Origin of the sequence: Streptomyces sp. NPDC020192, from assembly GCF_044388685.1 — a bacterium.
Classification (GTDB): Bacteria; Actinomycetota; Actinomycetes; order Streptomycetales; family Streptomycetaceae; genus Streptomyces.
On the sequence record NZ_JBIRXG010000004.1, the window covers coordinates 1 to 454,512 of the forward strand.

A 454,512-nucleotide genomic window follows, 5' to 3' on the forward strand; every position below is an offset into this window, starting at 1 on the left:
ACGCCCGGTTACATTCCGAACCCGGAAGCTAAGCCTCACAGCGCCGATGGTACTGCAGGGGGGACCCTGTGGGAGAGTAGGACGCCGCCGAACAATCTTTGGAGGACCCCTGGTCCCAGCGTTCAGCTGGGACCAGGGGTCCTTTTGTTTTTACAATGCTTGCGGTACCGAAGACAGGAGTCACCATGTCCACCAACTCTCCCGACGAGCGACCGGAGCGCGACCAGCGGCGACGGGACAGTGGTGACCGGGGTGACCGCGGCGGCTACCGCGGCGACCGTGGCGACCGTCCGGCCTTCCGCCGTGACGACGACCGTCGTGGCGGTGACCGCGGTGACCGCGGTGGCTACGGCCGGCGCGACGACAGCCGTGGCGGTGGCTACGGTCGCCGTGACGACCGGCGCGATGACCGTCGTGGTGGTTACGGCGAGCGCGGTGACCGTGGTGACCGTGGTGGTTTTGGCGGTCGTAGGGATGACCGTCGTGAGGGTGACCGGGGTTCGCGTCCGGCGTTCCAGCGGGACGACCGTGACCGTGGGCCGCGTCGCGACGACCGCCGTGACGACCGCGGTTTCCGGCGTGACGACCGGCGTGACGACCGTGGCGGCGACCGCCCCGCCTTCCGCCGCGACGATGACCGTCGTGGCGGTGACCGCGGTGGCTACGGCCGGCGCGACGACAGCCGTGGCGGTGGCTACGGCGATCGCGGTGGCTTCCGTCGCGAGGACGACCGTGGTGGCTACGGGCGCCGTGACGACCGGCGCGACGATCGTCGTGGTGGTTACGGCGAGCGCGGTGACCACCGCGGCGACCGTGGTGACCGTGGTGGTTTTGGCGGTCGTAGGGATGACCGTCGTGAGGGTGACCGGGGTTCGCGTCCGGCGTTCCAGCGGGACGACCGTGACCGTGGGCCGCGTCGCGACGACCGCCGCGACGACCGGGGCTTCCGGCGTGACGACCGGCGTGACGACCGTGGCGGCGACCGCCCCGCCTTCCGCCGCGACGACGACCGCCCGGCCTACCGTCGCGAGGACGACCGTGGTGGCTACGGGCGCCGCGATGACCGGCGGGACGACCGGCGGGACGACCGGCGCGGTGAGGACCGTGGTGGATACGGTCGGCGCGAGGACAGCCGTGGTGAGCGCGGCGGGTTCCGGGGCCGGGACGAGCGCGGTGCCCGTGGGCCCCGGCGCGACGACCGCGGTGGGCGGCCCGGTGGCTTCCGGCGGGACGACCGGCGCGGTGAGGACCGGCGCGACGACCGCCGTGGCGGTGGCCGCTTCCGTGACGAGCGTGACCGTGACCGCGACCGCGAGCCGATCAAGCGGCTGCCGATCCCCGAGGACGTCACCGGCGACGAGATCGACAAGGACGTCCGGCAGGAGCTGCAGAGCCTGCCCAAGACGCTCGCGGACGACGTCGCCAAGAACCTGGTGATGGTCGCGCGGCTCATCGACGAGGACCCCGAGGGCGCGTACGGCTACTCCAAGGTGGCCCTGCGCCTGGCGTCCCGCGTGGCTGCCGTACGCGAGGCCGCGGGCTTCGCCGCGTACGCCAACCAGAAGTACAGCGAGGCCCTCGCCGAGTTCCGGGCCGCGCGCCGGATGACCGGCACCGTGGACCTGTGGCCGGTGATGGCCGACTGCGAGCGTGGGCTCGGGCGGCCGGAGAAGGCGCTGGACATGGCCGGTGCCCCGGAGGTGCACAAGCTGGACAAGGCCGGTCAGGTCGAGATGCGGCTGGTCGCGGCCGGTGCCCGGCGTGACATGGGTCAGCTGGACGCGGCCATCGTGACCCTGCAGAGCCCCGAGCTGGCCTCCAGCTCGGTCCAGCCGTGGACCGCGCGCCTGCGCTACGCGTACGCCGACGCCCTGCTGGCCGCCGGCCGGGAAGGCGAGGCGCGGGACTGGTTCGCCAAGGCCGTCGAGGCCGACCGGGACGGCAGCACGGACGCCTCGGACCGGCTCGCCGAGCTGGACGGCGTGGAGTTCGTCGACGCCCTCGACGAGAGCGAGAGCGAGAGCGGGACCGAGGGCGGGACCGAGGGCGACAGCGCCGGCGACCGCGAGTCCGTGCAGGCCTCCGAGGAGGACGGCGGCAAGGACGACACCGAGGACGAGACCAAGGACGACGACAAGGACTGAGGTCCGTCACTGAGAAGAGGGCAGGCTCCCCACGGAGCCTGCCCTCTTCTCGTATGCCGTCGGCTCAGATCTCCAGTGCCCGCAGCACCAGCCCCGACGCCGGCTTGGGGCCGAACGACGTCGACTTGCGGGGCATGGTCACGCCCAGGCGGGCCAGGTCGCGTACGACCTCCTCGCGGACGGGGTGCATCAGGACGGCCGTACCGCCGTCGCGTTCCGCCTTGGCGACCGTCGCGGTGGTGTCGTGGATGTAGGCGATGTGGGCGGGCGAGTCCTCGGGGATGTGCCAGACGTGGTCGAGGAGCGTGGCGTGCAGGACCGTGGCGTCCAGGGAGCGCCAGGCGGCCGGGCGGTCGCCCGGGATCGTGCGGGCCAACAGGTCCGGGTCCGGGTGGTCGAGGAGGTGGAAGGCGCCGTCGCCGGCCAGCAGGAAGGCGTTGCCCGTGCAGGTCGCGTCCGCGAGCACCTCCAGGGCCTCGGCCAGGGGTACGTCCAGGCGTCGTACCCGGAACAGGCCCTCCACCGCGGCCAGCGCGTCCGCGACCGGCAGGCGGCGCAGCAGGCGGTGGATGGCGCGGACGCGCAGCGGGTAGCGGGCGGTGTCGACGAGGAGGACCAGGCCGTAGTCCCAGGGGCTGGGGGAGGGTTGTTCCGCACGGAGCAGCCGGTAGGTGGCCCAGCGGTGGTGGCCGTCGGCGATCAGGGCCTGGTGCTGGGCGAGGTCGGTCTGGATGCGGGTCAGGTCGGCCGGGTCGGTGACCGCCCACAGGCGGTGGTGGAAGCCGTCCTCGGTGGTCGTGGAGAGCAGCGGGGGCTTCTCCGCCGTGCGCTCGACGACCTCGGCGGTGGTGCCGTTGCCGCGGTAGGTCAGCAGCAGTGGTTCGAGGTTCGCGCGCGTGGCGCGCATCAGGGCCGCGCGGTCGGCGACCACGGGCGGCATGACGTCCTCGTGCGGCAGCACCACGCCGTCCGCCGGCTCCGAGATCCGCAGCGCGCCGATGACGCCGCGCTGGAGCATGCCGCCGCCGTCCCGCTGCTCGTAGACGTACAGGCCGGGCTCGGGGTCCGCGGTGAGGATGCCCTCGGCGAGCCAGCGGCGCAGGGTGTCGGCCGCCTGCTCGGTGCGGGCGCTCGGGGTGCTGGCCTCGGGCAGGATCAGCCGGACGATGTTGTGCGGGTCGGCGGACTGGAGGTGGTGCACCCCGTCGGGCCGTACGACGACGTCGTACGGCGGGGAGGTGACGGAGGCGAGGCTGCCGACCCGGTCGGGGTCGTAGCGAAGGCCTCGGAACGGGGTGAGTTCCAGGCCTCGGCGCGCCGTTGCTTCCGAGTGACCTGCAGTGTTCATCCCGGCATCGTACGTGTGTCAGTGGCGTGCGGGATGATCGGGGGAAAGACGGTCGAACGAGGAGCGATGTGGAATGAGCCAGGCGGTCAGGACGACGCCCGAGGGCAGTGGGCAGCCCCTGAGCGAGGCGTACGACACGGCGCTGCTCGATCTGGACGGGGTGGTGTACGCGGGCGGGAACGCGATCGCGCACGCGGTCGACTCGCTGGCGGTGGCGCGTGCGGGCGGGATGCATCTGGCGTACGTCACGAACAACGCGCTGCGGCCTCCGGACACGGTGGCGGAGCATCTGACGGAGCTGGGTATACCGACGGGCGCTGATGACGTCATCACCTCCGCGCAGGCGGTCGCGCGGCTGATCAGCGAGCAGGTGCCGGCGGGGGCGCGGGTGCTGGTGATCGGCGGCGAGGGGCTGCGGGTGGCGCTGCGCGAGCGGGGGCTCACGCCCGTGGAGTCGGCGGACGACGATCCGGCGGCGGTCGCGCAGGGGTACGGCGGTCCCGACCTGACCTGGGGACGGTTCGCGGAGGCGTCGTACGCGGTGGCGCGCGGGGTGCCGTGGTTCGCGTCCAACACGGATCTGACGATTCCGAGCGGGCGGGGCATCGCGCCGGGCAACGGGGCGGCCGTGGAGGTCGTGCGGATCGCGACGGGCAAGGAGCCGCAGGTGGCGGGCAAGCCGCTGCCGCCGATGCACAAGGAGACGATTATCCGCACCGGTGCGAAGCGGCCGCTGGTGGTCGGGGACCGGCTGGACACGGACATCGAGGGGGCGTTCCACGGCGGGGTCGACTCGCTGCTCGTCCTGACCGGCGTCACCGACGGCGCCCAGCTCCTGGCCGCGCCGCCCCAGCACCGGCCGACGTACGTGGACGCCGATCTGCGCGGCCTGCTCACCGGGCAGCCGGAGGTCGTCGAGGAGGGTGACGGTTTCCGCTGCGGCGGCTTCAGGGCGACGCCCGGCACGGAGCGCCTGGACCTGGAGGGCGACGGCGAGCCGCTGGACGGACTGCGCGCGCTGTGCGCGGCGGCCTGGACGGCGGCCGGGGAGGGCACTTGCACGCTGGACGGGGGGAAGGCACTGGCGCGCCTCGGACTGTGACGAGCGTTCCGGGGGCCGACGGTTCGCGGGGATCGAGATCGAGGCGAGGGTAGGCTAACCTAACCTCGTGTTGGTCGACAGTCCTCCGGAACAGTGCGCGCAGACCGCTCCCGCGCCCCCAACCCGCCGGGCGGTACGGGCCCTTGGGCTCGTGCTCTCCGTCGCGATACTCGTGCTCGTCGCCCTGGCGAGCATCGCGATCGGGGCGAAAGCGCTGACGCCGGACCAGGTCTGGCACGGGCTGTTCCATGACACGGGGACGTACGGCGATGTCGTCGTGGACGAGCGGATCTCGCGCACGGTTCTCGGTCTGCTGGCCGGTGCCGCGTTCGGGCTGTCCGGGGCCGTGCTCCAGGCGCTCACCCGTAATCCGCTGGCCGACCCGGGGCTGCTCGGCATCAACGCCGGCGCCTCGGCCGCCGTCGTCACCGCCATCACCTATTTCGGCGTCACCAGCCTCACCGGCTATGTGTGGTTCGCCTTCCTCGGTGCGGCGGCGGTCGGCGCGCTGGTGTGGTTCCTCGGCGGCAGCCGCGGCGCCACCCCGGTGCGGCTCGCGCTCGCCGGTACGGCCATCAGCGCGGCCCTGTACGGATATCTCCAGGCCGTGATGATCATGGACGACGCGGCGCTGGGCAAGATGCGCTTCTGGACGGTGGGTTCGCTGGCCTCGGCCACCGACTCGACCATCCTGCAGGTGCTGCCGTTCCTCGCGGCCGGCACGCTGCTCGCTCTCGCGCTGGCCCGGCCGCTGAACGCCGTGGCGATGGGCGACGACACCGCCCGTGCCCTCGGCGCCAACCTGGGCCGCACCCGCGCCCTGGCCATGCTGGCCGCCACCGTGCTGTGCGGTGCCGCGACCGCCGCCTGCGGTCCCATCGTCTTCGTCGGCCTGATGGTGCCGCACGTCGTGCGCTCCTTCACCGGCCCCGACCTGCGCTGGATCCTGCCGTACGCCACGGTCCTGTCGCCCGTGCTGCTGCTCGGCGCCGACGTCATCGGCCGGGTCGTGGCCCGGCCGTCGGAACTCCAGGTCGGCATCGTCACCGCGATCGTCGGCGGCCCGGTCTTCATCTTTCTCGTACGACGGCGGAGGACGGCCCAGCTGTGAAGACCCACTCCAGGAGCCGGTCCACGAGCAGGTCCACGATCCGTGCCGTGCGTACTCCCGGTGGGCTCTCCCTCCGCCTGGATCCACGTGCCCTGATCGTCGTCGTCCTGCTGCTCGTCGCCGCCTGTGCCGCGGGCGTCGCGCTGATCGGCACCGGCGACGCGAGGATCCCGGCGGCCGACGTGCTGCGGACCCTCGCCGGGAACGGCACCGCCTACCAGGACTTCATCGTCAACGAGCTGCGGCTGCCGCGGGTCCTGGTCGGTCTGCTGGTCGGTGCCTCGCTCGGCCTCGGCGGCGCCCTGTTCCAGTCCGTCTCCCGTAATCCGCTGGGCAGTCCGGACGTCCTCGGTCTGTCGCAGGGTTCGACGGCCGGCGCGCTGGTCGTCATCGTGCTGATGTCCGGCACCTCCGCGCAGGTCACTTTCGGCGCCCTGACCGGCGGCCTGGTGACCGGACTCGCCATCTATCTGCTCGCCTGGAAGCAGGGTGTGCACGGATACCGGCTGGTCCTGGTCGGTATCGGTGTCTCCGCGATCGCGACCGCGGTCAACGGCTATCTGCTCACCAAGGCCGACCTGGTCGACGCGGCCCGCGCGGTCGTGTGGATGACCGGTTCGCTGGGCGGCCGTGACTGGGACCAGGTCTGGCCGCTGCTCGCGCTGTGTGCCGTCCTCGTCCCGGTCGTCCTCGCCCACGCGCGCGGCCTGAGGATGATGGAGATGGGCGACGACGTCGCGAACGCCCTCGGGGTGCGCGTGCAGCGCGTCCGGCTGGTGCTGATGGTCTCCAGCGTGCTGCTCACGGCCGCCGCCACGGCCGCCGCCGGCCCCGTCAGCTTCGTCGCGCTCACCGCGCCGCAGCTCGCCCGGCGCCTGACCCGCTCGCCGGGCCCGAACCTCGTGCCCTCCCTGTGCATGGGCGCCGCCCTGCTGGTCGGCGCCGACTGGGCCTCGCAGCGCCTGTTCGGCGCCGACCAACTGCCCGTCGGCGTGGTCACGGGCGTCCTCGGCGGCGGCTATCTGCTGTGGCTGCTGGTCACCGAGCGCAGGGCGGGCCGGATATGAGCGGCACCGACACCCACACGACGAGGAGCACTGTGAACCGCCTGTCCGCCGAGAACGTCACCCTCGCCTACGACCAGCGCGTCATCGCCGAGCAGCTGTCGGTGGAGATCCCCGACAACTCCTTCACGGTGATCGTCGGCCCGAACGCGTGCGGCAAGTCGACGCTGCTGCGGGCGCTGTCGCGGATGCTCAGGCCCAGCGAGGGCCGGGTGCTGCTCGACGGCCAGGTCATCCAGTCGATGCCCGCGAAGAAGGTCGCCCGCACCCTCGGCCTGCTGCCGCAGTCGTCCGTCGCGCCCGACGGCATCACCGTCGCCGACCTCGTCGGCCGCGGCCGCTACCCGCACCAGGGTCTGCTGCGCCAGTGGTCGGCGCAGGACGAGCGGGTCGTACAGGAGTCCATGCGGCAGACCGGGGTCGACGGGCTGGCCGACCGGTACGTCGACGAGCTGTCCGGCGGGCAGCGCCAGCGGGTGTGGATCGCCATGGCGCTGGCCCAGCAGACCCCGCTGCTGCTCCTGGACGAGCCGACCACCTACCTCGACATCCAGCACCAGATCGACGTCCTCGACCTGTGCGCCGAACTGCACGAGGAGCAGGGGCGGACGCTGGTGGCCGTACTGCACGACCTCAACCACGCGGCCCGCTACGCCACCCACCTGATCGCCCTGCGCGGCGGTGAGGTCATCGCCGAGGGCGCTCCGAACGACATCGTCACGGCAGAGCTGGTCGAGGAGGTCTTCGGGCTGCGCTGCCAGATCATCGACGACCCGGAGACGGGCACCCCGCTGGTCGTACCGGCAGCCCGCAAGGCCAGGGTCACAGCAGCTTCCTGAGCCGGAACAGGTCCAGCAGGCTTGCCTCCAGCCGCACCCGGCCCCTGCCCCAGGCGGTCGCGAAGTTCAGCTCGCCGTCCACCAGGTCCACCAGGTCGTCCCCGGCCATGGCGAGCCTGATCTGCGCCTTCTCCCGAGGCGGCCCGGGGTGGGTGTCGTCCACCTCGATCCGGCCGCCGGTCATCCGGCCGACGAAGGTGACGTCCAGGTCGGTGATGTGGCAGCTCACCGAGCGGTCCAGGACGGCGGCCGCCCGGACGTCGCCCTCGGCGCCCTGCATGTTGTCCGAAAGCTTTCCCAGTGCGGCGCGGCACTCCTCGATCGTGGCCATCGCCCCCGACGGTACCCCAGCGGTTCGCGGTAGCGTCGGGGCATGAGCGACTCGGTTCCGGAGACGGAGATCCCAGCGGAGGCGCGGGAAGCGGCGGAGGCGTACGACCCGGCCGCGCCCGCCCCCCTGAACGTCCCGCGCACCCCCACCGGCAACGTCGAGGTCGACGCCCAGCTCGACCGGCTCGCCGACACCGACCACCTCGCCACCGACGGACACGTCGAGGTGTACGAGGATGTACATCGGGGGCTGCGCGACGCGCTCACCGCGCTCGACGCCCGCCCGGGACCTCCGGTTCCCACCCGTCACCCGACCGCCGCCCCTCAATGAGACCCTTCGGGTCACACCTTTTGAACGGCCGTAACAAGAGCAGGAGCTGAACCGAACGTGGCAGGAGTCGCACGCCGCCGTCTGGACGCGGAGCTGGTCCGCCGGAAGCTCGCGCGCTCGCGCGAGCACGCCGGCCAGCTGATCGCCGCCGGGCGGGTCACCGTCGGCAAGACCGTGGCGACCAAGCCGGCCACGCAGGTGGAGACGGCCGCGGCGATCGTCGTCCAGACCGACGACAGCGACCCCGACTACGTCTCCCGAGGCGGGCACAAGCTCGCCGGCGCGCTCGAGGCGTTCGTCCCGCAGGGGCTCGTGGTGGAGGGCCGGCGGGCGCTGGACGCCGGCGCGTCCACCGGCGGCTTCACCGACGTCCTGCTGCGCGCGGGCGCCGCCCATGTCGTCGCCGTGGACGTCGGATACGGACAGCTCGCCTGGTCTCTGCAGAACGATGAACGCGTCACCGTCAAGGACCGTACGAACGTAAGGGAGTTGACGCTCGAGGCGATCGATGGGGAACCTGTGGATCTTGTCGTGGGCGATCTGTCCTTCATCCCGCTCGGGCTGGTGCTGCCGGCCCTCAAGCGGTGTGTGAAGCCGGACGCCGACCTTGTGATGATGGTCAAGCCGCAGTTCGAAGTGGGGAAGGAACGGCTCGGCAGCGGGGGTGTCGTACGGAGTCCGCAGCTGCGGGCGGAAGCCGTGCTGGGAGTGGCCGAGAAGGCCTGGGAACTGGGGCTCGGGGTGCGTGGTGTCACCGCGAGTCCGCTGCCCGGGCCCTCGGGCAATGTCGAGTACTTTCTCTGGCTGCGGTCCGGGGCTCCCCGCCTGGACCCGGCCGACGTCGACCGTGCAGTGGCGGAGGGGCCGCGTTGACACAGAACCTGGCGCGTACTGTTTTCCTGCTCGCCCACACCGGGCGGCCCGCGGCGATCCGCAGTGCGGAACTCGTCGTCAAGGGGCTGCTCCGGCATGGCATCGGGGTGCGGGTGCTGGAGGAGGAGGCGCGCGACCTGCCGTTGCCCGAGGAGGTCGGGCTGGTCAAGGAGGCGACGCCGGACTGCCTCGACGGGTGCGAGCTGCTGATCGTCCTCGGCGGTGACGGCACGCTGCTGCGGGGCGCCGAGTTCGCCCGGGCGTCCGGGGTGCCGATGCTCGGCGTCAACCTCGGACGGGTGGGATTCCTCGCGGAGGCCGAGCGCGACGACCTCGATCGGGTGGTCGACCGGGTGGTGGCGCGGTCGTACGAGGTCGAGGAGCGGATGACCGTCGACGTCGTGGTGCACCGCAACGGCGACATCGTGCACACCGACTGGGCGCTGAACGAGGCCGCCGTGCAGAAGGCCGGCGCTGAGAAGCTGCTCGAGGTCGTGCTGGAGATCGACGGGCGGCCGGTGACGGGGTTCGGGTGCGACGGGGTGGTGCTGTCGACCCCGACCGGGTCCACCGCGTACGCGTTCTCCGCCGGCGGGCCCGTGGTGTGGCCCGAGGTGGAGGCGCTGCTGATGGTGCCGATCAGCGCGCACGCGCTGTTCGCCAAGCCGCTGGTGACCTCGCCGGATTCGGTGCTCGCCGTGGAGGTTCTGCCGCACATTCCGCCGGGCGTGCTGTGGTGCGACGGGCGGCGCACGGTCGAGTTGCCGCCGGGGGCGCGGGTGGAGGTGCGGCGGGGGGCCGTGCCGGTGCGGCTGGCCCGCCTGCATCACTCCTCGTTCACGGATCGGCTGGTCGCGAAGTTCGCGTTGCCGACCACCGGGTGGCGGGGAGCGCCTCACTAGAAAGAGCGGCCTGTGTGCACTCCCCGCCCCGGACCTCGTATGGTCTGTTCCGTGTTGGAGGAGATGCGGATACGGTCGCTCGGGGTCATCGACGACGCGGTCGTCGAGCTGTCGCCCGGGTTCACCGCCGTCACCGGTGAGACGGGTGCGGGCAAGACCATGGTGGTCACCAGCCTGGGGCTGCTGCTCGGCGGGCGGGCGGATCCGGCGCTCGTGCGGATCGGGGCCGGGAAGGCGGTCGTGGAGGGGCGGATCACCGTCCCCACGGGCGCCCCGGTCGTCGTACGGGCCGAGGAGGCCGGCGCCGAGCTCGACGACGGGGCGCTGCTGATCAGCCGTACCGTTTCCGCCGAGGGCCGCTCGCGGGCGCACGTGGGCGGGCGCAGCGTGCCCGTCGGGCTGCTCGCCGAGCTGGCCGACGAGCTGGTGGCCGTGCACGGGCAGACCGACCAGCAGGGGCTGCTGAAGCTGTCCCGGCAGCGGCAGGCGCTGGACCGGTACGCGGGGGACGCTGTCGCCGTACCGCTGGCGAAGTACGCCGAGGCCTACCGGCGGCTGCGGGCCGTCTCCGCCGAGCTGGAGGAGATCACCACGCGCGCGCGTGAGCGGGCGCAGGAAGCCGACATGCTGCGGTACGGGCTCGACGAGATCGCCGGTGTCGAGCCGCGGGCCGGGGAGGACGTCGAGCTGGCCGAGGAGGCCGAGCGGCTGGGGCACGCCGAGGCGCTGTCGTCCGCCGCGACGGCCGCGCACGCCGGTCTCGCGGGCAATCCCGAGGACCCCGAGGGGATCGACGCCTCGACCCTCGTCGCGGGCGCGCACCGGGCCCTGGAGGCCGTGCGCGCGCACGACCCGTCGCTGGCCGCGATGGCCGACCGGATCGGGGAGATCGGGATCCTGCTCGGGGACGTCGCCGGCGAGCTGGCGGGGTACGCCGACGATCTCGACGCCGACCCGCTGCGGCTGGCGGCGGTGGAGGAGCGCCGGGCCGCGCTGACGGCGTTGACGCGCAAGTACGGCGAGGACATCGACGCGGTGCTGGCCTGGGCCGAGCGGAGCGCCGCGCGGCTGACCGAGCTGGACGGCGACGACGAGCGGATCGGGGAGCTGACCGCCGAGCGGGACGCGCTCCGCACCGGACTGGGCGGTCTCGCACAGGCGTTGACGGACGCGCGGACGGAGGCGGCCGAGCGGTTCGCCGCCGCCGTGACCGCCGAGCTGGCCTCGCTGGCGATGCCCCACGCACGCGTGTCCTTCGACATCCGGCAGACCGAGGACCCCGACGGCGTCGAGGTCGGCGGCCGGCCGGTCGCCTACGGGCCGGCGGGCGCCGACGAGGTCGAGCTGCTCCTCGCCCCGCACCCCGGTGCCCCGCCGCGGCCCATCGCCAAGGGTGCCTCCGGCGGTGAGCTGTCCCGCGTGATGCTGGCGGTGGAGGTCGTCTTCGCGGGCACGGATCCGGTCCCGACGTACCTCTTCGACGAGGTCGACGCCGGTGTCGGCGGCAAGGCCGCGGTCGAGATCGGGCGGCGGCTGGCGAAGCTCGCCAAGTCCGCGCAGGTCGTCGTGGTCACCCACCTGCCCCAGGTCGCCGCCTTCGCCGACCGGCAGCTGCTGGTCGAGAAGACGAACGACGGGTCCGTCACCCGGTCCGGCGTGAAGGTCCTGGAGGGCGAGGAGCGGATCCGCGAGCTGTCCCGCATGCTGGCCGGCCAGGAGGACTCGGAGACGGCCCGCGCCCACGCCGAGGAACTGCTGGCGACGGCCCGGGCGGATCTCTGACGGGACGTAGGGTGACGGGATGACCGGCACCCGAACGTCCCGCTCCTTCCTGCTGTCCGCCGCGCTCACCCGGGCGGGTTTCGCGCTGCTGCGTGCCAACCCGCCCGGGGGGCCCGCGCGGTGGGAGCGGAAGAACCACGCCGGGCGGACCGTCGGGCTGTACGCCGGGCCCGCCTCGGCGCTGGGTACGGCCGTCGCCGCCGCGCGGGTGCATCCCGGGGCGGGGCTCGCCGTGCTGGCCGCCGGGGTGTGCGGGGCGTACGACGATGCCGCGGGCGATCAGCGGCGCGGCTGGCGGGCGCATCTCGGTGCGCTGCGGGACGGCGAAGTCACCAGCGGGGCCGTGAAGTTGTTCGGGATCTCGGCCGCCGGGCTGGTCGCCGGTGCGCTGATGAAGGAGCGGGCGCCGGACAAGCTTCTCGCCGGTGTGGTGATCGCCGGCGCCGCGCACTTCGTCAATCTCGTCGACGTACGGCCCGGGCGGGCCGTCGGTGCGGTGCTCGCCCTCGGGGCGCCGGGACTGCTGCGCTCCGGGCCCGGGGCCGGGCTGTCGGCCGCCGCGATGGGTGGTGCGGCGGCCGTCCTCCCCGACGATCTGGGGGAGCGCGGGATGCTCGGGGACACGGGGGCGCACGCCCTTGGCGCCGCGCTGGGGGCGGCCGTCGTGGCGGGCAACCGGCGCGCGGGGCTGTTCGCGCACGCCGTCGCGCTCGTGGCAGCCGCCGCGTACGGGGACCGGGTGACCGGGTGGGCGCGCTCGCTGTGACCGGCTGACCTCGATGGACTAGTCGTACGAGGGTCGGCCGTACCGGGGTTTTTCTCACCCGTGTGGGTGACGTGCTCCGGCGCATTGCCCCGGCCCGCCGCACTGTGCGCCCGCCCGGGTTGCCCGCAACGGCCGCACATCCTGGCATGCTTGACGGGGAACGTCGGCGGGCGGCGGCCCGGATCGGCCCACGCGGGAGGCGCGCGGGGTACGTCCTTCCGCCCCCTTGCGCCCGCTACCTTCGGTACGTTTCCTCGTGACCGCCCACGTCGAATCAGGAGCCCCGGCCCCGTGAGCCCCCTGAGCAGCAACGCGCCGCACGGCCAGTCGCCGATGCGCACCGTGCAGGTGCTGGGCGGAGGCAACGCCGGCAGCAGCGCGCATGTGCGCTCCCTGGCCGAGGGGCTCGTCGCGCGGGGCGTGCGGGTCACGGTGTGCGCCCCCGTCGAGGCCGACCGCGCCTACGACTTCACCGGCGTCGGCGCCGAGCACGTGCACGTGCCGCGCAGCAGCGACCCCGTCTCGGTGGCCGCGCTCCGGGCGGCCTGCGCGGGCGCCGACCTGGTGCACGCCCACGGGCTGCACGCCTCCTTCCGGTCCGTGCTCGCGCTCAGCGGCCGGCACACCCCGCTGGTGGTCACCTGGCACGACCGGGCCCGGGCGGAGGGACCGCGGGCGCACATGCTGCGGCTGCTGGAGCGGCGCGTGGTGCGCACCGCGGCCGTGGTCCTCGGCACCAGCCCCGACCTGGTGGCCCGGGCCCGCCGGACGGGGGCGCGGGACGCCCGGCTGGCCGCCGTCGGCCTGCCCGGACAGCGGCAGCCCGTCGACCGCGACGACCCCGACCGGCTGCGTGCCAAGATCCGGGCCGAACTCGGTGCCACCGGACGCCCGTTGCTCATCGCGGTCGGCTCCCTCGACCGGCACCGCGGCTACGACGTCCTGCTCGACGCCGCCCGCGCCTGGCGGGAGCTGGACCCCGTCCCGCAGGTCGTGATCGCGGGGGAGGGGCCGCTGCGCCCGCACCTGGCGCGGCGGATCGAGGACGAGGAGCTGCCGGTACGGCTCATCGGCCGCCGCGAGGACGTGCCCGAGCTGCTCGCCGCCGCCGATCTGGCGCTGCTGACGAGCAGTTGGGAGTCGCGCTCCGTCCTCGCCCAGGAGGCGCTGTACGCGCGCGTGCCGCTCGTCGCGACCCGGGTCGGCGGCATCCCCGACCTCGTCGGCGACGCGGCCGCACTCGTCCCGTACGGCGACCCGGAGGCGCTCGCCGACACCGTCGTACGCCTCCTCGCCGATCCGGAACGCCGGCAGGAGCTGCGCGAGTCGGGGGTTCGGCAGGCCGCCAGCTGGCCGACGGAGGACGAGACCGTCGCCCAAGTGCTCAGCGTCTACGACGAGTTGACGCAGCCACGGCCGCTCGCCTAGGGGACGTGGCGGCGGGCGCGCAGGGCCAGGCTCAACGCCAGGACCGTCTGCGGGTCGTCGAGGTCGGTGCCGAGCAACTCGCCGATGCGGGCGAGGCGGTTGTAGAGGGTCTGCCGGTTCAGATGCAGCTCACGGGCCGTCTCCGCCTTGCGGCCGGCGTGCGCCAGATAGGTCTCCAGGGTCGGCAGCAGCGGCGGCCTGGAGCGGCGGTCGTGGTCGCGCAGCGGGCCGATCGCGCGGTCCACGAAGGCGGCGAGGTCCGGGTGGTCGCGCAGCCGCCACAGCAGCAGGTCGATGTCGAGGCGGCGGGCGTCGTACCAGGGGCGGTCGGTGAGCCCCTGTGCCGCCGTCGCCGTCTCTGCCGCGTGCCGCAGCCCCGCCGACGCGGCCGCCCAGCTGCCCGCCACGCCGACGACCACGACCGGCGACGGCGAGCCCGGCCGGCGCATCCCGGCCCGCTCCACGCCCGCCCTGAGCGCCGCCGCCACCCGGTCCGCGACCGCCGCGCGCTCCGGTTCCGCGCGCAGTCCGAGCAGCACCAGCACCCGGCCCTCCACCGGCCGTACGCCCAGCAGCACCGGCACCCCCACCGCGGCCAGCTCCTCGGACACCGCCCGCGCCAGCACCGCCCAGCCCCCGCCGGGGGAGAGGGTGTCGCCGATCCGCATCACCATGGGCAGCAGCGGGCTGTCGCCGGGCTTGAAGCCGAGCACCCGGGCCTGCGCCGGGGCGTCCTCCGCCGAGATACGGCCCTCGGCGAGATCGGTGAGGAAGTCACCGCGCCCGCGCGCCGCCAGCTCCTCCTCCTGCCGGGCCTGCATCAGCACCACGGCCAGGATGCCCGCGGCCCGCTCGGCGGCGATCCGGTGCACGGGCGCCAGCGGTGAGCGCACCGGCAGCAGGACGAGACGGGCCCGCACCGAGCCCGCCGTACCCGAGCCGCCGCCGGGCACGTCCACCAGCACCGAACCGGCGGGTGGCGGCGCGTCCTTGTGCGGGCCGCGCAGCCCCTCCCACACCTGGAGCGGATCCGCGCCCTCGGGCCCTTCCCCGGCGGCGTACAGCAGGCGGCCGTCGGCGGTCTCCAGGAACACCGGGTTGCCGCCGAAGTCCGCCAGGATGCCCAGCACCTGCGGCACCCCGCCGCCGCCCAGCAGGGCCTCGGTACAGCGCCGGTGCACCTCCTCGGCGCGCTGGAGCAGGGCGTAGTGGCCGTTGACGATCTCGGTGTGAATCTCCTCGGTCACCGTCACGAACGGCACCTCGCGGTGCAGCTGGACCAGCGGCAGCCCGGCGGCGCGGGCGGTGTCCACCAGGGCCGCGGGCAGCCGGGTGAAGCGCGGGCCCAGCTCAACCACCAGGGCGGCGATCCCGCGCTCGGCGAGGGTGCGCACGAACACCCGCTGCTCGGCCGGGCGGGTGCCGAGGCCGTAGCCCGTGGTGAGGAGCAGTTCGCCGCCCTTGAGCAGCGAGGCGATGTTCGGCACCTCGCCCGCGTGCACCCAGCGCACGGTCCGCCCCAGCCGGTCGGCGCCCGCCAGGATCTCCGGCAGTCCGCTGCGCAGGCCGGGCAGCTCGAGGGCCCGCTGAACGGTGATCCCGGCGCCCTGGGTGTCGAATCGGTGGTCCGTACGGCTGTCCATGCAGCGGACGCTACCTGCGGGAACGGCCCTCAGGACAGCTCCGGGTCAGACCGGTTCGATGGCGTGGTCGAAGCGGAAGACGTTGTCGGGGTCGTAGGCCCGTTTGACCTTCTCCAGGCGCAGCAGGTTCCCGGCGCCCAGGCCCGCCCGGACCCGCTCGGGGCCCTCGTCGCCGATGAGGTTGAGGCAGACGTCCCCGGTGCTCCAGGGCCGTACCTCGGCGCACGCGTCCCGCACCCAGGCCGTCGCCCGCCCGTCGTCGGCCGGGTCCGCCCAGCAGGCGAAGGGGTGCACCAGCCAGGCCGCGTCCCGGTACGGCACCGGGTACGCGCGGGGGCCGGTGGCGATCGCACCGCCCAGCGGGAAGAGGACGTGCCGGCTGCCGTTGGCCACCGGCAGGCCGTCCGCCCGTGCGCAGAAGAGGTCCACCAGGTCGTCGGGCAGGTCCGACAGACACTCGGCCGACCAGTGGTTCCTGAGACCGGCCGGGGCGTCCCCCGTGCACTGCACATCGGCGTACGGCAGGGTGCCGACGATCTCCGACTCGTGCGGCAGCGCCAGCAGCGGCTCGGCGAGCCCGCGCAGGCCGGTCTCACCGCCCGCGTACGTCAGCAGGACACCGCACAGCAGCCTGAACTCCGCCGGCGGACCGGTCAGGTACAGCACGGCGCCGCCCACCTCGTCCGGTCCGTCTCGGATGATCTCGCGGAAGGCGCGGACCACGGCCGGGCCGGACTCCGGCAGGCACAGCAGCAGCGCGACGGAGAACTCCGGCAGCTCGTGCAGCTCCAGGGTGAGCGCGGTGGCGATGCCGAAGTTGCCGCCCCCGCCGTGCAGCGCCCAGAACAGCTCGGGGTTCTCGTCGGCGTTGGCGTGCACCCGCTCGGCGTCGGCGGTCACCAGCTCCACCCCGATGAGGTTGTCGACGGCGAGCCCGAAGGCACGGTCCAGCCAGCCGGTGCCGCCGCCGAGGACGAAGCCGCCGACGCCGGTGGTCGAGGCCCGGGCACCGGTCGTCGCGAGGCCGTACGGCTGGGTGGCCCGGTCCAGGTCGCTCATCGTGGCCCCGCCCTCGACCCGGACCGCCTCCGCCGCCGGGTCGACGGTCACCCCGTGCATCCGGCGCAGGTCCACCACGAGCGCGCCGTCCACCCGGGCCCCCACGAGACCGTGCCCGGCGCCGCGCACCGCGATGTGCAGGTCCAGGTCGCGCGCGAAGCGCACGGCGCGGACGACGTCGGCGGCGTCCGCGCACTGGGCGATCACGGCCGGGCGCCGGTCGATCATCGCGTTGAAGACCGTACGAGCCTGGTCGTAGCCGGGGTCCTCCGGGGCGAACACGTCACCGGCCAGATCCGCACGGAGGGCGGCGAGGGCCGTGCGCGCCTTGGAGCGGGGAGCCATGGCAGCCCCCTTTCGGGCAGGGTGCCGCCTTCCAGCCTAGGCGGGCCGCTCAGCCGCCGTACGCCCCGGACGCCGTCAGCCGCAGCGCTGTGTCGATCAACGGCACGTGGCTGAAGGCCTGCGGGAAGTTGCCGACCTGGCGTTGCAGGCGCGGGTCCCACTCCTCGGCGAGCAGGCCGAGGTCGTTGCGCAGGTCGAGGAGTTTTTCGAAGAGCTTCCTCGCCTCGTCCACCCGGCCGATCATCGCCAGGTCGTCCGCCATCCAGAACGAGCAGGCGAGGAAGGCGCCCTCGTCGCCGGGCAGGCCGTCGACGCCCTCGTCCTCGCCCTCCGTCGGGTAGCGCAGGATGAACCCGTCCGGGGTGGACAGCTCGCGCTGGATCGCCTCGATCGTGCCGATGACCCGCTTGTCGTCCGGCGGCAGGAAGCCCATCTGCGGGATCAGCAGCAGCGAGGCGTCCAGCTCCTGGGAGCCGTAGTACTGCGTGAAGGTGTTGCGCTCCTTGTCGTAGCCCTTCTCGCACACCTCCCGGTGGATGTCCTCGCGCAGGTCCTTCCAGCGCTCCAGCGGGCCGTCCACGTCACCGGACTCGATCAGCTTGATCGTGCGGTCCACGGCCACCCAGGCCATCACCTTGGAGTGCACGAACTGCCGGCGCGGGCCGCGCACCTCCCAGATGCCTTCGTCCGGCTCCTGCCAGTGGTCCTCCAGGTAGCGGATCAGCTTCAGCTGGAGCAGGGAGGCGTAGTCGCTGCGGGCGAGCCCCGTCATGTGCGCCAGGTGCAGGGCCTCGGTGACCTCGCCGTACACGTCCAGCTGGAGCTGGTGCGCGGCGCCGTTGCCGACCCGGACCGGGGCGGAGTTCTCGTATCCCGGCAGCCAGTCCAGCTCGGCCTCGCCCAGCTCGCGCTCGCCGGCGATGCCGTACATGATCTGCAGGTTCTCCGGGTCGCCCGCGACCGCGCGCAGCAGCCACTCGCGCCAGGCGCGGGCCTCCTCGCGGTAGCCGGTGCGCAGGAGGGAGGACAGGGTGATCGCGGCGTCACGGAGCCAGGTGTAGCGGTAGTCCCAGTTGCGCACGCCCCCGATGTCCTCCGGCAGGGAGGTGGTCGGGGCCGCGACGATGCCGCCGGTGGGGGCGTACGTCAGCGCCTTCAGGGTGATCAGCGAGCGGATCACCGCTTCGCGGTACGGTCCGTGGTACGTACAGTGCTCCACCCACTCGCGCCAGAACTCCTCCGTCGCCTCCAGCGAGGCCTCCGGCTCCGGCAGCGGCGGCGGCTCCTTGTGCGAGGGCTGCCACGAGATGGTGAACGCGATCCGGTCACCCGGGGCGACCGTGAAGTCGGAGTACGTGGTCAGCGACTTTCCGTAGGTCTCGGCCTCCGTGTCGAACCACACCGAGTCCGGCCCGGCGACGGCCACCGTACGGCCCTCGTTCCTGTGCACCCAGGGCACGACCCGGCCGTAGGAGAACCGCATCCTGAGCGCCGAGCGCATCGGCACCCGGCCGGTGACGCCCTCCACGATCCGGATCAGCTGCGGCGCGCCGTCACGCGGAGGCATGAAGTCGGTCACCCGGACCGTGCCGCGCGGGGTGTCCCACTCCGACTCCAGGATCAGCGAGTCGCCGCGGTAGCTGCGCCGGGCGGCCGCCGGCGGCCGGCAGTCGGCCGCGTGCGCCGGGCCGAGCCGCCAGAAGCCGTGCTCTTCGGTGCCCAGCAGGCCGGCGAAGATGGCGTGCGAGTCGAAGCGGGGCAGGCACAGCCAGTCCACCGTGCCGTCCCGGCAGACCAGTGCGGCGGTCTGCATGTCTCCGATGAGTGCGTAGTCTTCGATGCGCCCGGCCACGTGCAACTCCAGTCGAACGGCCACGTCACACCCCCGCGCAGGGGGCTGTCGCTGATGCGGTCAAGGGGTCGTTGTTGTGCGTCGTTGAGCGGTGAAGCAAAGCAGTCCGCCGAGCCCTGAGGCAAAACGACAGTCCATGCTCAACGAACTGCCGCGCTCTCGTTGTTCCGGGGGATACCGGCGGGGGTGTGCCGTCGTTCCGGACGGGCTCGGCAGCGAATGTCCGAGCAGGATACGACGCACGTAGATGATCTGCGTGCCGCTCCGGGCAACCCGTGTGGGCCGAACGAGTGATCACCCGGTGATGACGATGTGACCGGCGTGTTTCTGTGGTGACACGTGTGGCGTGCGGGGTGGTGACCCGTGGAGTGCGACCGGTGCCGGCACCCGCGGTGTGCCCCGGTGTGTCCGTACGGGCGCGGAGCGTGGCCGTAAGCCATCTCGTCCGGGCGCTGATACCCTGGTAGCCCGTGGACCGGTGGGCCCCAAAGGAAGACAAACGGGTCCCCCGAACCGCAGCGACGGCACCCCCGAAGCTTTCGGGCCGACAGCCGCACCGCACGACAGACAGCGACCACGGGAGCCCCCTCTTGGCCATGCCGCCGAAATCTACGACGACCAAGCACATCTTCGTCACCGGGGGTGTCGCCTCCTCGCTCGGCAAGGGCCTCACCGCCTCCAGCCTGGGCATGCTGCTCAAGGCCCGCGGCCTGCGCGTCGTGATGCAGAAGCTGGATCCGTATCTGAACGTCGATCCGGGCACGATGAACCCCTTCCAGCACGGTGAGGTCTTCGTCACCAACGACGGCGCCGAGACCGACCTCGACATCGGACACTACGAGCGCTTCCTCGACCGTGACTTGGACGGCACCGCCAATGTCACTACAGGTCAGGTGTACTCAACGGTGATCGCCAAGGAGCGGCGCGGCGAGTACCTGGGCGACACCGTGCAGGTCATCCCGCACATCACCAACGAGATCAAGCACCGCATCCGGCGCATGGCCACCGACGAGGTGGATGTCGTCATCACCGAGGTCGGCGGTACGGTCGGCGACATCGAGTCGCTGCCCTTCCTGGAGACCGTCCGCCAGGTCCGCCACGAGGTCGGCCGGGACAACGTCTTCGTCGTGCACATCTCCCTGCTGCCGTACATCGGCCCGTCGGGCGAGCTGAAGACCAAGCCGACCCAGCACTCCGTGGCCGCGCTGCGCAACATCGGTATCCAGCCGGACGCCATCGTGCTGCGCTGCGACCGCGAGGTCCCCACCGCCATCAAGCGCAAGATCTCGCTGATGTGCGACGTGGACGAGGCCGCCGTGGTCGCGTGCCCCGACGCCCGCTCGATCTACGACATCCCGAAGACCGTGCACGGCGAGGGCCTGGACGCCTACGTCGTCCGCAAGCTGGACCTGCCGTTCCGCGACGTGGACTGGACGACCTGGGACGACCTGCTGGACCGCGTCCACAACCCCGACCACGAGATCACCCTCGCCCTGGTCGGCAAGTACATCGACCTGCCCGACGCCTACCTCTCGGTCACCGAGGCGCTGCGCGCGGGCGGCTTCGCCAACCGGGCCCGCGTGAAGATCAAGTGGGTCACCTCCGACGACTGCAAGACCCCGGCCGGCGCCAAGGCCCAGCTCGCCGACGTGGACGGCATCTGCATCCCCGGCGGCTTCGGCGACCGCGGTGTGCTCGGCAAGGTCGGCGCGATCCGCTACGCCCGCGAGAACAAGATCCCGCTGCTCGGCCTCTGCCTCGGCCTGCAGTGCATCGTGATCGAGGCCGCGCGCAACCTGGCCGACATCCCGGACGCCAACTCCACCGAGTTCGACCCGGCCACCGCCCACCCGGTCATCTCCACCATGGCCGAGCAGATGGACATCGTCGCCGGTGAGGGCGACATGGGCGGCACCATGCGGCTCGGCATGTACCCGGCCAAGCTCGCCGAGGGCTCGATCGTGCGCGAGGTCTACGACGGCAAGGAGTACGTCGAGGAGCGCCACCGCCACCGCTACGAGGTCAACAACACCTACCGCGCGGAGCTGGAGAAGAAGGCGGGCATCCTGTTCTCCGGCACGTCGCCCGACGGCAAGCTCGTCGAGTACGTCGAGTACGCCCGCGACGTGCACCCTTACCTGGTCGCCACCCAGGCGCACCCGGAGCTGCGCTCCCGCCCGACCCGCCCGCACCCGCTCTTCGCCGGGCTGGTGAAGGCCGCGGTCGAGCGGAAGATCGCGAAGTAACACAGGAGCTGTACGGTGGCCGGGGCGCGCGCGTTCAAGACGATCGTGCCCCGGCCGCTCGCGCATGTGGGGAAGGACAGGGCATGACGATCAAGGACACCGCCGAGGAGTGGGAGATCCGGGCGACGGAGACCCCTTTCGTGGGCAACAAGACCTCCGTGCGCACCGACGACGTGGTCATGCCCGACGGCTCGGTGGTCCGCCGTGACTACCAGGTCCACCCGGGCTCGGTCGCCGTCCTCGCCCTGGACGAGGAGGACCGGGTCCTGCTGATCAACCAGTACCGCCACCCGGTGCGGCACAAGCTCTGGGAGATCCCGGCCGGTCTGCTCGACGTCCCCGGCGAGAACCCGCTGCACGCGGCCCAGCGCGAGCTGTACGAGGAGGCGCACGTCAAGGCCGAGGACTGGCGGGTGCTGACCGACGTGTACACCACCCCCGGCGGCTGCGACGAGGCCGTACGGATCTTCCTCGCCCGCGAGCTGTCGGAGGCCGAGGGCGAGCGGTTCGAGGCCGAGCACGAGGAGACCGACATGGAGTACGCGCGCGTGCCGGTCGACGAGCTGGTGCGCCGCGTCCTGGCCGGTGACGTGCACAACAACTGCCTGGTCGTGGGCGTGCTCTCGCTGGTGGCGGCCCGCAGCGGGGACGGCCTCGACGCGCTGCGCCCGGCCGACGCGCCCTGGCCCGCGCGCCCCTTCAGCTCCTGAGCCCACCCGTACGGCCCACTGGTGTGACGATCGCCTGATCCGATCAGGCGACCTGTCCGCCGCGCTCCTCACGGAACGTCGCAGAGCGTGAACTAGGCTTTTTCACACCCGTCTCGGAAGATCCGGCGGGCTTGCGCGTGCGGTGGGACGGGAGTGTGGCCCGTGACGGACCAGGCGGTGGACACAGACGGCGCGGGGCTGTCCGGGCACCAGGTCATGGAAGACCAATTCCTGGGCCGCACAAGGGAGTTGAAGGAGCTGCGCGCCGACATCGCGCGCGCGGGCCTGGACACCATCTCCGGCCGCAAGGCACCCCGCGCGCGCGTGCTGCTGATCGCGGGCCGCCCCGGCTCCGGCCGCACCGCGCTCGCCGGGGAACTCGTACGACAGGTCGCCCACCGCTACCCCGACGGCGTGCTGCGCGCCCGGCTCGCCGAGCCCGACGGCACCCCCGTCCCGGTCGAGCGCACCGCCCGTGAGCTGCTCGCCGCGCTGGAGCTGCCGGCCCCTGCCGGTGCCGCCGAGGACGACCTGACCGGGGAGCTGCGCACCGCCCTCGCCGACCGGCGCGCCCTGCTCCTGCTGGACGACGCGCCCGGCGCCGAGCAGGTCGACGCGCTGCTGCCGGACACCCCCGACTGCCTGGTCGTGGCCGTCTCCAAGGGGCCGCTCACCGGCATCGCGGACGTCCGTCCCTGCACTGTCGGCGGTCTCGACACCAAGTCCGCCGTGGAGCTGCTCACCCGCTACACCGGCTCGGTCCGCATCACCGTCGACCCGCGCTCCGCCGAGAGCCTGGCCGAGGCCTGCCAGGGCCATCCGGCTGCGCTGGTCCTGGCCGGCGGCTGGCTCGCCGCCCGCCCCCAGGCCGCCGTCTCCGACCTCGCCAAACGGCTGCACGCGGCCGCCGACGACGGCACGGGCACCCCGCTCGCCCGGGTCTTCCGGCATGTGTACGACGAGCTGCCCGCCGCGGCCGCCCGGATCCTGCGGCTGCTCGCACTCGCCCCGGCCGGGCTGGCCGACCCGCACACCGCCTCCGCGCTCGCGGGCTGCTCGGTCGGCTCCGCCCGCACCACGCTGGACGACCTCGTCGCCCTCGGCCTGCTGCGCGCGACGGAGTCCCCCCTGCCCCAGTACGAGGTCCCCGGCTGTCTGCACCCGCACCTGCGCGCCCTCGCCGAGAGCCAGGAGCGGCCCGCCGAGCTGCAGCTGGCCCGGGCCCGGATGCTGGAGCGGACGGTACGGCTGCTGCAGGCCTGCCGGGCGATCACCGAGACCGACAGCCCGCAGGCCCGCGAGAAGCTGAACGCCATGCCCCGCGAGGTGCGCTTCCCCAGCCCCCGGGCGGCCGCCGACTGGCTGCGCCTCCGCCGGCCCGCCCTGCTGGCGTCCGCCCGGCTCGCGGTGGCCGACGGCGAGCTGGACACGCTCGCCCGGCGGCTGATGTCCCAGCTGGTCAGGGCCCTGGTGGCGCATGAGGGCACGCTGGCGGCCGCGGCCGATCTGTACGGCGTGCACAGCCTCGTCCTCGATGTCGCCGAGCGGCGCGGGCTGCCCCGGGAGAGGGCCGCCGCCCTGCTGAACCTGGGCGACGTGGACGCCCAGACCGGCCGCACCCGGGACGCGCTGGCCCGGTACCGGTCGGCTCTGGACGCCGGACGCGAGGCGAACGACCCGTACGCGACCGGCCGCGCGATGGAATCCGTAGGCGGCGCCTACCAGGAGCTGGGCGACTACGACCGGGCCGCCGACTGGTTCGGCCGCGCCCTGGCCGACCGGCTGGCCCGGGGTGATCGCGAGCAGGCCGCCCGGCTGTACGGCCGGATCGCCACCGCCCACACCTACGCGGGCCGCTACGGCGAGGCCCTCAGGAGCTGGCGGGCGGCCGTCGCCGGCTATCGCAAGGGCGGTGATGTCGCCGCCCACGCGCGGGCGTTGAGCGAGCTGGCTCGGGTGCAGGAGTACGCCGGACGGTTCGAGGAGTCGCTGCACACCTGCCAGGAGGCGTGGGAGTGGGCGCGCCGCGCCGAGGACGTCCGGCTGCAGGCCGCGCTGCAGCTGCGGCTCGCCGACACCCTGGAGCACCTCGGCGACTCCACCACCGCTCGACTGCACCGCACGGCGGCCGAGCGCATGCTGGGTGAGGAGGCGCCGGAGGGCGACACAAGGCCGGAACAGGTCAGGAACGCCTGCGAAATCCGCAGTACATCCAGTGAAGATTGATGCAATGAAAGGCTAGACAGGCGGAACACCTTCATTAAACTGGCTCTGCCGCACGTTCTCTGCGGTGTCTCCCGGTGTGCCCCTGCATGCCTGGGTATGTCTTGTAATGCACCCCCCATACCCTCTGAGCCAAGGACCGTGATCGACGTGAAGGTCGGCATCCCCCGCGAGGTCAAGAACAACGAGTTCCGGGTGGCCATCACCCCCGCCGGTGTGCACGAGCTGGTGCGCAACGGCCACCAGGTCGTCATCGAGCGGGGCGCCGGCCTCGGCTCCTCGATCACGGACGAGGAGTACGTCTCCGCCGGCGCCGAGATCCTCGACACCGCCGACGAGGTCTGGGCCACCACCGACCTGCTGCTGAAGGTCAAGGAGCCCATCGCGGAGGAGTACCACCGCCTGCGCAAGGACCAGATCCTCTTCACCTACCTGCACCTGGCCGCCTCCAAGGAGTGCACGGACGCGCTCATCGAGTCCGGCACCACGGCCATCGCCTACGAGACCGTCGAGCTGCCGAACCGCGCGCTGCCGCTGCTCGCCCCGATGTCCGAGGTCGCGGGCCGGCTGGCCCCGCAGGTCGGCGCCTACCACCTGATGCGCCCGGCCGGCGGCCGCGGTGTGCTCCCCGGCGGTGTCCCGGGCGTGACCCCGGCCAAGGCCGTCGTCATCGGTGGCGGTGTCTCGGGCTGGAACGCCACCCAGGTCGCCGTCGGCATGGGCTTCGACGTGACCCTGCTCGACCGCGACATCAACAAGCTGCGCGAGGCCGACAAGGTCTTCGGCACCAAGGTCAAGGCCATCATGTCCAACTCCTTCGAGCTGGAGAAGGCCGTCCTGGAGGCCGACCTGGTCATCGGCGCCGTCCTCATCCCGGGCGCCAAGGCCCCGAAGCTCGTCACCAACGAGCTGGTGGCCCGCATGAAGCCCGGAAGTGTCCTTGTCGACATCGCGATCGACCAGGGCGGCTGCTTCGAGGACTCCCGCCCCACCACGCACGCCGAGCCGACCTTCACGGTGCACAACTCGGTCTTCTACTGCGTCGCCAACATGCCGGGCGCGGTGCCCAACACCTCCACCAACGCCCTCACCAACGCCACGCTGCCGTACATCGTCTCGCTGGCCAACAACGGCTGGGTCGAGGCGCTGCGCCGCGACGCCGCGCTCGCCAAGGGTCTCAACACCCATGACGGCAAGGTCGTTTACAAGGAGGTCGCCGAGGCCCACGGCCTGGAGCACGTCGAGCTGGACTCGCTGATCGGCTGACGCAAAAGGCGATTCGTCAACACGGCTCGTCAACTGCACGCACCCGGCCGGACCTTGCCCGACAAGGTCCGGCCGGATGTGTGTATGGTCACTTTGCGACGCTCGGTCAACTCGCCTCGAACGTAACCCTTCGACCGATTCGCACACCGGTGAAACCTGCTGTGCGACGGCCGTACGCCCTTGACAGCGAGATGTTTCATTGCCGACACATCCTGCCGGGTCCGGCGGATTGTGTTGCTGCGGACCGCCGACACGCCATAGAGTCGCCAACCGTCGGCATGGTGCCACGCTGACCTTGTCTAGAAGTTTCCTGGTCACCAAGGAGGTAAGACGACTTGTGAATGAGTCGACATTTTCTCCCGGGGGTGGTCAACCAGGAATGCCTGTACGGGGCCAGGGCTCCGCGGGATTCGAGGCTGTCGGCTCCGTAGCTGTGCGCACCTTCGCAGCCCACCAGAGTTCCGGTCCGCAGGCGGCCGGGACAGCACACCAGAGCATGGATGGCCATCACGTGAACGCCATGGCCGGCGACGGAAGGGGTGCGCCCCACAACCACTTCGCCGACTACGACGAACTGCCCGAGGGGCACTTCTACGACCCCGACGCCGAGTACGAGCCCGATCCGGAGTACGCGGCCACGCTCGCGCCCGACGCGGCCCGCCAGCGCCGTGAGCGCGTCGGCCCGACCGGACGCCCGCTGCCGTACTTCCCGATCCCGGGCCCGCTGACCGACCACGGCCCCGCGACGATCATCGCGATGTGCAACCAGAAGGGCGGCGTCGGCAAGACCACGTCGACCATCAACCTGGGTGCCGCACTCGCGGAGTACGGCCGGCGCGTGCTGCTCGTGGACTTCGACCCGCAGGGCGCGCTGTCGGTGGGCCTCGGTGTCAACCCGATGGAGCTGGACCTGACCGTCTACAACCTGCTCATGGAGCGGGGCATGTCGGCGGACGAGGTCCTGCTGAAGACGGCGGTCCCCAACATGGACCTGCTGCCCTCCAACATCGACCTGTCGGCCGCCGAGGTCCAGCTGGTCTCCGAGGTCGCCCGCGAGTCGACCCTCCAGCGAGCCCTGAAGCCCCTGCTGCCCGACTACGACTACATCATCATCGACTGCCAGCCCTCGCTCGGCCTGCTCACGGTGAACGCCCTGACGGCCGCGCACAAGGTCATCGTCCCCCTGGAGTGCGAGTTCTTCGCCCTCCGCGGTGTCGCGCTGCTCACCGAGACCATCGAGAAGGTCCAGGAGCGGCTCAACCCCGAGCTGGAGCTGGACGGCATCCTCGCCACGATGTACGACTCGCGCACGGTCCACAGCCGGGAGGTCCTGGCCCGGGTGGTCGAGGCCTTCGACGACCACGTCTACCACACGGTCATCGGCCGCACGGTCCGCTTCCCGGAGACCACGGTCGCCGGTGAGCCCATCACCACCTACGCCTCCAACTCCGTCGGTGCCGCCGCCTATCGCCAGCTCGCCAGGGAGGTGCTCGCCCGGTGTCACGCCGAGTGAGTCTGCCCGGGGCCGACGAACTCTTCCGTACGACAGGGGGGATGGCGCTTCAGCCGTCGACGCCCCGCCGCGCGGCCAACGGTGAGGCCCGGGTGCCGGCTCCCGCGGGGGAGAGCGACGACGTGGCCGCCGCCGAGGACGCACCGCAGTCGGTGCCCGTCCAGGGCGGTGACGGCGAGGGCGCGGAGCATGTCGCGGCGGAGGCCGAGCAGGACGGGGCCGGCGAGTCCCGCACCCGCCCGGCGCGTCGGCAGGCGGCACAGGAAGACTCCGCCACGGCCGCCCAGCCGCGCAAGAAGGGGCGGGCGGCGAACCGGCGGCCCAGCGGGCGCGAGCGGCACGACGAGAAGATCACCGTGTACGTCTCCGCCGAGGAACTGATGGACCTCGAGCACGCCCGCCTGGTGCTCCGGGGCGAGCACGGGCTGGCGGTGGACCGCGGGCGCATCGTCCGCGAGGCGGTGGCCGTGGTCCTGGCCGACCTGGAGTCCCGCGGGGACGCGAGCATCCTCGTACGACGGCTGCGGGGGCGGTAGGAGTAGCCTGCGGGGGCTATGACCTCGAACGACCTTCCCCTCCCTGGCGCCGGTGCCGGACGTCGGCGTGCGCTGGGGCGGGGGCCGGGGGGCGTCGTACCCGCTGCGGAACCGGAACCGGAACCGGAACTGCCCGAGCCCGTACCCGAACCCCAGGCGGACGAACCCCGTGACGGCGTCTTCAAAGTCCGCCTCGCCAACTTCGAGGGCCCCTTCGACCTCCTCCTCCAGCTGATCTCCAAGCACAAGCTGGACGTCACCGAGGTCGCCCTCTCCAGGGTCACGGACGAGTTCATGGCGCACATCCGGGCCATGGGGCCCGACTGGGACCTGGACCAGACGACGGAGTTCCTCGTCGTGGCCGCCACGCTGCTCGATCTGAAGGCGGCCCGGCTGCTGCCCGCCGCCGAGGTGGAGGACGAGGCCGACCTGGCGCTGCTGGAGGCCCGGGACCTGCTGTTCGCGCGGCTGCTGCAGTACCGCGCGTACAAGCAGATCGCGGACATCTTCAACGCGCGCCTGGACGAGGAGGCCCGCCGCCGGCCCCGTACCGTCGGCCTGGAACCCGAGCACGCCGAGCTGCTGCCCGAGGTCGTCATCAGCATCGGCCCCGAGGGCTTCGCCAGGCTCGCGGTCAAGGCCATGCAGCCCAAGCCCAAGCCGCAGGTCTACGTCGACCACATCCACGCCCCGCTGGTCAGCGTGCAGGAGCAGGCGGGGATCGTGGTCGCGCGGCTGCGGGAGCTGGGCGAGGCCAGCTTCCGGGTGCTGGTCGAGGACACCGACGACACCCTCACCGTCGTGGCCCGGTTCCTCGCCCTGCTGGAGCTGTACCGGGAGAAGGCCGTCGCCCTGGAGCAGGAGGCCGCGCTCGGGGAGCTGCTGGTGCGCTGGACCGGCGGGGACACGGACGCGGCGCCGAGGGTCACCGATGAGTTCGACCGGCCGCCCGAGTCGCCCAAGGACGAGCCGCCCAAGGACGAGTCGCCCAAGCACGAGCCGCCCAAGGAGGAGAAGAAGGCATGAGCGAGGAGACCCCCGAGGTCCCGGCCGGGCTGCGGACCGTCGCCGACCTCGACCTCAAGCCGGCCCTGGAGGCCATGCTCATGGTCGTCGACGAGCCCGCGACCGAGGAGCATCTGGCGAAGCTGCTGGAGCGGCCGAAGCGGCAGGTCGCGGACGCGCTGCGGGAGCTGGCCGACGAGTACGCCGTGCAGGGCCGCGGCTTCGAGCTGCGGTTCGTCGCCGGCGGCTGGCGCTACTACACCCGCGCCGCCTACGCGCCCGCCGTCGAGCGGCTGGTCCTGGACGGCCAGACCGCCCGGCTCACCCAGGCCGCGCTGGAGACCCTCGCGGTGGTCGCCTACCGCCAGCCGGTCAGCCGCAGCCGCGTCTCCGCCGTCCGCGGAGTCAACTGCGACGGTGTGATGCGCACCCTCCTGCAACGGGGTCTCGTCGAGGAGGCGGGCACGGAACCCGAAACAGGTGCGATCCTGTACAGGACGACGAACTACTTCCTGGAGCGGATGGGCCTGCGCGGCCTGGACGAGCTTCCGGAGCTCGCGCCCTTCCTCCCGGAGGCGGAGGCGATCGAGGCCGAGACCCAGGAGGGCGTACCGTCGTTCGACCCGGACGCGCCCGACGCGCCCGGTGCAGAGGACGCAGACGACTAAGACGGAACTTTGATGCGAAGCAGCGGCAGCGGCAAGAGTGGCGGGCGCGGTAACCACCGCGGCGCCGGCAACAACCGGGACGAGCGGCAGGGGCAGGGCCGTCCCCGCAAGCCCCGCCCCGAGGAGCGCCGCTACGACGTGGGCCCCGGGGCCACGCAGGACGGCCCCAAGTCCGGCCGGGGCGGTGCGGCCCGCGGCGGCGCCAAGGGCGGCCCCAAGCAGCCCCAGCAGGGCGGCGGGCGCGGTCGTACGGCTCCGGCGCGCTCGCGTGAGTACGAGACGCGGGTCGAGGAGCGCAACCGCGAGCGGTACGCCGACAAGAAGGACATCAAGCCGCCCAAGACCTTCCCGGGCGCCGAGCAGGAGGGCGAGCGGCTGCAGAAGGTCCTCGCGCGCGCGGGCTACGGCTCCCGGCGGGCCTGCGAGGAGCTGATCGAGCAGGCCCGGGTCGAGGTGAACGGCGAGATCGTCCTCGAGCAGGGCCGCCGGGTCGACCCGGAGAAGGACGAGGTCAGGGTCGACGGGCTGACGGTCGCGACGCAGTCGTACCAGTTCTTCTCGCTGAACAAGCCCGCCGGCGTCGTCTCCACGATGGAGGACCCGGAGGGCCGCCAGTGCCTCGGTGACTACGTCACCAACCGCGAGACGCGGCTCTTCCACGTCGGCCGGCTGGACACCGAGACCGAGGGCGTCATCCTGCTCACCAACCACGGCGAGCTGGCGCACCGCCTCACGCACCCGAAGTACGGCGTGAAGAAGACCTACCTCGCGGCCATCGTCGGCCCGATCCCGCGCGACCTGGGCAAGCGGCTGAAGGACGGCATCCAGCTGGAGGACGGGTACGCGCGCGCGGACCACTTCCGGGTCGTGGAGCAGACCGGCAAGAACTACCTGGTCGAGGTGGTCCTGCACGAGGGCCGCAAGCACATCGTGCGCCGCATGCTGGCGGAGGCCGGCTTCCCGGTCGAGAAGCTGGTGCGCACCGCCTTCGGCCCGATCACCCTGGGCGACCAGAAGTCGGGCTGGCTGCGCCGGCTGTCCAACACCGAGGTCGGCATGCTGATGAAGGAAGTCGATCTCTGATCGTCCCTTGCGTCTGATCACCATCCCCCTTTATGGTCACAATGACGATAAAGGGGGATGATCACATGTCCGAGCAGGCGGCCACCGGAGCACTCCTCGGCCTCGCCCTCGGGGACGCCCTCGGCTTCCCGACCGAGTTCAACGACGTGCCCTCGATCCTCGCCAAGTGCGGGCCCTGGCGGGAGATGGAGCTGCCGAAGCGGGCCTTCGTCTCCGACGACACCCAGATGACGCTCGCGGTCGGCCGCGCGCTCCGGACGGCCATGGACCGAGGCTTCCTCGCCCCGAAGCGGCTGGAGCGGCCGCTGCGTGAGGAGTTCGTGGACTGGTTCCACTCGCCGGACAACAACCGCGCTCCGGGCAACACCTGTCTGACCGCGTGCAACCTGCTCGACCACGACCGGCGGCCCTGGCAGGACGCCAGTCAGGTCGGCTCCAAGGGCTGCGGGGCCAACATGCGGGTCGCCCCCGTCGGGCTCGCCCCCGGCCTGAGCGACGAACAGCGCTCCGGCGCCGCCCAGTTGCAGTCCGCGCTCACCCACGGCCACCCCACCGCGCTGGCCGCCTCCGACCTCACCGCGCACGCCGTCCACCTGCTCGCCCGGGGCACCGACCCGACCGGACTGGTCGGACAGCTGCGCTCGTACGCCCTCGACCACCGCACCCGGTACGACCACACGTGGCTGGGCGACCTGTGGACCCGCTCCCAGGACCCCACCCCCGAGCACTTCGTCGCGCGCGGCTGGGACGAGTGCCTGGCGGTCCTCGACCGGCTCCAGGAGGCCGTGCGGACCATCTCCCCGGAAACCGACCCCTGCCTGGCCACCGGCGCGGGCTGGATCGCCGAGGAGGCCCTCGCCACCGGGCTGCTGTGCTTCCTGCTCTTCCCCGACGAGCCCGTCACCGCCCTGCGCCGGGCCGCCTGCACCTCCGGCGACTCCGACTCCATCGCCTGCCTCACCGGCGCCTTCGCGGGCGCCTGGCTGGGCGCGGACGCCTGGCCGGCCGAGTGGGCCGAGCGGATCGAGTACCGGGGCGATCTGTTGACCCTGGGAGCACTCTGGGACGCTTAGGCCCATGATCGACGACCTCGACATCGACCTGAAGCCCGTGGTCGCGGAACAGCCCGACCCGCTGCTGTTCGCGACCGTCTCCGGAGCCCATCTGTACGGCTTCCCGTCCGAGGACTCGGACGTGGACCTGAGGGGCGTCCATCTGCTCCCGGCGGCCGACCTCGTCGGGCTGCGCGAGCCGGAGGAGACCCGCTCGCGGGCCTGGGTGCGCTACGGCGTCGAACTGGACCTCGTCACCCATGACCTGCGCAAGTTCGTACGGCTGATGCTCCGCCGCAACGGCTATGTGCTGGAGCAGTTGCTGTCGCCCCTGGTCGTGCACACCGGCGACACGCACCGCGAGCTGACCGCCCTCGCCCCCGGCGTCCTCACCAGCCACCATGCCCACCACTACCGGGGTTTCGCGGTGACCCAGTGGCGGCTGTTCGAGAAGACCGGCGAACTCAAGCCCCTGCTCTACACGTTCCGGGTCCTGCTCACCGGCATCCACCTCATGCGCACCGGCGAGATCCAGGCCCACCTGCCCACACTGCTGGACGAGACCGGCGCGCCCGGCTATCTCCCCGACCTGATAGCCGCCAAGCGGGAACGGGAGCACGGAAAGGCCGACGTGGCACACGCGCGCGTGGAGGCCGACGTGGAGCGCCTGCACGCCGTCCTCGACGACTCCCAGGCCGGCTCAGCCCTCCCGGACGCGCCCACCGCGTACGACGCCCTGCACGACTTCGTCGTCCGGGTACGGCTGCAGGGCTGAGTCCCGGCGCACCCGGAACAGGAAGTCGGCCACGCGCGCGTGGTCCGGTTCCGGGGGCAGCGGGGTGCGGTGGAGGAACTGTTCCGTTTCCGTCGCCAGCCGGGTCATCCGGGTCTCGACCTCGGTCCAGGGGACCTCGCCCCGCTTCACCGAGAGCAGCGCCTCACGCTGGTCGCCGACGTCGATCCGCATCTCGCCGGTGCGCAACAGGTCCCGGGCCGTCATCAGCAGGCGCAGCAGATGCATGGCGTGCTTCCAGCGCGGGGCGCCCGTCGAACGGACGTCGGCGTCCAGCTTGCGGCGCTGGCCGAGGGCGTAGCGGGTGAAGGTGTCGTAGGCCCGGCGGGAGAGGAAGGCGTCGCGCAGGGACAGCAGTTCGCGGCCGGTGTCGTCCACCTGCTCCACGAGCGGGGAGTGCAGACACTCCAGGATGTTCGGGTTGCCCCGCAGTGCCAGCTCGCAGAACCGCTCCAGCTCCCAGGAGAACTGCTCCTCACCCGGCCCCTCCACATGCGCCGGCGGCTTCTCGAACCGCCAGAACAGGGGAGTGGGGGCGAGGAACACGCCCCGCCGGTCGGTGTCGCTCGTGTCCGTGGCCAGGCCGAAGGCCCGGGAACCCATGACACAGGCGTAAACGGTGTGGTCACGTACCAGAGTCTCGGGCCGCATGCCGGGAGCGTACGCGGACCCTCACACCAGGCTGATCGAATTTCCCCCCACCTTGATCGACTTTCCGGGCAGCGGGCGCGTCGCCGGGCCGTGCGCCACCGAGCCGTCGGCGATGTGGAACTTGCTGCCGTGACAGGGGCAGTCGATCGTGCCGTCCGCGACCTTGCCCACCGTGCAGCCCAGGTGCGTGCAGATCGCCGAGAAGGCCTTGAAGTCGCCCTTGGCCGGCTGGGTGACGACGACCTTCTGCTCCTTGAAGACCATGCCGCCGCCCTCCGGGACGTCGCTGGTCGGGCCCAGGACCACGCTGGTCTTTCCCTTGGAGCTGTTGCCGCCCCCGCACGCCGCGACGGGTGCGATCACCACCGCCGCTCCCGTCACCAGAACCGTGCGCCGCTTCGTACCCTCGGCCATGCCAGCCTCCGCACAAGATCGAAATCGGTGTGTACCGGACGCTTCGCATCGTCTCAGCGATCGGGCGCCGTGCGCCGCGCCCGCACGGGCTGACTACGCTGGACGGACCAACAACAGATCCGCATGTCAGCAAGGAGCAGCGCCGTGGCGGTACGAGCGGTCCGTGGGGCCGTCCAACTGGAGCGGGACGAGGCCGGGCACATGGACGAGCAGGTCGGAGCCCTGCTCACCGCCGTACTGGAGCGCAACGGACTGACCGCCGACGACCTCATCAGCGTCTGGTTCACGGCCACCCCCGACCTGCACAGCGACTTCCCGGCCGCCGCCGCCCGCAAGCTCGGCATCGTCGACGTCCCGCTGATCTGCGCCCAGGAACTCGACATAACGGGCGCCATGCCCCGGGTCGTACGGATCCTCGCCCACATCGAGTCCGACACGCCCCGCTCCGACATCAACCACGTCTACCTCGGCGCCGCGGCCGCCCTGCGCAAGGACATCGCCCAGTGAGAACCGCACTCGTCATCGGCACCGGCCTCATCGGCACCTCCGCCGCCCTGGCCCTCGCCCAGCGCGGCGTCACCGTCCACCTCGCCGACCACGACCCCGAGCAGGCCCGCACGGCGGCCGCGCTGGGCGCCGGCACCGACGAGGTCCCGGAGGGCCCCGTCGACCTGGCGATCGTCGCCGCCCCGCCCGCACGCGTGGCCGGCGTCCTCGCGGACGCGATGAACCGGGGCCTGGCCCGCGGCTACCTGGACGTGGCCAGCGTCAAGGGCGGCCCGCGCCGCGAGCTGGAGGCGCTCGGCCTGGACCTGTCGGCGTACATCGGCACCCACCCCATGTCCGGCCGCGAGAAGTCCGGCCCGCTGGCCGCGACCGCCGACCTCTTCGAGGGCCGCCCCTGGGTGCTCACCCCTACCCGGGACACCGACACCGAGGTGCTGAACCTCGCCCTGGAACTGGTCTCGCACTGCCGGGCCGTACCGGTCGTCATGGACGCCGACGCCCACGACCGCGCCGTGGCCCTCGTCTCCCACATGCCCCACCTGGTGTCCAACATGGTCGCCGCCCGCCTGGAGCACGCCGAGGAGGCCGCCGTACGGCTGTGCGGACAGGGCATCCGGGACGTGACCCGGATCGCCGCCTCCGAGCCCCGCATGTGGATCGACATCCTGTCCGCGAACCCGGGCCCTGTCGCCGACCTGCTCTCCGACGTCGCCTCCGACCTCGACGAGACCGTGCGGGCCCTGCGCGCCCTGCAGTCCTCCGACGAGGCCAAGCGGCACGAGGGCACCACCGGCATCGAGGACATGCTGCGCCGCGGCAACGCGGGCCAGGTCCGGGTACCCGGCAAGCACGGGTCCGCACCGCGGGTCTACGAGGTCGTGGCGGTCCTGATCGACGACCAGCCGGGACAGCTGGCCCGGATCTTCGCGGACGCGGGAGCGGCCGGGGTCAACATCGAGGACGTCCGCATCGAGCATGCGACAGGACAGCAGGCCGGTCTCGTGCAGCTGATGGTGGAGCCGAAGGCGGTACCGGTGCTGAGCGCCGCGCTGCGGGAGCGGGGCTGGGCGCTGCGGCAGTAGGCGGGCGCACGCGTCCGGACGAGTGACCCGCACCCAGTAACCTTGTCCAGGGCGCTCTCGCTCCCCGCACCCCGCCCACACCGCACCAGGAAGGTGTCCCTCCGTGGAAAACGGCGCCGCCCCGTCCGCCAAGCCCGTGATCGTCGCGATCGACGGCCCCTCCGGCACGGGCAAGTCGAGCACGTCGAAGGCCGTGGCCGCGCAGCTCGGCCTGAGCTACCTGGACACCGGCGCCCAGTACCGGGCGATCACCTGGTGGATGGTGACCAACGGCATCGACCTGGAGGACCCGACCGCCATCGCCGCCGTGGCCGGCAAGCCGGAGATCGTCTCCGGCACCGACCCGGCCGCCCCCGCCATCACGGTCGACGGCGTGGATGTGGCCGCCCCGATCCGCACCCAGGACGTCACCTCCAAGGTCAGCGCGGTCAGCGCGGTGCCCGAGGTGCGCACCCGGATCACCGAGCTGCAGCGCTCGATCGCGGCCGGCGCGGAGACCGGCATCGTGGTCGAGGGCCGGGACATCGGTACGACCGTCCTGCCGGACGCCGACCTGAAGATCTTCCTCACCGCCTCCCCGGAGGCCCGCGCGGCCCGCCGCAGCGGCGAGCTGAAGGGCGCCGACATCCACGCCACCCGCGAGGCCCTGATCAAGCGGGACGCGGCCGACTCCTCCCGCAAGACCTCGCCGCTCGCCAAGGCGGGCGACGCGGTCGAGGTGGACACCACCGAGCTGACCCTCGCCCAGGTCATCGAGTGCGTCGTCACCCTGGTCGAGGAGAAGCGAGCCGGGAAGTGAGCGTTGCGTCCGAGCGAGGTGCCGAGGTCGGGCGGCGCATCGGCGTCGGCCTGATGTACGGGCTGTGGAAGCCGCGCGTGCTCGGCGCCTGGAAGGTGCCGGCCACCGGCCCGGTGATCTTCGCGGTGAACCACTCCCACAACGTCGACGGCCCGATGGTCATGGGCGTGGCGCCCCGGCCCACGCACTTCCTGATCAAGCAGGAGGCCTTCGTCGGCCCGCTGGGCTCCTTCCTGACCGGCATCGGCCAGCTGAAGGTGGACCGCACGAGCGCCGACCGCACCGCCATCACCCGGGCCCTCGGCGTGCTGGAGGCCGGCGGCGTGCTGGGCATCTTCCCGGAGGGCACCCGGGGCGAGGGCGACTTCGCCTCGCTGCGCGCCGGACTCGCCTACTTCGCCGTACGCAGCGGGGCGCCGATCGTGCCCATCGCCGTACTGGGAAGCGCGGAGGTGCCCGGACGGTTGATAAAGGCACTGCCTCCGCTGCGCTCCCGCGTCGACGTCGTCTTCGGCGACCCGTTCGACGCGGGCGACGGCAGCGGGCGGCGTACGCGCAAGGCGCTGGACGAGGCGACCGAGCGCATCCAGAAGCAGCTCACCAGCCACCTGGAAAACGCCAGGCGCCTGACCGGGCGCTAGGCGACACTTGAGTAGTGGATCAGCCCGAAGCGGGCTTTCCACCGATCACCACGATGGAACGACGAGGTACGGACTTCATGAACGACGACATCCAGCCCGACGGCTCGGACGCGCACGAGGATGCGCACGAGTACGACCACGGGGCTCTCGGCGACGCCGAGTACGCGGAGTTCATGGAGCTCGCCGCGGAAGAGGGCTTCGACATCGAGGACGTCGAGGGCGCCATCGAGGCGGCGGGCCACGGTCCGCTGCCCGTGCTCGCCGTCGTCGGCCGCCCCAATGTCGGCAAGTCGACCCTGGTGAACCGGATCATCGGCCGCCGCGAGGCGGTCGTCGAGGACAAGCCCGGCGTCACGCGCGACCGTGTCACCTACGAGGCCGAGTGGGCCGGCCGCCGCTTCAAGGTCGTCGACACCGGCGGCTGGGAGCAGGACGTCCTCGGTATCGACGCCTCCGTCGCCGCCCAGGCCGAGTACGCGATCGACGCGGCCGACGCGGTCGTCTTCGTCGTGGACGCCAAGGTCGGCGCGACCGACACCGACGAGGCGGTCGTACGGCTGCTGCGCAAGGCCGGCAAGCCGGTCGTGCTCGCCGCCAACAAGGTCGACGGCCCGAGCGGCGAGGCCGACGCGGCCTATCTGTGGAACCTGGGCCTCGGCGAGCCGCACCCCGTCTCCGCCCTGCACGGCCGCGGCACCGGCGACATGCTGGACGCCGTCCTGGAGGCGCTGCCCGAGGCGCCCGAGCAGACCTTCGGCACCGGCGCCCCCGGTGGCCCCCGCCGTATCGCGCTCATCGGCCGCCCGAACGTCGGCAAGTCCTCCCTGCTGAACAAGGTGGCAGGCGAGGAGCGCGTCGTCGTCAACGAGCTGGCGGGCACCACCCGCGACCCGGTCGACGAGATGATCGAACTCGGCGGCGTCACCTGGAAGTTCGTCGACACGGCCGGCATCCGCAAGCGCGTCCACCTCCAGCAGGGCGCCGACTACTACGCCTCCCTGCGTACGGCGGCGGCCGTGGAGAAGGCCGAGGTCGCGGTTGTCCTGATCGACGCCTCCGAGAACATCTCGGTGCAGGACCAGCGGATCGTCACGATGGCCGTCGAGGCGGGCCGCGCCCTGGTCCTCGCCTACAACAAGTGGGACACCCTCGACGAGGAGCGCCGCTACTACCTGGAGCGGGAGATCGAGACCGAGCTGGGCCAGGTGGCCTGGGCCCCGCGCGTCAACGTCTCGGCGCGTACCGGCCGCCACATGGAGAAGCTGGTCCCGGCGATCGAGACCGCCCTCGCCGGCTGGGAGACCCGCGTCCCCACCGGCCGCCTCAACGCCTTCCTCGGCGAGCTGGTCTCGGCCCACCCGCACCCGATCCGCGGCGGCAAGCAGCCGCGCATCCTGTTCGGCACCCAGGCCGGCACCAAGCCCCCGCGCTTCGTCCTGTTCGCCTCCGGCTTCATCGAGGCGGGCTACCGCCGCTTCATCGAGCGCCGGCTGCGCGAGGAGTTCGGCTTCGAGGGCACCCCGATCCACATCTCGGTGCGGGTGCGCGAGAAGCGCGGCGCGAAGAAGAAGTAGTACGTCCACGACGTACGGGCTCCACGACGCACAGGGCGGCCCCCGACCGGAAGGTCAGGGGCCGCCCTTGGCCGTACGCGGCTCACACACCCCGGCGCGGTCCCGGCGGCAGCGCCGGCGCGATGTAGTGCATCCCGGTCTCCTGCGGCTGCGGTTGCGGCCGCTCGATGGTGCCGACCCGCTGCCACTGCGTCTGCGACTGCTGCCGCGCGCTGTACGCCCCGGCGCTGTACGCGCTGTACGAGCTGCTGAAGGACCCCGAGCGATGGCCGCCGTAGGAGCCCGCACCGCCCGGCAGATTCCCGAAAGCGCTGAACCTCAGCTCCTCCTCACCGCTGCGGTCACCCGGCAGGGTACGGAAGGTCTTGACCCACTCCGCGTAGAGCGCGTCGTAGATCGGCGTGGTCGACAGCCCGCCGGACGGCTCATGAGCCGCCCTGGCGGACGGCACGGAGGCGAAGGCGGACCGGCGTGGCGGGGGAGTGTCGTATGCGTGCACGTATGTCCAAACGACGGTGCCTTTGAAGGGATGCGGTCACCTCAGCGCTTTCAGGAGCTCGGGGCAGCGCTTTCGGAGGCTCAGGTGCCGGCGAGCGGCAGCGCCGACGCCACCAACCTGCCCGCCGCCGCGGCCTTGTCGAGAGAGTCCCGCAGCAGGTCCTCCCTGGGCTGCCGCCCGATGGACCCCACGGGCGCCGCGAACATGAGCACCTGCTGGTGCTTGTTGGCGGCGGCCCGCCAGCTGTCGGTCACCTGAAGCGGCTGATGCGCCTGCCACCAGGCCACCGGCTGCCCTCCGTTCGCACCCGGCTGGAGCACGGCGTGCAGCTGGCCCACGGCGAGCAGCACCGACCAGCCGTGCAGCACCGGCGGCACGGACGTCAGCTCGGTCAGCGGCGTGAACCCCTGCTCGATGAGCAGCGGAAGGAAGTCGTCGCCGGGTCCGGTGGTGCCCGGGCGCACGATCGGGGTGGTCGGCTCGACGACGAGCGCGGGGTGCAACTCGCCCTCGATCAGGACGAGACCGCTGGTCACGCCGAGCACCGCCTGCTCGGGCATGGACTTCTGCGGCTCGCCGGCGGCGGCCCCACCGGCGACACCGCCGATGGAGCGCACGGCGCCCTGGAGCTGCTCCTCGGTGACCTGGACGACCTGCGAGGGCAGGCAGCTGGCGTGGGCGAAGGCGAGGACGGCGGTCTCGTCGCCGACGAACAGAACGGTGCTGGTGCGCTCCTGCTCGGAGTCGCCCGGGGTGCGGCACGAGGTGCAGTCGTAACTGCCCGGGGCGTTCTCTCCGGCGAGCAGCCGGTCGGCTTCTTCGTCGCCGATCTCGGCGCGTACGGCGTCACTCACGTCGAGCATGCGCGGCACGGTGGCTCCCTCGGGATGCGGTGCTGGGGGTCGGCCGGGTGGCTCCCGGCCGATGAGTCCCGGGGTGTCCGGGCTCATGAAGAAGACAACGGACGTCCTGTGGTGGGAGTCACGCCCCAACGGGGACCGGTTCGCACCAACCGCCGCACACAGTCACCAGGCGTGCGGAATGAGCCACTCACCGTCAACTCCCCGTCCCGTCAAGGAGCTTGAACGGGTGAAGAGAATCACAGATTGCCTGGCTGCCTGGTCGACAAATCAGGAAATCAGCGGATGTAGTGGGTGGCCGAAAATTGCCGCTACCGACGGTAACGGCCAACTGGCCTGGAAGGACGGGCAGTTGGTTGATTCCGGCAGGTCACTCTCCCTAGATTCCTCCGCCGTGTGCAGCGAGCACCGCTCGGGTACGTCCACCGCCCGGCACCGGCAGCACGAAAGCCGGCACCGGGCACGGGGGACGGGGCGGGCGCGAGGAACCGCGGTCATCCGCGGCAAGGCGCGCTCCGCCCGGGGGAACCCGGGTTCGTGGAGAGGGAATTACATGTCCGAGTGTGCCGATACCACCCGCAACACCGCCCGTCCCGACGGCGGCCGCAAGGGCCGTACGACGGCCGCGCTCGCCGGAGCCGCCCTGCTCGCCCCGCTGGGGCTGCTGGCCGTGACCGGCAACGCCGCAGCGGCGGACAACGGGGTGTGGGACCGCATCGCAGCGTGCGAGAGCGGCGGCAACTGGCACATCAGCACCGGCAACGGCTACTACGGCGGACTCCAGTTCTCCGCCTCGACCTGGCGCGCGTACGGCGGCACCGCCTACGCCCCGACGGCCGACCAGGCCTCCAGGAGCGCGCAGATCGCCGTCGCCACCAAGGTCCAGCAGGCCCAGGGCTGGGGCGCCTGGCCGGTCTGCTCGGGCCGCGCCGGCGCCTACGGCACGGCTCCCGCGGCCGACCACACCGGCTCCTCCGGTACGGCCTCCGGTACGGCCGTCCCGAAGGGCGTGACGACGAAGTCCGTCCCGGCCGAGAAGTCCGCCCCGGCGAAGACGCCGGATCGCGCGCAGACCCACCAGGGCCGCAGCGCCTCGCGCGGTGGTGACTACACCGTCCGCGAGGGCGACACCCTGAGCGCCATCGCCGAACGGCACGGCACCACCTGGCAGCGGATCTACGCCGCCAACAAGAAGGTCATCGGCGACGACCCGAACCTGATCATGCCCGGCCAGCGCCTGGCACTCTGAGCGCCGAGCACCCGGCAGGACAGCCGCCGCCCGTCATGGGCGGCGGCTGTCCGCGTCGATGCCGTGTGGTGAAACCGTGAATTTCCTATGTGGTGTCAGCTGCCGTGACATCGCGCCGGATTGCGCGGGGAATCCTGTCCCGGGCCTGTCCAGATCCTCGCTGCGGCGGCTTTCCGCCACGTAATTTCGAAGCGTCTCCGCGACGGCCGTGAATTCTGTGCGATTGCCTCGGCAAGCCGTACGGAAACCCCCGTACGTGTGACGTCCGCCGCGGAGCAACTGATGTCACGGCGACGGAAACGCGGGCCGGGAAGCTGTGACAGAAGTGTGACCCGGAGCGGACCTTCCCCTTACCTTGCTAGCTTGGTGGCATGGCACCGATTCCCACTCCGCCAGCGGAGCCCCAGGACAGTCCGGACGGGTACGTCGGCCTCGACGCCGCCGACGCCGAGCGGCTCGCTCGGCAGCGGGGCTGGTCGACGGTACGGTCGCTGCCGCCGGGCGCGATCATCACCATGGAGTACCGGGTGGGACGCCTGAACTTCGAGGTGCGGGACGGCCGCGTGGCCCGCGCCTGGAAGGGCTGAACGTCCGACAGGCACGAGAAGGGCCCCGCTCCCGAAAGGGAGACGGGGCCTTCGCCGTACCGGCGGCGGGGCGGGTGTGTGCGTACCGGGCCCGCCGCCGTCCGGCCCGTCAGCCGCCCGTGAGCGGGCGGGCGGCTGGCTGGGACGTGCCGCGTGGGGCGTGTGGGGGGCGGCGGCTGCCCGCCGGGGTGACCGGGGTGCGCTCCGAGCGCGTCGTGTGCGGTCCCGGGGCGAGGTGCACCAGGCCCCGGGAGGCCCGGGTCGTGGCGACCGGCTCGTGCGCCGGGGACGGCTGCTCGGCCGGGGCGCCGCGCGGCTTGAGCACCACCGGGGTGACCGGGACGGCCGGTTCGGCGGCGGGCCGCGTGCGGCGGGCCCGCCAGCGGTCGCGCAGGTCGAACAGCCAGACCTCGGTCCTGGCGATCAGCGGCTCGCACCACGGCAGGGCGAGCAGGATCAGCAGACCCGCGGCCCAGCCCAGCAGCACGTCGCTCAGCCAGTGCGTACCGAGGTAGACGGTGGTGAGGCCGACGCCGAGCGAGGTGATCGCCGACAGCGCCGACAGCCAGCGGCGCGCCCGCGGGGTGGAGGCCAGATACGCCAGGATTCCCCAGGTCACCACCGCGTTGGCGGTGTGGCCGCTGGGGAATATATCGCCGCCCCGCATCATCTCGTTCGAGCCGATCACGGTCGCGTAGTGCGGACCGAGGCGCCCCATGCCGTACTTGGCGGCGCCGACCGTGATGTTCAGCAGGAGCAGGGAGGCGGCCAGGGTCAGCAGCGGGCGCAGCGTGTGCTGTCGCCAGGAGCGCCAGCCGAGCCAGGCCGCGACCATCACGGCGGTGGGGCCGCGCTGGCCGAGCACCACGTAGTAGTCGAGGAAGGCGTGGATCTGCGGCCACTGCTGGTACGGCCGGAAGAACATGACCTGCCAGTCGAGCCGGACCAGCCAGGACGTGATCACGACGGCCCACACGATCGCCAGGTAGAAAGCCAGGGTCGCGGTGAACAGAACGACCCGGTGCCGGCTCATCCTCGGCACATCGATGTGGGCCGGTCGTTCCGGCTCACGGTCCAGTCTGGCGAACACCCGGTCCAGCCGACGGGTGAGGTTTCGTTCGGTACGCACCCAATCGACGTTACAGCGAGTGAGCTGTGCCCCCCGTCGAAACTGCGGCTTTGTGATGACGATGTGATGTGGCAAAGCTCTCAAGGATCGCTCGAATTCCGGGGATTCCGCAATCCTGTGTCGTTGCCGCCTTCAATTCCTTTGATCATGCCGGGTGTTGTTTATATGGCGCTTATGAATGCGTTAACCCGGCACTGGCGCGGAATTCTCCACGGCGTCACCGGCCGGAGAAGTCGATCATGGCGGGCCGGAGCCGTTCAGCCAGAACGCCCCGTAGACCGCAGAGGCGACCGCCAACCCGGCCGTGACCAGTACGGACTTCGGCGTGCGCGGCCGGGCGAGGGCGCGGGCGAGCGGCAGCAGCACCGGGAAGGCGGGCAGCAGCAGCCGGGGCTTGGAGCCGAAGTAACTCGACGCGCACAGGGCGAGCGCGAGGACGACACCCGTGTACACCAGCAGCGCGAGGGGTTGACGCTGCCGGATCCCGCTGACGTGGAGCCACAGCAGCAGTGCGACCCCGACGATCAGTCCGGCACCGGCGAGCGCGGACGGAAATGACGTGAACTTGTCGGCCACGAAACGCGCGAAGGCATAGCCGCCGTCGAAGCCGTTGCGCCACCCGGCCTGGACGTCCAGATAACCGAGCGGCCCCTTGCCGGTGCGGTGCCCGACCCAGAGGACGTACCCGGCGGCCCCGAGCGGGGCGAGCAGCATGCCGAGGCAGCGGCGCCAGACCGGGGCCTGCCCGCCACGCGTACCGCGCTCCCGCACGAACGACAGCACGCCCACGACCCACACCGCCGCGACCACCGCCGCCCCCACCGGCCGGGTCAGCCCGGCCAGCGCCGCGAGCGCACCGGCGCTCAGCCAGCGCCCGGTCAGCAGCGCGTACAGCGACCAGGCGGCGAGCGCCGTGAACAGCGACTCGCTGTACGCCATCGACTGCACGATCCCGACCGGCAGCACCGCCCAGAGAAGTACCGCGCAGATCCCCGTCCGGGGGCCGTACACCCGGTCCGCGACCGCGAAGATCCCCGCCGCCGCGGCCAGTGACGCGAGCAGGCTGACCGTGAACCCCGCGTCCGCGTACGACAGCGGCGTGACCGCGTGCAGCAGCCGCTCCAGCCACGGCAGCAGCGGGAAGAACGCCAGATCGGAGTGGACGTCGCCGTTCGGCAGCCGCACCTCGTAGCCGTATCCCAGCCCGGCGACCCGCGCGTACCACAGGGAGTCCCAGCGCGCGGTCAGCAGCGTGTACGCGCTCTTGCCGCGCGCGGCGCTCCACACCGCCAGCACCACCAGCCCCAGGGCGCGCACTACCGCATAGCCCAGCAGGGCCGGAGCCGCCCGGCGCGACAGAGGGGCGCGGGGCTCGGCCGCGCGCACGTCAAGATCGGCAAGATCGGTCACAGGCTCGATTATCGGACGGCCGGGGAACCGCGGTGGCCCGAGGGTCGTGGTCAACAGAGGGCGAAGTGGCGTACGCCACACGGGTTCGGTCGAGCGCGTGAGAGGTCCGCCACGTGTGCGCGTGGTGGACTCGCGTACGCTGACGAGTCACCCGCGTGGGTTCGAGCGGGCCGGAGACACCGCTCCTCTCCGGCCGTACGACAGGGACGTCCCCACCCCGTCGGCCGCCGCGCGCGAGGGATCAGCTGGGAGGTACGCACATGTCCGGGACGACCACGGCTGCCGTGCGGCCGAACCACCGGGCGGCCGGAGCCGGTGCCAACCGCTGGGTCGTCCTCGTCGTCCTCTGCGTCAGCCTGCTGCTCGTCGCCCTCGACGCGACCGTGCTGCACGTCGCGGTTCCCGCCGTCACCGAGGACCTCAAGCCCGGTGCCATGGAACTGCTCTGGATCGTCGACGTCTATCCGCTGGTCTGCGCCTCGCTGCTGATCCTCTTCGGCACGCTCGGCGACCGCATCGGCCGCCGACGCGTCCTGCTGCTCGGCTACGGCCTGTTCGGGGTCGCCTCCGCCCTGGCCGCCTTCGCGCAGACCGCCGAGACGCTGATCCTCGCCCGCGCGCTGCTCGGCGTCGGCGGCGCCATGATCATGCCCGCCACGCTCTCGCTCCTGCGCCAGGTCTTCCCCGACCGGCGTGAGCGCGCGCTCGCCATCGGCATCTGGAGCGCGGTCGCCGCCGTCGGCGCGGCGGTCGGCCCGCTGCTCGGCGGCTTTCTGCTGGAGCACTTCTGGTGGGGCGCGGTCTTCCTCGTCAACATCCCGCTGATGCTGGTCAGCCTGCCGGTCGGCCGGATCCTGTTGCCCGAGTCCCGCGGTGACCGGTCCGGCCCCTGGGACGTGCTCGGCGCCCTGATGGCGGCCGGCGGTCTGTTCGGTGTCGTCCTCGGCGTGCAGCGGCTGGGCGGCGGAGAGGCACCCGCGAGCCCCTTCACCCTGCTGCCGCTGCTGACCGGCGCCGCCCTCCTCTTCCTCTTCGTACGGCGTCAGCGGCGGCTGCCGCATCCGCTGGTGGACCTGCGGATGTTCCGCCGGCCCGCGTTCAGCACCTCGGTGGGCTGCATCGTGCTGGCGATGCTCGCGCTGGTCGGCCTGGAGCTGATCGCCGCGCAGTACCTGCAGCTGGTCCTCGGCCTGTCGCCGCTCCAGACGGGCCTCAGGCTGCTGCCGCTGACCATCGCGGCGATGGCGGCGGGCCTCGCGGGCGCGCGGATGCTGCGCCGCTTCGGGCCGCGCCGGATGGTGTGCGCCGGCTTTCTGCTGACCACCGCCGCGGTGCTGACGCTCACCGCGATGGGCGGCGGCGACAACGTTCCGCTGCTGCTGTCCGGTTTCGTGCTGCTCGGCTTCGGCCTGGAGACCACGCTCTTCGGGGCGTACGAGTCGATGCTCAGCGAGGCCCCGGCGGACCAGGCCGGCGGCGCGGCCGCGATCGGCGAGACGTCGTACCAACTCGGCGCCGGCATCGGGATCGCGCTGCTCGGCAGTGTCATGAACGCGGCCTACGCGCCCGGACTCCGGTCGGTGCCGGGCGTCCCGGAGCACGCGTCCCACCGCGCGGGGCACTCGATCGGCGAGGCCTACGACATCGCCGGGCGGCTCGGCGGCGACACCGGGGCCGCGCTGCGCCGGGCCGCACGGGACTCCTTCGTGCACGGGCTGCATGTGACGCTGCTCGTCAGCGCCGGACTGTTGCTGCTGGGGTCGGTGATCGCGCTGCGGCTGCCGCGGATCATGCACTGCGCTGCGGAGTCCACGGCGGCGGTGGAGCTGCCCGCGCCCAGGGAAGTGGCGGAGTCCCGCGTCTCGGCCGGGCAGACCGCCTGACGTACTGGACGTGCGGGACAACGCACCGTAACGTCGGCCTCAACTGTGACTAGCGCTGCTAGTTTTCGCCGCGTTGCCGTGTGCCGGAGGGTGTCCCATGTCCGCGTCCTCGAAGTTGCCCGCCTTCGATCCCGCCGACCCGCTCGGGATCGACGACCTGCTGGAACCGGAGGACTTGGCCGTGCGGGACACCGTGCGGGCCTGGGCCGCCGACCGCGTGCTGCCGCACATCGCCGAGTGGTACGAGACGGGGGAACTGCCCGGGATCAGGGAACTCGCCCGCGAACTCGGCTCCATCGGCGCCCTCGGCATGTCCCTGACCGGGTACGGCTGCGCGGGCGCGACGGCCGTGCAGTACGGCCTGGCCTGCCTGGAGCTGGAGGCCGCCGACTCCGGGATCCGCTCCCTGGTCTCCGTGCAGGGCTCGCTCGCCATGTACGCGATCCACCGCTTCGGCAGCGAGGAGCAGAAGCTTCAGTGGCTGCCCCGCATGGCGTCCGGCGAGGTGATCGGCTGCTTCGGGCTGACCGAGCCCGACCACGGCTCCGACCCCGCCTCGATGCGCACCCGCGCCAAGCGCGACGGTGACGACTGGGTGCTGAACGGCCGCAAGATGTGGATCACCAACGGCTCTGTCGCCGGGGTGGCCGTCGTCTGGGCGCAGACCGAGGACGGCATTCGCGGCTTCGTCGTCCCGACCGACAGCCCGGGCTTCTCGGCACCGGAGATCAGGCACAAGTGGTCGCTGCGCGCCTCGGTGACCAGCGAACTGGTCCTGGACGACGTACGACTGCCCGCAAACGCCGTACTCCCGGAGGTCACCGGTCTGCGCGGACCGCTCAGCTGTCTGTCGCACGCCCGCTACGGCATCGTCTGGGGCGCGATGGGCGCGGCCCGCAGCAGCTTCGAGGCGGCCCTCGACTACGCGAAGTCGCGGGAGCAGTTCGGGCGGCCCATCGGTGGCTTCCAGCTCACCCAGGCCAAACTCGCCGACATGGCGGTCGAACTGCACAAGGGGATCCTGCTCGCCCACCATCTCGGGCGGCGGATGGATGCCGGCCGCCTGCGCCCCGAGCAGGTCAGCTTCGGCAAGCTCAACAACGTCCGCGAGGCCATCGAGATCTGCCGTACGGCGCGGACGATCCTCGGTGCCAACGGGATCTCCCTCGAATACCCCGTGATGCGGCACGCGACCAACCTCGAGTCGGTGCTCACCTACGAGGGCACCGTCGAGATGCACCAGCTCGTGCTGGGCAAGGCGCTCACCGGGCTCGACGCCTTCCGGTGAGCACCCGAGGAGGCGGGGCCGGTCTGCGGCCCCGCCTCAGCTCTGGTTGAAGAAGCCGTCCTCGCGGCGTCCGGCCGGCTCACCGCTGACGATCTCGGTGTTGGCCGGCGTCAGCAGGAAGACCCGGGTCGCCACCCGTTCGATCGTGCCCCGCAGACCGAAGGTCAGCCCCGCCGCGAAGTCCACCACGCGCTTGGCGTCGGCGGGCTCCATCGCCGTGAGGTTCATGATGACCGGGACGCCGTCCCGGAACATCTCGCCGATGACGCGGGCGTCCCGGAAGCTGTCCGGGGTGACCGTGCCGATCCGGCGGCCCTTCTCCTCGGCCGTGTCCGTGGCCACCTGCACCCGGGGGTCCGTGACCCAGGCGTCTGCGGACTCCGGGCCCTCGGAGTACTCGTCGTCGTAGTAACGCTCGTCATCGTTGTCGTCGACGAGGCCGAGCCACGCACTCGCCTTGCGTACCGATCCCATGGACGCCTCCTCTCACAGCGGTCCTTATTGCTTTCCGCACCTCTATGGTCATCCATGATGCGGACGGCGCGCCAAGTGGATAGACGCCGCGCGGGAGGTTTGTGACGGTACTGGTGCACAGGCGATCCGTCGAGAGCCCTTGTGTCCCAAGGGTCCTGACTCATATGGCTGCTGACCGAGAGTGAAATATGATCGTCGACGGCGGACGGGTGATCGGCACTGCGTACGGGTGAACTCCTTCTGACGGAGGGTCAGGCCGCTAGTACTTCAGTTCCGGTGGGCTGATCCGGGACTGCTTGATCGCCGAGCCCGCCGTACCCCACTTCTTCAGGATCCTGTCGTACGTGCCGTCGGCGATCAGCTTGTTGACCGCCGCCTGGAAGGCCGGGGCCAGCCTGGTGCCCTTCTTGAAGGCGAAGCCCACGTCCAGGCGGTGGTACTCGTTGAGGAACTTCAGGCCCGGCTGGTGGGCCACGGCGTAGCGCAGGCCGTTGATCGTGGACATCACGACGTCGCTGCGGCCCTGCTGCACCGAGGACCAGATCGCGCTCGACTCGCTGTACGTCTGCACCTGGTACGCCTTCTTGCCCGCGTCGGTGCACACGTGCTTGTTCTTCTCCAGCGTGGCCTCGAAGGTCGTGCCGGCGCCGGTCGCGACGTTCAGGCCGCACAGCTGCCTCAGATCGGTGATGTCGGTCAGCTTGCTGTCCTTGCGGGCGGCGAAGCCCTGGCCGTCGTTGACGTAGGTGACGAAGTCGATGATCTTGCGGCGCTCGTCCGTGACACCGAAGTTGCTTGCGCCGAAGTCGTACTTGCCGCTGTCCAGAGCGGGCAGGATCGCCTCGAAACTCGCCTGCTCCACCTTCAGCTTGATGCCGAGCACCTTGGCGACCGCCTTGGTGAAGTCGACGTCCTGGCCGGTCAGCGTCTTGCCGTCGGACAGGTAGGTGGTCCCGGGCGGGGTGCCGCCGACGCTGATCGCGACGGTGAGGTCCGTCGTGCCGGGAGGCAGCAGCTTCGCCGCCGCCGCGTCCTTCTTCTCGGCCGAGACGACGTCCGTGGTGGGTACGGCGTCGGACCTGGCCGCCACTCCGGAGGCGTCCGTACCGCCGGAGCCACCGGAGCCGGAGCCGCAGGCGGTGAGGAAGAGGGTGGCCGACGTAATCGTGACAAAAGGCAGCAAAAGGCGTGAACGCATCGGGAAGCGGTCTCCTGTGAGCAGCAGGGTTCAGTGAGGCGCGAGGGGAGGGGTGCGCGTGTGAAGGCGTGAAGAGAGGGGTGGAGCAAGGCGGGAGAACGCGGATACGCCTGCTTCCGGGGCAGGCGCGCGCAGGGGGTCAGCTCAACAGGAACAGGACCACACGCGACCGAAGTCGATGTGGGAGCGGGTGACCAGCCACTGCTGTGGATGCATGGGCCAAGTGGAACAGGCATCCGGTTCCGCGTCAACTGACTTGAGACGTACTGCTCACAGTCCGGACAGCCTTGACAGTTCACCGAAACGCCCGCGTACTCTCGGTGGACGGCCCTGCTGAGGGGCTCGGCCGTACTGCGCGCCGCACGGCGCGCCCGTGTGAAGGCACCACCCGTTCTGACGACTTCATCGCGTCACGGAGCCTTCACATGTCATCCGACACCCTTGCCAAAGTCCCCGCAGCACCGGAGATACCCGAGCCCGCGGACACCCCCCGGATCGTCCCGCGACGCCGGTACGGACAGTGGGTCGCCGCCGTCGCCGTCCTCGTCCTGCTCGGCCTCGCGGTGAACTCCGTCGTGCGCAACCAGGCGTTCCAGTGGGACGTCGTCGGCGACTACTTCACCTCGGACTCCATCCTGCGCGGACTGTGGCTCACGCTGTGGCTGACCGCCGTGGTCATGGTCCTCGGCTTCACCCTCGGCGCGTTGCTCGCCGCCTTCCGGCTCTCCGCCAACCCCGTGCTGCGGGCGGTGAGCTGGGGGTACGTCTGGCTGTTCCGGTCGATCCCGATCCTGGTGCAGCTGCTGCTGTGGTTCAACATCGGCGCCCTGTACCCGCAGGTGTTCGGCGTGAAGACCGTCAACCTGCTCACCCCGGTCGCCGTCGCGATCGTCGGACTCACCCTGCACGAGGCCGCCTTCGCCGCCGAGGTCGTCCGGGCCGGCATCCTCTCCGTGGAGCGCGGGCAGATCGAGGCCGCCCAGGCGCTCGGCCTGAGCCGGTGGCGGCGCTGGTGGCGGATCGTGCTGCCGCAGGCGATGCGCTCCATCGTGCCGCCCGCCGGCAACATGCTGATCGGCACCCTCAAGGGCACCTCGATCGTCAGCGTCATCGCCGTCAACGACCTGCTGTTCTCGGCCCAGTTGATCTATCACCAGACCTATCAGGTGATCCCGCTGCTGATGGTCGCCACGCTCTGGTACGCCGTCGTCACCTCGCTGCTCGGCATCGGCCAGTACTACGTCGAGAAGTACTACGCGCGTGGCACGGAGAGCGCCCGATGAGGCCGCAGCTGGTGATCGTGGGAGCCGGGCCGCGGGGGACCGGACTGCTCGAACGCATCGCGGCCAACGCTCCTGAGCTGTACGGCGGTTCGGGCCTCGACATCCACTTCGTCGACCCCCATCCGCCGGGCGGCGGCCGGATCTGGCGCCAGGCGCAGTCGCCGCTGCTGTGGATGAACTCGCACGCCGAGGACGTCACCATGTTCACCGACGACACCGTGACCATGGACGGCCCGGTGCGCGAGGGGCCCACGCTGCACGAGTGGGCCCGGCTGGACGGCGGCACGTTCGCCGACCGGCAGCTTCAGGGGCGGTATCTGCGGTGGGTGTACGAGCGTGCCCTCGCCGGGCTGCCCGAGGGCGTCGTCGTCCACCACCACGCCCGGCGCGCGCTGCGGGTCAGCGGGCCCGGGGAGGGGCGCCAGCAGGTCTGGCTGGAAGGGCGGCAGCGTCCTCTCCTCGCCGACCTGGTGGTCCTCGCCCTCGGCCACCTGGACGCCGAACTCGACGTCGACCAGGCCGAGTTGGCCGCCTACGCCCGCGAGCACGACTTGGTGCACCTGCCGCCCGACTTCACCGCCGACACCGACCTGTCCCCGCTGCGGCCCGGCGAACCCGTGCTCGTGCGCGGCTTCGGGCTGGCCTTCGTCGACCTGATGGTGCTGCTCACCGAGGGGCGCGGCGGACGGTACGAGGGGGACACCTACGTTCCCTCCGGGCGGGAGCCGGTGCTGTACGTCGGCTCGCGGCGCGGAGTGCCGTACCACTCGAAGATCGGCTACGACTGGACCGGTGACCGGCCCCCGCTGCCCCGCTTCTTCGGTCCCGCCGAGGTGGAGGCGCTGCTGGCGAAGCCGGAGGGCTTCGACTTCCGGCGCGATGTGTGGCCGCTGGTGGAGAAGGAGCTGGGCTTCGCCCACTACCACCGGCTGTTCACCGCCCACCCCGGGCGTACGGCGATGGCCTGGGCCGACTTCGAGGAGAAGTACGCGGCCGCCGCCGGCTCCGACGAGACCCGGGCGCTGGTCGCCGCCGCCGTACCGGACCCGGCCGACCGGCTCGACCTCACCACGCTCGACCATCCGCTGGAGGGGGTGCGGTACGCGTCGCACGAGGCCTTCCAGGAGGGGCTGCGCGCGTATGTCGAAGGTGACCTGAGCCGCCGTCATGATCCTTCGTACAGTGCCGACCTGGGGGTGTTCCTCGGGCTGCTGTCCGTCTACGGACAGATCGTGCGGCTCGGGAACGTCGGGTCCTGGTGGCACGGGTTCTTCAGCTACCTGGCGTCCGGGCCGCCCGGGCCCCGGCTACGGCAGATGCTCGCACTGTCCCGGGCCGGGCTGCTGAAGTTCGTCGGCGCCGATATGACCGTGAGCGCCGAGGACGGGGTGTTCCGGGCCACCAGTCCCACCGTGCCGGGCTACTCCGTCGAGGCCCGGGCGCTGGTCGAGGCCCGGCTGCCCGAGCCCACCGTCGGGCGGGCCCGCGACAGCCTGCTGCGCGAACTGCACGCCGACGGCGCCACCGAGACCCCCGAGGGGCTGCTCCGGGTCGACCCCGGCGACGGCCGTGTCCTCGACCGGGCCGGGCGCCCGCACCCCCGGCGCTTCGCCCTCGGCCCGTACACCGACGCCCGTACCCCCGGCGCCTTCACCCGGCCGCGCACCGGCGGGCCCGCGTTCCGGCAGAACGACGCCACCGCCCGGGCGGTGCTGGGCTTCCTGGGCGCCTCACTCGAAAAGGAACTCACACGATGACCGCCATGGTCGACATCCGGGCCGTGCACAAGAGCTTCGGCCCGCTCGACGTCCTCAAGGGGATCGATCTGACCGTGCGCACCGGCGAGGTCACCGTCGTGCTGGGCCCATCGGGGTCCGGCAAGTCGACGCTGCTGCGCACCATCAACCACCTCGAGAAGGTCGACCGCGGTGAGATCAGCGTCGACGGTGCGCTGATGGGGTACCGGCGTGCCGGGGACAAGCTGTACGAGCTGCCCGAGCGGGAGGTGCTCCGGCAGCGCACCCGGATCGGGTTCGTCTTCCAGAACTTCAACCTCTTTCCGCATCTCACGGTGCTGGAGAACGTCGTCGAGGCGCCGGTGTCCGCGCTGAGACGGCCCCGGAAGGAGGTGGTGGAGCAGGCGCGCCGGCTGCTGGAGCGGGTGGGGCTCGGGGACAAGGCCGACGCCTATCCACGGCAGCTGTCCGGCGGGCAGCAGCAGCGGGTGGCCATCGCGCGGGCGCTCGCGCTGGAGCCGAAGCTGCTGCTGTTCGACGAGCCGACCTCGGCGCTCGATCCCGAGCTGGTCGGTGAAGTCCTCGATGTCCTGAGGGACTTGGCCGCCCGGGGCACGACGATGATCGTCGTCACGCACGAGATCGCGTTCGCCCGGGAGGTCGCCGACACGGTGGTGTTCATGGCCGACGGCAGGATCGTCGAGCAGGGGGCGCCGGGTGAGGTGCTGGACCGGCCGCGGCACGAGCGGACGCGGGCCTTTCTGGCGAAGGTGCTGTGAGGGTGAGCAAACGGTATCGGCGGGGGCTGCCGCATCTGGCCGCCGGCATCGATCAGGCGGGGGCCTTCGACGTCGACGCCTGTATCGAGCTGGCGCTGCTCGCCGAGCGGGGCGGGCTGGACTTCGTGACGCTGGACGACTCGTTCGACCGGGTCGGACCCAGCGCACTGGATGTGCTGTGCAAGGTGGCGCCCGCCACGCGGCGGATCGGCCTGGTTCCGACCGTCGCCAGGGCCCACGACCGGTACCTGCCGGCGCAGTCCGGTGTGGCGACGCTGGACTCGGTCAGCGGCGGGCGGGCCGGGTGGCGGATCGACGGTTCCGGGGAGGTGGCGGACACCGGGGAGTCGCCGCAGGGGCGGCCCGTTCGTGTCGTCGATGCCACCGAGGGGCGTGGGCGTGTCTTCGCTGCCCGGTACGCGGACGTGGCCCTGGTCCGTGTCGCCGGCCCGGATGAGGCCGCCGCCGTGCGCGACGAACTGCGGGAGCGGGCGGTCGAGTCGGGGCGTCCTCCGGACGCGTTACGCGTCCTGGTGAGTCTGCTGATCGACCTCGGCGACGGGGAGTACGCGGCCGAACCGGGATACGGCGGGGGAGGGCCGAGGCCCACCGGGCGGGGTCCGCTGTACCGGGGCGGTCCGGTCGATCTCGCGGAGCTGGTCGCCGGGTGGTACGCCGACGGGGTCACCGACGGCTTCCATCTCGTTCCCGTCGAGCCTCGTCGGGATCTGGAGCGGGTCGTCAACGGCACGGTGGCGTTGCTTCAGCATCGCGGGCTGTTCCGTACGTTCTATCCGGGCAGCACCCTGCGTGATCATCTGGGGTTGGCCCGTCTTTGAGTGCTTTGTTCGAGAGGTACCTGGTGAAAGGGACAGTGGTATGACTGACGCCTTCGATGCGTGGAAGCAGTGGCACGAGCGGCGGGTGGAGACGGTCTCGGCGCCCTACGGGCCGCTCGCGCTGACCGCCACGCACTGGGCCGAGGACTATCCGGACGGGCGACTTCCGGACATTCCCGGGGTCTGGGTGGCGGAAGCCGACGGGGTTGTGCTCACAGCGGCCGACGGCGACGGGCTGACCGTGGACGGGCTGCCCTTCGTGGGCGAGGTCCGGCTCGCCGCCGACCTCGGGGCGGAGGCCGAGTCGCGGGTCGCGGTCGGTGAGAAGCGGCTGGTCGTGCTGGTTCGGGAGGGGGTCTGGGGGGTGCGGGTCTTCGACCCGGAATCCGATGGGCGGCGCGCCTTCAGGGGCATCGAGGCCACCCCGTACGATCCGCGCTGGGCCGTGCCGGGCACGTTCACGCCGTACGGCGACACGCGCATCGTGCGGGTCGGCAACGCGGACGGGCGTGAGCGGGGGCTCGGTCTCGCCGGCGAACTCGCCTTCACCCTGGACGGGCAGGAGCTGACGCTTCAGGTCGCGCAGCAGGGCGATGGGGTGTTGTGGGCGGTTTTCGCCGACGCCACCAGTGGCGTGAGCAGTTTCCGGTTCCGTTTTCTGTACCCGGCCGCGCCGGACGCCGAGGGTCGTACGGTCGTCGACCTCAACCGCGCCCAACTCCCGCCGTGCGCCTTCGCCGACCACTTCATCTGCCCCTTCCCGCCGCCCGGCAACACGCTGGGGGCGGCCGTCGAGGCGGGGGAGCGGGCAGTGGTCTGACGTAGCGTCAGGGAAGTTTGGGTAAAAGGGGGTTAAAGTTGCTCGGCCGAAAGGCGCCCTTGTGGCGACCGGTCGTTCGGCCGAATACTCCCCCTCAGCGCTTGTCAGGGGCATGTGTGTTCGGACTCCCGGGCCTGTCCCTGGCTGCGCCTCACGGGCCCCGACCCCACGCGGGCCCCCGACTTCCCCTGGGAGGGAACGAAACGTGAGGATCAAGCGCACCACTCCCCGCAGCGGCACCGCGAGACGGACCCGGCTGATCGCCGTGGCCACCGGCTTCCTGGCCGCGGCGGCGTTCGCCGCCCCCACGGCGAGCGCCAGCGACGCCCACACGTTCAGCGCGACCCAGCTCACCAAGGCGAGCGACTCCGTCCGCCAGGCCGACGTACCCGGTACGGCCTGGGCGGTCGACAGCAGGACCGGGCGTGTCGTGGTCACCGCCGACAGCACCGTGTCCCAGGCCGCGATCGCCAAGATCAAGCGGCAGGCCGGTGCCGAGGCGGGCGCGCTCACCATCAAGCACACCCCAGGCAAGTTCAACAAGCTGATCACCGGTGGTGACGCCATCTACGGTGGCTCCTACCGCTGCTCGCTCGGATTCAACGTGCACAGCGGCAGCACGTACTACTTCCTCACGGCCGGGCACTGCGGCCAGGTGGCCTCGACCTGGTACAGCAACTCCAGCCACACCACGGTGCTCGGCACCAATGTCGGCTACAGCTTCCCGGGCAACGACTTCGCGCTGGTCCGGTACACCAACTCCTCGATCTCACACCCGAGTTCGGTGGGCAGCCAGTCGATCACGAGCGCGGCCACGCCGTCCGTGGGCACGACCGTCTACCGGCGGGGCTCGACCACGGGTACGCACAGCGGGCGCGTCACCGCTCTGAACGCCACCGTCAACTACGGCAGTGGTGACATCGTGTCCGGGCTCATTCAGACCACCGTCTGTGCCGAGGGCGGCGACAGTGGCGGGCCGCTGTACGCCGGGACCGTGGCGTACGGGCTGACCTCCGGGGGCAGTGGTAACTGCACCTCCGGGGGGACGACCTTCTTCCAGCCCGTGACCGAGGCGTTGAGCTACTACGGGGTCACGCTGCCGTAGTGGTTCCGGGTTCCGTCGGAGCCCCCGCATCGCTTGGTGCGGGGGCTTTCGCGTGGGTGTGCAGTTTTTTGTGTGCGCGTCCTGAAGTCAACCTTGTGTGCTCCCTGTGTCGTTCGGAAGAGTGGGCGCTCGTCAACCAGCCTTCCGGCCTGTCAGGTCCCCCACGATCTGGCCGGCCATCCCCCCACAGGAGGACGTGAGTTGAAGCACCGACGCATACCCGGGCGGCGGGCCGCCGTGGCCGGCGCGGGAATCGCCGCGCTGGTCGTCGCGGGTGTCACCTTGCAGAACGCGAACGCCAGTGAGCCGGTGAGGTCGGCTCCGCAGGCGCGGGTCCTGTCCGCTCCGGCGGCCGGAAATCTCGCCTCCACGCTGCTGAGTCGCCTCGGTTCCGATGCCGCCGGGAGCTACTACGACGCGCAGGCTCGGCATCTCGTCGTCAACGTGCTCGATCAGGGTGCCGTGAAGGCCGTCGAGGCGGCCGGCGCCCGGGCGAGACTCGTCGGCAACTCGCTTGCCGCGCTCGAGGGCGCGCGGACGACGTTGAAGAAGGACGCGACCATACCGGGGACGTCATGGGCGACCGACCCGGTGAGCAACAAGGTCGTCGTCATCGCCGACAAGACCGTGTCCGGCGCGGAGTGGGCCAAGCTGAGCAAGGTGGTCGACGGGCTGGGTCGCAAGGCGGAGCTGAAGCGGTCGAAGGGGGAGTTCAAGCCCTTCATCGCCGGCGGTGACGCGATCAGCGGCTCGGGTGGGCGTTGCTCGCTCGGATTCAACGTGGTCAAGGACGGGCAGCCGTACTTCCTGACCGCCGGGCACTGCACCGCGGCCATCTCGACCTGGTCCGACGCCGGCGGGCAGGAGATCGGGCAGAACGCCGAGTCGCACTTCCCGGGGACCGACTTCGGGCTCGTGAAGTACACCGCGGACGTGGATCATCCGAGCGAGGTCGATCTGTACGACGGGTCCACCCAGAAGATCACCGGGGCGGCCGAGGCGACTGTGGGGATGAAGGTCACCCGCAGCGGGTCCACCACCCAGGTGCACGACGGGACCGTCACCGGGCTGAACGCCACCGTGAACTATCAGGAGGGGACCGTCAGCGGGCTCATCCAGACCGATGTGTGCGCCGAGCCCGGGGACAGCGGTGGGTCGCTGTTCTCCGGGAGCAGTGCCATCGGGCTGACCTCGGGGGGCAGTGGTGACTGCACCTCCGGTGGGGAGACGTTCTTCCAGCCGGTCACCGCGGCTCTGGCCGCCACGGGGGCTCAGATCGGCTGAATTCTTTCCTGGGTTCTGTGGAGTCCCGTCCCCAGGTGCGTGGGGGCGGGGTCCTCATGCCTGCGGCGGCCAGGCTGCGGCCGGGCCCCTGCGGTCCAGGTGAGCGGGTGTTTGTGCAGGTGGGAGACGGTCGCATGGTTGTCGTACGCATGTTCGAGAATGGAGGTATGGTGGGGGTGGAAGTAGGGAACTGATGTTCGAGTGCAGGAGGTGCGTGTGCCGGGCTTCGCGCATCTGCACACCGTCTCCGGGTTCTCCCTGAGGTATGGGGCATCCCATCCGGAGCGGCTGGCCGAGCGTGCCTCGGAGCGGGGTATGGACGCCCTCGCCCTCACCGACCGCGACACCCTCGCCGGTACCGTCCGCTTCGCCAAGGCCAGTGCCAAGGCGGGCATCCGTCCGCTCTTCGGGGTGAGCCTCGCGGTGGTTCCGGCGGAAGCGGTACGGCATGAGAAGCGCCGTACCCCGGTCCGTGGCGGTGCCTTCGTCGATGAGTCGATGCCCCGGGTCACCTATCTCGCCCGCGACGGCGCCCGGGGCTGGGCCGATCTGTGCCGGCTCGTCACGGCCGCGCACCGGAGTGCGGACACCCCCCGGCTGACCTGGCCCGACAATCACGGCGACGGGCTGACCGTGCTGCTCGGACCCGGGTCCGATGTGGGGCGTGCCCTGGCGGCCGGGCGGCCCGACCGTGCCGCGAGGCTCCTGGCTTCCTGGCGTGAGGTTTATGGGGACGCGCTGCGGCTGGAGGCCGTGTGGCACGGTCGTACGGGTACGGGTACGGGTACAGGTCCCGGGTCGCTGCGGCTGGCCGCCCGTACCGTCGGCTTCGCCGCCGAGCAGGGGGTGCGGCCTGTGCTCAGCAACGCCGTCCGGTATGCCGACCCCGGGATGGGGCCGGTCGCCGATGTGCTGGACGCCGCTCGGCGGCTGGTTCCGATCGACCCGAGGAAGGAGCTGGACTCAGGAGAGGCCTGGCTCAAGGGGGCGGGTGACATGCTGCGTGTCGCCGAGCGGGTCGTGGAGGCCGCGGGCTACCGGCGCGACATCGCCCACCGGCTGCTGGAGCAGACCCGGGCGACGGCCGCCGAGTGCCTGGTCGACCCCGAGGACGACCTCGGCATCGGTACGGTCCATTTCCCCGAGGCTCATCTGGTGGGTGCCGGGCGGCGGACCGCCCAGCGGGCTCTTGCCTCGCGGGCGGTGGCGGGGATGGTGCGGTTCGGGTACGGCGGCCGGCGTGCGTACTGGGAGCGGATGCATGACGAGCTGGACATCATCGCCCATCATGGATTCGCCTCCTACTTCATGACGGTCGCTCAAGTCGTCGATGACGTGAGGGAGATGGGCATCCGGGTCGCCGCCCGTGGGTCCGGCGCGGGGTCGTTGGTGAATCATCTTCTGGGCATCGCGAACGCCGACCCGGTCGAGCACGGGCTGCTGATGGAGCGCTTCCTGTCGAAGGAGCGCGTGGTGCTGCCCGATATCGACATCGACGTGGAGTCCGCTCGGCGGCTCGAGGTGTATCGGGCGATCATCGGGCGGTTCGGGGAGGAGCGGGTCGCGACCGTCTCCATGCCGGAGACCTACCGGGTCCGGCACGCCGTCCGGGACGTGGGTGCGGCCCTGTCCATGGACCCGGCCGACATCGACCGCATCGCCAAGTCCTTCCCGCACATCCGCGCCCGGGACGCCCGCGCTGCGCTTGAGGAACTGCCCGAACTGCGGAAACTGGCGGGGGAGAAGGAGAAGTACGGGCGACTCTGGGAACTGGTCGAGGGGCTTGACGCCCTCCCGCGCGGAGTCGCCATGCACCCCTGCGGAGTGCTCCTCTCCGATGCCTCGCTGCTCTCCCGTACGCCGGTCGTGCCGACCAGCGGTGAGGGGTTCCCCATGTCCCAGTTCGACAAGGAGGACGTGGAGGACCTCGGGCTGCTCAAACTCGATGTGCTGGGCGTGCGGATGCAGTCGGCGATGGCGCACGCGGTCGCCGAGGTGGCGCGGGCGACCGGGGAGCGGATCGACCTGGACGCGGTGCCGGCGGGGGACGAGGAGACGTATCGGTTGATCAGGTCCGCCGAGACCCTGGGGTGCTTCCAGATCGAGTCTCCGGGGCAGCGGGATCTGGTGGGGCGACTGCAGCCGAGTACGTTTCATGATCTGGTCGTTGACATCTCGCTGTTCCGGCCCGGGCCCGTCGCCGCCGACATGGTGCGCCCGTTCATCGAGGCGCGGCACGGGCGGGCGCCCGTGAGATATCCGCACCCCGATCTGGAGCGTCCGCTGAAGGGGACGTACGGCGTTGTCGTCTTCCACGAGCAGATCATCGACATCGTCGCCATCATGACCGGCTGCGGGCGCGGTGAGGCCGACCGGGTGCGGCGGGGGCTGTCCGATCCGGAGTCGCAGGGGCGGATCAAGGTGTGGTTCGCGCAGTCCGCGGCGGCTCACGGGTATAGCGCGGAAACGATTCAGCGGACATGGGAGATCGTCGAGGCCTTCGGGTCGTACGGGTTCTGCAAGGCGCACGCCGTCGCCTTCGCCGTGCCGACGTATCAGTCGGCCTGGCTGAAGGTTCACCATCCGGCCGCTTTCTACGCCGGGCTGCTCACACATGATCCGGGGATGTATCCGAAGCGGCTGCTGCTGGCCGACGCGCGGCGGCGTGGGGTGCCGATCCTGCCGTTGGACGTGAATGTGTCCGGGGTCGCTCACCGGATCGAACTGGTGTCCGAGTCGGGGGTGTGGGGGTTGCGGCTCGCCCTGTCCGATGTGCATGGCATCAGTGAGGCCGAGGCGAAGCGGATCGAGGGCGGGCAGCCGTACTCCTCCCTGGTGGACTTCTGGGAGCGGGGGCGGCCCAGCCGGCCATTGGCTCAAAGACTCGCTCAGGTAGGGGCGTTGGACGCCTTCGGGGCCAACCGGCGTGATCTGCAACTGCACTTGACCGAGCTGCACCGGGGGGCCCGGGGTGCGGGTGGCGGTCAACTCCCGCTGGCGGGTGGAAGGAAGACCGCCTCGGCCGGGCTGTCCGACCTCACCTCGGCCGAGCGGCTCAGTGCCGAGCTGGGGGTGCTGTCCATGGACGCCTCGCGGAATCTCATGGACGACCACCGGGAGTTCCTCGAGGAGCTGGGCGTGGTCTCCGCGCGCCGGCTGCGCGAGGCCCGGCACGGGGAGACCGTGCTGGTCGCGGGCGCCAAGGCGGCCACCCAGACCCCGCCGATCCGGTCCGGCAAGCGGGTCATCTTCTCCACGCTGGACGACGGCACGGGGCTCGTCGACCTGGCGTTCTTCGATGACTCGCACGACGCCTGTGCGCATACGGTCTTTCATTCGTGGCTGCTGCTGGTGCGGGGCGTGGTGCAGCGGCGCGGGCCGCGCAGCCTGAGCGTGGTGGGGTCGGCCGCCTGGAACCTCGCCGAGCTGGTCGAGCTGCGTGCCGAGGGCGGGCTGGACGTGGTGGCCGCGCGGCTCGCCGAGCCGGTGGCCGGGGGCGACGGTGGCGATGCGACGGGTGGGCGGCGGATCCATATGCCCACCGGGTACGCGATGCATCCGTGGGCCGATCTGCGGCCCGCGGGACAGGAGGCCTCACAAGGGCCTTCGGCGATACGGAAGTTGTGGCACCAGAGTCCGGGGAGTGCGGGATGACCATTCTCTGCGTACGTTTCCAGCTGCCGCCGATGTACGAGGCGGCCCTGCCGGGACTGCTCGGGTTGCTGGAGGACTTCACCCCGGTCGTGGAGGCGCTGCCGCCGGACGGGGCACTGGCCGATCTGCACGGTGCCGAGCGGTACTTCGGGCGCAGCGCGGTGGAGCTGGCCTCGGTGATCCGGGTGCGGGCCCTCGCGCGGTACGGCGTCGACTGTGTGATCGGCGCCGGCCCGGGGCCGATGCTGGCCCGCATGGCGCTGCGTGACACCCGGCCCGGAGTGACGTGTGCCGTGCCCGAAGACCCGGACGGCATCGCGGAGTTCCTCGCCGGGCGGCCGGTGTCCGCGCTGCCCGGCATCGGCACGGCGACCGCCCGCACTCTCTGCGAGTACGGCCTCGACACCCTGGGGCTGGTCGCGGCCGCGCCGCTGTCCACGCTCCAGCGGCTGATCGGCGCGAAGGCGGGCCGCGAGCTGCGGGAGAGGGCGAGCGGCATCGATCGCGGACGGGTGGTACCGAACGCCGTCTCGCGGTCGCTGGTCACCGAACGGCCCTTCGACCTCGATGAGTTGGATCCCGACCGGCATCGCAGGGCGCTGCTGTCGGCCGCAGGGGAGCTGGGCGCCCGGCTGCGCGCGGTGGAGAAGGTCTGCCGAACGCTGACGCTCACCGTGCGCTACGCCGACCGCTCCTCAACCACCCGCAGTCGCACTCTGAAGGAACCGACCGCGCACTCGGCGGCCCTGACGAAGGCGGCCTACGGCATGTACGAGGCGCTCGGCCTCCAGCGCGCCCGGGTCCGCGCCCTCGCCCTGCGCGCCGAGGGCCTGACCCCCGCCGACCAGGCCTCCTACCAGCTCACCTTCGACCCCGTGGACGAGAAAGTCCGCCGTATCGAGGAGGTCGCGGACCGCGCGCGGGCCAGGTTCGGGCCCCGGGCGGTGATGCCGGGGGCACTGGGGCGTGGCGGCGGCTCCACGTCGGTCAGTTGGCCCAGGGCGGCGTGATACGGGTGCCGTCGGCCAGCTCCGCCTCCAGGCCGACGGAGGTGGTGACCCAGGAGAGCGCGGTGTGATCGGTCGGGTTCTCCACGGCGAGGGTGGCGCCGGGGTTGACGATCACCGTGTCGCCCGCGCCGATGCGGTCGGTGCGGCCGTCGAGGGTGATCAGCAGTTCGCCCACGAGCAGAAGGAAGATCTCCTCCCGGTTGACGGTGTGGGCGGGCGCCTTGGTACCTGCCGGGATCTCCCCGCGCCAGGCGCACAGTTCCTTGCTGCCGGTGAGCGGGGTGGCGTACGAGACGAAGCGGGCGCCGTGGATCTCATGGGTCGTGGCCTCGGATGAGCGGACGATGGGCATGGCGGTGATCTCCGTTCAAGTGGTCAAGTGGCTTGCCTATATGGTCAAGCTGCTTGACCAGTGTGTCAAGGGTGTTTCAATGCCCTCGTGCAGAACTCCGAAGCCATGGCCCTGTCCGCTGCCCTGCTCGCCGCCGCCGGTGACCTCACGCAACGCATTCACGACGGCGTTCTGGCCCGCGGGTTCACCGATCTGCGGCCCGCCCACGGCTTCGCCTTCGCGCGGCTTGCCCCGGACGGCGCCACGGTCGGTGACCTCGCCGCGCATCTCGGGGTGACCAAGCAGGCCGCGAGCCAGCTCGTGGACGAGATCGTGCGCAAGGGGTACGCCGAGCGCAGGCCGCATCCGAAGGACGCGCGGGCCCGGTTGATCGTGCTCACCGAGCGAGGGTGGGCCTGCACCCGGGCGGCGGAGGGGGCGGCGGCCGAGGTCGTGGGACGTTGGGCCGATCTGCTGGGTGAGGATGAAGTGCGCGTGTTGGGGGAGCGGTTGGCGCGCATCGCTCCGTACGGTCCCGTCAGGCCCGCCTGGTGACGGCCTGTCAGCTTCCGGTGCCGCTCTACTAGCACTGGAAGTTTTTACTGGCGCGTAACTTCACACTTCCACTACTCGCCCGTAACTTGACGAGTGAACAGCATCCTCGTGATCCGGATCACAGGGTAAGGCCGTCGCACCTCCCTTGAGCCGCAAGGAGATCACCCGATGCTGCCCTGGAAGCGAGTTCTCAGACCCCTCGCCGCGCTGCTGCTCACCGCCGCCGTCGCCGCCGTACCCGCCGCCACCGCGAACGCCGCCGACAGCGCGCCGAGCACCGGCTGGAACGACTTCTCCTGCAAGCCCTCCGCCGACCACCCCCGCCCGGTCGTCCTGGTGCACGGCACCCTGGGCAACTCGGTCGACAACTGGCTCTCGCTCGCCCCCTATCTGGAGGCCCGCGGATACTGCGTCTTCTCCCTCGACTACGGACAGCTCCCCGGCGTCCCCCTCTTCTACGGCCTCGGCCCCATCGACACGTCGGCCGGGCAGCTGTCCGCCTACGTCGACAAGGTGCTCGCCGCGACCGGCGCCGCCAAGGCCGACCTCGTCGGGCACTCCCAGGGCGGCATGATGCCCCGCTACTACCTGAGGTTCCTCGGCGGCGCCGCCAAGGTGAACGCCCTCGTCGGCCTCGCCCCCGACAACCACGGCGCCACCCTCAGCGGCCTCACCAACCTGCTGCCGTACTTCCCCGGCGCCGAGGACCTGATCAAGGCCACCACCCCCGGCCTCGCCGGCCAGATCCCCGGCTCCGACTTCCTCACCAAGCTCAACACGGGCGGCGACACCGTCCCCGGAGTGCACTACACGGTCATCGCCACCAAGTACGACGAGGTGGCCACGCCCTGGCAGAGCCAGTACCTGAGCGGCTCGGACGTCCACAACGTCCTGCTCCAGGACCTGTGCCCGCTCGACCTCAGCGAGCACGTCGCCATCGGCCTGTTCGACCGCATCGCCTTCCACGAGGTGGCCAACGCGCTGGATCCGACCCACGCGAGCGCCACCACCTGCGCGTCGGCCTTCAGCTGACGTGCCTCCGGGGCCTGCCCGACCTGAGCCGCCGGACAGGCCCCGGAATCCTCACCGGCGGCCGGTCGCGCGCCGCCGTACCGACAGGAACAGCGCGGCCGAGCCCAGCGCCAGCGCGGCCGCACCGCCGAGTGCCAGGTAGGTGGTGCCGGTCGAGGCTCCGGTCTCCGCCAGGTCCTGCGAAGTGCCCGCCGCCTTGGGCGCGTCGGGGGCCGGTGTGCTCGCGGTGTCGCCGCCGTGGCCGTGGTGCCGCATGGTCGACTTGTCGGCACCGGCCGCGATCTGCCGGTCGGTGGGAGCGGAGGCGGTCGGGGCGGGGACGGGGTGCTCGCTCCCCGCGCCGCTCCCCGTGGTGGTGCCGCCGAAGTCGACGTCCGAGCAGGAGTAGAACGCCTCCGGGCTGTCCGAGCGCTGCCAGACCGCGTACAGCAGCTGCCTGCCCGTGCGCTGGCGGAGGGTGCCGGAGAAGGTGTAGAAACCGCCCGAGGCGACCGGGTCGGTGACCGTCGCCACCGGGTGCGCCAGATCCAGCTCGGACCAGGCCAGCGGCTTCGCGGGATCGTAGCCGGGCTTGGTGAGATAGACGGTGAAGGTGCCCTTGTGCGGGGCCGTCACCCGGTACGTGAAGGTGTACGACCCGCCGCGCACGCTCGTCGCCGGCCAGTCGGCGCGGGCCAGGTCGAGGCCCTTGAACTCCTCGTTGTTCGCGCTGCACAGCTTGCCGTCCGGGATCAGCTGCCGGTGCCGGCCGGCCGCGTCACCGATCCGGATGCCGTTCCAGTCGTACAGCGCCTGGGTGCCGCCGGCCGCCACGGCCGCCTTGCACGCGGCCGACTTCGGGCTCTCCGGCCCCTCCGCGTAGCACTGCGAGACACGGCTGACCGGGTCGCCCATCGAACCGTGCGCGGACGCCGGAGCCGCGGCCAGCGCGGTCAGAGCGAGCGGCGGCAGGCCGAGCACGGCGACGGCGGCGGCCGTACGGCAGGCGCGAGCGGGCATGCGGAACTCCTCGGAAGACGGCTTCGGAAGACTGCCTCGGTGGGCTGGATCCCGTGGGGCGATCCGAAGCTAGCCCCAAGAAACCGTGAAATCGCCTGCTGGGGGCCGGTGATGGAGATCCTTATGGTGGCGTTAAGGAAGTGCTCAGACTGCGCTGAGGTAGATAGCGTTCGCGCCATGACGAACGACGAGATCCGGCCCGCCCGGGCCACGGACGTGCCGGCCGTGAAGGCCGTGACCGACGCGGCCTACCACCACTACATCGCGCGCATAGGGGTGGTGCCGCAGCCCATGGAGGCGGACCACATGGCGGACGTGGCCGCGGGCAGGGTGTTCGTCCTCGGTGAGCCGGTGGCCGGGCTCGTCGTCATCGAGGCCCACGACGACCACCTGTTCCTCGACAGCATCGCCGTCCACCCCGACGCGCACGGCAAGGGGGCGGGACGGCGCCTGCTGGAGTTCGTGGACGCACGCGCGCGTGCGCTCGCTCTGCCCGAGGTCAGGCTCTACACCAACGCGATGATGTGGGAGAACCAGCGGCTCTATCCGAAGTTCGGCTACGAGATGGTCGAACGGCGCGTCGACGGGCCGTACGACCGCCTCCACTACCGCAAACGGCTGGACTGACGGAACGGGCGGACCGCGCGGGTCAGCCGTCCGGCCACCAGGTGCGGGCGATGTCCTTGCGGACCTCCGGACGCCCCGCCGGGCGCTCCTCCGCCTCTTCGCGGGTCCGGCGGCTGTCCGTCCTCTTCAGGGGCTTCTGCACGGTTACGCGGCGCATGGCTGCCTCCTTCAGTGCCTACCGGAATCCGTGTCACGGAGGTAGACGCTTGTGGGGAGAGTTCCTCATCGGAGCCGGATTGTCAGTGGCGGGTGTCACTCTTCGGGCATGACGAACACGAACGACCCCACGGCCCGGCCGACCGCCCCCGGCGTCGACTGGGACACCGAGGCCGCCTCCTTCGACGACGAGCCGGACCACGGCCTGCGCGACCCCGAGATCCGCGCGGCCTGGGCGGCCCGACTGCGGACCTGGCTGCCCGAGCGCCCCGCCGATGTCCTCGACCTCGGCTGCGGCACCGGCAGTCTGTCACTCCTCGCCGCCGAGCAGGGGCACCGTGTGACGGGTGTCGACGCGTCCCCGGCGATGGTCGAGCGGGCCCGCACCAAGCTCGCCGGGCGCGCCGCGGTCGTCCTGCGCGGGGATGCCGTCACTCCGCCGGTCGGCGAGCAGCGCTACGACGCCCTCCTCGTCCGGCATGTCCTTTGGGCCCTGCCCGCACCCGACCGGGTGCTGCGGCACTGGCGGGACCTCGTACGGCCCGGAGGGCGCCTCGTGCTGGTCGAGGGCGTCTGGGGGACGCTGAACCCCGTCGGCATAGCCGCCGAGCGCCTCACCGCCCTGCTCGCACCGCTGAGCACGGACGTGCGGGTGGAGCGACTGTCCGACGATCCGCTGCTGTGGGGCAGGGCCGTGGACGACGAGCGGTACGCGGTGGTGGCGACGGTGTGAGGCGCCCGGGGCGAGCGGGTCAGGCCAGCAGCTCACCGAAGCCGCCGGTGCGGGCCAGCCGCTCCAGTTCGTCCAGGGCGGCCACGGCGGCGGACGCGGCCTCCGGGTCCGTCCGCGTCAGCCCGCTCGCGGCGAACTCGTCCTCGTCCAGCCGTCGTACGTGCGTGCCGTCGGCGGAGCGCCACAGGTCCAGATCGAGGTCCTCCACGACGAGTTCGGCGCCGGTGCGCACCGCCGGGCGGGTGATGTCGCAGTACCAGCCCTTCAGCGTGCCGTCCCCGGTACGGACCTCCTTCACCGAGTACCAGCGGTCCCGCCAGTAGTACTCGGTGAAGACGTCACCGGGCTCGAAGCGGACGAAGCCGAAGTCCCGGACGCCGGCACCCGCCCACGGGGCGCGTACGGCGACGCGGGTGCCGTCGTCGTGGACCAGCTCGGCCGGGTAACGGATCTTCGTACGGCCCGCCTTGACCAGCACGACCTCCAACTCGGTCGTCGGTTCAGCCGAGTTCGCGGACATGGCGCACCTCCGTGGCGCAGATCTCGTAGCCGAGGGACTTGTTGATCGCGAGCATCGGGCCGTTGCCGGTGTCGTTGCCCGTGTGCGCCTCGGTGCAGCCGGAGGCGCGGGCGCGGTGCAGCGAGTCGGTCTTGGCGACCTTGGCCAGACCGCGCCCGCGGAAGGCGCGCGCGGTGCCCGTCATGGCGGTGACGTACCGGGCGCCGCCGTCGGTGAACGCCACGCTGAAGGCGACCGGGCGGCCCTCGGCCAGCACGACCGTGGTCAGCTCGCGGTCGAGCAGCGGGTGCCGCCAGGTCGCCTTGAGCCAGGCCTCGTAGTCGGTGAATTCGGCGTCGACGTCGCTCGGTTCGTCCGCCATCGTCTCCGCGTCCAGCCGGAACAGCGGGCGCGGGTCGTCCGCGAAGTCCGCGGCCGTGCGCAGCTCGACACCGGGTGGGGGAGCGGGCAGGGGCGGCAGCGGGGCGTGGGCCAGGTCCAGCCGGAGGAAGTGGGCGGAGCGGCTGGCACGGTAGCCGCGCTTCTCCGCGAAGGCGCGGTTCGCCGGCTCGTCCAGGACCCAGGCGAACAGCTTCGTCGCCCCGTGCGCCGTCAGATGCTCCTCGGCGGCACGCACCAGCAGCTCACCCGCGCCGCGCCGGGTCCGGTCCGGGTGGACGTAGATGTTGAGCAGCCCCTGGCCCGGTTCCGGGCTGTCGTGCGCGAGGGCCACCTGCGCGGTGCCGATCGTCTCCCCGTCCTCCTCGGCGACCAGGGACCTGGATTGGGCCTCGGGCGGATTACGGGTGAGGTTGTGGAGGATGGACTCCGGGGTCCACAGGACGTAGGGCAGGGCGAGATGCCGTACCCGTGCGAAGGCCTCGACGTCGGATCGGTCACCGGGGCGCAGATCGCGCACGATCACTGTCATGGTGAGGCACCGTACGGGGCTGTGCGCCGGGGGTGCCTCTTATTTTCCGGCGGGTGCGGGACAATCGGGCCGTGAGCCTGAAGATCCGCATCGATGACAGTGCGCCCCCGTACGAGCAGGTCCGGGCGCAGATCTCCGAGCAGGCGCGGTCCGGGGTGCTGCCGGTGGGGTACCGGCTGCCGACCGTGCGGGGGCTGGCCGAGTCCCTGGGGCTCGCCGTGAACACCGTGGCCAAGGCGTACCGGGCGCTGGAGACCGACGGGGTGATCGAGACGCGGGGGCGCAACGGCACGTTCGTGGCTGCCGCCGGCTCGGCCGCCGAGCGTGAGGCGTCCTTGGCCGCACAGGCGTACGTGGAGCGGGTGCGGCGGTTGGGGCTGGGGGAGTCCGAGGCGTTGGCCGCTGTGCGGGATGCGCTGCGGGCCGCCTATGAGGGGTAGGGGGGTGACTACTGGCGTTTCGCAGGCTCCGGGAAGCGGGTCACCGTCAGGTCCGCCCGCGCCGCCGCCCTCCCGAACGTCACCGCGTCCCGCACCGCCGCTCCGCCCGGGTCGTTGTTGAAGTACGCGTACACGTCCTCCCCCTTCCGCCAGGTCGTGGCGATGCGGTCCACCCAGGTTTCCAGGGAGCGGCGGCCGTAGCGGGGCCAGGGGGTGGCGCGGCCCTCGTGGAAGCGGACGTAGCCCCAGTCGGTGGTGCGCCACAGGGGGGTCGTCGGGTGGGCCTGGACGTCCGCCCAGCACAGGGCCGCGCCCCGGCACTCCAGTACGCTCCGCACCTCCGGTGTCCACCAGGAGTCGTGGCGGGGTTCCACGGCGACCCTCGTGTCGGACGGGAAGCAGTTCAGGCAGGTGTCCAGGAGGGCGGGGTCGGCGCGCAGGGTCGGGGGGAGCTGGAGGAGGACCGGGCCCAGACGGTCGCCGAGGCCCGCCGCGTGGGTCATCAGGCGGTGGACGGGTTCCTCGGGGTCCTTCAGGCGCTTGATGTGGGTCAGATAGCGGCTGGCCTTGACCGCGACGGTGAAGTCCTCCGGGACCCGGTCCCGCCAGGCCTCGAAGTTCTCCCGGGTCGGCAGCCGGTAGAACGCGTTGTTGATCTCCACCGTCGCGAAGAGGCGGGTGTACTCCTCCAGCCACAGCCGGGCCGGGACCCCGGGCGGATAGACGAGGTCCCGCCAGTCCTTGTACTGCCAGCCGGAGGTGCCGACGAACAAGGTCACAGCTCCATCAAAGCACTACAGGTACAGCCCCGCGTCCGCGCCGTCCCGGGCTCCCGGCACCGAGGTCGGGGCCGTGCCCCGGCGCAGCGCGTACAGCTCGGCGAGCGTGGCGCCGTCGCGGCCGACGGCGTCCTCCCGGGCGCGGGCCTCGCTGCCGAGCCAGTCCAGTGCCTCCCGGCGGTTCAGCGGGCCCACCTCGATACGGGCCAGACAGCGGCCGGGGCGGACCACGGCCGGGTGCAGGCGCTCCAGGTCCTCGTTGGTGGTGACCCCGACGAGGACGTTGCGGCCCTGGCCGAGCAGGCCGTCGGTGAGGTTCAGCAGCCGGGACAGGGCCTGGCCCGCGGTGTGCTTGGCCTCGCCGCGGATCAGCTCGTCGCAGTCCTCCAGCAGGAGCAGGCGCCAGCGGCCCTTGCCCGCGGTGTCCTCCTCGCCGATCGCGATGTCCATGAGATAGCCGACGTCGGAGAAGAGCCGCTCGGGGTCCAGGACGCAGTCGACCTGGCACCACTCGCGCCAGGAGCGGGCGAGCGTGCGCAGCGCGGAGGTCTTGCCGGTGCCGGGCGGGCCGTGCAGCAGCAGGAGACGGCCGGCGATGTCCTGCGGGGTCGTCTTCATCAGGCGGTCCATCGCCTCGGCCACCGGCGCCGAGTAGTTGGGCCGGACCTCGTCCCAGGTGCCCGCGGAGATCTGGCGGGTGGTGCGGTGCGGGCCGCGCCGGGGCGAGACGTACCAGAAGCCCATGGTCACGTTCTCGGGCTGCGGCTCGGGCTCGTCGGCCGCGCCGTCCGTGGCCTGGTCGAGGACGCTCTTGGCCAGTTCGGCGCTGGTCGCGGTGACCGTGACGTCCGCGCCGCGGTTCCAGCGGGAGACCAGCAGGGTCCAGCCGTCGCCCTCGGCGAGGGTGGCGCTGCGGTCGTCGTCCCGGGCGGAACGCAGCACACGGGCGCCGTCGGGCAGCAGGGTCGCGCCGGAGCGGACCCGGTCGATGTTCGCCGCGTGCGAGTGCGGCTGCTCGCCCGTCGCGAAGCGGCCGAGGAACAGCGCGTCGACGACGTCGGACGGCGAGTCGGAGTCGTCGACGTGGAGCCGGATCGGCAGAGCGTCGTGTGGGTTCGCAGACATGCCGCCATGATCCGGCACGGATGCGCTGCGCGCACGGCATTTCCTCCCCTTCTTCCGGGTGTTCCGAACTCCTCCCGGACCCGATGCCTCCGCCGTTACCGTTGTCCTTGATGGGACGTCATGGGTGGGATTCGGATACTCGGCGGTGGCGGCTCACCGCCCTGCTCGGCGTCGGCGCGGTCGTGCTCGCCCTGGCGGTGACCCTGGTCAGCACGCTGACCGGCGGGCCCCGCACCACCGGCACCACCCGCGCCGGCGACAAGGTGCACGGCACCCCGGCGAGCCCCGGCGCGCCACCGGAGCCGTACGTCGGCTGGGGCTTCACGCACACCCAGTACAGCGCCGACGAGGGTGCCGGCGCGGCCAGCACACGCGTGGAGCAGTTGCTCACACAGAACGGCGGGCTGGCGCAGAACCAGCACATCATGGGCTGGGGCGCGGACAATCCCGAACCGGTCAAGGGGCACTACGACTTCGGCGCCCTGGACCGCCGTATCGACTTCATGCGTGCCTCCGGCGGCACCCCGGTGATCACCCTGTGCTGCGCCCCGGACTGGATGAAGGGCGGCCGGGCGGGGGTCGACCACACGAACTGGAGCCAGTCCGCCCTGGAGACCGCCCCCACCCCCGACCACTACCAGGACTTCGCCGACCTCGCCGCGACCGTCGCCCGGCGCTACCCGGACGTGCGGCACTTCATCGTCTGGAACGAGTTCAAGGGCTTCTGGAACGACGCCAGGTCCCGCTGGAACTACGAGGGCTACACCCAGCTGTACAACCTCGTGTACGCGGCGCTGAAGAAGGTCGGCAAGGACATCATGGTCGGCGGGCCCTACCTGGTCATGGACAGTGTCGACGCGCGCGACCAGAACGCCTCCGCCGCGGTGAAGGGCCCGTGGGGTGCCATGGACCAGCGGGTGCTGGACGCCTTCGCCTACTGGAACGCGCACAAGGCGGGCGCCGACTTCACGGTGGTCGACGGCTCGAGCTACACCCGCGACGACGACCTGCTGCCCGACGAGTTCGCGGCGACCGACAAGCTCACCGCCGTCGGCGAGTGGCTCCGGCGGCAGACCCGTGGTCTGCCGCTGTGGTGGGCCGAGTACTACGTCGAGCCCGGCGACGGCGACGGCAACCGCACCGGCTGGACCGAACCGCACCGCGTCGCCGTGCAGGCCACCGGCATGATCGCCATGGTGCAGGGCGGCGCCGGCTCCGGCTTCTACTGGAACCCGGAGGAGAAGTCGGGCAGCGGCTGCGCCGGCTGTCTGTGGACCCCGACCGGCAGCTCCGGCGGCGGCCGAGAACTGCCCATGTACGGCCTGGTGTCCCGGTTCGCCGCCGCCTTCCCGCCTGGCACCCGGTACGAGACGGTCCAGGTCGCGCCCGACGACGTACCCGACGTCCGGGTCCTGGCGAGCAGCAGAACGGTCCTTGTGGTCAACACACGGAACCGGACCATCAGCGCCCAGGTCGACGGCAGGCGGTTCGACCTGCGGGCGTACGAGGTGAAGTGGCTCGACCGCTGAGCCACCCCACCCCGCCACCTCTCACTTCATCGTCAGGAACCGCTGCGTCAGCGAGGCCAGCACCACCGCCAGCAGCGGCAGCGCGAACCAGAACGTGCCCTGCAGCAGCCGTAGCCGGTGTACGCCGGGCCGGACGGCCACCCGGACCACCTCCCGCGCGGCCAGCAGCAGGATCAGGACGACGGCGGCCAGCGCGCCGACCACCGACCACGGGGTCCAGGTCACCAGCGGGCCGATCGGCCCCGGGTTCGGCTTCGGCACCGCGCCCGCCGGCCGCTCCCGCAGGGCGTACACGGTGACGTCGTCGTTTGCGTAGGCCTTCGTCACGTCCTGCCGGTCGTCCAGGTTCTCGATCAGCCGGCGCTCCCAGGCGGCGGGGTAGCCGGCGTCCAGCTGGAGATACGTCACCTGGCTGCGGTTGATCATCAGGTACGAGTTCGGGCCGGCGTCCTTCAAGGCCTTGACCAGACCCGACACCAGCACCGGGTCGGTCGGCGCCAGGGTCGGTACGTAGTTCACCCGCTCCATGTCCTTCGCGCCCCACGGCAGCGCCGGGGTCACGTCGTTCACCGTGTCCTGGGTCAGCCACAGCAGCCGCACGGTCGGCTTGTCGTGGGCGTACACCCAGTTCATCGCCGCGACCTCGCCGGGCCGGGTCCGCTCGAACGGCTCGTTGCCCCAGCGGGCCACCAGGAAGCCGCCCATCAGCAGCAGCCCGGCGAGCAGCGCGGCCAGCGGGGCGAGGCTCGTCCGGTCCTTCTCGCGTTCCTCCGTGGTGGCACCGGTGCGCGGGAAGAGGGCGAGCGCGCCGAGCAGGGCCGCGCCCGGCACCGCGAACATGAAGACGCGCAGCGCCATCTCACCGCCGTACGACTGCATGCCGAAGCCGAAGAACGGCACGAAGGTCAGTACCAGCAGGGAGCGTTCGCGGTAGCGGTGGAAGCGGCGGCGCCACCAGCCCCAGCAGGCGAACGCCAGCACCGAGCCGGCCAGCAGCACCCGGGTGTACAGCACCAGCTTGTGGGTCGAACTGCCGCCCTGGATACGGCCGGAGACGGAGGTCGAGACATTGCTGCCCACCCCGCCGACCCCGCCGAACAGGTCGTTGAAGTGCCCGGACCAGTACGGCTCGGCCATGAAGCCCACCCATACCGCGACCAGCACCGCGAACATCAGGGGCAGGCCGCGCAGTTCGGACCGGCCGAGCAGGACCAGGGCCGTGAGCACGCCGAGCATGATGAACGGGGTGAGCTGATGGGCCGGGACGCTCGCCGCGTACAGGCCGATCAACACCAGGAGCAGGACGGCCCGTTGGCGGCGGTCGGCCGGCTCCACCTCGGCCTCGCCGGGACGGAACCTCGTCCAGATCACGCGCGGCGGCCGGAACCAGACCAGCAGGATCGCCACGAACATCAGGTACAGCAGATAGGTGAAGCCCTGCGGGGAGAAGTAGTCCTGGCCCACCCAGCCGCACAGCACGAACAGCCAGACGCCGGTCCACTTGGCCCGCCAGCTCGCCCGCAGCGAGTGCGTGAGCAGGAACATCGGGGCCAGGTAGGCGAGTTGGACGGCCGTCGGCCACCAGCGGATGACCTCGGTGAAGTCGCTGATCCCGCAGGCCCGGCCGACGAACGCGGCCACCGCGAAGAAGCCCGGCCAGCTCCAGCGGGCGTCCAGGTCCGGTACGGCGGAGCCGGTGCGGTCGATGTGGTCGAGGAAGCCCAGGTGCTGCCAGGCCGTCGGGAACCTCGGCTCGGTCTCGATCACCGCCGGCAGCGCGTGCAGCGATACGACCGTCGCCAGCAGCGTGAGCAGCAGCAGCGCCCGGTGCTCGCGGCGCAGCCACAGCAGCGCGGCGAAGACCGTGATCAGCAGCCCGGCCCCGGCCAGCGTCGGCAGCGGCAGCACCGAGACCAGCCCGAGCCCGCCCATGCGGTCGAGATCGGCCTCGCCGAGGCGCAGCGCGGGCACCCAGTAGAGCAGCAGCGCGGCGATCAGCAGACAGCCGAGGACCACTCCGGAGCGGGTGGGCAACAGCCTTCTCTGGAGGGGCACGTGGGCTGGGGCGTCCTCGGGCACGGCGTCGTCCGGGACGGCGGTGGGCGGGCCGGTCCTGGCGAGGGACGCGTCCAGTTCCCCCGTCGTGAACGGCGCGTCGACCTCCGCCGCCTCCGCCTCCCGCAGCAGTGCGGCCTCGGCCGGGCCCAGCGAGGCCTCGCTGCCGGGCTCGCGCTCTTCCACCGGGAGTCCGAGCGAGGGCACCGGTGTGCCGGCCGGCGGAGTGCCGGGGCCCGGGCGGACGTCCGGGCGGCGCTCCACATGGTCGAAGTCCACGTGGACACCGAGGGCCAGCGTGTCGTTGTCCAACGCCCAGGCCGGGCCGGGCCGAGCGTGGGGGAGGGCCCCCAGGTCGGCGAGGTCCCCGTCGGGTGCCGTCGCGTCGGCCGCGGCGGCGGGCGCGGTCCGGATCGTCCGCCACAGCCGCGGCGCGGCGATCGCCGCGACCACCGCGAGGCTGCCGGCCTCGGCGACACCCGCGCCGGTCAGTCCCATCCGGGGCAGGAGCAGCAGGGTCGAACCCAGCACCAGCAGGCACAACAGGCCCTGGAACACGGCGAGTCCGCCCGTGCGGCTGCGTGCGCGCAGCACCGCGAAGTACGTCTCGATCACGACCCGCAGCACCGAGCCGACCGCGAGCCAGCGCAGCAGCAGGGTCGCCGCGCCCGCGTAGCCCGCGCCGAACACACCGAGGATCCAGGGCGCGCCGACGATCAGCAGGGCCGCGATCGGCAGCATGATCCGGGCCATCCGCTTCAGCGCGGCACGGGTGTGGGCGGCCAGGCGGTCGGGATCGTGCGAGCCCTCGACGGTGAGGGAGGCGCCCATGTTGATGGCGAGCAGGTCGGTCGTGCCGCCGATGGTGGTGGCGATGTAGAAGTACGCGTTCTGCGCGGAGCTGACCTGCGAGGCGACGATCACCGGCACGAGGTAGATCACCGCGAGGGAGAACAGCGAGCCGGTGTAGTCCCCGGCCAGGAATCTGCCGACCTGGTTCAGCGTCGGCGGCTCCGCGCGGCCCTCGGTCGCCTTGACGTGCCGGGGGGCCAGGCGCCGGAACACCAGCCAGCCCAGCGGCACCACCGAGGTGGCGATCGCGGCCACCCAGGACACGAAGACGCCGGTGGTGGGGATGGCGACGGCGAACGCGGCGAGCAGGGCCAGCTTCACCGCCGAGAACACGGTGTTGCCCACCGGCACCCAGGTCGCGCTGCGCAGCCCGGTCAGCACACCGTCCTGCAGGGTGAGCAGGTTCCAGGCGACGACGGCCAGGATGAAGCCGAGGCCGTTGAGCGTGCCGTGCAGGAAGCGGTACGACGGACCCCAGGTGTCCAGGGTGAGCAGGAAGACGCCCGCCGCGAGCGCCACCAGAAGCGAACTGCCCGCGTACGTCCGGAAGATGAGCTTGCCGGTGTGTTTCCCGGCAACCGGGATGAAGCGGGCCAGGGCGCCGGTCAGGGTGACCGCGGTCAGCCCGGCGAGGAACTTCATCGCGGCGATGGCGGCCGAGCCCTGCCCGACCGCCGACTCGGAGTAGTAGCGCGCCGCGGCCAGCCAGAAGCCGAGCCCGAGGACGGCGCTGATGCCGGTGTTGAGCATCAGCGCGTAGGCGTTGCGGAACAGCGGGCTGCCGCCGTCCCGGGAGCGGCCCGTCCCGGGCAGCCTCAGGCGGCGCCCGGACGTGCCGGGCGCCGCGGTGTCGGTCGTCGTGGCCTCGGTGGTGGTCGTGTCAGACACGGGAACGGATGGCCTTCCGGCGGACCTGGCGGGCTCTGCGGACGAGGGCGTACCCCTTGGTGAGGACGCGGTCCCTGGCGAACGTACGGGCGATGGCGCGGCCCTGGAGCAGCCGTTCGAACTCCTCGACGCCCGTGGCACGCCGGACCGTGACCCGCTCCAGCGCGTACGGCCCCTGGCGGCGGCGGGCGAGCGCGTTGCCGACGGCGAGCGCCTGGGCGTAACCGCTCGCGCGCACCGCCTGCCGGACCCGGCGGCTGGAGTAGCCGTACGGATAGGCGAACGACACCGGCCGGGCCGCGAGTTCGTCGCCGACGATCTCCGTACAGCGGTCCAGCTCGCCGCGCAGCTCGTCGTCGCCGAGCTGGTCGAGCTGCGGATGGGTGTGGCTGTGGCCGCCGATCTCGACGCCGGCGGCGGCCAGTTCGCGCACCTGCCGCCAGTCGAGCATGGTGTCCAGGCCGCCTCCGGTGTCGTACGCGCCCCGGATCCAGCCGGTGGAGACGAACAGCGTGGCCGGGAAGGCGTGCTTGGCGAGCACGGGCAGCGCGTGCCGGTGCACGCCCTCGTAGCCGTCGTCGAAGGTGATCAGCACCGGCCGGGCGGGCAGCGGGTGGCCGGTGCGCCAGCGGGCCGCGAGCTCGGCGGTGGTGAGGGGGGTCAGGCCCAGGTCGCCGATGAGCGCCATCTGCTCGGCGAACGCCTCCGGCGCGACGGACAGGGCGCGGGTGGCGTCGTTGGGGGCGGTGGCGACGGAGTGGTACATGAGGATGGGTACGGGGGTGTCACTCATCGATGCCCCCTTGGTCCCGCTCGCCGCCGCGTCCGTCGCGCTCGACGGCGTCGGCCGGTACGCCTCGGCCGCCGCTCGGTCCCGCGCCGCCCGGGGGAGCCTCGGCGCTGCCGCGGGGCGGTTCGCTGTCCCAGTGGACCGGCGCCACCGAGAACGTCGTACCGCCCCGGCGGACCCGTACGCTGCCCACCAGGTAGCCGCCGGCCGCGCTCAGCACCCCCGCGACGATCGCGCCCGCGCGGCCCGCGCCGCCCGGTCGGGCCAGCAGGGCGTCCCGCAGGCCGCGGGCGACCCCGGCGGGCAACACCCGTGTGGTGTAACGGCGTTCGGACTCCAGCCCCTTGCCCGCGCCGACGCTGCGGGCGACCAGCGCCTTGGACAGGCCCTCGGCGTAGGCACGGGTGCGGAAGTAGGCGAAGTGCTCGCGGGGTGCGGGCACCCGGTGGTGGATCACCGCGCGGTCGTCGATGAGCAGGACGGCGTCGGGGCGGGCGCGAGTGAGGCGGATGCACAGTTCCGTCTCCTCGCAGCCGAGCGGGCGGCGGTCGCCGTCGCGGCCGATGCCGGTGGCGAAGCCGCCCGCCGCGTCGAACGCCGTACGCCGGAAGGAAGCGTTTCCGCCGAGGACGTTGCGGACCCGGACCCGGCCGGACGGCAGCCCCTTGTAGGTGCAGCCCACCACCCAGTCGAACTCCTCCGGGAACCAGGCCGGCCGCCGGCCCGACGCCCAGATCGGCACCGTACGGCCGCCGACCGCCATGACGCGCGGGTCGGCGTAGCCCTCGGCGAAGCGGCGCAGCCAGTCGCGTTCGGCCACGGCGTCGTCGTCCAGGAAGGCGATCACGTCGCCGTGGGAGGCGACGATGCCGGTGTTGCGGCCGGCGGACAGGCCGCGCGGGCCCGCGTTGGGCAGCACGCGGACGCCCTCGGTCTCCTTGTACTCGCGGGCCAGCCGGTCCCGCAGGGCCGGATTGTGGTCCACGACCAGGAGGGTCTCCAGCGCCGGATACGACTGCGCGCGCACCGAGGAGACCGCCGCGAGGATGTCCTCCCAGCGGTCCTCGGTGTACACGCAGATCACGACGGAGATGCCGGGATCTCTCAAGACACCTCTCCCCGCACCGCGTCGAGCATCGGCGAGTGGTGTTCCTGGCGGCGCAGCTCACGCCGGTTGGAGCGCTCCTTGAGAATGACCTTGAGCACCCGGAACCCGTCGCGCACGGCGCGCAGATTGCTGGTGCCGTGGATGCGGAGGTACTCGTGGCTCGGGATCTCCTGGACCTTGAGCCCCGCCTTGACCACTCTGATGTTCATCAGCGTCTCGACCTCGAAGCCGGTGCAGTCGAGGTCGATCTTGTCCAGGCAGTGCCGCCAGAACGCGTTGTAGCCGTAGCACAGGTCGGTGTAGCGGGCGCCGAACTTGCGGTTGACGACCGTGCAGAGCGCCCAGTTGCCGAGCTTGCGGATGAAGGTCATGTCGTCGGTGCCGCCGCCGTTGGCGAAGCGGGAGCCCTTGGCGAAGTCGGCGCCGGAGACGAGCGCGGAGACGTAACTCACGATCTCGCCGCCGTCGGCCGAGCCGTCCGCGTCGACCATGACGATGATGTCGCCGGCGGCGGCCTCGAACCCGGTGATCAGGGCATCCCCCTTGCCCTTGCCGCACTGTTCGACGACCTTGACGCCGGGCCACAGGGACCGGGCCACCTCGACCGTGTCGTCCGTGGAATTGCCGTCCACGAGAACGACTTCGTGTATCCAGTCCGGAAGGGTCTTGAAGACGTAGGGCAGATTCTCCGCCTCATTCATGGCGGGAATCACCACGCTCACCGGCGGAGTGATCGCGAGGTGAGAGGAGATGGGCCGGTAGTGCGCCGCGATCAGCGGATCCTGCCCGGAACTCGGCGGGCGCAGAACGGAACTCATGAGTCTTTTCCCTCTCGTCCGGTGGACCGCCCGCCCCTGGGCGGCCCGGTTGTGTGCCCGGTTCGAAAGGGGGGTTCTCATCTTCGGCACGGCGAATCGATCTTCGTACCCGTTGGATGAGCTGGCAAAGCTGGCCGGTCTGCCGATTTGCCGAAGAAAAAAGGACAGCCGGTCGCGCGGCACGACTCGATCACCAGCGTGGTCACCGAGCACGGCACCCCCCTACCGCGCCCCGCGCCGGAACGTCACGGTCCTGAGCCCTCCCCTGAACCGCGTGCTGACGGGCCGATGCGGGTGAGATGTACGACGGTATTGATGATTGAACCAGAATGGCAAGACCTGGATATCAGTCTCGCATTTTTATTGGTTTGGCCGTTACATAACTTTGGCCGGAGTTAGTCACTTTTACGTAGGCGGACCGACAGGAGCATCAGCAGGCTCAGTACGGTCACGGCGATCACTCCGCCACGGACGGACCAGCGGTGCACGGCCAGCATGACCTGGGCAACCAGCATGTTGAGGACGACCGAGCCCGCAAGAGCGGTGAGCGTGCGGCTGAACGGATCCAGCCCGCGCAGCGCCGCGGCGAGTGCCGAGGCCGGTGCGGCGAGCAGGAAGAACAGCGTGCACGGACCGCGCAGCGGTGAGCCGGAGCCGGTGAGCGCGAGCAGCGCGCCGGCCGCCGCGACGGCGGCCGCGGCCCCCGCGAGCAGCGGCGACAGGTCCCTCCCCGGTCCTGTCCGTGCCGCTTCGGGGTCCTCGGTGGCGCCGTCCGATGAACGTGACTTGATGGGTAAGGTCTGCATTGGCGACTGTGCCCCCCGATATGACCCCGACGCGCGGGATGTCGGGCTTCAATGTGGCGCAGGCCGAGGCGGGGCGTCAAGACGGCGAGGACGGCGGAGTTGACTTGCGGTCAACACGATTGTCATGCGCACGCAAGACGTCGTCCGGTGAAGTTCCAGGGCCGATCTAGTTCAGGGTTGGAAAGTTTTGGCATGGACACTTCCGGTCAACGCGCGTAGGCGCTACGACGGTTGTAGGCAGACATCCTGCTATAGGGAGGCACTATGAGTCGTTTCAGACTTACCGGACTTGTGACCTCGCTCCTCCTCGCCGCCGGCCTCGGACTCGGCGGAGCCGCAACGGCCCAGGCCTCGACAGCGGCAACCGGCGGCTATGTGGCGCTCGGTGACTCCTACTCCTCCGGAGTGGGGGCGGGCAGCTACATCAGCTCCAGCGGCAGCTGTGACCGCAGCACCAACGCGTACCCGTACCTGTGGAACGCCGCCCACTCCCCGTCGTCGTTCGCCTTCAACGCCTGCTCGGGCGCCACGACGGACGACGTCATCGCCAACCAGCTCGGCTCGCTGAGCTCCAGCACCTCACTCGTGTCCATCACCATCGGCGGCAACGACGCCGGGTTCTCCGACGTCATGACGACCTGTGTGCTGCAGTCCGACAGCGCCTGCCTCAGCCGGATCAACACCGCCAAGGCGTACGTCGACTCCACGCTCCCCGGCAAACTCGACAACGTCTACAACGCGATCAGCGCCAAGGCCCCGGGCGCCCGGGTGGTCGTGCTCAGCTACCCCCGCTTCTACCTGCTCGGACAGACCTGCCTCGGCCTCTCCGACACCAAGCGGTCCGCGATCAACGGCGCGGCCGACTACATGGACGCCGCCATCCAGACGCGCGCCGCGGCGCACGGCTTCGTCTTCGGTGACGTCCGCTCCGCCTTCTCCACCCACGAGATCTGCTCCGGCGACTCGTGGCTGCACAGCCTGAACTGGCTCGACATCACCGAGTCGTACCACCCCACGGCGGCCGGCCACTCCGGTGGGTATCTGCCGGCGTTCACGAACAACGCGTAACCCCTTCGGGTAGCACGCGAGTTGACCGGATTCACCCGTCAGAGTGAACTTCCGTAGGAGCTCGACGCGGAAGCGGAAGCGGAAGCGGAGGCCCCGCCGGTCGGGGTCTCCGTCGCCGTCGTACAGGTCACCGAGAACGGCACCGAGTCGGACGTGGTCCGCGCCGGAGCACGCACCTTGACGCTGATCGAGTTCTCGAGCGTCCTGCTGTCGGAGTACGCCGTCACGCTCACCCGCACCCGCGCGGTCTTCCCGCCGTCGGCCGGGAACGTCAGCGTCTGCCAGCCGGGATCCGTCACCTCCCCGTGCGCGACCACCCACTCGTACTCCACCACCGCCGGCACCCGTGCCACCGTGAACGTTGCCGTGAACGTGGGCGCTTGCGCCGCGTACGGCGGACAGGTACCGGAGTACGCCGTGTGCGCGCCGGCCAGGGTGACGTGTACGGACTGGACGGCCCGCGGCGACGACGACGTACTGTCCTGCGGGGTCGACTGCTTCCCGGTGTCCGAGTCGGTGTTGCTGCTCGGCGTGTGCGAGGACGCCGTCACGGTACTCGGACTGTTGCCCGCCTTGTCGTTCCCGCTGTCGCGGTGCGTCAGCGCGTACGTCAGCCCGGCCAGCGCGAGGACGACCACCAGCACGCCCGCCACCAGCACGGCCCCCAGCCGACGGTTGCGTTCGGGCGGCTCGGAGAGCGGGGTCGATCCGGGCAACGGGGGTGTGGGAGGCGGTTGTCGGTACGGCGCCGCGACCGTCGGGGCGTACACGGTCGGGCCCGGTGGCGGCTCCGCACGCAGGGTTCCTCCCGGGTCACCCCCGGCCGCGACGAGCCGCAGCTCCCGCTCAGCCCGTTCGGCGCCGAGCCGCTCGGCGGGGTCCTTGCGCAGCAGCCCCTCGATGACGGGCGTGAGCGGGCCGGCCCGGCGTGGGGGCGGCAACTCCTCGTCCACCACGGCCCGCAGGGTGCTGAGCGGGGTGTCGTACCGGAACGGGGAGACGCCCTCGACCGCCGCGTACAGCAGCACACCCAGTGACCACAGGTCGGACTCGGGGCCCGGGGTCCGCCCCAGCGCCCGTTCCGGCGCCAGGAATTCGGGTGAGCCGACCACCTCGCCGGTCATCGTGATCGCCGAGCTGCCCTCGACCGAGGCGATCCCGAAGTCGGTCAGCACCACCCGGCCGTCGTTGGCGAGCAGCACGTTGGCCGGTTTCACGTCCCGGTGCAGTACGCCGGCGGCATGCGCGGCGCGCAGTGCGGACAGCACCTCGGCGCCGATGTGCGCGGCCCGCTGCGGCGGCAGCGGGCCCTCCGCCTCCAACTGGTCGGCCAGCGACAGCCCGCGCACCAGCTCCATCACGATCCATGGCCGGCCGGCCTCCGTCGCCACGTCGTACACCGTGACCACGTTGCGGTTCGCGACCCGGGCCGCAGCCCAGGCCTCCCGCTCCAGGCGGGCGTACATCCGCTCGACGTCGGCGGCGGGCAGCCCGGCCGGGGCCCGCACCTCCTTGACGGCCACCTCCCGGTGCAGCACCTCGTCCCGGGCCCGCCACACGGTGCCCATGCCGCCCTCGCCCAGCGGGGACAGCAGACGGTAGCGGCCCGCGATCACACGGTCGCGGCCCGGTTCTCCGGACATGGGCGCCCCCCAGGCATGTCGCGTGATTTCTCCAAAAAAGTAGCTCAGCCGAGGGCGGATGCGGCCCCTTTGAGCACCAATCCGGCACCCAGGGCCAGGACGGTGAGCGCGGACACGAGCGGCAGGGTACGGCGCACCAGCGCGGCCACGGGGTGCGCGGTCCAGCGCGGGCGCCGCTCCAGCACCCGGGATGCCCCCGTACCGAGCCGGACCACGGCGACGCCGGCCGCGGTGAGCGTCAGCGCGAGCCCGGCGCCGTAGGCCACGACGAGCAGCAGCCCGAACCAGGCCTTGCCCAGTGCGGCGGCACCGACGAGGACGACCACGGCGGAGGGGCTGGGCACGAGTCCGCCGGCGAAGCCGAGCAGGATCGTGCCGCGGAGGGTGGGGGCGGTGGGGTGGGTGTGCGTGTGGCCACCGTGGGTGTGGGTGTGACCGCCATGGGTGTGTTCAACACCGTGATGGTGGTGGTGATGGTGGGCGGGCCCATGGTGTGCGCCCACACCGGCCAACTCTCGTTCCTGTGACTCCTCATGGGCGTGATCGTGCTCGTGAACGTGCCCGTGCGCCCGGTTGCGCCATGCCCGCCGTACGAGGTTCGCGCCCGCCGCCAGTACCAGGGCTCCGCTGGCGATGCCCAGCCAGGCGATCACCGAGGGTGTGGCGGCGGAGCCGGCGGTGACGAGGAGGCCCAGGGCGACGACGCCGAGGGTGTGGGTGACGGTGACGGACGCGGCCAGCGGCAGGACGTCCCGGAGCCCGGCCCTGCCGCCGCGCGCCGCCGCCGTGGCCGCCATCAGGGTCTTGCCGTGTCCCGGCGCGAGGGCGTGCAGGGCACCGAGGACGATCGCGATGAGCAGGGCGAGGGTGGCGAAGCCGACGGTGAGGTGATGGCGGGCGACCAGGCCGTTCAGGGCCTGTGTCCAGCGGTCGGCACCCCGGGGCAGTACGGAGGCGGCCGGAGCGTCCGGCTGCTCCTCGGCGAGGGCGGGGCCGCCGGGGCGCACCCGCAGCGACGCGGCGGAGGTGTCGGCCGGGGAGGACAGCAAGTCCTTGGGGTAGGTGGTGAGTTCGTGCGAGACGGACGTCTTCGGCACGTCCGACGCGGTGAGCGTCATCCGGTCCCCGCGCGCGGTGATCTCCCGCCAGCCGGGGCCGGACCAGTTCGACTCGGCGTGGAAGCCGACGGCGACCGAACCGGAGGCGGGGACCGGTGCGGTCCAACGGCACACCACACGAAGGGTGTTGAGACCTGCCTGGCCGGGCCGCAGGGTGGCCCGGCTGTCCCGCATGGTGAGCGGGGCCCGGCGCCCGGCCACGGTCACCGAGCTGCCCTGGGCGGCCTGGGTGCACCGCTGCCGGGCCCACTGCGTCATGCCCAGCCGCTCGATGTCCGGCTTGGCCTGGGTCGCCGGTATCTCGGCCAGGTCCTCGACATGGTCGACCCGGAGCTGACCGGGTGCGGCGACGAGGCCGTCGTACCGGTTGACGGTGAAGTTGCCGAGGGGATGCGCGCTCGCCCCGGTGGCGGGCAGGAGCACGAGGGCGCACACGGCGAGCAGGACGCACGGCAGACGCAGTCTCACTTCGCGGCCTCCAGCGCCTTGCGGGCCTCGGCCGCGCCCAAGGTGGAGAAGCCGGGGTTCAGCTTCAGGGCCGCGGTCAGGGAGGCGCGCCCGGCCGTGCGGTGGCCGGTGGCCAGCTCGATCATGCCGCGGTGGTAGAGGAAGGCGGCGTTGTGATAGCCGGTGGCGGTGGCCTGGCGGGCGTACGACATCGCTTCCGCGTCCCGGCCGTTGACGTGCAGGGCCCAGGCCAGCGCGTCCGCGGTGTGCACGGTGTGCCGGCGGGCCCATTCGGCGCGGGCCGCGCGCAGGGCGGCCGCCTTGTCCCCGTGGTCGGCGGCGGCCAGCGCGGTGTCGAGATCGGCGTTCACGCCGTTGGCCCGGGCCAGCGAGATCCAGGCGTCCACCAGGGCGTACTGCTGCTGCGCCCTGGCCCGGTCGCCGGCCGCGCCCCGCGCCTCGTACAGCTCGCCCAGCTCGACGAGCGGGCCCGGCAGCGGATAGCGGGACACCACGGTCTCCATGCCCTTGATCGCCGCGGCCCGGTCACCGCTCGCGGCCTGCGCCCGGGCCCGGCCCTCCAGCGCGGGCAGATAGGTGTCGTCGGCGGCGAGGGCGCGGGCGTAGGAGGTCAGGGCGGTCTTGTAGTCGCCCTGGTTCCAGGCGAGTTGGCCGAGCTGGGCGGACACGTAGGCGATGTCGCCCGGCGAGGTGGCGGAGGCCAGCGCCTGTTGAAGGACCCGGCGCGCGGTCGTCACGTCGCCGCGCAGCTCGTGCACGTACGCGTACCGCGTGAAGACCGGGACGCCCGGCTTGCGCGCGTCGGCGGTCTCGGCGGCCTGCCCCGCCTCGCCGTACCGGCCGAGCTCCACCAGGGCGTCGATACGGGAGGACAGCGCGCGCTCACTGTACGGGTTCTGCCGCAGGGCCTGGTCCGCGTAGGTCAGGGCGTCCGCGAAGTCGTGCCGAGCGGCGGCCAGCGCGGCCCGGCCGGCCAGGCCCTGGTCGTTGTCCGGGTTCAGCTCCAGGGACCGGCCCAGCGCCTTGTCCGCCTGCGGATACCGGGACGGGTCACCCTTGGTCCGCGCCTGTTCCACATAGGCCAGGCCGAGCGTGGCCCAACTCCCGGAATCCTTCGGCTGAGTACGCAGATGCGCCTGGAGCGCCGCGATGCTCGCATCCAGATTCCCGCCGCCCAGAACCCCCGGATCCACGGCACTGGAGGCAGCCGGCACGGCCGAGGGCACCCGATCCGCACCGACGGCCATCGCACCTCCGGTGAGCGCGACCGCCAACAGAACGACAGCCCCGGCAAGTTGAGTGGCCCGCCAGCGCCGACCGACAGCGGCGACGCGATGCACGGCGGCGACGCGCTGGTCGGAGGGGTGAGGAGCCGCGTCCTCGACGTCGGCGGTGGCCAGGGCGTGTCCGGAGTCGCGGGACTCGTACTCGCCGGGCGCGCCGGCTGGGTTTGCTTCGGTGGTGGTGGCGGTTGGGGGTTTGTTCGCGTTGTCTGGTTCGCGTGTTGCGGTTTCGGCGGCTGTGGGGGCTTGGGGGCTGTGGGGGGCGCGCTCGTCGGAGCCGGCGGCCGGGGGGTGTTCGGAGTCGCGGGACTCGTGCTCGCCGGAGGCGCCGGCTGGGGTTGCTCCGGTGGTGGTGGCGGCCGGAGGCTCGTCGGCGTTGTCCGGCCCGCGCGTCGTGGTCTCGGTGGTCGCGAGGGGGTCGGAGCTGTGAGGCGTGCTTCCAGCGGATCCGGTGGCGGCCGAGGGGGCTGCGGGAGCGTGGGGCTCGCGTCTGTCGGGCTCGGCAGTCGAGGGCCCCTCGAAGTCGGCCGTGGCCGAAGGGAGTCCGGAGTCGGATGAACCGCCCTCGCCGGACGCGGTGGCCGGGGGCTCCCCTGAGGCGGAGGTGGTGGCTGTGGTGCCGGAGGAGACCGGCCCGGAAGACCGCCGTGGTGAGGCGTCCCCGGCGGAGCCGGCTGCTGCGTCGGCAGGCGCCGGCCCCGTGCCGCTCTCCGTGCTCACCCTGCTCCCGCCCATCTCCTCGCCATCCTGTACACGCGGGCCCATGCCCTCTCCTCTGTCTCCTGCGTCGGTGCTGTAGGAGGCGCGGCCCGCCGTGGGGGAAGGGGATACGGGCCGCGCCGGTCTGGGGGTGGGCGCCGGTCAGTACGGGCGCTGCATACGGCGGCGCCACCAGGCGAAGACGGTGCCGAGCAGCAGGATCCCGGCCGCGCCCGAGGCCGCCGAGGCGGCGATCAGCATCGTGTTGCCGGAACCGCCGGCGGAGCCGGCCGGCTGCAGTGCGTCGCCCAGTTGGCTGCGGACGTCCGTGCCCGCGGTCGTGCCCTTGGCGAGCGGGCCGCGCGAACCGGAGGTGGGCTCGGCGACGTACGGGAAGTACTTCTCGAAGTTCTGGTCGTTCTTGTCGACCCCGTCACCCAAGTCGTTCTTCATGCCGACCAGTTCGCCCTCCATCACCTGGAGTGCCTCGTCCACCACGTCGTCGCCGAGCCGACGGCCGTTCGGGAAGCCCGCGTTGTCGCCGTCCAGGACACCGAGCCGCTTGGGGTGCATGCTCGGCTTGATCGACGTGTTCAGGCGCAGCTCCTCCGAAGGGCGCACGTTCGGCGGCTGGTTGAGGCCCTTGACGCCCTTGAGGAACACGTCGACCAGGTCGTTGCGCGGCTCGCTCGGCGCCTTGATCTTGTAGATCTGCTCGATGAGCTTCGGCAGCTCGGGATTGGTGACGTTCTTCAGGAACTGGCCGTCGTACGCGGGCTGCGAGGCGTTGAACCTGTCCTTGTCCTTCTGCGGGTTCACGACCTCGTTGACCAGCGGATTGCCCAGGCGCGAGACCTGGGAGTAGTAACCCTGCGCGTTGCGCCGCTGGGTCGTGGACCAGATGCCGACGACCGGCTGCTTCGAGGACTCGCGGATCAGGTCGTTGGGCACCTGCAGCGCGATGGTGTTGACGTTGTAGCCCTTGAGCGTGTCGTTGCCGACCTCGCTGAGGTTGCCGCCGTACAGCAGGTCGAAGACGCGCAGGTCCGCGAAGAACGGGTCGTCCGCCTGTCCGGCGAAGGTCGCGGTGCCGCCCGCCGCCTTGTAGATCGCCTGCGCGCGCAGCTTTGCGTAGTCCGGCATGGACGCCTTGCCGACGTTCGACGGCGCCACCGGCACGTCGTTCGCCACCTTCGTCCGGTACACCACCCGGTCGTACTTGAGCCGGAGCAGCTCGATGTCGTAGGTCTGCGTGATGTTGAGGTTGGGGTCGTCGAGGCTCTTCACGACACCGGTGTTGTAGAGGAACGTCTTGTCGTTCTTCGTATGGGTCTTGAAGGTGTAGCGGAAGATCAGGTCGTCCCGCGCGTCACCGTTGCTGTCGACGTGGATGTCGTACTGGGCGTCGTCGGCGAACGTGTAGAAGTTCGGGCCGCCCGCCGGCTCCTCGAAGGGGATCCAGTTCGCCACGATCGTCGTCGTGTCGGGCTTGTCCGGGCTGACGAACGCGTACAGGTCGGTGTTGTCGTACTGCGGGGTCCCCGAGATCAGCGGGGCCTCCCGGTGCGAGGAGGCGGAGGCCGCCCCGGGTGCCAGCGTGGCGACGCCCGCGGCGGTGAGCCCGCCGGCCGCCAGCGCGCCGCACAGGAGCGTGACCAGGCCCGTGCGTCCCGTGCCGCTCCGCGAGCTCCTGGAGCTCTCGGAGCTTCTGGAGAAGAGAGATGTCATGCCGTTCTGTCCGTCCGTCCTCGTGCTGACTTGCCGTTGACGGACGGGTATACGGATCGGCGGCACCGATCGGATTGGTCGGCGGAGAAAAAGTTTTGGGTTCTTCCCGACCCGCGTTTTCGGCCCGCGGATACGTATCACCCGCGGGAGGTGGGCGTTCGTGCGGATGCGTGGAGCACGGGGAAGGGCCGGCTGCGGCCACGGAACGGGGGCCGGCGTGCAGGCGGACGAGCTGCTGGTGCTCGTCGCGGGCGGCGACCACAGGGCGTTCGAGGACCTCTACGCCCTGGTGTCGGGTCCGGTGTACGGACTCGTCCGGCGGGTGGTGCGCGACCCGGCCCAGTCCGAGGAGGTGGCGCAGGAGGTGCTGTTGGAGACCTGGCGGTCCGCTGCCCGGTTCGACCCCGGTCGGGGCAGCGCGCTGTCCTGGATCCTCACCCTCGCCCACCGCCGCGCCGTCGACCGGGTGCGCAGCGCCCGCGCGGCCGGCGAACGCGAGCAGCGGGAGGCCCTGCGCGCCGGGGAGCCCGCGTTCGACCAGGTCGCCGAGGAGGTCGAGGCCGGGCTCGAACGCGAGTGGGTGCGCCGCTGCCTCAAGCGGCTCACGGATCTGCAACGCCAGTCGGTGACCCTCGCCTACTACGACGGCTACACCTACCGTGAGGTGGCCGAGCGGCTCTCGCTGCCGCTCGGCACGGTCAAGACGCGGATGCGCGACGGACTCACCCGGCTGCGCCAGTGCCTGGGAGGCGCCGCATGAGCATCCTCGGCAGGCTGCTGCGCGGCGAAGACCTGCACTCCCTCGCCGCGCCCTACGCGCTCGACGCCCTGGAACCCGGCGAGCGGCGCCGGTTCGAGAAACATCTGCGGGACTGCGACCGCTGTACGGCCGACACCCGGGCGCTGGCCGAGGACGCGGTACGGCTCGCCTGGTCCACGGCCGCCCCCGCGCCGGCCGCCCTGCGGGACCGGGTGCTGGCCGCCGTACGCGCGACCCCGCAGGAACCGGCCGCGGACCCGGTGGCGGAGCGCGAGTCGCGGGGGCGGGCGCGGTCCCGGGAGCGCACGCCGCAGCTGCCGCCGCACGTCTGGGGCACCCAGCCGCCGCCGGGACGCACCCGTACGCCCCGTACGCGCTCCCTCTTCGTCCCGCTCGCCACGGCGACCGCCGCGGCGGCCCTCGTCGTCGCCTCCCTCTTCGTGGTCCAGGCGCAGCGCGCACAGGACCGGCTCGACACCGCCGAGGGACGGGCACGTGAGATCGCCCACGTTCTGGGCGCTCCCGACGCCCGCGCCACGACCAGCAAGGACGCGCGCGGCCGCGGTATCGGAGTGATCGCCTCCGCCTCGGAGCGGGAAGCCGTCGTCACCCTCAGCGGATACGGCACCCCGTCCGGCGGCCGCGTCCACCAGCTCTGGCAGATGCGCCCCCACGCGCAACCGCGCTCCCTCGGGCTCCTCGCGGGCGACACGCCCCTGGTCGCGAAGGGGCTCGACTCCGCCTCGACGTCACTCGCCGTAACCGTCGAGCCTGACGGCGGTTCAGCGCAGCCGACCAGCCAGCCGATTGTCCAACTCACCCTGAAATCGGTCGGATTCGGAGAGTAGTCAACGAGGGATGGTCAACGACCTTGCGGGGAAGGTGAATCCTGTGGGCGCGATACACGCGTGCCGCCCTGGGGCGATAGGGTTACTCTGCCCGGGCCGGGTGGACTCGTACGGGTGGGGAGTGACATGGAGCAGATAACAGTGCGCAGCAGGGCCAGGGTCCCTGCGATCACCTGCGGGAGCAGCGCGACCAGTTCGCGTCTCGACCGCCATCTGTCGGTGTTGGCGGGTCCCGCCATACCGCAGCAGAAGACCGCCGAGGCGACGTCGCTGATGCGTGAGCTGACGGCGCGTGACACCGCACACCAGCGCAGCGACCGGGGCAAGCGGGTCAGCCGCGTCTCCCTGTTCGCACCGCTGCGCCGGCTGCGCCGCTCGCTGTTCGGCGGACACGGCCGCGGTCACTGAGCGGGCCGTGCGCGTCCGCTGAGCCGTCGCCGACCGGGCGACGCTCCCTGGAGCCTCTCCGGGTGCCCGTGCTCAGGCCGCCACACCGTCCCGGCGCATCGCTGCGATCTCGTCGTCCGTCATCCCCACGGCACGCAGCAGCGCCTCGGTGTGCTCCCCGAGCGCGGGCACATCACCCATCCGTGCCTCGTCCCCGCCCGGCATGGTGATGGGAGGCAGCAGCGCCTGCAGCGGCCCGACCGGCGAACCCACCTGACGCCACCGCTCCCGGGCCGCCAGCTGCGGATGCGTCGCCAGCTCATGCAGATCCCGCAGCCGGGCACAGGCGATGCCCGCCCTGTCCAGTCGGGCGATCGCCTCCTCGGCATCCAGCGCGCCGAGCGCTCGCGCCACCAACTCGTCCGTCTTCTCCCGGTTCGCCACCCGTGACGCGTTCGTCGCGTACGCCGGATCCATCCCCAATTCTGGGCGTCCCATGACCTGTTCGGCCAGCCGCCGCCACTCCCGGTCGTTCTGCACGGACAACAGCACCCGCCCGCCGTCCGCCGTCGAATAGGCGTCGTACGGCGCGATGACCGCGTGCGCCAGACCCGTGCGCGCAGGGGGCTCGCCCCCGTGCATCGCGTGGTGCAGCGGATGCCCCAGCCACTCGGCGAGCGCCTCCAGCATGGACACCTCCACCGGCCCGCCCCGCCCGGTCGTCCCGCGCCGTACGAGGGCCGCCAGCACGCCGGAGAACGCGTACATGGCCGCCGCGATGTCCGCCGCCGGGATCCCCGCCTTCACCGGCCGCTCCGGCGTCCCGGTCACCGACACGAGCCCCGCCTCGCACTGCACGAGCATGTCGTACGCCCGCTTGTCCGCGTACGGCCCCGAGCCGCCGTAGCCCGAGATGTCCACGGCGATCAGCCGCGGGTGGGCGGCGCACAGCGTGGCCGCGTCGAGGCCGAGCCGGGCCGCCGCCCCCTGGGCGAGGTTCTGCACGAACACGTCCGCGTCCGCGATCAGCCGCCGTACGGCAGCCAGGCCGCGCGGGTCCTTCAGGTCCAGCGCGAGGGATTCCTTGCCACGGTTGCACCACACGAAGTGCGAGGCGAGACCGCGGGCCGCCGTGTCGTAGCCGCGCGCGAAGTCGCCGCCGTCGACCCGCTCCACCTTGATGACCCTGGCTCCCAGGTCGGCGAGCTGCCGGGTCGCGAAGGGCGCGGACACGGCCTGTTCGACGGCGACGACGGTGATGCCCTCCAGGGGCAGGGGCTGCTGGTCCATGGGCTGACACGTGGGCTGGTCCATGGGCGGGATCATGCCCCTGAGCGGCGGTTTTGTCAGCAGTGCCGGATCACTCGCCGCGGCTGTACCGGCGCACGGCCAGCGGCAGGAACACGGCGACGAGGGCGAGGCTCCAGGCGAGCGACCCGGCGACGGGATGCGTCACCGGCCAGGCGGCGCCGTGCGGGACGGGGGCGTTGCCGAACAGGTCCCGCAGGGCCGTGGTCACCGCGCTGATCGGGTTCCACTCGGCGAGCGCGCGCAGCCAGCCCGGCAGATGGTCCGTCGGGATGTAGGCGTTGGACAGCAGCGGCAGCACGAAGGAGGAGGCGCCGAGCTGTCCGGCCGCGTCCTCGCTGCGGGTGAGCAGCCCGAGGTGGATACCGGCGCAGGTGCAGGCGAACCGGAAGAGCAGCAGCAGCCCCACGGCACCGGCCGCATCGAGCGCGGACCCCTCGATCCGCCACCCCACCGCGAGCCCCACCAGCAGCAGCGGCACGGTGCCGATCGTCGTGACCACGAGGTCGGCTGCGGCTTGCCCCAGGGGCACGGCGGCCCGGCTCACCGGCATCGTCCGGAACCGGTCCATCACGCCCCGGTGCGTGTCCGCGGCGGCCTGGAACATGCCGGTCATCAGCCCGCCGGCCGCGGTCGCGACCAGCAGCCCGGGTACCAGGAAGGCACGGTAGTCGCGGCCGGGCATCGCCAGCGCGCTGCCGAAGACATAGCCGAAGAACAGCAGCATGTTGATCGGCATCAGCTGGGTGAGGATCGCGAGACCCGGGCTGTTCCGTACCCGGCGCAGCTGCCGGCCGGTCATCGTCAGACCGTCGTACGTCAACGCGCTCATGCGGCACGCTCCTTGTGGTCCACGGATCGTTCGGATCCTTCGGTGAGCCGGAGGAAGACGTCGTCGAGGGTGGGCGGGCGCAGGCTCGCGTCGAGCAACGGCACGCCCGCCGCGTCGAGTTCGCGCACCAGGCGGGGGAGGGTCAGGGTGGAGTCGGTGGTGACGGCGCCCACGGCGTTGCGCTCGCGGTCGAACACGGGCTCACGGCCGGTGATCCGGTCCAGCACGGCCGCCGCCTTCGGCAGTGCGTCGCCGCTCGCGACCACGGCCTCGGCGAACGATCCGATGAGCGACTTGAGTTGGGCGGGAGAGCCGGTGTGCGCGACCCGTCCCCGGTCCATCAGGGCGATCTCGTCGGCGAGTTGGTCGGCCTCCTCCAGGTACTGCGTGGTCAGCACCACGGTCGTGCCGTCCGCCTTCAGCTCGCGCACCGCCTGCCGGATGCCGTTGCGGCTGGCCGGGTCGAGTCCGGTGGTCGGCTCGTCCAGGAAGAGCACGTCGGGCCGGCGGAGGAGACTCGCCGCCAGATCCAGCCGGCGGCGCATACCGCCCGAGTAGGTCGACGCCTTGCGGTGTGCCGCCTCGGTGAGCCCGAACCGCGCCAGCAGCTCGTCGGCCCGGGCGGCCGGTCCGCGCACCCGGTGCAGCCGGGCGAACAGCCGCAGGTTCTCCCGGCCGGTGAGATCGCCGTCCACCGAGGCGTACTGCCCGGTCACCCCGATCCGGCTCCGCACGGCGGCCGCCTCCCGCACCAGGTCGTGCCCGGCGACCCGCGCCGATCCGGCGTCCGGCCGCAGCAGCGTCGTCAGCAGCCGTACGGCCGTCGTCTTCCCGGCGCCGTTCGGGCCGAGCAGCCCGCAGACGGTGCCTTCGGCGACGGCCAGATCCAGTCCCCGCAGGGCGTGGACCGCGCCGAAGCGCTTCTCCAGGCCCTCACTAAGTACAGCGTACGTAGTAGTCATGCTTCGACCATAGCGCACTACGTACGCTGTACGTAACTAAGATGGTGGCCGAGGTGATGACCGATGGCAGTCCGAGGGGCCGTTCCCGAGGTGATCTGGGCGCGTCCCGAGCGCACCGGACGGGGTCCGAAGCCGGCGTACACCCGCGACGACATCGCGGCCGCCGCCGTCCGGATCGCCGACGAGCGGGGGCTCGACGCGGTGTCGATGCGGCATGTCGCGGCCGAGCTGGGCTGCGGCACCATGTCGCTGTACAACTACGTCCCCCGCAAGGAGGACCTGTACGAGCTGATGATGGACGCGGCCGGCGGAGAGCACGAGCCGTGGGAGCCGAGCGGCGACTGGCGGGCCGACCTGCTCCGGGTGGCGCACGAGACGCGCGCGCTGATGCACCGGCACCCGTGGATACCGCGCCTGATGTCCCCGGTCTACGGCTTCAGCCCGCACGCCCTGCGCTATCTGGAGCACTGCCTGGCGTGCCTGGACCCGCTGGAGGCGAGCTACGGCACGAAGCTTGAGCTCATCGCCATGCTCAACGGCGTTGTGACGACCTACGTCCGCAATGAGCTGGACACCGCCGAGCGGGTGCGGGCGTTGCCGTGGTCGGAGGACGAGGAGCACGCGGCGCGCGGCGCTTATCTGGGCCGGCAGCTCGCTTCCGGTGCGTTTCCGAGGATGGCGGAGGCGTTCGCCGAGGATCCGGGGCCGGTGGATCTGGAGGAGGTTTTCGAGCGGGTGCTGGGGCGGATTCTGGATGCCTACTCGCCGTGACATACGGGGTGGTTCGGCGGGTTCGACGTCGTTGTGGCTGGTCGCGCCCCGCGGCGGAACCCCCTGGCCCGACGGGCTGTTGGACGCCGAGCCGGGGCGTGTCGGAGACGTCGAGGCGCCGGTCGTCGGCCCCCGTGCCCAGATCGAGATCAAGCGCATGATGCCCGTCTGGGGTCCCTCACGGCCCCGCCGGGCGAAGGACATTGAGGACGTCGCCCGGCTGGAGGCCGCCCTGCGGGGCCGTTAGAGCAGGGCGAACTGACCCTCCGGGCCCTCCTCGTGGTGGTCCAGGACCGACGCGGGACGGCGGGACGCGTCCGGGACCGGGAGGACGCCCGCCTGGCGCAGGTCGGCGGTCGTGATCGGGGTCGTGACCTTCAACTCGGCTCGCAGGGGCCGCAGTTCCGCCAGCAGGGCCAGGACCGTGATCAGTTCCAGCAGCTCCGACGTCCAGGGCTGCGGCCAGGTCCCCGGGCGGATCGCCGCGAGGGTGCCGGGGGCGGCCGGGGCCGTACGGGCCGTGAACCAGGCCTCCAGGACGCGGGCTCCGGCCACCTCGAACTCCCAGGCCTCCGGCGGGACGGGGGAGACGCGGCCCTCGTTCAGGTGGAGGGTCTCCTCCTCCGGGTCGTAGTGCAGGGTGAGGGGACAGGCCGGCAGGGGTGCGCGGACGTAGGGGCGGCGGCCGCCCGGCAGCTTGGGGCGCTCTCCGTCGCGGCGCATCAGCCACAGCATCCGGCGGCCCAACTCCACGCCCCGCTCCCACACTTCGGTGTCCCCGGTGAGCGGGACGGTGAGGTCCGGGCGGATCACGGCCAGGATCCAGGCCGGCAGGTCGGGTGGCGTGGGGCGGGTGCCGAGGCGTTCCGCGAGGTGGTCCAGCAGGCCGGGGGCCAGGTTCGGTTCCGTACCGTTCGGGCGGCGGTAGAGGGGGCGGACGCGGCCCGTGCGGAGGGTGGGCAGGAGCGAGGTCGCCAGCAGGGGAGCGGTCTCGTCCGGCGTCTCCACCACGAACACCTGCCGCTCGTCCGCCACCCGCCACAGCTCCGGCCGGGCCGTGTCGATCAGCCGGTGGTCCGGGATCAGCCACTGCTCGTCGAAGGGCGCCGCCAGTACCCGTACCGGCTCCGCGCACGGGCCCACGGCGCGGGCCAGCCGCTCCGTGCCGCTCGACCGGCCCGGCAGCTGACCCACCGCCGAGTCGAGGGTACGGGCGCGGCTCGGCTCGAACAGGGTCCGCCGCTCGGCACCTTCGGCCGTCAGCAGCGCGTCCCAGCGGGCCTTCAGGGCAGCCGCGTCGGGCGCCGCCGGCCAGGCCCGGCCCAGCCGTAGCGGTGCGACGGACCACGGCATGAGGTCCGCCAGCAGCGGAGCGTCGTCGTACGTCACGCAGGGCATGGTACGGCCTGAGAGGTAGCGCCCCGAAGGGGCGCGGGGCTGCGTCTGATGTGCGCCTACCGCCGCGTGGGCGCGACCAGCCACGGCGGTGCCGCACGCGGCAGACCGCACGACGTGGCACAACCCATCGCGGCCCCACCAGCGGAGCGCTACGCCTCGAGGGTGACCGTGAACGAGAACCGGTCCCCCCGATAGTGGATCACCGCCACGTCCAGCACCCGCCCCTCGGTGTCGTACGTCACGCCCGTGTAGTGCAGGATCGGGCTGAGCAGCGGGACTTGGAGGAGGCGGGCCGTCTCCGGGTCGGCGAGGCGGGCCTCCACCGTGTCCGTGATGCGGCTGATGTCCGTCCCGACCACGTCCCGCAGCACCTTCGTCATCGGCCAGCGGATCAGATCCTCCAGGTCGATGCGCGCGGCGAGTTCGGGGCGGACGTGGTTGACGGCGTGGTTCGTCGGCTCGCCGGTCTTCTCGTCGCTGCGCAGCCGGTGGTACGTCGCCACCTCCGCGAGGTCCGGGAAGTACTCGGCGAGAAGCGCCGGCACGGCCACCGTGCCGTGGTCCAGCAGCTCGGTCGTCATCCCGGACTGCTGGGCCACGATCGCGTCCACCGAGCCCAGCAGCCGCACCGGGGCGCCGCGCTGGACGTCGGGCTCGATGAACGTGCCGCGCCGCCGGTGCCGGCTGATCAGCCCCTCGTCCTCCAGCTCCTTCAGCGCCTGCCGCATGGTCAGCACACTCACCCCGTAGTGCTCCGCCAGCTGCTCCTCGGTGGGCAGCCGCAGCGGGTCCTCGGGCGAGCGGCCGAGTATCGAGGCGCGCAGCGACTGCGACACCTGGTACCAGAGCGGCAGCTTGCGGTTCAGGACGATCGAGTCCGGGGCGAAGGAGGTCACATGGCTATCCGTACCTGTCGATGAACTTCAGACGCAACAGAGGTGTCACGCGCGGAAGTGGGCCTCGAGGCCCTGCCACACGTCGTCGTAGCGCTGCTGGAGGTGGTCGGCGCCCGCCGCGTGCGGGGTGAGGGTCACCGGCCAGCGGGTCTCGAACATGAACGCCAGCCCGTCGTCGATCTTCTGTGGCTTCAGCTCGGCCGCACTCGCCCGGTCGAAGGTCTCCCGGTCCGGGCCGTGCGCCGACATCATGTTGTGCAGCGAGCCGCCGCCCGGCACGAAGCCCTCCGCTTTCGCGTCGTAGGCGCCCTCGATCAGGCCCATGTACTCGCTCATCACGTTCCGGTGGAAGTACGGCGGCCGGAAGGTGTTCTCGCCCACCAGCCAGCGCGGCGCGAAGACGACGAAGTCGACACCGGCCAGGCCGGGGGTGTCGGACGGGGAGGTCAGGACCGTGAAGATGGACGGGTCCGGGTGGTCGTAGGAGATGGTGCCGATCACATTGAAACGGCGAAGGTCATAGACGTACGGCACATGGTTGCCGTGCCAGGCGACCACGTCGAGGGGGGAGTGGTCGTAGACGGCCGTCCAGAGGTTGCCGCAGAACTTGTTGACCACCTCCACCGGGCCCGCCACGTCCTCGTACGCGGCCACCGGCGCCTTGAAGTCCCGGGCGTTGGCGAGCCCGTTGGCGCCGATCGGGCCGAGGTCGGGCAGCTGGAACGGCGCCCCATAGTTCTCGCACACATAACCGCGCGCCGAATCATCCAGCAGCAGCACACGGAAGCGCACCCCACGCGGGATCAGCGCCACCTGGGCCGGCTCCACATGAAGCAGGCCGAACTCCGTGTGCAGCAGCAGTCCGCCGCGCTCCGGCACGATCAGCAGCTCCCCGTCGGCGTCGGAGAGGACCCGCTCCATCGAGGCGTTGGCGTGGTACAGGTGCACGGCCATGCCGGTGCGCTGGGTCGCGTCGCCGTTGCCGCCGAGCGTCCACAGGCCGGCGAGGAAGTCGGTGCCGGCGGGCGGCTCGGGCAGCGGGTTCCAGCGCAGCCGGTTGGGGTCGGGCACGGACTCGGTGAAGGGGGCCGTACGGATCGCGCCGTTGTCGGTGCGGGTGAACGCCGGGTGCGCGGCCGACGGGCGGATGCGGTAGAGCCAGGAGCGGCGGTTGTGCGCCCGGGGCTCGGTGAACGCCGAGCCGCTCAGCTGCTCCGCGTACAGGCCGAGCGGCGCGCGCTGCGGCGAGTTACGGCCCTCGGGCAGGGCGCCCGGCACCGCCTCGGAGGCGTGTTCGTTGCCGAATCCGGTCAGATACGTCAGTCCCGCGGCGGTCTTCCGTGCGTCCCCGCTCATGATCGCTCCCTTGCGCTCCTGATGCGCGCCTCATGCGCCTCTGATTCCTATGTATAACCGTAGGAATCTGTGGGGGCGGGCGCAAGAGGGGGCCGCTCTCCTCCGTCCGGGGGACCACTCGGCGTGCCCGGAACCAGACTTCAGGCGGATTCGACGGACCGGAACGTTGTTCTACTCTCACGGGCATGCCTTGGACGCCGTGGACCCGCAGAACGCTCGCCGCACTCGCGGTGTGCGTCCTGCTGCCCCTCGGAGCGGCGGGCTGCGCGACCGGTCACACCACCGGGGGCACGCACTCGCCCTCGCCGGTCGGCAAGGTCCTGCACGACACCGACGGGTCCGGCCGGCACCTGCGCGAGGTCGACAAGAAGAACGCGCCCGAGGTCGGCGTCGAGGTGACCCCGGACACACGCGGCGGCTGGGACGTGCGCCTGACCTTCCGCCACTTCCGCTGCTCCGCGCCCGGTGCCCGAGGGGGGTCGGCGGTCGCCGGGCGCGGACTCGTGTACCTCTTCGTCGACGGCCACGAGACCACCCGGCTGCGCACCCCGGGCTACCACCTGCCCGGCCGCCTGGTCCCGCACGGCACCCACCACGTCACCGCGCGCCTGTACGCCGACGACGGCACCGTGTGGGCCGTGCACGGCACACCGGTCCAGAGCACCGCCGACATAACGGTGTCGGACCCGGGTCCCACGCAGAGCCCCACCCCCACGCGGAGTCCCACGCACACACCCGCGCAGCCTCCCGGCGTGTCGGCCGAGCCCACCATGGGCGGCTCCCCGGTGCGATGAGTGCGCCGCCCACGGTTCTCCGTACGGGAGGGCGAGGTTCACCGGACCCGAGGCGGAGAGGCATCATGAAGCCCGTGCCCCACGCGACATCGCTCCGCCGCGCGCCCGTCCAGCGGCGCAGTGCCGAACGGCTGACCAGGATCCTCGACGCCTGCGCCGAACTCCTCGACGAGGTCGGCTACGACGACCTGACCACCCGCGCGGTCGCGCTGCGCGCCGGTGTGCCCATCGGCTCCGTCTACCGCTTCTTCGGCAACAAGCGGCAGATGGCCGACGCCCTCGCCCAGCGCAACCTCGAGCGGTACACCGAGCGCGTCACCGAGCGGCTGAAGCAGGCCCGCGCGGGGGACTGGCGGGCCGCGATGGACGCCGTCCTGGACGAGTACCTCGCGATGAAGCGCACCGCGCCCGGCTTCTCGCTGGTCGACTTCGGCAACCAGATCCCGGTCGGCGTCCGCCAGGCCGAGCCCAACACCCGGGTCGCCGACCAGCTGATCCGGCTGCTCTCCGGCTACGTCGGCCGCACCCCGGACGAGGATCTGCGCCGGGTCTTCCTGGTCGCCGTGGAGAGCGCGGACACCCTCGTCCAGCTGGCCTTCCGCACGGACCCCCAGGGGGACGAGGCGATCATCACCGAGACGCGCGAGCTGCTGCGGGCGTATCTGGGGCGCGTGCTCGACTGAGCCGCCTGCGGGGGCGTATGCGCCGGGGCTCGCCAGGGGGCTCCCCTCCATGCATACCGGTCGGTATGCTCGGCCTCACGGACCAGCCGCCGTTGCCCCGACCCTCCGGGAGGACCCGTGTCCCGCTCCGCCCTGCGCATCTGCCCCCTGTGCGAGGCCACCTGTGGGCTGACCCTCACCGTCGAGGGCACCCGGGTCACCGGCGCCCGCGGTGACCGCAAGGACGTCTTCAGCAAGGGCTTCATCTGCCCCAAGGGCGCCTCCTTCGGGGCCGTCGACGGCGACCCCGACCGGCTGCGCACCCCGCTCCTGCGGGAGAACGGCCGCCTGCGCGAGGCGAGTTGGGAGGAGGCCTTCGACGCGGTGGCCGCCGGCCTGCGCCCGGTCGTGGAGCGGTACGGCCCCGACGCCGTCGGTGTGGTCCTCGGCAACCCCAACGTGCACACCGTGGCGGGCGCCCTCTATCCGCAGGTCCTGATCGCCGCCCTGCGCACCCGCAGCCTGTTCACCGCCTCCACGGTCGACCAGATGCCCAAGCACGTCTCCAGCGGGCTGCTCTTCGGCGACGCCAACGCCATCCCGGTGCCGGACCTCGACCACACCGGCCATCTGCTTCTCATCGGTGCCAACCCCCTGGAGTCCAACGGCAGTCTGTGCACCGCCCCCGACTTCCCGGGCAGGCTCAAGGCGCTCAAGGCGCGCGGCGGACACCTGACCGTGGTGGACCCGCGCCGCACCCGCACCGCGCAACTCGCCGACCGGCACCTGGCGATCCGGCCCGGCACCGACGCCCTGCTGCTCGCCGCGATGGTCACCGTGCTGTTCGAGGAGGGCCTCACCGACCTCGGCCACCTCACCCCGCACGTCCAGGATGTCGACGAACTCCGGTCGGCACTGGGCGACTTCACCCCCGAAGCCGTGGCCGAGGCCTGTGACATCGACGCGGACTTCATCCGCGTCCTCGCCCGCGAGCTGGCCGCCGCCCCCACCGCCGCCGTCTACGCCCGCATCGGCAGCTGCACCGTCCCGCACGGCACCCTGGCGAGCTGGCTGGTCGACGTCCTCAACGTCCTCACCGGCAATCTGGACCGGCCCGGCGGCGCCCTCTTCCCGCAGGCCGCCACCGACAAGGCCCCGCGCCCGGCGGGCCCCGGCCGCGGCTTCGCCCTCGGCCGCTGGCACTCCCGGGTCCGTCAACTGCCCGAGGCCAAGGGTGAGTTGCCGCTGTCGGCGCTCGCCGAGGAGATCGACACCGCCACCCACCGAGGCGAACCGGTCCGCGCGCTGATCGCCGTCGCCGCCAACCCGGTGCTGTCCGCGCCCGACGGCGACCGCCTCGACAAGGCCCTGGACTCCCTGGACTTCATGGTCAGCGTCGACCCGTACCTCAACGAGACCTCGCGCCACGCCCACGTCGTGCTGCCCCCGCCCCCGCCGTCCCAGAGTCCGCACCACGACTTCGCCTTCAACACCCTCGCCGTCCGCAACCAGGTGCGCTACAGCCGCCCCGCCGTCCCGCTGGAGCCCGGCCGCATGGCCGAGAGCGAGATCCTCGCCCGGCTGATCCTCGCGGCCACCGGCATGCACGGCGCCGACCCCGCCGCCGTGGACGCCATGGTCATCGACCAGACCCTCGGCAAGGCCGTACAGGAGAAGCACTCCCCGGTGTACGGCCGTGATCCGGAGGAACTCGCGGACCGGCTCACCGGCGACACCGGCCCCGAACGCCGGCTGGACATGATGCTGCGCCTCGGCCCCTACGGCGACGGCTTCGGCGTACGACCCGACGGGCTGACCCTGGCCGAGCTGCTCGCCCACCCGCACGGCATCGACCTCGGCCCGCTGCGCCCCCGCCTGCCCCAGCCCCTCAAGACCCGCAGCGGCAAGGTCGAGCTGCTGCCCGAGCCGATCGCCGGAGACCTGCCCCGGCTGCGGCAGGCGCTCGGGGAGCGGCCCGAGGGGCTCGTCCTCGTCGGCCGCCGCCATCTGCGCTCCAACAACAGCTGGATGCACAACGTGCCCGCCCTCACCGGCGGCTCCAACCGCTGCACCCTGCACATCCACCCCGAGGACGCGGCCCGGCTCGGCGTCCGGGACGGGGCGGACGTACGCGTGAAGGGCGCCGGGGGAGAGCTGGTGGCACCGGTCGAGGTCACGGACGCCGTACGGCCCGGGGTGGTGAGCCTGCCGCACGGCTGGGGCCACGACCGCCCCGGAAGCCGGATGAGCCACGCCTCGAAGAGCCCCGGCGTCAACGTCAACCAGCTCCTCGACGGCAGCCGACTGGACCCCCTGTCGGGCAACGCTGTCTTGAACGGCGTCCCCGTCCAGGTCAGCGCAACCCCGTGACCTGGACTTTCGCGCTTATTGCTCGCACGTCAACGACTTGTTAACGACGTTTGAACGGACCTAACGTCATCGCACCGCCGACCCCCAGGTGGGATGTTCAAGGGCGAACGTTAGGTATCCACTCATGCTGACCATCCTCGGCTTCGCCATGATCGCGACCTTCCTGGTCCTGATCATGCTGAAGAAGATGTCGCCGATCGCGGCACTCGTGCTCATACCCGCGCTGTTCTGCGTGTTCGTGGGCAAGGGAGCCAAGCTCGGCGACTACGTCATCGACGGCGTCACCGGCCTCGCGCCCACGGCCGCGATGCTCATGTTCGCGATCGTCTACTTCGGTGTGATGATCGACGTCGGCCTCTTCGACCCGATCGTGCGGGCCATCCTGAGGTTCTGCAAGGCCGACCCGCTGAGCATCGTCGTCGGTACGGCGGTCCTCGCCGCGATCGTCTCCCTGGACGGCGACGGCTCCACCACCTTCATGATCACCGTCTCGGCGATGTACCCGCTGTACAAGCGCCTGAAGATGTCCCTGGTGGTGATGACCGGTGTGGCCGCCATGGCCAACGGCGTGATGAACACGCTGCCCTGGGGCGGTCCGACCGCCCGCGCCGCCACCGCGCTGAAGGTCGACGCGAGCGACATCTTCGTGCCGATGATCCCGGCCCTGGCCGTGGGCCTGCTGTTCGTGTTCTCCCTCGCGTACGTCCTCGGCCGCCGCGAGCGGGGGCGGCTCGGCGTGCTCACGCTGGACGAGGTGCTGGTGGAGGAGAAGGAGACGGTGCTGGTGGGTGCCGGTTCCGGCAAGTCCCCGGCGCGTACGGGGGGTTCGGGGCCCGCTCTGCCCGAGGGGCCCGACGGCGACGAGGGCTTCCAGGGTCTCGACCCGCACCGCGCCACCCTGCGCCCCAGGCTGTACTGGTTCAACGCGCTGCTCACGGTCGCCCTGCTCACCGCCATGATCATGGAGTGGCTGCCGATCCCGGTGCTGTTCCTGCTGGGCGCGGCCCTCGCCCTGACCGTCAACTTCCCGCAGATGCCCGACCAGAAGGCCCGGATCGCCGCGCACGCCGAGAACGTCCTCAACGTCTCCGGCATGGTCTTCGCGGCCGCCGTCTTCACCGGTGTGCTGAAGGGCACCGGCATGGTCGACCACATGGCGACCTGGCTGGTGGACAACATCCCCGCCGGCATGGGCCCGCACATGGCCCTCGTCACCGGCGTGCTGAGCATCCCGCTCACGTACTTCATGTCCAACGACGGCTTCTACTTCGGCGTTCTGCCGGTGCTCGCCGAGGCCGGCCAGGCGCACGGCGTCTCCTCCCTGGAGATCGCCCGCGCCTCGATCATCGGCCAGCCCCTGCACATGTCCAGCCCGCTCGTCCCGGCCGTCTACGTCCTGGTCGGCATGGCCAAGGTGGAGTTCGGCGACCACACCCGGTTCGTGGTCAAGTGGGCCGCCCTGACATCGCTGGTCGTGCTCGGGGCAGGAATCCTCTTCGGAATCATCTGAGCATCTCAAGGAGGAAGATCTCATGGCGCCCGGTGGGAACCGCGGCTGGCTGCTCCGCCTCGTCCTCGCCTTCGGCTTCGCGCAGGGGGCGGTGTCGATGGCCCGGCCCGCCGTCTCCTACCGGGCCCTCGCGCTCGGCGCCGACGAACGGGCGGTGGGCGTGATCGCGGGCGTGTACGCGCTGCTGCCCCTCTTCGCCGCCGTACCGCTCGGCCGGCGCACCGACCACGGCCGGTGCGCGCCCCTGCTCCCGGCCGGCGTGATCCTCATCTCCGGCGGCTGCGCGCTGAGCGGAGCGGTGAACTCCCTGTGGGCGATGGCGGTCTGGAGCGGGGTGATGGGCCTCGGCCACCTCTGCTTCGTCATCGGCGCCCAGTCGCTCGTCGCCCGCCAGTCCGCGCCGCACGAACAGGACCGCAACTTCGGCCACTTCACCATCGGCGCGTCCCTGGGCCAGCTCCTCGGCCCGGTGGCCGCCGGTGCGCTGATCGGCGGTCCCGACATGGCGGGCAGCAGCGCCCGCGCCCTGGTGGTGGCGGGCGTGGGCGCGGCGGTCGCCTTCACCTCGCTGTGGCGCATCGAGGACCGTACGGCGGTCAAGTCCCCTACGGGCCAAGGGGATCGGGTCCCGGTCGGCAGCATCCTGCGCGCCCGGGGCGTGCCGGCGGGCATGCTGATCAGCCTGTCGGTCCTGTCGGCCACGGACATCCTCACGGCGTATCTCCCGGTGGTGGGCGAACACCGGGGCATCGCGCCGACGGTCATCGGCGTCCTGCTGAGCCTCCGCGCCGGGGCGACGATCGCCTGCCGTCTGGTCCTCACCCCGCTGCTCCGGCTGCTGGGCCGGCCCGCGCTGCTCACCGTGACCTGCTTCCTGGCGGCGGTGCTGTGCGCCGGGATCGCCCTTCCGGTGCCGGTGTGGGCGCTCGGCGTCCTGCTCACGCTGCTCGGCTTCTGCCTGGGCGTGGGTCAGCCGCTGTCGATGACGACGGTGGTGCAGGCCGCGCCCGACGAGGCCCGCTCCACCGCGCTGGCCCTGCGCCTGACCGGCAACCGCCTCGGCCAGGTCGCCGCCCCGGCCACCGCCGGTCTGGTCGCCGGGGTGGCGGGCGTGGCGGCGCCGTTCGTGATGCTCGGGGCGTTGCTGCTGCTGTCGGCGGGGGTGGCGATCCGGTCGCCGGAGAAGTCGGGGGAGGGGCGTGAGGCGACGGTCAAGGCGAGGTGGAAGGCCCGGACGCCGTTGAGCCGGAAGGGCGATATCTGAGGACGCGCGGGGCGGCTTGCGGGTGGTCGCCGTCAAGGTGACACAGAGTCAGACGGCATCGACTTGTGTGTAAATCGTCTGATTTCGGAGTGTGGTTCATGCCGACCCCGTCCCTGCCCCGTCGCGCCGCCGCCTGGTCGGCGCTCACTCTCGCGGGAACCGTCTTCCTGGGCGGACCGGCCGTGGCCGCGCCGCCCGGCGCCGACGGAGACGTCAGGATCTATGTGGTGGGGACGGCCGCCGCCGCACACCTCAACCAGCCGAAGGTGTGCCGCTTCTACCTCGGCGCGGTCAACTTCGACCTGAACCAGCGGATCACCTGGACCATCGCACCCCAGCCGGCGACCGTCACCGGCACCTCGCTCTCCGGCTCCCTCACCCTGCCCACGGGCACCGCGACCTCCGCCAACCTGGTGCTGCCCGGCGGCCGGTACAGGCTCACCTGGACCATCGTGGGCGTCGCCGGCTCGGGCAAGCAGAAGGTCGTAAAGATCGACTGCCCGATCACCCCGGGCGGCCCCAACGGCGGCCCGCCGGCCGGCGCCGGCGGCATGGCCCGCACCGAGGCCTTCACCCCGGTCGTCGGCGCCGCCGCCGTGGGCCTGGCCGCCACCGGCACGGCAGTCTGGCTCCGGCTCCGCCGCCGCTCCCATGGCGCCGCGTAACCAGCCGTTCCTCTGGACTGAGCAGGAGCGAGCCTCCTCGGCCGCACACCCCGAACGGCCCAGGCCACCCCGAGCCGGCCTGGACGGTACGGCCGCCTCGGGACGTCCGGCCGGTTCCGGTGGGTCGGCCGGGCGCGGTGCTGGGGCCTCGGCTGCCGCCGCGCGCACCGCCGCCGCCGGCTGGAGTGCCGCCTCCGGTCGGGCCGACGCGTCCGGCCGGGGCGCGGTGCGGGGTCGCGGGGAGGTTCCGGGGCGCGGGACGGTTCCTGGCCGGGGCAGGGAGTCCGGCCGGGGAGGGGGCCGGGAACGGGGTGCGGGTTCCGGTCGTGGGGCTGGGCGCGGTGGTGCCGCCGTTGCCGGGCGGTCCGTCGTGGCCGATCGCGGCGCCGCCCTCGGCGGTGATCCGGCGCCTGGCCGTGCCCCAGCGCTCGGGCGTGCCTCTGTCTCCGTCGCCGGCAGTGCGGCCGCTCACCGGGGGCGCGGTCCGCGTCGTCCGGTGCGGGAACCGTGGTACCGGACGCGTGCCTACCGGCTGGCCCGTACGTTCGCCCTCGCCGTCGTCCTCGTGATCGGCGGCGCCCGGTGCGCGGGCGGTGGTGGCGGCCCGGACACCCACCAGGCCGCTCCCGGTGCCGGTGGCATCGGTGCGGATGCCCGGGGTGGCCAACTCCCGCCGGAGGTACGGCGGGAGAGCCTCGCGCCGCCGGCCGGACAGCCGGGCCGCACCCAGGCCGTCCCCCCGGCTTCCTCCGCCTCCCGCTCCTCGGCCGCCCCCGCCCCCCTGCCCCCCTCCCGCGCCACCACCCTCGCCATCCCCTACCTCGGCGTGAACGCCCCGGTCATGGGACTGGGCCTGGACCGGGACCACCGCATGACCGCCCCACCCGACGACAACCCCAGGCTGGTGGGCTGGTACCAGGGCGGGCCCGCGCCGGGTGGGCCGGGGACCGCGGTGGCCGTCGGGCATCTGGACACGGACACCGGGCCCGCCGTCTTCTCGGGGCTGTCCCAGCTGACCGCCGGGCACCTGATCGAGGTGCGGCGGGCGGACGGCCGTACCGCCGTGTACGGCGTCGACGCCGTCCGCACCTTCGAGAAGGCGCACTTCCCCGACCGCGAGGTCTACGGCGACCGGGGACGCCCCGAACTCCGGCTGATCACCTGCGGCGGCGCCTATCACCGGCGGACCGGTTACGCCGGCAACGTGGTCGTCTTCGCCCACCTCACCGCCGTACGCGAACCGGGCGGAGCCTGAGCCCGGTGTCCGCGATGTGGGCACCTCGGTGGCCGTCGGCTGAATCAGGGCGTCCGTTTCCGCCCCCACCTGCCCCGCCGTTCCCGTGGTCCTCGCGTGTCTTCCCCCGGCCGGGCACATTCCGTTAACTTCCGTGACTCACAGGCCCCGTACGACCGCGCGGGGCGTTCGGACCACGGAGCAGCGGCGCTCCGGACAGCCCCCGGGGGCGGCAGGCATGACACGCGCCATCTCTCTGCACGACGTGAGCAAGTCCTACACGCGCGGCACGCGCGTGGTCGACGGGCTCTCGCTGGACATCGCACCCGGTGAGTTCCTGGTGCTGCTCGGCCCGTCCGGCTGCGGCAAGTCCACCGTGCTGCGGATGATCGCCGGCCTGGAGGAGATCGACGAGGGCGAGCTGCTGCTCGACGGGGAGCACGCCAACGACTGGCAGCCCGCCGCCCGGGACATCGCCATGGTGTTCCAGAACTTCGCCCTCTACCCGAGCATGACCAGCCGCGACAACATCGGCTTCCCGCTGCGCATCGAGGACCGCGGCACCGACCCCGGCCCGCGCGTCACCGCCACCGCCCGCATGCTGGGCGTGGAGGACCTGCTCGACCGCTATCCGAGTCAGCTCTCCGGCGGTGAGCGGCAGCGGATCGCCATGGGGCGGGCCATCGCCCGGCACGCCTCGGCGTTCCTGATGGACGAGCCGCTGTCCAACCTGGACGCCAAGCTCCGCAACCGGCTGCGCGCCGAAATCTCCCAGCTCACCAGGGAGTTGGGGGTCACCACGGTGTACGTCACCCACGACCAGGCCGAGGCGATGTCCCTCGGCGACCGCGTCGCCGTGCTGCGTGGCGGGGTGCTCCAGCAGGTCGGCACCCCGCGCGAGGTCTACGCGCTGCCCCGCAACGTCTTCGTCGCCGCCTTCGTCGGCGTCCCGCGCATCAACCTGCTCCAGGGTCTGGTTCGCGCCCCGCTGGACGGCGCCATGACCATCGGCCTGGGCAAGCAGGCCCTGCGGCTGCCCGAGCCCCTCTCCCTGGACCACCGGTTGCTGCGGGTGCAGCAGGGCCGCGAGGTCATCGTCGGGCTGCGCTCGGAGGTGGTCCGCATCGGCGACAGAGGCTCCGCGCGGCCGGGGGAGGCGCTCATCACCGGGCTCGTGGAGCATGTGGAGTTCCAGGGGCACGAGGTCCTCGTCCACTTCAACACCGGTTCGCGGCCCGCCGTCGTACCCGAACTGGAGGCCCCGCGCGCGTCCGCCCGTCCCCCGCGCCGGCGGCGCAGGGAGGGGCCGGGCATGCTGGACCGGCTGCGGGGGCGGGCGGATGCGGCCCTGCGGGCCGGACCGGTGGTCGTCCTGGACGACCCGCCGGAGAACCCACCGGAGAGCCCGGTGCGGAACCCGCCGCAGAACCCGTCGGAGGACCCCGGATCCGAACCCGTGCCGTCGGGCGTCCGCGTCCCCGGTGACCTGGTCGTACGCACCACCCCGGACGTCCGGCTGCACCACGGCATGCAGGTCCCGCTCCTCGTCGACCTCGGCCGCCTCCTCGTCTTCGACCAGCACGGCGACCGCATCTGCCCGTCCCCCGACCGGCTGCCCGACCTGGACGCGTGAGCACCGCCCGGCCCGGTGATGATGTCCGGCAACGGCCGGCAATCTGTGGCGCAGAAAAACTAACGCCGCTAGTTTGTGTGCCGGACGACGCGCATCCGCCGGGAGGAAACAGCATGAAGGCACATGACGCCCTGTACATCGACGGCGCCTGGCGTCCCGCCGAGAGCAGGGACGTGATCGAGGTCGTGAACCCGGCCGACGAGCAGGTCATCGGGCGCGTCCCGGCCGGTGGCGCGCTGGACGTCGACACCGCCGTCCGCGCGGCCCGCGCCGCCCTGCCCGGCTGGGCCGCCACACCCCCGGCCGAGCGCGCCGCGCGCCTGGCCGCCCTGCGGGACGCCCTCGTGGCCCGCAAGGACGAGATCGCCGAGACGGTCACCGCCGAACTGGGCGCGCCGGAGCAGCTCGCGCAGGCGGTGCACGTCGGCCTGCCGATCGCGGTCGCCGGCTCCTACGCCGAGCTGGCCGCGCACCACTCCTTCGAGGAGCGGATCGGCAACTCCACCGTCCTGCACGAGCCGGTCGGCGTGGTCGGCGCGATCACCCCCTGGAACTACCCGCTGCACCAGATCGTCGCCAAGGTCGCCCCCGCGCTCGCCGCCGGCTGCACGGTCGTCCTCAAGCCCGCCGAGGACACCCCGCTCACCGCCCAGCTGTTCGCCGAGACCGTCCATGAAGCGGGCGTGCCGGCCGGTGTGTTCAACCTGGTCACCGGCCTCGGCCCGGTCGCCGGCCAGGCCCTTGCCGAACACCCGGGCGTCGACCTGGTCTCCTTCACCGGCTCCACTGCCGTCGGCAGGCAGATCGGCGCCACGGCCGGGGCCGCCGTGAAGAAGGTCGCCCTCGAACTCGGCGGCAAGTCCGCCAACGTCATCCTGCCGAGCGCCGACCTCGCCAAGGCGGTGAACGTCGGCGTGGCCAACGTGATGTCCAACTCCGGGCAGACGTGCAGCGCCTGGACCCGCATGCTGGTCCACCGCGACCGGTACGCCGAGGCCGTCGAGCTGGCCCGGACGGCCGCCGCCAAGTACGGCGACCGGATCGGCCCGCTGGTCAGCGCCAAGCAGCAGGCGCGGGTGCGCGGTTACATCGAGAAGGGCGTCGCCGAGGGCGCCCGCCTGGTCGCCGGAGGCACCGAATCCCCGTACGGGAAGGGCTACTTCGTCAGCCCCACGGTCTTCGCGGACGTGACCCCGGAGATGACCATCGCCCAGGAGGAGATCTTCGGCCCGGTCCTCACGATCCTGCCCTACGACGACGAGGAGGACGCCCTGCGCATCGCCAACGGCACGGTGTACGGCCTCGCGGGCGCGGTCTGGGCCGCCGACGAGTCGGAGGCGGTCGCCTTCGCCCGCCGGATGGACACCGGCCAGGTGGACATCAACGGCGGCCGGTTCAACCCCCTCGCCCCCTTCGGTGGTTACAAGCGGTCCGGGGTCGGCCGGGAACTCGGTCCGCACGGACTCGCCGAGTACCTCCAGACCAAGTCCCTCCAGTTCTAAGGAAGTACGCGACCCATGGCCGTACGAGCCGCCGTCCTGCCCGCCATCGGCGCGCAGTTGGAGATCACCGCCATCGACCTGCCGGACCCGGGCCCCGGACAGGTCCGCGTCCGCCTCGCCGCCGCCGGCGTCTGCCACTCCGACCTGTCCCTGTCCAACGGCACCATGCGGGTACCGGTCCCGGCCGTCCTCGGCCATGAGGGCGCCGGCACGGTCGTGGCCGTGGGCGAGGGCGTCACCCATGTGTCACCGGGCACCCCCGTGGTCCTCAACTGGGCGCCCTCCTGCGGCAGTTGCCACGCCTGTGGACTCGGCGAGGTCTGGCTGTGCGCCAACGCCCTGAACGGTGCCGCCGATGTCTACGCCCGCACCGCCGACGGCACCGAACTCCACCCCGGGCTGAACGTGGCCGCGTTCGCCGAGGAGACGGTGGTCTCCGCGTCCTGCGTCCTGCCGCTCCCGGAGGGCGTACCCCTGACGGACGCCGCCCTCCTCGGCTGCGCCGTCCTCACCGGTTACGGCGCCGTCCACCACTCGGCGAAGGTCCGCCCCGGCGAGACCGTCGCGGTGTTCGGCGTGGGCGGGGTCGGCCTGGCCACCCTCCAGTCGGCCCGTATCGCGGGCGCGTCCAGGATCATCGCCGTGGACGTGTCGGCGGAGAAGGAGGAACTGGCCAGGGCGGCGGGCGCCACGGACTACGTCCTCGCCTCCGACACCACCCCGCGCGAGATCCGCGCCCTGACCGGCAAACAGGGCGTGGACGTCTCGGTGGAGTGCGTCGGCCGCGCGGTGTCCATCCGCGCCGCCTGGGACTCCACCCGCCGGGGCGGCCGTACGACGGTCGTCGGCATCGGCGGCAAGGACCAGGAGGTCACCTTCAACGCCCTGGAGATCTTCCACTGGGGCCGCACCCTGTCCGGCTGCGTCTACGGCAACACCGACCCGGCCCGCGACCTCCCGGTCCTCGCCGAGCACGTACGCGAAGGCCGCCTGGACCTGACCGCCCTGGTCACCGAGCACATCGCCCTGGAGGGCATCCCGGCCGCCTTCGAGAACATGCTCGCGGGCAAGGGGGGCCGGGCGCTGGTGGTGTTCTGAGGCTCAGCCGACCTTCTCGGGTCGCGGCTCGTCCCCGGCGGCCGCGACCCGGCGGCCGGCCCGCCCGCCGGCGGCCCGGGACCGCGACACCGCCACACCCGCGAGACACAGCGCCCCACCGGTCAGCGTGAGCACGCCCGGCACCTCGCCGAGCACCAGCCAGGACATCAGCACCACCAGCGCGGGCACGGCGTACGTCGTCGCGCCCATCCGGCTGGCCGTGGTGCGGGCGAGGGCGTAGGCCCAGGTGGTGAAGGCGAGCGCGGTCGGGAAGACGCCCAGAAAGACCATGCAGAGGGTGGCCGACAGGGGCGCGTGGGCGGCCTGGTGCGCCAGTTGCCCGGCGAAGGGCAGACAGCCCACGGCACCGACGAGACACCCGAACGTCGTCACCTGCAACGCGCTTGCGTGCCCCAGGGCGGGCTTCTGCGCGACGACCCCGCCGGCGTACGCCACGGCGGCGAGCAGACACAGCGCCACGCCGAGCACGGAGCTGCCCCCGCCGCCGGACATCGACAGCCCGACGGTCACCGCGCCCGCGAACGACACGGCCATCCCGGCCAGCAGCCGCGGCGGCATCGGATCACCGAGCAGCCGGGCAGCGAGCAGGGCGATCAGCAACGGGCCGACGTTCACGACGAGGGCCGCCGTACCCGCGTCCACCTGCTGCTCGCCCCAGTTCAGAACGACCATGTAGAGCCCGAACCACAGCACCCCGGACAGCAGAATCCCGCGCCAGGCGGCTCTAGGGGGCAACCCTTCCCGCCGTATGCCCGAGATGACTCCCAGCGCGAGGGCCCCCGACGCCAACCGCCCGAGCGCCAGCGCACCGGGCGAGTACGCCTCCCCCGCACTCCGGATCGCCACGAAGGCGGACGCCCAGAGGACGACGGTGACGACGGCGGCACCGGTGGCAAGCAGCCGCGCACGGCTGTGGTCGACGTTCATCATGCTCCCGAGGGTAGGCAGGGGACGGTGCAGTGGCTGGCGGACATCGGACGGGGTGCCGTCGCGGCGGTCAGCGCAAGGCCTCCGGAGCGATCCCCAACAGCGCCGCCAACTCCCGCTCCCCCGACGGAGTCACCTTCACCGCCCGCTCCGACCCCACCCGCACGCACCACCCCGCATCCAGCACATGGCGGCACAACGCGGCCCCGGCCGCCCCCGCGAGATGGGGCCGCCGCTCGGTCCAGTCCAGGCACGCACGGGCCGGCGGGCGCCGGCCCGACAGGTCCAGGGGAATTCCCGCCGCACCGAACCACTCCACCCCCGCATCCGTCAGCGCGAACCCGGTGTCCTGGCGAAGAAGCCCCCGCCCGGTCAACGCATCCGTGACCGCGATCCCGAGACGTCCCGCGAGATGGTCGTAACAGGTGCGGCCCCGGGCCATGGCCGACCCCGCACTCGACTCACGCAGGGTACGAGGAGCCCGCCGCACAGCCGCCGGAGGCACCTGCGCGGCCAGATCCTCCACCAGCTGGGCCACCTGCGCGTCGGCCAGCCGTACATACCGGTGCCGCCCCTGCCGTTCCTCGGCGAGCAGGCCCCTGGCCACCAGCTTGCCCAGATGCTCGCTGAGCGTGGACGCGGCGACCCCCGCGTGCCGGGCCAGCTCACCGGCCGTCCAGGCCCGCCCGTCGAGGAGGGCCAGCAGACACGTGGCCCGGGTCTCGTCGGCGACGAGCGAGGCGAGCGCGGCGAGGCCGGCGGCCTGCGGATCCTTGGCGGTCATGCCCCCCAGCATGCGGTACGGACACTTCGGCCCCCACCGAATTATCGCTGCACGCCCTGCCTGACCTGCTCGTACTGCTGCGTCAGTCCGTCCAGCAGCGCCGTCAGGCCCGTCTCGAAGGCCCGCTCGTCGATCTTCTCCTGCTGCTCGGCGAGGAGGTGGGCCTGGCCGAGGTGGGGATAGTCGGCCGGGTTGTACGCGCTCGCGTCGTCCACGAAGCCCCCGGCGAACGAGCCGAGCGCGGAGCCCATGATGAAGTACCGCATCAGCGCGCCGATCGAGGTCGCCTGGGCCGGCGGCCAGCCGGCGTCGACCATCGCGCCGTACACGGCGTCGGCGAGGCGGAGCGCGGCGGGACGGCGCATCGGCCCCCGGGCGAGGACCGGGACGATGTTCGGGTGGTCGCGCAGGGCGGCCCGGTAGGAGACGGCCCAGTCGTGCAGCGCGGTGCGCCAGTTCCGGCCGTCCTCGAACATCGCCAGGTCCACCAGCCCGCTCACCGAGTCCGCGACCGCCTCCAGGATCTCGTCCTTGGTGCGGAAGTGGTTGTAGAGGGACGGCCCGCTCACCCCCAGCTCGGCGGCGAGCCGGCGGGTGGAGACGGCCGCCAGGCCCTCCCGGTCCACGAGTTCCCGGGCCGTCTCGACGATCCGGTCGGTGCTGAGGAGGGGCTTGCGCGGTCGGGCCATGGCGCACATAGTAGGGCTGCGAACAGAAACTAGCAGTGCTAATTTAAATGTACGGCTTTCAAGATCCGGTGTGGATCCGTCTGGTGTGGGGTGATCTCGTGGTGAACCTGGAGCTGAGCGAGGAGCAGGCCGCCGTACGGCAGCTCGCCCGGGACTTCGTGGCGCGCGAGATCGCCCCGCACGTCGTGGCCTGGGACCGCGCCGAGGAGGTCGACCGGGGCATCGTGAAGAAGCTCGGCGAGGTCGGCTTCCTGGGGCTGACCGTCGCCGAGGAGTACGGCGGCTCCGGCGGCGACCATCTCGCATACTGCCTGGTCACCGAGGAGCTGGGCCGCGGTGACTCCTCCGTCCGCGGGATCGTCTCCGTCTCCCTCGGGCTCGTCGCCAAGACGATCGCGGCCTGGGGGGACGAGGAGCAGAAGCGCCGCTGGCTGCCGGGGCTGACCTCAGGGGAGTACGTCGGCTGCTTCGGCCTCACCGAGCCCGGTACCGGTTCCGACGCGGGCAACCTCACCACCCGGGCCGTACGCGACGGCGACGACTACGTCATCAACGGCACGAAGATGTTCATCACCAACGGGACCTGGGCGGACGTCGTGCTGCTCTTCGCCCGCTCCACCGACGCCCCCGGCCACAAGGGCGTCAGCGCGTTCCTCGTGCCCACCGACACCCCCGGCCTGACCCGCCGCACCATCCACGGCAAGCTCGGCCTGCGCGGCCAGGCCACCGCCGAACTCGTCCTTCAGGACGTCCGCGTGCCCGCCTCGGCGATGCTGGGGGAGGAGGGCAAGGGCTTCTCCGTGGCCATGTCGGCGCTCGCCAAGGGGCGGATGTCGGTGGCGGCCGGGTGTGTCGGCATAGCGCAGGCCGCGCTGGACGCGGCCGTACGGTACGCCGGTGAGCGCGAGCAGTTCGGCAAGCCCATCGCCCGTCACCAACTGGTGCAGGAGCTGATCAGCGACATCGCGGTCGACGTGGACGCGGCCCGGCTGCTGACCTGGCGGGTCGCCGATCTGATCGACCGCGGGCAGCCGTTCGCCGTCGAGTCCTCCAAGGCCAAGCTGTTCGCCTCCGAGGCCGCCGTCCGCGCCGCCAACAACGCCCTGCAGGTCTTCGGCGGCTACGGCTACATCGACGAGTACCCGGCCGGCAAACTCCTGCGCGACGCCCGCGTGATGACCCTCTACGAGGGCACCAGCCAGATCCAGAAGCTGCTCATCGGCCGTTCCCTGACCGGGGTTTCGGCGTTCTGAGTAGCCGATCTGAGTATGTGTGCGGATGTGGCGCGGGCCACGTCCGCCGATGCTCTTTCCCATGAGTGACACACCGGTCAAGCAGCAGAGCACGGCCGCGTTCTACGGCCAGTCCGTCGCCTCCTTCGCCATCGCCATGGCGGCCACGGCCATCGGTATCTACCAGCTCGACACCAACGCCTGGGTCCGGGCCTTCCTCGCGATCGCGGTCCTGTACCTCGTCACCTCCGCCTTCACCCTCGCCAAGGTGATCAGGGACCGCCAGGAGGCGGGGCAGATCGTGAGCCGGGTCGACCAGGCGCGACTGGAGAAGCTCCTCGCCGAGCACGACCCCTTCGAGAAGATCTGAGCAGGCACGCTAAGCGCCCGCTCACCTTCGGCGGTATGGTGGTGCTCCTGTCACCGAGAGGGGCGAGCGAGCGATGAGTACGGCGCAGGAGACGACCGGCGGCGAGATGGAGCCGTGGGAAGAGGTCACCCCTGACGCGGCCCGGCGGCTGCTCGTCGCCGCCGTGGAGGCCTTCGCCGAGCGCGGCTACCACGCGACCACGACCCGTGACATCGCCGGCCGTGCCGGCATGAGCCCGGCCGCGCTCTACATCCACTACAAGACCAAGGAAGAGCTGCTCCACCGGATCAGCCGGATCGGCCACGACAAGGCCCTCGACATCCTGCGTACGGCGGCGCGGCGGGAGGGCACCGCGGCCGAGCGCCTTGCCGACGCGGTCAGCTCCTTCGTCCGCTGGCACGCCGGGCGGCGCACCACCGCCCGGGTCGTGCAGTACGAGCTCGACGCCCTCGGCCCCGAGGCCCGCGCCGAGATCGTCGCGCTGCGCCACCAGGTCGACGCCGAGGTGCGCGGGATCATCGAGGACGGCGTGGCCTCGGGCGAGTTCCATGTGCTGGATGTCAAGGGCACCACGCTCGCCGTGCTCTCGCTCTGCATCGACGTGGCCCGCTGGTTCAACGTGAACGGCCCGCGCACTCCCGAGGAGGTCGGCGCGCTCTACGCCGACCTCGTGCTCCGGATGGTGGGCGCCGGGTAGGGCGCCCACCGGGTCACAGGTAGTACCGGGAGACCGACTCCGCCACGCACACCGGCTTGTCGCCGCCCTCGCGCTCCACGGTGAAGGCGACCGTCACCTGCACACCCCCGGTGACGTCCTCGACACCGGTGATCTTCCCGGTGGCGCGCAGCCGGGAGCCGACGGGGACGGGGGCGGGGAAACGGACCTTGTTCGTGCCGTAGTTCACGCCCATCTTCACGCCCTCGACCTGGATCAGCTGCGGGTCGAAGAGCGGCAGCAGCGACAGGGTGAGGTAGCCGTGCGCGATCGTGGTCCCGAACGGCCCGGCGGCGGCCTTCTCCGGATCCACGTGGATCCACTGGTGGTCGCCCGTGGCATCGGCGAACAGGTCGATCCGCTTCTGGTCGATCTCCACCCAGTCGCTGTGACCCAGCTGCTCGCCGACGGCCGCCTTCAGCTCGTCGGGGGAGGTGAAGGTCCTCGGTTCTGCCATGTTCCCGGCCTCTCGCTCGCGTCTCTAAGCAACTGCTTAGCATGGTCGGGTGTGGCTCGCCTGTCAACGGACCGCGACGGGTGCAATGCCATCGGCTCGGTAGTCTCGGAGGGGTGCCCCAGATTCCCGAGAAGATCCAAGAGCTGAGCGTCGGCCAGCTGTCCGCGCGCAGCGGCGCCGCGGTCTCCGCCCTGCACTTCTACGAGGCCAAGGGCCTGATCAGCAGCCGGCGCACCTCCGGCAACCAGCGCCGCTACCACCGTGACACCCTGCGCCGCGTCGCCTTCATCCGTGCGGCCCAGCGGGTGGGCATACCGCTGGCCACGATCCGGGACGCCCTGGCCGAACTTCCCGAGGAACGGACACCGACCCGCGAGGACTGGGCGCGGCTGTCGGAGACGTGGCGCTCGGAACTGGACGAACGCATCAAACAGCTGAATCGTCTGCGCGACCACCTCACCGACTGCATCGGCTGCGGGTGCCTGTCCCTGGACTCGTGCGTACTGTCCAACCCGGACGACAGGTTCGGCGAACAGCGGGTGGGGTCACGGCTGTACGCGGAGGGGCGGTGATGCCCGCGCAGCCGCGGGCATCACCGGACAACCGGTCACTCGTACTCGGTCCCGCCCTTGCGCGTCAGGTACGCCGGGCTCACCGCCTTGGCGATGCACCGGCCCCCGGTCACCGCGCTGTACCGCTCCACGGCGGGCCGTATCACCACGCCCTCCCGCAGGTGCAGCCCCCGCCCGGACACGGTCTCCCGCCCGCTCGCGAACTCCCGGATCCGCTCGATGTCGTACGGCCCCGCGTACAGCCGGGGCACCACCGGCAGCTCCCCCTCCAGCAGTTCGGCGGCGTCCAGCCAGCGCACCGAGCCGTCGATCTCGGCCGACACGTCGAACGCCGCGTACCCCAGCGTGTCCCGCCGGCCGTCCGCGCCGTACGACAGGTCCTGCACTCCCGCGCCGTACACCTCCCCGAAGATGCCGACCCGGGTGGCGCCCAGCCGTGCGCAGAGCCGCTCCGCCGCCTCGGCGACGCCGTGGCCGCGCACCGCTCGCCAGTACAGGTTCCGCGGATCCTCGCGCAGCGCCAGGGACTTGGCGCCGAAGCCCTTCGAGGAGACGTGGGCCCGACCCTCGTCGGCGACATACGTCAGCAGGCACGCCGTACCGTGCAGCTTCTCCGTCAGGACGACCGGCTCGCCCGGGGTGAACATGTCCGGGTAGCGCTGGATGTTCTCGATGTCGACCCAGGGCAGCAGCGCGGGGGCGGGCTCGACCTCACCGTTCATGGTCGGCGGGACCGGCGGCACCCACTTGGTGATGCCCAGCCGCTCGGCGAAGTCCGTGCCCTCGGCCGCCGCGCGCGCCAGGTCGACGTCCGCCAGGGCCTTCGGCCGGCACACGATGCCCTGGGACAGCTCGCCGCGCAGCCGCACTGCCTTGACCCGGTTGGCCTCGCCGCCCGCCAGCCGTCCGGTCAGCCCCAGCTCCTCGATCAGCCCGGCCGGCAGCACGGACTGCTCGGGGATGTACAGGGCGGTGTCACCGGTGCGGTAAGCGCCCTTGGCGACGACCGCTCGGTACAGCCCCACCTGGGCCAGCTCGAGCGCGTCGGCGTTCGGATGCTCGTGGACGGTCAGCACTTCGGCGGTGACGCGGAGCGTCGACATCACAACTCCTCGGAGAAAAGGGCACGTTGACGGCCCTCAGACGTGTTTCATCGCGTCCTACTCTCCGTGCCGGAAACGGGTGGAACCAGCGGATTAGCGGCTGGTAGCGTCGTGATCTCCGCCCAGGCGCGGGCCCCACCCCAGCAGGGGTGCGGCATCCCCCTGCGCACCCCCAGGCAAACCCCCTGTACTCAGGCCGACATCAGCAAGCGCTCACGTCGCGCGTACTCCAGGGCCCGCGGGGTCAGTACAGGCCGCGGGACCAGGATTCCGCAGTCCGTGCAGACCGGGCCGGAGGACGGTTCGTGGTCCAGGCCGTGGCGCCACGCCAGGCGGTCCGCGCCGCAGACCGGGCAGCGGGCGCCCGGTTCACGCTCCAGGGCGGTGATCAGGCGGCGCAGTACTTCCGCCAGGGGCTCGTGCGGGTGCACCCGAGGGTCGTCGCACCAGGCGATCCCGAAGCCGCCCCAGGTCAGCCGGTGCCAGTCGTCCACGCTGCCCGGCCGGCGCAGCCCGTCGTGCTTCTCCTTCCTGCGCCGCTCGGTGAAGTCGGTCTCGTAGGCGAGCCAGACGGACCGGGCCTCCTCCAGCTCCTCCAGTGCGGCCACGAGCCGCGCCGGGTCGGGGGAGCGGTCCTCGGGGCCGAAGCCCGCCCGGGAGCACAGATGGTCCCAGGTCGCCCGATGCCCGTAAGGGGCGAACTTCTCAAGGCACTTGCGCAGTGAGTACCGCCGCAGTGCCAGATCGCAGTCCGGATCGCGTACCTGTCTCGCCAGACTCCGGAAACCGGCCATCGCCTTGCACCTCCGTCACACCTGCACCTGTACTTCGGTCACTTCGGCGTCGTCGCACGGACGTCGTCGAGTAGACGTATCGACAGGCGATTCGGCTCCATCTCTTCTCGTGCTCTTCTCACGCGTGCTTCCTGGCCGTTCGTGCCGGCTCCAAAAAGTGACGCATGTTCATCTTCAAACTCGGGGATACCGGCGGTAACGTTCGCGCACCCCCGTGCCTAGGAGCTGCGATGCCACGGCGAACCCCACGCACCGCCCTTGACAGACTGAGAACGTCCCGCCCCTTCACCAGGTTCCTGAAGACCGCCTCGATCTGCGTCCTCGTCGGCGGCCTTCTCTCTCCCCTGACCCAGACGGCGTCCGCCGCCACGGCCACCGCGTCCAACGACTACTGCGGTGGCCAGTGCTCGGACATCCTGCCGCCCGGCGAGAACGGCAACGCCACGCTCGCCCAGATCCTGCTCAACCAGGCCTTCGGCACCCAGCCCTCGCACGCCGAGGACCAGCTCGGCCCGTACGCCGGCCTCGCCAAGGGCTACTCGGGTCTGACCGACGCCACGATCAACAACTTCTTCAACGACTCCTCGTTCGGCGTCCCGTCCGACCAGGTCGCCTCCACCGAGAACCCGGGCGGGCGCGGCGACGTGACGATCGTCCGGGACAAGAAGACCGGTGTGCCGCACATCACGGGCACCACCCGGTACGGCACCGAGTACGGCGCCGGTTTCGCCGCGGCCGAGGACCGGCTGTGGCTGATGGACGTCTTCCGGCACGTCGGCCGCGGCCAGCTCACCTCCTTCGCCGGCGGCGCGGCCGCCAACCAGGGCCTGGAGCAGGAGTTCTACCGCAACGCGCCGTACACCGAGGCCGACCTCCAGGCGCAGATCGACAACGCGGTGGCCAGGAACGGCGCCCGTGGGCAGCAGGCCCTCGCCGACGCCAACGCCTACCTCGACGGCATCAACGCCTATATCGACGCCTCCGACAGCGGCCGCTACTTCCCCGGCGAGTACGTCCTGACCGGCCACAAGGACGCGATCACCAACGCCGGCACCATAGACCACTTCAAGATCACCGACCTGGTGGCGCTGGCCTCCGTCATCGGCTCGCTGTTCGGCTCCGGCGGTGGCGGCGAGGTCAACAACGCGGTCTCGCTCATGGCCGCGCAGGCCAAGTACGGGGTCGAGGAGGGCACCAGGGTCTGGGAGTCCTTCCGGGAGCGCAACGATCCCGAGGCCGTGCTGACCGTCCACAACGGCGAGAGCTTCCCCTACGGCGGCAAGCCCGACACCGCCCAGGGCCAGGCCCTGCCCGACGCCGGCTCGGTCACCCAGGAACCGCTCGTCTACGACCGTACGGGCAGCGCGGCCACGGCGGCCGCCAAGAGCACCTCCGCCGGCGCCGCGAAGACCACACTCAGCTCGGCCCACCGCGGGATGTCCAACGCCCTTGTGGTGAGCGGAAAGTACACCGCCAGTGGGCATCCGATCGCCGTCTTCGGACCGCAGACCGGGTACTTCGCCCCGCAGCTGCTCATGCTCCAGGAGATCCAGGGCCCGGGCATCAGCGCCCGCGGCGCCTCCTTCGCGGGCCTGAGCATGTACGTCGAACTCGGCCGCGGCCAGGACTACTCGTGGTCGGCGACCACCTCCGGCCAGGACATCATCGACACCTACGCCGTCGAGCTGTGCCAGGACGACTACCACTACCTGTACCACGGCACGTGCACGGCCATGGACAAGGTGGAGCAGAAGAACGCCTGGTCGCCGACCACGGCCGACAGCACCCCGGCCGGGTCGTACACCATGCGGGCCTGGCGCACGAAGTACGGCCCGGTGGAGTACCGCGCGACCGTCGGCGGCAAGAAGGTCGCCTACACCACCCTGCGCTCGTCGTATCTGCACGAGGCCGACTCGATCATCGGCTTCCAGATGCTGAACGACCCTGGCTTCGTCAAGGGCCCGAAGGACTTCCAGAGCGCGGCCCAGCACATCAACTACACCTTCAACTGGTTCTACGCCGACTCCCAGCACACCGCGTACTACAACAGCGGTGACAACCCGGTCCGGGCCGCCGGCGTCGACGCCGAGTTCCCGGTCTGGGCGCAGCCGGCGTACGAGTGGCGGAACTGGGACCCGGCCACCAACACGGCCGACTACACCCCGGCCTCCGCCCACCCCAACTCCGTCGACCAGGACTACTACGTCTCCTGGAACAACAAGCAGGCCAAGGACTACACGACCGCGTCCTGGGGCGACGGCTCGGTGCACCGCGGCAATCTGCTGGAGGGCCGGGTGAAGAAGCTCGTCGCGGCCGGCGGGGTGACCCGGACCAAGCTGGCGCAGGCCATGGCGGACGCGGCCCTCGCCGACCTGCGCGCCGAGGACGTGCTGCCGAAGCTGCTCAAGGTGATCAACTCCTCGCCGGTGACCGACTCCACGGCCGCCGACGCGGTGAACAAGCTCCAGGCCTGGGTCACCGCGGGCGCCAAGCGCACGGAGACCTCCGCGGGTTCGAAGACGTACGCGAACGCCGACGCGATCCGCATCCTGGACTCCTGGTGGCCGCTGCTGGTCAAGGCGGAGTTCGAACCGGGGCTCGGCAGCGACCTGTACACCGACCTCGGCAGCAACCTGTCGGTCGACGAGGCCCCGTCCGCCGGACACGGCCCCACCGGCTCGCACGCCGGAAGCTCCTTCCAGTACGGCTGGTGGAGCTATGTCGACAAGGACATCCGGGCAGTGCTCGGGGAGAACGTGCAGGGCGGGCTCGCCGAGAAGTACTGCGGCGGCGGTGACCTCGGCTCCTGCCGGGACATCCTGATCAGCACCCTGAAGACGGCGGCCGGCACCAGCGCGTCGACGGTCTACCCCGGGGACTCCCTGTGCTCGGCGGGCGACCAGTGGTGCGCCGACTCGATCGTCCAGCGCACCCTGGGCGGCATCAAGCACTACAACATCAGCTGGCAGAACCGGCCGACCTTCCAGCAGGTGGTGGAGTACACCTCACATCGGTGAATCGACATGGACGGCGGGCCGGGCTCAGGTGATCCGGCCCGCCGTCAGGATCACCCTCGCCAGTTCGGGGTGCAGGATGTCGCTGTGCGCCCCGGTCGGCGGGCCGCCGTGGCAGACGACCGCGGCCGCGTCGACGTTCACGCACCCCGACGCGGGCAGCGATCCGTTCAGCGCCGCCGCGAGGTCCAGTTGTGCGGTCCCCGGCACCGCCTGCACCCCGTCGTGTCCCATCGCACCCCACTGCGGCCCCAGCACGGCCGCGATCTCGCGGCCCAGGCACGTCCGGTCGTCCCCGGAGAGCCGGGAGGCCAGCGGGTAGAACGTGCCGAGCGCCTGGTCGAAGTGCGAGTAGCAGCACACCAGCGGCCCGTCGATCCGCCGCTGCTGGTCCTTCAGCGCCCCCGACCTGTCCGGGGCCTGCGGCACCCGCTCCGCGAACGCGTAGTGGGAGAAGGCGCCTTGGAGCAGCGTCAGTGACTTCACCGTACGCACCCCGTCGGGCAGTCCGAGCAGCGCGAACGACACCAGCCGGCCGCCGAAGCTGTGCCCGGCCAGATGCACCCGTACCCCGGGCGCCGCGCCGGCCAGCCTGCCGAGCACCGGCCCGAGTCCCTGCTCGCCGACCGTCCCGGCGCGCCGCTTCATCGTGTAGTACGCCGCCTGCCGCAGCAGCTCCTTGGCGCCGTCCCAGGGGTTCGGGATGCTGAACCCCTCGGCCGCCTCGGGCCCCCCGCCCGGTGTGCCGGACGACCGCACCGCCGCGAGCGCCTCGGCGAACTCCTGGCACGCCGTCGCCGGGTCTTCGGTGAACACACCCGGCTCGCCCTCCTCCTCCGTGTCGGCCACCCCGGTCTGCCGCTCCCCGTCGATCAGCTGCCGCACCAGCCGCCCGAACTCCGCCAACCCCTCGGCGCCGTCCGGCCGTTCATCCAGCATCCGGGCCAGCCGGTCGATCAGGTCCGCCCGGTCCGGGAAGACCGCCACCAGAGCCCGCCGGTTGTCCGCGTCCAGCGCCGCCGTCGGTGCGGCCGCGGCCGTCCTCGGGAAGTCCGGGATCGGCTGGTCGCTGAACATCATCGACGGCCAGATCACGCCCACGTACCCGATGCGGGCCTGCGGTACGAGCCCCGGGATCGGGGCGAAGAAACGGCGGTACAGCGCGGTCGCGCCCGAACGGTCGTTGTTCCAGCCGTGGGCGAAGACGATCAGGTCACGGACGCGCTGCTCCGTGACCTGCGCCACCAGCCGGTCGCGTTCGGGGCCGTCCACGTCCCCGTCCGCGTCGAAGGTCAGCTCCCAGTAGGGAGTCACGCTCATCCCAGGATCCGCCATGCCGGGCTCCCTCGTCGCCCCGGAAACGATGCGTGACGATGCGTCACGGACGCATCGTCCTGCTCCGGGACAACGTTGGCCATACACCGCGCTTCACCTGGAGAGGAGATACTCCTTTCGAGTCCGCCGGAACGCGGCCGGTTCGTCCTGCCAGGCGCCGGTCGCCTCGTCGGTGGTCGCCCCCGCGTCGATCACCGTGCGCACCCGGGCGGAACCGGTGAGCCGTCGATCCAGTTGTCCGGCCGCCAGGCGAACCCGTCCCAGACCTTCTTCGCGGTCACCAGCAGTGCGATCCCGGGACGAGGGCCGTGTCCGGGGTCGGCATGTTCGGGCTCGGCGGCACCCACGGCAGCGCGGCGGCGTCGTACCAGTCCGACCGTTTTCGGGCTGACGGATGTACTCCGTCGGGTTGGTCGCGACCTCTACGCGCCGGCCGTTCAGGAGGGCGTAGCCGTCGTCTGTGAGTCTTTCGAAGCCGGTGTGGAGGTGTTCGCGGTGGTGCGGGCTGGTCGGAACGGCGGCCATCGTGGCCGATGCCAGGAGGTTCCGTCGGGGCGGATGCATGGGATGAGGTTGGGACAGTCGCCCTTCCCTCACACATACCGACTGGTTAGTCTGGCCCGATCAGAGCCGATGCGCGCCGCGCGAAGTCGTGTCGAAGGAGACCGATGGTGGAAGCCGTGCAGGATGCGGGAGTGGTCGTCACGGGGGCGGGCGGGGGGATCGGGGCCGCGTTGGCCCGGCGGTTCGCCGCCGAAGGGGCGCGGGTCGTCGTCAATGACCTGGACACGGAGAGGGCGAAGGCGGTCGCCGAGGAGATCGGCGGGATCGCCGTGCCCGGTGACGCCTCCGCGATCGTCGCCGACGCCCGGGAGGCGCTCGGCGGCACCGTCGACGTCTACTGTGCGAACGCCGGCGTCGCCTTCGAGGACGGCGGCGCGGGCGGGCCGCTCGACGAGAAGCCCTGGGCGGTGTCCTGGGACGTGAACGTCATGGCGCATGTCCGCGCGGCCCATGAGCTGCTGCCCGACTGGCTGGAGCGCGGCAGCGGACGGTTCGTGTCCACCGTGTCGGCCGCCGGGCTGCTCACCATGATCGGCGCCCCCTCCTACAGCGTCACCAAGCACGGCGCCTACGCCTTCGCCGAGTGGCTGTCGCTGACGTACCGCCACCGGGGTCTGAAGGTGCACGCGATCTGCCCGCAGGGCGTGCGTACGGACATGCTGGCCGCGACCGGCAGCGCCGGGGAGCTGGTGCTCCAGCCGACCGCGATCGAGCCGGACGCCGTTGCCGACGCCCTGTTCCGGGGCATCGAGGAGGACCGCTTCCTGATCCTGCCGCACCCCGAGGTGGCCGGGTACTACCAGGCGCGCGCCGCCACGCCGGACCGTTGGCTGGCCGGTATGAACCACATCCAGCAGAAGTGGGAGGAGGCCCGATGAGCCCGTCCCGTTACGCCGACCGGCCCTGGCTGGCGCTGCTCGACGACGCCCAGCGGGGTCCCGTCGACCCCGCCGACTCCCTGGTGCACGCCCTGCGCGCCGCCGTCGCCGAGGCCCCCGACCGCGCCTTCCTCGCCTACTTCGACGCCCGGCTGAGCTACCGCGAGGTGGACGAGCTGAGCGACTCCGTCGCCGCCCACCTCGCCGCGCGCGGGCTGGAGCGCGGTGACCGGGTGGCCGTGCTGCTGCAGAACTCCCCGCACTTCGTGCTCGCCGTCCTCGGTGCCTGGAAGGCGGGCGCGACCGTCGTCCCCGTCAACCCCATGTACAAGTCGGCCGAGGTGGGGCACGTCCTGCGGGACGGCGAGGTGACCGCGCTGGTCTGCTCCGACCGGGCCTGGGAGTCGTATCTGCGGGACACGGCCGACGGGTCGCCGGTGCGGATCGTGCTCACGGCGAGTGAGTTGGACTTTCAAACCCGTAACGACGCGCGCGTGCTGGGTTTCGAGCGGCTGCCCCAGGCGCCGGACGCCGACGACCTGGTCGCCGTCGCGCGGCAGGGTGGTACGGCGCCCGAGGAGCGTGACCCGCGTCCCGGTGACATCGCGCTGATCAGCTACACCTCCGGCACCAGCGGCACGCCCAAGGGTGCCACCAACACGCACGCCAACATCATGCACAACGCCGAGCGGCAGAGCACCGGGCTCGGGCTGCCCGAGGCACCGGTGTACTACGCGCTCGCGCCGCTGTTCCACATCACCGGCATGGTCTGCCAGTTCGGCGCCTGTCTGAACAGTGCGGGCACCCTGGTGCTCGCCTTCCGCTTCGAGCCCGGGCTCGTCCTGGAGGCGTTCGCCGAGCACCGCCCGCACTACACGGTCGGCCCCGCCACCGCCTTCATGGCACTGGCCGCCCACCCGGACGTCACCCCCGGGCACTTCGCCTCCTTCGTCAACATCTCCTCGGGCGGTGCCCCCGTGCCGCCGGCCCTGGTGGAGGGGTTCCGGGAGCGCTTCGGGCCGTACATCCGGGTCGGCTACGGCCTCACCGAGTGCACCGCCCCCTGTGCCTCCGTCCCGCCCGGCCTGGAGGCGCCCGTGGACCCCGTCTCCGGGACGCTGTCGGTGGGCCTGCCCGGCGCCGACACGCTTGTGCGGATCGTGGACGAGCAGGGCGAGGAGGTGCCGTTCGGGGAGCAGGGCGAGATCGCCGTACGCGGCCCGCAGGTGATCCCCGGCTACTGGCGGCGCCCGGACGCCACCGCCGAGACCTTCCCCGACGGCGAGCTGCGCACCGGCGACATCGGCTTCATGGACGAGCAGGGCTGGCTGTACGTCGTCGACCGCAAGAAGGACATGATCAACGCGTCCGGCTTCAAGGTGTGGCCGCGTGAGGTCGAGGACGTGCTGTACACCCACCCGGCGGTGCGCGAGGCGGCCGTCGTCGGTGTCCCCGACGGCTATCGTGGCGAGACCGTCAAGGCGTACATCAGCCTGCGTCCGGGCGCCGAGACGGACCCGGATGAACTCGCGGTGTACTGCAAGGAGAGACTTGCGGCTTACAAGTACCCGCGGCAGGTGGAGATCCTGCCCGACCTGCCCAAGACGGCGAGTGGCAAGATCCTCCGTCGGGAACTGCGTTCCCGCGCGCGTGACCATCGATAAGCATCACGGAAAGGCAGGTGGCGGCAGTGCCCAGGACGACGGACGGGGACGGGACACCCGTCCCGCAGCGGCTGCTGGCCGCCGCCACCCGGCTCTTCGCCGAGCAGGGCTACGACCGCACCTCGGTGCAGGAGATCGTGGAGGCGGCAGGCGTCACCAAGGGGGCGCTGTACCACTACTTCGGCTCCAAGGACGACCTCCTGCACGAGGTGTACGCGCGCGTGCTGCGCCTCCAGCAGGAGCGGCTCGACCGCTTCGCCGACATGGACGCGCCGGTCGAGCGGCGTCTGCGGGGCGCGGCGGCGGACGTGGTCGTCACGACGATCGAGAACCTCGACGACGCGATGATCTTCTTCCGCTCGATGCACCATCTGAGCCCGGAGAAGAGCAAGCAGGTCCGCGCCGAGCGCCGGCGCTACCACGAACGGTTCCGCGCGCTGATCGAGGAGGGCCAGAAGGAGGGCGTCTTCTCCACGGCGACCCCGGCCGACCTGATCGTGGACTACCACTTCGGCTCCGTCCACCATCTGTCGACCTGGTACCGCCCGGACGGCCCGCTCACCCCGCAGCAGGTCGCCGACCACCTCGCCGACCTGCTGTTGCGGGCGCTGCGGCCGTAGCCTCGTCCCGCTGTGCCGGGTAAGGGGCGGTCGCCCAGGGTGACCGCCCCTTACCTGTGTTCCTTTACAGGTACTTCTTCAACTCCCGCCGCGCCAGCGACCGCTGGTGCACCTCGTCCGGGCCGTCGGCCAGCATCAGGGTGCGGGCGCTGGCGTACAGCTCGGCCAGCGGGAAGTCCTGGCTCACGCCGCCCGCGCCGTGCAGCTGGATCGCGCGGTCCAGGATGCCGACCACCGCGCGCGGGGTGGCGATCTTGATGGCCTGGATCTCCGTGTGGGCGCCCTTGTTGCCGACGGTGTCCATCAGCCAGGCCGTCTTCAGCACCAGCAGCCGCAGCTGCTCGACGGTGACCCGCGCGTCGGCGATCCAGTTCTGGACGACTCCCTGCTGGGCCAGCGCCTTGCCGAACGCCGTACGGGACACCGCCCGGCGGCACATCAGCTCGATCGCCCGCTCGGCCATGCCGATCAGCCGCATGCAGTGGTGGATCCGGCCGGGGCCGAGCCGGGCCTGGGCGATGGCGAAGCCGCCGCCCTCCTCGCCGATCAGGTTGGTCACCGGCACGCGCGCGTGGTCGAAGATCACCTCGGCGTGGCCGCCGTGCGAGTGGTCCTCGTAGCCGAAGACCTGCATCGCGCGCTTGACGGTCACGCCCGGGGTGTCGCGCGGGACCAGGACCATGGACTGCTGGCGGCGGATGTCGGCGCCGTCCGGGTCCGTCTTGCCCATCACGATGAAGATCGTGCAGTCGGGGTTCATCGCGCCGGAGATGTACCACTTGCGGCCGGTGATGACGTAGTCGTCGCCGTCCCGCTCTATGCGTGTGGTGATGTTGGTGGCGTCCGAGGAGGCCACCTCCGGCTCGGTCATCGCGAACGCCGAGCGGATCTCGCCGGCCAGCAGCGGCTCCAGCCACTGCTTCTTCTGCTGCTCGTTGCCGAACTGCGCCAGCACCTCCATGTTGCCCGTGTCGGGCGCGGCGCAGTTCGTCGCGGTGGGCGCCAGATGCGGGGAGCGGCCGGTGATCTCGGCGAGCGGCGCGTACTGGAGGTTCGTCAGCCCCGCGCCGTACTCCGCGTCGGGCAGGAAGAGGTTCCACAGGCCCTGCTCACGGGCCTCGGCCTTCAGCTCCTCGACCACGGCCGGGGTGTCCCAGGGGGAGGCGAGCCGCGCCCGCTGCTCCTCGGCGACCGGCTCGGCCGGGTAGACGTACTCGTCCATGAAGGCGAGCAGCTTGGCGCGCAGTTCCTCGGTGCGCGCGTCGAACGCGAAGTCCATCTATGGATCAGCCTTCCTGAAGAGTCGTCAGTCCGTGGTCGATGAAGACGGGCACGAGATCGCCGATCCGGTCGAAGCCGCGCCCGACCGTCTGGCCCAGCGTGTACCGGTAGTGGATGCCCTCCAGGATCACGGCGAGCTTGAACCAGGCGAACGCCGTGTACCAGGAGACGGCGGACACGTCGCGCCCCGAACGCGCGGCGTACCGCTCGATCAGCTCGGCGGGGGCGGGGTGCCCCGCGGCCGAAGCGGTCGTGGAGATGGGGGAGTTCGGCAGTTCCAGCGGCCGGCTGTACATCACCAGCAGGCCCAGGTCGGTGAGCGGATCGCCGAGGGTGGACATCTCCCAGTCGAGGATGGCCTTGATCCGGTCGTCGTCACCGATCAGGACGTTGTCGAGGCGGTAGTCGCCGTGTACGACGGCGGGTGCGGGGGAGGTGGGCAGTTCGCGCCCGAGCGCCGCGTGCAGTTCGTCGATGCCGGCCAGGTCCCGGTTGCGGGAGGCGTCCAGCTGCTTGCCCCAGCGGCGCAGCTGGCGGTCCAGGAAGCCCTCGGGCCGGCCGAAGTCCTCGAGGCCCACCTCGGCGGGGTCCACCGCGTGCAGCTCGACCAGCGTGTCCACCAGGGACAGCACCGCGTTCCGGGTGCGCTCGGCGCCCAGCGGGGCGAGCTGGTCCGCCGTACGGTACGGGGTGCCCTCGACGAACTCCATGACGTAGAACGGCGCCCCGAGCGCCTCCTCGTCCTCGGGGTTCTCGGGGTTCTCGCACAGCAGCACCGGCCGGGGGACCGGCACCCGGGTCGGGTGCAGGGCGCTGATCACGCGGTGCTCGCGCTTCATGTCGTGCGCGGTGGCCAGCACATGGCCGAGCGGGGGCCGCCGGACGACCCACTTCGCGGTGCCGTCGGAGACCGCGTAGGTGAGGTTCGACCGTCCGCCCTCGATCAGCCGGCCGGTCAGCGGGCCGGTGACGAGACCGGGGCGCTCGCGGTCGAGCAGGGCGCGCAGCCGGTCCAGGTCGAGTCCGGGCGGGTGGTCGACACTCATACGGCACTCCTACGAACGGGTGAACACGACCCGTTCATGATGCCGACCGGTCGGTATGCCGTCCAGTGCGCGCGCCCAACACAAGGCCAAACGTGACCGGAGCCACGATAGGCCGACGGGGTTCAGTGGTCGTCCCAGTGGTCCCCGTGCTCGGCGTGCCGGTGTCCGTCGTGCAGATAGTCGACATGGTCGCCGTGCCGCACCTGGGCGTGGCCGCACTCGTCGTGGTGCACATGCTCATGGCCCTCGTGCACGGTGTGCCCGGCGGGCTCGCACTCGTCCCAGTGGCCCTGGTGCTCGCGGTGCAGATGCCCGTCGTGCGTGTAGTCCAGGTGGTCGCCGTGCCGCACGGCACAGTGCCCGCAGTCCGGACCGTGGCGGTGCGTGCTGTGATCGGTGTGTTCCTGGTGAAGGGTGGTCATGGCGCTTGCCTTCGGGTCGGAGTCCTGACGACGCACAGGCTACGCGCGATAGGTGCATAGCTGGTCAAATCGGGCGTGCGGCGCGGGTCGGACAGACCCTAGACGACCAGGAGCACCGCGCAGACCACCAGGCCCACCGCGTACAGCACCGCCGCCGTCGCGTGCCGGGGCGCGAGGACGGGCGGGCGGGTGCCGGTCGCCAGAGCCCGGATCCGGTGGTGGGCCACCCGCAGAAAGCCCAGGAAGAGCAGGCAGCACAGGGCGCAGACGGTGAGGCCGGTGGCCGAGGCGCCGCCGTGCAGGGCGGTCTTGACGGCGAGTACGGCGGTCACGGCGGCCGACAGGGTCGTACGACGCCAGGCCAGCCGGGTGCGCTCCGGTTGCAGCCCCGGGTCGCGCCCGCCCGCGCTCACCCCGCCCATCCGAGCAGCACCACGACAACCATCGCGACGGCCACCACCGCCACGACCAGGCTCAGCACCGCCGGGAACCGGGACGCGGGCAGATCCTCGCCGCGCCGCATCGCCCGCTCACAGCGCACCCAGTGGTTCACCGCGCGCAGGGAGCACAGCACACCGGCACCGAGCAGCGCGAGCGCGAGACCGACCCGCCAGGCCCAGCGCAGGTCCGGCAGGAACTGGTCCACCGCGAATCCGCCGCCGATCAGCGCGAGCGCGGTCCGCAGCCAGGCCAGGAACGTGCGCTCGTTGGCCAGCGAGAACCGGTAGTCGGGCGTGGCCCCCTCGTCCCGCACCAGCTCCGGCGCGAACCACAGCCGGAAGTTCCGTACGAATTCGCTCACGCCGTCGACCCTACCGGCGTCCCACCGGCCCTCACCTGCCGGAACGGAACGCCCTCAGCCTCTCGTACGCCGCCCGCCCGTCCGGCACCCACTCCCACTCGGCCAGCCGCCGCTCGACCTCCTCCCCGGGCAGGAAACCGTGCCACTGGACCTCCTCCGCCTGCGGCCGCACCGGCAGCTCGCAGCGCACCTGGTACACCGCCGACCACCAGCTGTTCCCGGCCCCGTCGTCGTACAGGAACTTGAAGAGGAACTCCGGCTGCGGCAGCCCGCTCACGCCCAGCTCCTCCTCGGCCTCCCGCAGCGCCGCCTCGTCGTAGGACTCGCCCGCCCCGACGACCCCGCCGACGAACATGTCGTACAGCGCGGGGAAGACCAGCTTGGTGGCCGTGCGCCGGTGCACGAAGAGCCGGCCGGCCGCGTCCCGGACCTCGATGAACGCACAGCGGTGGCGCAGTCCGCGGGCGTACGCCTCGCCGCGCGGGGACCGGTCGACGACCTGGTCGTTCTCGTCGACGATGTCGAGGATCTCCTCAGCAGGGTTCATGCCCCCATCCAAGCAGGGGGCTCAGCGGCGCTGGAGATCCCGTGCCGAGGGCTCGGCCTCCGCCGTGCCGCACGGCATCGCCGGGTGCAGCCCGAGCAGCACGATGCCCGCGACCACGGCCGCGAGCCCGGCCGCCTCCCAGGCCAGCGCGCCGGTGTCGGTGCGCAGCCGGTCGCCGAGGAAGCCCACCCCGCACAGGATCCCGGCGAGCGGCTCGGCCGCGGTGAGCGCGGGCAGCGACATGCGCAGCGGGGCCGTCTCGAACGCGCTCTGCACCAGGATCAGCCCGACGACCCCGCACACCAGCACGCCGTACGGCTGCCAGCCGGTGAGCAGCCCGGTGACACCGCCCTCGGAGAAGCGGATGCCGCTCACCCGGGTCAGCGCGTCCTGTACGCCGTACAGCAGCCCGGCCGCGGTGGCCAGCAGTACCGGGCCCCAGCTGAGCCGGGAGCGTTTGCCGTACGTCGTGAGCACCAGGGCCACGCCGACCATCGCGCCGATGATCAGCCAGTGCCGCAGCGGATCGGAGACGGCGTGCCCGGCGCGCGGCTCGCCCGCCGTGATGAACGCGCTCACCCCGCCCGCGAGCAGCAGCAGCCCCGCCCAGCCCTGCCGGCCAAGGGGCTGCCTGGTCCGGTACCGGGAGAGGGCGAGCGCGAACAGCAGGTTGGTCGCGAGCAGCGGTTCCACCAGGGAGATCTCGCCCTTGCCGAGAGCGATCGCGCCCAGCACCATGCCGGCCACCATCAGGCCGAGCCCGCCCAGCCAGCTCGGCACCCGCATCAGGTCGAGCAGCAGCCGGAAGGACAGGAAGTCGCTCAGCGGTGCCTTCTGCGCCGCGTCCTGCTGGAGCACGAACCCGAAACCCAGACAGCAGGCAGCACTCACGGCGAGAAGGAGAACCAGAACGGACACGCTGCGTACCTCGATCATCCGGGGGGACCACGGGCGTGTAATCGCCGACTGTAGCGCCCCCGGGGCGGCATTGACCCGGAAGTGCCCGCAACCGGGCGGTCGACGGGCGGTCGGCTCGCCATGCTCCGTGGTCCCGCCCGCCCGCGCCATGGCGTACGCCACAGCCGTCCGCCGGGAATTCCCGCCCGCGGCCGGGCCCACCTGCGGGAGGATCCTCAAGTTCCGCTTTAGAAGCGCAAGTTGAAGCTGATAACACTCGCGTTCCGCTTGACGCAAACCTTGGCTGCGGGTTTGCTGTGCGTGATCGGTCGATGGCAGCCCGAGAAACAGGAAGTTCCGCGGTGCCCCCACCTCTCCCACCTCTGCTCGGCGCGGGCCGGGCCCCGGACCAGTCCGGCGACACCGCCCCGGCCGACTCCGCCGACTCCGCCCCGGACGAATCGGGTGCCTACGACGTCGCCCTGGACGACGCCGAACTGCGCACCGCGCGCACCGCGTTGGCGCAGGGCCGCCGGCAGGCCGCCCGCTCCCTGCTGCTGCACACCGGCGACGACTGGGACCGCCGCGGCCACCGCCTCACCGTGCTCGCCCAGGAGCCGTACGCCGTCGCCTGGGCCCGGGACTGGCTGCTCGCCGAGCCCGGCTCCGCCGACGCCGCCGCGCTGTCCGCCCTCGCCCGGGTGCACCGCGCCCTGCGCGGCAAGGAGGACCCCGACCGGGCCCGCGAGGCCTGCGCCACGGCCGCCGCGCTCGCCCCCGCCGACCCCACCCCCTGGCTCGGCCTGCTCCGGCTCGCCCGCACCCTCGGCCCGGAGCGCGAGGTGCTCGGCGTCTTCGCCGAGCTGCGCCGCCGCCACCCCGAGCACCACCACGCCCACCATCTGCTGCTCGCCCGGCTGGCCGAACGGCCCGCGGGCGGCCGGGGCGCCGAGGCGCACGAGGTGTACGACGTGGCCGAGCTGGCCGCCGCCGAGGCCCCGGCCGACTCCCCGCTCGCCGTGCTGCCGGTCGTCGCGTACGCCGAGCGCTACCGGGTGCTGGCCGCCACCGGCCTGGCCCCCGCCGACCCGGCCGCCTCCGGGCACTGGTCCGGCCCCCGGGCCCGCCGGATCCTGCGCGCCTGCTTCGACTGGTGGCTGGAGTGGGAGCACGACGAACACCCGCGCCGCCACATCGACCTCAACCACCTCGCGTTCGCGCTGTCCTGCGCCGGTCGCCCGGCCGAGGCGGCGGCCCTGTTCCAGCGCATCGGCCGGCACGCCACCCCGGCGCCCTGGTCCTACGCCCACCGCGACCCGCGCGCCTCCTTCCATGAGGCCCGCGCCCGCGCGCTGAACGGCATGGTGCGCTGAGCCGTACGGATTTCTGAGACGTACGTAAGAAAGTGATGACGGAAGTCTGACCAGCCACCTGATTCCCTGGCCCGGCGTGGCCCCGAGTGCTCGAATGAATACGTGAACTCTGAACAATCCGAGGAGTCCGGCGGCCGGCCCGTCGGCCGCCGCATCTTCCTCGGCACCCTCGGCCTGGGCGCGCTCGGCCTGGTCGCCGCGCCCACGCTGCAACGCGGCCTGGAGGGCTTCCTCGGCAACGTCGCCGGCAAGGACCCCACGGGCCTGACCGGTCTGCTGCCCAACGGCGGCGGCTTCCGCTACTACTCCGTCGCCGCGTCGGTGCCGCACAAGAACGCCACGGACTACCAGCTCACGATCGACGGCCTGGTCGACCACCCGCGCACCTACACCCTGGCCGACCTGCGCGCCCTGCCGCAGACCCGGCTGGTCAAGGACGTCCAGTGCGTCACCGGCTGGCGGGTGCCCGGCACCCCCTTCGAGGGTGTCCGCCTCTCCGACCTGCTGGACGCGGCGGGGATCCGCTCCTCCGCCAGGGCGATCCGCTTCACCTGCTTCGACGGCACCTACACCGAGAGCCTCACCCTCGACCAGGCCCGCCGCCCGGACATCCTGGTCGCGCTGCGCATGCAGGACAAGGACATCAGCCACGACCACGGCGGCCCGGTCCGCCTCTACGTCGCCCCCATGTACTTCTACAAGTCCGCCAAGTGGCTCTCCGGCATCACGGTCACCGACCGGGTCGAGCCCGGCTACTGGGAGCACCTCGGCTACGAGGTCGACGCCTGGGTCGGCAAGTCGAACGGACGGACCGATGAGCCTACGAGCTGACACCCCGGCCCCGCCGGGCGCCCGCCTGCGCCGGTTCGGACGGACCCAGCGCTGGGTGCACCGAGCGACGGCCGTGCTGATGGGCGTGTGCGTGGTGACGGCGGCAATCCTCTACATCCCGCAGCTTGCGGTCATGGTCGGCCGCCGGGAACTGGTCGTCCGCGTCCACGAGTGGGCGGGCCTCGCCCTGCCGGTGCCGGTCCTGCTCGGCCTGGCCTCCCGCGCCTTCCGGGCCGACCTGCGCTTCCTCAACCGCTTCGGCCCGCACGACCGGATGTGGCTGCGCGCCGCGCTGGTCCGCGACAAGCGCCCGTCCTCGCGTCCGGCAGGCAAGTTCAACGCCGGCCAGAAGATCTACGCCGCCTGGATCGCCGGCGCCACCCTGGTCATGCTCGGCACCGGCCTGCTGATGTGGTTCACCCACCTGGCCCCGCTGATGTGGCGCACCTCGGCGACCTTCGTCCACGACTGGCTGGCCCTGACGATCGGCGTCGTCCTGGCCGGCCACATCGGCATGGCCCTGGGCGACCCGGAGGCGCGAAGGGGTCTGCGCACGGGGACGGTGAGCAGGGAGTGGGCGAAACAGGAACACCCCTTGTGGCGTCCCTGAGGGCTGTCCCGCGATCGATGAAGTTGGCCCCCGCGGGCCCGCCTTCCCGGGATCGGCGGGCCGGCGCCCGGGAGGGCGCCGACGCGGGGTACCGGGAACCTACGCTTCCCCCGACCGAAAGGGAAGCCCCCATTCCTGTCGACCGGACCCACCGACCGGTACCGTTCAGTCGGCGAAGTCCAGCAACACCTTGCAGGACCGGCTCCGGTCGGCGGCCAGTGCGAACGCGTCCTCGGCCTTCCGTACCGGAACGACCGCACTGATCAGCTCGTCGAACTCCGCCCGCGCGGCCAGCAGGCGCAGCGCGTCGTCGAACTCGGCGTCGAAACGGAACGCGCCCCGCAGTTCGATCTCCCGGCTCACCAGCAGGTTCCCGGCGAACGGGCTCTGTCCGGGCGGCAGCATGCCGAGCTGGACGACCACACCCCCACGCCGTACCAGCCGCAGGCACGTGTCCAGCCCGGCCGCGGCCCCCGACGCCTCGACGGCCACGTCCACCTCCTCGGGCCACCCGGCGTCCGCCGGATCGTCGGCCCGTACGAGGGCGTCGGCGCCGGCGGCGGCCGCGAACTCCCGTGCCCGGGGCAGCGGATCGGTCACCGTCACCCGGGCCGCGCCGGCCGCCTTCGCCGCCGCGACCACCAGGCACCCGATCGGCCCGGCCCCGGTCACCAGCACATGCCGGCCCGAAACGTCCCCGGCCCGCCGCACCGCGTGCAGCGCCACCGACAGCGGCTCGGCGAGCGCGGCCCGGCGCAGCCCGAGTCCGTCGGGGAGCGCCCTCAACTGCTCGGCAGCTACGGCCACTTGAGCCGCGAACCCGCCCTGCACGTGCGGAAACCGGGCCGCGCTGCCCAGGTACCGGGTGTCGCGGCAGACGTTCGCCCGTCCGTCGGCGCACTCCGGGCAGCGCCCGCACGGGGTGGCGGGGTGCACGGCGACCGCCGTACCCGGTGCGGGACCGGTGGCCCCGGCGCCGTAGGACACCACCGTGCCCACCACCTCGTGCCCGAGGACCATCGGCTCCCGGAGCCGGAAGTCGCCGACCCCGCCGTGCCGCCAGTAGTGCAGATCGGAGCCGCACACCCCGCCGTAGCGGACGGCGACCAGGGCCTCGCCGGGCCCGGGCTCGGGCACCGGCAGCTCCGCGACCCGCAGATCGCCCGCGCCGTGGATCACACAACCCAGCATTCCCGTGGCCCCTTTCAGACCGGAATTCACAGGACGCTCGTCATGCCGCCGTCGACGTACAGGATCTGCCCGTTCACGAAGTCGGCGGCCGGCGAGGCGAGGAAGAGCACCCCGCCCACCAGGTCCTCGGTACGCCCCCAGCGGCCGGCCGGGGTCCGCTTGCGCACCCAGGCGCTGAACTCCTCGTCCGCCACCAGGGGTTGGGTCAGCTCGGTCTCGATGTAGCCGGGGCCGAGCCCGTTGACCTGGACGCCGTACGGCCCCCAGTCCGCGCACATGCCCTTGGTGAGCATCTTCAGCGCGCCCTTGGTGGCCGCGTACGGCGCGATGCCCGGCCGGACGACCTCGCTCTGCAGCGAACAGATGTTGATGATCTTTCCGTGGCCGCGTTCCGTCATCCGCCGGGCGGCCTCACGGCCGACGAGGAACGCGCTGGTGAGGTTGGTGTCCAGGATCCGGTGCCAGTCGGCGTCGGCGAACTCCAGCAGCGGGGCGCGCAGTTGCATGCCCGCGTTGTTCACCAGGATGTCGAGCGGGCCCACCCGCTCCTCGACGTCCGCGATCCCGGCGGCCACCGAGGCGCCGTCGGTCACGTCGAACACCGCCGTACGCACATCACCGGGAAGGTCCGCGGCCGCCTCGGCCAGCCGGCCCGCGTCACGTCCGTTGAGGACCACCGTGCAGCCGGCCTCGGCCAGGCCCCGGGCCAGTGCGAGGCCGATGCCCCGGCTGGAGCCCGTGACCAGGGCGGTGCGGCCGCCGATGTCGAAGAGAGGGTGAGCCGTCATCGTCGTACCGCTCCTATATGACCAGTGACAGCAGCAGGACCAGACCGCCGGCGACCACCGAGATGATCGTCTCCATCACCGACCAGGTCTTGACGGTCTGTCCGACGCTGAGCCCGAAGTACTCCTTCACCAGCCAGAAGCCGGCGTCGTTGACATGGCTGAAGAAGAGCGAGCCGGCGCCGATGGCCAGGACCAGCAGGGCGGTGTGGGTGGTCGACATGTCGGCGGCCAGCGGTGCGACCAGCCCCGCCGCCGAGACCGTCGCCACGGTCGCCGAACCGGTCGCCAGCCGGATCGTGACCGCGATCAGCCAGGCCAGCAGCAGCGCCGGGATCGACCAGTCCTTGGAGATGTCCAGGATCATCTTGCCCACGCCGGAGTCGATCAGCGTCTGCTTGAAGCCGCCGCCCGCGCCGACGATCAGCAGGATGCCGGCGATCGGCATCAGACCCTTCTCGACCGTCTGCTGGAGCCGGTCCTTGGTGAACCCGGCGGGCCGGCCCAGCGTGAAGAAGCCGACGAGCACGGCCGCGAGCAGCGCGATCAGCGGGGAGCCGATGACGTCGAAGACCCGCTGGGTGTGGTTCGCCGGGTTGTCCACGACGATGTCCACCAGCGCCTTGGCCAGCATCAGCACCACCGGCAGCAGCACGGTGGCGAGCGTCGCGCCGAAGCCGGGGCGGCGCTCCAGCTCGTCCGAGGCACGCTGCGGCAGCATCCGCTCGGGCGCCGGGACGTCCACCCAGCGGGCGGCGACCTTCGAGAACAGCGGACCGGCGATGATCACGGTCGGTATGGCGACCAGGATGCCGAGCGCCAGGGTCACGCCCAGGTTGGCCTTGACCGCGTCGATCGCGACCAGCGGGCCGGGGTGCGGCGGGATCAGGCCGTGCATCACGGACAGACCGGCGAGGGCCGGGATGCCGATGCGCATCAGGGAGTAGTTGCCGCGCTTGGCGACCATCAGCACGACCGGGATCAGCAGCACGATCCCGACCTCGAAGAACAGCGGCAGGCCGATCACGGAGGCGATGAGCACCATCGCCCAGGGCATGGCGCGCCCACCGGCCTTGGCGAGGATCGTGTCGACGATCTGGTCGGCGCCGCCGGAGTCGGCGAGCAGCTTGCCCAGGATCGCCCCGAGCGCGATCAGGACGCCCACGCCGGCCACCGTGGCGCCGAGCCCGGTGGTGAAGCTGGTGATGGCCTTGTCGAGCGGTGCCCCGGCGGCCGCCCCGAGCGCCAGTGACCCGATGGTCAGCGCCAGGAAGGCATGGAGCTTGAACTTGGTGATGAGCAGGACGATCACCGCGATGCCCACCAGGACGGCGATGCCCAGCTGGGCGTGTCCGGCGGAGGTGATCGGCGGAGGTGCGTCCGCTGCCAGCATCTCGACACTGAGTCTGGTCACGGGGGTTCCCTTGCGGTTACGGGGGGACGGGGGTGCGGTGCTACTCGGTGATGCCGGGAAGCGCCTCGAGCGCCTTCACGGCGCGCTCGGTGATCTCCTCGGGGCCGCCGCTGACGTCGACGGCGACTCCCGCCTCGTCCGGCTCCAGGGGCTGCAGCGTGGCGAACTGGGAGTCCAGCAGCGCGGTCGGCATGAAATGCCCCTGCCGGTGGCCCATCCGGTCCTCGATCAGCTTCCGGTCGCCCGTGAGGTGCACGAACACGATCCCGGGAGCGGCGGCCCTGAGCCGGTCGCGGTACGACCGCTTCAGCGCCGAGCTGCTGACCACCCCGCCGAGCCCCGCCCGCCCGTGCGCCCAGTGCCCGATGGCGTCCAGCCACGGCCACCGGTCGGCGTCGTCCAGCGGGATCCCGGCCGACATCTTGTCGATGTTGGCCGGCGGATGGAAGTCGTCGCCCTCGGCGTACGGGACGCCCAGCCGCGCGGCGAGCAAGGGACCGATCGTGGTCTTGCCCGTCCCCGCGACGCCCATCACGACGACGACCTGGGGGGTACGCATTACTGCCTCGCTGTCTTCCTCGACATCCGACGCCACATCGGCGTCGGCACACTGAAACCCATTAGGTACGACGAATTCAAGAGTCTGTGACATATAAGTCTGACTTTTTCGCCTCGTGATCCACGCCGTACGCTGAGTGCATGACCACACCGGGCCGGGGGCTGCACGGCCATGTACTGGACACCCTCGGCCCCGCCATCACGGCGGGCGAGTACCCGCCGGGCAGCGTGCTGCGTACCGACGAGCTGGCACAGCACTTCGAGGTGTCACGCTCCGTGATGCGCGAGGCGGTCCGCGTGCTCGAGTCGATGCACCTGGTCGAGTCCCGCCGCCGGGTGGGCGTGACCGTCCGCCCGAAGTGCGAGTGGAACGTCTACGACCCGCAGGTCATCCGCTGGCGCCTGGCCGGCGCCGACCGCCCGCACCAGCTGCGCTCGCTGACCGTGCTGCGCTCCGCGATAGAACCGGTCGCGGCGGGCCTTGCCGCACGGCACGCGACGGCCGAGCAGTGCGCCGAACTCACCCGGTGCGCGCTCGGCATGGTGGCCAACTCACGCGGCCACAAGCTGGAGGAGTACCTGGTCCACGACGTGGCCTTCCACCGCGTCGTCCTCATCGCGTCCGGCAACGAGATGTTCGCGCGGCTCGGCGACGTCGTCGCGGAGGTGCTGGCCGGGCGCACCCATCACGAGGTCATGTTCGAGGACCCCGACCCGGCGGCCGTCACCCTGCACGTTCAGGTCGCGGAGGCGGTCCGCGAGGGCGACGCGACCCGTGCCGAGGAACTGACCCGGCAGATCACCGTGGGCGCCCTGCAGGAACTGGACATACTGGCGCCCTGAGACAGCTCAGTCCAGGAAGTCCCCGTCGACGTACACCCACGCCCCGTCGACCCGCTCGAACCGGCTGCGCTCGTGCAGCGAACCGCCCCGGTAGGAGGCGCGGAACGTCACCGTGCCCTTGCTGTGGAAGGCGGAACCGTCGCCGCAGTCCAGGATCTCCAGCCCCGTCCACCGCATCCGCGGATCCAGCTCCAGCCGCTCCGGCCGGGTCCCGGGGTGCCAGGTGCGCAGCAGATACCCCGTGTCCCCCTTGACGAACGCGCTGTACCGCGAACGCATCAGCAGCTCGGCGGTCGGCGCGGCGGCGGTCCCCTGATGGAACCGGCCACAGCAGGCGTCGTACGGCCGGGGGAGCCCGCAGGGGCAGGTGTGCGAGGTCATGGGCCACATTCTGCCCGCATACGGAGAGGCGTTCGCCTCGGGCCGGATGCACAGTAGAAGGGCAGCGCAGCACAGTGAGGAGTGACGGACCATGACCCGACCCGCGAGCAACCGTCCTCCGGCCGTCAAGGAGTGGCGGTTGAACCTGTACCTCTCCGAGCACGACCCGGACACCACGGCCCGGATCATCCTGGACACCGGGGACAACGTTCTGGAGAGCTGCGCCGAGGCCCGCCGGAACCCGTACGACCCCGAGGTACCGGAGATCGGCGACGAACTCGCGGCCGGGCGGGCGCTCATCGCCATGGGCCGGATCCTGCTGCGCGCCGCCGACGGGGACATCAAGGCGGTGGGAGCGGACGAGGCGGAGGAGGACCTGTCACCGCTGTGGATGGACCGGGAGTGAGGACCCTCACCGCCCCTTGCGGCCTTTGCGGAGGAACGTCCGCAGCCGGGTCAGCGGCCAGGTGTTGATCACGTCGTCCGGGGTGAGCCAGCCGCGCTGCGCCGTGCCGACGCCGTAGCGCAGCTGCGCGAGATGCGGGACGGCGTGGGCGTCGGAGTTCACGGCGAACCTCACCCCGTGCTCCCTGGCGCGCAGGATGTCCTCGTCACGCAGGTCCAGCCGGTCCGGCTGGGCGTTGACCTCCAGCGCGGTGCCGGTGCGCGCACAGGCCGCGAACACCTCGTCCCAGTCGGCGTCGACGCCCGGCCGCTTGCCGATCAGCCGGGTCGTCGGATGCCCGAGGATGTTCACGTACGGGTTCTCGCAGGCCCGCACCAGCCGCCGGGTCATGGCCTTCCGGCCCAGGTCGAAGTGCGAGTGCAGCGAGGCCACGCACAGGTCGAAGCCCGCCAGGAAGTCGTCCGGCCAGTCCAGCCCGCCGTCCGGGTCGATGTTCAGCTCCGTGCCGTGCAGCAGCCGCATCCGGCGGCGGGTGCCGTCCAGCTCCCGCAGCCGCTCGCGCTGGGCGAGGATCTTCTTGTCGGTCATGCGCTGCATGTACAGGTTGGGCGCGTGGTCCGTGACGGCGTAGTACTTGTAACCGCGCTCGGCGGCCGCGGCCACCATCTCCTCCAGCGGGGCCAGGCCGTCGGTGAGGTCGGTGTGGGTGTGCAGGTCGCCCCGGATGTCCTTGTCGGTCACCACCTCGGGCAGCTCGCCGTGCAGGGCCGCCTCGATCTCACCCCGGTCCTCGCGCAGCGTCGGCAGGATCCACGGCAGCCCGAGCCGTTCGTACACCTCCTCCTCGGTGCGGGAGGCCAGCGAGTCCCCGCTGTCCGCGTCGAACAGTCCGTACTCGGACAGCTTCAGCCCCTGGTGGACGGCGATGGTGCGGGTGCGGATGTTGTGCGCCTTGGAACCGGTGAAGTACTGCATCCCGGCCCCCCACGACTCCGGCGGCAGCACCCGCAGATCGACCTGGAGCCCCTTGCCGGTGCGCACCGACGTCTTCTTCGCGCCCCGCGCGATCACCTCGGCCGTGCCCGGCAGCTCGCACAGCGCCGCCATGAACGGCTCCGACCGCTTCGCGGCGACGAGGACGTCCAGGTCACCGACGGTCTCCCGCATCCGGCGCAGCGAGCCGGCGTAGGCGCAGCGCCTGCATCCGGTCACCTCGGCCAGCTCGGCGACGATCTCCTCGGCGGTCTCCAGGGCCAGCGACAGCGGCACCCGCGCGCCGGCCTGCTGGAGCAGCTCGATGCCGTGCCGGATGTTGTCCTGCGTCTTCTCGCCGAAGCCCTTCAGATCGGCCAGCGCGTCCGCCTCGATCGCCGAGGCCAGCTCGCTCACCGACGCGATGTGCAGGTCCTCGTAGAGCCGCAGGGCCTTCTTCGGACCCAGCCCGGGGATCGCGATCAGCTCCCGGACCCCGGCGGGGATCTTCGCCCGGCGCTCCTCGACCACCGCCATCCTGCCCGTGCGCAGATACTCGATCACCTTGTCGGCGATCGACCGGCCCACGTTCGGGATCTCCCTGAGGCCGTCCTCGTCCAGCTTCGAGACGTCGGCCGGGAACCCGCCGATGGCACGCGCGGCCTTCTCGTAGGCACGCGCCTTGAAGGCGTCGCCTCCGGTGATCGCGATGAGGTCCGCGTACTCCCGCAGGAGCGCCTCGACCTCCTCGTTGGGCCGGGCCACCCTTCAAGTCTAGGGAACGTCCTGCAGAACCGGCAGCGGCGGCAGCTTCGCGCCGTACACCCACGCCTGGAACAGCCCGTCCAGCGGCTCGTCCGCGAACCGGGCCACGTGCTCGGTGAACGCGGCCGTCGTCACCGACCCGTTCCGGTGCAGCCGCACCCAGCCGCGCAGCATGCGGAAGAACGCGTCGTCGCCCAGCGCACAGCGCACCGCGTGCACGGTCAGGCCGCCGCGCTCGTAGAGCCGGTCGTCGAACATCTGCCGGCGCCCCGGATCGGCCAGCCGCAGATCCTGCGGCAGCCCGGCCAGCAACCGGTGGGCGGCGGCGGCCAGTTGCTGGGTGCCACGGCCGCCCGAGCGCTCGGACCACAGCCACTCCGCGTACTTGGCGAAGCCCTCGTTCAGCCAGATGTGCCGCCAGTCGGCGATGGACACGCAGTTGCCGAACCACTGGTGCGCCAGCTCGTGCGCCACCAGCCGCTCCGAACCCCGGGCGCCGTCCACGTGGTTGGCGCCGAACAGCGACAACCCCTGTGCCTCGACCGGCACATCGAGCTCCTCCTCGGTCACCGCGACCGCGTACTCCTCGAACGGGTACGGCCCGAACAGCTCCTGGAACAGCTCCATCATCGCGGGCTGCCGCGCGAAGTCCCGGGAGAACGCGGGCAGCAGATGCGCCGGGATGTGCCCGTGCTGCGGCACCCCGCCCGGCCCCGGGTCGCCCAGCAGCACCGTCTGGAACCTGCCGATCGCGAGCCCGACGAGATAGCTGGACGTGGGCGCGGACTGCTCGTACACCCAGGTCGTGGTCGAGGCCTTCGTCGTCCGGGTCAGCAGCCGCCCGCCCGAGACCACCGCGTACGCCGACGGCGTCGTGACCGAGATCAGGTACGACGCCTTGTCGGCGGGCCGGTCGTTGCACGGGTACCAGGACGGCGCCCCGATCGGCTGGCTCGCCACCAGCGCCCCGTCCGCCAGCTCCTCCCAGCCGAGCCCGCCCCAGGGGCTGGGCACCGGCTTCGGATTGCCGGACCAGTGCACCTCGACGGTGAAGGCGGCCCCGGCCCGCAGCGGCTTGGCCGGCCGCACCCGCAGCCTGCCGCCCCGGTGCGTGTAGTGCGGCTGACGGCCGTCCACCCGGATCCGGCCGATCCTGAAATCGCCCAGGTTGAGCTGGAATTCGGCCAGCGGCGCCCGGCCCGCGATGGCGTTGATCCGGGCGGTGCCGGACAGCCGGTTGGGGCCGGGCCGGTAGTCCAGCGCGAGTTCGTAGCGATGCACCCGGTACCGGGGGTCGCCGTTGTCCGGGAAGTACGGGTCCGGCCCGGCCGACTGCTGAACTGCCACTGCTGTGTCCGCTCCCTGCGCTGTGCCACCACTCCGTGCCGGATCACCGCCCGCCGGTACCGCCGAGTGGCCCTTGCTCAGGGACGCCATGCCTCGATCGGATTGCCGAGCCAGCGGGTGTCGTCCGGGACGGACTCCGCGGCCATGACGAGCGACGCGGGACCCAGGGTCGTACGGGCCCCGACCGTGCTGCCGGGCAGCACGATCCCGCCAGGGCCCAGCGTGGCGCCCTCACGGAGGACCACAGTATCCGTCCGCAAGATCCGGTCGTGGAAGAGGTGAGTCTGCAGCACGCAGCCACGGTTGACGGTGGCGGCGTCCTCCAGGGTCACCAGGTCCGTCTCCGGCAGCCAGTAGCTCTCCACCCACACGCCCCGGCCGATGTGCGCGCCGAGCCCGCGCAGCCACGCCGTCATCACCGGCGTCCCCGGCACGGCCCCGGCCAGCCACGGCACCGCCAGCACCTCGACGAACGTGTCCGCCAGCTCGTTGCGCCACACGAAGGAGCTCCACAGCGGATGCTCACCGCTGCGGTGCCGCCCCACCAGCAGCCACTTGGCCAGCACGGACACCAGGGCGCCCGTGCACCCGGCGGCGAGCATGACAAGCCCGGACAGCAGCGGCCCCCACGGCCCCAGCGCGCACAGCGCCGCCACCGTCGCCGCGGCCAGCGCCGCCGAGCACAGCACCGGCACGATCCGGGCCAGCTCCACCAGCCCGCGCGCCCACAGCAGCCGGGCGGGCGGGTCGTACGTACGGCTCTGATCCCCGCCGGCGGTGCTGCGCGGCAGCTTCACCGGGGGCAGTCCCAGATACGAGGTGCCCTTCTTCGCCTTCTTCGGCGTCGCCGACAGCACACCGACCAGCCCGCCGTCCGGCACGCTCCGGCCCGGCGCGGTCATCCCGGAGTTCCCGAGGAAGGCCCGCCGCCCGATCTGCGCCCGCCCGATCCGCACCCAGCCGCCGCCCAGCTCGTACGGCGCCGTCAACGTGTCGTCCGCCAGGAACGCCCCGTCACCGACGGTGGTCAGGCTCGGCAGCGCCAGCACGGTCGACACCTCGGCGCCCCGCCCGATCCGCATTCCCAGCAGCCGCAGCCACACCGGCGTGACCAGCCCGGCGTACAGCGGGAACAGCGTCTCGCGGGAGCGGTCCATCAGCTGCGTCACGGTCCACGCCTGCCAGCCGACCCGGCTGTGCGTCGGATGCGTGCCCTCGCGCAGTCCCAGGCTCAGCGCCCGTACGGCGACCAGGATCAGCAGCGCGTACGCCAGCCCGTACGCCAGCGTGGCCGGGACCAGCCCGAGCGCGGCCCCGCGCAGGGCCTGGGCGAGGGAGGCGCCCGGCGCCACGAAGAGTCCCGCGACCAGCAGCGCGGCCACGCCCGCGACCAGCGGCAGGGCGCTCAGCGCGAGACCGGTGATGCCGTACATCACCCGCCAGTACGTGCCCCGCTGCGGCCGCTCCTTCGGCCAGTTGCGCTTGGCCTTGCCCAGCTTGACCGCGGGCGCGCCCGCCCACCGCTGACCGGTCGGGACCTGCCCGCCGACCGCCGAGCCGGGGGCCACCTCGGCCCGCTTGCCGACCCGGGCGCCCGGGAAGAGCATGCTGCGGGTGCCCACGGTGGCGTGCGCGCCGACCTTGACCGGGCCGACCTCCAGCCGGTCGCCGTCCAGCCAGTACCCGGACAGGTCGACCTCGGACTCCACGGCCGCACCCCGGCCCAGCTTGAGCATGCCGGTCACCGGCGGCAGCGAGTGCAGGTCCACGTCCTGCCCCACCCTGGCGCCCAGCGCCCGCGCGTACCGCTCCAGCCAGGACCCGGTCAGCGCGGTGGCCCCACTGAACTCGGCCAGCCGCTCCGCGGTCCACAGCCGCAGATGCACACTCCCGCCGCGCGGGTACCGCCCGGGTTCGAGCCCCCGCAGCAGCAGCCGCGCCCCGCCCGCCGCGAGCGCGATCCGGCCGGGCGGGGAGAAGAACACCAGCGCGCCGGCCGCCAGCAGCCACCAGGGCGCGGTCGGCAGCCAGCCGTAGCCGGGCAGCAGATTCCCCACGGCGGCCAGGACCAGCGTCCAGCGCACCCCGAGCAGCGTGAACAGCGGAAGGAGCAGCAGGAGCTGGAGGGCCTGGGCGCGGACCGGGACCGGCGCGACCGTGCGGGTTCCGCCGTCGTCCTGCGCCGACTCCTCCAGCCGCCGGGCCAGCTTGCGCAGGACGGGCTGCTGGTAGATGTCGAGGACGGCCGCGCTCGGGTAGCGGGTGCGCAGCCGGGTGGTGAGCTGGGCCGCGGCCAGGCTGCCGCCGCCGATCGCGAAGAAGTCGTCGGAGGCACTGGTCACCGGGATGCCGAGGACCTCCGCCCACTGCTCGGCGAGCCAGGCCTCGGTGCCGTACAGATCGGCCTTCGGGGTCTCGACACCCTCCAGCGGCCAGGGCAGGGCGCCCCGGTCCACCTTCCCGGACGTCCGGGTCGGCAGCTCGGCGACGGGCGCGAGCAGCGGCACCAGCGCGGCGGGCAGCTCGGCCCGCAGCTTCCCGACGGCGGCCGCGTGGTCCCAGCCGTCCTGGGTGACGACGTAACCGACGAGCAGCTGATTGCCGCTGCGGGCGGTACGCACGGCGGCGGCCGCCCCCGCGACGCCGGGCAGGGCCTGCAGCGCGGCATCCACCTCGCCCAGCTCGATCCGCCGCCCGCCGAGCTTGATCTGCTCGTCGGCCCGCCCGAGGAAGATCAGCCCTTCCGGGTCGGCCTTGACCAGGTCACCGCTCCGATAGGCCCGCTCCCACCCCAGCGACGCAAGCGGCGCGTACTTCTCCGCGTCCTTCTCGGCGTCGAGATACCGCGCGAGCCCGACCCCGCCGATCACCAGCTGCCCGCTGCCACCCATGGCCACGGGCTCGCCGCTCTCGTCCACGACGGCCAGCTCCCACCCGCCCAGCGGCAGCCCGATCCTGATGGGCTCCTCACCGGTGAGCAGCGCGGCGCAGGCCACGACGGTCGCCTCGGTCGGCCCGTAGGTGTTCCACACCTCGCGCCCCTCGGTGACCAACCGCTGTGCCAGCTCGGGCGGGCAGGCCTCACCGCCGAAGATCAGCAGCCGTACGTCGCCCAGCGCCTCGGGCTCCCACAGCGCGGCCAGCGTCGGCACGGTGGACACGACCGTGATCTCCTGCTCGACCAGCCAGGGCCCGAGATCGGCACCGCTCCTGACCTGCGACCGGGGCACCGGCACCAGACAGGCGCCGTAGCGCCAGGCCAGCCACATCTCCTCGCAGGACGCGTCGAAGGCGACCGACAGCCCGGCCATCACCCGGTCACCGGGTCCGATCGGCTCCTCGACGAGGAACAGGGCGGCCTCGGCGTCCACGAAGGCGGCGGCACTGCGGTGCGTGACGGCGACGCCCTTGGGCTTCCCGGTGGACCCGGAGGTGAAGATGATCCACGCGTCGTGCTCGACACCGGGCCGCGCGGCGCGGGATCCGGAGCCGCCGTGCAGGGTGAGGGAGTGCCCGGCGCCGATGACGGCCCGTACGTCCGCCTCCCCGAACACCAACTCGGCCCGCTCGTCCGGGTCCTCGGCGTCGACGGGCACATAGGCGGCACCGGCCGCGAGCACGCCGAGAATCGCGACGTACAGCTCATTGGTCCCGGAGGGCACCCGCACCCCGACCCGGTCCCCGAGCCCGACCCCGGCACCGACCAGCCTCCGGCGCAGCCGCTCCACCTCGGCGGCCAGCGCACGGTAGGTGAGACACGTCGAGCCGTCGTCCAGGGCGGGCTCGTCCGGATGGGACCGCACGGTCGCCTCGAAGACGTCGACCAGGGTGCGCGGAGAGCCGGCGGGCCCCGCCGAGAAGCGCGCCCGGCCGCCGAACTGCGTGCGGATCTCTTCGTCGAGCAGGCCGAGAGCGCTGCTCTCGTCTATGGCTGCCATCGGGTCCTCACGTCGGTCCGCCTGAAGTCACAAGCCGGAAATTTTAGTACGACGCTAGGCTCCGCCCCTTTGTCCGGCGACTCGGGAGGGCTGTCCGGGCAACTGCCGGGGACCGGACCGAGGTCGCTGACCTGCCGATCTTCGAGCCGGACGAGACATGCCCCACACAGCGCCAAGGAGCGGACATTCAGGGGCAGTTGGTACGGCGATCCCGCTCGGGGCACAAGAAGAGGGCCCCTGCTGAGCAGGAGCCCTCACTGGTGTCCGAGGGGGGACTTGAACCCCCACGCCCGATAAAGGGCACTAGCACCTCAAGCTAGCGCGTCTGCCATTCCGCCACCCGGACAAGGTGTCTGTCGTGCGGGGGATCCCTTTCGGCGGGGCTTCCCTCGCGGCGACGAAGGAAACATTACCAGGCTTTCGGGGGTGGCTGATCACCCCCCGTCCCCGGGGGCGGTCGTGCGTGAACGGCGTGTGACGGGCCGGGACCGGTCTTGGGCCGCGGGCGGGGGCGGAGAGAGGATGAGGGCACCGGGGGAGCCAGGAGCGACCCGGCGGTACAGCCAGTCGTGACAGCGGGAGGAAGCACGTGAGCGAGACGGACACGGCCAGGAGCGTCACCGGCGAGGACGAGGTCGTGGACCTCTGCCGCGAGCTGATCCGGTTCGACACCAGCAACTACGGCGACCACTCGGGCCCCGGCGAGCGGGGGGCCGCGGAATGGGTCGCGGAGAAGCTCGCCGAGGTCGGGCTGGAGCCGAAGATCTACGAATCCCACCCGGGCCGCGCCTCGACGGTGGCCCGCATCGAGGGGGAGGACCCGTCCCGGCCCGCGCTGCTGATCCACGGCCACCTGGACGTCGTACCGGCCAACGCCGTCGACTGGACCCACGACCCGTTCTCCGGTGAGGTCGCCGACGGCTGCGTGTGGGGGCGCGGGGCCGTCGACATGAAGGACATGGACGCCATGACCCTCGCGGTCGTGCGCGACCGGCTGCGCAGCGGGCGACGGCCGCCGCGGGACATCGTGGTCGCCTTCCTGGCGGACGAGGAGGCGGGCGGCACCTACGGCGCCCGGTATCTCGTCGACCACCACCCCGACCTCTTCGAGGGTGTCACCGAGGCGATCAGTGAGGTCGGCGGCTTCTCCTTCACCGTGAACGAGCAGCGCCGGCTCTATCTGATCCAGACGGCCGAGAAGGGCATGCACTGGATGAAGCTGACCGTGGCCGGCACCGCCGGGCACGGGTCCATGATCCACCGGGACAACGCCATCACCGAGCTGTCCGAGGCGGTGGCCCGGGTCGGCCGGCACAAGTTCCCGGTGCGGGTCACCAAGACCACCCGGGCCTTCCTGGACGAGCTGGGCGACGCGCTCGGCACCGAGCTGGACCCGGAGGACATGGAGGCCACGCTCGCCAAGCTCGGCGGCATCGCCAAGCTGATCGGCGCGACCCTGAGCAACACGGCCAACCCCACGCAGCTGAACGCCGGTTACAAGGTCAACGTCATCCCGGGCGAGGCCACCGCGCACATCGACGGACGGTTCCTGCCGGGATACGAGGAGGAGTTCCTCGGCGACCTCGACCGGCTGCTCGGCCCGAACGTCCGGCGCGCGGACGTCCACGCCGACAAGGCCGTCGAGACCAGCTTCGACGGCGCGCTGGTGGAGGCCATGCAGTCCGCGCTGCTCGCCGAGGACCCCACCGCCAAGGCCATCCCCTACATGCTCTCCGGCGGCACCGACGCCAAGTCCTTCGACGACCTCGGCATCCGCGGCTTCGGCTTCGCCCCGCTGAAGCTGCCGCCGGAGCTGGACTTCGCCGGCATGTTCCACGGCGTGGACGAGCGGGTGCCGGTGGACGGCCTGCGGTTCGGCGTGCGGGTGCTGGACCGGTTCATCGACGCGTCGTGAGGCTTTGCCCAGGAGTAATCGGGCGCGCGTACGACACCGACTGAGAAGAGTGAATCGGACCATAAGCTCGTAGCTCCATTACTCCCTCCTCGTTACAGCTGACGTGATCCCCGCACCTTGGGATCGCATTGCCAACGAGGAGGAAGTAATGATCAAGAAGGTCGTCGCTGCTGCGGCTGCCACCGGTGGGCTGGTTCTCGCGGGCGCGGGCCTGGCTGTCGCCGACTCCGGTGCTCAGGGTGCCGCCGTGCACTCCCCGGGTGTCATCTCCGGCAACGTCGTCCAGGTGCCCGTCCACGTCCCGGTGAACGTGTGCGGCAACACGATCAACGTGATCGGGCTCCTGAACCCCGCCTTCGGCAACACCTGCATCAACAAGTGACGCAGGCTCCCTGAGGGGGCGTACGTGACAAGCCGTCGGCCCCGGAGCGCGCTCCATGCGCTCCGGGGCCGACCGGCCTTTTCGTTCCGAACAGAAGCGAAGGCAGGGGGGAAATCAGCATGCGACAAGGCACACGCAAGGGCCTGATGACAATGGCCGCGGCGACCGGTGTGATCGCCGCCGCGAGCGGCTACGCCCACGCGGACGCCGGTGCGACCGGCTCCGCCGCCGGCTCACCCGGCGTACTGTCCGGCAACACGGTGCAGGTCCCGGTGCACGCGCCGGTCAACATCTGCGGCAACACCGTGAACGTCGTCGGACTGCTCAACCCGTCCGTGGGCAACAAATGCGCCAACCACGGCGGCACTTCGGCGGGCGGCTCCGGCGGCTCCGGGGGCGCGCACGCGGGCGGCCACACCGGCGGCTCGCCCGGCGTCGGCTCCGGCAACACCATCCAGGCGCCGATCGACGCCCCGGTGAACGTCTGCGGAAACAGCGTGAACGTCATCGGCGTGGGCAACGCCACCACGGGCAACGACTGCGCCAACGGCGGCGGTGATCACCATGGCCAGCCGCCGGGGGGCGGTTACGGCAATCCGCCTGGTGAGGGCGGCCACGGCAACCCGCCTGGCCATCCCGGACAGCCGGGACAGCCGGGCCATCCCGGTCATCCGGGACAGCCGGGTCACCCGGGAGGCCCGACCACCCCGCCCGGCAAGGGCGGTCACACGCCCCACGGGCCACAGGGGACGCAAGGGACCCACGGGCCCCACGGGTCCACGCAGGTCCACCAGCAGGGCGGCCGTGACGCCCAACTGCCGACCACGGCCCAGCTCGCCCACACCGGCAGCGATGTGCCGCTCGGCCTGGCGCTGCCGGTCGGCGCGGGCGCGCTGCTCGCGGGCGCGGTGCTGTACCGCAAGGCGCGGGCCGCGGCCTAGCGGGCAACGCCGGGCACGGACAGGCCCGTACGGCACTGTGGGCCGTACGGCCCGGAAAACGGAGCGGGCCCTGCCATGCCGGCGGGGCCCGCTCCGTTCATGTTCCCGGCCTCACCACGTGGCTCGCACCTGGCGGATGATCCGTCGGCGCAACCGCACCCTGCGGCTGCCGTCGCGCATCAGGCTCAGTCGGTCCAACTCCCAGTGTCCGTACTCGGCATGGTCGGTCAGCAGACGTGTGGCCTCCTTGCGGGAGACCCCGCGAGGTACGTACACGTCGACAAATTCGTATTCCGGCATCGCATCTATTGTGCGGGCTGGGGCCCGGTACGGATAGCGTCTGCACTATGTCTGATGCTGCGCAGCCCACCGCTGCCGAGGTACGTGCCGCCGCCGAGGCGATCAAGACCGCCCTCGACCGTCATCTGGCGGCGGTCGAACGCAGGTCGGGGGAGGACGACCCGGCCGTGTCCGAGGCGTTCAACCAGCTGGCCGCGGCCGCCGAGGTGTACGACGAGCTGCTCTACGACCGCTACGACGAGGTCACGCCCTTCGAGATCCCTGGTACGGAGGAGCTGCCGCCGTACGCGGGTCCCGAGGAACCGAACGCGATCAGTGTGCTGATCCGCCGCGACTACGCAGTCGCGGAACCCCAGCGGCTGCTCGCGCAGGCCCAGCGGGTCGAGGCGGCGGAGTACGACGAGACCGGCGGCGCCGCCGAGGGCGGGGCCGGTACGGTCCCCGGGGCGCTGGGCGTCCTCTTCGGCGAGTTCGAACCGGACGAGATCGCCTCCCGGCACAAGGAGTTCGGCCTGGAGGAGGGCGACTCCACGCTGTGGGTCACCGCGGCGGAGGAGCCGCCCGAGGCCGGGGAGTGGCTGGAGGCGCCGTTCGAGCACATCGACCCGCAAGGGGTGGTGTGCCGGTTCGACGTGAGCGCGGTGTTCGACGACGAGGAAGACGAAGAGGAAGGCGCCGACGAGGAGGACGATCTCGAGTTCGTCGAGGACGAGGAGAGGTGACCTCGGCCGGCGGTGCCGTAGGGCCTGGGACCGGCACGGCACCGCCGGAATCCGCCGTGGTGGCTGATCGCCGTGGCGGGGAGAAGGAGATCAGTCGGCGGCCGGCGCCTGCGTGCGCAGCAGCGTCTGCAGACGGGTCGTACGGGCCTTGGCCAGGGTCTCCGCCACCGCCTTCGGCAGGGCCTGCTCCACCCCGTGGACCACGGACAGATGCCGCTCCGCCCGGCCGAACGCCGTGTACACCCAGGGTCTGCTGAGCGCCTGCGCCGCGTCGCCGGGCAGCACGACGACCGCCGCCGGCCAGCGGGCCCCCACCGCCTGGTGCGCGGTCAGCGCCCAGCCGTGCCGTACGGAGCCCTCCACCCGCTCGCGCGGTACGACGACCGGGGCGCCCTCGCAGGTCAGGTGCAGCCCCTCGGCGTCGGCCTTCACGACCACGCCCGGCACCGTACGGCCCGGGGCGGGGGCGTAGGCGATCCGGTCGCCGGGGTCGAAGCCGCCGAAGCGGCCGGGGCCGGGGTTCAGGCGCTCCTTCAGGGCGGTGTTGAGGGCGCGGGTGCCCGCGGCGCCGCCGTGCCCCGGTGTGATCACCACGGTCTGGTCGGCCGGGATCCCGATCGCGCGCGGCACCGAGTCCGCGACCAGCTGGACCGTGCGGTGCACCGCCTCGCCCGCGTCCCGCACCGGGACGATGACGATCTCCTTGCCGGGGGCGTCGACCTGGTTCAGCTCGCCGATGCCGATGCCCGAGACCAGCTCCCCGATCGGGCCGGGGTCGGGGACGCGCGAGGCGATCTGCGGGCAGGCGCGGGAGGCGATGAGATCGGCGAAGACCCGGCCCGGACCGGCCGACCACAGCACCGCCGGGTCGCCGCTCAGCACCAGCCGGGCCCCGTCCGGCAGCGACTCCACCAGCATCGCCGCGCTCTCCACGTCCAGCTGCGGCGCGTCCAGGACGATCAGCAGGTCCAGTTCCAGGGCGCCGTCCGCGTCCCGGCCCGGGCCCTCGGCGCCGGACAGCAGCCCGGCGACCGTGCCCACGCTCCGCTCCGCCGCGTCCGTGCCCTGGAGTGTGGCCAGGCGACGGCGGCCGTCGGGCGTGTGGCAGACGGCGAAGGCCCGCAGGCCGGCGGCGCGGGCGGCGCCGAGCAGCGCCGCCGGTTCGGCGCGGGAGGCCTCGCCGCCGGTGTGCAGCACCAGGCCGTGCCCGGCGACCGCGCGGACCAGGTCGGCGGCACCGCCGGGGGCCGCGGCGCCGGAGGCCGCGTCGGCGGCCGCCTGCCAGGCCTCCTCGGCCTCCTGGGACAGTGAGTTGACGAGCCGGGCCAGACCGTCGGCGAGGCTCTCCTCGGCCAGTGCGTAGCGCTCGAGGCCGACGAGCACGCGGACCGGCCGCTCCGTTTCCTCGTCGTCGCCGTCCTCCGCCGCCTGGGGAGCGGCGCCGGCGGGGTCCTCCAGGGCGTCCTGGAAGGCCAGGGCCTCGGCCTCGGCGAGCGTGCTCTGCACCGCCGCGTCCGGGTCGGGTACGCCCTGCCGGCCCAGTGCCGTGGTGAGTGTGGGCAGCTCCAGCGCGGTGTGGCCGGCCAGGGCCGCCTGCTCCAGCAGCCAGACGGTCACCGCACGGCCCCGCCGCTCGTCGTCCGGGCCACAGTCCGCGCCGAGCAGCGCCCGCGCGAAGCCGTCGGCCTGGTCGGGCCGTACGCCCGCGATGCGCAGCAGCTGCCAGGGGTCGTCCCGGAGGGCGCTGTCGGCGCCCTCGCCGAGCGCGGCCGCCACCTGCGGGGCGAGGGCCTCGGGTGCGCCGCCCTCCGCCAGTACCCGGTGGACGGCCTCGACCGTCTCCGGCGCGGACGCGCTGGGCGCGACGGCCGCCGGGGCGGGGGTGGGCTGCGGCCGCCGTACGGGCTCCGGCGCCGGGCGGCGCGGGGCCGGTGCGGGCTCGGCGAACACCGTGGCCGCCGGCTTCTCGCCGCCCTCCACGGCGCGGATCGCCGCGAGCAGATCGGCCGCCGTACCGCTCAGCTTGCCGCCGCTCTCGATCGGCCCCTTCTTCTCGGCCCTGCGCCGCTCGATCCGCTCCCGCTCGACCCGCTGCGCGGCCAACTCGGCCTCCGCCTCGGACAGCTGGGCCGCCCCAGCATCGCCACCGCCGTCACCGGTGCTCGTGCTGCCTTCGGCTCCGCCTGCGCCCGCGTCGCCTTCACCGTCGGCCCCGTTCGCGCCTTCGGCCCCGCCGCTGTCGTCCGCGCCGGTCTTGCCCTCGCCCTCGCTCGCGTCTGCGCTTTCAGCAGCGTCGTTGCTTGCCGCGCCCACGCTGCGCTCCGCGTCGGCCCCGATCGCGCCGTCGGCTGCCCCGCCGTCGTCGCCCGCGCCCTCGTCGCCGCCCGGACTCCCCCCGACGCCGTCCGCACGGCTCTCCTCGGGCGCGGGTGTGGTCTTGCCGCCCGGGGCCTCGGGTGTGTCCGGTGTCCCCGGCGTGGCCTGCTCCGTGGTCTCCGGCTCCGTGCTCACAGCGTGCTCCAGTCGTGATCGGGATAGCGGTGCACGGGCGCCGACACATCGTCCAGCGCCCTGCAGATCTCGTCAGGAAGATTAAGGGCCTCCACTGACAATGCGGCCGTGAGCTGCTGCGCGTTGCGCGCGCCGACGATCGGGGCGGCCACACCGGGCCGGTCCCGGACCCAGGCGAGGGCCACCTGGAGCGGGGTCACCGCGAGCCCGTCGGCGGCCGTCGTCACCGCGTCCACGATGCGGGTCGCGGTGTCGTCGAGATACGGCTCGACGAACGGCGCCAGATGCTCGGAGGCACCGCGCGAGTCCGGGGGAGTGGTGTGCCGGTACTTGCCGGTCAGCACGCCCCGGCCGAGCGGGGAGGAGGGCAGCAGGCCCACGCCGAGGTCCAGCGCGGCGGGCAGCACCTCGCGCTCGACACCGCGCTGGAGCAGCGAGTACTCCAGCTGCGTGCTGGCCAGCCGGGTCCGAGTACCCGGCGCCGCGAGCTGCCAGGTGGCCGCCTTGGCGAGCTGCCAGCCACAGAAGTTGGAGACGCCGGCGTAGCGGGCGCGGCCGCTGCTCACCGCTATGTCGAGGGCCTGGAGGGTCTCCTCCAGCGGGGTGTCGGGATCGTAGGCGTGCACGTGCCACAGGTCGACGTAGTCCGTCCCCAGACGGGCGAGGGAGGCGTCGAGCGCGGCGAGCAGATGGCCGCGGGAGCCGTCGAAGCGTCGGTCGGGGTCGGGGACGCTGCCCGCCTTGGTGGAGATCACCAGGTCCCGGCGCGGGACGAGTCCGTCCATCAGCTGCCCGAGCAGATACTCCGCCTCCCCGTCGCCGTACACGTCCGCGGTGTCGACGAGCGATCCGCCGGCTTCCCAGAACGCCTTCAGCATGTCCGCGGCGTCGTGCTGGTCGGTGTCCCTGCCCCAGGTGAGGGTGCCCAGACCGATGCGTGACACGCGCAGGCCGGTACGGCCGAGATGCCTCTGCTCCATGCGGGCGAGATTACTGGCCAGAACCGGTGCGGTGGGTTGCCTGTGGATAACCGGGTTGGGCGGCGAGCCGGTGTTTCAGGTGCCCTGCGCCTGCCCCCGATCTCCGTCCCCGCGCTAAGGTCGCCTCCACAGGGACGTTACTCACGGGTAAGGGGAATCGGCCATGCAGCTCGGGATCAACCTCGGCTACTGGGGTGCCGGAATGGACGGGGACAATCTGGCCGTGGCCCAGGAGGCCGACCGGCTGGGGTACTCCGTGTGCTGGGCCGCCGAGGCGTACGGCTCCGACGCGGCCACCGTGCTCAGCTGGGTCGCCGCCCAGACCGAGCGCATCGACGTCGGCTCGGCCATCTTCCAGATCCCGGCCCGGCAGCCCGCGATGACCGCGATGACCGCCGCGACGCTCGACTCGCTCTCCGGCGGCCGGTTCCGGCTCGGCCTCGGCGTCTCCGGTCCGCAGGTCTCCGAGGGCTGGTACGGCGTCAAGTTCGACAAACCGCTGGCACGCACGCGTGAGTACGTGGAGATCGTGCGCAAGGCGATGACGCGGGAGCGGCTGACGTACGAGGGCGAGCACTGGACGCTTCCGCTGCCGGGCGGCCCGGGCAAGCCGATCAAGCTGACCGTGCACCCGCAGCGCGAGCACATCCCGCTGTACATCGCCGCGATCGGCCCGAAGAACCTGGAGCAGACCGGGGAGATCGCCGACGGGGCGTTGGTGATCTTCCCGTCCGCCGAGCACCTCGAGGAGACCACCGTCACCCACCTGCGCGCCGGGCGGGCGAAGGCCGGCAAGACGCTCGACGGGTTCGACATCTGCCCGACCCTGCCGCTCGCCGTCGGTGACGACAAGGACGTGGCCCGGCTCGCCGACACCTTCCGGCCCTACACCGCGCTGTACGTCGGCGGCATGGGCAGTGCCAAGCAGAACTTCTACAACCAGCTCGCGCGGCGCATGGGGTACGAGAAGGAGGCCGCCGAGATCCAGGAGAAGTACCTGTCCGGGGACAAGGCCGGTGCCGCGGCGGCGATTCCGCAGGACCTCATCGACAAGACGACACTGCTCGGCTCCGTCGACCGGATCGCCGACCGGATGAAGGCCTACGCGGACGCCGGGGTCACCACCCTCAGCCTGGCTCCCGCCGGCTTCACGCTGGAGGAGCGGCTGACCTCCCTGCGGGCCGGCAGCGAGGCCCTGGAGCGGGCCGGGCTGGCCTAGGGAGCTTCAGCGGCCGTGGTGGGGGCTCGGGGGTCTTCCCCGCCACGGCCGTCATGAGGAACAACGCGTCCCGCCCCGCGTGGTTACGACTCCGGCGTCATCCTTTCGGCCGAGCGGGCGTGCACAGCTGTTGCGTTCCCTATTTGCTCCCATTTGACTCGTTTTATGCTTTCGGCCAAGAGTCTCTTCCAGGAGATCCTCGACCACGACGAGTCCTTCCGGCTCTTCTGCTCCATCGCCGCCGGCGGGGAGTGCCAGGGCGGCTGGGAGAACGGCCGGATCGCCGCACTCGTCCCGCGCGGCGAACGCGCGCTCGCCCCGAAGATCGCCCGCCACGGAGCCGACGAGGACAAGCACGGCCGCATCTTCAACGCCCTGCTGAGGAAGCGCGGACTCACCCCCGTCGCCGTACCGCCCGAGACCGACTACACGATGCTCCTGGAGCGGCGCGGCATCGGCCTCGCCCACGACAGGCTCCGGCGCGACGAGCCGCTCGGCGAGCGGGACATCATCGTCTACCTCTCCCACAGCCGGGTCACCGAACAGCGCGCCTCCGAGCAGATGGAACTGCTCCTGAAGTACTTCGCCGACCACCCCGACATCGGCAGAGCCGTCCGGATGATCTCCGCCGACGAGGACAACCACCTCGCCTACACCCACGAGGAACTGCTGCGGTTCGCCGCCGCCGGGCACGGCCGGCTGATCCAGCGCACCCTGCGCGCGTGCGCGCTCGCCGAGATCGCCGTCCACCGGGACGTCAGCCTCGCCGTGATGGCCCGCATGGGCCGCATCCTGGGCTGGTCCCGGGCCAGGTCCGCGCTGCTTGCCGCCGGCATCCGCGCGGTGTACGCCTACGAACGCCTCGCCGGCTGGCACCGTATGACCACCCTGCGCATGCCCGAGCGCCGCGACCCTCTGGGCGGACCCGCGACCCCCGCGGCCGAGTTCGCGTGAGCGGGCCTCACAGCCAGCCGCGCCGCTTGAACAGGCGGTACAGCAGCACCTCCAGGGCCCCCATCGCCAGGATCACCGCCGGGTACGACCACAGCCAGTGCAGCTCCGGCATGTGGTCGAAGTTCATGCCGTAGATACCGGCGATCATCGTGGGGACCGCGGCCATCGCCGCCCACGCGGAGATCTTCCGCATGTCGTCGTTCTGCCGCACGCTCATCTGCGCCAGATGCGCCGACAGGACGTCGGACACCAGCCGGTCCAGCGCCTCCACGGACTCGTTCACGCGCGCGAGGTGGTCGCTCACGTCCCGGAAGAAGGGCCGCGCCTTGTCGTGCACGAAGGGCACCGAGCCGCCGAGCGGTCCGGGGCCGGCCAGCCGGGTCAGCGGCACCGCCAGCGGGCCGGTGGCCCGGCGGAACTCCAGGACCTGCCGCTTGAACGTGTAGATCCGGGACGCGGTGTGCCGCGAGGTGCCGCGCTCCGGCTGGAACACCTCCGCCTCCAGCTCCTCCAGGTCGTTCTGCAGCTCCGTCGCCACCTCCAGGTAGTGGTCGACCGTGGCGTCGGCGATCGCGTACAGCACGGTGGTGGGGCCCTTGTCGAGCATCTCCGGCTCCTCCTCCAGCCGGTGCCGTACGGCGGCCAGCGGCGAGCCCTGGCCGTGGCGCACGGTCACCACGAAGCAGTCGCCGATGAAGACCATGACCTCGCCGGCCGAGACGGTGTCGCTCTCGGGTTCGTAGACGACCGGTTTCAGCACCATGAACAGCGAGTCGTCGTAGACCTCCAGCTTCGGCCGCTGATGCGCCTTGAGGGCGTCCTCGACGGCCAGCGGATGCAGCCCGAACTCCCGCGTGACCAGGTCGAACTCCCGCTCCGACGGCTCGTACAGCCCGATCCACACGAACCCGCCCGCCGCCCGCGCCTCGTCCAGCGCGTCGGACAGGTCCTCCGGGCCCTCGGTGCGGTGCCCGTGCCGGTAGACGGCGCAGTCCACGATCACGGAGCGCATTCTCCCTTCGCCCGCTCAGCGGCGCACGCGCTGATACGCCTACCCTGGGCCGCATGCCCACGCTGATCCTCGTAAGGCACGGACGGTCCACCGCCAACACCTCCGGCGTGCTCGCCGGGTGGACGCCAGGCGTCACCCTGGACGAGCGGGGCGCCGCCCAGGCCGCCGCGCTGCCCGGCAGGCTCGCGGGCCTGCCCCTTGCCGAGGTCGTCACGAGCCCCCTGCAACGCTGCCAGGAGACCGTACGGCCGCTGCTGGAGGCCCGTCCGGAGCTGCGCGTCCACACCGACGACCGGATCGGTGAGTGCCACTACGGCGACTGGTCCGGCCGCAAGCTCGCCGAGCTGAAGGACGAGCCGCTGATGGAGGTCGTCCAGGCCCACCCGTCGGCCGCCGCCTTCCCCGGCGGTGAGTCCCTGCGGGCCATGCAGACCCGTGCCGCCGAGGCCGTACGCGAGTGGAACGCGCGCGTGGAGCGCGATCACGGAGCCGACGCCGTCTATCTGATGTGCTCGCACGGTGACATCATCAAGTCCCTGGTCGCCGACGCCCTCGGACTTCATCTCGACCTCTTCCAGCGGATCTCCGTGGAGCCCTGTTCCGTCACCGCGATCCGCTACACCCGCCTCAGGCCCTATCTGATCCGCCTCGGCGACACCGGGGACTTCGCCTCCCTCGCCCCGCGCGAGGTACCGGGCGACGAAACCGGCGAGGGCGACGCACCGGTCGGGGGTGGTGCGGGCGCACCGTGATCGTCGGCCGCAGTAGGGTGAAGCGATCCACCACAGTCGGATCCACCCCCGTCGGAACCACCGCAGTCGGGTACGCGCGTGGCCGGCACCGCTGAAGCTCTCGAATCCAATGGAGACAGGACGTGTCCCGTCAGGTGTTCCTTTACGACCCGCCGGACCGCTTCGTGGCCGGCACGGTCGGACTGCCCGGGCGCCGTACGTTCTTCCTCCAGGCCACGGCAGGCTCCCGGGTGACCAGCGTGGCACTGGAGAAGACCCAGGTCGCCGCGCTCGCCGAGCGCATGGACGAACTGCTCGACGAGGTCGTGCGGCGCAGCGGCGGCAGCGCGGCCGTCCCCGCCGTCGCGCCCGCCGAGATCGCCGACACCGCCCCGCTGGACAGCCCCGTCGAGGAGGAGTTCCGCGTCGGCACCATGGCGCTGGCCTGGGACGGCGAGGAACAGCGCATGATCGTCGAGGCGCAGGCCCTCGTGGAGCTGGAGGCCGACACCGAGGAGGACCTCGCCGAGGCCGAGGAGCGCCTGCTCCAGGACGAGGAGAACGGGCCCCCGATGCTGCGGGTCCGGCTGACCGGCGCGCAGGCCCGGGCCTTCGCCAAGCGCGCCCTCGACGTCGTCAACGCCGGGCGGCCGCCGTGCCCGCTGTGCAGCCTCCCGCTCGATCCGGAAGGACACGTATGTCCGCGCCAGAACGGATACCGCCGCGGGGCGTGACGCCCACCGACGCGCCCGCCGGCACGGCCGACGCGGAGCTGCTCGCATGCGGTGAGCTGACCGTGCGCGGCCGGATCCGCGAGGCGTCGAACGCCGCGCTGTTCTGCACCATCGCCTACGACGGCCGGGAAGCCTCCTGCGTGTACAAGCCGGTGGCCGGCGAGCGCCCGCTGTGGGACTTCCCCGACGGCACCCTGGCGGGCCGCGAGGTGGCCGCCTACGAGGTCTCCGAGGCCACCGGCTGGGGGCTCGTCCCGCCGACCGTGCTGCGCGACGGGCCGTACGGCGAGGGCATGTGCCAGCTGTGGATCGACGTCCAGGCCGAGGCGGAGCTGCTCGCCCTGGTCGACGCCGAGGAGCCGGAGCCGGGCTGGAAGGCGATCGGCCTCGCCGACGTCGGCGAGGGCCGCACCGCGCTGCTCGTGCACGCCGACGACGAGCGGCTGCGCCGGCTCGCCGTCCTCGACGCGGTGATCAACAACGCCGACCGCAAGGGCGGCCATCTGCTGCCCACCACCGGCGGCCGGCTCTACGGCATCGACCACGGCGTCACCTTCAACGTCGAGAACAAGCTGCGCACCCTGCTGTGGGGCTGGGCCGGGGAGCCGCTGACCTCCGACGCCGTCGACGTCCTGGTGGGCCTGCGGGAGGGCCTCGCCGGGCCGCTGGGCGAGCGGCTGACCGTACTGATCACGGAAGCCGAGATCGACGCCACGCGCGCGCGTGTCGAGGCGCTGCTCACCGCGGGGGTGCATCCGGAGCCGAGCGGGGAGTGGCCGGCGATCCCCTGGCCACCCGTGTAAGCACAACAGCGGCAGATGTACAAGACCGTCTAACCGGCCATCCGGCGCGATCCCATTCGTATACGCAGCTCGTGGCCGGTTAGGCTCATGTACATGCATGCCTGGCCCGCTTCCGAGGTCCCCGCCCTGCCTGGTCAGGGCCGCGACCTGAGGATCCACGACACCGCGACCGGTGGTCTGGTCACCCTCGACCCCGGTCCCGTCGCCCGCCTCTATGTCTGCGGCATCACGCCGTACGACGCGACCCACCTGGGGCACGCGGCGACCTACAACGCGTTCGACCTCGTTCAGCGCGTGTGGCTCGACACCAAGCGGCAGGTCCACTACGTCCAGAACGTCACCGACGTCGACGATCCGCTGCTGGAGCGCGCGGAGCGCGACAACGTCGACTGGGTCGCCCTCGCCGAGAAGGAGACGGCCCTCTTCCGCGAGGACATGACCGCCCTGCGGATGCTTCCGCCGCAGCACTACATAGGTGCCGTGGAGTCGATACCCGGCATCGTCCCGCTCGTGGAGCGGCTGCGTGACCTCGGCGCGGCCTACGAGCTCGAGGGCGACATCTACTTCTCCGTCGAGTCCGACCCGAACTTCGGCAAGGTCTCGAACCTCGACGCGGCCGCCATGCGGCTGCTGTCCGCCGAGCGCGGCGGCGACCCGGACCGCCCGGGCAAGAAGAACCCGCTCGACCCGATGCTGTGGATGGCGGCCCGCGAGGGCGAGCCCAGCTGGGACGGCGCCTCCCTCGGCCGGGGCCGGCCCGGCTGGCACATCGAGTGCGTGGCCATCGCCCTCGACCATCTGGGCATGGGCTTCGACGTCCAGGGCGGCGGCTCCGACCTGGCCTTCCCGCACCACGAGATGGGCGCCTCGCACGCCCAGGTGCTGACCGGCGAGTTCCCCATGGCCAAGGCGTACGTCCACGCCGGCATGGTCGCCCTGCACGGCGAGAAGATGTCCAAGTCCAAGGGCAACCTGGTCTTCGTCTCGGCGCTGCGCCGCGACGGCGTCGACCCCGCCGCCATCCGGCTCGCCCTGCTGGCCCACCACTACCGCGCCGACTGGGAGTGGACCGACCAGGTCCTCCAGGACGCCGTGACCCGCCTGGGCCACTGGCGCGCCGCCGTCTCCCGCCCCGACGGCCCGTCGGCCGACGCCCTGGTGGAGGAGATCCGCGAGGCCCTGTCCCACGACCTCGACGCCCCCACCGCCCTCGCGGCCGTGGACCGCTGGGCGGCGAGGCAGGAGGAGCAGGGCGGCACCGACACGGGCGCGCCGGGCGTCGTCACGCGTGCGGTGGACGCGCTGCTGGGCGTGGCGCTCTAGCTCCGGCAGTTCCGATGCATGCGGAAGGGGCGGTTCCCTCCTCGGGAACCGCCCCTTCCGGTGTCCTCACTCCTCCGAGCCGTCCTCGTCGTCGCCCTCGGCCGCATCCGGCTTGGGCGGTTTCGGGGGCCGGTTCTTCCCGCCGGGGGTGTCCCTGCGGAACGAGCCACCGTCCCCGCCGTCGGCCGTCGCGTGGCCGCCCGGAGGGTTCCCGTCCCGGCGCCGCAGATACCGCTCGAACTCGCGGGCGATCGCCTCACCCGACGCCTCCGGCAGCTCCGCGGTGTCCCGGGCCTCCTCCAGCGTCTGGACGTACTCGGCGACCTCGCTGTCCTCGGCGGCCAGCTGGTCCACGCCCACCTGCCAGGCGCGCGCGTCCTCGGGCAGCTCGCCCTGCGGGATGCGCAGGTCCAGCAGGTCCTCCAGGCGGTTGAGCAGCGCCAGCGTGGCCTTCGGGTTGGGCGGCTGGGAGACGTAGTGCGGTACGGCCGCCCACAGCGACACCGCCGGAACACCAGCGTGCGTGCACGCCTCCTGCAGGACGCCGACGATCCCCGTCGGGCCCTCGTACTTGGTCTCCTCCAGGTCCATCCGCTGGGCCAGGTCCGGGTCGGACGTGACCCCGCTGACCGGCACCGGACGCGTGTGCGGGGTGTCACCGAGCAGGGCGCCCAGGATGACGACCAGCTCCACGCCCAGCTCGTGCGCGAAGCCCAGCAGCTCGTTGCAGAACGAGCGCCAGCGCATGGACGGTTCGATCCCGCGGACCAGCACCAGGTCGCGCGGCTTCTCGCCGCCGACGCGGACCACCGACAACCTTGTCGTCGGCCAGGTGATCTTGCGCACTCCGGCATCCATGAACACCGTGGGACGGTTCACCTGGAAGTCGTAGTAGTCCTCGGCGTCCAGCGCCGCGAACACCTCGCCCTTGAACTCGCGTTCCAGATGCGCGACCGCCGTGGAGGCGGCGTCACCGGCATCGTTCCAGCCCTCGAACGCGGCCACCATGACTGGGTCGATCAGCTCGGGAACCCCCTCCAGCTCGATCACCCAGTGCCTCCTTCCGACGTGCCCTCGCTTGACTCACCAACCTTACGGCGTCCGGCGGGGGCGCCCGCAGCCCCCTTGCACGGGGGAGTGAACGGATCACTGCCCCGATCGTCCGTGCGGAACACCCCCGGCTGGCCGGGACCTCACAGCGTGCTGCGCAGCCACTGCTCCACGCTCGCGATGTGCACGGTCGCCCAGGAGCGGGCCGCCTCCGCGTCGCGGTCGCGCAGGGCGGCCAGGATCGCCCGGTGCTCGCGCAGGGTGCGGCCCACGGCGTCCTCCTGGGTGAGGCCGCGCCAGATCCGGGCCCGGGTCGTCGGGCCCGACAGGCCGTCCAGCAGGGAGCACAGCACGGAGTTGCCGGCGCCGCGCACGATGCCGCGGTGGAACTCCAGGTCGGCGGCGACCAGTTGCTCCACCGAGGGCTCGGCGCCCAGCGCGTCCAACTGGGCGGACAGGGCGTCCAGTTGCTGCTCGCTGATCCGGAAGGCGGCCATCGCCGTCGCGGCCGGCTCCAGGATGCGGCGCACCGCGAGGAACTCCAGCACGGTGTCGTCGCGGTGGAAGTCCACGACGAAGCTCATCGCCTCCAGCAGCAACTGCGGGTCCAGGCTGGTGACATATGTGCCGTCGCCCTGGCGCACGTCCAGGATCCGGATCAGCGACAGGGCCCGTACGGCCTCCCGCAGCGAGTTGCGCGACAGGCCCAGCTCGGCCGCGAGTTCGCTCTCCTTGGGCAGCCGGTCACCGGGGCGCAGCGCACCCGAGACGATCATGTCCTTGATCTTCTCGATCGCCTCATCGGTGACTGCCATGACCGGCCTCCTGTCGCCCGCACCCTGCCCAGACATCGGATGTCTCAGCACATTATGCGGCCGTGCCGTCGAACCACTCCTTGCAGTCCGCCCAGTGCCGCACCCAGCCGGCGAACCCCGGTCGGGCGCTCGTACACCCGAACTCCGCGCCGAACGGCACCGCGCCCTCACCGGTGATCTGCCATATGTGGCCCCGGTGCGGGCCGGTGACGATCAGGTGCCAGTCCATGCCGCAGCCGTCGGTCCCGAGTACGAGCGAGCCGTGGTGGGCGACCTGTTCGATCACGGTGTCGGGGTCCTCGTACGGCCCGTCGTCCTCCTCCCACACCCACGCTTTGGTGAGCGGGAACGGCTTGTCCGGATCCTGGCTCGCGGCCGCCCGGGCCAGCCCGCTGAGCCCGTAGTGCGGCGGACCCTGCGCGGACCCGTCGGTCACCTCCGCCACGAACGAGCGGTAGGGCTCGGGCAGCGTCACCCCGTGCCGTGCCTCGAAGGCCCGCGCCCCTTCCCAGCCCAGCGCCGACGCGCCGCCGTCGTCGTCCACGCCGAAGGCCGCCCGCAGCGCCGCGAGTTCGCCCGGATCCACCTGATCGTCGTTCATGACCCCATGGAAGCACCCGGCACTGACATTGATGCCCCTCGCCGCATGCGAAAGGGGCGGCCCCACCGCGGTGGAGCCGCCCCTGTGCCGTGCCGGCTACTTCTTGTCGAGCAGGTCCTGGACCTTCGCCCGGACCTCGTCCGTGGCCAGGCCCCGGATCGTCAGCGTCGTACGGCGGCGCAGCACGTCGTCCGCCGTCTCGGCCCACTCGTGGTCACGGGCCCAGACGACCTGCGCCCAGATCTCCGGGGCGTCGGGGTGGACGCGCTCGGCCAGTTCCGGGTGCTCGTTGGCGATCCGGGCGATGTCGAAGGCCAGGGAGCCGTAGTGGGTGGCCAGGTGCCTCGCGGTGTCGGCGGCCATGCGCGGGCCCGGGGCCGGGTGGTCCACCAGCAGCCGGTGGGCGACCGCGCGGGGGTTGGCGACGCCGGGCAGCGGCAGCTTCTTCGGCAGCGAGGAGATCGGCTCGAAGTCGTCGCCCAGCGGGTGGCCCGGCAGCGCCTCCAGCTTCTGCATCACCGTGCGGCCGATGTGCCGGAACGTCGTCCACTTGCCGCCGGCGACGGACAGCATGCCGCCCTTGCCCTCGGTCACCACGGTCTCGCGCTTGGCCTTGGCGGTGTCGCCGGGGCCGCCCGGCAGCACCCGCAGACCGGCGAAGGCGTAGGTGATCAGGTCGCGCCGGAGCTGCTGGTCCCGGACGGAGAACGCGGCCTCGTCCAGGATCTGGGCTATGTCCTTCTCGTTGACGGCGACGTCCGCCGGGTCGCCCTCGTACTCCTCGTCGGTCGTACCGAGAAGGAGCATGTCCTCCCAGGGGAGCGCGAAGGTGATCCGGTACTTGTCGATCGGGGTCGCCAGCGCGGCCTTCCACGGGGAGGTCCGCTTCAGGACCAGGTGTGCGCCCTTGGACAGGCGGATGGACGGCGCCGCGTTCGGGTCCTCCATCCGGCGCAGGTGGTCCACCCAGGGGCCGGTCGCGTTGAGCACCAGGCGGGCGTTGACACCGAACTCCTCGCCGGAGACTGCGTCCCTGAGGTCGGCACCGGTCACCCGGCCCTGGGTGAAGCGCAGGCCGGTGACCTCGGCGTGGTTCAGCACCACGGCACCCGCCTCGACGGCCGCGCGGACCGTCATCAGCGCCATGCGGGCGTCGTTCATCTGGTCGTCGCCGTACACGGCCACGGCCTTGAGGTTCTCGGTACGCAGCTCGGGCACGTCCTGCGCCGCCTTGGCGGGGGAGAGCAGGTGGCCGACGCCGTCGCCGAACGCGGAGAGCGCGGAGTAGGCGAAGACGCCCGCGCCGAGCTTCGCCGCGCCGTGCGGGCCCCCCTTGTACACGGGGAGGTAGAAGGTGAGCGGGTTCGCCAGGTGGGGGGCCACCTGGCGGGAGACCGCACGGCGCTCGAAGTGGTTCTCCGCCACCAGCTTCACCGCGCCGGTCTGCAGGTAACGCAGACCGCCGTGGAGCAGCTTGGAGGAGGCGGAGGAGGTGGCACCGGCGAAGTCGCCGGCGTCGACCAGAGCCACCCTCAGGCCGGACTGCGCGGCGTGCCAGGCGGTGGAGATGCCCAGGATGCCGCCGCCGATCACCAGAAGGTCGTACGACGCCTTGGAGAGCTGCTCCCGGGTCTCGGCGCGGCTCGGGTTGGAGCCGGAGGCCGGGTGGGTCCCCAGGGCAGGCACGGAACTCAGGGTGGACTGACTGGTCATGTCGGGTACTTACTCCTCGTCAGAGCTGTCGTGGGGCAGCTCAGTCCTCGTCCTCGATCCAGCCCATGGTCCGGTCGACGGCCTTGAGCCAGTTCTTGTACTCACGGTCGCGGGTCTCCGCGTCCATGCGGGGGGTCCATTCGGCGGCCCGGCGCCAGTTGGCGCGCAGTTCGTCGGTGCTGGACCAGAAGCCGACGGCCAGGCCGGCGGCGTAGGCGGCGCCCAGGCAGGTGGTCTCCGCGACCATCGGGCGCACCACGGGCGCGTCCAGGACGTCGGAGAGCGTCTGCATCAGCAGATTGTTGGCGGTCATGCCACCGTCGACCTTGAGCGCCACCAGTTCGTCGCCAGAGTCCTTGACCATGGCGTCGGCGATCTCCCGGGTCTGCCACGCGGTGGCCTCCAGGACGGCACGCGCGAGGTGCGCCTTGGTGACGTACCGGGTCAGACCGGCGATCACACCGCGGGCGTCGGAACGCCAGTGCGGGGCGAACAGGCCCGAGAAGGCCGGCACGAAGTAGGCACCGCCGTTGTCCTCGACCGAGAGCGCGAGCGTCTCGATCTCGGCGGCGGTGGAGATGAGACCCATCTGGTCGCGCATCCACTGCACCAGCGAGCCGGTGACGGCGATCGAGCCCTCCAGGGCGTACACCGTCGGCTGCTCGCCGATCTTGTAACCGACCGTGGTCAGCAGACCGGCGTAGGAGTTGATGATCTTGTCACCGGTGTTCATCACCATGAAGGTGCCGGTGCCGTAGGTGGACTTGGTCTCGCCCTCGGAGAAGCAGGTCTGGCCGAACAGGGCCGCCTGCTGGTCGCCGAGCGCGGAGGCGACCGGGATGCCGCCGAGCACCTCGCCCAGCTTGCCGCCGGTGACCTCGCCGTAGACCTCGGCGGAGGAGCGGATCTCGGGCAGGATCTGCAGCGGTACGCCGATGGACTCGGCGATCTTCTCGTCCCACTGCGTGGTGTGCAGGTTCATGAGAAGGGTGCGGGAGGCGTTGGTGACGTCGGTGACGTGCTTGCCGCCGTTGACACCACCGGTCAGGTTCCAGATGACCCAGGTGTCCATGGTGCCGAAGAGGATGTCGCCCGCCTCGGCGCGCTCGCGCAGACCCTCGACGTTGTCGAGCAGCCAGCGGGCCTTCGGACCGGAGAAGTACGAGGCCAGCGGCAGGCCGGTCTCGCGGCGGAAGCGGTCCTGGCCGACGTTGCGGCCCAGCTCCCGGCACAGGCCGTCGGTGCGGGTGTCCTGCCAGACGATGGCGTTGTAGACGGGCTCACCGGTGTTCTTGTCCCACAGCACGGTGGTCTCGCGCTGGTTGGTGATGCCGATGGCCTTGATGTCGTCCCGGGTGATGCCGGCCTTGGCGATGGCACCGGCCACGACTTCCTGGACGTTGGTCCAGATCTCGTTGGCGTTGTGCTCGACCCAGCCCGGCTTCGGGAAGATCTGCTCGTGCTCCTTCTGGTCGACGGAGACGATACGGCCGTCACGGTCGAAGACGATGCAGCGGGAAGAGGTGGTGCCCTGGTCGATCGCGGCGATGAAGGGGCCTGCGGTGTGGGCGTCGGTCACTGTGTGCTCCTGAAAGATCCGTGGTGTGAGTACGTACGGCGCGTGCTTGGAAGCTTGTGCTACGCGAAGGCGACGTTGTAGATGCCTGCGGCGATAGCGGCGCCGATCAGCGGACCGACGACCGGGATCCAGGCGTAGCTCCAGTCGGAACCGCCCTTGTTGGGCAGCGGCAGCAGGGCGTGCACGATGCGCGGACCCAGGTCACGGGCCGGGTTGATCGCGTAGCCCGTCGGGCCGCCGAGCGACAGACCGATCGACACCACCACGAGCGCGGTGACCAGACCGCCGAGGACGCCGAGACCGTTGCCCTTGTCGTTCAGGCCCTGGGTGAGGACCGCGAGGATCAGCACGACGGTGCCGATGATCTCCGTGGCCAGGTTCTGCACCACGTTCCGGATCTCCGGACCGGTGGAGAAGATGCCGAGGACCGGGCCGGCGCCCGTCTCCTCCGCCTCGACGGCCTTGGCCGCCGTGTCCTGCGCGCCCGGACCGCCGACGATCTCCCTGTCGGTCAGGTGGGCGTGGAACTGGCCGTAGTAGGCGACCCACACCAGGGCCGCGCCGATCATCGCGCCGAGCAGCTGGCCGGCGAGATAGACCGGGACGTTGCTCCAGTCGCTGTTCTTGATCGCCAGGGCGACGGTGACGGCCGGGTTGAGGTGTGCACCGGAGAGGGGTCCGGAGATGTACACGGCCGTCAGAACGGCGAAGCCCCACCCGAAGGTGATGGCGAGCCAGCCGGCGTTACGGGCCTTGGAGGCCTTCAGCGTCACGGCGGCGCAGACGCCGCCGCCGAGCAGGATGAGTATGGCGGTACCGATGGTCTCGCCGATGAAGATGTCGGAGCTGGACACCCGCGACTCCTTTGTCCTTCGTCCAGGGGACCGAACCCCGGGTCCCTCCGGAGGTTCGAGCTGCCCTCGGGGTGAGAGCGATGCCGGCCCTTGGCGTTGTCACACTCTAGCGCGTATTGCCGGTAGGTGTTCGACAATGCCGACCGATGGACGGGAGTCTTGCTTCGGCGTTACGCATGCGTCAAGGGTTCTGTTATCGAAAACAGGATCGTTATTGATCGTTGCCAGTTATCACTCTTGGCACCCGGACGTAGACTTTTGCCCGATATGTCCATCTCAGGGTAGGGCGAGAACCGGAACGCCGCCCGGCGTCCCGGTCAACCCCCACATGTGCGCCGAGCGCTCAGAACCGTCCCGCGCCCAGGTCCCTGGAGACCGCGCGGGCGCAGTCGCGCACCGCCGCGATCAGCTCGGGCCGCAGCTCGCCGTCCGGGCGCAACCGCTCCACGGCGCCGGTGATGCCGACCGCGCCCACGGGCATCCGGCGCCGGTCGTGGATGGGTGCGGCGATGGACGCCACGCCCTCCCAGGTCTCCTCCACGTCGGCCGCGTAGCCACGCGCGCGCGTGAGGTCGAGGAGATGCTCGAAGTCATTCCAGTCGGACACCGTGCGGTCGGTGAAGGCCTTCCGCTCGGTCTCCAGCGCCTCGCTGTGCGCCACCGGGTCGTACGCCGAGAGCACCTTGCCCAGCGCGGTGGAGTGCAGCGGCTGCATGGCGCCGATCTCCAGCACCTGCCGGCTGTCGTCCGGCCGGAAGACGTGGTGCACGATCAGCACGCCCTGCTGGTGCAGGACCCCCAGATAGACGCTCTCCCCGCTGGAGCGCGCCAGGTCGTCGGTCCACACCAGGGCCCTGGCCCGCAACTCGTGCACGTCCAGATAGGTGGTGCCCAGGCGCAGCAGCTCGGCGCCCAGCTGATAGCGCCCGGAGGTGTCGTCCTGCTCGACGAACCCCTCCTGCTGGAGGGTGCGCAGGATGCCGTGGGCGGTGCCCTTGGCGAGGCCCAGCGAGGAGGCGATGTCCGACAGGCCAAGCCTGCGCTCGCCGCCCGCGAGCAGCCGCAGCATCGCGGCCGCCCGTTCGAGCGACTGGATGTTCCGTGCCATCGCCGTCCTGCCTCCGTCCCCTTCGACTGCCGACGAGCCGCCGGCGAACTGCCGGCGAACGCCGCCGTGCCGTTCGCCGGTGCCGCCCGCGGTCGTGCACCGTTCTTTGTCCTGCTATCCAGCGTTCGGCAATGTCGAACACTACCGGTCCATGCCGACCTCCCGCTAATGGGCCGTCGACACCTGTTACATCACACGTGGCCCGAGTGTGACGCGAGCGCCACCCCAGTCCGCCTCGTGGACGCCGCTGCCCATCCAGGACGACACCCGGTTAGTCTGACGCCGTGCGGCATTCCACCTGCTGGGACAGTCGCAAAGCCGACAGCCGTCGCACTATAGGGAGCCCCTTCATGGCCTCGTTGCCACCGACCCCTTCCGCCGACAGCCGGACCCGTGCGTCCGCGCTCCGAGAGGCGCTCGCCACGCGTGTGGTGGTCGCCGACGGAGCCATGGGCACCATGCTCCAGGCCCAGGAACCCACCCTCGACGACTTCCAGCAGCTCGAGGGCTGCAACGAGATTCTCAACCTCACCCGCCCCGACATCGTGCGCTCGGTGCACGAGGCGTACTTCGCGGTGGGCGTCGACTGCGTCGAGACCAACACCTTCGGCGCCAACCACTCCGCCCTCGGTGAGTACGACATCTCCGAGCGCGTCCACGAGCTGTCCGAGGCCGGCGCCCGGGTGGCCCGCGAGGTCGCCGACGAGTTCACCGCCAAGGACGGCCGCCCGCGCTGGGTCCTGGGCTCCATGGGCCCCGGCACCAAGCTGCCCACGCTCGGTCACGCCCCGTACACGACCCTGCGCGACGCCTACCAGCGCAACGCCGAGGGCCTGGTCGCGGGCGGTGCGGACGCGCTGCTGGTGGAGACCACCCAGGACCTGCTCCAGACCAAGGCCGCCGTCCTCGGCGCCCGCCGCGGCCTGGAGGCCCTCGGCCTGGACCTCCCGGTGATCGTGTCGGTGACGGTCGAGACGACGGGCACGATGCTGCTGGGCTCCGAGATCGGTGCGGCCCTGACCGCCCTGGAGCCGCTCGGCATCGACATGATCGGCCTGAACTGCGCCACCGGCCCGGCCGAGATGAGCGAGCACCTGCGCTACCTCGCCCGCAGCGCCCGCATCCCGCTCTCCTGCATGCCCAACGCGGGCCTGCCGGTCCTCGGCAAGGACGGCGCCCACTACCCGCTGACCGCACCGGAGCTGGCCGACGCGCAGGAGACCTTCGTCCGTGAGTACGGCCTGTCGCTGGTCGGCGGCTGCTGCGGTACGACGCCCGAGCATCTGCGTCAGGTGGTCGAGCGGGTGCGTGGCATGGCCCCGACGGTACGCGACCCGCGCCCGGAGCCGGGAGCGGCCTCCCTGTACCAGTCGGTGCCGTTCCGGCAGGACACCTCCTACCTGGCGATCGGCGAGCGGACCAACGCCAACGGGTCCAAGAAGTTCCGTGAGGCCATGCTCGAGGGCCGCTGGGACGACTGTGTGGAGATGGCCCGGGAGCAGATCCGTGAGGGCGCGCACCTGCTCGACCTGTGCGTCGACTATGTCGGCCGGGACGGTGTGGCCGACATGGAGGAGCTGGCCGGCCGCTTCGCCACCGCCTCGACGCTGCCGATCGTGCTGGACTCCACCGAGGTCGACGTCATCCAGGCCGGTCTGGAGAAGCTCGGCGGCCGCGCGGTCATCAACTCCGTGAACTACGAGGACGGCGACGGCCCCGAATCCCGCTTCGCGAAGGTCACCAAGCTGGCGCGCGAGCACGGCGCCGCCCTGATCGCGCTGACCATCGACGAGGAGGGCCAGGCCCGCACCCCCGAGAAGAAGGTGGAGATCGCCGAGCGGCTGATCGCCGACCTGACGGGGAACTGGGGCATCCTCGAGTCGGACATCCTCATCGACACCCTGACCTTCACCATCTGCACCGGTCAGGAGGAGTCCCGCAAGGACGGCATCGCGACGATCGAGGCCATCCGCGAACTCAAGCGCTGCCACCCCGACGTCCAGACCACGCTCGGTCTGTCGAACATCTCCTTCGGCCTGAACCCGGCCGCCCGTATCCTGCTCAACTCCGTCTTCCTGGACGAGTGTGTGAAGGCGGGCCTGGACTCGGCGATCGTGCACGCCTCGAAGATCCTGCCGATCGCCCGGTTCGACGAGGAGCAGGTCACCACCGCCCTGGACCTCATCCACGACCGCCGCAGCGAGGGCTACGACCCCCTCCAGAAGCTCATGCAGCTCTTCGAGGGCGCCACGGCGAAGTCCCTGAAGGCCGGCAAGGCCGAGGAACTGGCCGCCCTCCCGCTGGAGGAGCGCCTCAAGCGCAGGATCATCGACGGCGAACGCAACGGCCTCGAGGCCGACCTGGACGAGGCGCTCCAGGAGCGTCCCGCCCTGGACATCGTCAACGAGACCCTGCTGGACGGCATGAAGGTCGTCGGCGAGCTGTTCGGCTCGGGTCAGATGCAGCTGCCGTTCGTGCTCCAGTCCGCCGAGGTCATGAAGGCGGCCGTCGCCCATCTCGAGCCGCACATGGAGAAGTCGGACGCCGAGGGCAAGGGCACGATCGTGCTGGCGACCGTGCGCGGCGACGTGCACGACATCGGCAAGAACCTGGTCGACATCATCCTGTCCAACAACGGCTACAACGTCGTCAACCTCGGCATCAAGCAGCCGGTCTCCGCGATCCTGGAGGCGGCCGAGGAGCACAGGGCCGACGTCATCGGCATGTCCGGCCTGCTGGTCAAGTCCACGGTGATCATGAAGGAGAACCTGGAGGAGCTGAACCAGCGCGGCCTGGCCGCCCGCTTCCCGGTCATCCTCGGCGGCGCCGCCCTGACCCGCGCCTATGTCGAGCAGGACCTGCACGAGATCTACGACGGCGAGGTCCGCTACGCCCGCGACGCCTTCGAGGGCCTGCACCTGATGGACGCCCTGATCGGCGTCAAGCGGGGCGTGCCCGGAGCCAAGCTGCCCGAGCTGAAGCAGCGCCGGGTCCGCGCCACGGCCACCGTCGAGGTCGAGGAGCGTCCGGAGGAGGGCCACGTCCGCTCCGACGTCGCCATCGACAACCCCGTGCCGGCCCCGCCGTTCTGGGACACCCGGATCGTCAAGGGCATCCAGCTCAAGGAGTACGCGAGCTGGCTGGACGAGGGCGCCCTGTTCAAGGGCCAGTGGGGGCTCAAGCAGGCCCGCACCGGGGACGGCCCGTCGTACGAGGAACTGGCCGAGAGCGAGGGACGCCCGCGGCTGCGCGGTCTGCTGGACCGGCTGCAGACGGAGAACCTCCTCGAAGCGGCCGTCGTCTACGGCTACTTCCCCTGTGTCTCCAAGGACGACGACCTGATCATCCTGGACGAGCGGGGCAACGAGCGCACCCGGTTCACCTTCCCGCGCCAGCGCCGGGGCCGCCGGCTGTGCCTGGCCGACTTCTTCCGCCCGGAGGAGTCGGGGGAGACGGACGTGGTCGGCCTCCAGGTCGTCACCGTCGGCTCCCGTATCGGCGAGGAGACGGCCAAGCTGTTCGAGGCCAACTCCTACCGTGACTACCTCGAACTGCACGGTCTGTCCGTGCAGTTGGCGGAGGCGCTCGCCGAGTACTGGCACGCCCGCGTCCGCGGCGAGCTGGGCTTCGCCGGCGAGGACCCGGCCGACATCGAGGACATGTTCGCCCTGAAGTACCGGGGCGCCCGCTTCTCGCTCGGCTACGGCGCCTGCCCGAACCTGGAGGACCGCGCGAAGATCGCCGAGCTGCTCCGGCCGGAGCGGATCGGGGTCCATCTGTCCGAGGAGTTCCAGCTGCACCCCGAGCAGTCCACGGACGCGATCGTGATCCACCACCCCGAGGCGAAGTACTTCAACGCCCGTTGAGCGGCCGCCGGCACCGCCTGCCGAGCGGCCGCCGGCAACGCTCTCCCAGGGGCCGTTTGCGCAGCTCACAACGGCCCCCGGCGGTAATCATGAGGTTCCCCGACACCCGCCGATTAAACGAGGCGCTTCCGCTGCGCACGACGTACACTTGTCGGCCCACTGCAGGCCGGCTCCCGCACGGGAGCCGGCCTGCTCGTCCCCCAAGGAGGTGCGTGGATGACCAGCACGGTCCCCGCGCTCGGAACCCGTACGGCCGAAGGCTCGACGCTGCAGGCGGTGCTTTTGGACATGGACGGCACCCTCGTGGACACCGAGGGCTTCTGGTGGGACGTCGAGGTCGAGGTCTTCGCCGCCCTCGGCCACACCCTGGACGCGTCCTGGCGGCATGTCGTGGTCGGCGGGCCCATGACCCGCAGCGCCGGCTTCCTCATCGAGGCCACCGGCGCCGACATCACCCTCGTCGAACTCACCACGCTGCTCAACGAGGGCTTCGAGGACCGCATCGGCCGCTCCCTGCCGCTGATGCCAGGTGCCGCCCGGCTGCTCGCCGAGCTGCGCGAGCAGGCCGTACCCACGGCCCTGGTCTCGGCCTCCCACCGGCGCATCATCGACCGTGTGCTGAGCGTGCTCGGCCCGCAGCACTTCGCCCTGTCCATCGCGGGCGACGAGGTCTCGCGCACCAAGCCCTACCCGGACCCCTATCTGCTCGCCGCGGCCGGACTCGGTGCCGACCCGGCCCGCTGCGCGGTCGTCGAGGACACCACGACCGGGGTCGCCGCCGCCGAGGCCGCGGGCTGCCGGGTGGTCGCCGTACCCTCCGTCGCCCCCATCGCCCCGGCCGCGGGACGCACCGTGGTGACCTCCCTGGAAGAGGTCGACCTGGCATTTCTGCGCGGCCTGATGACGGAAATGCCCTAGCTGTTCACTCAGCGTGTGATCATCCGCGGCAAAGCTCATTGGCCGCACTGGACAAATATCCGGGGAAGTACACCCGTGCGGAATTCGCAGCCTGCCGCCCGGCCGAATTCCACTGACTGCCCGCACAGTTGGGAGTGTGACGTTCCCCACCCCGGTGGGTCTCGACAACGCTGTCCGAGTGTGCTGATCGGCCCCGTTCGAGGGGAAGTGGCGGATCCTTGTGTCCCGATTGGGGGGAAGCTGCACTAATCCTGCCGCTGTCGGGTTTTCTGTGTGTCCGCAACCGGTTTCACTGCGTGATGGTCGGTCAACTCGCGCGGCCGTGAACCCTCCTGCGGGCGCGGACTAATCTCATCGCGAGAACATCGCCGTAACCCCCCGCGTTTCCGCCGCACCCACCCCTGCGTGCCGGATACACGGACCCGAACAGCTCTGGAGAAACTCCCGCATGAACCGCAAGACTTTGGTGCTGCCGGCGGTGGCCGGCCTGCTCACCCCGGTTCTCGCCGCGTGCGGCGGATCCGGCAGCGGGAGCAAGGGCGGCGACGCCATCGTCGTCGGCACCACGGACCGGTTCACCGCCACCAGCGACGCCCCGGCGCCCCTCGACCCGGCCTACGCCTACGACGTCGGCACCTGGAACGTGCTGCGCCAGACCGTGCAGACCCTGATGACCCAGCCCAAGGGCGAGGGCGACCCCGTGCCGGACGCCGCCGAGAGCTGCGGCTTCACCGACAGCGGCAGCGAGCGCTACGCCTGCAAGCTGCGCGACGGTCTGAAGTTCGCGAACGGCGACGCGGTCACCGCCCAGGACGTCAAGTACTCCATCGAGCGCTCCCTGCGCATCAAGGCCGTCGGTGGCCCCTCCGCTCTTCTCTCGGGCATCGACACCATCGAGACCCAGGGCGACCGCGAGGTCATCTTCCACCTCAACAAGGCTGACGCCACCTTCCCGTACAAGCTGTCCACCCCGGTCGCGGGCATCATCAACCCGAAGGACTACCAGAAGGACAAGCTGCGCGACGGCTTCGCGGTGGACGGCTCCGGCCCCTACACGGTCCAGACCGAGGTCAAGGACAACGCGGTCGTCAGTGCCACCTTCACCAAGAACCCTTCGTACAAGGGCGCTGTGACGGTGAACAACAACAAGGTCGTGATGCGCTCCTACGACTCCGCCTCCGCCATGGGCACGGCGATCGACAAGGGCGAGATCGACGTCATGACCCGCACCATGGACCCGGCGCAGATCCAGAAGCTGGACTCCGGCAGCGACGACAAGGTCGACCTGGTCGACATGCCCGGCCTGGAGATCCGCTACCTGGCCTTCAACACCGACGCGTCCAGCGTGAAGTCGAAGGCCGTCCGCCAGGCCATGGCGCAGCTCATCAACCGCGGCGAACTGGTCTCCAAGGTCTACGGCACCCAGGCCGAGCCGCTGTACTCGCTGGTCCCGGCGACCGTCACCGGCCACTCCAACTCGTTCTTCAACAAGTACGGCAACCCCAGCCTCGCCAAGGCGAAGGACCTGCTGACGAAGGCCGGCATCACCACCCCGGTGAAGCTGACCCTGCACTACACGACCGACCACTACGGCTCGGCCACGAAGCAGGAGTTCGAGATCCTGCAGAAGCAGCTCAACGACAGCGGCCTGTTCGACGCCTCCGTCCAGGGCCACCCCTGGGCCGAGTTCCGGCCGGCCGAGAAGAAGGGCCAGTACGACGTCTACGGCATGGGCTGGTTCCCCGACTTCCCCGACGCCGACAACTTCCTCGCGCCCTTCCTCGACGAGAACAACACCCTCGGCTCGCCGTACTCCAACGCCGAGATCCAGCACACGCTGATCCCGGCGTCCCGCCGCGAGGCCGACCGGCTCTCCGCCGCCAAGAGCCTGACCGCGATCCAGGACATCGTCGCCGACGACGTCCCGGTCCTGCCGCTGTGGCAGGGCAAGCAGTACGTCGCCGCACGGAGTGACGTCACGGGAGTCTCGTACGCCCTCAACTCCTCCTCGACCCTTCAGCTGTGGGAGCTCGGCCGTGGTGTGAGCGGCTGACGGCTCTCCTCATCCGGGGGACAGGGACGGCTGCCCCGGGTACCCGGGGCCAGGACGGCGGCTCCGGGGTGACGAGAAACCGACGACAAGGCACATGAATTGAACATGCGCAACCAGTGGCCAGTCCTGCCCGTCGTGGCGGGGCTGGCCTCCGGCCTTTTGACCGGCTGCGGATCGGGGAGCGGTGATTCTGGGGGGACCGGCAAGGCGGTGGTGATGGGGATGTCCGACGACGTCCTCGCCACGGACCCGGCATCCGGCTACGACCCCGGCTCCTGGCTGTTGTTCGACAACGTCTTCCAGTCGCTGCTCAGTTTCCCCAAGGGCGGCACCGAGCCGCAGCCCGAACTGGCGAAGGGGTGTTCCTTCACCGACGGCCAGGCCATGGTCTACCGGTGCGAGCTCAAGAACGGCCTGAAGTTCAGCAACGGTGACGACCTCACCTCCGAGGACGTGAAGTTCTCCTTCGACCGCATGCTGAAGATCAACGACGAGTCGGGCCCCGCGGTCATGTTCCCGATGCTCGGTTCGGTCGACACCCCGAACGCGAAGACGGTCGTCTTCCACCTGAAGGTCCCCGACGCCACCTTCCCCAGCAAGCTCGCCTCCGGCGCCGGCTCGATCGTGGACCACAGCCAGTACGACGCGAACAGCCTGCGCACCGACCACGAGGCGGTCGGTTCCGGCCCCTACAAGCTGGACTCCTTCGACAAGGACAAGGCGGTCTTCTCGGTCAACGGCAACTACCAGGGCACCGCCAAGGTCAAGAACTCCGGCGTCACCCTGAAGTTCTTCCACGGCGACCGCGCCGCCCTGAAGAAGGCCCTCCTCGACGGCGGCGTCGACCTCGCCTACCGAGGCCTGTCCGCGTCCGACATCGCCGGCCTCGACCAGCAGAGCGACAAAAAGGGCATCGACGTCATCGACGGCAGCAGCGCCGAGGTCCAGCACCTGGTCTTCAACATGCACGACCCGGTCGCCGGAAAGCCCGGCGTGCGCAAGGCCATGGCCTACCTCGTCGACCGCGACGCCCTCATCCGGGACGTCTACCAGGGCACCGCGACCCCGCTGTACTCGATCATCCCGGCGGGCATCGTCGGCCACAACACGGCCTTCTTCGACACCTACGGCGCCCGCCCCTCCCAGGCCAAGGCCGCCGCCGCGCTGCGCGCCGACGGCATCACCGGCAAGGTGAAGCTCACCCTGTGGTCCACGCCGTCGCGCTACGGCCCCGCCACCGACGAGGAGCTGAAGGCCATCGCCCGACAGCTCAACGCCAGCGGCCTGTTCGACGCCGACGTCAAGTCGGTCGCCTTCGACCAGTACGAGAAGGACATCGCCGCCGGCAAGTACGGCGTCTATGTGAAGGGCTGGGTGCCGGACTACCCGGACGCCGACAACTTCACGGCCCCCTTCTTCGGCAAGGGCAACGTGCTGGGCAACAACTACAGCAACGGCACCATCACCGGCTCGCTCATCCCGAAGACCGCCGCGCAGAGCGACCGGGCCGCCACCGACAAGGACTTCGGCACGCTCCAGAACATCGTCGCCGCCGAACTCCCCGTCCTGCCGGTCTGGCAGGCCAAGCAGTACGCGGTCGCCCGCGACGGCGTCTACGGCCTGGAGTACTGCCTGGACGCCTCGACGGTGTTCCGGTTCTGGGAACTCAGCAAGAGCTGACCCCGGTTACCGCACGGGCGCCCCTCCCCACCAGGGAGGGGCGCCCTTCACCGCCCTACCGGAACCGGTGCTACTGCGCGCCGGGGCGCACCAGCCCGCTCTCGTAGGCGTACACCGCGGCCTGCACGCGGTCCCGCAGGCCCAGCTTGGTCAGCACATGCCCCACATGCGTCTTCACCGTGGTCTCGCTGACGAACAGGTCGGCGGCGATCTCCGCGTTGGAAAGACCCCGCGCCACCAGCTTCAGCACCTCCACCTCACGGTCGGTGAGCGTGTGCAGGGTGTCCGGCACGGGCTCCTCGCCGGAGGGCAGATGCGTGGCGTACTTGTCCAGCAGCCGGCGCGTGATGCTCGGCGCCAGCATCGCCTCGCCGGCCGCGACCACGCGGATCGCCTGCATCAGCTCGTTGGCAGGGGCGTCCTTCAGCAGAAAGCCGCTGGCCCCGGCGCGCAGCGCCTCCACCACGTACTCGTCGAGATCGAACGTGGTCAGCACGAGCACCTTCGCCGGGCCGGACCGGTCGGGACCGGTGATCTGCCGGGTCGCCTCCACCCCGTCCATCCGCGGCATGCGGATGTCCATCAGGACGACGTCCGGCTGCAGGGCCCGTACCTGATCGAGGGCCTGCAGGCCGTCACCGGCCTCGCCCACGACCGCGATGTCCTGCTCGGCCTCCAGGATCATCCGGAAACCCGTACGCAGCAGGGGCTGGTCGTCGACCAGTAGGACGCGGATGGCCACGTGACACTCCTTCGCTAGTCCGGCCCCATTCTGCCCTGCGACCCGGTCCCGGACTCGGCCGCCCTCAGCGGGAGCGGATAGGGCGGGGGAGTACCGCCGAACTCCGGGCAGTGCGCCTGGTGGTCGCACCAGCCGCACAGCTTGGTCGGGCGGGGGCGCCACTCGCCGGTCTCCGTGGCCTCCCGGATGGCGTCCCACAGCGCGTGCAGCTTGCGCTCGACCCGCTCCAGATCGGCGGGGACCGGGTCGTACGTCAGCACGTCCCCGCTGCCGAGATAGACGAGCTGGAGGCGGCGCGGCACGACCTGCTTCAGCCGCCATACGACGAGGGCGTAGAACTTCATCTGGAAGAGCGCGCCCTCGGCGTACTCGGGCCGGGGCGCCTTGCCGGTCTTGTAGTCGACGATCCGCACCTCACCCGTCGGTGCCACGTCGACCCGGTCGATGATCCCGCGCAGCCGCAGCCCCGACTCCAGCTCGGCCTCGACGAACAGCTCCCGATCGGCCGGCTCCAGCCGCGTCGGATCCTCCAGCGTGAACCAGCGCTCCACCAGCCGCTCGGCCTCGGACAGCCAGCGCGCCAGCCGCTCGCCGTCCGGATCGTCGGCGAACAGCTCGGTCACCTCCGGGCGGCTCTCCCGCAGCCGGTCCCACTGGCCCGGGATCAGCGCCTTGGCCCGCGGCGCGGTCCGCTCCACGGCGGGCGCGTCGAACAGCCGCTCCAGCACGGCGTGCACCAGCGTGCCTCTGGTCGCCGCCTCGCTCGGCTTCTCCGGCAGCCGGTCGATCACCCGGAACCGGTACAGCAGCGGACACTGCATGAAGTCGCCGGCCCGGGAGGGCGACAGGGAGGTGGGCGCCATGGCGACGCGTTCGGCCGCCGCGTCCTCGAAGCTGCTGTCCATGCCCACAGACCTTACGGCCCACCACTGACAGTGACCCACTCGCGGCCGAACACAAGGGGTGCCGGGGCGAAACGCGCCACCACGGCCGCATACCATCGACCTCAGACCAGACGCTTCGAACGAGGGGACACCGTGGACGTGAGCGGCGGGAGCGGGCAGCCGCGGTCCGGCAACGACGAGCCGGCCGAGCACCCCGCAGGTCCTACGGCCCCGACAACCGACCCCGCCGACCAGCCCGACACCCCGGGGACGGACCGCTCCCCGGACGACGAGGGGGACACCCCCAGCGAGGATGCCCGGGACGGGAACACCGGGGACGGGGATTCCCCCGAGGGGAACACCACGCCCGCTGACGACAAGGCCCCCCCTGCCGACCAGCCCCATGACGCGCCCCCCTCCGAGCACCGCTCCCTCGCCCACTCCGGTATCGCCAAAGGCGAGCCGCCGCAGCCGAGGCCCAAGGAGCCGGGTGGGGGCATTCTCATGGGGCGGCCCTTCGGGGTGCCGGTGTACGTGGCGCCCAGCTGGTTCCTCGTCGCCGCGCTGATCACCTGGGTGTTCGGCGGCCAGCTCGACCGCGTGCTGCCCGAGCTGGGCGCCGCCCGCTATCTGGTCTCCCTGTTCTTCGCGGTCGCCTTCTACGCCTCCGTGCTGGTCCACGAACTGGCCCACACGGTCGCCGCGATCCGCTTCAAGCTCCCGGTCCGCCGGATCCAGCTGCAGTTCTTCGGCGGCGTCTCCGAGATCGAGAAGGAGGCCGAGACCCCGGGCCGGGAGTTCGTACTGGCCTTCGTCGGGCCGCTGCTCTCCCTCGTCCTCGCCGGACTCTTCTACCTCGCCATGAAACCCGTCGAGCCCCGCACCGTCCCCGGTGTGCTGCTCGCCGGGCTGATGATCTCCAACCTGATCGTGGCGGTCTTCAACCTCCTGCCCGGCCTGCCCCTCGACGGCGGCCGCATGCTCCGCGCCGTCGTCTGGAAGCTCACCGGCAAGCCGATGAGCGGCACCGTCGCCGCCGCCTGGGTCGGCCGCGCCCTCGCCGTCGCCGTCCTGATCGGCCTGCCGCTGCTCAACCAGTCCGGCGCGCTCGGCGGTGACGGCACCGAGACCAATGGCATGGACACCGTCACCGACGCGCTGCTCGCCGCCATCCTCGCCGCGATCATCTGGACCGGCGCCGGCAACAGCCTGCGCATGGCCCGGCTGCGCGAACACCTCCCCGAGCTGCGCGCCCGCACCCTCACCCGGCGGGCCGTACCGGTACAGACCGACACCCCGCTGTCCGAGGCCCTGCGCCGGGCCAACGCCGCCGGCGCCCGCGCCCTGGTCGTGGTCGACGCCTACGGCAACCCGCTCTCCCTGGTCCGCGAGGCCGCCATCGTCGGCGTACCCGAACACCGGCGCCCCTGGGTCGCGGTCAGCGGCCTCGCCCAGGACCTCACCGACGGCATGCGCGTCTCCGCCGAGCTGGCCGGCGAAGATCTGCTCGACGTCCTGCGGGCCACCCCGGCCACCGAGTACCTGGTCGTGGAGGAAACCGGCGAGATCTACGGCGTCCTGTCGGCGGCGGACGTGGAGCGCGCCTTCGTGAAGGCCATGGCACGCCCCTCCGTCTAGTGGTCGGCGGCCCCCACGGGGACCGGTAGGCTGGTCACATGTCCGAACCGACCGGTGCCGCCCGCAGGCGCGGGCCCTTCAAGGTCGGGGACCAGGTTCAGCTGACCGACCCCAAGGGCCGCCACTACACGTTCACGCTCGAAGCCGGGAAGAACTTCCACACCCACAAGGGCTCCTTCCCGCACGACGAACTGATCGGTGCTCCCGAGGGCAGCGTTGTCCGCACCACCGGCAACGTGGCCTACCTCGCGCTGCGCCCCCTGCTCCCCGACTACGTCCTGTCCATGCCCCGCGGGGCAGCCGTCGTCTACCCGAAGGACGCGGGGCAGATCCTCGCCTTCGCCGACATCTTCCCCGGCGCGCGCGTCGTGGAGGCCGGCGTCGGCTCCGGCTCGCTCAGCAGCTTCCTGCTGCGCGCCATCGGCGACCAGGGCATGCTGCACTCCTACGAGCGCCGCGAGGACTTCGCCGAGATCGCCCAGCAGAACGTGGAGCGCTACTTCGGCGGCCCCCACCCCGCCTGGCAGCTCACCGTCGGCGACCTCCAGGACAACCTGTCCGACACCGACGTCGACCGCGTCATCCTCGACATGCTCGCCCCCTGGGAGTGCCTGGAGGCCGTCTCCAAGGCGCTCGTCCCCGGCGGCATCCTGTGCTGCTACGTCGCGACCACCACCCAGCTCGCCCGGACCGTGGAGTCCATCCGGGAGATCGGCAGCTTCAACGAGCCGACCGCCTGGGAGACCATGATCCGCAACTGGCACATCGAGGGCCTGGCCGTCCGCCCGGACCACCGGATGATCGGCCACACCGGCTTCCTGCTCACCGCCCGCCGCCTCGCGGACGGCGTCGAGCCGCCCATGCGCCGCCGCCGCCCCGCCAAGGGCGCCTACGGCGAGGACTACGCCGGCCCCAACGCCGACGGAGGCGGCCGCTGACGCGGCCGCGTACCGCAGTCAACGTACAGGCGCTGCGGCCGAGTTCCCGGAACACCGTCCGGAACTCGGCCGCAGCGCCTTTCTGTTGACAGGGAGCCACAAACCGGACCAATCCCGGCGGCCCGTGTTCGTCATCCCGGACCCCGCCGTTCCCCCGCACTGTGACGTGTGGCACCATGCTGGCCACCCCCACCGGCACAGCCCTCACAGGAGACACTCCTCGTGCAGCAATCCGCCGTTCCGGAGCTCGCTCACACCCAGACCAGGCCCATCCACTGGGTCGCCACCGCCACGGCCGTCGCCGGCGTCGTGGCCCTCTCCTCCGTCGTGCAGCCCGGCTCGGCCACGGCCGCCACCGGCGCACAGCCCAGGACCGCCCACGTGGCCGTCGCCCCGCCCGGCACCACCGGCGTGGACTTCCCGCTGAACTGCGGCCCGCTCAAGGCAGTGGTGGCGAAGCAGGCCAGCGGGGACCTGGACGGCGACGGCAGACCCGAGACGGTCGCGGTGGTGCACTGCGACTCCTCCATGGGCACCCCGCCGGACGGGGTCTACGTCGTCACCCGCCCGTCCGACGGCGGCACGCCGCGCGTGGTCGCCACGCTCGTCAGTCCGCGGGACCGGGTGACCGTCACGGACTTCTCGCTCCGCGCGCGTGCGGTCGGCGCGACCCTGCTCGGCTACTCCACGGACTCCGTGCCCAACTGCTGCCCGGACCTGAAGACCCCGGTCAAGTGGGAGTGGAACGGCAGCGCGTTCCTACGCTCCGCCCCCGACGCGGCCCACAGCGTCTGAACCGGGCGCCGCACACCGGGCCCGGCCGGCACTCACTCCGCGTCGGGCCCGTACACCTCGACCTTGTCCGAAACGCGGCGCACATGGATACAGTCGCCGGGACACTCCTTGGCGGAGTCCACCACGTCCGCGAGCAGCGGCAGCGGCACCGGGGTCGTCGCCCCCGCGGACTGGAGCAGCTCGTCGTCAACGCCCTTCACATAGGCCAGCCCGTCGATGTCCAGCTCGAACACCTCGGGGGCGTACTGGGCGCAGATCCCGTCGCCGGTACACAGGTCCTGGTCGATCCAGACCTCCAGCGCCTCGCCGCCCGGGGCCTCCTGCTGCACGGTCACTTCTCCTGCCCTTCCGGTTCGCCGGGCGGTCGGGGCCGGGGGCCAGCCGGGTCCGCTCCAGCGGCTGTTGAACTCCCCTCGACCCTACCTCCGCCGCTTTCGGGCATCCTTGCGCCGGTGACGGGGTTTCCGCGCGATCCCGCTCGGGTACGACCGCCCGACCAGGACAGGGGGGAGTCCCAGCCAGGGGAACGACCACTTCAGGCCGCGCCGACGGTGACACCGTCCGCCCGGACCGTCGCTCTGCGTGATGACCGTACGAGCGTGCTGCGGGCTGCCCGCGTACGGGCCGACCGGCCCGGACCGGACAACTCCGGCCATCCTTGAAGGGTTTCGACCGCGCGATGCCTGGAACAAGCTGCTTCCGCATCACGTTGAGTGGGTATCCCCTCCGTGCGAGGGAGAGCGCACCGGGTGACCGACGACACACCTTGACAGTCTTGGTGATCTAGGGGTTTCAATCGACACCCACCCAGGTAGGGTCTGGAAGCGTCCAGCTCCCCTTGGAGGAGGTGAGGACCGTGGCAGCCCACGACGACGACATGAACCGCGGCATCCGCCCGGGACGAGGGTCCGACGACCCGGCCGGGCAGATCGCCTACCTTGAGCAGGAGATCGCCGTCCTGCGACGTAAGCTCGCCGACTCTCCGCGACACACGAGGATTCTCGAAGAGCGGATCGTCGAGCTGCAGACCAACCTGGCCGGCGTGTCCGCCCAGAACGAACGACTGGCCAACACCCTCCGCGAGGCCCGCGACCAGATCGTGGCCCTCAAGGAAGAGGTCGACCGGCTCGCCCAGCCACCGGCCGGCTTCGGAGTCTTCCTGCAGGCGAACGAGGACGGCACCGCCGACATCTTCACCGGCGGCCGCAAACTCCGGGTGAACGTCAGCCCAAGCGTCGACCTCGACGATCTGCGGCGCGGCCAGGAGGTCATGCTCAACGAAGCGCTCAACGTGGTCGAGGCCATGGAGTACGAGCGCGTCGGCGACATCGTCACCCTCAAGGAGATCCTCGAGGACGGCGAGCGCGCCCTCGTGCTGGGGCACACCGACGAGGAGCGGGTGGTGCGGCTCGCCGAGCCACTGCTGGACGTCACCATCCGCCCCGGCGACGCCCTGCTGCTCGAGCCCCGCTCCGGCTACGTCTACGAGGTCGTGCCCAAGAGCGAGGTCGAGGAACTCGTCCTCGAAGAGGTCCCGGACATCGGCTACGAGCAGATCGGCGGCCTCGGCAACCAGATCGAGGCGATCCGCGACGCGGTCGAGCTGCCGTACCTCTACCCCGACCTGTTCAAGGAGCACGAGCTGCGCCCGCCCAAGGGCGTCCTGCTCTACGGCCCGCCCGGCTGCGGCAAGACGCTCATCGCCAAGGCCGTCGCGAACTCGCTGGCCAAGAAGGTCGCCGAGGTCACCGGCCAGGCCGCGGGCAAGAGCTTCTTCCTCAACATCAAGGGCCCCGAGCTGCTCAACAAGTACGTCGGCGAGACCGAGCGGCAGATCCGCCTCGTCTTCCAGCGTGCGCGTGAGAAGGCCAGCGAGGGCACCCCCGTCATCGTCTTCTTCGACGAGATGGAGTCCCTCTTCCGCACCCGTGGCTCCGGTGTCAGCTCGGACGTGGAGAACACCATCGTCCCGCAGCTGCTTGCCGAGATCGACGGTGTCGAGGGCCTGCAGAACGTGGTCGTGATCGGCGCCTCCAACCGCGAGGACATGATCGACCCGGCCATCCTGCGCCCCGGCCGGCTCGACGTGAAGATCAAGATCGAGCGGCCGGACGCCGAGGCGGCCAAGGACATCTTCGGCAAGTACCTCACCGAGCGCCTCCCGCTGCACGGGGACGACCTCGGCGAACACGGCGGCGACAAGGCCACCACCGTCCAGAGCATGATCCAGACGGCGGTCGAGCACATGTACGCCGAGTCCGAGGAGAACCGCTTCCTCGAGGTCACCTACGCCAACGGCGACAAGGAAGTCCTCTACTTCAAGGACTTCAACTCCGGCGCCATGATCGAGAACATCGTGGGCCGCGCCAAGAAGATGGCGATCAAGGACTTCCTCGAGAAGAGCCAGAAGGGTCTTCGCGTCTCCCACCTGCTCCAGGCCTGCGTGGACGAGTTCAAGGAGAACGAGGACCTGCCCAACACCACCAACCCGGACGACTGGGCCCGGATCTCCGGAAAGAAGGGCGAGCGGATCGTGTACATCCGTACGCTCATCACCGGAAAGCAGGGCGCGGACACCGGACGCTCCATCGACACGGTGGCGAACACCGGTCAGTACCTGTAAAAGGCAGGGCGGCTGCGGGTGCCCTCACCGGGTACCCGCAGCCTCTGCTTTTTCTGGCCAACACTGGCCACGACCGGAGCAGGCAATGACGCAAATGATCTCCCCACCAGCGCAAAGGCGTTCTAGGCTCGTTCCTACCGCCGAGTCGCGCAGTGCGGGGACGGGCACCGCACACGCACCGGAGCGCCAGCGGTACGCGAGCGGCGCCCACGACCGAGGGTGCCGCCGGGCAAGGAGGGCCGCATGACCGTACGGCGAGTAATGGGCATCGAGACGGAGTACGGGATCTCCGTCCCCGGCCACCCCAACGCCAATGCCATGCTCACCTCGTCCCAGATCGTCAACGCCTACGCGGCGGCGATGCACCGGGCCCGCCGGGCCCGCTGGGACTTCGAGGAGGAGAATCCGCTGCGCGACGCGCGAGGCTTCGACCTCGCCAGGGAGGCCGCCGACGCCAGCCAGCTCACCGACGAGGACATCGGCCTCGCCAATGTGATCCTCACCAACGGCGCGCGGCTGTACGTCGACCACGCCCACCCCGAGTACAGCGCCCCCGAGGTGACCAACCCGCGCGACGCCGTCCTGTGGGACAAGGCCGGCGAGCGCATCATGGCCGAGGCCGCCGAGCGGGCCGCACAGCTCCCCGGCGCCCAGCCGATCCACCTGTACAAGAACAACACCGACAACAAGGGCGCCTCGTACGGGACGCACGAGAACTACCTGATGAAGCGGGAGACCCCCTTCTCGGACATCGTGCGCCATCTCACGCCCTTCTTCGTCTCCCGTCAGGTCTTCGCCGGAGCGGGCCGCGTCGGCATCGGCCAGGACGGGCACGAGCACGGCTTCCAGCTCAGCCAGCGCGCGGACTACTTCGAGGTCGAGGTGGGCCTCGAGACCACCCTCAAGCGCCCGATCATCAACACCCGCGACGAGCCGCACGCGGACGCCGAGAAGTACCGCCGACTGCACGTGATCATCGGCGACGCGAACCTGTCGGAGATCTCGACGTATCTGAAGCTGGGCACGACCGCCCTGGTGCTGTCCATGATCGAGGACGGTTTCATCGCGGTGGACCTGGCCGTCGACCAGCCCGTGCGCACCCTCCACCAGGTCTCCCACGACCCCGGCCTCAAGCGCCTGGTCACCCTCCGCAGCGGCCGCACACTCACCGCGGTCCAGTTGCAGATGGAGTACTACGAGCTGTCGCGCAAGTACGTGGAGGAGCGGTACGGCGCGGAAGCGGACGAGCAGACCAAGGACGTCCTGAGCCGCTGGGAGGACACTCTCAACCGGCTCGAGAACGACCCGATGAGCCTCGCAGGCGAGCTGGACTGGGTCGCCAAGCGAGAACTCATGGAGGGCTACCGCCGCCGTGACGGCCTCGACTGGGACGCGGCGAGGCTGCACCTGGTCGACCTCCAGTACGCCGACGTACGGGCCGAGAAGGGCCTCTACAACCGCCTGGCGGCCCGTGGACGCATGAAGCGGCTGCTGGACGAGTCCGAGGTCGACCGGGCCCGTACGAAGCCGCCGGAGGACACGCGCGCGTACTTCCGCGGCCGCTGCCTGGAGCAGTACGCGGACGACGTCGCCGCCGCGAGCTGGGACTCGGTCATCTTCGACCTCCCCGGCCGCGACTCCCTCCAGCGCGTCCCAACCCTGGAACCGCTACGCGGAACGCGAAATCACGTCAAGGAGCTGCTGGATCGCTGCCGCACGGCAGAAGACCTGGTCAGGGTGCTGTCGGGCGGCTGAGAGGGCCCGGCGGGTACGCGTACCACCCCGGGCGGACAGGGTGGAAATCCCACCGCCCGGGAATCATCGAGGTGGCCCCCGCACGTTGGAGAAACTGCGGGGCCGATGTCGGACCCGGCTTGTAGGGTCTGATCATCACCGATCGGCAGTCGAACTGAGCGGGGTGAGGGTTATGGCAACCAAGGACACCGGCGGCGGCCAGCAGAAGGCCACACGGTCCACCGAAGAGGTCGAGGAGCAGGCGCAGGATGCGCAGGCTTCGGAGGATCTCAAGGAGCGGCACGAGAAGTTGTCGGACGATGTGGACTCGGTACTCGACGAAATCGATGACGTGCTCGAAGAGAATGCCGAGGACTTCGTGCGCTCCTTCGTTCAGAAGGGTGGACAGTAGGCCCGTTTTTCCTTTGAATCGAAGGTGAAGCGGAGTTCGGGAGTGGTGGGGGAGCCGGAAGTGAAGCGCTGCGCGCGGTGCAGAGAAGCCAAGCCGCGCGCAGCCTTCGCGGCCAAGCGAAGCAATCTTGACGGCTTGCAGCACCGTTGCCGCGAGTGTGCGGCTGAGTCCGACCGCAAGCGCCAGCAAGCCATGGGCAGAACGGTTCCGCCACGCGGGGCTGTCCCAGACGGTCACAAGTACTGTCAGGGCTGTGGAGAGGCCAAGCCGCGCTCTGCCTGGCACCGAGGGAAGACCTCGCGGTGCAAGGCATGCCGCGCCGTTGACGACCGTACGTACCACCTGAAGCGCCAATACGGGCTCACCGCAGCCGAGCGTGACGCGATGATCGCCTCCCAGCGGGGCTTGTGCGCGATCTGCCTGGATGCCCCCGCCGTGCATGTGGATCACTGCCACAAGACGGGTAGGGTCCGTGGCGTACTGTGCTTCAACTGCAATTCCGGCCTCGGCCTGTTGGGGGACGACCCCGACACCGCTCGCCGGGCCGCTGCCTATCTGGAAGGAAACTCGTGGAAGCCAATACTCGTGGCACCGGGCGTCTACCAGCTGCCTTCCTGACGCCTGGGTCCTCTTCGTTCATGGACTTCCTCTCCGAGCACCAGCCCGAGCTGCTGCCCGGCAACCGGCAGCTGCCGCCCACCCAGGGCGTGCTCGAGGCGCCGCACGGCACGACCATCGTGGCCGCGACGTTCCCCGGCGGCGTCGTGCTGGCCGGTGACCGGCGGGCGACGATGGGCAATGTCATCGCCCAGCGGGACATCGAGAAGGTGTTCCCGGCGGACGAGTACTCGGCGGTCGGCATCGCCGGCACCGCGGGTCTCGCCGTCGAGATGGTCAAGCTCTTCCAGCTGGAGCTGGAGCACTTCGAGAAGGTCGAGGGCGCCCAGCTGTCCCTGGAGGGCAAGGCGAACCGGTTGTCGACGATGATCCGTTCCAACCTCGGCATGGCCATGCAGGGCCTCGCCGTGGTCCCCCTCTTCGCTGGGTACGACGTGGACCGGGAGAAGGGGCGCATCTTCTCCTACGACGTCACGGGCGGCCGCAGCGAGGAGCACAACTTCGCGGCGACGGGCTCCGGCTCGATCTTCGCTCGCGGAGCGATGAAGAAGCTGTTCCGTGCCGACCTGACCGAGGAGCAGGCCACCACGCTGGTGGTCCAGGCCCTCTACGACGCGGCAGACGACGACTCGGCGACCGGTGGTCCCGATGTCGCCCGCCGGATCTACCCGATCATCACCGTGATCACCGAGGACGGCTTCCGCCGGCTCACCGAGGACGAGTCCTCGGAGCTCTCCCGTGCGGTGCTCCAGCGCCGCCTGGAGGAGCCCGACGGCCCCAAGGCCGCCCTGCTCTGAAGCAGCGGGCCCCGGTTCTTATCGAGGTGATCCAGTGACCATGACAGAAAGGGACGGATAGCCGGTGTCGACGCCGTTCTATGTCTCACCCCAGCAGGCCATGGCCGACCGGGCCGAGTACGCCCGCAAGGGCATCGCCCGTGGCCGCAGCCTCGTCGTGCTGCAGTACGCCGACGGCATCGTGTTCGTCGGCGAGAACCCGTCCCGGGCGCTGCACAAGTTCAGCGAGATCTACGACCGGATCGGCTTCGCGGCCGCCGGCAAGTACAACGAGTACGAGAACCTCCGCATCGGCGGTGTCCGCTACGCCGACCTGCGCGGCTACACCTACGACCGCGACGACGTCACCGCCCGTGGCCTCGCCAACGTCTACGCGCAGACGCTGGGCACGATCTTCTCGTCGGCCGCCGAGAAGCCGTACGAGGTGGAGCTGGTCGTCGCCGAGGTCGGGGAGGCCCCCGAGGGCGACCAGATCTACCGGCTGCCGCACGACGGCTCCATCGTGGACGAGCACGGCTCGGTCGCGGTCGGCGGCAACGCCGAGCTGATCAGCAACTACCTGGACCAGCGCCACCAGGACGGCATGACCCTGGCCGAGGCGCTCAAGCTCGCCGTACAGGCCCTGTCCCGCGAGTCCAACGGCAGCCAGCGGGAGATCCCCGCCGAGCGCCTGGAGGTCGCGGTGCTGGACCGCACGCGCCCGCAGAAGCGCAAGTTCAAGCGCATCGTCGGCCGCCGGCTCGCCCGCCTGCTCGAGGCGGACGGCGCGGCCACCGCGGCGGAGACCTCGGAGGAGTCCGGGGAGGAGTAGTCCGCCGCCCCCTGCCCCTCAGGTGTGCCCCGGCCCGCTGTCCTGGCCGGGGCACACCGGTGTCCGGGCGCGGGAAGCCCGGATGCCGTCGGCCCGGTCCGTCCGTGAGACTCCCGGCATGACGACCGACTTCCAGGTGCGCCGCGCGGTCCTGTCGGACGCCCCCGAACCGGCCCGGCTGCGCTGGGCCTTCAAGCAGGAGGACCACGAAGGGCCATGGCACGAGCCGGGTCCGGTGACCGAGGCCGAGCGATCGGCGAGCGACTGGCCGGCGGCCGCTGGCTCGCCTGGGTCGCGGAGCACGCGGGCGTCCTGCACGGCCATGTCTTCCTGCAGCTCGTGGAGCGTGTCCCGGAGCCGTACGAGGACAACACGCCGTTCGGCTATGTGACGAACTTCTACGCCGCCCCGGACCGCCGCGGCCGCGGCCTCGGCGCCCGTCTGCTGGCAGCCCTGCGCGCGCACGCCCGCGAGCAGGGCCTGGAGGTCCTGATCGTCTGGCCGTCGGAGCGCAGTGTCCCGCTCTACCGCCGCTCGGGTTTCGAGCCGTCCGCCGAGGTGCTGGAGAGCCGCTGAGCGCTCCGCGGCGGACTTCGCCGACCCCCGCTCAGCGATCCCGTGGCGGGGCCGTGGAGCCTCGGACGACCAACTGGACCGGGATGTTCCCGCCCTCCGGCTCGCGGCCGTCCAGGACCGCCAGCAGGGCCCGCATGCCCCGCTCGCCGAAGAGCTCGGCGTCCAGTCGTACCGTCGTCAGCTCGGGGTCGATGGCGGTGGCGAGGGCGAGGTCGTCGAGGCCGGTGACGGAGATGTCGTCCGGGATGCGCAGGCCGAGGCGGCGGACGGCCTTGTAGGTGCCGGCGGCGAGTTTGTCGTCGTCGCAGACCACCGCCGTCGGCCGGGGGCCCGGCACACGGAGTGCGGCCTCCGTCGCGGCCTGGGCGTGCTCGATGGAGATCGGGGCCCTGGCCGTACGGACCTCCGTGCCCGGCACCGCCGCCATGCGTGCCGCCAGCTCTCGCGCGCGGATCTCGAAGGTCCAGGAGGGCACGTCCGCGGCGAGATGGAGCACCCGGCGGTGGCCGAGGCCCAGCAGATGGTCGGTGACCTGGCGGACACCGTCGGCGATGTCCAGGTTGACCGTCGCCGCGCCCAGGCTGCCCTCGGGGTCGCTGTCGAGCATGACCAGGGGCAGCTGGTCGCCGCGGATCGCGGTGAGCGCGTCGGCGGCCATCGAGGAGGCGATGACACCGTCCAGCGCGGCCTGCGCGGAGGCGAAGGGGTCGCGGGCCGGGCCGACGCCCTCGGGGGAGGGGTACAGGACGACACCGAAGCCGTTCTCGGCCGCCACGCGCGCGGCACCGGTGTAGACGCCCGCGAAGAACTCCGTGGTCAGGGCGGGTACGACCAGCAGCACCGTGCGGGTGCGGCCGAGGCGGAGATTGCGGGCGGCGAGGTTGGGGCGGTAGCCGAGGTCGCGCGCGGCCTCGCGGACCCGCTCGGCGGTGGTCTCGGAGACACGGCCGCGCCACTTGTCGCCCAGCACGAGCGAGACGGCGGCCTGCGAGACCCCGGCCGCCTGGGCGACGTCACGGCTGGTCGGGCGCGTACTGCTGCGTGCCACCGTGGGCCTGCTCCTTCACCTGGACGTCCGAACAGCGCACATGGTACGTATGTGGAAGGACGTTATACGTAAAACTTGGGACCTCGAAGCGTCCCGGGGGAGCCGATGGAGGGCGGTACATGGCCACCGGATACCTGGAGATACTCCGGGCACGGCACGCGTTGCGGCTGCTCACCGGCACCCTGGTGGGCCGGCTGCCCAACGCGACCGCCGCGATCGCCCTGGTGCTGTTCGTCCGCGCCGAGGGCGGCACCTACAGCCTCGCCGGTGCCCTCGCGGCGGTCTACGGCGTCGCCAACGCGATCGGCCAGCCGGTGCTGGGCAGGCTCGTGGACCTGCACGGGCAGCCGCGCGTCCAGTTGCCCGCCGCGGTTCTCGCCGCCCTCTCCATGACCGTCTTCGCCCTCTCCGGCACCGACCCGCTGCCGCTCGCCTATGCCTCCGTCGCCGCGGCCGGGCTGTTCACCCCGCCCCTGGAGGGCGGCCTGCGCGCCCTGTGGCCGTCGGTGCTGCGCCGCGAGGAGCAGGTGCACACCGCGTACGCCATGGACGCGATCGCGCAGGAGGTGATGTTCACCGTCGGACCGCTGCTGGTGACCCTGTGCGTGTCCCTGTGGGACGAGCGCGCCGCCCTGCTCGTGCTGAACCTCCTGGGCGTCCTCGGCGCGCTCTCCGTGGTCGTCTCGCGGCCCTCGCGCGCGTGGCGCTCGGCCCCGCGCGAGGCGCACTGGCTCGGCGCCCTGCGCTCGCCCGGCCTGCTCGCGCTGCTCGGCGCCTTCCTGTTCATCGGCATCGCGCTGGGCTCCATCACGGTCGCGTCGGTGTCGTACGCCGACGGGCACGGCGGTGACGCGGTCTACGGCTGGATGATGGCCGGGCTCGGCCTCGGCGCACTCGCCGGCGGCACCGTCTACGGCGCCTGCCGGTGGACCGGGGTGCCCGAGCGCCGACTGCGCTTCCTGGTGGCGCTTCTGGCGGTGTGTTACCTGCCGCTGATGCTGGTGCCGGACGCGGTGGCCATGGTGCTGCTCACGGTGGTCTCCGGGGTGTTCCTCGCGCCCTGTATCGCCTGCGCGTTCATCATCGTCGACCGGCACGCGCCGAGCGGGACCGTCACCGAGGCGTTCTCCTGGCTTGTGACGACGTTCACCGTGGGTGCCTCGGTCGGAACGGGCCTCGCGGGACCCGTCGTCCAGGGCGGCGGCACGGTGTGGGGCTTCGCGGTGCCCGGTGCCGCGGGGGCCGTGTCCCTGCTGGTCCTGCTCGCCACCGGGCGGGTCCTCGCAGCTCCCGTGCGAGGCGAAGTCGTTGCGGCTTCATCGGAAAATGATCCAAATCGTGCTGCCGAACCCCGTTTCAGCTCAGGGGATCGGGCGTAATGTTCACTCATGGACCGCCGCATTTTCGGGCTGGAGAACGAGTACGGCGTCACGTGCACGTTCAGGGGACAGCGCCGCCTGTCTCCTGACGAGGTGGCGCGGTACCTCTTCCGCCGTGTCGTGTCATGGGGCCGCAGCAGCAATGTTTTTCTGCGAAACGGCGCCCGGCTCTATCTCGACGTGGGTTCACATCCGGAATACGCGACACCCGAATGTGACAACGTGACCGAACTGGTCACCCACGACAAGGCCGGCGAGCGCATTCTCGAAGGACTCCTGGTGGACGCGGAACGACGCCTGCACGAGGAGGGAATCGCAGGCGACGTCTACCTCTTCAAGAACAACACCGACTCGGCGGGCAACTCCTACGGCTGCCACGAGAACTATCTGGTGGCCCGGCACGGGGAGTTCTCCCGACTCGCGGACATCCTCATCCCCTTCCTGGTCACCCGGCAGCTGCTGTGCGGCGCCGGCAAGGTGCTCCAGACCCCGCGCGGCGCGGTGTACTGCGTCAGCCAGCGCGCCGAGCACATCTGGGAGGGCGTCTCCTCGGCCACGACCCGCTCGCGGCCCATCATCAACACCCGTGACGAACCGCACGCCGACGCCGAGCGCTACCGCCGGCTGCACGTCATCGTGGGCGACTCGAACATGTCCGAGACGACCATGCTGCTCAAGGTCGGTGCGACCGACCTGGTGCTGCGCATGATCGAGGCGGGCACCGTGATGCGCGACCTGACCCTGGAGAACCCGATCCGGGCGATCCGCGAGGTCAGCCACGACATCACCGGCCGCCGCAAGGTCCGCCTGGCCAGCGGCCGCGAGGCCTCCGCCCTGGAGGTGCAGCGCGAGTACTTCGACAAGGCGGTGGACTTCTGCGACCGCCGCGGCATCCGCACCGGCACGGTCGCCCAGGTCCTGGAGCTGTGGGGCCGCACCCTCGACGCGATCGAGACCGAGGAACTGGACCGGATCGCCACCGAGATCGACTGGGTCATGAAGTACAAGCTCATCGAGCGGTACCGGGCCAAGAACAACATGACCATGTCGCACCCGCGGGTCGCGCAGATAGACCTCGCCTACCACGACATCCACCGCCGCCGCGGCCTGTACTACCTGCTGGAACGCAAGGGCCAAGCCGCGCGGGTCTGCAACGACTTGAAGATCTTCGAGGGCAAGTCGGTTCCCCCGCAGACCACTCGGGCCCGCCTGCGCGGTGACTTCATCCGCCGCGCCCAGGAACAGCGCCGGGACTTCACCGTCGACTGGGTCCACCTCAAGCTCAACGACCAGGCACAGCGCACCGTGTTGTGCAAGGACCCGTTCCGTTCCGTGGACGACCGGGTGGAGAAGCTCATCGCCGGAATGTGACGAAGACGGACGAGGACAAGCGAGTCAAGCGTTTCCGCACCGTATTGCCGGAACGCCACACGGGCGTCGTACGTTTCCCGTACGGCGCCCTTCTCGCGTCGTAGAGTTGCGCGCACGCCAATCCACAAGATCGATCGATTACGAGGCTCTTCCGTGCGCCGACGCTCACTCCTCCTCGCCGCCGTACCCGCGGGACTGGTCACTCTCTCCGCGTGCGGTGACAACAAGTCCGCCTCCAGCAAGGCGAGTGCCTCGCCGACGCCCTCGGTGACCACCGCGCCCGCGCCCAAGATCGTGGAGGGACCGCTGCCGGCGATCACGGCGGGCGCGAAGTTCGGCGAGAAGCCGACCGTCGCCAAGGGCACGGGCGAGCCGTCGCCGAACCTGGCGGTCAGGACGCTGATCGCGGGCAGTGGCCGCACGGTCGCCGAGAACGAGTTCGTCCAGGCCCACTACCTGGGCCAGATCTGGGACACCGCCAAGGTCTTCGACAACTCTTACGACCGCCACACCCCGCTGGTCATCCAGCTCGCCCAGGGCAGCATCATCGACGGCTGGCGGTACGCGCTCACGGGCAAGAAGACCGGCAGCCGCGTCGAGATCGCCGTACCGCCCACCTGGGGCTACGGCAAGAACGGCCAGCCGCAGGCGGGCATCAAGGGCACGGACACCCTGGTCTTCGTCATCGACCTGATCGACTCCTTCAACTCCAAGAGCTCCGCGAAGGGCAAGGAGGTCGCGCAGACCGACGCGGCCCTGCCCAAGGTGGCCACCAACACCGACGGCGCCGTCCCGAAGGTCACCGTCCCGAAGACCGCCCCGCCGAAGAAGCTTGTCTCGGAGTACGTGCTGGAGGGCGACGGCGACGAGCTCAAGGCCGACCAGACGGTCCTGTGCCAGTTCCAGGGCCTGGTCTGGGACGGCGGCAAAACCTTCCAGCGGACGTACGGCTCGGGGCGGCTCGCCCAGTTCTCGCTCCAGCAGATGCAGCAGGTGGTCAAGGGCCTGGCGGACGGCCTGACCGGCAAGAAGGTGGGCAGCCGCGTGCTGATCGTCGTACCGCCGGAGCTGGGCTACAGCAACGTCCCGAGCGGCGGACCCATCAAGAAGGACTCCACGCTCGTCTACACGGTGGACATCCTCGCGGCGCTGTAGCGCCGTGCGCCCGCTGCGGGCGGGAGATCCACGGAGATGAAAGACTGTCCGCGTTTCGTGTCGTACACAAGCAGGAGCCTTGACGTGAACATCGACAAGCCCGAGATCGACTTCCCTGAGGGTGCGCCCCCGAAGGACCTCGAGATCAAGGACATCTGGGAGGGTGACGGGCCGGTCGCGCAGGCGGGCCAGACCGTTACCGTCCACTACGTGGGTGTCTCCTTCAGCACCGGCGAGGAGTTCGACGCCAGCTGGAACCGCGGCAACCCGTTCCGCTTCCCGCTGGGCGGCGGCCGTGTCATCAAGGGCTGGGACCAGGGCGTCCAGGGCATGAAGGTCGGCGGCCGCCGCCAGCTGACCATCCCGGCCCACCTCGCCTACGGTGACCAGAGCCCGACCCCGGCGATCAAGCCCGGTGAGACGCTGATCTTCGTGGTCGACCTCCTCGCGGTCTGATCGGATCCGATCACCTGGGGCCCATGCCTGTCCGGGCGTGGGCCCTCGGCTTTTGTCACCGCGCCGAGGAGCGGTACGGTCATCGGTCGGAAGCATTAAAGAGAAGGCGAAGGGCGTCGATGGCCATTGCCAAGGCCGAGCGGCTGATGAACCTCGCGCTGTGCCTGCTCGGGGCGCGGCGGCCGCTCAGCAAGCGAGAGCTGCGGGATTCCATCGAGGCGTACGTCGAGGCCGTCAGGCCGGAAAAGGGTGCAGCGGGCAGCGACGACTCCTTCAACCGGATGTTCGAGCGGGACAAGGACGACCTGCGCGAACTGGGCCTGGTCATCGAGACCGTCGAGAACCTGGACGGCGAGATCGGCTATCTCGCCCGCCGCGACAGCAACCGCCTTCCCCCCATCACCCTGGACGCCGAGGAGGCCGCCGCACTCGGCCTCGCCGCCAAGGTCTGGCAGCAGGCCCGCCTCGCCGGAGCCGCCAGCGGCGCCCTGCAGAAGCTGCGCGCCGCGGGGTTGCCCGAGGACGTCGACCCCTACGAGGCGCACGGCGCCCTGGAGCCGCGCATCCCGGTGCACGAAGCCGCCTTCGAGCCCCTGATGCTGGCCTGCCGTGACCGCCGCCCGGTCCTCTTCGAGTACCGCAAGGCCTCCGCCGCCCGCCCCGAGCCCCGGCACGTGGAGCCCTGGGCGCTGGAGTGCTGGCGCGGCCACTGGTACCTGGCCGGCTGGGACCGTGACCGGAGCGCCGAGCGCGTCTTCCGGCTCTCCCGGATCACCGGCCGGGTCCGCTCGCGCGGTACGGGCTTCACCGCCCCCGTGCCCGACGTCGTCACCGTGCGCGAGACCGTCGCGAGCTGGGCGGGCGAGATCGCCGACCGCTCGGCACTGATCCGGCTGCGCTCCGGCTCCGGTTACCCCCTTCGGGCGAAGGCCACCAAGGTCCGGGAACTCGGCGACGGCTGGGACGAGTTGGAGATTCCGTACGGGCACGGCCTGGACGCCTGGCTGGTCGAGTTCGGACCGGACGTGGTGGTCCTGGAGCCGGCCGAGCTGCGCGCGGACGTGGTGGACCGGCTGCGTGCCGTGGCCAAGGGCTGAGGGGGAGCGGAAGCATGGCAGGCAAACCGGTCAGGCCCGTGAACGCCATCGACCAGACCCGGCGGATGCTCTCCCTGGTCACCTATCTCAGGGAGCGCCCCGGCGCGCGGATCGCGGACGTCGCCCGCGCCTTCGGCATCACCGAGGACGAGCTGGTCGCCGACCTCGATCTGCTGCCCATGTGCGGCACCAGCTTCCGCGGCGGTGACCTGCTGGACATCGACACCGACGGCGAGCGCATCTGGTGGCACAACCCGGCCGCGCTCGGCGAGGAGGCCGCCGAGCCGCTCCGGCTCGCCGCCGACGAGGCCACCGCCCTGCTGGTGGCCGCCCGCGCGGTCGCCACGCTGCCCGGCCTGCGCGAGGGCGACCGCCAGGCCCTGCTGCGGGCCACTGCCAAGGTGGAGGCGGCGGCCGGCGAGGCCGCCGGGGCCAGCGCGCGGCTGTCGGTGACCTTCGAGTCCGAGGGCGGTGTCTTCGCCGACGTCGACCGGGCCATCTCCGAGCGCCGCCGGCTGTGGATGCGCTACTACTCCCCGGCGCGCGACGAGGTCACCGAGCGCGAGATCGACCCCATCCGCCTGGTCAGCGTCGGACACACCTATGTCGAGGCCTGGTGCCGCCGCTCCGAGGCCCGGCGCACCTTCCGGCTCGACCGGGTCGCCGAGATCAGAATCCTGGACGAGCCGTCCGCGCCGCCCGAGATAGAGCTGCGGGACCTCTCCGAGGCCCTGGTGCAGCCGGCCGCCGAGGACCCGGAGGTCGTGATCGAGGTCGGCCCCGGCGGCCGCTGGGTCGCCGAGTACTACCCGCACGACAGTGCCGATGAGCTTCCCGACGGCGGACTGCGTATCACTCTGCGCACCCCCGATCCGGCCTCTCTGCGCCGGCTGGCCCTGCGGCTGGGCCGCGACGGCCGGATCGTGTCTCCACCGGAGCTGGCCGACAGTGCCCGGAGGGCGGCCGGCGAGGGCTTGGCGGCGTACGGCGAGCGGTAGCCGGCAGCGCCCCGAACGACCACAAAGAGGAGCAGGCCAATGAGCGAGTCTCCGGCGTCCGGTGCTGGTGAGATGACGGTGGCAACAGCCTTCGCCGGGATGAGAAGAGTGGCCCCCGTCATGTTCAGGGCGGGCTGCCCGGACTGCCGGGGCCGCTTCGAGCTGGCCGCGGGCGCGCTGCGCCTCGCCATCGGCGCCAGCAGCCGTACGACGTTCTACTCCTTCACCTGCCCCGACTGCGGCGCGACCGTTCGCAAGCCCGCCGGGGAGCGCATCGTCGAGCTGCTCACCGGCGGTGGGGTCAGAACGCTGCGCCTGCACCCCACCGTCTAGTCTCGACGTCATGTTCTGGCCGATGTTCGCGGTAGCGCTGGGTTTCCTGGGTCTCGCCGTCCTGGGGGTGCTCGCCGTCCGGGTGTTCCTCGAGGCGCGGCGCCTCGGGCAGCAGGTCGCCGACTCCGCGCGCCGTATCAACAGGGCGGCCGAGGACCTGGAGCGGGCGGCGGTCAGCGCGGCCCGTGCCGTCGACGCGCTGTGATTGCCGTGGACCATGCGCTTTGGGTCACTTCGCCCTGTCACCTTGCGGGTCCGGCCAGGTACGCTGCTGGTCGCGGCCCGGAAACGAGGCGCGGTCCGCAGAGAGCGGGAGTATGCACGGGGATTGTTCTACGTTCACCCCTGGGCGTTACGATCGCTGCCAGCACGAAGGTCAGACACTTGTCCGACCAGTCGGACATGCCCAGCCGCCCGCCTCAGTGAGAAGGTGAAGACTTATGTTCCGCAACGCACTTGAGCCGTGGCACCTGGTGCTCCTGGTTCTGGTGATCGTCCTCGTGTTCGGCTCCAAGAAGCTTCCGGACATGGCTCGCTCGCTCGGCAAGTCCGCGCGCATCCTGAAGAGCGAGGCCAAGGCGATGAAGGACGAGGGCAAGCAGTCCACCACCTCCGCCGCCCAGCCCGCCGAGGAGCAGTCCCCGGCTCAGCGCACGATCCAGGCCGCCCCCGGTGACGTGACCAGCTCCCGGCCGGTCAACGAGCCGACGGACACGACCACCCAGCGCTGACGCGAGGACCGGGGCATCCGGTCCGCTGCACGAGATGAGGATGTGGGTTGCTGAAGTCTGCCCGCAAGCAGGAGAGGGATCCCGAGGGGCGGATGCCGCTCGCGGATCACTTGCGTGAGCTGCGCAACCGGCTCGCGAAGGGTGTCCTGGCGATCGTCGTCGTCACGATCGTCGCCGCCTTCTTCTACCAGGACATCATCAACTTCATCACCGAGCCGCTCCTGCGCTCGGTCGGGTGCACCCAGTCCTTCGGAGACCTGGCGAAGTCGAAGAACGTCCACTGTGCGCACCTCACGGTCAGCGGCCTGCTCACGCCCTTCACCCTGGCGCTGAAGGCCTCACTGACCGCCGGTATCGTGGTGGCGGCACCGATCTGGCTCTACCAGCTGTGGGCGTTCGTCGCGCCGGGCCTGCACCGCCACGAGAAGAAGTACGCCTACGCGTTCGTCGGCTTCGGCTTCCCGCTCTTCATCAGCGGCGGCTACCTCGCCTACCACGTGCTGCCCACCACGGCGAAGGTGATGATCGATCTCACGCCGAAGGGCGCGGAGAACCTGCTGCCGCTGGACAACATGCTCGACCTGGTGACGCGCATGGTGGTGGTCTTCGGCCTCGCCTTCGAGATGCCGCTCCTGCTCGTCATGCTCAACCTCACCGGCATCCTGTCCGGCAGGCGCATGCTGGGCTGGTGGCGCGGCATGGTCGTCGGCATCGCGGCCTTCGCGGCCGTGGCCACGCCCGGTGCCGACCCGATCTCGATGCTGGCGCTCGCGGCGCCGATCTGGCTGCTGTACTTCATCGCCGTGGCCTTCTCGCTGTTCAACGACCGGCGCAGGGCGCGTCGGGAGGCCCAGGGGCCCGGGGACGACGAGGCCTCCGAGCTCGACCTGACGCCCGAGGACATCGGCGAGGTGGAGGCCGTGGCCGCGAGCCGCGCCCCCGAACCGCCGGGCACGGACCGGATCAACGGCTACGACGACGTGACCTGATCCCACCCCCGCACCCAGCCGTACACGATGCCCCCGCCCAGGTGGACGGGGGCATCGCCGTGTCGCGGAGCACACGATCGGGATAATGATCGTCCGGTTGTCAGTGGGGCCCGGTACGCTCGAAAGCACGATGACAGAGGACCTCTCACCGGCCGAGCGGTACGCGGCAGCCCGCAGGCGGGCAGCCGAGCAGGCCACCGCGCTCGCGTCCTTCCGCGAGATGTACGACTTCGGCCTCGACCCCTTCCAGATCGAGGCCTGTGAGGCGCTCGAGGCGGGGAAGGGCGTGCTGGTGGCCGCCCCCACCGGCTCGGGCAAGACGATCGTGGGCGAGTTCGCCGTCCACCTCGCCCTCCGGCAGGGCAAGAAGTGCTTCTACACGACACCCATCAAGGCGCTGTCGAACCAGAAGTACGCCGACCTGTGCCGCCGCTACGGGGACGGCATGGTCGGCCTCCTCACCGGCGACAACAGCATCAACTCGGATGCCCCGGTGGTCGTGATGACCACCGAGGTCCTGCGGAACATGCTGTACGCCGGCTCCCAGACCCTGCTCGGCCTCGGCTATGTGGTCATGGACGAGGTGCACTACCTCTCCGACCGCTTCCGCGGCGCCGTCTGGGAAGAGGTGATCATCCACCTGCCCGAGTCGGTGACCCTGGTGTCACTGTCGGCGACCGTCTCCAACGCCGAGGAGTTCGGTGACTGGCTGGACACCGTTCGTGGCGACACCGAGGTGATCGTCTCCGAGCACCGGCCCGTGCCGTTGTTCCAGCACGTGCTCGCCGGGCGCCGGATGTACGACCTGTTCGAGGAGGGCGAGGGCCACAAGAAGGCCGTCAACCCCGACCTCGCCCGCCTGGCCCGCATGGAGGCCACCAGACCGTCGTTCCAGGACCGCCGCCGCGGCCGGGCGATGCGTGAGGCCGACCGGGAGCGTGAGCGCAGACAGCGCTCGCGCGTGTGGACGCCGGGCCGTCCCGAGGTCATCGAGCGGCTGGATTCCGAGGGTCTGCTTCCGGCCATCACCTTCATCTTCAGCCGCGCCGCCTGCGAGGCCGCCGTCCAGCAGTGCCTGTACGCGGGCCTGAGGCTCAACGACGAGGAGGCGCGGGAGCAGGTCCGTGCCCTGGTCGAGGAGCGTACGGCCGCCATCCCGTCGGAGGATCTGCACGTCCTCGGCTACTACGAGTGGCTGGAGGGCCTGGAGCGTGGTATCGCGGCCCACCATGCCGGCATGCTGCCGACCTTCAAGGAGGTCGTCGAGGAGCTGTTCGTGCGCGGCCTGGTCAAGGCCGTCTTCGCGACCGAGACCCTCGCCCTCGGCATCAACATGCCCGCCCGCTCGGTGGTGCTGGAGAAGCTCGTCAAGTGGAACGGCGAGCAGCACGCCGACATCACCCCGGGCGAGTACACCCAGCTGACCGGCCGCGCCGGGCGCCGGGGCATCGACGTCGAGGGCCACGCCGTCGTGCTGTGGCAGCGCGGGATGAGCCCCGAGCACCTGGCCGGCCTCGCGGGCACGCGTACGTACCCGCTGCGCTCCAGCTTCAAGCCGTCGTACAACATGGCGGTCAACCTGGTCGAGCAGTTCGGCCGGTACCGCTCGCGCGAGCTGCTGGAGACCTCCTTCGCGCAGTTCCAGGCCGACAAGTCGGTCGTCGGGATCTCCCGCCAGGTCCAGCGCAACGAAGAGGGACTCGAGGGCTACAAGGAGTCGATGACCTGCCATCTCGGCGACTTCGAGGAGTACGCGCGCCTGCGCCGCGAGCTGAAGGACCGCGAGACCGAGCTGGCCCGGCAGGGCGCCAACCAGCGCCGCGCCGAGGCCGCCGGCTCCCTGGAGCGGCTGAAGCCGGGCGACGTCATCCACGTACCCACGGGCAAGTACGCCGGTCTCGCCCTCGTGCTGGACCCGGGCCTGCCGGCCGGCCGCGCCACCGGCCACCGCGGCCTCGACCACCACGACGGCCCGCGCCCGCTGGTGCTGACCGCCGAACGGCAGGTCAAGCGGCTGGCGTCGATGGACTTCCCGGTGCCGGTCGAACCGCTGGACCGGATGCGGATCCCGAAGAGCTTCAACCCGCGCTCCCCGCAGTCCCGCCGGGACCTCGCCTCCGCGCTGCGCACCAAGGCGGGGCACATCCCGCCGGAGCGGGCCCACAAGAAGCGCTCGCAGGCCGCCGACGACCGCGAGATCGCCCGGCTGCGCACGGCGATCCGCGCGCACCCCTGCCACGGCTGCAACGACCGTGAGGACCACGCCCGTTGGGCCGAGCGCTACCACCGGCTGCTGCGCGACACCTCGCAGCTGGAGCGCCGGATCGAGGGGCGTACGAACACGATCGCGCGGACCTTCGACCGGATCGTGGCCCTGCTGACCGAGCTGGACTATCTGCGCGGCGACGAGGTCACCGAACACGGCAAGCGGCTCGCCCGGCTGTACGGCGAACTCGACCTGCTGGCCAGCGAATGCCTGCGCGAGCGGGTCTGGGAGGGGCTCGACCCGGCCGAACTCGCCGCGTGCGTCTCGGCGTTGGTGTACGAGGCCCGCCTCAGCGACGACGCGATGGCGCCCAAGCTGCCGTCCGGCAAGGCGAAGGCCGCGCTGGGTGAGATGGTCCGGATCTGGGGCAGGCTGGACGGTCTGGAGGAGGAGTTCCGGATCAACCAGACCGAGGGTGTGGGCCAGCGCGAGCCGGATCTCGGCTTCGCCTGGGCCGCGTACATGTGGGCTTCTGGGAAGGGGCTCGACGAGGTGCTGCGCGAGGCGGAGATGCCGGCCGGTGACTTCGTGCGGTGGTGCAAGCAGGTGATCGACGTGCTGGGGCAGATCTCGGCGGCTTCTCCCGCGGCGGGCTCGACCGTGGCGAAGGCCGCGCGCAAGGCCGTGGATCAGTTGCTGCGGGGTGTGGTCGCCTACTCGTCCGTGGGTTGACCCGTCCCGATCGGAGTCTGAAGGGGCCGCATCTGCGGCCCCTTCACTCATTACGGTGAGTGGTTTTCGCATGCCCGCATACAGCTACTGAATGTGTTCGAACAGAAGCCCAGCGTGTAAATGGAGCCGAGCGTACTCCTGTTGCGGGGGCGATTTCAGGTGCTTGCCGAATATGACACGGCGATGATCCGGTCGGACTAAGCTCGCCCGCGGCGCACCGAGTTGAGGTGAATTCGTGCGCCTGTTCCCAAACATGCGATAGATCCCGACAGTTCCATGAACCTTCCCCCCACAAGCACCTCCGACACCCAGCCGATTCGTCTCAGAAGGCATCCATGGTGAGTGTTCAGAAGCCTCCCGGTCGCCGTGAACGTCCCTATGCGCGCGTGCTGTTGCCGCCGGCCATACTGATGGCCGCGGCGACCGGGGCGGCGATCGCCCTGGCGCCGGTCTCTGCCCGGATCGTCGTCGGCGCGCTCGGGGCCCTGGCCCTGCTCCTGGTCCTCGCCACCGGCGGGGAGGCCGTCCGCCGCGGCCGCAGGCTCCGCGAGGAACAGGCCGAGCACGCTCGTCACGCCGCGTACCTGGAACACCGGATCGCCGCCCAGGACGGGCTGATCGAGGTGTTCGCCTCGGACATCATGCCGACCGGTTTCAAGCGGCTGCGCGCCGGACAACCGCTCCCGGACGTCGTGGCCGACATCTACGACACCGATCCCGAACTGCGCGCACTGCCCGACATCTACCGCGAGATGTACCTGGTCGCGCTGCGCGGCGCCGACCGTGAGATCACGATGCGGGACGCCACCGAGCGCTCCTTCGTGACCATCGCCCGCCGTATCCAGGCCATCGTCCACCAGCAGGCCAAGGAACTGCGGGAGATGGAGGAGGACCACGGCCGCAGCGCCGAGGTCTTCGACGACCTGCTGCGCATCGACCACGGCACCTCGCTGATCGGCCGCCTCGCCGACACCATCGGCGTCCTCGGTGGCGGCCGGCCCGGCCGCCAGTGGCCCCTGCCGGTCTCCCTCTACAGCACGCTGCGCGGCGCCATGTCGCGCATCCTGGAGTACCGCCGCATCCAGCTGAACTCCATCGTCACCATCAACATCAAGGGCACCGCGGTCGAGCCGGTCCTGCACGCTGCCGCCGAACTCCTCGACAACGCCACCCGCTACTCGCCGCCCACGGCCAAGGTGCATGTCACCGCCACCGAGGTGCAGGCCGGCGTCGTCATCGAGATCGAGGACGCCGGTGTCAGCCTCGGCGAGGAGTCCCGTGCCCGCGTCGAGCGGATGATCGAGGACGCCAAGAACGGCGACGACGCCCACAACCTCGGCGAGAACCCGCGCCTCGGCCTCGCCGTCGTGGGCCGCCTGTGCACCATGTTCGACATGGAGGTCTCGCTGCGCGCCTCCGCGTACGGCGGCGTCCGCGCGATCCTCTTCGTTCCCCGGGTCATGACGACCACCGAGCCCGGTGTGGGCGCCGCCCACGGCATCGGTGCCACCGGCATCCCCATGAAGGAACTCGGTGCCGTGGAGGGCCCGAAGCGCCGGCCCAAGAAGCGCCGCCCGACCAACCCCAAGATCCCGGCCGGTATCTCCATGGAGGACGACGTCCCCGTGGTCACCGAGTGGACGGCTGGAGGTCTGCCGCAGCGCCGCAGCCGGGTGAAGATCCCGATCACCCAGCGGCTCGCCGAACAGTACGAGATCGAGCGTGCCGAGCGCGAGGGCAGGCCGACCATCTGGTCGCAGGCGAAGCCCGAACCGGAGCCCGAGCCCGAGATGGACCCTGAGATCAAGAAGCTCCGGGAGCGGCCGATCGGCCAGGGGATCGAGGACTTCTGGAACGGCCTGCGCAAGGGCATGCCCGAGGGCGCCACCGGGCCCGAACTGACCGACTTCACGCGCCACCCGGAAAAGTACGTGCACCTTCTCAACGACTACGACGAGCCCGTCGAGGGCGCCACCGAGGCCGACGACGAGGGGGACCTCAAGTGATCCAGCAGCGAGGCAACATCGACTGGATGCTCAAGCAGCTCAACGACGGCGTGCCGGGCATCGAGATGATCGTGGTCCTCTCCGCCGACGGACTGCGCATCGCCCGCTACGGCGGCGACCCCGACGCCGCCGACCGCGTGGCCGCCGCCTGCGCGGGCATGCAGAGCCTGGCCGACGCCATCATCCAGGAGCTCCCCGACGCCGGCGACATGCAGGTCCTCGTCATCGAGATCGAGGGCGGCTACTTCTACCTCATGAACGCCGGCGACAACGCCTTCCTCGCCGTACTCGCCGACGTGACCTGTGAGCCCGGCCGGATGAGCGGCATGATGCGCGACCTCGTCGTCCGGATCGGTGCCCACCTCACCAGTCCGCCCCGGCGGAACGGGCAGACCGTATGACTCCTCCACGACGCAAACGGCGCCAGCCGCTACCGCCGCCGCCTGTACAGCCGACGCCGTCCGTGCCCCAGGCTGCGGGTGGCCCGGCCGTGCCCAAGAACCCCGAACGGCTCTACGCCTTCGCCGAGTCCGAGGACGGCGCGCGCGCCGAACTCGACCTCGTGACGTTAATCGTGGCGCGCTCCGCACCCCCGCCGGACGCCTCGCCGGAACAGTCCTCGGTGCTGCGGCTGTGCGGCGCCCCGCTGTCCGTGGCCGAGCTGTCGGCCTATCTGAGCCTGCCGTTCAGCGCGATGACCGTACTGATCACCGACATGATCACGGCCGGACTGGTACAGGCGCGCGCCCCGATCGTCCGCCAGGCGCTCCCCGACCGTTCACTCCTCGAAGCGGTGATGCATGGACTTCAACGCCTCTGACACGATCCCCGGCCCACGCACCGAGGATCACCTGCCGCACACGGCCCAGGCCGCGGTCAAGATCGTGATCGTGGGCGGCTTCGGTGTCGGCAAGACCACCATGGTCGGCTCCGTCAGCGACATCAGACCGCTGACCACCGAGGAGACCATGACCCAGGCCGGTATCGGCGTGGACGACAACTACGGCTCCGAATCGAAGACGGCCACCACCGTGGCCATGGACTTCGGCCGCATCAGCATCACCGAGAAGCTGGTGCTCTACCTGTTCGGCACCCCCGGCCAGGAGCGCTTCTGGTTCCTGTGGAACGGCCTGTTCGAAGGCGCCCTCGGCGCCGTCGTCCTCGTCGACACCCGGCGGCTCGACGTCAGCTTCGACGTCATGGGCCGGCTGGAGGAGCGCGGCGTGCCCTTCGTCGTCGCCGTCAACACCTTCCCGGACGCGCCCCGTTACCCGGTCGAGGAGCTGCGCACCGCGCTGGACCTGGTCCCGGAGATCCCGATCATCGAGTGCGACGTACGGCGCCGGGCCTCCAGCAAGGACGTGCTGATGACCCTGATGCGCTTCCTGCACTCCATCGCCCTGGCCCGGGTCTCCAGCTGACCCACCGCCGACCGACCTCCCCCACTTTTTTCGTTCCGGAGCGACACCGTGACGTCTGACATCCCATCCCTGACCGGTACCGACCCCATCCCCGGCCCGCCGCCGGGCTGCCCCGCGCACGGCCTCGGCCCCGGCGGGCTGCACCGGCTCCACGGCCCCGACGCCGAGGACCTGGACGACCTCTACGAACACCTCCGGGAGGAGCACGGCTCCGTGGCGCGCGCGCTGCTCCACGAGGACGTGCCGATGTGGGTGGTCCTCGGGCACGCCGAGAACCGCCAGCTGGTCCGCAGCCCCTCCGTGTACACCCGGGACAGCCGGACCTGGACCCCGCTGGCGGACGGCACCGTCAAGCCCGACCACCCGCTCATGCCGCACATCGCCTGGCAGCCGATCTGCTCGCACGCCGAGGGCGACGAGCACCAGCGGCTGCGCGCGGCGGTCACCGCGGCCATGGACACGATCAACCACCGCAGCCTGCGCCGGCACATCGGTCGCTACACCCAGAGCCTGGTCAACAGGTTCTGCGAACGCGGCCGGGCCGACCTGGTCTCCCAGTTCGCCGAGCATCTGCCGATGGCCGTCATGTGCAAGATCCTCGGCATGCCCGAGGAGTACAACGACCGGATGGTGCAGGCCGCCCGGGACGCCCTGAAGGGCACCGATACCGCCATCCAGAGCCACACCTACGTCATGGAGGCGCTGAGCCGGCTCACCACCCGGCGCCGCGCCAAGCCCGAGGAGGACTTCACCAGTCACCTCGTCACCCACCCGGCCGGGCTCACCGACGACGAGGTCCGCGAACATCTCCGGCTCGTCCTCTTCGCGGCCTACGAGGCCACCGCGAACCTCCTCGCCAACGCGCTGCGCATGGTCCTGACCGAGCCGGGCTTCCGCGCCCGGCTCAGCGGCGGCCAGATGACCGTGCCGGAGGCCATCGAGCAGTCGCTGTGGGACGAGCCGCCGTTCAGCACCGTCCTCGGCTACTTCGCCAAGGAGGATACCGAGCTGGGCGGACAGCGCATCCGCAAGGGCGACGGCCTGCTCTTCGCGCCCGCGCCGGGCAACCTCGACCCGCGGATCCGCCCGGACCTGTCCGCGAGCATGCAGGGCAACCGCTCGCATCTCGCCTTCGGCGGCGGCCCGCACGAGTGCCCCGGCCAGGACATCGGCCGCGCCATCGCCGACGTCGGCGTCGACGCGCTGCTGTTGCGGCTGCCCGACGTCCAGCTCGACTGCCCGGAGGAGGACCTGCGCTGGCGCTCGTCCATCGCCTCCCGGCATCTGGTGGCCCTGCCGGTGCGGTTCGAGCCGAAGCCGCAGCAGGACGTCGACCTCGCGCCGCGTCGCGGGTCCGTCTCGGGGCCGGACTCCGGCTGGCCGGCCGACATGCGCCGGCCGGACCCGGCGCCGACGGCCGAACCGCGGGTCACGGTACCCGTGCCGGTGCCTGCGGCGCCTGAGCCGGTTCGGGTGCGGGGGGTTTGGCAGCGGCTGTTGCGTTGGTGGCGGGGGGAGTAGCGCCTTCCTACGGGGTGCTCCGGAGCACACGTCCGCTCACGAACGTGTGCTCCACCCCTGTGACCGGATCGGTGAACTCCAGTCGCCGCGCGAGCAGTTGGAGTGGTCGGCGGAAGTCGTCGGCCGGGACCGGGTCGGTCACCACCGGGTACAGGGGGTCGCCGAGGATGGGGATGCCGAGGGCGTTCAGGTGGACCCGTAGCTGATGGGTCTGCCCGGTCGCCGGGACCAGTCGGTAGCGGCCCAACCCGCCCCGGTGCTCGGCCAGTTCCACATGGGTCTCGGCGTTCGGCTCGCCCTCGACCTCGAAGGCCGCCTGCACCCCGCGCTCCTTCACGATCCGGCTGCGCACGGTGCGGGGCAGGGCCAGCTCGGGGTCGTACGGGGCGACGGCCTCGTACTCCTTGCGCACCCGTCGGTCCCGGAACAGGTTCTGGTACGCGCCGCGCTCCTCGGGCCGTACCGTGAACAGCACCAGCCCCGCCGTCAGCCGGTCCAGCCGGTGTGCGGCGCCGAGCGTCGGGATGTCCAGCTCGCGGCGCAGCCGGGCCAGCGCGGTCTCGGTGACATGTGTGCCGCGCGGTGTCGTGGCGAGGAAGTGCGGCTTGTCGGCCACGACGATGTGCGCGTCCCGGTACACCACCTCCACCGGGAACGGCACCGGCACCTCGGCGGGCAGCTCGCGGTGGAACCACACGTACATGCCCGGCTCGTACGGCGCGTCCGGCGCCACCGCCCGGCCGTCGGTGCCGACGATCAGCCCCGCGGCGAACATGCCCTCGATCGTCCCCGGCCCGGCCCCCGTGAGCCGCTCCACCAGATGCTCGCGCACGGTGGCCCACGTCCCGTCGTACGGCAGCCGGACCCGCACGGGGTCCACTCCGTCACGCTGGGGGAGCGGGGCAGGCGGGGGAGGGGTACGGCGTCTCATCGGGGTCAAGGGTACGAGGGCCACGGGCGCGACGCGGAAAACGGGTGGGCGGTGATCGTGGCGGTCGGCAGGATGTGGATCATGCCTTACCTCACCAGCCCGGTCGTACCGGCCGGCACCCTCGCCCGTACGTCCCAGCCCGCTCTTCCCACCGGCGACGGCCTGCTGCTGCGCCCCTGGCGGGCGGCGGACGCGCCCGCCGTGCACGCCGCCTTCCAGGACCCGCTGATGCACCAGTGGCACATCAGGGCCTGTGACTCCGAGGAGGAGGCCGCCGGGTGGATCGCCGGGTGGCAGCAGGAGTGGCAGGGCGAGAGCCAGGCCCAGTGGGCCGTCGTGGACGCGGACGGCGACGACCTGCTGGGCCGGGTGGCGCTGCGCGAGATCCGGCTGGGCGACGGAGTCGCCGAGGTCGCCTACTGGACGGTGGCGTCGGCGCGCGGCCGGGGTGTCGCGGTCCGGGCCACCACCGCCCTGTCCCGGTGGGCGTTCGAGGAGATCGGCCTCCACCGCCTCGAACTCTCGCACGCCACCGCCAACGAGGCCTCCTGCCGGGTGGCCGAGAAGGCCGGCTTCGCCCCGGAGGGCACCAAGCGCAGCGCCCTCCTGCACCCCGACGGCTGGCACGACGTCCACGTCCACGCGCGCGTGCGGGGCGACTGAGCCGAACGCGCTGCGACCGGTGTGAAGATGGGGGCATGCCGCCCTACGATCTCGCGGACCGACTCGTCGTCGGTGTCGCCTCCAGTGCCCTGTTCGATCTGCGGGAGTCGGACGCCGTCTTCCGCGAGCAGGGCGAGGAGGCCTACCGGGCCTACCAGGAGGCCCATGTGGACGACACGCTGCGGCCCGGCGTCGCGTTCGCGTTCATCCGCAGGCTGCTGTCGCTGAACGACCTCGGCGAGCCGGACGATCCGCTCGTCGAGGTCATCATCCTCTCCCGCAACGACCCCGACACCGGCCTTCGGGTCATGCGGTCGATCCAGGCCCGTGAACTGCCCATCAGCCGGGCCGTGTTCATGCAGGGCAGGTCGCCGTACGCGTTCGTCACGGCGCTGAACATGTCCCTGTTCCTGTCCGCGAACGGCGCCGACGTGCGCGAGGCGGTCGCCGCGGGTCTGCCGGCCGGGCATGTGCTCGGCTCGTCGTACGCGGACGACCCCGACGATCCGGAGCTGCGGATCGCGTTCGACTTCGACGGGGTGCTCGCGGGCGACGCCGCCGAGCAGGTGTACCAGTCCGGCGGCCTGGAGGAGTTCCGCGCGCACGAGGCGCGTAACGCGGCGACCCCGCACGACCCCGGGCCGCTGCGCGACTTCCTCGCGGGCGTGAACCGGATACAGCGCCGGGAGGAGGAGCGGCGTACAGCCGACCCGGACTACGCGCGCCGGGTCCACGTCTCCATCGTGACCGCGCGCAACGCGCCGGCGCACGAGAGGGCCGTACGGAGCCTGAAGCAGTGGGGCGTACGGGTCAACGGCGCCTTCTTCCTCGGCGGGATCGACAAAGGCGCGGTCATGAAGGTGCTCCGGCCGCACATCTTCTTCGACGACCAGGTGACGCACCTGGAGAGCACGTCGAGGACCACGCCGAGCGTGCACATCCCGTTCGGGAAGATCAACGAGACGCCGGCCGGAGGCTGACTCACGCGGCCGCCGCGCCGCCGCCCTCCTGCTCGGCCTCGATCCGGGCGTTCCAGTCGCGCTTGGAGGCCTGCCAGCCGTCCTCGTTGTGACCCAGGCGCCAGTAGCCGGAGATCGACAGGTCCTCGCGCGGGACCTGCTTCTCGACCCGCAGCAGCCGGCGCAGCTCCTTCACGAAGCCCGCCTCGCCGTGCACGAACGCGTGCAGCCGGCCCTCGGGGAACTCCAGCGCGCGTACGGCCGCCAGCAGGGCCTCGCCGACCGGCCGGTCCCCGCGGTGCAGCCAGACGACCGCCGCGTCGGAGTCGATCTTCTGCTCCTCCTCGGGCCCGGACACCTCGACGAAGGCGTGGGCCACGGCGCCCGCGGGCAGCGTCTCCAGGGCGCGGGCGATCGCGGGCAGCGCGCTCTCGTCACCGGCGAGCAGATGCCAGTCGGCCTCGGGGTCGGGGGCGTAGGCGCCGCCGGGGCCCATGAAGCGCACGGTCTCGCCGGGCCGGACCCGGGCGGCCCACGGGCCGGCCAGGCCCTCGTCGCCGTGGACGACGAAGTCCAGGGTCATCTCCCGGTGCTCGGGGTCCCAGGCGCGCACGGTGTACGTCCGGGTCACCGGCCACTGCTCCCGGGGGAACTCCTCGCGGATCCGCTCCAGGTCGAAGGGCTCCGGGTAGGTCACGCCCGCGGGGCCGAACAGCAGCTTCACATAGTGGTCGGTGCAGGTGTCCGCCGCGAAGTCGGCCAGTTCCGCGCCGCCGAGCACCACGCGCTGCATGTGCGGGGTCAGCCGCTCGGTGCGGACCACCTGGGCGGTACGGGGCTTGCGCGGCTTACGTCCCGGGCGCTCTGCCATCACGACCTCCTGCAAGTCGGTTAGGTTTACCTAAGTTAGCACCTCGCTCCGGTGGAACACCTCTTTCTCACGGCCTCGATGAGACCCTTTGCCGGAATATTCCGGGCAAGGGCATCTCGCTCACACGGCCAGTGTGGTCAGCAGTCGCTGCAGGGAGCCGCCGAGCCCCCAGCGGGCGGCCAGCCGGTCCAGCGCCTCCGGGTCGCGCGGGGTGTGCGGCAGCGCCGTGTCGACGTCCGGCAGCGGTACGTCCGCCGCCACCCGCACCACCTTCGGCGCGACCGCCACATACGGCCGGGCCTCGTCCAGCCGCTTGCGCTGCGACGGCGTGAGCCTGGCCGTCGGGTCGTCCAGCGCCGCCATGATCCGGTCCAGGTCGCCGAACTCGGCCAGCAGCTTGGCGGCCGTCTTCTCGCCGATCCCGGCCACGCCCGGCAGGCCGTCGCTCGGGTCGCCGCGCAGCAGTGCCAGATCCGCGTACCCCCGCCCGTCGACGCCGTACTTCTCGCGCAGCACCGCCTCGTCGGTCAGCTGCAGCGTGCCGACGCCCTTGAGCGGGTACAGCACCCGGATCCCGCGTGCGTCGTCCACCAGTTGGTACAGATCGCGGTCGCCGGTGACGATGTCCACCGGGCCCTTCGCGCGGGCGGTGAACGTGCCGATCACGTCGTCCGCCTCGTACTCCGCGACGCCGACCCGCGCGATCCCGATCGCGTCCAGCACGTCCTCGATGACCGGCACCTGCGGGGAGAGGGTGTCCGGCACCTCCTCCTCGTCCGGCGCGCCCTCGTGCTCCTCGGCGACCCGGTGCGCCTTGTACGTGGGGATGAGGTCCACCCGCCACTGCGGGCGCCAGTCGGCGTCCATACAGGCCACCAACCGCTCCGGCCGGTGGTCCCTGACCAGCCGGTCGATGAAGTCCAGCAGCCCGCGCACGGCGTTCACCGGCGTGCCGTCGGGGGCCTTCACGGAGTCCGGGACGCCGAAGTAGGCGCGGAAGTACAGCGATGCGGTGTCGAGCAGCATGAGTCGTCCGGTCACGCTCGCATCATGCCGCACGGCACTGACAGTCAAGGTGATGCCGCGTACGACAGAGATCCGGCCAATCACGGAATGTGATGACCCTTGGCTCGATCCGGCCCTCCCGGCCCAGGTGATCGGCATATTCGTCACCGACCGGGACACCGCTCCGAGCTGCCCCCCGACCCCGACATACTGGCGCGAACCATGAGGGTGGGGACGCGGGGACATGACAGGGATGTGGCAGGCGCGTGAAACGGTTTGCCGAACATGCGTAGGGTGCAGAGAAGTCATCAGTAGAGACCGTGGCACGACGAGCGAGGGAGGGAGCCGGAGCGATGGGCGACCACAAAGAGCAACAGCCCGTGCGGGTGGGCGCAGCCGTCCGGCGACGCCGCCGCGCGCTGCAGCTGACCCTCGCCGTCGTGGCCGAGCGCAGCGGCCTGTCCGTGCCCTTCCTCAGCCAGGTCGAGAACGACCGGGCCCGCCCCAGCCGCACATCCCTGGAGAAGCTGGCCGACGCCCTGCGCACCACGGCCGTCGAACTCCTCGCCGCCGCCGACCCGGCCGCCAGCGTGGACGTCGTGCGCGCCGAGCCGGGCGCCGAGGGCGACCTCGAGCCGCGCACCCGCGCCCTGGTCCGCGGCCACCACCAGCTGCACGCCTCCGAGTTCACCGGCGACCACGAGGCCGGCCGCGAGTTCCAGCACCGCAACGACGAGCTGATGTACGTCGCCGACGGAGCGGTCGAGATCGAGGCCGAGGGCCGCGCGTACCGCCTCGGCCGAGGCGACACGCTGTACCTGACCGGCGGGGTCCGGCATCGCTGGCGGGCGACCGTTCCGGACACCCGGGTGATCGTGGTGGCGGTGGCGGAACACATCGAGGCCGTGCAGGACAGGTCTCGTTGATGAGGGTCGTCTCCCTCGTCCCCTCCCTCACCGAAGCCGTCGCCCTCACCCTCCCCGGAGCCCTCGTCGGCGTCACCGACTGGTGCAGCCATCCAGCCGACCTGGACGTCACCCGGATCGGCGGTACGAAGAACCCCGGGCTCGACCGGATCCTCGCCCTCGCCCCCGACCTGGTGATCGCCAACGAGGAGGAGAACCGCGCCCCCGACCTCGACGCCCTGCGCGCGGCGGGGCTCGATGTGCTGGTCACCGAGGTGCGGAGGGTGCCGCAGGCCTTCGCCGAGCTGGACCGGGTGCTCACGGCGTGTGGTGCGCCGGGGCGGCCGCGCTGGCTGGCGGAGGCGGAGGCGGCCTGGGAGGCGCTGCCGGAGCCGGCGGAGCGCAGAACGGCGGTCGTGCCGATCTGGCGGCGGCCCTGGATGGTGCTCGGCCGGGACACCTTCGCCGGTGACGCCCTGGCCCGGCTCGGAGTGGACCATCTGTACGTCGACCACCCCGACCGTTACCCCCGCGTCCCGCTCGACGAGCTGTGCGCGGCCGCCCCGGACCTGGTGGTGCTGCCCGACGAGCCCTACCGCTTCACCGTCGGCGACGGCCCGGAGGCCTTCCCGGACCTGCCCTGCGCGCTGGTCAGCGGACGGCACCTGACGTGGTACGGCCCCTCGCTCGCCGAAGCGCCTACCGTGCTGGCCGAGGCGCTGCGAGCAACTCGCCGCTGAGCAGGCCGCGTACGGTCCCGGTGGCGGCGGCCAGCCAGGCGGTGACCAGGACGGCGTACAGCGCGACGGCCAGCGCGTCGTAGCAGGCGAGGCCGGTGTGCCGGGCGAGGGCGGCGGCGCCCGTGACGCAGGTGCCCACCGGGAAGGTGAACGCCCACCAGGTCATCGCGAAGCCCATGCCCTGCCTCCGGGCCCGCACGACGTGCGCGACGGAGAGCGCCAGCCACAGCAGCGCGAACCCCATCACCGGCACCCCGTACAGCACGGCGAGGACATCGAGACCACGGTCGTACGGCGCCGGTACGACACCGGGAGCCGCGTCCGCGATCTTGCCGACCGCGGTCGTGGACTGCCCGAGCGGGCCCAGCACCAGGAACAGGGTCGGGGTGAGCGCGAGCGGCAGCGGGCCCGAGGTGACCAGCCGGGCGAAGACGAGCGCCAGCATCAGCAGCGTCATGAACAGGCTCAGCCCGAACATCGCGAAGCAGGCCAGCAGCAGGGTCTCCCGGGGCTGCCCCGGCGGCAGATGCGGCACGAGCAGCGGACCGAGCGCGGCCGACACCATCGGCGCGACCAGCGGCAGCAGCCACACGGGGGTCGCCTGGGCGGGTTCGGCGCGGTGGCGTACGGCCATGAGGTACGGCACGGTCACGGCGGCCGCGAGCCCGACCGCCGTACCGGCGGTGAACAGCACGGTGTCCAGCGCGACCGCCGTCCGCGTGCCGATCAGGGGCAGCCCGGCGGTCATGGCGCCGCCGCCGACCGCCAGCAGGGCCATGGACAGACAGCCGTAGAAGGGCGCCGTGGCCGGGTCCAGGAGATGGGCGCGGGCCTGGTCCGGGTGCAGGTTCCAGTGCAGGGCGCGGGCCGCCAGCAGGACCGTCAGCGCGATCAGGGACAGCGCCCAGACCCCGGCGAGCACACCGCTCGGCACCACCCCGTGCCGGGGCAGCGCGACACCGGCCGAGCCGACGACGGCGGTGCCCATGACGGCGGCGTACCAGTTCGGGCCGAGGTGCCGGACCCGGGCGGCGCGCAGGAGGGACGGGGCGGGTGAAGGATGGGCTGCGGTGACCATGGATCCACCGTCCCGCCGGGACTTGCCCCTGACCAGGGGCTTCCTTCCTATCAGGGCATAAGCTGGTCTTATGAGCGAGGCGGAGGGGCAGTACGAGCGCACGGGATCCCTGGCACACCGGGTGCCGGATCTGGCCGCACTGGAGCTGCTGCTGGCGGTGGCGCGGCTGGGCAGTCTCGGTGCGGCGGCGCGGGAGGTCGGCATCACCCAGCCCGCCGCCAGCAGCCGGATCCGCTCCATGGAACGGCAGCTGGGGGTGGCCCTGGTCGACCGCTCGCCGCGCGGCTCCCGGCTCACCGACGCCGGCGCGCTGGTGACGGACTGGGCCCGCCGGGTGGTGGAGGCGGCCGCCGCCTTCGACGCGGGCGCGCGGGCGCTGCGGGACCGACGGGACTCACGCCTCCGGGTCGCGGCGAGCATGACCATCGCCGAGTACCTGCTGCCCGGCTGGCTCCTCGCACTGCACGCCGAGCGCCCTGACACGGCGGTGTCCCTGCTCGCCGGCAACTCGACCAAGGTCGCGGAACTGCTGCTGTCCGGCGAGGCCGACCTCGGCTTCGTGGAGGGGCTGACGGTGCCGACGGGGCTGGACTCGACGATCATCGCCCACGACCGCCTGATCGTCGTCACGGCCCCCGCCCACCCCTGGGCCCGCCGCCGACGCCCCCTGACGCCGGAGGAACTGGCCTCCACCCCCCTGATCCTGCGCGAACGCGGCTCCGGCACCCGCCAGGTCCTGGACGCGGCGCTCGGCGGCCTCGCCCGCCCCCTGATCGAACTGTCCTCGACCACGGCGGTCAAGGCCTCCGCGGTCAGCGGCGCGGGCCCCTCCGTCCTCAGCGAACTGGCCGTGGGGGAGGAACTGGCGATGCGCCGCCTGGTCAGCATCCCGGTGGAGGGTGTTTCGCTGCGGCGCGACTTGCGAGCGGTCTGGCCGACGGGTCACCGACCGGCGGGTCCGGCAAGGGAGTTGCTGTCGCTGACGCGGGGGTGAAGCGGGGGTGAGGGGCGCGGTGGGGCAGGGGCGCGGGGCTGTATCGGTATACGGCTCCGCCGCGTGGGCGCGAGCGACCCGAAAACCGTTCGCCAGCCGTCCCGCCGCCCCGACACCATGGCCCGCATGACCCACACCGCCCCGCCCGCCGCAGGCGTCCGTACGCCCTGGGAAGCGCTCCCGTCCGCCGTCCGGCACGCCGTGGGCGAGACGCTCGGCGCGCCGGTCGTACGGTCGCAGACACAGCGCGGCGGCTTCTCACCGGGTGTCGCCGCGCGCGTGCGCACCGCGGCGGGCGGTACCGGTTTCGTCAAGGCGGTGAGCGCCGAGGCCAACCCGCACAGCCCCACCCTGCATCGCTTGGAGGCACGCAACGCCGCCGCGCTCCCGGCCGCCGTCCCCGCGCCCCGGCTGCTCGGCACGTACGACGACGGCACCTGGGTGGCCCTGGTCTTCGAGGAGGTGGCGGGGCACCAGCCGCACGTGCCCTGGCGGCCCGACGAACTGCGCCGGGTGCTCGACGCCGTGACCATGCTCGCGCGCACCGGCACACCCTGCCGCCTCGACGTCCGGCCCGTCGCCGAGGACCTGGCGGACGCCTTCAGCGGCTGGCGCCGCCTCCTCGACGGCGAGGCCGGCGACGTACGCGACCGGCTCGGTGCGTGGACCGCCGACCACCTGGCCGACCTCGCCGCCCTGGAGGCCCGCTGGCCCGAGGGCGCCTCCGGGGACACCCTGGCCCACGGCGACCTGCGTGCGGACAACGTGCTGCTCACGGCCGACGGCTCGGTCGTCTTCGTGGACTGGCCGCACGCGATGCGCGCCGCGCCCTGGTTCGACCTGCTCGTCATGCTGCCGTGCGTACGGGCGCAGGGCGGACCCGATCCCGAGGAGGTGTTCACCGGCCACCCGCTGGGCCGGGACGCCGACCCGGACGCGGTGACCGCCGCGCTGGCCGCCCTCACGGGCTACTTCCTGCGCAGCTCCCTGAACCCGGCCCCGCCGGGCCTGCCCACCCTGCGTCCCTTCCAGCGGGCCCAGGGAGACGCGGCGCTGGCCTGGCTCAGGACGCGGCTGCGGCGGCTGTGACCAGCGCCCGCATCACCCGCAGATCCTCGCCCATCTCCGGATGCCACTGCACCCCGAGCACCCAGCCCTCGGCCGGGGGCAGTTCCACCGCCTCGACCGTGCCGTCCGTCGCGTACGCCGAGGCGACGAGGCCCCGGCCGAGCCGCTCGACCGCCTGGTGGTGGTACGTCGGTACGGCGGTCTCCTCCGGGACGAGGCCGGCGTACCGCGTCCCCGGCACCGGCTTGACCGGATGGCGGCCGAAGACCCCGGCCACCTCCGCGTGCCCGTCGAGATGCTGGACGAGCGTGCCGCCGAGGGCGACGTTCAGCAGCTGCATGCCCCGGCAGATCCCCAGCAGCGGCACCCCGGCCGCCAGTGCCGCGTCGATCAGCGCCAGCTCCCAGGCGTCCCGCTCCGGCGCGGGCGGCCCCGTACGCGGCGAGCGCTCGGCGCCGTACCGGGCCGGGTCCACGTCCGGGCCGCCGGCGATGACCAGCCCGTCCAGCCGGGCCACGGTCTCCGCCGCGTGCCCGGGCGCGTCCGGCGGCAGCATCGCGGCCAGTCCGCCGGCCCGCTGCACCAGCCGCGGATAGCCGGCCGGCAGCAGCGCCGCGTCCAGCTCCCACACGCCCCAGCGCGCGCCGGACTCCAGATACGTGCTGACGCCGATCAGCGGTCGTACGGTCGTCATGCCACCCTCCCCGGGAAGCCAAAGGTTCACATACGTACCTTTACGGAAACCGCCCTATGCCAGGAAGCCCCGCAGCAGGGCCGCCGTGCCCGCGCAGTGCTCGCGCATCATCTCCCGCGCCCCGTCCGCGTCCCCGTCCAGCACCGCCTCCACCAGCGCGGTGTGCTGTCGCTGGGAGTGCTCCAGATTGCGCACCAGCAGCGGGATGCAGTCGAGCAGATCGTTGGCCGTGGCCCGGACCGCCGCGTACTGCGCGGTCAGCGAGGGGGAGCCGGCCAGCTCGGCCAGCGTCAGATGCAGCAGGGTGTCCGCCCGGCGGTAGTCGGCGAGCGGTGCCTCATGCGTCCGGTCCAGGGCTTCCCGGAGCCGGTCGGCCTGCTCGTCCGTCAGCCCGTGCGCCGCGCACAGCCCCGCCGCACCCACCTCCAGGACCTCGCGGAAGCGCAGCACGTCCTCGATGTCCACCTCGGCGATCCGCCGCCGCAGCTCGTCCTCGCCGCCGGCGTCCGCGCGCGGCAGCACGAACGTTCCGCCGTAGCGCCCGCGCCGCGCCTCCACCAGCCCCTGGTCCTGGAGCACCTTCAGCACCTCGCGCAGCGTCACCCGGCTGATCCCGAGCCGCTCCGCCAGCTCCCGTTCGGCCGGCAGCCGCTCGCCGCCCGGCACCAGGCCGAGCCGTACGACCTGGAGGATCTGCTCCAGCGCCTCCTCGAAGCCGTTGCCCGCCCGCACCGGCCGCAGCACCGGAGCGAGCCGGTCGCCCACCCCCTGAGTGTCGCTCTCCCAGGACATCCGGCCGTACCCCCTTCCCAAGCAATGGTTCTGAGCAATACCTTATGGCTCCCGGCCCGGCCGAAAAAGCGCGAAGGCGCCGAAGGAGGCTCTCCCGTGGCAGACCGCACACCCCCGCTCGGCGTCGAGGAACTGCACGCCCTCGTCGCGAGCGGTGAGATCGACACTGTCGTCCTGGCCTTCCCCGACATGCAAGGGCGTCTCCAGGGCAAGCGGTTCGCCGCCCGCTTCTTCCTCGACGAGGTCCTGCACCACGGCACCGAGGGCTGCAACTACCTCCTCGCCGTCGACACCGAGATGAACACCGTCGACGGCTACGCGATGTCCTCCTGGGAGCGCGGCTACGGCGACTTCGCCATGCACCCCGACCTCGCCACCCTCCGCCGTATCCCCTGGCACCCCGGCACCGCCCTGCTCGTCGCCGACCTCGCCTGGAACGACGGCACCCCGGTCGTCGCCGCGCCCCGCCAGATCCTGCGCCGCCAGCTGGAGCGGCTCGCCGCGCTCGGCTACACCGCCCAGGTCGGCACCGAGCTGGAGTTCATCGTCTTCAAGGACTCCTACGAACAGGCCTGGGACGCGGGCTACCAGGGGCTCACGCCCGCCAACCAGTACAACATCGACTACTCCATCCTCGGCACCGGCCGCATCGAGCCCCTGCTGCGCCGGCTGCGCAACGACATGGCGGGCGCCGGCCTCACCGTCGAGTCCGCCAAGGGCGAGTGCAACCCCGGCCAGCACGAGATCGCCTTCCGCTACGACGAGGCCCTCGTCACCTGCGACCAGCACGCCCTGTACAAGACGGGCGCCAAGGAGATCGCCGCCCAGGAGGGCGTCTCGATCACCTTCATGGCCAAGTACAACGAGCGCGAGGGCAACTCCTGTCACATCCACCTCTCGCTCGCCGACGCCGACGGCGCCAACGCGATGGCCGACGGCGACGGAATGTCCGACGTCATGCGGCACTTCCTCGCCGGACAGCTCGCCGCCCTGCGCGACTTCTCCCTGCTCTACGCCCCCAACATCAACTCCTACAAACGGTTCCAGCCCGGCTCCTTCGCCCCGACCGCCGTGGCCTGGGGCCACGACAACCGGACGTGTGCACTGCGGGTCGTGGGCCACGGCCGCTCCCTGCGCTTCGAGAACCGCCTGCCCGGCGGGGACGTCAACCCGCACCTCGCCGTCGCCGGACTCGTCGCGGCCGGCCTGTACGGCATCGAGCAGAAGCTCGAACTCCCCGAACCCTGCCCCGGCAACGCCTACACCGCGGACTTCGAGCACGTCCCGACCACCCTGCGCGAGGCCGCCGAGCTGTGGGAGAACAGCTCCGTAGCCAAGGCCGCCTTCGGCGACGAGGTCGTGGCCCACTACCGCAACATGGCGCGCGTCGAGCTGGAGGCCTTCGACGCCGCGGTCACCGACTGGGAGCTGCGCCGCTCCTTCGAACGCCTGTGAAAGGTCAATTCGTGTCCGACTCAGACGAGTTGAAGGTCCTCAACCCCGCCACGGAAGAGGTCGTCGCCACCGTCCCCGCCGCGAGCGCGCAGGACGTGGCCGCCGCCGTCGTACGGGCCGCCCGCGCCCAGACCCGGTGGGCCGCCCTCGCCCCCGCCGACCGGGCCCGGCTGCTGCGCCGTTTCGCGGACGTCGTCGACGCCCACACCGAGGAACTCGCCCAGCTGGAGGTCCGCGAGGCCGGGCACACCGTCGGAAACGCCCGCTGGGAGGCCGGCAACGCCCGCGACCTGCTCCTCTACGCGGCCGGCGGCGCCGAACGCCTCCTCGGCAAGCAGATCCCGGTCCCCGGCGGCTGGAACGTCACCTTCCAGGAACCCCTGGGCGTGGTCGGCGTCATCGCCCCCTGGAACTTCCCGATGCCCATCGCCGCCTGGGGCTCCTTCCCGGCGCTCGCGGCCGGCAACGCGGTCGTCCTCAAGCCCGCCGAGACCACCCCGCTCACCGCGCTCCGCCTCGCCGAACTCGCCCTGGAGGCGGGCCTGCCCGAGCACGTCTTCCAGGTCCTGCCCGGATACGGCCACACCGCCGGGCGTGCCCTGGTGGACCACCCGGACGTCGCCAAGATCGTGTTCACCGGCTCCACCCGCACCGGCCGCGAGGTCATGGAGCGCTGCGCGAAGCTCGTCAAGCCGGTCACCCTCGAACTCGGCGGCAAGAGCCCCAACATCGTCTTCGCCGACGCCGACCTGAAGACCGCCCTCGACCCGTTCTCCTTCCTGGACAACTCCGGCCAGGACTGCTGCGCCCGCACCCGCATCCTGGTCCAGGAGACCGTGCTGGAGGAGGCCCGGGACCTCCTCGCCGACGCGCTGGCCGCCGTCGTCGTGGGCGACCCCGCCGACGAGAAGACCCAGATGGGCCCGCTGATCTCCCGTCAGCAACTCGACCGCGTACGGTCGTACGTCCCCGAGGACGCCCCCGCCCTGCGCGGCAGCGCCCCCGACGGGCCCGGCTTCTGGTTCCCGCCGACCGTCCTGACGGGGGAGCGGCACGACAGTGCGGCAGCCCGGGAGGAGATCTTCGGGCCCGTCGCCGTCCTGCTTCCCTTCACCGACGAGGAGGACGCCATCCGCCTCGCCAACGACACCCCCTACGGTCTGTCCGGTTCTCTGTGGACCCGGGACCTCGGCCGCGCCCTGCGCGTGTCCCAGGCCGTCCGCGCCGGCAACCTGTCCGTCAACTCCCACTCCAGCGTCCGCTACTGGACCCCGTTCGGCGGCTTCAAGCAGTCCGGCCTCGGCCGCGAGCTGGGCCCCGACGCCCTGACCGCCTTCACCGAAACCAAGAACGTCTTCATCAGCAACGTCTCCCCCAGCACGGAGGGCCCCGCACAGTGACCGAAGACATCATCTGCCGCCGTCTGGCCGGCCGTACCGCCGTCGTCACCGGAGCCGGCAGCGGCATCGGCCTCGCCACCGCCCGCCGGCTCGCCTCCGAGGGCGCCCACGTCGTCTGCGCGGACGTCGACGAGGCCCGCGGCAAGGCCGCGGCCGACGAGGTGGGCGGACTCTTCGTGAAGACCGACGTCACCGACCCCGAGCAGGTCGAGGCGCTGTTCAAGGCGGCGTACGACACCTACGGCAGCGTCGACATCGCCTTCAACAACGCGGGCATCTCCCCGCCCGACGACGACTCCATCCTGGAGACCGGCCTGGAGGCCTGGAAGCGCGTCCAGGAGGTCAACCTCACCTCCGTCTACCTGTGCTGCAAGGCCGCCATCCCCTACATGCGCCGCCAGGGCAAGGGCTCCATCATCAACACCGCGTCCTTCGTGGCGAGGATGGGCGCGGCGACGTCGCAGATCTCGTACACCGCGTCCAAGGGCGGCGTGCTCGCCATGTCCCGCGAACTGGGCGTGCAGTTCGCGCGGGAGGGGATCCGGGTCAACGCCCTGTGCCCCGGGCCGGTCAACACCCCCTTGTTGCAGGAGCTGTTCGCGAAGGACCCCGAGCGGGCCGCCCGCCGCCTGGTCCACATCCCGCTCGGCCGGTTCGCCGAGGCCGAGGAGATCGCCGCCGCGGTCGCCTTCCTGGCCAGCGACGACTCCTCCTTCGTCAACGCCACCGACTTCCTGGTGGACGGCGGAATCGCGGGCGCGTACGTCACGCCCCTGTAGCGAGGGCGGGTCAGAGGAAGGTCTGCCCCTCGCCGCGGTAGGTGGGCACGGTCGCCGTGACCGTGTCCCCCTCGATCAGGTGCAGGGCCGCGAACCGCTCGGCAAGCTCGCCCGCCTTGGCGTGCCGGAACCACACCTTGTCACCGACGAGGAGGTCGTCGGCGGGCGAGCCCAGCAGCGGGGTCTGCACCTCGCCGGGGCCCTCCTGCGGGTCGTACGACAGCCCCTCGGGCAGGTACGGCACCGGCAGCCGGTCGCGGCCGGCTGCACCGGAGGCCGGGTATCCGCCGCCGAGCACGGTGACGACTCCGACCCCTGGCCGCCGTACGACCGGCTGGGCGAAGAGAGCTGCCGGACGGCCGGTGAAGGACGTGTAGTTGTCGAAGAGCCGAGGGACGTACAGCCCCGAACCGGCCGCTATCTCGGTCACGGCGTCCTCGGCGGCGGTGTGCTGCACACTGCCCGTGCCGCCGCCGTTGACGAACTCCAGGTCCGGCACGACGGCCCGCACCGCGCGCACGACCGCCGCCCGTCGCTCGGCCAGCTCCCTGCGGGCCGTCGCCTGCATCAGCCGGATCGCCCGGGACCGCAGCGGCCGTCCGGCCACGGAGTCCCCGACCCCGGCGATGTGCCCCTCGTACGCCATGATCCCCACCAGCCGGAAACCCGGCCGCCGGGCCACCGACCGTGCCAGGTCGGCAAGTTGGGCGGGCGAGTGCAGGGGGGAGCGCCGGGCCCCGACCCGCACCCTGCCGCCGAGCAGCTTCAGCGAGGTGTCCAACTCCAGGCAGACCCGGACGACTTCACGCCCGCCGTCGCGGGAGGCGTCGATGAGGTCGAGGTGCGCCGGGTCATCCACCATCACGGTGACCGCCCCGGCGAGCTTGGGATCGGCGGCCAGCTCCGCGAAGCCGGACCGGTCGGCGGACGGATACGCCAGCAGGATGTCGTCGAAGCCGGACCGGGCGAGCCACAGCGACTCGGCCAGGGTGAACGACATGATGCCCCGGAAGCCGTCCCTGGCCAGGACCCGTTCCAGCAGGGCTCGGCAGCGAACGGACTTGCTGGCGACCCGGACCGGCTTGCCGGCGGCCCGGCGGACGAGATCCTCCGCGTTGGCGTCGAAGGCGTCCAGGTCCACGATCGCGAGAGGGGCGTCGAGATGGGCGGTGGCCCGGTCGTAACGGGCCCGGTCAGCGGCGCGCGCAGTCATGACGGAAGCCTGCCAGACAGGATTACCGCAGGGTAGGGGGACGTTCCGGGCAGATGCCCCGGCGCCGTGGACTGGTTCTCTTTCTCTCCCGGACAACCCGTAGAGTGACGCGCACGTACGGCGGAACGCGCCCGGCCGCTTCACCTGAACCGGGATGCCGGTCCAGCCGTACGGGTATGCGTGCCCGGACGGAGCTGTGCGCACCGGGCGCGGCCGAGCAGCGCAACGGCCGGTGTACGCGACGACGGCCCGGGGCACGAGGAAACGGGGGGTGCATGAGCACGGAAGCGCGCCACGCCCCGATCCCACCACGGCCTCCGGCCCCGCCGAGTGCACCTCCTTCGCCGGGGCCGTCCTCTTCGCAGAGCCAGCCGACTCCGCCGGGTCCGTCGGGTCCAGGTGTGCCGACGCGTGCGTCGTCGCCGGGTCTGTCGACTCCGGTGAGTGCGTCTGTGCCGCCGCGTCCGGTGTCGTCGCCCAGTCCCTCCGCGCCGCCCGTCGCGCCGAACCCGCCACGCCCGGTCGCTCCGCCGCGCCCGTCGGGGCCGGCTGTGCCGCCGGGGCCCACGGCCTCACCGCGCCCGTCGAATCCGCCGCGCCCGTCGACCTCGGCGCGTCCGTCGAGTCCGACCGGGGCGCCCCGCCCGTCGAGCCCGGCACGCCCGCAGACTCCGCCGCGCCCCTCGACCGCACCCGGCCACACCGCTGCTACCGGGCCGGGTCACCCCGCCGGCATCGCGCCCGGCCGCCCTGCCGGCGCCGTGCCGGGTCACTCCACCGGCGCTGTGCCCAACCGCCCTGCCGGTACCGCGCCCGGTCACCCCACCAGCACCGCGTCCAGCCGCCCCGCCGGCACCGCGCCCGCGCGGCTCGCCGAAACCGCCCGGTTCGACGACTCCGACGACGAGCCGTCCGTCTTCACCCCGCGAGCCTCTCGGCCCATCGCCGGGGGGTCCGCGCGCGACGATCAGGGGGCCGGGGCCACGCCTGTCGTGCCTGAGGGGGCCGAGCCGGTGAGTCCGCCTCCGCCGCCTGCCTCGGCACGGTTCCCCGACGCGCCGCCGCGCGCGGCGCGGCCGGGGCGGCGCGATGGCTCCGGTCCCGCCGGGCGTCCCGCGGCCCGGGCCGGGCAGGAGAACGCGCAGCCCGGAGCTTCTGTAGAGACCCCCTCGGAGACCACCGCCCGGCTGCGCCCCGTACCCTCGTCTCCTCCGGCGGAGCCCACGGCGGCGGAGACCACGGCCCGGCTCCGGCCGATTCCCGGGTCCCGCACGCCCCGGCGTCCCGGTGCCGGGGCGGGCGCCGAGTCCCGTAGCGGTGCCGGCTCCGTCTCCCCGGCGTCCGTGCGGGAGGCGAGCGCCTGGAGTCCGCTGGCGCCCGCCCACCCCGCCGGGCCGGACCCGGCGCTGTCCTGGAGTGCCGGCGCGGCCGCGCGGCCCGTCGTGTCGTTCGGGCAGCCCGAGGCCTTCGAGGAGCCCGCCCGGCACCGGGTAGGCCCCCGTACCGCCGCCGCTGCCGCCTGTCTCGTGCTCGGACTCGGCCTCATCGGCGGTGCCGTGACCGGGAGTTGGCTCACCGGGGACGGCGGGGACGACGCAACCGTCGACCACTTCACCACCGCCGCCACGCTCTGGCACAGCGTGCCCGTGGACCAGCTGTTCCCGCCCACCGTCCAGGGCACCGGAGCCGGCCCCGGCAGCGCCGACCGCACCTGGACCAGGATCGCCGTGGCCCCGGACAGCGGCTGCGCCCACGCCTTCGACCCGCTGTTGCAGAAGGTCCTCGCCCCGGTCGGCTGCCAGCGGCTGCTGCGGGCCACCTACACCGACGCCACCCAGAGCTACGTCACCACCGTCGGCCTGCTGTTCACCAAGGCCGACCCCGCCGCCATGACCGCGCTCGCCGCCCGCTTCCGCACCGAGGGCCTGGCCCGGCGCACCGACCTGATGCCCCGGCCGTACGCGGCCGAGGGCACCCTCGCGGCCTCCTTCGGCGACAAGCAGCGCGCCTCCTGGAGCATCTCCGTCCTCACCGACGCCCCGGTCGTCGCCTACGCGGTCTCCGGCTGGGCCGACGGCCGCACCGTCGACGAGCCCCAGCCCGCCGCCGACGCCGTCAGCCCGAGCGCCACCACCGCCCCCGCCCAGGCAGGTCTCGGCAACGAGGCCCAGGGCCTGGCCGACCGCATCGAACGCCGCCTGCGCCAGCACCTCGGCACGGCCACGGAGAAACCTTCATGACGCGATCGACGCGGTCGACGCAAGCGAGGCGATCGATACACGGCCGGCGCCGCACGACCCCCGCCGGAGCGGCGGTGAGCGTGCTGCTGGCCGGCGCCCTCACCCTGCTGCCGTCCGCCGCGGCCCACGCCGACGGCATCCGCGCCCAGCAGTGGGGCCTCGACGCCCTGCACCTGGACGAGGCCTGGCAGACCACCAAGGGCCGGGGCGTCACCGTCGCCGTCCTGGACACCGGCGTCGAGGCCGACCACCCCGACCTCGTCGGCAACGTCCTGCCCGGCCAGGACATGATCGGCTTCGGTGCCCGGCAGGGCGACCGCAGCTGGGCCCGGCACGGCACCGCCATGGCCGGCATCATCGCCGGGCACGGACACGGACCCGGCGACTCCGCCGGCGTCATGGGCGTCGCCCCCGAGGCGAGGATCCTGCCCGTCCGGGTGATCCTGGAGGACGGCGACCCCGCCCGCACCAAGGCCCGTACCACCCGCGGCAACGCCCTCGCCGACGGCATCCGCTGGGCCGCCGACCACGGCGCCGACGTCATCAACCTCTCCCTCGGCGACGACTCCAACTCCGCACACCCCGAGCCGAGCGAGGACGAGGCCGTGCAGTACGCCCTGAAGAAGGGCGTGGTCGTCGTCGCCTCCGCGGGCAACGGCGGCGACAAGGGCGACCACATCTCCTACCCGGCCGCCTACCCCGGCGTCATCGCCGCGACCGCCGTCGACCGCTTCGGCACCCGCGCCTCCTTCTCGACCCGCCGCTGGTACGCCGCGGTCAGCGCGCCCGGCGTCAACGTCGTCATCGCCGACCCCGACCACAAGTACTACGAGGGCTGGGGCACCTCGGCCGCCTCCGCCTTCGTCTCCGGCGCGGCGGCCCTGGTCAAGGCCGCCCACCCCGATCTGACCCCGGCCCAGGTCAAGAAGCTCCTGGAGGACACCGCCCGGGACGCCCCGGCCGACGGCCGGGACGACTCCCGCGGCTACGGCATGATCGACCCGGCGGCCGCGCTCAAGGCGGCCGACCGGATCCGGCCGGAGAGCCTGCGCGCGGCGTCGTACGGCCAGAAGTACTTCGGCCCCGGCCCGGACACTCCCCAGGCCGCCTCCTCGGCCGCCGACTGGGCGGGCCCCCTGGCCGGCGGCACCGGCGGGGTCCTGCTGGTGGCGGGCGTGGTGCTGTGGCGGGGCCGCAGGACAACCGCCTGAGGGCGTCAGGGTGTTGGCCGGCTAACCGGCGATGTACAGGATCTCCGGGTAGCGCGGCGAGGCGCCCCGCAGCAGCTGACCAGTGTCCGGGCGGCCGCGCAACTGGAGATCGAAGAAGGCCCGCACGGTCGCCCGTACGGCCGCGACCGCCCGGTCGGCGGGGATCGTGCCGACCCGCAACTGCTGCCGCACCGGCTCGGGCAGCTGCGGTGCGATGGCCACGGTGTCGGTGAAGGAGAGGTGCTCGGCGTCCGCGAGCCGCAGACAGCGGTGCCAGGCGCGCAGGTTCCGCCAGAACGGCGGCCAGGTCGGGTCCTTCTCCAGCCCGTCGTGGACCGCCGTGTCCATCAGCAGGAACGGCCGGTCGAGGCCGCGCTGGGCCACCGGCCCGTACAGCGCTCCGTCCAGGTCGACGCCGGCCCGCACCCGCTCGTCCAGGCCCATCACGGCCGCCGACGCGGCGCCGCCCCGCGAGTGCCCGAAGGCGCCGACCCGCGCGAGGTCCAGCGTCCCGCGCAGCCCGCGCGGCAGCGGACGCCGCTCGGCGTCGGAGTTGCCGCCCCGGTCCAGCACGGCCAGCGCGTCGAGGACGAACCGCAGATCGGCGGCGCGCACCGCGACCGCGGCGGGCACGTCCTCGTGTCCGTCGTTGCGGGTGAGCACCACACGGCCGTCGGGGAACTCCACCTCGCCCGAGTCGGAGGGGTGGTCGACCGTGACCACGACATAGCCCCAGGAGACCAGTTCCTCGACCACCAGGGTGTTGAACGTACGGTCCTCACCGGCGCCCGGCGAGTAGAGGAGTACCGGCCGACGGCCCGGCCGGGCCGGTGCGCGGTCCGCGCTGTGTGTCCCGGGAAGCGCGTAGGCGTCCAGCGCGCCCCCGTACCGGGCCTTCAGCGCCCGCCCGGCACCCGCCGGCAGCCAGGGCAGCATCGCCCGGCCACGGACGTCGACGGCCGGGTACGTCACGGTCACCATCACCTCACGCGGCCGCCCCGACCAGGGATCGGTGCGCGACGCGTCGACCAGGTGCAGTTCCACGGCGCCCACCGGCGCGGGGCCGGTCGGCCCGGCCAGCCGGATGGGGATGAGATCGGCCGCCGCTGCCGGAGCGGAGACCGACAGGGGCACGGCGAGGGCGGCCACGGCTCCGAGGCCACCGGCTATGAGGGAACGGCGAGTTGGGCGTACGGGAGGCACTGCGCTCCTTCCGTTCAGCGTCAAGTACCTTGAATGCTAGGCCACTTGACCCTGGGGGGCTGGATCACTCACCTGGATCACTCACCGGCGAACACCGACACCGCCGCCTTCGCCGCCGCCTCCACCAGTGCGATGCCCTCCGCCTGGCTCTCGGTGCCCTTCGACAGCACCGCCACCAGATAGCCGGTGCCGTCCACCGACACCCGCCCGATGCTGTTCACGTCCCACAGTCCCGTCGTACTGCGTGCCAGCCAACCGTTCTTCAACGCCCAGGAGTTGTCCTCGGCGACGGCCGACACACCCCACTGCTGGTCGGTCTGGACCGACTCCATCAGGCCCTGGACGTACGACCGCGAGGCCGCGCCCAGCTTCGAGCCGTCGTCCCCGAACACCTGCTGGAGCAGCACGAGTTGGTCCGCCGCCGTGGTCTGGGTCAGCCCCCACAGCTCGCCGTCGCCGCCGGAGGTCGACGTCAGTCCGAGCCGCTTGTTGGCCGCGTCCAGGCCGTCCGCCCGCCCGATCGAGTGCCACAGCTCCGTCGCCGACGCGTTGTCGCTGTTCTCGATCATCTTCGTGGCGTAGGCCCGCTCCGCCGCCGTCAGTACCCGGCCCGCGTCCTGCGCCTGGAGCAGCAGCGCGGCCAGGATGTCGACCTTGACGATGCTCGCCGTGTCGAAGGCCGCCTCGCCGTATCCGGCGCTCTCGCCGGAGTCCACCGCCAGCACGGCCGCCGACACCTCGGCGCCCGACGGCACGCTCACCGCCGCCATCGCCTCGCTCAGCAGCGCGTCGCGGTCCACCGCCGGCTCGGTCACGGATGCCTCCTCGCTCGCCCCGGCCGAGGGGGAGGCCGAGGGCGTCGCCGCCGACGATACGGCCGCGACCCCCGTGTGCGCCCGCGCCTTCACGTAGACCGTGCCCCCGGCCGTCGCCCCGGCGACGGCGACCACGGCGAGCGCGGTGTGCAGCGGCGGACGGCGCCGCGGCGGGCGCCTGCGACGGCCTCGGCGGGCTCTGGAGGACTCCATGGCCGCGATGCTCGGGGCGCGGACTGTGCGCACCGTTGGACGGAGGTGAGACGAGGGTCAGCGCATGCTGAGATTCCCGTGAAAGCGGTGACCCGGGGTGACACCGGGGATTCCGGCCCCGCACGAGCCCGCCCGTGTCCCCCCGATAGGGTCGGTGACCGTGGCGAACAAGAACATTCCCGACTCCGGCTTCTCCGACGACGACGGCTCCGCCGACCCCCGGCTGAGCGCCGCGCTCGCCGCCTGGGCCGAGGATCGCGGCGCCCTGGGCCCCGTCCTCGAGGCGCTGAGGGGCGCCCGCCTGCTCGTCCCGGTCGTCGCGGTGCTCGGCGAGGTCGAGGAAGACGAGAACGGGCTGCGCCGCGAGAAGACCAGCGACATGGCCGTCCCCACCCTGAAGGCCGGCGGGCGCACCGCGCTGCCCGCCTTCACCTCCACCGACTCCCTGGCCCGCTGGGACCCCGCGGCCCGGCCCGTCGCCGTACCCCTGCACCAGGCGCTGCAGGCCGCCGCGCACGAGAAGGCCGACACGGTCGTGCTGGACATGGCCGGACCCGTGCCGTTCGAGCTGACCGGCCCGGCCCTGCTCGCCCTCGCCGAGGGGCGTACGAGCACCGACCCGCTCACCGACCCCGCCGTGCTCGACGCCGTCCGTACGGCCGTGGCGGCGGTGCCCGCCGTACTGCGCGCCCACCTCGGCCCCGGCCAGGCCGACGGCACCCTCGCCCTCGTCCTCGACCCGGCCGCGCCGCCCGCCCAGGCCGCCCGCGCGGTCGCCGAGCGCCTCGCCGCCGACGGAACACTGAGGGCCCGCCTGGTACGCGGCCTCGACCTGGCACTCCTGCCGGCCGGGACCACGCCTCCGGGCGAGCCCCTGTACGTACGAGGGTGATCCGGCTGATCTAGCCGTAGACCGGGCCGGTGTACTTCTCGCCCGGTCCCTGGCCCGGCTCGTCCGGGACGATCGACGCCTCGCGGAAGGCCAGTTGGAGCGACTTCAGGCCGTCGCGCAGCGGGGCCGCGTGGAAGGAGCTGATCTCGGTCGCGCTCGCGTCCAGCAGACCGGCGAGACCGGTGATCAGCTTGCGGGCCTCGTCCAGGTCCTTGTACTTCTCGCCCTCCTCGCTCAGCCCGAGCTTCACGGCGGCGGCGCTCATCAGGTTGACGGCGACCGTCACGATCACCTCGACGGCGGGGACCTCGGCGATGTCCCGGGTCATCGCGTCGAAGTCGGGGTTCTCAGGAGGGGTCTCACTCATGCCCCACACGATAAGCGGTCCCTGACCACGGGGATCACCGGGATTACGGGTTCCCGATTAGGCCTTGTCAAGAGGATCCTGCTAACCTGGTGGACGACCGGCTGGACATGCCCTGCCAACACCAGAGCATCCGGCCCACAAGTGGAGGCTCCGATCTCCCACCCGACCGCCCTGAGGGACGGCGGGTCACCCGGTCAGGCGGCCACCATCGTTCCGTACGGACGATGGAGTCGCCCGAAAGTGCGCCCCGCGGCATCGCGGCGGTGCTCCGGTAGTGTTTTTGGAGCCCCGCCTGTGATCGTCCGGGGCATTTTTTGTGCTTCGGCGCGGTTAGGTCTAACGAAAAGAGACGTACGCGGCTGTCCGCCAGACTGCCGTGTGGTGCTACCGAGGAGGATCCATCAGCGCCGAGCCCCGCATCAACGACCGGATTCGCGTTCCCGAGGTGCGACTTGTCGGTCCCAGTGGCGAGCAGGTGGGTATCGTCCCGCTCGCGAAGGCACTGGAGCTTGCGCAGGAGTACGACCTGGACCTGGTCGAGGTCGCGGCGAACGCCCGTCCGCCCGTGTGCAAGCTCATGGACTACGGGAAGTTCAAGTACGAGTCGGCCATGAAGGCCCGTGAGGCGCGTAAGAACCAGGCGCACACGGTCATCAAGGAGATGAAGCTCCGGCCGAAGATCGACCCGCACGACTATGACACCAAGAAGGGTCACGTCGTCCGGTTCCTCAAGCAGGGCGACAAGGTCAAGATCACGATCATGTTCCGTGGTCGCGAGCAGTCCCGTCCCGAGCTGGGCTACCGACTGCTGCAGCGTCTCGCGGAGGACGTCCAGGACCTCGGTTTCGTCGAGTCGAACCCGAAGCAGGACGGCCGCAACATGATCATGGTCCTCGGTCCGCACAAGAAGAAGACCGAGGCCATGGCCGAGGCCCGTCAGGCGCAGGAGGCCCGCAAGGCCGAGGCGAAGGCGAACCCCGGTCGGTCGCAGAACCCTGCCGAGGCTGAGGCCCCTTCCGAGGAGCCCGCCGAGGCGTGATCCCGGGGGACAGCGGTCCCCAGTGGATGTATCCGAAAGAAGAACGACGCTCCACCGTGCCCGGTTTTCGCGACCGGGCACCGGAGCGCCACCGACGAGGAGATAACGGCGCTATGCCGAAGAACAAGTCGCACAGCGGTGCCAGCAAGCGCTTCAAGGTCACCGGCTCCGGCAAGGTGCTCCGTGAGCGCGCCGGCAAGCGCCACCTGCTCGAGCACAAGTCGTCCCGCGTCACGCGTCGCCTCACCGGCAACGCCGAGATGGCCCCGGGCGACGCCGCGAAGATCAAGAAGCTTCTCGGCAAGTGACGTACCCGGCGCTCGCCCACCTCTGAGCGCCGTACGCCAAAACCGGGACCCAGTCGTTTCCGGGTCGTGTGAGGACCACCACGACCCCGCTACAAGGAGTTAACAAGTGGCACGCGTCAAGCGGGCAGTCAACGCCCACAAGAAGCGCCGGGCGATCCTCGAGCAGGCCTCCGGCTACCGCGGTCAGCGTTCGCGCCTGTACCGCAAGGCCAAGGAGCAGGTCACCCACTCGCTGGTCTACAACTACAACGACCGCAAGAAGCGCAAGGGCGACTTCCGTCAGCTGTGGATCCAGCGCATCAACGCCGCTGCCCGCGCCAACGGCATCACCTACAACCGCTTCATCCAGGGTCTGAAGGCCGCGAACGTCGAGGTCGACCGCAAGATCCTGGCCGAGCTGGCCGTGAACGACGCGAACGCCTTCGCGGCGCTCGTCGAGGTCGCGCAGAAGGCGCTGCCGAGCGACGTCAACGCTCCCAAGGCTGCGTGACGCTGCGCTGGCTTCAGGCCGACGTGACTGTACGGACCTGTGGGCTTTTGCCTGCGGGTCCGTTGCGTTTGCCGCAGAGAAAAAGATGCGGAACCTGAGGTACCGAAGGTGAAGAACATGCCCTCCGTCAGCCCCGAGCTGATCTCTCCCCGGTCCGCCCGTGTCGGCGCGGCGCGTCGGCTGGCCAAGCGGAACTTCCGGGGCAAGGACCGGCTGTTTCTCGCGGAGGGGCCGCAGGCCGTCAGGGAGGCGGCCGGGCATCGGGGGACGGACGGCACCCCCACCCTGGTCGAGCTGTTCGCCACCGTCGAGGCCGCGGAGCGGTACGCCGACATCATCGGCGCCGCCAGGAGCGTCGGCGCCCGGGTGCATCTCGCCTCCGAGGACGTCATCGCCGACATCTCCACCACGGTGACGCCGCAGGGGCTGGTCGGGGTGTGCCGGTTCCTGGACACCCCGTTCGAGGACATCCTCGCCGCGAAGCCCGAGCTCGTCGCCGTGCTCGCGCACGTCCGCGATCCCGGGAACGCCGGGACCGTGCTGCGGTGTGCCGACGCCGCCGGCGCCGAGGCCGTGGTCCTCACCGACGCCTCCGTCGACCTGTACAACCCCAAGGCCGTCCGCGCCTCCGTCGGCTCCCACTTCCATCTGCCCGTCGCCGTCGGTGTCCCCGTCGAGCGGGCCGTACAGGGGCTCAAGGACGCCGGAGTACGTATCCTCGCCGCCGACGGGGCGGGGGACCGTGACCTCGACGAGGAACTGGACAAGGGGTGCATGGGCGGGCCGACCGCCTGGGTGTTCGGGAACGAGGCCTGGGGGCTGCCGGAGGAGACCCGCGCGCTCGCCGACGCCGTCGTACGCGTCCCCATCCACGGCAAGGCCGAGAGCCTGAACCTCGCCACGGCCGCCGCCGTATGTCTCTACGCGTCGGCCCGTGCACAGCGCGCCTCCGGAGGGTGCCGCTCCGTCACCGAGAGCTAGTAGGGTGACGAACTCGGGGCCCTGCGCCGTCTGAGAGGTGGGGTACGGGGATGAGTGTGGCCGGCACGAGCACCGCGCCGGAGGGACCGGAAGGACCCGAGGGGCGGGACGCGCGACGCCCGTCCGGGGCCGCGGCCGGCGCTCCCGCGGACCTCGATCCCGACGAGCTGCCCGACGGCCTCGTCATCGCCGACGAGCACGGCCGTGTCGTCTGCTTCAACGCCGCCGCCGGCCGTATCACCGCCGTACGCGCCGCCGACGCCCTCGGGCAGCCCCTGGAGAAGGCACTGCCGTTGGAGGACCTGGAGGGGCGCCGGTGGTGGCAGCTCACCGATCCCTACGGCGGGCTCGCCATCCGGGTGCGGCAGCCCGAGCGGAATCTGCTGCTGCCCGGGGGGCGGGAGGTGCTCGTCTCCGCCCGGTACGTCCGCGCCGAACCCCTCGGGCCCGTCCGGCGCGTCGTCGTCTCCCTGCGGGACACCGAGGCCCGCCGCCGCACCGAGCGCAGCCACGCCGAGCTGATCGCCACGGTCGCCCATGAGCTGCGCTCCCCGCTGACCTCCGTGAAGGGCTTCACGGCCACCCTGCTCGCCAAGTGGGAGCGCTTCACCGACGACCAGAAGCGGCTGATGCTGGAGACCGTCGACGCCGACGCCGACCGGGTCACCCGTCTGATCGCCGAGCTGCTGGACATCTCGCGGATCGATTCCGGGCGCCTCGAGGTGCGCCGGCAGCCCGTCGACATCGGGGCCGCCGTCTCCCGGCACATCCAGGCCTACGTCGCCGCAGGTCAGCGCGCCGACCGCTTCCTGCTCCGCATCGAGCAGCCGCTGCCCGCCCTGTGGGCCGACCCCGACAAGGTCGACCAGGTGCTGAGCAACCTCATCGAAAATGCCGTGCGGCACGGCGAGGGAACCGTCACCATTGACGTGACGCCCTGCGCATCCCCGCGCGACGGCGAGGAAACCGGCACGTCGGTCACGGTGGGCGACGAAGGTCCCGGCATCCCGGAGGAATCCATGAACCGTGTCTTCACCCGCTTCTGGCGGGGCAGCAAGCGCGGCGGCACGGGCCTCGGGCTGTACATCGTCAAGGGCATCGTCGAGGCCCACGGCGGCACCATCACGGTCGGCCGCGCCTCCGTCGGCGGCGCCGAGTTCCGATTTACGTTGCCCGTGGCGGCCCCGGCGTATCTCGCCTGACGGCCCACGGGCTCTTCGTCCATCTCCACCCCGTTAGACTCGGCCTTTGGCACCTTTGTGTCCTTCACACGGCCCTCGCGAGTCGGTGACGGGGACCATCCGCCTGGGGGCACCTCCCAGCGTCAGCTGGGGGACAATCGGAAGCACGGGAAGAGATGTCGGCACCCAATAAGTCGTACGACCCTGTAGAGGTCGAGACGTTGAAACCGGAAGAGATCGAGCGCATGCGGGACGAGGCGCTCGCCGCCTTCGCCGCCGCGGACTCCCTCGACGCGCTCCACGAGGCCAAGGTCGCCCACACGGGCCCGGCCTCCCCGCTGGCCCTCGCCAACCGCGAGATCGGCGCCCTGCCCCCGCACGCCAAGGCCGAGGCCGGCAAGCGCGTCGGCATGGCCCGCGGCGCCGTGAACAAGGCCCTCGCCGCCCGCCAGGTCGAGCTGGAGGCCGAGCGCGACGCCCGCGTCCTGGTCGAGGAGTCGGTGGACGTCACGCTGCCGTACGACCGTGTCCCGGCCGGTGCGCGGCACCCGCTGACCACGCTGTCGGAGCGCATCGAGGACATCTTCGTGGCCATGGGCTACGAGGTCGCCGAGGGCCCGCAGGTCGAGGCGGAGTGGTTCAACTTCGACGCCCTCAACATCGGCCCGGACCACCCGGCGCGCGGCGAGGCCGACACCTTCTTCGTGCAGGGCCCCGAGGGCGGCACCGAGTCCGGTGTCGTGCTGCGCACCCACACCTCGCCGGTCCAGATCCGCTCCCTGCTCGACCGCGAGCTGCCGGTCTACGTGATCTGCCCCGGCCGCGTCTACCGCACCGACGAGCTGGACGCCACGCACACGCCCGTCTTCCACCAGGTCGAGCTGCTCGCCGTGGACGAGGGTCTGACCATGGCCGACCTCAAGGGCACCCTGGACCACATGGTCCAGTCCCTGTTCGGCGAGGGCATGAAGACCCGGCTGCGGCCGAACTTCTTCCCCTTCACCGAGCCGAGCGCCGAGATGGACATGCTCTGCTACGTCTGCAAGGGCGAGTCCGTCGGCAACCCCGACCGGCCCTGCCGCACCTGCTCCAGCGAGGGCTGGATCGAGCTGGGCGGCTGCGGCATGGTCAACCCGCGGGTGCTCACCGCCTGCGGCGTCGACCCGGAGAAGTACAGCGGCTTCGCCTTCGGGTTCGGCATCGAGCGGATGCTGATGTTCCGCCACAACGTGGATGACATGCGAGACATGGTCGAGGGTGACGTCCGGTTCACCCGGCCGTTCGGGATGGAGATCTGATGCGGGTCCCGCTTTCTTGGCTGCGGGAGTACGTCGACCTGCCGGCGACGGAAACCGGCCGCGACGTCCAGGAGAAGCTCGTCTCGGCCGGCCTCGAGGTCGAAACCGTCGAGCAGCTCGGCGCCGACCTCAAGGGCCCGCTGGTCGTCGGCCAGGTGCTGACCATCGAGGAGTTGGAGGGTTTCAAGAAGCCGATCCGCTTCTGCACCGTCGACGTCGGCCAGGCCAACGGCACCGGCGAGCCCCAGGAGATCGTCTGCGGCGCCCGTAACTTCGCGGTCGGCGACAAGGTCGTCGTGGTTCTGCCCGGCGCCACCCTCCCCGGCGGCTTCTCCATCGCCGCCCGCAAGACCTACGGCAAGACGTCCCACGGCATGATCTGCTCCACCGACGAGCTGGGCATGGGCGACGACGGCACCCACGGCATCATCGTGCTGCCGCCGGAGACCGAGGTCGGCAGGGACGCCATCGAGCTGCTCGAGCTGGTCGACGAGGTCCTGGACATCGCCGTCACCGCCAACCGCGGCGACTGCCTGTCCATCCGCGGTGTCGCCCGCGAGGCCGCCATCGCCTACGGTCTGCCGCTGCGCGACCCCGCCCTGATCGACGTACCGGCGCCGAACGCCTACGGCTACCCGGTCCAGGTCAGCGACCCGTTCGGCTGCGACCGCTTCACCGCGCGCACGGTCACCGGCCTGCGCCCCGAGGCCCGCTCCCCGCTCTGGCTGCAGCGCCGGCTGCAGAAGGTCGGCATGCGCCCGATCTCGCTCGCCGTCGACGTCACGAACTACGTGATGATGGAGCTGGGCCAGCCCCTGCACGCCTACGACCGCACGCTGGTCCAGGGCACCATCGGCGTCCGCCGCGCCCAGGAGGGCGAGAAGCTCGTCACCCTCGACGGCGTCGAGCGCACGCTGCACGCCGAGGACCTGGTCATCACCGACGACCGCGGCCCCATCGGCCTCGCCGGCGTGATGGGCGGCGCCAACACCGAGATCGCGGACCACGAGGTCACCGAGAACGGCGTGAACGGGACCACCGACGTGGTCATCGAGTCGGCCCACTTCGACGCCGTCGCGATCGCCCGTACGTCCCGCCGCCAGAAGCTGCTGTCCGAGGCGTCCCGCCGCTTCGAGCGCGGCGTCGACCCGCAGGCCGCCGCGGCCGCCGCGCAGCGCACGGTGGACCTGCTGGTGCTCCTCGCGGGCGGTACGGCGGAGGCCGGCGTCACCGAGATCATCGCGCCCTCGGCCCCGCACACCATCACCATCCCGGCGAACCACCCGGACAAGGTCGCGGGCGTCGACTACGGCCGCGAGACCGTCGTCCGCCGCCTCCAGCAGGTCGGCTGCGACGTCTACGGGCAGGACGAGCTGATCGTCACCGTCCCGTCCTGGCGGCCCGACCTCGTCGACCCGAACGACCTCGCCGAGGAGGTCATCCGCCTCGAGGGCTACGAGAACCTGCCCTCCACGCTGCCCAAGCTCCCCTCGGGCCGCGGCCTGACCCACCGACAGCGGCTGCACCGCCGGGTCGGCCGGGCGCTGGCGGGCGCGGGCTACGTCGAGGCGCCGAACTACCCGTTCATCAGCGAGCAGGTCTTCGACCAGCTCGGCCTGGAGTCCGACGACCCGGCCCGCCGTGTCGTCAAGCTGGTCAACCCGCTCAACGACGAGGAGCCCGCGCTCCGTACGACGCTGCTGCCGGGCCTGCTCGGCGCGCTGCGGCGCAACGCCGGCCGGGGCAGCCATGACCTGGCGCTGTTCGAGACGGGTCTGGTGTTCCACCCCCGTGAGGAGCGGGGCGTCTCCACGCACCTGCCCGTCGACCGGCGTCCGACGGACGAGGAGATCGCCGCGCTGAACGCCGCGCTGCCCGAGCAGCCGCGGCACGTGGCCACCGTGCTCGCGGGCGCCCGTGAGCAGGCCGGCTGGTGGGGCAAGGGCCGTCCGACCGACTGGGCCGACGCGGTGGAGTCGGCGCGTGCCGTCGCCCGCGAGGCCGGTGCGGAGCTGGTGGTGCGCAAGGGCCAGTACGGCCCGTGGCACCCCGGCCGCTGTGCCGTGCTGCTGATCGTCGCCGACGGCGGTGCGGAGCGGGTCGTGGGCCATGCGGGAGAACTGCACCCGCGTGTGCTGAAGGCTCTCGGCCTGCCCGAGCGCACCTGCGCGATGGAGCTGAACCTGGACGCCCTGGAGGCGGTCGGCGACGGTGTCCCGCAGGCTCCGGGCATCTCCACGTTCCCGGTCGCCACGCAGGACGTCGCCCTCGTGGTCGACCTGCCCGTCCCGGCCACGGAGGTCGAGGCGGCGCTGCGCGAGGGTGCGGGTGAACTGCTCGAGTCCATCCGGCTGTTCGATGTGTACGAGAACGCCGAGCAGCTGGGGGACGGGAGGAAGTCGCTGGCGTACGCGCTCCGCTTCCGGGCCGGGGACCGTACGTTGACCGTGGACGAGGCGTCGGCCGCGCGGGATGCGGCGGTTGCCCTTGCCGGTGAGCGGACCGGAGCGGTTCTGAGGGGCTAGTCGCCCAACTACCCCTCCGCTAGCTGCATAAATGCGGGTTGACTGACGGAGGCTCACTCGTTCGAGTGGGAATCCGGAGTGATCTGGTCCCTCCGGACCGCGCCCTCGACAGAATCGGACCGGCCTTTCGGGGCCGGTCCGTCTGCGCTGTCAGGGACTGATGGGGGACCAGAGGCATGATCCGTATCAAGGCACGGGCACCCACCGCGCGGGGAGCCGTACTGCCCATGGTCTGGGGTGGCGTGGCGGTCGGGTACAAGTTCGGCTGTCCGCTCGCCCAGCAGGCCGGGCTCGGGGCGCGCATCGTCACCAGCGCCGTCTTCTTCGCCGTCGGTACCGGGCTCGTGTTCCACGTCCGGCGAGCCCTGCTGCGTGAGTTGCGCCAGGCCCGCCGGGTGGCGCGGGCCGCGCAGAGCGTCGTACTGCGTCCGCTGCCTCCGCGGCTCGACGGGCTGAACGTCGCCGCCGCCCAGCTGTCCGCGGACCGGGGCGCCTGCGTCGGCGGGGACCTGTACGAGGCGATCGCCACCGAGTACGGGGTGCGGGTGGTGATGGGCGATGTGCGAGGGCACGGTCTGGCCGCCCTCGGTACCGTCGCCGCCGTTCTCGGCAGCTTCCGCGAGGCGGCCCACGACGAGCCCGAACTCGGCCGGGTGCTCCGCCGGCTGGACCGCGCCCTCGCCCGCCATCTGCGCGAGCGGGCCCGCGCCGAACACCCGGTCGCGGAGGAGTTCGTCACCGTCCTGCTCCTGGAGATCGGCCGGGACGGCGAGCTGGCGGCCTTCAACTGCGGTCATCCCTGGCCGTATCGGATCAGCGGTACGAGTGTCGAGCCGCTCAGCCACGTCGACCCGCTCCCTCCGCTGGGCCCGTTCCCGTTGCCGACGGACCTGGAAGCCCACTCCTGCGGACGGCTCCTTCCCGGCGACTCCCTGGTCCTGTTCACGGACGGTGCGGAGGAGGCCAGGGACGCCAAGGGCCGCTTCTTCTCGCTGCCGGCGGCACTGCGGGACGCCGTACGCGACAAGCCGGTCTCACCCCAGTCCGTTCTGCGCACCGTCTTCACGGCCCTCCTGCACCACACGACGGGCCGCCCGACGGACGACATGGCGCTCCTGGTCCTGCGGAACGACCGAAGCAGGCTGCGCTGCAGCGCGCCCTTCACCCCGGCCAAGCCGCCGCTTTTCGAGGGGGAGCCGGAAGCTTGGCCGGGATCCCAGTCAACCGGCAGAACACGCTGAGCGACACCGCGTGTACAGCGCGGATGCAGGTGTTCCGTTCACACCCCGTGTGAAGGCACGCGCACTACGCTGAACCGCACCAGGCCACTCGGGGGGCATCCCATGCAGCCCAACACTCTGCTCGACGCGATCCTGGACGAGGCGGGGATCTCGCACGCCGGTCTCGCCGCCCATGTCAACCAGGCCGGCCGACGCCGGGGTCTCGCGCTCCGGTACGAACACACCGCCGTGGCACGGTGGTTGAAGGGCCAGCGGCCGCGCGGCCAGGTGCCCGACCTGATCTGTGAAGTGCTCGCCGGGCGCCTCCACCGTCCCGTCACCCTCGACGACATCGGCCTGGGCGTCCCCGGCGAGCCGAGCACCGCGCACGCCGGGTCGCTGTCCGGCTTCGTGGAGCGGGCGACGGCCCTGTGGCGCTCGGACGAACAGCAGCGGCCGCATGTGCTGGGCGCCCCCGCCGTCACCGGGACCCCGGCGGTGATGCCGGTGTGGGAGTGGGAGAACCCGCCCGAGGACGTCGACGTCTCCCGGGGCGGCCGGCACCGGGTGACCACGGCCGACATCGAGATGCTGCGTGCCGCCCGGACGCACTACGAGCAGATGTACCGCAAGGCCGGCGGCATCGCGACCCGGACCCGGATCGTCGGCTTCCTCAACGCCGAGGCGGCGCCGCTGCTGCGCGGCAGCTACACCGACGCCACCGGGCGTCAACTGCACCGGGCGACCGGTGGGTTGGTCGCCGTCGCCGGTATCTGTGCCTACGACTCCGACGCCCACGGGCTCGCCCAGCGCTACTTCCACCAGGCGCTCAGGCTCGCGAAGGCCAGTGGGGACCGGGGACTTGGTGCGTACGTCATAGCGCTGCTGGTCAATCAGTCGCTGTTCATGCGGGAGTACCGGCAGGCCGTCGCCTTCGCGGAGGCCGCGCTGCGGGCCGCCGGCCGGCACATCACCCCGGCGCTCGCCTCCGACCTGTACGCGATGCAGGCCAAGTCGTACGCCCATCTCGGCGACGCGGGCAGTGCCCTGGCGTGCATCCGGCGTGCGGAGACGGCCGCCGAGCGGATCCGGCGCGGGTACGAGCCCGACGAGACCGGCTATGTGCAGCCGGGCCTGGTCAATGTGCAGGTGGCCGAGGCGCTGCTCAGCCTCGGTGAGGTCGCCGCCGCCCGGGAGCACGCGGCGGCGGCCGTCGAGAACCCCGCCCACGACCGGGGTCGGGTGCACCGGCTCGCCATGCTCTGCACGATCGAACTGCGTCAGGGGCAGGCCGACAAGGCGGTGGCCACCGCCGTGCGGATGGCCGAGCAGGCCCGCGGAATGGAGTCCCAGCGGCTGCGCGACAGACTGCGCGCGGTACGCGAACACCTGGTGAGTTGTGGCTCGGCCGGCACCGCCGAGGCCGCGGAACTCATCGACGGGGCACTGCGCGTACCGCTGTAGGCCCCGTGCAGGCCCTCTGTAGGGGCACCGTCACTGCTGCGATATTGCCACTTACTCGACGGAAGGTGGCAGAACCGTGCAGTGGACGAAACAGAACGAACAAACTGTGTATGAAAACCGCTGGTTCAGCGTCAATCTCGCCGATGTCGAGCTGCCGGACGGCCGGCATCTCGACCACTTCCTGATACGGCTGCGGCCCGTGGCCGTGGCCACCGTCGTCAACGACGCCAACGAGGTGCTGCTGCTGTGGCGGCACCGCTTCATCACCGACAGCTGGGGCTGGGAACTGCCCGCGGGTGTCGTCGAGGACGGCGAGGACATCGCCGTGGCGGCCGCCCGGGAACTGGAGGAGGAGACCGGCTGGCGGCCGGGGCCCCTGCACCACCTCATGACCGTGGAGCCGTCCAACGGCCTCTCCGACGCCCGGCACCACATCTACTGGTCCGGCCGGGGTGAGTACGTCGGACATCCCGTGGACGACTTCGAGTCGGACCGGCGCGAGTGGGTGCCGCTCAAACTCGTCCCCGATCTGATCGCCCGTGGGGAGGTCCCGGCCGCCAACATGGCGGCCGCGTTACTGCTGTTGCACCACCTCAGGCTCGCCGAGGGCTGACAGGCCGGGGCGGGCTAGCGGGCCGACAGCGCCTGCCAGACCGTCACGACGAGCGCCCCCAGGGCCGTGAGCGCGGCGACCGACGGCAGGGGCCAGCGCGTGTGTTCCAGGGAGGTCATCCGGGAGTCCAGCTCGTCCACTTCCTTGGCGGTCTCCTTGGTGCGGTGAGTGAGCAGCGCCAGTCCTCCCTCGACACGGGCGTACGCGACGTCGAGGCGGCGACGTAACTCTGCGAGTTCCTCCTGGACCACGGAATGATCGGAATCGGTGGTCACGGTTTCATCCCTCTCTGTGCCTCTCTGTGGCCGAATGTGGTCCTCCACATCCGTTGCATGGGCATGAAGAGTGAACTCTGCTGGTGGGCGCGTGGGGAGCGTGTGCGACGGGCATATGCGGGCCCGGCGCGCACACGGGGAGTGAAACAGATGAGCCCGGCACCGAGTGCGGTGCCGGGCCCGTGGGGCGGTAGCTCTGCGTGATCAGGCGTACGTGTAGAAGCCCGAGCCGGTCTTCCGGCCCAGCCGGCCCGCCTCGACCATGCGCTGGAGCAGCGGGGGAGCGGCGTACAGCGGTTCCTTGTACTCGGCGTACATGCTGTTCGCGATGGAGACGATGGTGTCCAGGCCGATCAGGTCGGACAGCTTCAGCGGGCCCATCGGGTGGGCGCAGCCCATCTCCATGCCGTTGTCGATGTCCTCGCGGCTGGCGATGCCCGACTCGAACATCCGGATCGCGGAGAGCAGATAGGGCACGAGCAGCGCGTTGACCACGAAGCCGGAGCGGTCCTGGGCGCGGATGGCGTGCTTGCCGAGCACCTTCTCGGCGAAGACCTGGGCGCGGCTGAGGGTGCCCTCGGAGGTGGTGAGCGCCGGGATCAGCTCGATCAGTTTCTGCACCGGGGCCGGGTTGAAGAAGTGGATGCCGACCACGTGGTCCGGGCGGGAGGTGGCGACCGCCAGCTTCACCAGCGGGATCGAGGAGGTGTTGGAGGCGAGGATCGCGTCCGGGCGGGTCACCACCTGGTCGAGCACCTGGAAGATCTCCGTCTTCACCTGCTCGTTCTCCACCACGGCCTCGATCACCAGGTCGCGGTCGGCGAACTCGCCGAGGTCCGTGGTGAAGCTCAGCCGCGCCTGCGTGCCGTCCCGCTCCTCCTCGCTGATCTTGCCGCGCTCGGCGGCCTTGGCCAGGGAGTTGTGCAGCCGGGTACGGCCGATCTCCAGGGCCTCGCCGGTGGTCTCGGCGACCTTCACGTCCAGTCCGGCCCGGGCGCACACCTCGGCGATGCCCGCGCCCATCTGGCCGCAGCCCACGACTCCGACGCGTGTGATGTCTCCCGCTGGGATGCCCGTCACATCGACCCCTTCGCTGATCTACGGCACTCGCAGGACCTCCGGGTTTCGGCGCCTGCTCCGATCGTGCACGTTACCGCCAAGTATCGATGATCGATCGCGCGGGTAGGGGCATCCTGGAGCGCGGAACGATCCGTGACGGAGCGGATCCGGTGCGTATGGGGTGTACGGATGGGGCAACTGTCTCGGCGGGCCTTCTCCCTGGCGGCGCTGTCGACCCTGGCCACGGCGCCCGGCGCGGCGGCCGTACCGCTCACCGAGGGGCCCGATCACCGGCCGCGGGCGAGCGCCGAGATGCGGGGGGTGTGGCTCGCCACGGTCGCCAACCGGGACTGGCCGTCCCGGCCCGGTCTGCCGGCCGCCGACCAGCGCGTGGAGCTGACCGCCCATCTGGACAGGGCGGTCCGGGACCGGCTGAACACGGTGATGTTCCAGGTACGACCCACCGCCGACGCCCTGTGGCCGTCCCCGTACGAGCCCTGGTCCGAGTACCTCACCGGCACCCAGGGCCAGGATCCCGGCTGGGACCCGCTGGGCACCGCCGTGCGCGAGGCCCACGCCCGGGGCCTGGAGCTGCACGCCTGGTTCAATCCGTACCGCATCGCGAACCACACCGACCCCGGCCGGCTGGTTCCCTCGCACCCGGCCCGCAGGCACCCCGACTGGGTGGTGCCGTACGGCGGGAAGCTCTACTACAACCCGGGCCTGCCCGAGGTCCGCGCCTTCGTGCAGCGGGCCATGCTCGACGCGGTCGCGGCGTACCCGGTCGACGCCGTTCACTTCGACGACTACTTCTACCCCTACCCGGTCGCCGGGCAGACCTTCGGCGACGATGACGCCTACGACCGCTACGGCGGCGCCTTCGGCAGCCGGGCCGACTGGCGGCGGGACAACATCAACAGGCTCGTGCAGGAGATGGCCGCCGGGATCAAGCGGGTCCGGCCCGCCACCCGGTTCGGGATCAGCCCCTTCGGGGTGTGGCGCAACGCCTCGACCGACCCGCGCGGCTCGGACACCCAGGCGGGCGCGCAGACGTACGACGACCTGTACGCGGACACCCGCGAATGGGTCCGCGAGCGCTGGATCGACTACATCGTCCCGCAGATCTACTGGAACATCGGCTTCGCCGCCGCCGACTACGCGAAGCTGGTCGACTGGTGGGCCTCGGTCGCGCAGGGCACCAGGACACGCCTGTACATCGGCGAGGCCCTGTACAAGGCGGGTACGGCCGGGCAGCCCTCGGCCTGGCAGGACCCCGTCGAGCTGTCCCGGCACCTCACGCTCGCCGCGCGGTACCCGCAGGTGCGCGGGCATGTCTTCTTCGCCGCCAAGGACGTGGCGGCCGACCCGATCGGTGCCATGGCGCGCGTGGTCGCCGATCACTACGGGCGATCGGCGAGGCCACCGCGGTGAGCTAGCGTTGTTGCTCGCTCTTGCGCTGAATGTGCTGTACCTGGCAGTCGGGTCCGGGGGACAGGATCGCCTCGTGCCCGTCCTGGAACCGGACGCGGTACGGCGGTTCGCCCTTCTCGCCCAGCACTTCGACGACTTCGGATTCCTGGTCGTGCTGGCCGACCACCCTGCCGTGTTGGACCAGGTGGTCACCCTTGGATGCGCGCATCTCGCAGGCCCTCCTCACGATCACGACCGCTGGGTGACGGCGATGCACACCAGTACGGCCACGGCGGTCAGGGGAGCGGCCGCCGTGAAGTGCTCGCCGAGCAGCAGCGCCGACCACACCAGTGTGAGCAGCGGCTGAGCCAACTGCAACTGGCTGGCCTTCGGGATCCCGATGGCGGCCATGCCCCGGTACCAGACGACCAGGCCGAGGAACTGCGAGCCCAGCGCCACCCACAGCAGCCCGGCGATCCCGTGCCAGGTGAGATGCGCGGGCTCGTACGCGAGCGCCACCGCGGCGCCCGGCACGGTCAGCGGCGCGCACAGCACCAGCGCCCAGCCGATGACCTGCCAGCCCGGCATCACCCGGGCCAGTCGGCCGCCCTCGGTGTATCCGGCCGCGCACACCAGCAGGGCCGCGAAGAGGTAGCCGTCGGCGGCCGTCAGCGCGCCGCCGCTCTGGGTGAGGGTGAAGGCGACCACGGCCGCGGCGCCCGCCAGCGCGGCCAGCCAGAACCGGCGCGAGGGGCGGCTGCCGGTGCGCACGGCCGACAGGACGGCGGTGGTCAGCGGCAGCAGGCCCACCACGACGGCGGCGTGCGCGGTGGTGGAGGTCTGCAGGGCCAGCGTGGTCAGCATCGGGAAGCCCAGCACCACACCGGCCGCCACGACGGCGAGGCCGGGCAGATGGCGCCGCTCGGGCAGCGGCACACGCAGCGCCAGGAGACAGCCGCCCGCGACGAGCGCCGCGAGGACGCAGCGCGTGGCCACCAGCGACCAGGGGCCGAAGCTCTCGAGACCCCAGGCGGTGGCCGGGAAGGTCAGGGAGAAGGAGGCGACGCCGAGGAAGGCCAGGGCGGTGCCGGGGCCGCGACGCTCGCGGGGGGCGATGACCGCTATCGGGGTCGAGGCAGTAGCGCTACTCTGTCTCTTCATGCACCAGCGTAGCAGTGTGAGTGAACTGGCAGAACAGCTCCGACGGGACCTGGACCGCTACTCTCCGGGTGGAAAGCTCCCGTCGAGCCGGACCCTGGTCGAGCGGTTCCGGGTGAGTCCGGTGACCGTCTCGCGGGCGCTGGCCCAGCTGGCCGCCGAGGGGCTCGTGGTCACCCGGCCCGGCGCCGGTGCCTTCCGTGCCCGGCCGTGCGCGGCCGAGACCCCGGCCGGGGACACCTCCTGGCAGGAGGTCGCACTGAGCGCCGACGGCACCGCCGAACTCGTACCGCGCACGGTGGACGCCTCCGGGGTCACGGTCTCGCTGGCCGCCCCGCCGCCCGGGGTGCTGGAGTTCAGCGGCGGCTATCTGCACCCTTCCCTCCAGCCCGAGCGGGCCATGGCGGCGGCCCTCGCCCGCGCCGGACGACGGCCCGGCGCCTGGGGACGGCCGCCGCTGGAGGGGCTGCCGGAGCTGCGGGAGTGGTTCGCGCGCGGGATCGGCGGGGCCGTCACCGCGGCCGAGGTGCTGATCGCGGCCGGCGGACAGTCCGCCCTGGCCACCTCCCTGCGCGCGCTCGCCCAGCCCGGCGCCCCCGTGCTCGTGGAGTCCCCGACCTACCCGGGCATGCTGGCCCTCGCCCGCGCGGCCGGACTGCGCCCGGTGCCGGTCCCCGTGGACCCCGACGGCGTACGGCCCGACCTGCTCGCCGACGCCTTCCGGGCGAGCGGCGCCCGGGTCTTCGTCTGCCAGCCGCTCTTCCAGAACCCGACGGGTGCCGTACTGGCGCCCGGCCGGCGCGCCGAGGTGCTGCGCATCGCCCGCGAGGCCGGTGCCTTCGTGATCGAGGACGACTTCGTACGGCGCCTCGTGCACGCCGACGCGGGCCCGCTGCCCCGCCCGCTCGCCGCCGACGACCCGGACGGTGTCGTCGTGCACGTCGGCTCGCTGACCAAGGCGACCTCGCCCAGCTTCCGGGTGAGCGCCCTGGCCGCGCACGGGCCGGTGCTGGAACGGCTGCGTGCCATCCAGGTCGTGGACAGCTTCTTCGTCCCCCGGCCGCTGCAGGAGGCGGCCCTGGAACTGGTCGGCTCCCCGGCCTGGCCGCGCCATCTGCGGGCGCTGTCGGCCGAGTTGAAGGCCCGCCGCGACGCCATGACGGCCGCGCTCGCCCTGCACCTGCCCGAACTCGCCCTGCCGTACATCCCGTCCGGCGGCTACCACCTCTGGCTGCGCCTGCCCGAGGGCACCGACGAGGCGGTTCTCACCGCGGCCGCCCTCCGCGCGGGCGTCGCCCTCACCCCCGGCCGCCCCTACTTCAGCGCCGAACCCCCCGCCGCCCACCTGCGGTTGAGCTTCGCGGCGGTCGCCGGCACCGGGGAGATCGCGGAGGGCGTACGACGGCTGCGGGCGGCCTGTGACGAGGTGCTCTAGGGCAGCGTCACCAGGCCGCAGGTGAACTCCAGCTCCTCGAACAGCTCCGGCGTCAGCTGGACGCCGGTGATCCGCTGGGCGAGCGCGAAGGCGGCCTCGGTGTGCCGGCGGAAGTCCCGGTCGTCGTCCTCGCTGAGGTCGAAGCCGGCCTGCTCCATCTCCTTCAGCAGCTCATCGGGGTGGCTGCCATGGCGCTGGGAGGGGAAGAGCGGCTCGAAGTGCAGGCGCTGGTCGCCGTCCTGCCACCAGGAGAAGCGGTCCACGGCGTTGACGTTGCGGAAGTGCGAGACCACGGTGCGGCCACGGGAGAGCGGGCGTATCACCTCGTCCCTGGTCCCGACGTACCCGTTGTACTCGACCATCAGCGTCCAGTCGCCCACGGCCGCGACACCGACCAGAAGCTTCTCGTCCTCGTACTCGTCCCACGCGTCGTACGACGGCTCGGACAGCGCCTCCACCCCGGTCACCCGCTCGTCCGGCTCGGCCCCCAGCTCCTGGAGCCACCGACCGGGCGGCATGTCCTTCACCAGCGTGACGCAGTAGGCCTCCAGAAGGCCCTGGTGCCGCTCCTTGAGCCAGCCGTAGTCGGCAGCGGTCGTGATCGCGTTCATGGGTGCAGCATGCCAGCCGGCACTGACAACGCCCCAGCGAGGTGGGGAGGCGCCGTATGCGCGGTGGTCCACCTCTTCACGTGAAGAACTTTCGGGTGAGCGCCCACACATCCGCCCCAACGCGCAGGTAACACCCCTTGACCTGCCCTCACTCCGGGCCCACCATCACCGCATGCCACTGAGGGTGACGTTCGTCGCCGCCGCGCGCAGCGCCCCGCTGCTCGCGGAGCGGTTCGAGGACGACCGGCCGCTGGACCGGGCCGGCTGGGACGAGGTGCAGCGCGCCGCCGGGGACCTGCTGCCGCTGGCGGCGGCCGAGCTGCGCTACTGCTCGCCGACCCCGCGCAGCCGGGCCACCGGCGACGCCCTGGGGTACGCCCCGCTGGTCCAGCTCGCCCTGCGGGACTGTGACATGGGCCGCTGGCGCGGGCTGACCCTGGGCGAGGCGATGGCGCGCGAGCCGGACGCGGTGGACGCGTGGCTCGCCGATCCGCGCGGTACCCCGCACGGCGGTGAGTCCCTGCTGGCCTTCATCTCCCGGGTGGGCGGCTGGCTGGACACCCGGCCGGCGGAGGACAGCGGGCGGATCGTCGCCGTCGCCGAGCCCGCCGTGGTCCGCGCGGCCCTGGTCTACGCCCTGAAGGCGCCGCCCGCGAGCTACTGGAACATCGATGTGCGCCCGCTGTCGACGACCACCGTCACCGGCCGCGGGGGCCGCTGGAACCTCCGTTTCGACGGCGTCCCGGCTCAGCCCTCGCGCACGTAGTCGGTGGTCAGCACCAGATCCTTCGCCGGGCCGCCGACCCGCCACACCGTGCTCCAGTGGTCGGCGTCCCGGACGGTGAACTCGCCCCGGTAGAGGTCGGCCGCGCAGGGGTGGTCGGCGACGTACCGGCCTGTCGTCAGGTCCAGTTCGTGGAAGGGCCGGCCGTCGGCGAAGCGTACGTCCGCCGTGCCGGGCCGCGCTCCCGGGAGAAACCGCAGGGTCCGGGTCGCGGGCCGGGTCATGCCCTGCCAGGTGAAGTCCCCGGACTCCTCGTGCAGCAGCCCGCCGCCCTCCAGCGCGCTGAAGAGCGTCACCCCGGAGAAGTGCCCCTCGTCCCCGCTCGCCAGATCCCACACGCTCCGTTCGACGCGCCAGCGCCCGGCCAGATATGCCAACGCATCGGCGACCGGCCAGTACCGCAACCGCACATCCATGCGTCGAGCTTACGGTCGCGCCGTACGCCCCATTGACGTGTTCACATCCCTCCTTTTACCGTGCGTTCGAAGTGCTGATCAATGTCTGATATTTCGAACGATCTGTCCTCCGGGACACCTCAGAGCCGCGGAGTATCCATGTCACGCACCGCCCGCTGGAGACTCGGTCTGGGGGCGAGCGCCGTTCTGCTCGCCACGACCGGTCTGCCCGCCGTCCCCGCCCACGCCGAGAGCGTCACCGACTACTCGATCACCGTCGATCCCCGGACCAAGGGGCCCGCGATCGACAAGACGATGTACGGCGTCTTCTTCGAGGACATCAACCGGGCCGCCGACGGCGGTCTGTACGCCGAGCTGGTCCAGAACCGGTCCTTCGAGTACTCCACCGACGACAACACGTCGTACACCCCGCTGACCGCCTGGACGGTCTCGGGCACGGCCCAGGTCGTCGACGACTCCGGCCGTCTCAACGACCGCAACCGCGACTACCTCTCCGTGGGCGCCGGTTCATCGGTCACCAACTCCGGCTACAACACCGGTATCGCCCTCGAGGACGGCAAGAAGTACGACTTCTCGGTGTGGGCCCGCGCGGACGCCGGCACCACGCTCACCGTCAGCCTCCAGGACGCGGGCGGCACCCTCGCGACCGCCCGGCAGATCCAGGTGAAGAAGAGCGGCTGGGCCCGGTGCAAGGCCACCTTCACCGCGTCCCGCACCAGCACCACCGGCCGGCTCACCGTGGCCTCCAGTGCGGCGGCCGCCCTCGACATGGTGTCGTTGTTCCCCCGCGACACCTACCGGCACGAGCCCAACGGCCTGCGCAAGGACCTCGCCGAAAAGGTCGCCGCCCTGCACCCCGGCTTCGTCCGCTTCCCCGGCGGCTGCCTGGTCAACACCGGTTCGATGCAGGACTACAGTGCGGCCTCCGGCTGGCAGCGCAAGCGGTCGTACCAGTGGAAGGACACCATCGGCCCGGTCGAGACCCGCGCCACCAACTCCAACTTCTGGGGCTACAACCAGAGTTACGGCCTCGGCTACTACGAGTACTTCCGCTTCGCCGAGGACATCGGCGCCATGCCCCTGCCCGTCGTACCGGCCCTGGTGACCGGCTGCGGCCAGAACAAGGCCACGAACGACGACGCCCTGCTCAAGCGGCACATCCAGGACACCCTCGATCTCATCGAGTTCGCCAACGGCCCGGCGACCTCCACGTGGGGCAAGGTGCGCGCCAGGATGGGCCACCCCAAGCCGTTCCACCTCACCCACATCGAGGTCGGCAACGAGGAACCCCTGCCGACCGAGTTCTTCGCCCACTTCCAGCAGTTCCGCGCGGCCATCCAGGCGAAGTACCCGTACATGACCGTGATCTCCAACAACGGCCCGGACGCCGGCGGGACGATCTTCGACACCGCCTGGAAGCTCAACCAGGACGCCAAGGTCGACATGGTCGACGAGCACTACTACAAGAGCCCGCAGTGGTTCCTGCAGAACAATGACCGCTACGACTCCTACGACCGCAGCGGCCCCAAGGTGTTCCTCGGTGAGTACGCCTCCCAGGGCAACGCCTTCAAGAACGGCCTCGCCGAGGCGGCGTACATGACCGGCCTGGAGCGCAACGCCGACGTCGTCAAACTCGCCTCCTACGCCCCGCTGTTCAGCAACGAGGACTACGTGCAGTGGCGCCCGGACATGGTGTGGTTCAACAACCACGCCTCCTGGGGCTCGGCCGACTACGAGGTCCAGAAGCTGTTCATGAACAACGCCGGCGACCGGGTGGTGCCGAGCAGGGCCACCACCACGCCGAACGTCAGCGGCCCCATCACCGGCGCCGTCGGCCTGTCCACCTGGAACACCAGCGCCGCCTACGACGACGTGAAGGTCACCGCCGCCGACGGCTCGGCCCTGCTCGACGACGACTTCTCCGGTGACGCCGCCAGGTGGACCCACACCGGCACCGGCAGCTGGAGCATCCAGGACGGCCAGTACGTCCAGACCGACACCACCGCCCAGAACACCATGGTCTCCGCGGGCGACCCGGCCTGGCACGACTACGACCTGCATGTGAAGGCCACCAAGAAGGCGGGCCAGGAGGGCTTCCTCGTCGCCTTCGGGGTCAAGGACGCCGGCAACTTCTACTGGTGGAACATCGGCGGCTGGAACAACACCCAGACCGCGGTCGAGCAGGCCGTGGACGGTGGCAAGTCCACGCTGATGTCCAAGCCCGGCTCGGTCGACACCGGCCGCGCCTACGACGTCGACATCAAGGTGCGCGGCCGCCAGGTCACCCTCTTCCTGGACGGCCAGCAGTGGGGCAGCTTCACGGACGACAAGCCGGCCGAGCCGTTCCGCCAGGTCGTGACGCGGGACGCGAAGACCGGTGAGCTGATCGTCAAGGTCGTCAACGACCAGTCCTCGGCGGCCCGTACGGCCATCGACCTGGGCGGCGCCAAGGTCGCCTCCAGGGCCAAGGTGACCACCCTGGCCGCCGCGCCGGACGCGGTGAACAGCGAGACGGCCACGGCGGTCGCACCGGAGACGTCCACCTTCACCGGGGTCGCCGACACGTTCACCTACACCTTCCCGGCGAACTCCATCACCTTCCTGAGGATCAGGCAGAAGTAGCCGCTTCCTGCGCGGGCTGCTGTCCGAGCGGCAGCAGCCCGCGCTCGGCGAAGACCTTCTTCGCGGCGAAGGTGGCGTTCAGCGCCTTCGGTATGCCGCAGTAGACGGCGGAGTGCAGCAGCGCCTCCGTGATCTGCTCCGCCGTGAGGCCCACGTTCAGGGCCGCGTTCACATGCACTTCCAGCTGGGCCTCGCAGCCGCCGAGTGCGGTGAGCATGCCCAGGGTGACCAGCTGCCGGTCGCGCGGGGCGAGTCCGGGCCGGTCATAGATCTCCCCGAAGGCCCAGGTGACGATCTGGTGCCCCAGCTCGGGGCTGACGTCGGAGAGCGAGTCGACGACCCGCCGGCCGGCCTCGCCGTCGACCTTCTTCAGGACCTCCAGGCCGTGGGCGAAGCGCTCTTCACGGGTGGTGCTCTCGCTCATGTCGTCTCGTCCGTTCCCGGCTGCCGTTCGTGCAGCAGCCGCTCATAGTGCTCGATCTTGTCGTCCAGCGCGGCCGCGTTGCGCCTGAGCGCCCGGATGCGGTCGTCCAGGTCGGCGCGGTGCTCACGGAGCATCGCCAGCCGGTCGGCGACCGTCGCGTCCCCCTCCGCCCGCAGCCGTGCGAAGTGCTGCATGTCGGCGATCGACATGCCGGTCTCGCGCAGCCGCAGCAGGAACTCCAGCCAGGCCAGGTCCGCCGCCTCGTAGCGACGCTGGTTGCCGGTGGTCCGGCCGACCCGCTCGATCAGGCCGGCCTTCTCGTAGTACCGCAACGTGTCGTGGCTCAGGCCCGTGCGCTCGGCGACCTGGGCGATGGTCAACGACGGTTCCCGGTCCTGCGGGAGAGGCTGTCCGCTGGTCATGACAAGAACGGTAGAACCTGGAGCGCACTCCAGGTCAAGCCGCGCCGCGGCTCGCCCGCCCGAAAGGGAAATTCACTCTGACCACACCTCACCGAAAACCGCCGTTTTCCGGAGGGCATCGGAATTCACCTTCTCTTCATCCCGCCCGGTCGCGTGCCACCGTTTTTCCGGCGAGAGCACAACCATTCACATAGTCGCCCTGTCTAAGTCGGCGAAATTCCCGAGATCTCGAAGAATTCGCTGGGAGACTCCGCTCAATGGTCCGCACCGCCCCGCCCGACGGGCGCCGTCATCCCGCAGGCGCCGCCGCCCTGCTCGCCGCGGCCGTCGCGCTCACGGTGTACTGCGCCGCCGGCATCCTCGCGCGCAGCTACCCCTTCGGCCCCCACACGCGCACCGTCAACGACCTGGGCAACCAGTACGTGCCGTACCACGCCCACCTGTGGGACCTGTTGCACGGCCACACCGACGGCGGCCTCCTCGTCAACTGGCAGTCCGGATACGGCGCCAGCTTCCTGCCCGACCTCGGCATGTATCTCGGCAGCCCGTTCGCGCTCCTGGTGGGCCTCTTTCCCCGGGACCAGATCGACCTCGCGGTCTACGCCATCACCGTCCTGAAGATCGCCTGCGCCGCGGCCGCCATGGCCTGGCTCCTGCCCACCCTGCGCCCCGGCCGCTGGTGGGCGGCGGGTCTGCTCGGGGCGTCGTACGCGCTGTGCGGCTGGACCCTGGCGGACGCCGACTACAACCTGATGTGGCTCGACGGCCTGATCGCCCTGCCGCTGCTGTGCCTGGTCGGCGAATGGACCCTCCAAGGGCGCCGACGCCTGGCCGGTGTGCTCATCGTCACGGCCGCCTGGATCGCCAACTTCTACACCGCCTACATGGCCACCCTCGGCGCCGCCCTGGTCCTGCTGCTGCGCCTGCTGCTGGCCCGCCCCTCCCGCCGTGAGGCCCTCGCGACGGCCGGCCGCGCAGTCCTCACCGCCGTCCTCGGCATGGGCCTGGCCGCCCCGCTCGCCGTCGTCATCTACATGGGGACCAAGCACGCCTCTCCCGGCCACTTCCGGCAGTTCACGCGGGCGCCGGCCGACGATCTGTTCGCCCGGCTGCTGCCGACGACGTACGGCTTCGGCACCCCGGGCCTCTACATCGGCATCACGGCCCTGGTTCTCGCCCTCGCGCTGCCCTTCCACCGGGCGGTCCCCGGCCGGGTCCGCGCGGGCTGGACGGTGCTGGTGCTCGCGGTCACCCTGTCGCTCCAGTGGGCGCCCACCAGCCTGGCCTGGCACGCCTTCGCCGTCCCGCAGGGCAGCTCCTACCGGCAGACCTTCGTGCTGTGCGCTCTGCTGGTCATCGCCGCCTGGCACGCCCTGGCGTACGGCCCGCCCGACTGGCGGACCCTCGGTGCCGCCACCGCGCTGCTCGCCCTGATCACCGCCGTCGCCGGCCGCAGTACGCTGGTCCGGCCGGCGACCTGGCAGGTGCTGCCGCTCGCCGTCGTAGGCACCCTGGGCGGACTCGCCCTCCTGTACCGCGCCGGGCCCCGCACTCGACTCGGCGGGCTGGCCGTCGTACTGCTCCTCGGCACGCAGGCGGGGGAGGCGACCGTCACCTCCGCGGACACCATCAAGCAGCGTCTGGAGTTGCTGGACGACTACGCGCCCTGGGGGCAGCGGCAGGACCGGCAGGCGGCGGCGATCGCCGAGGCCGACGGCTGGCCCCGGTACCGCACCGACCCCGGCCGCGAGCAGACCGTCGCCAACGATCCGCTGCTGGTGGACGGTCAGGGCGCCCAGTACTACAGCAGCTTCACCTCGGACGTCCTCTTCCGTACCTTCACCGCGCTCGGCGGCGGCTGGACCTCGGGCGGGCGCAGTGTGCAGAGCCTGGACAACGCCGTCACCGACGTCGTCTTCTCCGTCGGCGCCCGGGTGCACAACCCGCCGGACCCGCACCGGACCCATCGGCCGGCGGACGACGGCCCGTCGACCGTCACCCGGCGGGCCGTGCCGCCCCTGGTGACCGTGCGGTCCGCGTCCGACGCGGCGCCCTTCGGGCCGTCGCCGTACCGCAACCAGGAACTGCTGCTCGGCACCCGCGTCTACACCGTGCCCCGCGTCACCGTGCACGACGACACCGGCAGGCCGGTCGCGGACGGCCAGGTCGGCTCCGGGAACGCGCGGACCCGGCCGACGGTCACGGCCCGCTGCCCGGCCGGGACCCAGGTGCACCTGTGGGCGCCGTACTTCTCGGGCACCGCGCGGTTCTCGGGGGTCTCCGCCCGGTTCCAGGCCTCGTACCCGCGCAATCGCGCCGCCATGGCACCGCTCGGCATCACACCCGCCTCCGGGCAGGTCAGCATCCAGCTGACCCCGAACCGCCCCAGCAGCATCCCCGCCGGTGCCGTCGGCTGCCTGGACACCGCCGGGCTGCGCACCGCCGCCGCCCGGCTGACGGCCACCGGAGCCACCGAGGTGACCGTCTCCGACGGCACGGTACGGGCCCAACTGCCCGCCCACGGCAAGGGGATCGCGGTGCTCGCCGCGCCCCGGATCGCCGGCTGGCGGTGCGCCACGGGCGACGGCGCGGCCCGCCCCGCGCTGAACCACCACGGGCTCGTCGCCGTCCCCCTGGACGGTACGTCGACCAGCCTCACCTGTAGCTTCCGACCGCCCGGCCTGAGACTGGGCACGGGTGTCGGAGCGGTCTCGCTGATCACCCTGGTCCTGCTCACCGTCATTCCCGCCGTCCGCCGCCGGCGTACATCCCGCACCCATTTCCCGGTGAAGGAGCCCGACGGGGAACGCGCGAAGGACCTCATTTCCTGAACCTGTTCCTGCCCAGACCGGATACTTTTCCTGGCCGCCCGACTGATTTCCTGATCGCCGGCCGCCCGCATGCCGGGCCTCGCCTCGGCCACAGCGGTCCCGGACGCGCCCGGCGGCAGGCGTTGCATAAAACTGCGGCGATACGTATAGTCATGCCATCACGAGGAGGATGGACATGGCGGTACGTGCGGCGGTGGCCGGAGCGAGCGGATACGCGGGCGGCGAAGTGCTGCGCCTGCTCCTCGCGCACCCCGAGGTCGAGATCGGTGCCCTGACCGGCAACTCCAACGCCGGCCAGCGGCTCGGCGCGCTCCAGCCGCATCTGCTGCCGCTGGCCGACCGGGTGCTGACCGAGACCACGGCCGAGGCGCTCGCCGGGCATGACGTCGTCTTCCTGGCGCTGCCGCACGGGCAGTCCGCCGCCGTCGCCGAGCAGCTCGGCCCCGACGTCCTGGTGATCGACATGGGCGCCGACTTCCGGCTGAAGAACCCGGCCGACTGGGAGAAGTTCTACGGCTCCGCACACGCCGGCACCTGGCCCTACGGCCTGCCCGAACTGCCGGGCGCCCGCGCCGCGCTGGAGGGGTCCAAGCGCATCGCGGTGCCCGGTTGCTACCCCACCGCCGTCTCCCTCGCCCTGTACCCGGCCTACGTGGCCGGACTCGCCGAGCCCGAGGCGGTGATCGTCGCCGCGTCCGGCACCTCCGGCGCGGGCAAGGCGCCCAAGCCGCACCTGCTCGGCAGCGAGGTCATGGGCTCCATGACGCCGTACGGCGTCGGCGGCGGCCACCGGCACACCCCCGAGATGATCCAGAACCTGAGCGCAGCGGCGGGGGAGCGGGTCTGCGTCTCCTTCACGCCGACCCTGGCCCCGATGCCCCGCGGCATCCTCGCCACGTGCAGCGCGTCGGCTGTCGCCGGGGTGACGGCGGATTCGGTCCGCGCCGCCTACGAGAAGGCCTACGCCGACGAGCCGTTCGTCCACCTGCTGCCCGAGGGCCAGTGGCCCGCGACGGCGTCCGTCTACGGTTCCAACGCCGTTCAGGTGCAGGTCGCGTACGACGCGGAGGCGGACCGCATCATCGCGATCAGCGCCATCGACAATCTCACCAAGGGCACCGCGGGCGGTGCCGTCCAGAGCATGAACATCGCCCTCGGACTCGACGAGTCCAGGGGGCTGACGACGATCGGAGTTGCGCCGTGAGCGACGCGCGTGCAGCCGCCGGGCAGCAGACGACGACGAAGGCCGCACCGCTGCGCTGCACGGGCGGAGAAGCGAACAAGGAGACACAGTGAGCGTGACGGCAGCGAAGGGATTCACGGCGGCCGGTATCGCCGCCGGGATCAAGCAGAACGGCAACCCGGACCTGGCCCTCGTGGTCAACGAAGGGCCCCGCCGTGCCGCCGCGGGCGTCTTCACCTCCAACCGCGTGAAGGCCGCGCCGGTGCAGTGGTCCGAGCAGGTCCTGGGGAGCGGCCAGGTCTCGGCGGTCGTCCTCAACTCCGGTGGTGCCAACGCCTGTACGGGCCCCAAGGGCTTCCAGGACACCCACGCCACCGCCGAGAAGGTGGCCGAGGTGCTCGGCCGGGGCGCCATCGAGGTCGCCGTGTGCTCCACCGGACTCATCGGCGTCCTGCTCCCCATGGACAAGCTGCTCCCGGGCGTCGAGGCGGCCGCGGGCCAGCTGTCCGAGCACGGCGGTGAGAAGGCGGCCATCGCCATCAAGACCACCGACACCGTCCACAAGACCTCCGTGGTCACCAAGGACGGCTGGACCGTCGGCGGCATGGCCAAGGGCGCCGGCATGCTCGCGCCCGGCCTCGCCACCATGCTGGTCGTCCTCACCACCGACGCCGACCTCGACAGCGAGACCCTGGACCGGGCCCTGCGCGGCGCCACCAAGGTCACCTTCGACCGGGTCGACTCCGACGGCTGCATGTCCACCAACGACACCGTCCTGCTGCTCGCCTCCGGCTCCTCCGGCGTCACCCCCGAGTACGCGGAGTTCGCCGACGCGGTGCGCACCGTGTGCGCCGACCTCGGCCGGCAGCTCATCGGCGACGCCGAGGGTGCCAGCAAGGACATCAAGGTCGAGGTGATCAACGCGGCCAGCGAGGACGACGCCGTCGAGGTGGGCCGCTCCATCGCCCGCAACAACCTCCTCAAGTGCGCGATCCACGGCGAGGACCCCAACTGGGGCCGTGTGCTCTCCGCGATCGGCACGACGAGCGCCGCCTTCGAACCGGACCAGCTCAACGTCGCCATCAACGGCGTCTGGGTGTGCAAGAACGGCTCGGTCGGCGAGGACCGCGAGAAGGTGGACATGCGCTACCGCGAGGTGCACATCGTCGCCGACCTGGCCGCGGGCGCCGAGACCGCGACGATCTGGACCAACGACCTGACCGCCGACTACGTCCACGAGAACAGCGCCTACTCCTCATGACCACGACGCGGAAGCACACCGCCCTGCCCAAGGCCCAGATCCTCATCGAAGCGCTGCCCTGGCTGACCCGGCACAACGGCAAGACCGTCGTCATCAAGTTCGGCGGCAACGCCATGGTGAACGAGGAGCTGAAGGCGGCCTTCGCCCAGGACGTCGTCTTCCTGCGGCAGGCCGGCCTCAAGCCCGTCGTCGTGCACGGCGGCGGCCCGCAGATCAGCGCCGCCCTCGACCGGCACGGCATCGTCAGCGAGTTCAAGGCGGGCCTGCGCGTCACCACCGAGGACGCCATGGACGTCGTACGGATGGTGCTCGCAGGCCAGGTGCAGCGCGAGCTGGTCGGCCTGCTCAACCAGCACGGCCCGCTCGCCGTCGGCCTGACCGGCGAGGACGCCCACACCATCACCGCCACCAAGCACACCCCCGAGATCGACGGCGAACTGGTCGACATCGGCCGGGTCGGCGAGATCACCGCCATCGACACGGGCGCGATCGAGGCCCTGCTGGCCGACGGCCGTATCCCGGTCGTGTCGTCGATCGCCCGGAGCCAGGACGACGGACATGTCTACAACGTCAATGCTGATACGGCAGCTGCGGCACTCGCTGCTGCGCTGGGCGCCGAGACCCTCATGGTCCTCACCGACGTCGAGGGCCTCTACGAGGACTGGCCGAACTCCGACGAGGTGATCAGCCGCCTCACCGCTTCCCAACTGGAGAAGCTGCTGCCGGAGTTGAGCTCCGGCATGGTGCCGAAGATGGAGGGCTGCCTGCACGCCGTGCGCAACGGCGTCACCACCGCCCGCGTCATCGACGGCCGGGTCCAGCACTCGATCCTGCTGGAGATCTTCACCGACGAGGGCATCGGCACGATGGTCGTGCCCGACGAAAAGGGGGACTCATGAGCAACCAGGAGCTGACCGCGCGGTGGCAGGGCGCGCTCATGAACAACTACGGCACCCCGCGGCTGCCCCTCGTGCGCGGTGAGGGCCTGACGGTGTGGGACGCCGAGGGCCGGGAGTACCTCGACTTCGTCGGCGGCATCGCCACCAACGCCCTCGGCCACGCCCACCCGGCGATCGTGGAGGCCGTCAGCAGGCAGATCGCCTCGCTCGGCCACATCTCCAACTTCTTCATGGCCGAGCCCACCGTCACCCTCGCCGAGCGGCTGCTCCAGCTCTTCGGCCGGGAGGGCAGGGTCTTCTTCTGCAACTCAGGCGCCGAGGCCAACGAGGCCGCCTTCAAGATCGGCCGGCTGACCGGGCGGACGCACATGGTCGCCACGACCGGCGGCTTCCACGGCCGGACGATGGGCGCCCTCGCGCTCACCGGACAGCCCGCCAAGCAGGACCCGTTCCGCCCGCTGCCGGCCGACGTCACCCACGTGCCCTACGGCGACGCGCAGGCGCTGGCCGCGGCGGTCACCGAGGAGACGGCCCTGGTGATCATCGAGCCGATCCAGGGCGAGAACGGGGTCGTGGTGCCCCCGGCCGGCTATCTGAAGGCCGCGCGCGCGATCACGGCCGCCACCGGTGCCCTGCTGGTCCTGGACGAGGTGCAGACCGGCATCGGCCGCACCGGCACCTGGTTCGAGTACCAGGCCCACGAGGGCGTGCTGCCCGACGTCGTCACCCTGGCCAAGCAGCTCGGCGGCGGACTGCCGCTCGGCGCCACGGTGGCCTTCGGCCGGGCCGCCGAACTGCTCCACCCCGGCCACCACGGCACGACGTTCGGCGGCAACCCGGTCGCCTGCGCCGCCGGGCTCGCCGTCCTCGACACCATCGCGGACCAGGGCCTGCTGGAGAACGTCAAGCGGCAGAGTGCCGCGCTGCGCGAGGGAATCGAGGCGCTGGGCCACCCGTTGATCGATTATGTTCGGGGTGCCGGTCTGCTGCTGGGTATCGTGCTCACCGGGCCGCACGCACCGCAGGTGCAGCAGGCGGCCCAGGAGGCCGGGTTCCTGGTGAACGCGCCCGCCCCCGACGTCGTACGGCTCATGCCGCCGCTGAACCTTCGCGACGACGAGGTGGGTGCGCTGCTCCGGGCGCTTCCCGGCATCCTCGACGCAGCGAACCCGGTGGACGGGGACGGACGATCCGGAGAATGAGACGACGATGAGCGAGGCGCAGGACCACGAGCAGGCGGCGGGTGCCGGGCCCGCCGTACCGCAGACCCGCACCGCACGGCACCGCCGGATCGTGGACATCCTCAACCGGCAGCCGGTGCGGTCGCAGAGCCAGCTGGCCAAGCTGCTCGCCGACGACGGGCTGAGCGTCACCCAGGCGACCCTCTCCCGGGACCTCGACGAGCTGAACGCGGTGAAGATCCGCAACACCGACGGCGACCTGATCTACGCGGTGCCGAGCGAGGGCGGTTTCCGCACGCCCCGCGCTCCGCTGGGCGAGTCGGCGAAGGAGGAGCGGATGCGGCGCCTGTCCCAGGAGCTGCTGATCTCCGCGGAGGCCTCGGCCAACCTCGTGGTCCTGCGGACCCCGCCGGGCGCGGCCCAGTTCCTGGCCTCGGCCATCGACCAGGCCGAGCTGCACGACATCCTGGGCACGATCGCCGGTGACGACACCCTGATGCTGATCAGCCGGAATCCGACCGGCGGTCAGGCGCTGGCGGACCACATGCTGCGACTGGCGCAGAACGGGCACTGAGCCCGCATGCGGCACCCCACCCGTCGGCGGAGAATGAGAATGTGATCTTCCGCGAGGGGCGGGCAGGCGGGCGGGCAATCCCCCGGCGGCCGTCGACCGTATACAGGGGTGTGTCGGGTTTCCGGTCCCCCGTGGGCCGCCTTCCGGACGAGGCGCTGCTGTCCGGGCTCGCCACTGGTGATCCGGACCTCGCGGTCGTCTTCGTACGCAGATTCCAGCACCGGGTCTTCGGGGTTGCCATGGCCGTCCCGGGAGAAGTGCCGGGCGGCACCCCAGAACAGCGGCACGATGACCAGGGCGAGCAGGGTGAGGTCCCAGCGCAGGTAGAACAGCAGGCCGAGGAAGACGCCCAGCTGGATCACGTAGGAGAGGACGTCGGCCACCCCCGAGAGCAGGAACGTCTCGACCGCGTCGACATCGCCGGTGACCCGGGAGAGCACGTCCCCGAGCCGGCGGCGTTCGAAGAAGCCGAGGGACAGCCCCTGGACATGCCGGAAGACGTCGGAGCGCAGCGCGAGCAGGAAGCGTTCGCCGACCCAGGCGGACGTCATGTCGTCGGCGAAGCCGAGAACTCCGGAGCAGACGACGAGCCCCAGACAGGCCGGCGCGATCCACAGAAACGGGCCCAGCTGCCGGGAGACCAGCACCTCGTCGACCACGCTCTTGAAGAGCCAGAGTTCGGCCGCGTCGACGGCGGGGCCGGCCACACCGAGGACGACGAGGGGCACGAGCCAGTGCCGGCCGCCGCGGGTGTACGGCCAGAACCTCCGGAACACCTCGCGCGGCGGCACGGCGGGTGCGGGCGGCACGACGGCGTGAGCGGACCGGATCCCTCGCCCCCCCCCGGCCCGCGTTGTTGTCGTCATGGTGGAGAGCAGGCATGAGCTTGCTGAAGATCGCCATCTGGTTCCTCCTGAAACATCCGGTACAGGAGTTACGTCCCAGGAGCCGAGTTGGATGGCGTTCCGGAGAGAATTTCTGGACGAACCTGGAATCAGCCCAACCGCGCCGCGAGCCCCCCGGTGCACCGCACCTCGTCGCCGGCGGTGATCAGCAGGCCCTCCACGTCCGGCAGCGACTCCAGCCAGGCCAGCCCCGCGCGCGAGCCCATCGCGAACGCTGCCGTCGCCCAGCAGTCCGACCAGGTCAGTTTCGGTCCCACGACCGTCACCGCCACCAGATCCGTCACCGCCGGCTTTCCCGTACGCGGGTCCACGATGTGCGCGCCCCGCTCGGCCGTGCCGGAGGTCGCGACCGACAGCTCATCAGTCCCCGCCGTCGAGATCACCGCGGCCAGGCCGCCCGGGCGGAGAGGATCGGCCACCCCGACCCGCCAGGGGCGCTGTGGCTCGGGCGCGCCGAGCAGCTGTACGTCTCCGCCGCCGTTCACGCTGACCCCGCACACCCCGTCCACCTTCGCCAGCAGCCGTGCCGCACGCTCGGCGGACCAGCCCTTGACGATGCCGGTGGGGTCGAGGGAGCCCTGGTAGCGCGGGCTGAACCAGCCCTCGCTGACCCGTTCCGCCTCGGCCGCGAGGGCCAGTACCTCGGTCATCTCGGGGGAGCAGTCCGCGACGGTCAGTTCACCCCGGGCCAGCCGTGAGACCTCGCTGTCCTCGCGGTACGTGGAGAACAGCGCGTCCACCCGGTGCAGGCCCGCGACCGCCTCGGCCAGGGCCTGCCGTACCGCACGCGGTTCCCCGCCGCGGACGTCGAAGGAGAAGACCGTCCCCATGACCTCCTCCGCGTGCCGCACCGCGGCGGGAGCCTCGGCCGGCTCGGCCACCGTCTCAGCCACCGGCCTGGTCCAGCGCCGACTGGAGCGACTGCTTGTAGCCGGTGCTGGTGTAGGTCGCGCCGGACACCGCGTCGATGCTCGCGTTCCCGGCCGTGACCGCCTCCTGGTTGAGCTTGGGGACGGCCATCGCCGTCTTCTGGTCGCTCAGGCCGCCCTTCGGGGCCTGGACCGCCGACGCCTGGGTGATCTTGCCGCCGCTCACCGTGATCCGTACCTGCACCGGACCGTACTGGGTCTGCGCCACCTGCCCGGTGACCGTACGAGCCTGCGCGGCACCAGAAGATCCAGAGGAACCGGAAGATCCGGAAGAACCGGACGCCGAGGACCCGGCGGACGTCTTCACCTTGTCCAGCGCCGACTGGAGCGACTTCCTGTACCCGTTGCTCGTGTACGTCGCCCCGGACACCGCGTCGATCTGCGCGCTCTGCGCCGCCACGGCCTCCTGGTTCAGCTTGGGGACGGCCAGCGCGGTCTTCTGGTCGCTCAGGCCACCCTTGGGCGCCTGGACCGCCTCCGCCCGGGTGATCTTGCCGCCCGCGACGGTCAGCCGTACCTGCACGGTCCCGTACTGCGTCTGCGTGGCGTCGCCGGTCACCGTGCCGGTGGCCGCACCGGCCGGCTGGGTCCCGGCCTGTGTTCCGCCCTGCGGTGCTTCCTGCCCTGCCACGTTCTGCTGCGGGGCCGTGCCCGCCGCGGCCGACGCCGGACCGGACGCCGGCTTCAGCGACAGCAGGAGCACGACACCGGACACGGTCGCGGCCGTGACCAGCACGATCCGCCGAAGGGGGTGGGTCTTCCTCATCTGTCCTCAGCTCCCGCTCACATCTCGAACGACTCGTGATGGATGCGGCGGGCGGGGACCCCCGCACCGCGCAGTGCCTCGTACACCGACTGAGCGAACCCGGGCGGGCCGCACATGAACACGTCGTGCCGGTCGACGTCCGGGATCTTCCGCTGGAGGTTCTCCGCGGAGATGTCCGGCCGCTCGCCGTCCGGGCTGTTGACCGCGTACATCAGCCGGGCGCCCCGCTCGTCGGCGATCGCCGCCAGCTCGTCCCACAGGGCCAGGTCCTGGGTGGTGTTGGCCCGGTAGAGAAGGGTGATGTCACCGGCCGCGCCCGGCAGTGTCTCGAACAGGGCCCGCATCGGTGTGATCCCGACCCCGCCCGCGACCAGCAGCACCTTGCCCCGGCTGCGCCGCTGCGCGGTCATCGCCCCGTACGGGCCCTCGGCCCACACCCGGGTGCCGGGCGTCAGCTCGCGCAGCCGGGCGCTGTGGTCGCCGATCGCCTTCACGGTGATCCGCAGCATGTCCGGGCGGGGCGCGGCGGACAGGGAGTACGGGTGGGAGCTGAAGCGCATGCCGGGGGCGAGGAAGCGCCAGCGGAAGAACTGGCCCGCCTCCGCACCCATCCGGTGCAGCCTGCGCCCGCCGATCAGCACCGACACGATGCCCGGCGTCTCCTCGATGACCGCCTCGACGTACATCCGGTGCCGGAGGTTCAGCCGGATCGGGGTGAGGATCCGGTACCAGATCACCAGGGCGGTGACACTGCCGTACAGGCCGTACCAGAACGTCGTGGCCATCGGCGCGACCGCGAAGTCGTTGCCGCTGGTGATCTGGTGCCAGAACGTCAGGAACACCGCCCCGTACGTCAGCAGATGCACGTGGTACCAGGTGTCGTACGGCATCCGGCGGCGCACCGGGCCGATCGACGTCAGGCCGATGAACACGAACAGGCCCGTGCCGATGGCCGCCTTGCCCATGTCGGGCAGCTGGTTGATGGAGTCGATGGTCTGCTGGACGATGTCGCTCAGCGACTTGCCCGCCTGGAGCGCGTACCCCCACATGATGAGGAAGACGTGCGCCACGATCAGGCAGAGGGTGTAGCGGCCGCTCATCGCGTGCCAGCGGGCCACCCGGTCCGAGCCGACCCGCCGCTCCAGCGCCGGGACGCGCGCCATCTGGAGCACGACCAGCGCCATCAAATAGCCGGCGAGCAGGCCGGTGATCCGGCCCGCGTTCAGGATCCTGCTGTTGTCGTCGGCGACGGACGGTGTGTTCTGCCACCACATCCAGAGCACCGCCGCCGCGCCGGCCCAGACCGCGAGAAGCAGCGGGACGGCCGGCGAGCGGCGCGGGCGGATGCGGCGCATCGTCTGTCGGCGGGCGGCACGGCCGCCCGCAAGGGTGGTGGTCACGGTTCCTCCGTGGGGACTCGGGGGACTCGGCCCTTGGCCCACAGATACGTGCCGCATGTGCTCGGTGTTCAGCCGGGTGTTCAGCGGCCCGCCGCGTCCAGCGCGGACTGCAGGGACTGCTTGTAGCCGGTGCTGGTGTACGTGGCGCCCGACACCATGTCGATCTGCGCGCTCTGCGCGGACAGCGCCTCACGCCGCAGCTGGGGGAGCGCGTAGCTGTTGATCTCCTGGTCGCGCGGGTTGTCCTGCGGGTACTGCACGGCTGTCACGTCCGTGAGCTTCCCGCTCTGGATCGTCACCCGCACCTGGACCGGACCCCAGCGGGTCTGGACGGTGTCGCCGGTGGCGGTCCTGGTGCCGGCGGTCTTCGTAGCCGAGGTGGAGCCGCTCGAAGGAGTCGTGGAACCCGAGGGCGTCGAACTGCTCGACACAGAGGGCGACTTGGCGTCGGCCGTGGCCAACGCCGGGCTCGTGTGCGGCTTCAGGGACAGCAGCAGCACCATCCCGGAGACGGTGGCGGCGCTCGCCAGCACGATGCGGCGGAGCGGACGGTTCTTCTTCAACGCGTGCACAGGTACGGCCTCACACCTCTCGGAACTCTCACAGCTCGAACGACTCGTGGTGGATACGGCGGTCCGGCACCCCGGCGGCCCGCAGCGCCTCGTACACGTCCCGCGCGAAGCCGTGCGGGCCGCAGAGGTAGACGTCGTGGCCGGCGAGCCCGGGGAAGGTGGCGCGCAGCGACTCGGCCGATATGTCCGGGCGCTCCCCGCCCGGCCCGTTCAGCGCGTACAGCACCCGCCCGCCGCGCCACTGCGCGATCGCCTCCAGCTCCCCGCCCAGCGCAAGGTCCTCCGCGCCGCGCGCCCGGTACAGCAGGGTGACCTCACCGGGCAGGGTCTCGAACAGCGCCCGCAGCGGGGTGACGCCGACCCCGGCCGCGATCAGCAGCGAGTGGTGGCCGGTGGCCCGGTCGGCGGTCAGGGAGCCGTACGGCCCCTCCGCCCACACCCGGGTGCCGGGCCGCAGCAGGGCGACGGCCGCACTGTGGTCGCCGAGCGCCTTGACCGTGATGCGCAGCAGGTCCGGGCGCGGCGGCGCCGACAGGGAGTACGGCGTCGACGTCCAGCCCATGCCCTCACCGAGGAACCGCCAGCGGAAGAACTGCCCCGGCCGCGCGCCGAGTTCGTCCAGATGCCGCCCGCGTACGACGACCGAGTACACACCCGGCGCCTCCTTGTGAACCGAGTCCACACGCAACCGGTGGCGCCGGTTGAGCCGCACCGGGGCGAGGATCCGGAACCACAGCACCAGGGCCGCGACGCCCAGGTACAGCGCGTACCAGAGCGCGGTCGCCACCGGCTTGCCGTTGAACTCGTCGCCCAGGGCCAGCTGGTGGAAGAAGGCCAGGAAGACGGCCGCGTACGTGAGCAGATGGACGTAGTACCAGAACTCGTGGCTCGTCCGGCGGCGCACGGCCCGAGCCGAGGTGATGCCGACCGCGAACAGGATCACCGTGCCGGCACTCGCCTTGAGCATGTCCGGGTAGTCCAGGACGACGGTGACCGTCTCGTGCCAGAGCGAGGCATGGTCCTGGGCGGCGTACCCGGTGAGGATCAGCACGATGTGCGCCACGAGCAGGCAGACCGTGTACCGGCCGGCCATCGCGTGCCAGCGCGCCACCCGGTCGGAGCCGACCCGGTTCTCCAGCAGCGGCACCCGCGCCATCAGGCCGACCAGCACCGCGCAGGCGTACCCGCACAGCAGGCCGGCGATCCGTCCGGCGCCGGTCAGCCAGCCGGCCGTGCCGACCACGGATCCGGTGCCGGCCCACCAGAGCGCCACCGCGCCCGCCGCCCCGGCCCACAGCACGGCCAGCACGGGCCCCGCGGGGGAGGGCCGGGCGGTCACGGGGCCGGCGTAGGAGCGCCGCGCATCCACGGTGGTCATCAGTGGCCTTCCCTTCGTACGACGTGCCAGGCCACTGTGCGGGGCGAAGCTCTGAGACACCTCTGAGCAACCTGTACTCACAGCAAACTCAGAGGAGTGGTGGTACGTCCCACTGCTCCGCAGGGGTGATGCTGGTAGACGCGATGAACACCACCCGTGCCCCCCGTTCCGGCCGCCCGGCCCTCACCCGCCCCGACGGCACCCCGCTGCGTGTCCTCGTCGTCGACGACGACCCCGACCTCGCGGAGGTGCTCACCGGCGCCCTGCGCTACGAGGGCTGGGAGGTACGCGCCGCCGGCGACGGCGCCTCGGCCGTCAGCACCGCGCGTGAGCTGCTGCCGGACGCCGTCGTACTCGACGTGATGCTGCCCGACACGGACGGCTTCGCCGTGCTGCGCCGGCTGCACGAGGTGAAGCCCGACGTCTGTGTGCTCTTCCTCACGGCACGGGACGCGGTGGAGGACCGGATCGCCGGCATCACCGCGGGCGGCGACGACTACGTCACCAAGCCCTTCAGCCTGGAGGAGGTCGTCGCCCGGCTGCGCGGCCTGCTGCGCCGCGCGGGCATGGCCCGCCAGCTGGAGGACGGGCCGCGGCTGGTCGTCGGCGACCTGGTGATGGACGAGGAGGCCCGCGAGGTCACCCGGGCCGGCGAACTGATCGAACTCTCACCCACCGAGTTCGAACTCCTCCGCTTCCTCATGCGCAACCCGCGCCGCGTGCTCAGCAAGGCACAGATCCTCGACCGGGTCTGGTCCTACGACTTCGGCGGCCGGGCCCACGTGGTCGAGCTGTACATCTCCTACCTGCGCAAGAAGGTCGACGCGGGCCGCGAGCCCATGATCCACACCGTGCGCGGGGCGGGCTATGTGCTGAAGCCGGTGGCCCGGTGAGGTTCCTACGGCGGCTGCCCCGGCCCCGCACCCTGCGCGCCCGGCTCACCGTCGGCCTGGTGGTGCTGCTCGCGATCAGCTGTGCCGCGGTCGGCGGGGCGGCCGTCGTCGAGCTGAACGGCTTTCTCACCCGCCGGCTCGACCAGCAGCTCCAGCAGGCCGGACCGGCCTTCCCGCAGAGCCTGGAGCACGGCACCTACAAGCCCTCGAAACCGTCGGACCAGGACGGCGACGAGCACGGCGACACCCGCCGCCAGGCCGCCGAGACGTTCGGCGCCCGCCTGCTGAACGGCCGGGTCACCAGCGCGGCGGTGGTGCCCACCAGTGACGGACAGGACCCCGATGTCCCCTTGACCGCCGCCGACCGCACGGCCGTGGCCGGGATTCCGGTGGACGGCCGGGGGCACACCGTGTGCCTGTCCCACCTGCACGACTACCGCCTGATGGCGTGGCGGGGGAGAGACGGCGACGTGCTGGTGACCGGCCTGCCGACGGAGCCGGTCCGCGCCGCGGTCACCCGCCTCGAACTGGTCGCGGTCGTCGTCTTCGGCCTGGCCCTGACCGTCGCCGGCGTGGCCGGGGCGCTGTGGGTCCGCTGGTCGCTGCGCCCGCTGAGCCGGGTCGCCGCGACCGCCACCCGGGTCAGCGAACTGCCGCTGGCCAGCGGCGAGGTGGCGCTGCCGCCGCGCGCCCCGGGCAGCGACCCGCGCAGCGAGGTCGGCCGGGTGGCGGCGGCGTTCAACCGCATGCTCCGGCACATCGAGGACGCCCTGACCAAACGGCACGCCAGCGAGGAGCGGCTGCGCCGGTTCGCCGCCGACGCCAGCCACGAGCTGCGCACCCCGGTCGCCTCGGTCCGCGGCCACGCCGAACTGGCGCTCCTCCACCCCGGCCCGGTGCCGCCCGAGGTCACCCGGGCCCTGGAGCGCATCAAGGCCGAGTCCTCCCGCATGGGCGAGATGGTGGACGACCTGCTCCTGCTGGCCCGCCTGGACGCGGGCCGCCCGCTGGAGAGCCGCCCGGTGGACCTGACCCACCTGGTCCTGGACGCGGTCACCGACGCGCGGGCCGCGGGTCCCGACCACCGCTGGACCCTCGACCTCCCCGAGGACCCGGTGACCATCCCGGGCGACGCCCACCGCCTCCACCAGGTGCTGGCCAACCTGCTGGCCAACGCGCGTCTGCACACACCCGCCGGCACGAAGGTGACGGTGACGCTGGAAACGGACGTGGACGCGGCGATCTTCTCGGTCCACGACGACGGCCCCGGCGTCCCGGAGGAGGTCCGGCCGGGCGTCTTCGAACGCTTCACCAGAGCCGACCACCGCCGCCACCCGGACGCCTCCGGCGGCGGGGCGGGCCTGGGCCTGTCGATCGTGGCGGCGGTGGTGGAGGCGCACGGGGGAAGCGTGGGGTTGGAGAGTCGACCGGGGTCTACGACGTTCCGGGTCGGTCTGCCGAGCTGAGGGGCGCGGGGCTGTGTCGATATGCGGCTCCGCCGCGTGGGCGCACGGTACATCAATACCGGGTCACCGCTGTAGCTCCGTCAACAGTCCCAATGGCAACATGCGGCCCCCTCTGAGGCTCGGCCCACTGAAGAATCCGCCGCATCGCATCCTCCGGCACCGACACACAACCAGCCGTCGCCGCAAGCCCGTTGACATGCAGAAAGATCCCCGCACCCCGCCCCCGGACGGGCCGGTCGTAGTTGAACCCGATGACCAGCCCGTACGCATACTGCGCCGCGTAAGAGATCAGATGCTCGGACTCGGACGCCCGGCAGTCGTCCGGCAGCGGCTCGACCCACCGGTTGTACGACGCCGAGTCATTGTCCTGGCACCACCACGAACCCTCCCGCACCGCCCGGTACGCGACGCTCGTCCCGCCCGGCGCCGGCTTGATCCCGAAACCGAAGGGAAGGCCGTAGAGCCCGGTCGGTGTCGTGTTCGTCCCCTGCTTCCGCGTGGTCCCCTCCGCCAGTCCGTTCGCCCCGAACCGCGCCGGTGCCGAGCCCGCCCGCACCCACTGGCCGTCCCGCAGGTCCCACCAGGTGACCGTCCCCGACGTCGAGTCCGCGCCGGGCGCCTGCGCGGTGATCAGCTGGCTGCCGCCGCCGGTGTCCGCCATCCGCGCGGGCAGCGGCACGGACCCGGGGGCCGGCGCGGAGCCGAGCAGGGCGAACGAGGACGCGGAGACGAGGGCGAGGGCGACACCGGGGCGCATGGCTCAGACGCTAGACGGAGGCAGCGGCAACGGCAGCCCGGGTAGGCCGTCCAGGCTCGTCGCCACGTGCTGCTTCTTCTCGAAGTACAGGCTCAGCGACGCGTCGTCCTCGCGCGCGAAGCGCTTCCCGTGCAGGTCACGGTCCTCCTCGTACGCCATGAAGGGGACGGCGTACCCACATGTGTCCCGCACCAGCTCCGCGTGGACGACGATGATCGCGCGCAGCCCGTGCGGGGTCGGGTCGATGTCCAGGAAGTGCGTGAGCAGCTCCGTGAAGCGCGGGTCGTCGCGGAAGACCGGCTCGCCCCGGCCGTGGACGCGCACGATGTTCGGCGGGCCCTGGAAGGCGCACCACATCAGGGTGATCCGCCCGTTCTCCCGCAGGTGCGCGACGGTCTCGGCGTTGGAGCCGGCGAAGTCCAGGTAGGCCACGGTCAGTTCGTCCAGGACGGCGAACGAACCCTTCAGGCCTTTGGGGGAGAGGTTGACCGTGCCGTCGCCGGAGAGCGGGGCGGTCGCGGTGAAGAACAGGGGCTGCTCCTCGATGAACGTGCGGAGTCTGCCGTCGATGCGTTCATAAGTCTTTCCCATGTCTAACGATTATTGACTTAGCTCCTTTGTTTGTCTAAGGAATTGCCCCGGGGATTCCCGTGCCCGGGGATTCCCGTGACGGACACCAGGGCCGCCCCGGCCGGCGCTCGTCGGGGCGGCCCTGCAGCCTGCTACCTCACTTGTTGAGCGTGCAGGCGGCCAGGGAGTCGAGGCCGGTGGGCTTGGTGCCCTTGCGGCCGATGGCGATGGCGATGCGGTCGATGGTGGAGACGCGCTTGTCCTTCAGGGGGCCGAGGATGGCGTTGTTGACGAAGTTGGGTCCGCCCTGGCCGACGGTGTTCTGCAGGCGGGTGTTGGCTTCCTGGATCTGGGTCTGGAGCAGGGTGAGGTTGCGGTTGACCTCGGCCTGCGCGGACGCCGGGACGGCGGGCAGCTTGGAGGCGACGTCCGGGCAGGTGATCGTCCCGGCCCCGGTGTTCCCGCTCGCCGCCGCGCCGCCCGCCTGCTGGCCCGCCGTGCCGTTCGACGCGGTGCCGCCACCGGCGTTCGCGCCACCGGCGTTCGCACCACCCGCGTTGGCGTTGCCCGTGTTCGCGCCGCCGGCGTTCGCGCCGCCCGCGTTCAGGGCGCAGGCGGCCAGGGAGTCGAGGCCGGTGGGCTTGGTGCCCTTGCGGCCGATGGCGATGGCGATGCGGTCGATGGTGGAGACGCGCTTGTCCTTGAGGGGGCCGAGGATGGCGTTGTTGACGAAGTTGGGTCCGCCCTGGCCGACGGTGTTCTGCAGGCGGGTGTTGGCTTCCTGGATCTGGGTCTGGAGCAGGGTGAGGTTGCGGTTGACCTCGGCCTGCGCGGACGCCGGGACGGCGGGCAGCTTGGAGGCGACGTCCGGGCAGGTGATCGTGCCGGGGCTCGCCGCCAGCGTGCGGGCGTTCGTCGTGCCGTCGCTCTTGTCGGGCGTCCCGGCGAGAGCCGAGCCGGCGATCACGGCGCCGGACAGCACCACGGCGGCAGCGCCGCCGATGAAGGCCACACGACGCTTGTTGTACTTCGGAAGAGCCCTGGACATGCGGATGCCTCACTTGGGTCAGGAGTGGGTTCAGCGGTGAGACGCGGCGCCTGCGCTCGGCGAGGAGTACGGGAAAGCGATTGCCATTGTTCAAGGCTCCTGAGAATTGACGAATCATGCAGTCCTCTGCATACTCATGCATATCGAGAGTGCAGTGTGAGGAGAACCCCGTGACCGAGCGCGTCGTACTCGCCTATTCGGGCGGTCTGGACACCTCCGTCGCCATCGGCTGGATCGCCGAGGAGACGGGCGCCGAGGTCATCGCCGTGGCGGTGGACGTCGGCCAGGGCGGCGAGGACCTGGACGTCATCCGCAAGCGCGCCCTCGCCTGCGGGGCCGTCGAGGCCGAGGTCGCCGACGCCAGGGACGAGTTCGCCGACGAGTACTGCCTCCCGGCGATCAAGGCCAACGCCCTCTACATGGACCGCTACCCGCTGGTCTCGGCGCTCTCCCGGCCGGTGATCGTCAAGCACCTGGTCGCCGCGGCCGAGAAGCACGGCGCCACGACGGTCGCCCACGGCTGCACCGGCAAGGGCAACGACCAGGTCCGCTTCGAGGCCGGCATCGTCGCCCTCGCCCCCGACCTGAAGTGCATCGCCCCGGTCCGCGACTACGCGATGACCCGGGACAAGGCGATCGCCTTCTGCGAGGCCAAGCAGCTCCCGATCGCCACCACCAAGAAGTCCCCGTACTCCATCGACCAGAACGTCTTCGGGCGCGCGGTCGAGACGGGCTTCCTGGAGGACATCTGGAACGCCCCGATCGAGGACATCTACGAGTACACCGCCGACCCGGCGGAGCCCCGCGAGGCCGACGAGGTGGTCATCACCTTCGAGGCGGGCGTCCCGGTCGCGGTCGACGGCGAGCCCGTCACCGTCCTGCAGGCGATCCAGCGGCTCAACGAGCGCGCCGGCGCCCAGGGCATCGGCCGGATCGACATGGTCGAGGACCGCCTCGTCGGCATCAAGTCCCGCGAGGTGTACGAGGCCCCCGGCGCGATCGCGCTGATCACCGCCCACCAGGAGCTGGAGAACGTCACCGTCGAGCGGGAACTCGCCCGCTACAAGCGGCAGGTCGAGCAGCGCTGGGGCGAACTGGTCTACGACGGCCAGTGGTTCTCCCCGCTCAAGCGCGCCCTGGACGGCTTCGTCAACGAGGCGAACCAGCACGTGACCGGCGACATCCGGATGACCCTGCACGGCGGCCGCGCGGTCGTCACCGGCCGGCGCTCCGCGTCGTCGCTGTACGACTTCAACCTCGCCACCTACGACACCGGCGACACCTTCGACCAGGCGGCGGCCAAGGGCTTCATCGACATCTACAGTCTGTCGTCGAAGATCGCGGCCAAGCGTGACCTGGCCTGAAATCCTGGCCTGACACCGACCAAACCTTCCCTAGGAGCAGCGCAAGTGAGCAGCAACAGCGGTGACGTACGGCTCTGGGGCGCCCGTTTCGCCGACGGTCCCTCCGAGGCCCTGGCGAAGCTGTCCGCCTCCGTCCACTTCGACTGGCGGCTGGCGCCCTACGACATCGCCGGTTCGCGAGCCCACGCGCGCGTGCTGCACAAGGCGGGCCTGCTCACGGACGACGAGCTGACGCGCATGATCGCCGGACTCGACCAGCTCGAGGCGGACGTGGCCGACGGCTCCTTCGTGGGCACGATCGCCGACGAGGACTGCCACACCGCGCTGGAGCGGGGTCTCCTGGAGCGCCTCGGGCCCGACCTCGGCGGCAAGCTCCGCGCAGGCCGCTCCCGCAACGACCAGGTGACAACCCTCTTCCGGATGTACCTCCGGGACCACGCCCGCACCATCGGCGGCCTGATCGCCGACCTCCAGGACGCCCTGATCGGCCTGGCGGAGGCGCACCCGGACGTGGCGATGCCCGGCCGCACCCATCTCCAGCACGCCCAGCCGGTCCTCTTCGCCCACCACGTCCTGGCCCACGCCCAGTCCCTGTCCCGGGACGCGGAGCGCCTGCGCCAGTGGGACGAGCGCACTGCGGTCTCGCCGTACGGCTCGGGCGCCCTCGCCGGCTCCTCCCTCGGCCTGGACCCGGAGGCGGTGGCCAAGGACCTCGGGTTCGAGCACGGCAGCGTCGGCAACTCCATCGACGGCACGGCCTCCCGCGACTACGTCGCCGAGTTCGTCTTCATCACCGCGATGATCGGCGTCAACATCTCCCGGATCGCCGAGGAGATCATCCTCTGGAACACGAAGGAGTTCTCCTTCGTGACCCTGCACGATGCCTTCTCCACAGGCTCGTCGATCATGCCGCAGAAGAAGAACCCGGACATCGCCGAGCTGGCGCGCGGCAAGTCCGGCCGCCTCATCGGCAACCTGACCGGCCTGATGGCGACCCTCAAGGCCCTCCCGCTCGCGTACAACCGCGACCTGCAGGAGGACAAGGAGCCGGTTTTCGACTCCATCGACCAGCTGGAGCTGCTGCTCCCGGCCTTCACCGGCATGATGGCGACGCTCACCGTGCACCGTGAGCGCATGGAGGAACTGGCCCCGGTCGGCTTCTCCCTCGCCACCGACATCGCCGAGTGGCTGGTCAAGCAGGGCGTACCGTTCCGCGTGGCCCACGAGATCGCCGGGGAGTGTGTCAAGGTCGCCGAGGCCGAGGGCAAGGAACTGGACGACCTGACGGACGAGCAGTTCGCGAAGATCTCGACTCACCTCACGCCCGAGGTGCGGTCCGTCCTCAACGTCCCCGGCGCGCTGGCCTCCCGCAACGGCCGAGGCGGTACGGCGCCGAGCGCGGTCGCGGTCCAGCTGGCCGAGGTGAAGGCGGACGTGGCACAGCAGCACCAGTGGGCCAGGGCGAAGAAGCAGGGCTGACGCACTCGCACTCGCCAGAGCACCGAAGGAACCGAGTTCTTGGGCGGAGTCAAAGGTCATCGCGGGTTACGTTGGTCGGAAACCGTACCGGAGCCGACCGAACGGAGCCCGCGATGCCCTTCGCCCGCCTCGCAACAGCAACCACGCCGACCTGCCACATCGGCCTCGGCCTGGCCGCAGTGGGTCGCCCCGGCTACATCAACCTCGGTCGCGAGGAGGACCTCGGAGAGAACCGCAGCGTCGAGGCCCTGCGCACCCGTACCTTCGAACTCCTCGACGCCGCCTACGCCCAGGGCGTGCGCTACTACGACGTCGCCCGCTCCTACGGCCGCTCCGAGGAGTTCCTCGCCGACTGGCTGAACGCCCGCCCCGACATCGACGACGTGGTCGTCGGCAGCAAGTGGGGCTACACCTACACCGCCGGCTGGTCCACCGACGCCGAGCGGCACGAGGTCAAGGACCACAGCCTGGCGTCGTACGACCGCCAGCGCGCCGAGACCGACGCGCTGCTCGGCGACCGCCTCGACCTCTACCAGATCCACTCGGTGACCCCCGACAGCCCGGCCCTCACCGACAAGGACCTGCACGCGCGGCTCGCCGAGGCTGCCGCCCAGGGCCTGACCATCGGTTTCTCCACCAGCGGCCCCGCCCAGGCCGACGCGATCCGGGCCGCCCTGGAGATCACCGTCGACGGCGAGCGACTCTTCCGTACCGTCCAGTCGACGTACAACGCGCTGGAGACCTCGGCCGCACCCGCCCTCGCCGAGGCGCACGACGCGGGGCTCACCGTGATCGTGAAGGAGGGCGTGGCCAACGGCCGGCTCGCCGCGCCGCACGCGCCCCAGGTGCTGCAGGCCGTCGCCGAGGAGACCTCCCTCGGCTGTGACGCCGTGGCCCTCGCCTGGATCCTGCGCCAGCCCTGGGCGGGCGTCGTCCTCTCCGGCGCCGCGACCGTCCCGCAGCTCTTCTCCAACCTGCACGCCCCCGCCGTCGACCTCGACGCGGACCAGCTGACCCGCCTCGCCACCCTCGCCGAGGACCCGCGTGCCTACTGGGAGCGGCGCGGACAGCTGCCCTGGCACTGATCCCACACCCTTCCTCACCAGCAGGAATGAGTCGTGCATGCCTAATGTGAGACAAGAATGTCTCACATGGGCTACCCTCGTCTCATGGCTCTGGACCGTGACCATGTGCTGCGCAGCGCAGCCGCCCTGCTGACCCGTAAATCCACCGCGACCATGGACGAGGTCGCCAAGGCCGCCGGGATCAGCCGGGCCACGCTGCACCGCCACTTCGCGGGGCGCGACGCGCTCGTCCGGGCGCTGGAGGCGCTCGGGATCGCGGAGTGCGAGGCGGCGCTGGACGCGGCCCGGCTGGACGAAGGGTCCGCGAGCGACGCCGTACGCAGGCTGGTGCGCGAGATCCAGCCCGCCGCCGGACTGCTCGCCTTCCTGTACGGCGAGAGCCAGCTCTGGGAGGGCGACCGTCAGAACGACGGCTGGCTCGGCCTGGACGCCCGGATGAGCGCGGTGTTCCAGCGCGGACAGCGGGCGGGCGAGTTCCGTATCGACCTCACACCGGTCTGGCTCACCGAGGCGCTGTACGGACTGATCGCCTCGTGCGCCTGGGCCACCCTGGACGGCCGCGTGGCCTCCCGGGACTTTCCGACGATGGTCGCCGAGCTGCTGCTCGGCGGCGCGCTACGAAGAGAGGAACCATGACCAGCACCCTGCAGCCGGCCCGCGCGGCGGAGACGGAGAAGCGACCGGGCCGTTGGCTCGCGCTCTCCGTCCTCGTCCTGGCCGTGCTGCTGGTGGCCGTCGACGCCACCGTCCTCGGCCTGGCAACCCCTTACATCAGCGAAGACCTCAAACCCTCCGGCACCCAGCTCCTCTGGATCGGCGACGTCTACTCCTTCGTCATCGCCGGTCTGCTGGTCTCCATGGGCAGCCTCGGCGACCGCATCGGCCGCAAGCGGATCCTGCTCGGCGGAGCCACGGCGTTCGGCGCGATATCGGTGCTCAACGCCTACGCCACGACATCAGAGCTGATGATCCTGGCGCGGGCACTGCTCGGTGTCGCGGGCGCGACCCTGATGCCCGCCACCCTCGCCCTGATCCGCAACCTCTTCCACGACCCGCGCGAGCGCAGCCTCGCCGTGGGCATCTGGGGTGCGACCGCATCGGCCGGTACGGCCGTCGGCCCGATCGCGGGCGGCTTCCTGCTCGAACACTTCTGGTGGGGCTCGGTCTTCCTCATCAACCTGCCGGTGATGGCGGTCCTGGTCCTCGTCGGCATCCGCACGCTGCCGGAGTCCCGTAACCCGAACCCCGGCCCCTGGGACCTGGTCAGCGTCGTCCTGTCGCTGGTCGGCATGATCGGTGTCGTGTACGCGGTCAAGGAGCTGGCCACGCACGGCGTCACCTGGCCCACGCTCGCCGCGGGCCTGCTGGGCGCGGGCGCGCTCTCCGGCTTCGTCCACCGCCAGCTCACCATGCCGGCCCCGCTGCTGGACATGCGGCTGTTCCGGCGCCGCGGCTTCAGCGGGGCGGTCCTCGCCGACCTGCTGACCGTGCTCGGCATGTCCGGCCTGGTGTTCTTCCTCTCCCAGTATCTGCAACTCGTCCAGGGCAGGCGCCCGTTCGAGGCGGGCCTCGCCGAACTGCCCGCCGCCGTGGGCGCGGTGGCGGCCGGCCTGATCGCGGGCCGCGCCGCCCGCCGCTTCTCGGTACGGGCCGTGGTCTCCGGCGGCCTCGCCGCGGTGGGCCTCGCCCTGGCCGCGCTGACGACGCTGAGCGCGTCGACGGGCTACCCGGTCCTCGGCGCCGCGCTGCTGGTCGTGGGCATCGGCGCCGGCTTCTCCTTCACGGTGACGGCCGACGTGATCCTCTCCAGCGTGCCCAAGGAACAGGCCGGCGCCGCCTCGGCGGTCTCCGAGACGGCGTACGAACTGGGCGCGGCCCTGGGCATCGCCCTGCTGGGCTCGATCGTGACGGGCGTCTACCGCGACTTCACCGGCCCGGCGGACACTCCGCCCCAGGCCCACGAGTCACTGGGCGCAGCGGTCGAGGCATCGCAGCACATGTCCCCGCACACGGCCGCCCAGATGCTGGAAGCGGCCCGCGAATCTTTCGTCCACGGCCTCCACCTGGCCTCGGGCGCGGGAGCGGCGGTCCTGCTGGGGACGGCGCTGGCGGCGTGGTTCCTGCTGAAGGGACAGAAACTGGAAAGCGCCGGATGAGGTGAGAAACCCAGGGGCGCGGGGCTGTATCAATATGCGGCTCCGCCGCGTGGGCGCGAGAAACCACAACGCACCCGCGCCCGCAAGCGAACAGGGTGACCGCATAGGTTCACCGGGTTGGCGGTCGTGGCGGTTGGATGTGCGGCGACGTCCGATCCGATCGCTGGAGGCCCGGTGGCCGAGCCTCGCGCGATGATGTTGCTCGCCTCGGCGGGCGGGAACCGGGTGCCGGTGATCGCCCAGCACGTGCACGGCCGCGTCATCCGCATCGGCCGTGAAGCCTTACGGTGCCTGCTCCGGCGCCGCGGCATCACCTTCCAGCGCACCAAGACCTAATGGAAGGAGTCGCCCGACCCTGATCGCGGCGCCAAGGTCGACCGGATCGAGCAGGTGCTGGAACGCTTCCCGGACCGGGTCTTCGCCTTCGACGAGTTCGGGCCCCTGGGGATCCGGCCCACCGCAGGCTCCTGCTGGGCGAAACAGGGCAAGCCAAACCGGCTGCCGGCGACCTACCGCCGCACCCACGGCGTCACCTACTTCCACGGCTGCTCGAGGCCCACTTCGGCCCGCTGCGGCAGCGAGAAGGGCATCCGCTGGGGCGGACGCCCCCTCAACACCGCAGCCTGACCAACCGCGAACAGCAGCCTCCGAACGCCGACGGGGCAAGTTCAGAAGGACAGCGACAGAAGGATGACTCAGGAGGCGAACGGCTCGATCTCCCCCGCAAAGACGATGACCTGGTCGATGAGGCTCCGCCGCAGATGGACGACGTCCGTTCCCGCCAGGCGGGGACCTCCATCCGGCGTGGTGAAGACCCACTGGTACCGGGCCCACTCGTCAGGCATGTCCACCGCCGAGCAGCGCACCATCGTGCCGGTCCCCGCCGGGTGGCGCCGGATGTCCAGCACGAACCGCTCGACCGCCGCGATTCCTTCGCTGCGACCCAACGGCCCCCAGAAGACCACGTCTGAGGTCAGAGCCTGGGAGAGCAGGGCAGTCACATAGCTGTCGGCCGAGGCGTTGAACGCGGAGATGAACGTGTCGATCGCGGAGCGTGCAATCTCTTCCTGCATGCCCCAGTAATACCAGCCGTGTCGCGTGCGCTCGTCCCGCGAGCCGCCTTCCGATCACGGTGAACCATCCCGGTCACAGCACTAGGCGGCCTTGGCCTTCGTCGCGTACATATCCACGTACTCCTGCCCACCCAGCCGCATGACCTCAGCCATCACGGAGTCGGTCACCGCCCGCAGCACATACCGGTCCCGGTCCATCCCGTCGTACCGCGAGAACTCCATCGCCTCACCGAACCGAACGGTGACCTTGCCAGGCCGCGGAATCCCCCGACCCCCCGGCTGCAGCTTGTCCGTACCGATCATGGCGAACGGAACCACCGGCGCACCGGTCATCAGCGTCAGCCGCGCGATACCGGTGCGCCCCCGGTACAGCCGCCCGTCGGGCGACCTCGTGCCCTCGGGGTAGATCCCGAAGATCTTGCCCTCCTCCAGGATCCGCCGCCCGGTCATCAGCGCGGCCACGCCGCCGTTGGCCCCGTCCCGGTCCACCGGGATCATGCCGACGCCGGTGAAGAACCAGGCCATCAGCCGGCCCTTGAAGCCCTTGCCGGTGACGTACTCGTCCTTGCCGATGAAGTGCACCTGCCGTTTGGTGACCAGCGGCAGCACGATCGAGTCGATGAACGTGAGGTGATTGCCCGCCAGGATCACCGGGCCGTCGCCCGGGATGTGCTCCACGCCCTCAACCTGTGGGCGGAACATCAGGCGCATGATCGGTCCGAGCACTGCCTTGATGAGCGCGAAGCGGGACAACGGGTCCTCCGATGTCGAGGGGCGTTATGAGTCTGTGCAGGTGAGGACATTACTCGCGGTTCCCGGCCGAACGCACATCGGGTACGCCCGGTTCACCCAGGTCTTACGAACTGTTGACACGCGTTTACCCGCAGGTCCTGCCGTCCACCGGACACACGGCGTCACCCGGGTGTTCCGGTTCAGGTCTCCCTTCGGTCATGAGTGCGACCCTACGATCGCCCCGACTTCACGGACGAAGACGTACACGCAGACGCGGACGGCAGGAGACGCTGATGGGCAGCGACCAGGCGAATGAGCGGAATCAGGGCACGGGACAGGGCACCGGACGGCGGGCGATCCTCGGCGCGGCGGTGTTCGGCGCGGGCGGGGCGGTCCTCGGGCTGCCGGGCACGGCGAACGCGGCCGAGGCCCGGACCGCCAAGCCCGCGGGCCGGGGGCTGAAGAGCCTGCCGAAGCCGGCGATCATCGGCCACCGGGGTGCCAGCGGCTACCGTCCCGAGCACACCTTCGGCTCGTACAACCTGGCCCTGGACCTGGGCGCCGACGTCGTCGAGGCCGGTGACCTGGTGCCCACCAAGGACGGCCATCTGGTCTGCCGGCACGAGCCGGAGATCGGCGGCACCACGGACGTCGCCTCCCACCCCGAGTTCGCCGACCGCAAGACCACGAAGGTGGTCGACGGGGTGTCGACCACCGGCTGGTTCACCGAGGACTTCACACTCGCCGAGCTGAAGACGCTGCGCGCGGTCGAGCGCATCCCGGCCAACCGGCCGCACAACACCCTCTACAACGGGCGCTGGGAGATACCCACGTTCGAAGAGGTCCTCAAGTGGCAGGACGAGCAGACCCGCAAGCGCGGCAAGCAGGTCTGGATCTACCCCGAGACCAAGCACCCCACTTACTTCCGGGGGCTCGGCCTCGGCCTGGAGGAGCGGGTGGCGAAGCTGCTGCGCAAGTACGGCAAGGACGGCCGTAACGCGCCGGTGATCCTGCAGTCCTTCGAGCCCAGCAGCATCCAGAAGCTGAACCAGCTGGTGGACAACCCGCTCGTCGTGCTGCTCTCCTCGGCGGACAGCCGCCCCTACGACTTCGTCGAGGCGAACGACCCGCGCACGGTCGCCGACCTGATCACGCCCAAGGGCCTCAGGGAGATCGCCGGCTACGCGCAGGGCATCGGCCCCACGCTGGACCTGATCATCCCGAAGGACGCGAACGGCAAGCTCACCAAGCCGACCACCCTGGTCGCCGACGCGCACAAGGTGGGCCTGATCCTCACTCCGTACACCATGCGCAACGAGAACCCCTTCCTGCCGGCCGACTTCCGCAAGGGCAGCGCGGCCGACGGCTACGGCGACCCCTTCGGCGCGTTCAGGACGTACTTCGCGACCGGCATCGACGGCGTCTTCACCGACAACGCCGACACCGGCGTCCTCGCCCGCGCCGACTTCCTGGCCCGCTGAGCCGTCGTCAACCGTTCGACCCGTCGCGCCTCGTTCGGGCTGACTCTGCGCCGCCCCAGAAACTCCTGTCCAGGGCGGCGCGTCGTTCCGCATATGACGCACGACCTGGTTGCCGCCCTGCACCCGCTGCTCACCGCCGAGGCCTCGGCCGAGGCATATGCCGCCGGGAGCGAGCCCGGCGACCTGGAGCAGGCCGTCTGGCTCCGGCTGCTGGAGCGGCTCGAGCGCGACGGGCCGCCGCTCGATCCCGAGGGCTGGCTGCGCAAGGCCGTCCGCGCCGAGGCCCGCCGCAGCCGCCGTACCACTCGCCTGGAACGCCCGTACGGCATCGAGCCGGCCGACGACACCCGGCCCGGCCCCGAGCAGCTCGTCCTCACCGCCGCCCGGTACCGCGCGCTGCGCGAGGCGGCGCGCCGGCTGCCCGGCCGCTGCCCCCGGCTCATCGAGGCCCTGCTCTCCCCGAAGGACCTGACATACCGGGAGATCGCGGGGGAGTTGGGTATCTCACAGGGCAGTCTCGGCCCGGAACGCTCCAGATGTCTGGGATGTCTACGGCGTTTGCTCACACCGGAGGTTGCGGCGCGCGAAGCGCGGGGATAGGAGTGAGAACGACAGGTGATCAGGTGAGCGGGAGGCGTGCGCACATGGGCATGAGCGTGACCATCTCGGTGGCGACCGAGCAGGACGCGGAGCAGATCTTCAGGCTCCAGTACCTGTGCTTCCAGAGCGAGGCGGCGTTGTACGGCAATTACCGCATCGACCCGCTCGTTCAAACCCTGGACTCCGTCCGTCAGGAAGTCGCCTCCGACTGCGTCTTCGTCGCCCGGCTCGGCGAGGAGGTCGTCGGCTCCGTACGCGGCAAGGTCACCGAGGACGGCGCGGCCGCCATCGGCAAGCTCTGCGTCCACCCGCGCCTGCAGGGCCACGGCATCGGCGCACGGCTGCTTCGCGCGGCCGAGGCGGCGCTGGCCGAGGAGCGCGGCGCCACCAGGTTCCGCCTCCAGACCGGCCACCGCAGCGAGGGCAACCTCCGCCTGTACCGCCGCTCCGGCTACGAGACGGTGGGCAGGTCCAAGGGCGCGGACGGAGTGGAGCTGATCATCCTGGAGAAGCGGGCGGGGACGTACGCGGCTACGGCCTGACGGTGTTCTCGCGTGCCTTCTTCAGCCAGTACAGGGCGGAGAGCGGCAGCAGCACCGGAATGAAGACGTACCCCATGCCGTACTTGGACCAGACGGTCGCGTCCGGAAACGCGGACGGCTCGACCAGCGTCCACGTACCGACGATCAGCACACCCGCGAGCTCGGCGGCGCAGCACACCAGGGCCGCCCGCCGGGCCGTCTCCCCGCCCCGGACCAGCGTGTACGTGATGAACCCGTACACGACACCGGCCACGGCGGACAGCGCGTACGCGAGCGGCGCCCGGTCGAACTCCGTGGCGATCTGGAACGCCGAACGCGACACCGCGCCGACCACCATCACGCCGTAGAACCAGACGAGCAGCATGCCCGGCCCGCTGATCAGCCGGGCCGGCTTCTCCTCCGCCGCCGTCACGTCAGCCTCCCCAGATGTCATAGAGACGCACCTCCAGCACGGCCAGCACCACACCGCCGGCGGCCGCCGTCACCGAACCCCAGCGGGTCCGCTCGGCCAGCGACATCATCCCCGCCGCCGGCACGCACGCGAACGCCCCCAGCAGATACGCCACGAAGATCGTCGTGCCCTGATCCGGCTTCTCGCCCCGCGCCAGCTGCACGATCCCGATCACCAGCTGGATCACGCCGAGCAGCGACACCACGGCCATGCCGATGAAGTGCCAGTCCTTGGTCGGCTGGTCGCGATAGCCCGCCCAGCCGCACCACGCCGCCAGCAGCAGCGCGGCGATCCCGGTCACCAGCGTCAGGGCATTGAACATGCGGAGACCTTATTACGGCCGTGGTCACGGCCCGAACGGCACCCTCGACTCCGTCGAGCGCTGCTGGGCCCTCCCTCAAGGACTCCGACAAGCTCCGTCTCGTGCCGGGAAGACCACCGTGGCGTTGGCCACAACCCGCCGGGCCGAGGGACTCGACGCCGAGCGGGTGGTGAAGGACCTGCCGGCCTTGTCCGCACTGGTCACCGACGCGGGCGTGGAGATCTCCGTCCGCCGCTGAGCCCTGTCCGCACACTGTCCGCCGCTGTCCACTATCCGGACAGCGGCCGCCGGTCAGGACCGTACGTCTGGTTTACTGCTCGCATGACCACGACGAGCTGCCGCATCCCTGCGACCGAGGCGACCATGACGCCCGGTGCTCGTTGTATGTGTCGCCTGATGTGTCGAATGTGCGCCTTCTAGAAGGCCCCCGCATCAGCTGAGCCACGGGGGTCCCCCCGCTCGAGCGAAGTCGAGAGTGGGGGAGCCCCGAAGCGAGAGCCGTGGCACGTCCGTGTGCCGTAGCCGCGCCGGACGCACACCCACTCTCCATGCCTGAACCGCATGCACCCGTGCCCGGGCACACCCACGCCCGCGCACTCGACAGTGACGGAAATCCTGTGATCACCACCTCGGGCCTGACCAAGGTCTACCGCTCCCGCGGCCGTGAGGTCACCGCCCTCGACGGCGTCGATCTCCACGTCCGCGAAGGCGAGGTCTACGGCGTCATCGGCCAGTCCGGCGCCGGAAAGTCCTCCCTCATCCGCTGCGTCAACCTGCTGGAGCGCCCCACCTCCGGCACCGTGACCGTCGCCGGACAGGACCTCACCGCCCTGGCCGGCCGCGGCCCGCGCGCCGGCCGGGAACTGCGCCGGGCGCGCAGCCGCATCGGCATGGTCTTCCAGCACTTCAACCTGCTGTCGTCGCGGACCGTGCAGGACAACGTCGAGCTGCCGCTCGAAATCCTCGGCACATCCGGCAAGGAGCGCTCCCGCAAGGCGCTCGAACTCCTCGACCTGGTCGGCCTCGCCGACAAGGCCAGGGCCTACCCCGCCCAGCTCTCCGGCGGCCAGAAGCAGCGCGTTGGCATCGCCCGCGCCCTCGCCGGCGACCCCAAGGTGCTGCTCTCCGACGAGGCCACCAGCGCCCTGGACCCGGAGACCACCCGCTCCATCCTCCAGCTGCTGCGCGACCTGAACCGGCAGCTGGGCCTCACCGTCCTGCTCATCACCCACGAGATGGACGTCGTGAAGTCGATCTGCGACTCCGCCGCCCTCATGGAGAACGGCCGGATCGTGGAACACGGCACCGTCAGCGAGCTGCTGGCCACCCCCGGCTCCGAGCTGGCCGCCGCGCTGTTCCCGGTGAGCGGCGAGCGCACCGGCGACGACCGGACCGTCCTCGACGTCACCTTCCACGGCGAGGCCGCCACCCAGCCGGTCATCTCCCAGCTCGCACGCACCTACAACATCGACATCTCGATCCTCGGCGCCGCCATCGACACCGTCGGCGGCCTGCAGATCGGCCGGATGCGCATCGAACTGCCCGGCCGCTACGAGGACAACGTGGTGCCGATCGGGTTCCTGCGCGAACAGGGCCTGCAGATCGACGTGGTGGGCCAGGAGGCTCCGCTGGTGAAGGAAGGTGCCAAGTGACCTGGTCCGAGATGCAGCCGCTGCTGTCCCAGGCGTGTTCCGAGACGCTCTCGATGGTGCTGTGGTCCACCCTGATCGCCGTCGCCGTCGGCCTGCCGCTCGGCCTCCTCCTCGTCGTCACCGACCGGGGCGGCCTGGTGCAGAACGTCGTCGTCAACAAGGCGATCGGCCAGGTCGTGAACGTCGGCCGGTCCATGCCGTTCATCATCCTGATGGTCGCTCTCATGAGCTTCACGCGCTGGGTCACCGGGACGACGATCGGTACGACCGCCGCGGTCGTGCCGCTCGCCATCGGCGGCATCCCGTTCTTCGCTCGCCTGGTCGAGACGGCCGTCCGCGAAGTGGACAACGGTCTCGTCGAGGCCGTGCAGTCCATGGGCGGCAACACCTGGACCATCGTCCGCAAGGTCCTCGTCCCCGAGTCCCTGCCCTCGCTGATCGCCAGCACCACCACCACGGTCATCGCCCTCATCGGCTACTCGGCCATGGCCGGCACGGTCGGCGGCGGCGGCCTCGGCGACCTCGCCGTCCGCTACGGCTACCAGCGCTTCGAGACCCAGATGATGTGGATCACCGTCGCGATCCTCGCCGTCGCCATCTCCGTCATCCAGTTCGCCGGCGACTTCGCGGCCCGCTCCCTGCACCGCCGCGGCGCCCGCTCCGGGCCGGCGCCGAAGCTGCGCCTGCTGAAGGCGAAGGAGCCCGCCGCGGCCGACGTCGGCAAGGTCGCGTAAAGCCGTTCGACACGGCACCGCCCCAAAAAACTCCCCGTTCACCCGTACACGGGGTCGCACCACCCTTAAGGAAAGGCACTTTTCGTGCGTAACACCGCCAAGCTCACCACCGCCGTCCTCGCCGCCGGAGCCCTCACCTTCGGGCTCAGCGCCTGCGGCTCGGGCAGCTCCTCCGCCGGCTCCCACGACTACAGCGGCCCGCTGGTCGTGGCCGCGAGCCCGACCCCGCACGCCGAGATCCTCGACTTCGTCAAGGACAACCTGGCGAAGAAGGCGGGCCTCGACCTGCAGGTCAAGGAGTTCACCGACTACATCACGCCGAACACGGCGACCGAGGACGGCTCGGTGGACGCCAACTACTTCCAGAACCAGCCGTACCTGGACGACTTCAACAACAAGCGCGGCACCCACATCGTGCCCGTCGTCACGGTGCACCTGGAGCCGCTCGGCCTGTACTCCCACAAGATCAAGAAGGCCGACGAGCTGAAGAGCGGTGCGACCATCGCCGTTCCGAACGACGCCGTCAACGAGGGCCGCGCCCTGAAGCTCCTCGCCGCCAACGGGCTCATCACCCTCAAGGACGGCACCAGCAACGAGGCCACCCCGCAGGACATCGCCAAGAACCCCAAGCACCTCCAGTTCAAGGAGGTCGAGGCCGCCCAGACCCCGCGCTCCCTGGACGACGTGGACGCCGCCGTCGTCAACGGCAACTACGCCATCTCCGCCGGCCTGAAGCCCGCCAAGGACGCCCTCGTCCTGGAGTCCGCGAAGAACAACCCCTACGGCAACTTCCTCGCCGTGAAGAAGGGCAACGAGAAGGACCCGCGGGTCGCGAAGCTCGCCAAGCTGCTCGTCTCGCCCGAGGTCAAGAAGTTCATCGAGGACAAGTACCAGGGCTCGGTCATCCCGTCGTTCTGAGCCGACGCGTACGTCGACGGGGTCCACTCCCTCACCGGGGGTGGACCCCGTCGTTGGGTTCAGTGGTTTCATGCTGCATGCTGGGCAGTTCAGCAGGCCCTCGACGGCCCTGACGGTCTCTCAAGTTTTCCGAAGGTTACGGAGCGGCGCATGACTAGCACCTTCCCCAACATCTCCATCAGCACGGAGCGGTTGGTGCTGCGTCCCCTCGACGAGGACGACGTGTCCGCCCTGGCCGAGATGATGAACGACGAGCAGGTCGGCGCCTGGACCGGTGTCCCCCAGCCCTACACCGAGGACCAGGCCCGCCACTGGATCACCCGGTACGCTCCCGCCGAGCGCATCGCCGGACGGGGCCTCGACCTCGCCGTCACCGAGTTCCTCACCCAGCGCCTGGTCGGCATCGTCCAGCTCGCCAAGACCAACTGGCACGTACGGTCCACCGAGATGTCGTACATCATCGCGCCCTGGGCCCGCGGCGAGGGCTACGCCTCCGAGGCCGCGCTCGCCACCGCCCACTGGCTCTTCGGGGACCAGAAGTTCGAGCGCATCGAGCTGCGCACGGCCGCCGACAACGCCGCCTCCCAGCAGGTCGCCCAGAAGATCGGCGGTATCAGCGAGGGCGTCCTGCGCAACGCCTGCATAGTCCACGTCCGCGGTGAGGACGGCACCTGGACCGATGTGCGCAGTGACTACATCGTCTGGAGCCTCCTTCCGGAGGACCTGGAGGGCGCCGACGAGCAGCTCGCCGACACCGGTGGCTTCACGTCGTACTCCGACTGGAACTGAGGCCCTGAGCATCACCGGGTACTCTCACGGTGTCCGGCCATGGGCCCGCACCCTTGACGACCTGCGAAGACCTGGAGAGAGACGACGATGGCCGACCGGGTCACGGTGATCGGCTGGGACGGCTCGCCGCTGACCGCCGCGGCACGCGCCGCTCTCGGCGCCGCCACGCTCGTGGCGGGTACGGCCCACCATCTGGCTCTGCCCGAGGTCCCGCCCGGCGCCGAACGCGTCCGTCTGGGCAGCGTCGCGCTCGCCGCCCGCCGTATCGCCGCCCATCGCGGCACCGCCGTCGTGTTCGCCGACGGCGACCCCGGCTTCTTCGGCGTCGTCCGCACCCTGCGCGCCCCGGAGTACGGCCTGGAGGTCGAGGTCGTCCCCGCCGTGTCCTCCGTGGCCGCCGCCTTCGCCCGCGCCGGCATGCCCTGGGACGACGCCCAGGTGGTCGTCGCCCACCGGCGCACCCTGCGCCGCGCCGTGAACGTCTGCCGTGCCCACACCAAGGTCGCCGTCCTCACCTCGCCCGGCGCCGGACCCGCCGAACTCGGGCTGCTGCTCGACGGCGTCCACCGCACCTTCGTCATCTGCGAGGAACTGGGCACCGAACGCGAACAGGTCAGCGTCGTCACCTCCGACAAGGCGGCCGATCACACCTGGCGCGACCCCAACGTCGTCATCGTCATCGGGGGACCGGTCGGCCCGGCCGGCGCGGGGGAGGGCGGCGGCTGGATCGCCGGCCGCGACCCCGGAACCGGCCCCCGCGGCTGGGTGCAGCCCGACGAGTCCTACGGCGGCGGACCCGGTGGCGGGCTCGGCGAGGGCGAGACGGAGTTGCTGCGCGCCGCCCAACTCGCCCGGCTCGGGCCCCGGGTCGGCGACCTGGTCTGGGACATCGGCTGCGGCTCCGGCGCGTTCGCCGCCGAGGCCGCGCGCGCCGGAGCCGCCGTCATCGCCGTCGACCGGGACCCGGGTGCCTGCGCCCGCACCGAGGGAGCCGCACGCCGGTTCGGGGTACAGCTCCAAGTGGTGCACGGCAGCGCCCCGCACGTCCTCGAGAACCTGCCGGAACCGGACGTCGTACGGGTCGGCGGGGGAGGCGCGGCCGTCGTCTCCGCGGTCGCCGACCGGCGCCCGCAGCGCATCGTCACGCACGCCGCGACCCGCGACGCGGCCGAACTCATCGGCCGCGACCTGACGGAGCACGGCTACCGCGTCGAGTGCGCCCTGCTGCAGTCCGTCGCCCTCGACACCCGGGCCTGGACGGAGACCGAGCGGAACGTTGCCTTCCTGCTCAGCGGTGTTGTGCCCGATCGCGCCCCGTGATCCTGTTGTCGTACTGCGCGCGGTAGGCTGGCCGATCGTTGTACCGCACCGGGCGGCCCGGAACTTCGTTCGCCAATGTCCGGAAAGCACGCCCGTTTTGGGGTGGGTGTGGTACTGCGGAACCGGAGGACGCGCAACGTGGCGCAGTCCACAGCGGGCTGTCGCGGATCATGCTGTCGCGATGGTGGAACGGCCGGGACAATGCCACTGAATGGCTTTGTCGCCTTTTCCGGCGGCTCGTTCGTGCCGCTGGGCACGGACGCTCGTTCTTCACTGCGAGGCGGTCGGTGCGCCGTTCCGGGTGAGCTGGTCGTAGGAGAGCACTAACCGATGGGCGAGGGGTACGCATGACCGACACCGGCCAGGTCCCGGGCGAGGGGCAGCCGGAGAGCGCAGGCATGGTGGAGCAGCCGGGCGTTGCCGCGCACGGTGCGTACACCTACCTCTCCGAGTCGCCTGCCGAGGACGAAGACCTGCTGCTGCCGGGCGCCCAGGGCGCCTGGGGCAACGAGGTACCGCCGCCCGCCCCGGAACCGGTCGTCGAGGCCGTCCATGAGCCGGGCCCGCACGAGACGGCCGGCCGCGACAGCGGCTCCGTCGACCTCAGCGGCGTCCGCCTGCCGAACCCGGCCCCGGCGTCCGTGCCGCCGTCCCCCATCCTCTCCGCCCCGCACGACACTTCGGCCGCGTCGCAGCCGCCGCGCCGCCCGCTGCACCTCGGCCCGCCGATCCCGGACGCCTCCGCCAGCCCGGTCCGCTCCCTCGCCGACCGCGGCCCGGCCGGAGCGCCGGTCCGCCAGCCCACCCCGGCGCCGGCCGGCCCCGAGTACCTCGACGCCCCGCCGCTGCACGACATGGCTCCGCAGAACGCGGCCCCCTGGGGTACGGCGCCCACGCCCGCCCCGGCGGCCGCGGTGGCCGAGGCCGACACGCGGGCACCGGCTGCGGAATCGGTTGACCCGGCCGCGGTCGCGGAGGCCGCCACGGCGCCCGCGCAGGCCGTGGTCTCGGCGGAGGCCGCCGCCCAGGCCGACCCGTCCGGCGCCGCCCAGGCCGCCGTCGCCCGGCTCGCACACCAGGCCGCCGCACCGGCACCGGGCATCGCTCAGATGGTGCACGGCCACGACGGCGCGCAGCCCGTGCTCGGCCACGACGGGGTGTACACGGCTCCTGCGGGGGCGGTTCCCGAGAGCGTCGCGCCGATCGCCGTCGAGCAGCCCGTCGAGGGCGCGGTCGCCGTCGGCGGTGCCGCCGGTGACGGTGCGCCCGTGGCCGAGGCCCAGGCGCTGACGGAGGCCGGGCCTGCCGTGCCCGAGGGCACGCCGGTTGTCCCCGACGAGGCGCCGGCGAACCCCGCCGAACAGGGTGCCGTCGCCGTCGAGGAGGCCTCTGCGGTGCCCGGCGAGGCCGCGCCGGCGCAGGCTCCGGACGTCGTTCAGGAGGCGGACGTCGCCGTTGCCGGCGAGGGCGAGGGCGTGCCGCAGGCACAGGCACACGCACAGGCCGTGCCGGTCGCCGAGGGCGCCGTCACCGTGGAAGACGCTGCCCAGGTTGCTCCGGAGGTCGCTGTCGCCGAGGTTGCCGCGCAGGCCGTCGTGGTCGAGGCCGCTCCGGAGGCCGTGGCCCAGGCGGAGTCCGCCGCCCCGGCACAGCAGCCGGCCCCGGCCGCTCCCGTCGCCGTGGAGCCGCAGGCCGACGTCGTGCAGGTCCAGCCCGACGTCGTGCAGGTCCAGCCCGACGTCGTGCAGGCCCAGCCCGGCGTGGTGGAGCCGCAGGCTGCCGTCGTAGAGACGCAACCCGCCGCGGCTCAGCCCGCGCCCGCCGTCGAAGCCGTACCGGCCCCCGAGCCGGCGGCCCTGCCCGAGTCCGGTGCCCCGGCCCCCGCGCCCCAGGCGGCAGAGACCGCGGCCCCCGCGGCCCCGGCCCCGGCGCAGGATGCCGTGCCCGCCCCGGCCGTGGTCGAGCCCGTCGCCACCCCTGAGCCGCACCCTTACCCGGCTCAGGGCCCCCAGCTGGCCGACCCCGCCGGGCTCCCCGCCGAAGCCCTGCCGGGCCATCCGGAGGCCCAGGCCGTCGCCGTGCCGCAGGCTCAGCCCGAGCCGGCCGCCCAGGACGCCGTCCAGCAGGCCGCCGCCCCCGAAGGCGCCCCCTCGGGCCCGCAGACGCAGCCCACCGACGCCGCTCCCGCCCTTGCCGGTGAGGCCGCCGAGCAGCAGGCCCCCGCCGAGGCCGGTCAGATCGAGCCGCTGCCCTCCCACGTCCCGTTGGAGCCGCAGCCGGAGCAGCCGCTCGGGCAGTTCGTGCCGGTCGAGGGACAGGTGCCCACCACCCCGCACCTGGCGCCGACCCCGCCGCAGCCTCTGGTCCTCCCCACGGAGGAGGCCGCGCAGGAGCCGCAGCCGGTGGCCTCGGTGCCCGCGCCGCGCGAGGGCGAGTCGGCAGCCGCGCCGGCCCCCGATGTCGTACAGCACGCGGAGGACCTGCGGACCAGGGCCGCCGATCAGGAAGAGCGGGAAGAAGAGAGCACGGCCGCGGTGGCGGAACAACAACAGTCCACCGGCCCCGCCGCGCCCGCCTACGCCGACGCCGAGCGTGAGGCCGTCCTGAAGGTCATGCGCGAGCGCCGCGACATCCGCAACGGCTTCCGCAGTGACCCCATCCCGCACGAGGTGCTGCTGCGCGTCCTGGAGGCCGCCCACACGGCGCCGTCCGTGGGTCACTCGCAGCCCTGGGACTTCGTCGTCATCCGTTCCGCCGAGACCCGGCGGAGCATGCACGAACTGGCGATGCGTCAGCGTGACGCGTACGCCAAGTCGCTGCCGAAGGGCCGGGCCAAGCAGTTCAAGGAACTGAAGATCGAGGCCATCCTCGACACCCCGGTCAACATCGTCGTCACCGCCGACCCCACCCGTGGCGGCCGCCACACCCTCGGCCGTCACACCCAGCCGCAGATGGCCCCCTACTCCTCGGCGCTCGCGGTGGAGAACCTCTGGCTCGCCGCCCGCGCCGAAGGCCTCGGCGTCGGCTGGGTCAGCTTCTTCGACGAGCGGGAGATGGTCCGCGCGCTCGGCCTGCCCGAGCACCTGGAGGTCGTCGCGTACCTGTGTGTCGGGTACGTCGACGAGTTCCCGGACGAGCCCGAGCTGATGCAGGCCGGCTGGTCCAAGCGACGCCCCCTGTCCTGGGTGGTGCACGAGGAGACGTACGGCCGCCGCGCCCTGCCCGGAGAGGAACCCCACGACCTGCTTGCCGAGACCGTCGCACAGATCCGCCCGCTCGACGCCAAGGCCCTCGGTGAGGCCTGGGAGCGCCAGAAGCGCATGACCAAGCCGGCCGGGGCGCTCGGCATGCTGGAGATCATCTCCGCGCAGCTGTCGGGGCTGTCCCGGCAGTGCCCGCCGCCCATCCCGGAGCCCGCCGCCGTCGCCATCTTCGCGGGCGACCACGGGGTGCACGCCCAGGGCGTCACCCCCTGGCCGCAGGAGGTCACCGCCCAGATGGTGGCCAACTTCCTCGGCGGAGGAGCGGTCTGCAACGCCTTCGCCGCCCAGGTCGGCGCCGAGGTGTGCGTCGTGGACGTCGGCGTCGCCGCCGACCTGCCCGCCACGCCCGGCCTGCTGCCCCGCAAGGTCCGGGCCGGCACGTCGGACATGACCACCGGCCCCGCGATGACCCGCGAGGAGGCCAGGCAGGCCATCGAGGTGGGCATCGAGACCGCCCGCGACCTGGTGGCCGCCGGCAACAAGGCGCTGCTCACGGGCGAGATGGGCATCGCCAACACCACCGCGTCCGCCGCGCTGATCTCCGTCTTCACGGGTGCCGACCCGGCCGAGGTGACAGGACGGGGCACCGGCATCAACGACGAGACCCTGGCCCGCAAGACCGAGGTCGTCCGCCGCGCCCTGGAATTCCACCAGCCGGACCCGGCCGACCCGCTCGGCGTCCTCGCGGCCATCGGCGGCTTCGAGCACGCGGCCATGGTCGGCCTGCTCCTGGGCGGCGCCTCCCTGCGCACCCCGGTGATCCTGGACGGCGTCAGCGCCGGCGCCGCGGCCCTGGTCGCCCGCGCCATCGCTCCCGAGGTCCTGGCGGCCTGCATCGCGGGCCACCGCAGCGCAGAGCCCGGCCACGTGGCCGCCCTGAACAAGCTCGGCCTGCGCCCCCTGGTCGACCTCGACCTGCGCCTGGGCGAGGGCACGGGCGCCCTGCTCGCGCTTCCGCTGGTCCAGAGCACGGCGAGGGCCATGCACGAGGTGGCCACGTTCGATTCGGCGGGGGTCACCGAGAAGTAGAGGTCTGCGTACGGGGTCCGGCACTGTGGTGCCGGACCCCGTACCAGCGTGCCGCGGTGGTGCCCGGTCACGTTGCCCAACCACCGGACACCTGACCCGCCCTCACCGCTGCCCACGTAAAATCCGCACGTCAGGGCTATCGCACGACCGCCGGAAGAGGAGTCACCCCTCATGGCCGAACACCCCGCCTACCCCGTAGGCCTCCGCCTCTCCGGCCGTCGCGTGGTCGTCCTCGGCGGCGGCACGGTGGCCCAGCGCCGCCTCCCGGCCCTGATCGCGGCGGGCGCGGACGTCGTCGTCGTGTCCCCCGAGGCGACCCCCTCCGTCGAGGCCATGGCGGACACCGGCGAGATCACCTGGGAGCGGCGCCCCTACACGGACGGCGACCTCGCCGAAGCCTGGTACGCCCTCATCGCCACCAGTGACCCCGAAGCGAACACCGCCGCCTCCGCCGAAGCGGAGCGAAACCGCGTCTGGTGCGTCCGCTCCGACGACGCCGACCAGGCCACCGCCTGGACCCCGGCGACCGGCCACAGCGAGGGCGTCACCGTCGCCGTACTCACCACGGACGCGCGCGGCCGCGACCCCCGCCACACCGCGGCCATCCGCGACGCGGTGGTGGAGGGCCTGCGCGACGGCACCCTGGTGGCGCCCCACCACCGCACCCGTACCCCCGGCGTGGCCCTGGTCGGCGGGGGCCCCGGCGACCCCGACCTGATCACGGTCCGCGGCCGCCGTCTCCTCGCCGAGGCGGACGTCGTCATCGCCGACCGGCTCGGCCCGCGCGACCTGCTCGCCGAACTCCCGCCGCACGTCGAGGTGATCGACGCGGCGAAGATCCCGTACGGCCGGTTCATGGCCCAGGAGGCCATCAACAACGCGCTGATCGAGCACGCCAAGCAGGGCAAGTCGGTCGTACGGCTCAAGGGCGGCGACCCGTACGTCTTCGGCCGGGGCATGGAGGAGGTGCAGGCGCTCGCCGAGGCCGGCATCCCCTGCACGGTCGTCCCCGGCATCTCCAGCTCGATCTCCGTGCCCGGCGCGGCCGGCATCCCGGTCACCCACCGGGGCGTCGCCCATGAGTTCACGGTCGTCAGCGGCCATGTGGCGCCCGACGACGAGCGCTCCCTGGCCGACTGGCCGTCGCTGGCCAGGCTCACCGGCACGCTCGTGATCCTGATGGGCGTCGACAAGATCGGGAAGATCGCCGAGACGCTCGTCGCGCACGGCAAGTCCCCCGAGACCCCCGTCGCCCTGATCCAGGAAGGCACGACGGCCGCGCAGCGTCGCGTCGACGCCACCCTCGCCACGGTCGCCGAGACCGTGCGCGCCGAGGACGTGAAGCCCCCGGCGGTCATCGTCATCGGCGAGGTCGTGAAGGTCGGCCCCGAGCCGGTCGCCTGACCACCTATGGCTTGATCACGCGTAACCTCGGGTAACCCACCCGTTCCCAGCCGTTGGCAGCACACCCAGGACAAGGCAGTATCACCCTGTGGCCGATCTCATCACCGTCGAGGATCCCGACGACCCGCGTCTCGCCGACTACACGGGTCTGACCGACGTCGAACTGCGGCGCAAGCGCGAGCCCGCCGAGGGCCTGTTCATCGCCGAGGGCGAGAAGGTCATCCGCAGGGCCAAGGAAGCGGGCTACGAGATGCGCTCGATGCTGCTCTCGGCCAAGTGGATCGACGTCATGCGCGACGTCATCGACGAACTGCCCGCCCCGGTCTACGCCGTGAGCCCCGAACTCGCCGAACAGGTCACCGGCTACCACGTGCACCGCGGCGCCCTCGCCTCCATGCAGCGCAAGCCGCTGCCCACGGCCGGCGAACTGCTGCGCTCCGCACGCCGAGTCGTGATCATGGAATCCGTAAACGACCATACGAACATAGGGGCGATTTTCAGATCGGCCGCGGCGCTCGGCATGGACGCGGTCCTGCTGTCGCCGGACTGCGCCGACCCGCTGTACCGACGGAGCGTCAAGGTCTCGATGGGCGCGGTGTTCTCGGTGCCGTACGCCCGGCTGGAGACCTGGCCCAAGGGGCTGGACTCGGTCCGCGAGGCCGGCTTCACGCTCCTCGCGCTCACCCCGGACGACAAGGCCCGCAGCCTCGACGAGGCCGCCCCGCACACGATGGACCGGGTCGCCCTGATGCTCGGCGCCGAGGGGGACGGGCTGTCCACCCAGGCACTGGTCGCCGCCGACGAATGGGTGCGCATCCCGATGTCCCACGGCGTCGACTCGCTCAACGTGGGCGCGGCAGCGGCGGTGGCCTTCTACGCGGTGGCCACCGGCCGCCCGGGGTCCTGACGACCGCTCCGCACGGCGCTCACGTGCCGGAGGCGTGGATCGGCGTCGCCGCGTGAGGGTCCGCTGCCTGGCCCTCGGCGTGCGGCGGCTGATGCTGCTGAGCGTCCTGCCGCTGTACGCCCCCGTCGCCACCGAGTCCGCGCGCCGGGCCCTGGCAGCCCTGGGCCAGCGCGATGCCCAGCGCCACGAGCAGCGTCACCACCACGAACACGAACAGCCGCTGCCGCAGCAACCGCGGATTGGCCGGCCGCAGCCCGGTCCCCGTCGTACGCTGCGCCGGCCGCCCGGAACCGCCGCGCGCGGCGGGCCGGCTCCCGCTGCCGGAGCGCGGGCCGCCACCACGAGGAGCCGGCGTCGGACGGGCCGTACCCGGCCGCGAGCCGGCACCCGTACCGCGCGCGCCGCTGCCGCCCCGTGAGGGCACCCCGCCGCCCCGCGACGGGACGGAGCCGCGCGACACCGGCGTCCCCGGCGAGGTCCGCCGCTGCGTGCGCTGCTGCTCGGGGTAGGTGTCGACGAGCCGTCCCGTGGGCCGGTCCGCCTCCGCGGCGCGTGGCACGGGCGGCCGTACGGTGCCGTCCAGGCCCTGCGCCTCACGGGCGGCGATCTCCTTCAGCCGCAGCGACAGCTGCAGGGTGCTGGGCCGCTCGTCGGGGTCCTTCGCCAGACAGGCCCGCACCAGCGGGGCGAGCGCGTCCGGTACGCCGTGCAGCTGCGGCTCCTCGTGCACCACCCGGTACAGCATCACCTCGGAACTGCCGTGTCCGAAGGGCGAGTCACCGGTGGAGGCGTAGGCGAGGGTCGCGCCCAGGGAGAAGACGTCGGTCGCCGGGGTGACGGCCGCGCCGCGCACCTGCTCGGGCGCGAGGAAGCCGGGGGAGCCGACCGCCGTGCCGACGTGGGTGAGCGTGGAGGCGCCGGTGGCCCAGGCGATGCCGAAGTCGATGATCCGCGGGCCCTTGGGGGACAGCAGGATGTTGGAGGGCTTCAGGTCCCGGTGGACGACCCCGGCCTCGTGCACCGCGACCAGGCCCTCGGACAGGGCCGCGCCGATCGCCGCGGCGTCGGCCGCGCCGAGCGGGCCCTCGTCGGCGACCTTGTCGTGCAGGGAGGGGCCGGGCACGTACTGCGTGGCGAACCAGGGCCGCTCGGCCTCCAGATCCGCGGCGACCAGCCGGGCCGTACAGCCGCCCCTGATCCGACGGGCCGCCGAGACCTCACGGGCGAACCGCGAGCGGAACTCCTGATCCTCCGCCAGATCGGGCCGGATCACCTTCAGCGCGACCCGCTGCCCCTTCTTGTCGGAGCCGAGGTAGACCACGCCCATCCCGCCGGCGCCGAGCCGTCGGTGAAGCCTGAACGAGCCGACGACGCGCGGGTCCTCGCGCCTCAGGCGCATCATCGCCATGTTCATCCCCGCTGCCCGGTCCCTGTGACGTGGCACAGCTTACGTTTACACGGCCGTCGGCGCGCAGAGGCCGCGCCCTCCGGCCCGAACGGATTGTGCGCACCGCCCGCCCGATGTGAGACACGGTCAGCAAACCACGCCGGCCGGTGCCCTTGAGTGCGCTGTGCCCTCAACCGGTCGTCGACGTACGGCGGTTGAACCCCCGAGAGGCCAGGTGACGCAGGTGAGCGGACCCGTCCGACGGCCACCGCGGGCGGGCGGGAGGACCGGTGACCGGAAGGACCATGAGGCGGACACGGCAGCGCTCCCGCCCGCCGCCGGAGTGATCGAAGTCACGTCTCGCCGCCCCGGACGCTCCGGACATGACGGGATACGGCGGACGTCCCCTCCGGGAAGACCCCGAGACCCGCACCGACGTCTCCACCCTGGGGAGTACGCCCCAGGTCATGGCTCATCCTCCGGGAGGCCCGGCAATCGGTACGAAGGCATGACGCCCGGCGCGGGCCGCGCGCCTAGATTTGAGGACAAGCGGCGGGTGCAGCACTCGTCCCCCGAGGTCAGACACCCGCCGCTCCGAGGACAACCGAAACGGTCAGGAGAGGGACCATGGCCCACACGGCACCGCGACGCACGACGCTCGCTCCCCGCCGCACCGGCCGCCGCCACCCCCTGGTGGCGACGCTCATGGCCCTTCCCCTGGCGGCCCTGCTCCTGATCGTCTTCGACGGCTGGGACACAGTGGCCACACAGGCGTCGTCCGTGGGTGCGATGCTGGGGCGCTGAGCGGCGACCCCAGGCCCGGAAGAGCGGTCCGGGCGGGGACATCCATCCAGGAAACCCCGTGGGGACGGGGGTGCGGCGGACGGCACAAATGCCGGCGCAGCTGGGGAGCTGCGCCGGCATTTGTGCCGTTTGCGGGGGAAACACCAAGCAGGCTCGGCCGGCGAGGAGTTGCGCACACGAAGAAGCCCCCAGCCGTACGAGACGGCCGGGGGCTCTCCGAGGTGTGGACGATACTGGGATTGAACCAGTGACCTCTTCCGTGTCAGGGAAGCGCTCTCCCGCTGAGCTAATCGTCCGCAGGCTGTGACGTGACCATCACAGTCAGTGCGCGATACTGGGATTGAACCAGTGACCTCTTCCGTGTCAGGGAAGCGCTCTCCCGCTGAGCTAATCGCGCGGGAGGATCTTCGAGAAGATCCAGTGGACGATACTGGGATTGAACCAGTGACCTCTTCCGTGTCAGGGAAGCGCTCTCCCGCTGAGCTAATCGTCCTTGGAGGTGGAGACGGGATTTGAACCCGTGTAGACGGCTTTGCAGGCCGTTGCCTCGCCTCTCGGCCACTCCACCAGGAGTGTAGGGGATCGGGATGACCCCTTCTTCCTTCGAGCGGACGACGAGGCTCGAACTCGCGACCTCAACCTTGGCAAGGTTGCGCTCTACCAACTGAGCTACGTCCGCTTGTCGTTTCGTTCCGCTCCCGCGTCCCGGCGACGTGTTGAACTCTAGCGGATTCCCGGGCCAGCACAAAAACGCGTTTGCGCAGCGTGCTGCGGTACACCCGACGGACGACATGGTCAGGGCCCCCTCAGGGACATCCCGGAGCCACCTGTCGGACACCCGACCTAGACTCGATCGCGTGCCTCACCACCCTTCCCGGCCCCCTGCCCTGGCCCGCTTCGGCGACCGCCTCGCCACCGGCCTCCTGGACGTCACCGGCGACCCGGCCGCCCTGGACTCCGACGGCTTCTGGGCCGTCTGCGCGGACTTCGAGGGCCGCCTGACCTGCGCCCGCTTCGCGGACGTACGCCAGGAGCCCGTGCCCGCACCGGTGCCCGGCGGCTGGCGAGGCCCGGCGGCACAGGAGTGGACCTCCTCCCTGGACCACGGGGCGTACACGGCGGCCGTCCACCGGATCCGCGAGCACATAGCGGCCGGCGAGGTCTACCAGGCCAACCTGTGCCGCGTGCTCAGCGCACCCGTGGCCCCCGACGCCGACGTGGACGCCCTGACCGCCCTGCTGGCCCGAGGCAACCCCGCGCCGTACGCCGGGACGATCCGGCTGCCCGAGCACGGCGTGGAGATCGCCACCGCCTCGCCCGAGCTGTTCCTGCGCCGGGAGGGGCGGATCGTCGAGAGCGGGCCCATCAAGGGGACCGGCCGTACCGAGGCCGACCTCCTGGAGAAGGACTACGCCGAGAACGTGATGATCGTGGACCTGGTCCGCAACGACATCGGGCGCGTCTGCGCCACCGGCACCGTCACCGTCCCCGACCTGTGCGCCGTGGAGAAGCACCCCGGCCTGGTCCACCTGGTCTCCACGGTCCGCGGCGAGCTGCGCGACGGAGCCGGCTGGCCGGACCTCCTCACGGCCGCCTTCCCGCCCGGCTCGGTGACCGGCGCGCCGAAGTCGAGTGCCCTCACGATCATCGAGGCCCTGGAGACCGCCCCGCGCGGGCCGTACTGCGGCGGCATCGGCTGGGTCGACGCCGACCGGGGCACGGGCGAGCTGGCCGTCGGCATCCGCACCTTCTGGATCGACCGCTCCGACGACGGTACGGCGCTGCTGCGCTTCGGCACCGGCGCCGGCATCACCTGGGGATCCGACCCCGAGGGAGAGTGGCGGGAGACCGAGCTGAAGGCCTCCCGGCTGCTCGCGGTAGCGTCGGGAACGTACGAGGCGAGCGGAGGGGTGTACGCATGAGAATCTGGCTGGACGGCGGGCTGCGGGACCTGGAGTCCGCCACCGTCTCCGTCTTCGACCACGGGCTGACCGTCGGCGACGGCGTCTTCGAGACGGTGAAGGCGGTCGACGGCAGACCGTTCGCCCTCACCCGTCACCTCGACCGGCTCACCCGCTCGGCCCGGGGCCTCGGCCTGCCCGACCCCGACCACGACGAGATCCGCGAGGCCTGCGCGGCCGTCCTCGAGGCCAACCCGATGCCGCTCGGCCGACTGCGGATCACCTACACCGGCGGCCACGGCCCGCTCGGCTCCGACCGCGGCGAGCACGGACCGACCCTCGTGGTCGCCCTCGGCGAGACCACCCGCCGCCCCGGCACCACCGCCGTGATCACCGTCCCGTGGACCCGCAACGAGCGCGGCGCCCTGACCGGCCTGAAGACCACCTCGTACGCCGAGAACGTCGTCGCCCTGGCCCGCGCCCACCAACACGGCGCCTCCGAAGCGCTGTTCGGCAACACGGTCGGACAGCTCTGCGAGGGCACCGGATCCAACGTCTTCGTCGTCCTGGACGGCGAGATCCACACCCCGCCGGTCGCCTCCGGCTGCCTTCCCGGCATCACCCGCGCCCTGGCGGTCGAATGGACCGGCGCCAAGGAGACCGACCTCCCGCTGGACGTCCTCCGGCGCGCCGACGAGATCTTCCTGACCTCCACCCTGCGCGACATCCAGGCCGTGCACCGCGTCGACGACCGCGAACTGCCCGCCGCCCCGGGCCCGGTGACCGCCAAGGCGATGCGGATCTTCGACGAGCGGTCCGGCGAGGACCTGGACCCCTGAGCCCGGCCTGCGGCTGCCGAGCCCGGCCTGCGGCATCGGTCGCGGGCCCGGAAAACGGGCTGACTCGGTGGCCGGGCGCGGGTAGAACACCTGTGATGACCACGACCCTGCGGCCGGTCGAGCCGCTTCAGCAGCATCCCGACGGCACCCGCTCGCGCCGCTACCAGGTGTGCGTGAACAGCCGTCCCGTCGGCGAGATCCACCTCGGCACCTCGCGGTCCTTCGGCAACACGGTGGCCGGCATCCGCGAACTGTGGATCGCCGAGCCCGACCGGCGGCGCGGCCGGGCCACGGTGGCCGCGCTCGCCGCCGAGGAGGTGGCACGCGGCTGGGGCTGCACCCAGATCGAGACCCTCGTCCCCGCCTCCGCGGACATCGCCCTTCGGCTGTTCGACACCCTCGGCTACACCCTGCGCAACCGCGGCATGGAGAAACGCCTCGGCGCGACCCCGCCCGAACTGCCGCCGGGCAGCAGCGTGCGGCCCATGACCGAGGCCGACTTCGAGGCCTGGTACGCGTACGAGAGCGAGTGCTACGCGCGCATGTGGATCGAGCGGGGCGTCCCCGAGGACGCGGCCTACGCCAAGGCCCGCAGCGACCACGAGACGCTGTTGCCGCATGGTCTGGCGACCGACGGCATGCTCTTCAGCGTCCTGGAGCACGAAGGGGTCCGGGTGGGCACGCTGTGGCTGGCCCTGCGGGACGACAAGGCGTTCGTGTTCGACGTCGAGACCGACGCGACCCACCGCGGCAAGGGACACGGCCGTACGCTCATGCTGCTTGCGGAACGCCAGGCCATCGAGGCCGGCCGTGCGGTCCTCGGCCTCAACGTGCACACGGGCAATGCCCCGGCGGAGCGGCTGTACGAGTCCCTCGGCTACGAGACGACCTCCCGCTCCCTCACCAAGCCGCTGCTGTAACGGTCAGACGGCTGTGGCGGTCAGACGTCCTGCTCGGCGAGCAGTCGGTCGGCGATCTCCTCGATGCGCTCGCGCAGGCCCTCCTGGCTCTTGCCGCCGTCGAGGCGTTCGCCGCCGATGACGTACGTCGGGGTGCCGGTCACCCCGATCGCCTTGCCCTCGGCCTGGTCGGCGTCCACGATCAGGATGTGCCGGCCGTCGATCAGCGCGGTGTCGAACTCCTCGGCGTCCAGCCCGAGTTCACGGGCCACCTCGACCAGGAAGGGTTCTCCCTCACGGTCCAGCTCCTCGACCCGCCCCAGCACGGCCTCCACGTACGGCCAGCCCTTGCCCTGCTCAAGCGCCTCCTCGGCGGCCTGCGCGGCGGCGAAGGAGTGCTTGTGCTTCTCCAGCGGGAAGTGCCGCAGTCGCAGCTCCAGCCGGTCACCGTAGCGGGCGCGCAGGGCGCGGACGTCGTCCAGGGCGGTGCGGCAGTCAGGGCACTGCAGCTCGCACCAGACGTCGAGAACGGGGGCGTCGGTGCGTGCGGGGGAGGAGTCGCTCATGCCGCCCAGTCTTCCAGGCCGGGCCGGGCCGACCCAATCGGGACGTACGGCACTCCAGGAGGAGACGACCCGGAGATGTCCCTGATGTCCGCCAGAGGCATGGCATCGCGGGGACGGCGCGGTGCAGGATGGAAGGGACGAAGCACGCCACCACGACGTGCCGCGTCTCGTGTTGTGCCTTGCCGGTGTGCCGCCCTGCCGGTGTTCTGCCTTCGACCCTTCACCCGACCGAGCCAGCCAGGAGGACCGGATGATTGCCGAGACCGTCTGCTCCGCCGTGTCCGCGGCGGGCCTGGGCATCGCGGTGGTCACCGCCTACCGCAAGCGTTTCCTGGCGGCGGCCCGCATCGCGGCCTACTCGTTGGTGCCGGTCGGCCTGGTGATGACCGGGGTCGTCGGCTGGCTCGCCGACACCGCCTTCAGCCCGACCGCCTGGGCGGGCTTCGGCGTGCTGGGCGCGGCCTGGCTGCTCTTCGCGGGCACGCGGGCGGTCGAGCGCCGGCGCGGCGGCACCCGGGCGGAGCGCAGAGCGGCCCGCGCCGGCGCGACCGCGCCGGCCGTGGCCCCGACGGCCTCCGCGCCTTCCCTGGGCCCGGGGAACCGCTCGGCGGCCGGATCCACCAAGGCCCCGCGCGCCACGGGCTCCACCGACGACTTCAGCGACATCGAGGCCATCCTCAAGAAGCACGGCATATGACGGCCGCATGACGGGTGCGGCGGCATAAGGGCACGCCCAAGGGCACGCAGGCCCGCTCGGACGGAAACGACACAGTGCGTCATGGGCGCGTCCGGATCCGTTCACAACCCGAAGCAAGTCGGACGAGACGGCGCGGAATCCGGCAACTCTCGCATACCGATGGCATGGTGATCGCGTGCAGGCCCACTCCTGCGCCATGATCTCCGCGAGATGCTGGACACGACACAGAGCGAGGCCGCGCCGCCGAAGGACGAGCCGCGCGGGTGCCTCTTCGCCCTTTCCCAGCCACCGCTGATGATCTTCCTTGCGGTGATCGGGTGTCTGCTCCTCATGGCTGCGCTGCACGACCTGCTGTTGCTGTGAGCCGTACACGTCCGTCCCGGCGCCACCCGCCGGGACCGACGTCGACCCGAGTGTGCCGAGCGTCTTGAGAAAGCGGGGGGAGGGGAGGGAGGGGGAGGGGCCCCGGAGCTGCGCGGTCAGCCCGTCGCTTCCTTGCGCCGGGCCCGGTAGGCGGCCACATGCAGTCGGTTTCCGCAGGTGCGGCTGTCGCAGTAGCGGCGCGAGCGGTTGCGGGACAGGTCCACGAAGGCGCGCCGGCAGTCCGGTGCCTCACAGCGCCGCAGCCGCTCCTGCTCCCCGGCCACCACGAAGAAGGCGAGCGCCATCCCGCAGTCCGCGGCGAGATGGTCGGCCACGGAGGCACCGGGCGCGAAGTAGTGCACGTGCCAGTCGTAGCCGTCGTGGTCCGTCAGGCGCGGGGTGGTGCCGGCCGCGGCCACCAGCTCGTTGATCAGTCCGGCGGCGGACCGGGGGTCCGGGGCCGCGAAGATCGCCGCGAAGCGTCCCCGGACCCTGCGCACCGCGGAGAGGTCGAACTCCGACAGCACGCCGACGTCGCTGAATTCGTGTTTTTGTACGAAATCAGCGAGAGCCTGGACGTCGGGCAGTCCGTCCGCCGCCGCGCCGTCCTCCGGCGCGGTGTTCACCAGATCGACCACGGCGTCTAGGGCGCACCGGGTGTCGTGGGTGATCAGCACGTTTCGCTCCCTGGCCTGGGGGGTCGGGCGACGCCCGCCGATGCTGGCCGATGGTAGCGACATCGCGCCCGGCGCACCGGCCTGTGCCCGACTCCGATGTGCCGGGAGAACGCCCCCACGCCCGACGGGGTTCCCGGTCCCGCCTGTCTCCCGGCGCGGCGGGGCCGGGCGGGCACAGGCCGACGCCGCCCCGTGAACACTCACGGTGACGGCGCCGGGCTGTGCCGTATGCGGTTGTCTTGGCCCGAGCCGTCTCCCCGAGTGGACGGCGCCGGGCTGCTTTCGGAGGCCGCGACCTAGCTCTCCGCCAGGATGTGTGAGAGTTCCTGATCCAGGTCGAAGTGCCGGTGTTCCGTGCCGGGCGGCACGGCGGCGTCGGTTCGCTTCAGGAAGGACTCCAGGGCCCGCGCCGGGGCCTCGAGCAGCGCCTCCCCCTCCGGGGAGCTGAGGGCGATGCACACGACGCCCTGACCATGACTGCGCGATGGCCAGACGCGGACGTCGCCGGTGCCGGTGGGGCGATGCAGCCCCTCGGCGAGGAGGTCGCGGGCGAACACCCACTCGACGGTCTCCTCGGCTCCGGTGTGGAAGGTGGCGTGCACGGCGTAGGGGTCGGCCGTGTCGTACCGCAGGCCTGCGGGGACAGGCAGGGAGGACTCGCTCGACACAACGAGGCGCAGGTGCAGCTCGCAGCTGACCGTGGTGTTCATAAGCGCCAGGGCCTTTCGCTCAGTGTGCGCTCGGGGATTCGCACGTCGGCGAAATCGACATGCCACCTACGGTGCCGTTGTAAACCCCTCTGAGGGTTTTGCGTGTCTTTACGTAACTCTTCCGGCCGAGAACTCGTACCGGATCTACGACCATTTCAGTGACTGGATTCGCTCCGGTAGGGTTTGTCTGTATGAATACGGGGAGTGACGAGTCGGGCGAGGCCGCCGTGGCGGCGGACAAGGCACAGGCGGACCCGCGGACGGCGGGTCGGGAAGCAGGGCGGGAGGCCGGGCAGGCGGCCGGGCTCGGGTCCCGGGCGCCGGGATTCATCAAGGCCCGCCGAGTCCTGCACCTGAGCTGGCAGGTCGGCGTCTTCGTGGTCGGCCTTGCGGTCGTGGTCGCCGGCATCATCATGCTGCCGCTGCCGGGACCCGGCTGGGTGGTGATCTTCGGCGGCATGGCGATCTGGGCGACCGAGTTCGTCTGGGCCCAGCTCGTGCTCCGCTGGACCAAACGCAAGGTCACCGAGGCGGCCCAGCGAGCCCTCGACCCCAGGGTGCGCCGCCGCAACATCACGCTGACCGCGATCGGGCTGACCGTCGTCGTGGCGCTGGCCGGGATCTACCTGGGGAAGTTCGGCCTCGTCATGCCGTGGAAGATCAACGAAGAGTGAGCCGGCCCCGTCACCCCGGGCGTCCGCCGGCCCACGGCCTGGTCGGAAGCACCCCCTGACATGGGGTAATGTTCTTCCTGCGTCCGGGCGATTAGCTCAGTGGGAGAGCGCTTCGTTCACACCGAAGAGGTCACTGGTTCGAACCCAGTATCGCCCACCCGGACCGACGGCCCATCTGCGAAACAGCGGGTGGGCCGTCGGCGTATGCGTCACCGTCCGGCAGGGCCCAGGGGCTCACTGCGCAGCGAAGCGCATTCCTCGCGGAGCGGCCGGGCGGAGACGCCCGTGAGTGAGTCGACCAGCTTGGAGAGCTGGACCTTGGGCGGATCGTGCACAAGCGGGTGCACGTGGTCATCGTCGCCGTTGAACTGCTTCAGCTCCGCCACGCAGGCATTCCGATCACCGGAGCGGGCTGGTCAAGGACGCCCCCGGTCGGCATCGACGCCGGAATCACACTCTCTCTCGCCCTGTCCGACGGCAACCACCGAAGGTCGGGCTGTTCCGACGGGAGCAGCGGGCCGCGCACCGAGAGCGCCTCCGCAAGCCGGGCTTGGACATCCCCGACAAGGTCAAGAGCGCCAGGGGCACGATCGAGGACCCCGGGAAGAGCGTCGCGCAGAAGTCCGGCCTGAACCGTTCCGTCAGCCAGGAGGCAGGGGGACGCACCGTGACGATGCCGACCTGCAAGACCGCCCGTCACGGCGGCACTCCGCACAAGGTTCCCGCCCGGCGCTGCTCGATGTGCGGCTTCACCACGCCGGGAAGAGCGAAGGCCGGCTGGTCCGGCGACGCCGACCACAACGCCGCCCGGAACGTCTTGCAGCTGTACCGGATGGGCCACGCGCCCGTCCCGGCTGTCGGATGCGCAGTTGTCAGGCGCCCGCAAGGCGTCACGTCCGCTCCGCAAGGGAGGCGGGAATCTCCCGGCTGCAGTCGGGGAGAGCACTTCACGTCTCGTACTTCCAGCAGCCGCAGTCACCAACCCACCCGTCGGCGCCTCGCCGAACCCCCGCCGCCGCAGCACCCGCTCCGCCTCACCCCCCGCCCCCGCCAAACCCCGCTCCCACCCCCTCCGTTCGGCCCGCCGACCGCACACCCCCTCACCTGCGCCGACTGTCGGCAGCCCGACCCTCAGCCCCCCGCACCCGCAAGAAAATCCTGTCCGAATCATTGACGCACCCCGGGCCCCTCCGTAACTTGTGCCAGCAAGCGCTTACTTGAAACGATTCACGGCGACGGCGGCAATGCTGCGGGGAGGGCCCGACTGTGGGAACCAGCAGGAATCCTGAGAGGCGTACGATCCTGAAGGCGGCCGGGGTCTCGGCGGCCGCGCTCGGGCTCGGCACACTGGCCGGCTGCGGGGGCGGAAGCGGTTCCGGGGACGGGACGGTGACGATCCGTTACTCCTGGTGGGGTGCCGAGGAGCGGGCCAAGAAGATCAACCAGACCATCGCGCTCTTCGAGAAGAAGTACCCGAAGATCAAGGTCAAGACGGACTTCCAGACGTACCAGTCCTTCTGGGAGAAGTTCCAGACGCAGGCCGCCGGCGGAAATCCCCCGGACGTTTTCCAGAACGCCGTCGGATTTCTCCGGAAGTACGACAAGCGCGGAATTCTGCTCGACCTCAACTCCCAGGCGAAAGCAGGCGATCTGAGCCTGGATCACTTCCGCGACGGCGTCACGAAGGTCGGCGAGGTCGACGGCAAGCAGCTCGGCATTCCGGTCGGCTCCAACACCATGGCGCTCGTCATCGACAAGAAGGTCTTCCAGAAGGCGGGCGTCGAACCGCACGCGGGCTGGAACTGGGACGACTACTTCAAGGCGCTGAAGACCATCCACGACAGGACGAAGGTACCCGGGGACACCGGCTACTTCACGATCATGTACCTCTACGACCTCTACCTCCGCCAGAACGGCAAGGCGTTCTTCACCAAGGACGGACTCGGCTTCGACCAGGCCGATCTGACGGAGTGGTGGACCGACGGCTACAACCGGGTCAAGGCCGGGATCGTCACCGACCCGAAGGTCGTCGAGCAGGACAAGCCCAAGTCCTCGCTCTCCGCCGGACACGGCGCCTCGGAGTTCACCTGGGACAACTTCACCGTCCGCTACACGGCGGAGGGCAACAGCACCTACGGCCTCGCCCCGATTCCGACCACGGACGGCAAGCAGACCGGCCAGTACCTCGCCTCCCTGATGCTCAGCGCCTCCGCCCACACCTCCCACCCGAAGGAGGTCGCGCAGTTCATCGACTTCATGGTCCACGACCCCCAGGTCGGCACGATCATGGGCTACGACCGCGGCATCCTCGCGAGCACCGAGCAGTACGCCGCGTTCAAGCCGGCCGACGAGGTCAACAAGGAGATCGCGCAGTACGAGGCCGACACCGCCAAGGCGGGCGTACTCGGCACGATCACCCCGCACCCCTCCGGTGCCGACACCATCGAGGCCGCCTTCCTGCGCATCGGCGGCGACCTCGGACAGGGCAAGACGAAGGTCTCCGACGCGGTGAAGCAGTTCTTCACCGAGTCCGAGGCCGCCTTCCAGGCCTGATGGGGAACATGCCGTGACGCTCGTCAAGGACTCCGTGCCCGCCGCCCGCAAGACGCGCTCGGCCGCCTCCGCCACCACCGGGCGGCCGGGCCGCCGGCGCGAGAACCTCGCCGGTTACCTCTTCATGTCCCCGTGGATCGCCGGCTTCCTGCTGCTGACCGCGGGCCCGATGGTCGCCTCGCTGTACTTCGCGTTCACCGACTACAACCTCTTCAACACCCCGAAGTGGGTCGGGCTCGACAACTTCACCAGGATGTTCGACGACCCGCGCTGGCAGAAGTCGGTGGAGGTGACCGCGAAGTACGTGATCATCGGCACCCCACTGAAGCTGCTGCTCGCCCTCGGGGTGGCCCTGCTGCTCGCCCAGAGCCGGCGCGGCCAGGCCTTCTACCGGGCCGCCTTCTACGCCCCCTCGCTGATCGGCGCGAGTGTCTCGGTCGGCTTCGTCTGGCGGTCGCTGTTCTCCGACGGCGCGATCGTGGACCGTACCCAGTCCTTCTTCGGCTGGCACGTCGGCGGCTGGGTCGGCAACGCCGACTGGGTGCTGTACTGTCTGGTCGCCCTCACCGTCTGGCAGTTCGGCGCGCCCATGGTCATCTTCCTCGCCGGACTCAAGCAGGTGCCCAAGGAGCTGTACGAGGCCGCCGAGGTGGACGGGGCCGGGCCCTTCCGGAAGTTCTGGACCATCACCCTGCCGATGATCTCCCCGGTGCTCTTCTTCAACGTGCTGCTGGAGACCATCCACTCCTTCCAGATCTTCGGCTCGGCCTACGTCGTCTCCAACACCTACTGCGGCCCGGCCGACGCCACGCTCGTCTACACCTGCTACCTGTACCAGCAGGGCTTCAAGAACGCCCAGATGGGCTTCGCCTCCGCCATGGCCTGGATGCTGCTGCTCGCCGTGGCCCTGGTGACGGCCGTCCTCTTCTGGTCCCAGAAGAAGTGGGTGCACTACGAGGAGGACGCCCGATGAGTTCCCCCAATCTCTCGGCTTCTCTCGAGCCGGGGGTACCCCCATCCACCAGCAAGCCCATCAGCGGCGGACTCGGCCGCAAGCGCACCGGCTCCCTCGCCTGGCACCTCGGCGCCCTGCTGATCCTGGCGGTGATCCTCTACCCGGTCGTCTGGGTGATCGGCGCCTCGTTCAAGCCCAGCAAGGACATCATCAACAGCCTCACGCTGTTCCCGTCCCACCCGATCCTCGGTAACTTCAAGGGCCTCACCGACGGCATCGCGGACATCTCGGTCTGGACGTTCTTCCAGAACTCCCTCTTCTACGCCGGCGGCGCCGTCGTCGGCGTGCTCATCTCCTGCTCGCTGACCGCGTACGCCTTCGCCCGCATCCGGTTCGCCGGGCGCAACGTGCTCTTCTCGCTGATGATCGGCACACTGCTGCTGCCGTATCACGTGCTGCTGATCCCGCAGTACGTGATGTTCCAGAAGCTGGGCTGGGTCAACACCTACGCCCCGCTGCTGATCGGCAAGTACCTGGCCACGGAGGCCTTCTTCGTCTTCCTCATGGTGCAGTTCATGCGGAACCTGCCGAGGGAGCTGGACGAGGCCGCCCGGCTCGACGGCTGCGGGCACCTGCGCATCTACTGGTCGATCGTGCTGCCGCTGTCCCGGCCGGCGCTCATCACCAGCGCGATCTTCACCTTCATCAACGCCTGGAACGACTTCATGGGCCCGCTGATCTACCTCAACGAGCCCGGCAAGTACACGGTCTCCCTGGGCCTGATGATGTTCCGCGACTCCGACGGTGTGGCCGCCAACTACGGCGGGATGATCGCGATGTCCCTGGTCGCGCTGCTGCCCGTGCTGCTGTTCTTCCTCGCCTTCCAGCGCTATCTGATCGACGGCATGGCGACCTCCGGACTGAAGGGTTGACCCCGCCATGGCCCAAGCACGGGTGAAACCGCGCCGGGAGTCCGTGTTCGCCGAGCGGTTCGCCGTCTTCGCCGAGTGTCTGCTGACCGGTGTGTGGATCGCGGTGGCCTCGCTCGGAGTCGTCACCTACCCGGCCGCCTTCGCCGCGGGCGCGCGGCATCTGCGCCGCCGCACCGGCCACCAGGGCGGCGGATGGCGGGAGTTCGCCGCCGACTTCCGTGCCGCCCTGCGCGGAGGCTGGGCGGTCGGGCTCGCCGGCTGGGTGGCTGCGGCTTTGGCCTGGCTGGACGTCCAGGCCGTACGGGCCGGGCTGCCCGGCGGGCCGCTGGTGGGAGCCGTAGGACTGTTCGCGCTGATCGGGATCGCCGTCGCCGGGCTGCGCGCGGCGGCCGTCTGGACGCCGGGCACCCCCTGGCGCGGCCTCCTCGCCGAGGCGGGCCGCCGTACCGTCCTCGACCCCGCCGGATCCTTCCTGCTCGTCGGCGGAGCGGTCCTCACCTGCTGTTCCGCCCTGCTCATCGCCCCGCTGGCGGTGCCCGTGCTCGGCGCCGTCACGGCGGCGGCCGTCGCCGTGGAGGAGCGGTACCGGCGCCGCTGAGCCGGCGGTGCCCGTTGTCAGGGTCGGCGCCCCGGGCGCCGTACCACCTCTCTGTCATGCCCCTGACCAGCCAGTCATGGAAGGAACGAGCATGTCTCCCATCCCCCGCAGGTCCCTGCTCAAGGCGGCCGCCGCCGCCGGAGCCGCCGCGCAGTTCAGCTGGGCGCTCGGGGCCAAGGACGCCGAGGCCGCGCCGAGAGCCGCGGCCGGCGGCGCCGACCCCGTGACCCTGGGCTGGCTGGAGGACGGCGGCCTCGGCGCCGCGCCCGGCGCCACGGTCGGCGTGCCCTGGCCCATGGGCGCCTACCAGGAGGACCAGGCCTTCGCGCTCACGGACGAGGGCGGCAAGGACGTCCCCGTCCAGACCTGGCCGCTCGCCTACTGGCCCGACGGCTCCCTCAAGTGGACCGCCCACGCGGTGAGTTCGGGCAACGGCAAGCTGACCCTCACCGCCGGGACGCCCGCCGCACCCGACAAGAAGGTCACCGTCGACCAGAACGGCGGCACCATCGACGTCTCCACCGGCGTCCTCACCGCGAGGATCGGCAAGGACGGCTCGACGCTGATCAAGTCCGTCACCCGGGGTTCGACGGAGATCGCCAGGAACGGGCGGCTCGTCCTCATCCGGCAGCCCGAGGTCGAGGACGAGGATCAGGGCACGGTGAAGACCGAGCGGTTCGACGGTGCCATCGACTCCGTCACCGTCGAACAGGACGGCCCGGTCCGTGCCGTCGTCCGCGTCGACGGCAAGCACCGCAAGGGAAGCCGGAGTTGGCTGCCGTTCTCGATCCGGCTGTACTTCTACGCCGGCGCCGACTCCTTCCGCATGGTGCACACCATCACCTACGACGGCACCCAGGAGCCCGGCAAGGCCTCCGGCGACTTCATCCGGGGGCTCGGCGTCCGCTTCTCCGTGCCGATGCGCGACGCGGCGTACGACCGGCACATCCGCATCGGCGGCGAGGGCACCGGACTGCTCCGCGAGGCCGTCCAGGGCATCACCGGACTGCGCCGCGACCCCGGCGCCGCCGTGCAGGCCGCCCAGTACGCGGGCCAGAAGCTGCCCGACCCCTCCACCTGGGACCAGCGCGTCACCACCCGCCTGCAGTACATCCCGCACTGGGGCGACTACACCCTCGCCCAGCTCTCCGCCGACGGCTTCACCCTGCGCAAGCGCACCAAGCAGGGCTACGGCTGGATCGCCGCAGGCGGCGGCAAGCGGGCCTCCGGCTTCGGCTACGTCGGCGGCGTGAGCGGCGGACTCTCCTTCGGCCTCAGGGACTTCTGGGAGAAGTTCCCCGCCCAGCTCGACATCCGCGACGCCCACACCGACGAGGCCACCGTCACCCTCTGGCTCTGGTCGCCCGAGGCCCAGCCCATGGACCTGCGCTTCTACCACGACGGCATGGGCCAGGACACCTACGCCAAGCAGCTCGAGGGCCTCAACACCACCTACGAGGACTACGAGCCCGAGTTCGGCACCCCCTACGGCATCGCCCGCACCTCCGAACTCCTCTTCTGGGCCAACGACGCCACCCCCGACGCCGACACCCTCGCCCAGCAGGTGCAGGCCGTACGGGTGCTGCCGCAGCTCGCCGCCCCGCCCAGGCAGCTCATCAGGGCCAAGGTCTTCGGCCCCGGCCTGTTCTCCGAGCCGGACCGCTCCACCGCCGCCAAGGCGAAGATCGAGGACCACCTCGACTTCCTGTTCACCTACTACAAGGACCAGGTGGAGCAACGCCGTTGGTACGGCTTCTGGGACTACGGCGACTTCATGCACACCTACGACACCGTGCGCCACCAGTGGCGCTACGACGTCGGCGGCTACGCCTGGGACAACTCCGAGCTCTCGCCCGACCTGTGGCTCTGGTACGCGTACCTGCGCAGCGGCCGCTCCGACCTCTTCCGCTTCGCCGAGGCGCTCACCCGGCACACCGGCGAGGTCGACGTCTACCACCTCGGCACGTGGGCGGGCCTCGGCACCCGGCACGGCGTGCAGCACTTCGGCGACAGCGCCAAGCAGCAGCGCATCGCCAACACGACGTATCGGCGCTTCTACTACTTCCTCACCGGCGACGAACGCGTCGGCGACCTCATGCACGCCAACGTCGACTCCGACGAGACGTTCCTCGTCCTCGACCCGCAGCGCAAGGTCCGCACCGACCCCTACACCCCCGACCGGCACGCCCTGTCCATCGGCTTCGGCACGGACTGGAGCGGCCTGGTCTCGGCCTGGCTCACCGAGTGGGAACGCAAGGGCCCCAAGTGGGAGAAGGCCAGGGCACGCGTGCTGTCCACGATGGAGGGCATCGCCGCCCAGCCCAACGGCTTCGTCCAGGGCAGCGGGCTGTACGACCTCGACACCGGCACGTTCGCCGTCGCCGACAAGCCGGTCGTGGCCGTGTCCCACCTCTCGGCGGTCTTCGGCCTCAACGAGCTTGCCGCCGAGCTGATCCACCTGGTCGACATGCCCGCGTTCAAGTCGGCCTACCTGGACTACTGCCGCTACTTCAACGCCACCAAGGCCGAACAGAAGGCCCGCTACGGCTCCGACTTCGGCACCCTGCTGCTCTTCCAGGGCCACTCGCGCCTCGACGCCTACGCCGCCGTACAGACGGGCGACGCGACCCTGGCCAAGCGTGCCTGGACCAAGTTCTACGGCTCCGACGGCTACACCGAGTCCTCGCCGTGGAAGACGGAGAAGCTGACCGGACCGGTCACCCTGGTCGAGGGCGGCGAGGCGGCCTGGGTGTCCAGCAACGACACCGCGCTCTACGGCCTCGCGGCCATCGAGAACCTGGCCCTGCTCGGCGACAGGATGCCGTAGCCGGGCCGGGTCCGGGCGAGCGCCGTCGCACGGGCGGCGGCGCTCGCCTCCCGAGTGTGGCCCGCGCCACGGCGCGACGCATGAGTACGCGTACTCAGATCACCGCGCAGGGCAGACTCCCGTCATGGACTGGAACCACTACCGCTTCCTCAGCCTGTGGTCCCTGCCCGCCCCGCCGGCGGCCGTGTACGCCGCGCTCGAGCGGCCCGAGGACTATCCCCGCTGGTGGCCGCAGGTACGGGCGGTGACCCGGCTGGACGGCGGCACCGGTGTCATCACCATCCGGTCCGTGCTGCCGTACGCCATGACCATCACCGCACACGAGACGCGCCACGACCCGGCCGCCGGGATCCTTCAGATCGCCGTCTCCGGCGACATCGAGGGCTGGGCCCGCTGGACGGTCACCGCCCACGGCTCCGGCACCCTCGCCCGGTACGAGCAGGTCGTGGACGTACGCAAGCCCCTGCTCAGACTGCTGGCCGTACCGGGACGGCCGGTCTTCCGGCTCAACCACCGGCTGATGATGGCCGCCGGACGGCGCGGGCTGGAGCGCTACCTCGAAGCGGTTTGAAGGATCGGCGCCTCGACCTGTATTGTTCAGTGCGTTCCCGGGCGATTAGCTCAGTGGGAGAGCGCTTCGTTCACACCGAAGAGGTCACTGGTTCGAACCCAGTATCGCCCACCCGGAGAAGGGCGGGCCGCCGCAGCGGACCGGCCTTCCGCGTGTTCATGCCGCCGCCGGCAGCTCCGGGCGCAGCGGCCAGTCCGTGCTGACGATCTCCTCCGAGCCGCTGCGCGCGAACCACGCCTGAAGGCCGCGGGCCTGTGCCGCGTGCCAGTTGGCCTGGAGCGCGTGCAGCTCGGCGGGGGAGAGGCGCTCCAGCCGGGTGGCGAAACGCCGGCCCACCGCCCGTACGACGTCCAGGGCGGCCAGCGCGTCCGCCGCCGCGTCGTGCGCGTCCTGCAGCTCCACGCCGTAGTGCGCGCACAGATCGGTCAGCGTGCGGCGGCCCTTGCGGTACCGGTCCAGGTGCTTGTCCAGCACCCGCGGGTCCAGCACTCGCAGTGGCACCGACTCGAACCAGCGGTCCAGCGGGGACGCCCGGTGCCGGCGCAACTCCCGGTCCAGCAGCGTCAGATCGAACGGCGCGTTCATCACCACCAGCGGGCGGCCCATCGCCGCGTGCTCCGCCAGCTGCTCGGCTATCTCGTACATCACCGGCGCCGGCCAGCGGCCGTGGTGCTGCAGGTGCTCCTCCGTCAGCCCGTGCACCGCCGTCGCCGCCGCCGGCACCGGGACACCCGGGTTGACCAGCCAGCGGGACACCCGGGGCCGGGTGCCCGGCGCGTCCTGGACGACGACAGCGGCCGACACGATCCGGTCGGTCTCGACGTCCACACCCGTCGTCTCCGTGTCGAAGGCGGCCAGCGGCCCCTCGTACCAGGTCGTCATCTGAACCCAACTCCTCGTTCACCCACCGCAGATGACGTTCCGTCTTCTGCCCGTTTGGTGATACCCGGGCTGTTTGCGGCGTACGCCGGGGGGAGACAACAGGAGTACGGGTCTTTGCAGTTCAGCGGCCCGCAGCGGGGACACTCATTGCCTGGAAGGCTGTTGGTCATGGCCATAGCGCAGCCCGAGCGGGGCGGGCTGCTGCCCGATCGCCCGGGCACCGTCCGCGGCACGCTCGCCACCACCGCCTGCATGGAGACACTGCAGGTCGGTTATCTGCACGCGGTCGCCGCCGCCGCGGGATGCTCGCTGTCCCAGCCCTTCCCGGACAACGGCATCGACTGGCACGTCAGCCACAGCGCGCCCGGACACACCGTCGACGACGAGGTCACCATCAAGGTGCAGCTGAAGGCCACGTACCAGATCGCCCCCAACCCTCCGGGGCGCACGTTCTCCTTCACCCTCGACAACGACCATCTGCGCAAGCTCGCCCGCACACCCGTCTCGGTGCACAAGATCCTGGTCGTCATGCTCGTCCCGCGCTCCCAGGACGACTGGCTGCGCGCCAGCCACGACCGGCTCGACCTCAGGCACTGCTGCTACTGGGTCAACCTCGCCGGCCACCCCGTCACCGGCCGGCACCGGACCACCGTGCGGATCCCGACCACGCGCATCTTCGACGACCGGGCGCTCTGCGAGATCATGACGCGGGTCGGGACGGGAGGCAGGCCATGAGGAGCCGTCCGTACGAGGAGCTGCCCCGCCAGGTCCGGCCCCATCCCGACGACCCCGCCTGGCACCGGCCCCCCGACCCCGCCCGGGTCGACCCCGCCGTGCTCGGTGCCCTGCTGCACCGGGCGGGCTGGCAGCGCCGGGGCGGAGCCCCGGGACGGTACGGCCGCTGGACCCCGCCTGGACCGGGCGGCGCGGGCACCAGCCTGCTCGTGCCGGAGAGCCGCGCCTTCCCCGACAGCGACGACCTGCTCGGCGAGGCCCTCGACGCCCTCGCCCGCAGCGAGACCCCCGCCGCGCGCGAGGTGCTGATCTCCCTCGCCGTGCCCAGCGACGAGATCCGCTGGTGGCGGGACACCCCGGGCGGGCCCGTCGGCGCCGCGCCCTGGAGCGCCGACGAGCAACTGCGCGGCGCCGCACGGCAGATGCTGCTCGCCGCCGCGCTCGCCACCCGCGCGCGTGCCGGCTACCACGGCGCCCGCCACCGCCGCGCGGCGCTCTCCCTGCTGGACGACGTCCTGGTCGGCCCCGCCGCCGAGGGCCGCACCCTCACCGCGTTCGCGCCCGTGCCCACCGGCCGGCCCCTCGCCGTCCGCCTCCACCAGGCCCTCTTCGCAGCCCGCGAAGCCATCGACTACCAGCGGGCCACCGGCGGCATGGACGCCTTCGACGGCGCCGTCGAGGCCGGGGTCAGCCGCGAGCTGACCGAGGCGCTCGCCGCGCTCGTCCGGGGCACCGAGGGCGCCCGGATCGCCGTCGCCTGGGCACCCGGCGCCGGCGTCCCCGAGGGCTGCGCCCCCTCCGCCGAACCCGTCGAGTTCTCCCCGGGCGACCTGCCCGCGCTGCGCGAGGCCGCCGCCCGCTATCTGCGCGAGGAACCCTCCGTGCCGGTCCTGATCACCGGCGCCGTGGTCCGCATGCGCCGCTCCGGACCCGGCGGCGAGGGCACCGTACGGCTGCGCGTCCTCGCCGGCGCCGAGGTCCCGCATCTCCGCGTCACCCTGGACGAGGAGGACTACCGCATCGCCGGCCACGCCCACCTCGTCGGACTCCCGGTGCGCGTGCACGGCCGGCTCGAGCGCCGGGGCGGCTTCCGCCGGCTCACCGGAGCCTCCGGGGTCGTCCCCGTCCAGGTCGACGAGGCGGAGCGGGACCGGCTGATGAAGGCCCTCCAGGAGAACCTGGACTTCTTCGAGGAGGCCTGCGGGGACGGGGGGCCGGGAGAGTACGGGGACGGGGACTGAGGGTGACCGTTTAGCGGTCGGTGCGGTCGGGTCGGTACGATCGCCTGTGCGCGCGCTCCTGGTATGGCGCCGCACCCCACCTTCAGTCAGGAGAGACCGGTGTCAGACGTCCGTGTGATCATCCAACGCGATTCCGAGCGGGAAGAACGCGTGGTGACGACGGGCACTACGGCCGCCGACCTCTTCGCGGGCGAGCGCTCGATCATCGCCGCGCGTGTCGGGGGCGAGCTCAAGGACCTCGCCTACGAGGTCAAGGACGGCGAGACCGTCGAGGGCGTCGAGATCTCGTCCGAGGACGGCCTGAACATCCTGCGCCACTCCACCGCCCACGTCATGGCGCAGGCCGTGCAGGAGATCTTCCCCGAGGCCAAGCTGGGCATCGGCCCGCCCGTCAAGGACGGCTTCTACTACGACTTCGACGTCGAGAAGCCGTTCACGCCCGAGGATCTCAAGGCCATCGAGAAGAAGATGCAGGAGATCCAGAAGCGTGGGCAGCGCTTCTCGCGTCGCGTGGTCACCGACGAGGCCGCCCGCGAGGAGCTGGCCGACGAGCCGTACAAGCTGGAGCTGATCGGCCTCAAGGGCTCCGCGTCCCACGACGACGGCGCGGACGTCGAGGTCGGCGCCGGCGAGCTGACGATCTACGACAACCTGGACGCCAAGACCGGCGAGCTGTGCTGGAAGGACCTCTGCCGCGGTCCCCACCTGCCCTCCACCCGCCTCATCCCGGCGTTCAAGCTGATGCGCAACGCGGCCGCCTACTGGCGCGGCAGCGAGAAGAACCCGATGCTCCAGCGCATCTACGGCACCGCCTGGCCGTCCAAGGACGAGCTGAAGGGCTACCTGGACTTCCTCGCCGAGGCCGAGAAGCGCGACCACCGCAAGCTCGGCACCGAGCTGGACCTCTTCTCCATCCCGGAGCAGATCGGCTCCGGCCTCGCCGTCTTCCACCCCAAGGGCGGCATCGTCCGCCGGGTCATGGAGGACTACTCGCGGCGCCGCCACGAGGAAGAGGGCTACGAGTTCGTCTACACCCCGCACGCGACGAAGGGGAAGCTCTTCGAGACGTCCGGGCATCTGGACTGGTACGCCGAGGGCATGTACCCGCCCATGCAGCTCGACGAGGGCGTGGACTACTACCTCAAGCCCATGAACTGCCCGATGCACAACCTGATCTTCGACGCGCGCGGCCGCTCCTACCGCGAACTGCCGCTGCGCCTCTTCGAGTTCGGGACCGTGTACCGGTACGAGAAGTCGGGTGTCGTGCACGGTCTGACCCGCGCCCGCGGCTTCACGCAGGACGACGCGCACATCTACTGCACCCGTGAGCAGATGTCCGAGGAGCTGGACAAGACGCTCACCTTCGTCCTCGGCCTGCTGCGCGACTACGGTCTGACCGACTTCTACCTGGAGCTGTCCACCAAGGACCCGGAGAAGTTCGTCGGCTCCGACGAGGTCTGGGAGGAGGCGACCGAGACGCTGCGCCAGGTCGCCGAGAAGCAGGGCCTGCCCCTCGTCCCGGACCCGGGTGGCGCCGCGTTCTACGGCCCGAAGATCTCCGTCCAGGCCAAGGACGCGATCGGCCGGACCTGGCAGATGTCGACCATCCAGCTCGACTTCAACCTGCCCGAGCGCTTCAACCTGGAGTACACGGGCCCCGACGGCTCCAAGCAGCGCCCCGTGATGATCCACCGCGCCCTCTTCGGCTCGATCGAGCGCTTCTTCGCGGTCCTCCTGGAGCACTACGCGGGTGCCTTCCCGGCGTGGCTGGCTCCGGTCCAGGCGCTCGGCATCCCGGTCGGCGACGCGCACGTGGAGTACCTGGAGAAGTTCGCGGCGACGGCCCGGAAGAAGGGCCTGCGCGTCGAGGTGGACTCCTCCTCCGACCGTATGCAGAAGAAGATCCGCAACGCCCAGAAGCAGAAGGTGCCCTTCATGGTCATCGCGGGCGACGAGGACATGTCGAACGGCTCGGTGTCCTTCCGCTACCGCGACGGCTCCCAGGAGAACGGCATCCCGTTCGACGAGGCCATCGCCAAGATCGCTCAAGTCGTGGTGGAGCGGGCACAGGTCTGAACCGCCTGATTCCGAGGCCCCCGGGGTTCTCCTCGGGGGCCTTTCCCTGCCCGCAGGTGGGACGCCATATGCTGCATGGCATGACGAGTGAGCCGGAACAGCAGATCGGAGTGGGGACGCAGGACGCGTTCCAGCGCCTGTGGACGCCCCACCGGATGGCGTACATCCAGGGCGAGAACAAGCCGACCGGCCCGGGGGCCGACGACGGCTGCCCCTTCTGCACGATTCCGGCCAAGTCCGACGAGGACGGGCTGATCGTCCGGCGCGGTGAGCACGTGTACGCCGTGCTCAACCTGTACCCCTACAACGGCGGCCACCTCATGACCGTGCCGTACCGGCACGTCGCCGACTACACCGAGCTGACCGGGCCGGAGACCGCCGAGCTGGCCGAGCTGACCAAGCAGGCGATGACGGCCCTGCGCACCGCGTCCGGCGCGCACGGCTTCAACATCGGCATGAACCAGGGCACGGTCGCGGGCGCCGGCATCGCCGCCCATCTGCACCAGCACATCGTCCCGCGCTGGGGCGGCGACACGAACTTCATGCCGGTGGTGGGCCACACCAAGGTGCTGCCGCAGCTCCTGGCCGACACGAGGAAGATGCTGGCGGAGGCGTGGCCGGCGTAGCCGTGGGGTGCCCTCCGGTGAGGGCACCGCTCACGCGTCGTACAGGTCGGCCTTCCTCGGCGTCGGGTCCTGCACATTGCCGCTGAGGAACGCCGAACGGGCGCCGAACTTCTCCGTGTCCACGCCGTTCTCCTCCAGCACCCGGATCGCGGCCGAGTGCACCACCCGGAGCACCGGGGTGGCCGCGCGCAGCGCGTCGTCGGCCATGAAGCGGTGCCGCCAGGGCTGGTCGGCCCAGGCGTGCCGCAGGCCGAACGGCTCGGGCAGGGCGAGCGAGCCGCCGAGCCAGTTGAGCAGCGGCGGATACCAGGTCAGCGGGGCGCGCGCGGCCAGCCGTACGACCTCGTCGGTGCCGACCAACGGCAGCTTGATCGTGCGGGTCTCCCAGGGCTTGAGCGACTTGGAGACCTCCTTGGTCGGCGCCTCCGGCTTGGAGGTGAACAGCGGGTTCACCGGTCCCAGCGCGTGCCCGGTCACCTCGATGCGCAGCGTCTGGTGCAGCACCGTCACCGTGATCAGCATGGTGATGATCAGCTGGCCGTCCCACAGCGTCCACTGCACGCCCAGGTAGTGCCGGTCGCCGCTGCCGAACTGCTGCTTGTTGCAGATGTCCTGTATCGCGTGCGGCTTGATCTGGAACGCCTCGACGTCCGTGCCCTCGGGCCGGGACACCGCCGCGGCCTTCTCGCCGATCGGTGTGACGATCCAGTGCTTTATGGAGGGCTTGGGGAAGCCGCCGGTGTTCAGCGGGCCGCGCTGCAGCAGGCCGAGCTGGTCGTGGATCGCGCGGACCACGTCCCAGCTGCGGAACGGGTGGATCTCCCGGGACGGGTCGGCGGGCAGCAGGTCCTCGGCGAGCTGCCAGGCGCCCCAGCGGGTGCCCATGCCGAGTATGCCCTTGGGGCCGGCGTAGAAGACCGAGTTGGACTGCTGCTCGGCGCTGAGCCGGGCCAGCGACTGGCGCAGCTCCTCGGCCGCGGTCTGGTTGGGGCCGCGCGGCACGGCCTCGGGGACCTTGGCGCCGACGCTGGTGCCGGAGAGCAGGCCGTCCCAGCGGGCCCGCAGGTCCTTGGCGGTGTTCTCACAGATCCGCTTGGCCCAGAACCAGCCGAGGACGGGCATGACGACGGCCAGGCGCGCGTACCACGCCCAGAAGCCGGTGAACGGCATCTTGATCAGGAACAGCACGGCGACCGCGCCGACGGCGAGGAGCAGCGCGGTGGCCAGCGATCCGGCCCGCTTGTCGTCGCGCTTGGCGATGTACGTACGCAGCTGGAAGACGAGCAGCCAGACGATCAGGCCGGGCAGGAACACCACTCCGCACAGTGCCGTGACGGCGGCCAGGCGGTTGTCGCGCTCACGACGGATGTTGTTGGCCGCGAGACAGTGCTCGACGACGAACTGCGGCTCGGAGCCGAAGGACTGGATGAGCGGTTTGCGGCCGGGGGCGAGCATGCGGGCGACCACGGCCCGCGAGAACGCCTCACCGAGATTGGGCTTCAGCAGCGCGATCCGGCCGGCCTTGACCGTCGACTCGTGCCAGTCGTTGTCGGCCTTCTTGATGTCGTCGATCGGGCTGTCGCGGTACGCCGCGGAGGCCAACGCCGCGGTCGCCGCCTGACTCGCGTCACCCGAGACGGGCACCTGCGGCCCGTCCCACTCCGTTCCGATCGACATTCCCGCCCCCTCGCCGCCGTGTCGCTTCTGCGGCCTTCCCGACTTCCTTGCCCCGCACACCTGTTGCGGACCTGTTGAACAGGCCGTCGCGCCGAAATCCCCACCACCACCGGACGACTGCGGCACGGCGCGATCAGGTGATCAGCGTATCCGCCGCCACCGACAACCGGTGGGCGGACGGCCGAAGCCGCCCGACCACCGGGCCCCTGAGGCGTCGGTGAACTACACCGACTCGTCCGCCTGTTCGCGGATCCGCTCGGCGATCTGCGGCGGCATCGGCTCGTGCCGGGCGTACGTCCGGTCGAAGCGGGCCGTGCCGTGCGACAGCGAGCGCAGGTCGACGGCGTACCGGCCGATCTCGAACTCGGGCACCTCGGCCCGGATCACGGTCCGCCCGGAGCCCACCTGTTCGGTGCCGAGCACCCGGCCGCGCCGGCTCGACAGGTCGCTCATCACGGCGCCCACGTAGTCGTCGCCGACCAGCACGGACACCTCGGCGACCGGCTCCAGCAGATGGATCCGCGCGTCGGCCGCGGCCTCCCGCAGCGCCAGCGCGCCCGCGGTCTGGAAGGCGGCGTCGGAGGAGTCAACCGAGTGCGCCTTGCCGTCCAGCAGCGTGATCCGCACGTCCACCAGCGGATACCCGGCGGCGACACCCTTGGCGGCCTGTGCCCGCACGCCCTTCTCGACGGACGGAATGAACTGGCGCGGTACGGCGCCGCCGACCACCTTGTCCACGAACTCGATGCCCGAGCCGCCCGGCAGCGGCTCCACCTCGATCTCGCAGATGGCGTACTGCCCGTGCCCGCCGGACTGCTTCACATGCCGGCCGCGTCCGCTCGCCTTGTGCGCGAACGTCTCCCGGAGGGAGACCTTGTGCGGGACGACGTCGACCTGGACGCCGTAGCGGCTGCGCAGCCGCTCCAGGGCGACGTCCGCGTGGGCCTCGCCCAGGCACCACAGGACCACCTGGTGGGTGTCCTGGTTCTGCTCCAGCCGCATGGTCGGGTCCTCGGCGACCAGCCGGGACAGGCCCTGCGAGAGCTTGTCCTCGTCGGGCTTGCTGTGCGCCTGGATGGCGAGCGGCAGCAGCGGGTCGGGCATCCGCCAGGGCTCCACGAGCAGCGGGTCGTCCTTCGCGGACAGCGTGTCCCCGGTCTCGGCACGGCCCAGCTTGGCCACGCACACCAGGTCGCCGGCGACGGCGTGCGTCACCGGGCGCTGCTGCTTGCCGAAGGGCATGGACAGCGCGCCGACCTTCTCGTCGACGTCGTGGTCCTCGTGGCCGCGGTCGGTGAGCCCGTGCCCGGAGACGTGCACCGTCTGGTCGGGGCGCAGGGTGCCGGAGAAGAGGCGGACCAGGGAGACCCGGCCGACGTAGGGGTCCGAGGAGGTCTTGACGACCTCGGCGACCAGCGGGCCGCCGGTGTCGCACGGCTTCAGCTCGCGCGGCTTGCCGCCGATGGTGCTGACCTCGGGCAGTGGGTGCTCGAACGGGGTCGGGAAGCCGCCGGTGACCAGCTCCAGCAGCTCGGCCGTGCCGAGGCCCTGCCTGGCGCCGTCGGCTGCCGGGGCGGCCGCCAGGACGGGGAAGAACGAGCCGCGGGCGACGGCCCGCTCCAGGTCGTCGATCAGCGTCTCGACGTCGATCTGCTCGCCGCCGAGATAGCGGTCCATGAGGGTCTCGTCCTCGCTCTCGGCGATGATCCCCTCGATGAGCCGGTTGCGGGCCTCCTCCATGTCCGGCAGCTGGTCCGCGCCGGGCTCGGACTCCTTGCGCTCCCCGGTCGAGTAGTCGAACAGCTTCTGTGACAGCAGCCCGACCAGCCCGGTCACGGGCGCGTGCCCGTCGGGGCCCTCCGGGCCGCGCAGCGGCAGGTACAGCGGGAGCACGGCGTCGGGGTCGTCCCCGCCGAAGGCCTCCGCGCAGGTCCGGGTCATCTCCTCGAAGTCCGCGCGCGCGGCCTCCAGGTGCGTGATCACGATCGCGCGGGGCATGCCGACGGCCGCGCACTCCTCCCAGACCATCCGGGTCGAGCCGTCCACCCCGTCCGAGGCCGAGACGACGAAGAGGGCCGCGTCCGCGGCGCGCAGACCGGCCCTCAGCTCCCCGACGAAGTCGGCGTAGCCGGGTGTGTCCAGGAGATTGATCTTGATGCCGTCCCATTCGACCGGCACCAGGGAGAGCTGTACGGAGCGTTGCTGGCGGTGCTCGATCTCGTCGTAGTCCGACACGGTGCCGCCGTCCTCGACGCGGCCCGCCCGGTTCAGCGCCCCCGCGGTCAGTGCGAGGGCCTCCACCAGGGTCGTCTTGCCCGAACCGGAGTGGCCGACCAGCACCACGTTCCGTACGGACGCGGGCTGGTCGGCCTCAAGAGCCCTGCCGGCGGCCCCGGGGTGTGTCTGTGTCTTGTCGCCCATGATCCTGCCTCCCGTGCACGGTGAGGTCACTGTGGGCGCGGACACGCGGAACCCGCGTGCTCTGGCGGCTCCGGCGACGCCCGCGGTTATTCGAGCTTTCCACTCCCGTCACGCTGCGTCCATACGAACGACGGTCGCGGACGCCGATCGCGCCGCGCACGCCCCGCGCACGGGCGCGTACACCGGTTCGTGGCACGGGCTGTGGGTGCCCGCCCGTCACGCACGCGCGCGCGTGGCTACGATGGGCCAGCCGGAGGCCACCAGGGCCGCGGCGACACGACCGTCGGGAAGGCCATGCTGAACAAGTACGCGCGTGCATTCTTCACGCGTGTCCTCACACCGTTCGCCGCGTTTCTCATCCGGCGGGGGGTGAGCCCCGACACGGTCACGCTCATCGGCACGGCCGGTGTGGTGGCGGGCGCGCTGGTCTTCTACCCCCGGGGCGAGTTCTTCTGGGGCACGGTCGTCATCACCCTGTTCGTCTTCTCCGACCTGGTCGACGGCAACATGGCGCGCCAGCTGGGCCGCTCCAGCCGCTGGGGTGCCTTCCTGGACTCCACCCTGGACCGGGTCGCCGACGGTGCGATCTTCGGCGGCTTCGCGCTCTGGTACGCGGGCCACGGGAACGACAACGTGCTGTGCGCGGTGTCGATCTTCTGTCTGGCCAGCGGCCAGGTGGTGTCGTACACCAAGGCGCGCGGTGAGTCGATCGGGCTGCCGGTCGCCGTCAACGGGCTCGTGGAGCGCGCCGAGCGGCTGGTGATCTCGCTGGTCGCGGCCGGTTTGGCGGGTCTGCACACGTTCGGTGTGCCGGGCATCCAGTGGCTGCTGCCGATCGCCCTGTGGATCGTCGCCGCCGGCAGCCTGGTCACGCTGGTCCAGCGGGTCGTCACCGTCCGCCGTGAGTCCGCGGAGGCGGAGGAGGCCGCTCGGCAGAGCCCCCGCGAGGCCGCGAAATGAGCACCGCGGAGCGGCTCACCGACACGCTGTACGGCCTGGGCTGGAGCACCGTCAAGAAGCTCCCCGAACCCGTCGCGGTCCGGCTCGGCCGCACCATCGCGGACGCCGCCTGGAAACAGCGCGGCAAGGGCGTGCGGCGGCTGGAGAGCAACTACGCGCGCGTGGTGCCCGGCGCGAGCCCCGAGCGGCTCGCCGAACTGTCCCGCGCGGGCATGCGCTCGTACCTGCGCTACTGGATGGAGTCCTTCCGGCTGCCCGCCTGGAGCCGCGAGCGCATAAGGACGGGCTTCGACCCGAAGGACGTTCACCACCTCACCGACGGGCTGGCCTCCCCGCAGGGCGTGATCCTCGCGCTGCCGCACATGGCCAACTACGACCTGGCCGGCGCCTGGGTCACCACCAAGCTGGAGACCCCGTTCACGACGGTCGCCGAGCGGCTGAAGCCCGAGACGCTCTACGACCGTTTCGTCGCCTACCGCGAGGGCCTCGGCATGGAGGTCCTGCCGCACAGCGGGGGCTCCGCCTTCGGCACCCTGGCCCGGCGGCTGCGCGACGGTGGCCTGGTCTGCCTCGTCGCCGACCGTGACCTGTCCGCCTCCGGGGTCGAGGTCGACTTCTTCGGCGAGAAGACCCGGATGCCCGCGGGCCCGGCGCTGCTCGCCCAGCAGACCGGCGCGCTGCTGCTGCCGGTCACCCTCTGGTACGACGACTCGCCCGTCATGCAGGGGCAGGTGCATCCCCCGGTCGAGGTACCGGAGTCAGGCACGCGCGCGGAGAAGACGTCTGTGATGACACAGGCGCTGGCCGACGCCTTCGCCACCGGGATCGCCGACCATCCGGAGGACTGGCACATGCTCCAGCGGCTGTGGCTCGCCGACCTCGACCCCGCGAAGGGACCCTCGTGAGAATCGGGATCGTCTGCCCGTACTCCTGGGACGTGCCCGGTGGCGTCCAGTTCCACATCCGCGACCTCGCCGAGTACTTCCTCCGGCTCGGCCACGAGGTCTCCGTCCTCGCCCCCGCCGACGACGACACCCCGCTGCCGCCGTACGTCGTCTCGGCCGGCCGCGCGGTTCCGGTGCCGTACAACGGCTCGGTGGCCCGGCTGAACTTCGGCTTCCTGTCGGCCGCGCGGGTACGGCGCTGGCTGCACGAGGGCGCCTTCGACGTGGTCCACATCCACGAGCCGACCTCGCCCTCGCTGGGCCTGCTGACCTGCTGGGCGGCGCAGGGCCCCATCGTGGCCACCTTCCACACCTCCAACCCCCGCTCGCGCGCGATGATCGCCGCGTACGCGATCCTCCAGGCCGCCCTGGAGAAGATCAGCGCGCGGATCGCGGTCAGCGAGTACGCCCGGCGCACCCTGGTCGAGCACCTCGGCGGGGACGCGGTGGTCATCCCCAACGGCGTCGACGTGGACTTCTTCGCCAAGGCCGAGCCGAAGCCGGAGTGGCAGGGGGACACCATCGGCTTCATCGGCCGTATCGACGAGCCCCGCAAGGGCCTGCCGGTCCTGATGAAGGCTCTGCCGAAGATCCTGGCGGCTCGCCCCCAGGCCCGCCTTCTGGTCGCCGGCCGGGGTGACGAGGAGGCGGCCGTGGAGGACCTCCCGAAGGAGCTACGCGCGCGCGTGGAGTTCCTCGGCATGATCAGCGACGAGGACAAGGCCCGCTTCCTGCGCAGCGTCGACCTGTACGTCGCGCCCAACACCGGCGGCGAGAGCTTCGGCATCATCCTGGTCGAGGCGATGTCGGCGGGCGCCCCCGTACTCGCCTCCGACCTCGACGCCTTCGTCCAGGTCCTCGACCAGGGCGAGGCCGGCGAACTCTTCGCCAACGAGGACGCCGACGCCCTCGCCGAGGCGGCCGTACACCTGCTGGAGAACCCCGCCCGCCGCACCGAACTACGCGAACGCGGCAGCGCCCACGTACGACGCTTCGACTGGTCCACGGTGGGCGCGGACATCCTGTCGGTCTACGAGACGGTGACAGCCGGCGCGGCAGCGGTCGCGGCGGACGAACGGACGACGGGGTTGCGGGCCCGGTTCGGCCTGGCACGGGACTGACGGTTTGGGCCTGGCCTGGCCTGGCCTGGCCTGGGCGCGGCGCGGTTCGGGCGGGGCCGGGTTCAGGTCTCGTCCGGGAGCGGTGCGGTTCGGCGGGGGCTGGGGCCGGCGGTTCGGGCTTGGCTGGGCCTGGGCCTGGCCCGGCGGGGGACTGGCGCTGGGGTGCCCTTCGGGCCTGGCGGGGACCGGCGCTGGGGTGCCCGGACTCGCATGGGATCGGCACGCGGGGTTCACGGGCCACGTGAGACACGCCTGTGCACCGCGCGGGCCGGTGTCGCACTCGCGCGCGTGGCGTGCGGCGTTCGGCCGGTGTGGGCGCTCGCGAGGGTCGGCCACCGCGCGCTCGGAGCGATCGTAGGGTCCCGGGGCCGGAGCGAGCGACGGATGGTTGACCGGAGTGTGCACGCGCGCGTGAGACGTGCCCGGGGGCCGCGCGGAACTCGTGCGCGACGTGCCGGCCGGCGGGCGGCCGTTGCGGAGGCAGGTCGCCGGGCGGACAGCGTTCGGGCGGCGTCGGACCCGCGCGGTGGATCCTGGCCGCGGGGGACGGACCGCGTGCCGGCTCTTGTGAGGCGTGCCTGCGGAGCGCCCCGGAGGCCGGTGCCGGCTCGCCGTGAGGGGCGCGAGGCGGCAGCCGATAGCCTTCCGGCGTGAGCGCAACCCTCATCTGGATCCTCGTCGTCCTCGTCGCGATCGGCGTCTACCTGAGCTGGACGGCCGGGCGGCTGGACCGGCTGCACGTGCGCATGGACGCCGCGCGGGCCGCACTCGACGCGCAGCTGCTGCGGCGGGCCTCCGTGACGCAGGAACTGGCCACCTCGGGCGTGCTGGACCCGGCCGCCTCGATCGTGCTGTACGAGGCCGCGCACGCGGCCCGGCAGGCCGAGGAGGAGCAGCGGGAGGTCGCGGAGAGCGAGCTGAGCCAGGCGCTGCGCGCGGTCTTCGAGGCCCCGGCGCAGGTGGAGGCCGTACGCGAGGCCCCCGGCGGCGAGGAGGCGGCCCGTGAGCTGGCCGAGGCCGTCCGCCGGGTCCCGATGGCCCGCCGCTTCCACAACGACGCCGTGGGCGCCGCCCGCAGGCTCCGTGAGCACCGCAAGGTCCGCTGGTTCCGGCTCGCCGGCCACGCCCCGTTCCCGCTGGCCTTCGAGATGGACGACGAGCCTCCCACAGCCCTGGTGGAGCGGGACGCCTGAACCCCCGGTGAACCAAAAGGATCCACCGGCTTCCCATTGGCCCTTGCTGTGGCCTGGTCCACTCGCGTTTCCTCTGCTGAGGCAGTCACCCTCTTTCCCTTCAGTGAGGTCATCCGTGTCCACCATCGACAACCAGGCTCCCGAGACCGGTACCGCCCGCGTGAAGCGTGGCATGGCCGAGCAGCTCAAGGGTGGCGTGATCATGGACGTCGTCACGCCGGAGCAGGCGAAGATCGCCGAGGACGCGGGCGCCGTGGCCGTCATGGCCCTGGAGCGGGTCCCGGCCGACATCCGCAAGGACGGCGGCGTGGCCCGTATGTCCGACCCGGACATGATCGAGGGCATCATCAACGCCGTGTCCATCCCGGTCATGGCCAAGTCCCGCATCGGCCACTTCGTCGAGGCCCAGGTGCTGCAGTCCCTCGGCGTCGACTACATCGACGAGTCCGAGGTCCTCACCCCGGCCGACGAGGTCAACCACTCCGACAAGTGGGCCTTCACCACCCCCTTCGTGTGCGGTGCCACCAACCTGGGCGAGGCCCTGCGCCGCATCGCCGAGGGCGCGGCCATGATCCGCTCCAAGGGCGAGGCCGGCACCGGCAACGTCGTCGAGGCCGTCCGCCACCTGCGTCAGATCAAGAACGAGATCGCCCGTCTGCGCGGCTACGACAACAACGAGCTGTACGCCGCCGCCAAGGAGCTGCGCGCCCCGTACGAGCTGGTCAAGGAGGTCGCCGAGCTGGGCAAGCTCCCGGTCGTGCTGTTCTCCGCCGGTGGCGTCGCCACCCCGGCCGACGCGGCCCTCATGCGCCAGCTCGGTGCCGAGGGCGTCTTCGTGGGCTCCGGCATCTTCAAGTCCGGCGACCCGGCCAAGCGCGCCGCCGCCATCGTGAAGGCCACCACCTTCTACGACGACCCGAAGATCATCGCGGATGCCTCCCGCAACCTCGGCGAGGCCATGGTCGGCATCAACTGCGACACCCTCCCCGAGACCGAGCGCTACGCCAACCGCGGCTGGTAATCACCACATGTCCCACGAAGCCCCTGTCATAGGCGTCCTGGCCCTCCAGGGCGACGTACGGGAGCACCTCATCGCCCTGGCCGCGGCCGACGCCGTGGCCAGGCCGGTGCGGCGCCCCGAGGAACTCGCCGAGGTCGACGGTCTCGTCCTGCCCGGCGGCGAGTCCACCACCATCTCCAAGCTGGCCGTCCTGTTCGGCGTGATGGAGCCCCTCCGCGCGCGCGTGCAGGGCGGTATGCCCGTCTACGGCACCTGCGCGGGCATGATCATGCTCGCCGACAAGATCCTCGACCCGCGCTCGGGCCAGGAGACCATCGGCGGCATCGACATGATCGTGCGCCGCAACGCCTTCGGCCGGCAGAACGAGTCCTTCGAGGCCGCGCTCGACGTGCAGGGCATCGAGGGCGATCCTGTGGAGGGCGTCTTCATCCGCGCCCCCTGGGTCGAGTCCGTGGGCGCCGAGACCGAGGTGCTCGCCGAGCACGACGGCCACATCGTCGCCGTCCGCCAGGGCAACGCGCTCGCCACGTCGTTCCACCCGGAACTGACCGGCGACCACCGCGTGCACTCCCTGTTCGTGGACATGGTGCGCGCGAACCGGGCGGCGGAGTCCTTGTAGGATCTCTGGCGTTCGTTATGTAGAGGGTTACGCGAAGGAGACAGGCAGATGTCCGGCCACTCTAAATGGGCTACGACGAAGCACAAGAAGGCCGTGATCGATGCCAAGCGCGGCAAGCTCTTCGCGAAGCTGATCAAGAACATCGAGGTCGCGGCGCGCATGGGCGGCGTCGACCTCGATGGCAACCCGACGCTCTACGACGCGGTCCAGAAGGCCAAGAAGCAGTCGGTCCCGAACAAGAACATCGACTCCGCGATCAAGCGTGGCGGCGGTCTCGAGGCCGGCGGCGCCGACTACGAGACGATCATGTACGAGGGCTACGGCCCCAACGGTGTCGCGGTGCTCATCGAGTGCCTCACCGACAACCGCAACCGCGCCGCCTCCGACGTCCGCGTCGCCATGACCCGCAACGGCGGCAACATGGCCGACCCGGGCTCCGTGGCGTACATGTTCAGCCGCAAGGGCGTCGTCATCGTCCCCAAGGGCGAGCTGACCGAGGACGACGTCCTCGGTGCCGTCCTGGACGCGGGCGCCGAGGAGGTCAACGACCTCGGCGAGACCTTCGAGGTCATCAGCGAGGCCACCGACCTGGTCGCGGTCCGCACCGCCCTCCAGGAGGCCGGCATCGACTACGACTCCGCCGAGTCCAGCTTCGTGCCGTCCGTCCAGGTCGAGCTGGACGAGGAGGGCGCCAAGAAGATCTTCAAGCTGATCGACGCCCTCGAGGACAGCGACGACGTGCAGAACGTCTTCGCGAACTTCGACGTGAGCGACGAGATCATGGAGAAGGTCGAGGCGTAACGCCACCACGGGCTTCGCAGGTCGCACGGGCCGACGGGACACACCCCGTCGGCCCGTCGCGTTGTACGGCGTTGTCAGTGGCACCCGATAGCCTGCACGAACAGGCGATCGGCAGGTGATCGGAGGGAGGGGCGCGTGCGCGTACTGGGGGTGGACCCCGGGCTGACCCGGTGTGGTGTCGGCGTCGTCGAGGGGGTCGCGGGCCAGCCGCTCACCATGCTCGGCGTCGGTGTCGTACGCACGCCCGTGGACGCCGACCTGAGCCACCGTCTCCTCGCCGTGGAGCAGGGCATCGAGCAGTGGCTGGACGAGCACCGGCCCGAGTTCGTCGCCGTGGAGCGCGTCTTCAGCCAGCACAACGTGCGCACGGTGATGGGCACCGCACAGGCCAGCGCGGTCGCCATGCTGTGCGCCGCCCGCCGCGGCATCCCCGTCGCCCTGCACACCCCGAGCGAGGTCAAGGCCGCCGTCACCGGCAGCGGACGGGCCGACAAGGCGCAGGTCGGCGCCATGGTCACCCGGCTGCTCCGGCTGCCGGCGCCGCCCAGGCCGGCCGACGCCGCCGACGCCCTCGCGCTCGCCATCTGCCACATCTGGCGCGCCCCCGCCCAGAACCGGCTCCAGCAGGCGGTCGCCCGCCACACAGTCCACGCAACGAAAGGCCGTACGGCATGATCGCCTTCGTCAGCGGCACGGTCGCCGCGCTCGCCCCCGACGCGGCGGTCGTCGAGGTCGGCGGGGTCGGCATGGCCGTCCAGTGCACGCCGAACACCCTGTCCACGCTCCGCCTCGGCCAGCCCGCCAAGCTGGCGACCTCCCTCGTGGTCCGCGAGGACTCGCTGACCCTGTACGGCTTCGCCGACGACGACGAGCGCCAGGTCTTCGAGCTGCTCCAGACCGCGAGCGGCGTCGGCCCGCGCCTGGCCCAGGCGATGCTCGCCGTGCACACCCCGGACGCGCTGCGCCGCGCCGTCGCCACCGCCGACGAGAGGGCCCTGACCGCCGTCCCCGGCATCGGCAAGAAGGGCGCGCAGAAGCTGCTGCTGGAGCTGAGGGACCGGCTCGGCGAGCCCGTCGGGACGGCCCCCGCGATCGGCGCGCCCGTCACCCAGGGCTGGCGCGACCAGCTGCACGCGGCCCTCATCGGCCTCGGCTACGCCACGCGGGAGGCCGACGAGGCGGTGGCCGCCGTGACCCCCCAGGCCGAGGCCGCCGACGGCACCCCACAGGTGGGACAGCTGCTGAAGGCCGCCCTGCAGACCCTGAACCGCGCCCGCTGACCCCACGACGATCGAGGCACACCACATGAACTGGGACGACAGCACCGACAACCCCGCCCCCGAGGCGCTCGTCGGTCCCGCCGCGGAGCGGCTGGTGGGCTCTGTCGCCGACGGGGAGGACCAGGCCGTCGAGGCCGCCCTGCGCCCCAAGGACCTCGGCGAGTTCATCGGCCAGGAGAAGGTCCGCGAACAGCTCGACCTCGTGCTGCGGGCCGCACGCGCGCGGGGCGCCACCGCCGACCATGTGCTGCTCTCCGGCGCGCCCGGCCTCGGCAAGACCACCCTGTCGATGATCATCGCGGCCGAGATGGGCGCCCCCATCCGCATCACCTCGGGCCCCGCCATCCAGCACGCAGGCGACCTCGCCGCGATCCTCTCCTCCCTCCAGGAGGGCGAGGTCCTCTTCCTCGACGAGATCCACCGCATGTCCCGGCCCGCCGAGGAGATGCTGTACATGGCGATGGAGGACTTCCGCGTCGACGTCATCGTCGGCAAGGGCCCCGGCGCCACCGCCATCCCGCTCGAGCTGCCCCCGTTCACCCTGGTCGGCGCCACCACGCGCGCGGGCCTGCTGCCGCCCCCGCTGCGCGACCGCTTCGGCTTCACCGCGCACATGGAGTTCTACGAGCCGCACGAGCTGGAGCGGGTCGTGCACCGCTCGGCGCACCTGCTGGACGTCGGGATCGAGCCGGACGGCGCCGCCGAGATCGCCGGCCGCTCCCGCGGCACGCCCCGTATCGCCAACCGCCTGCTGCGCCGCGTCCGCGACTACGCGCAGGTCAAGGCGGACGGCCTGATCACCCGGGAGATCGCCGCGGCCGCCCTCGCGGTCTACGAGGTCGACGCCCGCGGCCTCGACCGGCTGGACCGCGCCGTGCTGGAGGCCCTGCTGAAACTGTTCGGCGGCGGCCCGGTCGGCCTGTCCACGCTCGCCGTCGCCGTGGGGGAGGAGCGCGAGACCGTCGAGGAGGTCGCCGAACCGTTCCTCGTCCGCGAGGGACTGCTCGCCCGCACCCCGCGCGGCCGGGTCGCCACGCCCGCCGCGTGGGCGCACCTCGGCCTGACCCCGCCGCGTGCCGCAGCCGGGGGGAGCGGTCAGCAGGACCTGTTCGGCAGCTGACGGCGCCGTGCTGCCCAAGTGACGGCTGTGGCGGGGGTGAAGGCAGTGGCGAAGGCACCGGCGAGGGCATTGGCGGGGTCAGGAACCCAGGTGCCATGCTGAGCGTTGTTCCATGCACGCGGACTCGCTTAGACTCCGCCGATGCCGCCTTTGCGGGTGGCGCCGACCCACACCCCCATCAACAGGCCGCTTCCCGTCGCGGTCGCGCGAAGGAAACCCCGTCCCGTGAATGCCTTTACCCTTCTCCCCTTCATCGTGCTCATCGCGGCCATGTTCCTGATGACGCGCTCGGCCAAGAAGAAGCAGCAGCAGGCCGCCTCCATGCGGAACGAGATGCAGCCCGGCTCCGGTGTCCGCACGATCGGGGGAATGTACGCGACGGTCAAGGAGGTCAACGAGGACACGGTCCTCCTGGACGCCGGACCGGGCGTCGACCTCCTCTTCGCCAAGAACGCGATCGGCGCCGTGCTCACCGACGACGAGTACAACCGCATCGTCCACGGCATCGAGCACGACCTGAAGTCCGACGCCGACATCGTCCCGGACGACGCCTCCTCCCTCACCGAGACCGACGAGTCCGACTCGCCCGCTGCCGCCGCCTCCGACGACAAGGCCGTTGATCTCGGTAAGAAGGACGCCGACGAGGACGGAACCGACGCGGCCGAGGCCGCCGAGGCCAAGGCCGACGACGAGCCGAAGAAGACCGACGGCGACTCCGACGCGAAGTAGTCACGCCCCGGTGGTGCGCCAGGCGGCATAATCACGCCCCGCGCACCACCGGGCGCGTCTGTTTCACGGGAGTCCGACACCATGTCATGGCCGACCGCGCCGACCAGGTCGCGGGGCGGCCCGAGAGGGAGTACGAGAAGGTGGCAGCACCTAAGAGGGGCCGGAGCGCGAGCGCCCAGAGCAAGCCAGGGCGCTCGCTGGCCCTCATTCTGATCGCCATCGTGGCGCTCACCGGAGGCATGTTCCTCTCCGGGAACAAGACTCCGCGTCTCGGCATCGACCTCGCCGGTGGTACGAGCATCACGCTCAAGGCGAAGGCCGACCAGGGGTCCGCGATCAACAAGGCCAATATGGACACCGCGGTCGACATCATGAACCGCCGTGTCAACGGCCTCGGCGTCTCCGAGGCGGAGGTGCAGACCCAGGGGAACGACAACATCATCGTCAACATCCCCAAGGGCACCAACTCCAAGGAAGCGCAAGCGCAGGTCGGCACCACCGCCAAGCTGTACTTCCGCCCGGTCCTGGCCAGCGAGCCCAGCGGCACCGCCACGCCGAGCCCCTCGCCGAGCGCGTCCTCCAGCGGCAGCTCCTCGCCGAAGCCGGGCGCGAAGGCGAGCACGAGCCCCTCCGCGAACGCCTCCCCGTCGGCCTCGAACAAGGCGGACAACGGCAAGGCCAAGGCGTCGTCTCCCACGGCTTCGGCCACCTCCCAGGGCCGCGCCGTCACCGACGCGCTGAAGGCCGGCTCCACCCCCTCGCCGAGCACGTCCGCCTCCGGCAGCGCCAAGCCGTCGGCCACCCCCTCGGCCCCCGCCAGTGGCGCCGCCGCGGACGCCGCCAAGCTCCGGGCCCAGTACGCCGCCCTGAACTGCACCAAGCCCGCGGACCGCGCCAACGCCGGCAAGAGCGCCAAGCCCGGCGACCCCACCGTGGCCTGCGGCCAGATCCGCGGCGCCTGGTACAAGTACGTGCTCGGCCCGGTCGCCGTGGACGGCACCGAGGTGAAGAAGGCGCAGGCCGTCTTCGACACCCAGGGCGCCTCCGGCTGGCAGGTCCAGATGACCTTCACCTCCAGCGGCTCCAAGAAGTTCGCGAACGTCACCGGTGAGCTGGCCAAGAACCAGCAGCCGCAGAACGAGTTCGCGATCGTCCTGGACGGCGACGTCGTCTCCAGCCCGTACGTGCAGTCCGCCATCACCGGCGGCCAGGCGGAGATCTCCGGCAGCTTCACCCAGCAGGACGCCCAGAGCCTGGCCAACATGCTGTCGTACGGCGCGCTGCCGCTGTCCTTCCAGGAGCAGTCCGTCACCACCGTCACCGCCGCGCTCGGTGGTGAGCAGCTGCACGCCGGTCTGCTCGCGGGCGCGATCGGCCTCGCGCTGGTCGTGCTCTACCTGGTGGTCTACTACCGCGGTCTGTCGCTCGTCGCGATGGCCTCGCTGCTGGTCTCCGCGATCCTCACCTACGTGATCATGTCGCTGCTCGGCCCCGCCATCGGCTTCGCGCTGAACCTGCCGGCCGTCTGCGGTGCCATCGTCGCCATCGGTATCACCGCCGACTCGTTCATCGTGTACTTCGAACGGATCCGGGACGAGATCCGTGAGGGCCGCTCGCTGCGCCCCGCCGTCGAGCGGGCCTGGCCGCGTGCCCGGCGCACCGTCCTCGTCTCCGACTTCGTCTCGTTCCTCGCCGCCGCCGTCCTGTTCATCGTCACCGTCGGCAAGGTCCAGGGCTTCGCGTTCACGCTCGGCCTGACCACCGTGCTCGACGTGGTCGTCGTCTTCCTCTTCACCAAGCCGCTCATGACGCTCCTCGCCCGCCGCACGTTCTTCGCGAACGGCCACAAGTGGTCCGGACTCGACCCGAAGAGCCTGGGTGCCAAGGCACCGCTGCGCCGCACCCGCCGTCCCGCCGGTCCCGCCACCGGCTCTGCCGACCCGAAGGAGGCGTGAGCGATGTCGAAACTCGGCAACCTCGGCGCTCGACTGCACCGCGGCGAGATCTCCTACGACTTCGTCGGCAAGCGCAAGATCTGGTACGGCGTCTCCATCCTGATCACCATCACGGCCATCCTCGGCCTGGCGGTGCGCGGGCTGAACATGGGCATCGAGTTCAAGGGCGGCGCGGTCTTCACCACGCCGACCCACATGAGCACCTCGGTCGCCCAGGCGGAGAACTACGCCAAGAGCGCCTCCGGTCACGAGGCGATCGTGCAGAAGCTCGGCAACGGCAGCCTGCGCATCCAGATCGCCGGCATCGACACCGGCCAGTCCGACAAGATCAAGCAGGACCTGGCCAAGGACCTGAACCTCAACCCCGAGAAGCTCGCCGCCGACCTGGTCGGCCCGAGCTGGGGGCAGCAGATCGCCAACAAGGCCTGGGAGGGCCTGGCGATCTTCATGGTGCTCGTCGTGATCTACCTGGCCATCGCCTTCGAGTGGCGCATGGCCATCGCGGCCCTCGTCGCACTGATCCACGACATCACCATCACGACCGGTATCTACGCCCTCGTCGGCTTCGAGGTCACGCCCGGTACGGTCATCGGTCTGCTCACCATCCTCGGTTACTCGCTCTACGACACGGTCGTCGTCTTCGACAGCCTCAAGGAGCAGACGAAGGACATCACCAGGCAGACCCGCTGGACCTACAGCGACATCGCCAACCGGTCGATCAACGGCACCCTGGTCCGCTCCATCAACACCACGGTCGTGGCCCTGCTGCCGGTGGCGGGCCTGCTGTTCATCGGCGGTGGCTTCCTCGGCGCCGGCACGCTGAACGACATCTCGCTGTCGCTGTTCGTCGGCCTCGCGGCCGGTGCCTACTCGTCGATCTTCATCGCCACCCCGCTCGTCGCCGACCTCAAGGAGCGCGAGCCGGCGATGAAGGCCCTCACCAAGCGGGTCCTGGCCAAGCGCGCCCAGGCCGCCGCCGAGGAGGACCTCGCGGTCGACCGCGCCGCCGTGGCGGACGACGAGGACGGCGCCCCCGCCGTCGTGGGCCCCCGCAGCCGGGGCCGCGGCCGAGCCTCCGGGAAGCGCCGATGACCGAGCTCGCAGACATCACAGGGCTGCTGCTCAGCCGTATCCGTGACGTCGCCGACTATCCCGAGCCGGGCGTGATGTTCAAGGACATCACCCCGCTCCTCGCGGACCCGGCCGCGTTCACGGCGCTCACCGACGCGCTCGCCGAGATCGCGGCCGACACCGGCGCGACCAAGGTCGTCGGCCTGGAGGCCCGGGGCTTCATCCTCGGCGCCCCGGTCGCCGTCCGCGCCGGCCTCGGTTTCATCCCGGTCCGCAAGGCGGGCAAGCTGCCCGGAGCGACGCTGCGCCAGGCGTACGACCTGGAGTACGGCTCGGCCGAGATCGAGGTCCACGCCGAGGACCTGACCGCCGGCGACCGCGTCCTGATCGTGGACGACGTCCTCGCGACGGGCGGTACGGCCGAGGCGGCGATCCACCTCATCCAGCGCGCCGGAGCCGAGGTCTCGGGCCTGGCGGTGCTGATGGAACTGGGCTTCCTGGCCGGCCGCGCCCGCCTGACCCCGGCCCTCGGCGAGGCTCCGCTGGAGGCCCTGCTCCAGGTCTGACCAGCCCTGCCCCCATCGTCGTACGGCCGTCCCGGTACCTCGCCGGGGCGGCCGTACGCATGTGAGGGGCACCCGCGACCACCACCCCCGGGACACCGCCCGCACCCCTTCCGAACACCCGGAATCCACCTTCCGGAATCCGGCGGAAGCCTCCCGCGTTGCACAGGTAGACGGTCCTCACAGCCGCCTGAAGGCGATGACCAGCCGCAGGATCGCTACCATGGGGTCTCCGGAGCCTGACCGGGGGACCCGGATCGCGCACGAGGAGCCCTCTTGCCAGACGAGGCCCAGCACCTGACCGCCGCAAAGCCCGAGTCCGCCTCGGCTGCCGCGGCGAAGCCCGCGCCGCACGCGTCCGACGCGAAGAACGACATCCGCGGGCCGATCGAGCACGCCCAGGCCGCGCCTGTCGAGAAGGCTGCCGAGGCCTCCCGTCCCAAGCCGGCCCCGCCCGAGCGCCCGGTGCAGCCCCCTGTCGTGCGCCAGCCCGCCGGCCAGCCCGTCCGCACCGGCTCCTCCAACCGCGTCCGCGCCCGCCTGGCCCGCCTCGGCGTCCAGCGCGCGAACCCGTACAACCCGGTCCTGGAGCCCCTGCTGCGGATAGTGCGCAGCAACGACCCCAAGATCGAGAACTCGACGCTCCGGCAGATCGAGCGCGCCTACCAGGTCGCCGAGCGCTGGCACCGCGGTCAGAAGCGCAAGAGCGGCGACCCGTACATCACGCACCCGCTCGCCGTCACCACCATCCTCGCCGAGCTGGGCATGGACCCGGCCACGCTCATGGCGGGCCTGCTGCACGACACCGTCGAGGACACCGAGTACGGCCTCGACCAGCTGCGCCGCGACTTCGGCGACACCGTCGCCCTGCTCGTCGACGGCGTCACCAAGCTGGACAAGGTCAAGTTCGGCGAGGCCGCGCAGGCCGAGACCGTGCGCAAGATGGTCGTGGCGATGGCCAAGGACCCGCGTGTCCTGGTCATCAAGCTCGCCGACCGCCTGCACAACATGCGCACCATGCGCTATCTCAAGCGCGAGAAGCAGGAGAAGAAGGCGCGGGAGACGCTGGAGATCTACGCTCCGCTCGCCCACCGCCTCGGCATGAACACCATCAAGTGGGAGCTGGAGGACCTCGCGTTCGCGATCCTCTACCCCAAGATGTACGACGAGATCGTACGGCTCGTCGCCGAGCGCGCGCCCAAGCGGGACGAGTACCTGGCCATAGTGACCGACGAGGTCCAGGCCGACCTCCGGGCCGCCCGGATCAAGGCGACCGTCACCGGCCGCCCGAAGCACTACTACAGCGTCTACCAGAAGATGATCGTGCGAGGCCGCGACTTCGCCGAGATCTACGACCTGGTGGGTATCCGTGTCCTCGTCGACACGGTCCGCGACTGTTACGCCGCCCTCGGCACCGTGCACGCGCGATGGAACCCGGTCCCCGGCCGGTTCAAGGACTACATCGCGATGCCCAAGTTCAACATGTACCAGTCGCTGCACACGACGGTCATCGGACCCAACGGCAAGCCGGTCGAGCTGCAGATCCGCACCTTCGACATGCACCGCCGCGCCGAGTACGGCATCGCCGCGCACTGGAAGTACAAGCAGGAGGCCGTCGCCGGCGCCTCCAAGGTGCGCACCGACGTGCCCAGGGCCGGCAAGAAGGACGACCACCTCAACGACATGGCGTGGCTGCGCCAGCTGCTGGACTGGCAGAAGGAGACCGAGGACCCCGGCGAGTTCCTGGAGTCCCTGCGCTTCGACCTGTCCCGCAACGAGGTCTTCGTGTTCACCCCCAAGGGTGACGTCATCGCCCTGCCCGCGGGGGCCACGCCCGTCGACTTCGCGTACGCCGTCCACACAGAGGTCGGCCACCGCACCATAGGGGCGCGGGTCAACGGCAGACTCGTACCGCTCGAGTCCACCCTGGACAACGGCGACCTGGTCGAGGTCTTCACCTCCAAGGCGGCCGGTGCCGGCCCGTCCCGCGACTGGCTGGGCTTCGTCAAGTCACCGCGCGCCCGCAACAAGATCCGGGCCTGGTTCTCCAAGGAGCGCCGGGACGAGGCGATCGAGCAGGGCAAGGACGCCATCGTCCGGGCGATGCGCAAGCAGAACCTGCCGATCCAGCGCATCCTCACCGGTGACTCCCTCGTCACGCTCGCGCACGAGATGCGCTACTCGGACATCTCCGCGCTGTACGCGGCGATCGGCGAGGGCCATGTCTCCGCGCAGAACATCGTGCAGAAGCTCGTCCAGGCCCTCGGCGGCGAGGAGGCGGCCACCGAGGAGATCGACGAGACGGTCCCGCCGTCCCGCACCCGCGGCCGCAAGCGCCGCTCCAGCGCCGACCCGGGCGTCGTCGTCAAGGGCGTCGACGACGTGTGGGTCAAGCTGGCCCGCTGCTGCACGCCCGTCCCCGGCGACCCGATCATCGGCTTCGTCACGCGCGGCAGCGGCGTATCGGTTCACCGCAGCGACTGCGTCAACGTCGAGTCACTGTCCCGCGAGCCCGAGCGCATCCTCGACGTCGAGTGGGCGCCCACCCAGTCCTCGGTCTTCCTCGTCGCCATCCAGGTCGAGGCCCTGGACCGCTCCCGGCTGCTGTCGGACGTCACCCGCGTCCTGTCCGACCAGCACGTCAACATCCTCTCCGCGGCCGTCCAGACCTCCCGCGACCGGGTGGCCACCTCCCGGTTCACCTTCGAGATGGGCGACCCGAAGCACCTCGGCCACGTCCTGAAGGCCGTACGGGGCGTCGAGGGCGTGTACGACGTGTACCGCGTGACCTCGGGACGCAGCCGGTCGTAGCCCGCGCACACGGACATGCGAAAGGCCCCGTACGCGCCGTACGGGGCCTTTCACCTGGGCATCGGGGAATCAGCCGCCGAACTCCTGCAGGCCCTTCAGAGCCTGGTCCAGGAGCGCCTGGCGGCCCTCCAGCTCGCGCTCCAGCTTGTCGGCCCTCGCGTTGTTGCCCTGGCCGCGCGCCTGCTCGATCTGCGTCTTCAGCTTGTCCACGGCGGCCTGCAGCTGACCGGTCAGCCCCTCGGCACGCGCGCGTGCCTCCGGGTTCGTCCGGCGCCACTCGGCCTCCTCGGCCTCCTGGATCGCCCGCTCGATGGCGTGCATCCGGCCCTCGACCTTCGGTCGCGCGTCCCGCGGGACATGGCCGATGGCCTCCCAGCGCTCGTTGATCGAGCGGAAGGCGGCCCGGGCGGCCTTGAGGTCCGTGACCGGGAGGATCTTCTCGGCCTCCTCGGCCAGCTCCTCCTTCAGCTTCAGGTTCTCCGACTGCTCCGCGTCCCGCTCGGCGAAGACCGAGCTGCGGGCGGCGAAGAACACGTCCTGGGCGCCGCGGAAGCGGTTCCACAGGTCGTCCTCGTGCTCGCGCTGGGCGCGGCCCGCGGCCTTCCACTCCGTCATCAGCTCGCGGTAGCGGGCCGCCGTCACACCCCAGTCCGTCGAACCCTGGAGCGACTCGGCCTCGGCGACCAGCCGCTCCTTGGTCCTGCGGGCCTCCTCGCGCTGCGCGTCCAGCTGTGCGAAGTGCGCCTTGCGCCGCTTGGAGAACGCCGAGCGGGCGTGCGAGAAGCGGTGCCACAGCTCGTCGTCGGACTTGCGGTCGAGCCGCGGCAGACCCTTCCACGTGTCCACCAGCGACCGCAGCCGCTCACCGGCGGCCCGCCACTGGTCGGACTGCGCCAGCTGCTCGGCCTCGGTGACCAGGTCCTCCTTGGCCTGGCGGGCCTCGTCGGACTGCTTGGCCCGCTGCTGCTTGCGCTCCTCACGGCGTGCCTCGACGGTCTCCACGAGCTTGTCCAGCCGCTGACGGAGCGCGGCCAGGTCGCCGACCGCGTGGTGCGCGTCCACCTGCTCGCGCAGGTGGTCGATCGCGGTCTGGGCGTCCTTCGCCGACAGGTCGGTGGTCTGCACTCGCTTCTCGAGGAGGCCGATCTCGACAACCAGGCCCTCGTACTTGCGCTCGAAGTAGGCAAGCGCCTCCTCAGGGGAGCCGGCCGCCCAGGATCCGACGACCTGCTCGCCGTCGGCCGTACGCACGTACACGGTCCCCGTCTCGTCGACGCGGCCCCACGGGTCGCTGCTCACAGCGCCTCCTCCACATGATGCCTGCGAGGGGCCTCAGTGCCCCCGGGCATCGTCCACAGTTTCGTCACGGCCAACATAGGCGACCAGCGGGTTGCCTGTCCGCATCCAGCGCGACCGAAAATTCCGCAGTTGGCCGTCTTGGGGTTCAAGGCGGCGTCAGGACTTCGTCACCGTCGCCTTGTTGATCACCACGGTCGCGTTCGGCGCGGTGTTGCCCGAGGTCGGGTCGGCCGCCTGCGCACCGGCCGCGGCGATCTTCTGCAGCACCTTCATGCCGGCCGCCGAGACGGTGCCGAAGGGCGTGTAGGTGGGCGGCAGCGGGCTGTCCTTGTAGACCAGGAAGAACTGGCTGCCGCCGGTGTGCTTCTGACCGGTGTTGGCCATCGCCACCGTGCCCGCCGGGTACGTGTTGCCCTTCAGGCTCTTGTCCTTCAGGTTCTCGTCCGGGAGCGTGTAGCCCGGCCCGCCCATGCCCGTGCCCTGCGGGTCGCCGCACTGGAGCACGAAGATGCCGTCCGTGGTCAGACGGTGGCACTTGGTGTGGTCGAAGTAGCCCTGGCCGGCCAGGAAGTCGAACGAGTTCACCGTGTGCGGGGCCGCCGTCTTCAGCGCGATGTCGATGTCACCGCACGTCGTCGCGAGCTTCATCGCGTACGACGCCGACGTGTCGATCGTCATCGCCGGCTCCTTCTTCCAGCTCAGCTTCTTCACCGAACCGGCCGCCGGCTTCGCGCACGGGTCCGCGGCCTTGCTGGTCGGCGAGGCGCTCGGCGTGACGTCGGCGGCGGTGTTGGTCTTCTTGCCGTCGTTCTTCAGCACGCCGGTCGTGTACAGCGCGACACTGCCGATCACGACCACGCCCAGTACCGACGCGATCACCGAGTTGCGCAGGCGGGCCTTGCGGCGCGCCTCGGTGCGCCGCTGCTGCTGCCGCAAGAACTTCTCCCGGGCGAGCTGACGCCGCCGCTGCTCCTGGCTGACCACCGGGTTCTCTCCTCATGCGTGTCGTGTGTCGACCGGTACGCGTGCGTTCTCGTGAGCCGACCGTTGCGTGTAGCCCCGTACCGTATATGGGTTCGCTGAGGAAACGGCAGCGCCGGTAGGCTCTGGACCACAGCTTGTGGCCACCCGTATCGACACAACGAAGGACGATCGTGCTCATTGCCGGGTTCCCCGCCGGGGCCTGGGGGACGAACTGTTATCTCGTCGCCCCCGCCGCCGGTGAGGAGTGCGTGATCATCGACCCCGGCCACCAGGCCGCCGAAGGCGTCGAGGAAGCACTGAAGAAGCATCGGCTCAAGCCCGTCGCCGTCGTCCTCACCCACGGCCACATCGATCACGTGGCCTCGGTCGTCCCGGTCTGCGGCGCCCATGACGTACCGGCCTGGATCCACCCCGAGGACCGGTACATGATGAGCGACCCCGAGAAGGCGCTCGGCCGCTCCATCGGCGCGCCGCTGATGGGCGAGCTGACCGTGGGGGAGCCGGACGACGTCCGCGAGCTGACGAACGGCACCACCCTCGACCTGGCCGGCCTGGAGTTCTCCGTCGCGCACGCGCCGGGCCATACCAGGGGGTCGGTGACCTTCCGGATGCCCGAGACCGCCGACATCCCGTCGGTGTTCTTCTCCGGGGATCTGCTGTTCGCCGGCTCCATCGGACGCACCGACCTGCCGGGCGGATCCATGGCGGACATGCTCGAGTCGCTGGCCCGCGTGTGCCTGCCGCTCGACGACTCCACCGTGGTGCTGTCCGGCCACGGCCCCCAGACGACCATCGGCCAGGAGCGCACCGCCAACCCCTATCTGCGGCAGGTGGCGGCCGGCCAGGGAGCGGGCATGAATGCCGCTCCCCGACGAGGAATGTGACGAGAGAGCTTTTCGTGAGTACCTTCCAGGCCCCCAAGGGCACCTACGACCTGATCCCGCCGCGTTCCGCGAAGTTCCTCGCCGTGCGCGAGGCGATCGCGACCCCGCTGCGCGACTCCGGCTACGGCTACGTCGAGACCCCCGGCTTCGAGAACGTCGAGCTGTTCGCGCGCGGCGTCGGCGAGTCCACCGACATCGTGACCAAGGAGATGTACGCCTTCGAGACCAAGGGCGGCGACAGGCTCGCCCTGCGCCCCGAGGGCACGGCCTCCGTGCTGCGCGCGGCTCTGGAGGCCAACCTGCACCGGCAGGGCAACCTCCCGGTCAAGCTCTGGTACTCGGGCTCGTACTACCGCTACGAGCAGCCGCAGGCGGGCCGTTACCGGCACTTCTCCCAGGTCGGCGCCGAGGCGATCGGCGCGGAGGACCCCGCCCTGGACGCCGAGCTGATCATCCTGGCCGACCAGGCGTACCACTCGCTGGGCCTCAGCAACTTCCGCATCCTGCTGAACAGCCTGGGCGACAAGGAGTGCCGGCCGGTGTACCGGGCCGCGCTGCAGGACTTCCTGCGCGGCCTGGACCTCGACGAGGACACCCGCCGGCGCGTCGACATCAACCCCCTCCGGGTCCTCGACGACAAGCGCGAGTCGGTCCAGAAGCAGCTCGCGGGCGCCCCGCTGCTGCGCGACTACCTGTGCGACGCGTGCAAGGCCTACCACGAGGAGGTCCGCGGACTGCTCACCGAGGCGGGCGTCACCTTCGAGGACGACCTGAAGCTGGTGCGCGGCCTGGACTACTACACCCGTACGACCTTCGAGTTCGTGCACGACGGTCTGGGCTCGCAGTCCGCGGTGGGCGGCGGCGGCCGCTACGACGGCCTGTCCGAGATGATCGGCGGCCCGGCACTGCCCTCCGTCGGCTGGGCCCTGGGCGTCGACCGCACGGTCCTCGCCCTCGAGGCGGAGGGCATCGAGCTGGACCTCCCGTCCTCGACGTCGGTCTACGCCGTCCCGCTCGGTGAGGAGGCCCGCCGCGTCCTGTTCGCCAAGGTCACCGAGCTGCGCAAGGCGGGCATCGCGGCGGACTTCTCGTACGGCGGGAAGGGCCTGAAGGGCGCCATGAAGAACGCCAACCGCAGTGGCGCCCGCTACGCCCTTGTGGCCGGCGAACGCGACCTCGCCGAGGGCGTCGTCCAGCTGAAGGACATGGAGTCCGGCGACCAGACGGCGATCGCCCTGGACGCGGTCCTGCCGGAACTGCGCTCCCGGCTCGGCCAGTAGCCCCCGTGAGGAGGGCGCCGGAACCCTCCGGCGCCCTCCTCACTGCTCCAGCAACCCGTACCGCATGGCACGGGTGACGGTCGCCGTCCGGTCGTCCACCTCCAACTTGCCCAAGATGCGCAGCAGGTGGGTCTTCACCGTCGACTCGCCGATGAACAGGGGCGGCCGATCTCCGCACAGCAGGTAGCCCGCCGCGCCCGCCTCCACGGCTCGCAGGATGTCCCGGTCCGTCTCGTACGTCGTCAGGACGATCACCCGGCACGGCAGCCCGGCCGCGGTCATCCGCACGATCGAGTCCACGCCTCCGCCACCCGGCATCCGCAGGTCCATCAGCACGATGTCCGGGCGCAGTTCCGCCGCCAGTGCCTCCGCCCGAGGCCCGCTCGCCGCGTCGCCGACCACCTCCAGGTCCGGCTCGGCGCTCAGCATGGCGCGCAGTCCCTCCCGTACGACGGGATGGTCGTCGGCCAGGACGATCCGGATCACGGCCCCTCACTCCCCACGGGGACCGGCACGGGCAGGCGTACGGTCACCGTCGTACCGTCGCCCGGTGCGCTGCGGACGGCCGCGGTGCCCTCCACTTCGGCGGCGCGGGCGCGCAGCCCCGCCAGACCGTATCCGGTCGAGACGGCGGCGGGGTCGAAGCCGCAGCCGTCGTCGTGGACGGAGAGCTCGTCGACATGATCCCGGAGGCCGTCATCGCGGGCACGTACAGCTGGGACGCGGTGATCCCGGCGCCCCCGCCGTCGTCGTGGAAGATCGACGCGAACAGGAACAGGAACACCACGGGGAAGGCGAAGGTGAACACCACCTGTTCGCGCTGCCGGAAGAACTGCCTGATCTCCAGGCCGCCCCGCAGCAGACCGATCCGCCAGGCGCCGGGCAGGGATCCGGCGGCCGCGCGGTCGGTGGCTCGTACGGTGGTCGTGGTCATCGCACGGCCTCCTGTCCGGCCAGCCGGAGGTAGACGTCCTCCAGGGTGGGGCGGGTCACGGCCAGCCCGGGGATCTCGCCGTCGAAGCGGCCCATGAGCGCGGCGACGGTCCGGGTCGGCAGGTCGGTGTGCTCCGTGCGCGGGGAGCCGTCGGGTTCCGTCCAGGCCACGGTGGCCTCACCGCCGTACCGCCGGCGCAGCTCGTCGGGTGAGCACTCGGCGACGACGTGGCCCTTCGTGACGACGGCGAGGCGGTCCGCGAGGGTCTCGGCCTCTTCCAGGTAGTGCGTGGTGAGCAGGATCGTGGTGCCCTCGTCGGCGAGCAGCCGGATCAGGTCCCGGAACCGGCGCCGGGCGCCCGGGTCGAAGCCGGTGGTCGGTTCGTCCAGGAGCAGCAGCTCGGGGCCGCCGATCACGCCGAGTGCCACGTCGAGGCGGCGCCGCTGGCCGCCCGAGAGGGACTTGACGCGGCTGTCGGCCTTCGCGTCCAGGCCGACCAGGTGGAGGACCTCCTCCGGGTCGCGCGGGCGCGGGTAAGTAGCGGGCGAAGTGCCGTACCGTCTCGCGGACCGTCAACTCGGCGGGCGTCGATTCGTCCTGCCAGACGATTCCCACACGGGACCTCCACGCGCGCGTGCCCGTCGCCGGGTCCGCGCCGAGGACGGACACCTCGCCCGCGTCCCGGGACCGGTTGCCCTGGAGGATCTCCACCGTGGTGCTCTTGCCCGCGCCATTGGGCCCGAGCAGCCCGAACACCTCACCGCGCCGGATTCCGAGATCGAGACCGTCGACCGCGGTCACGCCCCCGTACCGCTTGCGCAGTCCCCGGATGTCCACCGCGCGTTCGTTCGCGTGTGCTGTCATGCCCCCGAGCTTCGGCCGGAACCGAACGGTCCGTGACCACCGTGCGTACCTCCTTATGTCCTCTGAACGGTGGACACACATGCGCGTGCGGCACAATGACCCGTGCCCGAAGATGGTCCAACTCTCAAGCGACGGAATCGGCGGATGAGCAAGACGACAGTCACAGACCTCTCCACGGAGCCCGGGCCCGAGCGTGCCGCCGACGCACCCCGCACGGTGGGCGGCAGCCGCGCCTTCGCCCTGCTGCTGGTGATCACCGGTGCGGCCGGACTGCTGGCGGCCTGGGTCATCACGCTCGACAAGAACAAGATCCTCGAAGCGAAGATCGCGGGGAAGACGTTCACGCCGGGCTGCAGTGTCAATCCGATCGTGTCCTGCGGCAGCGTCATGGAGAGCAAGCAGGCCGCGGCCTTCGGCTTCCCCAACCCCTGGCTCGGCCTGGTCTGCTACGGCATCGTCATCTGCGTCGGCATGAGCCTGCTGGGCCGCGCCCGCTTCCCGCGCTGGTACTGGCTGACCTTCAACTTCGGCACGCTCTTCGGCGTCGGCTTCGTCACCTGGCTGCAGTTCCAGTCCCTGTACCGGATCAACGCGCTGTGCCTGTGGTGCTCGCTGGCCTGGGTCGCGACGATCACCATGTTCTGGTTCGTGACCTCGTTCAACGTCCGCAACGACTTCCTGCCGGCCCCGCGCTGGCTGAAGTCCTTCCTCGGCGAGTTCACCTGGGTCGTCCCGGTCACCCACTGCGGCATCATCGCCATGCTGATCCTCACCCGCTGGGGCAGCCAGCTCTGGGCCTGACCCCGGGGCGGACGGCATTGTCAGTGCCGTGTCTTAGGGTTTCAGCGTGGAACCCGACCTCTTCACCGCAGCGGCGGAAGAACGCCAGGAGAAGGACCCGGCAGGCAGCCCCCTGGCGGTGCGGATGCGCCCGCGCACCCTCGACGAGGTCGTGGGCCAGCAGCATCTGCTGAAGCCCGGCTCCCCGCTGCGCCGGCTGGTCGGCGAGGGCTCCGGCGGCCCCGCCGGACCGTCCTCGGTGATCCTCTGGGGCCCGCCCGGCACCGGCAAGACGACGCTCGCGTACGTCGTCTCCAAGGCGACGAACAAGCGGTTCGTGGAGCTGTCCGCGATCACCGCGGGCGTCAAGGAGGTCCGCGCGGTCATCGACGGCGCCCGCCGCGCCACCGGCGGTTTCGGCAAGGAGACCGTCCTCTTCCTGGACGAGATCCACCGCTTCAGCAAGGCCCAGCAGGACTCCCTGCTCCCGGCGGTCGAGAACCGCTGGGTGACGCTGATCGCGGCCACGACGGAGAACCCGTACTTCTCGGTGATCTCCCCGCTGCTCTCCCGCTCCCTCCTGCTCACCCTCGAACCGCTCACCGACGACGACATCCGGGGCCTGCTCCAGCGGGCCCTGAGCGACGAGCGCGGCCTGAAGGACGCCGTCGGCCTGCCCGACGACACCGCGGAGCATCTGCTGCGCATCGCCGGCGGCGACGCCCGCCGCGCCCTGACCGCCCTGGAGGCCGCGGCCGGAGCCGCCCTGGACCAGGGCGAGCGCGAGATCAGCCTGCAGACGCTGGAGCAGACGGTCGACCGGGCCGCGGTGAAGTACGACCGCGACGGCGACCAGCACTACGACGTGGCCAGCGCCCTCATCAAGTCCATCCGCGGCTCCGACGTCGACGCGGCCCTGCACTACCTGGCCCGCATGATCGAGGCCGGCGAGGACCCCCGCTTCATCGCCCGCCGCCTGATGATCTCCGCGAGCGAGGACATCGGCCTGGCCGACCCGAACGCACTGCCCATCGCGGTCGCCGCTGCCCAGGCCGTTGCCATGATCGGCTTCCCCGAGGCCGCCCTCACCCTCAGCCATGCCACCATCGCGCTCGCGCTCGCCCCCAAGTCCAACGCCGCGACCACCGCGATCGGCGCCGCCCTGGAGGATGTGCGGGGGGGCCTGGCCGGCCCGGTTCCGCCGCATCTGCGCGACGGGCACTACAAGGGCGCGGCCAAGCTCGGCCACGCCCAGGGGTATGTGTACCCGCACGACCTGCCCGAGGGCATCGCCCCGCAGCAGTACGCCCCGGACGCCCTGAAGGACCGCGAGTACTACACCCCGACCCGGCACGGCACCGAGGCCAGATACGCCGACGCGGTCGAATGGACCAGGAAACACCTCGGTCGCAGACGCTCCTGAGCACCCTGTAGACTGCTCCGAAGTGCTGAGTCCCGCGCTGTCAGAGCGGGACAGTCAGCCGGACCGGTCCCCTGCGGATCGGCTCCAGGAGCGTCGCGCACCGTCGATCGGTGTCGCGGGCAGCCCACCACCACCCGAGGTTCCGGGACGGTCGGTGGGCCACTCGCGTGCTGCACGTATGTGCCCAGACCAGGGAAGCGGCTGCCCGGCAGGTCCCTCGCGGACCCGGCGGGTTTTCCCGGCTGCGGATGCGACCTCCCTAACCCTGACGAGCCGAACACTACGAAAGAGATAGAGACAGTGGCGAACCAGTCCCGCCCCAAGGTCAAGAAGTCGCGTGCCCTCGGCATCGCGCTGACCCCCAAGGCCGTCAAGTACTTCGAGGCCCGCCCCTACCCGCCGGGCGAGCACGGCCGTGGCCGCAAGCAGAACTCGGACTACAAGGTCCGTCTGCTGGAGAAGCAGCGTCTGCGCGCGCAGTACGACATCTCCGAGCGCCAGCTGGTCCGCGCCTACGAGCGCGCGTCCAAGGTTCAGGGCAAGACCGGTGAGGCCCTGATCGTGGAGCTCGAGCGCCGTCTCGACGCCCTGGTCCTGCGTTCGGGCATCGCCCGCACCATCTACCAGGCCCGTCAGATGGTCGTCCACGGCCACATCCAGGTCAACGGCCAGAAGGTCGACAAGCCGTCCTTCCGTGTCCGCCCGGACGACGTCGTGCAGGTCCGCGACCGCTCCAAGGACAAGACGCTCTTCACGATCGCCCGCGAGGGTGGCTTCGCCCCCGAGGGTGAGATCCCGCGCTACCTGCAGGTGAACCTCAAGGCCCTGGCGTTCCGCCTGGACCGCGAGCCGAACCGCAAGGAAGTTCCGGTCATCTGCGACGAGCAGCTCGTCGTCGAGTACTACGCCCGCTGATCCCAGCCAGGGCGTAGTACTTCAGCCCGCCGCCTCCCCGCCCTTCGGGCGCGGGAGGCGGCGGGTTTGTCGTTCCGGCCGTTCGGACAGCGCGGACCGGTGGGGGCTGGTCGCGCCCCCGCGTTCTTGGCCTCGCTCGAACAGGGGGGATCCCCAGTCTCCGCCACCGCGCTGCTGCCCCCGTGGCGCCGGAAGTCCGTCCAGCGGTCGTACCCGCGCATGCCCCAGCGCACGGGCCACCGCCGCAGCGCGGTCGAGCCGGCCTCCTTCCCGCACGCACTCCTCGTACCGTGCGTCCCCCAGCGCCTGCCGGGCGAGGGTCTCGCAGTGCTCGTGCGGGGCGTTGTAGTACGCCGAGCCGAACAGCGGCAGCCCCACCGACGGCCACAGCCGGGCCGCCGCCCCCTGGAGCAGCGCCGCCTCGGCCGCCTCACCCTCGGTCGCCGTCACCAGCGCCAGCAGCTCGATCGTCAGTACCGAGGCGAGCAGGTCGTGGAAGGCGTGCGCATGGCGCAGGCACTCCGTGAGCAGTTCCCGCGCCCGCTCCTGAGCGCCCTCCTGCCAGGCCGCGTACGCCAGCACGTACAGGGCGTACGACCGGGCCCAGCGCTCCCCGTGGTCCTCACACACCTGCCGTACGTCCTCGCACAGCCGTACCGCGTCCGGCAGATCGCCCTGGAAGGCCCGCGTCATCGCCAGCTCCACCTGGCCCATCAGGACGTTGCTGTTCAGCTCGCCGATCTCCTGATAGCGCTCCAGCGCCGACCGCAGCAGCGTTTCCGCACGCGCCATGTCATCGCTGACCAGGGCCAGACAGCCGGTGCGGTGCTCCGCGTACGCCACCGCGGTCGCGTCCGCCGTCCGCTCCGCCTGCTCCCGGCACTCCCGCAGCGCCGCCAGCGCCGGCACGGTGTCGCCCTGCAGGACCGCCACGTAGCCGAGCACCCACAGCGCCTTGAGCCGGGACTGCTCGTACTCCGAGTCCAGCTCCACGCTGCGCTCCAGCCAGCGCCGCCCCTCCGCGAGCCGCCCGCAGCCCACCCAGCAGAACCACAGCGCCCCCGCCAGGCACTGGCCGAGATGCGCCTCGTCCGGCTCGGTCAGACAGAACTCCAGCGCGGCCCGCAGATTCGGCAGCTCGGCCTCGACCCGCGCGGCGATCTCGCGCTGCCGGGGCGAGAACCAGTCCAGCTCGCACCAGGTCGCCAGGCCCAGACACCAGTCCCGGTGCCGCCTGCGCAGCCGCCCCGCGTCCCCGGCCGCCTCCAGCCAGTCGGCGCCGTAGGCCCGGACGGTGTCCAGCATCCGGTAACGGGGGCCGGCCGGGGTGTCCTCGCGGGTGACGACCGACTGGGCCAGCAGCTCCGACAGTACGTCGAGGACGTCCTCGGCGGGCAGCCCGTCCCCGCTGCACACGTACTCGGCCGCCTCCAGGTCGAAGGTCCGCGCGAACACCGACAGCCGCGCCCAGAGCAGCCGTTCGGCGGGCGTGGCGAGCTCATGGCTCCAGCCGATCGCCGTGCGCAGCGTCTGGTGGCGGGCCGGGGGTCCACCGGGGACGGACCATGGCCCGGAGCCCGTGGTCAGCAGCCGGAACCGGTCGTCCAGCCGCTGCACCAGCTGCCCGGGGGACAGCGCCCGCAGCCGCCCGGCCGCCAGTTCCACCGCGAGCGGGATCCCCTCCAGCCGGCGGGCGAGCTCGCGCACCTCGGGACCGTCGGACACGCTCACCCCCTGCTCCCGGGCCCGGTCCGTGAACAGCTCCACCGCCGCGTCCTCGCCGAGCGGTGCGAGCGGGAACAGCCGTTCGCCCGCCAGCCCCAGTGGTCGCCGGCCCGCGGCCAGCACCGTCAGCTCGGGCAGCTTGCGCAGCAGTTCCGCGGTCAGCTCGGCACAGGCCGCCGCCAGATGCTCGAACCCGTCCAGCACCAGCAGTACCGGGCGCCCGGCGAGATGCTCCAGCAGCATCTGGCGGGGCAGCCGGGTGGTGTGGTCGGTCAGGCCCAGCGCCTCCACCACCGCGTACTCCACGAACTGCGGATCACTCACCGGCGCCAGCTCCACCCGGCCGCACGGCCCGGACGCCCACCCGGCGGCGACCCGCGCGGCCAGCCGGGACTTGCCGACGCCGCCGACCCCGGTCACGGTCACCAGCCGCGAGCCGCCGAGCGCCGCCGCCAGTCCGGCGAGTTCGGCCGAACGCCCGACGAACGTGGTCAGTTCCAGGGGCGGATCGCCGTCGGGGAAGGGGCCTGGGCGCTGGGGACCTCGCATGGGACACGGAGCGTACTGAAGTGTGTTCAGTGCGTACAATCGCTTCCCGCAACTCAGTCTCCGACGCCGGGTAATCCGGTACGGAGCGCCGGCCGTGGCGCGATAGGCTCGGGGCACGACTTTTTCGATGCTCAGGCACGTTTCAGGGAGCGGGTGCGCACAGTGTCCGGTGGAGAGGTGGCCGGGATCCTGGTGGCCGTCTTCTGGGCGATCCTGGTCTCCTTCCTCGCGGTGGCACTCGCGAGGCTGGCCCAGACGCTCAAGGCGACCACCAAGCTCGTGGCGGACGTGACCGACCAGGCCGTCCCGCTGCTCGCCGACGCCTCCCAGGCGGTGCGTTCCGCGCAGACCCAGATCGACCGCGTCGACTCCATCGCCTCCGATGTCCAGGAGGTCACGTCGAACGCCTCCGCGCTGTCCACGACCGTCGCCTCCACGTTCGGCGGCCCACTGGTCAAGGTCGCGGCCTTCGGTTACGGCGTGCGCCGGGCGCTGGGCGGCCGCAAGGAGGACGTGCCCGCCAAGGCGCCCCGGCGTACCGTGATCGTGGGCCGCACGGTCCCCGCCGCGCGACGCAAGCGGAAGTAAGGACTGAGACCGAGCGATGTTCCGCCGTACGTTCTGGTTCACCACAGGTGTCGCCGCCGGTGTGTGGGCCACCACCAAGGTCAACCGCAAGCTGAAGCAGCTGACCCCCGAGAGCCTGGCCGCCACCGCGGCGAACAAGGCCCTGGAGACCGGTCAGCGGCTGAAGGACCGCGCGGTGGGCTTCGCCCTCGACGTCCGCGACAACATGGCCGCGCGGGAGGCCGAGCTGGAGGAGGCCCTGGGAATCCAGGAGAGCCCCGAACTTCCCGCACCCCGGCAGTACACCGCCATCGAGAACAGCAACAACCACAGCACACCGAAGTACATCGAAACGTCGTTTTCTTCGCAAGCGAAGCACTCGTACAACCGGAATGAGGACCACTGATGGAGTCGGCTGAGATCCGCCGCCGCTGGCTGAGCTTCTTCGAGGAGCGCGGGCACACCGTCGTCCCTTCGGCGTCGCTCATCGCGGACGACCCGACTCTGCTCCTCGTCCCCGCCGGCATGGTGCCCTTCAAGCCCTACTTCCTGGGTGAGGTCAAGCCGCCGTTCCCGCGCGCCACCAGCGTGCAGAAGTGCGTGCGCACGCCCGACATCGAAGAGGTCGGCAAGACCACGCGCCACGGCACGTTCTTCCAGATGTGCGGCAACTTCTCCTTCGGCGACTACTTCAAGGAAGGCGCCATCAAGCACGCCTGGGAGCTGCTCACCACGCCCCAGGACAAGGGCGGTTACGGCCTCGACCCCGAGCGCCTGTGGATCACCGTCTACAAGGACGACGACGAGGCCGAGCGCATCTGGCACGAGATCGTCGGCGTGCCGAAGGAGCGCATCCAGCGCCTCGGCATGAAGGACAACTACTGGTCCATGGGCGTCCCCGGCCCCTGCGGCCCCTGCTCCGAGATCAACTACGACCGCGGCCCCGAGTTCGGCGTCGAGGGCGGCCCCGCCGTCAACGACGAGCGGTACGTGGAGATCTGGAACCTCGTCTTCATGCAGTACGAGCGCGGCGAGGGCATCGGCAAGGACAACTTCGAGATCCTCGGCGAGCTGCCGAGCAAGAACATCGACACGGGCCTCGGCATGGAGCGCCTCGCCATGATTCTGCAGGGCGTGCAGAACATGTACGAGATCGACACCTCCATGGCCGTCATCGACAAGGCCACCGAGCTGACCGGCGTGGCCTATGGCGACGCCCACGACTCCGACGTCTCCCTGCGCGTGGTCACCGACCACATGCGTACGTCCGTGATGCTCATCGGCGACGGCGTCACCCCCGGCAACGAGGGCCGTGGCTACGTCCTGCGCCGCATCATGCGCCGCGCCATCCGCAACATGCGCCTGCTGGGCGCCACCGGTCCGGTCGTCCTCGACCTGATCGACACCGTGATCCGGATGATGGGCCAGCAGTACCCCGAGCTCATCACCGACCGCGAGCGCATCGAGAAGGTCGCCGTCGCCGAGGAGAACGCCTTCCTCAAGACGCTGAAGGCCGGCACCAACATCCTCGACACCGCCGTCACCGAGACCAAGCAGTCCGGCGGCACGGTCCTCTCCGGCGACAAGGCCTTCCTGCTCCACGACACCTGGGGCTTCCCGATCGACCTCACCCTGGAGATGGCCGCCGAGCAGGGCCTCTCCGTGGACGAGGACGGTTTCCGCCGCCTGATGAAGGAGCAGCGGGAGCGCGCCAAGGCCGACGCCCAGGCCAAGAAGACCGGCCACGCCGGCGCCGGTGCCTACCGTGAGATCGCCGACAAGGTCGGCGAGACCGACTTCATCGGCTACAGCGACACCGAGGGCGAGTCCACGATCGTCGGCATCCTGGTCGACGGCGTCTCCTCGCCGGCCGCCACCGAGGGCGACGAGGTCGAGATCGTCCTCGACCGCACCCCGTTCTACGCCGAGGGCGGCGGCCAGATCGGCGACACCGGCCGGATCAAGGCCGACTCCGGTGCCGTCATCGAGATCCGCGACTGCCAGAAGCCGGTCCCCGGGGTGTACGTCCACAAGGGCGTCGTCCAGGTCGGCGAGGTCACCGTCGGCGCCAAGGCCGTCGCCTCCATCGACGCCCGCCGCCGCAAGGCCATCGCCCGCGCCCACTCGGCCACGCACCTGACCCACCAGGCCCTGCGCGACGCCCTCGGCCCGACGGCCGCCCAGGCCGGCTCCGAGAACCAGCCCGGCCGCTTCCGCTTCGACTTCGGCTCCCCGTCCGCCGTGCCGACGGCCGTGATGACCGACGTCGAGCAGAAGATCAACGAGGTGCTCGCCCGCGACCTCGACGTGCGCGCCGACATCATGGGCATCGACGAGGCCAAGAAGCAGGGCGCCATCGCCGAGTTCGGCGAGAAGTACGGCGAGCGCGTCCGCGTGGTGACCATCGGCGACTTCTCCAAGGAGCTGTGCGGCGGCACGCACGTGCACAACACCGCCCAGCTGGGCCTGGTGAAGCTGCTCGGCGAGTCCTCCATCGGCTCGGGTGTGCGCCGTATCGAGGCTCTCGTCGGTGTGGACGCCTACAGCTTCCTCGCCCGTGAGCACACGGTCGTCAACCAGCTGACCGAGCTGCTCAAGGGCCGCCCGGAGGAGCTGCCGGAGAAGGTCTCCTCGATGCTCGGCAAGCTGAAGGACGCCGAGAAGGAGATCGAGAAGTTCCGCGCCGAGAAGGTGCTCCAGGCCGCCGCCGGTCTCGCCGAGTCCGCCAAGGACGTGCGCGGCGTGGCCGTCGTCACCGGTCAGGTGCCGGACGGCACGACGCCGGACGACCTGCGCAGGCTGGTCCTGGACGTGCGTGGCCGCATCCAGGGCGGACGCGCCGCCGTGGTCGCCCTCTTCACGGTCAACAACGGCAAGCCGCTCACGGTCATCGCCACCAACGAGGCCGCCCGCGAGCGCGGTCTCAAGGCCGGTGACCTGGTGCGCACCGCCGCCAAGACCCTCGGCGGCGGCGGTGGCGGCAAGCCGGACGTGGCCCAGGGCGGCGGTCAGAACCCGGCCGCCGTCGGTGACGCCGTGGACGCCGTCGAGCGCCTGGTCGCCGAGACCGCCAAGTAACGGCACGTAAGGAAACGGTCGGAAATGCGCAGAGGACGTCGACTCGCGATCGACGTCGGGGACGCCCGGATCGGGGTCGCGTCGTGCGACCCCGACGGGATCCTCGCCACCCCGGTGGAGACGGTCCCCGGCCGGGACATCCCCGCCGCCCACCGCCGGCTCAGGCAGCTGGTGGAGGAGTACGAGCCGATCGAGGTCGTCGTCGGACTCCCTCGCTCCCTCAAGGGGGGCGAGGGCCCGGCCGCGGTCAAGGTCCGCGCCTTCGCCCAGGAGCTGGCCAAGGGCATCAAGCCGGTGCCGGTCCGCCTGGTGGACGAGCGGATGACGACCGTGACGGCCACTCAGGGACTGCGCGCCTCGGGGGTGAAGTCGAAGAAGGGCCGCTCGGTCATCGACCAGGCCGCCGCCGTGATCATCCTGCAGCAGGCCCTCGAATCCGAACGGGTGTCAGGTAAAGCACCCGGCGAGGGCGTCGAAGTGGTCATCTGATCGCGATACGGTAACGTTCCGCGCGGTGTGCCGGTGTTCGAACAGTCGGCACACAGCAAGAGGAGGCGGAACGGAAGCGGGCCATCGGCCGCGTGACCGGTCGGCCTCGCGGCTCTAGGGGATCGATGACTGAGTATGGCCGGGGCCAGGGCTCCGAACCGTGGCATCCGCAGGACCCGTTGTACGGGGACGGCGGATGGGAAGGGCAGCAGGCGCACATCGGCCAGCAGTCTGCCTACGGCGGCCAGCAGTCCTACGGTGGCCAGCCGCAGCACTACCCGCAGCAGCCGCAGTACGGCGACTGGGGTCACGAGCAGCAGGCCGGGTACGGCCATGAGCAGTACCCGTACTACGACGAGCAGGGGCATCCCCAGTACGCCGGCCACGCCCAGCAGCCGTACCAGCAGCACGGCGGGTGGGACGCCGCCGGCACCCATGGCCAGGTGCCCTACGCGGCCGACCCCGGCGACCCCTACGGCCAGCAACCCGTCGCCTACGGCGGGGAGCAGCCCGACTTCTACGGCACCGAGGACGCCTACCCGCCGCCGGAGCCGCCCGGCCGCAGGCGCCCCGAGCCGGAACCGGAGCCGGAGTTCGCGCCCGAGGAGGAGGAAGAGCAGCACCCCTTCTTCACGGGCGGCGGCGATGACGGTGACGACGACGAGGAACACGAGCTCGCCGACCGGCCGGGCCGGCGCGGCAAGGGCAAGAAACCCGTCAAGAGCAAGAAGCGGCGCACCGGCTGCGCCTGCATGGTGGTCGTCCTGGTCTTCGGCGGCGGCCTCGGCGGCGTGGGCTACTTCGGCTACAAGTTCTACCAGAACCGTTTCGCCCCGGCCCCCGACTACAGGGGCGACGGCATCAACGAGACGGTGACCGTCGAGATCCCCAAGGGCGCGGGCGGCTGGGACATCGGCAACCGCCTCAAGGAGGCAGGCGTCGTCAAGAGCGCCGAGGCCTTCGTCCACGCGCAGAACGACATAAAGGGCGGCAACAGCATCCAGGCCGGCGCATACCTCCTGAAGAAGGAGATGTCCGCCGCCAGCGCCGTGAAAATGATGCTGGACCCGAAGAGCCAGAACAATGTCGTGGTCACCCCGGGCGAACGCAACGCGGGCGTCTACGAGGCGATCGACAAGAAGCTCGAACTCGCCGCCGGTACCACACAGAAGACCGCCCGGCAGGAATACAAGGCCTTCGGTCTACCGGCCTGGGCGCAGAACACGCAGTACAGCGGCGCGCTCAAGGACCCGCTGGAGGGCTTCCTCTTCCCGGGTACCTATCCGGCCGCCAAGGGCATGAAGCCGGACGCGATCCTGAAGCAGATGGTCGCCCAGGCCAAGTCCAAGTACGACGCCTACGGCCTCACCGCGAAGGCCCAGGAGCTGGGCCTGAACAACGCGTTCGAGCTCGTCACCGTCGCGAGCCTGGTACAGGCGGAGGGCAAGACGCACGACGACTTCCGCAAGATGTCGGAAGTGGTCTACAACCGTCTCAAGCCCACCAATACCGAGACGAATCAGCTGCTCCAGTTCGACTCGACGTACAACTACCTCAAGGGCACCAGCAACATCCATATCTCCCTCAAGGAGATCAGCAGCAACCCCAGCCCGTACAACACCTACAAGCACAAGGGACTCCCGCCCGGTCCGATCGGCAACCCCGGCGAGGACGCGATCATGGCGGCGCTGAATCCGACCCACGACGGCTGGATCTATTTCGTGGCGACCGACGGTGTGAGCAACACCGAATTCGCCAAGACCTTTGCCGAATTCAAGCAGCTCAAGGACAAGTTCGATGCCAGCTCGGGCAACTGACGCCCACCGGGCGGCCGTCCTCGGCAAGCCCATCGCCCACTCCCTCTCCCCGGTGCTGCACCGGGCGGCGTACGACGAACTCGGGCTCACCGACTGGTCGTACGACCGCTTCGAGGTCGACGAGGCCGGCCTGCCCGGCTTCCTCGAGAAGCTCGGGCCGGAGTGGGCTGGGTTGTCCCTGACCATGCCGCTCAAGCGGGCGGTCATCCCGCTGCTGGACGAGATCAGCGACACGGCCGCCTCCGTCGACGCGGTCAACACCGTCGTCCTCACCGAGGACGGCCGCCGCCTCGGCGACAACACCGACATCCCGGGCATGGTGGCCGCGCTGCGCGAGCACGGCATCGAGCAGGTCGACTCCGCCGCGATCCTCGGCGCCGGCGCCACCGCCTCCTCCGCCCTCGCCGCCCTCGCCCGGATCTGCACCGGCGACATCACCGTCTACGTGCGCAGCGAGGCCCGCGCCGCCGAGATGCGGCAGTGGGGCGAACGGCTCGACGTGGCGGTGCGGACGGCGGACTGGGCGGACGCCGGGCAGGCCCTGCGCGCCCCCCTGGTGATCGCCACCACGCCCGCCGGCACCACCGACGCCCTGGCCGCCGCCGTACCCGAGTGCCCCGCCACCCTCTTCGACGTGCTCTACGACCCCTGGCCCACCGCGCTCGCGGCTCGCTGGTCCATGTTCGGCGGCGCCGTGGTCAGCGGCCTCGACCTGCTGGTCCACCAGGCCGTCCTCCAGGTCGAACAGGTCACCGGCCGCTCCCCGGCGCCCCTGGAGGTCATGCGGCGCGCCGGAGAGGAGGCGCTCGCGGCCCGCTGAACTCGAGATTCCCCGTCCGCTTGCTGGACCGGCAGCCAGGTCCCGCCCCCGGACGTGGGAGGATCGGAGGTGGCGTACCGGGGTCGCGCACCCGGTCGCGCCGTCGCCGTACGCGAGGACCCGCGTACGCAGGGCAGTACCGGGCGCGAACACTGAGGAGCTTCGTTGAGCAGGCTGCGTTGGCTGACCGCGGGGGAGTCCCACGGTCCCGCACTTGTCGCGACGCTGGAGGGGCTTCCCGCCGGCGTGCCGATCACCACGGAGATGGTGGCGGACCACCTGGCGCGGCGGCGGCTCGGCTATGGCCGCGGTGCGCGGATGAAGTTCGAGCGTGACGAGATCACCTTCCTGGGTGGTGTCCGGCACGGCCTCACCCTCGGCTCCCCGGTCGCGATCATGGTGGGCAACACCGAGTGGCCCAAGTGGGAGCAGGTCATGGCGGCCGACCCGGTCGACCCGGAGATCCTCGCCGGTCTGGCCCGTAACGCCCCGCTGACCCGCCCGCGCCCCGGCCACGCCGACCTGGCCGGCATGCAGAAGTACGGCTTCGACGAGGCCCGCCCGATCCTGGAGCGCGCCTCCGCCCGTGAGACCGCGGCCCGCGTGGCGCTGGGCGCGGTCGCCCGGTCGTACCTGAAGGAGACGACGGGCATCGAGATCGTCTCGCACGTGATCGAGCTGGCCTCGGCGAAGGCCCCGAAGGGCGTCTACCCGACCCCGGCCGACGTGGCGAAGCTGGACGCCGACCCGGTGCGCTGCCTGGACGCGGACGCGTCGAAGGCGATGGTCGCGGAGATCGACCAGGCCCACAAGGACGGCGACACCCTCGGCGGCGTGGTCGAGATCCTGGCCTACGGCGTGCCGGTGGGCCTGGGCTCGCACGTGCACTGGGACCGCAAGCTGGACGCCCGGCTGGCGGGCGCGCTCATGGGCATCCAGGCCATCAAGGGCGTCGAGGTCGGCGACGGCTTCGAGCTGGCCCGGATCCCGGGTTCGCAGGCGCACGACGAGATCGTGCAGACCGGCGAGGGCATCCGCCGGGTCTCCGGCCGCTCCGGCGGTACGGAGGGCGGCCTGAGCACCGGCGAGCTGCTGCGCGTGCGCGCCGCGATGAAGCCGATCGCGACCGTGCCGCGGGCCCTGCAGACGGTCGACGTGGCCACCGGCGAGGCCGCGCAGGCGCACCACCAGCGCTCCGACGTGTCCGCCGTGCCGGCCGCCGGCATCGTCGCCGAGGCCATGGTCGCGCTGGTCCTCGCCGACGCGGTCGCGGAGAAGTTCGGCGGCGACAGCGTCCCCGAGACCCGCCGCAACGTGCGGTCGTACCTCGACCACCTCCACATCCGGTGAGCGCTGTGCCCGCGGTCGTCCTGGTCGGTCCGATGGGGGTCGGCAAGTCCACCGTCGGACGGCTGCTGGCCGAGCACCTCGGCCTCGGCTACCGGGACACCGACGACGACATCGTCACCGAGCAGGGCCGCGCCATCGCCGAGATCTTCGTCGACGAGGGCGAGGCCGCCTTCCGGGCGATCGAGAAGCGGGCGGTGCACACCGCGCTCGCCGAGCACGAGGGCGTCCTCGCGCTCGGCGGCGGCGCCGTTCTCGACGCCGACACACGCGCGCTGCTCACCGGGCAGCGGGTCGTCTACCTCTCGATGGACGTGGAAGAGGCCGTCAAGCGCACCGGCCTGAACGCGGCCCGTCCGCTGCTCGCGGTCAACCCGCGCAAGCAGTGGCGCGAGCTGATGGAAGCGCGGCGGCACCTGTACGAGGAGATCGCCACCATCGTCGTACCGACCGATGGCCGCACCCCCGAAGAGGTCACCCGACAGACGCTGGAAGCACTGGAGTTGAAGCAGGCATGAGCGAGGCAGTCACCCGGATCCAGGTCGCCGGCACGGCGGGCACCGAGCCGTACGAGGTGCTGGTCGGCCGCCAACTCCTGGGCGAGCTGGGCGGGTTGATCGGCCAGAAGGCCAAGCGGATCGCGGTGATCCACCCCGAGGCGCTGGCCGAGACCGGTGACGCGCTGCGCGCCGACCTGGCCGGGCAGGGCTACGAGGCCATCGCCATCCAGGTGCCGAACGCGGAGGAGGCGAAGACCGCCGAGGTCGCCGCCTACTGCTGGAAGGCGCTGGGCCAGTCCAACTTCACCCGCACCGACGTCATCGTCGGCGTCGGCGGCGGTGCCACGACGGACCTGGCCGGTTTCGTCGCCGCGACCTGGCTGCGCGGGGTCCGCTGGATCGCGGTCCCCACCACGGTGCTGGCCATGGTGGACGCGGCGGTCGGCGGCAAGACCGGCATCAACACCGCCGAGGGCAAGAACCTGGTCGGCGCCTTCCATCCGCCGGCCGGTGTGCTGTGCGACCTGGCCGCGCTGGACTCCCTCGCGGTCAACGACTACGTCTCCGGGCTCGCGGAGGTCATCAAGGCCGGCTTCATCGCCGATCCGGTGATCCTGGAGCTGATCGAGTCCGACCCCGAGGGCGCGCGCACCCCGGCGGGACCGCACACGGCCGAGCTGATCGAGCGCTCGATCCGGGTGAAGGCCGAGGTCGTCTCCTCGGACCTGAAGGAGTCGGGCCTCAGGGAGATCCTCAACTACGGCCACACGCTGGGCCACGCGATCGAGAAGAACGAGCGCTACACGTGGCGGCACGGCGCCGCGGTGGCCGTCGGCATGCACTTCGCGGCCGAACTGGGGCGTCTGGCGGGCCGGTTGGACGACGCGACGGCGGACCGCCACCGCACGGTCCTCGAGGCGGTGGGGCTGCCGCTGCACTACCGCTACGACCAGTGGCCCAAGCTGCTGGAGACGATGAAGGTCGACAAGAAGTCCCGCGGCGATCTGCTGCGGTTCATCGTCCTCGACGGCCTGGCCAAGCCGACGGTCCTGGAGAGCCCGGACCCGGCCGTCCTGCTCGCCGCCTACGGCGAAGTGGGCCAGTAGGGCCGCGCGCGTCCGATTCCCTTTCCGGAACGGGCACTTCGGACCGTCCCCGGCCGTTTCACCAAACGACGGCCGGGGACGGTACCGTTCGGTGGGGAGCGGGGTTCACCCCTGCTGCCAGCGCCGACAGCCTGTACGAGACGGAGTGGCAACGGATGCAGCACGCAGGAGGATCTCCGCTGCCGCCGCCCCACCGGCCGGGGCAGGTGCCGCACGCCGGCTGGGCGTCGGCCGCACACCACCCGGGCCCGCACCCGGGAGCCACCCCCGGTCCCGCCCCCGTGCCCCCGCCGCCGGGCTTCCCGGCCCCGACCGGTGTCGTCCCGCCGACGCCTGCGCAGCCTCCCGCGCCCCGGCCTCCCCTCGCGCAGCCCCCGGCCCCGCAGCCCGCGGCCGCACCGCCGGCACCGGACACCACAGGCCACGTTCCGCTGCCGCCCGGCGGCCCGGTCGGCGTGCCCACGGCGCCCCCCGCTCCCGCCTCGGTCCCCGACCCGACGGCCACCACCCTCGCCGTCCTGCTGATCGGCCCGGCGGGCGCGGGCAAGACCAGCGTCGCCAAGTACTGGGCGGACCACCGCCGGGTGCCCACCGCGCACATCAGCCTCGACGACGTGCGCGAATGGGTCCGCTCGGGCTTCGCCGACCCCCAGTCCGGCTGGAACGACAACTCCGAGGCCCAGTACCGCCTCGCCCGCCGCACCTGTGGCTTCGCCGCCCGCAACTTCCTCGCCAACGGCATCTCCTGCATCCTGGACGACGCCGTGTTCCCGGACCGCCCGGTCGTGGGCCTGGGCGGCTGGAAGCGCCACGTCGGCCCCGGCCTGCTCCCGGTCGTGCTCCTCCCGGGCCTGGACATCGTCCTGGAGCGCAACGCCGAGCGCACCGGCAACCGCCGCCTCACCGACGAGGAGGTGGCCCGCATCCACGGCCGCATGGCGGGCTGGTACGGCTCGGGCCTGCCGATCATCGACAACTCCCAGCTGGACGTCCCGGGCACGGCCCGCGTACTGGACGAGGTCCTGGCGAGAGCGATAGCGAGCCCCCCGAGCTGGTGAGCCTCCAGACTCCACTCGGCCCCACTAAATCGGCATAACCGACGCAAAACTCCTACGCTCGTCTCATGTCAGAGGTGTACGCGACCCGCCGATCCCGGCTGAGAGACCACTTCACCGCGGCCGGCACCGCGGCAGCGCTCGTCACCCGCCCGGCCAACGTGCGCTATCTCGCGGGTGCAGCCCCGCAGGGCTCCGCCCTGCTGCTCGGCAGACGCGAGGACCTCCTGGTCTGCGTCGGCCCGCCCGACGACCGGGTCTGCGACGGCCGCCCGGACGAGAACCTGCTCCTGCGCGTCCTCCCGCCGAACGGCGTCGGTGTCGGCGCCGGTGCCGACACCGCGGTCGCGGCGGCGGACCTGGCCGTGGCCCAGGACGCCGACTCCCTGGCCGTGGAGGAACACCACCTCACGGTCCGCCGGCACCGGGCCATCGGCTCCGTCGCCCCGGGCCTGCGCCTCGCCGACCTCGGCGCAGCCGTGGAGCAGCTGCGGGTCGTCAAGGACGAGGAGGAGATCTCATGCCTGCGCATCGGCGCCGAGATCGCCGACCAGGCCCTCGGTGAGCTGCTGGAGTCCATCCTGGTCGGCCGTACCGAACGGCACCTGGCGCTGGAGCTGGAGCGCCGCCTGGTCGACCACGGCGCCGACGGCCCGGCGTTCCCCACCTCCGTGGCCACCGGCCCCAACTCCGGCCGGCGCGGACACCGCCCCACCGACCGGCGCGTGGAGGAGGGCGACTTCCTCTCGGTGTGCCTGGGCGCGACCTACCGCGGCTACCGCTGCGAGATCGGCCGTACGTTCGTGATCGGTACGTCGCCCGCCGACTGGCAGGTCGAGCTGTACGACCTGGTCTTCGCCGCCCAGCGGGCCGGCCGCGAGGCCCTGGCACCCGGCGCCGTCTGCCGTGACGTGGACCGCGCGGCCCGCCAGGTGCTGGACTCGGCCGGCTACGCGGAGGGCCTGTCACCCCTGACGGGACACGGCGTCGGACTCGAAATCGACGAGGACCCGCAGTTGGCCCCCGCCGCCATGGGTAAACTGGACGCTTGCGTGCCGGTCACCGTCGAACCGGGGGTCCACCTCCCGGGCCGGGGCGGTGTCCGGATCGATGACACGCTCGTCGTACGCCCCGAGGCGGACGGCGGACCCGAGCTACTCACCATCACGACCAAGGAGCTGCTCGCGCTGTAGCGCGTGACCCCGGGGTCGTACGTCAGTCCAGGAGATTCCGCAACCGTGGCTTCCACGAACGACCTCAAGAACGGCATGGTGCTCAAGCTCGAAGGCGGCCAGCTCTGGTCCGTCGTCGAGTTCCAGCACGTCAAGCCCGGCAAGGGCCCGGCCTTCGTGCGCACCAAGCTCAAGAACGTGCTCTCCGGCAAGGTCGTCGACAAGACCTTCAACGCCGGCGTCAAGGTCGAGACGGCCACTGTCGACAAGCGCGACATGCAGTTCTCGTACATGGACGGCGAGTACTTCGTCTTCATGGACATGGAGACCTACGACCAGCTGCACATCGACCGCAAGGCCGTCGGCGACGCCGCGAACTTCCTCATCGAGGGCTTCACGGCCACCGTCGCGCAGCACGAGGGCGAGGTTCTCTTCGTCGAGCTGCCGGCCGCCGTCGAGCTCGTCATCCAGGAGACCGAGCCGGGCGTCCAGGGCGACCGCTCCACCGGTGGCACCAAGCCCGCCACCCTGGAGACCGGCCACCAGATCCAGGTCCCGCTCTTCATCACCACCGGTGAGAAGATCAAGGTCGACACCCGTACGAGCGACTACCTCGGCCGGGTGAACAGCTAACCGTGGCTGCCCGCAACACGGCCCGCAAGCGCGCCTTCCAGATCCTCTTCGAGGGCGACCAGCGTGGTGCCGACGTCCTGACGGTCCTCGCGGACTGGATCCGGCTCTCCCGGTCCGACACCCGGCAGCCGCCGGTCAGCGAGTACACCATGCAGCTGGTCGAGGGCTACGCCGTGCACGCGACGCGCATCGACGAGCTGATCGCCCAGTACGCGGTCGGCTGGACGCTCGACCGGATGCCGGTCGTGGACCGCAACATCCTGAGGCTGGGCGCGTACGAGCTGATCTGGGTCGACGAGACCCCGGACGCCGTCGTCCTGGACGAGATGGTGCAGCTGGCGAAGGAGTTCTCGACCGACGAGTCGCCCTCGTTCGTGAACGGCCTGCTGGGCCGCCTGAAGGAGCTCAAGCCGTCCCTGCGCCGGGACGGCGCCTGACGCTCATGTCGTGCCACGCCGAGGGCCCGCGGATCCGTCCGCGGGCCCTCGGCGTTCACTGGCCCGCGCCCTGGGGCAGCGCCCCGGCCGGGCCGCCGGGCAGCGTCCGCCGGGCGGAGGACGCCAGATCGATCGTGTGCAGGCGCGGCGGCAGCTCCGCCCGGCTGCGCAGGAGCCTGAGCCTGCGCAGGGACGCCGCCACGATCACCTCGGCCACGACAGGGACGCCGGCCGGTACGCCCACCACCACGGCCAGCAGGACGTCCCCGTCGAGCGGATGCCCCGGCTGCTCGCGCAGCAGCCACTCCGGGTTGCTGCTGCCCAGGCCGTACGCGGTGATGTACCGCTCCTCCCTCGCGCCCTCCGCCGCGTACTCCACGGACGGCTCCGCCACCCCGAGCGGCACCGACAGGGCGATCCGGAAACTGCTGTTCCCGCTGGTCGCGCTCGCCGTGTCGGGGGACAGGGCGAGCGCCACGGGCGCCCTTTTGGCGCCGGGCGAGTCGAGCCGGATGCCGATGTTCGCCTCCTTGAAGGGCGCGGAGTCGCCGTCCGGGCCGGGCCGGAACGCACAGCCGAACACCAGCAGGAAATAGTCGTCGTCGGGCGAGGACGCCGACAGCAGCGCCGGGTTCACCCCCAGCTCGTACAGCTGCTCCAGGCTCCGCCGGGTGACATAGGGCTCGGTGACGGTCAGACGGCGGCGGATGCGCTCCTCGGCGGTGTTTCCCTGGAGCGTGGCGGGGACGACCAGATCGACGTCGTACGGGGTGAGCGGCGGCAGTTCGAGAGCCATCAGCCGTTCCTCGGGTCGGGGCGGGTCCAGCCGCCGTGAAAGGTGAAGGCGCCCCAGTCGCGGTACTGGGGGAAGCGGTCGCGGGTGACCGTCTGGGCGTGCCGGAACGCGCGCAGGGTGTCGTGGTGCTCGGCGAGATGCCCGTACAGCTCGCCGAAGAAACAGGTGGCCGCGTCGGTCCGTACCGGCCACAGACAGCCGACCACCGCCCGCGCCCCGGCCAGCAGGAAGGCCGTGGGCAGCCCGCGCGGATTGTCGGCGAGGTCGAACCGTCCGAGCGCCGATTCGCAGGCGGCGAGGGTGACCAGGTCCACGCCGCGCAGGTCGTGGGCGAGCACGTCGTGCCCGGACAGCCGCCCGTCCGCGCCGTCCCCGGGCGGGTTGAGGTACAGGCACTGGAACCAGGAGGCGTCCTGGCTGTGCGCGCCGTGCGCCGCCACGTGCACATAGCGGGCGCCCTGCGCACGGGCCAGGAAGGACGCCGGGGTCGCGTCCGGGCCGACCAGGGTGACCCCGCCCGCGAGCGCGGCCACCGCCGCCGCGTGCTCGTCCAGCACCGGCTCCGGCCGCAGCCCCCAGGGCGTGCCGCCCAGCGCGGCACCCAGCGACACGAGCCCCGTACCGGTGCGCGGCTCGGGGTCCCGGGGCCCGGTGACACAGACCAGGCTGGGCACGGTGGTCACGGTCCAGTCGTCCGCGAGGGGCCGCCCCGCCGGCCTCAGGAGCGGGAACGGCAGGTAGTGGAAGGGGCCGTGGGCCCAGAAGCAGAGGTGCCGCTTGCCCTCGCCGTACAGACGGGTCAGTACGTCGCCCAGCTCGCCGAAGATGTGCGCGAAGTCCAGTTCCTCCTCGCCGGCCCGGGTGACCTCCCGGTACAGCGGGTCGGCCCGGGCGACCTCGCGCACGGTGGCCACGGTCGCGGCGAAGGGGTGCATGGTCTGCCGGTAGCCGTCCTTGCTCGCCTGGATCACCGCGGCGGGCATGCCGCCGTACGGCAGCACACGCATGTCCTGGACGCCCTCCGCGGTGATCGTGATCAGCTGCAGTGCCGCGGCGGGCTTCCCGTCCGGTCCGGCCGGCTCCGTGTCCCGCGGTTGCTGTGCGATCCACAGGGAGACGAGCACGGTGCCGGCGGGCAGAGCGCTCACGACATCGTCCAGATCCGGGTATGCGGAGGGAAGATCCGTCGCCGGACCCGGGAGGTACAGGCTGCGGGAGAGCTGACGGTCGAAGGACCGCCGGAGATTGCCGAGCAACTCGTCCTCGGCCTGGCCGGACGTGTGCTCCTGCGGGCCCGCGTAGCAGAGCATCTCCAGGTCTTCGCCGATCTCGGCCAGACGCGGGGACACCGGCCCGCCGAGTGTGCCTTCGAGTTCTTCGACGCGGCGCCGGAGCTCCACGAGAACCGGGGCGGGCTGCCGGGGCCCGGGGGTCTGCAGCGCGCGGGAGAAGTCGAGCCCCTTCGCCGCCGTGTGCAGCATCAACAGCGCGGGCGCCGACTGCTGCCCCTCGGCCACGCGGCTGCCGAGCGTCTGGGCGGCCGCGACGAGGGCGAAGGCGGAGGGCTCGTAGAGCCCGGACTCCAGGTGCGGGGCGACCGCGATCCGGAGCAGCACGGCCGCGCGGGTGACCTCGTCCACGGAGGCCGCGTCCGCGCAGTTCACCATCAGCTCCAGCTGCCGCAGCACCTGGCTCTGCAGGCCCAGGACGGCGTAGTGGCGTGCGGCGTCCGCGTGCCGGTCGATCGCCTTCGTAGGCTCCCCTTCCCGCTGGTGCTCGGCGGCCGCGTTGGCCGAGGCGCTGCCCAGCAGGCATCTGACGGCGGCCGCGACCTCGGGTCCCGCGTCCGGCAGATAGTCGGGCACCTGGTCCAGCAGGGCGCAGGCAGCCCGGGCACCGCCGCCCTCGCACAGGTGCGCCGCCAGATGCAGGACGGTGGCGGTCGAGGGGTTCGGGGCTGTCATCGTGTCGCCGAACGCGCGCGCGATCTCCGCCTGGGTGTCCTCAGCCGGGCAGGGGGTCGGATCGCCGGGCAGCACATGGACGTGGCTGAGCCACAGTTCCCAGAGCAGCTCGGGTTCCCTGGCCGCGGGCAACTCGGTGGACACGGCGGCCACCAACTGCCGCAGCGCGTTGCGCCGGCCGGTCTCCCGCAGCAGTCCCAGAGCCTGGTGCACCACGGCCCAGGTCTCCCGTTCGCCCAGCGCTCCCACCAGCTCGGACAGTGGCATGGGCAGCAGTTCCCCGAGCGTGTCCGGCGGGGGCTCGGCGTCGTAGTGCGCGAGAATCCGCCGCAGCCGTATCGCGTTCACCGGATCGCGGGCCGGGTCGATCAGCCCTGCGGCGGTTCTGCAGTTCGCCAGCCAGGAGTCCATCATCCAGTTCCCGGCATCGGGATCGTTCATGAGGACGGCCAGCGCCTCGTTGACGGCGTTCAGACAGCGGGCGCGCTCGTGGCCGCGGCTCAGCCCCACCGCGCCGTAGAGGTAGGGCAGCGCCTCCAGCGCGGCGTCCACGGGGTGGGGCAGGGCATCGATGGAGTCCGGGCCCATGTCGGGATCGTTGCTGAACATACGGCCGCGCAACTGGCCGCGGAGCTGCCGCTCCCGGAGGGCGAGGGCATCGTCGAGTACGGGTCCCCCGATGTGCGGATGGACCCGGAGGATGCCCGCCGCATACATGGTCTCGGCCAGTTCGTCGAGCTCACCCGCCTGCCGGAGGGTGTCGATCTGCTCGTCGGCGACGGCGCAGGCCAGCCGCAGCCGTCTGCCGCTGGGCCGTTCGACGAGGTCGAGCCGTACGGCGTCCACCAGCAGGTCGGCGGCCGGCCACCAGGGGGAGGACATGCCGCGCCCCCACCGCTCGTCGGACACGGCCAGGAGGAGCCGGGCCACCACATAGCCGGTGGCGGTGATACCGAGCCGGACATGGTGCCGGCCGAAACCGACCAGACGGCGCGCCTGGTCCTGCGTCAGCCGCCACGTGGCGCGGATGCGCTGCTCCGCGGCCTCCTCGCTCACATGGCCCGCGTGGATGTCCCGCACGAGAGCCACCAGGGCGTCCAGCGCCTCGTCCCGCTGGTCACTCACCGACATGACCCACCCCCCGCTCCGTCATCGGTGCAGCTCGCAGGATCGTGGCACAGACGAGGGGGCGAGGAGGGGGGATTGGGCGGACGGGCGAGCGGTCGGCGCTGTGCCGAGGCGGCCGCGACAACGCGCCAGGGGCGGAGCACGACGGCTCCGCCCCTGGTAGAGACGTTTCTGCGCGGTATGTCCGGTGTCTCAGCCCTCTTCGTGGGTGGCCACCGCGCGACGGGCGTCCGCGTCCAGGACGCCCCAGCTGATCAGCTGCTCGGTCAGGACCGAGGGGGACTGGTCGTAGATGACGGCGAGGGTGCGCAGGTCGTCCTGGCGGATGGAGAGCACCTTGCCGTTGTAGTCACCGCGCTGGGACTGGATCGTCGCCGCGTAGCGCTGCAGCGGGCCTGCCTTCTCGGCCGGCACGGTGGCCAGCCGCTTCAGGTCCAGGACCAGCTTCGGCGGCGGCTCGGCGGCGCCGCCAGGCGTGGTGCCCGGCAGCAGCTCCTGCACCGGAACACCATAGAAATCGGCCAGCTCGGCGAGCCGCTGCACGGTCACCGCACGGTCGCCACGCTCGTAGGACCCGACCACCACGGCCTTCCAGCGCCCCTGGGACTTCTCCTCGACACCGTGGAGGGAAAGGCCCTGCTGGGTGCGGATGGCCCGGAGCTTGGCCCCGAGCTGTTTGGCGTATTCGCTGGACATATAGCTCCCCGGACACTGTGTCGACGCGGCCGGCTGTGTTGCCCGCCGCGCGGCTGGTAACTCACTGTGAGGTTACGCAGCGTGACTCTTGTGCGTCAAGCCGAATGGTCCACACCGACTCTTCCGTGGTAGTGGCGGCCGCTTGGGCCAAGGGGGTGAATCAGGGGGGTGATCGAGGCCCTCCCGTGGCCTGCTAGGGTGGATGGCGCAAATCCGACGTCCTTTAAGGTCCGTCCCGTGAGGCGGAGAAGGAGGTCCGTTTCGTATGGACAAGCACGTCTCGCCCGCGAATCCGCCGGCGTCCGATGCGCGGCCCGTTCTCGAGGGCCCTGACATCGCGCGGGTGTTGACCCGCATCGCCCACGAGATCGTCGAGCGCGCCAAGGGCGCCGACGACGTGGTGCTCCTCGGCATCCCCACCCGGGGCGTCTTCCTCGCCCAGCGGCTCGCCGTCAAGCTGGAGCAGGTCACCGACCGCAAGATCCCGGTCGGCTCGCTCGACATCACCATGTACCGCGACGACCTGCGCATGCACCCCCCGCGCGCGCTGGCCCGCACCGAGATCCCCGGTGACGGCATCGACGGCCGCCTGGTCGTCCTCGTCGACGACGTGCTCTTCTCCGGCCGCACCATCCGCGCCGCCCTCGACGCCCTGAACGACATCGGGCGCCCGCGCGCGGTGCAGCTCGCGGTCCTGGTCGACCGGGGCCACCGCGAACTTCCGATCCGCGCCGACTACGTCGGCAAGAACCTCCCCACGTCGCTGCGGGAGACGGTCAAGGTCCAGCTCGCCGAGGAGGACGGTCGCGACACCGTGCTGCTCGGTGTGAAGCAGACCGACCAGTAGCACGTCAGGCGCGCAAGGCCGCTTCGGCGTACCCGCGTACGCGCCCGTCTGCCCCATATCTCCCGATTGAACTGCCTTACGGAGCCTGACAGATGCAGCGTCATCTCATCTCGGCCGCCGACCTCACCCGCGACGACGCCGTCCTGATCCTCGACACCGCCGAGGAGATGGCCCGGGTCGCCGACCGGCCGATCAAGAAACTGCCGACCCTGCGCGGCCGCACGATCGTCAACCTCTTCTTCGAGGACTCCACGCGCACGCGTATCTCCTTCGAAGCCGCCGAGAAGCGCCTGTCCGCAGACGTCATCAACTTCACCGCCAAGGGGTCGAGCGTCTCCAAGGGCGAGTCCCTGAAGGACACCGCGCAGACCCTGGAGGCCATGGGCGTCGACGCCGTCGTCATCCGGCACGGCGCCTCCGGAGCCCCGTACCGCCTCGCCACCTCCGGCTGGATCGACGCGGCCGTCATCAACGCCGGCGACGGCACCCACCAGCACCCCACCCAGGCCCTGCTGGACGCCTTCACCATGCGCCGCCGGCTGATCGGCCGCGACGCCGGCCTCGGCAAGGACCTGTCCGGCAGGCGCATCACGATCGTCGGCGACGTCCTGCACAGCCGGGTCGCCCGCTCCAACGTCGACCTGCTGCACACCCTCGGCGCCGAGGTCACCCTGGTCGCCCCGCCCACCCTGGTGCCGGTCGGCGTCGAGACCTGGCCGTGCGAGGTGTCGTACGACCTCGACAGCGTCCTGCCGAAGTCCGACGCGGTGATGATGCTCCGTGTCCAGCGCGAGCGCATGAACGCCGCGTTCTTCCCGACCGAGCGCGAGTACTCCCGGCGCTACGGCCTCGACGGCGAGCGCATGGCGAAGATGCCCGAGCACGCCATCGTGATGCACCCCGGCCCGATGGTCCGCGGCATGGAGATCACCGCCGAGGTCGCCGACTCCGAGCGCTGCACCGTCGTCGAGCAGGTCGCCAACGGCGTCTCCATCCGGATGGCCGTCCTCTACCTGCTGCTCGGCGGCAACGAGCCCGCCGTTGCCCACGCCCGCACCAACGAGGAGAAGTAAGACCCATGAGCAAGATCCTGATCCGTGGTGCGAAGGTGCTCGGCGGCGAGCCGCAGGACGTGCTGATCGACGGCGAGACGATCGCCGAGGTGGGTGTCGGTCTGAGTGCCGAGGGCGCCGAGGTCGTGGAGGCCGCCGGCAAGGTGCTGCTGCCGGGCCTGGTCGACCTGCACACCCACCTGCGCGAGCCCGGCCGCGAGGACTCGGAGACGGTGCTGACCGGCACGCGCGCGGCCGCCTCCGGCGGCTACACGGCCGTGTTCGCCATGGCCAACACCTTCCCGGTCGCCGACACCGCCGGTGTCGTCGAGCAGGTCTACCGGCTGGGCCAGGAGCACGGCTACTGCGACGTGCAGCCCATCGGCGCCGTCACCGTCGGCCTGGAGGGCAGGAAGCTCGCCGAGCTGGGCGCCATGCACGAGTCGGCCGCCGGGGTCACCGTCTTCTCCGACGACGGCAAGTGCGTGGACGACGCCGTGATCATGCGCCGGGCGCTGGAGTACGTGAAGGCCTTCGGCGGTGTCGTCGCCCAGCACGCGCAGGAGCCCCGGCTGACCGAGGGCGCCCAGATGAACGAGGGCGTCGTCTCCGCCGAGCTGGGCCTGGGCGGCTGGCCCGCCGTCGCCGAGGAGTCGGTCATCGCGCGGGACGTGCTGCTCGCCGAGCACGTCGGCTCCCGCGTCCACATCTGCCACCTCTCGACCGCCGGTTCGGTGGAGATCGTCCGCTGGGCCAAGTCCCGCGGTATCTCCGTCACCGCCGAGGTCACCCCGCACCACCTGCTCCTCACCGACGAGCTGGTGCGCACCTACAACCCCGTCTACAAGGTCAACCCGCCGCTGCGCACCGAGCGGGACGTGCACGCCCTGCGCGAGGCGCTCGCCGACGGCACGATCGACATCGTCGCCACCGACCACGCCCCGCACCCGCACGAGGACAAGGACTGCGAGTGGGCGGCGGCCGCCATGGGGATGGTGGGGCTGGAGACCGCGCTGTCAGTGGTCCAGGAGACCATGGTCGACACGGGCCTGCTGGACTGGGCCGGCGTCGCCGACCGGATGTCCGTCAAGCCCGCGCAGATCGGACAGGCCACCGGGCACGGCCGTCCCGTCTCGGCTGGTGAGCCCGCCAATCTCACCCTCGTCGACACGGAATACCGTGGCCAGGTGGACCCCGCGGGCTTCGCCTCGCGCAGCCGCAACACCCCCTACGAGGGGCGTGAGCTGCCGGGCCGTGTGACGCACACGTGGCTGCGGGGCAAGGCCACGCTCGTCGACGGGAAGCTCACGTGACACCTCTCATCCTGCTGGCCGAGGCCCAGAAGTCGGCCGACGTCACCGACTGGCCGGCCCGCATCGGCTGGCTCGTCGGACTCGTCCTGTTCATCGCGCTCGTCTACTGGCTGATGCGCGAGGGCTGGAAGTGGCGCGGCACGCTCCAGAGCGACCTTCCGGAGCCGCCCAGCGCGCCGGAGGAGACCGGCCCGGCGAAACTGAGCATGAGCGGCCGCTACCACGGCTCCACCACCGCCGGGCAGTGGCTGGACCGCATCGTGGCCCACGGCCTGGGCACCCGCAGCCGGGCCGAGCTCACGCTGACGGAGGCGGGCCTGGAGGTCGAGCGTCCCGGAGCGGCCGACTTCTTCGTCCCCACCGCCGCACTGCGCGGGGCCCGGCTGGACAAGGGCATCGCCGGCAAGGTCCTCACCGAGGGCGGCCTGCTGGTGGTGACCTGGGCGCTCGGCGACAAGCTGATCGACTCCGGCTTCCGCTCCGACCACGCGGCCGAGCACACCGAGTGGGTCGACACCCTGAACGACATGATCAACGACACGGAAGGCGCACGATGACGACCTCCACCAGGGGAGCTGCCAAGGTTCCCGCCGTACTCGTCCTGGAGGACGGCCGCACCTTCCGCGGCCGCGCCTACGGGGCCGTGGGGGAGACCTTCGGCGAGGCCGTGTTCTCCACCGGCATGACCGGCTACCAGGAAACCCTCACCGACCCGTCGTACGACCGGCAGATCGTCGTCGCGACCGCGCCGCAGATCGGCAACACCGGCTGGAACGACGAGGACGACGAGTCGAGCCGCATCTGGGTCTCCGGCTACGTCGTGCGCGACCCCGCGCGCGTGCCGTCCAACTGGCGCGCCAAGCGCTCCCTGGACGACGAGCTGGTCGCGCAGAACGTGGTCGGCATCTCAGGGATCGACACCCGCGCGCTGACCCGCCACCTGCGCGAGCGCGGCTCGATGCGCGCCGGCATCTTCTCCGGCGAGGCGATCGCCCCCGAGAGCGAGCTCCTCGAGCGCGTGCAGGCCCAGCCCCGCATGAAGGGCCTGAGCCTGTACGAGGAGGTCGCGACCCAGGAGGCGTACGTCGTCCCCGCGATCGGCGAGAAGCGGTTCACCGTCGCCGCGATCGACCTCGGCATCAAGGGCATGACCCCGCACCGCATGGCCGAGCGCGGCATCGAGGTGCACGTCCTCCCGGCCACGGCCACGGCCGACGACATCTACGCCGTCAACCCGGACGGGGTCTTCTTCTCCAACGGCCCCGGCGACCCCGCCACGGCCGAGGGCCCGGTCGCGCTCATGACCGCCGTCCTGGAGCGGAAGACGCCGCTGTTCGGCATCTGCTTCGGCAACCAGATCCTCGGCCGCGCCCTCGGCTTCGGCACCTACAAGCTGAAGTACGGCCACCGGGGCATCAACCAGCCGGTCCAGGACCGTACGACCGGCAAGGTCGAGGTCACCGCGCACAACCACGGCTTCGCCGTCGACGCGCCGCTCGACAAGGTGAGCGACACCAGGTTCGGCCGCGCCGAGGTCTCGCACGTGTGCCTGAACGACAACGTCGTGGAGGGGCTGCAGCTGCTCGACCAGCCGGCCTTCTCCGTCCAGTACCACCCCGAAGCGGCAGCGGGCCCGCACGACGCCGCCTACCTGTTCGACCGCTTCGTTTCCCTGATGGAGGGCCAGCGTGCCTAAGCGCACCGATATCCAGTCCGTCCTGGTCATCGGCTCCGGCCCGATCGTCATCGGCCAGGCCGCCGAGTTCGACTACTCCGGCACGCAGGCGTGCCGTGTGCTCAGGGCCGAGGGCCTGCGCGTGATCCTCGTCAACTCCAACCCGGCGACGATCATGACCGACCCGGAGATCGCCGACGCCACCTACGTCGAGCCGATCACCCCGGAGTTCGTCGAGAAGATCATCGCCAAGGAGCGCCCCGACGCCCTGCTGCCCACGCTGGGCGGCCAGACGGCGCTGAACACCGCGATCTCGCTGCACGAGAACGGTGTCCTGGCCAAGTACGGCGTCGAGCTGATCGGCGCCAAGCCCGAGGCCATCCACAAGGGCGAGGACCGCGACCTGTTCAAGGGCGTCGTGGAGGCCGTCAACGCGAAGATCGGGCACGGCGAGTCCGCCCGCTCGGTCATCTGCCACTCCATGGACGACGTCCTCAAGGGCGTCGAGCAGCTCGGCGGCTACCCGGTCGTCGTCCGCCCCTCCTTCACCATGGGCGGCGCCGGCTCCGGCTTCGCCCACGACGAGGAGGAGCTGCGCCGCATCGCCGGCCAGGGCCTCACGCTCTCCCCGACCACCGAGGTGCTCCTGGAGGAGTCCATCCTCGGCTGGAAGGAGTACGAGCTGGAGCTGATGCGCGACAAGCACGACAACGTCGTGGTCGTCTGCTCCATCGAGAACTTCGACCCCATGGGCGTGCACACCGGTGACTCGATCACCGTCGCGCCCGCGATGACGCTGACCGACCGCGAGTACCAGATCCTGCGGGACATCGGCATCGCCGTCATCCGCGAGGTCGGCGTCGACACCGGCGGCTGCAACATCCAGTTCGCGGTGAACCCCGAGGACGGTCGCGTGATCGTCATCGAGATGAACCCGCGCGTGTCGCGTTCCTCGGCACTCGCCTCCAAGGCGACCGGCTTCCCGATCGCGAAGATCGCCGCCAAGCTGGCCGTCGGCTACACGCTGGACGAGATCCCCAACGACATCACGCAGGAGACCCCGGCCTCCTTCGAGCCCACGCTCGACTACGTGGTCGTCAAGGCCCCGCGCTTCGCGTTCGAGAAGTTCCCGCAGGCCGACTCCACGCTGACCACCACCATGAAGTCGGTCGGCGAGGCCATGGCCGTCGGCCGCAACTTCACCGAGGCGTTCCAGAAGGCGCTGCGCTCGCTGGAAAAGAAGGGCTCGCAGTTCACCTTCGTCGGTGAGCCCGGCGAGAAGGACACCCTGCTGCGCGAGGCCGTACGGCCCACCGACGGCCGGATCAACACGGTCATGCAGGCCATCCGCGCGGGCGCCACGCCCGAGGAGATCTTCGAGTTCACGAAGATCGACCCGTGGTTCGTGGACCAGCTCTTCCTGATCAAGGAGGTCGCGGACGAGCTGGCCGAGGCCCCCGAGCTGACCCGCGAGCTGCTCGCCGAGGCCAAGCGGCACGGCTTCTCCGACGTCCAGATCGGTGAGATCCGCGGCCTGCGCGAGGACGTCGTCCGCGAGGTGCGGCACGCGCTCGGCATCCGCCCGGTCTACAAGACGGTCGACACCTGCGCCGCCGAGTTCGCCGCGAAGACGCCGTACTTCTACTCCTCCTACGACGAGGAGACCGAGGTCGCGTCCCGCGAGAAGCCCGCGGTGATCATCCTGGGCTCCGGCCCGAACCGCATCGGTCAGGGCATCGAGTTCGACTACTCCTGTGTCCACGCCTCCTTCGCGCTGAGCGACGCGGGCTACGAGACGGTGATGGTCAACTGCAACCCGGAGACCGTCTCCACCGACTACGACACCTCCGACCGGCTGTACTTCGAGCCGCTGACCCTGGAGGACGTCCTCGAGATCGTCCACGCCGAGCAGCAGGCCGGCCCGGTGGCGGGCGTGATCGTGCAGCTGGGCGGCCAGACCCCGCTGGGCCTGTCCCAGGCGCTGAAGGACAACGGCGTACCGGTCGTCGGCACGTCCCCCGAGGCCATCCACGCCGCCGAGGACCGCGGCGCCTTCGGCCGCGTCCTCGCCGAGGCCGGTCTCCCGGCCCCGAAACACGGCACCGCCACCACCTTCGCCGAGGCCAAGGCGATCGCCGACGAGATCGGCTACCCGGTCCTCGTCCGGCCGTCGTACGTCCTCGGCGGCCGTGGCATGGAGATCGTCTACGACGAGACCCGCCTCGCCTCCTACATCGCCGAGTCGACCGAGATCAGCCCCTCCCGGCCGGTCCTCGTCGACCGCTTCCTGGACGACGCGATCGAGATCGACGTCGACGCCCTCTACGACGGCGAGGAGCTGTACCTCGGCGGCGTCATGGAGCACATCGAGGAGGCCGGCATCCACTCCGGCGACTCCGCCTGTGCCCTGCCCCCGATCACCCTGGGCGGCTTCGACATCAAGCGCCTGCGGGCCTCCACCGAGGCCATCGCGCGCGGTGTCGGCGTGCGCGGTCTGATCAACATCCAGTTCGCGATGGCGGGCGACATCCTCTACGTCCTGGAGGCCAACCCGCGCGCGTCCCGCACCGTCCCCTTCACCTCGAAGGCGACCGCGGTGCCGCTGGCGAAGGCCGCCGCCCGGATCTCGCTGGGCGCGACCATCGCCGAGCTGCGTGCCGAGGGCCTGCTCCCGGCGACGGGCGACGGCGGCGAGCTGCCGCTGGACGCGCCGATCTCCGTCAAGGAGGCCGTCATGCCCTGGTCCCGGTTCCGGGACATCCAGGGCCGCGGCGTGGACACCGTCCTCGGCCCGGAGATGCGCTCCACCGGCGAGGTCATGGGCATCGACTCCGTCTTCGGCACGGCGTACGCCAAGTCGCAGGCCGGGGCGTACGGCCCGCTGCCCACCAAGGGACGCGCGTTCATCTCGGTCGCCAACCGCGACAAGCGCTCGATGATCTTCCCGGCGCGCGAGCTGGTCGCGCACGGCTTCGAGCTGCTCGCCACCTCGGGCACGGCGGAGGTGCTCAAGCGCAACGGCATCAACGCCACCGTCGTACGCAAGCAGTCCGAGGGCACCGGCCCGAACGGCGAGAGGACCATCGTCCAGCTGATCCACGACGGCGAGGTCGACCTCATCGTGAACACGCCGTACGGCACCGGCGGCCGCCTCGACGGCTACGACATCCGTACGGCGGCCGTCGCCCGGTCGGTGCCGTGCCTGACGACCGTCCAGGCGCTCGCCGCCGCCGTCCAGGGCATCGACGCGCTCAACCACGGTGACGTGGGCGTCCGTTCGCTCCAGGAACACGCGGAACACCTGACCGCGGCCCGCGACTAGCAGCCCTGAGGGGGACACCGGAAACGGTGTCCCCCTCTGTATGAGGACCCTGAGGACTTTCCCGAGATGTACAAGCTCTTCTTCCGTCTGGTTTTCACCCGGATGGACCCGGAGAAGGCCCACCACCTGGCCTTCCGCTGGATCCGCCTCGCCGTCCGCGTCCCCGGCTTGCGCACCTTCGTCGCGGCCGCCCTCGCGCCCCGCCGCAAGGAGCTGCGCACGGAGGCCTTCGGGCTGCGCATGCACGGCCCCTTCGGGCTCGCCGCCGGCTTCGACAAGAACGCCGTCGCCGTCGACGGCATGGCGATGCTGGGCTTCGACCACGTCGAGATCGGCACGGTGACGGGGGAGCCGCAGCCCGGCAACCCCAAGAAGCGGCTGTTCCGCCTCGTCGCGGACCGCGCGCTGATCAACCGCATGGGCTTCAACAACGACGGCTCGCTGGCCGTGGCGGCCCGCCTCGCGACCCGTGAGCCGGTCTTCAGGACCGTCGTGGGCGTCAACATCGGCAAGACCAAGGCCGTCCCGGAGGCGGAGGCCGTCGGCGACTACGTGAAGTCCGCCGAGCGGCTCGCGCCGTACGCCGACTACCTGGTGGTCAACGTCTCCTCGCCGAACACGCCCGGCCTGCGCAACCTCCAGGCCACCGAGGCGCTGCGCCCGCTGCTCACCGCCGTGCGCGAGGCCGCGGACCGCACGGTCGCGAACCGGCGCGTCCCGCTGCTGGTGAAGATCGCCCCGGACCTCGCCGACGAGGACGTCGACGCCGTCGCCGACCTGGCCGTGGAACTGGGCCTGGACGGCATCATCGCCACCAACACCACCATCGCGCGCGAGGGCCTCGGCCTGCGCTCCGCGCCCGCGATCGTGCAGGAGACCGGCGGCCTGTCCGGCGCCCCGCTCAAGGCACGCTCCCTGGAGGTCCTGCGCCGCCTGTACGCGCGCGTGGGCGACCGGATCACCCTGGTGGGCGTCGGCGGCATCGAGACCGCCGAGGACGCCTGGCAGCGCATCCTGGCCGGTGCCACGCTGGTCCAGGGCTACAGCGCCTTCATCTACGAGGGCCCCTTCTGGTGCCGCGCGATCCACAAGGGCCTCGCCGCGCGCCTGCGCACCAGCCCGTACGCCACCCTCGCCGACGCGGTCGGCGCCGACGTGAGGAAGCCCGCATGACTTCGATGGAGCCCTTCGGCGCCCGGCTGCGCCGCGCCATGGACGAGCGCGGCCCGCTGTGCGTCGGCATCGACCCGCACGCCTCCCTGCTCACCGAGTGGGGCCTGAACGACGACGTGGCCGGTCTGGAGCGGTTCAGCCGCACGGTCGTCGAGGCCGTGGCCGACCGGGTCGCCGTGATGAAGCCGCAGAGCGCCTTCTTCGAGCGCTTCGGCTCGCGCGGTGTCGCCGTCCTGGAGACGGTCGTCCGGGAGGCGCGCGCGGCCGGCACCCTGGTCGTGATGGACGCCAAGCGCGGCGACATCGGCTCCACCATGGCCGGGTACGCGGAGGCCTACCTGCACAAGGACGCCCCGCTGTTCTCCGACGCGCTGACCGTCTCGCCGTACCTCGGCTACGGCTCGCTCAGCCCGGCCGTCGCGCTGGCCCGGGAGAGCGGTGCCGGTCTGTTCGTGCTGGCGCTGACCTCGAACCCGGAGGGCCCCGAGGTGCAGCACGCGGTCCGCGTGGACGGCCGCAGCGTCGGCGCGACCATGCTGGCCCACCTGGCCGCCGAGAACGCGGGGGAGGAGCCGCTGGGCTCCTTCGGCGCCGTCGTCGGTGCCACGGTCGGCGACCTGTCGTCGTACGACCTCGCGATCAACGGTCCGCTCCTCGCGCCCGGCGTCGGCGCGCAGGGGGCGACGGCGGCCGACCTTCCGAAGGTCTTCGGGGCGGCGGTGCGCAACGTCGTGCCGAACGTGAGCCGGGGTGTTCTGCGTCACGGTCCCGACGCCGGGGCGCTGCGGGCCGCCGCCGAGCGCTTCGCCGAGGAGATTCAGGCGGTCGTCGGGGGTTCCTGAGCCCTCCGACGGGTGCCCTGGCGGGCGGCGGGCCGGCGACTTGAGTGTGAATACATCCTCAAATCGAGGGCATTATGTCTGAAATGTCCGGCCTGACGGAGGCTGACCAGGACTTTTCCGCTGTTCTCGCTGACTCTGGCGGACTTGCCCGCTAGTCTCCGAGCAGTGGGGGCACCTCTCACGCCCCTAAGGCAGTGGGGGAGAACGGGCAGCGTGTTGCTCGTAGCTCCCCAGGTGTGGGGCGACTAGGTTCCTCACCGGTCCGTATCCGACAGTTCGACATCCGAGGTGACGTAGGCGTGGCTCTTCCGCCCCTTACCCCTGAACAGCGCGCAGCCGCGCTCGAAAAGGCCGCCGCGGCTCGCCGGGAGCGGGCCGAGGTCAAGAATCGACTCAAGCACTCCGGCGCCTCCCTGCACGAGGTCATCAAGCAGGGCCAGGAGAACGACGTCATCGGCAAGATGAAGGTCTCCGCACTGCTCGAGTCGCTGCCGGGCGTGGGCAAGGTCCGCGCCAAGCAGATCATGGAGCGTCTGGGCATCTCCGAGAGCCGCCGCGTGCGCGGTCTCGGTTCCAACCAGATCGCTTCCCTGGAGCGTGAGTTCGGCAGCACCGGCTCCTGAGCCCGTCTCCCCGGCGTACGGGGAGTGGGACCGGGCGTCCCGGGCACCCCGGGATTGCTGGAATAATCGCTGCATGAGCGAACGTCCGCGGCTGACCGTGCTCTCCGGCCCCTCGGGGGTCGGCAAGAGCACGGTCGTCGCCCATATGCGCAAGGAACACCCCGAGGTCTGGCTCTCGGTGTCGGCCACCACCCGCAGGCCGCGCCCCGGCGAGCAGCACGGAGTCCACTACTTCTTCGTCACCGACGAGGAGATGGACAAGCTGATCGCCAACGGCGAGCTGCTGGAGTGGGCCGAGTTCGCCGGCAACCGCTACGGCACGCCCCGCGCGGCCGTGCTGGAGCGGCTGGAGAACGGCGAGCCCGTGCTGCTGGAGATCGACCTCCAGGGCGCCCGGCAGGTCCGGGAGTCGATGTCCGACGCCCGGCTGGTGTTCCTGGCTCCCCCCTCCTGGGAGGAGCTGGTGCGCAGGCTGACCGGCCGGGGCACCGAGCCGCCCGAGGTCATCGAGCGCCGCCTGGAGGCGGCCAGGACCGAGCTGGCGGCCGAGCCGGAGTTCGACATGACCTTGGTCAACACCTCCGTCGAGGACGTGGCGCGCGAGCTGCTAGCCTTGATGGACGTTGTGTGATCGTGACTGTGATCACGATGATTGGTTCTTTCCCATCCATCGGAAGGTAGAGCGTGTCCTCTTCCATCACCGCGCCCGAGGGCATCATCAACCCGCCGATCGACGAGCTTCTCGAGGCCACCGACTCGAAGTACAGCCTCGTGATCTACGCGGCCAAGCGGGCCCGTCAGATCAACGCGTACTACTCGCAGCTCGGCGAGGGTCTCCTCGAGTACGTCGGTCCCCTCGTCGACACCCACGTTCACGAGAAGCCGCTCTCGATCGCCCTGCGCGAGATCAACGCGGGTCTGCTGACGTCGGAGGCCATTGAGGGCCCCGCCCAGTAGTACTTTCAGATTGCGGTTGACTTATCCACAGGCCCGGCAGTCATGCTGCCGGGCCTGTGGTGTGTCATGGGTGTTGCAGGGTTCCGAGTCCGGGGAGTGAGCGTGGACAAGCCGAAGGTCGTTCTGGGGGTCAGCGGCGGCATCGCCGCCTACAAGGCCTGTGAGCTGCTGAGAAGGTTCACGGAGTCGGGTCATGACGTGCGCGTCGTGCCCACCGCCGCCGCGCTGCACTTCGTCGGCGCCGCCACCTGGTCCGCCCTGTCGGGCCACCCCGTCTCGACGGAGGTCTGGGACGACGTCCACGAGGTCCCGCACGTCCGCATCGGCCAGCACGCCGACCTGGTGGTCGTCGCACCCGCCACGGCCGACATGCTCGCCAAGGCCGCCCACGGCCTCGCCGACGACCTCCTCACCAACACCCTCCTCACCGCCCGCTGCCCGGTGGTCTTCGCGCCCGCGATGCACACCGAGATGTGGGAGCACCCGGCCACCCAGGAGAACGTGGCCACGCTGCGCCGCCGCGGCGCCGTCGTCATCGAGCCCGCCGTCGGCCGGCTCACCGGCGTCGACACCGGCAAGGGCCGGCTGCCCGAGCCGGCCGAGATCTTCGAGGTCTGCCGCCGGGTGCTGGCCCGGGGCGTCACCCGGCCGGACCTCGAGGGACGGCACGTCGTCGTCTCCGCCGGCGGCACCCGCGAGCCGCTCGACCCGGTCCGCTTCCTCGGCAACCGCTCCTCCGGCAAGCAGGGCTACGCCCTCGCCCGCACCGCCGCCGCCCGCGGCGCCCGCGTCACGCTGATCGCGGCCAACGCCGGCCTGCCCGACCCGGCGGGCGTGGACGTCGTCCCGGTCGGCACGGCCGTCCAGCTGCGCGAGGCCGTCCTGAAGGCCGCGGCGGACGCCGACGCGGTCGTCATGGCCGCCGCCGTCGCCGACTTCCGCCCCGCGGCCTACGCCGCCGGGAAGATCAAGAAGAAGGACGGCCAGGAACCCGACCCGATCGTCCTGGTGCGGAATCCGGACATCCTCGCGGAGATTTCAGCCGATCGTGCCAGGCCAGGGCAGGTGATCGTCGGTTTCGCCGCCGAGACCGACGACGTGCTCGCCAACGGCCGCACCAAGCTCGCCCGCAAGGGCTGCGACCTGCTCGTGGTCAATGAGGTGGGGGAGCGCAAGACGTTCGGCTCCGAGGAGAACGAGGCGGTTGTGCTGGGCGCCGACGGAACCGAGACCCCGGTACCGCACGGACCCAAGGAAGCCCTGGCCGACACCGTCTGGGACTTGGTCGCGCGGCGCCTGGGATGAGCCCCCGGCGCACCGTCCGGGCCGTCCGCTGGGGGCGTGCATGAGGACCGCTGGATTCCGGTGTGGCGACCCTGGCCAACGTCACCCGGCATTGTGCAGAATTCCCGTGCCGCAGGTCACAGCGCTCCCGAGAGGCGAGACGGTGACCCACCGGCGGAGTGCGACCGATAAACTGTTCAAGGTCGGCACCGGGCGCAGCCCTCGTGCCGACTGCAAATGATCAGCCAGCAGCCGCTGCAACCCCAGGGAGCGTTGTGTCCCGTCGCCTGTTCACCTCGGAGTCCGTGACCGAGGGTCACCCCGACAAGATCGCTGACCAGATCAGCGACACCATTCTCGACGCGCTTCTGCGCGAGGACCCGACCTCCCGGGTCGCCGTCGAGACGCTGATCACCACCGGCCTGGTCCACGTGGCCGGCGAGGTCACGACCAAGGCCTACGCGGACATCGCGACCCTGGTCCGCAACAAGATCCTGGAGATCGGCTACGACTCCTCCAAGAAGGGCTTCGACGGCGCCTCCTGTGGCGTGTCGGTGTCCATCGGTGCACAGTCCCCGGACATCGCGCAGGGTGTCGACACGGCGTACGAGTCCCGGGTCGAAGGCGACGACGACGAGCTGGACAAGCAGGGCGCCGGCGACCAGGGCCTGATGTTCGGCTACGCCTCCGACGAGACGCCGACCCTCATGCCGCTGCCGATCTTCCTGGCGCACCGCCTGTCCAAGCGCCTGTCCGAGGTCCGCAAGAACGGCACCATCCCCTACCTGCGCCCGGACGGCAAGACGCAGGTCACCATCGAGTACGACGGCGACAAGGCCGTCCGCCTCGACACGGTCGTCGTCTCCTCGCAGCACGCCTCCGACATCGACCTGGAGTCGCTGCTCGCTCCCGACATCCGCGAGTTCGTCGTGGAGCCGGAGCTGAAGGCGCTCCTCGACGAGGGCATCAAGCTGGACACCGAGGGCTACCGCCTGCTGGTCAACCCGACCGGCCGCTTCGAGATCGGCGGCCCGATGGGCGACGCCGGCCTCACCGGCCGCAAGATCATCATCGACACCTACGGCGGCATGGCCCGCCACGGCGGCGGCGCCTTCTCCGGCAAGGACCCGTCCAAGGTCGACCGCTCGGCCGCCTACGCCATGCGCTGGGTCGCCAAGAACGTCGTCGCGGCCGGCCTGGCCTCCCGCTGCGAGGTCCAGGTCGCCTACGCCATCGGCAAGGCCGAGCCCGTCGGTCTCTTCGTGGAGACCTTCGGCACCCACAAGATCGAGACCGAGAAGATCGAGAAGGCCATCGACGAGGTCTTCGACCTCCGCCCGGCCGCGATCATCCGCGACCTCGACCTGCTCCGCCCGATCTACTCGCAGACGGCGGCCTACGGCCACTTCGGCCGCGAGCTGGCCGACTTCACCTGGGAGCGCACCGACCGCGTCGACGCCCTCCGCAAGGCCGTGGGCCTGTAGGCCCGCACCCCCTCCCTCGCCGAGGCCCGGCTTCCCTGACGGGGGCCGGGCCTCGGCGTGTCCGGGGTGGCTCGAGGCGCCGGGGGCGGGCCGTTGTCGGTGGCGTTTGGTAAGAATGCAAGCGTGAGCAGCGAGAACGGGGCACCCCGAGTGGACGGGGACGGCGGGGCCGAGGGCGCGCCGCCGGAGCAGCTCGCGCTCATTCGGGAGAGCGTGCGCAAGGCGAAGACGCCGCGTGCCAAGCCGCGCACCTGGCGGGGGGCCACGCTCGCCAAGGAGCTGCCGGTCGCCCGGGTGCTGGTCGACAAGGGCGTGCTGCACCTCGACCGGTACTTCGACTACGCGGTGCCCGAGGAACTGGACGAAGAGGCGCAGCCCGGGGTGCGGGTGCGGGTGCGGTTCGGGGCCGGGCGGCACCGGGTGCGCGAGGGGCGCCGCGAGGGCGGCGGGCTCATCGACGGGTTCCTGATCGAGCGCCGGGCCGAGACCGACTACTCCGGCCCGCTCGCGGCGCTCGCCCAGGTCGTGTCCCCCGAGCCCGTCCTGAGCGAGGAGCTGCTGGGGCTCGCCAGGGCCGTCGCGGACCGGTACGCCGGAAGCCTCGCCGACGTCCTCCAGCTGGCCGTGCCGCCGCGCAGCGCCGCCGCGGAGAAGCGCCCCTCACCCGCGCCGCTGCCACCGCCCCGGGCACCCGAGGCCGGCTCCTGGGCGCGGTACGAGCACGGCGGCGCCTTCCTCGACACACTGGCCTCCGGCGGAGCGCCCAGGGCCGTCTGGAACACGCTGCCGGGCCCGCTGTGGAGCGAGGAGCTGGCCCGGGCCGTCGCCGCCACCCTCGCCTCGGGCCGCGGCGCCCTCGTCGTCGTGCCGGACGGGCGGGACGCCGCACGGGTCGACGCCGCGCTCACCGCGTTGCTCGGCGAGGGCCGGCACGCGCTGCTCACCGCCGACGCGGGGCCCGAGAAGCGGTACGCGCAGTGGCTCGCGGTGCGACGCGGATCCGTACGGGCCGTCGTCGGGACCCGGGCGGCCATGTTCGCGCCCGTGCGGGACCTGGGGCTCGTCGCGGTCTGGGACGACGGCGACGACAGCCTCAGCGATCAGCACGCCCCGCAGCCGCACGCGCGCGATGTGCTGCTGCTGCGCGCCGCGCTGGACAGGTGCGCCTTCCTGCTGGGCGGATTCGGCTGCACCGTGGAGGCCGCCCAGCTCGTGGAGAGCGGCTGGGCCCGTCCGCTGGTCGCGGGCCGGGAGCAGGTGCGTCGGGCCGCGCCCCTGGTCCGGACCGTCGGCGACGAGAACCTCGCGCGCGACGAGGCCGCCCGGGCCGCCCGGTTGCCGAGCCTCGCCTGGGAGACGGCCCGGGAGGGGCTGCGGCACGGGCCGGTGCTGGTGCAGGTGCCCCGCCGTGGCTACGTGCCCCGCCTGGCCTGCAACCAGTGCCGCGAGCCCGCGCGCTGCCGGCACTGCTCCGGGCCGCTCCAGGGGCAGGACGCGGGGGTGCTGCGGTGCGGCTGGTGCGGGCGCGAGGACAACGCGTGGCACTGCCCGGAGTGCGGCGGCTTCCGGCTGCGCGCCCAGGTCGTCGGCGCGCGGCGCACGGCCGAGGAGCTGGGGCGCGCCTTTCCCGCCGTACCGGTGCGGACCTCGGGGCGCGAACACGTGCTGGACACCGTGCCGGGCACGCCCGCGCTGGTCGTGAGCACCCCGGGCGCCGAACCCGTCGCCGAGGGCGGCTACGCGGCGGCCCTGCTGCTGGACGGCTGGGCCATGCTCGTACGACCCGACCTGCGGGCCGGAGAGGACGCGCTGCGCCGGTGGATCGCGGCGGGCGCGCTGGTCCGGCCGCAGAGCGAGGGGGGCACGGTGGTCGTGGTGGCCGAGCCGACCCTGCGGCCCGTGCAGGCGCTGGTGCGCTGGGACCCCGTCGGGCACGCCGTGCGGGAACTGGCCGAGCGGGCCGAACTGGGCTTCCCGCCGGTGTCGAGGATGGCGGCCGTCACCGGACCGCCCGCGGCCGTCGCCGAGTTTCTGACCTCGGTCGAACTGCCGCCGGACGCCGAGGTGTTGGGGCCCGTACCGGTACCGCCCACCCTGCCCGGCCGGCCCCGCAGGCCCGGCGCTCCGCCGCCCGGTGAGCACTGGGAGCGGGTGCTCGTGCGGGTGCCGCCGGGGAGCGGGGCGGCGCTGGCCTTCGCGCTCAAGACCGCTCAGGCCGCTCGGATGGCGCGGGGGAGCGGCAGCGGGGAGGCGGTCCGGGTGCGGATCGATCCGCCGGACATCGGGTGACCCCGGTGAGGTGCCGGGGACATGTGTCTGCCCTCCCGGACGTCGTGTCGGGAGGGCAGAAGGCGGGGTACGTCAGCCGTTGCGCGGCCCGGGGAAGGCCGTCGGGCGGGCGTCGTCGCGCAGGGCGGGGCTGCCCGCGGTCGGCTGGGTGGGCATCGAGCGGGCCGCGGGGACGGTGGGCACCGACGGCAGGCCGGCGTTCACGTTGAGCGTGCGCGTGCCGGACGGCTCCGACGACCGCTCGGCCTCGGCGGCCGCCTGGGCCGCGGCGCGGCGGGCGCCGTAACGGCGGTGCACCGCCTGCTTGGTGACTCCGAGCGCCGAGCCCACCGCGTCCCACGAGAAACCGAGTGAGCGGTCGAAGTCCACGGCGGCCGTGACCAGGGTTTCGACACTGTCGCGGAGTTCCTGGGCGAGGCGGACCGTCGGGGCGGGGGCGCGTCCGTAGACGACGAAGCCCGTGGACGGGCCGGAGCGGCGCGGGCGGTAGACGTTGCCCAACTGGGCGGTGAGCGTGCGCAGTGCGTCCACCTGGCGGCGGACCCGCTCGATGTCCCGCACCAGCAAGTGCAGGCTGGCCCGGGCCTGGGCGTCGTGGGTTGCGTGGTCGGCCATGAACAAGCCTCTCGAACCGGCGTTGAAAGGAATCGGGCCGCGAAAGCGGCCCGGTGTGGTCAACTCTTTCTTGACCAACGCGTGTGCGCTCCGCTGGTCACGGGGTGGGGGCGTACGGGCATATGCGTACGCCGTCTGCCCACCCGCGCGCCGCCCGTTTCCAGTTGGCAGAGAGGCCGGACAACCTGTGGTGCGTGCCCGCCGTCGGCGGCTGCCCGTCCGTGGGCCGTGGGCCGTGAGCCACGGTCCATCGTCTGCGGTCTGCGGTCTGCGGTCTGCGGTCTGCGGTCTGCGGTCTGCCGTCCGCGGTCCGACGTTCGTCGTCCGCGTCCCGCCATCCGCTCGTTAGCCGCCGAGCGCCGAGCGCCGAGCGCCGAGCGCCGAGCGCCGAGCGCCGAGCGCCGAGCGCCGAGCGCCGAGCGCCGACCGTGCTCCGCCGTCTGCCGAGCGCCGGCCTGAGGTCCGCCGTTCGCCCCGTTGGCCGTCTCCTCCTCCGGCCGTGGTCATAGACTGGTGCGCTGCCCGTTCAACCCCCGCCCGAGAGGCCCGATCCCGCCCATGAAGCTTGTCTTCGCCGGTACCCCCGAGGTCGCCGTTCCCGCTCTGGACGCACTGATCGCCTCCGGGCGGCACGAGGTGGCCGCCGTCGTCACGCGGCCCGACGCACCGGCCGGGCGCGGGCGCAGGCTGGTCGCGTCGCCCGTGGCCGAGCGGGCGGAGGAGGCTGGGATCGAGGTGCTGAAGCCGGTCAGGCCGGGCGATCCCGAGTTTCTGGAGCGGCTCAAGGAGATCGCGCCCGACTGCTGCCCGGTCGTCGCTTACGGCGCGCTGCTGCCCCGCGTCGCCCTCGACATCCCCACCCACGGCTGGGTCAACCTGCACTTCTCGCTGCTGCCCGCCTGGCGCGGGGCGGCGCCGGTGCAGCACTCCATCATGGCGGGCGACGAGATCACCGGCGCCTCCACCTTCCTCATCGAGGAGGGGCTGGACTCCGGGCCCGTCTACGGCACCGTGACGGAGGAGATCCGGGCCACCGACACCAGCGGCGACCTGCTCACCCGGCTCGCCTTCGCCGGCGCCGGGCTGCTCGCCGCGACCATGGACGGCATCGCGGACGGCACCCTGAAGGCCGTGCCGCAGCCGGCCGACGGCATCACCGTCGCGCCGAAGATCACCGTCGAGGACGCCCGTGTGGACTGGGCCACGCCCGCGCTGCGTGTCGACCGGGTCGTGCGCGGCTGCACCCCGGCGCCCGGCGCCTGGACCACCTTCCGCGGTGAGCGGCTCAAGCTGATCCAGGTCACGCCCGTGCCCGAGCGGACCGACCTCGCGCCGGGACGGATGGCCATCGGCAAGAACAGCGTGCACGTGGGCACCGGGTCGTACGCCGTCGAGCTGCTCTGGGTACAGGCCCAGGGCAAGAAGCCGATGCGGGCCGCCGACTGGGCCCGTGGCGTGCGTATCGCCGACAGTGAGACCCTCGGCAGCTGACGGCCGTCCCCCGACGTACGCTGGGATGCGTACTTCTTCCTTATCCGGAGCACCTTTTTCGTGAGTGAGCAGTCCCGGCGGCCCCGTAAGCCCGCCAAGCCCTACCGCCGTCCCCAGAAGGACCCCGTCCGCATCCTGGCCTTCGAGGCGCTGCGCGCGGTCGACGAGCGGGACGCGTACGCCAACCTCGTGCTGCCCCCGCTGCTGCGCAAGGCCCGTGAGAAGGGCGACTTCGACGCGCGGGACGCCGCCCTCGCCACCGAGCTGGTGTACGGCACGCTGCGGCGGCAGGGTACGTACGACGCGGTGATCGCAGCCTGTGTCGACCGGCCGTTGCGCGAGGTCGACCCGCCGGTGCTCGACGTGCTCAGCCTCGGTGTGCACCAGCTGCTCGGGACCCGGATCCCGACGCACGCCGCCGTGTCGGCCTCCGTCGAGCTGGCCCGGGTGGTGCTCGGCGACGGGCGGGCCAAGTTCGTCAACGCCGTGCTGCGGAAGGTGGCCCAGGACGACCTCGACGGGTGGCTGGAGAAGGTCGCGCCGCCGTACGACGAGGACCCGGAGGACCATCTCGCTGTCGTGCACTCGCACCCTCGCTGGGTCGTCTCCGCGCTCTGGGACTCCCTCGGCGGCGGGCGCGCGGGTATCGAGGATCTGCTGGAGGCTGACAACGAGCGGCCCGAGGTGACGCTCGTCGCGCGGCCGGGGCGGGCCACCGCCGAGGAGCTGCTGCGCGAGGAGGCCGCCGTGCCCGGGCGCTGGTCGCCGTACGCCGTGCGGCTCGCCGAGGGCGGCGAGCCGGGCGCGGTGGAGGCGGTGCGCGAGGGGCGGGCCGGGGTGCAGGACGAGGGCAGCCAGCTGGTGGCCCTGGCGCTTGCCAACGCGCCCGTCGAGGGGTCCGACGCGTTGTGGCTCGACGGATGCGCCGGGCCCGGTGGCAAGGCCGCGCTGCTCGCCGCCCTCGCCGCCGAGCGTGGGGCCACGCTGCTCGCCTCCGAGAAGCAGCCGCACCGGGCAGGGCTGGTCGCCAAGGCGCTGGCCGGCAACCCGGGGCCGTACCAGGTCATCGCCGCCGACGGCACCCGGCCGCCGTGGCGCCCCGGCACCTTCGACCGCGTCCTCATGGACGTGCCCTGCACCGGACTCGGCGCGCTGCGCAGGCGCCCCGAGGCCCGCTGGCGGCGGCGCCCGGAGGACCTGGAGAGCTTCGCGCCGCTCCAGCGCGCCCTGCTGCGCACCGCGCTCGACTCGGTGCGCGTCGGCGGAATCGTCGGGTACGCCACCTGCTCGCCGCACCTTGCCGAAACCCGGGCGGTCGTCGCCGACGTACTCAAGCAGCACCCCGAGACGGAGCTGGTCGACGCGCGCCCGCTGCTGCCCGGGGTGCCGGCGCTCGGCGACGGGCCGGACATTCAGCTGTGGCCGCATCTGCACGGCACCGACGCCATGTATCTGACACTCATCCGTCGTACCGGCTGAGGGCACGGGTCGGCCGGGAGTTATCCACAGGCGGGCGTATTCGTCGTACTCGTACGATGAACGAGCCGGCCTGTGGACCGGCGCGAACATCAGTGCTCCGGACATGGCAGTCTTGGGGCATGGCCGTGCAGATCAACCCCAGCATCCTGTCCGCCGACTTCGCGCGTCTCGCGGAGGAGGCCAAGGCGGTCCAAGGCGCCGACTGGCTCCATGTCGACGTCATGGACAACCACTTCGTCCCCAACCTCACGCTCGGCGTGCCGGTCGTGGAGTCCCTGGCCCGTGCGACGGACACCCCGCTGGACTGCCATCTGATGATCGAGGATCCCGACCGCTGGGCTCCGCAGTACATCGAGGCGGGCGCCTCGTCCGTGACCTTCCATGTGGAGGCCGCCGCCGCGCCCGTGCGGCTCGCCCGGGAGATACGTGCCAAGGGCGCCCGTGCCTCGATGGCGCTCAAGCCGGCGACGCCGATCGAGCCGTTCGAGGATCTGCTGCCCGAGCTCGACATGTTGTTGATCATGACGGTCGAGCCCGGTTTCGGCGGCCAGGCCTTCCTCGACATCATGCTGCCGAAGATCCGCCGCACCCGGGAGCTGATCAGCAAGCACGGCCTCCAGCTGTGGCTCCAGGTGGACGGCGGTGTCTCCGCCTCGACCATCGAGCAGTGCGCGGACGCGGGAGCGGACGTCTTCGTGGCCGGCTCGGCGGTGTACGGGGCCGAGGACCCGGCGGAGGCGGTCCGTGCCCTGCGCGCCCAGGCGGAGGCCGTTACCGCCAAGGCGTCCTGGGCATGCGACCACTGAGCCACAGATACGTGAACGGTTAAGTGAACGGCGCCCATCAGGGCGGATCAGTCGCCCCGAATCTGCAAGGATGAACGGCGAATCCAGAGTGTGAACAGCAGTGAGGAGATCGCCGTGTCGGGTATGTCGGCGGGCCGGTCAGCCATGCGGATGGGACCCGCTGAGCTGGTGCAGGCGGCGGCCATGGCCCGCCGCTTCTACCTCGAGGGGAAGTCCAAGATCCAGATCGCCGAGGAGTTCGGCGTCAGCCGCTTCAAGGTGGCCCGGGTCCTGGAGACTGCCCTCGAACGGGATCTCGTGCGCATCGAGATCCGCGTGCCGGCCGAGCTGGACGCCGAGCGCTCCGACGCGCTCCGCGCCCGCTACGGCCTGAGGCATGCCGTCGTGGTCGAGTCCCCGGCCGAGGCCGAGGAGACCCCCGACCCCGAGAACCTCGGCGAGGTCGCCGCCGACCTGCTCGGCGAGCTCGTCAACGAGGGGGACGTGCTGGGGCTGGCCTGGGGCCGGTCCACCATCCACATGGCGGCGGCGCTGGACCGGCTGCCGCCGTGCACGGTGGTGCAGCTGACGGGCGTGTACGACGCCGGGACCGCCGAGCGCGGCTCGGTGGAGGCGGTGCGCCGCGCGGCCCAGGTGTCGGGCGGGGACGCGCACCCCATCTACGCGCCGATGCTGCTGCCGGACGCGGCCACCGCGGCGGCGCTGCGCAACCAGACCGGGATCGCCCGGGCCTTCGAGTACTTCGACAAGGTCACGGTCGCCTGTGTCTCCATCGGTTCCTGGGAGCCGGGCATCTCGACGGTGCACGACATGCTCAGCGACGAGGAGCGGGCGCACTACGCCTCGCTCGGTGTCGCCGCCGAGATGTCCGCGCACCTCTTCGACGCCGAGGGGCGCCGGATCGGGCGGGACCTGGGGGAGCGGTGCATCACGGTCAAGGCCGATCAGCTGCGCCGTATCCCGGAGGTCGTGGCGATCGCGGGCGGGCAGCGCAAGGCGGCCGCGATCGACGCGGTGCTGCGCTCCGGGCTGGTCACCAGCCTGGTCACGGACACCTCGGCCGCGGACTACCTGATGACGGCGGGCCCGACCCCGAAGCCGGCCCTGAGCCGGGCGGACCCGGACGGGATCTGACCGGCACCTGGTTCTGACTGGTTCCGGCCGACGCCGAACGGCTCCGACCGACGCCGAGGGCTCCCGACCGTCCGTGACCGCTCCTGACCGGCTCCGAGGGGGCTGGCCAGGGACCGCGGGGTTCTCGGTCGGTCCCGGTGGGCCCCGTTAGGCGCCGGTCCCGGTGGGTCCTGGTAGGCCTCGGCGGTCGCTCTGCAGTAACCGCAGGTTCTCGGCGGTTCCCAACGGTCCTCGGCGGGCCTCGGTACGCCGCAGCGGGTCCCGGCAGACCCGGCGGGTGGCTGGCAGGCCTCAGCAGGTTCTGGTGGCCTCCATGGGATCAGGTGGGCCCCCGACTGGTCCTGTGGCCTCGGCTGGCTTGGTGTCCCCTGTGGGGTCCGGCGGCCTCGGCTGGCTCGGTGCCCCCACCCTGTCGGATCCGGTGCCTCCGACTAGGCCCGGTGCCCCCTCTCGGACCCGGTGCCCCCCACTGGTCTCGGTGCCCCGGCCCGTTCCAGCAGGCTCCGGCCGTGGGTCGCGGGTCGCAGGGTCGTTGCGGTGGGGTGGGCGTGGCAGCATCGGCGGCATGTTGCTGAGGTTCGTCCCCCCACTGACCCGATGGTCGGTGCCCCGGCTGTTCGCGGGGCTGTTGGTCGTCCTGGCCGTTCTGCTGACGGGATGCTCGTCGCACACGGGCACGAGCGCCGGTACCGGTTCGCATGCGCAGGCCGATCCCGCCGTCACGGGCGCGGCCACCCCGGCGTGGGCCAAGGGCATGGCCACCGTCCAGGTGTCCGCCCTGCCCGCCGAGGCCCGGCAGACCCTCGCGCTCATCGACAAGGGTGGCCCCTACCCCTACGCCCGGGACGGCATCGTCTTCGGGAACTTCGAGGGGCGTCTGCCCACGCACCAGCGCGGTTACTACCACGAGTACACGGTGAAGACGCCCGGCTCGCGCGATCGCGGCGCCCGGCGCATCATCACCGGCAACGGCGGGGAGATCTACTACACCGATGATCACTACAACTCGTTCCGGGCGGTGCTGAGATGAGCGAAGACCTGGCAGGGCGGCTCGTCGTCACCCTGGACCTCGCCGGGGTCACCGACAAGGCCGGTCTGATGGATCGCAGCGCCCGGGCCCTGGCGCTGCCCGACTGGTTCGGCCGTAACTGGGACGCGCTGGCGGACTCCCTGTCCGACCTGTCCGTCTGGCCGGAGGAGGCCGGAGGCAAGGGGCTCCTGGTCGTCGTGACGGACTGGCAGGCCTATGCGAAGGCGCGGCCGCAGGAGTGGGAGACCGCCCAGGAGGTGTTCTCGCACGCCATGCGCGTGATGCCGTCGCTCACCATCGCCCTCGCCCTTGGAGGATCCTCCTAGCTGATCGGCGGCGGGCCTGGATGTTCTGTGAGGGCATGGCAGAGGCCCCGACATGGGACAATGAAGTACGTGCTCTTTCCCCCTGGCACACCTGTCAGGGGGTCACCTCTGATCGACTGGGATGTGCAGCACGTGCGTTTCCTCAATGACATCCAGCCCGCGTACGACCTGACGTACGACGACGTGTTCATGGTGCCGAGCCGCTCCGCGGTCGGCTCGCGTCAGGGCGTGGACCTCAGCTCGCCGGACGGCACGGGCACCACCATCCCGCTCGTCGTCGCCAACATGACCGCCATCGCCGGCCGCCGCATGGCCGAGACCATGGCCCGCCGCGGTGGCCTGGTGGTCATCCCGCAGGACATCCCGATCGACGTCATCACCGACGTCGTCTCCTGGGTCAAGAGCCGCCACCTGGTGCTCGACACGCCGATCGTGCTGGCCCCGCACCAGACCGTCGCCGACGCGCTGGCCCTGCTGCCCAAGCGCGCCCACAACGCCGGTGTGGTCGTCGACGAGGACCAGCGGCCGATCGGTGTCGTCACCGACGCCGACCTGTCCGGCGTCGACCGCTTCACCCAGCTCGAAGTGGTCATGTCCAAGGACCTGCTGCTCCTCGACGCGGACATCGACCCGCGCGAGGCGTTCAACACCCTGGACCAGCACAACCGGCGCTACGCCCCCGCCGTCGACAAGGACGGCAGGCTGGCCGGCATCCTCACCCGCAAGGGCGCCCTGCGTGCCACGCTCTACACCCCGGCCGTGGACGCGAACGGCAAGCTGCGCATCGCCGCCGCCGTCGGCATCAACGGCGACGTCGCGGGCAAGGCCAAGCAGCTGCTCGACGCGGGCGTGGACACGCTCGTCATCGACACCGCGCACGGCCACCAGGAGTCGATGATCAGCGCGATCAAGGTGGTGCGGGCGCTCGACCCGCAGGTGCCGATCGTCGCGGGCAACATCGTCTCCGCCGAGGGCGTCAAGGACCTCATCGACGCCGGTGCGGACATCATCAAGGTCGGTGTCGGCCCCGGCGCCATGTGCACCACCCGGATGATGACCGGCGTGGGCCGGCCGCAGTTCTCCGCGGTCCTGGAGTGCGCCGCCGAGGCGAAGAAGTACGGCAAGCACGTGTGGGCCGACGGCGGTGTCCGGCACCCGCGCGACGTGGCCATGGCCCTCGCGGCCGGCGCGTCCAACGTGATGGTCGGCTCCTGGTTCGCCGGCACCTACGAGTCCCCGGGCGACCTCCAGCACGACGCGAGCGGCCGCGCCTACAAGGAGTCGTTCGGCATGGCCTCCGCGCGCGCGGTGCGCAACCGTACGTCCGAGGAGTCGGCCTACGACCGCGCCCGCAAGGCGCTGTTCGAGGAAGGCATCTCCACCTCGCGGATGTTCCTCGACCCGGCCCGCCCGGGCGTCGAGGACCTGATCGACTCGATCATCGCGGGCGTCCGCTCCTCTTGCACCTACGCCGGCGCCGGCTCCCTGGAGGAGTTCGCCGAGAAGGCCATCGTCGGCATCCAGAGCGCCGCCGGTTACGCCGAGGGCAAGCCGCTGCACGCCAGCTGGAACTGACCGGCGAAACGTTCCACCGCGCCCGTCCTGCGGCCCCCGTCCTTCCCGCGCCAGGGAGGGACGGGGGCCGTCCGCGTAGCGGGAGACTGCGCTGCGCAACGCTTGACAGTCCACGCGCAACGATGTGGCGTTCCGGCCTGATGAACGCAATGATCCGTCGAGGATGCGCAAGGTTGCTGCATTACGCCCGTGAAGGCCTGCCTCATAGGGTGCTCGTCTGTACGCGGCGTGGCGGGGACCCCGCTCGGTGGGTTCCTGCCCTCGCAGGCTCCACCGGTCCCCTCCGCGAGGAACCGGCAAGGGTGCCGGTCCGCACCCGTACTCGACGGCAGCGATAAGGAGCCAGCGCGTGCTCGACCAAGGTGCACCCCCGCACGACCGCACAGCGACCACCCCCGCGTCCCCGGGTGTCGCCGCGCGCCTCATGCGGCGCAAGCCCGTGGAACGCCTGGTCGCGGAGGGCGGCCAGGGCGAGGGAGGTTCGCTGCGGCGCTCTCTCGGCCTGTGGCAGCTGACCATGATCAGCATCGGTGCCACCCTCGGCACCGGCATCTTCGTCGTTCTCGGCGAGGCCGTCCCCAAGGCGGGTCCGGCCGTCACCCTCGCCTTCGTGATCGCCGGTCTCACCGCGCTGTTCTCGGCCCTGTCCTACGCCGAGCTGGCCGGCACCATCCCGGTCTCCGGCTCCTCGTACTCGTACGCATACGCAACGATGGGCGAGCTGATCGCCTGGGTCTGCGGCTGGTGTCTGCTGCTGGAGTACGGCGTCTCGGTGGCCGCCGTGGCCGTCGGCTGGGGCCAGTACCTGAACGAGCTGCTGGACGGCACCATAGGCGTCACCATCCCGGACGCCCTGTCGGCCCCGCCCGGCCAGGGCGGCGTCTTCAACCTGCCCGCCCTGATCGTCGTCCTCCTCGGGATGGTGTTCCTGCTCGGCGGCGCCAAGGAGTCCGCGCGGGCCAACACCATCATGGTGAGCGTGAAGATCGCCGCGCTGATCCTGTTCTGCGCCATCGGCTTCATGGGCTTCAAGTCGGGCAACTACGCGAACTTCATGCCGCTCGGCATGAGCGGTGTCAGCGCGGCCGGCGCCACGCTGTTCTTCTCCTACATCGGCTTCGACGCCGCCTCCACCGCCGGTGAGGAGGCGAAGAACGCCCAGCGTGATCTGCCGCGCGCGATCATGCTGTCCCTGGTCATCGTGACCGCGCTGTACGTCCTCGTCGCGGCCGTCGCCGTGGGCGCCTGGCCCTGGAAGAAGTTCAAGGACTCCGAGGCCGCGCTCGCGCAGATCATGACGGATGTCACCGGGCAGAGCTTCTGGGGCACGCTGCTGGCCTTCTGCGCCGTGATCGCCATCGCGAGTGTCGTGCTGACCGTGCTCTACGGCCAGACCCGCATCCTGTTCGCGATGTCCCGTGACGGTCTGGTGCCCAAGGTGTTCGCCAAGGTGCACCCGAAGACCGGCGCCCCGCGTGCCAACACGATCATCGTGTCCGTGTTCTGCGGTGTCCTCGCCGCCGCGATCCCGCTGGGTCAGCTGGCCGACGCCACCAGCATCGGCACGCTGTTCGCCTTCGCCCTGGTCAATGTCGCGGTCGTGGTGCTGCGCCGGACCCGCCCGTCGATGCACCGCACCTTCCGCGTGCCGCTGTCGCCGGTGCTGCCCGCGCTGGGTCTGCTCTTCTGCATCTGGATGATGGGCAGCCTGTCCATGGTCACCTGGATCGTGTTCGGTGTCTGGATGGCTGTCGGGCTCGTGTTCTACTTCGTATACGGCTATCGCCGTTCCCGTCTCGCGACCGGTGAGAACCTCGTGGTGACGGCGGAGAAGTAAGTGACCGGACCGAAGAAGTGAACCACCCCCTGTGCTGAACGATCTCGACGAACGCATCGTGCACGCCCTCGCCGAGGACGCCCGCCGCTCCTACGCGGACATCGGGCAGATGGTCGGCCTGTCCGCGCCCGCGGTGAAGCGGCGCGTGGACCGGCTGCGCGCCACCGGCGCCATCACCGGATTCACCGTCCGGGTGGACCCGGCGGCGCTCGGCTGGGAGACCGAGGGCTACATCGAGATCTACTGCCGGCGCAACACCTCGCCGGAGACCATTCAGCGGGGGCTGGAGCGGTACCAGGAGGTCGTGGCCGCGTCCACCGTCACCGGGGACGCGGACGCGATCGCCCAGGTCTTCGCCTCTGACATGCGGCACTTCGAGCGGGTCCTCGAGCGGATCGCCGGGGAGCCGTTCGTCGAGCGGACCAAGTCGGTGCTGGTGCTGTCGCCGTTGCTGCGCCGTTTTTCTTCGGGGGCGCCGGGGTAAGGGCGGGATTCCGGCTCGGGGCGCTCCTTACTCCGCGGTCTTCCGCGCCAGCGCGTTGTTCCCTATCGAGTTGTGCACGCTGAAGCTCACCGCGTCCGAGCGGTACCGGTCGTCCGACCACTCCACCGGCCGCCCCTCACGCGTCGTCGTCACACGCCGTACCCGCAGCAGCGGACTCGTACGGCGCACGCCCAGCAACTCCGCGTCCTGGGCGCCCGCCGCCACCGCGTCGATGATGTGCTCGCCGTAGGCGAAGACCAACCCCGTGTCGTCGTACAGGCGTTGGGTGACCGAGGCGCACTCCGGCTCGATCGACTCGACCGCCGGGGAGATCCAGTCGGCGTACACGGTCCGCTCCAGCAGCACCGGCTCGCCGTCCAGGCCGCGCAGTCGAAGTACGTGCAACACCTGTGTTCCGATGGGGAGTTGGAGGCGTACGGCGTCCTCGTGGGTCGCCGGGCGGTACTCCTGCGTCACCACGTGGCCCGTGGCCTCGCGGCCCATCGCGCGGGCCCACTGGGCGAAGCTGCGCAGTTCCTCGAAGCTCTGGCTGCGACGGCTGGCGAGCACCACGCGCCGGGCGCCCTGGCGGGAGCCGATCAGGCCCTCGGAGGTCAGGGCCGCGACGGCCTGGCGGACCGTGCCGCGTGAGACGCCGTAGTGCGCGGCCAGCTCCGACTCCGAGGGCAGCCGGCTGCCGACGGTGTACTCCTCGCGGTCGATGGCCCGCCGCAGCTCGTCGGCGATCTCCTCGTGGCGCGCGGTCATGCTTCCCCTCTGCGTAGGTCGCTGTGCACAGCGTGACCAGCCTAATCGACATTCCTCGGTGATCCGTGTCAGCCGGAACTGTGCAGGGAATCGGGGCTCGGCGTTTCGCCAGTGTTTACGGACCGGACACCCACGCCGGGCGTACTGAGGCCAACTTGTTCAGACAAGTTCCCCTCCGCTCCCCATGTGTCCCCCTGGAGAGACCGTGACCGTGTCCCTGCCGAGAAACGCCGTGCTCGGCGGCTCCCTCGCCGTCGTCGCCGCGCTCGCCCTGAGCGCCTGCGGCGCCGCCCCCGACAAGGCGTCGACCACCACCAAGGACGGCAAGAGCGCCGCCACCGCCACCTCCGCCGCCGACTTCGGCGGCATGGACGCCCTGGTCGCGGCGGCCAAGAAGGAGGGCACGCTGCACATCATCGCGGTGCCCCGCGACTGGGCGAACTACGGTGCGATCATCGACGGCTTCCAGAAGAAGTACGGCATCAAGATCGAGGACGAGAGCCCCGACGGCACCAGCCAGGACGAGATCAACGCCGTCACCTCCCGCAAGGGCCAGGACCGCGCCCCCGACGTGCTCGACCTGGGCTCGTCGTTCGCGCTGAGCGCCGCCCAGCAGGGGCTGCTCGCGCCGTACAAGGTGGCCTCCTTCGCCGACATCTCCGCGGCCCAGAAGGACCCGCAGGCCCGCTGGTACAACGACTACGGCGGCTACATCTCCATCGGCTGCGACGACAAGCGCGTCAAGGAGTGCCCGACCAGCTTCAAGGACCTGCTCAAGCCCGAGTACAAGGGCCAGGTCGCCCTCAACGGCAACCCCACCAAGTCCGGCTCCGCCTTCGGCGGCGTCTACGCGGCGGCCCTCGCGAACGGCGGCTCCTTCGACGACATCCAGCCCGGCCTGGACTTCTTCGCCAAGCTGAAGAAGAGCGGCAACTACACGCCCGTCGAGTCCACCCCGGCCACCGTCGAGAAGGGCGAGACGCCGATCTCCATCGACTGGGACTACCTCAACGCCGGGTACGCCGACGAGTTCAAGTCCAAGGGCCTGGACTGGAAGGTGAACATCCCCGCCGACGGCCAGTACGCCCAGTACTACTCCCAGGCCATCAACACGGACGCCCCGCACCCGGCCGCCGCCCGCCTGTGGCAGGAGTACCTCTACAGTGCCGAGGGCCAGAACCTGTGGCTCAAGGGCTACGCCCGCCCGGCCCTGATGGCCGCCCTGGAGAAGGCCGGCACCCTCGACAAGACGGCCGCCGCCAAGTTGCCGCAGGTCACCGGCACGCCCTCCTTCCCGACCGAGGCCCAGCAGAGCAAGGCCAAGACGGTCATCGCGCAGGGCTGGGCGAAGGCCGTCTCCGGATGACCGCCGCCCTCACGCGTGCGGACGTGGCGCCCGTCGCTTCGGCGAAGCGGCGGCGCCGCGCCCCCGGCTGGCTGGCCGTCGTACCGCTGCTGGTGTTCGCCGCCATCGCCTTCGGCCTGCCCGCCTTCGCCATCCTCGACGGCGCCTTCTCGGTCGAGGGCCACTACGGCACGCGGAACCTCACCGACTCGCTCCAGGGGCCGTACCTCACCGCCCTGCTCGGCAGCGTCAAGCTGTCCGCGATCGCCGCCGCGCTCGGCGCGCTGCTCGGGCTGCCACTCGCCCAGGCCGTGGTCAGCTCCCGCTCCCGCTGGCTGCGCGAGGCCGTGCTCACCGCCTCCGGCGTGCTCGCCAACTTCGGCGGGGTGCCGCTGGCCTTCGCCTTCGTCGCCACCCTCGGCAACGCGGGCGTCCTGACCGTGCACCTCGGCCTGAAGGACAGCGGCTGGGACCTCTACAGCTTCTGGGGCCTGGTCCTCGTCTACCTGTACTTCCTCATCCCGCTCATGGTCCTCACCATCACGCCCGCGCTGGACGGCCTGCGCACCCAGTGGCGGGAGGCCGCGCTGAACAACGGCGCCACCGGGGTGCAGTACTGGCGCCATGTGGCCCTGCCCGTGCTCGCGCCCTCGCTGCTCGGCGGACTCGTGCTGCTCTTCGGCAGCGCCTTCGCCGCCTACGCCACCGCCGCCGCCATGGTCGGCAGCGCGGTCCCGCTGGTCACCCTGCAGATCGCCGACGCGCTGTCCGGCAACGTGCTCGTCGGCCAGGAGAACATCGCGCTCGCCCTCAGCCTCGACATGGTCCTGGTGGCCGGCCTGGTGATGGCCGTGTACCTGCCCCTGCAACGCCGGAGTGCCCGATGGCTCGACGCCTGACCCCGTGGCGCTGGGCCGTCCTCGGCCTCGCCGCCCTGTACTTCCTGGTGCCGCTCGGCGCGTCCGTGGTCTTCACCGTCGACGTGCCCGGCCAGGGCGTCACCTTCGACGCCTACACCAGGATCCTGTCCACCGACGGCTTCCTCTCCAGCCTGCTGCTCTCGCTGGAGCTGGCCGTGGCCACCATCGCCGTCGTCCTGCTGCTGATGGTGCCCGCCATGGTCGCGCTGCGGCTCGGCGCGCCCCGGCTGCGGCCCGTGGTGGAGGTGGTCTGCTCGCTGCCGCTGGTGGTGCCGCCGATCGCGTTCGTCGCCGGGATCGTCACCGTGCTGAAGTGGGGCCCGGAGCATCTGTCCCGGACGCCGCTGTTCGAGACGTTCGTCGCCATCCAGAACCCGAGCTTCCCGGTCGTGCTCGTCCTCGCCTACGTCGTGATGGCGCTGCCGTTCGTGTACCGGGCGCTGGACGCCGGCCTGCGCGCCATCGACGTACGCACGCTGGTCGAGGCCGCCCGCAGCTGCGGTGCCTCCTGGCCACAGGCCCTGGTCCGGGCCGTGCTGCCGAACCTGCGCGGGGCCCTGCTCAACGCGGCCTTCCTCACGCTGGCGCTGGTGCTCGGCGAGTTCACCGTCGCCCAGCTGCTCGGCTACCAGCCCTTCGCCGTGTGGATCTACAACGTCGGCGGCTCGCAGGCCCAGATGTCCGTCGCCGTGTCCGTGCTCAGCCTGCTCGTCACCTGGGCCCTGCTCCTCGCGCTCGCCGGTGCCGGCGGCCGCAACCGAACCGCTTCCTCCCGGGGATGACACACACCATGACCGCCACCCTGACCGAGACCCTCGAAAAGGCCGCCACCGTCGAATTCCGGGGGTTGCGTCGGGAGTTCGGGTCCACCGTCGCCCTCGACGGACTCGACCTCACCGTCCGTCCGGGAGAGTTCCTGGCCCTGCTCGGCCCCTCCGGCTGCGGCAAGACCACCGCGCTGCGCATGCTCGCCGGGTTCGAACACCCCGACTCCGGCACCGTGTTGGTGGACGGCGAGGACGTCACGCACGTCCCGGCCCACCGCCGTGACGCCGGCATGGTCTTCCAGTCGTACAGTCTCTTCCCGCATCTGAACGCCGTCGACAACGTCGCCTTCGGCCTGCGCATGCGTGGCGTCCGTACGGCCGAACGCCGGGCCCGCTCCGCCGAGTTGCTGGAGCTGGTCGGCCTCGGCGACAAGGGCGAGCGCTATCCGCACCAGCTCTCCGGCGGCCAGCAGCAGCGCATCGCGCTCGCCCGTGCCCTCGCGCTGCGCCCGCGCGTGCTGCTGCTGGACGAGCCGCTGTCCGCGCTCGACGCCAAGGTCCGGCTCACCCTGCGCGAGGAGATCCGCCGGCTCCAGCAGGAACTCGGTATCACCACGCTGTTCGTGACGCACGATCAGGAGGAGGCCCTGTCGGTCGCCGACCGGGTCGCCGTCATGCGCGCCGGACGCCTCGAACAGTGCGCCGGACCCGCCGAGTTGTACGGCCGTCCCGCCACCGCCTTCGTCGCCGAGTTCGTCGGCACGATGAGCCGGATCCCGGGCGAGCTGTCGGACGGCACGGTCCAGGTGCTCGGGCAGCGGCTGCCCGCCGACGGCACCGTGGCCGACGGCCCGGTGGACGTGCTGGTGCGGCCCGAGGCCGTCCGGGTGGCGGCCGACGGGCAGGGCACCGCCCGCGTCGTCGCCACCGCCTTCCTCGGCGCGGTCGTCCGGGTCACCGTACGGCTCGCCGACGGCACCGAGGCCAAGGCCGACCTGCCCGCGCACGAGGCCACCGGGCTCGGCGCCGGGGCTCCGGTGAGCGTGTCGCTGCCGGAGCGGCCGGTGCTGGTGGCCGAACGTATCCAGAAGTAAGGAACCACCTGAATATGACCCCCCACACCGCCCTTCAGGCGGTTCTGTTCGACATGGACGGCACGCTCGTCGACACCGAGCGGCTGTGGTGGGAGGCGGTCGAGCAGGTCGCCGGACGCCCGCTGACCGAGGCCGACCAGCCCGACGTGCTCGGCCGCGCGGTCGAGCACACCGCCGCCTGGCTCGGTACGGCCACCGGCCGGTCCGCCGAGGATCTCGCCGCCGACCTGCACCGCGAGTTCGCCGACCGCGTCCGCACCGGCACGGTGCCCCGCCCGGGCGCCCTGGAGCTGCTGGACGCGCTGGCCGCCGCCGGCGTCCCGACCGCCCTGGTCACCGCGTCCCCGCGCGCGGTCGCCGAGGTCGTCCTCGACGCGCTGGGCGCCGGACGGTTCGCGGCCTCCGTCACCGCCGACGACACCGCCCGCACCAAGCCCGCCCCCGACCCCTACCTGGCCGCCTGCCGCGCCCTCGGCGTCGACCCCGCCGGCTGCGTGGCCGTCGAGGACACCGAGACCGGGGTCGCCTCCGCCGAGGCCGCCGGCTGCGCCGTCCTCGCCGTACCGTCCCTCGCCCCGATCGACGCGGCACCCGGCCGGACCGTACGGGAGAGTCTGGAGGGGGTGACGATCGAGGAACTGCGGTACATGGTCCCGCCCGGACTGCGGGTCATGAGCTGGAATCTGTGGCTCGGCGGCAGCCGGGTCCACGACCACCGGGCCAAGCAGCTCAAGGCGATCCTGGAGAGCGGCGCCGATGTCGTCGGGCTCCAGGAGACCGGTGGCACGGCCGCCCAGGAGCTGGCCGAGGCCCTCGGCTGGTACCACCACCGGGCCGGCGAGAACCTCGGCGTCATCAGCCGCCACCCGATCACCGCCCGCTTCGGCGACCCGGAGGTCGGCTTCTACGGCGCGGCGGGCGTCCGCATCGCCGTGGCGCCCGGCCGCGAGGTCGACGTGTGGACCGCGCATCTGCACTACACGCCGTACGGGCCCTACGAGTCGGTCTTCGACGGGCTCGGCGCGGCCGAGCTGATCGCCCACGAGGACGTCAGGCTCGGACAGATGCGGGACGCGCTGGACCGTGTCGCCGCGTCCGCGCGCGAGGGCGTCCCGGCCGTCCTGGTCGGCGACTTCAACTGCCCCTCGCACCTGGACTGGCCGGACGTGGCATGGCCGGTGACGAAGGCGGCCGAGGAGGCGGGCTTCGCCGACTCCTACCGCGAGGCCCACCCGGACCCCGCCGCCGCACCCGGGGCGACCTGGTCGCCGATCCATCCCGTGCACGAGGACGGCAGCGGGCGGCCCGAGCCGCAGGACCGGATCGACTACGTCCTGCACCGGGGCCTGACCGTGCGGGACGCGCGCACCCTGGTCGTCGGCAGCCCGCGCCCGTGGCCGGACGTGGCGGACAACGACTGGCCCTCGGACCACGCGGCGGTCGTCACGACCTTCACTCTGCCGCTTGAGTGACCCAGGGTTACCGCAGGTCACCATTGCGGTGCGGGGGGCGATCCCGTAGGTTGTGCCGCGCTCTCTACTGACTGGTAACATCGGCAGGTAATCCATGCGCTGGCCCCTCCGCCGCCCCACCACCGTCCGTGCGCGGATCGTGGCGCTCGCGCTCGTCCCGGCCGTCGCGCTGATGGCGCTGTGGAGCTTCGCCATGTGGTCCGTCACCGGCGAACTGCGCGCGCTCGTCCGGGTCCAGGGGGTGTACGAGGACTTCGGCACCCCCGTGGACACCGCGATCGGGCAGCTCCAGATCGAGCGCCGGATGTCCGCCGCCTACCTGGGCGCCCGCCTCGACACGGCCGCCGCCGGGCAACTGCTCGGACAGCAGCGCCGTACCGACGAGGCCGTCGAGGCCATGAAACGGGCCGTGCGGGGCGGTGACCGGGGCCGGCTCACGGTACGGCAGCGGCAGGCCCTGGACGCCATGGTCGCGGCCACCGACCGGCTGGAGGGGCTGCGCGAGCGCGTACTGAACCGGGAGATCACCTGGGACCAGGCGGTCACCGCGTACGGCGCGCTCGTGGAGCCCGGCTTCGACGTGCAGTCCACGCTGACCGCGCTGCAGGCCGGACAGCTCGCCCGCGAGGCCCAGGTCGTCATCGAGCTGGTGCGGGTACGGGAGTTCGTCTCCCGGGAGGACGCGCTGGTCGCCGGGGCGCGGGCGGCCGGCACGCTGACCGGCCGGCAGTACGACACGCTGACCGCGACCATCGAGGACCGGCGGGTCTTCGAGCGGACGTACGTACCGGACCTGCCCGCCGACTCGCGGGGCCTGTTCGAGGACTTCCAGCGCGGGGAGCTGTACCGCTCGCTGACGCGGGGCGAGGACGCGCTGCTGCGGGCCGGGGCCGCCGGCGCCGGGAGGGCCGTCGCGGCGGACACCTGGCGGTCGACCACCGACCGGGCCGTGCAGCGGTACATGCGACTGTGCACGCGCTCCGCCGAGAACTCCGCCGCACGCGGGCGCGCCTTCGCTTACCGGGAGCTGGCCAAGGCGGCCGTCGTCGGCGCGGTGGGACTGGCCGCCGCGGCGGTGTCGTTGTGGTTCGCGGTGCGCGGCGCCCGGCGCATCTCGCGGCGCCTGGAGACGCTGAGGGATGCGGCCGATGTCCTGACGCAACGCCGACTGCCTGATGTCATGCGACGGTTGAGCAGCGGTGAGGAGGTGGACGCGGTGGCGGAGGCGCCGCCGCTGGCCGCCGACGAGGTCCGCGACGACGAGATCGGGCAGGTCGGCCGGTCCTTCAACACCGCTCGGCTCGCCGCCGTCGAGGCCGCCGTCCAGCAGGCCGGGCTGCGGCGCGGGCAGTTCGCGGTCCTGCTCACCATCGCCCGCCGCAACCAGGCACTCGTACACCGCCAGTTGAAGCTGGTGGACACGCTGGAGCGGCGCACCGACGACCCCGACGTACTGCGCGAGCTGTTCCGCATCGACCATCTCACCACGCGCATGCGACGGCACGCGGAGAGCCTGATCATCCTCGCCGGCGCCGCGCCCGGCCGCCGCTGGCGCCGGCCCGTGCCCCTCGCGGACGTCGTCGCCTCGGCGGTCGGCGAGATCGAGGACTACGCGCGCGTGGTGGTGCCGCCGATGCCGGAGATCGGTGTCGCGGCGGACGCGGTCGCCGACGTCGTCCATCTCGTCGCCGAACTCCTCGAGAACGCCACGGTGTTCTCGCCGCCGCACACCCAGGTCACCCTGCGCACCGGGCGCGTCGGCAGCGGGTTCGTCCTGGAGATCGACGACCGCGGCCTCGGCCTGGACACCGACGCGCGCGCCGAGGCCGACGCCACCCTCACCGCCCCTGACGCCTTCGACCCCACCCGGCACGACCGGCTCGGCCTCTACGTCGTCGGCCGCCTCGCCGCCCGCCACGGCATCGAGGTCAGCCTGCGGGACTCGCCGTACGGCGGGACGACGGCCGTGGTGCGGTTGCCCTCGGCGGTGCTGGCGGAGGCGCAGGCGGGGACGACGAAGAACATCGCGGTGCCGATACCCCCGGGCAAGGAGGCGGCCGTACACGAGCTGTCGGCTGGTCGCCCCGTGCCCTTGGAAGAGCCGTTCGCCACCGAAACCGTCGCCGCACCGGAAGCACCGGCAGAACAGGGCCCCGCCCCCGTACCGGAGCGCGCCCCCGCCCTCCCCACCCGGACCCGGCAGGCCTCCCTCGCCCCGGAGCTGCGGGACGAGCCGTCGGCGCGTCCGGCGCCGCCCGGGCGTGAGGCGGACGCCGAGGAGATGCGGGCGATCTTCGGCGCCTTCCAGCGCGGCCTCGACCGCGGACGCAAGGGTCTGCCCATGACCACTGACACCGACACCGTGACCCATCACGCCCACGAAGGGACGGACACCGACAATGCACGGTGACGATCAGAACCCCGAGCAGTCCGCCGCGCCCGGCGGAGCGCCCGGCACGGATATCGGCTGGCTGCTGGACGACCTCGTGACGCGTACCGGCCAGGTCCGCCAGGCCGTGCTGCTCACCGCCGACGGCCTGCCGCTCAGCAGCTCCGACGGTATGCGCCGGCGGGACATCGAGCATCTGGCCGCCGTCTGCTCCGGGTTCCACGGCCTCGCCCGATCGGCGGGGGAGCGGTTCGGCGCGGGCGAGGTACGGCAGACCATGGTGATGCTCGACGACGCCTACCTCTTCATCACCCCGGCCGGCCACGGCAGCCGGCTCGCCGTCCTGAGCGAGGCCGGCACCGACGTCGGCCAGCTCGCCCACGAGATGGCCCTGCTCGTCCGCCGCCTCGGCCGCCACCTGGACGCGGCCGCCCGCACGGCCCCCTGATCCCACCGTGAGCGACGAGCACTGGTACGAGGACGAGACCGGGTCGATGGTGCGCCCCTACACGGTCACCCGGGGTCGCACCCGACCCTCGGGCGCGGCCCCGATCGATCTGATGTCCCAGGTCAGCGCGGTGGAGGCCGATGCGCCGGGCCCGGACATCGACCACGCCCGTGCCGCGCTGCTCGAACTGGTCCGGCGCGGCCGACGCCCCGTCGTGGAGCTGGCCGCGGACGCCGACCTGCCCCTGACCGTGCTGCGCGTCCTGCTCGGCGACCTGGCCGAGGCGGGCCTGATCCGCGTCGACGCGCCCCGCCGCCTCCCCGCGAGCGGTCCGGGCGCCGACCCGGGGCTGCTGCGGGAGATCGTGGAGCGGCTCCGGGAGCTCTGAGCGTTGTCATGGCCGTGTACGGGAGGCCGGAGGGGAACCATGCACGTCCCCGGGGTCAGGGGGTGCCGGGGCGGGCGGAGCCGGTGATCGTCCCGAGGGCGCGCAACGAATCGCCGCCCCACCCCCACTCCACGCAACGATCCGCGCACCGGCGCGCAACGCCTCCTTCTTGTCCGGCCGAGCGCGCCGACCGTACCTTCTTCGTGGCCCCCCAAAGTCCCTTTCCGGTGAGGATCACGCATGCGCACCGCCCTGCTCCAGAGCTCCGGCCGCCCCGGCTCGCCCGCCGAGAACCTCAAGGTCCTCGACGCCGCCGCGGGCCGGGCCGCCGCCGCGGGCGCCGCGCTGCTCGCCGCACCGGAGATGTTCCTGACCGGGTACGCGATCGGCGACGACATCGCCCGCCTCGCCGAGCCCGCCGACGGCGCCTGTGCCGACGAGATCGCCGAGACCGCCGGCCGGCACGGCATCGCGATCGCCTACGGCTACCCGGAGCGCGACGGCGAGACCGTCTACAACTCCGCCCAGCTGATCTCCGCCGACGGCACCCGGCTCGCGAACTACCGCAAGACCCACCTCTTCGGCTGCTTCGAACGCGACCACTTCACGCCCGGCGAGCAGCCCGTCGTCCAGGCCGAGCTGAACGGCCTGACCGTCGGCCTGATGATCTGCTACGACGTCGAGTTCCCGGAGAACGTCCGCGCCCACGCTTTGGCCGGCACCGACCTCCTCGTCGTACCGACCGCGCAGATGCACCCCTTCCAGTTCGTCGCCGAGTCGATGATCCCGGTGCGCGCCTTCGAGAACCAGATGTACGTCGCGTACGTCAACCGGGTCGGCCAGGAAGGGGACTTCGAGTTCGTCGGGCTGTCCGTCCTCGCCGGTCCCGACGGCATCGCCCGCACCCGCGCCGGCCGCGCCGAGCAGCTGGTCGTCGCCGACGCCGACCCCGCCTTCCTGGCCGCGTCCCGCGAGGCCAACCCGTACCTGAAGGACCGCCGCCCCGGTCTGTACGGGTCCCTCGGCTGAGCCGCCGTAGCCGCCCGAAAAGCCTCCCCCCAGTTTCACCACGCGCAAGGAGTCCGTACCCCATGACGTCCACGGTGCCCAACGCCGTCGAGCACACCGGCGAGCAGCAGCCGCCGATCACCATGTTCGGCCCGGACTTCCCCTACGCCTACGACGACTTCCTCGCCCACCCGGCGGGCCTCGGCCAGATACCGGCGACCGAGCACGGCACCGAGGTCGCGATCATCGGCGGCGGGCTGTCCGGCATCGTGGCCGCCTACGAGCTGATGAAGATGGGCCTCAAGCCCGTCGTCTACGAGGCCGACCAGATCGGCGGCCGGCTGCGCACGGTCGGATTCGAGGGCTGCGACGAGTCGCTCAACTGCGAGCTGGGCGCGATGCGCTTCCCGCCGTCCTCCACCGCCCTCCAGCACTACATCGACCTGGTCGGCCTGGAGACGCGCCCCTTCCCGAACCCGCTCGCCGAGGCGACCCCCTCGACCGTCGTGGACCTCAAGGGCGAGTCGCACTACGCCGAGACCGTCGACGACCTGCCCCAGGTGTACCGTGACGTCGCCGACGCCTGGAACAAGTGCCTCGACGAGGGCGCCGACTTCTCCGACATGAACCGCGCCATGCGCGAGCGTGACGTGCCGCGCATCCGCGAGATCTGGGCGAAGCTGGTCGAGAAGCTCGACAACCAGACCTTCTACGGCTTCCTCTGCGAGTCCGAGGCGTTCAAGTCCTTCCGGCACCGCGAGATCTTCGGCCAGGTCGGCTTCGGCACCGGCGGCTGGGACACCGACTTCCCGAACTCCATCCTGGAGATCCTGCGGGTCGTCTACACCGAGGCCGACGACCACCACCGCGGCATCGTCGGCGGCTCCCAGCAGCTGCCGCTGCGGATGTGGGAGCGCGAGCCGGAGAAGATCGTGCACTGGCCGTACGGCACCTCGCTGAAGTCCCTGCACGTGGACGGCGAGCCGCGCCCGGCCGTGACCCGGCTGCACCGCACCGCCGGCAACCAGATCACCGTGACGGACGCGAACGGCGACATCCGCACCTACAAGGCGGCTGTCTTCACCGCCCAGTCCTGGATGCTGCTGTCCAAGATCGCCTGCGACGACTCGCTCTTCCCGATCGACCACTGGACCGCGATCGAGCGCACCCACTACATGGAGTCCTCGAAGCTGTTCGTCCCGGTGGACCGGCCGTTCTGGCTGGACAAGGACGAGGAGACGGGCCGGGACGTCATGTCGATGACGCTGACCGACCGCATGACCCGCGGGACGTACCTGCTGGACGACGGTCCGGACAGGCCCGCCGTGATCTGCCTGTCGTACACCTGGTGCGACGACAGCCTGAAGTGGCTGCCGCTGTCCGCCAACGAGCGGATGGAGGTCATGCTGAAGTCGCTCGGCGAGATCTACCCGAAGGTCGACATCCGGAAGCACATCATCGGCAACCCGGTGACCGTCTCCTGGGAGAACGAGCCCTACTTCATGGGCGCGTTCAAGGCCAACCTGCCCGGCCACTACCGCTACCAGCGGCGCCTGTTCACGCACTTCGTGCAGGACCGGCTGCCCGCGGACAAGCGGGGCATCTTCCTCGCCGGCGACGACATCTCCTGGACGGCCGGCTGGGCCGAGGGCGCCGTCCAGACCGCGCTGAACGCGGTCTGGGGCGTCATGCACCACTTCGGCGGCACGACCGACGCGGCGAACCCCGGCCCGGGTGACGTCTACGACGAGATCGCCCCGGTGGAGCTGCCCGAGGACTGACCAGGAGCGAGCAAGGACCAAGGTGCGGGCGGCCGGCCTCAGACTCCGGCCGCCCGCGCCTTCTCAAAGACCTCGGCGGCGACGTCCTTCAGCTCCTCCGCGTCCCGCGCGGAGCCCTGGAGGTCGATCAGGAACTCGTCCATACCGAGCTCCGTGAACTCCACGAGGTCCGCCACGATCTGGTCGACACTGCCCTGGAAGGCCCTGCGGTCGGCGCCCTCGTACGGCTTCGCCTCGCGGGCGGTGTTCACCCGCAGCACCGTCCGGATCGGCCGCGTACGGCCCCGCTCCTCGGCCAGCTCCCGCAACCGCCGCCACTGGGCGCCGACCTGCTCGGCGCTGAAGGCCGCCGGCAGCCAGCCGTCGCCGTGGTCGACCAGCCGCCGGAACGCCCGCTCGTTGCCCGCGGCCAGCAGGACCGGGATCGGCCGCGCGGGCTTGGGTCCGACCACGGCGGAGGCGATCTTCGTGAGGGTGCCGTCGTAGACGACCGGATCCGGGCCCCAGACCGCCCGGCACACCTCGATGATCTCGTCCAGCACCCGGCCGCGCTCCTCGAAGGGCCGCACGGAGGAGGCCGCGTACTCGTCCAGCGACCAGCCGCTGCCGAGGCCCGCGAGCACCCGCCCGCCGCTCGCCGCGTCCAGCGAGGCGAGGGACTTGGCCAGCTGGAACGGCACGTGCAGCGGCGCCACCAGGACGCTGGAGCCCAGCTCCGCCCGCTCGGTGGCCGACGCGGCCAGGGTGAGGGTGACCAGCGGGTCGGCCACGTTCCGGTACTGGTCGGGCCAGGGCAGGCCGTCGACGCCGTACAGACCCTGGGTGGCCGGTTCGGGGAACAGGGCCCGCTCGAAGACCCACAGGCTGTCGTAGCCGATGTCCTCGGCGGCGCGTGCCACCTCGGGGACGTCCTTGCCGATCGAGTACTGCCGCATCTGGGGAAGACCGAGACCGAGCCGCGTTGCCATGTCCGCTCCTTGACGTCCTTGACGAGGGGGTGCCGAACGTCAACGTACGGAACGGACACGGCTGTTCCGAGGCGGCTCGCGCGAGGGTCGGGATTCGGCCAGCTCGGTCGGGAACCGGATCGGCTCCGGGGATCAGATCAGTTCGGGGAGCGGTGTGAGAAGCATCCGGCCCGCGAAACCCACGGCCGCGTCCAGCCGTTCGGCGAACTCCTCGGCGACGTCGCCGCAGTGGCGCAGCGCCCACAGCGCCCGCGCCGCCACCCAGGCCGCGTCCCGGGCCCGCTCCAGGCTCCAGGAACCCAGCAGATGGGTGAGCGGATCGGCGAGCTGGAGCAGATCGGGACCCGGCATCAGATCCTCACGGATGCGCTCCTCCAGCAATACGAGGAGCTCGCCCACGCGGTCGAACTCGTCCTCCAGATCGGGCGGTTCGCAGCCGAGCGTACGGCAGGCGTCCACCACGGCGAGCGCCAGGTCGTGCCCGACGTGCGCGTTGATGCCCGCCAGCGCGAACTGCAGCGGCCGTACCCCGGGATGGTGGCGGAGCTGGAACAGCGGGCGCCAGCAGGCGGGCGGGCGCCCTTCCGCCGCGACCGCGTCGACCGCCGCCAGATAGCGCTCCGCGAACCGCGTGTCCAGCGCGGTCGCCGCCCGTGGGTCGGGGAACTCCCCGGCGTCCAGGCGCCGGTCGACCTCCTCGGTGACGGTGAGGTAGACGCGGTTGAACACGGCGACCCCGTCGCACTCGGGCAGGGCCGCGGCGAGTGCGCGCATCCGGGAGATCACCGCGTCGACGGGAGTGGTGAAGTGTTCCAACTGCGGCATGGGGGAAGGGTCCCAGCCCTGGGCCGCCCGGGTGCGCCGACCGGCCCGGTGCTTCGCCGGAACGGGGGAACGCGGGGGACGTGCGGTGCGCTCCGCCGGAAGGGCCGAGAGGGGCCGCCGGTCGTCCGCGGGTCCGTTGTGGCCGGGATGTTCGAGGCAAGGGGAGTAGCACGCACCGGCGAACCGGTGATGCCGGTCCGCTACTCGCCGGGCGTGTGGAGGGTGGAGCGCGGGACTCTGGCCTGGTCGGTCGTTTCCTCGGCGTCCTGCGTCGCGGCCCACGTGCCGAGCAATCGGATCGCTTCCGCGGAGTGCGATCCGGGTTCCACCGCGTAGGCGTAGAGCCAGAGCTCCCCGTCCTGGAGTTGCATCGCCTCGACGTGCATGACGATCTCACCCACGACGGGGTGGTGGAATCGCTTGGGGCCGCGGCATCGCGTGTCGACATCGTGCTCGGCCCACCAGCTGCGGAACTCGGGACTGGCGACGGACAGTTCGCCGATCAGCGCGTGCAGCTCCTTGTCGCGTGGGTAGCGGCCCGCGGCCTCCCGCAGGACCCCGACGCTGACGCGCGCGATCATCTCCCAGTCGGTGAAGAGATCGCGCGTCGACGGCTGCAGGAACAGCCAGCGCGGGTGGCTGGCCGCCGTGGACGGCATCGGTTCGAGTCCCACCAGCAGCGCCCGTCCCATGCGGTTCATCGCGTGCACGTCTCCGCGCACGTCGATGATGATCGCGGGGGTCCTGAGGCTGTCGAGCATCAGGCGCATGCCGGCGTCGGGGGCCGTGACCCGCAGGTCGTCGGGCTTGGGCGCGGCGACGGTCGACCGGACGAGGTTGTGGAGGTACAGCCTCTCGACCTCGACCAGCCGCAGCGCGCGGGCGATCGCGTCGAGCACCTGATCGGACGGCTGTAGTTGGCGGCGGCCCTGCTCAAGACGGGCGTAATAGTCGAGACTCACGCCGGCCAGCATCGCGACTTCCTCGCGTCGCAAGCCCGGGACGCGGCGTTGGCCGCCGGTCACGATGCCCACGTCCTCAGGCTTTACGCGCGCCCGCCGGGTGCGCAGGAACTCTCGCAGCTCACCGTTCTTGGCCATGCTCCGACGGTAGTGGCCGGGTGCGCCGGCGTGGGTGGGTCTGTGCGTCCGAGGATGCTGCCACCACTGGTCGGGGCGGCGCACGGGCACCATCGTTGACGCATGACCAAGATCAGTCAGACCTCCTTGCTCGGTGACAGGAGCGTGCGGCGCATCGGCTTCGGCGCCATGCAGCTCGCCGGCCCGTGGGTGTTCGGCCCGCCCAAGGACCCGGACGCGGCTCGTGCCGTGCTGCGCCGCGCCGTCGAGCTCGGCGTCAACCACATCGACACCTCGCAGGCCTACGGTCCCGATGTCGTCAACGAACTCATCGCCGAGGTGCTGTACCCCTATCCGGACGGCCTCGTCATCGCCACGAAGGTCGGCGGCTCCCGCGACGAGCAGGGCGGATGGATCCGGGCCTCTCGTCCGGAACAGTTGCGGGCGACCGTCGAGCAGGACCTACAGTCCCTGCGGCTGGAGCGGATCGACCTCGTGAACATGCGTTTCGGGGTCGGGGGCGCTGAACCGGACACCGTTCCGCTCGCTGAGCAGCTCGGTGTCCTGACCGATCTGCGCGACGAGGGCAAGCTCGATCTCATCGGCCTCTCGACCGTCTCGGCCGACATTGCCAAGGCCGCCCTCGAGATCACCCCGATCGCCGAGGTGCAGAACGCGTTCAGCATCGCGAACCGCACGGATGAGCCGGTCGTCGATCTCTGCCGCGAGAACGACATCGCATACGTTCCCTACTATCCCCTCGGCTCCGCATTCACCGGTGGCCCGGAGGCGCTCGCCGCCGATCCAGCGATCGCGTCAGTGGCCGCCAAGCACAACGTCTCGGCATCGCAGATCGCGCTTGCCTGGCTGCTTGCTCACTACCACCGCATGCTGCTGATCCCCGGCACGAGCTCGGTCGCCCACCTCGAAGAGAACCTGGCCGTCGACGGCATCCAGTTGGACGACGACGACTTCGCAGCGCTCGATCGCGTCACCCACCTTGGTGCCCCGGGTTTGTGAGACGGAGCGGGTCGGAACGGACCGGATCGTGGACGCCAGGTGAAGGACCCGGTGCCGGGAGACGACCGCTCCGGCCGACCGGAGACGGCTATCCCCATCTCGCCGGCTTGGAGGATGCTCAGTCGAGACAGAACTCGTTGCCCTCGATGTCCTGCATCACGATGCACGAATCGTTGCCGTCATACAGCAGTCGCACGCGCACCGCGCCGAGCGGGACCAGCCGTGCGCACTCGGCCTCGAGCGTGGCCAGGCGCTCTTCACCCACGAGCCCTGTGCCGACCCGCACGCAGAGATGCACTCGATTCTTGACGACTTTGCCTTCGGGAACGCGCTGAAAGAACAGTCGCGGGCCCACACCTGAGGGATCACCGCAGGCGAACCATGAACCCTGATCCTCAGGAGGCCGGGAGCGGTCGAAATCGTCCCACGTGGCGAACCCCGCCGGTGGCGGCGATACGACGTACCCCAACACCTCGCACCAAAAGCGAGCGACGCGCTCCGGTTCCGCGCAGTCAAAGGTGACTTGGAACTGCTTGATCGATGACATCGGCGCACCATAACAGGCGGACTCTCCTGCTCAACTCCCGGTAGGCAACCGCATGTTGACGGGCGATGGACCTTGGACATCGGGTGATCAAACCGGACAGCCCGAGCTACCACGTCGTTGCCTGGCCGGCAGGGACGCCGACGCCGTGCGACATGTCCCGCCCGACGGTGAAGCGGGGCGTCGCCGTCGACGCGCTGAAGGACCCGGTACACGGTGGCGGACTTCGCGTCGGCCAGTACCGCGCACGCGGCGGGGTGCTCCCGGGCTCGGCAGGCCGGGCAGCGGCGGGCCGGTCCAGGCCAGTGGGGAACGCCTCTGCCCTGTAGCCGTCGGCGGAACGCTCCGCGTTCAGCCGGCCATCGCGACCAGGGGTCCTGAGCGGTCGCTTAGTATGGAACTGTCTCAGCAGCTATGTTCAGGAGCCCCTCCCGTGACCGCCGAAGCCCCGATCGCCCCCGCCGTCTCCTTCGGCCGGCTGATCCCCGTCACCGTCCACTTCGACGACCTCGACGCGCTCGGCCTTCTGCACAACGCCCGCTACCCGCTGCTGGTCGAGCGCGCCTGGACCGAGCTGTGGAACGAGCACGGCGTCCGCTTCGACGGCGACTGGCACGCGGCCGGGGACGCCTGCAACGCGGTGCGCGAGCTGCGTGTCAGCTACGAGGCACCGGTGACCAGCCCCGGCACCTACGCCGTCCACCTCTGGCTGGAACGGCTCGGCACCACCGGCCTGACCTACGGCTTCCGGTTCTGTTCGGCGGACGGGACCCGCACCTACGCCCAGGGCACCCGGGTGCTGGTCCGGCTCGACGCCACGACCCTGCGCCCGGCGCCCTGGACGGATGCCTTCCGCGCCGTCGGCCGGGAACTGCTGCGCCCCGCCGACTGACCCCTCCTAGGGGCGCGGGTCGGGTACGGCGGCGGTCTGCGCTCTGGTGTCCGTGCGGCCCCCGCGCTCGGCGCTGCGCAGCACGCCCGCGAACACCGCGAGCCCGCAGGCCAGCACCATCACCACGCAGAAGGACACCACCAGGCTGGTCGCCTGGGCCACCCCGCCGATCAGGCTCGGTGCGATCAGCCCCGAGGTGTAGGTGATCGTCGCCACGCCCGCGATGGCCTGGCTGGGATTCGGCCCCGCGTGCCCGGCCGCCGCGAAGCACAGCGGTACGACCACCGCGATACCGAGCCCCATCAGCCCGAACCCCGCCATCGCCAGCGCCTGCTGCCCGGCGAGGACGATCAGCAGACCGCCCAGCACGGCCAGCACCCCGCCGGCCCGGACGGTGCGGACCGCGCCGAACCGGTTCACCACCGCGTCCCCGGCGATCCGGGCCACCGCCATGGTCAGCATGAAGCCCGTCGTGCAGGCCGCCGCCACCGCGGCCGAGCTGTCCAGCCGGTCCCGCAGGAACACCGCCGACCAGTCGAGGCTCGCGCCCTCCGCGAACACCGCGCAGAAGCCGACCGTGCCGATCAGCAGCGCGGAGCGCGGCGGCAGCGCGAACCGCGGCGGCGGCTCCTCGTCCTCGGCCGGCTGGACGTCCAGCACCCAGGTGCAGGCCACCAGTCCGAGCACGGTGAGCACGGCCGAGGCGAGCAGGAAGTGCGCACGGGCGTCGGCGCCGAGGTGGGCGGCGAGCGTGCCGGCCGCCGAACCGGTCAGCGCGCCCGCGCTCCACATGCCGTGCAGCCCCGACATGATCGACTTGCCCAGCAGCCGCTCGACCTCGACGCCGAGCGCGTTCATCGCGACGTCGGCCATGCCCGCGGCCGCGCCGTAGCTGAACATCGCCAGGCACAGGGTGTACAGGTTCGGCGCCAGGGACGGCAGGACCAGCGAGAGCGTCCACAGCGCGATCAGTCCGCGCAGGGCCGTACGACTGCCGAAACGGTGGCTGATCCGGCCCGCGAGCGGCATCGCGCACGAGGCGCCGAACGCCGTGAAGGCGAGCGCGAACCCCAACTGGCCCGCGCCGAGCGAGGTGTGCTCCTGGATCCACGGCACCCGAGTGGCGAAGGAGCCGGTCACGGCACCGTGCACGGCGAACACGGCCGCCACCGCGTACCGGGCGCGCCTCACCTCGCCGTGCGCGTGTCCCACGTCACTCATGTTCCAGTCCCTCCCCACGGGTCGCCCTCGCGGCATCGTGTCGTAAACTATCAGGGACCCTTCCTGATAGATAGACGGTTTTAGGATTCCCGTCATGCCCGCATCACCCAGTACCGCCCGGGCCATCAACGACCGGCTGGCCCTGCGACTGCTCCAGCAGGAAGGCCCGCTGACAGCAGGGCAGTTGAAGCAGCTGACGGGACTGTCCCGGCCGACGGTCGCCGATCTCGTGGACCGGCTCACCGCCGCCGGGCTGATCACGGTGGTCGGCGAGTCCGGCGAGCAGCGCCGCGGCCCGAACGCCCGGCTGTACGGCATCGTCGCCGACCGCGCCCACCTGGCCGCCCTCGACGTCCGCACCGAGGGCGTCTTCGTGCTGGTGTCGGACCTGGTCGGACGGGTGCTCGCCGAGGCGTCCGTGCCGATCGGCGGGGACACCGGGACCGGGCCCGCCGTGGAGCAGGTGGTGGCCGCGGTGGAGCGCACCGCCAAGGAGGCCGGCGCGGACCGGCTGCACACCGTCGGCATCGGCGCGCCGGGCCTCATCGATCCGGCCACCGGCGACCTGCGCGACTCCGGCGGACTGCCCGAATGGCACCGCAGCCTGTCGGTCGCCCTGCAGGAACGGCTGCCCGGGGCCCGCGTCACGGTGGAGAACGAGACCAACCTGGCGGCCCTGGCCGAACAGCGCGAGGGCGCCGCCCGGGACCGGGACACCTTCGTCCTCCTGTGGCTCGGCCACGGCGTCGGCGCGGCGGTCGTCCTCGACGGCACCCTGCGCCGCGGCGCCTCGGGCGGCACCGGCGAGATCGGCTTCCTCCCGGTCCCGGGCGCCGACTCCCTGCCCTCGGCGCAGGACTGCGCCGGCGGCTTCCACTCCCTGACGGGCGCGTCGGCGATCGGCACCCTGGCGAGGCAGCACGGCCTGCCGACCCCGGCCGCGATGGACGGACCGGGGGCGGCGCTGGTGGTGCGGGCGGCCGTGGCGGCGGTGCTGGACGAGAGGGAGGCGGGGGAGACGGCGGCCCGTCCGCGCGCCGGTCTGACGGGACACCGGGGTGCGCTGTCCGACCCGTCGTCGGCCGGTCCCCGTGAGCCCTTCACCGTGGCCGCGCGCGAAGAGACCGTCATGGCGGCCTCCGGCACGCACCCGGCCGAGGCCGTTCCCGGCGATCACCCCGCCGCCGGCTTCCTCCGCGCCCTCGCGGAACGGATCTCCGTCGGGGCCGCCTCCGTCGTGGCCGTCCTGGACCCCGGCTGCGTGGTGCTCGGTGGGGAGGTCGGCCAGGCAGGCGGGCCGATGCTGGCGGGACTGGTGGAGGAACAGCTCCGCCGGATGTCCCCCCTGCGCACGGAGGTCCGCGCCAGCACCCTCGGCGGCACGGCCGTACTGCGCGGAGCCCTCCTGACGGCCCGAGACCGCGCCCAGGACGACCTCTTCACACCCCCGGGCCTGACCTGACGCGCCCATCCACCGCACTGCCCACCGGACCAGACCTGACGGTCCGTCAGGCCCCCTCCGGCTCACCCGGCCGGTGCCCCACGGACCGGACCGGGCCGTCCCGCCCCGCGACGCCCGAGCCTCAGCCGGCCGGTGCCAGAAGCGGTCGCATCCGCCGGCGCGCGTCCGCCACACCCAGGACCTGGGCCGGCAGCCGGACGGCCCTGATCCGCTCATGCTCCGGCGTCAGGCCGGCCACCTTGCCCAGCTGGACGTCGATCGGGTGTTCGTTGAGCAGCACCTCATGCCCGCCCACCCGTCTCCCTCCTCCCGTCAGCCCCCGAACCGCCGCCCCAGATACTCCTCGAACGTCACCTTCCCCACCGCCCCCTCCGGGGCCAGGTGCTTGCCGTCCCGGAAGGCGCGGTACGTCCTGCCGAACAGCGGGACCTGGGCCACGGTCCTGCGGCGGCCGGTCGCCCGCAGGTAGGCACGGGCCAGGGAGTCGAACGAGCGGACCTCCGGGCCGCCCATGTCCGGGACCCGTCCGGCCGGTGCGCCGAGGGCCAACTCGGCCAGACGGTCGGCGACTTCCGTCACCTCCACCGGCTGGTCCGGCACTCCGGCGGGGAGCAGGAGGACGGGCGGCTTGGCCAGGCCGTTCAGCAGCGTCACCACCAGGTCGTGGAACTGGGTCGCGCGCAGAATCGTGAAGCCGAGGCCCGATTCCTCGATCCGCCGCTCCACGGCCAGCTTGGACTGGTAGTAGCCGAACGGAACCCGGTCGACCCCGGCGATGGAGATGTAGACCAGATGGCCCACCCCGGCCCGCCGCGCCGCCGCGATGAGGTGGTCGGCCGCCTTCTCGTCGCCGCCGCGCTGATTGCTCGCGCAGTGCACCACCGTCTCCACACCCGCCAGCGCGGTGTCGAGGCCCGTTCCGCCCGCGCGCAGATCGACGGCGTACGGCTGCGCGTGCCGGCTGAGCACCCGCACCTCGTGGCCGTCCGCCCGCAGCCCCTCCGTCACATGGCGGCCGAGTGTGCCGGTCCCGCCGGTCACCAGGATCGTGGTCATGTCGCTTCCGTCCCTTCCGGACTCCGGGTGCCCCGGTCGGAGCACTCCTCGCGGGCTGAGACCACGTAGCCCCCGCGCAATGTGACAAGCCCCGGCCGGCCGGGCTACGACCGCGCGAGCTGCCGTCGTACGAAGTCCAGCTTGTCCGGGTTCATCGCGGCCCGCACCTGGGCGATCAGGCCGTCCCGCAGCTCGAACGCCGCCACCCCGACGAGCACGTCGCCGCCCCACGCGGCCACCCCGCTCGCGCCGTTGACCTCGACCACCGCGTACGTCCAGCCCGTCGCGAACCGCTGCGCCGCGCCCACCAGGAAGCGCACGACCTTCTCGCGTCCCTCGACCGGCCGCAGGGCCGCCGACACCTTGCCGCCGCCGTCGCTCCACCACACCACGTCCTCGGCGAACAGCCTCTCCAGGCCGGCCACATCGCCCTCGCGGGCCGCCGTGATGAACCTCGTGACCAGCTCCTCCTGCCGCTCGGGCGCGGGCTCGAACCGGCCCTCCGGCCCCGCCACCCGGGCCACCGCCCGCCGGTACAGCTGGCGGCAGTTGGCCTCGCTCAGGGACAGCACGTCCGCGATCTCCCGGTGGCCGTAACCGAACGCCTCGCGTAGCACGTACACGGCTCGCTCGCTCGGCGTCAGCCGCTCGAGCAGCACCAGCATTGCCATCGAGACCTGGTCGCGCCGCTCCGCCGACTCCAGCGGGCCGAGCGTGCCGTCGGAGGTCAGCACGGGCTCGGGCAGCCAGGGCCCGCGGTACTCCTCGTGCCGGGCGCGGGCCGAGGTCAGCCGGGTCAGGCAGAGGTTGGTGACGGTTCTGGCGAGCCACGCGCCCGGGTGTTCGATCGCCGCCCGGTCGGCGCCGCTGAACCGCAGATACGCGTCCTGCACCGCGTCCTCCGCCTCGTGCGCGGAGCCCAGCAGCCGGTAGGCCAGCCCGAAGAGGCGGGGCCGATGGGATTCGAACTCGTCGGCGAGGGGCGGCAGTGGCGCTGTCATGCGCGTCAGCCTGCCAGAACACGCGGTGGCGGCCCGGCGGCGGGCAAGGGCCGTCGTCACCGCCACCGGACCCGTCCGCACCCTAAAAGGACTAGACCAGTACGGTCAATGGTCCGGGCCACCGTCAATCCGCCCTCCTCGCAGGCCAGTTGTCCCGTACGACTGCGCCGCGCAAGGCCCGCGACACGCGCTGTGAGGGAGCCCACACTCCTCGCCTGTCTGGATGACGGTCCGGCGTGGCACACTTGCCGTGTACCAGAAGCAGCGCACTCCGGGGTCGGTGAAAGTCCGAACCGGCGGTTACAGTCCGCGACCCGGTCGCTTCCAGCGGCCGGTTGACCAGGTGAAATTCCTGGACCGACGGTTAAAGTCCGGATGGGAGGCAGTGCGCGGCGAGCGGGCACGTCCGTAGTGCGCGCCGTCGTATCTGGGGCTCGTCCGCATTCGGACGAGTCCTTTTTCGGCGTCGCCGCAGGTCGGCTCACTCGTACATGCTGTCGTCATCGACAGGCCCCGGAGTCCGTGCCCGAAGAGGCAGGAGGACCCGGGAAGTGTTCACCGGAATCGTCGAAGAGCTTGGTGAGGTCACCGCCGTCGAGAACCTCGGCGACGCCTCCCGTTTCCGGCTCCGCGGCCCCGTCGTGACCGAGGGCGCGCAGCACGGCGACTCCATCGCCGTGAACGGGGTCTGTCTCACCGTCGTGGAGCACGAGGGTGACGAGTTCACCGCCGACGTCATGGCGGAGACCCTGAACCGCTCCAGCCTCGGCGCACTGACCGTCGGCTCCCGGGTCAACCTCGAACGCCCCACCGCCGTCGGCACCCGCCTCGGCGGCCACATCGTGCAGGGCCACGTCGACGGCACCGGCGAGGTGCTGGAGCGCAAGCCGTCCGAGAACTGGGAGATCGTGAAGGTCTCCCTCCCCGCGGACCTCGCCCGCTACGTGGTCGAGAAGGGCTCCATCACGGTCGACGGCATCAGCCTCACCGTCGTGGAGGCGGGCCCGGACCACTTCACGGTCAGCCTCATCCCGACCACCCTCGACCTGACCACCCTCGGCCACAAGCAGCCCGGCGACCCGGTCAACCTCGAGGTCGACGTCATCGCCAAGTACGTCGAGCGCCTCCTCGGCGACCGCGCCCAGGGAGCCGGCAAGTGAACTGGCTGAATTCCGAGGCCTTCACGCTCTTCGGCCAGCGCATCATCTGGTCCGACATGGTCGGCAACATCCTCGGCCTCATCACCCTCGCCCTCGGCTGGCGCCGCTCCCTGTGGACCTGGCCCGTGCAGTTCCTGTCCGGCCTCGTCCTCTTCGCCGCCTTCTACGGCCATCTGACCGGCAGCGCCGGCAAGCAAGCCGTCGTCATGACCGTGGCCCTCTACGGCTGGTGGCAGTGGCAGCGCAGCAGGGACCGGGCCGGTGACGGCCACATCGCCCCCCGCTTCGCCACCTGGCGCGAGCGCGCGGCCATGCTCGCCGCGGCCGCCGCCGGCACGGTCGCCGTCGCCCTGTTCTTCCAGGCCCACCCGAGCCTGTCCTGGGACCCGTGGCCAGACGCCTACATCTTCGTCGGCACCATCGTCGCGATGTACGCCCAGGCCAAGGGCATGGTCGAGTTCTGGATCGCCTGGCTCCTCGTCGACCTCGTCGGCGTCCCCCTCAACTTCACCAACGGCTACGCCTTCTCCGGCTTCGTCTACGTCATCTACGGCGCGCTCGTCCTGTGGGGCATGCGCGACTGGTGGCTGCGCTCGCGCAGGCGTCCGCAGCCCGTCCTGGAAGGAGCTCCGGCATGACCGCGGCACCTCTGCTCCACGACACCGACCCCATCGAGGACTTCCTGCTCGACCCCGTCGAACAGGCCATCGCCGACATCGCCGCGGGCCGCCCGGTCGTGGTCGTGGACGACGAGGACCGGGAGAACGAGGGCGACCTCGTCATCGCCGCCGAGAAGGCGACCCCCGAGATCGTCGCCTTCATGATGAGCGAGTGCCGGGGCCTGATCTGCGCCCCCATGGAGGGCGAGGAACTCGACCGGCTGCGGCTGCCGCAGATGGTCGAGGACAACACCGAGTCGATGAAGACCGCGTTCACCGTCTCCGTGGACGCCTCCGCCGCGCACGGCGTGACCACCGGCATCTCCGCCGCCGACCGCGCCACCACCCTCCAGCTGCTGGCGGGCGGCACCGCCGAGCCCACCGACTTCGTCCGCCCCGGCCATGTCTTCCCGCTGCGGGCCAAGTCCGGCGGCGTCCTCGTCCGCAACGGCCACACCGAGGCCGCCGTCGACCTCGCCCGGCTCGCGGGACTGCGCCCGGCCGGCGCCATCGTGGAGATCGCCGGCGAGGACGGCCGGATGCTGCGGCTGCCCGAGCTGATCCCGTTCGCCCGCAAGCACGGCCTGACGATCATCTCCATCGAGGACCTGATCGCCTACCGCCGCAGCAGCGAGCCCACCGTCCGCCGCGAGGCCGAGACCCGCCTGCCCACCAAGCACGGCACCTTCACCGCCTACGGCTACCGCTCCACCGACGGCGTCGAGCACGTCGCCCTCGTGCACGGCGAGATCGGCGACGGCGAGGACGTCCTGGTCCGCGTCCACTCCGAATGCCTCACCGGCGACGTCTTCGGCTCCCTGCGCTGCGACTGCGGCCCTCAGCTGGACACCGCCCTGGAGCGCATCCAGCAGGAGGGCCGGGGCGTGGTGGTCTACCTGCGCGGACACGAGGGACGCGGCATCGGCCTGCTGTCCAAGCTCCGGGCGTACGAGCTGCAGGAGCAGGGCCGCGACACGCTCGACGCCAACCTCGAACTGGGCCTGCCCGCCGACGCCCGGGACTACGGCGCCGGCGCGCGGATCCTCACCGACCTCGGCGTGCGCAGCGTCCGGCTCATGACCAACAACCCGGACAAGACCGACGCGCTGCTGCGCCACGGCCTGAAGGTCAACGGCCGCGAGCCGATGCCGGTCCAGGCCGGCGAGCACAATCTCCGGTACCTGCGCACCAAGCGGGACCGGATGGGACACGACCTGCCCTGGCTGGACACGCCCGCCGCGACCGCTTCCGCGGCCGCGGTCGCGTCCACCTGTGGCAACCAGTAAGCAAGGCACTGAAGGAGAGACGTGAGCGGCAAGGGTGCACCGGAACTGTCCGTACGGGGCGCGAGCGACCTTCGGGTCGCCGTCATCGCGGCGCAGTGGCACGAGAAGGTGATGGACGGTCTGGTGAACGGCGCCCTGCGCGCCCTGCACGAGCTGGGGATCGACGAGCCGACCCTGATCCGGGTCCCGGGCAGCTTCGAGCTCCCGGTCGCGGCGAAGGTGCTGGCCGGGCGCGGTTACGACGCGGTGGTCGCCCTCGGCGTCGTCATCCGCGGCGGCACCCCCCACTTCGACTACGTGTGCCAGGGCGTCACCCAGGGCCTCACCCAGGTCAGCATCGAGACCGGCGTCCCCGTCGGCTTCGGCGTGCTCACCTGCGACACCGAGGAGCAGGCCCTGGACCGGGCCGGCCTCGAGGGCTCCAACGAGGACAAGGGCCACGAGGCGGTGACGGCGGCGCTGGCCACGGCGGCCACGCTCCGCTCAGTATCCGAACCCTGGCACTAGGCCGTCCGCCATAACGGCTAGGGTGGGGCACACCATGTCCAAGAAGACGTTCGAGGAGCTCTTCACCGAGCTCCAGCACAAGGCCGCCCACGGCGATCCCGCCACCTCCCGCACCGCAGAGCTGGTCGGCAAGGGAGTCCATGCCATCGGCAAGAAGGTCGTCGAGGAGGCCGCCGAGGTCTGGATGGCCGCCGAGTACGAGGGCAAGGAGGCGGCCGCCGAGGAGATCTCGCAGCTGCTGTACCACGTCCAGGTGATGATGGTCGCCCGTGGGATCTCCCTGGACGACGTCTACGCCCACCTGTAAGCACCGTCGTAAAAGACCCGAAGACACCCCTTCACGCAAAGGAAGCCGACCTCATGCTGCGCATCGCCGTCCCCAACAAGGGTTCACTGTCCGGCCCTGCGGCGGAGATGCTGCATGAGGCCGGCTACCAGCAGCGCCGGGAGTCCAAGGAGCTGCGGATCGTCGACCCGGAGAACGAGGTCGAGTTCTTCTACCTCCGCCCCCGCGACATCGCGATCTACGTCTCCTCAGGCCGCCTCGACATCGGCATCACCGGCCGTGACCTGCTGATCGACTCCAGCGCCGGAGCCGAGGAGATCCTGCCGCTCGGCTTCGCCCGCTCCACCTTCCGCTTCGCCTCCAAGCCCGGCACGGCGAACGGCATCGAGGACCTCAAGGGGAAGACGGTCGCCACCTCCTACGAGGGCATCGTGCAGAAGCACCTCGCGGACAGCGGTATCGACGCCTCCGTCGTCCACCTCGACGGCGCCGTGGAGACCGCGATCGAGCTGGGCGTCGCCGAGGTCATCGCCGACGTCGTCGAGACCGGCACCAGCCTGCGCAACGCCGGCCTGGAGGTCTTCGGCGAGCCGATCATGAAGTCCGAGGCGATCGTCATCCGCCGCATCGGCGCCGACACCGAGGAGCCGAAGGTCCAGCAGTTCCTGCGCCGCCTCCAGGGCGTCCTGGTCGCGCGGACGTACGTGATGATGGACTACGACTGCCGCGTCGAGCAGCTGGAGAAGGCCGTCGCGCTCACCCCCGGCCTGGAGTCCCCGACCGTGTCCCCGCTGCACAACGAGGGCTGGGTCGCGGTCCGCGCCATGGTCCCCGCCAAGGAGGCGCAGCGGATCATGGACGACCTCTACGCCATCGGCGCCCGCGCCATCCTGACCACGGCCATCCACGCCTGCCGCCTCTGAGGGACGCGCACCGAGATGTCCGACACCCCCTCGCTTCCCGTCACCTTCCGGCCGGGCCGCACCCGGGCGATCCTGCTCACCGCCGGTGTCCTGATCTTCCTGACCATCTCCGCGATCGGGCTGCTGCTGGAGCAGCTCGGCCCCGGTGAGCGGCTCACCTTCGTCATCACCGGCGCGCTCATCTTCTGGGTGCTGGCCCTGCTGGCCCGGGTCCGGGTCGTCGCCGACGACTCCGGTGTCACCGTGGTGAATATCGCCAGCAAGCGGCGCCTGGACTGGGCGGAGATCGTTCAGGTGAACCTCCGTCCGGGCGACCCGTGGGTGTTCCTCAACCTCAGCGACGGCACCAGCCTGCCCGCGCTCGGCATCCAGCCGGGCATCGCCAAGCAGCGCGCCATCGCCGACGCGCGGGCCCTGCGGGCGCTCGCCGAGGCCCGCTCGACGGCCGTCGGGGCCGACGACCGGGGCTGACTCAGGGGCCAGCTCCGGGACACCTCGGGGCGCACTCCGAGGCAGATCGGGGCTGACTCCGGGGCGCCGACCCTGCCCGAGCGGCCCCTGTCTTGATTAATCTGGTGGCGGAGGCATTTTCGCCACGCCTCCACCCCTGTGCGCCGCCCGGTGTCCAGGGGTTCCTGCTACCCGAGGAGTGACTCCCTCCAGCGATGGACGGATCGTCCTGTAGTACCTGCGCCGCCCCTGCCCGACATACCGGGAAGGCGGCGGCATCGTGACCACCTCTCTGCTGCTCCTCGCAGCGGCCCTCCTGCTCATCCTGGCCAACGGTTTCTTCGTGGCGGCCGAGTTCGGCCTCGTCACGGTCGAGCGCCCGGAGGCCGAGAAGGCCGCCGCCGACGGCGACCGACGCGCCCGTACGGTCGTGGAGTCGGTCAAGGAGCTGTCCTTCCAGCTCTCCGGCACCCAGCTCGGCATCACCATCACCTCGCTGGTCGTCGGCATGCTCGCCGAACCGGCCCTGGCCGAGCTGCTGCACGGCCCGTTCGCCGCCGTCGGCATCCCCGGCGGCGCGGTCTCCGGCGTCGCCGTGGTCGCCGGCATGCTGCTGGCCTCCGCGATCCAGATGGTGATCGGTGAACTGGTGCCCAAGAACTGGGCCGTGTCCAAGCCGCTCCAGGTCGCGCGCTTCGTCGCGGGCCCGCAAGCCCACTTCTCCCGCCTCTTCCGCCCGGTGATCGCCGCGCTCAACACCGTCGCCAACCGGCTCGTACGGGCCCTCGGCGTCGAGCCGGCCGAGGAGCTGGCCTCCGCCCGCACCCCGGGCGAACTCGTCTCCCTGGCCCGGCACTCCGCGCAGGCCGGCGCCCTGGAGCAGGACACCGCCGACCTGTTCGTGCGCACCCTGTCCCTGGGCGAGCTGACCGCACAGCACGTCATGACCCCGCGCGTGAAGGTCAGCGCCCTGCAGGACTCGGCCACCGCCGAGGACGTCGTCAACCTCACCCGGGCCACGGGCCTGTCCCGCTTCCCCGTCTACCGGGAGAAGATCGACGAGATCGTCGGCATGGCCCACCTCAAGGACGCCCTGGCCGTCCCCGTGCACGACCGGCTGCGCACCCCGGTCAGCCGCATCGCCCGCAAGGCGCTGCTGGTCCCCGAGACCCTGCCGGTCCAGCCCCTGCTCGCCCGGCTCCGCTCCGAGCAGCCCATCGCGGTCGTCGTCGACGAGTACGGCGGCACGGCCGGCGTCGTCACCCTGGAGGACATCGTCGAGGAACTCGTCGGCGAGGTCCGCGACGAGCACGACCGCCAGGACGCCCCGGAACTCGCGGCCGCCCCGCCGCAGGACGGCAAGCCCGCCTGGGACGTCGACGGCAGCGTCCGTGTCGACATCCTCCAGCGCATAGGCCTGGACGTGCCCGAGGGTCCGTACGAGACGGTCGCGGGCCTGGTCGCCGACCTGCTCGGCCGTATCCCGGCCCCCGGCGACCGCGCCGAACTGCCCGGCTGGCGGCTCTCGGTCCGCCAGGTCCGCCACTACCGCGCCGAACGGGTCCGCCTGGTCAGGACGGCCCCGGTGATGGAGGCCGCCCGATGAGCGTCCTCCAACTGGTCTTCGCCGCGCTGCTCGTGCTCGCCAACGGCTTCTTCGTCGGCGCCGAGTTCGCGCTCGTCTCCGTCCGCCGCAGCCAGATCGAACCGCTGGGGACGGCGCGGGCGCGCCAGGTGCTCTACGGCCTGGAGCGCCTGCCCCAGATGATGGCCGCGGCCCAGTTCGGCATCACGGTCTGCTCCCTGACGCTCGGCGCGGTCGCCGAGCCGACGGTGGCGCATCTGCTGGAACCGGTGTTCGAGGCGATCCACCTCCCGGACGGCGTGATCCACCCGCTGGGCTATGTGATCGCGCTCGCCGGGGTGGTCTTCTTCCACCTGGTCATCGGCGAGATGGTGCCGAAGAACCTCGCGATGGCGGCCCCCGAGAAGGCGGCGCTCTGGCTGAGCCCCGGCCTGGTGGCCTTCGCCCGCCTCTGCAAGCCGATCACGGTGGCCCTGGGTGCCTGCGCCCAGGCCATCCTCCGCCTCTTCCGGGTCGACCCCAAGGACGAGGTCGAGGCGGTGGTGACGAGCGAACAGCTCAACCGCCTCCTGGAGGACTCCGGCCAGGCGGGCCTCCTCGACCCCGAGGAACGCGAACGCCTGGAGGACGCCCTGGAACTGGGCTCCCGCCCGGTGACGGACGTCCTGCTGCGCCGCGAGTCCCTGGTGACGGTGACCCCCTCCGTCACCCCGGGCGAGATCGTCGAACTGACGGCCCGCACGGGCTACTCCCGCTTCCCGGTCTCGGCGACGGCCAAGGGCCCCTTCATGGGGTACGTCCACGTCAAGGACGTGCTGGACCTGGAGGAGTCCGACCGGGCCGTCCCGCAACACGTGTGGCGCCCGATGGCGACCCTGCGGGCCGAGCTGCTGCTCGACGACGCCCTGACGGTCATGCGCCGAGCGGCCACGCACCTGGCCCAGGTCGCCGACGCCTCCGGCAAGGTGCTGGGCCTGGTGGCCCTGGAGGACGTACTGGAGATGCTGGTCGGCGAGGTACGGGATCCGGCACACCGGGAGATGCCGGACGTGAAGTTGACCGAGCCGAGGGTGAGTGGGGAGCCGGAGGGAGCGCTCGCCTAGCAGCCCGGGTGGGGGCGGGGATCCGTGTGACTGCGGCCCGGTGGCCGGATTGCCGCGCCCACGGGGCGGAGCCGTGTATCGACACGGCCCCGCCCCTTCGGGCGCTTCACATACCCGGCGGATCATGCGGCCCCCGCCCCGACAGCACCTCCCCGTACGCCTGCATCAGATCCGGCAGCCGCAGCGTCGCCAGGTCCTCCCGGGACAGCGAGCCCAGATACCCGGACAGCCGCAGATCCCGGTAGGCGCAGCTCTTCTCGTACAGGGTCCGCAGGAAGCGGCCGTTGCCCAGCTCGTCGATCCACCCCTGCTCGACCACGTGCCCGGCGATCGACCGCAGCTCCTCCAGTGCCTCCTCGTCCCACATGTCCCCGTTCTCCGCCGCCAGCACCTTGCCGATCTCGGTGAGTTCCTGTGGCCGGTAGGAGGGGAAGTCGACACGGGTCGTGAAGCGGGAGGACAGCCCGGGGTTCGCCGCGAGGAGCCGGTCCATGCCCTCGGGATAGCCGGCCAGGATCACCACCAGGTGGTCCCGGTTGTCCTCGGCCCGCTTCAGCAGCACCTGCAGGGCCTCGTCGCCGTACGCGTCGCCCTTGCCGTATCCGGAGTTGGACAGCGAGTACGCCTCGTCCACGAACAGCACGCCGCCGATCGCGGAGTCGATCAGCTCGTTGGCCTTCACGGCCGTCTGCCCGAGGTACTCGCCGACCAGGTCCGCCCGCTGGGCCTCGACCAGATGGTCCCCGCCGAGCAGGCCGAGCGCGTAGAAGACGCGGCCGAGGATCCGGGCCACCGTGGTCTTCCCCGTCCCCGACGGCCCCGAGAAGACGAAGTGCCGCTTCGGCGGCTGCACCGGCAGCCCCTGCCCGGCCCGCAGCCGCGCCATGTTCAACTGCGCGGACAGCGCTTTCACCTGGCGTTTGACCGGCTCCAGCCCCACCATGCGCTCCAGCTCGGCGAGCGCCTCCTCCAGCAGGGCGGGATCGGTCGGCCCCGCCGGGATGGGCGAGGAGGCGGCACCGGTCCTCACCCGCACCGCCGGATCGCTTACCGACGGCAGGGGCCCGGTCGGCAGATCCGGCTCGGGCAGCCGCAGATCCCGGCCCTCGGTGCCGAAGAGCGGATCGAAGCCGTCGGGCCCGTCCACGCTGTCCTGGCCGGCACCGGTCAGGGTGATGGCGGCGAGGTCGGCGGTGTCGTCGTAGCCGTCGCCCTCGGCGATCGCCGCGAGCCGCGCCGAGGTGTCCATGAAGGCCGGGTCGACGCGGTGCACGGCCCGGTACAGGGGGAGCGCCGCCGCCGAGCGGCCCGTGCCCTCGTGCGCCCGTGCCAGCCAGTAGCGCAGCTCCTTGCGCTGCGGCTGCTCGCTGCGGCACCGCATCAGCGCCGCCGACAGCAGCGGCTCGGCCTGGCCGTACATCTCCAGCCGGACCCGGGCCATGCCGCCGAACAGGCCCGCCTCGATGCCGAGCAGGGGATCGTCCAGCAGGGGGTCGGTGTGCCGGACCAGCTGCTCCCAGTCCTTGACCAGATAGGCGCGGCAGGCGTGCAGGAAGCGGACCTGGGGGTCGGTGTCGACCGGCGGCAGTCCGGCGAGTGCCCGGTCCAGCTCCGGTACGTGCCGGCCGTCCAGCCAGTGCGAGGCGTGCGCCAGCAGCAGATCGCGCGGGCTCTCCAGCACCGGCTGCACCCACCAGCCCAGCCAGTACCAGGAGTTGAGGGTCCTGCGGTGCCGGGCGCGCTGCTCGCCGAAGCGGTCGCGGTGCCGGAACATCCTGAGCAGCGCGGTCGTCGTGTCGACCCGGAGCGCGTGCAGCCCGAGCCAGCCGTCCGCCATCCCCGGATCCATCCGCACCGCGGTGCGGAACTCCTCCTCCGCCTGCGGATAGGCACCCATCGTGTAGGCGTCCACCCCCCGCAGCCAGGCGAGGTCGGCCGGGGCGTCGGAGCCCTGCGTGCCGAAGTCCATCCGTCCCCCCACAGACCGTGCCCCCGTGGTTCCACCACCGGGCGGACGCCCGGGGCCGCCGCGGTCGAACCGCCGTGCCGCGGACCGGAGTTGCAGGTGCGCGAGGCAGCCGCCCGTAGGTCGCACCGAGGGCATCGTACCCGCGGTACGACCGCGTTCCGAAGGGTGCCGTGCCTGCCGTTTGACGAGGTGGGAGCAGACGGGGCGCACGCGCATTCGTGACCGAGGGTGAGCGGACCGGTGCGTGGGGCGCCCGAAAAGGTGTCTTTGGGCAGAACGAAGCCCCCGGTCACGGGGGAACAACCGGGGGCTTCGCGTCGAGGGGCGGTTCCGAAGGACCGCACATTGAGAACGTAAGACCTGTACGGGCCCCGGGTCAAGCGGAGTTGAGGCACTTCGGGAAGTTCACTCCCCGGGTCCTTCACGACTTCACCACAATGCGGATGACCCATCACTCTGGGTCACGCTCTGGTCCGACCCGGTCGTTGCCCCGGGCCCCGGCAGCACCTCGTACCCCTTCGGCGTCTGCGACACCAGGAGATCGGCATGGGGGCGTGAGGGGTCGGCGGCGAAGTGCGCGCGCTCCGCCTCGACCCAGCCCTCCCAGAACTCCCGCTGCTCCGCCCCGTCCCGCAGTCGGCCGCGCGTCCAGGACTCCTCCCTCGGCAGCTCCATCCACAGCAGCCGGGCCAGATGCGGCCGCAGCGCGCGGCGGCCGGCGCCGACACCCTCCAGCAGGACCACGGGCGCGGCCGGCAGCGGGAGCGGTGCGCCGAAGGTCCGGGCCCGCCAGTCGTAGGGGGCGTAGTGCGCGCACTCGCCGCGGGTGAACGGGTGGATCACCTGGGCCAGGAGCCGGTCGGTCCACTCGAAGAGCTGCTCGTGGCTCGCGATGTCGTCGAGACGCAGCACCGGCGCCCCGCCGAGGGCCGCGCTCAAGTGCCCGGTGAACGTGGACTTTCCGGAGCCGGCGTGCCCGTCGACGCCGATCAGCCGGACCGGCCCGACGGAGGGAGGAAGCCGGCGCAGCCGGGTGGCGAGGTCGCGGATGATGGTTCCCGGGGGTGGGTGGATGTGGGCGGTTTTCCGGAAACAGTGTAGTAGTGGTCGCGTTTTGAATCATCGGCTGGTGGCCAGTCAATGGTCCGTATAAACATTCGTGAATCGCCTGACCGATATGTCGAATTCGGCGTTCCGGATGTGTCCGTTGCTGAGTAGGGTGCCTCCAGCGCAACCGCCGATGCGTCGTACGGGGACTGGGGACATGGCCGCGGAGTTATTCGAAGGGCACTATGTGTGGCATCCGGCGGCCGACGACCGTGTGCTGGCAAGCGTTTGCGTCGATGTGCGGGCCGGACGTTATCGATACGCGTACGAGGCGCTCGCCGAGACGCGCTCCGACTTCGGGCTGCGTGCCCATCGCTCGCTGGTCCTCGCCTCCGAGGCCGCCGGCACCGATCTGGTCGAGCGCTGGCTCGCCGAGGAGCCGACCCCCGAGTCGGCGCTGATGTGGGCCCGGGTCGCGGTGCAGCGTGCGCTGCGGGCCGCCGACGCGCGCGACGACCGCGCCGAGGCGCTGGAGCGGATCGCCCTGACCGCCTGCGACCGCGCCGCCGCCCTGGCCCCCGAGGACCCCACCCCCTGGGTCGCCAAGCTCGCCATGGCCCGGCTGCACCGGTTGCGTGACCCCGCCCCGCAGGGCCTGCTGACCGCCCCGCCCGGCCCGTGGCGGCTGTTCGCGCACGTCCTCTCCCTGGACCCGTGGCACCGCGAGGCCCACCACCGCTTCCTGTCCTGCTTCTTCACGCGGTACGGCGGTTCCGTCAACGCGGCCTGGGACGTGGCCGCCTTCCTCAGTCAGCGGGCGCCCGCCGACTCCGCCCTGCGGCTGCTGCCCCTGGTCGCCCTGGTGGAGAGCTACAACCCGACCCAACTGCTCGCCGACCGTGTCTGGGAACAGCCGCAGTGGCGCTCCACCGCGCTCGCGATCTACCAGAACTGGACGCCCGCGGTGGCCGGTTACCGCTTCACCCCGGTGCTCGACCTGGCCTACCTCGCACACGCGCTGGTCATGGGCCAGCGCGAGTTCGAGGCCCGGGCGGTGTTCACGGCGATGGGTCCGTACGCCTCGCGCATGCCCTGGAGCGCCTTCGGCGACCCCGCCGAACAGCTCTCCCGGGCCCGGCGCGCCTGCGGGCTGCCGGTCCCGGGAGCCGCCTGACCGCACGTGCTCTGTCCCCACCGAGAGAAAGGCGAACCGTCTTGGAACGGATGTCGGCCGCACGGGCGAAGGCCCGCGCGGGAGAAGACCCGGTCGTGCTCGACGACGACGCGACCCTGCACGCGATGGGCTATCCACGGAAACTCACCCGGCGTTTCCAGGCCTTCGACAATTTCGCGATCTCCTTCACCATCATCAATGTCCTCTCGGGTATTTTCTCCTCCTTCGGATTCGGCATGGGTGCGGGCGGACCCCGCGTTCTCGTGTTCGGCTGGATCGGCGTGTCGGTCATGGTGCTGCTCATCGGCGCGGCCATGGCGGAAGTCGCCTCCGCCTATCCGACGAGCGGGGCTCTGTATTTCTCCGCCGGTAAACTCGCCAAACGGCACAAGGGTGCCTGGTCCTGGTTCACGGGCTGGCTGAACTTCGTCGGCCAGATCGGCGGCACCGCCGCCACCGGCTACGCGGCCGCCACCTTCGTCCAGGCCTTCGTGAGCCTCCAGTGGCCCTCCTACCAGCCGACCACCCACCAGACGGTACTGATCACGGCGCTGATCATCGTCGTGCAGGGCCTCGCGAACACCTACACCGTCCAGCTCGTCGCCGTACTGAACCGTATTTCCGTATGGTGGCTGCTGATCGGACTCGTCGTGATCGTGAGCGCACTCATAGTGATCCCCGATCACCACCAGTCGGCCTCGTTCGTGACGCATTTCGAGAACAACACCGGCTTCACGAACGGGCTTTACGGCGGCATGCTCGGTCTGCTGGTCACCAGCTGGACCTTCACCGGGTTCGACGGCAGCTTCCACATGTCCGAGGAAACGGTCCGCGCGACGGTCAACGCGCCCAAGGGGATCACCCGGTCCATCGGCTATTCGGCGGTCACCGGTCTGATCCTGATGCTGGCACTGGTCTACAGCATCGGCGACTACGCCAAGGAGGCCTCTTCGGGCGCGCCCCCCGTCCAGATCCTCATCGACGCGCTCGGCCTCGGCACCGCCAAGGTCATGCTCCTCATCGTCATCGGCGCGATGCTCTTCTGCGGGCTCGCCAACCTCACCAGCAACACCCGGCAGATCTTCGCCTTCTCCCGGGACGGCGCGATGCCCGGCTCGCGCTGGTGGCACACGGTCTCGACGCGCACCCGTACGCCCGTGAAGGCCGTGTGGCTCGCGGTGGCCTGCTCGCTGGCCCTCGTCGTGCCCGGCTGGTGGTCCCACACAGCGTTCACCGCGATCGTCAGCGTCAACGTCGTCGGTCTCTTCCTCGCCTACGCCGTGCCGATCTTCCTGCGGCTGCGGCTCGGCGACGCGTTCGAGCCCGGCCCGTGGCACCTGGGCCGCTGGGGCCGTCCGGTCGGCTGGCTCGCCGTGATCTGGATCCTCCTGAGCAGCGTCCTGTTCATGCTCCCGCAGGTCTCGCCGATCACCGCCGACTCCTTCAACTACGCGCCGATCGCCCTGGCCGGCGTCCTGCTGATCGCGACGGCGTGGTGGTTCGCCACGGCCCGCCGCCGCTTCCAGGGCCCGGTCAGCTACGGCCGCCCCGACGAGGTCGCGGCGATGGATCTCGTCTGACCCGCGCATCCCCGCGCTCCGAAGGAGCGCGGGGATGCCGGTGCTTCACCAGAGGCCCAGACCAATGAACCTCGCGCGGCATGAGCCGAAGTGCTGGCAGGCCCCTTCCGCCTGTTCCATAGTGGGCGCGAACCACGCACCGGACAGCTCCGACCCGGACACCTGGGGGTAACCGCGCCCATGAGCAGAGCCCAGCAGCCGTCCCGTAGAACCGTCCTCACCGCGGCCGCAGCAGCAGCCGTCACGGCGGCCGTGGCAGGCGCCGCGACCCCAGCCGCCGAAGCCGCGCAGCGCACCGCCGACGACGACCCCGCGCAGGTCCGCCCGATCGACTACCACGCCTGGACCACGTACCGCGCCTGGCGCCTCGGCGCCGCCGAGGGGGTCCGGGTCGTCTCCGGCCCCCGCCCCGGCGTCGTGATCGGCACCCCCGCCGGCCGTACCGACTACACCGACCCGCACACCGGCACGACCGCCACCTGGGAGTACGCCGTCTGGACCGCCCCGGACCACCGGCTCACCACCCCCGCGACCGAGGTCGTCGCCTCCTGGAACGCCCACACCCCCGCCGGCACCTGGCTCCAGGTCGAACTCCAGGGCACGTACTCCGACGGCACCGTCACCCCCTGGTACGTGATGGGCCGCTGGGCCGCCGGTGACCAGGACATCAAGCGGACCTCGGTGGACGGTCAGGGGGACGGCAGGAGTGGCATCTCGACCGACACCTTCGCCATCGACGACGCGAGCACCGGCCTGCGCCTGACGTCGTACCGGCTGCGCCTCACCCTCTACCGCAGGCCCGGCACCCATCTGACCCCCACCGTCTGGCGGCTCGGCGCCATGGGCTCCGACATCCCCGACCGCTTCACGGTCCCCGCCTCCACGCCCGGCCTCGTCCGGGAGCTGATCGTCCCGCGCTACTCGCAGGAGATCCACAAGGGCCAGTACCCGCAGTACGACAACGGCGGCGAGGCCTGGTGCAGCCCCACCTCCTCGCAGATGATCATCGAGTACTGGGGCGGCCGGCTCACCCCCGGGCAGCTGTCCTGGGTCGATCCCTCCTACGCCGACCCGCAGGTCGACAACGCGGCCCGCTTCACCTACGACTACCAGTACGAGGGCTGCGGCAACTGGCCGTTCAACGCCGCCTACGCGGCCACGTTCGACGGCATCCAGGGCGTCGTCACCCGGCTCGCCTCGCTCACGGACCTGGAGACGCTGATCGCGGCCGGCATCCCGGCCATAACGTCCCAGTCGTTCCTGAAGACCGAGCTGACCGGCGCGGGCTACGGCACCTCGGGCCATCTGATGACCGTCATCGGCTTCACGGCGGACGGCGACGTCATCGCCAACGACCCGGCCTCGCCGAGCGACGACGCCGTACGACGGGTCTATCCGAGGCGGGAGTTCGAGAACATCTGGCTCAGGACCAAGCGGTACAACGCCTCCGGCAAGGTCGTCTCCGGCACCGGGGGAGTCTGCTACCTCTACTTCCCGGCCCACCCCACCCCGCACCAGCTCAGGGCGCTCGCGGCGGTGGGCGTGTGCTGACCGTGTGAGGAAGCTCATCGCCGCACACGCCGTCGCGGGTGGCAAGGTGGACAAACAGGGGGAGAACCCACTCCGTACGTCCGACCTGCAGCGAGTAACCACATGACCGCACACCCGGCCACCGCCACCCGCGCCCGTGCCCGCACCGGAGGGCCCCGGGAAGACGGCCCGAAGATCGTCGAACACCTCATGGGCTGGGTCCTCGTCGCGGTGCTCGCGATGCTCGTGACCCAGCTCGGACTGCTCTGACCGTCTGCTCCGAACCGGATCCGCTCACGCGTACGGCATGTTCTGACATACTGCGGAGGTCCCGCCGACCGCTTGGAACAGAGCCGAAATTGACTATGCCGCACCAGCGTGCCGCCGTCCGTCCCCGGATGCGCGGCACCGAGCGCTCGGTCGCGCGTCGAGCCGAACTCATCGCCATCGGGCGGAAGTTGTTCGCCGACACGTCCTACGACACGCTGTCCATGGACGACATCGCCCGCCAGGCACATGTCGCCAAGGGGCTGATCTACTACTACTTCCAGTCCAAGCGCGGCTACTACCTGGCGATCATTGAGGACTCCGTCGCCGACCTGGTCACCTTCGCCGCGAGCGGCCTCGAACTGGACGCCGTCGACCGCGTCCACCGCACCGTCGACAGCTATCTGCGCTACGCCGAGCAGCACCAGGCGGCCTACCGGGCCATCGTCAGCGGCGGCGTCGGCTTCGACACCGAGGTGCACGCCATCCGGGACGGCGTGCGCGAGGCGATCGTCACCACCATCGCCGAGGGCGCCTACGGCCGCCGGGACATCTCCCCGCTGGCCCGGATGAGCCTGCTGTCCTGGGTGTGCAGCGTCGAGGGTGCGACCCTGGACTGGATCGACCACCCCGAACTGTCCCGCGACACCATGCGCGAACTCCTGGTGAAGACGCTTGGCGGAGCCCTGCGCGCCGTCGAGGAACTGGACCCCGTCTACCCGGCCCCGCAGCCCGCTCGCCGCGACGCCTGACGCACGGCCGGCTGACACGCGAGGGAGTGGAGGCTGGTGGCCTCCGCTCCCAGGGGTTTGCATGAGCCCAATATTGTCATGCACGTAACAAGACTAGAGCATCGACGACTTCCGGCTGGATTCTTGAAGTAAGCGGTCGTTAACTGGTGACGGGAGGTCGCCGATCGGGCATACTCACTGCGCACAGCCGCTGGTCAGCAGCTTCCGAGACCCGGGAGCGGCGCCTGCGGCATCCGGAACGACCAGGCGGAGCCGCCCCCACCCCACGGGCCCCCGCCCGTGCCCGACAGGGAGGAGACCGACGCCATGTCCGACCGCGACCCGCAGCCGGTGGAGCGTCAACTGCCCACGGAAGAGGCGAGGGATCTGCTCGCGCTCGTCCGTGAGATCGCCCAGCGTGAGATCGCGCCGAAGGCTGCCGAGGAGGAGGACGCGGGACGCTTCCCGCGCGGGGTCTTCACCCTGCTCTCCGAGTCCGGCCTGCTCGGCCTGCCCTACGACTCCGAGTACGGCGGCGGCGACCAGCCCTACGAGGTCTACCTCCAGGTCCTGGAGGAGCTGGCCATGGCCCGGCTCACCGTGGGCCTCGGCGTCAGCGTGCACACGCTCGCCTCCTACGCGCTCGCCACCTACGGCACCAAGCAGCAGCAGGTCGAGCACCTGCCCGCGATGCTCGGCGGCGGCCTGCTCGGCGCCTACTGCCTCTCCGAGCCGTCATCGGGTTCCGACGCGGCCTCGCTGCGTACGAAGGCCGTCAGGGACGGCGACCAATGGGTGATCAACGGCACCAAGGCCTGGATCACGCACGGCGGCATCGCCGACTTCTACACCGTGATGGCCCGCACCGGCGAGGAGGGCCCGCGCGGGATCACCGCCTTCCTGGTCCCCGGCGACACCCCCGGCCTGAGCGGGGCCGTGCCCGAGAAGAAGATGGGCATGAAGGGCTCGCCCACCGCGCAGGTCCACCTCGACGGCGTCCGCGTGGGCGACGACCGGCGGATCGGCGAGGAGGGCCAGGGCTTCTTCATCGCCCTGTCCGCCCTCGACTCCGGCCGGCTCGGCATCGCCGCCTGCGCGATCGGCCTCGCCCAGGCCGCCCTGGACGAGGCGGTCCGCTACGCCACCGAGCGCCGGCAGTTCGGCCGGCCCATCGCCGACTTCCAGGGCCTGCGTTTCATGATCGCCGACATGGCCACCCAGATCGAGGCCGGCCGCGCGCTGTACCTCGCGGCGGCCCGGCTGCGCGACGCGGGCAAGCCCTTCGCCAAGCAGGCCGCCATGGCCAAGCTGCACTGCACCGACACGGCCATGAAGGTCACCACGGACGCCGTGCAGATACTCGGCGGCTACGGCTACACCGCCGACTTTCCGGCCGAGCGCTATATGCGCGAGGCCAAGGTCCTGCAGATCGTCGAGGGCACCAACCAGATCCAGCGGATGGTCATCGCCCGTCATGTGGCGGGACCCGAGGCTCGCTGAACTGCCCCCTGAGGACTGTCGGGGCCGCCAGCCTGACCCACTCCGGGTCGTGGCGGCCCGGCAGGGTGCGGCCCCGGTCGGCCCAGGCCCGCATGAGGTCACGGTAGATGGGCGGATCCGGCGCCACGGGCGGCGGAACCGATTCTGCGGGGCGCGGAACGAAGATGCGGCGCTGACGCCCGGTCGCCGAGTACAGGGGAGTCACACCCGGGCAACGCGGTGCCGGCCGGACAGGTCACCGCCGCGTGGAATCGGGCGTCAGTTCACGCGCGTCCCGTCTCCCCTCTGGTCTCCTCCAACTGTCTGACGTGCCGTCAGCGGACCGTCCACCAGGGGATGTCCGTGGCCGACGACCGTCCCGTACCACTCGACGAGTACCCCGTGCACCAGGTGCCGCTGTCCATGAAGCACGTGGCCACCGGCGACCGCAACGCCTACGACCGCTGCATCGTCCACGTCTTCGACCACGCCGGCCGCGCCCTGCTCATCCTCGGCCTCGGCGTCTACCCCAACCTCGGCGTGATCGACGCCTACGCCACCCTCCGCACCGGCGACACCCTGCACGCCGTCCAGGACGGCCGCCGCTTCGTCCAGGCGGGCACGGCCGAGGGTGTGATCCGGGCCGGGGGAGAGGAGTTCCGGGTCACCCCGCAGGAGTGGACCGGCACCCGGGACCGCAGCTGGGGCGTGCGGCCGATCCCGGGCGAGGACGGCGGGCCGCTCGCCGAGGGCCACCCCACCGAGGGCTTCCACTGGATCTGGTGCCCGGTCCGCTTCGAGGACCGCTTCCTCATGGTCATCACCCAGGAGGACGCCGACGGCTACCGCACCCTGAACGACGCCACCCTGGTCCGCGCCGGCCACCGCGACCGCCAACTGGGTTGGCCCCGGGCCGAGATCACCTACCGCTCCGGCACCCTCCCCCACGTTCGAATCGAGCTCGCGCGGGGGCACCCCCATCCCCCAGCGCGCCCTCATCCACCGGGGTGACGCACGGGGCCGCTCGAGATGGAGGCGGAGATCCTGGTCTCCTCGCCGCTCGCGGTCGGCGCCGGCTACCCGCCTTCCCCCACTCTCGGCTTCGCTCGAGCGGGAGGTGCCCCCACCGACTGGCAGCACGGCACCTGGCAGGGCCGGGCCTGGGTGGACCGTCGTACCTACGACATGTCCGCACCGCATCCCCGCGCGGCCTTCGGCGTCACCGACCACTCCGCCCGCTTCCGGCTCGACGGACGGACCGGTCACGGCATCTTCGAGCACGGCTCGTTCGGCAGGCACGATCCGAGCGGCTTCACCGGCTTCGGCTCGGTCGCACCCTGAGGGAGGAGCCCGGTATGCGCCCCCGCACCAGCACCCGCGACCCCGAGGAACTGGCCCACCGCCTCACGGCCTGGCTCGGCACCCGGCTGCCCGGCGCCAAGGCCACCGGCGTCACCGTCCCCGCCTCCAACGGCATGTCCAGCGAGACCCTGCTGTTCGACATCGAGCATCCCGAACCGCCTTTGGCTTCCCGCGCGTTGAGGCTGGCGGCCGACCCGTCGGCATACACGGTCTTCCCCGAGTGCGACATGACGCGCCAGTACCGCACCATGCGACTCGTGGCCGAGCGCACCGACGTGCCCGTACCCCGGATGCTGTGACTGGAGGAGGACCCCGGGCCGCTCGGGGCGCCGTTCTTCGTCATGGAACGGGTCGCGGGCCGCGTGCCCCGGACGTCATGCCGTACACGTACGAGGGCAGTTGGCTGCACGCGGCGAGCGAGGCGCAGCGCGGGCATCTGGAAGCGGCCACGATCGCACTGCTGGCCCGGCTGCACGACCAAGTCCCCGTCGGCGAAGCGGATTTCCTGTCCCTGCCCGGCGACGGGGACGCCCTGCGCCGACACGTCACCGCCCAACGGGCGTACTACGACCGGGTGGTGGACGGACTCGCCCGCTCACCACTCATCGAGGCAGCCTTCGACCGGCTGGAGCGGCTGTGGCCGAGGGGTCCCGGCGAACCCGTCCTCACCTGGGGCGACGCGCGCATCGGGAACGTGGTCTACGACGGGTTCGACCCCGTCGCCGTCCTGGACCGGGAGATGGCGGCGCTCGCCCCGCGCGAGGTCGACCTCGGCTGGACGGTCTATCTGCACCGCTTCTTCCACGACCTCACGGTCGCCTCGGGCCAGCGCGGGCTGCCCGGACTCCTGTGCCGCGACCGGGTCGAGGCCCGCTACGGCGGCCTGACCGGGCACACCCCGCGGGACATGGACTTCTACGTCCTCTACGCCGCCCTGCGGCACGCGATCGTCATGCTGCGCATCGCCTACCGTCAGGCGTACTTCGGCGAGGTCGCCGTCCCGGCGGACCCGGACGCACTGATCCTGCACCACGACAGTCTGCGCGCCATGGTGCAGGGCACGTACGGGATGCGGTGAGGCGGCTCAGGCGGCCTGGCGGCGCATCGCCGTCACGCGCATCGGGCGCGAGCCCGGGCCGCCGACGTGCGAGAAGGGCTGCGTCCGCCAGTTCAGACCCTGGGGGAGCGTCAGCAGCAGGGCGGTGTCCTGCTCCTGCGGTGCGAAGGACTCGTCGGCGGGGCGGGCCTCGGCCGCCGCACGGCCCGTACCGGCACAGACCGTGAGCCCGAACGGGTTCCACGGCGAGGCGCACTGCGCGTGCTCCGGCAGGATCTCCTCGTCCGCCAGCAGCGCGATCGGCTGCGCGCAGTCCGGGCAGATCACCCGGAACATCTCGAACGTGTCGTAGGCATCCGCTTCCTCGTCGAAGGCGTCGGATTCGACGCCCTCCGGCTCGGGCTCGACGACCGGCTGGTGCCGCTTGGACGTGACACGACCAGGGCGATGGACACTCTGCATGGGATTCTCCCCCTAAGGCTGGGCCGTGAAGGCACTGCGGCCTCGACCACAGCAAGCACTTCCCGTCCGGTCTCGGCGGTAATCACGAGAACATCACGGAGCCCGTTCGAGGCGTGTGGCGTTCGTCACATGCCGCGTGCAGGTGCGCACTGTGGGCGCTTCGCGCCGTTTTTTGTATCGAACCGGCTATGACCTGCGCTCTCGGCTATCCCAGGCGATCAGGCGCACTGTAGGTTTTGGCGCCATGGAGGAGCTGGACCGACAGATCGTGCAGCTGCTCGTCAAGGACGGGCGGATGAGCTACACAGACCTGGGCAAGGCCACGGGCCTGTCCACGTCGGCCGTGCACCAGCGGGTGCGGCGGCTGGAGCAGCGTGGCGTCATCCGCGGCTATGCCGCGGTGGTCGACCCCGAGGCCGTCGGGCTGCCGCTCACCGCCTTCATCTCGGTGAAACCGTTCGACCCCAGCGCCCCCGACGACATCGCGGACCGCCTCGCCGGCGTCCCCGAGATCGAGGCCTGCCACAGCGTCGCCGGCGACGAGAACTACATCCTCAAGGTCCGCGTGGCCACCCCCCATGAACTGGAGGAACTCCTGGCCAGGCTGCGCAGCCTGGCGGGGGTGTCGACACGGACGACGGTGGTGCTGTCGACGCCTTACGAGGCGAGACCGCCGAAGATCTGAACCGGCGGGCACCGTTTTCGGCACGCCCCAGGTGCGGCTGCACGGCGGTGACAGGAGAAACTGTCGGCTATGACAGAGCGCATCGCCGAGCCCCCCAAGACCACTCTCCTGCGCCGCGGCGAGGTGCACAGCCCCGCTGACCCCTTCGCGACGGCGATGGTTGTGGAGGCCGGCCACGTCGCCTGGGTCGGCTCCGAGGGCGCGGCCGACGCCTTCGCCGACGGCGTGGACGAGGTGATCGACCTCGACGGCGCTCTTGTCACCCCGGCCTTCACCGACGCCCATGTGCACACCACCGCCACCGGCCTCGCCCTGACCGGCCTCGACCTCTCCACGGCTCCCTCGCTGGACGCGGCGCTCGCCCTGGTCCGCGAGTTCGCCGCCGGCCGCCCGGACGACCGCGTCCTGCTGGGCCACGGCTGGGACGCCGCCCGCTGGCCCGGCGGCCGTCCGCCGACCCGCGCCGAACTCGACGAGGCCACCGGCGGCCGCCCGCTGTACCTCTCCCGGATCGACGTCCACTCGGCGGTCGTCACCACCGCGCTGCTCGATCTGGTCCCCGGTGACATCCCGCGCACGGACGCCCCGCTCACCAAGGACGACCACCACGCCGTACGCCAGGCCGCGCTCGCCGCGATCAACCCGGCCCAGCGCGCCGAGGCCCAGCGCACCGCCCTGGCCCACGCGGCCTCCCTCGGCATCGGATCGGTGCACGAGTGCGGTGGCCCGCAGATCTCCTCCGAGGACGACTTCACCGGCCTGCTGGCGCTCGCCGCCGAGGTGCCGGGCCCGCGGGTCGTCGGCTACTGGGCCGAGCGGGCCGATGAAGGCGTGGCGAAGGCGCGGGAACTGGGCGCCGTGGGGGCGGCCGGCGACCTCTTCGCCGACGGCGCCCTCGGCTCGCACACCGCCTGTCTGCACGAGCCGTACGCCGACGCCGCCCACACCGGCACCGCCTACCTGGACGCCGAGGCCGTCGCCGCCCATGTCGTCGCCTGCACCGAAGCGGGCCTCCAGGCGGGCTTCCACGCCATCGGCGACGCCGCCGTGACCGCCGTCGTGGAGGGTGTGCGGGCCGCCGCCGAGAAGCTCGGCCTCGCCCGGATCCGCGCCGCCCGCCACCGCGTCGAACACGCCGAGATGCTCACCCCGGAGACCGTCGCCGGCTTCGCCGAACTGGGGCTGATCGCCTCTGTGCAGCCCGCCTTCGACGGGCTGTGGGGCGGCGAGGACGGCATGTACGCCCGGCGGCTGGGCGCCGAGCGGGCCCGCACCCTGAACCCCTTCGCGGCCCTGCTGCGGGCCGGCGTGCCGCTCGCCTTCGGCTCCGACAGCCCGGTCACCCCGCTCGACCCGTGGGGCACCGTGCGCGCCGCCGCGTTCCACCACGCGCCCGAGCACCGGGTCTCCGTGCGCGCCGCGTTCACGGCACACACGCGGGGCGGCTGGCGGGCCGTGGGCCGGGACGACGCGGGGATCCTGGTGCCCGGCGCCCCCGCCGACTACGCCGTCTGGCGCACCGACGAGCTGATCGTCCAGGCCCCCGACGACCGGGTGGCCCGCTGGTCGACCGACCCGCGCTCCGGCACCCCTGGCCTGCCCGACCTCACCCCGGGCCGTGACCTGCCGGTCTGCCTGCGCACGGTGGTGGGCGGACGGACGGTGTTCGTACGGCCGGGCGAGTGATCTACGGGGGCGGCGCGGCGCCGGACGGTCGCCGCCGCCGCGCCGCCCGACCTGCGCATCCTCCCCGCCGGCCTCGGCATCGGCACCGTCGCAGCAGGTCAGAGGGCTGTTGACAGTCGGCGCCCGAGGGCCGGTAGGTTCGTCCGAGTCCACCACCGGACGCCCGACCGGGGAGCGTTCACGCGACTCGTCGCAGCGCCGCTGGGTCAGGGACGGTGTGCCGCACCGGGGCACCGTCACTGGGAGCCAGGCTCAGCGCCCGCGCCGACGACGGAACGTTCCGGCCAGTCGGCAGGGTGTGACCCGGATGGGGCCCGGGCGCTCAGTAGACAACGGCTTTCGGTCGATCCGCAGCCAGCGGGTCCCAGGTCGGCCCGAAGGGCGCCGGGCCCCCATCCGCAGGGCGTCGGACCCCGTCCGCGGCGGCGGAAAGGCACTGGATGCGCGCGACGAAGGTGCCGTAAAACGCGTTCTTACCCCACTCTTGTGGAATGGACACCCCTCTAAGACCGATGCGGGTACGACCCGCTCCACCGCGCCCACTAAGGTGGACCCCTGCGTACGATCAGAAGGGGCAGCAGTGAACGACGGCGACGGGACCCTCGAGGCCAAGGCCCAGGGCAGGCAGTACGGTCCGCTCGGCACGGCCTTGGTGATCATTCCGACCTACAACGAGGCGGAGAACATCAAGACCATCGTCGGCCGGGTGCGCAAGGCCGTCCCCGAGGCGCACGTGCTCATCGCGGACGACAACAGCCCCGACGGGACGGGCAAGCTCGCCGACGAGCTGGCCGCCGAAGACGCCAACGTCCAGGTGATGCACCGCAAGGGCAAGGAAGGCCTCGGCGCCGCGTACCTCGCGGGCTTCCGCTGGGGTCTGGAGCGCGACTACGGCGTGCTGGTCGAGATGGACGCCGACGGCTCCCACCAGCCCGAGGAGCTGCCCCGCCTGCTCACCGCCCTCAAGACCGCCGACCTGGTGCTCGGCTCCCGCTGGGTGCCCGGCGGCCGGGTGGTGAACTGGCCCAAGTCCCGCGAGTTCATCTCCCGCGGCGGCAGCTTCTACTCCCGCTTCGCGCTCGACCTGCCGCTGCGCGACATCACCGGCGGCTACCGCGCCTTCCGCAGCGAGACGCTCGAGGGCCTGGGCCTGGACGAGGTCGCCTCGCAGGGCTACTGCTTCCAGGTCGACCTGGCCCGCCGCGCGGTCAAGGCGGGCTTCAACGTGGTCGAGGTCCCGATCACGTTCGTGGAGCGTGAGCTCGGCGACTCCAAGATGAGCAAGGACATCCTCGTCGAGGCCCTGTGGCGGGTCACCGCCTGGGGCGCCAGCGACCGTGTCGCGAAGCTCAAGGGCAAGGGCAAGGCCAAGCGGGCCTAGCGCTCGGCGCACGGTCGAGGCCGATCGGCCCCTTATCCCGCACTGAGGGGCTGCCAGGCACACTGGGAGCATGACGACTGGCGCTCCCACCTCTCCGTACACCACCCAGCCCCGGCGCCCCCGGCTGCGCAGGTATCTGCCGCTGGGAGTGGCCGCGTGGCTGGTGCTGGAGATCTGGCTCCTGGCCCTGGTCGCGGGCGCGGCCGGCGGTCTCACCGTGTTCCTACTGCTCGTCGCGGGTTTCGCGGCCGGCTCCGTGGTCATCAAGCGGGCCGGCCGCCGTGCGTTCCAGAGCCTCAACGAGGCCTTGCAGCAGGGCGGTTCCCCGGCGCGGGGCGGCGGCAACGGCCTGATGATGCTCGGTGGCCTGCTGCTGATGATCCCCGGCCTGGTCTCCGACGCGGCGGGCCTGCTGCTGCTCCTGCCGCCGGTCCAGAAGGCCGTGAGCCGCTTCGCGGAGAACGCCCTGGACAAGCGGCTGCGCACGGCGGCCCCGGGCAGCCTGGGCGACGCCTTCCAGCAGGTCCGCATCCGCCGCCCCGACGGCAAGGTCGTACAGGGCGAGGTCATCCGCGAGGACCGGCCGGAGCCGGGGGAGCAGTACCCGCCGCTGACGCGCTGAGTGCCTGGTGCGCATACGAAAACCGCGGGCGCCGTACGTGAAACCTCACGTACGGCGCCCGCGGTGTACTCGTCTGCAGCGCTATGCGGACTTACGGCTGTCCCGGGGGTGAACCGCGATGTTCATCGCCCCCGAGCGCAGAACCGCCAGGCGCTCCTCGAGGACCTCTTCGAGCTCCTCACGGGTGCGCCGCTCCATCAGCATGTCCCAGTGGGTACGCGCGGGCTTGGCCTTCTTCTCTTCAGGGCCGTCGCCGTCAACGAGGAGTGCCTGGGCACCGCAGACCTTGCACTCCCACTCCGGCGGGATCTCCGCCTCGACCGAGAAGGGCATCTCGAAACGGTGCCCCTTCTCACATGCGTACTCCACGGCCTGGCGCGGGGCCAGGTCGATACCGCGGTCCGTCTCGTAGCTGGTCACCACGAGGCGCGTACCGCGAAGAGCTCGCTCACTCATGAATCGTGCCTCCCGGGCTTGTCGCCCACAGGACAGGTGTCGCTGTCGTCGTCATCCGGTCAACGTCCGGTCGGCGGTAAAGATTCCCGTTCCGAGTCCCGTTCCGGGTCATGCGTCGCCGTCGTAGCCGCCCCTTGTTGTACCCACCGGCGCCCGGTTTGTCACATCTGCTAGCAGATGTCACCCAGCGTTTTGGCTTCTTTGACGCGCAGTAACGGTACGCCTGGCAGGCCAAACGCGTACACTACCGCCCTTTCCCCTTGAACGCTAAATCGATACCGGATCTCCGGGACTAGATCTTCTCGGGGACCGGGTTGCCGGCCTCCGCGACCGCCCGCCGCACCGGGACCCGGGCGAGCAGGGCGAAGCCGATGATGAAGAAGGCCACCAGCGAGATGATCGCGGAGCGGTAGCTTCCGGTGAGCTGGTAGGTCACGCCGAACAGCAGCGGCCCGAGCCAGCTCATCCCGCGGTCGCTCATCTCGTACGCCGAGAAGTACTCGGCCTCCTTGCCGGGCGGCACGAGGTGGGAGAACAGCGACCGGGACAACGCCTGGCTGCCGCCGAGGACCAGGCCGATCCCGGAGGCCAGCACGAAGAACCACACCGGCGCCTTCGCGGGCAGGAAGTAGCCGGCCGCCAGGGTGAGTGTCCAGGCCACCAGCGAGCCCAGGATCGTCCGCTGCGCGCCGTACGTCCGCGCCAGCCGCCCCATCGCCAGGGCCCCGGCCACGGCCAGCACCTGCACCAGCAGCACGGCCGCGATGAGCGTCGACTGCCCGAGTCCGAGTTCCTGGGAGCCGTAGACCGACGCCTGGGAGATCACCGTCTGGATGCCGTCGTTGTAGATCAGGTACGCCAGCAGGAACGCCAGTGTCAGCGGATGCCGGCGCATGTCCCTGACCGTCGTCCTGAGCTGCCGCAGCCCGGGTGCGGTGGCGCGCTCCACGCGTGCGTGCCGGTCGCGCAGCCTGCGCAGCGGTACGAGCGTGAACGCCCCCCACCACAGGCCCGCCGCGGCCAGACAGATGCGGACCGCCGCCGTCTCGGTCAGGCCGAAGGAGTCGTGCGCCGAGTACAGCACCAGGTCGGCGACGAGGACGGTGGAGCCCGCCGCGTAGCCGAAGGCCCAGCCCCTCGAGGAGATCGCGTCGCGCTCCTCGGGCGGGGCGATCTGCGGCAGGTAGGAGTTGTAGAGCATCATCCCGACGGACTGCGCCGCGTTGGCCACGACGAGGAGCACCCCGCCGAGCAGGTACCGGTCACCGTCGAGGAAGAACATGCCCGTGGTCGCCGCCGCCCCGGTGTACGCCGCCGCCGCGAGCAGCGGCTTCTTACGGCCCGTACGGTCGGCCGCGCTGCCCACGAGCGGCATCAGCACGACGGCGAGGATGACGGAGAGCGAGACCGAGTAGGCGAAGAACGAGCCCGCGCGGACCGGGACGCCCAGTGGATGGACATAGCCGTCGGCGTCCGCGGCCCGGTCGGCGACCGCCGTGAGGTAGGGCCCCAGGAAGACCGTGAGAACGCTGGTCGAATAGACCGAGCAGGCCCAGTCGTAGACGTACCAGCCGCGCTGCTCGCGCCTGAGGGCGGCACTCTCGTCCGCCGTCTCCGTGCGCACGGTGTCGGTTTCCACCCGTGCCCTCGCTTCCCCGTGCTCCTGCGAAGGCTCGGGCCGCCGCGGGGTCGGTCAGACCCAGACGCCGCGGTCCTCCATGACCTTGCGCAACGTGTCGATGTGATCGGTCATGATGCCATCGACACCCAGGTCCAGGAGACGGTGCATGCGCTGCGGTTCGTTGATCGTCCACACGTGCACCTGCAGCCCGCGCGCGTGGGCGGCGCGGACGAAGCGCTGGTCGACCACCGGGACCCCCGACTGGGCCTCGGGCACCTGGGCGGCGACGGCGGAGCGGCGCACCGAGGCCGGCAGGCCCCAGGAGCGCAGCCGCAGGCTGAGCACCCCGCGCGTGCCGAACGAGGTCGCGAGGCGAGGCCCGGCCAGCCGCTGGGCGCGCAGCACGCGCGCCTCGGAGAAGGAGCCGACGCAGACCCGGTCATAGGCGTCCGTGCGCTCGATCAGGTCCAGCAGGGGCCGCAGGGCGGGCTCGGCCTTGACGTCGACGTTCCAGCGGACCTCGGGGAAGGTCTCCAGCAGCTCCTCGAACAGCGGCACCGGTTCGCGGCCGCCCACGCGCGCGTGCCGTACGTCCTCCCACGGCAGCTCCGCGATCCGGCCCGCGCCGTCGGTGACCCGGTCCAGGGTCGAGTCGTGGAAGGCGACGAGCCGGCCGTCCGCCGTGGCGTGCACATCGGTCTCGATGTACCGGTAGCCCATCTCCACCGCGCGCCGGAACTGCGCCACGGTGTTCTCGATGCCGTCGGCGGCCCCGCCCCGGTGGGCGAAGGCTATGGGGCCCGGGTGATCGAGGTACGGGTGGCGCCGCGAGGGTGTTGTGAGGGTCACGGTCGCAGTATCACCCCTTCCGGTGTCGCTTCGGCAACGACCGTGCTTCGGGTCGATGCCGCCGGGACGGCGAACACCCGCAGGAAGAGCTGGGCCAGCGGGCCGATGGACACCGCGTACAGCACGGTTCCGACACCGATGGTGCCGCCCAGGAGGAACCCGGCGACCACCACCGCCACCTCGATGACCGTCCGCATCAGCCGGATCGAGCGGCCGGTGCGCCGGTGCAGCCCCGTCATCAGGCCGTCGCGGGGGCCGGGGCCGAAGCGCGCGGAGATGTACAGGCCGGTCGCCACGCCGTTCAGCGCGATGCCCGCGAGCAGCAGCGGGACGCCCACGGCGAGCGAGTGCGCGTCCGGGACCAGCGCGAGCGTGCCGTCCATGGCGAGGCCGACGGCGAAGACGTTGGAGACCGTGCCGAGCCCCGGGCGCTGGCGCAGCGGGATCCACAGCAGCAGCACCGCCGCGCCCACGATGATCGACACCACCCCGATGGACAGCCCGGTCAGCTTGGCGAGCCCCTGGTGCAGCACGCCCCAGGGCTCCAGGCCGAGGCCCGCCCGCACGAGCAGCGCGGCGCTCGTGCCGTAGAGCGTGAGCCCCACGTACAGCTGGAGCAGCCGTCGTCCGAGACGGTCCGGAGCGGAAGGGGCCGCAGTGGACATGAAATACCCCCCTGGGTGGTGGCAGTGGCCTGACGCATGTCACTCTGTGGCTTGGGACGAAGAGCCATCCATGGCCAATTCGGGGAAGGTGGACTGATCTTCATGGCGCAGTGGACCTCTGCGATGGGTGCCGCGCAGCTCGCCCGGCTGCTCAACTCACAGCAGGACCGCCCGGCCGGCCCCGGCACCCGCCGACCGCCGGCCTACCGTGCCCTGGCCGACGGCGTCCGGCTGCTGGTGCTCGAAGGGCGCGTGCCGGTCGCCGCCCGCCTGCCCGCCGAACGCGAACTCGCCCTTGCCCTGTCGGTGAGCCGTACCACCGTCGCGGCCGCGTACGAGGCGCTGCGCAGCGAGGGCTTCCTGGAGTCCCGGCGCGGCGCCGGCAGCTGGACCGCCGTACCGGCCGGGAACCCGATTCCGGCCCGCGGCCTCGAACCCCTGCCCCCGGAGGCGCTCGGCTCGGTCATCGACCTCGGCTGTGCCTCGCTCCCGGCCCCCGAGCCCTGGCTCACCCGGGCCGTGCAGGGCGCCCTGGAGGAACTGCCGCCGTACGCCCACACGCACGGCGACTACCCGGCCGGGCTGCCCGCCCTGCGCGCGATGATCGCCGAGCGCTACTCCGCGCGCGGGATCCCCACCATGCCCGAGCAGATCATGGTGACGACGGGCGCGATGGGAGCCATAGACGCGATCTGCCACCTCTTCGCGGGCCGCGGCGAGCGCATCGCGGTGGAATCCCCGTCCTACGCCAACATCCTCCAGCTGATGCGCGAGGCCGGCGCCCGGCTGGTCCCCGTCGCCATGGCCGAGGGTCTCACCGGCTGGGACCTGGACCGCTGGCGCCAGGTGCTGCGCGAGGCCGCGCCGCGCATGGCCTACGTCGTCGCCGACTTCCACAACCCCACCGGCGCGCTGGCCGACGAGGACCAGCGGCGCCGGCTGGTGGACGCGGCCCGCTCGGCCGGCACGGTGCTCGTCGCCGACGAGACGATGACCGAGCTGTGGCTGGACGAGGAGATCGGTCGGTCGGGCATGCCGCGCCCGGTGTGCGGTTTCGACCCGGCCGGCTCCACGGTGATCACGGTCGGCTCGGCCAGCAAGGCCTTCTGGGCGGGCATGCGCATCGGGTGGGTGCGCGCGGCGCCGGACGTGATCCGCAGCCTGGTCGCCGCGCGGGCGTACGCCGACCTGGGGACGCCGGTGCTGGAGCAGCTCGCCGTCAACTGGCTGTTCAGCACGGGGGGTTGGCAGCAGGCGGTCGAACTGCGCCGCGCGCAGGCCCGGGAGAACCGGGACGCCCTGGTCGCCGCCCTGCGCCGCGAACTGCCCACCTGGGAGTTCGAGGTGCCGCAGGGCGGCCTGACCCTGTGGGTCCGCGCGGGCGGCCTCTCCGGCTCCCGCCTCGCCGAAGCGGGCGAGCGCACCGGCGTCCGCGTCCCCTCCGGACCTCGCTTCGGCGTCGACGGCGCCTTCGAGGGCTACGTCCGGCTGCCGTTCACCGTGGGGGGAGCGGTGGCGGAGGAGGCGGCGGTACGGCTGGCCGCGGCGGCTCGGCTGGTGGAGTCGGGGGTGACGGGAGCGGGGGAGGCTCCGCGGACGTTCGTGGCGTAGGCCGTGCGCCTACGGGCTCGGGGCGCTGTGGTCCGGTCGTACGACGGTTCCCTACGAGGTCTCCGCCCCCACAGCCTCCGCAGTCACCGGTGCCGTGTCGACACCCGACTTCGTAAGGTCCGTCGGCTCCGGAGGCTGAGCCTCCACCGCCGTGGCCCTGGGCGGCAGCAGGTCCAGCACCGCCGCCCGGTCGGCATCGCTCGTCGCGTCGTCGTACGGGTCCGGCGTGCGCGGCACCTGGAGCCGGTGCACCGGGCCGGAGCCCAGGCGCGCGTATCCGCGCCCGGGCGGCACATGGCCCAGCGGTGTGGTGTGCGGCGGAGCCCCGAGCACGGCCTCCACCTGGCGGGGCGCGGCGGTGCCGAGGACGACACGCGCGCGTGTGTGCTGGCGTACCGCGTCGCTCAGTGTCTCCGCGCCGTCGAACTGCTCGGCCACGACGACGGTCACGTTCGCCCCGCGGCCGTGCCGCAGCGGCACCTGGAGCTGGGCCTGCGGATCCTGGCGGCCTTCCGAGGCGGCCAGGTGCGCGAAGACGGACGGGCGGTCGAGGAGGATCCACAGCGGGCGTCTGGTGTCCGCCGGCGGCGGGTCGCCCGCCTGCCGGGCCAGGTTGATCGCGATGAGCCGGCGCTCGGTCTCCTGCGCGGCCCACTCCAGGCTCGCCAGGGCGCCGGGAAGCGCGCACTCCACGGCCAGGACGCCGTCCCGGCCGGTCAGGCACGCGTACTCGCCGGTGCCGCCGCCGTCGACGATCAGGACGTCGCCGTACCGCAGGGCCTGCAGGGCGAGGGAGCGCAGCAGGGTCGACGTACCGCTGCCGGGCTGCCCCAGGACCAGCAGGTGCGGCTCGGTGGAGCGTACGCCGGTGCGCCAGACGACCGGCGGGACGTCGATCTGTTCCTCTCCGTAGGCGAGGGGCAGCGTGCGCGGGACCTCGCTCGGATCGGTGAAGCCGAGCACGGTCTCGCCCGGCGCGGTGACGAAGTGCTGGGCCGGGATGTCGGCGGGGAGCGGGGGGAGGGTCGTCACGGTGAGCCGGTTGACCTCCTGGTCCCACGCGAAGTGGTACTCGCGGCCCCGTCCGGCCTTCGCGGTGAGCAGCTGCTCGATCCGCGCGCGGGTCTCGGGCTCGCCGTCCGGGAAGTAGGCGGGGTAGCGGATCGCGAGACGGGCGACGCGTCCGTCGTCGTCGAACTCGGTCGCCGTGAAGGCCTTCTCCCACTCCCCGCCGTGCGCGTACAGCGGCGCCGGGTCCTCGGGGCTGGAGAAGTACGGCACCAGGGCCTCGTAGAGGGACTGGAGCCGTTCGATCTGGGACTCGTCCGGCCCCTCGGGGGCCGGCTCGGTGTGGTCGCGGCCGTGCCAGGCCGCCGCCGCCATCACGGAGATGACGGCGAGCAGTGGGCCGTACGGCATCAGTGCCACGACGAGGACCACGGAGGCCACCAGGAACAGCAGTGGCCCACGCTTGTCCTGGGGCGTGTCCGCCCACCTGCGCCGCCCGGCCGAGGCCAGCCGGCGCATCCCGCGCGTGACGGTGATCAGCGGGTGGAGGACGTCGGTGGCGCTGTCGGCCGCCGTCCGGGCCAGCTCCCGGCTCCGGGCGAGCTGCGTCCGGGCGATCTGGGCGCTGTCTTTGCTCAGAACGCGGGGGAGAGGGCGCCGGGTCACTGCTGTCTCCTCACGGTGCGTGCGGGCGGGACGGGCTGGGTCAGAACTTGATGCCGCCGAGGAGGCTCGCCAGGCTCTCGCCGCCGGCCTTGATGCTCGGGGCGATGCCCGTGCTGGCGAGGTAGAAGCCGAACAGGGCCGTGACCGTGGCGTGCGAGCCCTTGAGCCCGTCCTTGCGGAAGAACAGGAAGACGATGACGCCGAGAATGATGACGCCGGACATGGACAGGACCATTTGAGGCCTCCTGGTGTCGAGGGGGGACAGTCACCATGAGTTCTTCCAGCATCACGGGATGTATCCATACGATAAAAGGTGCAAATGGGTGAAATCTGGTCGATTTCCCCCGCTTGGCGGATGGGCTCGGCGGGGCTGACCAGGGGCGATGCCTCCGGGCGTGGCTGAACGTGATCTTTACCTCGGGCACATCGGGTCATGTGCCGCGCGAGCCAGTACGCTGGCGATTCACTCGTACGGCCGTGTTCCGCTCACTGCCGTACGCTCCCTGCAGTCCCCGAAGTTTCAGGAGAGGCGGTCCGGCCGATGAGCGAAGCCCCCGACCCCGAGGTCGTGGAGCTGGCGACCAAGATCTTCGATCTGGCCCGGCAGGGGCAGACCGAGGCGCTCGTGGCGTACGTCGACGCGGGTGTTCCGGCCAACCTCACCAACGACCGCGGCGACTCCCTGGTGATGCTCGCCGCCTACCACGGCCACGCCGGCACGGTGCGCGCGCTGCTCACCCGCGGCGCCGCCGCGGACCACGTCAACGACCGAGGCCAGACCCCGCTCGCGGGAGCGGTCTTCAAGGGCGAGACCGACGTCATCAAGGCGCTGCTGGAGGGCGGGGCCGATCCCGCCGCGGGCACGCCCTCGGCCGTCGACACCGCCCGGATGTTCGCCAAGACGGAACTCCTGGAACTGTTCGGCGCACACTGATGCACATGTCCTGACCAGGTACGACAACGAAAACGGGGGAGGCGGTACAGGGCCGCCGGAAATACGGTCGCGGCAGCTCACACCGCGGGTCATCATGACGACGTGATTCACGGACGCGATGGCTGGGCAGGTGTTGCCGCACCGCGCGGGCCGTGATGCGGTCCGCATGGGCCACCGACGAGAGGCAGAGAGAAATGGTCTACAGCAAGCAAGAGACGGCGGGCGCTCCGACGTTGTGTCACGCGGCCAGGTAGTGCGTGTTCCCCGGTTGCGTCGACGCTTGATGTGAGGCTGTTTCCCATGTTCGATCCGGTCATAGCGCCCAGCGGTACGCTGCTCGGCCTGCTCCAGCGGGGCCGCGGCGACGGCACGCTGCACGCGCTCACCGCCCCGCGCGCCGAGGCGCTCGCGGCCCTGAACCACTGTGTGCTGCGCGACCCCCGCCACGACTGGCAGGTGGAGAACCGCTCCCTGTACTACGCCCGGCTCTACCTCGACCTGAACGGCGAGCTGGACGCGATCGAGGCGCACCTCTTCGACCCCGAGGACGTCCTCGACACCGACGAGTCCCGCACCGGCCTCGCGCTCGCCGTGCTCGGGCACCTCGCCTCGTACGGCAGGCTGGACGCGCTCGCACTGCTGCGCAGGTACGCCGCCCACGGCAGCAACTGGGCCTGGGCCCTGGACGAGCTGGCCCTGCGGGACGACGACGCGGGCCTGCGCGCCCTCGCCGCCCCCGTGCTGGCCCGCTTCGCCACCGATGCCGAGGGCGAGGCCGAGCTGGCCGCCGCCGTCCGGGACGCCTTCGAGCCGCGGCCGTGGCGGTTGTGGGCCGAGGATCCGCGCGAATCGATCGCCACGCGTGTACGTGCCGCACAGGAGACCGGCTGTTTCGACCGCTGGCAGCGGCAGATGCGGCCCACCGGCCCGCGGCCCGGCTGGAGCGTGCGCGCCGTCTTCGAGTGGGCGCAATCGGGCATGGACCGCGGCGTCGCCCTCCATGTGCCGGCCGCCCGCTGTCTGGTCGCCGTGGCCGGCCCCGAGGACCGGCCGGAGATCGTCCAGGCCGCCCGGACCGGCACCGACGCGGCCCGCTGCACCGCGCTGCGCTATCTCGCCGACGGCAACGACCCGGACGCCCTCGAGCTGATCGAGGCCGCGGTCGCCGACGGCACGACGGTCGTCGTGGAGGCCGCCGTCGACGCCTTCGAACGGATGCGCAGCGTCGCCGCCGTCGAGCGCGCCCGTCGCTGGGCCCAGCGCCCCGACGCGCTCGGTGCAGCCGCCGGCCGCATGCTCGCCTGCCGGGGCGGGGCGCGCGACAAGGACCTCGTCCTCGGCGCCCTCCGTGAGGCCGTACGGGGTGAGGGCCCCGACGCACCCACCCTGTGGACCCTCGTCGACGGCGCCGGACGCCTCGGCATCGCCTGCGCCGCCCCCGTCCTGCGCCACATCTACCGCGAGACGGCCTCCTCCCACCTGCGCGGCCGTGCCGCCCACGCCCTGGCCGCCACCGACCCCTCCTTCGCCACCGGCTTCGCCGTCGAATGCCTGTGGGACTGCGAGGAGACCACCCGCGAGATCGCCGCCCGGCACGCCGAGACCGGCGACGCCCGGGTCGTGGAGCGCCTGCGCCGCCTGGCCGCCGATCCGGCCGAGGAGGCGGAGGTGCAGACCGCGGTACGCAGCCGCTTCGGCCCCGACGCCACCACCGGCTGACACCCCCACGCACGCATACGGCCCGGGCGGACGACCGCCCGCCGTGTGAACAACGGGTGACCCGCGGGTCAGGCGGCCATGACGGCCGTCTGACCTGCTCGGGTGTGCAGCACAACGCTCATGGGACGTTTCCCGAGCGGAAAGATCCAAGTTGACGCGGCCACGTCCAGCAGGGCGACAACACCCGTATGCGTGTCGTCATCGTGACCGAATCCTTTCCCCCCGATGTGAACGGCGTGGCCCACTGCGCGCTCCAGACCGCCCGGCACCTCGTAGATCGCGGTCACTCCCCGCTCGTCGTCGCGCCGGCCCCCGCCCCCGGCAGCGCGCCGGACACGGACGCCCCGTGCCCGGTCGTCCGTGTCCCCTCCCTCCCCCTCCCCGGCTACCCCCAGGTCCGCGTCGCCCTCCCCAGTCGACGCCTCGCCGCGGCACTGCTCGACCACCGCGCTGACCTGGTCCACCTCGCCAGCCCCTTCGTCCTCGGCGTCCGCGGCATGGCCGCCGCCGCCCGGCTCGGCATCCCCGCCGTCGCCGTCTACCAGACCGATCTCGCCGGGTACGCGCGTACGTACATGGGCGCCGGAGAGGCGGCGGCCTGGCGGCGGATCCGCTCCGTGCACGCCGCCGCCGACCGCACTCTGGCCCCGTCCAGCGCCGCCCTCGCCGACCTCGAGGCGCACGGCGTGCCCCGGGTCCGGCTCTGGCCGCGCGGCGTGGACACCGTACGTTTTCGGCCAGACCTCCGTGACGCGGCGCTGCGCCACGAACTCGCCCCGAACGGCGAGCTGATCGTCGGCTACGTCGGCCGGCTCGCGCCCGAGAAGCACGTCGAACTGCTCGCCGGCGTGTGCGGCCTGGACGGCGTCAAGGTCGTGATCGTCGGCGACGGGCCGAGCCACGCCCACCTCACCGAGGCCCTGCCCGGCGCCGTGTTCCTCGGCCGCCGCACCGGCGACGACCTCGCCCGGATCTTCGCCTCGCTCGACGTGTTCGCGCACACCGGCCCCTTCGAGACGTTCTGCCAGACCGTCCAGGAGGCCATGGCCAGCGGCGTCCCGGTCGTCGCGCCCGCCGCCGGCGGACCGCTCGACCTCGTCGCGCACGAGCGCACCGGACTGCTCGTCCCGCCGTGCGACACCGACGCCGTGACGGAGGCCGTGCGCACCCTGGCCGCCGACCCCGAACGCCGGGCCACGTACGGCCTCGCCGCCCGCACGATGGTCGAGGGCCGCACCTGGGCCGCCGTGGGTGACCAGCTCATCGGCCACTACGGCGACGTCCTCGCGGCCCGCAGGACGGTGGTGGCGGCATGACCGGCCCGTCCCTGCGCATCGTCCGGCTCGCCAACTTCGTCGCACCCGCCTCCGGCGGCCTGCGCACCGCCCTGCGTGAACTGGGCAAGGGCTTCGCCGCGGCCGGCCACGAGCCGGTGCTGATCGTGCCCGGCGAGCGCCACACCGACCAGGAAACCGAGCAGGGCCGGGTCATCACCCTGCCCGGCCCGCAGCTGCCTGGCACCGGCGGCTACCGCGTCCTCACCGACAAGCGGCGTGTGGCCGCTCTCCTGGAGGAGCTGGCCCCGGACCGGCTGGAGGTCTCCGACCGCACGACCCTGCGCTGGACCGGCCGCTGGGCCCGACGCGCGCGCGTGCCCGCCGTGATGGTCTCCCACGAGACCGCCGACGGCGTGCTGCGCACCTGGGGTCTGTCCGAGAACCTCTCCCGGCGGGCCGCCGACGCCCTCAACACCCGTACCGCGCACGTCTACTCGCGGGTGGTGTGCACCACGGAGTTCGCCGAGCGCGAGTTCGTACGCATCGGCGCGCGCAACGTCGTACGCGCCCCCCTGGGCGTCGACCTGATGGAACGCCACCCCGCACTGCGCGACCCCGGGCTGCGTGACCGCCACGCGCGCGGGGACGAGGCGCTGCTCGTGATGTGTTCACGGTTGTCCGTCGAGAAGCGTCCCGGCAACGCCCTGGACGCCCTGGAGGTGCTGCTGCGGCGCGGCCGGCGGGCGGTGCTCGTGGTCGCCGGGGACGGACCGCTCCGGCCCCGGCTGGAGCAGCGCGCGCGGGAGCGGGGGCTGCCGGTGACCTTCCTGGGGCACGTCTCCGACCGGACCGTGCTCGGGGCGCTCCAGGCGTCCGCCGACGTGGCCCTCGCCCCCGGGCCGGCCGAGACGTTCGGGCTGGCCGCCCTGGAGGCCATGGCCTGCGGCACGCCCGTCGTGGCGAGCGCGTCCTCCGCGCTGCCCGAGGTGATCGGGTCCGCGGGCGCTACGGCGGCCAATCGCGGCGAGGCCTTCGCCGACGCCGTGGACATGCTGCTGGAGCGGGGCGAGCGTGAGCGCCGCGAGGCGGCACGCGCGCGTGCGGAGTGCTTCGGCTGGGGCACGGCCGTGGAGGCGTTCCTGGCGGCCCACGACGCCGAGGTGCTCCCTCGCATGCGCACCGAACGCACCACCGGACCCGCCAACGGGCGCACCGTGCCGGAGGGCGTGGCATGAGAACCGTCCGTTTCGCCGCCCTCGGTGACTCGCTGACCGAGGGCGTGGGCGACCCCGTCGGCACCGGCCGGCGGGGCTGGGCCGCGCTGCTGGCGCCGTGCCTCGCGGGCGAGGTGGAGTTCACCAATCTCGCCGTCAGCGGAGCGCAGACCCGGGACGTGCGGGAGCGGCAGACCCCGGCCGCCCTCGAACTCCGCCCGGACGTGGCGTCCGTGGTCATCGGCGTCAACGACACCCTGCGCCACACCTTCGACATCCGCGCGGTGACCGCCCACCTCGACGAGGTCTACGCCGCCCTCACCCGGCAGGGCGCCACCCTGCTCACCGCCTGCCTGCCCGACCCCGGCGCGATGCTGGGCCTCCCGGGCGCCCTCGCCCGCCCGCTGGCCCGCCGGCAGCGGGCGGTCAACACGGTTGTCCACGCGCTCTCCGAGCGGTACGGCGCCGTCCACCTGCACGCGGCGGGCGGGGCCTGGATCACCGACCGGGCCCTGTGGAGCGCGGACCGGCTGCACCCCGGCGAGCGCGGGCACCGGCAGCTCGCCGTCCGCTTCCACGCCCTGCTCGCCGAGGCGGGCCGGGCGACCGGCGAACCGCCCTCGCCCGAGCCGGAGTTCCCCGCACCGACCCGCACGGCGAGCCTGCTGTGGCTGGCCACCGCGGGCACCGGCTGGGTGGCCCGGCGGTGCAGGGACCTGCTGCCCCAGCTGCTGCGCCTCGCCGCCGACGAGATGTGCCACCGGGCCCGCGGGACCAGCGCCCGCCTCGACCTGAGCGCGTCGGCGGCGGTGTCCGCGGCCCTGGCCGCCCTGCCGGAGAGCCCCGCCGGGGGCGCGGTCGCCGAGACACCGCTGCGCCGCACCGTCCCCGTGCCGAACCGCATCGTGACGCCCGAGGGCGCGGAGGTGGTGGTCAACGGCGTGGCGTAGGGGACCCGGGCAGCGGAGTGAGGTAGTGGATTGTTCAACGATCTGGCGATGCCCATGTTGTCTCGTTCCGCTTGCCTGCGATTGAATTCCCGGCATGGCAGAGCAGCTGACGGGACTGGCCGGCGACCGGGCCCTTCTCGGGCGTACGAGCACGGCGGAGCGGGTGTCGGACATCCTCCGGAGCCGTATCGCCGAAGGGTACTTCCCGCCCGGCACCCGGCTGTCGGAGGACGGCATCGGCGGGGCGCTCGGGGTCTCCCGCAACACGCTGCGCGAGGCCTTCCGGCTGCTCACGCACGAACGCCTGCTGGTCCACGAGCTCAACCGGGGGGTGTTCGTCCGGGTCCTGACCGTCGAGGACGTCGAGGACATCTACCGGGCGCGCACCCTGGTCGAGTGCGCCGTCGTCCGTGGACTCGGCGAACCGCCGTACCCGCTGGACGCCCTCGCCGCCGCGGTCGCCGAGGGTGAGACGGCCGCCGCCGCGAGCGACTGGAAGGCCCTGGGCACCGCCAACATCCACTTCCACCGCGAGCTCGTCGCCCTCGCCGGCAGCGAACGCACCGACGAACTGATGCGCAGCGTCTTCGCCGAACTCCGGCTCGCCTTCCACGTCGTGGACGACCCGCGCCGGCTGCACGAGCCGTACCTCGCCCGCAACCACCAGATCCTGCGGACGCTCCGGGCCGGCGACCGGCACGCGGCGGAACAGCTGTTGGAGACCTACCTCGCGGACTCGCTGGAGCGGGTGGTGGAGGTGTACCGGCGCAGGGTCGGCGAGGACACCGCCGGGGTCTCTTGAGCTTCTGTGACGCCCGTCGCTTCTGTGGTGTTTGGGTCGATGTCAGACCGAGGACCTAGTCTGTGCACCGTGACTTCGCCTGCATCGACGGACAGCGTTCCGCCCCAGCTCAGCGCGGGGCCGCGCCCGGCTCCGGGTCCGGCCGCCGACGAGGGGCTGGCGCGTCGGCTGCGCGCGCTCGCCTGCACCGCGCCGCTGCACGACCTCGACGCGCGCAAGGCCAACCTGGCCGGTGAGTACTCGGTGTACGGCATGGCCGAGGTGGCCCTGGCCGCCATCGACCTCGTCACGCTCAACATGGACTTCGACACCGGAGCCGACCACGAGCAGATCGTGGCCCGGCTGATCCCGCGCATCGCCGCCCAGGCCCCGCACCGTCCGGCCGGCGAGCACGAGCGCGTGGCCCGCTGGGTCCTGGAGAACCTGATCAACGTCGGCAGCGTCGACCGCGGCTTCCGCGCGGTGTACGGCACCTTCGGGCCGGACGGCACGTACGTCCGCCGGGACTACGACTTCAAGCTGATCGAAGAGGTCCCCGGCCCCGGCGGCACGGTCTACCTGCGCACGACCGACGAAGCCGTCAACGTCCTGGTCGGCGCCCTCGACACCGACGTGACGAGCGCCCAGATCGCCGCCGAGGTCAAGCTCGAGGTGCTGATCAGCCGCGGCCGCCTCGCCGACGCCCAGCTCGCCGCCGAACAGGCCCGCTACCGCACGGTGCAGTACTCCGAGACCCTGCGCCGCGCCCTGGAGGCCACCCGGCGCAACGTCCGCGCGGTCGACTGGCTCAGCGCCGTGCCCGACATGATCGCCGAGGCCCTGGACCACGTGGCCGACCGCTACCGCCACGAGAACGCGATCCTCACCAACATCCGCAGGGCCCGCGACGAGACCGAGGAGCCCGAGCACAAGCGCCGCGCCGCCGAACTCGTCGACATCGTCAAGGACTGCATCCGGCGGCACACCCAGCTCCAGTCGCGCCTGCTGGAAGCGGGCCCGCTGTTCCGCGCCGAGCAGGACCGGCAGGCCTTCGCCACGCCGGCGGCGACATCCGGGATAGACCTGTACGGCCATCTCGTCGCCCCCGTCCTCCCGCTGCCCCTGGAGCAGGCGATCCGGATCACGGACGCGTTCTTCGCCCGGGGCACGGGTCTGCGGACGCCGGTCTCCGTGCGCGTGGCGGACCTCGTCGACATCCTGCTGACGCCGCCGGTCGAGCGGGAGCACCTCGGCGCGGAGATGCCCGAACCCGACCTGATCGCGACGCCGGACGACAGCCGGTTCAGCGAGGAACAACTGGCCGTCGCCACGGAACTGCTGGACCTTCCCGCGGACGCGCCGCGCAGACTCTCGGGACTGCTGGCCGAGGCCCGGCGGACCGGGGACCCCGATCTGGCCTATCTCGTGGCCCTGTTGGCGGTCCACGCGGCCAGTCCGGCCGTCGGCACCGCCTACCGGCAGGGCGAGGAGAAGCTGCTGTTCG

At 71.6% G+C, this 454,512-nt stretch carries 414 protein-coding genes, 8 tRNA genes, 1 rRNA gene, 9 pseudogenes and 1 riboswitch (1 of these 433 only partly in view); of the genes and pseudogenes, 285 read left to right on the forward strand and 147 right to left on the reverse strand.

The features are described from left to right. Together rrf and ACH47Z_RS09550 are read left to right on the forward strand one after the other, a co-directional pair. Positions 1-93, forward strand: a 5S ribosomal RNA gene (gene rrf, locus ACH47Z_RS09545); the annotation flags it as partial. Positions 94-1,328: 1,235 nt separating this feature from the next. Next, complete coding sequence (locus tag ACH47Z_RS09550) at positions 1,329-2,144, forward strand: hypothetical protein (protein ID WP_399073029.1); 816 nt, start codon at positions 1,329-1,331, stop codon at positions 2,142-2,144. A 64-nt stretch (positions 2,145-2,208) separates the two neighbouring features. Here ACH47Z_RS09550 and ACH47Z_RS09555 read toward each other — a convergent pair whose 3' ends face one another. Then, the gene (locus ACH47Z_RS09555; RefSeq protein WP_399072357.1) at positions 2,209-3,492 is read right to left on the reverse strand and encodes a DUF1015 domain-containing protein; all 1,284 of its coding nucleotides are present in this window, start codon (positions 3,490-3,492) and stop codon (positions 2,209-2,211) included. 73 nt (positions 3,493-3,565) lie between these two features. On the opposite strand from ACH47Z_RS09555, the gene ACH47Z_RS09560 reads away from it, so the two are divergent. The 4 genes from ACH47Z_RS09560 to ACH47Z_RS09575 all read left to right on the forward strand — a co-directional run bounded on the left by ACH47Z_RS09560 (position 3,566) and on the right by ACH47Z_RS09575 (position 7,608). Beyond that, entirely contained in the window at positions 3,566-4,594 is a 1,029-nt protein-coding gene (locus ACH47Z_RS09560; RefSeq protein ID WP_399072359.1) for an HAD hydrolase-like protein, read from the forward strand. 67 nt (positions 4,595-4,661) lie between these two features. Further along, the gene (locus ACH47Z_RS09565) at positions 4,662-5,705 is read left to right on the forward strand and encodes a FecCD family ABC transporter permease (RefSeq protein WP_399072361.1); all 1,044 of its coding nucleotides are present in this window, start codon (positions 4,662-4,664) and stop codon (positions 5,703-5,705) included. Further along, complete coding sequence (locus ACH47Z_RS09570; RefSeq protein WP_399072363.1) at positions 5,702-6,772, forward strand: FecCD family ABC transporter permease; 1,071 nt, start codon at positions 5,702-5,704, stop codon at positions 6,770-6,772. Before ACH47Z_RS09565 ends, ACH47Z_RS09570 begins: the two co-directional genes overlap by 4 nt. Next, entirely contained in the window at positions 6,769-7,608 is an 840-nt protein-coding gene (locus tag ACH47Z_RS09575) for an ABC transporter ATP-binding protein (RefSeq protein WP_399072365.1), read from the forward strand. The genes ACH47Z_RS09570 and ACH47Z_RS09575 overlap by 4 nt, the downstream gene beginning before the upstream one ends. Here the strand turns inward: ACH47Z_RS09575 and ACH47Z_RS09580 are convergent. Further along, positions 7,592-7,939: a sterol-binding protein gene (locus tag ACH47Z_RS09580; RefSeq protein ID WP_399072367.1), complete on the reverse strand. Its 348-nt coding sequence runs from the start codon at positions 7,937-7,939 to the stop codon at positions 7,592-7,594. The two genes, ACH47Z_RS09575 and ACH47Z_RS09580, sit on opposite strands and share 17 nt — an antisense overlap. 42 nt (positions 7,940-7,981) lie before the next feature. On the opposite strand from ACH47Z_RS09580, the gene ACH47Z_RS09585 reads away from it, so the two are divergent. From ACH47Z_RS09585 to ACH47Z_RS09610, 6 genes are all read left to right on the forward strand, one after another. Continuing rightward, positions 7,982-8,269 (forward strand): hypothetical protein, encoded by a 288-nt coding sequence (locus tag ACH47Z_RS09585; RefSeq protein ID WP_399072369.1) that lies wholly within the window; start codon positions 7,982-7,984, stop codon positions 8,267-8,269. 57 nt (positions 8,270-8,326) lie between these two features. Continuing rightward, complete coding sequence (locus tag ACH47Z_RS09590; RefSeq protein WP_399072371.1) at positions 8,327-9,142, forward strand: TlyA family RNA methyltransferase; 816 nt, start codon at positions 8,327-8,329, stop codon at positions 9,140-9,142. Then, positions 9,139-10,044, forward strand: a complete 906-nt coding sequence (locus tag ACH47Z_RS09595; protein WP_399072373.1) for an NAD kinase — start codon at positions 9,139-9,141, stop codon at positions 10,042-10,044. Before ACH47Z_RS09590 ends, ACH47Z_RS09595 begins: the two co-directional genes overlap by 4 nt. Before the next feature lie 39 nt (positions 10,045-10,083). Then, positions 10,084-11,826 (forward strand): DNA repair protein RecN, encoded by a 1,743-nt coding sequence (gene recN / locus ACH47Z_RS09600; protein WP_399072375.1) that lies wholly within the window; start codon positions 10,084-10,086, stop codon positions 11,824-11,826. A 19-nt stretch (positions 11,827-11,845) separates the two neighbouring features. Next, positions 11,846-12,592: a hypothetical protein gene (locus tag ACH47Z_RS09605; protein ID WP_399072377.1), complete on the forward strand. Its 747-nt coding sequence runs from the start codon at positions 11,846-11,848 to the stop codon at positions 12,590-12,592. Between the two features lie 291 nt (positions 12,593-12,883). Beyond that, positions 12,884-14,020, forward strand: coding sequence for a glycosyltransferase family 4 protein (locus ACH47Z_RS09610; protein WP_399072379.1), 1,137 nt, complete (start codon positions 12,884-12,886; stop codon positions 14,018-14,020). Here ACH47Z_RS09610 and ACH47Z_RS09615 read toward each other — a convergent pair. The 3 genes from ACH47Z_RS09615 to ACH47Z_RS09625 are packed head-to-tail and all read right to left on the reverse strand — an operon-like array spanning position 14,017 to position 18,919. Then, positions 14,017-15,663 (reverse strand): PucR family transcriptional regulator, encoded by a 1,647-nt coding sequence (locus tag ACH47Z_RS09615; RefSeq protein ID WP_399072381.1) that lies wholly within the window; start codon positions 15,661-15,663, stop codon positions 14,017-14,019. The genes ACH47Z_RS09610 and ACH47Z_RS09615 overlap by 4 nt on opposite strands. A 45-nt stretch (positions 15,664-15,708) precedes the next feature. Next, the gene (locus tag ACH47Z_RS09620) at positions 15,709-17,067 is read right to left on the reverse strand and encodes an FAD-binding oxidoreductase (protein WP_399072383.1); all 1,359 of its coding nucleotides are present in this window, start codon (positions 17,065-17,067) and stop codon (positions 15,709-15,711) included. 49 nt (positions 17,068-17,116) lie between these two features. After that, complete coding sequence (locus tag ACH47Z_RS09625; RefSeq protein WP_399073030.1) at positions 17,117-18,919, reverse strand: glycoside hydrolase family 15 protein; 1,803 nt, start codon at positions 18,917-18,919, stop codon at positions 17,117-17,119. A gap of 596 nt (positions 18,920-19,515) precedes the next feature. On the opposite strand from ACH47Z_RS09625, the gene ACH47Z_RS09630 reads away from it, so the two are divergent. The 11 genes from ACH47Z_RS09630 (at position 19,516) to ACH47Z_RS09680 (ending at position 31,996) form a co-directional block, all read left to right on the forward strand. Then, positions 19,516-21,165: a CTP synthase gene (locus ACH47Z_RS09630; RefSeq protein ID WP_399072385.1), complete on the forward strand. Its 1,650-nt coding sequence runs from the start codon at positions 19,516-19,518 to the stop codon at positions 21,163-21,165. 83 nt (positions 21,166-21,248) lie between these two features. Then, on the forward strand, positions 21,249-21,875 hold the full coding sequence (locus tag ACH47Z_RS09635) for an NUDIX domain-containing protein (protein ID WP_399072387.1): 627 nt from the start codon (positions 21,249-21,251) through the stop codon (positions 21,873-21,875). A gap of 162 nt (positions 21,876-22,037) precedes the next feature. Beyond that, positions 22,038-24,101, forward strand: a complete 2,064-nt coding sequence (locus ACH47Z_RS09640) for a tetratricopeptide repeat protein (RefSeq protein ID WP_399072389.1) — start codon at positions 22,038-22,040, stop codon at positions 24,099-24,101. A 147-nt stretch (positions 24,102-24,248) separates the two neighbouring features. Next, positions 24,249-25,364, forward strand: a complete 1,116-nt coding sequence (ald, locus tag ACH47Z_RS09645; RefSeq protein WP_399073031.1) for an alanine dehydrogenase — start codon at positions 24,249-24,251, stop codon at positions 25,362-25,364. A gap of 379 nt (positions 25,365-25,743) precedes the next feature. Further along, the gene (locus ACH47Z_RS09650; protein WP_399072391.1) at positions 25,744-26,877 is read left to right on the forward strand and encodes a ParA family protein; all 1,134 of its coding nucleotides are present in this window, start codon (positions 25,744-25,746) and stop codon (positions 26,875-26,877) included. Then, a complete protein-coding gene (locus ACH47Z_RS09655) occupies positions 26,862-27,413 on the forward strand; it encodes a hypothetical protein (protein ID WP_399072393.1) in 552 nt (183 codons plus the stop codon). The genes ACH47Z_RS09650 and ACH47Z_RS09655 overlap by 16 nt, the downstream gene beginning before the upstream one ends. A gap of 18 nt (positions 27,414-27,431) precedes the next feature. Continuing rightward, complete coding sequence (locus ACH47Z_RS09660; protein WP_399072395.1) at positions 27,432-28,439, forward strand: segregation and condensation protein A; 1,008 nt, start codon at positions 27,432-27,434, stop codon at positions 28,437-28,439. Then, positions 28,436-29,086, forward strand: a complete 651-nt coding sequence (gene scpB, locus ACH47Z_RS09665) for an SMC-Scp complex subunit ScpB (RefSeq protein WP_399072398.1) — start codon at positions 28,436-28,438, stop codon at positions 29,084-29,086. Before ACH47Z_RS09660 ends, scpB begins: the two co-directional genes overlap by 4 nt. Before the next feature lie 12 nt (positions 29,087-29,098). Continuing rightward, entirely contained in the window at positions 29,099-30,169 is a 1,071-nt protein-coding gene (locus ACH47Z_RS09670) for a pseudouridine synthase (RefSeq protein ID WP_399072400.1), read from the forward strand. A gap of 65 nt (positions 30,170-30,234) precedes the next feature. Further along, positions 30,235-31,242, forward strand: coding sequence for an ADP-ribosylglycohydrolase family protein (locus ACH47Z_RS09675; protein ID WP_399072402.1), 1,008 nt, complete (start codon positions 30,235-30,237; stop codon positions 31,240-31,242). 4 nt (positions 31,243-31,246) lie between these two features. Beyond that, a complete protein-coding gene (locus tag ACH47Z_RS09680) occupies positions 31,247-31,996 on the forward strand; it encodes a DNA polymerase beta superfamily protein (RefSeq protein WP_399072404.1) in 750 nt (249 codons plus the stop codon). Here the strand turns inward: ACH47Z_RS09680 and ACH47Z_RS09685 are convergent. Both ACH47Z_RS09685 and ACH47Z_RS09690 read right to left on the reverse strand, forming a co-directional pair. After that, complete coding sequence (locus ACH47Z_RS09685) at positions 31,922-32,665, reverse strand: DNA polymerase beta superfamily protein (RefSeq protein ID WP_399072406.1); 744 nt, start codon at positions 32,663-32,665, stop codon at positions 31,922-31,924. The genes ACH47Z_RS09680 and ACH47Z_RS09685 overlap by 75 nt on opposite strands. Positions 32,666-32,686: 21 nt before the next feature. Continuing rightward, positions 32,687-33,079 (reverse strand): Rieske (2Fe-2S) protein, encoded by a 393-nt coding sequence (locus tag ACH47Z_RS09690; RefSeq protein WP_399072409.1) that lies wholly within the window; start codon positions 33,077-33,079, stop codon positions 32,687-32,689. Positions 33,080-33,223: 144 nt separating this feature from the next. Between ACH47Z_RS09690 and aroH the strand changes: the two genes are divergently transcribed. The 5 genes from aroH (at position 33,224) to der (ending at position 37,682) form a co-directional block, all read left to right on the forward strand. Then, positions 33,224-33,586 (forward strand): chorismate mutase, encoded by a 363-nt coding sequence (gene aroH, locus ACH47Z_RS09695; RefSeq protein WP_399072411.1) that lies wholly within the window; start codon positions 33,224-33,226, stop codon positions 33,584-33,586. Further along, positions 33,583-34,668: a prephenate dehydrogenase gene (locus ACH47Z_RS09700; protein WP_399072413.1), complete on the forward strand. Its 1,086-nt coding sequence runs from the start codon at positions 33,583-33,585 to the stop codon at positions 34,666-34,668. Before aroH ends, ACH47Z_RS09700 begins: the two co-directional genes overlap by 4 nt. A gap of 103 nt (positions 34,669-34,771) precedes the next feature. Beyond that, the gene (gene cmk / locus ACH47Z_RS09705) at positions 34,772-35,467 is read left to right on the forward strand and encodes a (d)CMP kinase (protein ID WP_399072414.1); all 696 of its coding nucleotides are present in this window, start codon (positions 34,772-34,774) and stop codon (positions 35,465-35,467) included. 53 nt (positions 35,468-35,520) lie between these two features. Next, on the forward strand, positions 35,521-36,108 hold the full coding sequence (locus ACH47Z_RS09710; protein WP_399073032.1) for a lysophospholipid acyltransferase family protein: 588 nt from the start codon (positions 35,521-35,523) through the stop codon (positions 36,106-36,108). A gap of 77 nt (positions 36,109-36,185) precedes the next feature. Beyond that, a complete protein-coding gene (gene der / locus ACH47Z_RS09715) occupies positions 36,186-37,682 on the forward strand; it encodes a ribosome biogenesis GTPase Der (protein ID WP_399072416.1) in 1,497 nt (498 codons plus the stop codon). 82 nt (positions 37,683-37,764) lie between these two features. On the opposite strand, the gene ACH47Z_RS09720 is transcribed toward der, so the two are convergent. Both ACH47Z_RS09720 and ACH47Z_RS09725 read right to left on the reverse strand, forming a co-directional pair. Next, entirely contained in the window at positions 37,765-38,181 is a 417-nt protein-coding gene (locus tag ACH47Z_RS09720; RefSeq protein WP_399072418.1) for a hypothetical protein, read from the reverse strand. A gap of 80 nt (positions 38,182-38,261) precedes the next feature. Then, positions 38,262-39,053 (reverse strand): hypothetical protein, encoded by a 792-nt coding sequence (locus tag ACH47Z_RS09725; protein ID WP_399072420.1) that lies wholly within the window; start codon positions 39,051-39,053, stop codon positions 38,262-38,264. A 541-nt stretch (positions 39,054-39,594) separates the two neighbouring features. Between ACH47Z_RS09725 and ACH47Z_RS09730 the strand changes: the two genes are divergently transcribed. Next, complete coding sequence (locus ACH47Z_RS09730; RefSeq protein WP_399072422.1) at positions 39,595-40,290, forward strand: transglycosylase family protein; 696 nt, start codon at positions 39,595-39,597, stop codon at positions 40,288-40,290. Between the two features lie 371 nt (positions 40,291-40,661). Beyond that, positions 40,662-40,877, forward strand: coding sequence for an I78 family peptidase inhibitor (locus ACH47Z_RS09735; RefSeq protein WP_399072424.1), 216 nt, complete (start codon positions 40,662-40,664; stop codon positions 40,875-40,877). Positions 40,878-40,986: 109 nt separating this feature from the next. Here the strand turns inward: ACH47Z_RS09735 and ACH47Z_RS09740 are convergent, their stop codons facing one another. Both ACH47Z_RS09740 and ACH47Z_RS09745 read right to left on the reverse strand, forming a co-directional pair. After that, a complete protein-coding gene (locus ACH47Z_RS09740; protein ID WP_399072426.1) occupies positions 40,987-42,006 on the reverse strand; it encodes a phosphatase PAP2 family protein in 1,020 nt (339 codons plus the stop codon). Positions 42,007-42,243: 237 nt separating this feature from the next. Continuing rightward, entirely contained in the window at positions 42,244-43,416 is a 1,173-nt protein-coding gene (locus ACH47Z_RS09745) for a glycosyltransferase family 39 protein (protein ID WP_399072428.1), read from the reverse strand. Positions 43,417-43,676: 260 nt separating this feature from the next. Between ACH47Z_RS09745 and ACH47Z_RS09750 the strand changes: the two genes are divergently transcribed. Together ACH47Z_RS09750 and ACH47Z_RS09755 are read left to right on the forward strand one after the other, a co-directional pair. Further along, positions 43,677-45,299, forward strand: a complete 1,623-nt coding sequence (locus ACH47Z_RS09750; protein WP_399072430.1) for an MFS transporter — start codon at positions 43,677-43,679, stop codon at positions 45,297-45,299. A 97-nt stretch (positions 45,300-45,396) separates the two neighbouring features. Beyond that, entirely contained in the window at positions 45,397-46,587 is a 1,191-nt protein-coding gene (locus ACH47Z_RS09755) for an acyl-CoA dehydrogenase family protein (protein WP_399072432.1), read from the forward strand. Positions 46,588-46,623: 36 nt separating this feature from the next. Here the strand turns inward: ACH47Z_RS09755 and ACH47Z_RS09760 are convergent, their stop codons facing one another. Both ACH47Z_RS09760 and ACH47Z_RS09765 read right to left on the reverse strand, forming a co-directional pair. Next, positions 46,624-47,061, reverse strand: a complete 438-nt coding sequence (locus ACH47Z_RS09760) for a cell division protein SepF (protein WP_399072435.1) — start codon at positions 47,059-47,061, stop codon at positions 46,624-46,626. A gap of 259 nt (positions 47,062-47,320) precedes the next feature. Continuing rightward, a complete protein-coding gene (locus ACH47Z_RS09765; protein WP_399072437.1) occupies positions 47,321-48,259 on the reverse strand; it encodes an ABC transporter substrate-binding protein in 939 nt (312 codons plus the stop codon). Positions 48,260-48,684: 425 nt separating this feature from the next. On the opposite strand from ACH47Z_RS09765, the gene ACH47Z_RS09770 reads away from it, so the two are divergent. From ACH47Z_RS09770 to ACH47Z_RS09810, 9 genes are all read left to right on the forward strand, one after another. Further along, entirely contained in the window at positions 48,685-49,542 is an 858-nt protein-coding gene (locus ACH47Z_RS09770; protein WP_399072439.1) for an amino acid ABC transporter permease, read from the forward strand. Further along, positions 49,539-51,299, forward strand: coding sequence for an FAD/NAD(P)-binding protein (locus ACH47Z_RS09775; protein WP_399072441.1), 1,761 nt, complete (start codon positions 49,539-49,541; stop codon positions 51,297-51,299). The genes ACH47Z_RS09770 and ACH47Z_RS09775 overlap by 4 nt, the downstream gene beginning before the upstream one ends. Next, positions 51,296-52,057 carry an amino acid ABC transporter ATP-binding protein gene (locus tag ACH47Z_RS09780; RefSeq protein ID WP_399072443.1) on the forward strand — a complete coding sequence of 254 codons (762 nt, stop codon included), beginning with the start codon at positions 51,296-51,298 and terminating at the stop codon, positions 52,055-52,057. The genes ACH47Z_RS09775 and ACH47Z_RS09780 overlap by 4 nt, the downstream gene beginning before the upstream one ends. A 2-nt stretch (positions 52,058-52,059) precedes the next feature. Then, the gene (locus ACH47Z_RS09785) at positions 52,060-52,896 is read left to right on the forward strand and encodes an LLM class flavin-dependent oxidoreductase (protein ID WP_399072445.1); all 837 of its coding nucleotides are present in this window, start codon (positions 52,060-52,062) and stop codon (positions 52,894-52,896) included. Between the two features lie 40 nt (positions 52,897-52,936). Next, positions 52,937-53,716: a DUF1684 domain-containing protein gene (locus tag ACH47Z_RS09790; RefSeq protein WP_399072447.1), complete on the forward strand. Its 780-nt coding sequence runs from the start codon at positions 52,937-52,939 to the stop codon at positions 53,714-53,716. Between the two features lie 205 nt (positions 53,717-53,921). Next, positions 53,922-54,821, forward strand: coding sequence for a S1 family peptidase (locus tag ACH47Z_RS09795; RefSeq protein WP_399072449.1), 900 nt, complete (start codon positions 53,922-53,924; stop codon positions 54,819-54,821). A gap of 201 nt (positions 54,822-55,022) precedes the next feature. Beyond that, a complete protein-coding gene (locus tag ACH47Z_RS09800; RefSeq protein WP_399072451.1) occupies positions 55,023-56,105 on the forward strand; it encodes a S1 family peptidase in 1,083 nt (360 codons plus the stop codon). A gap of 216 nt (positions 56,106-56,321) precedes the next feature. Then, positions 56,322-59,759, forward strand: a complete 3,438-nt coding sequence (locus ACH47Z_RS09805; protein WP_399072454.1) for a DNA polymerase III subunit alpha — start codon at positions 56,322-56,324, stop codon at positions 59,757-59,759. Beyond that, a complete protein-coding gene (locus tag ACH47Z_RS09810) occupies positions 59,756-60,769 on the forward strand; it encodes a DNA polymerase thumb domain-containing protein (protein ID WP_399072457.1) in 1,014 nt (337 codons plus the stop codon). The genes ACH47Z_RS09805 and ACH47Z_RS09810 overlap by 4 nt, the downstream gene beginning before the upstream one ends. On the opposite strand, the gene ACH47Z_RS09815 is transcribed toward ACH47Z_RS09810, so the two are convergent. Further along, entirely contained in the window at positions 60,747-61,121 is a 375-nt protein-coding gene (locus ACH47Z_RS09815; protein WP_399072459.1) for a cupin domain-containing protein, read from the reverse strand. The two genes, ACH47Z_RS09810 and ACH47Z_RS09815, sit on opposite strands and share 23 nt — an antisense overlap. 87 nt (positions 61,122-61,208) lie before the next feature. Here ACH47Z_RS09815 and ACH47Z_RS09820 point away from each other — a divergent pair, with 87 nt between their 5' ends. Both ACH47Z_RS09820 and ACH47Z_RS09825 read left to right on the forward strand, forming a co-directional pair. Then, on the forward strand, positions 61,209-61,655 hold the full coding sequence (locus ACH47Z_RS09820; protein ID WP_399072461.1) for a MarR family winged helix-turn-helix transcriptional regulator: 447 nt from the start codon (positions 61,209-61,211) through the stop codon (positions 61,653-61,655). A 168-nt stretch (positions 61,656-61,823) separates the two neighbouring features. Continuing rightward, positions 61,824-62,687, forward strand: a complete 864-nt coding sequence (locus ACH47Z_RS09825) for an esterase/lipase family protein (protein WP_399072463.1) — start codon at positions 61,824-61,826, stop codon at positions 62,685-62,687. Between the two features lie 51 nt (positions 62,688-62,738). Here ACH47Z_RS09825 and ACH47Z_RS09830 read toward each other — a convergent pair whose 3' ends face one another. Further along, positions 62,739-63,686 carry a lytic polysaccharide monooxygenase gene (locus tag ACH47Z_RS09830; protein WP_399072465.1) on the reverse strand — a complete coding sequence of 316 codons (948 nt, stop codon included), beginning with the start codon at positions 63,684-63,686 and terminating at the stop codon, positions 62,739-62,741. A gap of 177 nt (positions 63,687-63,863) precedes the next feature. Here ACH47Z_RS09830 and ACH47Z_RS09835 point away from each other — a divergent pair, with 177 nt between their 5' ends. Then, positions 63,864-64,313 carry a GNAT family N-acetyltransferase gene (locus ACH47Z_RS09835; protein ID WP_399072467.1) on the forward strand — a complete coding sequence of 150 codons (450 nt, stop codon included), beginning with the start codon at positions 63,864-63,866 and terminating at the stop codon, positions 64,311-64,313. A gap of 22 nt (positions 64,314-64,335) precedes the next feature. On the opposite strand, the gene ACH47Z_RS09840 is transcribed toward ACH47Z_RS09835, so the two are convergent. Next, complete coding sequence (locus ACH47Z_RS09840) at positions 64,336-64,470, reverse strand: hypothetical protein (protein ID WP_399072469.1); 135 nt, start codon at positions 64,468-64,470, stop codon at positions 64,336-64,338. 108 nt (positions 64,471-64,578) lie between these two features. Between ACH47Z_RS09840 and ACH47Z_RS09845 the strand changes: the two genes are divergently transcribed. Continuing rightward, positions 64,579-65,202 carry a class I SAM-dependent methyltransferase gene (locus ACH47Z_RS09845; RefSeq protein WP_399072471.1) on the forward strand — a complete coding sequence of 208 codons (624 nt, stop codon included), beginning with the start codon at positions 64,579-64,581 and terminating at the stop codon, positions 65,200-65,202. 19 nt (positions 65,203-65,221) lie between these two features. On the opposite strand, the gene ACH47Z_RS09850 is transcribed toward ACH47Z_RS09845, so the two are convergent. Then, positions 65,222-65,722: a DUF402 domain-containing protein gene (locus tag ACH47Z_RS09850; protein ID WP_399072474.1), complete on the reverse strand. Its 501-nt coding sequence runs from the start codon at positions 65,720-65,722 to the stop codon at positions 65,222-65,224. After that, positions 65,703-66,632 carry a GNAT family N-acetyltransferase gene (locus tag ACH47Z_RS09855; protein WP_399072476.1) on the reverse strand — a complete coding sequence of 310 codons (930 nt, stop codon included), beginning with the start codon at positions 66,630-66,632 and terminating at the stop codon, positions 65,703-65,705. Before ACH47Z_RS09855 ends, ACH47Z_RS09850 begins: the two co-directional genes overlap by 20 nt. A gap of 71 nt (positions 66,633-66,703) precedes the next feature. Between ACH47Z_RS09855 and ACH47Z_RS09860 the strand changes: the two genes are divergently transcribed. Continuing rightward, complete coding sequence (locus tag ACH47Z_RS09860; protein ID WP_399072478.1) at positions 66,704-67,072, forward strand: GntR family transcriptional regulator; 369 nt, start codon at positions 66,704-66,706, stop codon at positions 67,070-67,072. An 8-nt stretch (positions 67,073-67,080) separates the two neighbouring features. On the opposite strand, the gene ACH47Z_RS09865 is transcribed toward ACH47Z_RS09860, so the two are convergent. Beyond that, entirely contained in the window at positions 67,081-67,851 is a 771-nt protein-coding gene (locus ACH47Z_RS09865; protein WP_399072480.1) for a DUF72 domain-containing protein, read from the reverse strand. Positions 67,852-67,866: 15 nt separating this feature from the next. Next, the gene (locus tag ACH47Z_RS09870) at positions 67,867-68,976 is read right to left on the reverse strand and encodes a DUF5925 domain-containing protein (RefSeq protein ID WP_399072482.1); all 1,110 of its coding nucleotides are present in this window, start codon (positions 68,974-68,976) and stop codon (positions 67,867-67,869) included. A 110-nt stretch (positions 68,977-69,086) separates the two neighbouring features. Here ACH47Z_RS09870 and ACH47Z_RS09875 point away from each other — a divergent pair, with 110 nt between their 5' ends. Next, entirely contained in the window at positions 69,087-70,505 is a 1,419-nt protein-coding gene (locus tag ACH47Z_RS09875) for a xylan 1,4-beta-xylosidase (protein WP_399072484.1), read from the forward strand. 21 nt (positions 70,506-70,526) lie between these two features. Here ACH47Z_RS09875 and ACH47Z_RS09880 read toward each other — a convergent pair whose 3' ends face one another. The 5 genes from ACH47Z_RS09880 to ACH47Z_RS09900 all read right to left on the reverse strand — a co-directional run bounded on the left by ACH47Z_RS09880 (position 70,527) and on the right by ACH47Z_RS09900 (position 77,822). Continuing rightward, on the reverse strand, positions 70,527-74,300 hold the full coding sequence (locus ACH47Z_RS09880) for a lipopolysaccharide biosynthesis protein (protein WP_399072486.1): 3,774 nt from the start codon (positions 74,298-74,300) through the stop codon (positions 70,527-70,529). Continuing rightward, positions 74,293-75,093 carry a polysaccharide deacetylase family protein gene (locus tag ACH47Z_RS09885; protein ID WP_399072488.1) on the reverse strand — a complete coding sequence of 267 codons (801 nt, stop codon included), beginning with the start codon at positions 75,091-75,093 and terminating at the stop codon, positions 74,293-74,295. The genes ACH47Z_RS09880 and ACH47Z_RS09885 overlap by 8 nt, the downstream gene beginning before the upstream one ends. Beyond that, a complete protein-coding gene (locus ACH47Z_RS09890; RefSeq protein ID WP_399072490.1) occupies positions 75,086-76,198 on the reverse strand; it encodes a glycosyltransferase in 1,113 nt (370 codons plus the stop codon). The genes ACH47Z_RS09885 and ACH47Z_RS09890 overlap by 8 nt, the downstream gene beginning before the upstream one ends. Next, on the reverse strand, positions 76,195-77,016 hold the full coding sequence (locus tag ACH47Z_RS09895) for a glycosyltransferase family 2 protein (RefSeq protein WP_399072492.1): 822 nt from the start codon (positions 77,014-77,016) through the stop codon (positions 76,195-76,197). Before ACH47Z_RS09895 ends, ACH47Z_RS09890 begins: the two co-directional genes overlap by 4 nt. Before the next feature lie 395 nt (positions 77,017-77,411). Then, positions 77,412-77,822, reverse strand: coding sequence for a hypothetical protein (locus ACH47Z_RS09900; RefSeq protein ID WP_399072495.1), 411 nt, complete (start codon positions 77,820-77,822; stop codon positions 77,412-77,414). Between the two features lie 264 nt (positions 77,823-78,086). Between ACH47Z_RS09900 and ACH47Z_RS09905 the strand changes: the two genes are divergently transcribed. Further along, a complete protein-coding gene (locus ACH47Z_RS09905; RefSeq protein WP_399072497.1) occupies positions 78,087-78,890 on the forward strand; it encodes an SGNH/GDSL hydrolase family protein in 804 nt (267 codons plus the stop codon). 38 nt (positions 78,891-78,928) lie between these two features. Here ACH47Z_RS09905 and ACH47Z_RS09910 read toward each other — a convergent pair whose 3' ends face one another. The 4 genes from ACH47Z_RS09910 to ACH47Z_RS09925 all read right to left on the reverse strand — a co-directional run bounded on the left by ACH47Z_RS09910 (position 78,929) and on the right by ACH47Z_RS09925 (position 85,829). Continuing rightward, positions 78,929-80,533: a serine/threonine-protein kinase gene (locus tag ACH47Z_RS09910; protein WP_399072499.1), complete on the reverse strand. Its 1,605-nt coding sequence runs from the start codon at positions 80,531-80,533 to the stop codon at positions 78,929-78,931. A 44-nt stretch (positions 80,534-80,577) separates the two neighbouring features. Continuing rightward, positions 80,578-82,119: a nickel transporter gene (locus tag ACH47Z_RS09915; RefSeq protein WP_399072501.1), complete on the reverse strand. Its 1,542-nt coding sequence runs from the start codon at positions 82,117-82,119 to the stop codon at positions 80,578-80,580. Next, complete coding sequence (locus tag ACH47Z_RS09920) at positions 82,116-83,519, reverse strand: tetratricopeptide repeat protein (protein ID WP_399073033.1); 1,404 nt, start codon at positions 83,517-83,519, stop codon at positions 82,116-82,118. The genes ACH47Z_RS09915 and ACH47Z_RS09920 overlap by 4 nt, the downstream gene beginning before the upstream one ends. 744 nt (positions 83,520-84,263) lie before the next feature. Further along, positions 84,264-85,829, reverse strand: a complete 1,566-nt coding sequence (locus ACH47Z_RS09925; protein ID WP_399072503.1) for a DUF4331 domain-containing protein — start codon at positions 85,827-85,829, stop codon at positions 84,264-84,266. A 217-nt stretch (positions 85,830-86,046) separates the two neighbouring features. Between ACH47Z_RS09925 and ACH47Z_RS09930 the strand changes: the two genes are divergently transcribed. The 3 genes from ACH47Z_RS09930 (at position 86,047) to ACH47Z_RS09940 (ending at position 87,845) form a co-directional block, all read left to right on the forward strand. Then, positions 86,047-86,589, forward strand: a complete 543-nt coding sequence (locus tag ACH47Z_RS09930) for a sigma-70 family RNA polymerase sigma factor (protein WP_270084660.1) — start codon at positions 86,047-86,049, stop codon at positions 86,587-86,589. Further along, complete coding sequence (locus tag ACH47Z_RS09935) at positions 86,586-87,437, forward strand: anti-sigma factor domain-containing protein (protein WP_399072505.1); 852 nt, start codon at positions 86,586-86,588, stop codon at positions 87,435-87,437. The genes ACH47Z_RS09930 and ACH47Z_RS09935 overlap by 4 nt, the downstream gene beginning before the upstream one ends. 126 nt (positions 87,438-87,563) lie before the next feature. Then, positions 87,564-87,845: a hypothetical protein gene (locus ACH47Z_RS09940; RefSeq protein WP_399072507.1), complete on the forward strand. Its 282-nt coding sequence runs from the start codon at positions 87,564-87,566 to the stop codon at positions 87,843-87,845. Positions 87,846-87,917: 72 nt separating this feature from the next. On the opposite strand, the gene ACH47Z_RS09945 is transcribed toward ACH47Z_RS09940, so the two are convergent. From ACH47Z_RS09945 to ACH47Z_RS09955, 3 genes are all read right to left on the reverse strand, one after another. Beyond that, positions 87,918-89,114, reverse strand: a complete 1,197-nt coding sequence (locus ACH47Z_RS09945) for a CaiB/BaiF CoA transferase family protein (protein WP_399073034.1) — start codon at positions 89,112-89,114, stop codon at positions 87,918-87,920. Positions 89,115-89,184: 70 nt separating this feature from the next. Beyond that, positions 89,185-89,964 (reverse strand): ABC transporter permease, encoded by a 780-nt coding sequence (locus tag ACH47Z_RS09950; RefSeq protein WP_399072509.1) that lies wholly within the window; start codon positions 89,962-89,964, stop codon positions 89,185-89,187. Next, positions 89,961-90,926 carry an ATP-binding cassette domain-containing protein gene (locus tag ACH47Z_RS09955; protein ID WP_399072511.1) on the reverse strand — a complete coding sequence of 322 codons (966 nt, stop codon included), beginning with the start codon at positions 90,924-90,926 and terminating at the stop codon, positions 89,961-89,963. Before ACH47Z_RS09955 ends, ACH47Z_RS09950 begins: the two co-directional genes overlap by 4 nt. A 63-nt stretch (positions 90,927-90,989) precedes the next feature. Here ACH47Z_RS09955 and ACH47Z_RS09960 point away from each other — a divergent pair, with 63 nt between their 5' ends. Further along, a complete protein-coding gene (locus ACH47Z_RS09960) occupies positions 90,990-91,697 on the forward strand; it encodes a TetR/AcrR family transcriptional regulator (RefSeq protein WP_399072513.1) in 708 nt (235 codons plus the stop codon). Beyond that, positions 91,681-91,944, forward strand: coding sequence for a hypothetical protein (locus ACH47Z_RS09965; RefSeq protein WP_399072515.1), 264 nt, complete (start codon positions 91,681-91,683; stop codon positions 91,942-91,944). Before ACH47Z_RS09960 ends, ACH47Z_RS09965 begins: the two co-directional genes overlap by 17 nt. Here the strand turns inward: ACH47Z_RS09965 and ACH47Z_RS09970 are convergent. The 3 genes from ACH47Z_RS09970 to hmgA all read right to left on the reverse strand — a co-directional run bounded on the left by ACH47Z_RS09970 (position 91,941) and on the right by hmgA (position 95,347). Continuing rightward, on the reverse strand, positions 91,941-93,095 hold the full coding sequence (locus ACH47Z_RS09970; RefSeq protein WP_399072517.1) for a type ISP restriction/modification enzyme: 1,155 nt from the start codon (positions 93,093-93,095) through the stop codon (positions 91,941-91,943). The genes ACH47Z_RS09965 and ACH47Z_RS09970 overlap by 4 nt on opposite strands. A gap of 149 nt (positions 93,096-93,244) precedes the next feature. Further along, entirely contained in the window at positions 93,245-93,991 is a 747-nt protein-coding gene (locus tag ACH47Z_RS09975) for a GntR family transcriptional regulator (RefSeq protein WP_399072519.1), read from the reverse strand. A 45-nt stretch (positions 93,992-94,036) separates the two neighbouring features. Continuing rightward, positions 94,037-95,347, reverse strand: a complete 1,311-nt coding sequence (gene hmgA / locus ACH47Z_RS09980; protein ID WP_399072521.1) for a homogentisate 1,2-dioxygenase — start codon at positions 95,345-95,347, stop codon at positions 94,037-94,039. 185 nt (positions 95,348-95,532) lie between these two features. On the opposite strand from hmgA, the gene ACH47Z_RS09985 reads away from it, so the two are divergent. From ACH47Z_RS09985 to ACH47Z_RS10030, 10 genes are all read left to right on the forward strand, one after another. Further along, positions 95,533-96,141 carry a hypothetical protein gene (locus ACH47Z_RS09985; protein WP_399072524.1) on the forward strand — a complete coding sequence of 203 codons (609 nt, stop codon included), beginning with the start codon at positions 95,533-95,535 and terminating at the stop codon, positions 96,139-96,141. A 65-nt stretch (positions 96,142-96,206) separates the two neighbouring features. Next, on the forward strand, positions 96,207-96,824 hold the full coding sequence (locus ACH47Z_RS09990; protein WP_399072526.1) for a TetR family transcriptional regulator: 618 nt from the start codon (positions 96,207-96,209) through the stop codon (positions 96,822-96,824). 117 nt (positions 96,825-96,941) lie between these two features. Then, positions 96,942-99,173 (forward strand): molybdopterin oxidoreductase family protein, encoded by a 2,232-nt coding sequence (locus ACH47Z_RS09995; RefSeq protein ID WP_399072528.1) that lies wholly within the window; start codon positions 96,942-96,944, stop codon positions 99,171-99,173. 124 nt (positions 99,174-99,297) lie between these two features. Beyond that, positions 99,298-100,683 carry a CitMHS family transporter gene (locus ACH47Z_RS10000; RefSeq protein WP_399072530.1) on the forward strand — a complete coding sequence of 462 codons (1,386 nt, stop codon included), beginning with the start codon at positions 99,298-99,300 and terminating at the stop codon, positions 100,681-100,683. A 22-nt stretch (positions 100,684-100,705) separates the two neighbouring features. Continuing rightward, positions 100,706-101,947 (forward strand): MFS transporter, encoded by a 1,242-nt coding sequence (locus ACH47Z_RS10005; RefSeq protein ID WP_399072532.1) that lies wholly within the window; start codon positions 100,706-100,708, stop codon positions 101,945-101,947. A 98-nt stretch (positions 101,948-102,045) separates the two neighbouring features. After that, positions 102,046-102,612 carry a hypothetical protein gene (locus ACH47Z_RS10010; RefSeq protein ID WP_399072534.1) on the forward strand — a complete coding sequence of 189 codons (567 nt, stop codon included), beginning with the start codon at positions 102,046-102,048 and terminating at the stop codon, positions 102,610-102,612. A gap of 496 nt (positions 102,613-103,108) precedes the next feature. Further along, positions 103,109-103,867 (forward strand): class F sortase, encoded by a 759-nt coding sequence (locus tag ACH47Z_RS10015; protein ID WP_399072536.1) that lies wholly within the window; start codon positions 103,109-103,111, stop codon positions 103,865-103,867. Between the two features lie 217 nt (positions 103,868-104,084). Then, entirely contained in the window at positions 104,085-105,479 is a 1,395-nt protein-coding gene (locus tag ACH47Z_RS10020; protein ID WP_399072538.1) for an ABC transporter ATP-binding protein, read from the forward strand. Positions 105,480-105,592: 113 nt separating this feature from the next. Then, complete coding sequence (locus tag ACH47Z_RS10025; RefSeq protein WP_399072540.1) at positions 105,593-106,981, forward strand: aldehyde dehydrogenase family protein; 1,389 nt, start codon at positions 105,593-105,595, stop codon at positions 106,979-106,981. Positions 106,982-106,996: 15 nt separating this feature from the next. Next, the gene (locus ACH47Z_RS10030) at positions 106,997-108,079 is read left to right on the forward strand and encodes a Zn-dependent alcohol dehydrogenase (protein WP_399072542.1); all 1,083 of its coding nucleotides are present in this window, start codon (positions 106,997-106,999) and stop codon (positions 108,077-108,079) included. Positions 108,080-108,082: 3 nt separating this feature from the next. On the opposite strand, the gene ACH47Z_RS10035 is transcribed toward ACH47Z_RS10030, so the two are convergent. From ACH47Z_RS10035 to ACH47Z_RS10045, 3 genes are all read right to left on the reverse strand, one after another. Beyond that, positions 108,083-109,030: a DMT family transporter gene (locus ACH47Z_RS10035; RefSeq protein ID WP_399072544.1), complete on the reverse strand. Its 948-nt coding sequence runs from the start codon at positions 109,028-109,030 to the stop codon at positions 108,083-108,085. A gap of 67 nt (positions 109,031-109,097) precedes the next feature. Continuing rightward, positions 109,098-109,811 (reverse strand): ArsR/SmtB family transcription factor, encoded by a 714-nt coding sequence (locus ACH47Z_RS10040; RefSeq protein ID WP_399072545.1) that lies wholly within the window; start codon positions 109,809-109,811, stop codon positions 109,098-109,100. A 41-nt stretch (positions 109,812-109,852) separates the two neighbouring features. Next, positions 109,853-110,500 (reverse strand): TetR/AcrR family transcriptional regulator, encoded by a 648-nt coding sequence (locus ACH47Z_RS10045; RefSeq protein ID WP_399072548.1) that lies wholly within the window; start codon positions 110,498-110,500, stop codon positions 109,853-109,855. A gap of 101 nt (positions 110,501-110,601) precedes the next feature. Here ACH47Z_RS10045 and ACH47Z_RS10050 point away from each other — a divergent pair, with 101 nt between their 5' ends. The 3 genes from ACH47Z_RS10050 (at position 110,602) to ACH47Z_RS10060 (ending at position 112,799) form a co-directional block, all read left to right on the forward strand. Continuing rightward, on the forward strand, positions 110,602-111,753 hold the full coding sequence (locus ACH47Z_RS10050) for an acyl-CoA dehydrogenase family protein (protein WP_399073035.1): 1,152 nt from the start codon (positions 110,602-110,604) through the stop codon (positions 111,751-111,753). A gap of 61 nt (positions 111,754-111,814) precedes the next feature. Further along, complete coding sequence (locus ACH47Z_RS10055; protein WP_225098346.1) at positions 111,815-112,102, forward strand: YiaA/YiaB family inner membrane protein; 288 nt, start codon at positions 111,815-111,817, stop codon at positions 112,100-112,102. A gap of 73 nt (positions 112,103-112,175) precedes the next feature. Then, the gene (locus tag ACH47Z_RS10060; RefSeq protein ID WP_399072551.1) at positions 112,176-112,799 is read left to right on the forward strand and encodes a TetR/AcrR family transcriptional regulator; all 624 of its coding nucleotides are present in this window, start codon (positions 112,176-112,178) and stop codon (positions 112,797-112,799) included. 13 nt (positions 112,800-112,812) lie between these two features. Here the strand turns inward: ACH47Z_RS10060 and ACH47Z_RS10065 are convergent, their stop codons facing one another. Then, complete coding sequence (locus ACH47Z_RS10065; RefSeq protein WP_399072553.1) at positions 112,813-113,274, reverse strand: MaoC family dehydratase; 462 nt, start codon at positions 113,272-113,274, stop codon at positions 112,813-112,815. Between the two features lie 113 nt (positions 113,275-113,387). On the opposite strand from ACH47Z_RS10065, the gene soxR reads away from it, so the two are divergent. Beyond that, positions 113,388-113,846: a redox-sensitive transcriptional activator SoxR gene (soxR, locus tag ACH47Z_RS10070; RefSeq protein ID WP_399072555.1), complete on the forward strand. Its 459-nt coding sequence runs from the start codon at positions 113,388-113,390 to the stop codon at positions 113,844-113,846. A 35-nt stretch (positions 113,847-113,881) separates the two neighbouring features. On the opposite strand, the gene ACH47Z_RS10075 is transcribed toward soxR, so the two are convergent. Further along, entirely contained in the window at positions 113,882-114,949 is a 1,068-nt protein-coding gene (locus ACH47Z_RS10075; RefSeq protein ID WP_399072557.1) for an RNA ligase (ATP), read from the reverse strand. 191 nt (positions 114,950-115,140) lie between these two features. Beyond that, complete coding sequence (locus tag ACH47Z_RS10080; protein WP_399072560.1) at positions 115,141-115,743, reverse strand: hypothetical protein; 603 nt, start codon at positions 115,741-115,743, stop codon at positions 115,141-115,143. A gap of 230 nt (positions 115,744-115,973) precedes the next feature. Between ACH47Z_RS10080 and ACH47Z_RS10085 the strand changes: the two genes are divergently transcribed. After that, positions 115,974-118,760, forward strand: coding sequence for a penicillin acylase family protein (locus ACH47Z_RS10085; protein WP_399072562.1), 2,787 nt, complete (start codon positions 115,974-115,976; stop codon positions 118,758-118,760). 24 nt (positions 118,761-118,784) lie between these two features. Here ACH47Z_RS10085 and ACH47Z_RS10090 read toward each other — a convergent pair whose 3' ends face one another. Together ACH47Z_RS10090 and ACH47Z_RS10095 are read right to left on the reverse strand one after the other, a co-directional pair. Next, positions 118,785-120,092 (reverse strand): serine-threonine protein kinase, encoded by a 1,308-nt coding sequence (locus ACH47Z_RS10090; RefSeq protein ID WP_399072565.1) that lies wholly within the window; start codon positions 120,090-120,092, stop codon positions 118,785-118,787. A 93-nt stretch (positions 120,093-120,185) separates the two neighbouring features. Further along, a pseudogene (locus ACH47Z_RS10095) lies at positions 120,186-120,483 on the reverse strand (hypothetical protein); the annotation flags it as partial. Positions 120,484-120,760: 277 nt separating this feature from the next. On the opposite strand from ACH47Z_RS10095, the gene ACH47Z_RS10100 reads away from it, so the two are divergent. Genes ACH47Z_RS10100 through ACH47Z_RS10110 form a run of 3 tightly spaced genes read left to right on the forward strand, consistent with a single transcriptional unit; the run spans position 120,761 to position 123,818 of the window. Further along, complete coding sequence (locus tag ACH47Z_RS10100) at positions 120,761-121,534, forward strand: SDR family oxidoreductase (RefSeq protein WP_399072567.1); 774 nt, start codon at positions 120,761-120,763, stop codon at positions 121,532-121,534. Further along, complete coding sequence (locus ACH47Z_RS10105) at positions 121,531-123,198, forward strand: class I adenylate-forming enzyme family protein (RefSeq protein ID WP_399072569.1); 1,668 nt, start codon at positions 121,531-121,533, stop codon at positions 123,196-123,198. The genes ACH47Z_RS10100 and ACH47Z_RS10105 overlap by 4 nt, the downstream gene beginning before the upstream one ends. 26 nt (positions 123,199-123,224) lie before the next feature. Continuing rightward, a complete protein-coding gene (locus ACH47Z_RS10110) occupies positions 123,225-123,818 on the forward strand; it encodes a TetR/AcrR family transcriptional regulator (RefSeq protein ID WP_399072571.1) in 594 nt (197 codons plus the stop codon). Positions 123,819-123,882: 64 nt separating this feature from the next. Here ACH47Z_RS10110 and ACH47Z_RS10115 read toward each other — a convergent pair whose 3' ends face one another. The 7 genes from ACH47Z_RS10115 to ACH47Z_RS10145 all read right to left on the reverse strand — a co-directional run bounded on the left by ACH47Z_RS10115 (position 123,883) and on the right by ACH47Z_RS10145 (position 128,834). Continuing rightward, on the reverse strand, positions 123,883-125,097 hold the full coding sequence (locus ACH47Z_RS10115; protein ID WP_399072573.1) for an acyl-CoA dehydrogenase: 1,215 nt from the start codon (positions 125,095-125,097) through the stop codon (positions 123,883-123,885). 7 nt (positions 125,098-125,104) lie between these two features. Next, entirely contained in the window at positions 125,105-126,145 is a 1,041-nt protein-coding gene (locus ACH47Z_RS10120; RefSeq protein WP_399072575.1) for a phosphotransferase family protein, read from the reverse strand. A gap of 122 nt (positions 126,146-126,267) precedes the next feature. Next, on the reverse strand, positions 126,268-126,567 hold the full coding sequence (locus tag ACH47Z_RS10125) for a hypothetical protein (RefSeq protein ID WP_399072577.1): 300 nt from the start codon (positions 126,565-126,567) through the stop codon (positions 126,268-126,270). A 98-nt stretch (positions 126,568-126,665) separates the two neighbouring features. Beyond that, on the reverse strand, positions 126,666-126,989 hold the full coding sequence (locus tag ACH47Z_RS10130) for a DUF202 domain-containing protein (protein WP_399072579.1): 324 nt from the start codon (positions 126,987-126,989) through the stop codon (positions 126,666-126,668). Next, positions 126,977-127,369 (reverse strand): YidH family protein, encoded by a 393-nt coding sequence (locus ACH47Z_RS10135; RefSeq protein ID WP_399072581.1) that lies wholly within the window; start codon positions 127,367-127,369, stop codon positions 126,977-126,979. The genes ACH47Z_RS10130 and ACH47Z_RS10135 overlap by 13 nt, the downstream gene beginning before the upstream one ends. A 31-nt stretch (positions 127,370-127,400) precedes the next feature. Further along, on the reverse strand, positions 127,401-127,916 hold the full coding sequence (locus tag ACH47Z_RS10140; RefSeq protein WP_399072583.1) for an NUDIX domain-containing protein: 516 nt from the start codon (positions 127,914-127,916) through the stop codon (positions 127,401-127,403). A gap of 21 nt (positions 127,917-127,937) precedes the next feature. After that, positions 127,938-128,834, reverse strand: a complete 897-nt coding sequence (locus tag ACH47Z_RS10145; protein WP_399072585.1) for a DMT family transporter — start codon at positions 128,832-128,834, stop codon at positions 127,938-127,940. Between the two features lie 341 nt (positions 128,835-129,175). Between ACH47Z_RS10145 and ACH47Z_RS10150 the strand changes: the two genes are divergently transcribed. The 3 genes from ACH47Z_RS10150 to ACH47Z_RS10160 all read left to right on the forward strand — a co-directional run bounded on the left by ACH47Z_RS10150 (position 129,176) and on the right by ACH47Z_RS10160 (position 131,627). Further along, the gene (locus ACH47Z_RS10150) at positions 129,176-130,186 is read left to right on the forward strand and encodes a hypothetical protein (protein WP_399072586.1); all 1,011 of its coding nucleotides are present in this window, start codon (positions 129,176-129,178) and stop codon (positions 130,184-130,186) included. A 102-nt stretch (positions 130,187-130,288) separates the two neighbouring features. After that, complete coding sequence (locus ACH47Z_RS10155; protein ID WP_399072588.1) at positions 130,289-131,017, forward strand: molybdopterin-dependent oxidoreductase; 729 nt, start codon at positions 130,289-130,291, stop codon at positions 131,015-131,017. Next, entirely contained in the window at positions 131,001-131,627 is a 627-nt protein-coding gene (locus ACH47Z_RS10160; RefSeq protein ID WP_399072590.1) for a cytochrome b/b6 domain-containing protein, read from the forward strand. The genes ACH47Z_RS10155 and ACH47Z_RS10160 overlap by 17 nt, the downstream gene beginning before the upstream one ends. A 165-nt stretch (positions 131,628-131,792) precedes the next feature. On the opposite strand, the gene ACH47Z_RS10165 is transcribed toward ACH47Z_RS10160, so the two are convergent. The 4 genes from ACH47Z_RS10165 to ACH47Z_RS10180 are packed head-to-tail and all read right to left on the reverse strand — an operon-like array spanning position 131,793 to position 135,576. Continuing rightward, entirely contained in the window at positions 131,793-132,818 is a 1,026-nt protein-coding gene (locus tag ACH47Z_RS10165) for an L-idonate 5-dehydrogenase (protein WP_399072591.1), read from the reverse strand. A 26-nt stretch (positions 132,819-132,844) separates the two neighbouring features. Beyond that, a complete protein-coding gene (locus tag ACH47Z_RS10170; RefSeq protein WP_399072593.1) occupies positions 132,845-133,606 on the reverse strand; it encodes an SDR family oxidoreductase in 762 nt (253 codons plus the stop codon). A gap of 13 nt (positions 133,607-133,619) precedes the next feature. Then, the gene (locus tag ACH47Z_RS10175; protein WP_399072595.1) at positions 133,620-135,017 is read right to left on the reverse strand and encodes a GntP family permease; all 1,398 of its coding nucleotides are present in this window, start codon (positions 135,015-135,017) and stop codon (positions 133,620-133,622) included. A gap of 40 nt (positions 135,018-135,057) precedes the next feature. After that, the gene (locus ACH47Z_RS10180) at positions 135,058-135,576 is read right to left on the reverse strand and encodes a gluconokinase (protein WP_399072597.1); all 519 of its coding nucleotides are present in this window, start codon (positions 135,574-135,576) and stop codon (positions 135,058-135,060) included. Between the two features lie 140 nt (positions 135,577-135,716). Here ACH47Z_RS10180 and ACH47Z_RS10185 point away from each other — a divergent pair, with 140 nt between their 5' ends. Then, the gene (locus ACH47Z_RS10185) at positions 135,717-136,418 is read left to right on the forward strand and encodes a FadR/GntR family transcriptional regulator (protein ID WP_399072599.1); all 702 of its coding nucleotides are present in this window, start codon (positions 135,717-135,719) and stop codon (positions 136,416-136,418) included. A 6-nt stretch (positions 136,419-136,424) separates the two neighbouring features. Here ACH47Z_RS10185 and ACH47Z_RS10190 read toward each other — a convergent pair whose 3' ends face one another. After that, positions 136,425-136,799, reverse strand: coding sequence for a YchJ family protein (locus ACH47Z_RS10190; protein ID WP_399072602.1), 375 nt, complete (start codon positions 136,797-136,799; stop codon positions 136,425-136,427). Between the two features lie 91 nt (positions 136,800-136,890). Here ACH47Z_RS10190 and ACH47Z_RS10195 point away from each other — a divergent pair, with 91 nt between their 5' ends. Next, positions 136,891-137,205 (forward strand): dsRBD fold-containing protein, encoded by a 315-nt coding sequence (locus ACH47Z_RS10195; protein WP_399072605.1) that lies wholly within the window; start codon positions 136,891-136,893, stop codon positions 137,203-137,205. Between the two features lie 6 nt (positions 137,206-137,211). Here the strand turns inward: ACH47Z_RS10195 and polX are convergent, their stop codons facing one another. The 4 genes from polX to ACH47Z_RS10215 all read right to left on the reverse strand — a co-directional run bounded on the left by polX (position 137,212) and on the right by ACH47Z_RS10215 (position 144,573). Then, positions 137,212-138,942: a DNA polymerase/3'-5' exonuclease PolX gene (gene polX / locus ACH47Z_RS10200; protein ID WP_399072607.1), complete on the reverse strand. Its 1,731-nt coding sequence runs from the start codon at positions 138,940-138,942 to the stop codon at positions 137,212-137,214. Between the two features lie 9 nt (positions 138,943-138,951). Continuing rightward, a complete protein-coding gene (locus tag ACH47Z_RS10205) occupies positions 138,952-140,289 on the reverse strand; it encodes a M1 family metallopeptidase (protein ID WP_399072609.1) in 1,338 nt (445 codons plus the stop codon). A 77-nt stretch (positions 140,290-140,366) separates the two neighbouring features. Continuing rightward, a complete protein-coding gene (locus ACH47Z_RS10210; RefSeq protein ID WP_399072611.1) occupies positions 140,367-144,227 on the reverse strand; it encodes a Pls/PosA family non-ribosomal peptide synthetase in 3,861 nt (1,286 codons plus the stop codon). A 258-nt stretch (positions 144,228-144,485) separates the two neighbouring features. Beyond that, positions 144,486-144,573 (reverse strand) — tRNA-Leu (locus ACH47Z_RS10215). A gap of 243 nt (positions 144,574-144,816) precedes the next feature. Between ACH47Z_RS10215 and ACH47Z_RS10220 the strand changes: the two genes are divergently transcribed. The 3 genes from ACH47Z_RS10220 (at position 144,817) to ACH47Z_RS10230 (ending at position 147,465) form a co-directional block, all read left to right on the forward strand. After that, positions 144,817-146,142 carry a M20/M25/M40 family metallo-hydrolase gene (locus ACH47Z_RS10220; protein ID WP_399072613.1) on the forward strand — a complete coding sequence of 442 codons (1,326 nt, stop codon included), beginning with the start codon at positions 144,817-144,819 and terminating at the stop codon, positions 146,140-146,142. A gap of 148 nt (positions 146,143-146,290) precedes the next feature. Next, a complete protein-coding gene (gene chpH, locus ACH47Z_RS10225) occupies positions 146,291-146,524 on the forward strand; it encodes a chaplin ChpH (protein ID WP_067050615.1) in 234 nt (77 codons plus the stop codon). A 119-nt stretch (positions 146,525-146,643) separates the two neighbouring features. After that, a complete protein-coding gene (locus tag ACH47Z_RS10230) occupies positions 146,644-147,465 on the forward strand; it encodes a chaplin (RefSeq protein WP_399072616.1) in 822 nt (273 codons plus the stop codon). A gap of 111 nt (positions 147,466-147,576) precedes the next feature. On the opposite strand, the gene ACH47Z_RS10235 is transcribed toward ACH47Z_RS10230, so the two are convergent. Next, entirely contained in the window at positions 147,577-147,765 is a 189-nt protein-coding gene (locus ACH47Z_RS10235; protein ID WP_046732800.1) for a DUF5703 family protein, read from the reverse strand. A 47-nt stretch (positions 147,766-147,812) separates the two neighbouring features. On the opposite strand from ACH47Z_RS10235, the gene ACH47Z_RS10240 reads away from it, so the two are divergent. Then, positions 147,813-148,487: a hypothetical protein gene (locus ACH47Z_RS10240; RefSeq protein WP_399072618.1), complete on the forward strand. Its 675-nt coding sequence runs from the start codon at positions 147,813-147,815 to the stop codon at positions 148,485-148,487. Between the two features lie 90 nt (positions 148,488-148,577). Here the strand turns inward: ACH47Z_RS10240 and ACH47Z_RS10245 are convergent, their stop codons facing one another. Continuing rightward, complete coding sequence (locus tag ACH47Z_RS10245; protein ID WP_399072620.1) at positions 148,578-150,998, reverse strand: helix-hairpin-helix domain-containing protein; 2,421 nt, start codon at positions 150,996-150,998, stop codon at positions 148,578-148,580. After that, entirely contained in the window at positions 150,995-151,978 is a 984-nt protein-coding gene (locus ACH47Z_RS10250; protein WP_399072622.1) for an aldo/keto reductase, read from the reverse strand. Before ACH47Z_RS10250 ends, ACH47Z_RS10245 begins: the two co-directional genes overlap by 4 nt. Positions 151,979-152,141: 163 nt before the next feature. Here ACH47Z_RS10250 and ACH47Z_RS10255 point away from each other — a divergent pair, with 163 nt between their 5' ends. Beyond that, positions 152,142-153,197 (forward strand): LLM class F420-dependent oxidoreductase, encoded by a 1,056-nt coding sequence (locus tag ACH47Z_RS10255; RefSeq protein WP_399072624.1) that lies wholly within the window; start codon positions 152,142-152,144, stop codon positions 153,195-153,197. Positions 153,198-153,362: 165 nt separating this feature from the next. Further along, positions 153,363-154,151, forward strand: a complete 789-nt coding sequence (locus ACH47Z_RS10260) for a ferritin-like domain-containing protein (RefSeq protein WP_399072626.1) — start codon at positions 153,363-153,365, stop codon at positions 154,149-154,151. A gap of 7 nt (positions 154,152-154,158) precedes the next feature. Here the strand turns inward: ACH47Z_RS10260 and corA are convergent, their stop codons facing one another. Next, on the reverse strand, positions 154,159-155,154 hold the full coding sequence (corA, locus tag ACH47Z_RS10265; protein WP_399072629.1) for a magnesium/cobalt transporter CorA: 996 nt from the start codon (positions 155,152-155,154) through the stop codon (positions 154,159-154,161). A 62-nt stretch (positions 155,155-155,216) separates the two neighbouring features. On the opposite strand from corA, the gene ACH47Z_RS10270 reads away from it, so the two are divergent. From ACH47Z_RS10270 to mshC, 4 genes are all read left to right on the forward strand, one after another. Then, a complete protein-coding gene (locus tag ACH47Z_RS10270; RefSeq protein ID WP_399072631.1) occupies positions 155,217-155,915 on the forward strand; it encodes a histidine phosphatase family protein in 699 nt (232 codons plus the stop codon). Positions 155,916-156,037: 122 nt separating this feature from the next. Then, the gene (locus ACH47Z_RS10275; RefSeq protein ID WP_399072633.1) at positions 156,038-156,628 is read left to right on the forward strand and encodes a DUF3090 domain-containing protein; all 591 of its coding nucleotides are present in this window, start codon (positions 156,038-156,040) and stop codon (positions 156,626-156,628) included. Further along, positions 156,592-157,431, forward strand: coding sequence for an SCO1664 family protein (locus ACH47Z_RS10280; RefSeq protein ID WP_399072635.1), 840 nt, complete (start codon positions 156,592-156,594; stop codon positions 157,429-157,431). Before ACH47Z_RS10275 ends, ACH47Z_RS10280 begins: the two co-directional genes overlap by 37 nt. 93 nt (positions 157,432-157,524) lie before the next feature. Beyond that, complete coding sequence (gene mshC / locus ACH47Z_RS10285; RefSeq protein WP_399072637.1) at positions 157,525-158,754, forward strand: cysteine--1-D-myo-inosityl 2-amino-2-deoxy-alpha-D-glucopyranoside ligase; 1,230 nt, start codon at positions 157,525-157,527, stop codon at positions 158,752-158,754. Positions 158,755-158,820: 66 nt separating this feature from the next. Here the strand turns inward: mshC and ACH47Z_RS10290 are convergent, their stop codons facing one another. The 7 genes from ACH47Z_RS10290 to ACH47Z_RS10320 all read right to left on the reverse strand — a co-directional run bounded on the left by ACH47Z_RS10290 (position 158,821) and on the right by ACH47Z_RS10320 (position 166,474). Then, positions 158,821-159,804, reverse strand: a complete 984-nt coding sequence (locus ACH47Z_RS10290) for a PAC2 family protein (protein ID WP_399072639.1) — start codon at positions 159,802-159,804, stop codon at positions 158,821-158,823. 143 nt (positions 159,805-159,947) lie between these two features. Further along, a complete protein-coding gene (locus ACH47Z_RS10295) occupies positions 159,948-160,619 on the reverse strand; it encodes a FadR/GntR family transcriptional regulator (RefSeq protein ID WP_399072641.1) in 672 nt (223 codons plus the stop codon). 52 nt (positions 160,620-160,671) lie between these two features. Next, complete coding sequence (locus ACH47Z_RS10300; protein WP_399072643.1) at positions 160,672-161,220, reverse strand: SMI1/KNR4 family protein; 549 nt, start codon at positions 161,218-161,220, stop codon at positions 160,672-160,674. Positions 161,221-161,316: 96 nt separating this feature from the next. Continuing rightward, positions 161,317-162,933 carry an FAD-dependent oxidoreductase gene (locus tag ACH47Z_RS10305; RefSeq protein WP_399072645.1) on the reverse strand — a complete coding sequence of 539 codons (1,617 nt, stop codon included), beginning with the start codon at positions 162,931-162,933 and terminating at the stop codon, positions 161,317-161,319. A gap of 40 nt (positions 162,934-162,973) precedes the next feature. Continuing rightward, positions 162,974-164,512 carry a glycerol kinase GlpK gene (gene glpK / locus ACH47Z_RS10310; RefSeq protein ID WP_399072647.1) on the reverse strand — a complete coding sequence of 513 codons (1,539 nt, stop codon included), beginning with the start codon at positions 164,510-164,512 and terminating at the stop codon, positions 162,974-162,976. A gap of 59 nt (positions 164,513-164,571) precedes the next feature. Beyond that, complete coding sequence (locus tag ACH47Z_RS10315) at positions 164,572-165,366, reverse strand: MIP/aquaporin family protein (protein ID WP_399072649.1); 795 nt, start codon at positions 165,364-165,366, stop codon at positions 164,572-164,574. Between the two features lie 343 nt (positions 165,367-165,709). Continuing rightward, positions 165,710-166,474: an IclR family transcriptional regulator gene (locus tag ACH47Z_RS10320; RefSeq protein ID WP_399072651.1), complete on the reverse strand. Its 765-nt coding sequence runs from the start codon at positions 166,472-166,474 to the stop codon at positions 165,710-165,712. Between the two features lie 350 nt (positions 166,475-166,824). On the opposite strand from ACH47Z_RS10320, the gene metH reads away from it, so the two are divergent. The 4 genes from metH (at position 166,825) to ACH47Z_RS10340 (ending at position 174,991) form a co-directional block, all read left to right on the forward strand. Further along, a complete protein-coding gene (gene metH / locus ACH47Z_RS10325; protein ID WP_399072653.1) occupies positions 166,825-170,340 on the forward strand; it encodes a methionine synthase in 3,516 nt (1,171 codons plus the stop codon). A 216-nt stretch (positions 170,341-170,556) separates the two neighbouring features. Beyond that, the gene (locus tag ACH47Z_RS10330; protein WP_399072655.1) at positions 170,557-171,258 is read left to right on the forward strand and encodes an HAD family hydrolase; all 702 of its coding nucleotides are present in this window, start codon (positions 170,557-170,559) and stop codon (positions 171,256-171,258) included. A 448-nt stretch (positions 171,259-171,706) separates the two neighbouring features. Beyond that, the gene (locus ACH47Z_RS10335) at positions 171,707-173,311 is read left to right on the forward strand and encodes an ABC transporter substrate-binding protein (protein WP_399072657.1); all 1,605 of its coding nucleotides are present in this window, start codon (positions 171,707-171,709) and stop codon (positions 173,309-173,311) included. 99 nt (positions 173,312-173,410) lie between these two features. Further along, the gene (locus ACH47Z_RS10340) at positions 173,411-174,991 is read left to right on the forward strand and encodes an ABC transporter substrate-binding protein (protein ID WP_399072659.1); all 1,581 of its coding nucleotides are present in this window, start codon (positions 173,411-173,413) and stop codon (positions 174,989-174,991) included. Between the two features lie 70 nt (positions 174,992-175,061). Here the strand turns inward: ACH47Z_RS10340 and ACH47Z_RS10345 are convergent, their stop codons facing one another. Together ACH47Z_RS10345 and ACH47Z_RS10350 are read right to left on the reverse strand one after the other, a co-directional pair. After that, a complete protein-coding gene (locus tag ACH47Z_RS10345; protein ID WP_399072661.1) occupies positions 175,062-175,733 on the reverse strand; it encodes a response regulator in 672 nt (223 codons plus the stop codon). Between the two features lie 14 nt (positions 175,734-175,747). After that, entirely contained in the window at positions 175,748-176,638 is an 891-nt protein-coding gene (locus tag ACH47Z_RS10350) for a RecB family exonuclease (protein WP_399072663.1), read from the reverse strand. Positions 176,639-176,770: 132 nt separating this feature from the next. Between ACH47Z_RS10350 and ACH47Z_RS10355 the strand changes: the two genes are divergently transcribed. The 3 genes from ACH47Z_RS10355 (at position 176,771) to ACH47Z_RS10365 (ending at position 179,988) form a co-directional block, all read left to right on the forward strand. Continuing rightward, positions 176,771-178,255 (forward strand): site-2 protease family protein, encoded by a 1,485-nt coding sequence (locus ACH47Z_RS10355; RefSeq protein WP_399072665.1) that lies wholly within the window; start codon positions 176,771-176,773, stop codon positions 178,253-178,255. 38 nt (positions 178,256-178,293) lie between these two features. Then, positions 178,294-179,193: a tRNA (adenine-N1)-methyltransferase gene (locus tag ACH47Z_RS10360; protein ID WP_020939007.1), complete on the forward strand. Its 900-nt coding sequence runs from the start codon at positions 178,294-178,296 to the stop codon at positions 179,191-179,193. Between the two features lie 222 nt (positions 179,194-179,415). Next, positions 179,416-179,988, forward strand: a complete 573-nt coding sequence (locus ACH47Z_RS10365) for a hypothetical protein (protein WP_399072668.1) — start codon at positions 179,416-179,418, stop codon at positions 179,986-179,988. A 32-nt stretch (positions 179,989-180,020) separates the two neighbouring features. Here the strand turns inward: ACH47Z_RS10365 and ACH47Z_RS10370 are convergent, their stop codons facing one another. Next, positions 180,021-180,323: a ferredoxin gene (locus tag ACH47Z_RS10370; RefSeq protein WP_399072670.1), complete on the reverse strand. Its 303-nt coding sequence runs from the start codon at positions 180,321-180,323 to the stop codon at positions 180,021-180,023. 521 nt (positions 180,324-180,844) lie between these two features. Between ACH47Z_RS10370 and arc the strand changes: the two genes are divergently transcribed. From arc to ACH47Z_RS10405, 7 genes are all read left to right on the forward strand, one after another. After that, positions 180,845-182,611, forward strand: a complete 1,767-nt coding sequence (gene arc, locus ACH47Z_RS10375; protein ID WP_399072672.1) for a proteasome ATPase — start codon at positions 180,845-180,847, stop codon at positions 182,609-182,611. A 243-nt stretch (positions 182,612-182,854) separates the two neighbouring features. After that, a complete protein-coding gene (dop, locus tag ACH47Z_RS10380; protein ID WP_399072675.1) occupies positions 182,855-184,366 on the forward strand; it encodes a depupylase/deamidase Dop in 1,512 nt (503 codons plus the stop codon). 172 nt (positions 184,367-184,538) lie between these two features. Beyond that, positions 184,539-184,757, forward strand: a complete 219-nt coding sequence (locus tag ACH47Z_RS10385) for a ubiquitin-like protein Pup (RefSeq protein ID WP_030608326.1) — start codon at positions 184,539-184,541, stop codon at positions 184,755-184,757. A gap of 384 nt (positions 184,758-185,141) precedes the next feature. Beyond that, complete coding sequence (locus ACH47Z_RS10390; protein WP_399072678.1) at positions 185,142-185,375, forward strand: endonuclease VII domain-containing protein; 234 nt, start codon at positions 185,142-185,144, stop codon at positions 185,373-185,375. Beyond that, entirely contained in the window at positions 185,327-186,172 is an 846-nt protein-coding gene (gene prcB / locus ACH47Z_RS10395; protein ID WP_399072680.1) for a proteasome subunit beta, read from the forward strand. The genes ACH47Z_RS10390 and prcB overlap by 49 nt, the downstream gene beginning before the upstream one ends. A gap of 64 nt (positions 186,173-186,236) precedes the next feature. After that, positions 186,237-186,983 carry a proteasome subunit alpha gene (prcA, locus tag ACH47Z_RS10400; protein ID WP_399072682.1) on the forward strand — a complete coding sequence of 249 codons (747 nt, stop codon included), beginning with the start codon at positions 186,237-186,239 and terminating at the stop codon, positions 186,981-186,983. A gap of 216 nt (positions 186,984-187,199) precedes the next feature. After that, positions 187,200-187,559 (forward strand): GNAT family N-acetyltransferase, encoded by a 360-nt coding sequence (locus ACH47Z_RS10405; protein WP_399072684.1) that lies wholly within the window; start codon positions 187,200-187,202, stop codon positions 187,557-187,559. A 31-nt stretch (positions 187,560-187,590) separates the two neighbouring features. On the opposite strand, the gene ACH47Z_RS10410 is transcribed toward ACH47Z_RS10405, so the two are convergent. Beyond that, positions 187,591-188,607: a LacI family DNA-binding transcriptional regulator gene (locus ACH47Z_RS10410; RefSeq protein ID WP_399072686.1), complete on the reverse strand. Its 1,017-nt coding sequence runs from the start codon at positions 188,605-188,607 to the stop codon at positions 187,591-187,593. A 119-nt stretch (positions 188,608-188,726) separates the two neighbouring features. On the opposite strand from ACH47Z_RS10410, the gene ACH47Z_RS10415 reads away from it, so the two are divergent. The 16 genes from ACH47Z_RS10415 to ACH47Z_RS10490 all read left to right on the forward strand — a co-directional run bounded on the left by ACH47Z_RS10415 (position 188,727) and on the right by ACH47Z_RS10490 (position 205,002). Next, positions 188,727-189,986, forward strand: a complete 1,260-nt coding sequence (locus ACH47Z_RS10415; RefSeq protein WP_399072688.1) for an MFS transporter — start codon at positions 188,727-188,729, stop codon at positions 189,984-189,986. A gap of 9 nt (positions 189,987-189,995) precedes the next feature. Then, complete coding sequence (gene pafA, locus ACH47Z_RS10420; protein WP_399072690.1) at positions 189,996-191,357, forward strand: Pup--protein ligase; 1,362 nt, start codon at positions 189,996-189,998, stop codon at positions 191,355-191,357. Positions 191,358-191,510: 153 nt separating this feature from the next. After that, on the forward strand, positions 191,511-192,512 hold the full coding sequence (locus ACH47Z_RS10425; protein WP_399072693.1) for an FKBP-type peptidyl-prolyl cis-trans isomerase: 1,002 nt from the start codon (positions 191,511-191,513) through the stop codon (positions 192,510-192,512). An 84-nt stretch (positions 192,513-192,596) separates the two neighbouring features. After that, the gene (locus tag ACH47Z_RS10430; RefSeq protein ID WP_399072695.1) at positions 192,597-192,968 is read left to right on the forward strand and encodes an FKBP-type peptidyl-prolyl cis-trans isomerase; all 372 of its coding nucleotides are present in this window, start codon (positions 192,597-192,599) and stop codon (positions 192,966-192,968) included. A 119-nt stretch (positions 192,969-193,087) separates the two neighbouring features. Then, the gene (locus ACH47Z_RS10435; protein ID WP_399072696.1) at positions 193,088-194,065 is read left to right on the forward strand and encodes a helix-turn-helix transcriptional regulator; all 978 of its coding nucleotides are present in this window, start codon (positions 193,088-193,090) and stop codon (positions 194,063-194,065) included. A 14-nt stretch (positions 194,066-194,079) separates the two neighbouring features. Then, positions 194,080-195,063, forward strand: a complete 984-nt coding sequence (locus tag ACH47Z_RS10440) for a helix-turn-helix transcriptional regulator (protein ID WP_399072698.1) — start codon at positions 194,080-194,082, stop codon at positions 195,061-195,063. 39 nt (positions 195,064-195,102) lie between these two features. Further along, on the forward strand, positions 195,103-195,396 hold the full coding sequence (locus tag ACH47Z_RS10445) for a hypothetical protein (RefSeq protein ID WP_399072700.1): 294 nt from the start codon (positions 195,103-195,105) through the stop codon (positions 195,394-195,396). Between the two features lie 10 nt (positions 195,397-195,406). Further along, positions 195,407-195,601 (forward strand): hypothetical protein, encoded by a 195-nt coding sequence (locus ACH47Z_RS10450; protein ID WP_399072702.1) that lies wholly within the window; start codon positions 195,407-195,409, stop codon positions 195,599-195,601. 235 nt (positions 195,602-195,836) lie between these two features. Continuing rightward, complete coding sequence (gene tatA / locus ACH47Z_RS10455; RefSeq protein WP_399072703.1) at positions 195,837-196,127, forward strand: Sec-independent protein translocase subunit TatA; 291 nt, start codon at positions 195,837-195,839, stop codon at positions 196,125-196,127. Between the two features lie 47 nt (positions 196,128-196,174). Further along, positions 196,175-197,116, forward strand: coding sequence for a twin-arginine translocase subunit TatC (tatC, locus tag ACH47Z_RS10460; protein WP_399072705.1), 942 nt, complete (start codon positions 196,175-196,177; stop codon positions 197,114-197,116). 85 nt (positions 197,117-197,201) lie between these two features. After that, a complete protein-coding gene (locus ACH47Z_RS10465) occupies positions 197,202-200,054 on the forward strand; it encodes a DEAD/DEAH box helicase (RefSeq protein ID WP_399072707.1) in 2,853 nt (950 codons plus the stop codon). A gap of 335 nt (positions 200,055-200,389) precedes the next feature. Continuing rightward, the gene (locus ACH47Z_RS10470; RefSeq protein WP_399072709.1) at positions 200,390-202,060 is read left to right on the forward strand and encodes an ATP-binding protein; all 1,671 of its coding nucleotides are present in this window, start codon (positions 200,390-200,392) and stop codon (positions 202,058-202,060) included. Next, positions 202,057-202,461, forward strand: a complete 405-nt coding sequence (locus tag ACH47Z_RS10475; RefSeq protein ID WP_399072710.1) for a roadblock/LC7 domain-containing protein — start codon at positions 202,057-202,059, stop codon at positions 202,459-202,461. Before ACH47Z_RS10470 ends, ACH47Z_RS10475 begins: the two co-directional genes overlap by 4 nt. Next, entirely contained in the window at positions 202,458-202,880 is a 423-nt protein-coding gene (locus tag ACH47Z_RS10480; protein ID WP_399072712.1) for a DUF742 domain-containing protein, read from the forward strand. The genes ACH47Z_RS10475 and ACH47Z_RS10480 overlap by 4 nt, the downstream gene beginning before the upstream one ends. Then, positions 202,861-203,481, forward strand: coding sequence for a GTP-binding protein (locus tag ACH47Z_RS10485; RefSeq protein WP_399072714.1), 621 nt, complete (start codon positions 202,861-202,863; stop codon positions 203,479-203,481). Before ACH47Z_RS10480 ends, ACH47Z_RS10485 begins: the two co-directional genes overlap by 20 nt. A 48-nt stretch (positions 203,482-203,529) precedes the next feature. Beyond that, the gene (locus ACH47Z_RS10490; RefSeq protein WP_399072717.1) at positions 203,530-205,002 is read left to right on the forward strand and encodes a cytochrome P450; all 1,473 of its coding nucleotides are present in this window, start codon (positions 203,530-203,532) and stop codon (positions 205,000-205,002) included. A 7-nt stretch (positions 205,003-205,009) separates the two neighbouring features. Here ACH47Z_RS10490 and ACH47Z_RS10495 read toward each other — a convergent pair whose 3' ends face one another. Further along, positions 205,010-205,933: an RluA family pseudouridine synthase gene (locus ACH47Z_RS10495; protein ID WP_399072721.1), complete on the reverse strand. Its 924-nt coding sequence runs from the start codon at positions 205,931-205,933 to the stop codon at positions 205,010-205,012. Between the two features lie 81 nt (positions 205,934-206,014). Between ACH47Z_RS10495 and ACH47Z_RS10500 the strand changes: the two genes are divergently transcribed. Together ACH47Z_RS10500 and ACH47Z_RS10505 are read left to right on the forward strand one after the other, a co-directional pair. Next, positions 206,015-206,596: a GNAT family N-acetyltransferase gene (locus tag ACH47Z_RS10500; RefSeq protein WP_399072723.1), complete on the forward strand. Its 582-nt coding sequence runs from the start codon at positions 206,015-206,017 to the stop codon at positions 206,594-206,596. A gap of 35 nt (positions 206,597-206,631) precedes the next feature. Next, entirely contained in the window at positions 206,632-207,576 is a 945-nt protein-coding gene (locus ACH47Z_RS10505) for a 5'-nucleotidase (RefSeq protein ID WP_399072725.1), read from the forward strand. Position 207,577: 1 nt separating this feature from the next. Here ACH47Z_RS10505 and ACH47Z_RS10510 read toward each other — a convergent pair whose 3' ends face one another. Next, positions 207,578-208,426, reverse strand: coding sequence for a siderophore-interacting protein (locus tag ACH47Z_RS10510; protein ID WP_399072727.1), 849 nt, complete (start codon positions 208,424-208,426; stop codon positions 207,578-207,580). Between the two features lie 120 nt (positions 208,427-208,546). Continuing rightward, positions 208,547-209,467, reverse strand: a complete 921-nt coding sequence (locus ACH47Z_RS10515; protein ID WP_399072729.1) for a 5'-3' exonuclease H3TH domain-containing protein — start codon at positions 209,465-209,467, stop codon at positions 208,547-208,549. Positions 209,468-209,784: 317 nt separating this feature from the next. Here ACH47Z_RS10515 and ACH47Z_RS10520 point away from each other — a divergent pair, with 317 nt between their 5' ends. Continuing rightward, a complete protein-coding gene (locus tag ACH47Z_RS10520) occupies positions 209,785-210,357 on the forward strand; it encodes a helix-turn-helix domain-containing protein (protein ID WP_399072731.1) in 573 nt (190 codons plus the stop codon). Further along, positions 210,357-211,076 carry a helical backbone metal receptor gene (locus ACH47Z_RS10525; protein ID WP_399072733.1) on the forward strand — a complete coding sequence of 240 codons (720 nt, stop codon included), beginning with the start codon at positions 210,357-210,359 and terminating at the stop codon, positions 211,074-211,076. The genes ACH47Z_RS10520 and ACH47Z_RS10525 overlap by 1 nt, the downstream gene beginning before the upstream one ends. Here the strand turns inward: ACH47Z_RS10525 and ACH47Z_RS10530 are convergent. Then, positions 211,036-212,154, reverse strand: a complete 1,119-nt coding sequence (locus ACH47Z_RS10530; RefSeq protein ID WP_399072735.1) for a TDT family transporter — start codon at positions 212,152-212,154, stop codon at positions 211,036-211,038. The genes ACH47Z_RS10525 and ACH47Z_RS10530 overlap by 41 nt on opposite strands. A 70-nt stretch (positions 212,155-212,224) precedes the next feature. Between ACH47Z_RS10530 and ACH47Z_RS10535 the strand changes: the two genes are divergently transcribed. Both ACH47Z_RS10535 and ACH47Z_RS10540 read left to right on the forward strand, forming a co-directional pair. Continuing rightward, the gene (locus tag ACH47Z_RS10535; RefSeq protein ID WP_399072737.1) at positions 212,225-213,148 is read left to right on the forward strand and encodes a LysR family transcriptional regulator; all 924 of its coding nucleotides are present in this window, start codon (positions 212,225-212,227) and stop codon (positions 213,146-213,148) included. A 126-nt stretch (positions 213,149-213,274) separates the two neighbouring features. Beyond that, positions 213,275-214,237: a phosphotransferase gene (locus ACH47Z_RS10540; RefSeq protein WP_399072739.1), complete on the forward strand. Its 963-nt coding sequence runs from the start codon at positions 213,275-213,277 to the stop codon at positions 214,235-214,237. Here the strand turns inward: ACH47Z_RS10540 and ACH47Z_RS10545 are convergent. Further along, positions 214,212-214,910 (reverse strand): gamma-glutamyl-gamma-aminobutyrate hydrolase family protein, encoded by a 699-nt coding sequence (locus ACH47Z_RS10545; protein WP_399072741.1) that lies wholly within the window; start codon positions 214,908-214,910, stop codon positions 214,212-214,214. The genes ACH47Z_RS10540 and ACH47Z_RS10545 overlap by 26 nt on opposite strands. Positions 214,911-214,964: 54 nt before the next feature. Next, complete coding sequence (locus tag ACH47Z_RS10550; RefSeq protein WP_399072743.1) at positions 214,965-215,702, reverse strand: FadR/GntR family transcriptional regulator; 738 nt, start codon at positions 215,700-215,702, stop codon at positions 214,965-214,967. Positions 215,703-215,798: 96 nt separating this feature from the next. On the opposite strand from ACH47Z_RS10550, the gene ACH47Z_RS10555 reads away from it, so the two are divergent. From ACH47Z_RS10555 to ACH47Z_RS10565, 3 genes are read left to right on the forward strand one after another with little or no spacing between them, the layout of a single operon-like run. Next, positions 215,799-217,157, forward strand: coding sequence for a glutamine synthetase family protein (locus ACH47Z_RS10555; RefSeq protein ID WP_399072745.1), 1,359 nt, complete (start codon positions 215,799-215,801; stop codon positions 217,155-217,157). Between the two features lie 11 nt (positions 217,158-217,168). Further along, positions 217,169-218,557, forward strand: a complete 1,389-nt coding sequence (locus ACH47Z_RS10560; RefSeq protein WP_399072747.1) for an aldehyde dehydrogenase family protein — start codon at positions 217,169-217,171, stop codon at positions 218,555-218,557. After that, on the forward strand, positions 218,554-219,336 hold the full coding sequence (locus ACH47Z_RS10565; protein ID WP_399072749.1) for a 3-oxoacyl-ACP reductase: 783 nt from the start codon (positions 218,554-218,556) through the stop codon (positions 219,334-219,336). Before ACH47Z_RS10560 ends, ACH47Z_RS10565 begins: the two co-directional genes overlap by 4 nt. A 10-nt stretch (positions 219,337-219,346) precedes the next feature. Here ACH47Z_RS10565 and ACH47Z_RS10570 read toward each other — a convergent pair whose 3' ends face one another. After that, positions 219,347-220,549: an amino acid deaminase/aldolase gene (locus ACH47Z_RS10570; protein WP_399072752.1), complete on the reverse strand. Its 1,203-nt coding sequence runs from the start codon at positions 220,547-220,549 to the stop codon at positions 219,347-219,349. Positions 220,550-221,334: 785 nt separating this feature from the next. Here ACH47Z_RS10570 and ACH47Z_RS10575 point away from each other — a divergent pair. Both ACH47Z_RS10575 and mycP read left to right on the forward strand, forming a co-directional pair. Beyond that, a complete protein-coding gene (locus ACH47Z_RS10575) occupies positions 221,335-222,789 on the forward strand; it encodes a hypothetical protein (protein ID WP_399072754.1) in 1,455 nt (484 codons plus the stop codon). Continuing rightward, a complete protein-coding gene (mycP, locus tag ACH47Z_RS10580; RefSeq protein WP_399072757.1) occupies positions 222,786-224,000 on the forward strand; it encodes a type VII secretion-associated serine protease mycosin in 1,215 nt (404 codons plus the stop codon). The genes ACH47Z_RS10575 and mycP overlap by 4 nt, the downstream gene beginning before the upstream one ends. A 21-nt stretch (positions 224,001-224,021) precedes the next feature. On the opposite strand, the gene ACH47Z_RS10585 is transcribed toward mycP, so the two are convergent. Then, entirely contained in the window at positions 224,022-225,149 is a 1,128-nt protein-coding gene (locus ACH47Z_RS10585) for an alpha/beta hydrolase family protein (protein ID WP_399072759.1), read from the reverse strand. 131 nt (positions 225,150-225,280) lie between these two features. Then, entirely contained in the window at positions 225,281-226,231 is a 951-nt protein-coding gene (locus ACH47Z_RS10590; protein ID WP_399072761.1) for a serine hydrolase, read from the reverse strand. A 160-nt stretch (positions 226,232-226,391) separates the two neighbouring features. Here ACH47Z_RS10590 and ACH47Z_RS10595 point away from each other — a divergent pair, with 160 nt between their 5' ends. Continuing rightward, a complete protein-coding gene (locus ACH47Z_RS10595) occupies positions 226,392-227,123 on the forward strand; it encodes an SseB family protein (RefSeq protein ID WP_399072763.1) in 732 nt (243 codons plus the stop codon). 10 nt (positions 227,124-227,133) lie between these two features. On the opposite strand, the gene ACH47Z_RS10600 is transcribed toward ACH47Z_RS10595, so the two are convergent. Next, positions 227,134-227,490 (reverse strand): DUF1844 domain-containing protein, encoded by a 357-nt coding sequence (locus ACH47Z_RS10600; protein ID WP_158919391.1) that lies wholly within the window; start codon positions 227,488-227,490, stop codon positions 227,134-227,136. A 376-nt stretch (positions 227,491-227,866) separates the two neighbouring features. Between ACH47Z_RS10600 and infC the strand changes: the two genes are divergently transcribed. From infC to ACH47Z_RS10650, 10 genes are all read left to right on the forward strand, one after another. Beyond that, the gene (gene infC / locus ACH47Z_RS10605) at positions 227,867-228,529 is read left to right on the forward strand and encodes a translation initiation factor IF-3 (protein ID WP_079048523.1); all 663 of its coding nucleotides are present in this window, start codon (positions 227,867-227,869) and stop codon (positions 228,527-228,529) included. Positions 228,530-228,642: 113 nt separating this feature from the next. Next, a complete protein-coding gene (rpmI, locus tag ACH47Z_RS10610; protein WP_004933563.1) occupies positions 228,643-228,837 on the forward strand; it encodes a 50S ribosomal protein L35 in 195 nt (64 codons plus the stop codon). 106 nt (positions 228,838-228,943) lie between these two features. After that, entirely contained in the window at positions 228,944-229,327 is a 384-nt protein-coding gene (gene rplT, locus ACH47Z_RS10615) for a 50S ribosomal protein L20 (protein ID WP_006141703.1), read from the forward strand. 117 nt (positions 229,328-229,444) lie between these two features. After that, the gene (locus ACH47Z_RS10620; RefSeq protein ID WP_399072766.1) at positions 229,445-230,308 is read left to right on the forward strand and encodes a TrmH family RNA methyltransferase; all 864 of its coding nucleotides are present in this window, start codon (positions 229,445-229,447) and stop codon (positions 230,306-230,308) included. A 50-nt stretch (positions 230,309-230,358) separates the two neighbouring features. Beyond that, a complete protein-coding gene (locus tag ACH47Z_RS10625; RefSeq protein WP_399072768.1) occupies positions 230,359-231,510 on the forward strand; it encodes an ATP-binding protein in 1,152 nt (383 codons plus the stop codon). A 155-nt stretch (positions 231,511-231,665) separates the two neighbouring features. After that, entirely contained in the window at positions 231,666-232,787 is a 1,122-nt protein-coding gene (pheS, locus tag ACH47Z_RS10630) for a phenylalanine--tRNA ligase subunit alpha (RefSeq protein ID WP_399072770.1), read from the forward strand. Next, entirely contained in the window at positions 232,787-235,312 is a 2,526-nt protein-coding gene (pheT, locus tag ACH47Z_RS10635; RefSeq protein ID WP_399072772.1) for a phenylalanine--tRNA ligase subunit beta, read from the forward strand. The genes pheS and pheT overlap by 1 nt, the downstream gene beginning before the upstream one ends. Before the next feature lie 176 nt (positions 235,313-235,488). Further along, entirely contained in the window at positions 235,489-236,553 is a 1,065-nt protein-coding gene (locus ACH47Z_RS10640) for a PP2C family protein-serine/threonine phosphatase (protein WP_399072775.1), read from the forward strand. Between the two features lie 102 nt (positions 236,554-236,655). Next, positions 236,656-237,996: a transcriptional regulator gene (locus tag ACH47Z_RS10645; RefSeq protein WP_399072777.1), complete on the forward strand. Its 1,341-nt coding sequence runs from the start codon at positions 236,656-236,658 to the stop codon at positions 237,994-237,996. 76 nt (positions 237,997-238,072) lie between these two features. Then, entirely contained in the window at positions 238,073-238,609 is a 537-nt protein-coding gene (locus ACH47Z_RS10650) for an NUDIX hydrolase (RefSeq protein ID WP_399072779.1), read from the forward strand. 14 nt (positions 238,610-238,623) lie between these two features. Here the strand turns inward: ACH47Z_RS10650 and ACH47Z_RS10655 are convergent, their stop codons facing one another. Both ACH47Z_RS10655 and ACH47Z_RS10660 read right to left on the reverse strand, forming a co-directional pair. After that, positions 238,624-238,884 (reverse strand): hypothetical protein, encoded by a 261-nt coding sequence (locus ACH47Z_RS10655; RefSeq protein ID WP_399072781.1) that lies wholly within the window; start codon positions 238,882-238,884, stop codon positions 238,624-238,626. Between the two features lie 204 nt (positions 238,885-239,088). Further along, positions 239,089-239,964: a 3-hydroxybutyryl-CoA dehydrogenase gene (locus tag ACH47Z_RS10660; RefSeq protein ID WP_399072783.1), complete on the reverse strand. Its 876-nt coding sequence runs from the start codon at positions 239,962-239,964 to the stop codon at positions 239,089-239,091. A 168-nt stretch (positions 239,965-240,132) separates the two neighbouring features. On the opposite strand from ACH47Z_RS10660, the gene ACH47Z_RS10665 reads away from it, so the two are divergent. Continuing rightward, the gene (locus ACH47Z_RS10665; protein WP_399072785.1) at positions 240,133-241,374 is read left to right on the forward strand and encodes a glycoside hydrolase family 10 protein; all 1,242 of its coding nucleotides are present in this window, start codon (positions 240,133-240,135) and stop codon (positions 241,372-241,374) included. 1 nt (position 241,375) lies between these two features. Here ACH47Z_RS10665 and ACH47Z_RS10670 read toward each other — a convergent pair whose 3' ends face one another. Beyond that, positions 241,376-241,582, reverse strand: coding sequence for a DUF1918 domain-containing protein (locus tag ACH47Z_RS10670; RefSeq protein WP_399072787.1), 207 nt, complete (start codon positions 241,580-241,582; stop codon positions 241,376-241,378). Positions 241,583-241,602: 20 nt separating this feature from the next. Continuing rightward, positions 241,603-242,514 carry a DMT family transporter gene (locus tag ACH47Z_RS10675; RefSeq protein WP_399072789.1) on the reverse strand — a complete coding sequence of 304 codons (912 nt, stop codon included), beginning with the start codon at positions 242,512-242,514 and terminating at the stop codon, positions 241,603-241,605. Between ACH47Z_RS10675 and ACH47Z_RS10680 the strand changes: the two genes are divergently transcribed. Next, positions 242,513-243,946, forward strand: coding sequence for a PLP-dependent aminotransferase family protein (locus tag ACH47Z_RS10680; protein ID WP_399072791.1), 1,434 nt, complete (start codon positions 242,513-242,515; stop codon positions 243,944-243,946). The two genes, ACH47Z_RS10675 and ACH47Z_RS10680, sit on opposite strands and share 2 nt — an antisense overlap. Here ACH47Z_RS10680 and ACH47Z_RS10685 read toward each other — a convergent pair. After that, positions 243,943-244,557: a DUF6461 domain-containing protein gene (locus ACH47Z_RS10685; RefSeq protein ID WP_399072793.1), complete on the reverse strand. Its 615-nt coding sequence runs from the start codon at positions 244,555-244,557 to the stop codon at positions 243,943-243,945. The genes ACH47Z_RS10680 and ACH47Z_RS10685 overlap by 4 nt on opposite strands. A gap of 172 nt (positions 244,558-244,729) precedes the next feature. Here ACH47Z_RS10685 and ACH47Z_RS10690 point away from each other — a divergent pair, with 172 nt between their 5' ends. Continuing rightward, complete coding sequence (locus tag ACH47Z_RS10690; RefSeq protein WP_399072795.1) at positions 244,730-245,323, forward strand: histidine phosphatase family protein; 594 nt, start codon at positions 244,730-244,732, stop codon at positions 245,321-245,323. Here the strand turns inward: ACH47Z_RS10690 and ACH47Z_RS10695 are convergent. Then, on the reverse strand, positions 245,305-245,757 hold the full coding sequence (locus ACH47Z_RS10695) for a DUF6314 family protein (protein WP_399072797.1): 453 nt from the start codon (positions 245,755-245,757) through the stop codon (positions 245,305-245,307). The genes ACH47Z_RS10690 and ACH47Z_RS10695 overlap by 19 nt on opposite strands. Positions 245,758-245,895: 138 nt before the next feature. On the opposite strand from ACH47Z_RS10695, the gene ACH47Z_RS10700 reads away from it, so the two are divergent. After that, on the forward strand, positions 245,896-248,379 hold the full coding sequence (locus ACH47Z_RS10700; RefSeq protein ID WP_399072799.1) for an alpha-L-arabinofuranosidase C-terminal domain-containing protein: 2,484 nt from the start codon (positions 245,896-245,898) through the stop codon (positions 248,377-248,379). Here the strand turns inward: ACH47Z_RS10700 and ACH47Z_RS10705 are convergent. Together ACH47Z_RS10705 and ACH47Z_RS10710 are read right to left on the reverse strand one after the other, a co-directional pair. Beyond that, positions 248,366-248,803 (reverse strand): carboxymuconolactone decarboxylase family protein, encoded by a 438-nt coding sequence (locus tag ACH47Z_RS10705; protein WP_399072801.1) that lies wholly within the window; start codon positions 248,801-248,803, stop codon positions 248,366-248,368. The genes ACH47Z_RS10700 and ACH47Z_RS10705 overlap by 14 nt on opposite strands. Further along, on the reverse strand, positions 248,800-249,225 hold the full coding sequence (locus ACH47Z_RS10710) for a MerR family transcriptional regulator (protein WP_399072803.1): 426 nt from the start codon (positions 249,223-249,225) through the stop codon (positions 248,800-248,802). The genes ACH47Z_RS10705 and ACH47Z_RS10710 overlap by 4 nt, the downstream gene beginning before the upstream one ends. Positions 249,226-249,482: 257 nt before the next feature. On the opposite strand from ACH47Z_RS10710, the gene ACH47Z_RS10715 reads away from it, so the two are divergent. The 7 genes and pseudogenes from ACH47Z_RS10715 to ACH47Z_RS10745 form a co-directional block, all read left to right on the forward strand. Continuing rightward, entirely contained in the window at positions 249,483-252,056 is a 2,574-nt protein-coding gene (locus ACH47Z_RS10715) for a YfhO family protein (protein ID WP_399072805.1), read from the forward strand. A gap of 175 nt (positions 252,057-252,231) precedes the next feature. After that, positions 252,232-253,260, forward strand: coding sequence for an N-acetyl-gamma-glutamyl-phosphate reductase (gene argC, locus ACH47Z_RS10720; protein WP_399072807.1), 1,029 nt, complete (start codon positions 252,232-252,234; stop codon positions 253,258-253,260). 88 nt (positions 253,261-253,348) lie between these two features. Continuing rightward, positions 253,349-254,500: a bifunctional glutamate N-acetyltransferase/amino-acid acetyltransferase ArgJ gene (gene argJ / locus ACH47Z_RS10725; protein ID WP_399072809.1), complete on the forward strand. Its 1,152-nt coding sequence runs from the start codon at positions 253,349-253,351 to the stop codon at positions 254,498-254,500. Further along, positions 254,497-255,399: an acetylglutamate kinase gene (argB, locus tag ACH47Z_RS10730; RefSeq protein WP_399072810.1), complete on the forward strand. Its 903-nt coding sequence runs from the start codon at positions 254,497-254,499 to the stop codon at positions 255,397-255,399. The genes argJ and argB overlap by 4 nt, the downstream gene beginning before the upstream one ends. After that, positions 255,396-256,601, forward strand: a complete 1,206-nt coding sequence (locus tag ACH47Z_RS10735) for an acetylornithine transaminase (RefSeq protein WP_399072812.1) — start codon at positions 255,396-255,398, stop codon at positions 256,599-256,601. Before argB ends, ACH47Z_RS10735 begins: the two co-directional genes overlap by 4 nt. Before the next feature lie 7 nt (positions 256,602-256,608). Further along, positions 256,609-257,154: an arginine repressor gene (locus ACH47Z_RS10740; RefSeq protein WP_225098224.1), complete on the forward strand. Its 546-nt coding sequence runs from the start codon at positions 256,609-256,611 to the stop codon at positions 257,152-257,154. 110 nt (positions 257,155-257,264) lie between these two features. Next, positions 257,265-257,402 (forward strand): annotated as a pseudogene (locus ACH47Z_RS10745) (RNA polymerase sigma factor); the annotation flags it as partial. Positions 257,403-257,465: 63 nt separating this feature from the next. Here ACH47Z_RS10745 and ACH47Z_RS10750 read toward each other — a convergent pair. From ACH47Z_RS10750 to ACH47Z_RS10775, 6 genes and pseudogenes are all read right to left on the reverse strand, one after another. Continuing rightward, positions 257,466-258,020: pseudogene (locus ACH47Z_RS10750) on the reverse strand (ABC transporter transmembrane domain-containing protein); the annotation flags it as partial. Positions 258,021-258,148: 128 nt separating this feature from the next. Then, the gene (locus ACH47Z_RS10755) at positions 258,149-258,889 is read right to left on the reverse strand and encodes an FAD:protein FMN transferase (RefSeq protein ID WP_399073036.1); all 741 of its coding nucleotides are present in this window, start codon (positions 258,887-258,889) and stop codon (positions 258,149-258,151) included. Between the two features lie 55 nt (positions 258,890-258,944). Then, positions 258,945-259,754, reverse strand: coding sequence for an FMN-binding protein (locus ACH47Z_RS10760; RefSeq protein WP_399072814.1), 810 nt, complete (start codon positions 259,752-259,754; stop codon positions 258,945-258,947). 17 nt (positions 259,755-259,771) lie between these two features. Next, on the reverse strand, positions 259,772-261,154 hold the full coding sequence (locus ACH47Z_RS10765) for a ferric reductase-like transmembrane domain-containing protein (RefSeq protein WP_399072817.1): 1,383 nt from the start codon (positions 261,152-261,154) through the stop codon (positions 259,772-259,774). An 80-nt stretch (positions 261,155-261,234) separates the two neighbouring features. Then, complete coding sequence (locus ACH47Z_RS10770) at positions 261,235-261,726, reverse strand: FMN-binding protein (protein ID WP_399072819.1); 492 nt, start codon at positions 261,724-261,726, stop codon at positions 261,235-261,237. 28 nt (positions 261,727-261,754) lie between these two features. Next, positions 261,755-263,104 (reverse strand): ferric reductase-like transmembrane domain-containing protein, encoded by a 1,350-nt coding sequence (locus tag ACH47Z_RS10775; RefSeq protein WP_399072821.1) that lies wholly within the window; start codon positions 263,102-263,104, stop codon positions 261,755-261,757. 143 nt (positions 263,105-263,247) lie between these two features. Here ACH47Z_RS10775 and ACH47Z_RS10780 point away from each other — a divergent pair, with 143 nt between their 5' ends. Beyond that, positions 263,248-263,997 (forward strand): response regulator transcription factor, encoded by a 750-nt coding sequence (locus ACH47Z_RS10780; RefSeq protein WP_399072823.1) that lies wholly within the window; start codon positions 263,248-263,250, stop codon positions 263,995-263,997. Beyond that, positions 263,994-265,463 (forward strand): sensor histidine kinase, encoded by a 1,470-nt coding sequence (locus tag ACH47Z_RS10785; RefSeq protein ID WP_399072825.1) that lies wholly within the window; start codon positions 263,994-263,996, stop codon positions 265,461-265,463. Before ACH47Z_RS10780 ends, ACH47Z_RS10785 begins: the two co-directional genes overlap by 4 nt. A gap of 52 nt (positions 265,464-265,515) precedes the next feature. Here the strand turns inward: ACH47Z_RS10785 and ACH47Z_RS10790 are convergent, their stop codons facing one another. The 3 genes from ACH47Z_RS10790 to ACH47Z_RS10800 form a co-directional block, all read right to left on the reverse strand. Further along, the gene (locus ACH47Z_RS10790; protein WP_399072827.1) at positions 265,516-266,220 is read right to left on the reverse strand and encodes a L,D-transpeptidase; all 705 of its coding nucleotides are present in this window, start codon (positions 266,218-266,220) and stop codon (positions 265,516-265,518) included. A 3-nt stretch (positions 266,221-266,223) separates the two neighbouring features. Then, positions 266,224-266,811, reverse strand: coding sequence for a pyridoxamine 5'-phosphate oxidase family protein (locus ACH47Z_RS10795; RefSeq protein ID WP_399072829.1), 588 nt, complete (start codon positions 266,809-266,811; stop codon positions 266,224-266,226). 136 nt (positions 266,812-266,947) lie between these two features. After that, positions 266,948-267,838 (reverse strand): hypothetical protein, encoded by an 891-nt coding sequence (locus tag ACH47Z_RS10800; RefSeq protein ID WP_399072831.1) that lies wholly within the window; start codon positions 267,836-267,838, stop codon positions 266,948-266,950. A 170-nt stretch (positions 267,839-268,008) separates the two neighbouring features. Between ACH47Z_RS10800 and ACH47Z_RS10805 the strand changes: the two genes are divergently transcribed. The 6 genes and pseudogenes from ACH47Z_RS10805 to ACH47Z_RS10830 all read left to right on the forward strand — a co-directional run. Further along, positions 268,009-269,202, forward strand: a complete 1,194-nt coding sequence (locus ACH47Z_RS10805) for an argininosuccinate synthase (protein ID WP_399072833.1) — start codon at positions 268,009-268,011, stop codon at positions 269,200-269,202. Positions 269,203-269,247: 45 nt separating this feature from the next. Then, positions 269,248-270,681, forward strand: coding sequence for an argininosuccinate lyase (gene argH / locus ACH47Z_RS10810; protein WP_399072835.1), 1,434 nt, complete (start codon positions 269,248-269,250; stop codon positions 270,679-270,681). 113 nt (positions 270,682-270,794) lie between these two features. Beyond that, positions 270,795-271,766 (forward strand): aldo/keto reductase, encoded by a 972-nt coding sequence (locus ACH47Z_RS10815; protein ID WP_399072837.1) that lies wholly within the window; start codon positions 270,795-270,797, stop codon positions 271,764-271,766. Between the two features lie 84 nt (positions 271,767-271,850). After that, complete coding sequence (locus ACH47Z_RS10820) at positions 271,851-272,402, forward strand: TetR/AcrR family transcriptional regulator (RefSeq protein ID WP_399072838.1); 552 nt, start codon at positions 271,851-271,853, stop codon at positions 272,400-272,402. After that, the gene (locus tag ACH47Z_RS10825; protein ID WP_399072840.1) at positions 272,399-273,922 is read left to right on the forward strand and encodes an MFS transporter; all 1,524 of its coding nucleotides are present in this window, start codon (positions 272,399-272,401) and stop codon (positions 273,920-273,922) included. The genes ACH47Z_RS10820 and ACH47Z_RS10825 overlap by 4 nt, the downstream gene beginning before the upstream one ends. A 195-nt stretch (positions 273,923-274,117) precedes the next feature. Continuing rightward, a pseudogene (locus ACH47Z_RS10830) lies at positions 274,118-274,471 on the forward strand (hypothetical protein); the annotation flags it as partial. Positions 274,472-274,617: 146 nt separating this feature from the next. Here the strand turns inward: ACH47Z_RS10830 and ACH47Z_RS10835 are convergent. Then, the gene (locus tag ACH47Z_RS10835) at positions 274,618-274,995 is read right to left on the reverse strand and encodes a nuclear transport factor 2 family protein (RefSeq protein ID WP_399072842.1); all 378 of its coding nucleotides are present in this window, start codon (positions 274,993-274,995) and stop codon (positions 274,618-274,620) included. Positions 274,996-275,076: 81 nt separating this feature from the next. Then, complete coding sequence (locus ACH47Z_RS10840) at positions 275,077-275,748, reverse strand: lysophospholipid acyltransferase family protein (RefSeq protein ID WP_399072844.1); 672 nt, start codon at positions 275,746-275,748, stop codon at positions 275,077-275,079. Positions 275,749-276,020: 272 nt separating this feature from the next. Between ACH47Z_RS10840 and ACH47Z_RS10845 the strand changes: the two genes are divergently transcribed. From ACH47Z_RS10845 to ACH47Z_RS10855, 3 genes are all read left to right on the forward strand, one after another. Then, positions 276,021-277,208, forward strand: coding sequence for a glycerophosphodiester phosphodiesterase (locus tag ACH47Z_RS10845; protein ID WP_399072846.1), 1,188 nt, complete (start codon positions 276,021-276,023; stop codon positions 277,206-277,208). A 93-nt stretch (positions 277,209-277,301) separates the two neighbouring features. Then, positions 277,302-277,808, forward strand: a complete 507-nt coding sequence (locus tag ACH47Z_RS10850) for a sigma-70 family RNA polymerase sigma factor (protein ID WP_399072848.1) — start codon at positions 277,302-277,304, stop codon at positions 277,806-277,808. Positions 277,809-277,852: 44 nt separating this feature from the next. Beyond that, a complete protein-coding gene (locus tag ACH47Z_RS10855; RefSeq protein WP_399073037.1) occupies positions 277,853-278,350 on the forward strand; it encodes a GNAT family N-acetyltransferase in 498 nt (165 codons plus the stop codon). On the opposite strand, the gene ACH47Z_RS10860 is transcribed toward ACH47Z_RS10855, so the two are convergent. Both ACH47Z_RS10860 and ACH47Z_RS10865 read right to left on the reverse strand, forming a co-directional pair. After that, positions 278,340-278,783 (reverse strand): hypothetical protein, encoded by a 444-nt coding sequence (locus ACH47Z_RS10860; RefSeq protein WP_399072850.1) that lies wholly within the window; start codon positions 278,781-278,783, stop codon positions 278,340-278,342. The genes ACH47Z_RS10855 and ACH47Z_RS10860 overlap by 11 nt on opposite strands. Next, entirely contained in the window at positions 278,764-279,123 is a 360-nt protein-coding gene (locus tag ACH47Z_RS10865; RefSeq protein WP_399072852.1) for a hypothetical protein, read from the reverse strand. Before ACH47Z_RS10865 ends, ACH47Z_RS10860 begins: the two co-directional genes overlap by 20 nt. A gap of 617 nt (positions 279,124-279,740) precedes the next feature. On the opposite strand from ACH47Z_RS10865, the gene ACH47Z_RS10870 reads away from it, so the two are divergent. The 8 genes from ACH47Z_RS10870 to ACH47Z_RS10905 all read left to right on the forward strand — a co-directional run bounded on the left by ACH47Z_RS10870 (position 279,741) and on the right by ACH47Z_RS10905 (position 291,139). Then, positions 279,741-280,775 (forward strand): methionine ABC transporter ATP-binding protein, encoded by a 1,035-nt coding sequence (locus ACH47Z_RS10870; RefSeq protein WP_399073038.1) that lies wholly within the window; start codon positions 279,741-279,743, stop codon positions 280,773-280,775. Further along, entirely contained in the window at positions 280,772-281,509 is a 738-nt protein-coding gene (locus ACH47Z_RS10875; RefSeq protein ID WP_399072854.1) for a methionine ABC transporter permease, read from the forward strand. The genes ACH47Z_RS10870 and ACH47Z_RS10875 overlap by 4 nt, the downstream gene beginning before the upstream one ends. A gap of 84 nt (positions 281,510-281,593) precedes the next feature. Continuing rightward, on the forward strand, positions 281,594-282,427 hold the full coding sequence (locus ACH47Z_RS10880) for a MetQ/NlpA family ABC transporter substrate-binding protein (RefSeq protein ID WP_399072856.1): 834 nt from the start codon (positions 281,594-281,596) through the stop codon (positions 282,425-282,427). 150 nt (positions 282,428-282,577) lie between these two features. Beyond that, positions 282,578-283,216: a GNAT family N-acetyltransferase gene (locus tag ACH47Z_RS10885; RefSeq protein WP_399072858.1), complete on the forward strand. Its 639-nt coding sequence runs from the start codon at positions 282,578-282,580 to the stop codon at positions 283,214-283,216. Positions 283,217-283,303: 87 nt separating this feature from the next. Continuing rightward, positions 283,304-284,536 (forward strand): precorrin-6y C5,15-methyltransferase (decarboxylating) subunit CbiE, encoded by a 1,233-nt coding sequence (gene cbiE / locus ACH47Z_RS10890; RefSeq protein ID WP_399072859.1) that lies wholly within the window; start codon positions 283,304-283,306, stop codon positions 284,534-284,536. A gap of 347 nt (positions 284,537-284,883) precedes the next feature. Then, the gene (cobT, locus tag ACH47Z_RS10895) at positions 284,884-288,828 is read left to right on the forward strand and encodes a nicotinate-nucleotide--dimethylbenzimidazole phosphoribosyltransferase (protein ID WP_399072860.1); all 3,945 of its coding nucleotides are present in this window, start codon (positions 284,884-284,886) and stop codon (positions 288,826-288,828) included. A gap of 171 nt (positions 288,829-288,999) precedes the next feature. Beyond that, the gene (gene cobA, locus ACH47Z_RS10900) at positions 289,000-290,232 is read left to right on the forward strand and encodes a uroporphyrinogen-III C-methyltransferase (protein WP_399072861.1); all 1,233 of its coding nucleotides are present in this window, start codon (positions 289,000-289,002) and stop codon (positions 290,230-290,232) included. Between the two features lie 88 nt (positions 290,233-290,320). Continuing rightward, positions 290,321-291,139, forward strand: coding sequence for a TrmH family RNA methyltransferase (locus tag ACH47Z_RS10905; RefSeq protein ID WP_399072862.1), 819 nt, complete (start codon positions 290,321-290,323; stop codon positions 291,137-291,139). 19 nt (positions 291,140-291,158) lie between these two features. Here ACH47Z_RS10905 and ACH47Z_RS10910 read toward each other — a convergent pair whose 3' ends face one another. Next, a complete protein-coding gene (locus tag ACH47Z_RS10910) occupies positions 291,159-292,553 on the reverse strand; it encodes a serine/threonine-protein kinase (protein ID WP_399072863.1) in 1,395 nt (464 codons plus the stop codon). Between the two features lie 600 nt (positions 292,554-293,153). Here ACH47Z_RS10910 and ACH47Z_RS10915 point away from each other — a divergent pair. After that, a complete protein-coding gene (locus ACH47Z_RS10915; protein ID WP_399072864.1) occupies positions 293,154-293,330 on the forward strand; it encodes a hypothetical protein in 177 nt (58 codons plus the stop codon). A gap of 224 nt (positions 293,331-293,554) precedes the next feature. On the opposite strand, the gene ACH47Z_RS10920 is transcribed toward ACH47Z_RS10915, so the two are convergent. The 5 genes from ACH47Z_RS10920 to ACH47Z_RS10940 all read right to left on the reverse strand — a co-directional run bounded on the left by ACH47Z_RS10920 (position 293,555) and on the right by ACH47Z_RS10940 (position 294,009). Next, positions 293,555-293,626 (reverse strand) — tRNA-Val (locus tag ACH47Z_RS10920). Positions 293,627-293,655: 29 nt separating this feature from the next. After that, positions 293,656-293,727 (reverse strand) — tRNA-Val (locus tag ACH47Z_RS10925). 24 nt (positions 293,728-293,751) lie between these two features. Further along, positions 293,752-293,823 (reverse strand) — tRNA-Val (locus tag ACH47Z_RS10930). A 1-nt stretch (position 293,824) separates the two neighbouring features. After that, positions 293,825-293,898, reverse strand: a tRNA-Cys gene (locus ACH47Z_RS10935). A 38-nt stretch (positions 293,899-293,936) separates the two neighbouring features. Further along, positions 293,937-294,009, reverse strand: a tRNA-Gly gene (locus ACH47Z_RS10940). 112 nt (positions 294,010-294,121) lie between these two features. On the opposite strand from ACH47Z_RS10940, the gene ACH47Z_RS10945 reads away from it, so the two are divergent. The 3 genes from ACH47Z_RS10945 to ACH47Z_RS10955 all read left to right on the forward strand — a co-directional run bounded on the left by ACH47Z_RS10945 (position 294,122) and on the right by ACH47Z_RS10955 (position 296,990). Further along, positions 294,122-295,252, forward strand: a complete 1,131-nt coding sequence (locus ACH47Z_RS10945; protein ID WP_399072865.1) for a chorismate-binding protein — start codon at positions 294,122-294,124, stop codon at positions 295,250-295,252. After that, complete coding sequence (locus ACH47Z_RS10950) at positions 295,249-296,070, forward strand: aminotransferase class IV (RefSeq protein WP_399072866.1); 822 nt, start codon at positions 295,249-295,251, stop codon at positions 296,068-296,070. The genes ACH47Z_RS10945 and ACH47Z_RS10950 overlap by 4 nt, the downstream gene beginning before the upstream one ends. 95 nt (positions 296,071-296,165) lie before the next feature. After that, positions 296,166-296,990 carry a GNAT family N-acetyltransferase gene (locus ACH47Z_RS10955; protein ID WP_399072867.1) on the forward strand — a complete coding sequence of 275 codons (825 nt, stop codon included), beginning with the start codon at positions 296,166-296,168 and terminating at the stop codon, positions 296,988-296,990. Between the two features lie 20 nt (positions 296,991-297,010). On the opposite strand, the gene ACH47Z_RS10960 is transcribed toward ACH47Z_RS10955, so the two are convergent. After that, a complete protein-coding gene (locus tag ACH47Z_RS10960) occupies positions 297,011-297,535 on the reverse strand; it encodes a DsbA family protein (protein WP_399072868.1) in 525 nt (174 codons plus the stop codon). Positions 297,536-297,785: 250 nt separating this feature from the next. Here ACH47Z_RS10960 and ACH47Z_RS10965 point away from each other — a divergent pair, with 250 nt between their 5' ends. Both ACH47Z_RS10965 and ACH47Z_RS10970 read left to right on the forward strand, forming a co-directional pair. Next, the gene (locus ACH47Z_RS10965) at positions 297,786-298,232 is read left to right on the forward strand and encodes a hypothetical protein (protein WP_399072869.1); all 447 of its coding nucleotides are present in this window, start codon (positions 297,786-297,788) and stop codon (positions 298,230-298,232) included. Positions 298,233-298,442: 210 nt separating this feature from the next. Next, positions 298,443-298,595: a hypothetical protein gene (locus ACH47Z_RS10970; RefSeq protein ID WP_167345734.1), complete on the forward strand. Its 153-nt coding sequence runs from the start codon at positions 298,443-298,445 to the stop codon at positions 298,593-298,595. A gap of 116 nt (positions 298,596-298,711) precedes the next feature. Here ACH47Z_RS10970 and ACH47Z_RS10975 read toward each other — a convergent pair whose 3' ends face one another. Further along, positions 298,712-299,272 (reverse strand): CGNR zinc finger domain-containing protein, encoded by a 561-nt coding sequence (locus tag ACH47Z_RS10975; protein ID WP_399072870.1) that lies wholly within the window; start codon positions 299,270-299,272, stop codon positions 298,712-298,714. Positions 299,273-299,568: 296 nt separating this feature from the next. Next, the gene (locus ACH47Z_RS10980) at positions 299,569-299,982 is read right to left on the reverse strand and encodes an SsgA family sporulation/cell division regulator (RefSeq protein ID WP_004002642.1); all 414 of its coding nucleotides are present in this window, start codon (positions 299,980-299,982) and stop codon (positions 299,569-299,571) included. 191 nt (positions 299,983-300,173) lie between these two features. Here ACH47Z_RS10980 and ACH47Z_RS10985 point away from each other — a divergent pair, with 191 nt between their 5' ends. Next, positions 300,174-300,656: a TIGR02611 family protein gene (locus ACH47Z_RS10985; protein ID WP_399072871.1), complete on the forward strand. Its 483-nt coding sequence runs from the start codon at positions 300,174-300,176 to the stop codon at positions 300,654-300,656. Between the two features lie 85 nt (positions 300,657-300,741). Beyond that, positions 300,742-300,813: transfer RNA gene (locus ACH47Z_RS10990), tRNA-Val, on the forward strand. A 52-nt stretch (positions 300,814-300,865) separates the two neighbouring features. Here ACH47Z_RS10990 and ACH47Z_RS10995 read toward each other — a convergent pair. Further along, positions 300,866-301,042, reverse strand: a complete 177-nt coding sequence (locus ACH47Z_RS10995) for a transposase (protein WP_399072872.1) — start codon at positions 301,040-301,042, stop codon at positions 300,866-300,868. Between the two features lie 880 nt (positions 301,043-301,922). Here ACH47Z_RS10995 and ACH47Z_RS11000 point away from each other — a divergent pair. From ACH47Z_RS11000 to ACH47Z_RS11030, 7 genes are all read left to right on the forward strand, one after another. Then, the gene (locus ACH47Z_RS11000) at positions 301,923-303,209 is read left to right on the forward strand and encodes an ABC transporter substrate-binding protein (protein ID WP_399072873.1); all 1,287 of its coding nucleotides are present in this window, start codon (positions 301,923-301,925) and stop codon (positions 303,207-303,209) included. A gap of 13 nt (positions 303,210-303,222) precedes the next feature. Continuing rightward, a complete protein-coding gene (locus ACH47Z_RS11005; RefSeq protein WP_399072874.1) occupies positions 303,223-304,182 on the forward strand; it encodes a carbohydrate ABC transporter permease in 960 nt (319 codons plus the stop codon). Beyond that, positions 304,179-305,096, forward strand: coding sequence for a carbohydrate ABC transporter permease (locus ACH47Z_RS11010; protein WP_399072875.1), 918 nt, complete (start codon positions 304,179-304,181; stop codon positions 305,094-305,096). The genes ACH47Z_RS11005 and ACH47Z_RS11010 overlap by 4 nt, the downstream gene beginning before the upstream one ends. A 7-nt stretch (positions 305,097-305,103) precedes the next feature. Next, positions 305,104-305,694 (forward strand): hypothetical protein, encoded by a 591-nt coding sequence (locus ACH47Z_RS11015; protein WP_399072876.1) that lies wholly within the window; start codon positions 305,104-305,106, stop codon positions 305,692-305,694. Positions 305,695-305,785: 91 nt separating this feature from the next. Continuing rightward, on the forward strand, positions 305,786-308,521 hold the full coding sequence (locus ACH47Z_RS11020; RefSeq protein ID WP_399072877.1) for a Tat pathway signal sequence domain protein: 2,736 nt from the start codon (positions 305,786-305,788) through the stop codon (positions 308,519-308,521). 124 nt (positions 308,522-308,645) lie between these two features. Then, the gene (locus ACH47Z_RS11025; protein ID WP_399072878.1) at positions 308,646-309,092 is read left to right on the forward strand and encodes an SRPBCC family protein; all 447 of its coding nucleotides are present in this window, start codon (positions 308,646-308,648) and stop codon (positions 309,090-309,092) included. A 39-nt stretch (positions 309,093-309,131) separates the two neighbouring features. Continuing rightward, positions 309,132-309,203 (forward strand) — tRNA-Val (locus tag ACH47Z_RS11030). Positions 309,204-309,248: 45 nt separating this feature from the next. Here the strand turns inward: ACH47Z_RS11030 and ACH47Z_RS11035 are convergent. Then, entirely contained in the window at positions 309,249-309,974 is a 726-nt protein-coding gene (locus ACH47Z_RS11035) for a 3'-5' exonuclease (protein WP_399072879.1), read from the reverse strand. A gap of 168 nt (positions 309,975-310,142) precedes the next feature. On the opposite strand from ACH47Z_RS11035, the gene ACH47Z_RS11040 reads away from it, so the two are divergent. From ACH47Z_RS11040 to ACH47Z_RS11055, 4 genes are all read left to right on the forward strand, one after another. Further along, the gene (locus ACH47Z_RS11040; protein WP_399072880.1) at positions 310,143-310,709 is read left to right on the forward strand and encodes a DUF4365 domain-containing protein; all 567 of its coding nucleotides are present in this window, start codon (positions 310,143-310,145) and stop codon (positions 310,707-310,709) included. Beyond that, positions 310,706-311,950, forward strand: coding sequence for a hypothetical protein (locus ACH47Z_RS11045; RefSeq protein WP_399072881.1), 1,245 nt, complete (start codon positions 310,706-310,708; stop codon positions 311,948-311,950). Before ACH47Z_RS11040 ends, ACH47Z_RS11045 begins: the two co-directional genes overlap by 4 nt. A 99-nt stretch (positions 311,951-312,049) precedes the next feature. After that, on the forward strand, positions 312,050-314,026 hold the full coding sequence (gene thrS, locus ACH47Z_RS11050) for a threonine--tRNA ligase (RefSeq protein WP_399072882.1): 1,977 nt from the start codon (positions 312,050-312,052) through the stop codon (positions 314,024-314,026). Positions 314,027-314,094: 68 nt separating this feature from the next. After that, positions 314,095-314,652 (forward strand): HIT family protein, encoded by a 558-nt coding sequence (locus ACH47Z_RS11055; RefSeq protein WP_399072884.1) that lies wholly within the window; start codon positions 314,095-314,097, stop codon positions 314,650-314,652. A gap of 30 nt (positions 314,653-314,682) precedes the next feature. On the opposite strand, the gene ACH47Z_RS11060 is transcribed toward ACH47Z_RS11055, so the two are convergent. Together ACH47Z_RS11060 and ACH47Z_RS11065 are read right to left on the reverse strand one after the other, a co-directional pair. Then, positions 314,683-316,329 carry a hypothetical protein gene (locus tag ACH47Z_RS11060; RefSeq protein ID WP_399072885.1) on the reverse strand — a complete coding sequence of 549 codons (1,647 nt, stop codon included), beginning with the start codon at positions 316,327-316,329 and terminating at the stop codon, positions 314,683-314,685. 222 nt (positions 316,330-316,551) lie between these two features. Beyond that, positions 316,552-318,750: an elongation factor G-like protein EF-G2 gene (locus tag ACH47Z_RS11065; protein WP_399072886.1), complete on the reverse strand. Its 2,199-nt coding sequence runs from the start codon at positions 318,748-318,750 to the stop codon at positions 316,552-316,554. A 294-nt stretch (positions 318,751-319,044) separates the two neighbouring features. Between ACH47Z_RS11065 and pgsA the strand changes: the two genes are divergently transcribed. The 15 genes from pgsA (at position 319,045) to relA (ending at position 334,938) form a co-directional block, all read left to right on the forward strand. Continuing rightward, entirely contained in the window at positions 319,045-319,710 is a 666-nt protein-coding gene (gene pgsA, locus ACH47Z_RS11070) for a phosphatidylinositol phosphate synthase (RefSeq protein WP_399072887.1), read from the forward strand. After that, entirely contained in the window at positions 319,707-320,615 is a 909-nt protein-coding gene (locus tag ACH47Z_RS11075; RefSeq protein ID WP_399072888.1) for a phosphatidylinositol mannoside acyltransferase, read from the forward strand. Before pgsA ends, ACH47Z_RS11075 begins: the two co-directional genes overlap by 4 nt. After that, entirely contained in the window at positions 320,612-321,775 is a 1,164-nt protein-coding gene (locus ACH47Z_RS11080) for a glycosyltransferase family 4 protein (protein ID WP_399072889.1), read from the forward strand. The genes ACH47Z_RS11075 and ACH47Z_RS11080 overlap by 4 nt, the downstream gene beginning before the upstream one ends. Positions 321,776-322,425: 650 nt before the next feature. Continuing rightward, entirely contained in the window at positions 322,426-322,968 is a 543-nt protein-coding gene (locus ACH47Z_RS11085; RefSeq protein WP_399072890.1) for a hypothetical protein, read from the forward strand. Positions 322,969-323,083: 115 nt separating this feature from the next. Next, a complete protein-coding gene (pdxS, locus tag ACH47Z_RS11090) occupies positions 323,084-323,989 on the forward strand; it encodes a pyridoxal 5'-phosphate synthase lyase subunit PdxS (RefSeq protein ID WP_399072891.1) in 906 nt (301 codons plus the stop codon). A gap of 7 nt (positions 323,990-323,996) precedes the next feature. After that, the gene (gene pdxT / locus ACH47Z_RS11095) at positions 323,997-324,608 is read left to right on the forward strand and encodes a pyridoxal 5'-phosphate synthase glutaminase subunit PdxT (protein WP_399072892.1); all 612 of its coding nucleotides are present in this window, start codon (positions 323,997-323,999) and stop codon (positions 324,606-324,608) included. A 48-nt stretch (positions 324,609-324,656) separates the two neighbouring features. After that, complete coding sequence (locus ACH47Z_RS11100; protein ID WP_399072893.1) at positions 324,657-325,409, forward strand: YebC/PmpR family DNA-binding transcriptional regulator; 753 nt, start codon at positions 324,657-324,659, stop codon at positions 325,407-325,409. A gap of 135 nt (positions 325,410-325,544) precedes the next feature. Further along, a complete protein-coding gene (gene ruvC / locus ACH47Z_RS11105) occupies positions 325,545-326,084 on the forward strand; it encodes a crossover junction endodeoxyribonuclease RuvC (protein WP_399072894.1) in 540 nt (179 codons plus the stop codon). Further along, positions 326,081-326,689, forward strand: coding sequence for a Holliday junction branch migration protein RuvA (gene ruvA / locus ACH47Z_RS11110; RefSeq protein WP_399072896.1), 609 nt, complete (start codon positions 326,081-326,083; stop codon positions 326,687-326,689). The genes ruvC and ruvA overlap by 4 nt, the downstream gene beginning before the upstream one ends. 25 nt (positions 326,690-326,714) lie before the next feature. Further along, a complete protein-coding gene (ruvB, locus tag ACH47Z_RS11115) occupies positions 326,715-327,809 on the forward strand; it encodes a Holliday junction branch migration DNA helicase RuvB (protein WP_399072897.1) in 1,095 nt (364 codons plus the stop codon). A 225-nt stretch (positions 327,810-328,034) separates the two neighbouring features. Further along, complete coding sequence (yajC, locus tag ACH47Z_RS11120) at positions 328,035-328,538, forward strand: preprotein translocase subunit YajC (protein ID WP_399072898.1); 504 nt, start codon at positions 328,035-328,037, stop codon at positions 328,536-328,538. A gap of 140 nt (positions 328,539-328,678) precedes the next feature. Then, complete coding sequence (gene secD / locus ACH47Z_RS11125) at positions 328,679-330,493, forward strand: protein translocase subunit SecD (protein WP_399073039.1); 1,815 nt, start codon at positions 328,679-328,681, stop codon at positions 330,491-330,493. Positions 330,494-330,496: 3 nt separating this feature from the next. Then, complete coding sequence (secF, locus tag ACH47Z_RS11130; protein ID WP_399072899.1) at positions 330,497-331,585, forward strand: protein translocase subunit SecF; 1,089 nt, start codon at positions 330,497-330,499, stop codon at positions 331,583-331,585. After that, entirely contained in the window at positions 331,582-332,130 is a 549-nt protein-coding gene (locus ACH47Z_RS11135; protein WP_399072901.1) for an adenine phosphoribosyltransferase, read from the forward strand. Before secF ends, ACH47Z_RS11135 begins: the two co-directional genes overlap by 4 nt. A 273-nt stretch (positions 332,131-332,403) precedes the next feature. Further along, positions 332,404-334,938, forward strand: a complete 2,535-nt coding sequence (relA, locus tag ACH47Z_RS11140; RefSeq protein WP_399072902.1) for a GTP pyrophosphokinase — start codon at positions 332,404-332,406, stop codon at positions 334,936-334,938. A 69-nt stretch (positions 334,939-335,007) separates the two neighbouring features. On the opposite strand, the gene ACH47Z_RS11145 is transcribed toward relA, so the two are convergent. Next, on the reverse strand, positions 335,008-336,237 hold the full coding sequence (locus tag ACH47Z_RS11145; protein ID WP_399072903.1) for a DUF349 domain-containing protein: 1,230 nt from the start codon (positions 336,235-336,237) through the stop codon (positions 335,008-335,010). A 156-nt stretch (positions 336,238-336,393) separates the two neighbouring features. Beyond that, entirely contained in the window at positions 336,394-337,221 is an 828-nt protein-coding gene (locus tag ACH47Z_RS11150; RefSeq protein WP_399072904.1) for a peptidylprolyl isomerase, read from the reverse strand. Positions 337,222-337,391: 170 nt separating this feature from the next. Here ACH47Z_RS11150 and ACH47Z_RS11155 point away from each other — a divergent pair, with 170 nt between their 5' ends. Together ACH47Z_RS11155 and hisS are read left to right on the forward strand one after the other, a co-directional pair. Next, positions 337,392-338,105 carry an MBL fold metallo-hydrolase gene (locus tag ACH47Z_RS11155; RefSeq protein WP_399072905.1) on the forward strand — a complete coding sequence of 238 codons (714 nt, stop codon included), beginning with the start codon at positions 337,392-337,394 and terminating at the stop codon, positions 338,103-338,105. 14 nt (positions 338,106-338,119) lie between these two features. Then, the gene (gene hisS, locus ACH47Z_RS11160) at positions 338,120-339,385 is read left to right on the forward strand and encodes a histidine--tRNA ligase (protein WP_399072907.1); all 1,266 of its coding nucleotides are present in this window, start codon (positions 338,120-338,122) and stop codon (positions 339,383-339,385) included. A 39-nt stretch (positions 339,386-339,424) separates the two neighbouring features. Here the strand turns inward: hisS and ACH47Z_RS11165 are convergent, their stop codons facing one another. The 4 genes and pseudogenes from ACH47Z_RS11165 to ACH47Z_RS11180 all read right to left on the reverse strand — a co-directional run bounded on the left by ACH47Z_RS11165 (position 339,425) and on the right by ACH47Z_RS11180 (position 341,183). Then, on the reverse strand, positions 339,425-339,871 hold the full coding sequence (locus ACH47Z_RS11165) for a response regulator (RefSeq protein WP_399072909.1): 447 nt from the start codon (positions 339,869-339,871) through the stop codon (positions 339,425-339,427). Further along, positions 339,868-340,011, reverse strand: a pseudogene (locus tag ACH47Z_RS11170) (ATP-binding protein); the annotation flags it as partial. The pseudogene ACH47Z_RS11170 and the gene ACH47Z_RS11165, both read right to left, overlap by 4 nt. 35 nt (positions 340,012-340,046) lie before the next feature. Continuing rightward, positions 340,047-340,319: pseudogene (locus tag ACH47Z_RS11175) on the reverse strand (ABC transporter permease); the annotation flags it as partial. After that, positions 340,316-341,183: pseudogene (locus ACH47Z_RS11180) on the reverse strand (ABC transporter ATP-binding protein). The pseudogenes ACH47Z_RS11175 and ACH47Z_RS11180, both read right to left, overlap by 4 nt. A 144-nt stretch (positions 341,184-341,327) precedes the next feature. On the opposite strand from ACH47Z_RS11180, the gene ACH47Z_RS11185 reads away from it, so the two are divergent. From ACH47Z_RS11185 to rpsD, 3 genes are all read left to right on the forward strand, one after another. Next, a complete protein-coding gene (locus tag ACH47Z_RS11185; RefSeq protein WP_399072911.1) occupies positions 341,328-341,984 on the forward strand; it encodes a vitamin K epoxide reductase family protein in 657 nt (218 codons plus the stop codon). A 46-nt stretch (positions 341,985-342,030) separates the two neighbouring features. Then, positions 342,031-343,386, forward strand: a complete 1,356-nt coding sequence (locus ACH47Z_RS11190) for a replication-associated recombination protein A (protein ID WP_399072912.1) — start codon at positions 342,031-342,033, stop codon at positions 343,384-343,386. Positions 343,387-343,686: 300 nt separating this feature from the next. Then, positions 343,687-344,301, forward strand: a complete 615-nt coding sequence (gene rpsD, locus ACH47Z_RS11195; protein ID WP_399072913.1) for a 30S ribosomal protein S4 — start codon at positions 343,687-343,689, stop codon at positions 344,299-344,301. 21 nt (positions 344,302-344,322) lie between these two features. Here rpsD and ACH47Z_RS11200 read toward each other — a convergent pair whose 3' ends face one another. Next, entirely contained in the window at positions 344,323-346,575 is a 2,253-nt protein-coding gene (locus tag ACH47Z_RS11200; RefSeq protein ID WP_399072914.1) for an ATP-binding protein, read from the reverse strand. A gap of 153 nt (positions 346,576-346,728) precedes the next feature. Between ACH47Z_RS11200 and ACH47Z_RS11205 the strand changes: the two genes are divergently transcribed. From ACH47Z_RS11205 to nusB, 13 genes are all read left to right on the forward strand, one after another. Next, the gene (locus ACH47Z_RS11205) at positions 346,729-347,163 is read left to right on the forward strand and encodes a DUF948 domain-containing protein (protein ID WP_399072915.1); all 435 of its coding nucleotides are present in this window, start codon (positions 346,729-346,731) and stop codon (positions 347,161-347,163) included. Positions 347,164-347,179: 16 nt separating this feature from the next. After that, on the forward strand, positions 347,180-347,548 hold the full coding sequence (locus tag ACH47Z_RS11210; RefSeq protein WP_399072916.1) for a hypothetical protein: 369 nt from the start codon (positions 347,180-347,182) through the stop codon (positions 347,546-347,548). Next, complete coding sequence (alaS, locus tag ACH47Z_RS11215) at positions 347,548-350,220, forward strand: alanine--tRNA ligase (protein WP_399072918.1); 2,673 nt, start codon at positions 347,548-347,550, stop codon at positions 350,218-350,220. Before ACH47Z_RS11210 ends, alaS begins: the two co-directional genes overlap by 1 nt. A gap of 24 nt (positions 350,221-350,244) precedes the next feature. Further along, entirely contained in the window at positions 350,245-350,709 is a 465-nt protein-coding gene (gene ruvX, locus ACH47Z_RS11220) for a Holliday junction resolvase RuvX (protein ID WP_399072919.1), read from the forward strand. Positions 350,710-350,834: 125 nt separating this feature from the next. Beyond that, positions 350,835-352,526: an endolytic transglycosylase MltG gene (gene mltG, locus ACH47Z_RS11225; RefSeq protein ID WP_399072920.1), complete on the forward strand. Its 1,692-nt coding sequence runs from the start codon at positions 350,835-350,837 to the stop codon at positions 352,524-352,526. After that, positions 352,507-353,346: a shikimate dehydrogenase gene (locus tag ACH47Z_RS11230; protein ID WP_399072921.1), complete on the forward strand. Its 840-nt coding sequence runs from the start codon at positions 352,507-352,509 to the stop codon at positions 353,344-353,346. Before mltG ends, ACH47Z_RS11230 begins: the two co-directional genes overlap by 20 nt. 165 nt (positions 353,347-353,511) lie before the next feature. Then, positions 353,512-354,696: a chorismate synthase gene (gene aroC / locus ACH47Z_RS11235; protein ID WP_399072922.1), complete on the forward strand. Its 1,185-nt coding sequence runs from the start codon at positions 353,512-353,514 to the stop codon at positions 354,694-354,696. A gap of 32 nt (positions 354,697-354,728) precedes the next feature. Then, entirely contained in the window at positions 354,729-355,211 is a 483-nt protein-coding gene (locus ACH47Z_RS11240) for a shikimate kinase (RefSeq protein ID WP_399073040.1), read from the forward strand. Beyond that, entirely contained in the window at positions 355,208-356,299 is a 1,092-nt protein-coding gene (gene aroB / locus ACH47Z_RS11245) for a 3-dehydroquinate synthase (protein ID WP_399072924.1), read from the forward strand. The genes ACH47Z_RS11240 and aroB overlap by 4 nt, the downstream gene beginning before the upstream one ends. Positions 356,300-356,454: 155 nt before the next feature. Beyond that, positions 356,455-357,357 (forward strand): Pro-rich N-terminal domain-containing protein, encoded by a 903-nt coding sequence (locus tag ACH47Z_RS11250; protein WP_399072925.1) that lies wholly within the window; start codon positions 356,455-356,457, stop codon positions 357,355-357,357. 65 nt (positions 357,358-357,422) lie between these two features. Further along, positions 357,423-358,547 carry an aminopeptidase P family protein gene (locus tag ACH47Z_RS11255; protein ID WP_399072926.1) on the forward strand — a complete coding sequence of 375 codons (1,125 nt, stop codon included), beginning with the start codon at positions 357,423-357,425 and terminating at the stop codon, positions 358,545-358,547. A gap of 45 nt (positions 358,548-358,592) precedes the next feature. Next, positions 358,593-359,159 carry an elongation factor P gene (gene efp / locus ACH47Z_RS11260; protein WP_399072927.1) on the forward strand — a complete coding sequence of 189 codons (567 nt, stop codon included), beginning with the start codon at positions 358,593-358,595 and terminating at the stop codon, positions 359,157-359,159. A 2-nt stretch (positions 359,160-359,161) separates the two neighbouring features. Then, positions 359,162-359,596 (forward strand): transcription antitermination factor NusB, encoded by a 435-nt coding sequence (gene nusB / locus ACH47Z_RS11265; RefSeq protein ID WP_399072928.1) that lies wholly within the window; start codon positions 359,162-359,164, stop codon positions 359,594-359,596. Positions 359,597-359,651: 55 nt separating this feature from the next. Here the strand turns inward: nusB and ACH47Z_RS11270 are convergent, their stop codons facing one another. The 3 genes from ACH47Z_RS11270 to bldD form a co-directional block, all read right to left on the reverse strand. Then, positions 359,652-360,392 carry a hypothetical protein gene (locus ACH47Z_RS11270; RefSeq protein WP_399072929.1) on the reverse strand — a complete coding sequence of 247 codons (741 nt, stop codon included), beginning with the start codon at positions 360,390-360,392 and terminating at the stop codon, positions 359,652-359,654. Continuing rightward, positions 360,392-363,487 carry a CHAT domain-containing protein gene (locus ACH47Z_RS11275; protein WP_399072930.1) on the reverse strand — a complete coding sequence of 1,032 codons (3,096 nt, stop codon included), beginning with the start codon at positions 363,485-363,487 and terminating at the stop codon, positions 360,392-360,394. Before ACH47Z_RS11275 ends, ACH47Z_RS11270 begins: the two co-directional genes overlap by 1 nt. Positions 363,488-363,676: 189 nt before the next feature. Beyond that, the gene (gene bldD, locus ACH47Z_RS11280) at positions 363,677-364,180 is read right to left on the reverse strand and encodes a transcriptional regulator BldD (protein WP_399072931.1); all 504 of its coding nucleotides are present in this window, start codon (positions 364,178-364,180) and stop codon (positions 363,677-363,679) included. 265 nt (positions 364,181-364,445) lie between these two features. On the opposite strand from bldD, the gene pyrR reads away from it, so the two are divergent. The 14 genes from pyrR (at position 364,446) to ACH47Z_RS11350 (ending at position 381,041) form a co-directional block, all read left to right on the forward strand. Then, the gene (pyrR, locus tag ACH47Z_RS11285; RefSeq protein ID WP_399072932.1) at positions 364,446-365,027 is read left to right on the forward strand and encodes a bifunctional pyr operon transcriptional regulator/uracil phosphoribosyltransferase PyrR; all 582 of its coding nucleotides are present in this window, start codon (positions 364,446-364,448) and stop codon (positions 365,025-365,027) included. Positions 365,028-365,119: 92 nt separating this feature from the next. Then, on the forward strand, positions 365,120-366,100 hold the full coding sequence (locus tag ACH47Z_RS11290; RefSeq protein ID WP_399072933.1) for an aspartate carbamoyltransferase catalytic subunit: 981 nt from the start codon (positions 365,120-365,122) through the stop codon (positions 366,098-366,100). A gap of 5 nt (positions 366,101-366,105) precedes the next feature. Beyond that, positions 366,106-367,392, forward strand: coding sequence for a dihydroorotase (locus ACH47Z_RS11295; protein WP_399072934.1), 1,287 nt, complete (start codon positions 366,106-366,108; stop codon positions 367,390-367,392). Next, positions 367,389-367,949 carry a hypothetical protein gene (locus ACH47Z_RS11300; RefSeq protein WP_399072936.1) on the forward strand — a complete coding sequence of 187 codons (561 nt, stop codon included), beginning with the start codon at positions 367,389-367,391 and terminating at the stop codon, positions 367,947-367,949. The genes ACH47Z_RS11295 and ACH47Z_RS11300 overlap by 4 nt, the downstream gene beginning before the upstream one ends. Continuing rightward, positions 367,946-369,088, forward strand: a complete 1,143-nt coding sequence (gene carA, locus ACH47Z_RS11305; RefSeq protein WP_399072937.1) for a glutamine-hydrolyzing carbamoyl-phosphate synthase small subunit — start codon at positions 367,946-367,948, stop codon at positions 369,086-369,088. Before ACH47Z_RS11300 ends, carA begins: the two co-directional genes overlap by 4 nt. After that, complete coding sequence (gene carB, locus ACH47Z_RS11310; RefSeq protein WP_399072938.1) at positions 369,081-372,389, forward strand: carbamoyl-phosphate synthase large subunit; 3,309 nt, start codon at positions 369,081-369,083, stop codon at positions 372,387-372,389. Before carA ends, carB begins: the two co-directional genes overlap by 8 nt. A 66-nt stretch (positions 372,390-372,455) precedes the next feature. After that, on the forward strand, positions 372,456-373,562 hold the full coding sequence (locus ACH47Z_RS11315; protein ID WP_399072939.1) for a quinone-dependent dihydroorotate dehydrogenase: 1,107 nt from the start codon (positions 372,456-372,458) through the stop codon (positions 373,560-373,562). Beyond that, a complete protein-coding gene (gene pyrF, locus ACH47Z_RS11320; protein WP_399072941.1) occupies positions 373,559-374,404 on the forward strand; it encodes an orotidine-5'-phosphate decarboxylase in 846 nt (281 codons plus the stop codon). The genes ACH47Z_RS11315 and pyrF overlap by 4 nt, the downstream gene beginning before the upstream one ends. A 299-nt stretch (positions 374,405-374,703) precedes the next feature. Next, complete coding sequence (locus ACH47Z_RS11325; RefSeq protein ID WP_003977346.1) at positions 374,704-375,027, forward strand: integration host factor; 324 nt, start codon at positions 374,704-374,706, stop codon at positions 375,025-375,027. Positions 375,028-375,100: 73 nt separating this feature from the next. After that, entirely contained in the window at positions 375,101-375,658 is a 558-nt protein-coding gene (gene gmk / locus ACH47Z_RS11330; RefSeq protein ID WP_399072942.1) for a guanylate kinase, read from the forward strand. A gap of 53 nt (positions 375,659-375,711) precedes the next feature. Further along, positions 375,712-375,984, forward strand: coding sequence for a DNA-directed RNA polymerase subunit omega (gene rpoZ, locus ACH47Z_RS11335; protein WP_005319902.1), 273 nt, complete (start codon positions 375,712-375,714; stop codon positions 375,982-375,984). A 102-nt stretch (positions 375,985-376,086) separates the two neighbouring features. Beyond that, positions 376,087-377,289, forward strand: coding sequence for a bifunctional phosphopantothenoylcysteine decarboxylase/phosphopantothenate--cysteine ligase CoaBC (coaBC, locus tag ACH47Z_RS11340; RefSeq protein ID WP_399072943.1), 1,203 nt, complete (start codon positions 376,087-376,089; stop codon positions 377,287-377,289). 254 nt (positions 377,290-377,543) lie between these two features. Further along, positions 377,544-378,752, forward strand: coding sequence for a methionine adenosyltransferase (gene metK / locus ACH47Z_RS11345; RefSeq protein WP_399072944.1), 1,209 nt, complete (start codon positions 377,544-377,546; stop codon positions 378,750-378,752). 123 nt (positions 378,753-378,875) lie between these two features. Next, on the forward strand, positions 378,876-381,041 hold the full coding sequence (locus ACH47Z_RS11350; protein ID WP_399072945.1) for a primosomal protein N': 2,166 nt from the start codon (positions 378,876-378,878) through the stop codon (positions 381,039-381,041). Between the two features lie 72 nt (positions 381,042-381,113). Here ACH47Z_RS11350 and ACH47Z_RS11355 read toward each other — a convergent pair whose 3' ends face one another. Then, positions 381,114-381,656: a hypothetical protein gene (locus tag ACH47Z_RS11355; RefSeq protein ID WP_399072947.1), complete on the reverse strand. Its 543-nt coding sequence runs from the start codon at positions 381,654-381,656 to the stop codon at positions 381,114-381,116. A gap of 558 nt (positions 381,657-382,214) precedes the next feature. On the opposite strand from ACH47Z_RS11355, the gene fmt reads away from it, so the two are divergent. From fmt to ACH47Z_RS11400, 9 genes are all read left to right on the forward strand, one after another. Beyond that, positions 382,215-383,147, forward strand: coding sequence for a methionyl-tRNA formyltransferase (gene fmt / locus ACH47Z_RS11360; protein ID WP_399072948.1), 933 nt, complete (start codon positions 382,215-382,217; stop codon positions 383,145-383,147). Positions 383,148-383,207: 60 nt separating this feature from the next. Next, on the forward strand, positions 383,208-384,626 hold the full coding sequence (locus ACH47Z_RS11365; RefSeq protein WP_399072949.1) for an RsmB/NOP family class I SAM-dependent RNA methyltransferase: 1,419 nt from the start codon (positions 383,208-383,210) through the stop codon (positions 384,624-384,626). A gap of 119 nt (positions 384,627-384,745) precedes the next feature. Continuing rightward, entirely contained in the window at positions 384,746-385,432 is a 687-nt protein-coding gene (gene rpe / locus ACH47Z_RS11370) for a ribulose-phosphate 3-epimerase (RefSeq protein WP_399072950.1), read from the forward strand. Positions 385,433-385,522: 90 nt separating this feature from the next. Continuing rightward, positions 385,523-386,566: a sugar-binding transcriptional regulator gene (locus tag ACH47Z_RS11375; protein ID WP_399072951.1), complete on the forward strand. Its 1,044-nt coding sequence runs from the start codon at positions 385,523-385,525 to the stop codon at positions 386,564-386,566. A gap of 565 nt (positions 386,567-387,131) precedes the next feature. Further along, on the forward strand, positions 387,132-387,596 hold the full coding sequence (locus tag ACH47Z_RS11380; protein WP_399072952.1) for a ribonuclease domain-containing protein: 465 nt from the start codon (positions 387,132-387,134) through the stop codon (positions 387,594-387,596). Continuing rightward, positions 387,593-387,922, forward strand: coding sequence for a barstar family protein (locus tag ACH47Z_RS11385; protein WP_399072953.1), 330 nt, complete (start codon positions 387,593-387,595; stop codon positions 387,920-387,922). The genes ACH47Z_RS11380 and ACH47Z_RS11385 overlap by 4 nt, the downstream gene beginning before the upstream one ends. 132 nt (positions 387,923-388,054) lie before the next feature. Next, entirely contained in the window at positions 388,055-389,497 is a 1,443-nt protein-coding gene (locus ACH47Z_RS11390; RefSeq protein WP_399072954.1) for a GuaB1 family IMP dehydrogenase-related protein, read from the forward strand. A gap of 349 nt (positions 389,498-389,846) precedes the next feature. Beyond that, positions 389,847-391,334 carry an amino acid permease gene (locus ACH47Z_RS11395; RefSeq protein ID WP_399072955.1) on the forward strand — a complete coding sequence of 496 codons (1,488 nt, stop codon included), beginning with the start codon at positions 389,847-389,849 and terminating at the stop codon, positions 391,332-391,334. Positions 391,335-391,365: 31 nt separating this feature from the next. Then, entirely contained in the window at positions 391,366-391,818 is a 453-nt protein-coding gene (locus tag ACH47Z_RS11400) for an Lrp/AsnC family transcriptional regulator (protein WP_030343799.1), read from the forward strand. 27 nt (positions 391,819-391,845) lie between these two features. Here the strand turns inward: ACH47Z_RS11400 and ACH47Z_RS11405 are convergent, their stop codons facing one another. Then, complete coding sequence (locus tag ACH47Z_RS11405; protein WP_399072956.1) at positions 391,846-392,586, reverse strand: GntR family transcriptional regulator; 741 nt, start codon at positions 392,584-392,586, stop codon at positions 391,846-391,848. A 205-nt stretch (positions 392,587-392,791) separates the two neighbouring features. Between ACH47Z_RS11405 and ACH47Z_RS11410 the strand changes: the two genes are divergently transcribed. The 10 genes from ACH47Z_RS11410 (at position 392,792) to ACH47Z_RS11455 (ending at position 404,198) form a co-directional block, all read left to right on the forward strand. After that, the gene (locus ACH47Z_RS11410) at positions 392,792-393,952 is read left to right on the forward strand and encodes an ABC transporter substrate-binding protein (protein ID WP_399072957.1); all 1,161 of its coding nucleotides are present in this window, start codon (positions 392,792-392,794) and stop codon (positions 393,950-393,952) included. Then, positions 393,949-394,830: an ABC transporter permease gene (locus ACH47Z_RS11415; protein ID WP_399072958.1), complete on the forward strand. Its 882-nt coding sequence runs from the start codon at positions 393,949-393,951 to the stop codon at positions 394,828-394,830. The genes ACH47Z_RS11410 and ACH47Z_RS11415 overlap by 4 nt, the downstream gene beginning before the upstream one ends. Then, entirely contained in the window at positions 394,815-395,633 is an 819-nt protein-coding gene (locus ACH47Z_RS11420; RefSeq protein WP_399072959.1) for an ABC transporter permease, read from the forward strand. Before ACH47Z_RS11415 ends, ACH47Z_RS11420 begins: the two co-directional genes overlap by 16 nt. A gap of 8 nt (positions 395,634-395,641) precedes the next feature. After that, the gene (locus ACH47Z_RS11425; protein ID WP_399072960.1) at positions 395,642-396,712 is read left to right on the forward strand and encodes an ABC transporter ATP-binding protein; all 1,071 of its coding nucleotides are present in this window, start codon (positions 395,642-395,644) and stop codon (positions 396,710-396,712) included. 14 nt (positions 396,713-396,726) lie between these two features. After that, positions 396,727-398,184, forward strand: coding sequence for an HAD-IA family hydrolase (locus ACH47Z_RS11430; RefSeq protein ID WP_399072961.1), 1,458 nt, complete (start codon positions 396,727-396,729; stop codon positions 398,182-398,184). A 94-nt stretch (positions 398,185-398,278) separates the two neighbouring features. Further along, positions 398,279-400,594 carry a nitrate- and nitrite sensing domain-containing protein gene (locus ACH47Z_RS11435; protein ID WP_399072962.1) on the forward strand — a complete coding sequence of 772 codons (2,316 nt, stop codon included), beginning with the start codon at positions 398,279-398,281 and terminating at the stop codon, positions 400,592-400,594. Then, positions 400,584-401,021 carry a roadblock/LC7 domain-containing protein gene (locus ACH47Z_RS11440; RefSeq protein WP_399072963.1) on the forward strand — a complete coding sequence of 146 codons (438 nt, stop codon included), beginning with the start codon at positions 400,584-400,586 and terminating at the stop codon, positions 401,019-401,021. Before ACH47Z_RS11435 ends, ACH47Z_RS11440 begins: the two co-directional genes overlap by 11 nt. Before the next feature lie 7 nt (positions 401,022-401,028). Further along, positions 401,029-401,409 (forward strand): DUF742 domain-containing protein, encoded by a 381-nt coding sequence (locus ACH47Z_RS11445; RefSeq protein ID WP_399072964.1) that lies wholly within the window; start codon positions 401,029-401,031, stop codon positions 401,407-401,409. A gap of 240 nt (positions 401,410-401,649) precedes the next feature. Further along, positions 401,650-402,438, forward strand: coding sequence for a carbon-nitrogen hydrolase family protein (locus tag ACH47Z_RS11450; protein ID WP_399072965.1), 789 nt, complete (start codon positions 401,650-401,652; stop codon positions 402,436-402,438). Between the two features lie 62 nt (positions 402,439-402,500). After that, positions 402,501-404,198 carry a flavin monoamine oxidase family protein gene (locus ACH47Z_RS11455; RefSeq protein WP_399072966.1) on the forward strand — a complete coding sequence of 566 codons (1,698 nt, stop codon included), beginning with the start codon at positions 402,501-402,503 and terminating at the stop codon, positions 404,196-404,198. Between the two features lie 38 nt (positions 404,199-404,236). Here ACH47Z_RS11455 and ACH47Z_RS11460 read toward each other — a convergent pair whose 3' ends face one another. From ACH47Z_RS11460 to ACH47Z_RS11470, 3 genes are all read right to left on the reverse strand, one after another. Beyond that, complete coding sequence (locus ACH47Z_RS11460; RefSeq protein ID WP_399072967.1) at positions 404,237-405,166, reverse strand: LLM class F420-dependent oxidoreductase; 930 nt, start codon at positions 405,164-405,166, stop codon at positions 404,237-404,239. Between the two features lie 132 nt (positions 405,167-405,298). Beyond that, positions 405,299-405,991, reverse strand: coding sequence for a DUF5995 family protein (locus ACH47Z_RS11465; RefSeq protein ID WP_399072968.1), 693 nt, complete (start codon positions 405,989-405,991; stop codon positions 405,299-405,301). Positions 405,992-406,191: 200 nt separating this feature from the next. After that, complete coding sequence (locus tag ACH47Z_RS11470) at positions 406,192-407,091, reverse strand: helix-turn-helix domain-containing protein (RefSeq protein WP_399072970.1); 900 nt, start codon at positions 407,089-407,091, stop codon at positions 406,192-406,194. 102 nt (positions 407,092-407,193) lie between these two features. Between ACH47Z_RS11470 and ACH47Z_RS11475 the strand changes: the two genes are divergently transcribed. Beyond that, complete coding sequence (locus ACH47Z_RS11475) at positions 407,194-408,090, forward strand: aldo/keto reductase (RefSeq protein WP_399072972.1); 897 nt, start codon at positions 407,194-407,196, stop codon at positions 408,088-408,090. 118 nt (positions 408,091-408,208) lie between these two features. Here the strand turns inward: ACH47Z_RS11475 and ACH47Z_RS11480 are convergent, their stop codons facing one another. Next, a complete protein-coding gene (locus ACH47Z_RS11480) occupies positions 408,209-408,637 on the reverse strand; it encodes a VOC family protein (RefSeq protein WP_399072973.1) in 429 nt (142 codons plus the stop codon). A gap of 430 nt (positions 408,638-409,067) precedes the next feature. Between ACH47Z_RS11480 and ACH47Z_RS11485 the strand changes: the two genes are divergently transcribed. Continuing rightward, the gene (locus ACH47Z_RS11485) at positions 409,068-409,526 is read left to right on the forward strand and encodes an acyl-CoA thioesterase (RefSeq protein WP_399072974.1); all 459 of its coding nucleotides are present in this window, start codon (positions 409,068-409,070) and stop codon (positions 409,524-409,526) included. A 6-nt stretch (positions 409,527-409,532) separates the two neighbouring features. On the opposite strand, the gene ACH47Z_RS11490 is transcribed toward ACH47Z_RS11485, so the two are convergent. After that, the gene (locus ACH47Z_RS11490) at positions 409,533-410,747 is read right to left on the reverse strand and encodes an MFS transporter (protein WP_399072975.1); all 1,215 of its coding nucleotides are present in this window, start codon (positions 410,745-410,747) and stop codon (positions 409,533-409,535) included. 94 nt (positions 410,748-410,841) lie between these two features. Here ACH47Z_RS11490 and ACH47Z_RS11495 point away from each other — a divergent pair, with 94 nt between their 5' ends. Further along, entirely contained in the window at positions 410,842-412,209 is a 1,368-nt protein-coding gene (locus ACH47Z_RS11495) for an ROK family transcriptional regulator (RefSeq protein WP_399072976.1), read from the forward strand. A gap of 121 nt (positions 412,210-412,330) precedes the next feature. On the opposite strand, the gene ACH47Z_RS11500 is transcribed toward ACH47Z_RS11495, so the two are convergent. From ACH47Z_RS11500 to ACH47Z_RS11510, 3 genes are all read right to left on the reverse strand, one after another. Beyond that, the gene (locus tag ACH47Z_RS11500) at positions 412,331-412,504 is read right to left on the reverse strand and encodes a hypothetical protein (RefSeq protein WP_399072977.1); all 174 of its coding nucleotides are present in this window, start codon (positions 412,502-412,504) and stop codon (positions 412,331-412,333) included. 17 nt (positions 412,505-412,521) lie between these two features. Beyond that, a complete protein-coding gene (locus ACH47Z_RS11505; protein WP_399072978.1) occupies positions 412,522-413,265 on the reverse strand; it encodes an SDR family oxidoreductase in 744 nt (247 codons plus the stop codon). A gap of 104 nt (positions 413,266-413,369) precedes the next feature. Further along, positions 413,370-414,266, reverse strand: coding sequence for an RNA polymerase sigma-70 factor (locus tag ACH47Z_RS11510; protein ID WP_399072979.1), 897 nt, complete (start codon positions 414,264-414,266; stop codon positions 413,370-413,372). A gap of 262 nt (positions 414,267-414,528) precedes the next feature. Beyond that, positions 414,529-414,659, forward strand: a riboswitch (FMN riboswitch). A 158-nt stretch (positions 414,660-414,817) separates the two neighbouring features. On the opposite strand from ACH47Z_RS11510, the gene ACH47Z_RS11515 reads away from it, so the two are divergent. From ACH47Z_RS11515 to ACH47Z_RS11555, 9 genes are all read left to right on the forward strand, one after another. Next, positions 414,818-415,426 carry a riboflavin synthase gene (locus ACH47Z_RS11515; RefSeq protein WP_399072980.1) on the forward strand — a complete coding sequence of 203 codons (609 nt, stop codon included), beginning with the start codon at positions 414,818-414,820 and terminating at the stop codon, positions 415,424-415,426. Further along, positions 415,423-416,064 carry a nicotinamide riboside transporter PnuC gene (locus ACH47Z_RS11520; RefSeq protein WP_399072981.1) on the forward strand — a complete coding sequence of 214 codons (642 nt, stop codon included), beginning with the start codon at positions 415,423-415,425 and terminating at the stop codon, positions 416,062-416,064. Before ACH47Z_RS11515 ends, ACH47Z_RS11520 begins: the two co-directional genes overlap by 4 nt. Beyond that, positions 416,061-417,371 carry a bifunctional 3,4-dihydroxy-2-butanone-4-phosphate synthase/GTP cyclohydrolase II gene (locus tag ACH47Z_RS11525; protein ID WP_399072982.1) on the forward strand — a complete coding sequence of 437 codons (1,311 nt, stop codon included), beginning with the start codon at positions 416,061-416,063 and terminating at the stop codon, positions 417,369-417,371. Before ACH47Z_RS11520 ends, ACH47Z_RS11525 begins: the two co-directional genes overlap by 4 nt. Positions 417,372-417,392: 21 nt before the next feature. Further along, a complete protein-coding gene (gene ribH / locus ACH47Z_RS11530) occupies positions 417,393-417,878 on the forward strand; it encodes a 6,7-dimethyl-8-ribityllumazine synthase (protein ID WP_399072983.1) in 486 nt (161 codons plus the stop codon). Positions 417,879-417,912: 34 nt separating this feature from the next. Further along, positions 417,913-418,185 carry a phosphoribosyl-ATP diphosphatase gene (locus ACH47Z_RS11535; protein ID WP_007491392.1) on the forward strand — a complete coding sequence of 91 codons (273 nt, stop codon included), beginning with the start codon at positions 417,913-417,915 and terminating at the stop codon, positions 418,183-418,185. 53 nt (positions 418,186-418,238) lie between these two features. Beyond that, entirely contained in the window at positions 418,239-419,087 is an 849-nt protein-coding gene (hisG, locus tag ACH47Z_RS11540) for an ATP phosphoribosyltransferase (protein ID WP_399072984.1), read from the forward strand. Positions 419,088-419,102: 15 nt separating this feature from the next. Further along, the gene (locus ACH47Z_RS11545) at positions 419,103-419,558 is read left to right on the forward strand and encodes a PH domain-containing protein (RefSeq protein WP_399072985.1); all 456 of its coding nucleotides are present in this window, start codon (positions 419,103-419,105) and stop codon (positions 419,556-419,558) included. A 259-nt stretch (positions 419,559-419,817) separates the two neighbouring features. Beyond that, positions 419,818-421,143, forward strand: coding sequence for a hemolysin family protein (locus ACH47Z_RS11550; protein WP_399072986.1), 1,326 nt, complete (start codon positions 419,818-419,820; stop codon positions 421,141-421,143). Beyond that, complete coding sequence (locus tag ACH47Z_RS11555; RefSeq protein ID WP_399072987.1) at positions 421,140-422,225, forward strand: hemolysin family protein; 1,086 nt, start codon at positions 421,140-421,142, stop codon at positions 422,223-422,225. The genes ACH47Z_RS11550 and ACH47Z_RS11555 overlap by 4 nt, the downstream gene beginning before the upstream one ends. Positions 422,226-422,331: 106 nt before the next feature. On the opposite strand, the gene ACH47Z_RS11560 is transcribed toward ACH47Z_RS11555, so the two are convergent. Both ACH47Z_RS11560 and ACH47Z_RS11565 read right to left on the reverse strand, forming a co-directional pair. Continuing rightward, positions 422,332-424,194, reverse strand: a complete 1,863-nt coding sequence (locus ACH47Z_RS11560; RefSeq protein ID WP_399072988.1) for an AAA family ATPase — start codon at positions 424,192-424,194, stop codon at positions 422,332-422,334. A gap of 429 nt (positions 424,195-424,623) precedes the next feature. Continuing rightward, complete coding sequence (locus tag ACH47Z_RS11565) at positions 424,624-425,244, reverse strand: uridine kinase (RefSeq protein ID WP_399073041.1); 621 nt, start codon at positions 425,242-425,244, stop codon at positions 424,624-424,626. A gap of 214 nt (positions 425,245-425,458) precedes the next feature. Between ACH47Z_RS11565 and ACH47Z_RS11570 the strand changes: the two genes are divergently transcribed. From ACH47Z_RS11570 to ACH47Z_RS11605, 8 genes and pseudogenes are all read left to right on the forward strand, one after another. Beyond that, positions 425,459-426,415 (forward strand): hypothetical protein, encoded by a 957-nt coding sequence (locus ACH47Z_RS11570; RefSeq protein WP_399072989.1) that lies wholly within the window; start codon positions 425,459-425,461, stop codon positions 426,413-426,415. Positions 426,416-426,465: 50 nt separating this feature from the next. After that, positions 426,466-427,995, forward strand: a complete 1,530-nt coding sequence (locus ACH47Z_RS11575; protein WP_399073042.1) for an amino acid permease — start codon at positions 426,466-426,468, stop codon at positions 427,993-427,995. 180 nt (positions 427,996-428,175) lie between these two features. Continuing rightward, positions 428,176-429,546 carry a peptidase C39 family protein gene (locus ACH47Z_RS11580; protein ID WP_399072990.1) on the forward strand — a complete coding sequence of 457 codons (1,371 nt, stop codon included), beginning with the start codon at positions 428,176-428,178 and terminating at the stop codon, positions 429,544-429,546. Between the two features lie 102 nt (positions 429,547-429,648). Beyond that, positions 429,649-429,795, forward strand: coding sequence for an SCO1431 family membrane protein (locus ACH47Z_RS11585; protein ID WP_399072991.1), 147 nt, complete (start codon positions 429,649-429,651; stop codon positions 429,793-429,795). 95 nt (positions 429,796-429,890) lie between these two features. Then, complete coding sequence (locus tag ACH47Z_RS11590) at positions 429,891-430,544, forward strand: TetR/AcrR family transcriptional regulator (RefSeq protein ID WP_399073043.1); 654 nt, start codon at positions 429,891-429,893, stop codon at positions 430,542-430,544. 306 nt (positions 430,545-430,850) lie between these two features. Further along, a complete protein-coding gene (locus ACH47Z_RS11595; protein ID WP_399072992.1) occupies positions 430,851-432,023 on the forward strand; it encodes an acyl-CoA dehydrogenase family protein in 1,173 nt (390 codons plus the stop codon). A 342-nt stretch (positions 432,024-432,365) separates the two neighbouring features. Continuing rightward, a pseudogene (locus tag ACH47Z_RS11600) lies at positions 432,366-433,343 on the forward strand (hypothetical protein). Between the two features lie 14 nt (positions 433,344-433,357). Then, positions 433,358-434,442: pseudogene (locus ACH47Z_RS11605) on the forward strand (phosphotransferase family protein). A gap of 6 nt (positions 434,443-434,448) precedes the next feature. On the opposite strand, the gene ACH47Z_RS11610 reads toward ACH47Z_RS11605, so the two are convergent. Further along, complete coding sequence (locus tag ACH47Z_RS11610) at positions 434,449-434,883, reverse strand: hypothetical protein (protein WP_399072994.1); 435 nt, start codon at positions 434,881-434,883, stop codon at positions 434,449-434,451. Positions 434,884-435,127: 244 nt separating this feature from the next. Here ACH47Z_RS11610 and ACH47Z_RS11615 point away from each other — a divergent pair, with 244 nt between their 5' ends. From ACH47Z_RS11615 to fxsA, 4 genes are all read left to right on the forward strand, one after another. Continuing rightward, entirely contained in the window at positions 435,128-435,568 is a 441-nt protein-coding gene (locus ACH47Z_RS11615; protein ID WP_067046457.1) for an Lrp/AsnC family transcriptional regulator, read from the forward strand. A gap of 69 nt (positions 435,569-435,637) precedes the next feature. Further along, positions 435,638-437,254 carry an amidohydrolase gene (locus ACH47Z_RS11620; protein WP_399072995.1) on the forward strand — a complete coding sequence of 539 codons (1,617 nt, stop codon included), beginning with the start codon at positions 435,638-435,640 and terminating at the stop codon, positions 437,252-437,254. A gap of 580 nt (positions 437,255-437,834) precedes the next feature. Beyond that, the gene (locus ACH47Z_RS11625; RefSeq protein ID WP_399072996.1) at positions 437,835-438,635 is read left to right on the forward strand and encodes a polyprenol monophosphomannose synthase; all 801 of its coding nucleotides are present in this window, start codon (positions 437,835-437,837) and stop codon (positions 438,633-438,635) included. A gap of 70 nt (positions 438,636-438,705) precedes the next feature. Continuing rightward, entirely contained in the window at positions 438,706-439,257 is a 552-nt protein-coding gene (gene fxsA, locus ACH47Z_RS11630; protein ID WP_399072998.1) for an FxsA family membrane protein, read from the forward strand. An 81-nt stretch (positions 439,258-439,338) separates the two neighbouring features. Here the strand turns inward: fxsA and ACH47Z_RS11635 are convergent, their stop codons facing one another. The 4 genes from ACH47Z_RS11635 to ACH47Z_RS11650 form a co-directional block, all read right to left on the reverse strand. Beyond that, positions 439,339-439,713, reverse strand: a complete 375-nt coding sequence (locus tag ACH47Z_RS11635; RefSeq protein ID WP_003977404.1) for an RNA polymerase-binding protein RbpA — start codon at positions 439,711-439,713, stop codon at positions 439,339-439,341. A 292-nt stretch (positions 439,714-440,005) separates the two neighbouring features. Then, positions 440,006-441,352, reverse strand: a complete 1,347-nt coding sequence (locus ACH47Z_RS11640) for an MFS transporter (RefSeq protein WP_399072999.1) — start codon at positions 441,350-441,352, stop codon at positions 440,006-440,008. Between the two features lie 54 nt (positions 441,353-441,406). Continuing rightward, the gene (locus ACH47Z_RS11645) at positions 441,407-442,183 is read right to left on the reverse strand and encodes a glycerophosphodiester phosphodiesterase (protein WP_399073000.1); all 777 of its coding nucleotides are present in this window, start codon (positions 442,181-442,183) and stop codon (positions 441,407-441,409) included. Further along, positions 442,180-442,848: a YitT family protein gene (locus ACH47Z_RS11650; RefSeq protein ID WP_399073001.1), complete on the reverse strand. Its 669-nt coding sequence runs from the start codon at positions 442,846-442,848 to the stop codon at positions 442,180-442,182. Before ACH47Z_RS11650 ends, ACH47Z_RS11645 begins: the two co-directional genes overlap by 4 nt. A 102-nt stretch (positions 442,849-442,950) precedes the next feature. Here ACH47Z_RS11650 and ACH47Z_RS11655 point away from each other — a divergent pair, with 102 nt between their 5' ends. Then, positions 442,951-444,459 (forward strand): PLP-dependent aminotransferase family protein, encoded by a 1,509-nt coding sequence (locus ACH47Z_RS11655; protein WP_399073002.1) that lies wholly within the window; start codon positions 442,951-442,953, stop codon positions 444,457-444,459. 51 nt (positions 444,460-444,510) lie between these two features. Here the strand turns inward: ACH47Z_RS11655 and ACH47Z_RS11660 are convergent, their stop codons facing one another. Both ACH47Z_RS11660 and ACH47Z_RS11665 read right to left on the reverse strand, forming a co-directional pair. Continuing rightward, the gene (locus ACH47Z_RS11660; protein ID WP_399073003.1) at positions 444,511-446,133 is read right to left on the reverse strand and encodes a hypothetical protein; all 1,623 of its coding nucleotides are present in this window, start codon (positions 446,131-446,133) and stop codon (positions 444,511-444,513) included. Between the two features lie 40 nt (positions 446,134-446,173). Then, on the reverse strand, positions 446,174-446,368 hold the full coding sequence (locus ACH47Z_RS11665) for a hypothetical protein (RefSeq protein ID WP_399073004.1): 195 nt from the start codon (positions 446,366-446,368) through the stop codon (positions 446,174-446,176). Between the two features lie 306 nt (positions 446,369-446,674). Here ACH47Z_RS11665 and ACH47Z_RS11670 point away from each other — a divergent pair, with 306 nt between their 5' ends. From ACH47Z_RS11670 to ACH47Z_RS11700, 7 genes are all read left to right on the forward strand, one after another. After that, positions 446,675-447,067, forward strand: coding sequence for an ankyrin repeat domain-containing protein (locus ACH47Z_RS11670; RefSeq protein WP_399073005.1), 393 nt, complete (start codon positions 446,675-446,677; stop codon positions 447,065-447,067). A gap of 300 nt (positions 447,068-447,367) precedes the next feature. Further along, entirely contained in the window at positions 447,368-448,786 is a 1,419-nt protein-coding gene (locus ACH47Z_RS11675) for a HEAT repeat domain-containing protein (RefSeq protein ID WP_399073007.1), read from the forward strand. Positions 448,787-448,974: 188 nt separating this feature from the next. Then, a complete protein-coding gene (locus tag ACH47Z_RS11680) occupies positions 448,975-450,102 on the forward strand; it encodes a glycosyltransferase family 4 protein (protein WP_399073008.1) in 1,128 nt (375 codons plus the stop codon). Continuing rightward, entirely contained in the window at positions 450,099-451,298 is a 1,200-nt protein-coding gene (locus ACH47Z_RS11685; protein WP_399073009.1) for a glycosyltransferase, read from the forward strand. Before ACH47Z_RS11680 ends, ACH47Z_RS11685 begins: the two co-directional genes overlap by 4 nt. Beyond that, the gene (locus tag ACH47Z_RS11690) at positions 451,295-452,227 is read left to right on the forward strand and encodes an SGNH/GDSL hydrolase family protein (RefSeq protein ID WP_399073010.1); all 933 of its coding nucleotides are present in this window, start codon (positions 451,295-451,297) and stop codon (positions 452,225-452,227) included. Before ACH47Z_RS11685 ends, ACH47Z_RS11690 begins: the two co-directional genes overlap by 4 nt. A gap of 94 nt (positions 452,228-452,321) precedes the next feature. Continuing rightward, positions 452,322-453,029 (forward strand): GntR family transcriptional regulator, encoded by a 708-nt coding sequence (locus tag ACH47Z_RS11695; protein ID WP_399073011.1) that lies wholly within the window; start codon positions 452,322-452,324, stop codon positions 453,027-453,029. Between the two features lie 69 nt (positions 453,030-453,098). Next, positions 453,099-454,512, forward strand: partial view of a hypothetical protein gene (locus tag ACH47Z_RS11700; protein ID WP_399073012.1) — the 5' portion only. 116 nt of this gene lie beyond the right edge of the window; only the first 1,414 of its 1,530 coding nucleotides appear in the window; its start codon is at positions 453,099-453,101; its stop codon lies off the right edge, out of view.

Bases quoted from the DNA above. Each gene is read 5' to 3' on its own strand.
- ACH47Z_RS11465 (WP_399072968.1), bottom strand. From the start codon at position 405,991: ATGCCGCAGTTGGAACACTTCACCACTCCCGTCGACGCGGTGATCTCC.
- ACH47Z_RS09670 (WP_399072400.1), top strand. From the start codon at position 29,099: ATGCGAAGCAGCGGCAGCGGCAAGAGTGGCGGGCGCGGTAACCACCGC.
- ACH47Z_RS10705 (WP_399072801.1), bottom strand. From the start codon at position 248,803: ATGAGCGAGAGCACCACCCGTGAAGAGCGCTTCGCCCACGGCCTGGAG.
- ACH47Z_RS10230 (WP_399072616.1), top strand. From the start codon at position 146,644: ATGCGACAAGGCACACGCAAGGGCCTGATGACAATGGCCGCGGCGACC.
- ACH47Z_RS11650 (WP_399073001.1), bottom strand. From the start codon at position 442,848: ATGTCCACTGCGGCCCCTTCCGCTCCGGACCGTCTCGGACGACGGCTG.
- ACH47Z_RS11595 (WP_399072992.1), top strand. From the start codon at position 430,851: ATGTCCGACCGCGACCCGCAGCCGGTGGAGCGTCAACTGCCCACGGAA.
- ACH47Z_RS10675 (WP_399072789.1), bottom strand. From the start codon at position 242,514: ATGAAGAGACAGAGTAGCGCTACTGCCTCGACCCCGATAGCGGTCATC.
- argB (WP_399072810.1), top strand. From the start codon at position 254,497: ATGACCACGACGCGGAAGCACACCGCCCTGCCCAAGGCCCAGATCCTC.
- ACH47Z_RS10600 (WP_158919391.1), bottom strand. From the start codon at position 227,490: ATGAGTGAGACCCCTCCTGAGAACCCCGACTTCGACGCGATGACCCGG.
- ACH47Z_RS10385 (WP_030608326.1), top strand. From the start codon at position 184,539: ATGGCAACCAAGGACACCGGCGGCGGCCAGCAGAAGGCCACACGGTCC.
- ACH47Z_RS11575 (WP_399073042.1), top strand. From the start codon at position 426,466: ATGTCGGCCGCACGGGCGAAGGCCCGCGCGGGAGAAGACCCGGTCGTG.
- ACH47Z_RS10980 (WP_004002642.1), bottom strand. From the start codon at position 299,982: ATGAACACCACGGTCAGCTGCGAGCTGCACCTGCGCCTCGTTGTGTCG.
- recN (WP_399072375.1), top strand. From the start codon at position 10,084: ATGGTCTGTTCCGTGTTGGAGGAGATGCGGATACGGTCGCTCGGGGTC.
- ACH47Z_RS10445 (WP_399072700.1), top strand. From the start codon at position 195,103: ATGAGCGAGTCTCCGGCGTCCGGTGCTGGTGAGATGACGGTGGCAACA.
- ACH47Z_RS11075 (WP_399072888.1), top strand. From the start codon at position 319,707: ATGAGCACCGCGGAGCGGCTCACCGACACGCTGTACGGCCTGGGCTGG.
- ACH47Z_RS09900 (WP_399072495.1), bottom strand. From the start codon at position 77,822: ATGCAGACCTTACCCATCAAGTCACGTTCATCGGACGGCGCCACCGAG.
- ACH47Z_RS09650 (WP_399072391.1), top strand. From the start codon at position 25,744: ATGCCTGTACGGGGCCAGGGCTCCGCGGGATTCGAGGCTGTCGGCTCC.
- ACH47Z_RS11230 (WP_399072921.1), top strand. From the start codon at position 352,507: ATGCCAGCTCGGGCAACTGACGCCCACCGGGCGGCCGTCCTCGGCAAG.
- ACH47Z_RS10170 (WP_399072593.1), bottom strand. From the start codon at position 133,606: ATGACGGCTCACCCTCTCTTCGACATCGGCGGCCGCACCGCCCTGGTC.
- ACH47Z_RS11510 (WP_399072979.1), bottom strand. From the start codon at position 414,266: ATGACAGCGCCACTGCCGCCCCTCGCCGACGAGTTCGAATCCCATCGG.
- ACH47Z_RS10645 (WP_399072777.1), top strand. From the start codon at position 236,656: ATGCAGCCCAACACTCTGCTCGACGCGATCCTGGACGAGGCGGGGATC.
- ACH47Z_RS10305 (WP_399072645.1), bottom strand. From the start codon at position 162,933: ATGACCAGTCAGTCCACCCTGAGTTCCGTGCCTGCCCTGGGGACCCAC.
- ACH47Z_RS09755 (WP_399072432.1), top strand. From the start codon at position 45,397: ATGTCCGCGTCCTCGAAGTTGCCCGCCTTCGATCCCGCCGACCCGCTC.
- ACH47Z_RS10885 (WP_399072858.1), top strand. From the start codon at position 282,578: ATGACTAGCACCTTCCCCAACATCTCCATCAGCACGGAGCGGTTGGTG.
- ACH47Z_RS09760 (WP_399072435.1), bottom strand. From the start codon at position 47,061: ATGGGATCGGTACGCAAGGCGAGTGCGTGGCTCGGCCTCGTCGACGAC.
- ACH47Z_RS11250 (WP_399072925.1), top strand. From the start codon at position 356,455: ATGCAGCACGCAGGAGGATCTCCGCTGCCGCCGCCCCACCGGCCGGGG.
- ACH47Z_RS10695 (WP_399072797.1), bottom strand. From the start codon at position 245,757: ATGGATGTGCGGTTGCGGTACTGGCCGGTCGCCGATGCGTTGGCATAT.
- ACH47Z_RS10485 (WP_399072714.1), top strand. From the start codon at position 202,861: ATGGACTTCAACGCCTCTGACACGATCCCCGGCCCACGCACCGAGGAT.
- ACH47Z_RS10535 (WP_399072737.1), top strand. From the start codon at position 212,225: ATGAGCGAGGCGGAGGGGCAGTACGAGCGCACGGGATCCCTGGCACAC.
- ACH47Z_RS09630 (WP_399072385.1), top strand. From the start codon at position 19,516: ATGCCGCCGAAATCTACGACGACCAAGCACATCTTCGTCACCGGGGGT.
- aroB (WP_399072924.1), top strand. From the start codon at position 355,208: ATGAGCGAGGCAGTCACCCGGATCCAGGTCGCCGGCACGGCGGGCACC.
- ACH47Z_RS09895 (WP_399072492.1), bottom strand. From the start codon at position 77,016: ATGAGTTCCGTTCTGCGCCCGCCGAGTTCCGGGCAGGATCCGCTGATC.
- ACH47Z_RS10065 (WP_399072553.1), bottom strand. From the start codon at position 113,274: ATGGCAGAACCGAGGACCTTCACCTCCCCCGACGAGCTGAAGGCGGCC.
- ACH47Z_RS11240 (WP_399073040.1), top strand. From the start codon at position 354,729: ATGGGGGTCGGCAAGTCCACCGTCGGACGGCTGCTGGCCGAGCACCTC.
- ACH47Z_RS09815 (WP_399072459.1), bottom strand. From the start codon at position 61,121: ATGCCCATCGTCCGCTCATCCGAGGCCACGACCCATGAGATCCACGGC.
- ACH47Z_RS09925 (WP_399072503.1), bottom strand. From the start codon at position 85,829: ATGACATCTCTCTTCTCCAGAAGCTCCGAGAGCTCCAGGAGCTCGCGG.
- ACH47Z_RS10780 (WP_399072823.1), top strand. From the start codon at position 263,248: ATGAACACCACCCGTGCCCCCCGTTCCGGCCGCCCGGCCCTCACCCGC.
- ACH47Z_RS10790 (WP_399072827.1), bottom strand. From the start codon at position 266,220: ATGCGCCCCGGTGTCGCCCTCGCCCTCGTCTCCGCGTCCTCGTTCGCC.
- ACH47Z_RS11200 (WP_399072914.1), bottom strand. From the start codon at position 346,575: ATGCGAGGTCCCCAGCGCCCAGGCCCCTTCCCCGACGGCGATCCGCCC.
- ACH47Z_RS10710 (WP_399072803.1), bottom strand. From the start codon at position 249,225: ATGACCAGCGGACAGCCTCTCCCGCAGGACCGGGAACCGTCGTTGACC.
- ACH47Z_RS10000 (WP_399072530.1), top strand. From the start codon at position 99,298: ATGCTGACCATCCTCGGCTTCGCCATGATCGCGACCTTCCTGGTCCTG.
- ACH47Z_RS10190 (WP_399072602.1), bottom strand. From the start codon at position 136,799: ATGACCTCGCACACCTGCCCCTGCGGGCTCCCCCGGCCGTACGACGCC.
- rpmI (WP_004933563.1), top strand. From the start codon at position 228,643: ATGCCGAAGAACAAGTCGCACAGCGGTGCCAGCAAGCGCTTCAAGGTC.
- ACH47Z_RS11585 (WP_399072991.1), top strand. From the start codon at position 429,649: ATGACCGCACACCCGGCCACCGCCACCCGCGCCCGTGCCCGCACCGGA.
- pyrR (WP_399072932.1), top strand. From the start codon at position 364,446: ATGGACAAGCACGTCTCGCCCGCGAATCCGCCGGCGTCCGATGCGCGG.
- ACH47Z_RS10480 (WP_399072712.1), top strand. From the start codon at position 202,458: ATGACTCCTCCACGACGCAAACGGCGCCAGCCGCTACCGCCGCCGCCT.
- ACH47Z_RS11040 (WP_399072880.1), top strand. From the start codon at position 310,143: ATGGCCATAGCGCAGCCCGAGCGGGGCGGGCTGCTGCCCGATCGCCCG.
- ACH47Z_RS10690 (WP_399072795.1), top strand. From the start codon at position 244,730: ATGCCACTGAGGGTGACGTTCGTCGCCGCCGCGCGCAGCGCCCCGCTG.
- secF (WP_399072899.1), top strand. From the start codon at position 330,497: ATGTCGAAACTCGGCAACCTCGGCGCTCGACTGCACCGCGGCGAGATC.
- ACH47Z_RS10505 (WP_399072725.1), top strand. From the start codon at position 206,632: ATGCCGCCCTACGATCTCGCGGACCGACTCGTCGTCGGTGTCGCCTCC.
- ACH47Z_RS10235 (WP_046732800.1), bottom strand. From the start codon at position 147,765: ATGCCGGAATACGAATTTGTCGACGTGTACGTACCTCGCGGGGTCTCC.
- ruvX (WP_399072919.1), top strand. From the start codon at position 350,245: ATGCGCAGAGGACGTCGACTCGCGATCGACGTCGGGGACGCCCGGATC.
- ACH47Z_RS10915 (WP_399072864.1), top strand. From the start codon at position 293,154: ATGGCCCACACGGCACCGCGACGCACGACGCTCGCTCCCCGCCGCACC.
- ACH47Z_RS09770 (WP_399072439.1), top strand. From the start codon at position 48,685: ATGTCATCCGACACCCTTGCCAAAGTCCCCGCAGCACCGGAGATACCC.
- ACH47Z_RS11505 (WP_399072978.1), bottom strand. From the start codon at position 413,265: ATGACCACGATCCTGGTGACCGGCGGGACCGGCACACTCGGCCGCCAT.
- ACH47Z_RS10185 (WP_399072599.1), top strand. From the start codon at position 135,717: ATGACCACACCGGGCCGGGGGCTGCACGGCCATGTACTGGACACCCTC.
- ACH47Z_RS09685 (WP_399072406.1), bottom strand. From the start codon at position 32,665: ATGCGGCCCGAGACTCTGGTACGTGACCACACCGTTTACGCCTGTGTC.
- ACH47Z_RS10360 (WP_020939007.1), top strand. From the start codon at position 178,294: ATGTCCGAACCGACCGGTGCCGCCCGCAGGCGCGGGCCCTTCAAGGTC.
- ACH47Z_RS09690 (WP_399072409.1), bottom strand. From the start codon at position 33,079: ATGGCCGAGGGTACGAAGCGGCGCACGGTTCTGGTGACGGGAGCGGCG.
- ACH47Z_RS09675 (WP_399072402.1), top strand. From the start codon at position 30,235: ATGTCCGAGCAGGCGGCCACCGGAGCACTCCTCGGCCTCGCCCTCGGG.
- ACH47Z_RS09835 (WP_399072467.1), top strand. From the start codon at position 63,864: ATGACGAACGACGAGATCCGGCCCGCCCGGGCCACGGACGTGCCGGCC.
- ACH47Z_RS10330 (WP_399072655.1), top strand. From the start codon at position 170,557: ATGACCAGCACGGTCCCCGCGCTCGGAACCCGTACGGCCGAAGGCTCG.
- ACH47Z_RS11015 (WP_399072876.1), top strand. From the start codon at position 305,104: ATGGCCCAAGCACGGGTGAAACCGCGCCGGGAGTCCGTGTTCGCCGAG.
- ACH47Z_RS11100 (WP_399072893.1), top strand. From the start codon at position 324,657: ATGTCCGGCCACTCTAAATGGGCTACGACGAAGCACAAGAAGGCCGTG.
- ACH47Z_RS10945 (WP_399072865.1), top strand. From the start codon at position 294,122: ATGGTCAGGGCCCCCTCAGGGACATCCCGGAGCCACCTGTCGGACACC.
- ACH47Z_RS10955 (WP_399072867.1), top strand. From the start codon at position 296,166: ATGACCACGACCCTGCGGCCGGTCGAGCCGCTTCAGCAGCATCCCGAC.
- ACH47Z_RS11535 (WP_007491392.1), top strand. From the start codon at position 417,913: ATGTCCAAGAAGACGTTCGAGGAGCTCTTCACCGAGCTCCAGCACAAG.
- ACH47Z_RS10020 (WP_399072538.1), top strand. From the start codon at position 104,085: ATGACACGCGCCATCTCTCTGCACGACGTGAGCAAGTCCTACACGCGC.
- hisG (WP_399072984.1), top strand. From the start codon at position 418,239: ATGCTGCGCATCGCCGTCCCCAACAAGGGTTCACTGTCCGGCCCTGCG.
- bldD (WP_399072931.1), bottom strand. From the start codon at position 364,180: ATGTCCAGCGAATACGCCAAACAGCTCGGGGCCAAGCTCCGGGCCATC.
- ACH47Z_RS11615 (WP_067046457.1), top strand. From the start codon at position 435,128: ATGGAGGAGCTGGACCGACAGATCGTGCAGCTGCTCGTCAAGGACGGG.
- ACH47Z_RS10180 (WP_399072597.1), bottom strand. From the start codon at position 135,576: ATGCGTACCCCCCAGGTCGTCGTCGTGATGGGCGTCGCGGGGACGGGC.
- ACH47Z_RS10495 (WP_399072721.1), bottom strand. From the start codon at position 205,933: ATGAGACGCCGTACCCCTCCCCCGCCTGCCCCGCTCCCCCAGCGTGAC.
- ACH47Z_RS11290 (WP_399072933.1), top strand. From the start codon at position 365,120: ATGCAGCGTCATCTCATCTCGGCCGCCGACCTCACCCGCGACGACGCC.
- ACH47Z_RS10775 (WP_399072821.1), bottom strand. From the start codon at position 263,104: ATGACCACCGTGGATGCGCGGCGCTCCTACGCCGGCCCCGTGACCGCC.
- ACH47Z_RS11455 (WP_399072966.1), top strand. From the start codon at position 402,501: ATGACGTCCACGGTGCCCAACGCCGTCGAGCACACCGGCGAGCAGCAG.
- ACH47Z_RS11135 (WP_399072901.1), top strand. From the start codon at position 331,582: ATGACCGAGCTCGCAGACATCACAGGGCTGCTGCTCAGCCGTATCCGT.
- ACH47Z_RS11450 (WP_399072965.1), top strand. From the start codon at position 401,650: ATGCGCACCGCCCTGCTCCAGAGCTCCGGCCGCCCCGGCTCGCCCGCC.
- ACH47Z_RS10795 (WP_399072829.1), bottom strand. From the start codon at position 266,811: ATGGGAAAGACTTATGAACGCATCGACGGCAGACTCCGCACGTTCATC.
- ACH47Z_RS11460 (WP_399072967.1), bottom strand. From the start codon at position 405,166: ATGGCAACGCGGCTCGGTCTCGGTCTTCCCCAGATGCGGCAGTACTCG.
- ACH47Z_RS09910 (WP_399072499.1), bottom strand. From the start codon at position 80,533: ATGTCCGGAGAACCGGGCCGCGACCGTGTGATCGCGGGCCGCTACCGT.
- cbiE (WP_399072859.1), top strand. From the start codon at position 283,304: ATGGCCGACCGGGTCACGGTGATCGGCTGGGACGGCTCGCCGCTGACC.
- ACH47Z_RS10055 (WP_225098346.1), top strand. From the start codon at position 111,815: ATGAGTGACACACCGGTCAAGCAGCAGAGCACGGCCGCGTTCTACGGC.
- ACH47Z_RS09680 (WP_399072404.1), top strand. From the start codon at position 31,247: ATGATCGACGACCTCGACATCGACCTGAAGCCCGTGGTCGCGGAACAG.
- ACH47Z_RS11635 (WP_003977404.1), bottom strand. From the start codon at position 439,713: ATGAGTGAGCGAGCTCTTCGCGGTACGCGCCTCGTGGTGACCAGCTAC.
- ACH47Z_RS11270 (WP_399072929.1), bottom strand. From the start codon at position 360,392: ATGGCTCTCGAACTGCCGCCGCTCACCCCGTACGACGTCGATCTGGTC.
- fxsA (WP_399072998.1), top strand. From the start codon at position 438,706: ATGACGACTGGCGCTCCCACCTCTCCGTACACCACCCAGCCCCGGCGC.
- ACH47Z_RS10105 (WP_399072569.1), top strand. From the start codon at position 121,531: ATGAGCCCGTCCCGTTACGCCGACCGGCCCTGGCTGGCGCTGCTCGAC.
- ACH47Z_RS10865 (WP_399072852.1), bottom strand. From the start codon at position 279,123: ATGTTCAATGCCCTGACGCTGGTGACCGGGATCGCCGCGCTGCTGCTG.
- ACH47Z_RS09585 (WP_399072369.1), top strand. From the start codon at position 7,982: ATGAGCGACTCGGTTCCGGAGACGGAGATCCCAGCGGAGGCGCGGGAA.
- ACH47Z_RS11475 (WP_399072972.1), top strand. From the start codon at position 407,194: ATGACCAAGATCAGTCAGACCTCCTTGCTCGGTGACAGGAGCGTGCGG.
- ACH47Z_RS10685 (WP_399072793.1), bottom strand. From the start codon at position 244,557: ATGAACGCGATCACGACCGCTGCCGACTACGGCTGGCTCAAGGAGCGG.
- ACH47Z_RS10295 (WP_399072641.1), bottom strand. From the start codon at position 160,619: ATGGCAGTCACCGATGAGGCGATCGAGAAGATCAAGGACATGATCGTC.
- ACH47Z_RS09575 (WP_399072365.1), top strand. From the start codon at position 6,769: ATGAGCGGCACCGACACCCACACGACGAGGAGCACTGTGAACCGCCTG.
- ACH47Z_RS10680 (WP_399072791.1), top strand. From the start codon at position 242,513: ATGCACCAGCGTAGCAGTGTGAGTGAACTGGCAGAACAGCTCCGACGG.
- alaS (WP_399072918.1), top strand. From the start codon at position 347,548: ATGGAGTCGGCTGAGATCCGCCGCCGCTGGCTGAGCTTCTTCGAGGAG.
- pafA (WP_399072690.1), top strand. From the start codon at position 189,996: ATGGACCGCCGCATTTTCGGGCTGGAGAACGAGTACGGCGTCACGTGC.
- ACH47Z_RS10985 (WP_399072871.1), top strand. From the start codon at position 300,174: ATGAATACGGGGAGTGACGAGTCGGGCGAGGCCGCCGTGGCGGCGGAC.
- ACH47Z_RS10755 (WP_399073036.1), bottom strand. From the start codon at position 258,889: ATGGGGACGGTCTTCTCCTTCGACGTCCGCGGCGGGGAACCGCGTGCG.
- ACH47Z_RS11425 (WP_399072960.1), top strand. From the start codon at position 395,642: ATGACCGCCACCCTGACCGAGACCCTCGAAAAGGCCGCCACCGTCGAA.
- ACH47Z_RS11060 (WP_399072885.1), bottom strand. From the start codon at position 316,329: ATGTCGATCGGAACGGAGTGGGACGGGCCGCAGGTGCCCGTCTCGGGT.
- ACH47Z_RS09950 (WP_399072509.1), bottom strand. From the start codon at position 89,964: ATGAGCGCGTTGACGTACGACGGTCTGACGATGACCGGCCGGCAGCTG.
- ACH47Z_RS10435 (WP_399072696.1), top strand. From the start codon at position 193,088: ATGGCCATTGCCAAGGCCGAGCGGCTGATGAACCTCGCGCTGTGCCTG.
- ACH47Z_RS09885 (WP_399072488.1), bottom strand. From the start codon at position 75,093: ATGAGTGACACCCCCGTACCCATCCTCATGTACCACTCCGTCGCCACC.
- ACH47Z_RS11685 (WP_399073009.1), top strand. From the start codon at position 450,099: ATGACCGGCCCGTCCCTGCGCATCGTCCGGCTCGCCAACTTCGTCGCA.
- ACH47Z_RS11065 (WP_399072886.1), bottom strand. From the start codon at position 318,750: ATGGGCGACAAGACACAGACACACCCCGGGGCCGCCGGCAGGGCTCTT.
- der (WP_399072416.1), top strand. From the start codon at position 36,186: ATGAACGACGACATCCAGCCCGACGGCTCGGACGCGCACGAGGATGCG.
- ACH47Z_RS10130 (WP_399072579.1), bottom strand. From the start codon at position 126,989: ATGGGCGGGGTGAGCGCGGGCGGGCGCGACCCGGGGCTGCAACCGGAG.
- ACH47Z_RS10525 (WP_399072733.1), top strand. From the start codon at position 210,357: ATGAGGGTCGTCTCCCTCGTCCCCTCCCTCACCGAAGCCGTCGCCCTC.
- ACH47Z_RS09990 (WP_399072526.1), top strand. From the start codon at position 96,207: ATGAAGCCCGTGCCCCACGCGACATCGCTCCGCCGCGCGCCCGTCCAG.
- ACH47Z_RS11035 (WP_399072879.1), bottom strand. From the start codon at position 309,974: ATGACGACCTGGTACGAGGGGCCGCTGGCCGCCTTCGACACGGAGACG.
- ACH47Z_RS10405 (WP_399072684.1), top strand. From the start codon at position 187,200: ATGGCACGAGCCGGGTCCGGTGACCGAGGCCGAGCGATCGGCGAGCGA.
- ACH47Z_RS10815 (WP_399072837.1), top strand. From the start codon at position 270,795: ATGCCCTTCGCCCGCCTCGCAACAGCAACCACGCCGACCTGCCACATC.
- ACH47Z_RS10090 (WP_399072565.1), bottom strand. From the start codon at position 120,092: ATGGCGGATCCTGGGATGAGCGTGACTCCCTACTGGGAGCTGACCTTC.
- ACH47Z_RS11695 (WP_399073011.1), top strand. From the start codon at position 452,322: ATGGCAGAGCAGCTGACGGGACTGGCCGGCGACCGGGCCCTTCTCGGG.
- ACH47Z_RS11025 (WP_399072878.1), top strand. From the start codon at position 308,646: ATGGACTGGAACCACTACCGCTTCCTCAGCCTGTGGTCCCTGCCCGCC.
- ACH47Z_RS10970 (WP_167345734.1), top strand. From the start codon at position 298,443: ATGCTGGACACGACACAGAGCGAGGCCGCGCCGCCGAAGGACGAGCCG.
- ACH47Z_RS09780 (WP_399072443.1), top strand. From the start codon at position 51,296: ATGACCGCCATGGTCGACATCCGGGCCGTGCACAAGAGCTTCGGCCCG.
- rpe (WP_399072950.1), top strand. From the start codon at position 384,746: ATGGCCGTGCAGATCAACCCCAGCATCCTGTCCGCCGACTTCGCGCGT.
- cobT (WP_399072860.1), top strand. From the start codon at position 284,884: ATGACCGACACCGGCCAGGTCCCGGGCGAGGGGCAGCCGGAGAGCGCA.
- ACH47Z_RS11665 (WP_399073004.1), bottom strand. From the start codon at position 446,368: ATGGTCCTGTCCATGTCCGGCGTCATCATTCTCGGCGTCATCGTCTTC.
- ACH47Z_RS10255 (WP_399072624.1), top strand. From the start codon at position 152,142: ATGCAGCTCGGGATCAACCTCGGCTACTGGGGTGCCGGAATGGACGGG.
- ACH47Z_RS10800 (WP_399072831.1), bottom strand. From the start codon at position 267,838: ATGTCCAGGGCTCTTCCGAAGTACAACAAGCGTCGTGTGGCCTTCATC.
- ACH47Z_RS11480 (WP_399072973.1), bottom strand. From the start codon at position 408,637: ATGTCATCGATCAAGCAGTTCCAAGTCACCTTTGACTGCGCGGAACCG.
- ACH47Z_RS11680 (WP_399073008.1), top strand. From the start codon at position 448,975: ATGCGTGTCGTCATCGTGACCGAATCCTTTCCCCCCGATGTGAACGGC.
- ACH47Z_RS09850 (WP_399072474.1), bottom strand. From the start codon at position 65,722: ATGTCCGCGAACTCGGCTGAACCGACGACCGAGTTGGAGGTCGTGCTG.
- ACH47Z_RS09870 (WP_399072482.1), bottom strand. From the start codon at position 68,976: ATGTCTGCGAACCCACACGACGCTCTGCCGATCCGGCTCCACGTCGAC.
- ACH47Z_RS09615 (WP_399072381.1), bottom strand. From the start codon at position 15,663: ATGGACAGCCGTACGGACCACCGATTCGACACCCAGGGCGCCGGGATC.
- ACH47Z_RS09560 (WP_399072359.1), top strand. From the start codon at position 3,566: ATGAGCCAGGCGGTCAGGACGACGCCCGAGGGCAGTGGGCAGCCCCTG.
- ACH47Z_RS09765 (WP_399072437.1), bottom strand. From the start codon at position 48,259: ATGCGTTCACGCCTTTTGCTGCCTTTTGTCACGATTACGTCGGCCACC.
- ACH47Z_RS09790 (WP_399072447.1), top strand. From the start codon at position 52,937: ATGACTGACGCCTTCGATGCGTGGAAGCAGTGGCACGAGCGGCGGGTG.
- ACH47Z_RS10120 (WP_399072575.1), bottom strand. From the start codon at position 126,145: ATGAGTGTCGACCACCCGCCCGGACTCGACCTGGACCGGCTGCGCGCC.
- ACH47Z_RS11045 (WP_399072881.1), top strand. From the start codon at position 310,706: ATGAGGAGCCGTCCGTACGAGGAGCTGCCCCGCCAGGTCCGGCCCCAT.
- ACH47Z_RS11620 (WP_399072995.1), top strand. From the start codon at position 435,638: ATGACAGAGCGCATCGCCGAGCCCCCCAAGACCACTCTCCTGCGCCGC.
- ACH47Z_RS10740 (WP_225098224.1), top strand. From the start codon at position 256,609: ATGAGCGAGGCGCAGGACCACGAGCAGGCGGCGGGTGCCGGGCCCGCC.
- ACH47Z_RS10280 (WP_399072635.1), top strand. From the start codon at position 156,592: ATGTCCGCGCCAGAACGGATACCGCCGCGGGGCGTGACGCCCACCGAC.
- ACH47Z_RS10910 (WP_399072863.1), bottom strand. From the start codon at position 292,553: ATGAACATGGCGATGATGCGCCTGAGGCGCGAGGACCCGCGCGTCGTC.
- metH (WP_399072653.1), top strand. From the start codon at position 166,825: ATGGCCTCGTTGCCACCGACCCCTTCCGCCGACAGCCGGACCCGTGCG.
- chpH (WP_067050615.1), top strand. From the start codon at position 146,291: ATGATCAAGAAGGTCGTCGCTGCTGCGGCTGCCACCGGTGGGCTGGTT.
- ACH47Z_RS11435 (WP_399072962.1), top strand. From the start codon at position 398,279: ATGCGCTGGCCCCTCCGCCGCCCCACCACCGTCCGTGCGCGGATCGTG.
- pheT (WP_399072772.1), top strand. From the start codon at position 232,787: ATGCGGGTCCCGCTTTCTTGGCTGCGGGAGTACGTCGACCTGCCGGCG.
- ACH47Z_RS10670 (WP_399072787.1), bottom strand. From the start codon at position 241,582: ATGCGCGCATCCAAGGGTGACCACCTGGTCCAACACGGCAGGGTGGTC.
- ACH47Z_RS10100 (WP_399072567.1), top strand. From the start codon at position 120,761: ATGGTGGAAGCCGTGCAGGATGCGGGAGTGGTCGTCACGGGGGCGGGC.
- ACH47Z_RS11545 (WP_399072985.1), top strand. From the start codon at position 419,103: ATGTCCGACACCCCCTCGCTTCCCGTCACCTTCCGGCCGGGCCGCACC.
- ACH47Z_RS10590 (WP_399072761.1), bottom strand. From the start codon at position 226,231: ATGGAGTCCTCCAGAGCCCGCCGAGGCCGTCGCAGGCGCCCGCCGCGG.
- ACH47Z_RS10960 (WP_399072868.1), bottom strand. From the start codon at position 297,535: ATGAGCGACTCCTCCCCCGCACGCACCGACGCCCCCGTTCTCGACGTC.
- ACH47Z_RS10440 (WP_399072698.1), top strand. From the start codon at position 194,080: ATGGCAGGCAAACCGGTCAGGCCCGTGAACGCCATCGACCAGACCCGG.
- ACH47Z_RS10335 (WP_399072657.1), top strand. From the start codon at position 171,707: ATGAACCGCAAGACTTTGGTGCTGCCGGCGGTGGCCGGCCTGCTCACC.
- ACH47Z_RS09635 (WP_399072387.1), top strand. From the start codon at position 21,249: ATGACGATCAAGGACACCGCCGAGGAGTGGGAGATCCGGGCGACGGAG.
- ACH47Z_RS10250 (WP_399072622.1), bottom strand. From the start codon at position 151,978: ATGGAGCAGAGGCATCTCGGCCGTACCGGCCTGCGCGTGTCACGCATC.
- ACH47Z_RS09660 (WP_399072395.1), top strand. From the start codon at position 27,432: ATGACCTCGAACGACCTTCCCCTCCCTGGCGCCGGTGCCGGACGTCGG.
- ACH47Z_RS09965 (WP_399072515.1), top strand. From the start codon at position 91,681: ATGCCTACTCGCCGTGACATACGGGGTGGTTCGGCGGGTTCGACGTCG.
- ACH47Z_RS09960 (WP_399072513.1), top strand. From the start codon at position 90,990: ATGGCAGTCCGAGGGGCCGTTCCCGAGGTGATCTGGGCGCGTCCCGAG.
- ACH47Z_RS10760 (WP_399072814.1), bottom strand. From the start codon at position 259,754: ATGAGGAAGACCCACCCCCTTCGGCGGATCGTGCTGGTCACGGCCGCG.
- pheS (WP_399072770.1), top strand. From the start codon at position 231,666: ATGTCGGCACCCAATAAGTCGTACGACCCTGTAGAGGTCGAGACGTTG.
- ACH47Z_RS11675 (WP_399073007.1), top strand. From the start codon at position 447,368: ATGTTCGATCCGGTCATAGCGCCCAGCGGTACGCTGCTCGGCCTGCTC.
- ACH47Z_RS10060 (WP_399072551.1), top strand. From the start codon at position 112,176: ATGAGTACGGCGCAGGAGACGACCGGCGGCGAGATGGAGCCGTGGGAA.
- carA (WP_399072937.1), top strand. From the start codon at position 367,946: ATGACGACCTCCACCAGGGGAGCTGCCAAGGTTCCCGCCGTACTCGTC.
- ACH47Z_RS09580 (WP_399072367.1), bottom strand. From the start codon at position 7,939: ATGGCCACGATCGAGGAGTGCCGCGCCGCACTGGGAAAGCTTTCGGAC.
- ACH47Z_RS10030 (WP_399072542.1), top strand. From the start codon at position 106,997: ATGGCCGTACGAGCCGCCGTCCTGCCCGCCATCGGCGCGCAGTTGGAG.
- ACH47Z_RS10835 (WP_399072842.1), bottom strand. From the start codon at position 274,995: ATGCAGGAAGAGATTGCACGCTCCGCGATCGACACGTTCATCTCCGCG.
- ACH47Z_RS11580 (WP_399072990.1), top strand. From the start codon at position 428,176: ATGAGCAGAGCCCAGCAGCCGTCCCGTAGAACCGTCCTCACCGCGGCC.
- ACH47Z_RS10165 (WP_399072591.1), bottom strand. From the start codon at position 132,818: ATGCTGGGTTGTGTGATCCACGGCGCGGGCGATCTGCGGGTCGCGGAG.
- ACH47Z_RS10045 (WP_399072548.1), bottom strand. From the start codon at position 110,500: ATGGCCCGACCGCGCAAGCCCCTCCTCAGCACCGACCGGATCGTCGAG.
- ACH47Z_RS11430 (WP_399072961.1), top strand. From the start codon at position 396,727: ATGACCCCCCACACCGCCCTTCAGGCGGTTCTGTTCGACATGGACGGC.
- ACH47Z_RS10080 (WP_399072560.1), bottom strand. From the start codon at position 115,743: ATGGCCGGTTTCCGGAGTCTGGCGAGACAGGTACGCGATCCGGACTGC.
- ruvA (WP_399072896.1), top strand. From the start codon at position 326,081: ATGATCGCCTTCGTCAGCGGCACGGTCGCCGCGCTCGCCCCCGACGCG.
- ACH47Z_RS10415 (WP_399072688.1), top strand. From the start codon at position 188,727: ATGGCCACCGGATACCTGGAGATACTCCGGGCACGGCACGCGTTGCGG.
- ACH47Z_RS10270 (WP_399072631.1), top strand. From the start codon at position 155,217: ATGCCCACGCTGATCCTCGTAAGGCACGGACGGTCCACCGCCAACACC.
- ACH47Z_RS10860 (WP_399072850.1), bottom strand. From the start codon at position 278,783: ATGACATCTGGGGAGGCTGACGTGACGGCGGCGGAGGAGAAGCCGGCC.
- ACH47Z_RS10465 (WP_399072707.1), top strand. From the start codon at position 197,202: ATGATCGTCCGGTTGTCAGTGGGGCCCGGTACGCTCGAAAGCACGATG.
- ACH47Z_RS11610 (WP_399072994.1), bottom strand. From the start codon at position 434,883: ATGCAGAGTGTCCATCGCCCTGGTCGTGTCACGTCCAAGCGGCACCAG.
- ACH47Z_RS09845 (WP_399072471.1), top strand. From the start codon at position 64,579: ATGACGAACACGAACGACCCCACGGCCCGGCCGACCGCCCCCGGCGTC.
- ACH47Z_RS10320 (WP_399072651.1), bottom strand. From the start codon at position 166,474: ATGGCACGGAACATCCAGTCGCTCGAACGGGCGGCCGCGATGCTGCGG.
- ACH47Z_RS09605 (WP_399072377.1), top strand. From the start codon at position 11,846: ATGACCGGCACCCGAACGTCCCGCTCCTTCCTGCTGTCCGCCGCGCTC.
- ACH47Z_RS11020 (WP_399072877.1), top strand. From the start codon at position 305,786: ATGTCTCCCATCCCCCGCAGGTCCCTGCTCAAGGCGGCCGCCGCCGCC.
- ACH47Z_RS10260 (WP_399072626.1), top strand. From the start codon at position 153,363: ATGCTTTCGGCCAAGAGTCTCTTCCAGGAGATCCTCGACCACGACGAG.
- fmt (WP_399072948.1), top strand. From the start codon at position 382,215: ATGAAGCTTGTCTTCGCCGGTACCCCCGAGGTCGCCGTTCCCGCTCTG.
- mltG (WP_399072920.1), top strand. From the start codon at position 350,835: ATGACTGAGTATGGCCGGGGCCAGGGCTCCGAACCGTGGCATCCGCAG.
- ACH47Z_RS09945 (WP_399073034.1), bottom strand. From the start codon at position 89,114: ATGGACCAGCAGCCCCTGCCCCTGGAGGGCATCACCGTCGTCGCCGTC.
- ACH47Z_RS10035 (WP_399072544.1), bottom strand. From the start codon at position 109,030: ATGATGAACGTCGACCACAGCCGTGCGCGGCTGCTTGCCACCGGTGCC.
- mycP (WP_399072757.1), top strand. From the start codon at position 222,786: ATGACGCGATCGACGCGGTCGACGCAAGCGAGGCGATCGATACACGGC.
- ACH47Z_RS10025 (WP_399072540.1), top strand. From the start codon at position 105,593: ATGAAGGCACATGACGCCCTGTACATCGACGGCGCCTGGCGTCCCGCC.
- ACH47Z_RS11470 (WP_399072970.1), bottom strand. From the start codon at position 407,091: ATGGCCAAGAACGGTGAGCTGCGAGAGTTCCTGCGCACCCGGCGGGCG.
- ACH47Z_RS10390 (WP_399072678.1), top strand. From the start codon at position 185,142: ATGATCGCCTCCCAGCGGGGCTTGTGCGCGATCTGCCTGGATGCCCCC.
- ACH47Z_RS11055 (WP_399072884.1), top strand. From the start codon at position 314,095: ATGCTGCATGGCATGACGAGTGAGCCGGAACAGCAGATCGGAGTGGGG.
- ACH47Z_RS09935 (WP_399072505.1), top strand. From the start codon at position 86,586: ATGAGCATCCTCGGCAGGCTGCTGCGCGGCGAAGACCTGCACTCCCTC.
- ACH47Z_RS11490 (WP_399072975.1), bottom strand. From the start codon at position 410,747: ATGAGTGACGTGGGACACGCGCACGGCGAGGTGAGGCGCGCCCGGTAC.
- ACH47Z_RS10625 (WP_399072768.1), top strand. From the start codon at position 230,359: ATGAGTGTGGCCGGCACGAGCACCGCGCCGGAGGGACCGGAAGGACCC.
- ACH47Z_RS10450 (WP_399072702.1), top strand. From the start codon at position 195,407: ATGTTCTGGCCGATGTTCGCGGTAGCGCTGGGTTTCCTGGGTCTCGCC.
- ACH47Z_RS10125 (WP_399072577.1), bottom strand. From the start codon at position 126,567: ATGACCACCCTTCACCAGGAACACACCGATCACAGCACGCACCGCCAC.
- ACH47Z_RS09730 (WP_399072422.1), top strand. From the start codon at position 39,595: ATGTCCGAGTGTGCCGATACCACCCGCAACACCGCCCGTCCCGACGGC.
- ACH47Z_RS11495 (WP_399072976.1), top strand. From the start codon at position 410,842: ATGCCCGCATCACCCAGTACCGCCCGGGCCATCAACGACCGGCTGGCC.
- mshC (WP_399072637.1), top strand. From the start codon at position 157,525: ATGCATGCCTGGCCCGCTTCCGAGGTCCCCGCCCTGCCTGGTCAGGGC.
- pyrF (WP_399072941.1), top strand. From the start codon at position 373,559: ATGACTTCGATGGAGCCCTTCGGCGCCCGGCTGCGCCGCGCCATGGAC.
- ACH47Z_RS11010 (WP_399072875.1), top strand. From the start codon at position 304,179: ATGAGTTCCCCCAATCTCTCGGCTTCTCTCGAGCCGGGGGTACCCCCA.
- ACH47Z_RS10210 (WP_399072611.1), bottom strand. From the start codon at position 144,227: ATGGCAGCCATAGACGAGAGCAGCGCTCTCGGCCTGCTCGACGAAGAG.
- ACH47Z_RS10195 (WP_399072605.1), top strand. From the start codon at position 136,891: ATGACCCGACCCGCGAGCAACCGTCCTCCGGCCGTCAAGGAGTGGCGG.
- ACH47Z_RS09840 (WP_399072469.1), bottom strand. From the start codon at position 64,470: ATGCGCCGCGTAACCGTGCAGAAGCCCCTGAAGAGGACGGACAGCCGC.
- ACH47Z_RS10820 (WP_399072838.1), top strand. From the start codon at position 271,851: ATGGCTCTGGACCGTGACCATGTGCTGCGCAGCGCAGCCGCCCTGCTG.
- ACH47Z_RS10010 (WP_399072534.1), top strand. From the start codon at position 102,046: ATGCCGACCCCGTCCCTGCCCCGTCGCGCCGCCGCCTGGTCGGCGCTC.
- ACH47Z_RS11670 (WP_399073005.1), top strand. From the start codon at position 446,675: ATGAGCGAAGCCCCCGACCCCGAGGTCGTGGAGCTGGCGACCAAGATC.
- ACH47Z_RS09905 (WP_399072497.1), top strand. From the start codon at position 78,087: ATGAGTCGTTTCAGACTTACCGGACTTGTGACCTCGCTCCTCCTCGCC.
- ACH47Z_RS10545 (WP_399072741.1), bottom strand. From the start codon at position 214,910: ATGACGACCGTACGACCGCTGATCGGCGTCAGCACGTATCTGGAGTCC.
- gmk (WP_399072942.1), top strand. From the start codon at position 375,101: ATGAGCGAACGTCCGCGGCTGACCGTGCTCTCCGGCCCCTCGGGGGTC.
- ACH47Z_RS09620 (WP_399072383.1), bottom strand. From the start codon at position 17,067: ATGGCTCCCCGCTCCAAGGCGCGCACGGCCCTCGCCGCCCTCCGTGCG.
- scpB (WP_399072398.1), top strand. From the start codon at position 28,436: ATGAGCGAGGAGACCCCCGAGGTCCCGGCCGGGCTGCGGACCGTCGCC.
- ACH47Z_RS09750 (WP_399072430.1), top strand. From the start codon at position 43,677: ATGTCCGGGACGACCACGGCTGCCGTGCGGCCGAACCACCGGGCGGCC.
- ACH47Z_RS11420 (WP_399072959.1), top strand. From the start codon at position 394,815: ATGGCTCGACGCCTGACCCCGTGGCGCTGGGCCGTCCTCGGCCTCGCC.
- ACH47Z_RS10005 (WP_399072532.1), top strand. From the start codon at position 100,706: ATGGCGCCCGGTGGGAACCGCGGCTGGCTGCTCCGCCTCGTCCTCGCC.
- ACH47Z_RS11255 (WP_399072926.1), top strand. From the start codon at position 357,423: ATGTCAGAGGTGTACGCGACCCGCCGATCCCGGCTGAGAGACCACTTC.
- ACH47Z_RS11355 (WP_399072947.1), bottom strand. From the start codon at position 381,656: ATGGCCGACCACGCAACCCACGACGCCCAGGCCCGGGCCAGCCTGCAC.
- hmgA (WP_399072521.1), bottom strand. From the start codon at position 95,347: ATGAGCGGGGACGCACGGAAGACCGCCGCGGGACTGACGTATCTGACC.
- ACH47Z_RS11380 (WP_399072952.1), top strand. From the start codon at position 387,132: ATGTTGCTGAGGTTCGTCCCCCCACTGACCCGATGGTCGGTGCCCCGG.
- ACH47Z_RS11275 (WP_399072930.1), bottom strand. From the start codon at position 363,487: ATGTCGGTGAGTGACCAGCGGGACGAGGCGCTGGACGCCCTGGTGGCT.
- ACH47Z_RS09775 (WP_399072441.1), top strand. From the start codon at position 49,539: ATGAGGCCGCAGCTGGTGATCGTGGGAGCCGGGCCGCGGGGGACCGGA.
- ACH47Z_RS10470 (WP_399072709.1), top strand. From the start codon at position 200,390: ATGGTGAGTGTTCAGAAGCCTCCCGGTCGCCGTGAACGTCCCTATGCG.
- ACH47Z_RS09735 (WP_399072424.1), top strand. From the start codon at position 40,662: ATGGCACCGATTCCCACTCCGCCAGCGGAGCCCCAGGACAGTCCGGAC.
- ACH47Z_RS10075 (WP_399072557.1), bottom strand. From the start codon at position 114,949: ATGTCGACGCTCCGCGTCACCGCCGAAGTGCTGACCGTCCACGAGCAT.
- ACH47Z_RS11570 (WP_399072989.1), top strand. From the start codon at position 425,459: ATGGCCGCGGAGTTATTCGAAGGGCACTATGTGTGGCATCCGGCGGCC.
- ACH47Z_RS10115 (WP_399072573.1), bottom strand. From the start codon at position 125,097: ATGGACTTCGCGTTCGACGCGCGCACCGAGGAACTGCGCGCCAAGCTG.
- ACH47Z_RS10950 (WP_399072866.1), top strand. From the start codon at position 295,249: ATGAGAATCTGGCTGGACGGCGGGCTGCGGGACCTGGAGTCCGCCACC.
- ACH47Z_RS10640 (WP_399072775.1), top strand. From the start codon at position 235,489: ATGATCCGTATCAAGGCACGGGCACCCACCGCGCGGGGAGCCGTACTG.
- argC (WP_399072807.1), top strand. From the start codon at position 252,232: ATGGCGGTACGTGCGGCGGTGGCCGGAGCGAGCGGATACGCGGGCGGC.
- ACH47Z_RS11210 (WP_399072916.1), top strand. From the start codon at position 347,180: ATGTTCCGCCGTACGTTCTGGTTCACCACAGGTGTCGCCGCCGGTGTG.
- ACH47Z_RS09810 (WP_399072457.1), top strand. From the start codon at position 59,756: ATGACCATTCTCTGCGTACGTTTCCAGCTGCCGCCGATGTACGAGGCG.
- ACH47Z_RS10850 (WP_399072848.1), top strand. From the start codon at position 277,302: ATGACGCACGACCTGGTTGCCGCCCTGCACCCGCTGCTCACCGCCGAG.
- ACH47Z_RS11525 (WP_399072982.1), top strand. From the start codon at position 416,061: ATGACCGCGGCACCTCTGCTCCACGACACCGACCCCATCGAGGACTTC.
- ACH47Z_RS11440 (WP_399072963.1), top strand. From the start codon at position 400,584: ATGCACGGTGACGATCAGAACCCCGAGCAGTCCGCCGCGCCCGGCGGA.
- ACH47Z_RS10825 (WP_399072840.1), top strand. From the start codon at position 272,399: ATGACCAGCACCCTGCAGCCGGCCCGCGCGGCGGAGACGGAGAAGCGA.
- ACH47Z_RS09985 (WP_399072524.1), top strand. From the start codon at position 95,533: ATGCCTTGGACGCCGTGGACCCGCAGAACGCTCGCCGCACTCGCGGTG.
- dop (WP_399072675.1), top strand. From the start codon at position 182,855: ATGACCGTACGGCGAGTAATGGGCATCGAGACGGAGTACGGGATCTCC.
- ACH47Z_RS09555 (WP_399072357.1), bottom strand. From the start codon at position 3,492: ATGAACACTGCAGGTCACTCGGAAGCAACGGCGCGCCGAGGCCTGGAA.
- ACH47Z_RS09855 (WP_399072476.1), bottom strand. From the start codon at position 66,632: ATGACAGTGATCGTGCGCGATCTGCGCCCCGGTGACCGATCCGACGTC.
- ACH47Z_RS11315 (WP_399072939.1), top strand. From the start codon at position 372,456: ATGTACAAGCTCTTCTTCCGTCTGGTTTTCACCCGGATGGACCCGGAG.
- ACH47Z_RS10085 (WP_399072562.1), top strand. From the start codon at position 115,974: ATGCCACGGCGAACCCCACGCACCGCCCTTGACAGACTGAGAACGTCC.
- ACH47Z_RS10700 (WP_399072799.1), top strand. From the start codon at position 245,896: ATGTCACGCACCGCCCGCTGGAGACTCGGTCTGGGGGCGAGCGCCGTT.
- cobA (WP_399072861.1), top strand. From the start codon at position 289,000: ATGGCCGAACACCCCGCCTACCCCGTAGGCCTCCGCCTCTCCGGCCGT.
- ACH47Z_RS10500 (WP_399072723.1), top strand. From the start codon at position 206,015: ATGCCTTACCTCACCAGCCCGGTCGTACCGGCCGGCACCCTCGCCCGT.
- ACH47Z_RS11185 (WP_399072911.1), top strand. From the start codon at position 341,328: ATGAGCAAGACGACAGTCACAGACCTCTCCACGGAGCCCGGGCCCGAG.
- ACH47Z_RS11690 (WP_399073010.1), top strand. From the start codon at position 451,295: ATGAGAACCGTCCGTTTCGCCGCCCTCGGTGACTCGCTGACCGAGGGC.
- ACH47Z_RS11415 (WP_399072958.1), top strand. From the start codon at position 393,949: ATGACCGCCGCCCTCACGCGTGCGGACGTGGCGCCCGTCGCTTCGGCG.
- ACH47Z_RS10665 (WP_399072785.1), top strand. From the start codon at position 240,133: ATGGGGCAACTGTCTCGGCGGGCCTTCTCCCTGGCGGCGCTGTCGACC.
- ACH47Z_RS10510 (WP_399072727.1), bottom strand. From the start codon at position 208,426: ATGGCAGAGCGCCCGGGACGTAAGCCGCGCAAGCCCCGTACCGCCCAG.
- ACH47Z_RS11560 (WP_399072988.1), bottom strand. From the start codon at position 424,194: ATGGACTTCGGCACGCAGGGCTCCGACGCCCCGGCCGACCTCGCCTGG.
- ACH47Z_RS09875 (WP_399072484.1), top strand. From the start codon at position 69,087: ATGGGACGTCATGGGTGGGATTCGGATACTCGGCGGTGGCGGCTCACC.
- ACH47Z_RS10530 (WP_399072735.1), bottom strand. From the start codon at position 212,154: ATGGTCACCGCAGCCCATCCTTCACCCGCCCCGTCCCTCCTGCGCGCC.
- ACH47Z_RS10550 (WP_399072743.1), bottom strand. From the start codon at position 215,702: ATGTCCTGGGAGAGCGACACTCAGGGGGTGGGCGACCGGCTCGCTCCG.
- ACH47Z_RS10620 (WP_399072766.1), top strand. From the start codon at position 229,445: ATGCCCTCCGTCAGCCCCGAGCTGATCTCTCCCCGGTCCGCCCGTGTC.
- ACH47Z_RS10570 (WP_399072752.1), bottom strand. From the start codon at position 220,549: ATGACTGCGCGCGCCGCTGACCGGGCCCGTTACGACCGGGCCACCGCC.
- ACH47Z_RS10140 (WP_399072583.1), bottom strand. From the start codon at position 127,916: ATGAACCCTGCTGAGGAGATCCTCGACATCGTCGACGAGAACGACCAG.
- ACH47Z_RS10715 (WP_399072805.1), top strand. From the start codon at position 249,483: ATGGTCCGCACCGCCCCGCCCGACGGGCGCCGTCATCCCGCAGGCGCC.
- ACH47Z_RS11555 (WP_399072987.1), top strand. From the start codon at position 421,140: ATGAGCGTCCTCCAACTGGTCTTCGCCGCGCTGCTCGTGCTCGCCAAC.
- ACH47Z_RS10965 (WP_399072869.1), top strand. From the start codon at position 297,786: ATGATTGCCGAGACCGTCTGCTCCGCCGTGTCCGCGGCGGGCCTGGGC.
- ACH47Z_RS09830 (WP_399072465.1), bottom strand. From the start codon at position 63,686: ATGCCCGCTCGCGCCTGCCGTACGGCCGCCGCCGTCGCCGTGCTCGGC.
- ACH47Z_RS11405 (WP_399072956.1), bottom strand. From the start codon at position 392,586: ATGACCGCGCGCCACGAGGAGATCGCCGACGAGCTGCGGCGGGCCATC.
- ACH47Z_RS10240 (WP_399072618.1), top strand. From the start codon at position 147,813: ATGTCTGATGCTGCGCAGCCCACCGCTGCCGAGGTACGTGCCGCCGCC.
- ACH47Z_RS11295 (WP_399072934.1), top strand. From the start codon at position 366,106: ATGAGCAAGATCCTGATCCGTGGTGCGAAGGTGCTCGGCGGCGAGCCG.
- pgsA (WP_399072887.1), top strand. From the start codon at position 319,045: ATGCTGAACAAGTACGCGCGTGCATTCTTCACGCGTGTCCTCACACCG.
- ACH47Z_RS11590 (WP_399073043.1), top strand. From the start codon at position 429,891: ATGCCGCACCAGCGTGCCGCCGTCCGTCCCCGGATGCGCGGCACCGAG.
- ACH47Z_RS10735 (WP_399072812.1), top strand. From the start codon at position 255,396: ATGAGCAACCAGGAGCTGACCGCGCGGTGGCAGGGCGCGCTCATGAAC.
- pdxT (WP_399072892.1), top strand. From the start codon at position 323,997: ATGTCCCACGAAGCCCCTGTCATAGGCGTCCTGGCCCTCCAGGGCGAC.
- ACH47Z_RS11385 (WP_399072953.1), top strand. From the start codon at position 387,593: ATGAGCGAAGACCTGGCAGGGCGGCTCGTCGTCACCCTGGACCTCGCC.
- ACH47Z_RS10845 (WP_399072846.1), top strand. From the start codon at position 276,021: ATGGGCAGCGACCAGGCGAATGAGCGGAATCAGGGCACGGGACAGGGC.
- ACH47Z_RS09825 (WP_399072463.1), top strand. From the start codon at position 61,824: ATGCTGCCCTGGAAGCGAGTTCTCAGACCCCTCGCCGCGCTGCTGCTC.
- ACH47Z_RS10540 (WP_399072739.1), top strand. From the start codon at position 213,275: ATGACCCACACCGCCCCGCCCGCCGCAGGCGTCCGTACGCCCTGGGAA.
- ACH47Z_RS10040 (WP_399072545.1), bottom strand. From the start codon at position 109,811: ATGACCGCCAAGGATCCGCAGGCCGCCGGCCTCGCCGCGCTCGCCTCG.
- ruvB (WP_399072897.1), top strand. From the start codon at position 326,715: ATGAACTGGGACGACAGCACCGACAACCCCGCCCCCGAGGCGCTCGTC.
- ACH47Z_RS10300 (WP_399072643.1), bottom strand. From the start codon at position 161,220: ATGAACGACGATCAGGTGGATCCGGGCGAACTCGCGGCGCTGCGGGCG.
- ACH47Z_RS10855 (WP_399073037.1), top strand. From the start codon at position 277,853: ATGGGCATGAGCGTGACCATCTCGGTGGCGACCGAGCAGGACGCGGAG.
- ACH47Z_RS10520 (WP_399072731.1), top strand. From the start codon at position 209,785: ATGGGCGACCACAAAGAGCAACAGCCCGTGCGGGTGGGCGCAGCCGTC.
- ACH47Z_RS09955 (WP_399072511.1), bottom strand. From the start codon at position 90,926: ATGACTACTACGTACGCTGTACTTAGTGAGGGCCTGGAGAAGCGCTTC.
- ACH47Z_RS09940 (WP_399072507.1), top strand. From the start codon at position 87,564: ATGGAGCAGATAACAGTGCGCAGCAGGGCCAGGGTCCCTGCGATCACC.
- ACH47Z_RS11655 (WP_399073002.1), top strand. From the start codon at position 442,951: ATGGCGCAGTGGACCTCTGCGATGGGTGCCGCGCAGCTCGCCCGGCTG.
- ACH47Z_RS10350 (WP_399072663.1), bottom strand. From the start codon at position 176,638: ATGGACAGCAGCTTCGAGGACGCGGCGGCCGAACGCGTCGCCATGGCG.
- tatA (WP_399072703.1), top strand. From the start codon at position 195,837: ATGTTCCGCAACGCACTTGAGCCGTGGCACCTGGTGCTCCTGGTTCTG.
- ACH47Z_RS09710 (WP_399073032.1), top strand. From the start codon at position 35,521: ATGTACGGGCTGTGGAAGCCGCGCGTGCTCGGCGCCTGGAAGGTGCCG.
- ACH47Z_RS09970 (WP_399072517.1), bottom strand. From the start codon at position 93,095: ATGCCCTGCGTGACGTACGACGACGCTCCGCTGCTGGCGGACCTCATG.
- ACH47Z_RS10160 (WP_399072590.1), top strand. From the start codon at position 131,001: ATGAGCCTACGAGCTGACACCCCGGCCCCGCCGGGCGCCCGCCTGCGC.